447 protein-coding genes, 4 tRNA genes, 3 other RNA genes and 2 pseudogenes (2 of these 456 cut by a window edge) are annotated in these 443482 nt (G+C 67.5%); 210 read left to right on the forward strand and 246 right to left on the reverse strand.

Annotation, left to right across the window (positions count from 1 at the left end):
• From E0E05_RS12840 to E0E05_RS12870, 7 genes are all read left to right on the forward strand, one after another.
• A protein-coding gene (locus E0E05_RS12840) for a translocation/assembly module TamB domain-containing protein (protein WP_131617073.1) crosses the window boundary here: on the forward strand, window positions 1-2784 show its 3' portion. It extends 1524 nt beyond the left edge of the window; 2784 of the gene's 4308 nt are visible here — the last part of the coding sequence; the start codon falls outside the window, past its left edge; its stop codon occupies window positions 2782-2784.
• 188 nt (window positions 2785-2972) lie between these two features.
• Window positions 2973-3941 carry a TAXI family TRAP transporter solute-binding subunit gene (locus E0E05_RS12845; protein ID WP_131617074.1) on the forward strand — a complete coding sequence of 323 codons (969 nt, stop codon included), beginning with the start codon at window positions 2973-2975 and terminating at the stop codon, window positions 3939-3941.
• Window positions 3942-4049: 108 nt separating this feature from the next.
• Window positions 4050-6686 (forward strand): TRAP transporter permease, encoded by a 2637-nt coding sequence (locus E0E05_RS12850; RefSeq protein ID WP_131617075.1) that lies wholly within the window; start codon window positions 4050-4052, stop codon window positions 6684-6686.
• An 8-nt stretch (window positions 6687-6694) separates the two neighbouring features.
• Complete coding sequence (locus E0E05_RS12855; RefSeq protein WP_131617076.1) at window positions 6695-7126, forward strand: universal stress protein; 432 nt, start codon at window positions 6695-6697, stop codon at window positions 7124-7126.
• Window positions 7127-7129: 3 nt separating this feature from the next.
• Complete coding sequence (locus tag E0E05_RS12860; protein ID WP_131617077.1) at window positions 7130-8455, forward strand: aspartate aminotransferase family protein; 1326 nt, start codon at window positions 7130-7132, stop codon at window positions 8453-8455.
• A 78-nt stretch (window positions 8456-8533) separates the two neighbouring features.
• Window positions 8534-12556 (forward strand): chemotaxis protein CheB, encoded by a 4023-nt coding sequence (locus E0E05_RS12865; RefSeq protein WP_131617078.1) that lies wholly within the window; start codon window positions 8534-8536, stop codon window positions 12554-12556.
• 53 nt (window positions 12557-12609) lie between these two features.
• A complete protein-coding gene (locus E0E05_RS12870; RefSeq protein ID WP_158629366.1) occupies window positions 12610-12933 on the forward strand; it encodes a response regulator in 324 nt (107 codons plus the stop codon).
• Between the two features lie 73 nt (window positions 12934-13006).
• Here E0E05_RS12870 and E0E05_RS12875 read toward each other — a convergent pair.
• From E0E05_RS12875 to E0E05_RS12890, 4 genes are all read right to left on the reverse strand, one after another.
• Window positions 13007-13082, reverse strand: a tRNA-Lys gene (locus tag E0E05_RS12875).
• 199 nt (window positions 13083-13281) lie between these two features.
• Window positions 13282-13848 (reverse strand): type 1 glutamine amidotransferase domain-containing protein, encoded by a 567-nt coding sequence (locus E0E05_RS12880; RefSeq protein ID WP_131617080.1) that lies wholly within the window; start codon window positions 13846-13848, stop codon window positions 13282-13284.
• Between the two features lie 61 nt (window positions 13849-13909).
• Complete coding sequence (locus tag E0E05_RS12885; protein ID WP_131617081.1) at window positions 13910-14812, reverse strand: PhzF family phenazine biosynthesis protein; 903 nt, start codon at window positions 14810-14812, stop codon at window positions 13910-13912.
• Window positions 14809-15513, reverse strand: coding sequence for an NUDIX hydrolase (locus E0E05_RS12890; RefSeq protein WP_131617082.1), 705 nt, complete (start codon window positions 15511-15513; stop codon window positions 14809-14811). The genes E0E05_RS12885 and E0E05_RS12890 overlap by 4 nt, the downstream gene beginning before the upstream one ends.
• A gap of 140 nt (window positions 15514-15653) precedes the next feature.
• On the opposite strand from E0E05_RS12890, the gene E0E05_RS12895 reads away from it, so the two are divergent.
• From E0E05_RS12895 to E0E05_RS12905, 3 genes are all read left to right on the forward strand, one after another.
• Complete coding sequence (locus tag E0E05_RS12895; RefSeq protein ID WP_131617083.1) at window positions 15654-16871, forward strand: TsoY family (seleno)protein; 1218 nt, start codon at window positions 15654-15656, stop codon at window positions 16869-16871.
• A gap of 123 nt (window positions 16872-16994) precedes the next feature.
• Window positions 16995-17426 carry a putative toxin-antitoxin system toxin component, PIN family gene (locus E0E05_RS12900; protein ID WP_210215712.1) on the forward strand — a complete coding sequence of 144 codons (432 nt, stop codon included), beginning with the start codon at window positions 16995-16997 and terminating at the stop codon, window positions 17424-17426.
• Window positions 17414-17635, forward strand: a complete 222-nt coding sequence (locus E0E05_RS12905) for a ribbon-helix-helix protein, CopG family (protein WP_131617085.1) — start codon at window positions 17414-17416, stop codon at window positions 17633-17635. Before E0E05_RS12900 ends, E0E05_RS12905 begins: the two co-directional genes overlap by 13 nt.
• Here E0E05_RS12905 and E0E05_RS12910 read toward each other — a convergent pair.
• Window positions 17623-19548, reverse strand: a complete 1926-nt coding sequence (locus E0E05_RS12910; RefSeq protein ID WP_158629367.1) for a cation:proton antiporter domain-containing protein — start codon at window positions 19546-19548, stop codon at window positions 17623-17625. The two genes, E0E05_RS12905 and E0E05_RS12910, sit on opposite strands and share 13 nt — an antisense overlap.
• Before the next feature lie 179 nt (window positions 19549-19727).
• On the opposite strand from E0E05_RS12910, the gene E0E05_RS12915 reads away from it, so the two are divergent.
• The gene (locus tag E0E05_RS12915; RefSeq protein WP_131617087.1) at window positions 19728-21419 is read left to right on the forward strand and encodes an alpha/beta hydrolase; all 1692 of its coding nucleotides are present in this window, start codon (window positions 19728-19730) and stop codon (window positions 21417-21419) included.
• Between the two features lie 90 nt (window positions 21420-21509).
• On the opposite strand, the gene ilvC is transcribed toward E0E05_RS12915, so the two are convergent.
• Together ilvC and E0E05_RS12925 are read right to left on the reverse strand one after the other, a co-directional pair.
• Window positions 21510-22529, reverse strand: coding sequence for a ketol-acid reductoisomerase (ilvC, locus tag E0E05_RS12920; protein ID WP_131617088.1), 1020 nt, complete (start codon window positions 22527-22529; stop codon window positions 21510-21512).
• A gap of 45 nt (window positions 22530-22574) precedes the next feature.
• Window positions 22575-23249, reverse strand: coding sequence for a TetR/AcrR family transcriptional regulator C-terminal domain-containing protein (locus E0E05_RS12925; RefSeq protein ID WP_131617089.1), 675 nt, complete (start codon window positions 23247-23249; stop codon window positions 22575-22577).
• Window positions 23250-23358: 109 nt separating this feature from the next.
• On the opposite strand from E0E05_RS12925, the gene E0E05_RS12930 reads away from it, so the two are divergent.
• The 3 genes from E0E05_RS12930 to E0E05_RS12940 are packed head-to-tail and all read left to right on the forward strand — an operon-like array spanning window position 23359 to window position 24673.
• On the forward strand, window positions 23359-23862 hold the full coding sequence (locus tag E0E05_RS12930) for a GNAT family N-acetyltransferase (protein ID WP_131617090.1): 504 nt from the start codon (window positions 23359-23361) through the stop codon (window positions 23860-23862).
• A 53-nt stretch (window positions 23863-23915) separates the two neighbouring features.
• A complete protein-coding gene (locus E0E05_RS12935) occupies window positions 23916-24251 on the forward strand; it encodes a hypothetical protein (RefSeq protein ID WP_131617091.1) in 336 nt (111 codons plus the stop codon).
• Entirely contained in the window at window positions 24248-24673 is a 426-nt protein-coding gene (locus E0E05_RS12940; protein WP_131617092.1) for a type II toxin-antitoxin system VapC family toxin, read from the forward strand. The genes E0E05_RS12935 and E0E05_RS12940 overlap by 4 nt, the downstream gene beginning before the upstream one ends.
• Window positions 24674-24682: 9 nt before the next feature.
• On the opposite strand, the gene E0E05_RS12945 is transcribed toward E0E05_RS12940, so the two are convergent.
• Window positions 24683-25453, reverse strand: coding sequence for a pyridoxine 5'-phosphate synthase (locus tag E0E05_RS12945; protein WP_131617093.1), 771 nt, complete (start codon window positions 25451-25453; stop codon window positions 24683-24685).
• 109 nt (window positions 25454-25562) lie between these two features.
• Here E0E05_RS12945 and E0E05_RS12950 point away from each other — a divergent pair, with 109 nt between their 5' ends.
• A complete protein-coding gene (locus E0E05_RS12950; RefSeq protein WP_158629368.1) occupies window positions 25563-26336 on the forward strand; it encodes a SpoIIAA family protein in 774 nt (257 codons plus the stop codon).
• 109 nt (window positions 26337-26445) lie between these two features.
• Here E0E05_RS12950 and E0E05_RS12955 read toward each other — a convergent pair whose 3' ends face one another.
• The gene (locus E0E05_RS12955) at window positions 26446-27573 is read right to left on the reverse strand and encodes an ATP-dependent DNA helicase (protein ID WP_131617095.1); all 1128 of its coding nucleotides are present in this window, start codon (window positions 27571-27573) and stop codon (window positions 26446-26448) included.
• A gap of 282 nt (window positions 27574-27855) precedes the next feature.
• Here E0E05_RS12955 and E0E05_RS12960 point away from each other — a divergent pair, with 282 nt between their 5' ends.
• Window positions 27856-28329: a hypothetical protein gene (locus tag E0E05_RS12960; RefSeq protein ID WP_131617096.1), complete on the forward strand. Its 474-nt coding sequence runs from the start codon at window positions 27856-27858 to the stop codon at window positions 28327-28329.
• Between the two features lie 75 nt (window positions 28330-28404).
• Here E0E05_RS12960 and ilvN read toward each other — a convergent pair whose 3' ends face one another.
• Complete coding sequence (gene ilvN / locus E0E05_RS12965) at window positions 28405-28977, reverse strand: acetolactate synthase small subunit (protein WP_131617097.1); 573 nt, start codon at window positions 28975-28977, stop codon at window positions 28405-28407.
• 198 nt (window positions 28978-29175) lie between these two features.
• On the opposite strand from ilvN, the gene E0E05_RS12970 reads away from it, so the two are divergent.
• Window positions 29176-30588 carry a hypothetical protein gene (locus E0E05_RS12970; RefSeq protein ID WP_131617098.1) on the forward strand — a complete coding sequence of 471 codons (1413 nt, stop codon included), beginning with the start codon at window positions 29176-29178 and terminating at the stop codon, window positions 30586-30588.
• A 65-nt stretch (window positions 30589-30653) separates the two neighbouring features.
• Here E0E05_RS12970 and E0E05_RS12975 read toward each other — a convergent pair whose 3' ends face one another.
• The 3 genes from E0E05_RS12975 to E0E05_RS12985 all read right to left on the reverse strand — a co-directional run bounded on the left by E0E05_RS12975 (window position 30654) and on the right by E0E05_RS12985 (window position 34268).
• Complete coding sequence (locus tag E0E05_RS12975) at window positions 30654-31574, reverse strand: DMT family transporter (protein ID WP_131617099.1); 921 nt, start codon at window positions 31572-31574, stop codon at window positions 30654-30656.
• Between the two features lie 21 nt (window positions 31575-31595).
• Complete coding sequence (locus E0E05_RS12980) at window positions 31596-33395, reverse strand: acetolactate synthase 3 large subunit (protein ID WP_131617100.1); 1800 nt, start codon at window positions 33393-33395, stop codon at window positions 31596-31598.
• A gap of 210 nt (window positions 33396-33605) precedes the next feature.
• Entirely contained in the window at window positions 33606-34268 is a 663-nt protein-coding gene (locus E0E05_RS12985) for an NYN domain-containing protein (RefSeq protein ID WP_158629369.1), read from the reverse strand.
• Between the two features lie 364 nt (window positions 34269-34632).
• Here E0E05_RS12985 and E0E05_RS12990 point away from each other — a divergent pair, with 364 nt between their 5' ends.
• Window positions 34633-36594, forward strand: coding sequence for an ATP-binding protein (locus E0E05_RS12990; RefSeq protein ID WP_131617102.1), 1962 nt, complete (start codon window positions 34633-34635; stop codon window positions 36592-36594).
• Here E0E05_RS12990 and E0E05_RS12995 read toward each other — a convergent pair.
• Window positions 36563-37384: a GGDEF domain-containing protein gene (locus E0E05_RS12995; RefSeq protein ID WP_131617103.1), complete on the reverse strand. Its 822-nt coding sequence runs from the start codon at window positions 37382-37384 to the stop codon at window positions 36563-36565. The two genes, E0E05_RS12990 and E0E05_RS12995, sit on opposite strands and share 32 nt — an antisense overlap.
• Window positions 37385-37476: 92 nt before the next feature.
• Entirely contained in the window at window positions 37477-38382 is a 906-nt protein-coding gene (miaA, locus tag E0E05_RS13000) for a tRNA (adenosine(37)-N6)-dimethylallyltransferase MiaA (protein ID WP_244597723.1), read from the reverse strand.
• Between the two features lie 46 nt (window positions 38383-38428).
• Between miaA and serB the strand changes: the two genes are divergently transcribed.
• Complete coding sequence (gene serB, locus E0E05_RS13005; protein ID WP_131617105.1) at window positions 38429-39316, forward strand: phosphoserine phosphatase SerB; 888 nt, start codon at window positions 38429-38431, stop codon at window positions 39314-39316.
• A 498-nt stretch (window positions 39317-39814) separates the two neighbouring features.
• On the opposite strand, the gene E0E05_RS13010 is transcribed toward serB, so the two are convergent.
• The 4 genes from E0E05_RS13010 to hflK form a co-directional block, all read right to left on the reverse strand.
• Window positions 39815-41329: a Do family serine endopeptidase gene (locus E0E05_RS13010; RefSeq protein ID WP_131617106.1), complete on the reverse strand. Its 1515-nt coding sequence runs from the start codon at window positions 41327-41329 to the stop codon at window positions 39815-39817.
• A gap of 154 nt (window positions 41330-41483) precedes the next feature.
• Window positions 41484-41675 (reverse strand): DUF2065 domain-containing protein, encoded by a 192-nt coding sequence (locus tag E0E05_RS13015; protein ID WP_131617107.1) that lies wholly within the window; start codon window positions 41673-41675, stop codon window positions 41484-41486.
• A 17-nt stretch (window positions 41676-41692) separates the two neighbouring features.
• Window positions 41693-42628, reverse strand: a complete 936-nt coding sequence (hflC, locus tag E0E05_RS13020; RefSeq protein WP_131617108.1) for a protease modulator HflC — start codon at window positions 42626-42628, stop codon at window positions 41693-41695.
• Window positions 42628-43773 carry an FtsH protease activity modulator HflK gene (hflK, locus tag E0E05_RS13025; RefSeq protein ID WP_131617109.1) on the reverse strand — a complete coding sequence of 382 codons (1146 nt, stop codon included), beginning with the start codon at window positions 43771-43773 and terminating at the stop codon, window positions 42628-42630. The genes hflC and hflK overlap by 1 nt, the downstream gene beginning before the upstream one ends.
• A gap of 247 nt (window positions 43774-44020) precedes the next feature.
• On the opposite strand from hflK, the gene E0E05_RS13030 reads away from it, so the two are divergent.
• The 6 genes from E0E05_RS13030 (at window position 44021) to E0E05_RS13055 (ending at window position 48865) form a co-directional block, all read left to right on the forward strand.
• The gene (locus E0E05_RS13030) at window positions 44021-45049 is read left to right on the forward strand and encodes a TAXI family TRAP transporter solute-binding subunit (protein WP_131617110.1); all 1029 of its coding nucleotides are present in this window, start codon (window positions 44021-44023) and stop codon (window positions 45047-45049) included.
• Between the two features lie 81 nt (window positions 45050-45130).
• Window positions 45131-47233: a TRAP transporter permease gene (locus E0E05_RS13035; RefSeq protein WP_131617111.1), complete on the forward strand. Its 2103-nt coding sequence runs from the start codon at window positions 45131-45133 to the stop codon at window positions 47231-47233.
• Window positions 47234-47273: 40 nt separating this feature from the next.
• Window positions 47274-47552, forward strand: coding sequence for a type II toxin-antitoxin system RelE/ParE family toxin (locus E0E05_RS13040; protein ID WP_131617112.1), 279 nt, complete (start codon window positions 47274-47276; stop codon window positions 47550-47552).
• Window positions 47552-47851 (forward strand): HigA family addiction module antitoxin, encoded by a 300-nt coding sequence (locus E0E05_RS13045; protein ID WP_131617113.1) that lies wholly within the window; start codon window positions 47552-47554, stop codon window positions 47849-47851. Before E0E05_RS13040 ends, E0E05_RS13045 begins: the two co-directional genes overlap by 1 nt.
• 414 nt (window positions 47852-48265) lie before the next feature.
• Window positions 48266-48547, forward strand: a complete 282-nt coding sequence (locus E0E05_RS13050) for a type II toxin-antitoxin system RelE/ParE family toxin (protein WP_131617114.1) — start codon at window positions 48266-48268, stop codon at window positions 48545-48547.
• Between the two features lie 9 nt (window positions 48548-48556).
• A complete protein-coding gene (locus E0E05_RS13055) occupies window positions 48557-48865 on the forward strand; it encodes a HigA family addiction module antitoxin (RefSeq protein WP_131617115.1) in 309 nt (102 codons plus the stop codon).
• A gap of 46 nt (window positions 48866-48911) precedes the next feature.
• Here the strand turns inward: E0E05_RS13055 and E0E05_RS13060 are convergent, their stop codons facing one another.
• The 4 genes from E0E05_RS13060 to E0E05_RS13075 form a co-directional block, all read right to left on the reverse strand.
• Complete coding sequence (locus E0E05_RS13060) at window positions 48912-49463, reverse strand: dihydrofolate reductase (protein WP_131617116.1); 552 nt, start codon at window positions 49461-49463, stop codon at window positions 48912-48914.
• Complete coding sequence (locus E0E05_RS13065) at window positions 49463-50467, reverse strand: DUF4424 domain-containing protein (protein ID WP_131617117.1); 1005 nt, start codon at window positions 50465-50467, stop codon at window positions 49463-49465. Before E0E05_RS13065 ends, E0E05_RS13060 begins: the two co-directional genes overlap by 1 nt.
• A complete protein-coding gene (locus E0E05_RS13070; protein WP_131617118.1) occupies window positions 50467-51261 on the reverse strand; it encodes a thymidylate synthase in 795 nt (264 codons plus the stop codon). Before E0E05_RS13070 ends, E0E05_RS13065 begins: the two co-directional genes overlap by 1 nt.
• A 231-nt stretch (window positions 51262-51492) precedes the next feature.
• Entirely contained in the window at window positions 51493-51804 is a 312-nt protein-coding gene (locus E0E05_RS13075) for a DUF2853 family protein (RefSeq protein WP_131617119.1), read from the reverse strand.
• Window positions 51805-51918: 114 nt separating this feature from the next.
• Between E0E05_RS13075 and ssrA the strand changes: the two genes are divergently transcribed.
• The 3 genes from ssrA (at window position 51919) to E0E05_RS13090 (ending at window position 53282) form a co-directional block, all read left to right on the forward strand.
• Window positions 51919-52293, forward strand: a transfer-messenger RNA (tmRNA) gene (gene ssrA / locus E0E05_RS13080).
• A gap of 148 nt (window positions 52294-52441) precedes the next feature.
• The gene (locus E0E05_RS13085) at window positions 52442-52972 is read left to right on the forward strand and encodes an SspB family protein (RefSeq protein WP_131617120.1); all 531 of its coding nucleotides are present in this window, start codon (window positions 52442-52444) and stop codon (window positions 52970-52972) included.
• Between the two features lie 19 nt (window positions 52973-52991).
• A complete protein-coding gene (locus E0E05_RS13090; RefSeq protein WP_131617121.1) occupies window positions 52992-53282 on the forward strand; it encodes a ribbon-helix-helix domain-containing protein in 291 nt (96 codons plus the stop codon).
• Here the strand turns inward: E0E05_RS13090 and E0E05_RS13095 are convergent.
• From E0E05_RS13095 to E0E05_RS13105, 3 genes are all read right to left on the reverse strand, one after another.
• On the reverse strand, window positions 53236-57102 hold the full coding sequence (locus E0E05_RS13095) for an AsmA family protein (RefSeq protein ID WP_158629370.1): 3867 nt from the start codon (window positions 57100-57102) through the stop codon (window positions 53236-53238). The genes E0E05_RS13090 and E0E05_RS13095 overlap by 47 nt on opposite strands.
• A gap of 94 nt (window positions 57103-57196) precedes the next feature.
• Window positions 57197-58606, reverse strand: a complete 1410-nt coding sequence (locus E0E05_RS13100) for an FAD-binding oxidoreductase (protein WP_131617123.1) — start codon at window positions 58604-58606, stop codon at window positions 57197-57199.
• Window position 58607: 1 nt separating this feature from the next.
• Window positions 58608-59027 (reverse strand): DUF2267 domain-containing protein, encoded by a 420-nt coding sequence (locus tag E0E05_RS13105; protein WP_131617124.1) that lies wholly within the window; start codon window positions 59025-59027, stop codon window positions 58608-58610.
• Window positions 59028-59182: 155 nt separating this feature from the next.
• Here E0E05_RS13105 and E0E05_RS13110 point away from each other — a divergent pair, with 155 nt between their 5' ends.
• The 6 genes and pseudogenes from E0E05_RS13110 (at window position 59183) to E0E05_RS13130 (ending at window position 64881) form a co-directional block, all read left to right on the forward strand.
• Window positions 59183-59692 (forward strand): thioesterase family protein, encoded by a 510-nt coding sequence (locus E0E05_RS13110; protein WP_131617125.1) that lies wholly within the window; start codon window positions 59183-59185, stop codon window positions 59690-59692.
• Complete coding sequence (locus E0E05_RS13115; protein ID WP_131617126.1) at window positions 59689-61326, forward strand: chloride channel protein; 1638 nt, start codon at window positions 59689-59691, stop codon at window positions 61324-61326. Before E0E05_RS13110 ends, E0E05_RS13115 begins: the two co-directional genes overlap by 4 nt.
• A gap of 189 nt (window positions 61327-61515) precedes the next feature.
• Window positions 61516-62359, forward strand: a pseudogene (locus tag E0E05_RS17955) (ATP-dependent helicase); the annotation flags it as partial.
• Window positions 62360-62583: 224 nt separating this feature from the next.
• A pseudogene (locus tag E0E05_RS17960) lies at window positions 62584-64194 on the forward strand (ATP-dependent helicase); the annotation flags it as partial.
• A 41-nt stretch (window positions 64195-64235) separates the two neighbouring features.
• Window positions 64236-64487, forward strand: coding sequence for a hypothetical protein (locus E0E05_RS13125; RefSeq protein WP_131617128.1), 252 nt, complete (start codon window positions 64236-64238; stop codon window positions 64485-64487).
• Window positions 64471-64881, forward strand: coding sequence for a PIN domain-containing protein (locus tag E0E05_RS13130; RefSeq protein ID WP_210215713.1), 411 nt, complete (start codon window positions 64471-64473; stop codon window positions 64879-64881). The genes E0E05_RS13125 and E0E05_RS13130 overlap by 17 nt, the downstream gene beginning before the upstream one ends.
• A gap of 155 nt (window positions 64882-65036) precedes the next feature.
• On the opposite strand, the gene E0E05_RS13135 is transcribed toward E0E05_RS13130, so the two are convergent.
• The 4 genes from E0E05_RS13135 to E0E05_RS13150 form a co-directional block, all read right to left on the reverse strand.
• A complete protein-coding gene (locus E0E05_RS13135) occupies window positions 65037-65270 on the reverse strand; it encodes a nucleotidyltransferase family protein (protein WP_244597724.1) in 234 nt (77 codons plus the stop codon).
• Between the two features lie 100 nt (window positions 65271-65370).
• On the reverse strand, window positions 65371-66291 hold the full coding sequence (locus tag E0E05_RS13140) for a diacylglycerol/lipid kinase family protein (protein WP_131617131.1): 921 nt from the start codon (window positions 66289-66291) through the stop codon (window positions 65371-65373).
• 16 nt (window positions 66292-66307) lie between these two features.
• Entirely contained in the window at window positions 66308-66814 is a 507-nt protein-coding gene (locus E0E05_RS13145; RefSeq protein ID WP_244597725.1) for a CreA family protein, read from the reverse strand.
• 100 nt (window positions 66815-66914) lie between these two features.
• Window positions 66915-67733, reverse strand: coding sequence for a DUF2189 domain-containing protein (locus E0E05_RS13150; protein WP_131617133.1), 819 nt, complete (start codon window positions 67731-67733; stop codon window positions 66915-66917).
• Window positions 67734-67915: 182 nt separating this feature from the next.
• On the opposite strand from E0E05_RS13150, the gene E0E05_RS13155 reads away from it, so the two are divergent.
• The 4 genes from E0E05_RS13155 (at window position 67916) to E0E05_RS13170 (ending at window position 71625) form a co-directional block, all read left to right on the forward strand.
• Window positions 67916-68107, forward strand: a complete 192-nt coding sequence (locus tag E0E05_RS13155; RefSeq protein WP_131617134.1) for a hypothetical protein — start codon at window positions 67916-67918, stop codon at window positions 68105-68107.
• Between the two features lie 101 nt (window positions 68108-68208).
• Window positions 68209-68781 carry an SCO family protein gene (locus E0E05_RS13160; protein WP_131617135.1) on the forward strand — a complete coding sequence of 191 codons (573 nt, stop codon included), beginning with the start codon at window positions 68209-68211 and terminating at the stop codon, window positions 68779-68781.
• A 110-nt stretch (window positions 68782-68891) separates the two neighbouring features.
• Window positions 68892-70739 (forward strand): cation:proton antiporter, encoded by a 1848-nt coding sequence (locus E0E05_RS13165; RefSeq protein WP_244598076.1) that lies wholly within the window; start codon window positions 68892-68894, stop codon window positions 70737-70739.
• Between the two features lie 13 nt (window positions 70740-70752).
• Window positions 70753-71625 carry a 50S ribosomal protein L11 methyltransferase gene (locus E0E05_RS13170; protein WP_131617137.1) on the forward strand — a complete coding sequence of 291 codons (873 nt, stop codon included), beginning with the start codon at window positions 70753-70755 and terminating at the stop codon, window positions 71623-71625.
• Between the two features lie 3 nt (window positions 71626-71628).
• Here E0E05_RS13170 and E0E05_RS13175 read toward each other — a convergent pair whose 3' ends face one another.
• From E0E05_RS13175 to E0E05_RS13185, 3 genes are all read right to left on the reverse strand, one after another.
• A complete protein-coding gene (locus tag E0E05_RS13175; RefSeq protein ID WP_131617138.1) occupies window positions 71629-71898 on the reverse strand; it encodes a BrnA antitoxin family protein in 270 nt (89 codons plus the stop codon).
• Window positions 71870-72145, reverse strand: a complete 276-nt coding sequence (locus E0E05_RS13180; RefSeq protein ID WP_131617139.1) for a BrnT family toxin — start codon at window positions 72143-72145, stop codon at window positions 71870-71872. Before E0E05_RS13180 ends, E0E05_RS13175 begins: the two co-directional genes overlap by 29 nt.
• A 141-nt stretch (window positions 72146-72286) precedes the next feature.
• On the reverse strand, window positions 72287-72472 hold the full coding sequence (locus E0E05_RS13185; RefSeq protein ID WP_131617140.1) for a hypothetical protein: 186 nt from the start codon (window positions 72470-72472) through the stop codon (window positions 72287-72289).
• A 204-nt stretch (window positions 72473-72676) separates the two neighbouring features.
• Between E0E05_RS13185 and E0E05_RS13190 the strand changes: the two genes are divergently transcribed.
• Together E0E05_RS13190 and E0E05_RS13195 are read left to right on the forward strand one after the other, a co-directional pair.
• Window positions 72677-74512, forward strand: coding sequence for an aminopeptidase P family protein (locus E0E05_RS13190; protein ID WP_131617141.1), 1836 nt, complete (start codon window positions 72677-72679; stop codon window positions 74510-74512).
• Window positions 74513-74762: 250 nt separating this feature from the next.
• Window positions 74763-75737 carry an ABC transporter substrate-binding protein gene (locus tag E0E05_RS13195; protein WP_131617142.1) on the forward strand — a complete coding sequence of 325 codons (975 nt, stop codon included), beginning with the start codon at window positions 74763-74765 and terminating at the stop codon, window positions 75735-75737.
• 33 nt (window positions 75738-75770) lie between these two features.
• Here the strand turns inward: E0E05_RS13195 and E0E05_RS13200 are convergent, their stop codons facing one another.
• From E0E05_RS13200 to E0E05_RS13255, 12 genes are all read right to left on the reverse strand, one after another.
• On the reverse strand, window positions 75771-76064 hold the full coding sequence (locus E0E05_RS13200) for an AzlD family protein (protein ID WP_131617143.1): 294 nt from the start codon (window positions 76062-76064) through the stop codon (window positions 75771-75773).
• Window positions 76065-76068: 4 nt separating this feature from the next.
• A complete protein-coding gene (locus E0E05_RS13205) occupies window positions 76069-76773 on the reverse strand; it encodes an AzlC family ABC transporter permease (RefSeq protein ID WP_131617144.1) in 705 nt (234 codons plus the stop codon).
• 103 nt (window positions 76774-76876) lie between these two features.
• Window positions 76877-79009, reverse strand: coding sequence for an NAD-dependent DNA ligase LigA (gene ligA / locus E0E05_RS13210; RefSeq protein ID WP_131617145.1), 2133 nt, complete (start codon window positions 79007-79009; stop codon window positions 76877-76879).
• Between the two features lie 876 nt (window positions 79010-79885).
• The gene (recN, locus tag E0E05_RS13215; RefSeq protein ID WP_131617146.1) at window positions 79886-81571 is read right to left on the reverse strand and encodes a DNA repair protein RecN; all 1686 of its coding nucleotides are present in this window, start codon (window positions 81569-81571) and stop codon (window positions 79886-79888) included.
• Window positions 81572-81590: 19 nt separating this feature from the next.
• Entirely contained in the window at window positions 81591-82421 is an 831-nt protein-coding gene (locus tag E0E05_RS13220) for an outer membrane protein assembly factor BamD (RefSeq protein WP_131617147.1), read from the reverse strand.
• 186 nt (window positions 82422-82607) lie between these two features.
• Window positions 82608-83561 carry a UDP-3-O-acyl-N-acetylglucosamine deacetylase gene (gene lpxC, locus E0E05_RS13225; protein ID WP_131617148.1) on the reverse strand — a complete coding sequence of 318 codons (954 nt, stop codon included), beginning with the start codon at window positions 83559-83561 and terminating at the stop codon, window positions 82608-82610.
• 281 nt (window positions 83562-83842) lie between these two features.
• Complete coding sequence (gene ftsZ, locus E0E05_RS13230) at window positions 83843-85627, reverse strand: cell division protein FtsZ (protein WP_131617149.1); 1785 nt, start codon at window positions 85625-85627, stop codon at window positions 83843-83845.
• A 65-nt stretch (window positions 85628-85692) separates the two neighbouring features.
• Complete coding sequence (ftsA, locus tag E0E05_RS13235) at window positions 85693-87012, reverse strand: cell division protein FtsA (protein WP_131617150.1); 1320 nt, start codon at window positions 87010-87012, stop codon at window positions 85693-85695.
• A complete protein-coding gene (locus tag E0E05_RS13240) occupies window positions 87012-87938 on the reverse strand; it encodes a cell division protein FtsQ/DivIB (protein ID WP_158629372.1) in 927 nt (308 codons plus the stop codon). The genes ftsA and E0E05_RS13240 overlap by 1 nt, the downstream gene beginning before the upstream one ends.
• On the reverse strand, window positions 87926-88852 hold the full coding sequence (locus E0E05_RS13245) for a D-alanine--D-alanine ligase (protein WP_131617152.1): 927 nt from the start codon (window positions 88850-88852) through the stop codon (window positions 87926-87928). Before E0E05_RS13245 ends, E0E05_RS13240 begins: the two co-directional genes overlap by 13 nt.
• Window positions 88853-88990: 138 nt before the next feature.
• Entirely contained in the window at window positions 88991-90373 is a 1383-nt protein-coding gene (locus tag E0E05_RS13250; protein WP_131617153.1) for an MATE family efflux transporter, read from the reverse strand.
• A 58-nt stretch (window positions 90374-90431) separates the two neighbouring features.
• A complete protein-coding gene (locus tag E0E05_RS13255) occupies window positions 90432-91604 on the reverse strand; it encodes an MFS transporter (protein ID WP_131617154.1) in 1173 nt (390 codons plus the stop codon).
• A gap of 138 nt (window positions 91605-91742) precedes the next feature.
• Between E0E05_RS13255 and E0E05_RS13260 the strand changes: the two genes are divergently transcribed.
• The gene (locus tag E0E05_RS13260) at window positions 91743-92516 is read left to right on the forward strand and encodes an AraC family transcriptional regulator (RefSeq protein WP_131617155.1); all 774 of its coding nucleotides are present in this window, start codon (window positions 91743-91745) and stop codon (window positions 92514-92516) included.
• Between the two features lie 39 nt (window positions 92517-92555).
• On the opposite strand, the gene E0E05_RS13265 is transcribed toward E0E05_RS13260, so the two are convergent.
• Entirely contained in the window at window positions 92556-93269 is a 714-nt protein-coding gene (locus tag E0E05_RS13265; RefSeq protein ID WP_131617156.1) for a DNA helicase, read from the reverse strand.
• 293 nt (window positions 93270-93562) lie between these two features.
• Entirely contained in the window at window positions 93563-93916 is a 354-nt protein-coding gene (locus E0E05_RS13270; RefSeq protein ID WP_131617157.1) for a hypothetical protein, read from the reverse strand.
• A 253-nt stretch (window positions 93917-94169) separates the two neighbouring features.
• Here E0E05_RS13270 and E0E05_RS13275 point away from each other — a divergent pair, with 253 nt between their 5' ends.
• Together E0E05_RS13275 and E0E05_RS13280 are read left to right on the forward strand one after the other, a co-directional pair.
• Window positions 94170-94400 (forward strand): hypothetical protein, encoded by a 231-nt coding sequence (locus E0E05_RS13275; RefSeq protein WP_039724411.1) that lies wholly within the window; start codon window positions 94170-94172, stop codon window positions 94398-94400.
• A gap of 62 nt (window positions 94401-94462) precedes the next feature.
• The gene (locus E0E05_RS13280; protein WP_131617158.1) at window positions 94463-95305 is read left to right on the forward strand and encodes a hypothetical protein; all 843 of its coding nucleotides are present in this window, start codon (window positions 94463-94465) and stop codon (window positions 95303-95305) included.
• A gap of 6 nt (window positions 95306-95311) precedes the next feature.
• Here the strand turns inward: E0E05_RS13280 and dddP are convergent, their stop codons facing one another.
• A complete protein-coding gene (dddP, locus tag E0E05_RS13285) occupies window positions 95312-96655 on the reverse strand; it encodes a dimethylsulfonioproprionate lyase DddP (RefSeq protein ID WP_131617159.1) in 1344 nt (447 codons plus the stop codon).
• Window positions 96656-96914: 259 nt separating this feature from the next.
• On the opposite strand from dddP, the gene E0E05_RS13290 reads away from it, so the two are divergent.
• Genes E0E05_RS13290 through E0E05_RS13300 form a run of 3 tightly spaced genes read left to right on the forward strand, consistent with a single transcriptional unit; the run spans window position 96915 to window position 99083 of the window.
• On the forward strand, window positions 96915-97100 hold the full coding sequence (locus E0E05_RS13290) for a hypothetical protein (RefSeq protein ID WP_039724414.1): 186 nt from the start codon (window positions 96915-96917) through the stop codon (window positions 97098-97100).
• Window positions 97101-97125: 25 nt separating this feature from the next.
• Window positions 97126-98241 carry a 2,5-dihydroxypyridine 5,6-dioxygenase NicX family protein gene (locus tag E0E05_RS13295; protein WP_131617160.1) on the forward strand — a complete coding sequence of 372 codons (1116 nt, stop codon included), beginning with the start codon at window positions 97126-97128 and terminating at the stop codon, window positions 98239-98241.
• Between the two features lie 8 nt (window positions 98242-98249).
• Window positions 98250-99083, forward strand: coding sequence for an aKG-HExxH-type peptide beta-hydroxylase (locus E0E05_RS13300; RefSeq protein WP_131617161.1), 834 nt, complete (start codon window positions 98250-98252; stop codon window positions 99081-99083).
• A gap of 232 nt (window positions 99084-99315) precedes the next feature.
• Here E0E05_RS13300 and murB read toward each other — a convergent pair whose 3' ends face one another.
• From murB to murG, 3 genes are read right to left on the reverse strand one after another with little or no spacing between them, the layout of a single operon-like run.
• Window positions 99316-100290 (reverse strand): UDP-N-acetylmuramate dehydrogenase, encoded by a 975-nt coding sequence (murB, locus tag E0E05_RS13305; protein ID WP_131617162.1) that lies wholly within the window; start codon window positions 100288-100290, stop codon window positions 99316-99318.
• On the reverse strand, window positions 100287-101699 hold the full coding sequence (gene murC / locus E0E05_RS13310; RefSeq protein ID WP_131617163.1) for a UDP-N-acetylmuramate--L-alanine ligase: 1413 nt from the start codon (window positions 101697-101699) through the stop codon (window positions 100287-100289). Before murC ends, murB begins: the two co-directional genes overlap by 4 nt.
• Window positions 101700-101720: 21 nt before the next feature.
• Window positions 101721-102842, reverse strand: a complete 1122-nt coding sequence (murG, locus tag E0E05_RS13315) for an undecaprenyldiphospho-muramoylpentapeptide beta-N-acetylglucosaminyltransferase (protein WP_131617164.1) — start codon at window positions 102840-102842, stop codon at window positions 101721-101723.
• On the opposite strand from murG, the gene E0E05_RS13320 reads away from it, so the two are divergent.
• Both E0E05_RS13320 and E0E05_RS13325 read left to right on the forward strand, forming a co-directional pair.
• On the forward strand, window positions 102826-103203 hold the full coding sequence (locus E0E05_RS13320; RefSeq protein WP_244597726.1) for a BrnT family toxin: 378 nt from the start codon (window positions 102826-102828) through the stop codon (window positions 103201-103203). The two genes, murG and E0E05_RS13320, sit on opposite strands and share 17 nt — an antisense overlap.
• The gene (locus tag E0E05_RS13325; protein WP_244597727.1) at window positions 103196-103492 is read left to right on the forward strand and encodes a BrnA antitoxin family protein; all 297 of its coding nucleotides are present in this window, start codon (window positions 103196-103198) and stop codon (window positions 103490-103492) included. The genes E0E05_RS13320 and E0E05_RS13325 overlap by 8 nt, the downstream gene beginning before the upstream one ends.
• Window position 103493: 1 nt before the next feature.
• On the opposite strand, the gene ftsW is transcribed toward E0E05_RS13325, so the two are convergent.
• The 20 genes from ftsW to E0E05_RS13420 form a co-directional block, all read right to left on the reverse strand.
• The gene (gene ftsW, locus E0E05_RS13330) at window positions 103494-104648 is read right to left on the reverse strand and encodes a putative lipid II flippase FtsW (RefSeq protein ID WP_131617166.1); all 1155 of its coding nucleotides are present in this window, start codon (window positions 104646-104648) and stop codon (window positions 103494-103496) included.
• On the reverse strand, window positions 104648-105997 hold the full coding sequence (gene murD / locus E0E05_RS13335) for a UDP-N-acetylmuramoyl-L-alanine--D-glutamate ligase (protein ID WP_131617167.1): 1350 nt from the start codon (window positions 105995-105997) through the stop codon (window positions 104648-104650). The genes ftsW and murD overlap by 1 nt, the downstream gene beginning before the upstream one ends.
• Before the next feature lie 4 nt (window positions 105998-106001).
• Window positions 106002-107084, reverse strand: coding sequence for a phospho-N-acetylmuramoyl-pentapeptide-transferase (gene mraY, locus E0E05_RS13340; RefSeq protein ID WP_131617168.1), 1083 nt, complete (start codon window positions 107082-107084; stop codon window positions 106002-106004).
• Window positions 107085-107112: 28 nt separating this feature from the next.
• On the reverse strand, window positions 107113-108564 hold the full coding sequence (locus E0E05_RS13345; RefSeq protein WP_428977578.1) for a UDP-N-acetylmuramoylalanyl-D-glutamyl-2,6-diaminopimelate--D-alanyl-D-alanine ligase: 1452 nt from the start codon (window positions 108562-108564) through the stop codon (window positions 107113-107115).
• Window positions 108561-110015 (reverse strand): UDP-N-acetylmuramoyl-L-alanyl-D-glutamate--2,6-diaminopimelate ligase, encoded by a 1455-nt coding sequence (locus tag E0E05_RS13350; protein ID WP_131617169.1) that lies wholly within the window; start codon window positions 110013-110015, stop codon window positions 108561-108563. Before E0E05_RS13350 ends, E0E05_RS13345 begins: the two co-directional genes overlap by 4 nt.
• Window positions 110016-110051: 36 nt before the next feature.
• Window positions 110052-111767: a peptidoglycan D,D-transpeptidase FtsI family protein gene (locus E0E05_RS13355; protein WP_131617170.1), complete on the reverse strand. Its 1716-nt coding sequence runs from the start codon at window positions 111765-111767 to the stop codon at window positions 110052-110054.
• A 1-nt stretch (window position 111768) separates the two neighbouring features.
• Window positions 111769-112146: a cell division protein FtsL gene (gene ftsL, locus E0E05_RS13360; RefSeq protein WP_131617171.1), complete on the reverse strand. Its 378-nt coding sequence runs from the start codon at window positions 112144-112146 to the stop codon at window positions 111769-111771.
• Window positions 112143-113111: a 16S rRNA (cytosine(1402)-N(4))-methyltransferase RsmH gene (rsmH, locus tag E0E05_RS17715; RefSeq protein ID WP_244598078.1), complete on the reverse strand. Its 969-nt coding sequence runs from the start codon at window positions 113109-113111 to the stop codon at window positions 112143-112145. Before rsmH ends, ftsL begins: the two co-directional genes overlap by 4 nt.
• A gap of 26 nt (window positions 113112-113137) precedes the next feature.
• Window positions 113138-113593, reverse strand: a complete 456-nt coding sequence (mraZ, locus tag E0E05_RS17720) for a division/cell wall cluster transcriptional repressor MraZ (protein WP_244597728.1) — start codon at window positions 113591-113593, stop codon at window positions 113138-113140.
• A 401-nt stretch (window positions 113594-113994) separates the two neighbouring features.
• Window positions 113995-114378, reverse strand: an RNA gene (gene rnpB / locus E0E05_RS13370) — RNase P RNA component class A.
• A 49-nt stretch (window positions 114379-114427) separates the two neighbouring features.
• A complete protein-coding gene (locus E0E05_RS13375; RefSeq protein WP_131617173.1) occupies window positions 114428-115576 on the reverse strand; it encodes a Gfo/Idh/MocA family protein in 1149 nt (382 codons plus the stop codon).
• A gap of 231 nt (window positions 115577-115807) precedes the next feature.
• A complete protein-coding gene (yacG, locus tag E0E05_RS13380; RefSeq protein WP_131617174.1) occupies window positions 115808-116020 on the reverse strand; it encodes a DNA gyrase inhibitor YacG in 213 nt (70 codons plus the stop codon).
• The gene (locus E0E05_RS13385; RefSeq protein ID WP_131617175.1) at window positions 116020-116679 is read right to left on the reverse strand and encodes a Maf-like protein; all 660 of its coding nucleotides are present in this window, start codon (window positions 116677-116679) and stop codon (window positions 116020-116022) included. The genes yacG and E0E05_RS13385 overlap by 1 nt, the downstream gene beginning before the upstream one ends.
• 128 nt (window positions 116680-116807) lie before the next feature.
• The gene (infA, locus tag E0E05_RS13390) at window positions 116808-117026 is read right to left on the reverse strand and encodes a translation initiation factor IF-1 (RefSeq protein ID WP_039730604.1); all 219 of its coding nucleotides are present in this window, start codon (window positions 117024-117026) and stop codon (window positions 116808-116810) included.
• A gap of 290 nt (window positions 117027-117316) precedes the next feature.
• On the reverse strand, window positions 117317-118087 hold the full coding sequence (locus tag E0E05_RS13395) for a class I SAM-dependent methyltransferase (protein ID WP_131617176.1): 771 nt from the start codon (window positions 118085-118087) through the stop codon (window positions 117317-117319).
• 146 nt (window positions 118088-118233) lie between these two features.
• Entirely contained in the window at window positions 118234-118725 is a 492-nt protein-coding gene (locus E0E05_RS13400) for a UPF0262 family protein (protein ID WP_131617177.1), read from the reverse strand.
• Window positions 118715-120031 (reverse strand): histidinol dehydrogenase, encoded by a 1317-nt coding sequence (gene hisD / locus E0E05_RS13405; RefSeq protein WP_131617178.1) that lies wholly within the window; start codon window positions 120029-120031, stop codon window positions 118715-118717. Before hisD ends, E0E05_RS13400 begins: the two co-directional genes overlap by 11 nt.
• A 21-nt stretch (window positions 120032-120052) precedes the next feature.
• A complete protein-coding gene (locus E0E05_RS13410) occupies window positions 120053-120493 on the reverse strand; it encodes a DUF2948 family protein (protein WP_131617179.1) in 441 nt (146 codons plus the stop codon).
• A gap of 96 nt (window positions 120494-120589) precedes the next feature.
• Window positions 120590-121879: a UDP-N-acetylglucosamine 1-carboxyvinyltransferase gene (murA, locus tag E0E05_RS13415; RefSeq protein ID WP_131617180.1), complete on the reverse strand. Its 1290-nt coding sequence runs from the start codon at window positions 121877-121879 to the stop codon at window positions 120590-120592.
• 305 nt (window positions 121880-122184) lie between these two features.
• Window positions 122185-122433: a hypothetical protein gene (locus tag E0E05_RS13420; RefSeq protein ID WP_428977579.1), complete on the reverse strand. Its 249-nt coding sequence runs from the start codon at window positions 122431-122433 to the stop codon at window positions 122185-122187.
• 101 nt (window positions 122434-122534) lie between these two features.
• On the opposite strand from E0E05_RS13420, the gene E0E05_RS13425 reads away from it, so the two are divergent.
• Together E0E05_RS13425 and E0E05_RS13430 are read left to right on the forward strand one after the other, a co-directional pair.
• Window positions 122535-122609, forward strand: a tRNA-Thr gene (locus E0E05_RS13425).
• Window positions 122610-122773: 164 nt separating this feature from the next.
• A complete protein-coding gene (locus E0E05_RS13430; RefSeq protein ID WP_131617181.1) occupies window positions 122774-123427 on the forward strand; it encodes a M23 family metallopeptidase in 654 nt (217 codons plus the stop codon).
• A gap of 23 nt (window positions 123428-123450) precedes the next feature.
• Here E0E05_RS13430 and E0E05_RS13435 read toward each other — a convergent pair whose 3' ends face one another.
• On the reverse strand, window positions 123451-124296 hold the full coding sequence (locus tag E0E05_RS13435) for a mechanosensitive ion channel family protein (protein ID WP_244597729.1): 846 nt from the start codon (window positions 124294-124296) through the stop codon (window positions 123451-123453).
• A 200-nt stretch (window positions 124297-124496) separates the two neighbouring features.
• Here E0E05_RS13435 and E0E05_RS13440 point away from each other — a divergent pair, with 200 nt between their 5' ends.
• The 4 genes from E0E05_RS13440 to E0E05_RS13455 all read left to right on the forward strand — a co-directional run bounded on the left by E0E05_RS13440 (window position 124497) and on the right by E0E05_RS13455 (window position 128000).
• The gene (locus tag E0E05_RS13440) at window positions 124497-125291 is read left to right on the forward strand and encodes an HAD-IIB family hydrolase (protein WP_131617182.1); all 795 of its coding nucleotides are present in this window, start codon (window positions 124497-124499) and stop codon (window positions 125289-125291) included.
• A gap of 73 nt (window positions 125292-125364) precedes the next feature.
• Window positions 125365-126585, forward strand: a complete 1221-nt coding sequence (locus tag E0E05_RS13445) for a glycosyltransferase family protein (protein ID WP_131617183.1) — start codon at window positions 125365-125367, stop codon at window positions 126583-126585.
• On the forward strand, window positions 126582-127055 hold the full coding sequence (locus E0E05_RS13450; RefSeq protein WP_131617184.1) for a GNAT family N-acetyltransferase: 474 nt from the start codon (window positions 126582-126584) through the stop codon (window positions 127053-127055). The genes E0E05_RS13445 and E0E05_RS13450 overlap by 4 nt, the downstream gene beginning before the upstream one ends.
• Window positions 127056-127175: 120 nt before the next feature.
• Window positions 127176-128000 carry an alpha/beta fold hydrolase gene (locus E0E05_RS13455; RefSeq protein WP_131617185.1) on the forward strand — a complete coding sequence of 275 codons (825 nt, stop codon included), beginning with the start codon at window positions 127176-127178 and terminating at the stop codon, window positions 127998-128000.
• A gap of 3 nt (window positions 128001-128003) precedes the next feature.
• Here E0E05_RS13455 and E0E05_RS13460 read toward each other — a convergent pair whose 3' ends face one another.
• From E0E05_RS13460 to E0E05_RS13480, 5 genes are all read right to left on the reverse strand, one after another.
• A complete protein-coding gene (locus E0E05_RS13460; RefSeq protein ID WP_244597730.1) occupies window positions 128004-129887 on the reverse strand; it encodes a sugar phosphorylase in 1884 nt (627 codons plus the stop codon).
• 72 nt (window positions 129888-129959) lie between these two features.
• Window positions 129960-131861, reverse strand: coding sequence for a CHASE2 domain-containing protein (locus E0E05_RS13465; protein WP_131617186.1), 1902 nt, complete (start codon window positions 131859-131861; stop codon window positions 129960-129962).
• Entirely contained in the window at window positions 131825-132727 is a 903-nt protein-coding gene (locus E0E05_RS13470; RefSeq protein ID WP_131617187.1) for a FecR family protein, read from the reverse strand. Before E0E05_RS13470 ends, E0E05_RS13465 begins: the two co-directional genes overlap by 37 nt.
• A gap of 10 nt (window positions 132728-132737) precedes the next feature.
• Window positions 132738-134069 (reverse strand): tetratricopeptide repeat protein, encoded by a 1332-nt coding sequence (locus E0E05_RS13475; protein ID WP_131617188.1) that lies wholly within the window; start codon window positions 134067-134069, stop codon window positions 132738-132740.
• A gap of 316 nt (window positions 134070-134385) precedes the next feature.
• On the reverse strand, window positions 134386-135588 hold the full coding sequence (locus tag E0E05_RS13480; RefSeq protein ID WP_131617189.1) for a pyridoxal phosphate-dependent aminotransferase: 1203 nt from the start codon (window positions 135586-135588) through the stop codon (window positions 134386-134388).
• Between the two features lie 199 nt (window positions 135589-135787).
• Between E0E05_RS13480 and E0E05_RS13485 the strand changes: the two genes are divergently transcribed.
• The 6 genes from E0E05_RS13485 to E0E05_RS13510 all read left to right on the forward strand — a co-directional run bounded on the left by E0E05_RS13485 (window position 135788) and on the right by E0E05_RS13510 (window position 140749).
• A complete protein-coding gene (locus E0E05_RS13485) occupies window positions 135788-136642 on the forward strand; it encodes an EAL domain-containing protein (RefSeq protein WP_131617190.1) in 855 nt (284 codons plus the stop codon).
• A gap of 98 nt (window positions 136643-136740) precedes the next feature.
• Window positions 136741-137385 carry a glutathione S-transferase family protein gene (locus E0E05_RS13490; protein WP_131617191.1) on the forward strand — a complete coding sequence of 215 codons (645 nt, stop codon included), beginning with the start codon at window positions 136741-136743 and terminating at the stop codon, window positions 137383-137385.
• 133 nt (window positions 137386-137518) lie between these two features.
• A complete protein-coding gene (locus E0E05_RS13495) occupies window positions 137519-137854 on the forward strand; it encodes a hypothetical protein (protein WP_131617192.1) in 336 nt (111 codons plus the stop codon).
• Window positions 137855-137953: 99 nt separating this feature from the next.
• On the forward strand, window positions 137954-139105 hold the full coding sequence (locus E0E05_RS13500) for a PQQ-dependent sugar dehydrogenase (RefSeq protein WP_131617193.1): 1152 nt from the start codon (window positions 137954-137956) through the stop codon (window positions 139103-139105).
• 30 nt (window positions 139106-139135) lie between these two features.
• Window positions 139136-139663: a DUF1499 domain-containing protein gene (locus E0E05_RS13505; protein ID WP_131617194.1), complete on the forward strand. Its 528-nt coding sequence runs from the start codon at window positions 139136-139138 to the stop codon at window positions 139661-139663.
• A 186-nt stretch (window positions 139664-139849) separates the two neighbouring features.
• Entirely contained in the window at window positions 139850-140749 is a 900-nt protein-coding gene (locus tag E0E05_RS13510) for an SDR family NAD(P)-dependent oxidoreductase (RefSeq protein WP_158629373.1), read from the forward strand.
• 7 nt (window positions 140750-140756) lie between these two features.
• Here the strand turns inward: E0E05_RS13510 and E0E05_RS13515 are convergent, their stop codons facing one another.
• Window positions 140757-141347: an HD domain-containing protein gene (locus E0E05_RS13515; protein WP_131617196.1), complete on the reverse strand. Its 591-nt coding sequence runs from the start codon at window positions 141345-141347 to the stop codon at window positions 140757-140759.
• 11 nt (window positions 141348-141358) lie between these two features.
• Complete coding sequence (locus tag E0E05_RS13520) at window positions 141359-142450, reverse strand: DUF1176 domain-containing protein (protein ID WP_131617197.1); 1092 nt, start codon at window positions 142448-142450, stop codon at window positions 141359-141361.
• A 213-nt stretch (window positions 142451-142663) separates the two neighbouring features.
• On the opposite strand from E0E05_RS13520, the gene E0E05_RS13525 reads away from it, so the two are divergent.
• From E0E05_RS13525 to E0E05_RS13535, 3 genes are all read left to right on the forward strand, one after another.
• Window positions 142664-143575, forward strand: coding sequence for a DMT family transporter (locus E0E05_RS13525; protein ID WP_131617198.1), 912 nt, complete (start codon window positions 142664-142666; stop codon window positions 143573-143575).
• Window positions 143576-143891: 316 nt separating this feature from the next.
• Window positions 143892-144146, forward strand: a complete 255-nt coding sequence (locus E0E05_RS13530; protein ID WP_131617199.1) for a DUF1344 domain-containing protein — start codon at window positions 143892-143894, stop codon at window positions 144144-144146.
• Window positions 144147-144372: 226 nt separating this feature from the next.
• A complete protein-coding gene (locus E0E05_RS13535) occupies window positions 144373-144612 on the forward strand; it encodes a DUF1344 domain-containing protein (RefSeq protein WP_131617200.1) in 240 nt (79 codons plus the stop codon).
• Window positions 144613-144681: 69 nt separating this feature from the next.
• Here the strand turns inward: E0E05_RS13535 and E0E05_RS13540 are convergent, their stop codons facing one another.
• Window positions 144682-145896 (reverse strand): mandelate racemase/muconate lactonizing enzyme family protein, encoded by a 1215-nt coding sequence (locus tag E0E05_RS13540; RefSeq protein WP_131617201.1) that lies wholly within the window; start codon window positions 145894-145896, stop codon window positions 144682-144684.
• A gap of 147 nt (window positions 145897-146043) precedes the next feature.
• On the reverse strand, window positions 146044-147135 hold the full coding sequence (locus E0E05_RS13545; protein WP_192900411.1) for a zinc-binding dehydrogenase: 1092 nt from the start codon (window positions 147133-147135) through the stop codon (window positions 146044-146046).
• A 210-nt stretch (window positions 147136-147345) separates the two neighbouring features.
• Here E0E05_RS13545 and E0E05_RS13550 point away from each other — a divergent pair, with 210 nt between their 5' ends.
• Window positions 147346-148125, forward strand: a complete 780-nt coding sequence (locus E0E05_RS13550; protein ID WP_131617202.1) for an EAL domain-containing protein — start codon at window positions 147346-147348, stop codon at window positions 148123-148125.
• Window positions 148126-148179: 54 nt separating this feature from the next.
• Window positions 148180-148569, forward strand: a complete 390-nt coding sequence (locus E0E05_RS13555; protein WP_131617203.1) for an acyl-CoA thioesterase — start codon at window positions 148180-148182, stop codon at window positions 148567-148569.
• Window positions 148570-148822: 253 nt separating this feature from the next.
• Here E0E05_RS13555 and E0E05_RS13560 read toward each other — a convergent pair whose 3' ends face one another.
• Both E0E05_RS13560 and E0E05_RS13565 read right to left on the reverse strand, forming a co-directional pair.
• Window positions 148823-149608: an extensin-like domain-containing protein gene (locus E0E05_RS13560; protein WP_131617204.1), complete on the reverse strand. Its 786-nt coding sequence runs from the start codon at window positions 149606-149608 to the stop codon at window positions 148823-148825.
• 158 nt (window positions 149609-149766) lie between these two features.
• The gene (locus E0E05_RS13565) at window positions 149767-150306 is read right to left on the reverse strand and encodes a hypothetical protein (RefSeq protein WP_131617205.1); all 540 of its coding nucleotides are present in this window, start codon (window positions 150304-150306) and stop codon (window positions 149767-149769) included.
• Between the two features lie 208 nt (window positions 150307-150514).
• Between E0E05_RS13565 and E0E05_RS13570 the strand changes: the two genes are divergently transcribed.
• Both E0E05_RS13570 and E0E05_RS13575 read left to right on the forward strand, forming a co-directional pair.
• Entirely contained in the window at window positions 150515-150868 is a 354-nt protein-coding gene (locus tag E0E05_RS13570; protein ID WP_131617206.1) for a hypothetical protein, read from the forward strand.
• A gap of 102 nt (window positions 150869-150970) precedes the next feature.
• Entirely contained in the window at window positions 150971-151657 is a 687-nt protein-coding gene (locus E0E05_RS13575) for a zinc metallopeptidase (RefSeq protein WP_192900412.1), read from the forward strand.
• A 6-nt stretch (window positions 151658-151663) separates the two neighbouring features.
• On the opposite strand, the gene E0E05_RS13580 is transcribed toward E0E05_RS13575, so the two are convergent.
• Window positions 151664-153415, reverse strand: a complete 1752-nt coding sequence (locus E0E05_RS13580) for a carbamoyltransferase family protein (protein WP_131617207.1) — start codon at window positions 153413-153415, stop codon at window positions 151664-151666.
• 307 nt (window positions 153416-153722) lie between these two features.
• Window positions 153723-154643, reverse strand: coding sequence for a LysR family transcriptional regulator (locus E0E05_RS13585; RefSeq protein WP_131617208.1), 921 nt, complete (start codon window positions 154641-154643; stop codon window positions 153723-153725).
• 85 nt (window positions 154644-154728) lie between these two features.
• Here E0E05_RS13585 and E0E05_RS13590 point away from each other — a divergent pair, with 85 nt between their 5' ends.
• The gene (locus tag E0E05_RS13590) at window positions 154729-155427 is read left to right on the forward strand and encodes a class I SAM-dependent methyltransferase (RefSeq protein WP_244597731.1); all 699 of its coding nucleotides are present in this window, start codon (window positions 154729-154731) and stop codon (window positions 155425-155427) included.
• 17 nt (window positions 155428-155444) lie between these two features.
• Here the strand turns inward: E0E05_RS13590 and E0E05_RS13595 are convergent, their stop codons facing one another.
• The 4 genes from E0E05_RS13595 to E0E05_RS13610 form a co-directional block, all read right to left on the reverse strand.
• On the reverse strand, window positions 155445-155861 hold the full coding sequence (locus E0E05_RS13595; RefSeq protein ID WP_131617209.1) for a VOC family protein: 417 nt from the start codon (window positions 155859-155861) through the stop codon (window positions 155445-155447).
• Between the two features lie 90 nt (window positions 155862-155951).
• Window positions 155952-156761 carry a DUF1206 domain-containing protein gene (locus tag E0E05_RS13600; protein WP_131617210.1) on the reverse strand — a complete coding sequence of 270 codons (810 nt, stop codon included), beginning with the start codon at window positions 156759-156761 and terminating at the stop codon, window positions 155952-155954.
• 16 nt (window positions 156762-156777) lie between these two features.
• Window positions 156778-157488: a phosphatase PAP2 family protein gene (locus E0E05_RS13605; protein ID WP_158629374.1), complete on the reverse strand. Its 711-nt coding sequence runs from the start codon at window positions 157486-157488 to the stop codon at window positions 156778-156780.
• Between the two features lie 80 nt (window positions 157489-157568).
• Entirely contained in the window at window positions 157569-157718 is a 150-nt protein-coding gene (locus E0E05_RS13610) for an entericidin domain-containing protein (protein WP_131617212.1), read from the reverse strand.
• A 177-nt stretch (window positions 157719-157895) separates the two neighbouring features.
• On the opposite strand from E0E05_RS13610, the gene uvrB reads away from it, so the two are divergent.
• Window positions 157896-160949: an excinuclease ABC subunit UvrB gene (gene uvrB / locus E0E05_RS13620; RefSeq protein WP_244597732.1), complete on the forward strand. Its 3054-nt coding sequence runs from the start codon at window positions 157896-157898 to the stop codon at window positions 160947-160949.
• A 154-nt stretch (window positions 160950-161103) separates the two neighbouring features.
• Window positions 161104-161721: a DUF922 domain-containing protein gene (locus E0E05_RS13625; protein WP_131617213.1), complete on the forward strand. Its 618-nt coding sequence runs from the start codon at window positions 161104-161106 to the stop codon at window positions 161719-161721.
• A gap of 224 nt (window positions 161722-161945) precedes the next feature.
• On the opposite strand, the gene clpS is transcribed toward E0E05_RS13625, so the two are convergent.
• Window positions 161946-162248: an ATP-dependent Clp protease adapter ClpS gene (gene clpS / locus E0E05_RS13630; RefSeq protein ID WP_131617214.1), complete on the reverse strand. Its 303-nt coding sequence runs from the start codon at window positions 162246-162248 to the stop codon at window positions 161946-161948.
• Window positions 162249-162664: 416 nt separating this feature from the next.
• Here clpS and E0E05_RS13635 point away from each other — a divergent pair, with 416 nt between their 5' ends.
• From E0E05_RS13635 to E0E05_RS13645, 3 genes are all read left to right on the forward strand, one after another.
• Window positions 162665-162949: a GIY-YIG nuclease family protein gene (locus tag E0E05_RS13635; RefSeq protein ID WP_131617215.1), complete on the forward strand. Its 285-nt coding sequence runs from the start codon at window positions 162665-162667 to the stop codon at window positions 162947-162949.
• Window positions 162950-163826: 877 nt separating this feature from the next.
• The gene (locus E0E05_RS17390; RefSeq protein ID WP_158629375.1) at window positions 163827-164141 is read left to right on the forward strand and encodes a hypothetical protein; all 315 of its coding nucleotides are present in this window, start codon (window positions 163827-163829) and stop codon (window positions 164139-164141) included.
• Window positions 164142-164237: 96 nt separating this feature from the next.
• Window positions 164238-164852: a BA14K family protein gene (locus E0E05_RS13645; RefSeq protein ID WP_210215715.1), complete on the forward strand. Its 615-nt coding sequence runs from the start codon at window positions 164238-164240 to the stop codon at window positions 164850-164852.
• A 12-nt stretch (window positions 164853-164864) separates the two neighbouring features.
• Here the strand turns inward: E0E05_RS13645 and E0E05_RS13650 are convergent, their stop codons facing one another.
• Window positions 164865-165518 (reverse strand): MBL fold metallo-hydrolase, encoded by a 654-nt coding sequence (locus E0E05_RS13650; protein ID WP_131617217.1) that lies wholly within the window; start codon window positions 165516-165518, stop codon window positions 164865-164867.
• An 87-nt stretch (window positions 165519-165605) separates the two neighbouring features.
• Entirely contained in the window at window positions 165606-166502 is an 897-nt protein-coding gene (locus E0E05_RS13655) for a branched-chain amino acid aminotransferase (protein WP_131617218.1), read from the reverse strand.
• A 155-nt stretch (window positions 166503-166657) separates the two neighbouring features.
• Here E0E05_RS13655 and E0E05_RS13660 point away from each other — a divergent pair, with 155 nt between their 5' ends.
• The 3 genes from E0E05_RS13660 (at window position 166658) to E0E05_RS13670 (ending at window position 169353) form a co-directional block, all read left to right on the forward strand.
• A complete protein-coding gene (locus tag E0E05_RS13660; protein WP_244597733.1) occupies window positions 166658-167116 on the forward strand; it encodes a MarR family winged helix-turn-helix transcriptional regulator in 459 nt (152 codons plus the stop codon).
• Window positions 167117-167144: 28 nt separating this feature from the next.
• Window positions 167145-167879, forward strand: coding sequence for a response regulator (locus E0E05_RS13665; RefSeq protein WP_131617220.1), 735 nt, complete (start codon window positions 167145-167147; stop codon window positions 167877-167879).
• A 121-nt stretch (window positions 167880-168000) separates the two neighbouring features.
• Window positions 168001-169353, forward strand: coding sequence for an ATP-binding protein (locus E0E05_RS13670; RefSeq protein WP_192900478.1), 1353 nt, complete (start codon window positions 168001-168003; stop codon window positions 169351-169353).
• A gap of 175 nt (window positions 169354-169528) precedes the next feature.
• Here E0E05_RS13670 and E0E05_RS13675 read toward each other — a convergent pair whose 3' ends face one another.
• The 3 genes from E0E05_RS13675 to E0E05_RS13685 form a co-directional block, all read right to left on the reverse strand.
• Window positions 169529-169873 (reverse strand): tRNA-binding protein, encoded by a 345-nt coding sequence (locus E0E05_RS13675; protein WP_131617221.1) that lies wholly within the window; start codon window positions 169871-169873, stop codon window positions 169529-169531.
• Between the two features lie 2 nt (window positions 169874-169875).
• Entirely contained in the window at window positions 169876-170376 is a 501-nt protein-coding gene (locus E0E05_RS13680; protein WP_131617222.1) for a type III secretion system chaperone family protein, read from the reverse strand.
• 289 nt (window positions 170377-170665) lie between these two features.
• Window positions 170666-170929, reverse strand: coding sequence for an accessory factor UbiK family protein (locus tag E0E05_RS13685; RefSeq protein ID WP_131617223.1), 264 nt, complete (start codon window positions 170927-170929; stop codon window positions 170666-170668).
• Between the two features lie 90 nt (window positions 170930-171019).
• Between E0E05_RS13685 and lgt the strand changes: the two genes are divergently transcribed.
• The 7 genes from lgt to E0E05_RS13720 all read left to right on the forward strand — a co-directional run bounded on the left by lgt (window position 171020) and on the right by E0E05_RS13720 (window position 177422).
• A complete protein-coding gene (gene lgt, locus E0E05_RS13690) occupies window positions 171020-171892 on the forward strand; it encodes a prolipoprotein diacylglyceryl transferase (protein WP_131617224.1) in 873 nt (290 codons plus the stop codon).
• Window positions 171889-172986, forward strand: a complete 1098-nt coding sequence (locus tag E0E05_RS13695; RefSeq protein WP_131617225.1) for a class I SAM-dependent methyltransferase — start codon at window positions 171889-171891, stop codon at window positions 172984-172986. The genes lgt and E0E05_RS13695 overlap by 4 nt, the downstream gene beginning before the upstream one ends.
• A 54-nt stretch (window positions 172987-173040) precedes the next feature.
• Entirely contained in the window at window positions 173041-173832 is a 792-nt protein-coding gene (gene pgeF, locus E0E05_RS13700; RefSeq protein ID WP_131617226.1) for a peptidoglycan editing factor PgeF, read from the forward strand.
• Between the two features lie 21 nt (window positions 173833-173853).
• Entirely contained in the window at window positions 173854-175005 is a 1152-nt protein-coding gene (locus E0E05_RS13705) for a M24 family metallopeptidase (RefSeq protein ID WP_131617227.1), read from the forward strand.
• Window positions 175006-175038: 33 nt separating this feature from the next.
• Window positions 175039-175665, forward strand: a complete 627-nt coding sequence (locus E0E05_RS13710) for a hypothetical protein (RefSeq protein WP_131617228.1) — start codon at window positions 175039-175041, stop codon at window positions 175663-175665.
• A gap of 117 nt (window positions 175666-175782) precedes the next feature.
• Entirely contained in the window at window positions 175783-176721 is a 939-nt protein-coding gene (locus E0E05_RS13715; RefSeq protein ID WP_131617229.1) for a ribose-phosphate pyrophosphokinase, read from the forward strand.
• Window positions 176722-176909: 188 nt separating this feature from the next.
• Window positions 176910-177422: a pseudoazurin gene (locus E0E05_RS13720; RefSeq protein WP_131617230.1), complete on the forward strand. Its 513-nt coding sequence runs from the start codon at window positions 176910-176912 to the stop codon at window positions 177420-177422.
• 18 nt (window positions 177423-177440) lie between these two features.
• Here E0E05_RS13720 and chrA read toward each other — a convergent pair whose 3' ends face one another.
• Window positions 177441-178778 (reverse strand): chromate efflux transporter, encoded by a 1338-nt coding sequence (chrA, locus tag E0E05_RS13725; protein WP_131617231.1) that lies wholly within the window; start codon window positions 178776-178778, stop codon window positions 177441-177443.
• A 142-nt stretch (window positions 178779-178920) separates the two neighbouring features.
• Here chrA and E0E05_RS13730 point away from each other — a divergent pair, with 142 nt between their 5' ends.
• Both E0E05_RS13730 and E0E05_RS13735 read left to right on the forward strand, forming a co-directional pair.
• Window positions 178921-179217, forward strand: coding sequence for a type II toxin-antitoxin system RelE/ParE family toxin (locus E0E05_RS13730; protein ID WP_131617232.1), 297 nt, complete (start codon window positions 178921-178923; stop codon window positions 179215-179217).
• A gap of 13 nt (window positions 179218-179230) precedes the next feature.
• On the forward strand, window positions 179231-179542 hold the full coding sequence (locus E0E05_RS13735; RefSeq protein WP_131617233.1) for an addiction module antidote protein: 312 nt from the start codon (window positions 179231-179233) through the stop codon (window positions 179540-179542).
• Between the two features lie 21 nt (window positions 179543-179563).
• Here the strand turns inward: E0E05_RS13735 and E0E05_RS13740 are convergent, their stop codons facing one another.
• Entirely contained in the window at window positions 179564-180253 is a 690-nt protein-coding gene (locus E0E05_RS13740) for an SDR family NAD(P)-dependent oxidoreductase (RefSeq protein WP_131617234.1), read from the reverse strand.
• A 285-nt stretch (window positions 180254-180538) separates the two neighbouring features.
• Here E0E05_RS13740 and E0E05_RS13745 point away from each other — a divergent pair, with 285 nt between their 5' ends.
• A complete protein-coding gene (locus tag E0E05_RS13745; RefSeq protein WP_131617235.1) occupies window positions 180539-181225 on the forward strand; it encodes a 50S ribosomal protein L25/general stress protein Ctc in 687 nt (228 codons plus the stop codon).
• A 27-nt stretch (window positions 181226-181252) separates the two neighbouring features.
• The gene (pth, locus tag E0E05_RS13750; protein ID WP_131617236.1) at window positions 181253-182008 is read left to right on the forward strand and encodes an aminoacyl-tRNA hydrolase; all 756 of its coding nucleotides are present in this window, start codon (window positions 181253-181255) and stop codon (window positions 182006-182008) included.
• Between the two features lie 43 nt (window positions 182009-182051).
• On the opposite strand, the gene E0E05_RS13755 is transcribed toward pth, so the two are convergent.
• The 3 genes from E0E05_RS13755 to E0E05_RS13765 are packed head-to-tail and all read right to left on the reverse strand — an operon-like array spanning window position 182052 to window position 183656.
• The gene (locus E0E05_RS13755) at window positions 182052-182588 is read right to left on the reverse strand and encodes a helix-turn-helix transcriptional regulator (protein WP_210215716.1); all 537 of its coding nucleotides are present in this window, start codon (window positions 182586-182588) and stop codon (window positions 182052-182054) included.
• Window positions 182589-182604: 16 nt separating this feature from the next.
• Window positions 182605-183198, reverse strand: a complete 594-nt coding sequence (locus E0E05_RS13760; protein WP_131617237.1) for a cytochrome b/b6 domain-containing protein — start codon at window positions 183196-183198, stop codon at window positions 182605-182607.
• Entirely contained in the window at window positions 183198-183656 is a 459-nt protein-coding gene (locus tag E0E05_RS13765) for a PepSY domain-containing protein (RefSeq protein ID WP_131617238.1), read from the reverse strand. The genes E0E05_RS13760 and E0E05_RS13765 overlap by 1 nt, the downstream gene beginning before the upstream one ends.
• A 1599-nt stretch (window positions 183657-185255) precedes the next feature.
• Between E0E05_RS13765 and ychF the strand changes: the two genes are divergently transcribed.
• Together ychF and E0E05_RS13775 are read left to right on the forward strand one after the other, a co-directional pair.
• Window positions 185256-186359: a redox-regulated ATPase YchF gene (gene ychF, locus E0E05_RS13770; protein ID WP_131617239.1), complete on the forward strand. Its 1104-nt coding sequence runs from the start codon at window positions 185256-185258 to the stop codon at window positions 186357-186359.
• A 60-nt stretch (window positions 186360-186419) separates the two neighbouring features.
• The gene (locus tag E0E05_RS13775; RefSeq protein WP_131617240.1) at window positions 186420-187076 is read left to right on the forward strand and encodes a hypothetical protein; all 657 of its coding nucleotides are present in this window, start codon (window positions 186420-186422) and stop codon (window positions 187074-187076) included.
• Between the two features lie 2 nt (window positions 187077-187078).
• On the opposite strand, the gene E0E05_RS13780 is transcribed toward E0E05_RS13775, so the two are convergent.
• The 3 genes from E0E05_RS13780 to E0E05_RS13790 all read right to left on the reverse strand — a co-directional run bounded on the left by E0E05_RS13780 (window position 187079) and on the right by E0E05_RS13790 (window position 188785).
• Window positions 187079-187288: a YgaP family membrane protein gene (locus E0E05_RS13780; protein WP_131617241.1), complete on the reverse strand. Its 210-nt coding sequence runs from the start codon at window positions 187286-187288 to the stop codon at window positions 187079-187081.
• A 69-nt stretch (window positions 187289-187357) separates the two neighbouring features.
• Window positions 187358-188233 (reverse strand): DMT family transporter, encoded by an 876-nt coding sequence (locus tag E0E05_RS13785; protein WP_131617242.1) that lies wholly within the window; start codon window positions 188231-188233, stop codon window positions 187358-187360.
• A 6-nt stretch (window positions 188234-188239) separates the two neighbouring features.
• A complete protein-coding gene (locus E0E05_RS13790) occupies window positions 188240-188785 on the reverse strand; it encodes an adenine phosphoribosyltransferase (RefSeq protein WP_131617243.1) in 546 nt (181 codons plus the stop codon).
• A gap of 125 nt (window positions 188786-188910) precedes the next feature.
• Here E0E05_RS13790 and E0E05_RS17395 point away from each other — a divergent pair, with 125 nt between their 5' ends.
• Window positions 188911-189270: a hypothetical protein gene (locus E0E05_RS17395; RefSeq protein ID WP_158629376.1), complete on the forward strand. Its 360-nt coding sequence runs from the start codon at window positions 188911-188913 to the stop codon at window positions 189268-189270.
• A complete protein-coding gene (locus tag E0E05_RS17400) occupies window positions 189251-189589 on the forward strand; it encodes a type II toxin-antitoxin system PemK/MazF family toxin (RefSeq protein WP_158629377.1) in 339 nt (112 codons plus the stop codon). The genes E0E05_RS17395 and E0E05_RS17400 overlap by 20 nt, the downstream gene beginning before the upstream one ends.
• Before the next feature lie 53 nt (window positions 189590-189642).
• Here the strand turns inward: E0E05_RS17400 and E0E05_RS13800 are convergent, their stop codons facing one another.
• The 4 genes from E0E05_RS13800 to E0E05_RS13815 form a co-directional block, all read right to left on the reverse strand.
• Window positions 189643-190476: a cytochrome c1 gene (locus E0E05_RS13800; RefSeq protein ID WP_131617245.1), complete on the reverse strand. Its 834-nt coding sequence runs from the start codon at window positions 190474-190476 to the stop codon at window positions 189643-189645.
• Between the two features lie 30 nt (window positions 190477-190506).
• On the reverse strand, window positions 190507-191820 hold the full coding sequence (locus tag E0E05_RS13805) for a cytochrome b (protein ID WP_131617246.1): 1314 nt from the start codon (window positions 191818-191820) through the stop codon (window positions 190507-190509).
• An 11-nt stretch (window positions 191821-191831) separates the two neighbouring features.
• Window positions 191832-192410, reverse strand: a complete 579-nt coding sequence (gene petA / locus E0E05_RS13810) for a ubiquinol-cytochrome c reductase iron-sulfur subunit (protein ID WP_428977580.1) — start codon at window positions 192408-192410, stop codon at window positions 191832-191834.
• Window positions 192411-192565: 155 nt separating this feature from the next.
• A complete protein-coding gene (locus E0E05_RS13815) occupies window positions 192566-194476 on the reverse strand; it encodes an ABC transporter ATP-binding protein (protein ID WP_131617247.1) in 1911 nt (636 codons plus the stop codon).
• 108 nt (window positions 194477-194584) lie between these two features.
• Between E0E05_RS13815 and E0E05_RS13820 the strand changes: the two genes are divergently transcribed.
• Together E0E05_RS13820 and E0E05_RS13825 are read left to right on the forward strand one after the other, a co-directional pair.
• Window positions 194585-194776, forward strand: a complete 192-nt coding sequence (locus E0E05_RS13820) for a type II toxin-antitoxin system HicA family toxin (protein ID WP_131617248.1) — start codon at window positions 194585-194587, stop codon at window positions 194774-194776.
• A 48-nt stretch (window positions 194777-194824) separates the two neighbouring features.
• Window positions 194825-195247, forward strand: a complete 423-nt coding sequence (locus E0E05_RS13825; protein ID WP_131617249.1) for a type II toxin-antitoxin system HicB family antitoxin — start codon at window positions 194825-194827, stop codon at window positions 195245-195247.
• A gap of 20 nt (window positions 195248-195267) precedes the next feature.
• Here E0E05_RS13825 and E0E05_RS13830 read toward each other — a convergent pair whose 3' ends face one another.
• Together E0E05_RS13830 and E0E05_RS13835 are read right to left on the reverse strand one after the other, a co-directional pair.
• On the reverse strand, window positions 195268-197118 hold the full coding sequence (locus E0E05_RS13830) for an ABC transporter ATP-binding protein (RefSeq protein WP_131617250.1): 1851 nt from the start codon (window positions 197116-197118) through the stop codon (window positions 195268-195270).
• Between the two features lie 8 nt (window positions 197119-197126).
• On the reverse strand, window positions 197127-197399 hold the full coding sequence (locus tag E0E05_RS13835) for a hypothetical protein (RefSeq protein WP_131617251.1): 273 nt from the start codon (window positions 197397-197399) through the stop codon (window positions 197127-197129).
• 260 nt (window positions 197400-197659) lie between these two features.
• On the opposite strand from E0E05_RS13835, the gene E0E05_RS13840 reads away from it, so the two are divergent.
• Complete coding sequence (locus tag E0E05_RS13840; protein ID WP_131617252.1) at window positions 197660-198145, forward strand: tRNA (cytidine(34)-2'-O)-methyltransferase; 486 nt, start codon at window positions 197660-197662, stop codon at window positions 198143-198145.
• A gap of 6 nt (window positions 198146-198151) precedes the next feature.
• Here E0E05_RS13840 and E0E05_RS13845 read toward each other — a convergent pair whose 3' ends face one another.
• Entirely contained in the window at window positions 198152-198613 is a 462-nt protein-coding gene (locus E0E05_RS13845; RefSeq protein ID WP_210215717.1) for a GNAT family N-acetyltransferase, read from the reverse strand.
• 4 nt (window positions 198614-198617) lie between these two features.
• Window positions 198618-198860, reverse strand: a complete 243-nt coding sequence (locus E0E05_RS13850; protein ID WP_131617253.1) for a hypothetical protein — start codon at window positions 198858-198860, stop codon at window positions 198618-198620.
• A gap of 165 nt (window positions 198861-199025) precedes the next feature.
• On the opposite strand from E0E05_RS13850, the gene hemF reads away from it, so the two are divergent.
• The 4 genes from hemF (at window position 199026) to E0E05_RS13870 (ending at window position 201508) form a co-directional block, all read left to right on the forward strand.
• Window positions 199026-199937, forward strand: coding sequence for an oxygen-dependent coproporphyrinogen oxidase (gene hemF / locus E0E05_RS13855; protein WP_131618046.1), 912 nt, complete (start codon window positions 199026-199028; stop codon window positions 199935-199937).
• A gap of 9 nt (window positions 199938-199946) precedes the next feature.
• The gene (locus E0E05_RS13860) at window positions 199947-200540 is read left to right on the forward strand and encodes a DUF6338 family protein (protein ID WP_131617254.1); all 594 of its coding nucleotides are present in this window, start codon (window positions 199947-199949) and stop codon (window positions 200538-200540) included.
• Window positions 200541-200854: 314 nt separating this feature from the next.
• Window positions 200855-201250: an MOSC domain-containing protein gene (locus E0E05_RS13865; protein ID WP_244597734.1), complete on the forward strand. Its 396-nt coding sequence runs from the start codon at window positions 200855-200857 to the stop codon at window positions 201248-201250.
• A 78-nt stretch (window positions 201251-201328) separates the two neighbouring features.
• Window positions 201329-201508: a DUF1059 domain-containing protein gene (locus tag E0E05_RS13870; protein WP_131617256.1), complete on the forward strand. Its 180-nt coding sequence runs from the start codon at window positions 201329-201331 to the stop codon at window positions 201506-201508.
• A gap of 8 nt (window positions 201509-201516) precedes the next feature.
• On the opposite strand, the gene E0E05_RS13875 is transcribed toward E0E05_RS13870, so the two are convergent.
• The 3 genes from E0E05_RS13875 to E0E05_RS13885 are packed head-to-tail and all read right to left on the reverse strand — an operon-like array spanning window position 201517 to window position 204004.
• Window positions 201517-202749: a CCA tRNA nucleotidyltransferase gene (locus tag E0E05_RS13875; RefSeq protein WP_131617257.1), complete on the reverse strand. Its 1233-nt coding sequence runs from the start codon at window positions 202747-202749 to the stop codon at window positions 201517-201519.
• Window positions 202746-203378 carry a CoA pyrophosphatase gene (locus E0E05_RS13880; RefSeq protein ID WP_131617258.1) on the reverse strand — a complete coding sequence of 211 codons (633 nt, stop codon included), beginning with the start codon at window positions 203376-203378 and terminating at the stop codon, window positions 202746-202748. Before E0E05_RS13880 ends, E0E05_RS13875 begins: the two co-directional genes overlap by 4 nt.
• A complete protein-coding gene (locus E0E05_RS13885) occupies window positions 203375-204004 on the reverse strand; it encodes a DUF1285 domain-containing protein (protein WP_131617259.1) in 630 nt (209 codons plus the stop codon). The genes E0E05_RS13880 and E0E05_RS13885 overlap by 4 nt, the downstream gene beginning before the upstream one ends.
• A 138-nt stretch (window positions 204005-204142) precedes the next feature.
• On the opposite strand from E0E05_RS13885, the gene E0E05_RS13890 reads away from it, so the two are divergent.
• From E0E05_RS13890 to E0E05_RS13905, 4 genes are read left to right on the forward strand one after another with little or no spacing between them, the layout of a single operon-like run.
• Complete coding sequence (locus tag E0E05_RS13890; RefSeq protein WP_131617260.1) at window positions 204143-205150, forward strand: AAA family ATPase; 1008 nt, start codon at window positions 204143-204145, stop codon at window positions 205148-205150.
• A gap of 10 nt (window positions 205151-205160) precedes the next feature.
• Entirely contained in the window at window positions 205161-206099 is a 939-nt protein-coding gene (locus tag E0E05_RS13895) for a DUF58 domain-containing protein (protein ID WP_131617261.1), read from the forward strand.
• Window positions 206099-208936, forward strand: a complete 2838-nt coding sequence (locus E0E05_RS13900) for a DUF4159 domain-containing protein (protein ID WP_131617262.1) — start codon at window positions 206099-206101, stop codon at window positions 208934-208936. Before E0E05_RS13895 ends, E0E05_RS13900 begins: the two co-directional genes overlap by 1 nt.
• Window positions 208937-211018, forward strand: a complete 2082-nt coding sequence (locus E0E05_RS13905) for a hypothetical protein (protein ID WP_131617263.1) — start codon at window positions 208937-208939, stop codon at window positions 211016-211018.
• 224 nt (window positions 211019-211242) lie between these two features.
• Here E0E05_RS13905 and E0E05_RS13910 read toward each other — a convergent pair whose 3' ends face one another.
• Window positions 211243-211785 carry a GNAT family N-acetyltransferase gene (locus tag E0E05_RS13910; protein WP_131617264.1) on the reverse strand — a complete coding sequence of 181 codons (543 nt, stop codon included), beginning with the start codon at window positions 211783-211785 and terminating at the stop codon, window positions 211243-211245.
• A gap of 246 nt (window positions 211786-212031) precedes the next feature.
• Between E0E05_RS13910 and E0E05_RS13915 the strand changes: the two genes are divergently transcribed.
• Complete coding sequence (locus E0E05_RS13915) at window positions 212032-213021, forward strand: glutathione S-transferase family protein (RefSeq protein WP_131617265.1); 990 nt, start codon at window positions 212032-212034, stop codon at window positions 213019-213021.
• A 7-nt stretch (window positions 213022-213028) separates the two neighbouring features.
• Here the strand turns inward: E0E05_RS13915 and E0E05_RS13920 are convergent, their stop codons facing one another.
• Complete coding sequence (locus tag E0E05_RS13920; RefSeq protein WP_131617266.1) at window positions 213029-213430, reverse strand: NUDIX domain-containing protein; 402 nt, start codon at window positions 213428-213430, stop codon at window positions 213029-213031.
• A 242-nt stretch (window positions 213431-213672) separates the two neighbouring features.
• On the opposite strand from E0E05_RS13920, the gene E0E05_RS13925 reads away from it, so the two are divergent.
• Window positions 213673-214581 carry a metallophosphoesterase family protein gene (locus E0E05_RS13925; RefSeq protein ID WP_131617267.1) on the forward strand — a complete coding sequence of 303 codons (909 nt, stop codon included), beginning with the start codon at window positions 213673-213675 and terminating at the stop codon, window positions 214579-214581.
• 18 nt (window positions 214582-214599) lie between these two features.
• On the opposite strand, the gene E0E05_RS17505 is transcribed toward E0E05_RS13925, so the two are convergent.
• The 15 genes from E0E05_RS17505 to E0E05_RS14000 all read right to left on the reverse strand — a co-directional run bounded on the left by E0E05_RS17505 (window position 214600) and on the right by E0E05_RS14000 (window position 231476).
• The gene (locus tag E0E05_RS17505; protein ID WP_192900413.1) at window positions 214600-215286 is read right to left on the reverse strand and encodes a hypothetical protein; all 687 of its coding nucleotides are present in this window, start codon (window positions 215284-215286) and stop codon (window positions 214600-214602) included.
• A gap of 136 nt (window positions 215287-215422) precedes the next feature.
• Entirely contained in the window at window positions 215423-216058 is a 636-nt protein-coding gene (locus E0E05_RS13935; RefSeq protein WP_131617268.1) for a hypothetical protein, read from the reverse strand.
• Window positions 216059-216219: 161 nt separating this feature from the next.
• Window positions 216220-217947, reverse strand: a complete 1728-nt coding sequence (gene leuA / locus E0E05_RS13940) for a 2-isopropylmalate synthase (RefSeq protein ID WP_244597735.1) — start codon at window positions 217945-217947, stop codon at window positions 216220-216222.
• 311 nt (window positions 217948-218258) lie between these two features.
• The gene (locus tag E0E05_RS13945; protein WP_131617269.1) at window positions 218259-218576 is read right to left on the reverse strand and encodes a c-type cytochrome; all 318 of its coding nucleotides are present in this window, start codon (window positions 218574-218576) and stop codon (window positions 218259-218261) included.
• Window position 218577: 1 nt separating this feature from the next.
• Window positions 218578-220770: an anthranilate synthase component I gene (locus E0E05_RS13950; RefSeq protein ID WP_131617270.1), complete on the reverse strand. Its 2193-nt coding sequence runs from the start codon at window positions 220768-220770 to the stop codon at window positions 218578-218580.
• 247 nt (window positions 220771-221017) lie between these two features.
• A complete protein-coding gene (locus E0E05_RS13955; protein ID WP_131617271.1) occupies window positions 221018-222697 on the reverse strand; it encodes a formate--tetrahydrofolate ligase in 1680 nt (559 codons plus the stop codon).
• Window positions 222698-222916: 219 nt separating this feature from the next.
• Window positions 222917-224020: a DUF2333 family protein gene (locus E0E05_RS13960; RefSeq protein ID WP_131617272.1), complete on the reverse strand. Its 1104-nt coding sequence runs from the start codon at window positions 224018-224020 to the stop codon at window positions 222917-222919.
• 33 nt (window positions 224021-224053) lie between these two features.
• Window positions 224054-225337, reverse strand: coding sequence for a DUF6638 family protein (locus tag E0E05_RS13965; protein WP_131617273.1), 1284 nt, complete (start codon window positions 225335-225337; stop codon window positions 224054-224056).
• Window positions 225334-225756, reverse strand: coding sequence for a type II toxin-antitoxin system VapC family toxin (locus tag E0E05_RS13970; RefSeq protein WP_131617274.1), 423 nt, complete (start codon window positions 225754-225756; stop codon window positions 225334-225336). Before E0E05_RS13970 ends, E0E05_RS13965 begins: the two co-directional genes overlap by 4 nt.
• Window positions 225753-225998 (reverse strand): type II toxin-antitoxin system Phd/YefM family antitoxin, encoded by a 246-nt coding sequence (locus E0E05_RS13975; protein ID WP_131617275.1) that lies wholly within the window; start codon window positions 225996-225998, stop codon window positions 225753-225755. Before E0E05_RS13975 ends, E0E05_RS13970 begins: the two co-directional genes overlap by 4 nt.
• 99 nt (window positions 225999-226097) lie before the next feature.
• On the reverse strand, window positions 226098-226451 hold the full coding sequence (locus tag E0E05_RS13980) for a DUF2513 domain-containing protein (protein WP_131617276.1): 354 nt from the start codon (window positions 226449-226451) through the stop codon (window positions 226098-226100).
• Window position 226452: 1 nt separating this feature from the next.
• Window positions 226453-228363: an AAA family ATPase gene (locus E0E05_RS13985; protein WP_131617277.1), complete on the reverse strand. Its 1911-nt coding sequence runs from the start codon at window positions 228361-228363 to the stop codon at window positions 226453-226455.
• Window positions 228364-228500: 137 nt separating this feature from the next.
• Window positions 228501-229622 (reverse strand): hypothetical protein, encoded by a 1122-nt coding sequence (locus E0E05_RS13990; protein ID WP_131618048.1) that lies wholly within the window; start codon window positions 229620-229622, stop codon window positions 228501-228503.
• Between the two features lie 54 nt (window positions 229623-229676).
• The gene (locus E0E05_RS13995) at window positions 229677-230765 is read right to left on the reverse strand and encodes a coiled-coil domain-containing protein (protein WP_131617278.1); all 1089 of its coding nucleotides are present in this window, start codon (window positions 230763-230765) and stop codon (window positions 229677-229679) included.
• Window positions 230766-230861: 96 nt separating this feature from the next.
• On the reverse strand, window positions 230862-231476 hold the full coding sequence (locus E0E05_RS14000; protein WP_131617279.1) for a thymidine kinase: 615 nt from the start codon (window positions 231474-231476) through the stop codon (window positions 230862-230864).
• Window positions 231477-231578: 102 nt separating this feature from the next.
• Here E0E05_RS14000 and E0E05_RS14005 point away from each other — a divergent pair, with 102 nt between their 5' ends.
• The 3 genes from E0E05_RS14005 to E0E05_RS14015 are packed head-to-tail and all read left to right on the forward strand — an operon-like array spanning window position 231579 to window position 234027.
• Window positions 231579-232355, forward strand: a complete 777-nt coding sequence (locus tag E0E05_RS14005; protein ID WP_131617280.1) for a HugZ family pyridoxamine 5'-phosphate oxidase — start codon at window positions 231579-231581, stop codon at window positions 232353-232355.
• Window positions 232352-233191, forward strand: coding sequence for an isocitrate lyase/PEP mutase family protein (locus tag E0E05_RS14010; RefSeq protein ID WP_131617281.1), 840 nt, complete (start codon window positions 232352-232354; stop codon window positions 233189-233191). The genes E0E05_RS14005 and E0E05_RS14010 overlap by 4 nt, the downstream gene beginning before the upstream one ends.
• On the forward strand, window positions 233188-234027 hold the full coding sequence (locus E0E05_RS14015) for a TrmH family RNA methyltransferase (protein WP_131617282.1): 840 nt from the start codon (window positions 233188-233190) through the stop codon (window positions 234025-234027). The genes E0E05_RS14010 and E0E05_RS14015 overlap by 4 nt, the downstream gene beginning before the upstream one ends.
• Here the strand turns inward: E0E05_RS14015 and E0E05_RS14020 are convergent.
• Together E0E05_RS14020 and E0E05_RS14025 are read right to left on the reverse strand one after the other, a co-directional pair.
• On the reverse strand, window positions 234019-235329 hold the full coding sequence (locus tag E0E05_RS14020; RefSeq protein ID WP_131617283.1) for a coiled-coil domain-containing protein: 1311 nt from the start codon (window positions 235327-235329) through the stop codon (window positions 234019-234021). The two genes, E0E05_RS14015 and E0E05_RS14020, sit on opposite strands and share 9 nt — an antisense overlap.
• Window positions 235330-235443: 114 nt before the next feature.
• Window positions 235444-236067, reverse strand: a complete 624-nt coding sequence (locus E0E05_RS14025) for a DUF1134 domain-containing protein (protein ID WP_131617284.1) — start codon at window positions 236065-236067, stop codon at window positions 235444-235446.
• A 242-nt stretch (window positions 236068-236309) separates the two neighbouring features.
• Between E0E05_RS14025 and chpT the strand changes: the two genes are divergently transcribed.
• Together chpT and E0E05_RS14035 are read left to right on the forward strand one after the other, a co-directional pair.
• A complete protein-coding gene (gene chpT, locus E0E05_RS14030) occupies window positions 236310-236939 on the forward strand; it encodes a histidine phosphotransferase ChpT (RefSeq protein ID WP_131617285.1) in 630 nt (209 codons plus the stop codon).
• Between the two features lie 142 nt (window positions 236940-237081).
• A complete protein-coding gene (locus E0E05_RS14035; protein WP_244597736.1) occupies window positions 237082-237441 on the forward strand; it encodes a response regulator in 360 nt (119 codons plus the stop codon).
• A 97-nt stretch (window positions 237442-237538) separates the two neighbouring features.
• Here the strand turns inward: E0E05_RS14035 and ctrA are convergent, their stop codons facing one another.
• A complete protein-coding gene (gene ctrA / locus E0E05_RS14040; RefSeq protein ID WP_039723750.1) occupies window positions 237539-238240 on the reverse strand; it encodes a response regulator transcription factor CtrA in 702 nt (233 codons plus the stop codon).
• A 408-nt stretch (window positions 238241-238648) separates the two neighbouring features.
• Here ctrA and E0E05_RS14045 point away from each other — a divergent pair, with 408 nt between their 5' ends.
• The gene (locus E0E05_RS14045; RefSeq protein ID WP_039723751.1) at window positions 238649-239041 is read left to right on the forward strand and encodes a flagellar FliJ family protein; all 393 of its coding nucleotides are present in this window, start codon (window positions 238649-238651) and stop codon (window positions 239039-239041) included.
• A 69-nt stretch (window positions 239042-239110) separates the two neighbouring features.
• On the opposite strand, the gene E0E05_RS14050 is transcribed toward E0E05_RS14045, so the two are convergent.
• The gene (locus tag E0E05_RS14050) at window positions 239111-239605 is read right to left on the reverse strand and encodes a DUF2165 family protein (RefSeq protein WP_131617287.1); all 495 of its coding nucleotides are present in this window, start codon (window positions 239603-239605) and stop codon (window positions 239111-239113) included.
• A 97-nt stretch (window positions 239606-239702) separates the two neighbouring features.
• Here E0E05_RS14050 and E0E05_RS17405 point away from each other — a divergent pair, with 97 nt between their 5' ends.
• Window positions 239703-239855, forward strand: coding sequence for a hypothetical protein (locus E0E05_RS17405; RefSeq protein WP_158629378.1), 153 nt, complete (start codon window positions 239703-239705; stop codon window positions 239853-239855).
• 54 nt (window positions 239856-239909) lie between these two features.
• Entirely contained in the window at window positions 239910-240386 is a 477-nt protein-coding gene (locus E0E05_RS14055) for a paraquat-inducible protein A (protein ID WP_342212126.1), read from the forward strand.
• A 170-nt stretch (window positions 240387-240556) separates the two neighbouring features.
• Here the strand turns inward: E0E05_RS14055 and sciP are convergent, their stop codons facing one another.
• Window positions 240557-240832 (reverse strand): CtrA inhibitor SciP, encoded by a 276-nt coding sequence (sciP, locus tag E0E05_RS14060; protein ID WP_039723754.1) that lies wholly within the window; start codon window positions 240830-240832, stop codon window positions 240557-240559.
• Between the two features lie 169 nt (window positions 240833-241001).
• Between sciP and mnmA the strand changes: the two genes are divergently transcribed.
• The gene (mnmA, locus tag E0E05_RS14065) at window positions 241002-242216 is read left to right on the forward strand and encodes a tRNA 2-thiouridine(34) synthase MnmA (protein ID WP_244597737.1); all 1215 of its coding nucleotides are present in this window, start codon (window positions 241002-241004) and stop codon (window positions 242214-242216) included.
• 43 nt (window positions 242217-242259) lie between these two features.
• Here the strand turns inward: mnmA and E0E05_RS14070 are convergent, their stop codons facing one another.
• Together E0E05_RS14070 and E0E05_RS14075 are read right to left on the reverse strand one after the other, a co-directional pair.
• Window positions 242260-243402 (reverse strand): DegT/DnrJ/EryC1/StrS family aminotransferase, encoded by a 1143-nt coding sequence (locus E0E05_RS14070; protein WP_131617288.1) that lies wholly within the window; start codon window positions 243400-243402, stop codon window positions 242260-242262.
• A gap of 158 nt (window positions 243403-243560) precedes the next feature.
• Window positions 243561-244514 carry a Gfo/Idh/MocA family protein gene (locus tag E0E05_RS14075; RefSeq protein ID WP_158629379.1) on the reverse strand — a complete coding sequence of 318 codons (954 nt, stop codon included), beginning with the start codon at window positions 244512-244514 and terminating at the stop codon, window positions 243561-243563.
• Between the two features lie 270 nt (window positions 244515-244784).
• Between E0E05_RS14075 and E0E05_RS14080 the strand changes: the two genes are divergently transcribed.
• From E0E05_RS14080 to E0E05_RS14105, 6 genes are all read left to right on the forward strand, one after another.
• A tRNA-Met gene (locus E0E05_RS14080) sits at window positions 244785-244861 on the forward strand.
• Window positions 244862-245327: 466 nt separating this feature from the next.
• Window positions 245328-245849, forward strand: coding sequence for a GreA/GreB family elongation factor (locus E0E05_RS14085; RefSeq protein WP_131617290.1), 522 nt, complete (start codon window positions 245328-245330; stop codon window positions 245847-245849).
• 11 nt (window positions 245850-245860) lie between these two features.
• Window positions 245861-247114 (forward strand): D-amino acid dehydrogenase, encoded by a 1254-nt coding sequence (locus E0E05_RS14090; protein ID WP_131617291.1) that lies wholly within the window; start codon window positions 245861-245863, stop codon window positions 247112-247114.
• 179 nt (window positions 247115-247293) lie between these two features.
• The gene (locus E0E05_RS14095; RefSeq protein WP_131617292.1) at window positions 247294-247878 is read left to right on the forward strand and encodes a nucleotidyltransferase family protein; all 585 of its coding nucleotides are present in this window, start codon (window positions 247294-247296) and stop codon (window positions 247876-247878) included.
• A gap of 92 nt (window positions 247879-247970) precedes the next feature.
• Window positions 247971-248627, forward strand: a complete 657-nt coding sequence (locus E0E05_RS14100; RefSeq protein ID WP_131617293.1) for a LysE family translocator — start codon at window positions 247971-247973, stop codon at window positions 248625-248627.
• Window positions 248617-249549 carry a DMT family transporter gene (locus tag E0E05_RS14105; protein ID WP_210215718.1) on the forward strand — a complete coding sequence of 311 codons (933 nt, stop codon included), beginning with the start codon at window positions 248617-248619 and terminating at the stop codon, window positions 249547-249549. Before E0E05_RS14100 ends, E0E05_RS14105 begins: the two co-directional genes overlap by 11 nt.
• A gap of 10 nt (window positions 249550-249559) precedes the next feature.
• On the opposite strand, the gene E0E05_RS14110 is transcribed toward E0E05_RS14105, so the two are convergent.
• Window positions 249560-250981, reverse strand: coding sequence for an MFS transporter (locus tag E0E05_RS14110; protein WP_131617294.1), 1422 nt, complete (start codon window positions 250979-250981; stop codon window positions 249560-249562).
• Window positions 250982-251038: 57 nt separating this feature from the next.
• On the opposite strand from E0E05_RS14110, the gene E0E05_RS14115 reads away from it, so the two are divergent.
• On the forward strand, window positions 251039-251683 hold the full coding sequence (locus E0E05_RS14115; RefSeq protein WP_131617295.1) for a helix-turn-helix transcriptional regulator: 645 nt from the start codon (window positions 251039-251041) through the stop codon (window positions 251681-251683).
• Window positions 251684-251701: 18 nt separating this feature from the next.
• Here E0E05_RS14115 and doeB read toward each other — a convergent pair whose 3' ends face one another.
• The 10 genes from doeB to ehuR all read right to left on the reverse strand — a co-directional run bounded on the left by doeB (window position 251702) and on the right by ehuR (window position 261805).
• Window positions 251702-252706 carry a N(2)-acetyl-L-2,4-diaminobutanoate deacetylase DoeB gene (doeB, locus tag E0E05_RS14120; RefSeq protein ID WP_131618052.1) on the reverse strand — a complete coding sequence of 335 codons (1005 nt, stop codon included), beginning with the start codon at window positions 252704-252706 and terminating at the stop codon, window positions 251702-251704.
• A 29-nt stretch (window positions 252707-252735) separates the two neighbouring features.
• Complete coding sequence (doeA, locus tag E0E05_RS14125; protein ID WP_131617296.1) at window positions 252736-253944, reverse strand: ectoine hydrolase DoeA; 1209 nt, start codon at window positions 253942-253944, stop codon at window positions 252736-252738.
• A 3-nt stretch (window positions 253945-253947) separates the two neighbouring features.
• On the reverse strand, window positions 253948-254940 hold the full coding sequence (locus tag E0E05_RS14130) for a cyclodeaminase (RefSeq protein WP_131617297.1): 993 nt from the start codon (window positions 254938-254940) through the stop codon (window positions 253948-253950).
• Complete coding sequence (eutB, locus tag E0E05_RS14135) at window positions 254940-255938, reverse strand: hydroxyectoine utilization dehydratase EutB (protein WP_131617298.1); 999 nt, start codon at window positions 255936-255938, stop codon at window positions 254940-254942. The genes E0E05_RS14130 and eutB overlap by 1 nt, the downstream gene beginning before the upstream one ends.
• Window positions 255935-256732 (reverse strand): aspartate racemase/maleate isomerase family protein, encoded by a 798-nt coding sequence (locus tag E0E05_RS14140; protein WP_131617299.1) that lies wholly within the window; start codon window positions 256730-256732, stop codon window positions 255935-255937. The genes eutB and E0E05_RS14140 overlap by 4 nt, the downstream gene beginning before the upstream one ends.
• Before the next feature lie 39 nt (window positions 256733-256771).
• Window positions 256772-257209, reverse strand: a complete 438-nt coding sequence (locus E0E05_RS14145; RefSeq protein ID WP_131617300.1) for a universal stress protein — start codon at window positions 257207-257209, stop codon at window positions 256772-256774.
• A gap of 17 nt (window positions 257210-257226) precedes the next feature.
• A complete protein-coding gene (locus tag E0E05_RS14150) occupies window positions 257227-258510 on the reverse strand; it encodes a TRAP transporter large permease (protein WP_131617301.1) in 1284 nt (427 codons plus the stop codon).
• Window positions 258511-258513: 3 nt separating this feature from the next.
• Window positions 258514-259125, reverse strand: a complete 612-nt coding sequence (locus E0E05_RS14155) for a TRAP transporter small permease (RefSeq protein WP_244597739.1) — start codon at window positions 259123-259125, stop codon at window positions 258514-258516.
• Window positions 259126-259211: 86 nt separating this feature from the next.
• Window positions 259212-260228: a TRAP transporter substrate-binding protein gene (locus E0E05_RS14160; RefSeq protein WP_210215719.1), complete on the reverse strand. Its 1017-nt coding sequence runs from the start codon at window positions 260226-260228 to the stop codon at window positions 259212-259214.
• A 188-nt stretch (window positions 260229-260416) separates the two neighbouring features.
• Window positions 260417-261805 carry a MocR-like ectoine utilization transcription factor EhuR gene (ehuR, locus tag E0E05_RS14165; protein ID WP_131617303.1) on the reverse strand — a complete coding sequence of 463 codons (1389 nt, stop codon included), beginning with the start codon at window positions 261803-261805 and terminating at the stop codon, window positions 260417-260419.
• Between the two features lie 65 nt (window positions 261806-261870).
• Here ehuR and E0E05_RS14170 point away from each other — a divergent pair, with 65 nt between their 5' ends.
• The 3 genes from E0E05_RS14170 (at window position 261871) to E0E05_RS14180 (ending at window position 265384) form a co-directional block, all read left to right on the forward strand.
• Entirely contained in the window at window positions 261871-262374 is a 504-nt protein-coding gene (locus E0E05_RS14170; RefSeq protein ID WP_131617304.1) for an Lrp/AsnC family transcriptional regulator, read from the forward strand.
• A 119-nt stretch (window positions 262375-262493) separates the two neighbouring features.
• Complete coding sequence (locus E0E05_RS14175; protein ID WP_131617305.1) at window positions 262494-263984, forward strand: NAD-dependent succinate-semialdehyde dehydrogenase; 1491 nt, start codon at window positions 262494-262496, stop codon at window positions 263982-263984.
• Window positions 263985-264013: 29 nt separating this feature from the next.
• The gene (locus E0E05_RS14180; protein ID WP_131617306.1) at window positions 264014-265384 is read left to right on the forward strand and encodes an aspartate aminotransferase family protein; all 1371 of its coding nucleotides are present in this window, start codon (window positions 264014-264016) and stop codon (window positions 265382-265384) included.
• A 56-nt stretch (window positions 265385-265440) separates the two neighbouring features.
• Here E0E05_RS14180 and E0E05_RS14185 read toward each other — a convergent pair whose 3' ends face one another.
• From E0E05_RS14185 to E0E05_RS14205, 5 genes are all read right to left on the reverse strand, one after another.
• A complete protein-coding gene (locus E0E05_RS14185) occupies window positions 265441-266160 on the reverse strand; it encodes an ABC transporter ATP-binding protein (protein ID WP_244598079.1) in 720 nt (239 codons plus the stop codon).
• Between the two features lie 68 nt (window positions 266161-266228).
• Complete coding sequence (locus E0E05_RS14190) at window positions 266229-266984, reverse strand: ABC transporter ATP-binding protein (protein ID WP_131617308.1); 756 nt, start codon at window positions 266982-266984, stop codon at window positions 266229-266231.
• Window positions 266985-267001: 17 nt separating this feature from the next.
• Entirely contained in the window at window positions 267002-268219 is a 1218-nt protein-coding gene (locus E0E05_RS14195; RefSeq protein ID WP_131617309.1) for a branched-chain amino acid ABC transporter permease, read from the reverse strand.
• Window positions 268220-268223: 4 nt separating this feature from the next.
• On the reverse strand, window positions 268224-269255 hold the full coding sequence (locus E0E05_RS14200; RefSeq protein ID WP_131617310.1) for a branched-chain amino acid ABC transporter permease: 1032 nt from the start codon (window positions 269253-269255) through the stop codon (window positions 268224-268226).
• Window positions 269256-269383: 128 nt separating this feature from the next.
• A complete protein-coding gene (locus E0E05_RS14205; RefSeq protein WP_131617311.1) occupies window positions 269384-270742 on the reverse strand; it encodes a substrate-binding protein in 1359 nt (452 codons plus the stop codon).
• 179 nt (window positions 270743-270921) lie between these two features.
• Here E0E05_RS14205 and E0E05_RS14210 point away from each other — a divergent pair, with 179 nt between their 5' ends.
• The 4 genes from E0E05_RS14210 to E0E05_RS14225 all read left to right on the forward strand — a co-directional run bounded on the left by E0E05_RS14210 (window position 270922) and on the right by E0E05_RS14225 (window position 275989).
• Window positions 270922-272505 carry a helix-turn-helix domain-containing protein gene (locus tag E0E05_RS14210; protein ID WP_158629380.1) on the forward strand — a complete coding sequence of 528 codons (1584 nt, stop codon included), beginning with the start codon at window positions 270922-270924 and terminating at the stop codon, window positions 272503-272505.
• Window positions 272506-272573: 68 nt separating this feature from the next.
• Window positions 272574-272978 (forward strand): response regulator transcription factor, encoded by a 405-nt coding sequence (locus E0E05_RS14215; RefSeq protein ID WP_131617313.1) that lies wholly within the window; start codon window positions 272574-272576, stop codon window positions 272976-272978.
• A complete protein-coding gene (locus E0E05_RS14220; protein WP_039723764.1) occupies window positions 272968-273210 on the forward strand; it encodes a hypothetical protein in 243 nt (80 codons plus the stop codon). The genes E0E05_RS14215 and E0E05_RS14220 overlap by 11 nt, the downstream gene beginning before the upstream one ends.
• Before the next feature lie 10 nt (window positions 273211-273220).
• Window positions 273221-275989, forward strand: a complete 2769-nt coding sequence (locus tag E0E05_RS14225; RefSeq protein WP_131617314.1) for a sensor histidine kinase — start codon at window positions 273221-273223, stop codon at window positions 275987-275989.
• Window positions 275990-275998: 9 nt separating this feature from the next.
• Here the strand turns inward: E0E05_RS14225 and E0E05_RS14230 are convergent, their stop codons facing one another.
• The 5 genes from E0E05_RS14230 to E0E05_RS14250 form a co-directional block, all read right to left on the reverse strand.
• Window positions 275999-276856, reverse strand: coding sequence for an ABC transporter permease (locus E0E05_RS14230; RefSeq protein WP_039723762.1), 858 nt, complete (start codon window positions 276854-276856; stop codon window positions 275999-276001).
• 10 nt (window positions 276857-276866) lie between these two features.
• The gene (locus E0E05_RS14235) at window positions 276867-278156 is read right to left on the reverse strand and encodes an ABC transporter permease (protein ID WP_131617315.1); all 1290 of its coding nucleotides are present in this window, start codon (window positions 278154-278156) and stop codon (window positions 276867-276869) included.
• A 103-nt stretch (window positions 278157-278259) separates the two neighbouring features.
• The gene (locus E0E05_RS14240; RefSeq protein ID WP_131617316.1) at window positions 278260-279402 is read right to left on the reverse strand and encodes an extracellular solute-binding protein; all 1143 of its coding nucleotides are present in this window, start codon (window positions 279400-279402) and stop codon (window positions 278260-278262) included.
• Between the two features lie 99 nt (window positions 279403-279501).
• Window positions 279502-280590: an ABC transporter ATP-binding protein gene (locus tag E0E05_RS14245; RefSeq protein WP_131617317.1), complete on the reverse strand. Its 1089-nt coding sequence runs from the start codon at window positions 280588-280590 to the stop codon at window positions 279502-279504.
• Window positions 280591-280754: 164 nt separating this feature from the next.
• On the reverse strand, window positions 280755-281111 hold the full coding sequence (locus E0E05_RS14250; RefSeq protein WP_131617318.1) for a DUF6476 family protein: 357 nt from the start codon (window positions 281109-281111) through the stop codon (window positions 280755-280757).
• 79 nt (window positions 281112-281190) lie between these two features.
• On the opposite strand from E0E05_RS14250, the gene E0E05_RS14255 reads away from it, so the two are divergent.
• Both E0E05_RS14255 and rpoH read left to right on the forward strand, forming a co-directional pair.
• A complete protein-coding gene (locus E0E05_RS14255; RefSeq protein WP_131617319.1) occupies window positions 281191-282183 on the forward strand; it encodes an RluA family pseudouridine synthase in 993 nt (330 codons plus the stop codon).
• 150 nt (window positions 282184-282333) lie between these two features.
• Complete coding sequence (rpoH, locus tag E0E05_RS14260; RefSeq protein WP_131618054.1) at window positions 282334-283242, forward strand: RNA polymerase sigma factor RpoH; 909 nt, start codon at window positions 282334-282336, stop codon at window positions 283240-283242.
• Between the two features lie 125 nt (window positions 283243-283367).
• Here rpoH and E0E05_RS14265 read toward each other — a convergent pair whose 3' ends face one another.
• The gene (locus E0E05_RS14265) at window positions 283368-285458 is read right to left on the reverse strand and encodes a hypothetical protein (RefSeq protein WP_131617320.1); all 2091 of its coding nucleotides are present in this window, start codon (window positions 285456-285458) and stop codon (window positions 283368-283370) included.
• Window positions 285459-285496: 38 nt separating this feature from the next.
• Entirely contained in the window at window positions 285497-286795 is a 1299-nt protein-coding gene (locus tag E0E05_RS14270) for an adenylosuccinate synthase (RefSeq protein ID WP_131617321.1), read from the reverse strand.
• Window positions 286796-286959: 164 nt separating this feature from the next.
• Between E0E05_RS14270 and E0E05_RS14275 the strand changes: the two genes are divergently transcribed.
• A complete protein-coding gene (locus E0E05_RS14275; RefSeq protein WP_131617322.1) occupies window positions 286960-287874 on the forward strand; it encodes a DMT family transporter in 915 nt (304 codons plus the stop codon).
• A gap of 6 nt (window positions 287875-287880) precedes the next feature.
• Here E0E05_RS14275 and E0E05_RS14280 read toward each other — a convergent pair whose 3' ends face one another.
• The 5 genes from E0E05_RS14280 to E0E05_RS14300 form a co-directional block, all read right to left on the reverse strand.
• On the reverse strand, window positions 287881-288165 hold the full coding sequence (locus E0E05_RS14280; protein ID WP_039724038.1) for an addiction module antidote protein: 285 nt from the start codon (window positions 288163-288165) through the stop codon (window positions 287881-287883).
• On the reverse strand, window positions 288166-288456 hold the full coding sequence (locus tag E0E05_RS14285) for a type II toxin-antitoxin system RelE/ParE family toxin (RefSeq protein WP_131617323.1): 291 nt from the start codon (window positions 288454-288456) through the stop codon (window positions 288166-288168). It lies immediately after the preceding gene.
• Window positions 288457-288535: 79 nt separating this feature from the next.
• A complete protein-coding gene (gene serA / locus E0E05_RS14290) occupies window positions 288536-290131 on the reverse strand; it encodes a phosphoglycerate dehydrogenase (protein ID WP_131617324.1) in 1596 nt (531 codons plus the stop codon).
• A 202-nt stretch (window positions 290132-290333) separates the two neighbouring features.
• Complete coding sequence (locus E0E05_RS14295; RefSeq protein WP_131617325.1) at window positions 290334-291512, reverse strand: phosphoserine transaminase; 1179 nt, start codon at window positions 291510-291512, stop codon at window positions 290334-290336.
• Between the two features lie 245 nt (window positions 291513-291757).
• Window positions 291758-292858: a DJ-1/PfpI family protein gene (locus E0E05_RS14300; RefSeq protein WP_131617326.1), complete on the reverse strand. Its 1101-nt coding sequence runs from the start codon at window positions 292856-292858 to the stop codon at window positions 291758-291760.
• 49 nt (window positions 292859-292907) lie between these two features.
• Between E0E05_RS14300 and E0E05_RS14305 the strand changes: the two genes are divergently transcribed.
• Genes E0E05_RS14305 through E0E05_RS17410 form a run of 3 tightly spaced genes read left to right on the forward strand, consistent with a single transcriptional unit; the run spans window position 292908 to window position 294569 of the window.
• Window positions 292908-293948, forward strand: a complete 1041-nt coding sequence (locus E0E05_RS14305; protein ID WP_131617327.1) for a GlxA family transcriptional regulator — start codon at window positions 292908-292910, stop codon at window positions 293946-293948.
• Window positions 293945-294346, forward strand: a complete 402-nt coding sequence (locus tag E0E05_RS14310; RefSeq protein WP_131617328.1) for an MAPEG family protein — start codon at window positions 293945-293947, stop codon at window positions 294344-294346. Before E0E05_RS14305 ends, E0E05_RS14310 begins: the two co-directional genes overlap by 4 nt.
• A gap of 58 nt (window positions 294347-294404) precedes the next feature.
• On the forward strand, window positions 294405-294569 hold the full coding sequence (locus E0E05_RS17410; protein WP_158629381.1) for a hypothetical protein: 165 nt from the start codon (window positions 294405-294407) through the stop codon (window positions 294567-294569).
• 21 nt (window positions 294570-294590) lie between these two features.
• Here E0E05_RS17410 and E0E05_RS14315 read toward each other — a convergent pair whose 3' ends face one another.
• The 4 genes from E0E05_RS14315 to E0E05_RS14330 form a co-directional block, all read right to left on the reverse strand.
• On the reverse strand, window positions 294591-295454 hold the full coding sequence (locus E0E05_RS14315; protein WP_131617329.1) for an outer membrane protein: 864 nt from the start codon (window positions 295452-295454) through the stop codon (window positions 294591-294593).
• A 199-nt stretch (window positions 295455-295653) separates the two neighbouring features.
• Complete coding sequence (gene glmM / locus E0E05_RS14320) at window positions 295654-297006, reverse strand: phosphoglucosamine mutase (protein ID WP_131617330.1); 1353 nt, start codon at window positions 297004-297006, stop codon at window positions 295654-295656.
• Between the two features lie 123 nt (window positions 297007-297129).
• Entirely contained in the window at window positions 297130-297645 is a 516-nt protein-coding gene (rcdA, locus tag E0E05_RS14325) for a protease adaptor protein RcdA (RefSeq protein WP_131617331.1), read from the reverse strand.
• A gap of 317 nt (window positions 297646-297962) precedes the next feature.
• Window positions 297963-298148 carry a DUF1192 domain-containing protein gene (locus tag E0E05_RS14330; RefSeq protein ID WP_131617332.1) on the reverse strand — a complete coding sequence of 62 codons (186 nt, stop codon included), beginning with the start codon at window positions 298146-298148 and terminating at the stop codon, window positions 297963-297965.
• 99 nt (window positions 298149-298247) lie between these two features.
• Here E0E05_RS14330 and E0E05_RS14335 point away from each other — a divergent pair, with 99 nt between their 5' ends.
• Window positions 298248-299228 (forward strand): NAD(P)H-quinone oxidoreductase, encoded by a 981-nt coding sequence (locus E0E05_RS14335; protein WP_131618055.1) that lies wholly within the window; start codon window positions 298248-298250, stop codon window positions 299226-299228.
• Between the two features lie 275 nt (window positions 299229-299503).
• Complete coding sequence (locus tag E0E05_RS14340) at window positions 299504-300223, forward strand: DUF1013 domain-containing protein (RefSeq protein ID WP_131617333.1); 720 nt, start codon at window positions 299504-299506, stop codon at window positions 300221-300223.
• A 324-nt stretch (window positions 300224-300547) separates the two neighbouring features.
• Here E0E05_RS14340 and E0E05_RS14345 read toward each other — a convergent pair whose 3' ends face one another.
• The 13 genes from E0E05_RS14345 to tkt form a co-directional block, all read right to left on the reverse strand.
• The gene (locus E0E05_RS14345; RefSeq protein WP_131617334.1) at window positions 300548-301267 is read right to left on the reverse strand and encodes a helix-turn-helix transcriptional regulator; all 720 of its coding nucleotides are present in this window, start codon (window positions 301265-301267) and stop codon (window positions 300548-300550) included.
• 14 nt (window positions 301268-301281) lie between these two features.
• A complete protein-coding gene (locus E0E05_RS14350; protein ID WP_131617335.1) occupies window positions 301282-301866 on the reverse strand; it encodes a DJ-1/PfpI family protein in 585 nt (194 codons plus the stop codon).
• A gap of 37 nt (window positions 301867-301903) precedes the next feature.
• Window positions 301904-302281, reverse strand: a complete 378-nt coding sequence (locus tag E0E05_RS14355; protein WP_131617336.1) for a VOC family protein — start codon at window positions 302279-302281, stop codon at window positions 301904-301906.
• Window positions 302282-302371: 90 nt separating this feature from the next.
• Window positions 302372-303163, reverse strand: a complete 792-nt coding sequence (locus tag E0E05_RS14360; RefSeq protein ID WP_131617337.1) for an SDR family NAD(P)-dependent oxidoreductase — start codon at window positions 303161-303163, stop codon at window positions 302372-302374.
• Between the two features lies 1 nt (window position 303164).
• On the reverse strand, window positions 303165-304034 hold the full coding sequence (locus E0E05_RS14365; protein ID WP_131617338.1) for an ORF6N domain-containing protein: 870 nt from the start codon (window positions 304032-304034) through the stop codon (window positions 303165-303167).
• Window positions 304035-304135: 101 nt separating this feature from the next.
• Window positions 304136-306067: a propionyl-CoA synthetase gene (locus E0E05_RS14370; RefSeq protein ID WP_131617339.1), complete on the reverse strand. Its 1932-nt coding sequence runs from the start codon at window positions 306065-306067 to the stop codon at window positions 304136-304138.
• 166 nt (window positions 306068-306233) lie between these two features.
• The gene (locus tag E0E05_RS14375; RefSeq protein ID WP_131617340.1) at window positions 306234-307031 is read right to left on the reverse strand and encodes an SGNH/GDSL hydrolase family protein; all 798 of its coding nucleotides are present in this window, start codon (window positions 307029-307031) and stop codon (window positions 306234-306236) included.
• A gap of 80 nt (window positions 307032-307111) precedes the next feature.
• Window positions 307112-308134: a class I fructose-bisphosphate aldolase gene (locus tag E0E05_RS14380; RefSeq protein WP_131617341.1), complete on the reverse strand. Its 1023-nt coding sequence runs from the start codon at window positions 308132-308134 to the stop codon at window positions 307112-307114.
• 147 nt (window positions 308135-308281) lie between these two features.
• Entirely contained in the window at window positions 308282-309475 is a 1194-nt protein-coding gene (locus tag E0E05_RS14385; RefSeq protein WP_131617342.1) for a phosphoglycerate kinase, read from the reverse strand.
• 2 nt (window positions 309476-309477) lie between these two features.
• The gene (locus tag E0E05_RS14390; RefSeq protein WP_210215720.1) at window positions 309478-309906 is read right to left on the reverse strand and encodes a RidA family protein; all 429 of its coding nucleotides are present in this window, start codon (window positions 309904-309906) and stop codon (window positions 309478-309480) included.
• Between the two features lie 84 nt (window positions 309907-309990).
• Window positions 309991-310563: a putative glycolipid-binding domain-containing protein gene (locus E0E05_RS14395; RefSeq protein ID WP_131617343.1), complete on the reverse strand. Its 573-nt coding sequence runs from the start codon at window positions 310561-310563 to the stop codon at window positions 309991-309993.
• A 15-nt stretch (window positions 310564-310578) separates the two neighbouring features.
• Window positions 310579-311580: a type I glyceraldehyde-3-phosphate dehydrogenase gene (gene gap / locus E0E05_RS14400; protein WP_131617344.1), complete on the reverse strand. Its 1002-nt coding sequence runs from the start codon at window positions 311578-311580 to the stop codon at window positions 310579-310581.
• A gap of 58 nt (window positions 311581-311638) precedes the next feature.
• On the reverse strand, window positions 311639-313642 hold the full coding sequence (gene tkt / locus E0E05_RS14405) for a transketolase (RefSeq protein ID WP_131617345.1): 2004 nt from the start codon (window positions 313640-313642) through the stop codon (window positions 311639-311641).
• Window positions 313643-313912: 270 nt separating this feature from the next.
• Between tkt and E0E05_RS14410 the strand changes: the two genes are divergently transcribed.
• From E0E05_RS14410 to E0E05_RS14430, 5 genes are all read left to right on the forward strand, one after another.
• Window positions 313913-314185, forward strand: a complete 273-nt coding sequence (locus E0E05_RS14410) for a DUF4164 domain-containing protein (RefSeq protein ID WP_131617346.1) — start codon at window positions 313913-313915, stop codon at window positions 314183-314185.
• A 25-nt stretch (window positions 314186-314210) separates the two neighbouring features.
• The gene (locus E0E05_RS14415; protein WP_131617347.1) at window positions 314211-314564 is read left to right on the forward strand and encodes a cell division protein ZapA; all 354 of its coding nucleotides are present in this window, start codon (window positions 314211-314213) and stop codon (window positions 314562-314564) included.
• Between the two features lie 91 nt (window positions 314565-314655).
• Window positions 314656-314811: non-coding RNA, 6S RNA (gene ssrS / locus E0E05_RS14420), on the forward strand.
• Between the two features lie 6 nt (window positions 314812-314817).
• Window positions 314818-315417, forward strand: coding sequence for a 5-formyltetrahydrofolate cyclo-ligase (locus E0E05_RS14425; RefSeq protein WP_131617348.1), 600 nt, complete (start codon window positions 314818-314820; stop codon window positions 315415-315417).
• A 9-nt stretch (window positions 315418-315426) separates the two neighbouring features.
• Window positions 315427-316248 (forward strand): TIGR00282 family metallophosphoesterase, encoded by an 822-nt coding sequence (locus tag E0E05_RS14430; protein WP_131617349.1) that lies wholly within the window; start codon window positions 315427-315429, stop codon window positions 316246-316248.
• Window positions 316249-316273: 25 nt separating this feature from the next.
• On the opposite strand, the gene E0E05_RS14435 is transcribed toward E0E05_RS14430, so the two are convergent.
• The 4 genes from E0E05_RS14435 to E0E05_RS14450 all read right to left on the reverse strand — a co-directional run bounded on the left by E0E05_RS14435 (window position 316274) and on the right by E0E05_RS14450 (window position 318363).
• Complete coding sequence (locus tag E0E05_RS14435) at window positions 316274-316627, reverse strand: hypothetical protein (RefSeq protein ID WP_244597741.1); 354 nt, start codon at window positions 316625-316627, stop codon at window positions 316274-316276.
• Window positions 316628-316687: 60 nt separating this feature from the next.
• Window positions 316688-317536 carry an MBL fold metallo-hydrolase gene (locus E0E05_RS14440; protein WP_131617351.1) on the reverse strand — a complete coding sequence of 283 codons (849 nt, stop codon included), beginning with the start codon at window positions 317534-317536 and terminating at the stop codon, window positions 316688-316690.
• A 78-nt stretch (window positions 317537-317614) separates the two neighbouring features.
• Window positions 317615-318088, reverse strand: a complete 474-nt coding sequence (locus tag E0E05_RS14445; RefSeq protein ID WP_131617352.1) for a GFA family protein — start codon at window positions 318086-318088, stop codon at window positions 317615-317617.
• Complete coding sequence (locus E0E05_RS14450; protein WP_131617353.1) at window positions 318082-318363, reverse strand: hypothetical protein; 282 nt, start codon at window positions 318361-318363, stop codon at window positions 318082-318084. Before E0E05_RS14450 ends, E0E05_RS14445 begins: the two co-directional genes overlap by 7 nt.
• Window positions 318364-318453: 90 nt before the next feature.
• On the opposite strand from E0E05_RS14450, the gene E0E05_RS14455 reads away from it, so the two are divergent.
• Window positions 318454-319203 (forward strand): YebC/PmpR family DNA-binding transcriptional regulator, encoded by a 750-nt coding sequence (locus E0E05_RS14455; RefSeq protein ID WP_131617354.1) that lies wholly within the window; start codon window positions 318454-318456, stop codon window positions 319201-319203.
• Window positions 319200-320123 carry a DMT family transporter gene (locus tag E0E05_RS14460; protein ID WP_131617355.1) on the forward strand — a complete coding sequence of 308 codons (924 nt, stop codon included), beginning with the start codon at window positions 319200-319202 and terminating at the stop codon, window positions 320121-320123. The genes E0E05_RS14455 and E0E05_RS14460 overlap by 4 nt, the downstream gene beginning before the upstream one ends.
• Here the strand turns inward: E0E05_RS14460 and E0E05_RS14465 are convergent.
• Window positions 320120-320878, reverse strand: coding sequence for a sulfite exporter TauE/SafE family protein (locus E0E05_RS14465; protein ID WP_131617356.1), 759 nt, complete (start codon window positions 320876-320878; stop codon window positions 320120-320122). The two genes, E0E05_RS14460 and E0E05_RS14465, sit on opposite strands and share 4 nt — an antisense overlap.
• 127 nt (window positions 320879-321005) lie before the next feature.
• On the opposite strand from E0E05_RS14465, the gene ruvC reads away from it, so the two are divergent.
• The 7 genes from ruvC to ruvB all read left to right on the forward strand — a co-directional run bounded on the left by ruvC (window position 321006) and on the right by ruvB (window position 324656).
• Entirely contained in the window at window positions 321006-321518 is a 513-nt protein-coding gene (ruvC, locus tag E0E05_RS14470; protein ID WP_131617357.1) for a crossover junction endodeoxyribonuclease RuvC, read from the forward strand.
• Window positions 321519-321592: 74 nt separating this feature from the next.
• Window positions 321593-321847, forward strand: coding sequence for an AbrB/MazE/SpoVT family DNA-binding domain-containing protein (locus E0E05_RS14475; protein ID WP_131617358.1), 255 nt, complete (start codon window positions 321593-321595; stop codon window positions 321845-321847).
• Entirely contained in the window at window positions 321847-322257 is a 411-nt protein-coding gene (locus tag E0E05_RS14480) for a type II toxin-antitoxin system VapC family toxin (RefSeq protein WP_131617359.1), read from the forward strand. The genes E0E05_RS14475 and E0E05_RS14480 overlap by 1 nt, the downstream gene beginning before the upstream one ends.
• Entirely contained in the window at window positions 322254-322868 is a 615-nt protein-coding gene (gene ruvA, locus E0E05_RS14485; protein ID WP_131617360.1) for a Holliday junction branch migration protein RuvA, read from the forward strand. Before E0E05_RS14480 ends, ruvA begins: the two co-directional genes overlap by 4 nt.
• A 77-nt stretch (window positions 322869-322945) precedes the next feature.
• Window positions 322946-323230: an AbrB/MazE/SpoVT family DNA-binding domain-containing protein gene (locus tag E0E05_RS14490; protein WP_131617361.1), complete on the forward strand. Its 285-nt coding sequence runs from the start codon at window positions 322946-322948 to the stop codon at window positions 323228-323230.
• Window positions 323227-323619 (forward strand): type II toxin-antitoxin system VapC family toxin, encoded by a 393-nt coding sequence (locus tag E0E05_RS14495; RefSeq protein ID WP_131617362.1) that lies wholly within the window; start codon window positions 323227-323229, stop codon window positions 323617-323619. Before E0E05_RS14490 ends, E0E05_RS14495 begins: the two co-directional genes overlap by 4 nt.
• Window positions 323616-324656, forward strand: a complete 1041-nt coding sequence (ruvB, locus tag E0E05_RS14500) for a Holliday junction branch migration DNA helicase RuvB (RefSeq protein WP_131617363.1) — start codon at window positions 323616-323618, stop codon at window positions 324654-324656. Before E0E05_RS14495 ends, ruvB begins: the two co-directional genes overlap by 4 nt.
• Window positions 324657-324667: 11 nt before the next feature.
• Here the strand turns inward: ruvB and E0E05_RS14505 are convergent, their stop codons facing one another.
• On the reverse strand, window positions 324668-325132 hold the full coding sequence (locus E0E05_RS14505) for an MAPEG family protein (RefSeq protein ID WP_039725184.1): 465 nt from the start codon (window positions 325130-325132) through the stop codon (window positions 324668-324670).
• Between the two features lie 101 nt (window positions 325133-325233).
• On the opposite strand from E0E05_RS14505, the gene E0E05_RS14510 reads away from it, so the two are divergent.
• Complete coding sequence (locus E0E05_RS14510) at window positions 325234-325818, forward strand: TetR/AcrR family transcriptional regulator (RefSeq protein WP_131617364.1); 585 nt, start codon at window positions 325234-325236, stop codon at window positions 325816-325818.
• 40 nt (window positions 325819-325858) lie between these two features.
• On the opposite strand, the gene E0E05_RS14515 is transcribed toward E0E05_RS14510, so the two are convergent.
• Together E0E05_RS14515 and E0E05_RS14520 are read right to left on the reverse strand one after the other, a co-directional pair.
• Window positions 325859-326551 (reverse strand): NAD(P)-dependent oxidoreductase, encoded by a 693-nt coding sequence (locus E0E05_RS14515; RefSeq protein ID WP_131617365.1) that lies wholly within the window; start codon window positions 326549-326551, stop codon window positions 325859-325861.
• A 151-nt stretch (window positions 326552-326702) separates the two neighbouring features.
• The gene (locus E0E05_RS14520) at window positions 326703-327950 is read right to left on the reverse strand and encodes a glycoside hydrolase family 5 protein (RefSeq protein ID WP_131617366.1); all 1248 of its coding nucleotides are present in this window, start codon (window positions 327948-327950) and stop codon (window positions 326703-326705) included.
• Window positions 327951-328004: 54 nt separating this feature from the next.
• Here E0E05_RS14520 and ybgC point away from each other — a divergent pair, with 54 nt between their 5' ends.
• The 9 genes from ybgC (at window position 328005) to ftsH (ending at window position 337272) form a co-directional block, all read left to right on the forward strand.
• Window positions 328005-328502, forward strand: a complete 498-nt coding sequence (ybgC, locus tag E0E05_RS14525; protein ID WP_131617367.1) for a tol-pal system-associated acyl-CoA thioesterase — start codon at window positions 328005-328007, stop codon at window positions 328500-328502.
• A 157-nt stretch (window positions 328503-328659) separates the two neighbouring features.
• Window positions 328660-329385, forward strand: coding sequence for a protein TolQ (tolQ, locus tag E0E05_RS14530; protein ID WP_131617368.1), 726 nt, complete (start codon window positions 328660-328662; stop codon window positions 329383-329385).
• 9 nt (window positions 329386-329394) lie between these two features.
• Complete coding sequence (gene tolR, locus E0E05_RS14535) at window positions 329395-329844, forward strand: protein TolR (protein ID WP_131617369.1); 450 nt, start codon at window positions 329395-329397, stop codon at window positions 329842-329844.
• Window positions 329845-329848: 4 nt separating this feature from the next.
• Window positions 329849-330919, forward strand: coding sequence for a TonB family protein (locus E0E05_RS14540; RefSeq protein ID WP_131617370.1), 1071 nt, complete (start codon window positions 329849-329851; stop codon window positions 330917-330919).
• Between the two features lie 97 nt (window positions 330920-331016).
• Window positions 331017-332339, forward strand: a complete 1323-nt coding sequence (gene tolB, locus E0E05_RS14545; protein ID WP_131617371.1) for a Tol-Pal system beta propeller repeat protein TolB — start codon at window positions 331017-331019, stop codon at window positions 332337-332339.
• 196 nt (window positions 332340-332535) lie between these two features.
• The gene (gene pal, locus E0E05_RS14550; protein ID WP_244597743.1) at window positions 332536-333039 is read left to right on the forward strand and encodes a peptidoglycan-associated lipoprotein Pal; all 504 of its coding nucleotides are present in this window, start codon (window positions 332536-332538) and stop codon (window positions 333037-333039) included.
• A gap of 169 nt (window positions 333040-333208) precedes the next feature.
• Window positions 333209-334090 carry a tol-pal system protein YbgF gene (gene ybgF, locus E0E05_RS14555; protein ID WP_158629382.1) on the forward strand — a complete coding sequence of 294 codons (882 nt, stop codon included), beginning with the start codon at window positions 333209-333211 and terminating at the stop codon, window positions 334088-334090.
• Window positions 334084-335229, forward strand: a complete 1146-nt coding sequence (tilS, locus tag E0E05_RS14560) for a tRNA lysidine(34) synthetase TilS (protein ID WP_131617374.1) — start codon at window positions 334084-334086, stop codon at window positions 335227-335229. Before ybgF ends, tilS begins: the two co-directional genes overlap by 7 nt.
• Before the next feature lie 96 nt (window positions 335230-335325).
• Entirely contained in the window at window positions 335326-337272 is a 1947-nt protein-coding gene (gene ftsH / locus E0E05_RS14565) for an ATP-dependent zinc metalloprotease FtsH (protein ID WP_131617375.1), read from the forward strand.
• Window positions 337273-337435: 163 nt separating this feature from the next.
• Here the strand turns inward: ftsH and rpmE are convergent, their stop codons facing one another.
• On the reverse strand, window positions 337436-337657 hold the full coding sequence (gene rpmE / locus E0E05_RS14570) for a 50S ribosomal protein L31 (RefSeq protein WP_131617376.1): 222 nt from the start codon (window positions 337655-337657) through the stop codon (window positions 337436-337438).
• Window positions 337658-337882: 225 nt separating this feature from the next.
• Here rpmE and E0E05_RS14575 point away from each other — a divergent pair, with 225 nt between their 5' ends.
• Together E0E05_RS14575 and E0E05_RS14580 are read left to right on the forward strand one after the other, a co-directional pair.
• Window positions 337883-339685 (forward strand): ABC transporter transmembrane domain-containing protein, encoded by a 1803-nt coding sequence (locus E0E05_RS14575; protein WP_131618057.1) that lies wholly within the window; start codon window positions 337883-337885, stop codon window positions 339683-339685.
• 134 nt (window positions 339686-339819) lie between these two features.
• Window positions 339820-340839 (forward strand): nucleotidyltransferase family protein, encoded by a 1020-nt coding sequence (locus E0E05_RS14580; protein WP_131617377.1) that lies wholly within the window; start codon window positions 339820-339822, stop codon window positions 340837-340839.
• Window positions 340840-340854: 15 nt separating this feature from the next.
• Here the strand turns inward: E0E05_RS14580 and E0E05_RS14585 are convergent, their stop codons facing one another.
• The 6 genes from E0E05_RS14585 to E0E05_RS14610 all read right to left on the reverse strand — a co-directional run bounded on the left by E0E05_RS14585 (window position 340855) and on the right by E0E05_RS14610 (window position 346203).
• On the reverse strand, window positions 340855-341886 hold the full coding sequence (locus E0E05_RS14585; RefSeq protein WP_131617378.1) for a peptidoglycan -binding protein: 1032 nt from the start codon (window positions 341884-341886) through the stop codon (window positions 340855-340857).
• Between the two features lie 3 nt (window positions 341887-341889).
• The gene (locus E0E05_RS14590; protein ID WP_131617379.1) at window positions 341890-342918 is read right to left on the reverse strand and encodes a MotA/TolQ/ExbB proton channel family protein; all 1029 of its coding nucleotides are present in this window, start codon (window positions 342916-342918) and stop codon (window positions 341890-341892) included.
• A gap of 124 nt (window positions 342919-343042) precedes the next feature.
• Window positions 343043-343849, reverse strand: a complete 807-nt coding sequence (locus tag E0E05_RS14595; RefSeq protein WP_131617380.1) for an inositol monophosphatase family protein — start codon at window positions 343847-343849, stop codon at window positions 343043-343045.
• A gap of 30 nt (window positions 343850-343879) precedes the next feature.
• Entirely contained in the window at window positions 343880-344443 is a 564-nt protein-coding gene (gene efp / locus E0E05_RS14600) for an elongation factor P (RefSeq protein ID WP_131617381.1), read from the reverse strand.
• A gap of 99 nt (window positions 344444-344542) precedes the next feature.
• The gene (locus E0E05_RS14605) at window positions 344543-345514 is read right to left on the reverse strand and encodes a tetratricopeptide repeat protein (RefSeq protein WP_210215721.1); all 972 of its coding nucleotides are present in this window, start codon (window positions 345512-345514) and stop codon (window positions 344543-344545) included.
• A gap of 23 nt (window positions 345515-345537) precedes the next feature.
• Window positions 345538-346203, reverse strand: a complete 666-nt coding sequence (locus tag E0E05_RS14610; protein ID WP_131617382.1) for a thiamine phosphate synthase — start codon at window positions 346201-346203, stop codon at window positions 345538-345540.
• A gap of 173 nt (window positions 346204-346376) precedes the next feature.
• Here E0E05_RS14610 and E0E05_RS14615 point away from each other — a divergent pair, with 173 nt between their 5' ends.
• Entirely contained in the window at window positions 346377-346664 is a 288-nt protein-coding gene (locus E0E05_RS14615) for an ArsR/SmtB family transcription factor (protein WP_131617383.1), read from the forward strand.
• 77 nt (window positions 346665-346741) lie between these two features.
• On the opposite strand, the gene E0E05_RS14620 is transcribed toward E0E05_RS14615, so the two are convergent.
• Window positions 346742-346918 carry a YdcH family protein gene (locus E0E05_RS14620; protein WP_039723543.1) on the reverse strand — a complete coding sequence of 59 codons (177 nt, stop codon included), beginning with the start codon at window positions 346916-346918 and terminating at the stop codon, window positions 346742-346744.
• Window positions 346919-347065: 147 nt separating this feature from the next.
• Between E0E05_RS14620 and E0E05_RS17725 the strand changes: the two genes are divergently transcribed.
• From E0E05_RS17725 to E0E05_RS14650, 6 genes are all read left to right on the forward strand, one after another.
• The gene (locus tag E0E05_RS17725; protein ID WP_039723544.1) at window positions 347066-347275 is read left to right on the forward strand and encodes a YdcH family protein; all 210 of its coding nucleotides are present in this window, start codon (window positions 347066-347068) and stop codon (window positions 347273-347275) included.
• Between the two features lie 26 nt (window positions 347276-347301).
• Window positions 347302-347793, forward strand: coding sequence for a 5-(carboxyamino)imidazole ribonucleotide mutase (purE, locus tag E0E05_RS17730; protein WP_131617384.1), 492 nt, complete (start codon window positions 347302-347304; stop codon window positions 347791-347793).
• Entirely contained in the window at window positions 347793-348869 is a 1077-nt protein-coding gene (locus E0E05_RS14635) for a 5-(carboxyamino)imidazole ribonucleotide synthase (RefSeq protein ID WP_244597744.1), read from the forward strand. The genes purE and E0E05_RS14635 overlap by 1 nt, the downstream gene beginning before the upstream one ends.
• A gap of 128 nt (window positions 348870-348997) precedes the next feature.
• Window positions 348998-349123 carry a type B 50S ribosomal protein L36 gene (gene ykgO, locus E0E05_RS14640; protein WP_039723547.1) on the forward strand — a complete coding sequence of 42 codons (126 nt, stop codon included), beginning with the start codon at window positions 348998-349000 and terminating at the stop codon, window positions 349121-349123.
• A 131-nt stretch (window positions 349124-349254) separates the two neighbouring features.
• A complete protein-coding gene (locus E0E05_RS14645) occupies window positions 349255-349908 on the forward strand; it encodes a tetratricopeptide repeat protein (RefSeq protein WP_131617386.1) in 654 nt (217 codons plus the stop codon).
• Window positions 349909-350010: 102 nt separating this feature from the next.
• Window positions 350011-351093 (forward strand): alpha/beta fold hydrolase, encoded by a 1083-nt coding sequence (locus tag E0E05_RS14650; RefSeq protein ID WP_244597746.1) that lies wholly within the window; start codon window positions 350011-350013, stop codon window positions 351091-351093.
• A gap of 262 nt (window positions 351094-351355) precedes the next feature.
• On the opposite strand, the gene pyk is transcribed toward E0E05_RS14650, so the two are convergent.
• The gene (gene pyk, locus E0E05_RS14655) at window positions 351356-352795 is read right to left on the reverse strand and encodes a pyruvate kinase (RefSeq protein ID WP_131617387.1); all 1440 of its coding nucleotides are present in this window, start codon (window positions 352793-352795) and stop codon (window positions 351356-351358) included.
• On the reverse strand, window positions 352792-353286 hold the full coding sequence (locus tag E0E05_RS14660) for a DUF1036 domain-containing protein (protein ID WP_192900414.1): 495 nt from the start codon (window positions 353284-353286) through the stop codon (window positions 352792-352794). Before E0E05_RS14660 ends, pyk begins: the two co-directional genes overlap by 4 nt.
• A 175-nt stretch (window positions 353287-353461) precedes the next feature.
• Here E0E05_RS14660 and E0E05_RS14665 point away from each other — a divergent pair, with 175 nt between their 5' ends.
• On the forward strand, window positions 353462-353770 hold the full coding sequence (locus tag E0E05_RS14665) for a DUF1244 domain-containing protein (protein WP_131618060.1): 309 nt from the start codon (window positions 353462-353464) through the stop codon (window positions 353768-353770).
• Window positions 353771-353794: 24 nt separating this feature from the next.
• On the opposite strand, the gene E0E05_RS14670 is transcribed toward E0E05_RS14665, so the two are convergent.
• The 3 genes from E0E05_RS14670 to E0E05_RS14680 all read right to left on the reverse strand — a co-directional run bounded on the left by E0E05_RS14670 (window position 353795) and on the right by E0E05_RS14680 (window position 358096).
• Complete coding sequence (locus E0E05_RS14670) at window positions 353795-355108, reverse strand: SGNH/GDSL hydrolase family protein (RefSeq protein ID WP_131617389.1); 1314 nt, start codon at window positions 355106-355108, stop codon at window positions 353795-353797.
• A gap of 52 nt (window positions 355109-355160) precedes the next feature.
• On the reverse strand, window positions 355161-356381 hold the full coding sequence (locus tag E0E05_RS14675; protein ID WP_192900415.1) for a lytic murein transglycosylase: 1221 nt from the start codon (window positions 356379-356381) through the stop codon (window positions 355161-355163).
• An 89-nt stretch (window positions 356382-356470) separates the two neighbouring features.
• Entirely contained in the window at window positions 356471-358096 is a 1626-nt protein-coding gene (locus tag E0E05_RS14680; protein WP_158629383.1) for an outer membrane beta-barrel protein, read from the reverse strand.
• A 219-nt stretch (window positions 358097-358315) separates the two neighbouring features.
• On the opposite strand from E0E05_RS14680, the gene E0E05_RS14685 reads away from it, so the two are divergent.
• The gene (locus E0E05_RS14685; RefSeq protein WP_131617391.1) at window positions 358316-359290 is read left to right on the forward strand and encodes a KpsF/GutQ family sugar-phosphate isomerase; all 975 of its coding nucleotides are present in this window, start codon (window positions 358316-358318) and stop codon (window positions 359288-359290) included.
• A gap of 202 nt (window positions 359291-359492) precedes the next feature.
• Here E0E05_RS14685 and hemH read toward each other — a convergent pair whose 3' ends face one another.
• The 5 genes from hemH to E0E05_RS14710 form a co-directional block, all read right to left on the reverse strand.
• Entirely contained in the window at window positions 359493-360557 is a 1065-nt protein-coding gene (hemH, locus tag E0E05_RS14690) for a ferrochelatase (protein WP_131617392.1), read from the reverse strand.
• Between the two features lie 151 nt (window positions 360558-360708).
• The gene (locus tag E0E05_RS14695) at window positions 360709-363123 is read right to left on the reverse strand and encodes a 5'-nucleotidase C-terminal domain-containing protein (protein ID WP_131617393.1); all 2415 of its coding nucleotides are present in this window, start codon (window positions 363121-363123) and stop codon (window positions 360709-360711) included.
• 171 nt (window positions 363124-363294) lie between these two features.
• Window positions 363295-363723, reverse strand: coding sequence for an Omp10 family outer membrane lipoprotein (locus E0E05_RS14700; protein WP_131617394.1), 429 nt, complete (start codon window positions 363721-363723; stop codon window positions 363295-363297).
• Window positions 363724-363807: 84 nt separating this feature from the next.
• The gene (locus tag E0E05_RS14705; RefSeq protein WP_244597748.1) at window positions 363808-364719 is read right to left on the reverse strand and encodes a heme-dependent oxidative N-demethylase family protein; all 912 of its coding nucleotides are present in this window, start codon (window positions 364717-364719) and stop codon (window positions 363808-363810) included.
• Complete coding sequence (locus E0E05_RS14710; protein WP_131617395.1) at window positions 364716-366566, reverse strand: M3 family oligoendopeptidase; 1851 nt, start codon at window positions 366564-366566, stop codon at window positions 364716-364718. The genes E0E05_RS14705 and E0E05_RS14710 overlap by 4 nt, the downstream gene beginning before the upstream one ends.
• A gap of 138 nt (window positions 366567-366704) precedes the next feature.
• Between E0E05_RS14710 and E0E05_RS14715 the strand changes: the two genes are divergently transcribed.
• Entirely contained in the window at window positions 366705-368228 is a 1524-nt protein-coding gene (locus E0E05_RS14715; protein WP_131617396.1) for a sigma-54-dependent transcriptional regulator, read from the forward strand.
• Between the two features lie 282 nt (window positions 368229-368510).
• Window positions 368511-370529, forward strand: a complete 2019-nt coding sequence (locus tag E0E05_RS14720) for a peptidoglycan L,D-endopeptidase MepK (protein WP_244597750.1) — start codon at window positions 368511-368513, stop codon at window positions 370527-370529.
• An 80-nt stretch (window positions 370530-370609) separates the two neighbouring features.
• Here E0E05_RS14720 and E0E05_RS14725 read toward each other — a convergent pair whose 3' ends face one another.
• The 7 genes from E0E05_RS14725 to gltB all read right to left on the reverse strand — a co-directional run bounded on the left by E0E05_RS14725 (window position 370610) and on the right by gltB (window position 378563).
• Window positions 370610-370870 (reverse strand): DUF2312 domain-containing protein, encoded by a 261-nt coding sequence (locus E0E05_RS14725; RefSeq protein ID WP_131617397.1) that lies wholly within the window; start codon window positions 370868-370870, stop codon window positions 370610-370612.
• A gap of 109 nt (window positions 370871-370979) precedes the next feature.
• A complete protein-coding gene (locus E0E05_RS14730; RefSeq protein ID WP_131617398.1) occupies window positions 370980-371180 on the reverse strand; it encodes a hypothetical protein in 201 nt (66 codons plus the stop codon).
• Window positions 371181-371272: 92 nt separating this feature from the next.
• On the reverse strand, window positions 371273-372733 hold the full coding sequence (locus E0E05_RS14735) for a glutamate synthase subunit beta (protein ID WP_131617399.1): 1461 nt from the start codon (window positions 372731-372733) through the stop codon (window positions 371273-371275).
• Window positions 372734-372757: 24 nt separating this feature from the next.
• Window positions 372758-373129 (reverse strand): PIN domain-containing protein, encoded by a 372-nt coding sequence (locus tag E0E05_RS14740; RefSeq protein ID WP_158629384.1) that lies wholly within the window; start codon window positions 373127-373129, stop codon window positions 372758-372760.
• 24 nt (window positions 373130-373153) lie between these two features.
• Window positions 373154-373435: an antitoxin gene (locus E0E05_RS14745; RefSeq protein ID WP_244597752.1), complete on the reverse strand. Its 282-nt coding sequence runs from the start codon at window positions 373433-373435 to the stop codon at window positions 373154-373156.
• A gap of 72 nt (window positions 373436-373507) precedes the next feature.
• Window positions 373508-373831, reverse strand: coding sequence for a heavy metal-binding domain-containing protein (locus tag E0E05_RS14750; RefSeq protein WP_039723292.1), 324 nt, complete (start codon window positions 373829-373831; stop codon window positions 373508-373510).
• A gap of 4 nt (window positions 373832-373835) precedes the next feature.
• On the reverse strand, window positions 373836-378563 hold the full coding sequence (gene gltB / locus E0E05_RS14755; RefSeq protein ID WP_131618064.1) for a glutamate synthase large subunit: 4728 nt from the start codon (window positions 378561-378563) through the stop codon (window positions 373836-373838).
• Between the two features lie 352 nt (window positions 378564-378915).
• Between gltB and E0E05_RS14760 the strand changes: the two genes are divergently transcribed.
• The 5 genes from E0E05_RS14760 (at window position 378916) to E0E05_RS14780 (ending at window position 382837) form a co-directional block, all read left to right on the forward strand.
• Window positions 378916-379974, forward strand: a complete 1059-nt coding sequence (locus tag E0E05_RS14760) for a threonine aldolase family protein (RefSeq protein WP_131617402.1) — start codon at window positions 378916-378918, stop codon at window positions 379972-379974.
• A 151-nt stretch (window positions 379975-380125) separates the two neighbouring features.
• On the forward strand, window positions 380126-380434 hold the full coding sequence (locus E0E05_RS14765; RefSeq protein WP_131617403.1) for a BufA1 family periplasmic bufferin-type metallophore: 309 nt from the start codon (window positions 380126-380128) through the stop codon (window positions 380432-380434).
• 42 nt (window positions 380435-380476) lie between these two features.
• A complete protein-coding gene (gene bufB, locus E0E05_RS14770) occupies window positions 380477-381439 on the forward strand; it encodes an MNIO family bufferin maturase (RefSeq protein WP_131617404.1) in 963 nt (320 codons plus the stop codon).
• Complete coding sequence (locus E0E05_RS14775; protein WP_131617405.1) at window positions 381423-382223, forward strand: HvfC/BufC N-terminal domain-containing protein; 801 nt, start codon at window positions 381423-381425, stop codon at window positions 382221-382223. Before bufB ends, E0E05_RS14775 begins: the two co-directional genes overlap by 17 nt.
• On the forward strand, window positions 382220-382837 hold the full coding sequence (locus E0E05_RS14780; RefSeq protein WP_244597754.1) for a DoxX family protein: 618 nt from the start codon (window positions 382220-382222) through the stop codon (window positions 382835-382837). Before E0E05_RS14775 ends, E0E05_RS14780 begins: the two co-directional genes overlap by 4 nt.
• 137 nt (window positions 382838-382974) lie before the next feature.
• On the opposite strand, the gene E0E05_RS14785 is transcribed toward E0E05_RS14780, so the two are convergent.
• On the reverse strand, window positions 382975-383442 hold the full coding sequence (locus E0E05_RS14785) for an Hsp20 family protein (RefSeq protein ID WP_131617406.1): 468 nt from the start codon (window positions 383440-383442) through the stop codon (window positions 382975-382977).
• Window positions 383443-383761: 319 nt separating this feature from the next.
• Between E0E05_RS14785 and E0E05_RS14790 the strand changes: the two genes are divergently transcribed.
• Both E0E05_RS14790 and E0E05_RS14795 read left to right on the forward strand, forming a co-directional pair.
• On the forward strand, window positions 383762-384178 hold the full coding sequence (locus E0E05_RS14790) for a hypothetical protein (RefSeq protein WP_131617407.1): 417 nt from the start codon (window positions 383762-383764) through the stop codon (window positions 384176-384178).
• 145 nt (window positions 384179-384323) lie between these two features.
• Window positions 384324-385271, forward strand: coding sequence for an alpha/beta fold hydrolase (locus E0E05_RS14795; protein ID WP_158629385.1), 948 nt, complete (start codon window positions 384324-384326; stop codon window positions 385269-385271).
• Window positions 385272-385350: 79 nt separating this feature from the next.
• Here the strand turns inward: E0E05_RS14795 and hisN are convergent, their stop codons facing one another.
• Window positions 385351-386133: a histidinol-phosphatase gene (hisN, locus tag E0E05_RS14800; protein WP_131617409.1), complete on the reverse strand. Its 783-nt coding sequence runs from the start codon at window positions 386131-386133 to the stop codon at window positions 385351-385353.
• 235 nt (window positions 386134-386368) lie between these two features.
• Between hisN and E0E05_RS14805 the strand changes: the two genes are divergently transcribed.
• The 4 genes from E0E05_RS14805 to E0E05_RS17415 are packed head-to-tail and all read left to right on the forward strand — an operon-like array spanning window position 386369 to window position 388829.
• The gene (locus E0E05_RS14805; RefSeq protein WP_131617410.1) at window positions 386369-387307 is read left to right on the forward strand and encodes an IS1595 family transposase; all 939 of its coding nucleotides are present in this window, start codon (window positions 386369-386371) and stop codon (window positions 387305-387307) included.
• A gap of 26 nt (window positions 387308-387333) precedes the next feature.
• Window positions 387334-388176, forward strand: a complete 843-nt coding sequence (locus tag E0E05_RS14810; RefSeq protein ID WP_131617411.1) for a hypothetical protein — start codon at window positions 387334-387336, stop codon at window positions 388174-388176.
• A gap of 1 nt (window position 388177) precedes the next feature.
• Entirely contained in the window at window positions 388178-388672 is a 495-nt protein-coding gene (locus E0E05_RS14815; RefSeq protein ID WP_244598081.1) for a type II toxin-antitoxin system VapC family toxin, read from the forward strand.
• The gene (locus tag E0E05_RS17415; RefSeq protein ID WP_158629386.1) at window positions 388659-388829 is read left to right on the forward strand and encodes a hypothetical protein; all 171 of its coding nucleotides are present in this window, start codon (window positions 388659-388661) and stop codon (window positions 388827-388829) included. Before E0E05_RS14815 ends, E0E05_RS17415 begins: the two co-directional genes overlap by 14 nt.
• An 80-nt stretch (window positions 388830-388909) precedes the next feature.
• On the opposite strand, the gene E0E05_RS14820 is transcribed toward E0E05_RS17415, so the two are convergent.
• Window positions 388910-389800, reverse strand: coding sequence for an N-formylglutamate amidohydrolase (locus E0E05_RS14820; protein ID WP_131617413.1), 891 nt, complete (start codon window positions 389798-389800; stop codon window positions 388910-388912).
• 210 nt (window positions 389801-390010) lie between these two features.
• On the opposite strand from E0E05_RS14820, the gene cpdR reads away from it, so the two are divergent.
• The 3 genes from cpdR (at window position 390011) to E0E05_RS14835 (ending at window position 391068) form a co-directional block, all read left to right on the forward strand.
• Window positions 390011-390373, forward strand: coding sequence for a cell cycle two-component system response regulator CpdR (gene cpdR, locus E0E05_RS14825; RefSeq protein WP_131617414.1), 363 nt, complete (start codon window positions 390011-390013; stop codon window positions 390371-390373).
• An 85-nt stretch (window positions 390374-390458) separates the two neighbouring features.
• Window positions 390459-390533: transfer RNA gene (locus tag E0E05_RS14830), tRNA-Val, on the forward strand.
• A 40-nt stretch (window positions 390534-390573) separates the two neighbouring features.
• The gene (locus E0E05_RS14835) at window positions 390574-391068 is read left to right on the forward strand and encodes a MaoC family dehydratase (protein ID WP_131617415.1); all 495 of its coding nucleotides are present in this window, start codon (window positions 390574-390576) and stop codon (window positions 391066-391068) included.
• Between the two features lie 10 nt (window positions 391069-391078).
• Here the strand turns inward: E0E05_RS14835 and E0E05_RS14840 are convergent, their stop codons facing one another.
• The 5 genes from E0E05_RS14840 to E0E05_RS14860 all read right to left on the reverse strand — a co-directional run bounded on the left by E0E05_RS14840 (window position 391079) and on the right by E0E05_RS14860 (window position 396789).
• Window positions 391079-391630, reverse strand: coding sequence for a sarcosine oxidase subunit gamma (locus E0E05_RS14840; RefSeq protein ID WP_131617416.1), 552 nt, complete (start codon window positions 391628-391630; stop codon window positions 391079-391081).
• Window positions 391623-394637: a sarcosine oxidase subunit alpha family protein gene (locus E0E05_RS14845; protein ID WP_131617417.1), complete on the reverse strand. Its 3015-nt coding sequence runs from the start codon at window positions 394635-394637 to the stop codon at window positions 391623-391625. The genes E0E05_RS14840 and E0E05_RS14845 overlap by 8 nt, the downstream gene beginning before the upstream one ends.
• A 133-nt stretch (window positions 394638-394770) precedes the next feature.
• Window positions 394771-395085, reverse strand: a complete 315-nt coding sequence (locus tag E0E05_RS14850) for a sarcosine oxidase subunit delta (RefSeq protein WP_131617418.1) — start codon at window positions 395083-395085, stop codon at window positions 394771-394773.
• 8 nt (window positions 395086-395093) lie between these two features.
• Window positions 395094-395534 carry a hypothetical protein gene (locus E0E05_RS14855; protein ID WP_131617419.1) on the reverse strand — a complete coding sequence of 147 codons (441 nt, stop codon included), beginning with the start codon at window positions 395532-395534 and terminating at the stop codon, window positions 395094-395096.
• A gap of 1 nt (window position 395535) precedes the next feature.
• The gene (locus E0E05_RS14860) at window positions 395536-396789 is read right to left on the reverse strand and encodes a sarcosine oxidase subunit beta (RefSeq protein ID WP_131617420.1); all 1254 of its coding nucleotides are present in this window, start codon (window positions 396787-396789) and stop codon (window positions 395536-395538) included.
• A 265-nt stretch (window positions 396790-397054) separates the two neighbouring features.
• Here E0E05_RS14860 and rpsU point away from each other — a divergent pair, with 265 nt between their 5' ends.
• Together rpsU and E0E05_RS14870 are read left to right on the forward strand one after the other, a co-directional pair.
• Window positions 397055-397327 carry a 30S ribosomal protein S21 gene (gene rpsU, locus E0E05_RS14865; RefSeq protein WP_374729229.1) on the forward strand — a complete coding sequence of 91 codons (273 nt, stop codon included), beginning with the start codon at window positions 397055-397057 and terminating at the stop codon, window positions 397325-397327.
• A gap of 148 nt (window positions 397328-397475) precedes the next feature.
• Entirely contained in the window at window positions 397476-398348 is an 873-nt protein-coding gene (locus E0E05_RS14870; protein ID WP_131617421.1) for a tetratricopeptide repeat protein, read from the forward strand.
• Here E0E05_RS14870 and E0E05_RS14875 read toward each other — a convergent pair.
• The 8 genes from E0E05_RS14875 to E0E05_RS14910 all read right to left on the reverse strand — a co-directional run bounded on the left by E0E05_RS14875 (window position 398345) and on the right by E0E05_RS14910 (window position 408032).
• Window positions 398345-400096, reverse strand: a complete 1752-nt coding sequence (locus E0E05_RS14875; RefSeq protein ID WP_131617422.1) for a hypothetical protein — start codon at window positions 400094-400096, stop codon at window positions 398345-398347. The genes E0E05_RS14870 and E0E05_RS14875 overlap by 4 nt on opposite strands.
• Window positions 400097-400203: 107 nt before the next feature.
• Window positions 400204-401604 (reverse strand): NAD(P)(+) transhydrogenase (Re/Si-specific) subunit beta, encoded by a 1401-nt coding sequence (locus E0E05_RS14880; RefSeq protein WP_131617423.1) that lies wholly within the window; start codon window positions 401602-401604, stop codon window positions 400204-400206.
• Window positions 401605-401618: 14 nt separating this feature from the next.
• Window positions 401619-402029, reverse strand: coding sequence for a proton-translocating transhydrogenase family protein (locus E0E05_RS14885; protein ID WP_131617424.1), 411 nt, complete (start codon window positions 402027-402029; stop codon window positions 401619-401621).
• Entirely contained in the window at window positions 402022-403215 is a 1194-nt protein-coding gene (locus tag E0E05_RS14890) for a Re/Si-specific NAD(P)(+) transhydrogenase subunit alpha (protein ID WP_131617425.1), read from the reverse strand. The genes E0E05_RS14885 and E0E05_RS14890 overlap by 8 nt, the downstream gene beginning before the upstream one ends.
• 70 nt (window positions 403216-403285) lie before the next feature.
• Entirely contained in the window at window positions 403286-403507 is a 222-nt protein-coding gene (locus E0E05_RS14895) for an aa3-type cytochrome c oxidase subunit IV (protein WP_131617426.1), read from the reverse strand.
• A gap of 93 nt (window positions 403508-403600) precedes the next feature.
• A complete protein-coding gene (locus tag E0E05_RS14900; protein ID WP_131617427.1) occupies window positions 403601-404347 on the reverse strand; it encodes an N-acyl amino acid synthase FeeM domain-containing protein in 747 nt (248 codons plus the stop codon).
• Window positions 404348-404604: 257 nt separating this feature from the next.
• Window positions 404605-406959 carry a putative bifunctional diguanylate cyclase/phosphodiesterase gene (locus E0E05_RS14905; RefSeq protein ID WP_131617428.1) on the reverse strand — a complete coding sequence of 785 codons (2355 nt, stop codon included), beginning with the start codon at window positions 406957-406959 and terminating at the stop codon, window positions 404605-404607.
• Window positions 406960-407246: 287 nt separating this feature from the next.
• Window positions 407247-408032 carry an SDR family NAD(P)-dependent oxidoreductase gene (locus tag E0E05_RS14910; protein ID WP_131617429.1) on the reverse strand — a complete coding sequence of 262 codons (786 nt, stop codon included), beginning with the start codon at window positions 408030-408032 and terminating at the stop codon, window positions 407247-407249.
• A gap of 253 nt (window positions 408033-408285) precedes the next feature.
• Here E0E05_RS14910 and E0E05_RS14915 point away from each other — a divergent pair, with 253 nt between their 5' ends.
• Together E0E05_RS14915 and E0E05_RS14920 are read left to right on the forward strand one after the other, a co-directional pair.
• Window positions 408286-408879, forward strand: coding sequence for a TRAP transporter small permease subunit (locus tag E0E05_RS14915; RefSeq protein ID WP_131617430.1), 594 nt, complete (start codon window positions 408286-408288; stop codon window positions 408877-408879).
• A complete protein-coding gene (locus E0E05_RS14920) occupies window positions 408876-410765 on the forward strand; it encodes a TRAP transporter large permease (protein ID WP_131617431.1) in 1890 nt (629 codons plus the stop codon). The genes E0E05_RS14915 and E0E05_RS14920 overlap by 4 nt, the downstream gene beginning before the upstream one ends.
• A gap of 80 nt (window positions 410766-410845) precedes the next feature.
• Here the strand turns inward: E0E05_RS14920 and E0E05_RS14925 are convergent, their stop codons facing one another.
• Window positions 410846-412480: an AMP-binding protein gene (locus E0E05_RS14925; protein WP_131617432.1), complete on the reverse strand. Its 1635-nt coding sequence runs from the start codon at window positions 412478-412480 to the stop codon at window positions 410846-410848.
• Between the two features lie 199 nt (window positions 412481-412679).
• Between E0E05_RS14925 and E0E05_RS14930 the strand changes: the two genes are divergently transcribed.
• Window positions 412680-413387 carry a tellurite resistance TerB family protein gene (locus E0E05_RS14930; protein WP_131617433.1) on the forward strand — a complete coding sequence of 236 codons (708 nt, stop codon included), beginning with the start codon at window positions 412680-412682 and terminating at the stop codon, window positions 413385-413387.
• A 258-nt stretch (window positions 413388-413645) separates the two neighbouring features.
• On the opposite strand, the gene E0E05_RS14935 is transcribed toward E0E05_RS14930, so the two are convergent.
• Window positions 413646-414269, reverse strand: coding sequence for a TetR-like C-terminal domain-containing protein (locus E0E05_RS14935; RefSeq protein ID WP_131617434.1), 624 nt, complete (start codon window positions 414267-414269; stop codon window positions 413646-413648).
• Between the two features lie 107 nt (window positions 414270-414376).
• On the opposite strand from E0E05_RS14935, the gene E0E05_RS14940 reads away from it, so the two are divergent.
• Together E0E05_RS14940 and E0E05_RS14945 are read left to right on the forward strand one after the other, a co-directional pair.
• Entirely contained in the window at window positions 414377-414808 is a 432-nt protein-coding gene (locus E0E05_RS14940; protein WP_131617435.1) for an ABA4-like family protein, read from the forward strand.
• Window positions 414809-414826: 18 nt separating this feature from the next.
• Window positions 414827-415678, forward strand: a complete 852-nt coding sequence (locus E0E05_RS14945; RefSeq protein WP_131617436.1) for a hypothetical protein — start codon at window positions 414827-414829, stop codon at window positions 415676-415678.
• 5 nt (window positions 415679-415683) lie between these two features.
• Here the strand turns inward: E0E05_RS14945 and E0E05_RS14950 are convergent, their stop codons facing one another.
• Window positions 415684-416856, reverse strand: coding sequence for a pyridoxal phosphate-dependent aminotransferase (locus tag E0E05_RS14950; RefSeq protein ID WP_131617437.1), 1173 nt, complete (start codon window positions 416854-416856; stop codon window positions 415684-415686).
• A gap of 70 nt (window positions 416857-416926) precedes the next feature.
• Between E0E05_RS14950 and E0E05_RS14955 the strand changes: the two genes are divergently transcribed.
• From E0E05_RS14955 to E0E05_RS14965, 3 genes are all read left to right on the forward strand, one after another.
• Window positions 416927-417619 carry a GNAT family N-acetyltransferase gene (locus E0E05_RS14955; protein ID WP_428977603.1) on the forward strand — a complete coding sequence of 231 codons (693 nt, stop codon included), beginning with the start codon at window positions 416927-416929 and terminating at the stop codon, window positions 417617-417619.
• Window positions 417620-417764: 145 nt separating this feature from the next.
• Window positions 417765-418523, forward strand: coding sequence for an SDR family oxidoreductase (locus E0E05_RS14960; RefSeq protein WP_131617439.1), 759 nt, complete (start codon window positions 417765-417767; stop codon window positions 418521-418523).
• Window positions 418520-418774, forward strand: coding sequence for an intracellular growth attenuator family protein (locus tag E0E05_RS14965; RefSeq protein ID WP_244597757.1), 255 nt, complete (start codon window positions 418520-418522; stop codon window positions 418772-418774). Before E0E05_RS14960 ends, E0E05_RS14965 begins: the two co-directional genes overlap by 4 nt.
• Here the strand turns inward: E0E05_RS14965 and E0E05_RS14970 are convergent, their stop codons facing one another.
• From E0E05_RS14970 to E0E05_RS14985, 4 genes are read right to left on the reverse strand one after another with little or no spacing between them, the layout of a single operon-like run.
• Window positions 418775-419815, reverse strand: coding sequence for a nickel/cobalt transporter (locus tag E0E05_RS14970; protein ID WP_131617440.1), 1041 nt, complete (start codon window positions 419813-419815; stop codon window positions 418775-418777). It lies immediately after the preceding gene.
• The gene (locus E0E05_RS14975) at window positions 419812-420462 is read right to left on the reverse strand and encodes a DUF1007 family protein (protein ID WP_428977581.1); all 651 of its coding nucleotides are present in this window, start codon (window positions 420460-420462) and stop codon (window positions 419812-419814) included. Before E0E05_RS14975 ends, E0E05_RS14970 begins: the two co-directional genes overlap by 4 nt.
• Window positions 420463-420522: 60 nt before the next feature.
• Window positions 420523-421452, reverse strand: a complete 930-nt coding sequence (locus E0E05_RS14980; RefSeq protein ID WP_131617442.1) for a LysR family transcriptional regulator — start codon at window positions 421450-421452, stop codon at window positions 420523-420525.
• 40 nt (window positions 421453-421492) lie between these two features.
• Window positions 421493-422464, reverse strand: a complete 972-nt coding sequence (locus E0E05_RS14985; RefSeq protein WP_158629387.1) for an NAD(P)/FAD-dependent oxidoreductase — start codon at window positions 422462-422464, stop codon at window positions 421493-421495.
• Window positions 422465-422575: 111 nt separating this feature from the next.
• Here E0E05_RS14985 and E0E05_RS14990 point away from each other — a divergent pair, with 111 nt between their 5' ends.
• Window positions 422576-422944, forward strand: coding sequence for a hypothetical protein (locus tag E0E05_RS14990; protein WP_131617444.1), 369 nt, complete (start codon window positions 422576-422578; stop codon window positions 422942-422944).
• 4 nt (window positions 422945-422948) lie between these two features.
• Here the strand turns inward: E0E05_RS14990 and E0E05_RS14995 are convergent, their stop codons facing one another.
• Window positions 422949-424310, reverse strand: coding sequence for an 8-oxoguanine deaminase (locus E0E05_RS14995; RefSeq protein ID WP_131617445.1), 1362 nt, complete (start codon window positions 424308-424310; stop codon window positions 422949-422951).
• A 139-nt stretch (window positions 424311-424449) separates the two neighbouring features.
• Here E0E05_RS14995 and E0E05_RS15000 point away from each other — a divergent pair, with 139 nt between their 5' ends.
• The 4 genes from E0E05_RS15000 to E0E05_RS15015 all read left to right on the forward strand — a co-directional run bounded on the left by E0E05_RS15000 (window position 424450) and on the right by E0E05_RS15015 (window position 427544).
• Entirely contained in the window at window positions 424450-424947 is a 498-nt protein-coding gene (locus E0E05_RS15000) for a MarR family winged helix-turn-helix transcriptional regulator (protein ID WP_131617446.1), read from the forward strand.
• A 77-nt stretch (window positions 424948-425024) separates the two neighbouring features.
• Window positions 425025-426044 (forward strand): LacI family DNA-binding transcriptional regulator, encoded by a 1020-nt coding sequence (locus E0E05_RS15005; RefSeq protein ID WP_131617447.1) that lies wholly within the window; start codon window positions 425025-425027, stop codon window positions 426042-426044.
• A 4-nt stretch (window positions 426045-426048) separates the two neighbouring features.
• Window positions 426049-427032 (forward strand): 2-hydroxyacid dehydrogenase, encoded by a 984-nt coding sequence (locus tag E0E05_RS15010; protein ID WP_131617448.1) that lies wholly within the window; start codon window positions 426049-426051, stop codon window positions 427030-427032.
• A 77-nt stretch (window positions 427033-427109) separates the two neighbouring features.
• Window positions 427110-427544, forward strand: coding sequence for a hypothetical protein (locus E0E05_RS15015; RefSeq protein WP_131617449.1), 435 nt, complete (start codon window positions 427110-427112; stop codon window positions 427542-427544).
• Window positions 427545-427561: 17 nt separating this feature from the next.
• On the opposite strand, the gene E0E05_RS15020 is transcribed toward E0E05_RS15015, so the two are convergent.
• Window positions 427562-428323: a gamma-glutamyl-gamma-aminobutyrate hydrolase family protein gene (locus E0E05_RS15020; protein WP_131618068.1), complete on the reverse strand. Its 762-nt coding sequence runs from the start codon at window positions 428321-428323 to the stop codon at window positions 427562-427564.
• A gap of 282 nt (window positions 428324-428605) precedes the next feature.
• On the opposite strand from E0E05_RS15020, the gene E0E05_RS15025 reads away from it, so the two are divergent.
• Complete coding sequence (locus E0E05_RS15025; protein WP_131617450.1) at window positions 428606-429712, forward strand: TRAP transporter substrate-binding protein; 1107 nt, start codon at window positions 428606-428608, stop codon at window positions 429710-429712.
• 241 nt (window positions 429713-429953) lie between these two features.
• Here E0E05_RS15025 and eda read toward each other — a convergent pair whose 3' ends face one another.
• Window positions 429954-430586, reverse strand: coding sequence for a bifunctional 4-hydroxy-2-oxoglutarate aldolase/2-dehydro-3-deoxy-phosphogluconate aldolase (eda, locus tag E0E05_RS15030; protein ID WP_131617451.1), 633 nt, complete (start codon window positions 430584-430586; stop codon window positions 429954-429956).
• 64 nt (window positions 430587-430650) lie between these two features.
• On the reverse strand, window positions 430651-431559 hold the full coding sequence (locus E0E05_RS15035; protein ID WP_244597759.1) for an N-acetylmuramidase domain-containing protein: 909 nt from the start codon (window positions 431557-431559) through the stop codon (window positions 430651-430653).
• 993 nt (window positions 431560-432552) lie between these two features.
• Between E0E05_RS15035 and trhO the strand changes: the two genes are divergently transcribed.
• On the forward strand, window positions 432553-433491 hold the full coding sequence (gene trhO / locus E0E05_RS15040) for an oxygen-dependent tRNA uridine(34) hydroxylase TrhO (RefSeq protein ID WP_131617452.1): 939 nt from the start codon (window positions 432553-432555) through the stop codon (window positions 433489-433491).
• 103 nt (window positions 433492-433594) lie between these two features.
• Here trhO and kynU read toward each other — a convergent pair whose 3' ends face one another.
• Window positions 433595-434821: a kynureninase gene (gene kynU, locus E0E05_RS15045; protein WP_131618069.1), complete on the reverse strand. Its 1227-nt coding sequence runs from the start codon at window positions 434819-434821 to the stop codon at window positions 433595-433597.
• 113 nt (window positions 434822-434934) lie between these two features.
• On the opposite strand from kynU, the gene E0E05_RS15050 reads away from it, so the two are divergent.
• A complete protein-coding gene (locus E0E05_RS15050) occupies window positions 434935-435753 on the forward strand; it encodes an urease accessory protein UreD (RefSeq protein ID WP_131618070.1) in 819 nt (272 codons plus the stop codon).
• A gap of 78 nt (window positions 435754-435831) precedes the next feature.
• The gene (galE, locus tag E0E05_RS15055) at window positions 435832-436854 is read left to right on the forward strand and encodes a UDP-glucose 4-epimerase GalE (RefSeq protein ID WP_131617453.1); all 1023 of its coding nucleotides are present in this window, start codon (window positions 435832-435834) and stop codon (window positions 436852-436854) included.
• Between the two features lie 3 nt (window positions 436855-436857).
• Here the strand turns inward: galE and E0E05_RS15060 are convergent, their stop codons facing one another.
• Window positions 436858-437736 (reverse strand): UTP--glucose-1-phosphate uridylyltransferase, encoded by an 879-nt coding sequence (locus E0E05_RS15060; RefSeq protein ID WP_244597763.1) that lies wholly within the window; start codon window positions 437734-437736, stop codon window positions 436858-436860.
• Window positions 437737-437936: 200 nt separating this feature from the next.
• Here E0E05_RS15060 and E0E05_RS15065 point away from each other — a divergent pair, with 200 nt between their 5' ends.
• From E0E05_RS15065 to E0E05_RS15080, 4 genes are all read left to right on the forward strand, one after another.
• On the forward strand, window positions 437937-438134 hold the full coding sequence (locus tag E0E05_RS15065; protein WP_210215723.1) for a helix-turn-helix domain-containing protein: 198 nt from the start codon (window positions 437937-437939) through the stop codon (window positions 438132-438134).
• The gene (locus E0E05_RS15070; protein ID WP_244597765.1) at window positions 438131-439843 is read left to right on the forward strand and encodes a cation:proton antiporter; all 1713 of its coding nucleotides are present in this window, start codon (window positions 438131-438133) and stop codon (window positions 439841-439843) included. Before E0E05_RS15065 ends, E0E05_RS15070 begins: the two co-directional genes overlap by 4 nt.
• Entirely contained in the window at window positions 439840-440829 is a 990-nt protein-coding gene (locus E0E05_RS15075; protein WP_131617456.1) for a universal stress protein, read from the forward strand. The genes E0E05_RS15070 and E0E05_RS15075 overlap by 4 nt, the downstream gene beginning before the upstream one ends.
• A 149-nt stretch (window positions 440830-440978) precedes the next feature.
• On the forward strand, window positions 440979-441944 hold the full coding sequence (locus E0E05_RS15080; RefSeq protein WP_131617457.1) for a YeiH family protein: 966 nt from the start codon (window positions 440979-440981) through the stop codon (window positions 441942-441944).
• A gap of 6 nt (window positions 441945-441950) precedes the next feature.
• Here the strand turns inward: E0E05_RS15080 and purU are convergent, their stop codons facing one another.
• Window positions 441951-442838 (reverse strand): formyltetrahydrofolate deformylase, encoded by an 888-nt coding sequence (purU, locus tag E0E05_RS15085; RefSeq protein ID WP_131617458.1) that lies wholly within the window; start codon window positions 442836-442838, stop codon window positions 441951-441953.
• Between the two features lie 240 nt (window positions 442839-443078).
• On the opposite strand from purU, the gene E0E05_RS15090 reads away from it, so the two are divergent.
• Window positions 443079-443482: the 5' end (the start) of an N-acetylglutaminylglutamine amidotransferase gene (locus tag E0E05_RS15090; RefSeq protein WP_131617459.1), read on the forward strand. Its footprint extends 1372 nt past the window's final position; 404 of the gene's 1776 nt are visible here — the first part of the coding sequence; its start codon is at window positions 443079-443081; its stop codon lies off the right edge, out of view.

Genomic DNA, 443482 nt, shown 5'->3' on the forward strand with positions numbered 1-443482 from the left:
GTCGAACCCGTCGGCGGCGCCTTCGACCTCGAGGTCGACGCCGAGGTCAGCGATCTGACCGCAGGCGAGGATCTCGCCGGCCGCGTCCTTTCGGGCGATCTGGCCCTGACCGGCGGTGTCGAACGATCCGTCGACGGCCTCGCCTTCGAAGCTTTCGAGGGCCGCAGCGATGCCGTCGACTTCGCGATCAACGGCCAGCTCGCCAGCGAGAGCGCCGACCTCGATGCGGCCCTGACGCTGGCCGACCTCGCCGTCTTCGATGAACGCTCCTCGGGCACGGCGGGCGTGCAGCTTTCGGTCGATCGCGCCCCGCCGCCGGAAGACGATGCCGACGCCATCGCCCGCGATCCGTTCGTCATCAAGGCCATGCTGATGGTGCCCGAGGGCCGGCTCGCCGGCCAGTCGGTCGACGGCCTGCGCGTCACCTTCGACGGCGAGGCGCTCGACGAAGCCGTGCGCGGCACGCTCGCCGGGTCGGGTTCGATCGCCGGCGAACCCCTGGCGCTGGACGCAGCGATCGAACGCAACGGCGACGAGATCGCCCTGAACGGGCTCGATCTCTCGATCGGGCAGGCGCGGCTCAGCGGCGTTCTGGGACTGACCGGCGGCATCGCCGACGGCACTTTGTCGATCGACGCCGAGGACATCGCCGCGCTGGCCGCCCTCGCCCTTGTCGATGCGTCGGGCGCAATCGAGGGCACGGTCGCGCTCTCCGGCGATGGCGGGAAACAGGGCGCCGCCGTCGACCTGACCGCCGCGGGCCTGCGCTACGACACGATCCGCGTCGGCACCGCCGACATCACCGCCGATCTGACCGACCTGTTCGGCACGATCGGCGGCGGCGCCGAGGTCGCGGCGACCGGGATCGACGCCGGCGCGGTGACGGTCCGCACGCTCGAGGCGACCGCGACCACCGGTCCGGACCAGACGATCGACTTCACGGCCGGGGCGAGGCTCGCCGGCGGCATCGGCATCGATGCGGCCGGCGATGTGCGGCAGGACGGCGGCAACATGCGCCTGCGCCTTGACCGCTTCTCGGCCGATACGCCCTATGGCGACACGCGCCTTGCCGGCCCGACCACGATCTCGCTCACCGGCGGCGTCGCGCGCACCGATGCGCTCACCCTGCTCGTCGAGGGCGGCCGCATCGCCCTTTCGGGCAGCGCCGGGGCCGAACGGCTCGATCTGGATGCGCGCCTGACCGCCCTGCCGCTTTCGATCGCCAACGCCTTCCGGCCCGATCTGGGCGTCGGCGGCACGCTGAGCGGCACACTCAACATCACCGGAACCGCGCAGGCCCCGCGCGTCGGCTTCGACCTGAACGCCGATGCGGTCGCCGCCGCCGCGCTCCGCCAGGCGGGCGTTGCGCCCTTTGCCATCTCCGCCGACGGCACCTTCGCCGATGACCGCCTGCGCCTTTCGAGCCTTTCGGCCTCCAACCCGCAGGGGCTCGATCTGGCGGCCTCGGGCACCATCCCGCTCACGGGTGGCGGCCTGGCCTTGGACGTGTCGGGCACCGCGCCTTTGGCGCTCGCCGAGGCCGCGCTCGCCGGCCGCGGCACCCAGCTCGAAGGCACCGCCCGTTTCGAGGGCCGTGCCACCGGCGCGATCGCCTCGCCATCGCTTTCCGGGCTCGTGTCGATCTCCGGCGGCACGATCCTCGACCCGGGCGCCAACCTCGAACTGACCGACGTCAACCTGCTGGCCGGCCTTGAAGGCGACCGGCTCGTCATCCGCAACGGCTCGGCTCGCGTTGCCGGAGGCGGCGGTGTCTCGCTCGCCGGCCAGATCGGGCTGACCCCGCCCTTCCCGGCCGATCTTTCGCTCGACCTTGCCGGCGTGCGCTACACCGACGGGCGCATGGTCACCGCCGATCTGGGCGCGGACCTGTCGATCACCGGGCCGCTGACCGGCGGCGCGCTGATCGCCGGCACGGTCGATCTCGCCCGCGTCGAGATCGCCGTCCCCGACGGTTTCGGCAACAATGACGAACTGCTCGACGTGCGCCATGTCGACCCGGGCGCCGGCACGCTCGCCACCCTGCGGCGCATCGAGACGCTCATGGGCGGCGGCGACGGGGGCGAGCCGAGCGCGCCGTTCCGCCTCGATGTGCGCATCCGGGCGCCCAACCAGGTGTTCGTGCGCGGTCGCGGCCTCGATGTGGAGCTTGGCGGACAGCTCGGCGTCACGGGCACGCTCAATTCCATCGTCCCGGTCGGCGGCTTCGACCTGATCCGCGGCCGGCTGGTGATCCTCAACCAGCGCATCGATTTCACCAGCGGTCGGCTGACGCTGGCCGGCGATCTCAACCCGTTTGTCGACCTGACCGCCGAGACCGTCGCCGGGGACCTGCTGGTCACCGTCCGGCTCGTCGGCCCGGCATCGGACCTCGATCTCGAACTGGGCTCCAGCCCCTCGCTGCCCGATGACGAGATCTTCGCCCAGTTGCTGTTCGGCAGCGACATCGCCAGCCTTTCGCCGGTGCAGATCGCCCGGCTCGCCGATGCGGCCGCCTCGCTGGCGGGCGGCGGGTCCGGTCTCACCGGCGGACTGCGCAACGCGCTCGGCGTCGACGATCTGGACATCGTCGAGGGCGAAGATGGCGGCGTCGGTGTGCGCGCCGGCCGCTATCTGACCGACAATGTCTATCTCGAACTGCAGGCCGTCGGCGGCGACACCGAGACGACGATCAATCTCGACATCACCGATTCGCTGACCGCGCGCGGCAGCGCCGGAACCGACGGCGACACCTCGCTCGGCATCTTCTTCGAACGCGACTACTGACGTCCGCGTTGCAATCCTGCGGCGAGGCCGTGCGTCAGCACAACCTGCGAAGTGACACTGCGTCATTGGCCCGCCGCACGCCCCGGCGCGGCAAAACCGTGCCATCACAGCGCCTTGACGCGACCCACCGCTTGTTCGATGGTTGCCCGACACCGTCTCGATCGGTGTCACAACAGGGAGAACACTCAATGACAAAACGCATGATCGGCGCCCTTCTCGCTGCCGGAACGGCCTTTGCGGCAATGCCCGCAATGGCGCAGGACACGTTCATCACGATCGGCACCGGCGGCGTCACGGGGGTCTACTATCCGACGGGTGGCGCCATCTGCCGCCTCGTCAACCGCGACCGGGCCGAACACGGCATCCGCTGTGGCGTGGAGTCTACCGGCGGCTCGATCTTCAACATCAACGCCATCCGCAGCGGCGAGCTCGAATTCGGCGTCGCCCAGTCCGACTGGCAGTTCCATGCCTATAACGGCACGTCCCGCTTCGAGGAGCAGGGCGCGTTCGAGAACCTTCGGGCGGTCTTCTCGGTCCACCCCGAGCCGTTCACCGTGGTCGCGCGCGCCGATGCGGGCATCGAGACCTTCGACGACCTACAGGGCAAGCGCGTCAATGTCGGCAACCCCGGTTCCGGCCAGCGCGGCACCATGGAAGTGGTGATGGAAGCCAAGGGCTGGACGATGGACGACTTCGCGGTCGCCTCCGAACTGCAGGCGGCCGAACAGTCGCAGGCGCTGTGCGACAACAACATCGACGCGATGGTCTACACCGTCGGCCACCCCTCCGGCTCGATCCAGGAAGCCACCACCGCGTGCGACAGCGTGCTCGTCGAAGTGGCCGGCGAGGAGATCCAGGGCCTGATCGACGAACGCCCCTACTACCGCACGGCGACCATCCCCGGCGGCATGTATCGCGGCAATGACGAGGACACGCAGACCTTCGGCGTCGGCGCCACCTTCGTCACCAGCGCGGACGTGCCCGAAGAGGTGGTCTACGAGGTGGTCAAGGCCGTCTTCGAGAACTTCGACCAGTTCAAGGGCCTGCACCCGGCGTTCGCCAACCTCGAGCCCGAGGAAATGGCATCCGACGGCCTGTCGGCACCCCTGCATCCGGGCGCCGAGCGCTACTTCCAGGAAGCGGGCCTGATCGAGTGATCGTCCTGCCCTGAGCGAACCTGGCCGCGGCCGACCCCGACGTCGGCCGCGGCTTTTTGTCTTTATGCACTGATTTCGCAGTCTTTTTCATGTGACAGGGTGGCTCCGATGACCGACACGGCCGGGCGCGAACCGCGACAATATTCCGACGAGGAACTCCAGGATCTCGTCGCCAGCGCCGACAGTGGCGCGCGCGCGCCGGACGCCCGGGCCGTCGCCTGGCTGATCGCCGGCCTGGCGCTGGCTTGGTCGCTGTTCCAGCTCTGGATCGCCCAGCCGCAATTGTGGTTCGGCCAGTATCTGCCGGTGCTCAATTCCTCGCAGACCCGGCCGATCCACCTGACCTTCGCCATCGTGCTGGCGTTCCTTGCCTACCCGGCCTTCAAGTCCTCGCCGCGCCACCGCATTCCGATCGCCGACTGGGCGCTGGCGCTGATCGGCGGCTTCTGCGCCTTCTATGTCTTCTGGTTCTCCGAAACGCTTGCCCTGACGGCCCGCTCCGGCCTTCCCACCCAGACCCAGGTGATCATCGGCGCGGTCGGCATCGTGGTGCTGCTCGAGGCGAGCCGCCGCGCCCTCGGCCCGGCGCTGACGATCGTCGGCTCGCTGTTTCTGGCCTATGCCTATTTCGGCCAGGGCTGGCTGATCCCCGACCTGATCGAGCATGAGGGCCTTTCCTTCACCGCGCTGATCAACGCGCAATGGCTCGACACGGGCGGCGTGTTCGGCATCCCGCTCGGCGTGTCGACCGCCTTCGTCTTCCTGTTCGTGCTGTTCGGCTCGCTGCTCGACAAGGCCGGTGCCGGCAACTACTTCATCAAGCTCGCCTTCGCGGGCCTGGGCCATCTGCGCGGCGGCCCGGCCAAGGCGGCCGTGGTCGGCTCGGCGATGACCGGCGTCATCTCGGGCTCGTCGATCGCCAACGTGGTGACCACCGGCACCTTCACCATCCCGCTGATGAAGCGGGTCGGCTTTACCAACGAACAGGCCGGCTCGGTCGAGGTCGCCTCCTCGGTCAACGGCCAGATCATGCCGCCGGTGATGGGCGCGGCCGCCTTCCTGATGGTCGAGTTCATCGGCATCCCCTACATCGACGTCATCAAGCACGCCTTCATTCCCGCCGTGATCTCCTACATCGCGCTGATCTACATCGTGCATCTGGAGGCGCTGAAGAAGAACATGCCGGCGCTCGGCGAATCCAAGAGCTTCGCCGGCCTGATCGCCAAGTTCATCGGCGGCTTCATCGTCGCCGGCATCGCCTTCACCGGCCTGATCTACGCGGTCAACGGTCTGGAGGCGGTGACGCCGGCCCTGTCCGGCCCGATCATGATGGCGCTGCTGCTCGCCCTCTATATCGGCCTTGTGGCGGTCGCCGCGCGGCGCCCCGATCTGGAAATCGACGATCCCAACGCCAAGGAATTCAAGCTGCCGACCGTCGGCGAGGTCTACGCCACCGGCCTGCACTTCGTGCTGCCGATCGTCGTCCTGGTCTGGTTCCTGATGGTCGAGCGGCAGAGCCCTGCCAAGTCCGCCTTCTACGCGACCTCGCTGATGCTGTTCATCATCGTCACGCAGCGGCCGCTCAAGGCGATGTTCCGCGGCAAGGCGGACGCGCTTGCCGCCGAGTTCACCGGCGGCCTCGTCGACCTACGCGAGGGGCTGATCGCCGGCGCCCGCAACATGATCGGCATCGGCGTCGCCACCGCCGCCGCCGGCATCATCGTCGCCACCGTCACCAAGACGCCGATCGGCACCGAACTGGCCGGTCTGGTCGAGCAGCTTTCGGGCGGCATCCTGATCGTCATGCTGCTGCTGATCGCGCTGTTCTCGCTGGTGCTCGGCATGGGCCTTCCGACCACGGCGAACTACATCGTCGTCTCCTCGCTGATGGCCTCGGTGGTGGTCTCGCTGGGCGCCCAGGAGGGGCTGATCGTGCCGCTGATCGCCGCGCACCTGTTCGTGTTCTACTTCGGCATCATGGCCGACGTGACCCCGCCCGTCGGCCTTGCCAGCTTCGCGGCGGCCGCCGTGTCCGGCGGCGACCCGATCAAGACCGGCTTCACCGCCTTCTTCTACAGCCTGCGCACCGTCGCCCTGCCCTTCCTGTTCATCTTCAACCCGACGCTGATCCTGTACGGCGTTGATCTGGGCACGATCGAGGGGATCGCGCAGGCGGGCTTCGTCTTCGTCGTGGCGACCTTCGCCATGCTGCTGTTCGCCGCGGCCACCCAGGGCTATTTCCTGGCCCCCTCGCGCATCTACGAGAGCGCCGCGCTGCTGCTCGTCGCCTTCACCCTGTTCGTCCCCAATGTCTGGCTGAACATGGTCCAGAGCCCCTATCGCGACATCCCGCCGGGCCAGTTCGAGCAGGTGCTCGGCGAGGTCGACGAAGGCGCCCGGCTGCGCCTGCAGATCGCCGGTCCCGATTTCAACACCGGCGAGATCGCCGAGACGACGCTGGTCATGTATGCCGAGGGCGCAACGCCGGACGAACGCATCGCCAATTCCGGCCTGCTGCTGATCCCCGAGGGCGACACGGTGCGCATGGACGAGCCGATGTTCGGCACCGACACGGCCGAGAAGCTGTCCGATTTCGACTTCTACGCCGAAACGCCGGTTCAGCTTGCCGCCGTGCAGGTGCCCAACCAGCGCATGCCCGCGCAGCTGTTCTACATCCCCGCGCTGTTGCTGCTCGGCCTCGTCATCGTGCTGCAGCGCCGCCGCCAGACCGTGCCGGCCTTTTGAGGTAAGCCATGTTCAAGACCGTCCTGCTGCCCGTCGATCTTTCCGCCGATACCTCCTGGAGCAAGGCACTGCCCGCCGCGCTGCGCCTGGTCGAACCGGAGGATGGCGTTCTCCACGTCGCCAGCGTCCTGCCTGACTTCGGCGCCTCGATGGTGAGCAGCTATTTCAGCCGCGATTTCGAGGAAAAGGCCCTGCACGAACTGGGCGAACGGCTGTCCGAATGGGTCCGCGAGCATGTGCCCGACAGCGTCGTGGTGCATCCGCACGTTCTGCACGGCCGCGTCTATGACGAGATCATCAGCGCCGCCAACCGGCTTGCGGTGGACGCGATCGTCATGGCCTCGCACCGGCCCGAACTGAGCGACTATCTGCTCGGCCCGAACGCGGCGCGCGTGGTCCGCCATGCGCGTCAGTCCGTCTTCGTCGTGCGCGGGGAGTAGCCGATGGCCAGCCATGTCTTCGGCCGCGGCCCGGCGCCGCTGCCCGTCGCCGCGCGCGGTGAAGGGTGCTACATCTTCGACGATGCCGGCCGGGCCTACCTTGACGGGTCGGGCGGCGCGGCGGTCTCCTGTCTGGGCCATTCCGACCCGGACGTGCGCGCCGCCATGCATGCCCAGCTCGACCGGATCGCCTTCGCCCACACCGGCTTCTTCACCTCCGAACCGGCCGAGGAACTGGCGGCGCTCCTTTGCGCGCATGCGCCCGAAGGCATCGGAAAGGTCTATCTTCTTTCGGGCGGCTCCGAGGCGGTCGAGGCGGCGATCAAGCTGGCAAGGCAGTATTTCCTGGAGACCGGCCAGCCCGACCGGCACAGGCTGATCGCCCGGCGACAGTCCTATCACGGCAACACGCTGGGCGCGCTGGCCGCCGGCGGCAACGCCTGGCGGCGCGAGAAGTATGCGCCGCTGCTGGTCGAGACCCACCACATCGCGCCGTGTTTCGAGTATCATTTCCGCGGCGACGACGAGAGCGCGTTCGACTATGGCCAGCGCGTCGCCAACGAACTGGACGCCGAGATCGAGCGGCTGGGACCCGAAACGGTCATGGCGTTCATCGCCGAGCCGGTGGTCGGCGCGACCGCCGGCGCGGTGCCCGCCGTCGAGGGCTATTTCCGGCGCATCCGCGAGATCTGCGACCGGCACGGCGTGCTGCTGATCCTCGACGAGGTGATGTGCGGCATGGGCCGCACCGGCACGCTGTTCGCCTGCGAGCAGGACGGCATCGCACCCGATATCGTCACCATCGCCAAGGGGCTGGGCGCGGGCTACGCGCCGATCGGCGCGATGCTGTGCTCGGACACGATCCATGCGGCGATCGCGTCCGGCTCGGGCAGCTTCCAGCACGGCCACACCTATCACGGCCATCCGCTCGCCGCCGCCGCCGGCCGCGCCGTGCTCGGCGCGATTCTCGACCGCGGTCTTCTGGACCAGGTGCAAACGCGCGGGCAGACGCTCTCCGCCGCGCTCGACGCGCGGTTCGGCCAGCACCCCCCTGTCGGCGACATCAGGGGGCGGGGCCTGTTCCGCGGTCTCGAACTGGTCGAGGACCGGACGACGAAGCAGAGCTTCGATCCGGCCCGCCGTCTGCACGCGAAGATCAAGGCGGCGGCGATGGACGAGGGGCTGATCTGCTATCCGGCAGGCGGCACGGTCGACGGCCGCAATGGCGACCATGTGCTGCTCGCCCCGCCCTTCATCATCTCCGAGGACGAGATCGGCATGCTGGTCGACCGCCTCGCCCGCGCGGTCGACACCGCCCTCGCCGCCTGAACCGAGCCACCGGCCGGCGATTGACCTTGGGTTCGATGCCGGTATTGTCCGCCGCGCCGCCGACGACAAGGAGCGACCTTGGCAAAGGACAGGGACAACAGGGACTTCCCGATCGTCGGCGTGGGCGCCTCCGCCGGCGGGCTTGAAGCCTACCGGCAGTTTCTCGACGGGCTGCCGGCCAACACCGGCGCGGCCTTCGTCTTCATCCAGCATCTCGACCCGAACCACGACAGCATGATGGCCGAACTGCTGGTCAAGTATACCGACATGCCCGTCGAGCAGGCCGAGCAGGACACCGCGCTCAGGCCAAACCATGTCTATGTCATCCCGCCCAACCGGTTCATGCGCATCATCGATCACGGCCTGTTCCTGGAGGAGCCCGAACAGCAACACGGCGTGCGCCTGTCGATCGATCATTTCTTCCGCTCGATGGCCGAGGTGCGCGGCGAACGGGCGATCGGCGTGCTGCTGTCGGGCACCGGATCGGACGGCACGCTCGGCATGCGCGAGATCAAGGCCGCCGGCGGCGTCGCCATCGTGCAGGCGCCGCAGAGCGCCGAATATGACGGCATGCCGAGATCGGCGATCGCCTCGGGCGAGGTCGACTTCGTGCTGCCGGTCGCCGGGATGGGTGATGCGCTCGCCTCGCTGTTCGACCGGCCGCTGCTCAGATCCGACGAACGCCGCACGGGCCTGGCCGAAAGCGCGGCCGAGCAGTTCGCCACGGTCCTGAACCTGCTGCGCGCCCACACCGACTATGATTTCCGCTGCTACAAGAAGGCGACGCTCGAGCGGCGCATCCAGCGCAGGATGGGCCTGCACAAGGCCGACACGCTCGACGAATATGTCGAACTGCTGCGCGAAAGGCCCGCCGAGGTCGGCAAGCTCTACAAGGACATCCTGATCGGCGTGACGCGTTTCTTCCGCGATCCGGAGGCATGGGAGGCGCTCGAAACCGACGCGCTGACGCAGCTGATCCGCGAAAAACGGGCCGGCGCGCCGCTGCGCATCTGGGTGCCCGGCTGCGCCAGCGGCGAGGAGGCCTATACGCTCGCCATGCTCGTCCACGAGCAGATGCTAAGGCAGAACAAGGACCTCGACCTGCAGATCTTCGCCACCGACCTCAGCGAGGAGGCGATCGCCATCGCGCGCGGTGGCCGCTATCCGGCCTCCGTGGCGGTCGACGTGCCCGGGCGCTTCTTCGAGAAATATCTCGCCGTCGACGGCGACCATGCGCGGGTCGTCAAGCGGCTGCGCGAGACGGTCGTGTTCGCCATCCAGAACGTGATCTCCGATCCGCCGTTCTCCAACATCGACCTGATCTCCTGCCGCAACCTGATGATCTATCTGGAGCCCGACATCCAGAAGCGGATGATCGAACTGTTCCACTTCGCGCTGGCGCCCGAGGGGGTGCTGTTCCTTGGCCCCTCGGAATCGGGCGAGCGGCCGCGCCGCATGTTCGAGCCGCTCTCCAAGACCTACCGCATCTACCGGCGCGGCGAGAGCAAGCGCCAGCGCCAGGGCAGCTTCCCCATCCTGCCCGCCCGCGATCGTCGCTCGATCGTCGGCGAGGACGGCGCGCCGGCGGCCGACATGGGCCAGACGGGCGGGCCCGAGCTGGCCCGGCGCATTCTGCTCGAACGGTTCGCGCCTGCGAGCGTGCTCGTCGACAAGCGCTTCGAGGTCCAGTATTTCCACGGCCCCGTGCGCGACTATCTGGATTTTCCGACGGGCGAGCCGACCAGCGATGTCACCTCCATGGCGGTCGAGGGGCTGCGCTCGAAGCTGCGCGGGGCGCTGACCCAGGCCGTCGATACCGGGGGGCGCGCCGAGGCGATCGCCCGCAGCGTGCGCCGCAGCGGCAGCGAGGTGGCGGTCCGGGTGCAGGCCGAGCCGGTGCGCATCGGCAAGGAAGCGGCCCCGCTGATCCTTGTCAGCTTCGAGGACATCTCCGACCCGCGCGACCATGACGAGGCGGTCGCCGCGCGCGAGGCCGCCCGCAAGGCGAGCGCAGACGAACCGCTGGTCCAGCAACTCGAATACGAACTGCAGGCGACCAAGGAAGACCTGCAGTCGACGATCGAGGAACTGGAAACGGCCAACGAGGAGCTCAAGGCCTCCAACGAGGAGGTGATGAGCATGAACGAGGAGCTTCAGTCGACCAACGAGGAGCTGGAGACCTCGCGCGAGGAACTGCAGTCGCTCAACGAGGAACTGTCCACGGTCAACAACCAGCTCGAGGAGAAGGTGTCCGAGGTCGAGGCCTCCAACAATGATCTGAGCAATCTGCTGCGCTCGACCAACATCGCCACGATCTTCCTCGACACCGATCTGTGCATCCGCCGCTTCACGCCGGCCACGCGCGAGCTGATGCGCATCATCGACACCGACGTCGGCCGGCCGATCGACGATCTCGCCCCGCGCGTCAACGATCCGGGCCTGTACCGGGACGCCGCCCGGGTGCTCGACAAGCTGCAGCCGCTCGAGGCGGCGGTCGAGAACGACGAGGGCCAGCACTTCATCCGCCGCATCCAGCCCTACCGGACCGCCGACAACAAGATCGAGGGCGTCGTCGTCACCTTCGCCGACGTCACCAGCCTGCGCCGGGCGGCCGAGCAGACCCGCAAGCGCGAGCGTCAGCAGGAGGCGATCGCCGATCTGGGCCGGATCGCGCTTAGCGACGAGCCGCTTACGGCGCTGTTCGACCGGGCCTGCCTCGACCTGCAGGAGCACCTCAATGTCGGCCTTGCCAAGGTGCTCGAACTGGAACCGGACGGCGGGCATCTGCGGATGGTTGCCGGCCGCGGCTGGCAGGACGGGCTGGTCGGCCATGCGCGCGTCGACACCGACACCGGCTCGCAGGCCGGCTACACGCTGCAGCGCTCGGCGCCAGTCGTCGTCCAGGACTTCGCCGACGAGAAGCGCTTCAAGGCGCCGCAACTGCTCAAGGACCATGATGTGGTCTGCGGCGCCAGCGTGATCATCGGCCCGACCAACGCGCCGTTCGGCGTGCTCGGCGCGCACGACACCGAGACCGGCGTGTGCGGGTTCGACGTCGACGACATCAACTTCATGCAGACGGTCGCCAACACGCTGTGGCTGGCCATCTGCGCGCAAAAGGCGACCGAGGCGATCGAAAGCGAGCGCGAGGAACTGCGCCAGATGATCGATGCGGTGCCGTTCCGCTTCGCCGTGATCGGCGCGGACGAGCGCTTCAGGATGGTCAACGCGGCGCACGGCCAGGGCGACGTGGCGCCCGAGGACATCGAAGGCAGGACCGTCAGGGAGGTGATCGGCGACGACGCATACGCCCGGGTCCGTCCGGAGATCGCGGCGGTGCGGGCCGGCGAGCACCGGCGGTTCGAACTGACCGGTTCGGCCGCCAATGGCGCGCCACGCGTGCAGCTCGTCAGCTACACCCCGCGCGAGCGCGACGGCGGCCAGGCGGGCTTTTACGCCGCCTCGGTCGACATCACCGAGCGCAAGCGCGAGGAAGAGCGCCTGCAGGTGATCTCGGCCGAGCTCGACCACCGCGTCAAGAACATCCTGGCGACGATCAACTCGATCGCCCGGCTGGCCGGCCGCAACGCGACCTCGCTCGTCGACTACCGCACCGATCTCGAGGAGCGCATCCAGTCGCTCGCCCGCGCCCACCAGATGCTCGCCAGTTCGCAATGGGAAGGCATGTCGGTGCGTGATCTGATCGAACGCGAGCTCGAGCCCTATCTGGGCGGCAACTCCGATGCGATCGCGATCGAGGGGCCGGACCTGATGTTCACGCCGGCCGCGGCCCAGTCGATGGCGCTCGTGGTGCACGAACTGGCCACCAACGCCAGCAAGTACGGCGCGCTCAAGGGCCGCGCCGGCAAGCTGTCGATCCGCTGGCGGATCGAGACCGAGAGCGACCCGGTGCTCGCCTTCTCCTGGCACGAGGATGGTCTGAAGAATATCGAACCGCCCTCGCGCAAGGGCTTTGGCTCGAACGTCATCGACGGGATCATCAGGGCCCATTGCGAGGGCGAGACGCGGATCGACTACCGCCCGAGCGGCCTGCACTACGACCTGCGGCTGCCGGCGGACTGTTTTTCGCGGAACGTCTGAGGCGACCGGGCGTTGATGGCGTTTGAAGGGAGTTTGCCATCCGCATTCTGATCGTGGAAGACGAAGCGCTGGTCGCGCTCGATCTGGCGACCCAGATGGAGGACCTCGGTCACGAGGTCGTCGGGCCGGCGCACAGCGTCGAACAGGCCATGCCGCTCGCCGAAGGCGAAGCGCTTGATTTCGCGCTGCTGGACATCAATCTGCGCGGCCGCCAGAGCACGCCGGTGGCGCAGGCGTTGATCGCACGCGGCATACCGCTGGTTTTCCTGTCGGGTTACGACAGCCCTCAGATGGTCGAGGATCTGGGCGCGGTGCGCGTGCTGCCGAAGCCGGTCCAGCCGCGCACGCTCGGCCAGCTCCTCAGCGAGGTGGCCTGACGCATCGGCGCGGCCGGCATGCCATCGCCCGCCCCTCAGGGCGGTCATGGCAGCGATGCTATTTCGGGAAATCTGGTGGGTGAGCAGGGACTCGAACCCTGGACCCGCTGATTAAGAGTCAGCTGCTCTACCATCTGAGCTACACACCCGGGAAGGCCGGTATTTAGGCCGGCCGGGCGGTCGTGTAAAGACGCACCGATAGCCATCTTCGACCAAAGAGAGCGACCGGCGGGTGCGATGGTTCGCCGGGCCCAGGATCTCCGACTTGGGGAAGCAACGGACCCGCCGGCAGCGCGGGCGGATCCGTTGCTTCCTGTGTGGACCGTCGGCCGGCCGGAACCGGCCTCGTCAGGCCGCGAGCTTGCGCGGCTGGTGGCGGCCTTCCTCGACCTCCTCGACGATCTTGCCGATGAACGCGTCCAGATCGCCCGGATTGCGCGAGGTGATCAGCGCGTTGTCGACGACCACCGGCTCGTCGCGCCAGTCCGCGCCGGCATTGACCATGTCGGTCCTGATCGAATGGTAGGAGGTAAGCTGGTGACCCTTCGTCGCGCCGGCTTCGGCCAGAAGCCACGGCGCATGGCAGATGGCGGCCAGCGGCTTGCCCGAGCGGAAGAAGTCGGCGATGAAGGCGACCGCCTTGTCCTCGACCCGCAGAAGGTCCGGGTTGATCTGCCCGCCCGGCAGGACGAGCGCGTCATAGTCCTCGACGCTGATGTCGGTCAGCGCCTTGTCGACCGGCACGGTCTCGCCCCAGTCGTCCTTGTCCCAGCTTCGGATGGCGCCGGTCTCGGGCGAAGCGACGTGAACGGTCGCGCCCTTCTCGCGCAGGCGCTCGAGCGGCTCGAACAGTTCGGACTTTTCAAAGCCGTGCGTTGCGAGGATGACGATCCTGGCGTCTGAAATCGATGGCATGGCGAACTCCTCATTGGTGCTTTCGTTCGCCAACGCCGCGCCGCGATGTCCGTTCCGGCATTCAGACCAGAAGCTGTCCCTCGGCGACCTTGACCGCATGCCCGCCTATCCGCGCGGCGTCGATGGCGCCGTTGCGGCCGGTGATCTCCAGCCGGATGCGCGAGGGCCGGCCCATCTCGACGCCCTGCTCGATCCAGCACGCGTTCGGCCCTTCCGACAGCCCGTCGAACAGGTGCACGGCCCCGGCGAATGCCGCCGCCGCCGAGCCGGTCGCCGCGTCCTCGGGGATGCCGTGATGTGGGCCGAACATGCGTGTGTGGAAGCTCGCGTCGTGCGCGACGGTCTGCCGGCAATAGACATAGGGACACAACACGTCGAGCGGGTCCTCGCCCGGCAAATGCGACAGCCACGACGCTTCGTCGAAACGGGCGCGCCCGATCGCATCGAGATCGGCGACCGGCACGCACAGATAGGGCACGCCCGCGCTCCACTGGCTGATGCGGTGGTTCTCGAAGCCGATCTCGTTCGGCGACAGGCCGAGCGCGGCGGCCACCGCGCCCACATCGAGCACCGGCTCGTGCGCCTCGGGCAGGCGCGGCAGGTCGAACTCGGCATAGGCGACCGTGCCGCCATGCAGGGCGACGCGCACCGGCCCGACCTTCTCCTCGATCACGATCAGCCGGTCGAGCGGCCCGCCGTCGCGTTCGGCCAGCGCGATCGCCCCGCCGACGGTCGGATGGCCGGCAAACGGCAGTTCGCCGCCGGGCATGAAGATGCGCGCCGCGCAGGTGTGCGCGGAATTGTCCGGCGGCAGCAGGAAGATCGTCTCCGACAGGTTGAACTCGCGCGCGATCCGCGCCATCGCCGCATCGTCCAGCCCTTCGGCCTCGAAGACGACGGCCAGCGGATTGCCGGCGAGCGCGGTGTCGGTGAACACGTCGTAGACGGCATAGGCGCGACTCATCGGCGCTCTCCCTTTTCCTGATCGTCGAAATGCCACAGGGCCAGCGCCCGCGCATAGTCGCGCAGCGGCGCGGCCTCGGCGGCCGAGCGGATCGCCAGCACCGCGTCGACCTCGTCATCGCCCGTGCGCGCCTGATGGGCGCGGACCCGCTCGGCGCAGGCCTCGAACGACAGCGCCAGCCGGCAGCGCCGGGCGACGTGCCAGGCATTGTCGGCCCGCGATCCGATCATCATCGCATCGAAGGTTTCGGGCGCCGGCTCGAGCCCCGTCTCCTCGGCCAGTTCGCGGCGGATGTTGGTGTCGATATCGATCGCGCCGCCGGTCGCATCGGCCGGGTCGAGCGATCCGGCCGGGAAATAGAGCTGGCCGGCATTGGCGGTGTGGCCGGCCATGCGGATCGCCAGCAGCGCGCCGTCCGCCGTCACCGGCAGCGAGGTGCCGGTGATGTGCGTCGCCGACGGGTCGCGGCCATGGTCGCGCCAGTAAAGGAAGGTGGCGAAGTCGGTGCGGTGCGCCCGCCCGGTCAGCACGCCGCCCTCGACCGAAACCTCCGTGAACAGGAATTGCGGCCCGTTCCACAGGCGCGGGTTGGCCGCCGTCGCCCGGCGCCAGTGCGCGGCGATGGCTTCCCGGTGGCGCATCGCGAAATCGAGCGGCGCATCGGTCAGGTGAAGGTCTGTCGAATCGATGGCGGCGATCATGGCCGGTCCATAGCACGGGCCGGCCGCGTCCGCCCTGCCCCATCGGTCCGTCTCGGCGCGGTCTGGCAGGTTGATCTGGATCAACTATATAAACAATCACGAATATAAGATTGCGCCTATACACCAATGGAGATTCCTCGATGTCCGACCCATCAACCCGACCGGCCCCGGCCTGGCAACCGCTCTATTTCCTGGCGGCGCTCGGCGCGGGCGGCCTTGCCGTCTCGTTTTTCATGTATCTGATGTGGATGACCCCGCATGCGGGCCAGCCCATCCCGTCCTTCACAACGCTCACGACCGCCTTCATCGAAGGCACGCTTGCCATGAAGGCGCTGATCGTCGTCGCCGTGGCCGGCATCGCCGTCTTCACCGCGCTGCATGTGCGGCTCGTGATCTGGAACGTCGTTCGCCTGCGCGCCTGGCACCCGACAGAGGCGGCGATCACCATGAAGCGCACCAACAGCGGCTCGGCGATCATGGCCGTGCCGCTGACCTACGCGATGGTCATCAATGTCGGCTTCATCGTCGGCGCGGTGTTCGTGCCGGGCCTGTGGGAGCGCGCCGAATGGCTGTTCCCGTTCGCGCTGGCCGGCTTCGCCGCGATCGGCGTCTACGCGCTGCGCCTGTTTGCGGGCTTCATGACGCAGATGATCGTCGAGGGCGGCTTCGACTGCGCCAAGAACAACTCGCTTTCGCAGATGCTGTCGGTGTTCGCCTTCGCCATGGTCGGCGTCGGCTTTTCCGCCGCAACGGCGATGAGCCACAATCCCCTCGTCTCGGTGATCGGCTTTTCGGGCGCCGCCTTCTTCATCTCGGCCGCCGTCCTGTTCGGCCTGATGTTCCTGTTCATGGGCTTCCGCTCGATGCTGGAGAACAAGGCCAACCCCGAAACCGTGCCGACGCTGTGGATCATCATCCCGTTCATCACCGTCATCGGCATCGCCCTTTACCGGATGAACATGGCGCTCGACCACAATTTCGGCGTCGAATGGCTGGCCGGCGAGAAGTTCGCCTTCCTGATCACCCTGTTTGCGGTGCAGCTTCTGTTCGGCGTGCTGGGCTATTCCGTGATGAAGCGGACGGGCTATTTCGAGACCTATGTCTCCGGACCCGGAAAATCGCCCGGCTCGTTCGCGCTGATCTGCCCCGGCGTCGCCCTGTTCGTCTTCGCCAACTTCGTCATCAATCCCGGCCTGGTCGGCCTGGGCGTGATGGAGCAGTTCTCGCTCGCCTGGTACATCGCCTATGTGCCGCTGGTCGCGGTCCAGCTCCTGACGATCCGCACCTTCTTCCGGCTGACGGGCAAGCTGATCACGTCGGACCGCCCGGCCCCCGCCGCGATGGTTCCGGCAGAATAGGGCCCCCGGACATCGTCATTGATCGAGCGGGCGCTCCGGCGCCCGCCTTCTATTCGGCCGTTCTCCAGGCGCCAAATGTTGACCGGTGCAGATGACAGCATATATGCTGTCAGAATGCGTGTGGTGGTCGACACCAACATATCCGTCTCCGCCATCATGAATGCGGCAGGATCGCCACGGCAATTGCTGCGATTGTGCCTTGAAGGCCAGATGGTTCCGCTGACGGGCAATGCTCTTTACAACGAATACGAGGCGGTGCTCGCGCGACCTGCGCTGTTCGAAAACCGCCCCGTTTCGATGAAGGAGATCGAAACGCTGTTCGATGCATTTATGTCCGTCTGCGTCTGGACGCCGGTTTACTTCCTGCTCAGACCGAACCTGCCCGACGAAGCTGATAACCACCTGCTGGAATTGGCAGTGGCGGGAAATGCGCGGGCAATCGCGACAGCCAACAAGCGCGATCTTTCGGGTGGACAACTGCACTTCCCCGACATCGCCGTGGGCACTGCAAGCGAGATACTGGAGCTGAAGGAGATGGACGAATGGCGACGCTGACAATCCGCCTTCCTGCAAGCCAGCATGAGCGCCTGAAGAACCTCGCTGCCCGCCGCGGCGTGAGCCTGAACAAGATGTTCGAGGAATTCGCCGCGCGGGCGATCGCCGAGAGCGATGCCGAAACGCGTTTCCTTCTGCGGGCCGACCGGGCGGATGTGGGCGAAGGCCTCAAGGTTCTTGACCGGCTGGACGGGCATTACGGCTCATAGGAACCCTGCCCGGGTGACGGATCGCGATCCGCCGAACCCTCATCCCCCGCGCCGCGCACCGGTTCGGGCATGATCGCGGCGACCGCCGCCTTGCGGTCGGGCGCGCCGGCCACCGCCTCGCGCTGCCGTTCGAGCCGTTTGCGATCACGATCGCGCACCGTGGCGATCACCGCTCTGCGCTCCGCTTCGTCGACACCGAGCAGCGCCAGCGCCCGGCCGCCCATCTCGACGCCCGCCGCCGCAGTCTCGCGCACCGCATCGTCAGCTCCCGCCTGGGCGAGCTGGATGGCGTGGATACGGTCATAGGCGCGCGCGACGAGCCTTGCCTGCGGAAACTCGCGCCGCACCATGGCGACGATCGCGTCGGTCGTCTGCGGCCGGTCGGTGCACACCGCAATCAGCCTGGCATCCGCCGCACCGGCCGCCTGCAGCACGTCGCGGTTGGTGCCGTCGCCGAAATAGACGCGCCGGCCGAAGCGCCCCGCCTCGCGCACGCGGCTCGCATCGGCGTCCAGCAGCGTCACCGGTACGCCTTGCACCAGCAGCGGCTGCGCCACCATCTGGCCGAACCGGCCAAAGCCGATGATCAGCGCCGTGCCGCCGGCATCGGCGAAGTCCTCGTCCATCGTTTCGGGCGCCGGCTGCGGCAGAAACAGCCGCAAGAGGCGCTCGTTCTGCGAGGAAAGCGCCATCGAGATGGTGACGATCGCGATCAGCACCGCCGCCGTCTGCGCGTCGAGGATGCCCGCGGCGGCGGCCGCGGCGAACAGCACGAACCCGAACTCGCCATGCTGGGCCAGCGCGAAACCGAGCCGCAGCGCCTTGTCGTGCGCGGTGCCGAACGCCCGGTTGACCAGATAGACGACGGTCCCCTTGACGGTGACCAGAACCGGCACGGCGATGACGATCAGCAGCCAGTTCTCGGCGACCAGCCCCAGATCGAGCGACAGCCCCACGGCCAGGAAGAACAGGCCCAGGAACAGGCCGCGAAACGGCTCGATGTCGGCCTGCACCTGATGCCGGTAGGAGGATTCGGCCAGCATCACGCCGGCGATGAACGCGCCCATCGCATAGGACAGGCCGACGAGCGCCATCACCAGCGAGGCGAAGATGACGACGCCGAGCGCCGCCGCCGTCATCACCTCGGGCGCGCGCGAGCGGGCAAGGACCGCGAACATCGGATCGAGCCCGTAGCGCGCCACGGCGATCAGGAAGGCGATGGCGGCGATGCCCGTCGCGACGGCGGTCGCGTTGGCCGCAAGTGAGGTCTCGGCCCCGCCGCCGGGCGCCAGCAGCGCCACCATCAGCAGCAGCGGCACGATCGACAGGTCCTCGAACAGCAACATGACGATGGTCATCTGGCCGAACGGCGAGGTCCGTTCGCCCGCTTCGTCCAGCGCCCTGGCGACGAGCGCCGTCGAGGACATGGCAAGCCCGGTGCCGACGACCAGCGCCGCCTGCCATTGGAGCCCGAAGGCGAGCGCGGTCGCGGTCAGCGCCGAACTGGTCGCCAGAAGCTGCACGAGCCCGCGCCCGAAGATCGTCCCGCGCATCTCCCACAGCCGCGCTGGCCGGAATTCCAGTCCGATCACGAACAGGAACAGCACGATCCCGAACTGGGCAAAATTCAGCAGCGCCTCGGGACTTTCGGTGACCGGCGTCACAAGCAGCAGTCCGGCGGCAAGCCCCGCCACCAGATAGCCGATCACCGCGCCAAGGCCGAGCCAGCGCGACAGCGGCACGAAGATGCAGGCGAGCACGATCAGCGCCAGCGCCTCGGTGAACCGCCATTCGGGCGCGGTCAGGCCCATCGGCGGGTTCGCCTGCGCGGCCACCGGCCCGATCGTTGAGGCAAGCGCGCCCGTCGCGGCGGCGCCGATGCGCGCGATGTGCCGCCCGCCTGTCAGTTCCATCCAGTCGTCCCCGCTTGTCGCGCCTGCCGCCGCGCGGCGCATTCGGCCATCGCCGCCACGATCAATGATAGCTTCGGGGCGCGCGGTTGCCAGTGCAAAGCGCGCCGGCGGTGATCTTCGGAGGCCTCGGCAAGCGATGCCTTGATCGCGAGCGCCGGCCGGGCGATGGAACGGACATCATGACGTCCGACGCAAACACCGCCCGACACGCCGCCCACTGGCCGCCGCTCGCCAGCCGCCGGCTGACCCTGTCGGTTTTTTCGCTGTCGATCGGCATCGTCTTCTTCGCCTTCTCGCTCACGCCGTCGCTGATCCCGCGTGACTATGTGCTTCAGGGCGTGCTCGGCGGCATCGTGATGGCGCTCGGCTATGGCCTCGGCCAGTTCGGGCTGCTGCTGTGGCGCTATGTCGAACTGCCGGTGCTGGGCGGCACGCCGAACCGCGCGCTCAATGCAATCGTGCTGGTCGCCGCCGCCGCGCTCGCCGTCTACTTCCTCGGCAACACCGCCGAATGGCAGAACTCGATCCGCGTGCGCGTCGGCATGGAGCCGGTCGATGCGACGCACCCGGTCAACGTCGCCGCGATCGCCGCCGCCGTGTTCGTGCCGCTATGGATCATCGGCTGGGCGTTCCAGCTTCTGCTCGACACGCTGCGCCGCCAGTTGCGCCGTCTGATACCGGTGCGGCTGGCCAACCTGCTCGGTCTGGTGCTGGCCGCCTATGCGGCCTGGGCGCTGATCGACGGCTTTCTGGTGCAGCGCTTCCTCGCCTTTGCCGATGACGTCTATGGCGAGGCCGAGGCGCTGTTCGAACCCGAGATCGCCCGGCCCGACGATCCGCTGAAGGCCGGCAGCCCCGTCTCGCTCGTCGACTGGCGCGCCATGGGCCGCTGGGGCCGGCGCTTCGTCGCCACCGGCCCGGACGCAGAAGCGATCGCCGCCTTCACCGGCCAGCCGGCCGAACAGCCGATCCGCATCTATGTCGGCCGCAACGCCGCCGAGTCGCCGGCCGAGCGCACCGAGATCGCCTTCGCCGAAATGCTGCGCACCGGCGCCTTCGAGCGCGAGGTGCTGCTGATCGCCATGCCGGTCGGTTCGGGCTGGCTCGACGCGGGCGCTCACGATCCGCTCGAATTCATGCATGGCGGCGACGTGGCCACGGTCGCCGTGCAATATTCGCACCTTGTCAGCTGGATCTCGCTCGTCTTCGAGAGCGACGCCGGCCTCGAGCAGGCCCAGTCCCTGTTCGATCGCGTCTACGACCACTGGAAGAAGCTGCCGCCGGGCGACCGGCCCGAACTCTACCTGCACGGCATCAGCCAGGGCGCGCTCGTCTCGATGGCCTCGATCGACCTGTTCGAGATGGTCGCCGAACCGATCGACGGGGCGGTCTGGGCCGGCCCGCCCTTCGGCAGCGATCTGTGGTCACGCGCCACCGGCGCCCGCGATCCCGACAGCCCCTACTGGCTGCCGGTGGTCAACGAGGGCGAATTCGTGCGCTTCGTCAACCAGAACCCGGCCAACCTGACCCGCGGCAGCGCCGACTGGGGCCGGGTGCGCGCGGTCTTCCTGCAATATGGCAGCGACCCGATCGTCTTCTTCGATCCGCTGGCGGCGCTGCGCCGGCCGCCCTTCATGCAGGCGCCGACCGCGCCGGACGTGTCGCCGCAACTGCAATGGTACCCGTTCGTGACGCTGTTCCAGCTCGCCCTCGACATGGCCCTGTCGCAGAACATCGCGCCCGGCTACGGCCACCGCTACATCGCCCAGGACTACATCCCCGCCTGGGTGGCCGTCACCCGGCCCGAGGGCTGGACGGCCACCGACACGACGCGGCTGATGCAGCGGTTCGAGGGGTTCGATCCGGGATAGTGGATGGTGAATAGTGAGTGGTGAATGGTTCGCCCGAGCATGGCGGGCCAGCCCCATTCACGATTCACCAATTCACCATTCACCCGCCCGTCAGTTCTTTTCCTTGTCGACCAGCTTGTTGGCGGCGATCCACGGCATCATGCCGCGCAGCTTCTCGCCCACTTCCTCGATCTGGTGCGCATCGTTGACCCGGCGGATGCCCTTGAACCGGGCCGCGCCCGAATGCCATTCCTGCATCCATTCGGAGGTGAACTTGCCGGTCTGGATGTCCTTGAGCACGCGCTTCATCTCCGCCTTGGTCTCGTCGGTGATGATGCGCGGACCGGAGACATATTCGCCCCACTCGGCCGTGTTGGAGATCGAATAGTTCATGTTGGCGATGCCGCCCTCATACATCAGGTCGACGATCAGCTTGACCTCGTGCAGGCACTCGAAATAGGCCATCTCCGGCGCATAGCCCGCCTCGACCAGCGTCTCGAAACCGGCGCGGATCAGTTCGACCAGCCCGCCGCAAAGGACCACCTGCTCGCCGAACAGGTCGGTCTCGCACTCTTCCTGGAAATTGGTCTCGATGATGCCCGACCGGCCGCCGCCGACGCCGCACGCGTAGGAAAGCGCCATGTCGTGCGCATTGCCCGAGGCGTCCTGATGGACAGCGATCAGGCACGGCACGCCGCCGCCCTTCATGTATTCGCCGCGCACCGTGTGGCCCGGGCCCTTGGGCGCGATCATCAGCACGTCGAGCGTCTTCTTCGGCTCGATCAGGCCGAAATGCACGTTCAACCCGTGCGCGAACGCGATCGCCGCGCCGTCGCGGATGTTGGAGGCGATATGCGCGTCGTAGATGCCGGCCTGCAGTTCGTCGGGGGTGGCCATCATGATCAGATCGGCCCAGGCGGCGCCCTCTGCGACGCTCATCACCGTGAAGCCGTCCGCTTCGGCCTTGAGCGCGGTCGTCGAGCCCTCGCGCAGCGCGATCCGCACGTTCTCGGCGCCCGAATCCTTCAGGTTCATCGCATGGGCCCGGCCCTGCGATCCGTAGCCGACGATCAGCACCTTCTTGCCCTTGATCAGGTTCAGGTCCGCGTCGCGGTCGTAGTAAACTCGCATGAATATCTCCGTTGTGGTCTTTGAGCGTGGGGGGGGGTTGAATGGTCACTCCGCCCCGTAGAGGCGGAAGAACTGGTCGATGGCGCCGGCGACGTGCGTCGCCATGGCGCGCTCGGAATTGGTCGCCGGCACGTGTTCGCCGAGCATCAGCCGCACATGCATGTCGCGCACGATCAGCCCATAGAGCGTCTCGAACGCCTCCTGCGTGTCGGCAAAGCGCAGATGACCGGCGCGGCGGCCCGCCTCGATCAGCGCCTTGGCGCGGGTGGAGACCGTCCTGCGCCCCCGCGCGACAAGAAGATCGCCCAGCCGCGAGCCGTCGCGGCTCGCCTGGCCGATCGCCAGCCGGTTGAGCGCCAGCGAGGCCGGTCCCGACAGGACCGCCAGAAGATCGATGCCGAACCCCTCGAGGTCCGCGCGGAAGCTCTCGGCGGGACGCGTCGCCGACGGCCCGCCCACCGCGACGCGGACCTTGGACGCCTGATAGGCGATCATCGCGGCGAGCACGCCGTCGCGATCGCCGAACCATTTGTAAAGGCTCTCCTTGGAGCAATTGGCCGCGCGCGCCAGCCCGGCCGTGGTGATCGCGCGTTCGCCGCCCTTGACCAGCAGTCCCAGCGCCGCCTCGAGCACCTCTTCCTGGCGCGCCGTGAAGCGCTCCTGATAGCCCGCATCGTCGGCGCCGCCGCCGGTCTGGTCGATCTCGCAATGCTGGTCCATGGCAGCCTCCTTTCTTCGCGTACCGTACCGTTCGGTACGATGTCAAGATGGATCCCTGATCGACGCGATACCGCTTGTCCACCGGCCGCGACCTTCCTAGGAAAAGGCGATGACCGCACCGACCCCGATTCCCGTCCGGCCGACCGAGGCGCGTGATATCCCCGCCCTGACCGCGCTGCTCAACCGGATCATCGCGATCGGCGGCACGACGGCCTACGAGGAGCCGTTCTCAGAGACCAAACTGGCCGCACATCTGCTCGACGATAGCCGCCTGATCTGCTGCCACACCGCGCTCGATCCTTCGGACGGTGATCCGGCCGGCTATCAGGTGCTCAAGAGCCATCCCGATCTGCCGCCGGACTGGGGCGACATCGCCACCTTCGCACGGGTTGAGCCCAAGCTGCCCGGTGTCGGCACCGCGCTGTTTGCCGCCACAAGCGCTTCTGCGCGCAGCAATCGCCTCGTCGCGATCAACGCGACCATCCGCGCCGACAATGCCGGCGGGCTCGCCTATTACGGCAAGATGGGCTTTCAGGACTACGCCGTCGAAAAGGATGTCCCGCTCGGCGACGGCACGCCCGTCGACCGGATTTCACGACGCTTCATGCTGTAGTCGGCAGGAGGCTTCCGCCCCCACCCTGTCGCGCCCGGCATGAGTGTCTGCGGATGGACATCGTTGCGGCGCACGAATGCTGTGCATATATTCGTGACCATCGGAGGAATGGCATCATGGAAAGCACCAGGGAACGCGCGGCGTTCACCTTGTCGGCGGCGATCAAGTCGGAACTCGAAAAGGCTGTGCCCAAGAGCAAGCGTTCGCGCTTTGTCGAGCAAGCCATTGCCGACGCGCTGATGGAGCGCGCAAGGCAGAGGGCGCGGGACGCCATCCGATCCGCACCGGCCTATCCGGTGCGCGGCGGGGACAGCATCGCCACGCTTCATCGCATCCGGGCCGAGCGCGATCGTGATCTCGTCCATCGCTCCGACCTCGGACCGACATGATCGTCATCGACGCCTCGGTCTTCAACAAGCTGTTCCTGCAGGAACCCGACCGGGAACTCGCCGTGGCCCTGTTCGATACCGCGTTGCGCGATCAGACGCCGCTTCTCGCGCCGGACCTGATCGTGCACGAGGCTCTGGCCGTCGCCTTGCATTACGAGGTTCCCTCGCATGTCGTCTTCGATTTGCTCGAGCCCTTCACCGACGCCGGCATGCGCCTGCTGCGGCCGACGCGTGCGGTCGCCGGACGCGCTTTCGCCATGGCGCAAGGCGAAGGGCGACCGTCGTTGCAGGATTGCATCTATCACGCCGTCGCGCTTGTGGAGGGCGGCACGTTCGTAACCGCCGACGAGCGGCATGTCCGCAAGACCGCGCATCACGGTTCCGTCGCGCTGCTGCGCGAGTGGAATGGGACCGCTGGCTGAGGCGACGAATCAGGCCGAGTCGGCGGCGACCTGGCACCGGTCCAATGCCAACAGAAACCGCTTCACCGCGCCCTCCATGCCGAATTCGAGCGCATCGGCCGTCAGCCCGTGGCCGATCGACACTTCGGCAAGATCCGGCACCGCCGCGACGAGCCCCGGCAAATTGGCGACCGTCAGGTCGTGGCCGGCGTTGACCCCGAGCCCGGCGGCGCGCGCCGCATCGGCGGTCCGCCGCAGCAGATCGACCTGCGCGGCAGCCTCGGCGGCGCTGTCGTGGCAGGCGCCGTAGGGGCCGGTGTAGAGTTCGACCCGGTCGGTGCCGGTCGCAAGCGCCGCCGCGATCCCCTCTTCGCCCGCATCGGGATCGCAGAACAGCGACACGCGCATGCCCCGCCCCTTCAGCCGCTGCACGCAATCGCGCAGGAAGTTGCCCTGCCCGGCGAAATCCCAGCCATGGTCGGAGGTGGCCTGGTTCGGATCGTCGGGCACGAGCGTGACCTGCTCGGGCGCGTTGGCCTCGACCAGATCGAGAAACGCCTCCGACGGGTAGCCCTCGATGTTGAACTCGGCGTCGGGGAACCAATCGTCGATCAGCGCCCTTATCTGGGGCAGGTCGGAGAAGCGCACATGCCGCTCGTCGGGCCTTGGGTGCACCGTCAGCCCGTGCGCCCCGGCCTGGAGTGCGATGCGGCCCAGATGCGTCACCGACGGCCACGGCAGGTCGCGCCGGTTCCGCAGAAGCGCCACGGCGTTCAGGTTGACGGACAGATGGGTGGGCAAGGCGGGCCTCCGACCAAAGATTCCGGCGGCTTGATATAGCGCAATGCCGCTCGCGGCCAGCCATATCAGTTTTCCGCTTCATGGCCGGCACCAAATCTCGGAGCGCGCGATGATCACAGTCGAACCCCTGTCGCCCGGCGTGCTGTCGCTCGACGTGACCGGCAAGCTCGACAAGGGCGATATCGAACATGCCATCACCGAACTCGAGGCTGCGCGCGAGGAGCACGACGAGATCAGCCTCGTCGTCGATCTGAGCGGCTTTGCCGGCATGACGGCCGAGGCGCTGATCGCCGACCTGCGCTACGGCTTTTCACACATCAACGATCTGGGCCACTACCGGCGGATCGCCGTGATCACCGGTCATGACTGGATCGAGACGCTGATCCGGCTTGAGGGCAAGGTGTTCCGCACGCTCGACATCCGCTGCTTCAAGCCCGACGAACGCCAGAACGCGCGCGCCTTCGCCAACGGCATGGACGTGCCCCCGCCCAGGCACAAACCGGCGATCGTGCGGGTGCCCACCGACCGCGCCAACATGCTCGCCTTCCGCATCACCGACAAGGTGCGCGCATCCGACGCCAAGGCGATCATGGGCTTTCTGAAGGACACCTATACGCGCCATGACAAGATCGACCTGATGGTGATCATCGAGGAACTGGAAGGCTTCGACCCGGCGATCCTGTTCGACACGGGCACCTGGAGCGCCAAGGCGCAGAGCCTGTCCCATGTCGGCCGCTACGCGGTGGTCGGCGGACCGGACTATGTGCGCCGCACGGCCGGGTTCCTGGGCGCCTTCATGCCGGTCGAGATCAAGGCGTTCGAGCGCGACGAGGAAGAGGCGGCCTGGGCCTGGCTCAACGCCGCCCCGCTGCTGGCGGCCTAGAAGGGCGCTCGCGCGCCTTCGCTCTTTGTTGGACCAGTAAGGCGCTCCAGGTCCCTGCCTTTTCGCAGTTGCGGACGCGAAACCGGTTCCCGCCTTCGCTGGAACGGCCCTATCGCACGATCGTCAGCGTCTCGGCGGCGCGCGTGACGGCGGTGTAGAGCCAGCGGTCGCGCATGTCGCGGAAGGCGAAGCTCTCGTCGAAGACCATAACATTGTCCCACTGCGAGCCCTGCGCCTTGTGCACGGTCAGCGCGTAGCCATAGTCGAAATCGTCGTGCCGGCGCTTGAGCTGCCAGGGCACCTCCTCGTCGGGATTATCGAAGGCCGCCTTGAGCAGCCTGATCTTGGCAACGCCCCGGTCGGTGTCGCCATCGTCGGGCGCGACCAAGAGGTTCACGCTCGGCTTGGAGCCGGGCGCCGATGCGGTCATCACCTTCCACAGCGACCCGTTCAGCAGCCCCTTTGCCGGATCGTTCCTGAGGCACACCAGCTTGTCGCCGGCCTGCGGATAACGCGCGTCGAACCCGGCAAGCTGCCGCAGGCGCTGATTGTAGCGCCGCCGTGTCCGGTTGATGCCGACCAGCACCTGGTCGGCCGCCTTCACCATGTCCGTGTCCAGATCGTTCTTGCCGATCACCTGGGCGGTGCCATAGTCGCCATGCATCAGTTCGCGCCCCTCGCGCACGTCCATCGCCAGCCGCACGATCGGGTTCTCGGCCGCCTGCCGGTGGATTTCCGTCAGCAGGAAATCGGGCTCGGCATCGGTGAAGAAGCCGCCCCCCGAGATCGGCGGCAACTGCCCCGGATCGCCGAGCACAAGCACGGGCGTGCCGAAGCTCAGAAGATCGCGCGCCAGTTCCTCGCCGACCATCGAGCATTCGTCGACGATGACGAGCTTGGCGCGGGCGATGTCCGACTGCCGGTTGAGCGCGAAGGTCGGCGCCATGCCCGTCTTGCCGGTCACCTCGTCGGTCACCGCCTCCTCGCCGCGCGGCCGGTAGATCAGCGAATGGATCGTCTTGGCGTTGGAGGCGCCCTTGGCGCGCATCACCTGCGCCGCCTTGCCGGTGAAGGCGGCGAACTGCACGGTGCCGTCGACCCCTTCGGCGAAGTGCCGCGCCAGCGTGGTCTTGCCGGTTCCCGCATAGCCGAACAGGCGGAACAGCGGGCTGTCGCCGCGCTTGAGCCAGTCGGCGACCGCCTTCAGCGCATCATCCTGTTGCGGGGAAAGCTGCATGGACCGGATGTAGGGGATTCGACCGATGGAGGAAAACGGAAAAGGCGGTTGTGGGAAAGGCCGGTCGCTTGCGTGAAGCGCTGCCAAGCACTCAGATCATCTCTGGCCGGCCATGACCGCGACACAGATCGGACATCCGACCGTCACTCCTAGAGCGACATCTCACCCCTCCCCCGCCCTGTGACCGTTCGCACGGCCATCGCGCCCCATTTCCCTCATGCTCGCTCCCAATCGCGCGGTGGCACGTGCCGCCGCGGCAAACAGCAAAGATTGGAACGAGCCATGAACCGCATTCTCTTCCCCCTTCTTGCCTCCGCCCTCGCCGTGGCCGCTGTTCCGGCATCGGCGCAGGAGATCGACGGCGTCTCGGTGGAAATCCGCACCGGCGGCGACGATCTGCGCGGCAATGACGACAACGCCTTTGCCTCGATCTGGTCATACCGGTCCGACGGGCGCCAGCGCGGCATCCGCCGTCAGGTCAATGTCAGCGACCGGCGGATCAAGGACTACACGACGACCCGGGTCTACTTCGACACGCCCGACGGCACCGAAGTCGACGACATCACCTTGTTCATTCTCGATGTGGAGGGGTTCTCGGGCGGGTTTGACGGCGACAACTGGAATGTCGATGCCATCCGCATCACCGCCATCAAGGACGGCATCACCGTCAAGGAATACATGAACGAGTTCGCCAATCCGCTGATCCGCTTCACCGGCGACGTGCATTCCTACAGCCGCGATTTGCGGGTGCGCTGACCAGCAAATGCAGGGGCAACCGGCGCCCGAAGCATCCGCCGCACCAATCGTGGGCGGCGGATCGCCTGGCCTGAACTACATCGCCTCGCGGCCGCGGCGCATCGCCGCCACGCCGGTGCGGCACACCTCGATCAGGCCGAGCGGGGCCATGATCGCGATGAACTGCTCGACCTTGTTGGTCCGGCCGGTCAGTTCGAACACGAAGTGATCGACATTGGCGTCGATCACGTTCGCCTTGAAGGCGTCTGCCAGCCGCAGCGCCTCGAGCCGGTTCTCGCCGGCCCCGCGCACCTTGATCAGCGCAAGCTCGCGCTCGAGCGGCTTCTCGTAGCCCTCCTCGCGCGCGATCACCGTCAGATCGTCGACCCGGTGGACCGGCACCATGCGTTCGAGCTGGGTCCTGATCTGCTCCATCACCTGCGGCGTGCCGCGCGTGACGATGGTGATCCGCGACAGGTGCTTTTCGTGCTCGGTCTCCGAGACCGTCAGGCTCTCGATGTTGTAGCCCCGACCGGAAAACAGGCCGATCACGCGCGCCAGAACGCCCGGCTCGTTGTCGACCAGCACCGCGAGCGTGTGCACCTCGGGCGCCGCCGTGTCCTTGGTGATGAAATAGGCCGAGGCCGGCTCTTCCTGCGGTTCGCTCATCGTCGTCTTCCCCATGCATCGGGCCGGCCGTCTTTGGCAGGCTTTCCGGCCCCGTTCAAGCGTACCCAATTTTTTTCGGGGCAAGTCTGAACCATTCGGGCGCCCACGAATTGCAATGGCAGAACCTCATGCGGCGCGTCGGCCGTCTGGACCGATCCCGGCGCGGCCCGCGCCGCGACAAAGGAACAGGAGGAGACCGTGAAACCCATTCTTACGACCACTGCGAGCGCCCTGGCGCTGGCGCTGACATTCGGCCCGGCGACGGCGCAGCAGACTTCCGACGAGCTCAACCGCGGCGTCATCGACGCCTGCCGTGCGATCCTGGACGCGCAAGCCAATGCTTCGGCCGACCGGAACATGATGAACGGCAACGGCAATGGCGAAAACGGCCTGCGCGCCGACGCCGGCATCCAGCCCGGCGAGCAGATTCCGCAAACCGTTCCGGACTATCCGAACGACGCCCAGGCCGCCGAGGCGATGGCCCAGACCGGCAACGAGATCGACCCGCTCGACAACCTTCAGAACCCCGGCGAGCAGATCGCCTCGACCACGCAGCCGAACGATGCCGCGACGACCTCGACCAACCGCCAGATCGACATGCAGGCCGGTCAAGGCACCGTCGCCAAACGGTACCGTTCGGCCGGCGAAGGCTTCGACAACCCGGGCCGGATCGAGACCGAAGCCGGCGCCGCGAGCGTCGACGCGGCCCAGGGCACCATCGCCGACCGTTACGTGCCGATCTATGGCGGCGACGAAGACCAGCGTTCCGCCGATGCGGGGCCGGTCGAGCGACCCGACCGCGACATGGTCGACCACCAGAACGGCAGCTTCGACGCCGCCCGCGACGGCCGCGCCCAGGAGGGCCCGATCGCCGAGACCTATGACGATTTCGCAGCCACGATCGACCAGCCGGGCGGCCGGCAGGCCGACGACACAAATCCGCTGCGCGAAGGCAGTGAGATGATCAGTGAAGGGCTGACCGCCGTCGAGCCGGGACTGAACCAGCAGGCCGATCGCGGTGATCTCGACCCCGTCACCAATGGCGAGGACGCGATGAACGGCGGCGCGACCGCAATGGGCGAACCCGACAGCGGGCCGATCCCGGCCGAACGCGACCAGACCGATCTGGTCGAGCGGGACCGGACGGCCACCTCCGAACGCGACCGGCAGATGGCGCGCAACGGTTCCGATCGGGCACAGCCCGCACCGACGGACCGCCGCTCGGTCCAGCGTGCCTACCAGGTCGCCTCGGCTGTCGTGCCGCATGTCCGGTTCAGCGGCTGGCAGCGCACCAATGAAGGCGGCAGCGCCTACGTCTTCGCAGGCGTCAATCGGGTCACCGGCCGTCCGACGGCCATCTACATGACCGATGGAGCCAGGGTGAACGAGATCCGCGAGCGCATTCCGCTGCGCGCCGTGCCGACGGATCTGCGTCGCACGATCGGCAGCGAGATCGAGGGGCTTCGCGTCTCGTCGGTCGCCCGCAGCCTGCGCAGTGATTTCGACGTCTACTACGAGTTCGACGGCATTCTGCGGTCGGGCCGCCCGGTGGCGATCGAAATCCGCGCCGATGGCGAGGACTTCACCATGAACGCGCCGACCAACAGCTGATCCACCGTTCCCTCCCCCGGGACAACTCCCCCCGGCAGCCTCGCTGTCGGGGGCTTTTTTGTCGGTCAGGCGGGCGGCTGAAGGGCCCCCTCGCGCCTGCGCCGCGTGCCCAGCCGGGCCACGACGACGCCGGAGACGATGATGACGAGCGCCGCGAGCGCGTTCCAGCCCGGCCGTTCGCCGGCGAACAGCACGCCCACGAACACGCCGGCGAGCGGCACCAGCAGGTTGATCTGGCCGAAGAAGGACGCGCCCTGCCGCTCGATGATGGCGAACATGAACAGCGCGCCAAGCGCCGAGGGGAACACGCCCAGCGCCAGCAGCGCCATCACCGATTGGCTCGAGGGCGTCGCATCGAACGGCCGTTCGAGCCCGAACGCCGCCGGCACCAGAATGACGAGCGTCAGCGCGGTGATGTAGGCCATCAGCACCATGGGCGGGTGCCGCACGAGCTGCTTGACCGAAAGCGCGTTGATCCCGTAGGCGGTCGCCGCGACGAGCACGGCGAGCTGGCGCCACACATCCTTGCCGAACCCGTCGCGCAGTGCCGGCCAGAACAGGATCGCAAGACCGATCAGCCCGAGCGCGACACCGGCGATCTTGGGCACCGTCATCTTCTCGTCACGCGTCAGAAGATGCGCCAGCACAATCACGACGAGCGGCATGAACCCCATCAGGATCGCCGCCAGCCCGCTGTCGATCACCGCAACGCCCCAGTTGATCGCGGTGAACGGGATCACGGTGCCCGTCGCCGCGCAGATCACCATGAAGACCAGATCGCGTGCCGTCGGCCGGAACAGCGGCCGGCGCAGGGCGAGCACCAGCCCGCACAGCAGCAGCGCGGCGAGGCCCTGACGGACGAGCGTGATCGTGATCGGCGGAAAATCGGCGACCGCGATCTTCGACAGAAGGAACGCGCTGCCCCAGATCAGCGACAGCGTGATCAGATGCGAATAGTCGACCGGACCGGGTGCCGGTTTGCTCATGGGCGCGCGCCGACCCTCGGATCAGACAAGCGCCTTGCCTTCGGCTCCGATCGCGTTCGCCACCGCCTCGTCGGTCGCCTCGTCCGGCAGCAGCATCTCGTTGTGCGCCTTGCCCGAGGGGATCATCGGGAAGCAGTTTGTCAGCGCCGACACGCAGCAGTCGAAGATCACCGGCTTGTCGATCTCGATCATCTCGGCGATCGCCTCGTCGAGATCGCCCGGCTTCTCGCAGCGTATGCCGTGCGCGCCATAGGCCTCCGCCAGCTTGACGAAGTCCGGCATCGCCTCGGTGTAGGAATGCGAGCGCCGGTTGCCGTGCAGCAGCTGCTGCCACTGGCGCACCATGCCCATGTACTGGTTGTTGAGGATGAAGACCTTGATCGGCGCCATGTACTGGATCGCCGTCGACATCTCCTGGATGTTCATCTGGATCGAGGCATCGCCGGCAATGTCGATGACGAGCGCATCCCGGTGGGCGATCTGCACGCCGAGCGCCGCCGGCAGACCGTAGCCCATCGTGCCGAGCCCGCCCGACGTCATCCAGCGGTTGGGCTTTTCGAAGCCGAAATACTGCGCCGCCCACATCTGGTGCTGGCCGACCTCGGTGGTGATGAACGTGTCCTTGCCGCTGGCCCTGGTCGCCTCGTAGAGCCGCTGGATTGCGTATTGCGGCATGATCACGTCGTCGGAGTTGGTGTAGGCGAGCGAATTGCGCGCCCGCCACTTGGAGATCTGCTCCCACCAGTGTGCATGCTTCTTCCGGTCGGGCTTGTGCCCTGCCGCCCGCCACGCATCGACCAGCGCCTCCAGCGCCAGCGCGACGTCCGCGACGATGCCCACCTCTGTGTGAACGACCTTGTTGATCGAGGACGGATCGATGTCGATGTGGATTTTGCGCGAGTTCGGCGAGAACGCGTCGATCCGCCCGGTGATGCGGTCGTCGAACCGCGCGCCGATGTTGATCATCAGGTCGCAATCGTGCATCGCCATGTTGGCTTCGTAGGTGCCGTGCATGCCCAGCATGCCGATCCAGTTCTCGCCCGAGGCCGGATAGGCGCCAAGGCCCATCAGCGTCGACGTGATCGGAAAGCCGGTCGCAGCGACCAGTTCGCGCAGCAGTTCGCTCGCCCGGTCGCCCGAGTTGATCACCCCGCCGCCCGAATAGATGATCGGCTTCTTCGCCGTCGCCATCAGCGCCACGGCGCGCCGGATGGCGCCCTCGTCGGGCTCGGTCCGCGGCTGGTAGCTGGTGCGCTCCTCGGCGATCTCGGGGCCCTGATAGATGCCGGTCGCGAACTGCACGTCCTTGGGAATGTCGACGACGACCGGGCCGGGCCGGCCGGTCTGGGCGACGCGGAACGCCTCGTGCAGGATGCGCGGCAGGTCGGCGACGCTTTTGACGAGCCAGTTGTACTTGGTGCAGGGACGCGTGATGCCGACCGTGTCGCATTCCTGGAAGGCGTCCGAGCCGATCAGCGTGGTCGGCACCTGGCCTGTGATGCAGACGATCGGGATCGAATCCATCAGCGCGTCCTGCAGCGCGGTCACGCAGTTGGTGGCGCCGGGACCGGAGGTCGCCAGCACCACGCCGACCTTGCCGGTCGAGCGGGCATAGCCCTCGGCGGCGTGGCCGGCACCCTGCTCGTGCCGGACCAGGATGTGTTCGACCGCGTCCTGCTGGAAGATCTCGTCATAGATCGGCAGCACCGCGCCGCCCGGATAGCCGAAAATGTGCTCGACGCCATTGTCCTTGAGCGCTTCGAGCACCATCTCGGCGCCCGTCATTTCCTGGCCTGCTTTGGTGTCCACTTTGGCATCCATCGTCTTTGTCCCGTCTCGGCCCGGGGGCCCGTCGTCAACTGTTTCACGGTTTGGCTTGCGAAAGGCAATAAAAAAGGCCCCACAAGGGAGCCCGGTCGTCGCGCATGGGAGGTCTCGCCCGGTGGCTACGCCACCTTGCCCATGCGCGATCCTACTACGATAAGCGGCTTGGTCATCATCGGCGCTCTCATATCACGGCCAGCGGACCGGTCAAGCCGGTTGGCCGTGAGCTTCCGAGAAGGGGGGAGATTTACCACTCCGCCGGCTTTGCAATGGGTTCTCCACTTTCCCAGGGGTCGGATTCGGGAACTGGCATCGAGCCAGCATCGGTTTGGTGGCGTGACGGATAAAATCAGTCACGCGCTTGTGCTTCTTCCCAGGTTCCGTACCTTCAAGCCATCCTACTCCGACAACCAAACCCAGATCGTGTTTTACGATCCTCAAAGGTTCAATCAGGTCGGTGTCTTGAGACAGCACGAGCGCCACCTCAAATTTGCCGCGGAACGCGTCGTTGAGAAGAAATGTGGCTAGATTGACGTCGGACCCCTTTTCTTCCGTGTCATGCACTTGGACAAATGTCTTTTCTTGGCCAACTAGTGGCCGCCTCTTCGTCTTGGGCAAAAAGCGACCACGATGCACTTTGAGATTAGGGATCGTGCGAAGCGCCCTCATATAGGTTTGCTGACGTTCGGGTGCCGTCGGATCACCTGCACGTGGACTCACGTCTGCCGTGAAATACCTGATTGCCTGAACGGTGTCGGACGCATCCAATAGCTCTGAAGCGAGTGCACTTACGTCTAGCCACTTGTAAGGCGTCCCGCGCAAAGCACGATAGTACACGTTGAAGCCGTCAATGTAGACGTATGCGTTCACGGCACCCCAGATACAGCAAGAGCCGCAGGGCTTTCGCCCAAGCGGCCCTTGTACTGATAGCCGAAGCCATCAGCCGGTATGCCGAAAAAATAGCTTCTACATGTTCCAGTTTCAAGTCCCTTCTTCCCAAGAGGCACGTTTCGATCGCACCTGTCATGCACGGAGAGCTATGGAACAACCAAGACTGGTAGAGGACAGTTCATAGAGTGATTTTGCGAGCATAATTCTCAACCTTCTTAGAGAATTCGATCGTGAGCAGATTCCTAACTTCCCCTCGACGGACCGCGATCGGTCGCATGCGGGCGGCGCGCGTAGTCATTCCTTAACCGCGTCCGCCTAGGCTCTGTGCGGAAGAGGCCCGCCCATGTACCGATCCCCAGAGCGCGACCGCGCCGATGATCGCCGCACCGATCGCAGCGCCAGGACCTCGGACCGGCGCAACCGGACCGAAGGCCACGTCATCGACTGCGACGGCACGCGCGCCGTCATCAGCGCGATCATGCCCGCCGATTCCAGCGTCTCCGACGATTACTGGAACGTCGGCAGCCTGATCACGATCGCCTCCGGACCCGCCCGCACGGTCGGCATGCTGTACCGCATCGAGGTGCCGGACGCGGCCTGGCGCAGGGGCGCGCCGAACACCGTTCACATCCACGTCGAACTGGTCGGCGAAATCCGCGAGGACGAAGGCGGGACGGCGCGCTTCGCCGGCGGCCTGTCGCACTATCCGCACCTGGGCGCCGTCGCGCACCGGATCCGCAACGCCGACCTGCAGGCGATCTTCGCCAACACCGATCCGACGGCGGTGCCGCTCGGCCGGCTTTCGCAGAGCCGCGACATCGAGGCGATGGTTTCGATCGACGCGATGATCTCGCGCCACTTCGCCGTCGTCGGCACCACCGGCGTCGGCAAGTCGACCACCGTCGCGCTGCTGATCCGCAAGATCGTCGCCGCCCGCCCCGACATCGGCATCCTGCTGCTCGACCCGCACAACGAGTTCGCCTCCGCCTTCCCCGACATCGCCGTGACCATCGACGACAGCACGCTCGACCTGCCGTTCTGGCTGTTCCGGCTCGAGGAATTCGTCGAGGTGCTGTTCCGCGGCCGCCCGGCCGACCCCGAAGAGGTCGACATATTGCGCGATCTCATTCCCGAGGCGCGCCTGCGCTTCAAGGGCGACATGGCCGGCGGCCCGATGCGCAAGCCCGGCCGCGGCGGGAACCAGGTCACCGCCGACACGCCCATCCCCTACCGGGTCGCCGATCTTCTGGCGTTGATCAAGGAGCGCATGGGCAGCCTTGACGCGCGCGAGCACAGGACCACGCTGAAATCGCTGGCAAGCCGCATCGAAGCCGCGGTCAACGATCCGCGCTACCGCTTCATGTTCGCCCACAAGACGATCACCGACAATCTCGCCGAGGTTCTGGCGCACATCTACCGCGTGCCCTCAAAGGGCCGGCCGGTGACCATCTTCCAGCTCAACGGCATCCCCTCGGAGGTCGTCAACGCGGTGGTCAGCGTGCTGTGCCGGGTGGCGTTCGAATTGTCGGTGTGGAGCCGCTCGAAGGTCAAGACGCTGGTCCTTTGCGAGGAAGCGCACCGCTACATCCCCGCCGACCGCGAGGCCGGCTTCGGCCCGACCCGCGCCTCGATCGCGCGGATCGCCAAGGAGGGCCGCAAGTATGGCGTCAGCCTGGGCATCATCACGCAGCGTCCGAGCGAACTGGACGCGACCATCCTGTCGCAGTGCAACACGATCTTCGCCATGCGCCTCGGCAACGATTCCGACCAGGACATCATCCGCCGCGCCATCACCGGCGCCTCACGCTCCTACATCAATTTCCTGCCCTCGCTCGCCAACCGCGAGGCGATCGCCTTCGGCCAGGGCGTCAACACGCCGATGCGCATGATGGTCGAGACCGTCGACACCACCGGCCTGCCGGGTCAGGCCGGGGACGATCCGCACGATGCCAGCTCCGAAGCGGCCGGGCCGGTCGACGTGAAGAGCCTGCTGCAGGCGGTGCGCGAGCCGGCGCTCGCCGCCGCCGACGCGCTCGGCGAACCGCTGGAAAGCTGGAACACGCTGGGCGTGGTCGGCGAACAGCGGCCCTCGCTGGCGGACGCGCCGAAGCTGCAGGAGAGCTTGGACGGCGTGGCCAACGGAGCGCCGTCGTCGGGAGGGCGCGAAGGCCTTTTTACCTATGACGGTCCGCTGCGCCGCAACGCCGAAGGCGGCGGCCGGTCCGGCCGCACGCAGCAGCCGAACGATGCTCCGCACGGGCCGCGCGACCTGATCAGCCGGTTTCGGCGAGCCGATCGGGACTGACCGGTTCGGCGATCGCAACCCCCTGCCTGCCGATCACGCGGTTCCGGCCGCTCGTCTTGGCCCTGTAGAGATACTGGTCCGCCCGCTTGACCAGCGCGCCGGCGCCCTCCCGGCCATCCCAGACCGCGATGCCCACGCTCGCCGTGATCGCCACCGGAACCGCATCCAGCGTCACCGGCGCGACGGCGATCGCCTCGCGGATGCGCTCGGCCAGGCGCTTGAGCGCGAACTCGTCGGTGTTCGGAAACAGGACCGCGAACTCCTCGCCGCCGATCCGCGCCAGAACGTCATGGTAGCGGGTGTGCTGCTGCAGCGTCAGCGAGACCTGCCGCAGCACGAGGTCGCCATTGTCGTGCCCGTAGGTGTCGTTGATCGCCTTGAAGTGATCGAGATCGAGGATCATCACGCCAAGCGGCCGGTCGATCAGCCCGAACTCCTTCATGTATTCGGCGAGCGCGTCGTCGAAATAGCGCCGGTTGCGCAGGCCGGTGAGCACGTCGGTCAGCGCCGCCTGCATGAAGGACCGCGACTGGGTGACCAGCCGTCCGCGCTCGTGCGCGTCGCGCCGCATCGCCGGATAGAGCCACAAGAGGCCGAACAGGACCGCGAGCGCCAGCACCACCGAGACGGCCCGCGAGACGAGCACCGCCCAGCCCGCGCCGGCGACATCGGCCCCGCCTCCGGCGACGAGACCGGCGAACGCGGACGCGCTGATCCAGGTCGCGACGCCAGCCACCGCCAGTCCGCCCACATAGATCAGAACAAGTATTTCCGCCCGACTAATCCGCATGTCGCACCTTCGAAAAAGATGACGCACTGGTATAGGCCGTCCCTTAACGGGGGTTAAGGGGACCATGTAAAACTGCGCGTACCGGGCGCGATTCAGGTGGTGGGAGGCGGCGTCCCGCCGGCAGCGTTAACGATTTGCCACGTCGCGTCGAACTGGTTGCGGAACCAGGTCATCTGCCGCTTGGCATATTGGCGCGTCGCCGCCTTGGCGCGCGCGATCGCCTCGGCCTCGTCCATCGCGCCGTCGAGAACGGCGCCCAGTTCGCGCACGCCGATCGCCTTCATCGCCGGCAGGTCCGGGTCGAGGTTCAGCGCGCGCAGGGCGCGCACCTCATCCAGGGCGCCGCGGGCGATCATCGCATCGAAGCGCGATTCGATGCGGGCATTCAGCGCGGCCCTTTCGGGCAGCAGCACGAAGCGCGCGCCGATGGTTTCGGGCGGCAGGACGGGATCGCCGCGCCGGCCCTGCCAGTGGCGCAACGGCGCGCCGGACGCCTCGAGCACTTCGAGCGCCCGCACGACGCGCTGACCGTCGCCGGGCTCGAGCATCGCCGCGCCTTCGGCATCGCGCGCGGCAAGGTCCGCGTGCAGCGCCGGCGCGCCTTCCCTTGCGAGCCGCGCGCGAAAGGCCGCGCGAACCGCATCGGGCACGTCCGGCATCGGCGACAGCCCCTCGGTCAGCGCCTTGAAGTAGAGCCCGGTGCCGCCGGCGAAGACCAGCGACGCATCGGGTGGCAGCCGGGCGATCAGGTCGGTCACGTCGCGCGCCCATTGCCCGGTCGAATAGGCGACCGAGGGCGGCACGTGGCCGTAAAGATGGTGCGGCGCGCGCGCCAGTTCGTCCGCATCCGGCCGCGCCGTCAGCACGCGCAGCCCGTCATAGACCTGCATGGAATCGGCGTTGACGATATGCGCGCCGGTCCGCGCGGCAAGCTCCAGCGCGAAGGCCGACTTGCCGCTCGCGGTCGGCCCCGCTATCAGGCTGATTGTCCGTGCCATCGTTCGCCGGGCGACCCCCTGCCCCGTTCGGGCCCAATCGAGCGTCATGTCCCACATCCTCACCCTGATTGCCAATCCCGCAACGCGCGCGCTCAGCCCGGAACTTGCGGCCCGTGTCGCCGAGGCGGCCGGCGCGACGCGCATCGACTGGCTCGCCGGGGATGTCGCCGCCGACCTCGTCGTGCCCGCCCCGGTGCCGCTCGACGGAGACGTCGCAACGGCGATCGGCGACGCGCCGGTCGACGCGGTGATCCAGCCCGACGCCGGCCCGGACGCACGCCGCAGGAAGCTGCTGCTGGCCGACATGGATTCGACCATGATCGGACAGGAGTGCATCGACGAACTGGCCGCCGAAGTCGGCCTGAAGGATCAGATCGCCGCGATCACCGCGCGCGCCATGGCCGGCGAGATCGAGTTCGAGGGCGCGCTGCGCGAGCGCGTGGCGCTGCTGAGGGACCTGCCGGTGTCGGCCATCGGCCAGGTGATCGCAACGCGCATCCATCTGACGCCGGGCGGGCCGGAACTGGTGCGCACGATGCGCGCGAACGGGGCGTATTGCGTGCTCGTCTCGGGCGGCTTCACCGATTTCACGGCGACCATCGCCGCACGGATCGGTTTCGACGAACACCGCGCCAATCGCCTCCTGCAGGATGGCGGCCGGCTGACCGGCGCCGTCGACGAGCCGATCCTCGGGCGGCAGGCCAAGGCCGAAGCGCTCGCCGAGATCGCGGCCCTGCGCGGCATCGGCACGGACGCGGCGATCGCGGTCGGTGACGGCGCCAACGATCTGGCGATGCTGGAGATGGCGGGCGTCGGCGTGGCGCTGCACGCCAAGCCGGCGGTCGCCGCACAAGCCGACATGCGCATCGACCATGGCGACCTAACCGCGCTGCTGTTCATCCAGGGCTATCGGGAAGGCGAGATCGTCCGCTGAGGACGGGGGCTGCCGCACGCTTACCTTGCGGTTCGAACTGTTATGCCGGGTCTTTGACGCCCGTCGTCATCCCTCATCCTGAGGTGCGAGCGCGGCGAGCCTCGAAGGGCAAGGGATGTCGCAGAGGCCCCTCACCCTTACCCTCTCCCCGCGCGCGGGGAGAGGGAGTCGTCGGCATCGGTGCGTCTCGATTTGGATGGACGCCAAGCATCCAAGAACGCATACGGAATCGCGGTGTGCTCGCCCCTCTGCCCGCCTGCGGGGAGAGGGGGTTGGCCACATCGCGCGTCGGCATGCGGAAGTTGAAGCCCGGCGTCCATACCAACGGGTGCAGCGCCGATGCCGATGGCTCCCTCTCCCCGCCTGCGGGGAGAGGGTAAGGGTGAGGGGCATGACCAAACGGCCATCATCGGAACATCGGCGGTCCCGGGCCGCGGAACACGATGCTTCCGACAGCGAAAAACAGGGCGCCCGCGCAATCGCGGAGGCGCCCAGCCCCTAGTCGATGCGGATCGTCACGAAGCGCAGCGCGCCGTCGGCGCCGGCGAGCATCAGCAGCGCGTTGCGGCGGTCGCTGTCGCGCAGCGCGTCGATCGCCTCCTGGACGTCCTGCGGCGTCGAGACCTGTTCCTGGGCGATCTCGACGATCACCTCGCCGGCCATCACGCCCTTGTCGTCGGCGGCCGAACCGGCCTCGACCTCGGTGATCACCACGCCGCCCGAGACGTCCTCGCTGATCGAGAATTCCTCGCGGCGCGTGTCGTTCAGTTCGGCCAGAGTCATGCCGAACAGCGCGATCGTTTCATCGCCGCCCTCGTCCTCGCCCGGCTCGGTGGCAAGCGCCAGATCCTCGCCGTCCTCGAGCCGACCCAGCGTGACCTTGATCGACTGCCGCTCGCCGTCGCGCAGGACGATCACGTCGACCTCCTTGCCGACCGGCGAGTCTGCCACGATGCGCGGCAGTTCGCGCACCGATTCGACCGCCTGGCCGTCGAACTCGATGATCACGTCGCCCGGCTCGATCGAGCCGTCGTCGACCGGTCCGCCCTCGATGATGCCGGCGACCAGCGCGCCCATCGCCTCGTCCATGCCGAGGCTCTCGGCGATGTCGTCGGTGACCTGCTGGATGCGCACGCCGAGCCAGCCGCGCCGGGTCTCGCCGAACTCGCGCAACTGGTCGATCACGCCGATCGCAAGCTCGGTCGGAATGGCGAAGCCGATGCCGATCGAGCCGCCCGAGGGCGAGATGATCGCCGTGTTGATGCCGATCACCTCACCATCCATGTTGAACAGCGGGCCGCCCGAATTGCCGCGGTTGATGGCCGCGTCGGTCTGGATGAAATTGTCGTAGGGGCCCGAATTGATGTCGCGGCCGAACGCCGACACGATGCCCACCGACACCGAGCCGCCAAGGCCGAACGGGTTGCCGATCGCCAGCACCCAGTCGCCGACGCGCATCGCGTCGGAATCGCCGAACGGCACCTCCTGCATGTCGGGGTTCTCGGACGGATCGATCTTCAGCACCGCCAGATCGGTCTTCGGATCGGTACCGATCACCTCGGCGGCGATCGAATTGCCGTCGTTGAAATTGACGACCACCTCGTCGGCGTCGGCGATGACGTGATTGTTGGTGACGACGATGCCCTCGTCGGCATCGATCACGAAGCCCGAGCCGAGCGACTGGACGCGCTGACCGCCGGGCCCGCGCGGGCCGCCTTCAGGCAGGCTGTCGAAGAACTCGTCGAAGAATTCCTGGAAGGGCGAGCCTTCGGGCAGGCGCGGACGGGGCACGTTGCGCTCGCCGCCCGAAAGCGTCTGCGAGGTGGAGATGTTGACCACCGAGTCGAGCAGCCGTTCGGACAGGTCGGCCAGCGATTGCGGACCCGCCTGCTGGGCGTGTGCGGGCGCGGCGCCCAGCCCGGGAACCTGCGCCGGCTGGGCGACAAGAAGGGCGGCCAGCCCCGCCGTTGCCAGTGCGGTGATCTTGCGCGACGTCGACGAGCCCAGTGCCATCAGAGCCAACCTCCTCAAAAGATGCGTGGCGGGCGGCGTGTCCGGCGATCACCGTGCCGCCCGTGCGTGTGGTGCCGGCAAAATAAGGCCGCTTTGGGCCGTGGCAAGCCGGCTCGACGGCCGCATGCGCCGTTCACCGCCTTGTGATGGCCGTTCAGAGGAACGACCGGGCCAGCCAGACGATGCCGAGGCCGATCGCCGCCGACACCAGACCCGCGACACGCAACTGGTCGTCGGGCGCGGCGCGCAGAAACTCGCCCACCCGACGACCAAGTTGCGGGAACGCGCCGTAGACGATCCCCTCGATCACCAGAACCAGACCGAGCGCGGTGACAAGATCGGTCATCACGCATCGGCCCTTGTTCAGCGCCCTGCCTGGTCCGGCTCGGGCGCGACCGGCGTGGTGCCCTGCGCATTCTCGAAGAACTCGAAGAACTCCGAATTCGGCGAGAGCACCATGGTCGTGTCGCCGCCTTCCTGCTGGGCCAGCGCCCGCTGGTAGGCGATCATCGAGCGGTAGAACTCGAAGAAGTCCGGATCGCGGGTGAAGGCGTCGGCGAACACGCGGTTACGTTCGGCGTCGCCCTCACCGCGCAGGATCTCCGATTCGCGGCGCGCTTCGGACACGATCTCGACCACCTGACGGTCGGCGACGGCGCGGATGCGCTGGGCGTTCTCGCGACCGCGCGCACGGATGCGCTCGGCTTCGGCGAGGCGTTCGGCGGTCATCCGGTCGAAGGTCTGCTGGGAGACCTCCGCGGTCAGGTCGGTGCGCACGATGCGCACGTCCTGGATCGTCAGGCCGAGCTGCTGGGCGTCGGGCCGCAGCAGGTCGCGCACTTCCGCCATCATCTCGGTGCGCTCCGCGGACAGGGCGGCCTCGAAGCCACGCAGACCGTAGACCCGGCGCAGGGCCGCGTCGAAACGCGTGCGCAGGCGCTGGGCGGCGGAGTTGAGATCGCCCGACACCTGTTCGCGGAAGCGCCGCGCGTCGGTGATCTGGAAGGTCAGGAACGCGTCGACCTCATAGAACCGGCCGCCCGACACCTGCACCGGCGGCTGGTCGACCAGATCGAGCCGCAGCAGGCGGTCCTCGATGATCTGCACCGTGTCGAAGCCGACGAAAGCCAGCGGCGCCTTGAAGTACAGGCCAGGCTCGGTCTTGACGTCCTGGATTTCACCGAAGCGCAGCACGATCGCCTGCTCGCGCTCGTTGACCACGAAGATCGAGGCGTAGACGAGCAGCAGCACGATGCCGAGCAGAAAGGCGATGATCGGAATGCGGTTTCCCTTGAACATTACTGCGTGCCTCCTGCGGCGGTCCGGCGATTCTGGATTTCGGGCAGCGGCAGGTAGGGCACCACGCCCGTGCCGCCGCCATCCTCGTCGAGGATCACCTTGTTGGAATTGCCGAGCACGCCTTCCATGGTCTCCAGGAACAGGCGCTTGCGGGTGACGTCCGGCGCCAAGCGATACTGGTCGTAGATCGAGATGAAGCGCTGCGCCTCACCTTCGGCCTCCTGCACGACCTGGGTCGCATAGGCGGCCGCCTCTTCGCGGATCTGCGCCGCCTCACCGCGCGCCTGACCGAGCTGCTGGTTGGCGTACTGGTTGGCTTCCTCGCGGAACCGGTCCTCGTCCTGCTCGGCGCGCTGGACTTCCTCGAACGCGTCGGCCACCTCGCGCGGCGGCGCGGCGTCCTCGATGGACACGGTGTTGATCTGGATGCCCGCGCCATAGGCGTCGAGCGTCGACTGCATCGAGGTGCGCACTTCCTCGGCGATCGCGGCACGGTTGTCGCGGAAGACGTCCTGCGCCGGACGACGGCCGACGATCTCGCGCATCGCGCTTTCGGCGACCTGGCGGACCGCATCGTCGGGTCCGGCCACGTTGAACAGATAGTCCTGCGGATCGATCACCGAATAAAGAACGGAGAACTGCACGTCGACGATGTTCTGGTCGCCCGACAGCATCAGGCCCTGCGAGCCGCTGCGGCCGGTGCCGGCGCCCACCTGGATCTGCTTTTCGACGATCTGCACCTTCTCGACGGTCTCGACCGGCCAGAAGTGGAAATGCAGGCCCGGCTCGGAGAGCTGTTCCTTGGGCTGGCCGAACAGGAGTTCGACGGCGCGTTCGTCGGTCTCGACCTGGTAGAAGGCCTGCAGCAGGTAAAGGACCAGCGCGCCGGCCACCAGAAGGCCGATCAGCACCCGGCCGCTGCCACCGCCACCGCCGGGCAGCGCGCGCTTGAGGCGGTCCTGCCCCTGGCGGATGAGGTCCTCGAGGTCGGGCGGCTGGTTGCCGCCGCCGGGGCGGTTCGGCCCGCGCGGTCCCTGGCCCCAGGGGCCGCCGCCATCACCGCCGCCACCTCCCCAGGGGCCGCCATTGTTGTTGCCGCCGCCGCCCCAGGGGCCGCCGCCGCCATTTTGATTGCTCCAGGGCATCCAATACCTCTTGATGCGAGAAAACAAAGCGTTCGGCGCAGCTGGCGTCCGAACGTCGCTTGTGGGGGTTATAGGAACGCCACCGTGCCCTTTCAACGAAAACCGGTCCGAATTCGGTCACGGACCGGGCGGCCAAATCGTCGCGCGCAGCAACGGGCCCGTTCCGAAAACCCGTGACTTCGACGTTCGTCTAATCCTATAAACCGTCATGCGCCCTGCGCATGAAATGTCAGTTGGGAGGTAAGAAATGACATTCATCTCACGCAGAAGCTTCGTGTCCGCGGCACTTGCCGCCGGTGTCGCCCTGAGTGCGACGACCGGCGCGATGGCCCAGGAGACGCGCAATTATATTCTGTCGACCGCCTCGACCGGGGGGACCTACTATCCGGTGGGCGTGGCGATCTCGACGCTGACCAAGGTACGGCTCGAACCGTCCGAAGGGATCGGCATGAGCGCCATCTCCTCGGCCGGCTCGGGCGAGAACGTGCGCCTTCTGCGCGAGGGCGAAGCCCAGTTCGCCATTCTGCAGGGCCTGTTCGGCTATTACGCGGCGACCGGCACCGGCCCGGTGGAAGCGGACGGCCCGCAGGAGCATCTGCGCTCTGTCTCGATGCTGTGGCCGAACGTCGAGCACTTCATCATCGCCTCGGACCGCGTCCAGAGCGGCACCGTCTCCGACCTGGTGGCGCTGAAGGGCGAGCCGATGGCGATGGGCCGGCAGAATTCGGGCACGATCGGTTCGAACCGCACCATCCTGGATGGCTTCGGCATCAACATCGACGAGGACTACGAGCTGATCTATGGCGGCTACGGCCCGAGCGCCGAGGCGGTGCAGAACGGCCAGGCGGTCGGCATGTCGACGCCGGCCGGCGCACCGGTCGGCGCGGTCACCCAGCTCCTGTCGGCGGCCGGTGACCGGGTGACGCTTTTGTCGTTCACGCCCGAGGAGATGGAAACGGCCGATGGCGGCCGAGGCCTCTGGACCGAGTACACCATCGCCGCCGGCACCTATCCGGGGATCGACGAGGACGTGACGACCATCGCCCAGCCCAACTTCCTCGCCACCCATCAGGACATCCCCGAAGAGGATGTCTACCTGATCACCAAGACGATGTACGAGAACCTGCGGTTCCTGCAGGCGATCCATCCGGCGACCAACAACATGTCGCTGGAAGCGGCGATCGCCGGCCTGCCGGTGCCGCTGCATCCGGGCGCGGCCCGCTTCTACGAGGAACAGGGGATCGAGATTCCCGACAACCTGATGCCGCCGCAGTAGGCGGCGCGCGGGCGCGCCCCGGCGCGCCCGCACTGAGTTCGCCGCCCGCTTCCGATCCGTCCCGCCGGGGTCCTGCCCATCATGCGCGCCGAAACCATTCAGCAGACGCGCAGCCCCTCGCTGTTCGAGCGGCGCGGCCTGTCGCTCGTCGCCTTGGTGCTCGCGGTCGCCATCTCGATCGCACACATCTGGATGAACTCGTTCGGTCGCGTCGACACGCTGGTCCAGAACGGCATCCACTTCGCCGGCTTCGCCTTCCTGTGCGTGCTGGTAACACCGTTCGTCGATACCCGCTGGGCGCGCCATGGCCTGCCGCGCGCCATCGACATCGCCTTCGGCTGCGCGGTCGCCGCCGCCGCGCTCTATGTCGTCAATGCCGAGAACGCCATCTACGACCGCGGCGTCCGGCTGATCTGGGCCGACTGGCTCGCCGGCAGCCTGTGCATCATCGGCGCGCTCGAATTCACCCGCCGCACCACCGGCTGGATCATTCCGGTGCTGATCGTGCTCGCGCTGACCTATGTGACCTGGTGGGGCGCCTACGTGCCGGGCGTGTTCCGCTTCGGCGGCCTGTCGCCGGAGACGATCATGTTCCGCGCCATGTATGGCGACGACGCCATGTTCGGCACGATCGCGCGCATCTCCTCGACCTTCGTGTTCATGTTCATCCTGTTCGGCGCGTTCCTGCTCAAGTCCGGCGCGGGCGACTTCATCGTCGACATTTCCCGCGTCGTCGCCGGCCGCTTCATCGGCGGGCCGGGCTTCGTCGCGGTCATGGCCTCGGGGCTGACCGGCACGATCAACGGCTCGGCCGTCGCCAACACCGCCTCGACCGGCGTGATCACCATTCCGCTGATGAAGCGGGCCGGCTTTCCCAAGCATTTTGCCGGCGGGGTGGAGGCGGCCGCCTCGACCGGCGGCCAGCTGATGCCACCGATCATGGGCGCGGGCGCGTTCGTGATGGCCTCGTTCACCCAGATCCCCTACACCACCATCGTCACCGTCTCGATCCTTCCGGCGATCCTCTATTTCGCGACCGTCGGCTTCTTCGTGCGCATTGAGGCCAAGCGGAGCAACGCCCGCGCGCTGGAAACCGAGGACGGACCCGGCTTCTGGACCGTGTTCCGCAATGGCGGCCCGCCCTTCCTCATCCCGGTCGGACTGCTGATCGGCCTTCTCGTCTACGGCTATACGCCCACCTATGCGGCCGGATTCGCCATCCTGACCTGCATCGCCGCCTCCTGGCTGACGCCCAACCGGATGGGCCTTGCGAAGATCGTCGAGGCGCTGGAGCTTGGCGCACGCAACATGATCATGACCGGCATCCTGCTTTGCGCGGTCGGGCTGATCGTCAACGTCATCACCACCGCCGGCATCGGCAACACCTTCTCGCTGATGATCGCGCAATGGTCCGACGGCTCACTGATCGTCGCCATCGTGCTGGTCGCGCTCGCCTCGCTCGTGCTTGGCATGGGCCTTCCGGTGACGGCCGCCTACATCGTGCTCGCCACCCTGTCGGCGCCGGCGCTCAACCAGCTCATCCTGCAGGGCGAGATGGCCCAACTGATCGCCGCCGGCCAGCTGCCCGAACAGGCCAAGGCCGTGTTCATGCTTGCCGTGCCCGAGCAGATCGCGGCGCTGTCCGCGCCGATGCCGATGGCCGAGGCACGGGCGATCCTCGACGCGGTGCCGCCCGAATCGCTGCTGCTGGTCTACGACCAGGCGTTCGATCCGGCGACGCTCACCCTGGCCCTTTTGTCGGCGCACATGATCATCTTCTGGCTGAGCCAGGATTCCAACGTCACCCCGCCCGTCTGTCTCGCCGCCTTCACCGCCGCAGCGATCGCCGAAAGCCCGCCGATGAAGACCGGCATCGCCGCCTGGAAGGTCGCCAAGGGGCTCTATTTTGTCCCGCTCCTGTTCGCATACACGCCCTTCCTTTCGGGCGACTGGCCGCAGATGCTGGAAATCTTCGCCTTCGCCCTGCCCGGCCTGTGGGCCGTCTCCGCCGCCATCCAGGGCCAATGGGAGAACCGCCTGAACCCGGCCGAACGCGTGCTGACGCTGGCCGTCGGCGCGACGCTGATGTGGCCGATCGGCGGGCTGGTGCACCTTGCCGCGCTCGGTGCGTTCGTGGCGCTGTTCTGGTGGAATGTCAGGAAGGGGCCGGGGGCGGCGGCATGATCTGCTTGACGTAAGACGTGTAAGGCACGACTTTACAGTCATGATCCGCAGCATCCGGCACAAGGCTCTGCGCGCCTACTGGATCGAGGGTAGGACGAGGGGGCTGAATGCCGAATGGCTGACCAGGTCGGCGGTAATCCTGGACGCTTTGGACTCGGCAGTTTCGCCGGAGGATATGGACATCCCGGGACTGCGTTTTCATCGACTGAAGCGGGAGATGGCCGACCGCTTTTCGGTTCGACTCACCGGCAATTGGCGCGTCACCTTCGCCTGGTCGGAGCAGGATGCAATAGACATCGACATCGAGGACTATCACTGATGCTGACCCGTCATCCATCCATTCCGCCGACCCATCCGGGCGCGCTTCTTCGCGAGATCGTGCTGCCCGAGACCGGGCTGACGAAAGTCGCTTTCGCCCAAGCGCTCGGCGTCTCGCGCCAGACGCTCTATGACGTGCTCAACCAGAAGCAGCCGGTCACGGCAAATCTCGCCGTCCGTCTGGGCAAGCTGCTGGGCAATGGCGCGCAGTTCTGGATGAACATGCAGCGCAACTACGATCTGGCGATTGCGGAGCGCGAGGTGGACGTCACCAACATACCCACGCTCGTGGCCGACTGATCCGCCCTGACCGTCCCTCCCAGACACAAACACCGGAGCTTGGGGCCCCGGTGCATCTTCGTCAGTGCGGATCGTGCTCCGCGCGCCATGCCCGGAAACCGGGCGGCGCCGTGCCCGGCAGCGGGCTTACTTGGGCTTGCTGCCGGTCGGTTTGGGCTTCGGCTTGGGTTTGTCAGCCATTGGCGTTTTCCAGAGGAGATCCGGTGCGTTGGCCCGAACCACGATTGGCCGTGGGGCGCGCGCCGGAAGCCCACATTCATGGATCGATTGCGGCGGATTTTTGTCCGGTCATTATGGATCGCACCTTGCATGCCGCCCGGCGGAACGGCGCCACCCGCCCATAGCTTCGTCCGTCCAGCGTCGCCTGCCATGCTCGTTGATCTACGTATCATGTCATGATACAAGTACGGCGCCATGATCGTCGGCTATCGGGACAAGCGCACCGAGGTGATTGCGGGGCGCGCATGCCCGAAGGGGTTTCCGGCCGATGTCTTCAAGGCGGCCTACCGGAAGCTTGCGATGCTGGAAGCCGCCGGCGCGTTGGACGACCTTCGCTCACCGCCCGGCAATCGGCTGGAGGCGCTCAAGGGTGACCGCAAGGGGCAGCATTCGGTGCGGATCAACGACCAGTGGCGTATCTGCTTCGTCTGGACGCCGCAGGGGCCCGACCGGGTCGAGATCGTCGACTATCATTAGGAGCCAGCCATGCCGAACCGCACAGCGACACGACCGATGCCCGCCGTCCATCCGGGCGAAGTGCTGCGCGAGGAATTTCTGATCCCCTACCGGATGAGCGCCTACCAGCTCGCCAAGGCGATCAAGGTGCCGCGCACGCGCGTCGAACGGATCGCCAAGGAGCAGACGGCAGTGACGTCGGACACGGCCCTGCGGCTGGCGCGATTCTTCGGAACCTCGTCGCAATTCTGGATGAACCTGCAGGCCAACCACGATCTGGCGCGCGCATCCGAGCATGTCGAACTCGACGAGATCAAACCGCTACGACGGGCGGGCTGACGACAACGCGAGCACCACGACTTCCGATGGCGCGACCGCCAAGCCCTCACCCCCGCTCGTAGATCACGTGCCGCGTGGCATGGCTGTCCCTGTCGCCGGCGGGCACGTCCTCGGTGTGGGTCACGGTCCAGATGTCCTGGTCGATCGCCGGGAAATGGGTGTCGCCCTCGATATCGGCCTCGACATGGGTGACATACAGCACGTCGGCCAGCGCGAGCGCCTGCGCGTAGATCTCGCCGCCGCCGATCACGAAGATCTCGCTGGGTACCTCGGCGTCCGGGTCGTCCGGATCGGGCTCGAAGCTCTCCAGATGCGCCCGCGCCAGTTCCAGCGCCGCGCCGAGCGAGGAGACGGCCATCGCGCCGTCGGCCTGCCAGTCCTGATCGCGCGTGACGACGACGTTCAGCCGGTCCGGCAGCGGCCTGCCGATGCTCTCGAACGTCTTGCGCCCCATGATCACCGGATGGCCGACCGTCAGCGCCTTGAAGCGCCTGAGGTCCGTCGACAGCCGCCAGGGCATGTCGCCGTCGCGGCCGATCACTCCGTTGCGCGCCACCGCCACGACGATCGCCACGATGGGCTCGGGCAGCGCCGCCATCAGCGCCGCGCCACCACGAAAAGCACGTCCAGATCGCGCTCGGGCCAGAAATCCTCGCGCACCATCTCGAAGGTGGTCGGCCCGGTCCTGGTGATGCCCTCGCCGCAGAACGAGACGAGATTGTCGGTCGAGCCCTTGTCGACGATCAGCCGGAAGGTGCCGATCGGCCCGGCCCAGTTCGCCCCCGTGGTCAGCACGTAGGACAGCCAGGCCTCGGTATAGTAGGGGCCGGTCTCCGGATCGGCCTCGGCCAAGCGCCGCGCGACCCCGTTCACGAACGGCGCGTCCATGCAGTAGCGGCGCTGATAGGTCCGGAAGGTCGCACTGTCAGGCTCCTCCATCATGAAGAACACGCCCGCCGCGCCGCCGGTGGCCGGCTTGTAGGTGTGGCGCACCGCGATCGCCGCGCCGGCGGGGAACGTCATGGTCCAGTAATAGGCCGACTGCACGGTCCAGCGCGGATTGGCCGTGCCGGTCTCCGCGCCCGTCTCGTAGTCGGTCTCGACCGTGAACGCGCCGGCCGCCTCGAGCGCCGCGCGCTGTCCGTCGTCAAGATGGCCGATGTCGATCGCGTAGGGATCGTCGAACGGCGCAACGGGCAGGCCGGCCCCGGCGAGAAGGCCGGTGATGTCGACGCCGGCCGGCGAGACCGCCCGCTGCTGCAGGCGCGGCGTCACGTCCATCCCGTCGATGGTCACCGTGAAGCCGAGGAAATTGTCGTCCGCCTCGGGAATGCCGATGTCCTCATAGGGGTTGAAGGTGATGTCGGGCATCGGGAAGGCGACCACGGTATCGACATCGGCGTCCGAATTGTTGCGGAACACATAGTCGACGCGCACCTCGTCCATGGACAGATAAAGCGTCTCGCGTTCGATGGAGACGACATCGGACCGGCCCAGCACCAGCCCGCCCGCGCCGATCTCGGCGACCGAATCGTTGGCCGAAGCGGCGGCCGCCGACAGCATCAGCGCCGCAACACCGGCGATCATCGTCCTTGAAAGCATCACACCGCCACCTTTGCCTTGATGTGCGGATGCGGATCGTAACCCGAGATGGCGAAATCGTCGAAACGGAAATCGAAGATGTCGGGCACATCGCGTGTGATCTCAAGCGTCGGCAGCGGGCGCGGATCGCGCGCGAGCTGCGTTTCCACCTGCTCGAAATGGTTGGCGTAGATGTGCGCGTCGCCGAACGTGTGGACGAAGTCGCCGACCTTCAGATCGCACACATGGGCGATCATGTGCGTCAGCAGCGCATACGAGGCGATGTTGAACGGCACGCCCAGGAAGATGTCGGCAGAGCGCTGGTAGAGCTGGCAGGAGAGCTTTCCGTCCGCCACGTAGAACTGGAACAGGCAGTGGCATGGCGGCAGCGCCATATCGTCCACCTGCGCCGGGTTCCAGGCGGTGACGATGTGCCGGCGCGAGGCGGGACTGGTCCGGATGCCATCGACCAGCCGTGCGATCTGGTCGATCGTTGCGCCGTCGCCGGCCGGCCAGGAGCGCCACTGCGCCCCGTAGACAGGGCCGAGATCACCGTTCTCGTCGGCCCATTCGTCCCAGATCGAGACGCCATTGTCCTTCAGGAAGGCGACGTTCGTGTCGCCGCGCAGGAACCACAGCAGTTCGATGATGATCGAGCGGACGTGCAGCTTCTTGGTCGTGACGAGCGGAAAGCCGTCGGCGAGGTCGAACCGCATCTGATGGCCGAAGATCGAGCGCGTGCCCGTGCCCGTCCGGTCGCCCCGGTCGGTGCCCGTCGCCATCACAAGGCGCATCAGGTCGTGATACTGGCGCATGGCCGATCAATGCGCGATTCAGGCCGGCCCGTCCATCGGCGCGCGGCTGTTGCCCCAAGGAAAAGCCCCCGCACCGGACGGCCGGGGGCAAACACGGAGGCCGTTCGGCCACATCATCGCGGAAACCCGCCCTTTGGCCACGTCATCCCGGAACTTGATTCCGGGATCCAAGCCTCGGCACGTCGCCATGGATTGCGGGGTCAAGCCCCGCAATGACGGCCGGTGATGAGGTCAGAGGTCGCCCAGCTTGCCCAGATGCTTGGCGCACAGATAGTAGAAGGTCACGCGCGCTTTCGAATTGTCGGCCTTCATCTGCTCGCAGACCTTGGCGATCACCTCGTCGGCGGCCGCCTCGTCGGTCACGCCGAGCTTCTTGCCGCACCATTTCTCGCGCACACGCGCCAGCTCGGACGGATCGGTGCACGAGACCAGCGAAGCATCGCGCGAGCGCAGGGCGATGCCCAGATGCTTGACGATCTTGTTGACGGTCGCCTCGTCGGCGCCCGGATCGTATTTCTTCACGTCGGACAGGTAATCGGTCATGGGCTTCCCCCTCAAGCTGCGTGGCGGCGCGGCGTTTCGGGACCAGAGCCGCGCCCGCACCGTCCGCCGACTGTTCGCAACAGGCCTTCAAAAGTCAACCTTCCAGGCGCCTGCCCCTTTGAAACCGCACGCTTTTCGTCCTATATGTTGGGTGCCGGTTCGCCGGCTATGGCAATAAACGGGCGGTACAATAAGCCTATCGGACCCGGGGGCGGTACCCGGCGCCTCCACCAGGAACACCGCGCAGGACGCAAGACGCGCGAGTGCGGTGCTGCTGATGGGGGCGAAACAGGATCGACGAGGGTGTAAAAACCGTACTTTTGCCCGGCATGATACCACCGTTATCGGGTCAAACTTGTAGTTGCAAACGACAACTATGCAGAGGCACGTCTCGCTGCCTAATGGCGGTGCGACAGCCTCACCGAAACTCCTAGTCGGTATGCTCGGCTAGGCGGGGTTCGGAGGCACCTGGCAACAGAAGCCTCCACTTTCCCCGCCGATCTTCCCTCGCGGCGTCAGCCCGCACCCATCCCTGAAGCCGCCCGGCTCTCCCCGACCCGCACACGCACGGCCTTGACCTTGGCGTGGTGACGACGCACATCTATCGCCAATCGAGCCAGTGCGGGAAACCCGTTTGATGAGCGAAGACATCGTCCGATACGACATCCTTGTGCAGAACGCCCTGCGCGGCGTGATCCGCAAGGTCCTGTCGGAGGTCGAGAAGACCGGCCTGCCCGGCAACCATCATTTCTTCATCACCTTCGTGACGACCGCTCCGGGCGTGCGCATCTCCAACCGCATCCGCGAGCAGTATCCCGAGCAGATGACGATCGTGTTGCAGCACCAGTTCTGGGATCTGGAGGTCGGCGAAACCGGCTTCGGCATCGGCCTTTCCTTCTCCGACGTTCCCGAAAAGCTCTACGTGCCCTATGCGGCCGTGCGCGGCTTCTACGACCCCTCGGTCAATTTCGAGCTCGAGTTCGACGTCGCCGATGCCGAAACCGAGGACGGCGCCGAAACGGTCGTCGAGACCGACACGGCGCCGGTTGACGGCGCCGAGACCGTTGTCGCCGAGCCGGGCGAAGCGGCCAACGCGCCCCAGGGCGAAACGGCCGAGGACGGCACCGCCGACGTCGTCTCGCTCGACGCCTTCCGCAAGAAGAAGTAGCGCGGCGCGCACGCCAACGATGGCGGTCCGCAAGCGCTCCATCACCATTGCCGGCCACCGCACGTCCTATTCGATCGAGGACGCATTTCAGGACGGGCTCGCCACCCTGGCGGACAAGGAAGGCCTTTCCGTCGCCGCGCTGATCGCGCGCATCGATGCGCAAAGACCGCCGGACGCGAACCTGTCCTCGGCGCTGCGCCTTTACGTGCTGCAGGCGGCGCGCGAGGGACGGCTGGCGGACCACGCGCCTACTGGCCAAGCGCCTACTGGCCAAGACCCTCCAGCACCGAACGCACCGCATCCTCGCTGAAATCGATTCCCGCCGCCGAGGCCGGCGCATCGTCGTCCGTCGGGGCGGGCGTGGCCTGAGGTGTCGCGTCACTCTCCGCCGCGCCGCCGGGCGGCGGCAGCGGCGCGCGCAGTACCGCGCCCTCGTCGAGCGTCTCCAGCGCCTCGTCGGTCGGCGCGAACGTCTCCTGCGGCGCCTCGTCCGGCGCGGGCGGGGCCGCATCGGGCGGGGCGGCGAGACCCGGCGCGGGCGCCGGCAGGCTCTCGGTCACCCCGCGCACGGCCTCGTCCTCGGCGGCCTGGCGCGCGGCTGCCTGCTCGGCCTCGTACCGGTCCCGGCCGAGCGCGCGCATGCGCTCCTCGTCGGCGGCCATGTTCTCCTGGGTGCGCATGAAACGGGCATAGCGCAACTCGCGCCGCAGCCGCTGCCGTTCGAGCAACCGCGCCTGCAGCCGTTCGATCCGCGCCTGCTCGATCTCCAGCGCGCGCTGGGTCAGATAGGCGGTGATCGGCTCGAAATCGGTCGCAAGCGCCACCTCGCCCCCCGGGCCCGTTTCGGCCGAAAGCCCGACCGCCGGCGCCATGCCGGCGATCGCCTCGTCGCCCGCATCGAGCGTCGCGGTCATGAGCGCGCCGGGTTGCCGCGCGGCAAGGTCGAGCGTGACCTGTCCGGTCAGGGCGAGCGCGCCGCCGGGGCTCTCAAGGGCGAGATTGGCGGCCTGGGCGACGCCGCCGGTGACCGTCAACGGCGCCGAGACCGGGCCGAACCGGGCCGTGCCGTCGAGCAGCGCCTCGGCGACGATCGTCTCGATCTGCGCCGGCGTGATGCCGAAGCCGATCGCGTCGGCCGCTTCGATGATCGGTCCGAACGCACCGGCGTCAAGGCCCGCGACCACGATGTCGCCCGCCTCGACCACGCCGGTGCCGGTCAGCGAGGTGGCGAGCGCGTCAATGCTGTTGCCGCCGGCGTTCAGCGACAGGGCGAGATCGGCCTGGCCCGAGACCGGGACCGGCATCGCCGCCAGCGCGGCGAGCGGCACCGCCTGCAGGTCGACCTCACCGCCAAGACTGACCGCCCCGCGCGCGTTCTGCACGCGCAGATTGCCGGCGACGGCGGTTTCCCCGCCGTGCCGGCCGGTCAGGTCCTGCACGGTCAGAAGCCCGCCATTCATCGAAAGGCCCGCATCGACGCCGGCGAGCGTCACCGGCCCGACGAACAGCCGGTCCGCGGCGAGATCGAGTTGCACGGCAAGATCGCCATAGAGCGGGGCGCCGAACGTCGTGTCGGACGACAGCGGATCGACATGGCCGGTCAGGAGGCCGGCAAGCACCATCGCGTCGAGTTCGGCCAGGGAAAGCGCGCCGCGCACCGAGCGGCCGAGTACGGCATCGTCGGTCAGGGTCAGATCGCCGGTCACCGCGCTGCCGGCGATTTCGCCGTCGAGCGCGTCGAACCGCCAGACCGGTCCCTGCCGCGTCAGCGCCGTCTCAAGTTGCACAGGCGTGCCGAGCCCGGTGCCGGGCAGCACATGGCCGAGCGCGGCGAGCCAGGGTTCGGCATCGGCGAGCGTCAGCGAACCGGTCCCCGCGACGTCCGCGTTCTCGCCCGCGCCGGCGAGCGTACCCTCGAAACGCAATCGGTCGGCGCCCGCCTCGGCCAGCAGCGTCACCGCGTCGGCCTCGCCCGCCGCGCGGCGGAACACGATCCGCGCCGCGCCCGGCTCGTTCAGCCCGACCGTCGCGCCCTCGGCAACGACCAGCGGCACGTCGGCCAGCGGCAGCAGCCGCAGCGCGTCGTCATGGCTGACCGAGGCGTCGACCGACGCCGCCTCGACCGGTTCGGTCGCGAACGCATCATCGACCGAGGCCTGCGCGAACAGCGTCGCCCCGCCTGCCCGGCCCGAAGCGCTGGCGGAGATTTCGACCGTTTCGCGTTCGTCATCGGTGCGCGCCGAACCGACCACCGTCAGTTCCATGTCTGCCAGCGTCGCCCGGTCGCCGTGCGCGACTTCGGCCAGATGATCGAGCAGCGGCCGGTCGGCAAAGCGCCCGGCCATCGCCGTGACGAACGGCGCGCCGTCGGTCGCGATGACGCTCGCATCGACGCTCACGGTCAGCGCGCCGGACCGCTCCGCGTCGACGGCGCCGGCCGCCGTCACCGAGGCGCCGTGCACGCCGGTCGCAACCAGCCTGTCGATCTCGGTGCGGCTGCCGCGCGCCCGGATCGACGCTTCGAGCGTCTCCGCCGGCACGCCGTCCAGATCGACTGTCTCCAGATCGATGGTCACGTCCACATCATGGCCGGCCAGCGCCAGCCCTTCGGCGTCGGCGCCGAACACGCTGCCCAGAACCTCGAGCGTCGGCCAGCCGATGTCCGCGCCGGCCAGATCGACCGCCAGGTACGGACGTGACGGACCGCGCCCGCGCCGCGCCATGCGGCCGGTCAGCCGCGCGCCATCGAGGATGATCTCCACATTCTCGGCAAGCTGCCGCTCGGCGGTCAGCGAAACCCGCGCGCTTAGCCCGGCCCCCGCGAGCCGGCGTACCGGCTCGTCGACGGTGCCGCTCAGCCAGCGCGCAAGGCCCGAGGGCTGGCGCGAGGCGACCACCAGATTGCCGGCAAAGCGCGCCGCATCCATGTCCCCGCCGGGCCGGGGCAGCGTCAGCGTGCCGTCCGCCTCGACGATGGTCCTGCCGGGAAACTGCGCGTCGAGCCGGTCGATGCGCCAGCGCCGCCGGTCGGCTCCGTCCGGCTCCGGGCGGGCGACGATGCGGACATCGCGCACCGTCGTGTCGCCGGCGACGATCGCCGGCAGGTCGACATTGACCGTGCCGGGCACCGCCGGCCAGGGCAGGCCGGCCAGCATCGCATTGATCGCCGAAAGCCGCTCGGCGAGCCCGCGCGCCGTGCCGGCCTCCTCGCCGGTCTCGCTCATGTTGACCTGGGTGCCGCGCGCGGTCAGCCGGTATCCGGGTTCGGGTCCGCCGAACAGCGCCGCCTCGCCGGTGACGATGTAGGGATCGGCCGGATCGCCGAATTCGCCACGATAGCTGTCGACGGCGATGGCGCGCGCGGTCGCGGTGAACGCGCCCTCGACGCGGTAGGGCTGTTCGGTCTGGTGCGGCAGCAGCGTCAGCGTGCCCGCATAGTTCATCTCGCCGGCCTCGTCCGGCGCGATCCGGCCGTCCGAGACGACCCGCACCAGATAGTCGGGCAGGTTGGCGGCCATGCGCAGGCCGAAGCCCTCACGCGAGAGCTGGCCGGTCGAGACGACGAAGTCGCTGCGCAGCGCGCCGAGCCGCCCGGTGCCCTCGGCCCGCCAGGGGCCGAAGAAGCTGTCCGCCGACACCGCCATGTCTAGATCGGACATCGTCCAGCGTCGCTCGTCGGCGGGATCGAGCACGATCAGCGTGCCGTTCTCGACGGTCGCGTTCTCGAGCGTGATCTGCGCCGGATCGATCAGGCGCGGTTCGGGCAGGTCCCAGATCGGCGCGCCGCTTTCATCGAGCGTGACGGTCAGCACCGGCTCGGTCAGCCGCATGTCGAAGATCAGCACCTCGCCCGAAAGAAACGGCGCCAGTTCCGCGTCGAGCGAGAACCGCTCGGCGACCATCAGCGGCGCCTCGGGCGGGCCGACCTCCACATCGGTGAAGCTGACCGACGGAAACGGCAGGATGCGCGCCGAAGCCTCGCCGGCCACGCGCACCGGCTGGCCGAGCAGGCGCGAGGCTTCGGCCTCGAAGCGACCCTTGTAGTCGGACCAGTTGACGAACAGCGGCGCCAGCAGCGCGGCGATGAGCACCGCGACGATCAGGCCGCCGATCACAACGAACAGGCGCAAAGTGCCGATTCTCCTGCGCTTTCGGGCGTCCGGTGACGCCGGTGCCCCTTTTCGGGCCACAAAGCGACAAGATCAAGACGCCGGGCCGGCGCGGTCAGACGCGCAGCACCTTGCCCGGGTTCATGATGTTGTCGGGATCGAGCGCGGTCTTGATCGACCGCATCACGTCGACCGCGCCGCCGAGCTCCATCTCCAGGAACGCCATCTTGCCCTGGCCGATGCCATGCTCGCCGGTGCAGGTGCCGCCCACCGCGAGCGCGCGCAGGTTCAGCCGTTCGATGAACGCTTCGGCGGCGGCGATCTCCGCCGGATCGGTGTCGTCGAGCAGCACCAGCACGTGGAAATTGCCGTCGCCCGCATGGCCGACGATCGGCGCGATCAGCCCGTTCTCGGCGATGTCGGCCTCGGTCTCGACGATGCAGTCGGCAAGCTCCGAGATCGGCACGCACACATCGGTGGAGATGCCCTTGGCGCCGGGTCTGAGCGTAAGCGCCGCCCAGTAGGCATCGTGCCGCGCCTTCCAGAGCCTGGAGCGGTCCTCGGCGCGCGCCGACCAGATGAACGGCCCGCCTTCCAGTTCGCCGGCGATCTCGGCGAACGTTTCGGCCTGTTCGGCGACGCCCGCCTCGGTGCCGTGAAACTCGACGAAAAGGCACGGGCTTTCGGGCAGGTCGAGACCGGCATAGTCGATCATCGAACGCATCTGGAGCTGGTTGACCAGTTCGATGCGCGCCACCGGCAGGCCTATCTGGATGGTCAGGATCACCGCGTTGACGGCCGCCTCCAGCGTCGGGAACGGGCAGACCCCGCCGGTGATCGCGGCCGGCTGGCCGGCAAGGCGCAGCGTCAGCTGCGTGATGATGCCGAGCGTGCCCTCCGAACCGATCATCAGCCGGGTCAGGTCGTAGCCGGCCGAGCTCTTGCGGGCCCGCTTGGCTGTGACGATCTTCCGCCCGTTCGGCATCACCGCCTCGAGCGAGATGACATTGTCGCGCATGGTGCCGTAGCGCACCGCGTTGGTGCCCGAGGCGCGCGTCGCCGCCATGCCGCCAAGGCTCGCATCCGCCCCCGGATCGATCGGAAAGAACAGGCCCGTGTCGCGCAGATGCGTGTTGAGCTGGCTGCGCGTGACGCCCGGTTCGACCACGCAGTCGAGATCCTCGGCATGCACGGCGACGATCCGGTTCATCTGGCTCAGATCGATCGAGATGCCGCCGCCGGGCGCGTTGACATGGCCTTCCAGCGACGAGCCGGTGCCGAACGGAATGATCGGCACGCGGTGCGCGGCGCACACCTCGACCGCCGCCTGAACCTCGTCGGCGTCCTGCGCGAACAGCACCCCGTCGGGAAGCTGGGCCGGGATGTAGGTGGTCGTGTGGGCGTGCTGGGCGCGCAGCGCCGCGCCGGTCTGGAACCGGTCGCCGAAGCGCTGCTTGAGAATGCCGAGCGCCAGCGCGATGCCGTCCTCGTTGCGGGCCACCGGGGCCAGATCGTTCAGCGCCAACTCATTGCCTCCAGAATTCGCGGGCCTCAGGTGACAGACGCGCCAGCGCCCTGTCAAACCGGTCCGCATCGACATGGCGTCGCACCGCGCCCGCCACCGCCGCGATCGAACCGCGCGGCGCGAAATTGTGGTGCCGCCGCAGTCCGGCGACCTCGTCCTCGAGCGTGGCGGTGGACGCAAATTGCGGCCGATGTTCGTCGGCCGACCAGTTCGCGGTGAAGATCGCCCGCAGCAGCGCCGGCAGCCCGTCGGCGAAGATCAGCACCTCGTCGGGGCCGAGCCGCCGGCGGAAGGTGACCAGCACCGCTTCGATCACCGTGTAGGTCTGGTTGCGCGTCGCAAGGCCGAGCGCATCGCGCGCGTCCTCGATCAGCGCGTCAAAGGCCTGCTGGGCGATCTGGTATTGCTGCGGCATCGGCATGGGATTGGCCCGTCCGGACGGATTTGATCGATCGCGTGCGCGTTTTTTGTGCAGCCGCCTTGCCGATCCGACGCCAATTCGTAATGTGGCCGCACCATGCGGGCAAGGGTCCGCGAACCGGGCCGGGGCACAAGGGAGGCGCAGACCGAGAGGTCATGGACCAGCAGTCGATCCGCAACGCGCCGTTCGTCACGCCGCCCCAGGGCATCGAGCCCGGCTGGATCGACTTCAACGGTCATCTGAACATGGCCTACTATCTGCTCGTGTTCGACCGGGGCTATGAAACGGTCGCCCGGGCACTTGGCATGGGCGCGACCTATGCCGCCGAGCGCCGCATGACCACCTATACGGGCGACGCGCGCGTGTCCTATCTGCGCGAGGTGCACAAGGACGCGCGGGTGGTCACGACCTTCCAGATCCTTGACCATGACGAAAAGCGCCTGCACGCCTTCCAGCAGATGCGCCACGAAACCGAGGGCTGGCTCGCCGCCACCTGCGAGACGCTGACGCTGCACATCGACATGGCTGGCCCCAAGGTCTGTCCGTTCCCCGACGATATCCGGGCGCGCATCGAGGCGATGGCCGCGGCCCAGGCCGACCTGCCCCGCCCCGAGGGCGCCGGCCGGCCGATCGGCATCCGCCGCAAGCCGCAGGCCCGGCAATGAGGCCGGTCGAGCGCCTGCGCACATGGACCGAAATCCTCGTCAAATGGGTCCGGCCGAACGTCCGCACGTTCCGCGATTCGGGCGCGCCCAGACTGTGGCTGCTGTCGTTGATCATCGGCGCCATGGTCGCCGTTGCCGCCATCGTCTTCCGCGAGGCGATCGGCCTCGTCCAGTACTGGTGGCTGCGCAACAACACAGAGCAAACGCTGACCGCGGCCCAGAACGTCAGCTGGTACTGGATTCTCGCCGCGCCGATCGTCGGCGGCTTCATCGTCGGGCTGATGCTGGAGCGGGTCGCCATGCGCCGCGCCGGCAACGTCGCCGACGTGATCGAGGCGCGCGCCCTGACCGGCCGTCCGCTCGGCCTGCGCGACGGGCTGTGGTCGGCGGCGATCTCGGCGGTCTCGCTGGGCTCGGGCGCCAGCGCCGGCCGTGAGGGTCCGGTGATCCATCTGGGCGCGACGCTCGCCTCGGTGATCGCCCACCGGCGCAAGCGGCCCGAATGGTGCTCGCGCACGCTGCTCGCCTCGGGCGTGGCGGCGGCGATCTCGGCGTCGTTCAACGCACCCATCGCCGGCGTCCTGTTCGCGCACGAGGTGATCCTGCAGCACTATGCGATGCGCTCCTTCGTGCCGATCGTCATCGCCTCGGCCGTGGGCTCGGTGATCTCGCGCATCTGGTTCGGCGACGCGGCGGCCTTCATCATTCCCGACTACCAGATCACCTCCTACTGGGAGTTTCCCGCCTTCGCGCTGCTCGGCGTTGTCGCCGCGGCGGTGGCCATCCTGTTCCAGTTCGCGCTGTTCTCCGCCGACTACGCCGCCCGGTCGGTGACGATCCCGCTGCGCTGGCGGCCGGTGCTGGGCGGGGCGATGATCGGCGCGCTGGGCGTGTTCTATCCGCACATTCTCGGCGTCGGCTACGAGGTGACCGACAAGGTGCTGTGGAACCAGTTCCCGCTGTCGCTGCTGCTGACGCTGATCGTGCTGAAGACCGTGGCGACCGCGATCACGCTCGCCGCCCGCTTCGGCGGCGGCATCTTTTCGCCGTCGATCTATCTGGGCGCGCTGACCGGCGGCGCGTTCGGGCTGATGGCCGGTTCGGTGTTCCCGGACATGGCTTCCTCCGAGGCGCTCTACGCGATCCTCGGCATGGGCGCGGTCGCCGGCGCGGTGCTCGGCGCGCCGATCTCGACCACGGTGATCGTGTTCGAACTGACCGGCGGCTACGCGCTGTCGATCGCGCTCCTGCTGACCGTCGCGATCGCGCACGGCGTCAACCAGGCGGTGCACGGCCACTCCTATTTCCACTGGCAGCTCGAAATGCGCGGCCTGTTCGACCACCAGGGCCCGCACCGGCAGCTGATGCGCACCAAGAAGGTGATGGATTTCATGGACTTCGTGCCGCGCGACGGCGACCCGCAATGGCACGACCCCGAATCCGGCTATCCCACGCTCAAGCCCGGCGATTCGCTGGAAACCGCGCTGCGCGCCTTCGACGCCTCCGGCCACAGCCGCCTCGCCGTCGTCGATCCGCGCGAGGACACAAGGATCATCGCCTGGGCGACGCAGGTCCGCGCGCTGTCCTATTTCAACAAGGCGCTGATCCAGGCCAGCGTCGAGGAGCACCGGTAGAACCGCCGCTCCGCGGCATGAGCATCACCCCCACCCTTCATCCCTCCCACGCGTGCGGGGGAGGGATGAAGGGTGGGGGCTGGAACGCAGGACCTTAACGCTGGTGAACCTGCAACGCGCGAGACGGGATGCGTGCGACACGCCCGGCCGCGCTTTCATTCGCCCCCCAAATCCCTACATTGCGAATCGATGAGCAATCCGTTCGACGACATCCCGTTCGACGATGCGCACCGGCCCGCCCCTGCCCCCAAACCGGCCGGCGGCGGCTCGGGCATCGCCGCGCGCGCCATGGGCGCGCGGTCAGCGCCCGCCTATCTGGAAGGGCTCAACCCCGAGCAGCGCCGCGCCGTCGAGACCACCGAAGGCCCGGTCCTGGTGCTGGCCGGCGCCGGCACCGGCAAGACGCGCGTGCTGACCACGCGCATCGCCCATATCCTGGCGCAGGGGCTTGCCTGGCCCAGCCAGGTGCTGGCCGTGACCTTCACCAACAAGGCCGCCCGCGAGATGAAGGAGCGCATCGGCCTGCTGGTCGGCGGCGCCGTCGAGGGCATGCCCTGGCTCGGCACGTTCCACTCGATCGGCGTGAAGATGCTGCGCCGGCACGCCGAACTGGTCGGGCTGAAGTCCGATTTCACGATCCTCGACACGGACGACCAGATACGGCTTCTCAAGCAGCTCATCCAGGCCGAGGGGCTCGACGACAAGCGCTGGCCGGCGCGCCAATTCGCCCACATGATCGACGGCTGGAAGAACAAGGGCTGGGGTCCTGCCGACATTCCCGAGGGCGACGCGCGCGCCTTCGCCAACGGAAAAGGTCGCGAGCTGTTCACCGCCTACCAGAACCGGCTGAAGACGCTGAACGCGTGCGATTTCGGCGATCTGCTGTGCCACCCGATCCGCCTGCTCAAGGCCAATCCGGACGTGCTCGCCGACTATCAGCACAAGTTCAGATACATTCTCGTCGACGAGTACCAGGACACCAACACCGCGCAATATCTGTGGCTGCGGCTGCTGGCGCAGCGGCGGGTTTCACCTCATCGTCAGCCTGTCGAAGAACGAGGTGAAACCGCAAGCCCGCCCCTTCGACAAGCTCAGGATGAGGGCTTGCATCGCTCCCCCGCCTCCCCCTTGATGGGGGAGGCCGGAGAAGCAAGCGAAGCGAAGCTGATCCGGGTGGGGGAGACGGGCGGGGATACACCCCCACCCCTGACCCCTCCCCCTCATGGAGTGGGAGGGGGACCAAACGGCGCGCCCCCCAACATCTGCTGCGTCGGCGACGACGACCAGTCGATCTATGGCTGGCGCGGGGCCGACGTCGACAACATACTGCGCTTCGAAAAGGACTTTCCGGGCGCGAGCGTCGTCAAGCTGGAGCGCAACTACCGCTCGACCGCCCACATTCTGGGCGCCGCTTCGCACCTGATCGGCCACAATGAGGGCCGGCTCGGCAAGACGCTGTTCACCGAGGCGCCCGATCCGGATGATCCGAAGGTCAACGTGCACGCCGCCTGGGACTCCGAAGAGGAGGCGCGCGCGGTCGGCGAGACGATCGAGCGCCACCAGCGCGACGGTCATCTGCTCAACGACATGGCGATCCTGGTGCGCGCCTCCTTTCAGATGCGCGAGTTCGAGGACCGGTTCGTCACGCTGGGGCTGAACTACCGCGTCATCGGCGGCCCGCGCTTCTACGAGCGCATGGAGGTGCGCGACGCGATGGCCTATTTCCGCGTCGTGTGCCAGCCGGCCGACGATCTGGCCTTCGAGCGCATCGTCAACACCCCCAAGCGCGGGCTCGGCGACGCCTCGGTTCGCCTCGTGCACGACTATGCGCGCAAGAAGGGCGTGCCGATGCTCGCCGCGGCCGAGGAACTGGTCGCCACCGAGGAGATGAAGCCCAAGCCGCGCGCCGCCCTGCGCGATCTGGTGCAGAGCTTCCGCCGTTGGCAGGAACTGCTCGACAACACGCCCCATGCCGAACTGGCCGAGACCATCCTCGAGGAGAGCGGCTACACCGCCATGTGGCAGGCCGACCGTTCCGCCGAGGCGCCGGGGCGGCTTGAAAACCTCAAGGAACTCATCCGCTCGATGGAGGAGTTCGAATCCATGCGCGCCTTCCTCGAACATGTCAGCCTGGTCATGGACGCCGAGCAGAACGAGGACATGGACGCGGTGTCGATCATGACGCTGCACGCGGCCAAGGGCCTCGAATTCGACACGGTCTTCCTGCCCGGCTGGGAGGAGGGTCTGTTCCCGCACCAGCGGGCGCTTGACGAAGGCGGCCGGTCGGGTCTGGAGGAAGAACGCCGGCTCGCCTATGTCGGCCTGACCCGCGCCAAGCGCCACTGCCACATCTGGTTCGTCTCCAACCGCCGCATCCACGGCCTCTGGCAGTCGACCATCCCCTCGCGCTTTCTCGACGAACTGCCGACCGATCATGTCGACGTCGCCGAGCCGCCCTCGTCCTACGGCGGCTATGGCGGCTACGGCGCCTCCCGCTTCGACCGGGCCGAGGCCTTTGCGAGCACGCGCGAATCGCCCGGCTGGCGCCGCGCCCAGGCCAACCGGACCGAAGCGACCAGCCGCAACTGGGGCTCGCGCTCGGGCGTCGCCGTCGAGCGCATCGGCTATGGCGAAGCGGATTCGGGCTTCGGCGCCGGCAGGGGCTCGGTGAAGGGCCGGGTGATCGAGGGCGAACTGATCGCCAAGTCGGTCTCCAAGACGGCATCGGACTTTTCCGTCGGCGACCGCGTGTTCCACCTCAAGTTCGGCAACGGCAACGTCACCGCCATCGAGGGCAACAAGCTGACCATCGCCTTCGACCGCGCCGGCGAGAAGAAGGTGCTGGACGGGTTCGTGGAGCGGGTGTGAGGCCGCTCGCCCGCACTGTGAAACTGTGATACTGTGCGGCCATGAAGAACATCACGATTTCGCTCGACGACGATCTTTACCGGCGCGCCCGCATCCTCGCCGCCGAGGAGGACACGACAGTGACCGCCATGGTCCGCGCCTATCTCGAGGAAAAGACGCGCCGCAAGGAAGAGTTCGAGCGGCTCTTGAAGCTGCAGCAGGAGCTGCTTGCGACCGAAGAAGGCCTCGATCCCGCCGAGAACCTCAGCCGCGACGCGATCTACAGCGAAGATGGCGATGCCCGCTTTCGCTGACACAAACATATTGCTCTACGCACTGGTCGCCGAGGACCATGAAAGCGACAAGCGGGACATTGCCAGACAGATCCTGAGTCGCGAGGACCTTGTGCTCTCCTATCAGGTGCTCGTCGAGTTCTGCTATCAGGCGACACGACCAAATCGAACTGGAGCACTTACACCGGAAAGGGCAACACGATATGTGCGGGCTTTTTCACGTTTTCCCATTGTGACGGGCCGTCAGGATATCGTCTTTGCCGGCCTCGAACTGCGCCGCGTCACCAACTATTCGATCTGGGACTGCATGATCATCGCGGCGGCGCGAGAAGCCGGTTGCGATACGCTGCTGAGCGAGGACATGGCGGACGGCCACGCCATCGCCGGTCTGTCCATCGTCAATCCGTTTGGCTGACCATCTCGCCTGGCTGCTCCGCCGGCGCCAGCACCGTCAATCGCCCTCTTCGACGCGTCTGGCCATCCGTTCCGAGGCAAGGCGCAGGCGCGCGAGCTCTCCGTCTTCCCAGATCGCCCACAATACTTCGATGTCGACACGGCGTCGGTCCGGCATCAGAAGACCGCAATTCCCTTCCGATCCACCTCCGCCCGGAAAGGCGCGTCGAGCGACCGGAGCATGAAGGCGTTAGCCGAAATGCCGGTGGCGTCGGTGAGCAGATGCTCCACGCCGATCAGGTCGAGAATCGAGAACCTCGCTTCGGGCACGACGTCGATGGCGATATCCAGATCGCTTTGCGGCCCGGCGGTGCCCGTCGCCCGTGAACCGAAGACCACGAGCCGGCTCACGCCCTCCGCCTCCAGCGCGGGCCGAAGCCTCTTGAGCGTCCGAACGAGTTTCTCTGTGTCCACGGCTGTCGTCTCGACCCTGCGGCGCGGCTTCATTGTGTCAGGTGGATGCCCCGCCGGCAACCGCGTCCGCCGGCGCCAGCACGGTCAGGCCGCCGGGGTCGGTGCGGATGTCGATCGGACCTTCCATCGTCACCAGTTCCCCGTCGATCGCCGCCCGCATCGGACGCGCGCGGCGCAGGCGCACCTGTCGTGCCGTCTCAGAGCGCACGAAGGCCAGGTCCTGCCAAGTGCCGGTCTGCAGCGCGGCGGCGAGCGCGGCGACGTCCGCCGAACGCTCCGAGGTCAGGATATAGACGCCCAGAAGCCCGCTATCGAGCCGGTCGGCGAACGGCAGGTGGCCCGGCGAGAACGGATTGTTGGAGATCGCAACGCCCGGCGTGATCAGCGGCTCGGGTCCCCCCACGCCGTCAAGCCAGACGCGCACCCGCGGCGGCCGGGCGATGACGCGCAGGGCCGAGCGCGCCGTGCCGACCAGCTTGCCCAGCCGCGAGCCGTATTTCACCTTGTCGCGATCGGCGATCAGTTCCGGATGCAGGCCAAGCGAGAATTCGTGGATGAACGGCCGGTCGTTGGCATAGGCGATGTCCACCGGCCGGGCCCGGAAGCCGGCCAGCGCCTCGGCCGCCTCGAACGGATCGAGCGGCAGGCCGAGCGAGCGCGCGTAAAGGTTCATGTTTCCGCCCGGCACGATCGCCAGCGTCTTGTCGTGCCGCGCCGCAAGCCCGGCCGCGAGCGAGACCGTGCCGTCGCCGCCGGCGACCAGCAGCCCGTCATGGTCGTCATCGGCGGCGGCCGCGCGCAGCGCCTCGACCGCGTCGGTGTGCGGGTCGGAAAACGCGATCAGGTCGCCCTGCGCGCCCAGCGCGTCGGCGATCCGCGCCCTCAGCGCGTCGACATCGAGCGCCTTGAGCGTGGAGGCGCCCGGATTGATCACGCCGGCGAACGAACGGCCCGTCATCGTCTGTGTGCTCCGCTCACTCGGGCTCGCCCTCGGTCCAGGTCACGTCCTGCCCGTAGAGCGGCACGGTCGAGATCGCCATCTTGGCCGAGCCCTGCTGCACCTGGCGCGAATGCGACAGATAGATCAGCGTCTGGTTGTCGGCGTCGTACAGGCGCTTGACGACGAGCTGCTTCCAGATGATCGAACGCCCCTGCCGAAACACTTCCTCGCCGTCCTCGTCGAGCGCGATGTCGCCGATCGTGATCGGTCCGGTCTGCCGGCACGCGATCGACGAGTTGGAGGGGTCCTCGAACCAGTTGCCCTGCTGCAACCGGTCGATCAGCCCGCGCTCGAAATAGGAGATGTGGCAGGTCACCCCGCTGACGTCGGGGTCGACGAGCGCCTCGACGATGATGTCGTTGCCGAGCCAGTCGACATCGATCTCGCCGACCTGTTCGGCGGCGGCCGGCGCGGCAGCGGTGATGGCGAAGGCGAGCGCGACGAAGGCGCGGCGCGCGGCGAAGAACGGACGAAGGACCATGGCAAACCTCATGCGGACCGGAAGGACAAATGCCCCGGTCAGATGGAGGGTTCCCTTCGCCGTTGCAATGAGCGCCGGACAAGACCGGTGGGCGATGGCCTCAAGGCACCGCCTTCTTGTAGATGTGCCAGGTGGCGTGACCGAGCACGGGCAGCGCGATCAGGAGCCCCAGGAATACCGGAAGCATCGCCGCGATCACCATCAGCGTGACGACGACGCCCCAGCCGAGCATCACCATCGGGCTCGCCGCGACCGCCCGCACCGAACTGATCATCGCGGTGACGAAGTCGACATTGCGGTCGAGCAGCATCGGGATCGAGACCACCGTCACCGAGAACAGCACCAGGGCCAGCACCGCCCCGACCGCATGGCCGATGATCAGGAAGGTCCAGCCCTCGGGCGTGGTGAACAGCGTCTGCGTGAAGCTCTCCCAGGTCGCAAACGACATCCGCCCCAGGATCAGCGCGATCAGCAGGCGCACCTGGTACATCCAGATCCAGAAGATGAACAGCACGACGAACGCCATGAAGGCCAGTTCGCGCCTGGACTGCAGGCGGATCACCGACAGGATCTCGTTCCAGGCGAGCGGTTCGCCGGTCGAAAGCCGGCGGCTGACCTCGTAGAGGCCGACAGCGGCGAACGGCGCGATCAGCGGAAAGCCGATCGCCACCGGATAGATCATCCAGGGCATGTCCCAGACGAACAGCGACTGCGCGATCAGAAGGCCGCCGATCACGTAGACGCCGGAGAAGAAGAAGCCGAACAGGGGGGCCTTGAGGAAGTCCGCATAGCCCTGATTGAACGCCGTGCGGATATCGGCGACCGTCAGCGCGCGCACCTCGGGCAGCGTGCCCGTACGCTTGGTGTTGCCGGTCGCGCCGGCGCTCTCGCCGCCATCGTCGATGTCTGCGTTGGACATGGCGTCCTCCCTGCCCTGCTTGCGGTTCGCTGGCCTCCCAACCGACGGGCCGCGACACCGATCATGACAACCAAGGCCCGCAAAAATCAACCCGGCTGCCCGGCCCGGCGTCGCATTTCTTCGTCGCCCTTGCACCGGCGGTCGCGCTGGTCAACGGCGCGCCAAAGGTCTACATTGAGGCCATGACACAGCCGAGCCACATGACGACGGCCAACCCGGCTCCAGCGCGGCCGCCGCGCGCGTCCGTGGCCGCCCCGCTGGTGCTCGCCGCGGCGATCGTGCTGGTGGGTGTGGCCGGCGTCTACGCCTATGGCGCCGAAGGCGCGGGCCTGATCGTGGCGATGATCGAGACCGGGCTCGCCTGGTGCTTCTGAGGCCCTGCGCGCAAATGCGCAGGTGAAATCGGCCGCCTCAGCGCATAAATAACCGGCGGCTCCCACGTAGAGCCGACTTCCCACGTAGAGCCGACCATCCCATGCGCTATCTCTTCGCCGCCCTCGTCGTCGCCCTTGGCATCGCGCTGTTCGCGCTCACCTTCGCCATGGTCAACCGGACCGAGCCCGAGGCGGCCTATGGCGTTCCGTTCGAACTGACCGACCAGGACGGCGCGCCGATCAGCGAGGCGGCCTTCCGGGGGCAGCCGACCGCGCTGTTCTTCGGCTTCACCCATTGCCCGGAGATCTGCCCGACCACGCTCTACGAGCTCGACGGCTGGCTCGCCGAACTGGGCGAAGCGGGCGAACGGATCGACGCCTATTTCGTCACCATCGACCCCGAACGCGACACGCCCGAAGTGCTCGGCGACTATGTCGCCTCGGTCACCGACCGGGTGCGCGGCATTTCCGGCGATCCCGAAGCGGTGCGCGAGATGGCGCGCGGCTTCGGCGTCTATTTCAAGCGCGTCGAACTGGACGATGGCGACTACACGATGGACCATACGGCCTCGGTCTTCCTGCTCGATTCGAACGGCGCTTTCCGCAAGACGATCGCCTATGGCGAGAATCCCGAAACGGCGGTCGAAAAGCTGCGCGATCTGGCCGGCACCTGACGGGCCGCCTTCGTCGCGGCCCTGCGGGCCGGAGACGCCCTGCTTGACCTTGACGCTGATCTGGCCATGTTCATGCGGCCAGCAAAGCGCGAAAGGCCTCCCCCTTGGAAATGATCGCCCTCAAGCTCGCCGCCATCGGCGCCACCGGCATCGCCGCGCAATGGCTCGCCTGGCGCCTGCGCCTGCCGGCGATCGTGCTGCTGCTCGCCGCCGGCTTCGCGATGGGACCGGCGACCGGGCTGATCGATCCGGTCCGCGATTTCGGCGAGGTCTACAAACCCGTCGTCGGGCTCGCCGTCGCCATCATCCTGTTCGAGGGCGGGCTGACGCTGAATTTCCGCGAGATCCGCGAAAGCTCGCAGGCTGTCCAGCGGGTCATCTTCCCGGGCGGTCTGATGGTGTGGATCGGCGCCGCGCTCGCCGCCCATTTCGCCGGCGGGCTCGACTGGCCGGCCGCGATCGTGCTTGGCGCAGTGCTGGTCGTCACCGGCCCGACCGTCATCATGCCGTTGCTCCGCAGCGCCAAGCTCAAGCAGCGCCCCGCTTCCATCCTGCGCTGGGAGGCGATCGTCAACGATCCGATCGGCGCGCTCTACGCCGTGGTCGCCTTCGAGGTCTATCTGGTCTGGCTGGGCGCCGAGAGCGCGGCGGAGGCCTTCACCGGCATCCTGATCGCCTTCGCCTTTGCGATCGGCGCGGGCTTCGGTCTCGGCCGCCTTCTCGCTTGGGCGTTCGGCCATGGTCATGTGCCGGACTTTCTCAAGGCGCCGGTGCTGTTTTCCGCGGTGATCGCGCTGTTCGCGATATCCAACCAGCTGCTCGAGGAATCGGGGCTTCTGGCCGTCACCATCATGGGCATCGCGCTCGCCAACTCCAAACTCGCCGCGCTTGGCGAGGTACGCCGCTTCAAGGAGACCGTGACGATCCTGCTCGTCTCTGGCCTGTTCATCGTGCTGACCGCCGCGCTCGACTGGCCGACGATCCGTTCGATCGACTGGCGCGCGGCCGCCTTCGTGGCGCTCTTGCTGTTCGTCGTGCGGCCGCTGGCGATGTTCGTGGCGACCATCGGCAGCCCGCTGAGCTGGCAGGAGCGGCTGCTGATCGGCTGGATCGCGCCGCGCGGCATCGTCGCCGTCGCGGTGATCGGCCTGTTCGGCACACTGCTGGTCAATATCGGCGTCGAGGACGGCACCCGGATGATCGCCTACACGTTCGCGGTCGTCGTCGCCTCGATCGTGCTGCACGGCTTTTCGCTCGGCCCGCTCTCGCGCCGGCTCGGCCTGCGCTCGACAGAGGAGCCGGGCCTGCTGATCGTCGGCGGTTCACGCTGGGCCACGGCGCTTGCCGGCAAGCTCGACGAGATGGACGTGCCGGTGCGCATCTCCGATCCCAACTGGAACCATCTCAGCGATGCGCGCTTCGCCGGCATTCCGGTCCACTATGGCGAGATCCTGTCCGAGCACGCCCACCACCACCTCGACCTCAACCGCTACGGCGCGCTGCTCGCGGCGACCGACAACGACGCCTACAACGCGCTGGTCTGCACCGATTTCGGACCGGACATCGGCCGCACCAACATCTTCCAGATCGGCGACATGAACCAGCAGTCCGAGCGCCAGGCGATGAGCTTCACGCTGGGCGGCCGCCAGCTGTTCGAGCCCGGCCTTGACCTGTTCGAGCTCAACCGGCGGATGCGCGAGGGCTGGACGTTCCAGTCGACCCGGCTGACCGACGAGTTCACCCATGAGAGGTTCGTCGAGACTCGGGCCCGCGACACGCGCGTCATCCTTTGGCGCAAGCCCGGCGGACGGCTTGTCTTTTCGGCCGCTTCGGGCAATCAGAAGCCGCAGAAGAACGACGTGATCCTCTCGTTCGCGCCGCCGCGCCCGAAAAAGGACGTGCCGGCGGTGACCGACGCCAAGCCGCAGCCCGACCTGCCCGATGCGCAGGCCCCCTGAGACCCGGACCCCGATGCCCCAGACCCGCCTCTTTCGCACCGCGCCCAGGATCGAGGCGGAGCGGCTGTTCGAGACGGTCGAAAGCGCGCTGGAGGACGACGGCGTCCCGGCCGCGATCGCCGAGACCTTCGACGACAGCGGCATCTTCGAGATCTCACTCTATGCCGATGCCGGGGAGGTGCCAGGCCTTCGCGCAAAGATCGCCGGCGCGCTCGGCGTCGCCGAAGATGCGCTCGATTTCGCCGAGGAGCCGGTGCCGGACATCGATTGGGTGACGAAGTCGCTCGAGGGGCTGGGCGCGGTGCGCGCCGGCCGCTTCATCGTCCATGGCGGCCACCAGCGCGCGGCCGTCACGCCCGGCCGCATCGGCATTCAGATCGAGGCCGGCCAGGCCTTCGGCACCGGCCATCACGGCACCACCAGCGGCTGCCTGATCATGCTCGACAGGCTGATCGCCCGCCGCCGGCCCGCGCGCTCGCTCGATCTGGGCGCCGGCAGCGCCGTGCTGGCGATCGCGATCGCCAAACGGGCCCGGACGCCGGTGCTGGCGACCGATATCGACCCGGTCGCCACGCGCGTCGCCAACGCCAACGCCAGGCTGAACGGCGTTGCCGGCCTGGTGCGCTGCGAGACCGCCAGCGGCCTCGCCCATCGCGCCTTCGCCGAGCGCGGCCCGTTCGACCTGATCGTCGCCAATATCCTGGCGCGGCCGCTGATGGTGATGGCGCCGGCGATCGCTCGGCACCTGGTGCCGGGCGGCGATCTCGTTCTTTCGGGGATCCTGACGCGCCAGCGGCGCAAGGTGCTCGCCGCCTACCGGCAGGCCGGCCTGCGCCACTGCCGCACGATCGAGCGCGACGGCTGGGTGACGCTGCACCTGCGGTGAGCGCTACTGCTCTGCGATGACCTTCTTGAGCGTCTCGTCGATCCGTCGCTGCCAGCCCGGCCCGCCCGCCTTGAAGTGCGCGACCACGTCGGCGCTAAGCCGGATCGAAACGGGCACCTTGGTTGGCGTCTTCTGAGGCCCGCGCGTTCTCGGAAAGGCGTCGCGCACCGCGCCAGGAAGCGCTTCGGGCGATTGCGCACGATCGAAGTCGGCCTGCGACCACTCCCGGTCGGCCCATGCGTCTTTATCGGTCTTTGGCGTCTTGTCCGACATATCGCCTGATCTCTTTGTCATGCGCGCGACGCAACATGATCACCCGCACGCGTTCTCCGCGAAGCGTGAACGCCATGGCATGATAGGCCCCGTCGATCAGACCCCAGGCCCTGTAGCGAACCTCGCCGTAGTCGACCCGGTCGTCCTCGACAAAGGCCAGAAATTCGAAATCGACCGCCCTTGCCAGCGAAATCTTGTGCTTGAGACGGTTTCGCCGCTCCTTGTCCGGGTCGAATTCGATCTCCACCCGCCGAACCTAGCAGGGATCGGATGCATGAGCAATCAAATTGTATATACGAAAAATCTTGGCGTTCGCTGCCCCCAAACGCAAGACAGCCCGCGCATCGCTGCGGCGGGCTGTCCGAAGTTTGCGGTCGTGAACGGCCGATCAGAAGGGCGGCGTGAAATGCGGACGGCGCTTGAGCGTGTCGCGGTCGTAACCGCGCTCTCTCAGTTCGTCATCGTCCAGCATCAGAAGCGTTCCGTTGACGTAGCCGGCCACCTGGCGCGAGCGGGCCTCGATCATCGCGTCGAGCGCGTGACGGAAAAAACCCTTGCGGTTCGTGTTGGCCATGACTGGTCTCCTTTGGAGCGATGTTGCAAAGCCAAGATGCGCTTTCGGGACGCGATCCGGTAGGCCCCAGGATGCAGGGCACCCATGCGTTTTTCGCATGCGCGAAAAGTCTTTTTGCAACGCAAAATTCATTGTCGGCTCCATGGCTTGCCGTCCGGCGTCCGGATCGATAGCGTCCGCCCGCACCGATCAAGGCTTCCGCCCATGTTCCAGTCCTTCGCCACCCGTTCCGACCCGACAACCGGCAGGCCGCGCCTTGCGGTCCTGCGCGAACAGCTCGCCGCAATGGGGCTGGACGGTTTCGTCGTGCCGCACGCCGACGCCCACCAGAACGAATATCTGCCCCCGCACGCCGAACGGCTCGCCTGGCTGACCGGCTTCACCGGCTCGGCCGGCACGGCCGTGGTTCTGACCGATACGGCCCATGTGTTCGTCGACGGCCGCTACACGCTGCAGCTCCGCCAGCAGGCCGACATGAACGTCTTCACGCCGCAGAGCCTGACCGACACGCCGCCCCATCAATGGCTCGCGGACAATCTGGCCAAGGGAACGCGTCTGGGCTTCGATCCTTGGCTGCACACGATCGGCGAGGCAAAGCGCCTCGAGCAGGCATGCGCAAAGGCCGACGCGGAACTGATCGCGGTTTCAGACAACCCGGTCGACGCGGTCTGGGCCGACGCCCCGCCGCCGCCGGCCGCGCCGGTGCGGCTCCATCCGATCGAACGCGCCGGCAAGAGCGCCAAGGCCAAGCTGCGCGCGATGGCGCGCACGGTGCGCCAGGCGGGTGCGGCGGCAACCGTGCTGACCGATCCGGCGTCGGTGTGCTGGGCGTTCAACATACGCGGCGCCGACGTGGTGCACACGCCGCTGGCGCTCGCCTGGGCGATCGTTCCGGCGCGCGGCGCCCCCCAACTGTTCATCGATCCGGCCAAGCACGCCGGCGCCGTCACCGACCATCTGCGGGACCATGCCGACCTTCAGTCGCCCGAAGCGTTCGAGGCCGCGCTTTCCGACCTGGGCCGCACCGCCACAAGGCCCGTCATGCTCGATCCGGCCCGCGCCGCCGCTGCGATCGCCGCGATCGTCGAGGACGCCGGCGGGACCGTCATCGAGGGCACCGATCCGGCGGTGCTGCCGCGTGCCGCCAAGAACCGGTCCGAGCGCAAGGGCGCCGTCGAGGCGCACCGGCGCGACGGCGCCGCCATGGCGACATTCCTGGCCTGGCTCGACGCGCAGGATCCCGCTTCCCTGAACGAGATCGCCATCGTCGAAAAGCTCGAACGGGTGCGGACCGAAACCGGCGAACGGCTCGGCATGCCGCTGCGCGAGATCGCCTTCGACACGATCTGCGGCGCCGGGCCCCATGGGGCGATCGTCCATTACCGGGTCGACGAGAAATCGAACCGCGCGGTGGCGCCGGGCGACCTGATCCTGATCGATTCGGGCGCCCAGTACGAGGACGGCACCACCGACATAACCCGCGTGATCGCCACCGGCGAGGCGAGCGAGGACCAGCGCCACCATTTCACGCTGGTCCTCAAGGGCATGATCGCGATGAGCCAGGCGCGCTTTCCCGAGGGCACGCGCGGCGTCGATCTGGACGTTCTGGCGCGGCGGCCGCTCTGGGCGGCGGGTCTCGACTACGGCCACGGCACCGGCCATGGCGTCGGCTCCTATCTGGGCGTGCACGAGGGGCCGCAGAACCTGTCGCGGCGCGGCATGGCCGTCCTCGAGGAAGGCATGATCGTCTCCAACGAGCCCGGCTACTATGTCGAGGGCAGCCACGGCATCCGCATCGAGAACCTGGTCATGGTCGCGCCGGCAAAGGTCCCCGAAGGCGGCGAGAAGCCCATGCATGCCTTCACCACGCTGACGCTGTGCCCGATCGACCGGCGGCTGATCGCGCCAAAACTGCTCGACCGCGCCGAACGGCGCTGGCTGAACCGCTACCACGCCCGCGTCCGGCGCGAACTGTCCAAACTGATCGACGATCCGGCCGTGCTCGGCTGGCTCGAACGGGCGACCGCCCCGGTGCGTTGAGCGCCGCCCCGGGCCGTTTCCTTGCCGCTGCGGCCGTTTCGCGCTAACACCGCAGTGCCCGTCACTTCCAGGTGCGCAGCCGCACCCTTCCGATCCGCCCGCCGGCATTCGTTGCCGGCCACGCCCGGCGGTCTCCCCTGGCCCATTGGAACAGATCGTTCTTTCGTGACGGAGCGGGCCGCCCCGTCCGGGCATGGCGCTTGGGAAGCCGACAGTCGGCTCGCGCCCAAACAAGAACAAGGAGAACTCCATGACCCGCCTTTCCCTGCTCGCCGCAACGGCCACGCTCGCGCTATCGGTCGGCACGCTGCCGGCCAAGGCCGATTGCGGCGAGGTTTCGATCACCCAGATGGACTGGGCCTCGGCCGCCATCGTCACCGCGGTGTCGAGCTTCCTGATGGAAAACGGCTATGGCTGCGACGTGACCACTGTGCCGTCGTCGGCGACGCCGGCGCTTGCATCGGTCGCCGAGAACGGCAACCCCGACATCGTCACCGAACTGTGGACCAACGCGGCGCCGGCCTATGCCCGGCTGCGCGACGCCGGCAAGGTGGTCGAACTGAACAAGGTGCTGTCCGATGGCGGCGTCGAGGGCTGGTGGGTGCCCGACTATGTGGTCGAGGAGAACCCCGAGGCCGCAACGCTCGAAGGCATCCTGGCCAATCCCGATCTGGTCGGCGGCCGCTTCCACAACTGTCCCGACAACTGGACCTGCCGGACCGTCAACGACAACATCAACCGGGTCGTCGACATGGAAGACGCCGGCATCGAGATCTTCAACCACGGCTCGGGCGAAACGCTCGCCGCCTCGATCGCCTCGGCCTACACGGACGGCGAACCTTGGTTCGGCTATTACTGGGCGCCGACCGCCGTGCTCGGCAAGTACCCCATGGTGCTGGTCGAGACCGCGCCGCATGATCCCGACATCCACGCCTGCAACGCCTCGGGCGAGGACTGCGCCGAGCCGGGCCTTTCGGCCTATCCACGCGCCGACGTGATCACCGCGGTGACCACCGACTTCGCCGAGCGCGAGCCGCAGATCGCCGAACTGATGTCGAACGTTGCCTTCACCAACGACCAGATGAACGGCCTTCTGGCCTGGCAGGACGAAAACAACGCCTCCCCCGAGGAAGCGGCCGTTCATTTCCTGCAGTCCTCGCCGGATATCTGGAGCGGCTGGCTGAACGAGGAAGCACGCGAAAAGCTCGGCGCGCTGCTTCAGTAACGCCGGTGCGGGGCCGCGACCGCCGTGGCCCCGCTACATCACCTGCCTGAGCCCGAAGATCAGCGCCCAGCAGATCGCCAGCATGGCGAGCGGCGGCAGGCGCAGGGCGAGGACGATCGCCACCGCGATCGTGATCGCCTCGGCGAGGCCGTAGAAGGCCGCATAGGGCGCGACGATCGCCGTCAGCACGGCGGCGGGCACCGCGTTCAGCGCCGCTCCCAGACGCGGCGGGATGGCGGCGAAGCGCGACAGCACGGCATGACCGCCGATCCGGGTCAGATAGGTCGCGACCGCGCCCGCAAGGATGATCCACACCGTCGTCGACATCGGCTCACACCACCAGCTTGTGGCCGGGGCGCACGCCGATCACCGCGGCCACGATGACGCCGGCAAGCCCGCCGAGACTGACATGCCAGGGGCTGCCGACCAGATGATAGGCGACGACCGAGGCGAGCGCGCTGGCGAGCACCACCGGCAGCCAGTTGGCGCGGCCGCGAAAGCCCATCACCATGCCCAGAAAATAGAGCGGCAACAGGAAGTCGATCCCGTAGGCGGCCGGATCGTCGATCAGCCCGCCGAACACCGCGCCGACATAGGCTTCGAGCACCCACATCACGTAGACCGGCAGCGCCAGCCCCAGATACCAGGCGAACGGCGTCGGCACGCCGGCCTCGGCGCGCTGCTCGGTGACCGCGAATTGCGGATCGGTCATCAGGAAGAAGGCCAGCGCCTTGCGCGGCCGACTGTAGGCGCGGATCGTCTGGCCCATCGTCGCCGAATAGAGCACGTGCCGGAAATTGACCGCCAGGATCGACAGCACGATCACCCAGGCCGGAATGTCCGAGCCGAAAAGTTCGATGCCGACCATCTGGCTGGCGCCGGCATAGAGCAGCGCGCTCATCAGCGTCGCCTCGAACGCGTTCATCCCGTTCTCGGCGGCCAGCGCCCCGAACAGCAGCCCGAACGGCGCGACGGCGAAGATGACCGGGACGGCATCGCGCACGCCGCGCATGAACTCGGATCGGGACGATGCCATGAAGAACTCCGCCGCCCCGGTTAGCCGAAACGGCTCGGGCCTGTCACGCCAGATTTTGTCACCGCAACAATCACCCTGGCTGATCGCGCGGGCGCGCCGCCGCTCAAAGCCCCTCGGTGCGGGCGAACCATTCGGCCTCGTCGATCACCTCGACGCCCAGCTCCTCCGCCTTCTTCAGCTTGGAGCCGGCGCCCGGTCCGGCGACCACCAGATCGGTCTTCGAGGAGACCGAGCCCGAGGCCTTCGCGCCGAGCCGGTCTGCCATCGCCTTGGCTTCGTCCCGGCTCATCCGTTCCAGCGAGCCGGTGAAGACGATGGTCTGGCCGGCGAACGGGCTTTCGGCGGCAGGCCGCTCGGCGTCCTCGACGGTGAGCTGGGCGATCAGATCCTCGACCATCCGAAGGTTGTGTTCCTCGCCGAAATAGCGCGCGACCGCATCGACGACCGCCGCGCCGATATCCTCGATCGCGTCCATGTCCTCGCGTGCGGCCTCATCGCCCCCGGCGATCTTCCGTGCCGCGTCCTCGAACGCATCCCACGAGCCATAGGCCCGCGCCAGCGCCCGCGCCGTCGTCTCGCCGACATGGCGGATGCCGAGCCCGAAGATCACCCGTTCGAGCGGGATCGTCCGCCGCGCCTCGATCGCTTCGAACAGGTTCTTCGCCGAGGTCTCGCCATAGCCCTCACGGTTCTTCAGCTTGGTCAGTTCGGACGCGGCATCCCGCTCTTCGAGCGTGAAGATGTCGGCCGGCGCGCGGATGCGCAGCGGGTCGTCTTCGGGCAGATCGTAGAAATATTCGATCTGTCTGTCGCCGAGCCCATCGATGTCGAACGCCTTGCGCGAGACGAACAGCTTCAGATGTTCCTTGCGCTGGAACGGGCAGGCGAATTCGCCCGAGCAGCGCCGCACCACGCCCTCGGTGCCGCCGGCGGTCGCCTCGCGCACGATCGGCGTCTGAAGCGGACACGGGCACGTCTCGGGAAACTCGAACGCCTCGGCGTCGTCCGGCCGCTTTTCGGGCACGTAGCCCAGGATCTGCGGGATGACGTCGCCTGCGCGCTGCACGGTTACCGTGTCGCCGATCTTGACGCCGAGCCGGACGATCTCCTCGGCATTGTGAAGCGTTGCGTTCTCGACCACCACGCCGCCGACGGTCACCGGCTCGAGCCGCGCCACAGGGGTGAGCGCGCCGGTGCGGCCGACCTGGATGTCGATGGCGTTCAGGCGCGTCATCGCCTTTTCGGCCGGGAACTTGTGGGCGATCGCCCAGCGCGGCGACCGCGAGACGTAGCCGAGCCGCTGCTGCAGGCCCAGATCGTCGACCTTGTAGACCACGCCGTCGATGTCGTAGTCGAGATCGCCGCGCTCGACCTCGATGCGCCGGTAGTGCTCGAGCAGCGCCTCGGCGCTGTCGCACACGGCCATCAGCGCATTGGTGACGAAGCCATATTCGGCGAGTTTTTCGACCATGCCCATCTGCGTGTCCGCCGGCATGTCGCTGACCTCGCCCCAGGCATAGGCGAAGAACTTGAGCGGCCGCGCGGCGGTGATCGACGCGTCGAGCTGGCGCAGCGAGCCCGCCGCCGTGTTGCGCGGATTGACATAGGTGGGCTTGCCGGCCTCCTCCTGCCGGCGGTTCAGTTCGGCGAAATCGGCCTTCGTCAGATAGACCTCGCCGCGCACCTCGAATGTTTCGGGCGGCGTGCCGGCGAGATCCTCGGGAATGTCCTCGATGGTCCTGGCGTTGGCGGTGACGTTTTCGCCGACCGCGCCGTTGCCGCGGGTTGCCGCATAGGCGAGCTTGCCGCCCTCGTAGCGCAGCGACAGCGACAGACCGTCGATCTTCGGCTCGGCGGTCAGGCGCAGCGGCGTCTCCGCGCCGAGCTTCAGGAAGCGCCGGATGCGTGCGACGAAATCGTGCACGTCCTGGTCGTTGAACGCATTGTCGAGCGACAGCATCGGCACGCGGTGGGCGATCTTCTCGAACTTCTCCGAGACCGCCGCGCCGACCTGCTCGCTGGGGCTGTCGGAGCGCTTGAGGTGCGCAAACCGCGCCTCGATGGCAAGGTTGCGCCGCTTGAGCGCGTCATAGTCCGCGTCCGCGATGATCGGCGCATCCTCGCCATGATAGGCGACGTCGTGCCGCGCGATCTCCTCGGAGAGCCGCGCCAGTTCGGCCGCAGCTTCCGCTTCGGTGAGGGATTCGACGGGTTTGTCGGAGGCGTCCTTGGTCAAGTCTTCGTCCACCGCAGATGAGACGGTGCACGATTAGCGCTTTTGCCGGGGCGGGCAAAGAGGCGCGATGTGGGGAACGCCGTGGGGTGGTAACTCGGGGGCGCGCCCTCCTTTTCGTCATTCCGGGGCCGCGCATCGATCCCTGACCCTTCGAGGCTCGCCAATCATCGCCCTCATCCTGAGGTGCGAGCGCAGCGAGCCTCGAAGGGCGAGGCGATGATTGCCTCACACCTCAGGATGAGGGATCGATGGAGCCTGCACCGCCAGCCGGCAACCGCTCCACAGGATCCGGCCCCTCACCCTTACCCTCTCCCCGCACGCGGGGAGAGCGAGCCTTCGGCACCGCGCCCGCACGGTCGGCACGAACGCCCGGCTCAGAAGACTAGCTGCCAATGCGCGATGTGCAGGTCCCCCTCTCCCCGCGTGCGGGGAGAGGGTAAGGGTGAGGGGCGGAACGGACAGGCCGAAACGCTACCCCTCGCCCGCCAGCAGCTTGTCGGCGGCGGCGCCCTTCTGCCGCCAACCCGGGGCGGATCCTTCTCATCGCCATCACGAGCGCCCGCCCCCCTTTTCGTCATTCCGGGGCCGCGCAGCGGAACCCGGAATCCAGAGCAGAAACCCCGGCCATCGACGCGCTGGATTCCGGATCAGGCTCCGCCTGTCCGGAATGACGGTTAGACGCGCAACCGCACGAAGCCACGTGACCCTCCCCCTCGCCCCGCACGCAGGGAGAGGGAGCCTTCGGCACCGCGCCCGCACGACCGGCACGAACGCCCGGCTCAGAAGACTAGCTGCCAATGCGCGATGTGCAGGTCCCCCTCTCCCCGCGTGCGGGGAGAGGGTAAGGGTGAGGGGCGGAACGGACAGGCCGAAACGCTACCCCTCGCCCGCCAGCAACTTGTCGGCGGCGGCGCGCGCCTCGGCGGTGATCGTCGCGCCGGCGAGCATGCGGGCGATCTCCTCGCGCCGCCGGTCGCGGTCCATCTCGGTCACCGAGGTGACAACCTGTTCGGCGCCGTTGCCGCCCGAAGCGCCGGCCTTGGCGATCAGGAAATGGTGCGCGGCGCGCGCGGCCACCTGCGGCGCGTGGGTCACCGACAGCACCTGCACGGTCTCCGACAGGCGCCGCAGCCGCGCGCCGATCGCATCGGCCACCGCGCCGCCGACGCCAGTGTCGATCTCGTCGAAGACCAGCGTCGGCGCCGAGCCCCGGTCGGCCAGCGCCACCTTCAGCGCCAGCAGGAACCGCGACAGCTCGCCCCCCGAGGCGACCTTCATCATCGGCCCGGCGCGCGTGCCCGGATTGGTGCGCACGTGAAACTCGATGCCGTCGATCCCCGCCGGCCCGCGCCGGTCGGCGTCGGCGGCGTGGTGGACGATGAATTCGGCCTTGTCGAGCTTGAGGTCCGGCAGTTCGGCCATCACCGCGGCGACGAGCGTCTCGGCGGTTTCGACGCGCCGGGCGGACAGGGCGGCGACGGCCCGGTCATAGGCGGCAAGCGCGTCCCTGGCCGCCTGTTCGAGCCCGGCCAGCGCCGCCTCGCCCGCGTCCAGATCGGCAAGCTGGTCGGCCATCGTCACGGTCAGCGCCGGCAGATCGTCGACCGCGCAATCGTGCTTGCGGGCGACCGCGCGCAGCGCGAAAAGCCGCTCCTCGGTGCGTTCGAGCGCGTGCGGATCGTGATCCTGGGCGGCGATCGTCTGCTCGATAACGTTCTGCGCCTCGGCCAGATGGTCGAGCGCGCTCGCCAGATGGCCGTTGACCTCGTCGAGCAGGCCCGGCACCTCCGGCGCCTTGCGCTCGAGGCGGCGTAGCAGCCCGGCGATCTCGGGCACCGACGAAGCCGGGCCGGCCAGCGTCTCGTGCGCATCATTGAGATCGCCGGCGATCTTCTCGGCGGCCATCATCTCGGTGCGCTTTTCGGCGAGCTGTTCCTCCTCGCCCGGCTCGGGGGCGAGCCTGGTCAGTTCCTCGACCGAGGCGCGCAGGAAATCGGCCTCGCGCGCCGCCGCCTCGATGCGCGCGCGCTGGCGGGAGAGCGCGGTTTCGGCATCGCGCCAGGCCCGGTGCAGCGCGGCGACATGGCCTGCATCGGCGCCAAGGCCGCCGAACGCGTCGAGCAGGTCGCGGTGGGAATCGGTGTCGACCAGCGCCCGGTCGTCGTGCTGGCCATGAATTTCGACGAGCTGGCGGCCGACCGCGCGCAGCGTCGCCACCGACACGGTCTGGTCGTTGACGAAGGCGCGGGTGCGCCCGTCCGCGCTCTGCACGCGCTTGAAGATCAGCGGCTCGCCCGGCTCGATCGAAACGCCCGCCTCCCCGAGCACGGCATGGGCGGGATGGCTGGCGGCCAGATCGAACACGGCGATCACCTGGCCGTCGCGCGCGCCGTGGCGGACCAGATCGGCGTCGCCCCGCGCGCCGAGCGCAAGCGACAGCGCGTCCAGCAGGATCGACTTGCCCGCCCCGGTCTCGCCGGTCAGCACAGCAAGGCCGGCCGAAAAGCGAATGGCCAGCTTCTCGATCAGCACGATGTCGCGGATCGACAGCTCGCTGAGCATGGCGGGGCGATGGGCCGGGTCAGCCGCCGGCCGGGCGGTTCAGGACGTTCTGCGTCGCGCGGCTGATCCAGGAGCCGGCGTTCTGGCGCGGCTGCAGGCCGCCCGTGGCGAGCAGCGCGTAGGAATCGGCGTACCACTGGCTGTCGGGGAAGTTGTGGCCGAGGATCGCCGCGGCGGTCTGCGCCTCGGACGCAAGGCCCATGGCGAAATAGGTCTCGGTCAGGCGCGCCAGCGCCTCCTCGACATGCCGGGTCGTCGGATAGTCCTCGACCACGAGCCGGAAGCGCGGCAGCGCGGCGGCATATTCGCGCCGTTCCAGATAGTAGCGGCCGACCTGCATCTCCTTGCCGGCGAGCTGGTCGCGGGCGGCGCGGATCTTGGCCTTGGCGTCTTCCTCGTAGATCGAGCCCGGATAGCCTTCGAGCAGCCGGTTGAAGTTCTGGATCGCCAGCCGCGTGTCGCGCTGGTCGCGCGTCACTTCGGGCATCTGGCTGAAATAGGAAAGGCCGATGATGTACTGCGCGTAGGAGGCGTCCTCGTGCGTCGGATACAGTTCGACGAACCGGCGCGACGCGCTGATCGCCTCGTCGAACCGGCCCAGCTTGTAGGACGTGTAGGCGGCCATCACGTTCGCCTTGCGGGCGAACTCCGAATAGGGATGCTGCCGGTCGACGGCGTTGAACTTGCGCTGCGCCTCGCGCAGGTCGCCGGCGTTCAGATTGGCCAGGCCCTGATTGTAGAGCACGTCGGCCGGCTCGATCGTGTCGACATAGCTCTGCAGGTCGACCGAATCATTGTCGCGCGCGCAGCCGGCCACCGTGCCGGCGGCGATCGCGACCGCAACCACCATCGTCAGGCCCCGTGCGAACCCTGATCTGCTCGTCCGATTGGCACTCATCAAACAGCCCATCTCCAGGCATGGCCGGGCGGCAATCCCGCCATGCAAACCAAGCGCCCGTTTATCGCCTTGGGCTCCCCACGGCAACGCCTGCCGGGCAATTGGTGCGATTTTGTGACGTGATCGTCCGGCGGACGGTCAGATCGCCCAGGGAGCGTAGACCTGGCCCGTCACGGCGACCAGGTCGCCGGCATAGACGATGGCGCGCGGAACCGGCGTCTCGACGATCTCATAGGCGGTCGGATCGGCGAGCAGCGCCTTCAGCGCGATCGAGTTGAGCCGGTGGCCGCCCCGGTAGGAGGAGAAGCAACCGACGAAATTGGCGCCCGCCAGCGCCAGGTCGCCGACCGCGTCCAGCGTCTTGTGGCGCACGAACTCGTCGGCGTAGCGCAGTCCCTCGCCGTTGACGACGCAATGATCGTCGCCGATCACCACCGAATTGCCCAGCGACGAGCCGAGCGCGTGGCCCGAGGCCCACAGCCGCTCGACGTCCTTCATGAAGCCGAAGGTGCGCGCATCGGCCAGTTCCTCGCAGAACACGGCGCCGTCCACCTCGCCGCGGAACTCCTGCCGGCCGATGGCCCTGGAATCGAAGTCGATGACGATCTCGTAGCGTGTGCCGTCATGCGGGCGGAACTCGGCCCAGGACCCTGCATGCTCGACCCGCACGGTCTTCTTGACGCGGATGTAGCGCCGCTTGACCAGATGGTGCTCGATGCCGGCCTCTTCGATCGCGGCGATGAACACGCGCGCGCTGCCGTCCATGATCGGCACTTCCGTGCCGTCGATCTCGACGATGACATTGTCGAGCCCGAGCGCCGAGAAGGCGGCCATGATGTGTTCGATGGTGGAAACGTGCACGCCGGCGGGGTTGCCGAGCATCGTGCACAGGTCGGTGGCGCCGACCTGGGAAACGACGGCGGGAAGATCGACCCTCGAACCGTCATCGAGAATGCGCCGGAAAACGACGCCCGTGTTCGGTTCGGCCGGATGAAGGGTAATCGATACTTCGGAACCGGTATGAACCCCGATACCCGAAAGGCTCACCGCCTTGCGCAATGATGCCTGATAGCCCCGCAGATCAGTCCCCATGAGCCGTTTCTCGCTCTTGTTCTTGTATTGTGTTCGCTGGTCGCGCGGTCCATCCAATCCCCTGACGGATGCGCCTCGCGTGTCAAAGCGGCGCCCTCTCCACCTTGGCCGGCACAATAGTCGCGACTCGGTGAAGCGACCAAATCACGGATGGTAACCGCATGTAACGCGCGTCCGGTTCGGCCGGGGGGGATAATCGCAAATAGCTTCAGAGGCTTAACAAATGCGAAACGGGGCGCCCAAACGCCCCGTTTGCCGTCATGGTCGCGATCGCGGACCGGTCAGTTGGCCTGTCTGCGCAGGAAGGCCGGAATTTCGAGCTGGTCGTCCGGATCGGGGGCCTGCGTAGGCGCGGGCGCCCGGCCCTGATCGTCGAGCTGGCCGCGACGCGGCGCATAGAGCGAAGCGTCCTGTCCCATCGCGCGGCGAGGCTGGGCCGGGCCCTGCTCGACCGGCTGCGCCGGACGCAGGCGCGGCGGCTCGGGGGCCTCCATCTCGTCCTTGCGCGAAAGGCCGTGCGTCAGCCGCCGCAGCAGGCCGAGCGGTCCGCGCTCGTCATGCTCGTCATCGGCCATGTGCGGGGCGCGGCTGGCTTCCACCTCGGCCTGGACCATCGGCGGGAAGTCCTGCACGTCGGGCATGCGCGGCGCGGGCGCATCGAAGGCGGGCTCGGCCATCGTCTGGGCGGCCGGACGGGGCGCCTGCGGAGCCGGAGCCTGGGCCGGGGCGGTCGCTTCGGCGGTGCGCGGGCGGGCCGGCATCGGCTGGGCGGCCGGCTGGAACAGGCGGCTCTGCGGGCGGAACTCGTCCTCGGCCGTCGCCGCCGGTCGGGCCGGCTGCGGCTGGGGCGTCGGGCCGGACGCCTGCGCGGTCGCGCAGTAGGCATCCATGTCGCGCTCGGTCTCGGCGATCACATCGTCCTCGGACGCCGGAGCGGCGGGCGCCTGCGCGGCCGGTGCGGGCCTTGCCTCGGCCGGCTGCTCGCGCCGTGCCGGCTGCAGCACGGAGGCCTGCTCCGGCTGCGGTTTGGCGGCCGGGGCCGCCGCGCCGGTGACCGCACGCGGGATCGCGGTCTGACGCGGCGTCGCGACCGCGCCCGCCTCGCCGGCGATGCCGGTTGCGACGACCGACACGCGGATCAGCCCTTCGAGCGACTCGTCGAAGGTCGCGCCCAGGATGATGTTGGCGTCCTGGTCAACTTCCTCGCGGATGCGGGTCGCGGCCTCGTCCACCTCGAACAGGGTCATGTCCTTGCCGCCGGTGATCGAGATCAGCAGGCCCTTGGCGCCCATCATCGAGGTCTCGTCGAGCAGCGGATTGGCGATCGCGGCTTCGGCGGCGGTGATCGCCCGGCCCTCACCGGAGGCTTCGCCAGTGCCCATCATCGCCTTGCCCATGTCGCGCATGACCGAGCGCACGTCGGCGAAGTCGAGGTTGATCAGCCCTTCCTTGACCATCAGGTCGGTGATGCAGGCAACGCCCGAATAGAGCACCTGGTCGGCCATGCCGAACGCGTCGGCGAACGTCGTCTTGTCGTTGGCGATCCGGAACAGGTTCTGGTTGGGAATGACGATCAGCGTGTCGACGTTGGCCTGAAGTTCCTCGATGCCGTCGTCGGCGGTGCGCATGCGCCGCTGGCCCTCGAAGTGGAACGGCTTGGTGACGACGCCGACCGTCAGGATGCCGCGTTCGCGCGCGGCGCGCGCAACCACAGGCGCCGCGCCGGTGCCGGTGCCGCCGCCCATGCCGGCGGTGACGAAGCACATGTGGGTGCCGTTCAGATGGTCGTTGATCTCGTCGATGCATTCCTCGGCGGCCGCGCGGCCGACGTCGGGCTGCGAGCCGGCGCCAAGACCCTCGGTGACGCCCATGCCGAGCTGGATGATCCGGCCCGCCTTGTTCATCGACAGCGCCTGGGCATCTGTGTTGGCCACCACGAACTCGACCCCGTCGAGCCCGCCGGTGATCATGTTGTTGACCGCGTTGCCGCCGCCACCGCCGACGCCGAAGACCGTGATGCGCGGCTTCAACTCGGTAATGTCCGGCTTTTGGAGATTGATCGTCATGGTTTCATCCTCTTTTGGTGCCGGACCGGCCTGCGGGGCTTGAGCCGACGTGCCTTCGTCCGTTTCTAGAAGCTCTCTTTGATCCATTGTGTCATCCGCCCGAGCGGTCCTTCTGTTCCGGTCCGTTTGACTGACGCGGTTCCGCGGAAGCGTTCACTGGAGTGGTCGTCTGCGGCCACTTGCGGATAGACCATCAGCCCGACGGCCGCCGCGAAGGCCGGGCCCTTGGCCGCGGCGGGAAGCCCGCGCACGCCCAGCGGCCGGCCGATCCGCACGTTGCGGCCGAGGATCCGGCGGGCCATGTCGGGCAGCCCGCCGAGTTGCGCCGCGCCGCCGGTCAGCACCACGCGCTTGCCCACCACCGACGAGCAGCCCGAGGCGTTGATGCGTTCGCGCAGCATTTCCAGCGTCTCCTCGACGCGCGCGGCGACGATGCGGTTGAGCAGGCTGCGCGGGATCTGGTGGCCGCCCTCGTGGCGGTCCTCGTCCATCGACGGCACCTGGATGATGTCGCGGTCGTCGACGGAGGTGGCGATCACCGAACCCTGCATGACCTTGAGCCTTTCTGCGTCCTCGAGCCGGCAGTTGAGCCCGCGCGCGACGTCCATCGTCACGTGATGGCCGCCCAGCGGCAGCGTCTCGGTGTGCACGAAGCGGTGTTCGGAGAAGATCGCGATGGAGGTGGTTCCGCCGCCCATGTCGATGCAGGCGCAGCCCAGTTCCAGTTCGTCGTCGACCAGCGTGGCGAGCCCGCTCGCATAGGGCGTGGCGACCAGCGTCTCGATCGACAGGTGCGCCCGGTTGATCGCCAGTTCCAGATTGCGCACCGGCGCGACGTCGGCCGAAAGAAGGTGCATGTTCAGCGTCAGTTCCGAGCCGATCATGCCGCGCGGATCGACGATGCCGCGCTCGCCGTCGAGCATGTGATCGATCGGCAGAAGATGGACGACGTGCCGGTCGACGCGGGCCGCACGGGCGACGGCGGCGCGCAGCACCTGCTCGATCTCGCGCTGGCTGACAGGCTTGTCCTTCAGCGTCAGCGAGGCCGAGCAGATGGTCGATTTCGGTCGCCCGGCGCTGAGATTGACGATCATCGAATCGACGGTGACCCCGGCCATCCGCTCGGCCGCCTCGACCGCATGGCGGATCGAGCGTTCCGCCGCGTCCAGGTCGACGACGACACCGGACTTCATGCCCAGCGAGCGGGTGTGACCGATCCCGACGATCTCGGCCTGGTGGGTGCGGGCGGACAGATACCGGCCGGTGTCGGACGGCACCATGCGGGCGATCAGGCACACCGTCTTGGTGCTGCCCATGTCGAGCACGGTGACGACCGCCGGTCGGCGGCCGCGCCTTTGCGTTTCGCTGGTGCGGGGACCGGCCATCAGATCGCGCTCCCACGGGCGCGTTCGGCACGCGCCTTGTCGCGCGCCTCGATCGCCGCCTGGCGCGTCTCGAGCGCATTGTCGGTCAGCGCGAACACGGTGCGGTCGTCGAGCCTGAGGTCGATGGCGGCCAGATCGCGCTCGAACAGGCCCAGTTCGGCCTGCATGGCGACGAGCCTCTCCAGCGCCCGTTCGACGCCGGCCTCGGGCAGCCGCACCGTGATGCCGTTGTCGAGTCTGATGTCCCAGCGCCGCTGGCCGACGCGGATATGGGCGCGCACGCGCTCCGCGATCTCCGGATAGCCGGCGATGGTGGCGACGAACCCGGCGCCGGTCTCGTCGGCGCCCTTGCCGACCAGCAGCGGCAGCGCGGCAAGGCGCGGGTCGGCCGCATAGCCGCCGATCACCGTGCCGTCGCGCTCGATCACCGACAGCGCCTCGCCGGTCTGCCAGACGGCGAACGGGGTGCGCTCGCTGACCTCGACGACCAGCTTGGACGGATAGACCTTGGCGACGCGCGCGCTCTCGATCCATGGCAGGCCCTTGAGCGCGGTGCGCGCCTCGGCCGGATCGATCGACACCAGCGACCGCCGGCCGTGCAGGCCGAGTGCGCCGAACACCTGGTCGACCGAGGTATGGGCGTTGCCCGAAAGCTCGATCTCCTCGACCGCGAAACCGGCCGCCGCTGTGGTCGCCTCGACCGCGTCGCCGAACTGGCCGCCCAAGATCGAGCCATAGAGGATCGCGCCGCCGAGCACCGTGCCGAACAGGAAAAGCTCGAAGCGCGGCGGCACGTCGACGCGGCCCGAGACGAGCCGTCCGGCGAACCGGACCGGTCGCCGCAGCGCGCGCGGCAGGATGCGGCCGCCGCGCCCGGGCGCGCCGCCTTCCTTCCGCCTGCTCCGATGTCCCGTCAACGCATGCAAGATGCGTCCTCCACCATCCATTCAAGCAGTTCGGCGAAGGAGTGCCCGGCCGCCAGCGCGATTTCCGGGACCAGTGACGTCGCGGTCATGCCCGGTTGCGTGTTGATTTCCAGCCAGATCAGCTCTCCGTTTTCCGAGAACCGGTCGTCATAACGGAAATCCGAACGCGTCACGCCCCGGCATCCGAATGCCTGATGTGCTTTGAGCGCCAGTTTCGTTACCTGTTGGTAAATATTTGGTGAAATTTCCGCCGGACAGACATGTTTTGAACCGCCCGGAACATATTTGGAATCATAGTCGTAGAAGGCGTGTCCCTGCGGGATGATTTCGGTCACCCCGAGCGCCACGTCGCCCATAACGGCACAGGTCAGCTCGCGCCCGTGCACGTAGCGCTCGACCATCACCCGGTCGCCATAGGCCCATTCGTCCGAGGTGATGATCTGCGGCGGATGGGACTGGTTGGCGTCGACGATCACGACGCCGAAGCTCGACCCCTCGGCGACCGGCTTGACCACGTAGGGCGGCTGCATCGGATGGCGCGAGCCGATCTGGTGCCGGTCCATCACCTTCGACTCGGCGACCGGTATGCCGAACGTCTTCGCCAGCCGCTTTGACAGGTCCTTGTCCATCGTCACCGCCGAGGCGAGCACGCCCGAATGGGTGTAGGGGATCTGCAGATATTCGAGGATGCCCTGCACCGTGCCGTCCTCGCCATAGGGGCCGTGCAGCGCGTTGAAGACGACGTCGGGCCTGAGTTCGGCGAGCCGCGCCGACAGGTTCCGGTCCACGTCGACGCGCGTGACCGGGTAGCCGGCCCGTTCGAGCTCGGCCGCGCATTCGCCGCCCGAGGCCAGGCTCACCGGCCGTTCCGACGAAAAGCCGCCCATCAGCACGGCGACGTGTTTCTTGCTCATGGCTGAACCTTTCGAACCGGTGCGCGCGACAACCATAGCGCGCGAAACTTGACGCACGCTGGAATGCGGGCGCGCGAATCAAGGCCAAGGGAATCAAGGGTTTATGGCCGTGGCAAGCGCGCCGGGCCGGCCGGGCCATCACATGTTGGGGCGGACGACGAAGAATCTGTGATTGAGCAGCACGGCGGCGACCAGAAGGCCCGAGGCAAGACCCACCCAGACGCCGATGCCGCCAAGGCCGAGCGGAAAGCCCAGAAGCCAGCCCAGGAACAGACCCACCGGCCAGTAGGCGATGATCGCGATGATCATCGGCACCCGCGTGTCCTTGAGCCCGCGCAGCAGCGCCGCGCCGATCGCCTGGGCGCTGTCGACGAGCTGGAAGCACGCGGCGACGAACAGGAGCGGCACCGCATAGGCGAGCACCGCGCCCGTGTCGGCGTTGGTGTCATCGAGGAACAGCCCGATCAGCGTTTCGGGCGCGATGAAGAACAGCGCCGCGCTGGTCGCCGCAAATGTCAGGCACATCGCCATGACGGTTCCCGCCGCACGGTCGAGCCCGGTCCGGTCTCCCCGGCCGTGGAAATAGCCCACGCGCGCGGTCGCCGCCTGGGCCATGCCGAGCGGAACCATGAAGGCGAGCGAGGCGAGCTGGATGGCGATGCCGTGCGCGGCCAGCGCGACCACGCCCAGCCAGCCCATGAAGATCGACGAGAAGATGAACATGCCGGTTTCGGCGGTGACCATGGTCGAGATCGGCAGGCCGATGCGGAACACCTCGCCGAACGCCGGCCAGTCCGGCCGCCAGAACCGGACGAACAGTTCATATGGCCGCGCCCGCCCATTGATCGCGCAAAAGGCGGCGAGCCAGCCGAAGATGAGCACGTTGGTGCCGATCGTGGCGATCGCCGAGCCGCGAATGCCGAGCTCCGGAAACCCCCAGTTTCCGAAGATCAGCAGCCAGTTGACGAACGCGTTCAGCACCACCCCGGCCATCGTCGCGACGAACACGACGCGGGTGCTGTCGATGACCGTCAGGAAGCTGCGCAGCGTCAGCCAGAACAGCACCGGGAACAGCGAGAACTGGGCGATGCGCATATAGGCCTGGGCGAGCCCGGCCACCTGCGGCTCCTGGCCGAGCGCCAGCAGCAGCGGTTCGGTGAACCACAGGATCGGCATCATCAGCGCGCAGAACGCGCCGACGACCCAAAGGCCCATGCGCACCGACCGGCGCACCTGGGTGACGTCGCCCTGCCCTTCCGCCGACGCCGCCATCGGGATGACGGCGAAGGCGAACCCGCCGCCGAACATCATCACGGTATGGAAGACCTGTGTGGCGATGACGCCGGCGGCCAGTTCGGTCACGCCGTACCAGCCGAGCATCACCGTGTCGGTCGTGTTGAGCAGCATCGCGCCGAGCTGGCTGCCGACCAGCGGCACGCCGAGCGCCAGCGTGGCGCGCGCATGGGCGGGCCATCCCATCGGCGCGGGCGCCGAAGCGTGCGTGTTCGTCACTGTGCTCATGGCCGGCCTCTATCGGCGGGCCGGGACCGTGCCAAGCCAATTCTTGTGACCGTTCCATTCAGCGTCGGGCGGCGTCCGCCGGACGCGAGAAGTCGGTCGCGTAGCCAAGGGCCGCGGCGGCGAGCGAGAGGCCGGCCGCGAGTGCGAACATGTGCGGCCATGACAGGCCCGCCGCGATGCCCGCCAGCAGCGCGCCGAGCGCGCCGACGCCGTCCATCAGCGCGAAGGCGAACCCGAGCGTGGTGGCTTCGCGCCTACCGGCCCGGTCGACGGCGGCCGCCAGCATCGCCGCCCGGATCGAATCGAGCGCGGCGACCGCGACCGTCATCGCCGCCAGCATCACCGCGAACGGCGGCTGGAGCACGAGCGCGGCTCCGGCGAGCGCCGCCGTCAGGTTGCCGGCCACCAGCACCGGGCGCCGGCCGGCCATGTCCGAAAGCCGCCCGACGAAGGGCTGCGCCACCGCCCCGGTCAGCAGAAGCGCCGAAAAGACGAAGCCGGCCGCCGCCGGCGTCAGCGCGTGCGCGGCCACCAGATAGAGCGGGATCATGCTCAAAAGCGCCATCAGCGCCATGTTGTAGAGGCAGATCATCGCCACCAGCCGCAGGCCGTCGCGGCGGCGCCACGTCGCCAGCAGTTCGGCCATGTCCGGCCCGCGAACCGCCGTCTTTTCGACGCGGGGCACGGCCCGCGCAACGCGCGGGAAACAAAGTCCGACCAGCAGCGTCGGAAGCACGCAGACGGCCAGGGCCGCGCGCCAGTCGAGATGAGCGAGCAGCAGGCCGACCGAGACCGGCGCCAGCACCTCGGCGAGCGACCCGCCGATCGCGTGGATTCCGAGCGCCTGGGCGGGCTGCTCGCTGCAACGGCGCGTCAGCACCCCGGTCGCGATCGGGTGCCAGGCCGCATTGCCCATGCCCGCAAGGGCGAGCATCGCCGCGAGCGTGAGATAGCCGGGCGCGGCCGCCGCAACGCCGTAGCCGATCGCCACCCACCAGAAGGTGGCGACCAGCAGCCGCCCCCGGTCCGCCACTTGGTCGGCGACGATGCCGGCCGGCAGATAGGCGAGCGCGCCGCCCACATTGATCAGCGTGAACAGAAGGCCGATCTCGGTCGGCGACAGGTCCATGGCGATGCCGGCGGTCGGCACGATCAGCCACAGCGCGGCGATCGGCCAGTCATTGGCCAAATGGCCGACGGCGAACCATGTCAGGAACGTCCTCTGCTGCATGTCCGTCAGGCTCCGATGCGGCGGCGGGCACCGCGCCCGCCACGCAGGCAAGGCTAAAGCGGCCCGGCCCGCCGATCTGTCGACAGCGGAGCGAGTTCGATCTAGAATTCGTCAATCACCGGCCGCGAGCCACCGACGATGCCGACCACCACCGAACAAGGGCCCCGACCACGCTATCTGGGCGAGACCATCCGCCCGGCCGCCGGCGAACGCTATGGCTGGCACAGCCACGAATTCGGGCAGCTCATCTCGGCCGCCTCGGGGTCGATGTATGTGGGCACGCCGGAGCGCGTCCTGCTTCTGAGCCCGGCGATGGCGGTGTGGATTCCGCCCGATGTCGATCACTGGATGCGCTACGGCGCCAACAACGAGATGCTCTATGTGGACGTGAACCGGCGCGAGGCGTCACGGCTCGGCGCGCAATGCCGGGTGATGGCGATGACGCCGCTTCTTGCCGCGCTGATCGGCGCCACCATGCCTGCAGGAACGCACGCGCGCGCCCCGCGCCACAACGAGGTGCTGCACGATCTGCTGCGCCAGGAACTGGTTTCTGCCGCCGACGTGCCGCTGTCGGTCGTCATGCCGCGCGACCGGCGCATCGCGGGTGCGGCAGGGGCCGCGCTCGACGATCCGCGCGCGATCGGTTCGACCGGGGCGTGGCTCGCCGGTATCGCCGCCAGCCGCAAGACGGTCGAGCGCCTGTTCGTCGCCGAGACCGGCATGACGCCCTCGCGCTGGCTGCGCCATGTGCGCGTGCTGCACGCCATCTCGCTGCTTGCATCGGGCGACAAGGTCAGCGCGGTCGCCGCCGACATGGGCTACGAATCGGCGAGCGCGTTCAGCTACATGTTCCGCCGCACGCTCGGCATGAGCCCGAGCGACGTCGGCAACGCCACCGGCCCCCGCCGCTGAGGGTATCGCCCGGGTCGGTGGCTCTGGTGATCGGCCCGGCTAGGCAGCCTGATCGATCTGAATCCGGCCGTTGTGCAGAAAGCAAACCTTGTCGAACGCCGACAGGTCGAGCGGGTTGGGCAGGCGAACATCCGACATTTCGGGCATGGGCCTGCCACTCAGATCGAACGACCTGTCAATCTGCGCAATGACCACACAGATTGCTTCTTCAGCCTTAACGTATCGCCGCAAGCTCGCGATCTGGTCTTCGAGGCCCGGATTGGTGCGCTTCTGATCAAGGATCTGAAGGTAATCGACCACCACAATGACCCGTTCCTCGAACCGTTTCAGGGAGCTGACTATGTAGTCTGCCGACACTTCGTCCGATGTGTCGACGACCGTGCCGTCCGGTTCGGGCGCGGGATTGATGCCGAGCATCGAAAGCAGACCCGCAACCTCGCCTGCGTGATAATCCAGCGTGAAGAAGAAACCCTTCCGGCCAAGCTGGGTCGCACATGACGCCAGTTCGAGTCCGAGCAGTGTCTTACCATGGCCGGGCCTTGCCCCAAGAAGGATTAGATCGCCGGGTTCGAGCCGCGAAAGAATGACGGCGGCAGGGCTTCTTGCCGAAGCCGTCGTTGCAAGATGGCTCCAGCTTCGGAAGCCCTCATCGACCGCCAGCCGATCCAACGCCGCGTGCAAAGGCAAAGCGTTCCGGCGCGCCAGAATCCTGGCTTGTTGCTTCAATCGATAAATGGGAGCTGAAAGGCGCATTTGTGTTCCTCCTCTTTCGAGCCGCTTCCGCAGTCCCTCCTTGTGCGCGCGCCCGAACGAGAACGGTCCAAAATCGCCTTGCTCCGCATGAAAAGTGCTTCCCGGATGGAGGGCGGAGGCCCGAGCAAGGCCCGCGTCGATCTTGTATCAGTCCATTGGGAAACTCAACACCGAAAGCCTCGCCCGCAGCACGGCGACAAGGTTGCGGGAGTCTGGCTTGTGCTCTTGCACGACTAACCACCCTGGACCAACCGCCAAGCGTCGGCTTGGGGCCACCCGCCGACCTGCACGGATCAGGGCCGCAAGGCGTCGCGGTCGTGGCGCGTCTTGATGGCGGCGATCTCGCGCAGCATCACCGACAGGTCCTCGATGGCGTGCCGCTCCTGCTCGGTCAGGTCGGTTTCGGGCCTGAAGTGCCTGAGCAGCACCGCCAGCACGTCGCCCATCCGCCCCAACTGCTTGCCGTAGGAGCCGACCTCGTCGAGCACGGCCTGTTCCACCTGCGGCGCGCTCGACCTGCCGAAATTGACGTTGATCAGCCCGACCTGGCTGTCGGTCGCGGTGAACATCGAGTTCCACTGCTCGAACCATTGCGTCACGTCACCGGACGGGAAATCGAAGGTGATGGGGCGATAGACTTGGTTCATGGGCCTCATTCCTGTGAAGTTCTGACGATATCGCAATGCAGCAAAGCCCATACAACGGCCACATGCAAACCAGAAGAGATCGATAAACGTCAGACGGTTGCGCCCGCCTGTACGCGGGAAACTGTCCGAATCATGACGCATATAGAGCGATGTCACGGAAGTTGAAGTAATGCAATGGAGCTTATCCTGTTCTGCGGTCGCGACCTGTGTTAATTTGAAGATGTACTTCAATCATCAAAGGGAGCGATAAAAGATGGAATCAAAGCGCGATATTCTGGAAATTCATCTGACCGAAGTCGCCGGGTTCGATCTGCCCGACGAAGTCAAGAAGACGCTCAGCGACGACATGCTGCGCGGCAAGGGATTTGAGGCCTGCCACCAGGCCATCCGCGCCCAGACAGGCATCTGGGTGCCGGAACTGGAGCAGGTCTTCAAGGACCTCGACAGGCTGCTCGGGCTGCCAACTCCGGACATGGTGAAGTAATCACCCGCCCCTCGCACATTCTCGCGGCGAGGCTGGAAGAAGACGCCACGGGGGACGGCACCGTGTCCCGTGGCAACGCCGTCGCGGATCTTCTCGGCAATGCAGTCGTCCCGGTGGAGTGCGCCGCGCCTGATGACCCGATCCGCTACTGGGTCGTCGCCGACGGGTCCTTCGGGTCCGTCCCGAATTCTGGCTGGGGCCAGGCGCGTCTCGAGCAGGCCCGGCGGGCAACCCACCTGATGCGCGCCCGGGCGGAGCGCAACGACGCGATCCGGCTCTGCCTCGAAAACACCCGGTCGGTCATCTTCTTCGAAAGCGACAGCAAGAACTCGTTCTATCATCCCGACCTGCGGCGGACCGTGTTCATCAACTGGCGCGCGGAGCAGTCGATCCACCATTTCATCGAGGAGTTCATCCACCAGTCCGTGCACTCGGTCATCGACGAAATCTCGAAAGATGGCGCGCTGTTCGTGACCAGCGCGACCGGAGAAGGCTTCGATCCCGACCATACGCACATGATCAACGCGGATTCGGAGACCTTTGTCCGCTTCCATTCGATGGCAACGCTCGCGCTGATCTGCGAAGGCCTGTTCGACCTGCCCGAAGACGCGGACGCAGCCGGGCGCGCCGTGGTTCTGGGACGCGCATCCTTTGCGTTCCAGAAATTGTCCTACGACCTGCAATACTTCATCGGGAACATGGAAGCGCTCGCGCCATCGGGCGCGGCGTTCCTGAAAGCGGCGCTGGCGCTCTATCAGCATGGGCTGGCCATCCACCGGGAAGAGTTCCAGCGCCACGACATGACCGGTCAGCCCTACGTGTTCGACGAGGCGGCCTTCCTGCTGCGCAATGGTGAGACGCGCCGGTCCGCCGTCGGAGTGCCGGGCGTCGGGCAGCTTTCCTGAACGCCCCTAACCCAGCAAACGCGCGTCGAACGGATAGGACGACAGGTTCTGGTGACCCGTCTCGGTGATCAGCACCTGGTCCTCGAGCTTGACCCCGTCGCGCCCGCCGACCTTGCCGGCATAGCATTCCACGCACAGCACCATGCCCGGCTCAAGCGGATAGTCGAACGCGCCCTCGATGAAATCCTCGCGGTAGTAGATCGAGGGGAACTCGTCGCACAGGCCCACGCCGTGCATGACCACGCCATAGCGCTGGGCGCGATAGGCCTCGGGCAGCGGCTTGGCGAGATGGGACAGTTCGGAAAAGGTCACGCCGGGGCGCAGCAGCTCCATGTTCGACATGACGTGATCATGGGCGACCGCATAGGCCTCCCGCTGTTCGGCGGTCGGTGTGCCGTCGCCGACGAACCATGTCCGGCTCATGTCGCAGCACATGCCGTAGGGTCCGATCAGGTCGGTGTCGAAGGCCAGAAGATCGCCCGTCTGCAGCCGGCGCGGGCCCGCCTCCTGGAACCAGGGATTGGTACGGGGACCGGAACTGAGGATCCGCGTCTCGATCCATTCGCCGCCGCGCGCGATGTTCTCGGCATGCAGGATCGCCCACAATTCGGTCTCGGCGATGCCCGGCGCGCAGGCCTTCTCCATGGCCGCCATGGCGATCTCGCAGGTGGCGATGGCGCAGCGCATGGCGGCGATCTCGTCGTCGCCCTTGATCAGCCGCGCGTGCTCCATCACCTCCTGGCCCGAACCGATCTGAAGCCCGCGCGCGGCCAGCGCGGCCGCTCCGTGCAGTTCCATCTTGTCGACGGCGATGCGCCGGCCGCCATTGCCGTGCGCGTCCATCAGGTCGGCGACCTGGGCGGCGAAATCGGCGGCCAGATCGTCGGCCCGGTCGCCGGCGACGAAATAGAACAGCCCGGCCCCCGAGCGGATGTCGCCGATCAGCGGCAGATGCGCCGACAGGTGCTCGCAACGCTTGTAGTCCCACAGCACCATGTGCCCGTCCGCGCCCACGAACACCGCCCGCGCCGGATTGTGGGCGATCCACACATGCATGTTCGAGGAGTCCGAGGCGTAACGGATGTTGAGCGGATCGAACAGCAGCACGCCGCCATAGCCGCGCCGGTTGATCTCGGCGACCGTGCGGTCGAGCCGGAAACGCCGCATCCGGTCGAGGTTCGGGATCGCGAGCCCGAGCGCGGCCCATTCGGCGAAGGCCGTATCGGTCGGCCCGATCTCGATCCGGTCCGGGTCGACCGGCGATCCGTCCGGCCGGAAAAGGTGCGTCGCCCGCCGGCGCGCCGGATCGATCTTGCGATTGGAGCTCGAAAGGCCCGGTTCGATGTTCATGCCACGCCTCGCCGAAAGGGCGCGCCGCCACGCATGGATGCGGCTGCTTCAGACCGCCATCAGGCTGCCGATTTGCGATTTTGTCGATTTCAGAAAGCGGCGTTCAAGGTCGTTTTCGGAGCCGGCATGCGATTGCGCGCCGCCCGGCGAAGGTTTGCGCGCCGCATCCGGAGCACTTCAGGAGCCTATACATCTCAGGTTGTAATACTCACTGTGTTATGCAATTATAAATTGTGCAACCAGAGCAAGGAACGATGCCATGTCCAATGATCGCAAGTTGCAGATGACCCGGTTTTCCAGGATCAAGGAGATCGTCAAGGAACTCGAGGAGATCGAGGGGGCCGAGAAGGCGCGGATCGAAGAAAATGGCGGAGAGATCGAGTTGAAGATCAATTCCATCGATCCCGCACTGTGGTACGTCGCCTACAAGACGGCCGCCATGTGATCCTCTGAATCCGGTCAGCGATCCCATGCTTGATACGCCCGATGAACTCCAGCTGGACGAGGTGGTCTGGCAGGGCCTGCATCGATTCCTCGATACCTATGCGGACCTGAAATCGGACGACCACGTCGTCATCGCCTATACGCCCGATTCCCGCACCTACGCGGCCTGGGCCGCATTGGCCTGCGAGAGCCGTGGCGTTGAGGCCAGTCTGGTCTTCATGGCGCCATTGCGCGATCCCTGGTTCTGCGAACGGCTGGCTCCCCTGATCCCGCCGGAATCCGAGGGGCGCCTTATTCTTCTGACGTTCGAAAAGCACACGATGTCCCACAACAAGGTCATCAAGACGCTTGTCGCCGACAGAAGTCCGGAGACCTATCGTGTCGTGCGCACCATCAACGCCAGCCGGGAAGTGTTCACCACCGGCGTGGAAACCTCCCCGTCCTTGCTGTCTGCTCTCAACACGACGGTCATCGAACGATGCCAGGCGGCACGCCGAGTTCGAATCCGAGCGCCCGGAGGCACCGATCTGGTCGCGACAATCGACAGCGACAAATATCAGTACAAGAGCAGTCGCGGCGTCCACATTCCGGGCAAGTTCATGGTCGTTCCTCCGGGCGAGGTGGCCACATTCCCTGCAAGCATCAGCGGACGGCTCGTGGCGGATTTCGCGCTGAACGTGAACGTGCTGTTCGAGGGGGATGTCCGTCTCGAGCGCTGCCCGGTCGTCGTCGATGTCGAGGACGGCGCCATGACGCGCTTCTCCTGTGAGAACGAGGAGATGTCCGCGTTCCTTGAACACAGCTTCTCCAGGCCGAACGCGAAACGGGTCGGAGAACTGGGGTTCGGCACCAATCCGGCCGTGTCGACGTGTCTGCCGGAGAATTCTCACCTGAACGAACGCGTGCCGGGCATCCATCTCGGCTTTGGCCAGCACAACCAGACCGACGAGGTCGCGGGCTATGCCTGCGACATCCACATCGACTTGTGCGCCAGGGGAGGCTCGATCTGGTTCGATGACGATGACGAGCCGCTCGACCTCGAAAACGTGCCTCCCTCGAAGAACACGCATCCGTCGCTGATCAGCGGCGAGGACGTTTTTTCCGATGACGCGGAAGATGACTGTTGCGGCATGTTGAGGTGACGGGCGCCGTGCCGGCCTTCGAACCACTCCGTGAGACGGCCGGCTGCGCCCTGCCGGGAATGCTGGTGGATGCTCCGGTCGGCCCGGTCAGGTCGAACTTCGACGCCAACATTCAGAGCCATTTCCCGTCGACGCTTCCTGTTTCCGAAACCCAACGAGATGCCGTCGGCTCGGAGATCGACGCCGCCTGCACGCTCTACAAGGGCGCGTTTCCGCTGGCGTTTCTCGATGAGACGGGGCGGGAGCGGCCGTTCATTTCCGAGATCCAGATCGGCCACAGCGTCCGTGACGACGAGGTCCTGACGGCGTCGTCGGCCGGTGCGCCGGGCGCGGTCATCGTCGTCGCGAACTGGCCGCTCGAAAAGCCGATCCGCCTGGCGTCGCTGCTCGTCCATGAGGCGATGCACCAGGCACTGTATGTCCGCGAGCGTCTGGCCAATCCGGTCCGACCCGGATCGCTCGGCTATTCGCCCTGGAAGAACACGCTCCGGCCGGGTCGCATGGTCTGGCATGCGTTCTGGACGTTCTCGACGCAGCTGGCGTTTCTTCACGAATTCGTTCGGGCGCTGCCGGAGAACCGCCGCGTGGACCCCGGGCTTGCCGAATTCGTGGCCGACATGTGGGCCAGGCTGGAGATTTGCATCGACAGCGTCCGTGGATTCGAACTGGTTGACGACGATGAGGAGAAGACCATGACGACCGTGTTTCGGGCGTCGGAAGACAGGCTCGCGCAATCGCGTTCGCAAGAGCTCGAAGACGCCATTGCGAAACGGCGAGCCGACGTCGAGACAGAATTCGCCGCGTGGAGATCATCCATGCTCAGCGAGGCAGGCACCGCGTGATCCCAATACGCTGGACCGCCCGTCGCAAGCTGGAAGCTGCCAATGCGCCGGCACAAGCGCCCTACCCCGTGCGGGCTGACGGCGAAGATGCGTGCCGAGGTCGTCAGGACCGGCGATCTGCGGCGCATGTACGTCTGGGCCGGCCGATCCGCCCGTCTCGCACAGGCCAGGCCCGCGGCAATTCTGGTCGAAGCGCTTCGGGAAGGGGCCGGACCGACGTTGGCGCGCTGGGTTAGAGAAGCCGGCCCAGGAACGGCTGCACCGGCTCGTCGTCCTCGGCGAACTCGCCGATCCGCTTGATCTCCCAGTCGAGCCGGATGCCCGAATGGTCGAGCACGCGCGTGCGCACCGTCTCGCCGAGCAGTTCCAGATCGTGGCTGGTCGCGCCGCCCGTGTTGAGCATGAAGTTGCAGTGCAGCGGCGACATCTGCGCGCCGCCGATCGTCAGGCCCCGGCAGCCGGCGGCGTCGATCTGTTTCCAGGCCGAGCTGTCCGGCGGGTTCTTGAAGGTCGATCCGCCCGTCTTCTCCCGGATCGGCTGGACCGTCTCGCGATGCGCCTGAACCTCGTCCATCAGCTTGCCGATCACCGCCCTGTCCTCGGCATAGCCCTCAAACGTCGCCCCGGTGAAGATCAGGTCCGGCGCGGCGGACGAATGGCGATAGGCATAGCCCATCTCCTCCCCGGTGATGACGTGCTTGCGCCCCTGCCGGTCGACCGCCCGGACCTCGACCACGCGCTCGCGGGTCTCGACGCCGTTCGCGCCCGCATTCATCCGCAGCGCCCCGCCGACCGAGCCGGGAATGCCGTGATAGTGGTGAAACCCGCCGATGCCCGCTTCGCGCGCGGCCGCCGCCAGCCGCTTGTCGGGCACCGCCGCGCCCGCCCTTATCCGGTTGTCGCCGAGCACCTCGATCGATCCGAAGCCCTTGGCCGACAGCCGCACGACGACACCCCGGATGCCGCCGTCGCGGACAAGCAGGTTCGAGCCCACGCCGATCACCGTGACCGGCACATCGTCCGGCAGGGCGGCAAGGAAGGCGGCCAGATCATCCTCGTCGGCGGGCTGGAACAGAAGTTCGGCCGGCCCGCCGGTGCGGAACCAGGTGATCTCGCTCATCGGCGCGTTGGCCTTCAGCCGGCCGCGCGTTTCCGGCAGCAGCGGCCGAAGCCGTTCGAGCAGCGTCTCGCCATCGGACCGGCTCATGCCGCCGCCTCGCCGGCCAGCTCCTTCGGCAGCGCGTAGGCCCACTGGGTGATGCTGCCCGCGCCCAGATAGATCACATGATCGCCAGGTCCCGCCTCCGCGCGGATCACCGGCGCGACGGCGTCCGGCCCCTCGATCAGGCGCGCGTCGCGGTGCCCACCCGCCTTCATCCGGCTGACCAGTTCGCCCGAATCGACACCCTCGATCGGCGTTTCGCCCGCCGCATAGACCGGCGCGACCAGTACGGTGTCGGCCTCGTTGAAGCAGGCGGCGAAATCGTCGAACAGGTCGTGCAGCCTTGTGAAGCGATGCGGCTGCATCACCGCGAAGACCCGGTGCGTGCCGGCCGCCTGGCGCGCGGCGCCGAGCACCGCCTTGATCTCGACGGGGTGGTGTCCGTAATCGTCGAAGATGCGCACGCCGTTCCAGTCGCCGGTGTGGGTGAAGCGCCGCTTGACCCCGCCGAACGCCATCAACCCTTCCTTGATCGCCTCGGCGCTCATGCCGAGCTGCTGCGCCACCGCGATCGCCGCCGTGGCGTTCGAGACGTTATGCGTGCCGGGCATCGGCAGGCGCAGCCCGTCGAGCGCCATCGTCGCGCCCGTCTTGCGGTCGCGGACCGTCACGTCGAACAGCGAGGTGGCGCCGTCCATGCCGCGCGGCGAAAACCGCACATCCGCCTGCGGGTTCTGCCCGTATGTGACGAGCCGGCGGTCGGTGACGCGGCTGACCAGCGCCTGCACCTCGGCATGGTCGATGCAGCAGACGCCGAAACCGTAGAACGGCACGTTCTCGATGAACTGCTTGAAGGCGTCGCGCACCGCCTGGAACGAGCCGTAATGGTCCAGATGCTCGGGATCGATGTTGGTGATCACCGCGATCTCGGCGGGCAGCTTGAGGAAGGTGCCGTCGCTCTCGTCGGCCTCGACCACCATCCATTCGCCCTCGCCCATGCGCGCATTGGTGCCGTAGGCGTTGATGATGCCGCCATTGATCACGGTCGGATCGAGCCCGCCGGCTTCCAGAAGCGTGGCGACCATCGACGTGGTGGTGGTCTTGCCGTGCGTGCCGCCGATCGCGATGGCGTTGCGGAACCGCATGATCTCGGCGAGCATCTCGGCGCGGCGGACGATCGGCAGGAGCTTCTCGCGGGCGGCGACCAGTTCGGGATTGTCCGGCTTGATCGCGGTCGAGACGACGACGACTTCCGCCTCGCCCAGATGGGCCGCGTCATGGCCGACGAACACCGCGATGCCCTTGTCGCGCAGGCGCTGCTGGTTGGCGCCGTCGGCCTGGTCGGAGCCCTGCACCTGATATCCCAGATTGTGCAGCACCTCGGCGATGCCGCTCATGCCGATGCCGCCGATGCCGACAAAGTGCACCGTTCCGATGTTCTGCGGCATCTTCATGCGTCGGTCCTCGTGTTCGGATCAGGCTTGCCGGGCGCGGAAGTCGGCCGGCGACTGGCCCTTGGCAATAGCTTCCGTGAGGTCGGCGAGCAAGGCGGCGGCCTCGGGTCGGCCGGCCTTCCGGGCCCGCGCCGCCATGTCGCCGAGCGTTGCCGGCTCGCCCGAAAGGCGTATCAGCTCGTCGGCGACGGTCTGCGGCGTCAGCTCCGCCTGCGGGCGCACGAGGGCGCCGCCGGCTTCGGCCAGCGCCTCGGCATTGGCCGCCTGATCGTGGTCGAGCGCATGCGGATAGGGCACCAGGATCGACGGTCGGCCGATCGCCGCGATCTCCGACACGGTCGAGGCGCCTGAGCGCGCGATGACGAGATGGGCGGCGCCGATCCGGGCCGGCAGATCGTCGAAGAACGGCGCCACCTCGGCATTCACGCGCAGCATCTCGTAGACTGATTTGGCCGCCGTCTCGTCCTCCGGACGCGCCTGCTGGGTGATCTCGATGCGTTCGCGCAACGCGTCGGGCAAGAGCTCCATCGCCGCCGGAAGCGTCTCGGAGAAGAAACGCGCGCCTTGGCTGCCGCCGAACACGACCAGCCGGAACGGGCCGTCGGTGGCGGGCGCCTCGTAAGGCACCCGGGATGCCTCGATCACCGGCGGCCGCACCGGATTGCCGGTCGCGACGATCTTGTCCGCCATCGGGCCTTGTGCCTTCAGGAACCCGCCGGCGATAGCCGTCACCCGGCCCGCCAGCAGCTTGTTGGCCCGGCCCATCACCGCGTTCTGCTCGTGGATCATGGTCGGAAAGCTGCCCGCAGCGACGAACAGCGGCGGCACGGTCGGATAGCCGCCGAACCCGACGACGGCCTTCGGCCGGATTTCAGCGAGCAGCCGCCGCGACTGGCGCATGCCGGCCCACAGCGCAAGTCCCGCCCGCACCAGGCTGACCGGGTTCTTGCCCGAGGGCGTGTCGGAGCGGATGATGTGCATGGCGCCGGCCGGAAACCGGTCGGCATACTGGCGCGCCCGGGCATCGGTCGCCAGATGCACCGTCCAGCCGCGCCCGATCAACTCGTGCGCCAGCGCCTCGGCCGGAAACAGATGCCCGCCGGTGCCGCCCGCCGATAAAAGGATCGTGCCGCTTTCAGCCATATCGTGCCTTCCCGGCTCGTTCGTGTCGCCGGGCGACAACCCTGCCCCCGGTCCGGCTTGCGCCCAGATTTATTATGCATATATTAATGTGGCGGGTGAGGACGGCGCGACGCGGCGGAACCGAGCCGAGCATCGGGTGGATTTCACCGAGGTCGAGCGGTTCGATTTCGAGGACGCTCTCGAGATTGATGTCGCTGACACGGTCGCCGACGGTGAAGTACGTCGCGCCGCTCTGGGTTTCATCGGCAACCGGTTGCACATGCTGGTCTATGTGGAACTCGGTGACCGAATTCGCGTGATCTCCCTGCGCCGGGCAACCAGGAGAGAAAGGCTTCGCTATGAACGACACCACATTGGATGAGGCTCGCGCGGCATTGCGCGCCCGCATCCGTGCCGATATCGAGAGCACGACTCCGGACGAGGATGCCCGGCTTTCGGAGGACGCCGCCTCCGACCCAGACAATCCGGAATGGACCGAGGCGGAGTTCGCGCGCGCCCGGCCCGGGCGCCCGCCGCTGCCGCCCGAGCGGCGCAAGAAGCGCGTGACCCTGTCGCTCGACCCGGACGTGCTCGCCGAGCTGAAGCGGGACGGACGCGGCTGGCAGACCCGCGCCAACGCGGCGCTGCGCAAGGCGCTGTTCGGCGAATAGCTCATTGCGCCGCCTGCATCGGCGCGGGCGCCGCAAAGCGCACATGGCCGAAGCGCGTCTCCGGCCGCCGGCGGGTCAGCGCAAGGATGAAACCGGCCGTGATCGCCACCGCGATCATCGACGAGCCGCCATAGGACACGAACGGCAGCGTCATCCCCTTGGCCGGCAGAAGCTGCAGATTGACCATGATGTTGATCATCGACTGCAGGCCGATCAGCGTGACCAGCCCGCTGACGGCGAGCCGCCGGAAATGGTCCTCCTCGCGGAACGAGCGCATCAGCCCGCGCAGCACGATCAGCGCGAACACGCCGACCAGCACCATGCACAGCACGATGCCGTATTCCTCGGCCAGCACCGCGAAGACGAAGTCGGTATGGCTGTCGGGCAGGATGCGCTTGATCGTGCCCTCGCCGGGCCCCTGGCCGAACCAGCCGCCGCGCACGATCGCCTCGCGGCCGGTGTCCACCTGGAACGTGTCGCCGGCGCCGGTGAAGAACTCGTCGATACGGTTGGCCACGTGCGGCAGCATCAGATAGGCGCCGACCAGCCCGGCGACGCCGATCCCGCCCAGCACGACGATCCACAGCCAGCTCATGCCGGCCATGAAGAACATCGCGCCCCAGGTGCCCGCAACGAGAACGGTCTGGCCGAGGTCGGGCTGGGCGACAAGCAGCGCGGCGATCGCCGCAAACAGCACCCCGGCCAGCAGGTTGCCCGGAATGTCGGGACGGCGCAGATGCTCGGCGAACAGCCACGCGCAGATGATCACGAAGGCGGGCTTGGCGAACTCGGACGGCTGCACCGAAACGCCGGCAATCCGCACCCAGCGGCGCGAACCCTTGACCTCGAGCCCGAAGAACAGCGCCAGCACCATCAGCGCCATCGCGCCGAGCAGCACCACGAGCGCCACGCGCCGCATCTGACGGTCATCGAGGAACGACACGCCGATCATCACCGCCACCGCCGGCACGATGAACATGGCGTGCCGTTCGACGAAGTGGAACGTGTCGAGCCCGATCCGGTCGGCCACATCGGGGCTGGCCGCGAAGGAAAGAACGATGCCGAACCCGATCAGCGCGATGAAGCCGAACAGGAACCACCTGTCGACGGTGCGCCACCATTCGGTGACCGGTCGTCGGTCGCTGCGTCTCTGCATCAGGCCCCTCCCCCCGCCGCGCGCGGCACGTCATGCGGTTCAAGCGCATCGACCGCCGCGACGAACGCTTCGCCGCGCTTTTCGAAGTTGGCGAACTGGTCGAAACTGGCCGCCGCCGGCGCCAGCAGCACGACCGGTTCGTCGGCGTCCGAGGCGGCGGCGTCGGCGGCCGCATGATTGACCGCCACATCGAGCGTCGCCGAAATCTCGAACGGCACGCGGCCGCCCAGCGTGGCGGCAAAGGCGGGCGCCGCCTCGCCGATCAGGTAGGCCCGGGCGATCCGGTCGAAGAAGCGGGCGAGCGGGGCGATACCGCCCTCCTTGGGAAGGCCGCCGGCGATCCAGTGGATCGACGCGAAGCTGGCGAGCGAACGGGCGGCCGCCTCGGCATTGGTCGCCTTGGAATCGTTGACGAACAGCACGCGCCCGTGCCGCGCGACGATCTGCATGCGGTGGGCGAGCCCGCCGAACGAGGCCATGCCGGCGCGGATTTCGCTGTCGGTGAGGCCAAGCATGCGGCACGCATGCAGCGCGGCGAGGGCGTTCTGCAGATTGTGCTCGCCGCGCAGCGAGGGCGCATCCGACAGGTCGATCGCGTCGCGATCGGTGGTGACGCTGATGCGCGTAACGGCGACGCCGGACTTCTCGATCAGGTTGGCGATCGACGCGCACCAGGGATCGTCGACGCCGACGATGGCCCGCCCGGCCTTCTTGACGAGCTGTTTCTTGACGAGCGCGTAGTTCTCCATCGAGCCGTGCCGGTCCAGATGATCGGGCGACAGGTTCAGAAGGATGCCGATACCCGGATCGAGGCCCGGCGCCAGGTCGATCTGGTAGGAGGAGACCTCGACCACATGGATACGGTCCGGCGCCGGCGGTTCGAGATCGAGCACCGGCACGCCGATATTGCCGCCCATCTGCACGTCGCGGCCCGCTTCGCGCAGGATGTGGGCGATCAGCGCCGTCGTCGTCGACTTGCCGTTGGTCCCGGTGATCGCCACGAACGGGGCATCCGGGGCCAGCAGGGCGCGCTGTCGGCAGAACAGTTCGATGTCGCCGATCACCGGCACGGCGTGCGCCTGCGCCTTGCGGACGGTCCAGTGCGGTTCGGGATGGGTGAGCGGCACGCCCGGCGACAGCACCAGCGCGTCGAACGCCGACCAGTCCGCTTCGCGCAGATCGGCCGTCGCGATGCCCTCCGACGCCGCCCTTTCGACGCTGGCCGGATTGTCGTCCCAGGCGATCAGATCGGCCCCGCCGGCGACCAGCGCGCGGGCGCTGGCAAGGCCCGACCCGCCAAGGCCGAACAGTGCACAGCGCTTTCCCGCGAACGCGGTGACCGGGATCATCGGCTCACCTCAGCTTCAGCGTGGACAGGCCGACGAGCGCCAGAATGACCGCGATGATCCAGAAGCGGATCACCACCTGGCTCTCGGTCCAGCCGAGTTTCTCGAAATGGTGGTGGATCGGCGCCATCAGGAAGATGCGCCGGCCGGTCGCCTTGAAGTAGGCGACCTGGATGATCACCGACAGCGCCTCGGCGACGAACAGCCCGCCGATGATGATCATGACGATCTCGTGCTTGGTGGCCACCGCGACCGCGCCGATCAGCCCGCCCAGCGCCAGCGAGCCGGTATCGCCCATGAAGATCGCCGCCGGCGGCGCGTTGAACCACAAGAAGCCGAGCCCCGCCCCGATCACCGCGCCGAGCACGACGGCCAGTTCGCCGGTGCCCGGCACGAAATGGATCTGCAGATAGTCGGCGAAGATCGCGTTGCCCGAAAGATAGGCGATCACCCCGAACGAGGAGGCGGCGATCATGATCGGCACGATGGCGAGCCCGTCGAGCCCGTCGGTCAGGTTGACCGCGTTGCCGGCCGATACGATCACGAAGGCGGCGAACGGAATGAAGATGATGCCAAGATTGATCAGCAGTTCCTTGAAGAAGGGAAAGGCGAGCGAGGAGGAGAAGGGCACGTTGCCCGCCCGCATGATCACATACGCGGCAAGGCCCGCGATCAGGAATTCGAGCGCCAGCCGCGAGCGGCCCGAAAAGCCCTTGTCGGTCTGCTTGGTGACCTTCAGATAGTCGTCGTAGAAGCCGATCGCGCCGAAGCCCAGCGTCACCGCCACCACCACCCAGACGTAAGGGTTGGTCAGGTTGCCCCAAAGGAGCGTCGCGCCGATGATGCCGATCAGCATCATCAGCCCGCCCATGGTCGGCGTGCCGGCCTTCTTGAAATGGGTCTGCGGCCCGTCCGCCCGGATCGGCTGGCCCCGGCCCTGGCGCAGCCGCAGCACCGCGATGATTCGCGGGCCGAACAGGAACACGATGAAGGCCGAGGTCAGCAGCGCGCCGCCGGTGCGGAAGGTGATGTAGCGGAACAGGTTGAAGAACTGGACCTGATCGGAGAATTCCGTCAACCAGAATAGCATGTCGTCTTCCCCTCAGGCCCGGCGCGGATCACGCGGCGGATTCAGCGTTCCGGAACAGCGCGACCAGTCTTGAAAAGCCGATCCCGTTCGAAGACTTGACCATCACCACGTCGCCCTCGGCGATGTCGCGTCTGAGCACGGCGCCGAGCGTATCGACATCCTCGAAATGATCGGTCGGCGGGCCGTCCTCGCCGATCGCCTCTGCGAGCGCGGCCATCTCGGGTCCGGCCAGATAGAGCCGGTCGAGCCCGGCCTTGCGGACCGGTTCGGCGAGCGCGGCGTGCAGGTCGCGCGCGTGCGCGCCGAGCTCCAGCATGTCGCCCAGAACGGCGATGCGCCTGCCGCCCGATCTGGGTTCGAGCGAGGCGAGCAGGTCGAGCGCCGCCTCCACCGAGGCCGGGTTGGCGTTGTAGCTCTCGTCGATCAGCGCGAAGGTCCCCGCGCCCGCCCTGAACCGGTACTGCTTGCCGCGCCCGTCCGGCGCCGGCAGGTCGGCAAGCGCGTGCGCGACCCTGGTCATGTCCGCGCCCATCAGGTGACAGACCGCGAGCACGCCGAGCATGTTCTGCACCACGTGCCGGCCCGGCAGCCCGACCTTGAAGGCGACCTCCTCGCCGAACACCTTCGCCGTCACGCACGAGCAGTCGGCATGGTACTTGGCGTTGATGAGCTGCACGTCGGCCTTCTTGTCGGCGCCGTAGCCGATGATGCGGTTCACGCCGGCCTTGCCGGCCAGTTCCGCCAGCAGCTTGAAGCGCTTGTCGTCGCGGTTGATCAGCCCGGTGCCGCCGCGCACCACGCCCGAGAAGATCTCGGCCTTGGCGTGCGCGATGCCGTCGAGGTTCTTGAAATTGCCCAGATGCGCGGCGGCGATCAGCGTGACCATGCCGATATGCGGCCGCACCAGCTTGACCAGCGGCGTGATCTCGCCGGCATGGTTCATGCCGATCTCGAACACGCCATAGTCGGTGTCGGCGGGCATTCTGGCGAGCGTCAGCGGCACGCCCCAGTGATTGTTGTAGGAGGCGACCGACGCATGCACCCTGCCGCAGCGGCCGAGGACATGGCGCAGCGCGTCCTTGGTGGTGGTTTTGCCGGCCGAACCGGTCACCGCGACGATGCGCGCCTTGGTGCGCGCCCGCGCCGCGCGGCCGAGCTGGCGCAGACCCTCGAGCACGTCCGGCACCACGAGCAGCGGCACTGTCAACCCGCCGAGCGCGGCGATCTTGTCTTCCTGCACGACAAGGCACGAGGCGCCGGCCGCGATCGCCTTGGAGGCGAAGGAATGGCCGTCATGGGTGTCGCCCCTGATGGCGAAGAAGGCATCGCCCGGCCGGAGCGTGCGCGTGTCGATCGAAATGCCGGTGACGGCGCCGGCCAGCCCGCCCACGGGCCGCGCATCCATCGCGTCGGCCATGTCCTGACCGGTCCACAGCGGTGTGCCGTTCGCCTCGCCCGTCATGTGCGCATCATCGCTCATGCCGCCGCCATCCCGGCGAGTGCGGCCCGCGCTTCCTCGTGGTCGGAGAAGTGGCGCGTCACGCCGGCGGCGGTCTGGCCGGTCTCGTGGCCCTTGCCGGCGATCACCAGCGTGTCGCCGCGCGACAGCGCCGAGATCGCCGTCCGGATCGCCGCGCGCCGGTCGCCGATCTCGATCGCGCCGGGCGCCGCTTCGATGATCGACGCGCGGATCGCGGCCGCATCCTCCGAGCGCGGATTATCGTCGGTGACGTAGACGCGGTCGGCCAGCCGTGCGGCGATCTCGCCCATGATCGGCCGCTTGCCCGGATCGCGGTCGCCGCCGCAGCCGAACACCACGGCAACCTTGCCGGTCGTGAACGGCCGCACCGAGGACAGCACCTGTTCGAGCGCCTCGGGCTTGTGCGCATAGTCGACATAGACGACCGCGCCGTTTTCGGTCGTGCCGACCAGATCGAGCCGGCCGGGCGCGCCGGTCAGATGTTCGAGCGCGCCGAACGCGGTCGCCGGCGCGACGCCGGTCGCGATCGCAAGGCCGGCCGAGACCAGCGCGTTGGCGACCTGGAAGTCGCCGGCCAGCGGCAGGTCGATCAGATGCGTCTCGCCGGCATGGACGAGTTCGATCACCTGCTTGTGGCGTTCGTGCTCGACGCGCTTGAGCGCGATGAAATCGCCCCTTCGCCCGACGGTCAGCACGGTGCAGCCGGCCGCGCGCGCCGCCTCGGCGGCCCGGTCCGACCAGCCATCGTCGGCGAAGATGATCGCCGGCCTGCCCGCGCCGAGCAGCGTGTCGAACAGGCGCATCTTGGCGGCGAAATAGGTTTCCATGTCCGGATGATAGTCCAGATGATCGCGGCCCAGATTGGTGAAGCCGGCCGCCGCCAGTTCGACCCCGTCGAGCCGGCGCTGGTCGAGCCCGTGGCTGGAGGCCTCCATCGCCGCATGGGTGACGCCGGCGGCGGCGAGATCGGCGAGGATCGTGTGCAGCCTGACCGGATCGGGCGTCGTCAGCGCGCCCTCGATCACCATGTCCGGCGCGACGACGCCGGTGGTGCCGATCGAGGCAGCGCCAAGGCCCGCACGGGCGAAGATCTGCCGCGCGAACGAGGCGACCGACGTCTTGCCGGCGGTGCCGGTGACGGCGACGATGGTTTCCGGCTGCGGGCCGTAGAGCCTTGCGGCGATCAGCGCCAGCGCCCTGCGCGGATCGTCGACGCGGATCACCGGCGCATCGACATCGACCGTCGCGTCAGGGCCGCACAGCACGGCCACCGCGCCCTTTTGGACCGCATCGGCGGCAAAGGCGGCGCCGTCGAGCTTCGAGCCGGGCAGCGCGACGAAGAGATCGCCCGGCCCGACGGCGCGCGAATCCGACGACACGCCGGAGATGCCGCCCTCGGGCAGCGGTCCGGGTGCCGGTTCGACCAGCCTGGCCAGTTCATCGAATTGCATGTGCCGTTCCGTCAGAATCGGGCTCCTTGTTATCGTCTAATACGACACGAGCAAGGCGTCACGGGTGACGTCGTAGCGCGGTTCCACACCAAGCAGCGGCACCGCCCGGCCGATGATGCGGCTGACCGTGGGCGCCGCGTTGAGGCCGGCGGTGGCGCTGTGCTGGCCCTCCTCGGGCTTGGGCTCGTCGATGATGATCAACACGACATATTCCGGATCGTCCATCGGGAAGGCGGCCAGGAACGCGTTGAAGCGGTGATCGTCCGAATAGCGGCCGTTGATCACCTTCTCGGCGGTGCCCGTCTTGCCGCCGACGAAGAAGCCGTCGACCGTGGCGCGCCGGCCCGAGCCCTGTTCGGCGTTCAGCCGGAACAGGTAGCGCATCATCGCGCTGGTCTCGGCCTTGATGACCTGGGTGGCGAGGGCGTTCGCCTCGGCCTCGGTGCGCGGCAGGAAGCTCGGCGGGATCAGCCGGCCACCATTGACGAGCGCTGCGGCGGCGACCGCGGTCTGCAGCGGCGTCGTCGAAACGCCGTGGCCGAACGAGATGGTGATCGAGTTAAGCTGCTTCCATTCGGCCGGCTCGAGCGGCTTGGCCACTTCGGGCAGTTGCGTGTCCATCCGGTCGAGCAGGCCGAGCCGTTTCAGGAACGCCCTGTGCCCGTCGATGCCGACCACTTCGGCCATCTTCGCGGTGGCGATGTTGGACGAGTAGATGAAGGTCTCGGGCACCGAGAGAATGCGCTTCTTGGCGTGGAAATCGTTGATGGTGAAGCGGCCGTAGCGGATCGGCTGGCGCGCGTCGAACCGGCTTTCGAGCGTGACCAGGCCCGAGTCGAGCGCCATTGCCGTGGTGAACGCCTTGAACGTCGAGCCCATCTCGAACGTGCCCGCGGACATGCGGTTGAGCCGGTCCTTGTCGAGCGCGTTGAACGGGTTGTTGGGATCGTAGTCGGGCAGCGAGACCATGGCGACGACCTCGCCGGTCTTGGCGTTCAGGATGACGCCGCCGGCGGCGATCGCCTGATAGCGCTGCATCGCCTGCACCAGCTCGTCGCGCACGATGTGCTGGACCCCGGTGTCGATGGAAAGCCGCACCGGCTCGAGCGCGTCGGACTGGTCGAGCCCCAGTTCCTGCAGCGTGCCGAGCCCCTGATCGTCGACATATTTCTCGATGCCGGCCGTGCCGGCATTGTCGATGTTGACGAGCCCGACAATGTGCGCGGCGGTCGGCCCGCCCGGATAGAAGCGCCGCGTTTCCTCGCGAAACCCGATGCCCGGAATGCCGAGCGCCATCACCTCGGCCTGCTGGCGCGGGGTGATCTCGCGACGCAGCCACACGAACCCCGCGCCCGAGGACAGCTTGCGGTGCCAGTCCTGATAGTCGACGTCCGGCAGCACGCTCGCCAGCGCCTCGACCGCCTCGTCGGGATCGATGATCCGGCGCGGCTCGCCGTAGAGCGCGGGCACGCGGATGTCGGTCGCCAGAAGATTGCCGCGCCGGTCGATCAGGTCGGGCCGCGCGGCGAGGATGCGATCGTTGACGCCGTAGGTGCCGGCATGGTCGAGATCGGTCAGGCCGTACTGGACCAGCCGGCCGCCGATCAGCGCGTAGACCGCGATGAAGCAGCCGATGGCGATGCCGAGCCGGCCCCTGCCCATGCGCATGAGCCGGTCGCCGCGATGGACCGCCGGCCGCGCGCCGAACCGCGGGAACGGGCCGAACCGCATGCGTGGCAGGGCGAACGGCATGCTACTGCCCTCCCCCGTCGATGCTGCCCGTGGTGAGCGGATCGGACGGCTCGCCGGCGATGATGTCGCCGACCGCGTCGCCGGGGTCGAACTGCGGCGGACCGGGCAGTTCCTCGACCGCGATGAACTGGTTGGCGTCGGGCGTCTCGAGGCCGAGATCGGCGGCGTAGCGCTCGGCCAGCAGCTGCAGCCTTTGCGGGTGGCTCAGATGCGCCCAGTCTGCCTTCAGAAGGTCGATCGTCTGACGCTCCAGCGCGATCTGCCGCTCGAGCCGGCGGATCTCGGCCAGCCGCTGCTCGGATTCGTGCTTGATCGAATAGGTCCAGGTCGCCGCCGCGATCACCAGCGCGACCAGCACCAGATTGACCAGGCGCATCATGGCGTGCCCCCTTTGGCGGGTTGTGGCCAGGGCAGATCGGGCAGGCCGAACAGGCCCATGTCGGCGGGCCGCGCCGGCGCATCGGTGCGCCGTGCCGCGCGCAGCTTGGCCGAACGGGCGCGCGGGTTGGCCTCGATCTCGGCCGCCGAGGGCTTGACCATCGCCTTGCCGGCGACCGTGAAGCTCAGCGGCCTTGGTTCGGTGGCCGGCATGTGGCGCGATCCGGCGCCCTGGCTGGTACGGTCGGCGATGAAGCGCTTGACGATCCGGTCCTCGAGCGAATGGAAGGTGACGACGACCAGCCGGCCGCCCGGCTTCAGGCAGGTCTCGGCGGCGAACAGCGCCCGGGCCAGTTCGCGCAGTTCGTCATTGACGAAGATGCGCAGGCCCTGGAATGTCCGCGTCGCCGGATGGATGGTGTCGCGCCCCTTGCGCGGCTGCACCGCCTCGATCACCGAAGCGAGCCGGCCCGTGGTCTCGATCGGCGCCTCCTGCCGGGCCCGCACGATGGCGTGCGCGATCTTCGGCGCGGCGCGCTCCTCGCCCAGAATGCCGATGATGCGGATCAGATCCTTGACGTCGAACCCGTTGACGACGTCCGCCGCGCCGAGCCCGGACTGCGCCATGCGCATGTCGAGCGGGCCGTCATGACGGAACGAAAAGCCGCGCGCGGCCTGGTCGAACTGCATCGACGACACGCCGATGTCGAGCACGAAGCCGTCGAGCGAGGCCGGCGCCACATGGTCGGCCAGCGTCGAGAACGGCGCTTCGACGAGCCGCAGACGGTCGCCATGTGTCTCGGCCAGGGCATGGCCCGCCGCGATCGCGTCGGGATCGCGGTCGAAGGCAATAACGGTTGCGCCCGCCTCGAGGATCGCGCGCGTGTAGCCGCCCGCACCGAACGTGCCGTCGGCGATCAGGGCATCGGGGGTCGGGTCGAGAGCGGCCAGCACCTCGGCCAGCATGACGGGCGTGTGGGGCGCTGCCCCGGTCACGATGGTCCCGTCCCGGCCTGCGCCTCGCGCTGGGCCAGAAGCCGGGCGCGCACCCGCGCGCGGTGCTCGGCGAAGCGCTCGGGCGACCACATCTGGAAGAAGTGTCCCCGGCCGACGAAATGCACCTGATCGGTGATCCCCGTATGCTCGCGGATGAAATCGGTGACCGTGATCCGGCCCGTGCCGTCCAGCTTCAGGAAGGCGCCGTCGCCATGCACGTAGAACGACATGTCGTCCGATGTCCGGTCGAACGGGTCGTCGTCCGCCAGCTTCTGCTCGAACCGCTCCAGAAGGTCCATGCCGCCCGCATCGATCGCCGCCATGTCGATCGACTGCAGGGCGTAAAGATCGGTCAGGCCCCGCGTCTGCAGCACCGAACGGAAATGCGCCGGCACGGAAACCCGTCCCTTCGCGTCGATCCGGTTCACCGCATTCGACAGAAACCGCTCCACGCACGACACCCGCTGCTTCCGTCCGGCGCAGAAACCGCTGTGCGGTCATGGCCAAACCTGTCCCCTTCGTCGCGGATTTGCATCCGCCCGCGGCCCCTGCGGCCGCCCCTCTCGGGCGCTCGTCCGTGTGTCCGCGAAGCGTCGGCACGACCCGTCGCGCGCGCACGCCCGACCTTGCCGGGCATGGCGTCCATGCCGCACCACGAAACGCTGAAAGGACGATTACGCCGTCGTGATTTGGGGTAACATGGGCTGGCATGGGCGTCAACGGGATTGCGGTGCCCGAGCCGGGTCTCGGCGTGGGAGGTCCGCCCGCGCGGGCGCAACCGAACCGTTTATCGGCGGTTAACCTTAACGATTGGTTGCGGCAGACCGGGCAGCCACGTGCGTTGAAAGGAGAAATTGCCAGTCGGCCTGTAAGCCGGGTTCTGTGAGCCGCTTTCGCGGCCCGGCAGCCATTCATCTGGGACGCCCGTCGCCGGACGCCTCATGCAACCCACCCGGACGGCTGGTGCGGAGACACCGGGCTTGCGCCCGCGCCGTCCCTATTCGGTCTTGCTCCCGGTGGGGTTTACCGTGCCATGGTCCGTTACCGGCCATGCGGTGGGCTCTTACCCCACCCTTTCACCCTTACCCGCGCTGGCGCGCGGGCGGTTTGCTTTCTGTGGCACTGTCCCTGGGGTCGCCCCCGCCGGACGTTATCCGGCACCGTTCTCCATGGAGCCCGGACTTTCCTCGACGTCCGCCTTTCGGCATGAGGACGCCGCGGCCGCCCGGCCGACTGGCAATGGTTTCATGTAGTTGAAAGGCACGCCTTTCGCAAACCGCAGCCGGTCACAGCGCGCTGACCATCGTGTAGCGCCCGCCACGGTCCGAAAGCCGGTTCAGCGCCAGCGCCGCCTCGGTGACATGCAGCGCTTCGGCGGCGAGCCGTTCGCGGCCCTTGCCCCGACCGGCAAGACAGTCTGCCATCGCCGCAAGCCCGGCACAGAAATCGATCTGCGAGGGATAGGCCGGCAGGTGCGTGCGCGCCGGCCTATCGGCATAGCGGAGCTTGCGGCCGGCCGGCAGGCGCAGCGGCAGCGCCCGGCCGAGCCGCGCCTCGACCCGCCGCGCGATGCGATGGCCGAGCGCCGGCGTCTCGCCGGCCGCCTCCAGATGCACCGCCGACCGGTTGTCCCACAGATCGGCGACGGTCAGCGTGCCGGTTTCGCCCATGATCGTCATCGCCCGGTCGCGCGGCGCGCAGAGCCCCGTCGTCAGCCGCGCCATCACGCCGTGATCGAAGGTGAGCAGCGCGCAGGAGAAGTCCGGCGCCATCCCGCCGGCGGGGATCTGAGCGCCCTTGTCGACGAAGAACGTGCCCGACTGGCCGGTGATCGTCCGGATCGGTCCGAACAGGCCGATCAGCCATGTCAGCGCGTAGCCGGCATGTTCGAGCGTGCAGCCGATGCGGAATTCGTGCGCGCCCGGCCACGGCGCCCCGGAGACCGAGCGCCACTGCCGCCAGTTCTGCCGGAACACCGGCCCGTCTTCCATCTCGGCATAGACGAGCTTCGGCGCGCCGATCGCGCCGCGTTCGAGCGCCGCCCTTGCCAGCGCAAAGGCGTCCGAACAGGCGTTGGCCGGCGCCCCGGCGAGCACCAGCCCGGCCTCGTCCGCCGTCCGAGCGAGCGTTTGCGCATCCTCGAACCGCATCGCCAGCGGCTTTTCGCAATAGACGTGCTTGCCGGCGGCAAGCGCCGCCATGGCGATCTCGAAATGGCTTTCGGGATCGGTCAGAACGGCCACCGCCTCGACGGTCTCGTCGGCGAGCAGCGCGTCCTGCGCGGCATAGGCGGTCGCGCCCCAATGGGCGCGGAACTGGCCGAGCCGCGCCTGATCGACGTCCCACACCCCCGCCAGCTCGAGGCCGGGATGGTTGGCAAGCGTGGTCATGTAGTAGTCGGCGACGAACCCCGTGCCGATGATCGCAAAGCGCATGTGCCCGTCCCGGTTGCGCGGCGTTCACTTCACCCTGAGCCTGTCGAAGGGCGAAGGGAACCCGCAAGCCCGCTCCTTCGCCAAGCCCTCATCCTGAGCCTGTCGAAGGACAGGGCTTGCGGTCGATCGGGCCGTCGTTCCCGATCCGTCCGGAAGCGTGAACTTCGACCGCCCCGGCGTGAAGCACCGCAACGACATCTGCACTGTAGGCAAACCCGACGAAGAAACCGTTTACGCTTCGCCGCTGCCGCTCTCGCGGGGCGGCACCAACGCGTCGTCCTCGTCCTCGTCGTCGCGGGCGGGGATGACATAGGCGCCCGACAGCCAGCGGTTCAGATCGATGTTCTTGCAGCGCGTCGAGCAGAACGGATAGGTCTCGCGCGCCGAAGGCCCGCCGCATTCGGGGCATTTTCGCTTCGGCCTGAGCGGTTCGACGCGCGCCATCACACGCCCCCCTGCGCCCAGGCGAAATGCACCGAAAAGCCCTCGCCGGTCAGAAGCGCCACGGTCTCGGCGAGCGGCAGGCCGACGACATTGGTGTAGGAGCCGACGAGCTTGACGACGAACGTGCCGGCCAGCCCCTGAATGGCATAGCCGCCGGCCTTGCCGTGCCATTCGCCCGAGGCCAGATAGGCCTCCATCTCCTCGCGCGTGAGCCGCTTGAAGCGCACCCGGGTCTCGACCACGCGCTGGCGCAGCCGGCCCTTGGGCGTGACCAGCGCAAGCCCGGTATAGACCCGGTGTGCGCGCCCCGACAGCATGCGAAGACACTGCGAAGCCTCGTCGAGCAGCTCGGCCTTGGGCATGACGTTGGAGCCGACCGCGACGACCGTGTCGGCGGCCAGGACGAACGGTGCGGGCCCGCGCTCGTCCTCGGCCTGCCCCTTGCGCTCGCCGTCGATGATCTGGCGCGCCCGCTCGGCCTTTTCGCCCGACAGCCGCCGGGCGAGCGAACGCGGATGCTCGGCCTTGTAGGGCGTCTCGTCGATATGGGTGGGCAGCAGGCGCGCCGGCTCGATGCCGGCCTGGGCGAGCAGCTCGACCCGCCGCGGCGACGCCGAGGCGAGAACGAGCGGCGCTTCGCTGTGTGCCTGGGCGCTCAACGGCGTCTCCGTCCCGCCACGGCCGCAGGCTCGACGCGCTGCACCGGCGTTCGCCGCGAAGACGGTTCGGCACGGGCTTTCGGCCGAAGGCGCTCAGGGGTCTGCGGCTCGCTCATTGCGCGTTCGCGTTACTTGAAGCGATAGGTGATGCGGCCCTTGGTCAGGTCATAGGGCGTCATCTCGACCAGCACCTTGTCGCCGGTCAGCACGCGGATACGGTTCTTGCGCATCTTGCCGGCGGTGTGGGCGATGATCTCGTGGTCGTTTTCCAGCTTGACGCGGAAGGTGGCGTTGGGGAGCAGTTCCGTGACAACGCCGGGGAATTCAAGCAGTTCTTCTTTCGCCATGCGAACCTGTGTGATCCTTGTGATCGGCGGTGAGCGCGCGGACCCGCGCGCCGCCTCGAAAATATCGTTCATGCGGGAAAGCCCGGCCGACGGCCAGGCGCGCCGCCCGGAATGGGCCGCTGTCTAGCGCATAGATGGGGATTTGAACAGCCGGTTTGCAGGGGGTGGGGGTCATGCGCTTCCCAAGTGGATCACGGCGGTCAGCTCTTGGCCGCCATATGAGTTCTCGGGACAGGAAGCTGGATACGGCCGCGCTCCGCACCATGCGGTCAGAAAAGGTGGCTATGCTCTCAAAGCTGCTTGTTCAGGTGCCACACTTGCTCGACCGGATAGCTCTTGGCCCAATCTGCCCCGATTGCCGCGCGTGTTCCCGATGCCCATTCAGGTGCGAAAAGCTCCTGATACTTCATCACGGTGAACCCGATCTGCGAGAACAGCGCCATCCATGACGAGACGGTCAGGTTGAAGCAGATGCCGCTTGGCTCGTACGCGACCTCCGTCCAGTCAGCGCCCCACATCCCTCGATAGGGGCGGTGCAGCGCCCAGTCGCAGGACGAACCGTCAAGAGGCGAGCAGATCAGCGACAGCGGGTGGTTGCCGAGGAAAACCAGCCGTCCGCCGGGGCGCAGCAAGCGCCATGCCTCCCGCAGCCATTTCTCCGGTGGACACCAGATCGAAGCGCCATATTCCGAGATGGCGAAGTCAAACGCAGTATCAGGCAGGCCCGTCGCCTCGGCATTTGCCTCGATGAACGTTTTTTCTGCGCCATGCTCCGTGGCAAGGCGACGTGCGGTGGCCAACTGTTCTGCAGAGATGTCGATTGCCGTGACCCTTGCGCCGCGTCGCGCCATCCAGCCCGAGACATAGGCCGTGCCGCACCCAAGCTCGATTGCTTCCATACCCGTCATGTCCGATGGAAGCAGGTCCAGGCCCTTGTCCGGATTTCCCCAGTTGCCCCATTCGGGCGTCTCGAGGCTCCATAGACGTTTGCCGATCGCAACCCAGTTGACCGCGTCGGCGTTCCAGAGATCCCTGTTGATCGATAGGTGGTCGCTTGTCATTGCCCCGCACCCGATGGCGTGCGCTCTGCCTCAGATACACCGCGCCACAAGCAAGGCAGGCGATCTCCTGAAAACGGTCCGGTCAGGTTTCCCTACTCTGTTCGTACTTCGACCGGACCGGTCGATGGCGAACCCGGCACGCCTCCTCACCCCTTCCAGTGCAACACGCACACCAGGGTGAACAGCCGCCGCGCCGTGTCGAAGTCGATGGCGATCTTGCCGTCGAGCCTTTCCTTCAGCGTTTCCGAGCCGTCATTGTGGACGCCGCGCCGGGCCATGTCGATCGTCTCGATCTGGCTGGTGGTCGCGCTCTTGATCGCCTCGTAATAGCTCTCGCAGATCATGTAATAGTCCTTGACGATCTTGCGGAACGGGCCGAGCGACAGGATGTGGGTGGCGACCTGCTCGCCCGCCTCGCGCCGGACCACGAACACCAGCTTGCCCTCCTGCACCGACAGGTTCAGCACATAGGGCCCCTCACCGGTGTCGCCGACCGGCTTGAACCGGTTCTCCTCGATCAGGTCGAAGATGGCGACCGCCCGCTCGTGCTCGACGTCCGGCGTCGACCGGCCGATCGAGGCGTCGAGCGTCAGGTCGACCAGCCGGTCGTTCGGGCCGAATTCGCTCTCATCGGCCATCGGGCCCACCCTGGTTCATGCGGATGGAGACAGAGCGGGCGTGCGCGCCCAGCCCCTCGGCCTCGGCCAGCGCGATCGCCGCCGGACCGAGGGCGCGCAACTGCTCGGGTCCCAGCTTGAGGATCGAGGTGCGCTTGACGAAATCCATGACCGACAGACCGGACGAAAAGCGCGCCGAACGCGCCGTCGGCAGCACATGGTTGGAGCCGCCCACATAATCGCCGATCACTTCCGGGGTATGGCGGCCGATGAAGATCGCCCCGGCGTTGGAGACGCGCCGCGCCAGCGCGTCGGCCTCGTCGCAGGCCAGTTCCAGGTGCTCGGCGGCGATCCGGTCGATCAGCGCCACGGTGGCGTCCGAATGGATGTCGCCCACGGTGACGATGCCGCCGAAATCGCGCCAGCTCGCCGCCGCCGTGTCGGCGCGCGGCAGCGTCTTCAGCTGGCGTTCGACCGCGCCGGCCACCGCTTCGCCAAGGCTCTCGTCGTCGGTGATCAGGATCGACTGGGCCGCCTCGTCATGCTCGGCCTGGGCCAGAAGATCGGCGGCGATCCAGTCGGGATCGTTGGCGCCGTCGGCCACCACCAGCACCTCGGACGGCCCGGCGATCATGTCGATGCCGACCGTGCCGAACACACGCCGCTTGGCGGCGGCCACATAGGCATTGCCCGGCCCGACGATCTTGGCGACGGGCTGGATCGTCTCGGTGCCGTAGGCGAGCGCGGCCACCGCCTGCGCCCCGCCGATCCGGTAGATCTCGGTGACGCCGGCCAGATCGGCCGCGGCCAGAACCAGCGGGTTGAGCACGCCGCCGGGCGCCGGCACGACCATGACGATCCGGGCAACGCCGGCGACCACCGCCGGCACCGCGTTCATCAGCACCGAGGACGGATAGGCCGCCGTGCCGCCGGGCACGTACAGGCCGACCGATTCGACCGCCGTCCAGCGGCTGCCGAGCGTCACGCCGAGCGCATCGGTGTAGGCGTCGTCGGCCGGGAGCTGGCGTTCGTGATGGGCGCGGATACGGTCCCGCGCCAGCTCCAGCGCTGCGCGCGTCCCGGCATCGATGCGGTCCGTCGCGGCCGCGACCTCGCCCGCGCCGACGCGCATCGGCGTGTCGGCGAAATCGAGCCGGTCGAAGCTGGCCGTCAGCCGCGCCAGCGCCTCGTCGCCATTCTGGCGCACATCGTCGATGATCGCGCGCACGGTCGCGTCGACATCCTCGGAGACCTCGCGCTTGAGCCCCAGAAAGGCGGAAAAGCGGGTCTCGAAATCGGCGGCGGTGGTGCTCAGCAGATGCGGCACGGCTGGTGTCCTTCCACGCGCTCAGCCGGCCGGATGGCGCGGCTTGAAGCTGGTCTCCCAGGCCGAACCCAGATCGGCCATCTGCGCCTCGATCACCTCGACGTCGAGCCGCACCGCAGCCTCGTCGGCGAACACCAGTTCGACCGTGCCGGCGGGCGCTTCGCCGCCGGGCAGGAACCGGATGGCGAGCAGCGACAGCACCTGGTCGTCGTCGCCGCGCCTGATGCCGATCGTCTTCACGCCGGTGACGCGGGCGAACGACAGTGCCGCCTGCCGGCGCTCGTGGCCGCGGGCGCGGCCGCCGGTCTCCGCATCCCAGGCGAACCGGTTGGCGACCAGTGAGAACCGGTTGGCGGAGGGGCGATAGTCGAACGTCGACGGCTTGGTGATGGCGTCCTGCATCTGCGCGGATATGACCGTCAGATCGGATTCGTCCAGCGCCATCAGTTTCAAGCCGTCCATCGGTCCGCCACTCGCATGCAGGGATCGGGGTTCGGCCGAACTGCTACGCGTTTCGCCGGTGCGGTGCAACAGCACCGATCGGCGCAGCCGCGGCCCTCAGGCGGAGACGCGCGCGATCTCGGCACCGCAGGCGCCGAGCTTCTCCTCGAGCCGCTCGAAACCCCGGTCGAGATGGTAGACACGGTTGACCTGCGTCTCGCCCTCGGCGGCAAGTCCGGCGATCACCAGCGAGACCGAGGCGCGCAGGTCCGTCGCCATCACCGGCGCGCCCTTGAGCACCGGAACGCCGGTGACCGTTGCGGTCTGCCCGTTCAGCGCGATGTCCGCGCCCAGCCGCGCCAGCTCCTGCACGTGCATGAAGCGGTTCTCGAAGATCGTCTCGGTGATCCGGGAGGTGCCGCTGGCTTTCGTCATCAGCCCCATGAACTGCGCCTGCAGATCGGTCGGAAAACCCGGGAAGGGCCGGGTCGTGACGTCGGCGGCGACAAGGCCGTTGCCGTTGCGGTAGACGCGCACGCCGCCCTCCTCGGGCGTGATGTCGATGCCCGCCTCGCCCAGCACGTCGATCGCCGCCTGCCAGGTCTCGGTCTCGGCGCCCTTGAGCAGCACGTCGCCACCCGTCATGCCGACGGCCATCGCATAGGTGCCGGTCTCGATCCGGTCCGGAATGACCCGGTGGCGCGCGCCCGACAGCGCGGCGACGCCCTCGATGTGGATCGTGTCGGTGCCGGCACCCTCGATCTTGGCGCCCATCGCGTTCAGGCATTCGGCCAGACACCGCACTTCGGGCTCGCGCGCCGCGTTCTCGAGCACCGTTTCGCCGCGCGCCAGCGAGGCGGCCATCAGCGCCACATGGGTCGCGCCCACCGAGACCTTCGGGAACGCGTAGCGGGCGCCGACCAGCCCGTTGCCGGCGGTCGCGTGCACATAGCCCTTCTCGATCTCGATCTGCGCGCCCAGCGCAGACAGCACCTCGATGAAAAGGTCGACCGGCCGCGTGCCGATCGCGCAGCCGCCCGGCAGCGACACGCGCGCCTCGCCCATCCGCGCCAGCAGCGGGCCGATCACCCAGAAGCTGGCCCGCATCTTCGAGACGAGTTCGTACGGCGCGGTGACGTCGACGATGTCGCGGGCGGTGAAATCGATGGTGCGCGCGAAGTTCTGGCCGTCGGCGCGCCGGCGCCCGCGCACCGCATAGTCGACGCCATGATTGGACAGGATGCGGATCAGCTGCTCGACATCGGCCAGGTGCGGCACGTTCTCGAGCGTCAGAGTGTCGTCGGTCAGCAGCGAGGCGATCATCAGCGGCAGCGCCGCGTTCTTGGCCCCGGAGATCGGGATCACCCCGTTCAGCCTGTGGCCGCCGACGATGCGAATGCTGTCCATCAGGAAAGTGTCCCCTTGCTGCGTGCGCCCCTGCCCGCGTGGCCGGCGGGCCCGCGACATCGGCGCGCTCTAGACGATGATCGGGGCCGGTTCAAGGCAACCGCGCCGCTTCGGCCTCGTACCGAAGGGCACTTCGGCGGTCCCGCGGGCAGCCGGAACGCCGGCCTCGATCGCGAACCTCTGGTCTGCCAGACAGGCTTGAAGCGATGGTTAACGCCGGGTTGATCGCATGCCGGGCGTCTGCCGGACACCGCGCCGCGCCGCCATACGACCACCCGGCAGGCGCCCGGCGCAAACCAACGGCGCTAGCGTGGTTCGTCCCGGCGGTTCGTCGCGCCGGCCGCATCGTCCTTGCCCGCCGCGTCGATCCCCTCGTCGCGCGCATCGGCCGCCCCGGCCTTGCGGGCGCGGGCCTGCGCCTTGCGCTTTTGCAGGTTGGCGCGCAGTTCGGCCGCCAGTCGCGCCTTGCGCGCCTTGTCGCTCTCCGTCTTGCCGCCCATCGCCGCGACCGCTCCCGTTTCCCGACGCTTCTTGCCGGCGCTTCGCGCTTGCATCGCCGTCACCGGCGACCGATATCGCCGGTGACGGCATTTGACGCCTTGATAAGCCAAAAAGGCTGTGGCACAAGCCGCCCGTCGCGCGCACCGCCGAAGATGCTGCTATAGCTCAGGGGTAGAGCACTCCCTTGGTAAGGGAGAGGCCGTGAGTTCAAATCTCACTAGCAGCACCATCCTCCCCGCATGATCTCCTTCCTCGTCTGTCGCCTTGTAGCCGCCGCGAGCAAAGGCGCGTTTCGTTGACAATGCCGGGGCGTGCTGGTTGAAGTCTTCAGCCGCGTTCCGAAGGCCCGCACGCAAGGGCCGGGGGCACGCCGACATCAGCCGGGGGGCGCCGATGATCCGCTTTGACCGCCTCGGGCGCGCCTTTGCGCTGGTCGCCGCGCTTGCGGCGCTGTGGTCCTGTTCGGCCGGCGGCTATGGCACATCGGCCATCTACAGCCCGCTCGTCGAGGACGACATCGTCGTCATCATGCCGCCCGACGCGCCCTCGATCTCGCAGCAGTTCCGCGACGTCGGCCGACGCGCCGGCCGTGGCAATCCGGCCTCCGATCACAACGGCATCGACATCGTCGCGCGGGTCGGCGCCCCGGTCATCGCCGCCGCGCCGGGTCTGGTCACCCAGTCGCTGATCGAGCCGATGTACGGCAACCGCGTGGTCATCGACCACGGCGTCGACGCCGGCGGTCGCCGCTCGCGCACCGTCTATATGCATCTGGACAGCCGCACCGTGCGCGAAGGCATGCAGGTCGCGCGCGGCCAGACGATCGGCACGATGGGCCGTACCGGCATTCTCGCCGCGGCGATCTCGCATCTGCACTTCGAGGTGCATCGCGAGCGCGGGCGCAGCGGCCTTCAGGCGCGCGATCCGCACCGGTTTTGGGCGGACGGCGTCGGCCGCGTCACCTGCTTCGATCCGGACCGTCCGCTCGAGGACGGCACGTTCCGCATCACCTATCCGGTGCCCTGCCGCGACACCGCTGCAAGGTGACGGCTGGGCGTCCCGGCCCGCCCTCAGTTCTGGCCGGCGGTGATCATGTGCACGTCGCGCTGCGGGAACGGGATCGAGATGCCCCGCGCGTCGAACTCCTGCTTGGCCTTCTTGGTCAGCTCGCGGCTCGCCGTCCACCAGTCCGACGCGCCGATCCACACGCGCGCGGTCACCTCCACGGCGCTATCGCCGAGCGCGCCCACGAACAGGAACGGTTCGGGATCGTCGAGCACGCGGTCGTCGCCGCGCACCAGCTCACCCAGCGTCTCGAGCGCCAGATCGACATCGTCGTCATAGCCGATGCCGATCGTCAGGTCGAAGCGGCGCCGCTCGACCCGCGAATAGTTGGTCACCGGGCTGCCCCACACCGAGGAGTTGGGCGCGAGCACGTAGAGCCCGTCGAACGTCTTCAGCTCGGTCGCAAACAGGCCGATCTCCTCGACCGAGCCCATCACGGAGCCCGCATCGATGAAGTCGCCGATCTTGAAGGGCCGCAGGAACAGCAGCATCACCCCGGCGGCGACGTTCTGCAGCGTGCCCTGCAGCGCAAGGCCGATCGCCAGCCCCGCCGCGCCGAGCGCGGCGATGATCGAGGCCGTCTGAACGCCGAACTGGGCGAGCACGGTCACGCCGACCAGGATCAGCACGCCGTAGCGCGCGCCCGCCGCCATGAACCGCGCCAGCGTGGTGTCGCCGCGCTTGTCCAAGGCGTGGAACACCGCCCGTTTGGCCCACCCGGCGACGATGAAGCCCGCCACCAGCAGGATGATCGCGCCGACGACGGAGAAGGCATAGGAGACGACGAGATCCGCTGTCCCCGCGATCACCATCGCGGCCGATGATTCGACGTCCTGAAAGATCTGTTCCACTGCTTCCCTCCATTGTGATTTCGTCTCTGCGGGCCGGCGCGCGGCCTCATACATCCCGAGACGGGACGCACGGCGCCCACCCGCCCCTCGGTCAAGCCTCCACGGCCGGCCTGGTTCCAGCCCCGGCAACTGGGCGGTCGGCGCGCGCGCGTCAAGGCCGCTGGATCGCCGCGCCGAGCCGTGGTCTATTCGCCGCCATCATGACGGACCTGCCGCCCGACCGCCCGCTGATCGTCTTCACCGACCTCGACGGCACGCTGCTCGACCACGAGACATATGCGTTCGCCGCCGCCGAGCCGGCACTCGCCCTGCTGCGCGAACGGGCGGTGCCGCTGATCCTCGCCTCGTCCAAGACCGCCGCCGAGATCGCGCCGATCCGGTCCGAACTGGGCTTCGGCGATTGCCCGGCGATCGTCGAGAACGGCGCCGGCGTGCTGGCGCCCGAGGGTGGCGAGGCGGAGGCTGCGGCGGACGATTACCAACGCCTGCGCGCGATCGTCGCCACCGCGCCGGCCGACCTGCGCCGGCATTTTTCGGGCTTTTCCGACATGGGCGTTCAGGGCATCACGGCCGCGACCGGCCTGCCGGCGGACGCCGCCCGGCTGGCGGCCACGCGCCGGTTTTCCGAGCCGGGCCTGTGGTCGGGCGGCGCGGACGAGCGCGCCCGCTTCGTCGCCTGGCTCGAACGCCACGGCGTCCACGCCCGCTCGGGCGGCCGCTTCCTGACGCTTTCGTTCGGCGGCACCAAGGCCGGCCGCATGGAGGCGATCGCAAGCCGGATCTTCCCCGACGCGCGGCCGTTCATCGTCGCGCTGGGCGATGCGCCCAACGATGTCGAGATGCTCGAAGCGGCCGACCGCGCCTTCATCGTCGCCAACCCGCACGGAACCGGCGTGCCACGCCTCTCGGGCGAGGATGACGGAACCGTGACGCGCACCGCCGACCCGGGCCCTTCCGGTTGGAATGGGGCGCTGCTCGGGCTACTGTCAGGCTGACGTGACACACGATACCGGCCGGGGAACCGGTCGGGGTGACGGGCGTTGAGCGGGCGCAACAGGAGGCGAGGCCTTGGCAGACTTTCACCAGAACGGCGCCGTCGCCACATTGCACAATCTGCGCACCCGCTCGCCCGAGGATCTTGAACGCGAACTGATCACGATCACCGGGCGCCAGAAGGTCACGCTGATCCTGCCCTCGCTCTATTCCGAGCTCGAGGGCCCTGCCCTTCCGGCGATCCTGGACGAACTCAACACGGTCAAGTTCATCCACCATGTGGTGATCGGGCTCGATCGGGCCTCGAAGAAGGAGTACAAGTCGGCCCGCAAGTTCTTCTCGCGGCTCGAACTGCCCCATTCGGTGCTGTGGAACGACGGGCCGCGCCTTCAGGCGATCGACGCGCGCCTCGCCGAGGCGGGCCTCGCCCCGTCCGAACCCGGCAAGGGCCGCAACGTATGGTACTGCGTCGGCTACACGCTCTCGCGCGCCGAGAGCGACGTGATCGCGCTGCACGACTGCGATATCCTGACCTATTCGAAGGACATGCTGGCGCGGCTGGTCTACCCGGTCGCCCACCCCGATTTCACCTACCAGTTTTGCAAGGGCTATTATCCGCGCACGGCCGAGGGCAAGATGAACGGCCGCGTCAGCCGGCTGCTCGTCGCGCCGCTCCTGCTGGCGCTGCGCAAGACGCTGGGTGAGAACGACTATCTCGATTATCTGCGCTCGTTCCGCTATCCGCTCGCCGGCGAGTTCGCCATGCGCAGCTCGATCCTGCCGGCGATGCGCATTCCGTCCGACTGGGGGCTGGAGATCGGCACCCTGTCGGAGGTCTGGCGCAACCTCGCCCCGCGCTCGGTCTGCCAGGTGGAGATCTCGGACGCCTACGACCACAAGCACCAGCCGCTGTCCGAGGACGACGCCTCCAAGGGGCTGTCGCGCATGTCGACCGACATCTGTAAGGCGATCTTCCGCAAGCTGGCAACCGACGGCACGGTGTTCTCCAAGGAGACGTTCCGCGCGCTCAAGGCCAGCTACTACCGCATCGCGCTCGATTTCGTCGAAACCTACTACAACGATGCGCGGATGAACGGGCTCTACGTCGACCGGCACAGGGAGGAGCGCGCCGTCGAACTGTTCGCCGCCAACATGGTCGAGGCGGGCCGCACCTTCCTCGACAATCCCATGGAAACGCCGTTCATTCCGGCCTGGTCGCGCGTGCAGGCGGCCGACCCCGACCTCGTCCGCGACCTCTACGAGGCCGTGCAGGAGGACGACAAGGAGTTCGGATGAACGCACCGGCCGCAGCGGCGCCATTGACGATACGGCCCGCGCGAGAGGCGGACGCGGTAGTTCTCGAGGCGATCGCCGAGCAGGCCTATTCCCGCTACGTCGCGGCGGTCGGCCGCCGCCCGGCTCCGATGGACACCGACTTCGCCGCACGGATCGGCGCGGGCATCGTGTACGTGGCGGCGCGGGACGAGGCCGTAATCGGTTTTGCGATCTTCCTTGCCCGTGGCGATCACATGCTTCTTGAGAACATCGCCGTCGACCCGGCGAGTTCCGGGCAGGGCGTCGGCGGAGCGCTGATCACCCATTGCGAAGCAGAGGCCCGCCGGCTCGGGCTCGGTGCGGTCGAATTGTACGCGAACGAGAAGATGACGCAGAACCTGTCGATCTATCCGCACCTTGGCTACCGCGAGATCGGCCGGCGCGAGGAAGACGGATTTCGGCGCGTCTTCTTCCGCAAGGAACTGCGATAGGGGAACACCACCCCTGCCGGCCGCTCAACGAGGCTGCATGCAGCGTTCAGCGCTTGGCGCTGGTCCCTGGAGGTGATCCGGCATAACCGGCGGCGCAACCGAGCAAGCCGGAGCCCTGTCATGACACTTCTCGACCTTCCCCAATGCTTCGATCACGACGGCGTCCGCGTCGCCTGGGGCCGGATCGGCGAAGGGCCGCCGCTGGTGCTTGTGCACGGCACGCCCTTCTCCTCGCAGGTCTGGCGGCGGATCGCGCCCCATCTGGCGCGCCACTGGACGGTCCATTTCTTCGATCTGATCGGCTACGGCCGGTCGCAGATGGGCGAGGGTCTCGACGTCTCGCTGGGCGTCCAGAACGGGCTGATGGCGGCGCTGTTCGCCGAATGGCAACTCGACCGGCCGGACGTGCTGGCCCATGATTTCGGCGGGGCCACGGCGCTGCGCGCCCATTATCTCGACGGGCTCGCCTATCGTTCCCTGACGCTGGTCGATCCGGTCGCCGTGGCGCCGTGGGGCTCGCCCTTCGTCGCCCATGTGCGCAACCACGAACCCGCCTTTGCCGGCCTTCCGGCCTACGCGCACGAGGCGCTGCTCGCCGCCTATATCGCCGGCGCCGCCCATCGGCCGCTCGGCGAGGACGCGCTCGGCGTCCACATGGCGCCCTGGCTCGGCGAGACCGGCCAGCCGGCCTTCTATCGCCAGATCGCGCAGATGGACCAGCGCTTCACCGACGAGGTCGAACCGCGCTACGGACCGATGGATTTCCCGGTCAGGCTTCTGTGGGGAGAGCGGGACGACTGGATCCCGATCGAACGCGGCCGCGCCCTTGCGGGCAAGCTCACCGGCGGCCGTCTGACCGCGATCCCCGATGCCGGCCATCTCGTCCAGGAGGACGCGCCAGAGGCGATCGTCGCGGCGATGATGGCGATGCCGGCCGAGCGGTAGGGATCAGCCGCGGTTGGAGATCCACCGGCACTGATAGGGCGCGAAATCGATCTCGCCGTCCGACCGTGCCCGGTCGCCAGCGAGGATGTCGGTGCCGTGCGCGCGCACCTGCTCGCCCGACAGCAGGTCGACCCAGTGATCCCCGCCGATCAGATTGATCGCGCTGACCGGGATCGTCACCTGTTCGGCGCTGACATTGTGGATCGCGAAGATCGACTGGTCCCGGTCCAGCGACTGGCGCCAGAAACCGAACAGCTTCGGCCCGAACTGCATGGTGAACTGCGTCGCGTTGGGGTGGAAGGCGGCCTGCGCGCGGCGGATGCGGATGCGCTCGGACAGGCGCTCGAGAACGCGCGCATGCACGTTGTCGCCGTCGTCCAGCAGCGCCCGCAGTTCCGGATAGTGCCAGCGGCGCCGGTTCAGCGCCCGGTTCTGGCCCGTCTTCTCGAATCCCTCGGCGTCGTTGTGCGTGGCGATCAGCGAATGCACGTAGAACGCCGGTATGCCCTCGAGCGCCATCTGGATCGTCTGGCTGCACAGGAACCGCTCTTCCTGCCAGTCGTCGACCCCACCGAACGTGCCGGCCATGGCGTCGAAGAAGGTGATGTTGAGTTCGTAAGGCCGGCGCGAGCCGTCCGGCATGGCGCGCATCGACACCTTGCCGCCGAACGCCTCGGTCGCCGCCACCATCTGGTCGAGGTCGGTCTGGGCGATCAGCCCCTCGCCGCCGCGAACGCCGATCCCGTCATGGGAAGCGGTGAAGTTCAGATAGGCGCAACCGAGCGGCGCCGGCGGCATCGCCATCTGCCAGCGGTTCAAAAGGTTCGAAGAGCCCGACCAGAGCGCATGCAGCACCAAGGGCGGCAGCGGGAAATTGTAGATCGCGTGCGCTTCGTTGCGGTTGCCGAAATAGGAAAGGTTCTCCGTGTTCGGCACGTTCGTCTCGGTCAGCAGCACGATCGGCTCGGAGGCGTAGTCCGCCAGCACCCGCATCAGCCGCACGATCGCGTGCGTCTGCGGCATGTGGATCGACGGCGTGCCGATGTCCTTCCAGATGAAGGCGACCGCGTCGAGCCGCAGGATGCGCACGCCATTGTCTATGTGCAGCCGCATGATGCGGATGAATTCGAGCAGCACTTCCGGATTGCGGAAATCGAGATCGACCTGGTCGTAGGAGAAGGTGCACCACACGTGCCGGGTGCCCTTGGCGGTCTCCACCTCGCGCAGCAGATCGTGCGCGCGCGGCCTCACAACCTGGCTCAGATCGTCCTCGGGCGAGGCCTCAACGAAGAAGCCGTCATAGGGCTCGTGCCCCTGCAGATATTCGTTGAACCAGGCGCTCTGGCTGGAGACGTGGTTGAGCACCAGATCCGACATCAGCGTGAAGTCGGCGGCGATGCGGCGGATGTCGTCCCAGTCGCCGAGCGCCGAATTGACGACCCGGTAGTCGGTCACCGCGAAACCGTCGTCGGAGGTGAACGGGAAGAACGGCAGGATGTGCACGCCGTTGATCGTGCCGCTCAGATAGCGGTGCAGGAAGTCGCCGAGCAGATCGAGCGGCTTGTGCGTGCCGTCGAAGAAGGTGTTGCCGTAGGTGATGACGATCGCGTCTTCTTCCGACCACAGCGTGTTGCCGGGCTGCCGACCGCGCTGGCGCGATTTCAGGTTCTCCGGCCAGAACGCGTCGCAGATCGACTGGACGACCGCATCGGCGTCCTCGTCCGGATAGATGAAGGCGACAAGGCTCTTCAGCTTGGCCCGCAGCGCCGCGTTCTGGCCGCGCGTCGGACCGCGATGCGGCACGCGCGCCACCGGCAGACGCTGCCAGTATTCGGTGCTTATGTCGGTTCCGTCCATGCCCGACCCGTCGTCCAGACTGTTCCTCACGCCCATCCCCGTGACCTTACAGGCTGGGTCATACCTTTCAATTAACAAGGCCGAAAAGCGCCCCGGACACCTTCAAACCGGTGTGAACACGTCCGTTTCGCCCGCAAACCCCCTCAGGGCGACGCGTCCGACCTTGCGCACCGGCCGCTTCAGCGCCGCCGCGCAGGCCGGCCCCACCAGCACCGGCACGCCCAGCGCCTTGGTCTGCTGCTCGAGCCGGGCGACCATGTTGACCGCCGGGCCGATCGCGGTGAAGTCGATCCGCTCGGCCGTTCCCATGTTGCCGACCGAGCACACGCCGGTCTCCACCGCCGCGACGACATCGATCTCCGGCAGCCCGCGCGCGGCGAGCGTTCCGTTCTCGCGCGCCACCCGTGCGATGATTGCCTGCGCCGCGTCAAGGGCCGTATCGGCATGGTCCGGCCGGGCCAGCGGCGCGTTCCAGAAGGCGAGCACCGCATCGCCCATATATTTGTCGATGGTGCCGTCGCGCGCGAAGATCTCCGCATTGGCGATGGCGAAGAAATGGTTGACCAGTTCGACCGTCCGCTCGGCCGGCAGCGCCTCGCCGAGCGCGGTGAAGCCGCGTATGTCGACGATCATCGCGGTGATCGGCCGGTCCTCGACGGCAAGCGCGGCGCGCGTGTCGGTCTCGGCCAGGCGCTTGACGATTTGCGGCGACAGGAACTGGCCGAACTGCTCCTGCAGCAGCGCGCGACGGCGTTCGGCGCGCCGGTAGAGCCCGTAACCTCCGGCCAGCGCGACGATGAACAGCCCGGCCACCGGCTGCGTCCAGTCGATCAGCCGGCCCCAGCCCAGATAGGCCGTAAACCCGGCCGCAGGCGGCACCGAGACGACCACGAGAGCGGCCATCGCGACGAGCGCCGGCCGGCGGCCGAGCCCGGCGAAGGCCGCGGCGATCATCAGGCCGCCGATCGCCAGCATCGCCCATTCCAGAAGCCGCGCCGACGGCACCGGCAGCAGGAACCGCCCGGCGATCATCTGGCTGACGGCGATGGCGTGCAGGTCCGCGCCAAGGCGCAATTCGCCCCGCGCGGTCAGATGGTAGCGGTCGAGCCCGGCCGCATCGACGGCAAGGATCGCGATCCGCCCGGCAAGGCTTGCATCGGACCCGTCCGCCAGCAGTGCGCCCGCCGAGACGCGCAGGGGCGAAGCCGGCACATCGATCAGCCGCAGCCGTCCGTCGCCGAGCGGCACGATCGCTCCGCCCACGCGCAACGCGTCGTCATCGCGTCCGGCGATGCGGACCGCCAGCGCACGCTCGCCCTGGGCAACGCGCAGCAGTTCCACCGACAAGGCCGGCCAGTGACGCACGGCCCCCTGCCCCGTGCGCTCGGCCCAGACCAGCGGAATGGCACGCATGCGACCGTCCGCGTCGGCAAAGGACCGGATCACGCCGAGCCCGCTCGCCGCCTCGGCGAGCGGCGCGATCGGCGCGACCCCGCCCTCATAGCCGTCGCCGAACGCCGCTTCGGGCGCGCCGATGAAGGTAAAGCCCGCCTTGGGTTCGACGGAGAGGGGCAGTCCGTCCTCGCCGAGCGTCATTGCCAGCACGGCGGGCGCGGCCGCCAGCGCGTCCGCAAGGGCCGCATCGCTGGCCGCGCCGCCCGGCGAGGCGTCCGGCTCGGGGAACAGAAGATCGAGCCCGATCGCCGCCGCGCCGCTGTTGGCGACCGTGGCGACCAGGGCGCCGACGCGCTCGCGCGGCCACGGCCAGCGGCCATGTTCGGCCAGCGTCGCCTCGTCGATGGCGACGATCGCCACCCGGTCGAGCGGCAGGTCGATCGGCGCAAGGCTCTGGTAGAGGTCGAAGCCGCGCTCGCGCAGCGGCGCCAGCGGCCCGGCAAGCGCGATCACAGCCGCGAGGACGAGGACAAGGGCGAATAGTGCAAATACCGCCGGAGCCCCGGTCGACCTCAGACGAAGGTGCACGAGCCCAGCGTCGGGTTCCATACCCCGCCCTGCGCGACGCAGTTCGTCTCGGCCGCTGTCGGCGTGGTGTTCGGCGTCTGCGGTGGCGGTGGTGGCGGCGGTGGCGGAGGTGGTGGCGGCTCCGGCGGCGGCGAGCCGGGAGAACCACCTGCGATCCCGCCGGAGGCCCCGCCCTGCGTGCCGCCGTTCGGCGTTGGCAACCCGCCGTCGCGCGACCGGCACGCGGCCGAGTTCATGCCCGCCTCGGTGGCGCAGTGCGCGCGCGGCAGGCCGGTGCCGCCGTCACCGCCACCTGTGACCGGATCGACGAAGGTGCCGCCGGTTCCGCCGGCCGGGCCAATCCGGAGCCCGCTCCCGTCCGAACTGCACGAAAAGCCCGGATTGGTGATCGTGCGGCGAATGCCCTCACTCTCGCAGGTCATCACGCCGCCGACCAGCGTGCCGGTGCTGGTCGTCGCGCCGACGACGATGTCGGCGATGCCGCCGCGCAGGCCCAGCACGATATGCGGCGTGCGCACCTCGGACCGGCCGCGCTTGGAGATTTGCCCGCCGAAGATGCGCGCCACGCCGTCGCGCTGGATGAAGCGCACCGTGCCGTTGCGGCGCTGCGGGTCATAGACGAAGGCGTCGATGGTCAGGTCGGCGTTCGGGCCGAGCCGGGCGCTCGATTCGTCGTCAAAGACGATCATGCCCTGGCCGGTCGCGTTCGACCGCAGCCGGTCGCCGAGCGCAATGCCGTCGCCGGCGCGCACCCGGCCGGCGCCCTGCTTGGTCACGGTCGCCCGCTCGGCGGTCATCGTGCCCACCGTCTGCGCCGCCGCCGGCACCGCCGCCAGCGCGATCTGCGCGGCGGTCAGAAGGGCGAGCGTGACGATGGTGCGTGGCATCGGGCGCATCCTATTCGAACCGGTGCGTGTAGCGCAGCCGGCCGGTCCATGCCTCGGTTCGCCCGTTGAACCCGGACGGGCCGACGCGTTCGTTGCGATAGCCTACGCCGAAGCGCAGCCACCCCTGTGCGCTCAATTGCACAGTGTGATCCCAGTCGATGTGCCAGGCGTCACGGTCCTTGACGAACGGCCCGCGCGCGACGCCGACCGCGCCATAGTCGAGGATCGTCTCGTCGGTGTAGCGCACGCCGAACCGGTGGAACCAGCCGCGCCCGTCCTCGAACACGTAAAGCAGATGGATCAGCGACGCGCCCGCCTCGGTCCCGGCGACCTGGTAGGCGAAGTCGGTGCCCGCGAGCACCGCGCCGGGCACCGTGCCGCGCCGGTGCGTGCGCCGGACATGGGCATCGAACGTCCAGCCCGGCGCCAGCCGCTGGCGCAGCCCGGCGCCGTAGGACCAGCGGTCGGTCGCATAGAGCGCCTGCGACTGGTCGAGCCAGCCATAGGCCCCCTCGACATAGACCGCCGTCTCCACCGCCGGCCGGAAGCCGAGCCGCCCGCGCACGCCAAGTTCGCGCAGATCGCGCGGTCCGCCCAGATCCCGGTATTCGCCGAACACGCCGATATCGGCGCGCAGCGTGTCGATGATGTCCGGCAGCCCCTTCGAAAGGGTCACCGCGCCATAGCCGCCAAGCGCCGTGAAACCGTCATACCGGCCGTCGAAATCGGTGTCGAAGAAGCCCTGGTCGACCGACACCCCGCCCTCGAAGCGGATCAGATCGCGCGTCGCCGTCTGAAGGTCGTTGACGATCTCGGCATCGATCGCGCCGAACCCGCCGCCGCCGGTGGTCGTCGTCCCGGTGGCGAAGCCGGACGGGTAGGCAGTGCGCGCATGCACGATCTGGCCGCCGGCGGTGACGTCGACCCTCGCCCGCAGCGGCCGCTGCGCCCGCTCGATGCGCGCCTGGAGCTCGCGCAGCGCCTGCTCGAACGTCGGCACGTTCAGCCGCAGCGCCTCGTTGACGTGGCCGAGCGCCAGATCGAACGAGCCGATATGGTAGTAGAGCCGCGCCAGCGTCAGCCGCGCGCCGATGTCGTCGGGGTTCTGGAACAGGATCTGCTCGAGCGTCGAGATCGCCTGGTCGTACTGGCCGACACGCACCGCCTGATCGGAGAAGTCGGCCAGCGCCTGCGGATCGGAGAAATTGGCGATGCGCGCCGCGAACGCGTCCTCGTAGAGGCTGTCCGCCCCCGCCGGCGCCGCGCCGAAGGCGACGAGCGCGAGGGTCGCCAGCGCCCTGCGCCACCGGGCCCGTCCCGCAATCGCCGAAATGTACGCCATGGCCGCGGCCACCTGTGATGTCCCTGAGACGCACCGACCATAGTGCACCTTCGCCGGCGCTTTCCAGTGCAGCGCGGCAACACTTGCCCGCCGAGGCGAGGGCGCCGGGTGTGTAACGGTTCGCTGTAACCCGCCTGTAACCCCCTGATACCTGACCTTTGGCGTCCCCGGCCGGTATCGAGGACGGGCGTGGCCCGGATCATCAATGCGATGGGGCGCTGATCCCCGCCGCGCCAATCACAAAAAGAGCAGCGAAAAACGGCGGTCCGCGCGAAGCAGACCGCCGTTCTTCGATTCAAAGCGCTGTGAGGGCGATTCAGCGGCAGGCCGCGCAGAACCGCTGGATGCGCGTGCATGCCTCGGTGAGCGCCTCGGTCGAGGTCGCATAGGAGATGCGGAAGTTCGGCCCCAGCCCGAAGGCCGAGCCCTGCACGACCGCAACGCCCTCGCTTTCCAGAAGTTCGGTGACGAAGTCCTCGTCGGTCTCGATCGCCTTGCCCGACGGGGCCGTCTTGCCGATCAGGCCGGCACAGGACGGGTAGACGTAGAACGCCCCCTCCGGCGTCGGACACTCGATGCCGGTCGCCTGGTTGAGCATCGAGACGACCAGATCGCGCCGGTCCTCGAACACTTTGCGCCGTTCGGCGATGAAGTCCTGAGGCCCGTTCAGCGCCTCCACCGAGGCCCATTGCGAGATCGAGCAGGTGCCCGACGTCTGCTGGCCCTGAACCTTGCTCATCGCCTTGATCAGCTCCACCGGCCCGCCCGCATAGCCGATCCGCCAGCCGGTCATCGCATAGGCCTTGGAGACCCCGTTCATGGTCAGCGTGCGCTCGTAGAGCGCCGGCTCGACCTGGGCCGGCGTCACGAAGGTGAAATCGCCGTAGCAAAGATGCTCGTACATGTCGTCGGTCAGAACCCAGACCTGGGGATGGCGCATCAGCACCTCGGTCAGCGCCTTGAGTTCGTCGCGCGAATAGGCCGCGCCCGACGGGTTCGAGGGCGAGTTGAAGATGAACCATTTGGTCTTCGGCGAAATCGCCGCCTCCAGCGCCTCGGGCGTGACCTTGAACCGGTCCTCCAGCGTGGTCTGCACGAAGGCCGGCTCGCCGCCGTTCAGCAGCACCATGTCCGGATAGCTGACCCAGTAGGGCGCCGGGATCAGCACCTCGTCGCCGGGATTCAGCGTTGCCGCCAGCGCATTGTAGAGCACCTGCTTGCCGCCGGTGCCGACGATGATCTGGTCGGCCGTGTAGTCGAGCCCGTTCTCGCGCTTGAACTTGGCCGCGATCGCCTCGCGCAGTTCGATGATGCCGGGAACGGCGGTGTACTTGGTTTCGCCTCGCTCGATCGCGGCGATCGCCGCCTCCTTGATGTTGTCGGGCGTGTCGAAGTCGGGCTCGCCGGCGCCCAGGCCGATCACGTCGCGGCCGGCCGTCTTCAGCTCGCGCGCCTTCGCTGTGACGGCGATCGTCGCCGAGGGCTTCACGCGGGCAAGCGTATCGGACAGAAAGGCCATGGGAACACTCCATCGGGCAGGAAGGCGGCGGCATGCGCCGGGCGGCGCCGTTATTGCGCCAACTGGCCGGCCGACGCAAGCGGCCGCGGCGCCGGCGTTAACCATTGCGACGGTTCGTGAAAGAAACCCTTAACCATGATCCTTAACAATCGTTAGGGTCGGGCGACGCACGACCGACAGGGTGAGGGTTGGACGGACGATGATGACGATCGACAGCGAAGCCAGCGAACGGCGTCCGCGCCGCACGATCCGCAACGATGACGGCACGGTCTCCGCGCTCGACGGCACGGTGATCGTCAACAGCGCGTTTCAGCCGGTGTTCCGCCATTTCGAGGACCGGCTCTATCCGGTCGCCTTCGAGGCGCTGGCGCGCCCGTTCCGGAACGACACGCCGCTTCTGCCGGACGCCTATTTCGGTCAGGTGCCGGTGACCGAACTGCGCGCGGTCGAGGCGCTCGTGCGCCATATCCACGTGCAGAACGCCCGCCACCTGCCGCACAACGCAAAGCGGCTGTTCCTGAATTTCCATCCGGCCGGACTGGGTTCGCCCGGCCGCTTCGAGGCCGATCTGGACGCGCTCGGCGCCGATCTCCGGCAGGTTGGCGTCAGCCCGCGCGATCTGGTCTGCGAGTTCACCGAACATCGCGAACAGGACGAACATGACCTCAAGCATTTCGTCTACGCGTTGCGCGCGCGCGGCTATCTGATCGCGGTCGACGATTTCGGCGCCGCCTTCTCCGACCCCGCCCGCATCGCCCGGCTGACGCCGGACATCGTCAAGATCGACGGCGCGGTGGTGCGGCGGCTGCTGGCCGCCGAGGAGGGCTTCGACGAGCTCAAGCGGCTCGTCGACGGGTTTCGCCGCGACGGCATCCGCTGCGTGCTCGAGGGCCTTGAAAACATGCGCCAGATCGAACTGGCGCGCCGCACCGGCGCCCATTTCCTGCAAGGCTACGCGCTCGCCGCGCCGCAGTCCGCGCCCGGCCATTTCGAGCCGCTGATGGCGGCCTATCGCAGCGAACCGGGCAGCGATCTGGTCAAGGCGCTGCGCTGAACAGCGGCGCTGCGCGGCACCGAGACCGAAGCGCCCCTGAACCGGCGATCATTTTTTCTGTTTTGACTTCGCCGGCCGTGCACCGCAAACGCATTGGCATGCTCACGCTCTGGTCGATGCCCTCGTCAGGCAACTCCTACAAGGTGCGGCTGCTGCTCGCCCATCTCGGCCTGCCGTTCCATCATGTCACCGCCGAGCACGGCTCGAACGTCACCCGAAGCGCGGCGTTTCTCGCCCTCAATCCGGCGGGCAAGGTTCCGCTTCTTGTTCTCGATGACGGCCGGACGCTGCGCGAATCGAACGCCATCCTGCTCTATCTGGGCCGCAACAGCCGCTTCGTGCCCCACAATGCCTACGACCGTGCCCTGTGCCACCAGTGGATGTTCTTCGAGCAGTACAATCACGAGCCTTCGGTCGCCGTGCGCATCGCCATCCTGACCTATCCGGACCTTGCCGACCGCCGCCGCCCCGAAATCCTCGATCCCCTCCTGGAGAAGGGACACGCGGCCATGACGCTGATGGAAACGCAGCTTTCGCAAACGCCGTTCATCGCCGGCGAGACCTTCACGGTCGCCGACATGTGCCTTTACGCCTACACCCACTGTGCCGGCGACAAGGGAGGCTTCGAGATGCAGCGCTTCCCGGCCATCAACGCATGGCTCGAGCGCGTCGCCTCCGAGCCCGGTCACGTCACCCTCGACTGGTTGCCGCCGGACAAGGACGGCAACACGGCCGGCACCTAGGCTCTGCCATCTTTTCGCCACAGAATTTCCCACGGCCCGGCCCAATCCGATCCTGTTGGCGCCGCAAAGCGTAACTATCCGTGATCATGAGACGAATCGACTGTCCGGGCGGCTGGGAGCACGGAACATGTTCATGGACTACGCAAGCCATCGCGCCGACCGGCGCCGTTTCAATCTGGCAAGTTCCGCCGTGCTGATCGGCGGGTTCGTGTTCGCCACGCTGATCGCCCTCGTCGGCCTCGCCTCGGCCGCCGCCGCGTCCCCGGTCGTCATGCTCGATACCGATGCGCTGGCGACCATGCTCGCCGCGCCGTCCCTTCATCCCGCCCCGTTCGCGCCCAGCCGCGAGATGCTGCTCGGCCTGATGAGCGTCGCCCTTTTCGCCATGAGCGCCGGCGCGTTCGCCTTCTGGCGCGGGCTCGAACAGGACTGGCGCGACCGGCCCGGCGCCGCCGCCCGCACCCGTTGACGGCCCGGCCCTTCAAGCGTTTTTGAAGCCGCGCCCCTTTCGGCGTCGCCCCGGCGACCTAGGTTCTGGAGTACTGGAACCGATCTCCGGAGACCGATCATGCCCCGCGCCCGACTGACGACCGCCATCACCTCGCTTGCCCTTGTGTGGGCCGCGCCAGCCCTTGCCCAGGACATGCAGGTGACCACCGAGGACGGCATCGCGCTGACCGTGCAGACCGTCGCCGACGGCCTGACCCATCCCTGGGCGGTCGAGGTGCTGCCCGACGGGGCGCTGCTGGTCACCGAACGCGAGGGCGCGATGCGCATCGTCCGCGACGGCGCGCTGTCCGAACCGATCGGCGGCCTGCCGGAGATCGCCACGCGCGGCCAGGGCGGCCTGCTCGACGTTGCGCTGGCGCCCGATTACGCCGACACGCGCGAAGTCTATTTCACCTTCTCCGAGCCCGGCCCGGGCGGCGCGGGCACCGCGCTCGCAAGGGGCGTGCTGACCGGCGCCGACACGAATGCGCCCGCGCTCGACAATGTCGAGACGATCTTCTCGATGAACGTCAAATCCTCCGGCGGCCGCCATTTCGGCTCGCGCACCGGCTTCTGGCCGGACGGCACCGTCTACGTGACGACCGGCGACCGCGGCGAACGCCCCCGCGCGCAGGACATGGACGACCATGCCGGCGCGGTGATCCGCGTCAACCGCGACGGCTCGGTGCCCGCAGACAATCCCTTCGTCGGCCAGGACGGCGTCGCGCCGGAGCTGTGGTCCAAGGGCCACCGCAACATCCAGGGCGCCGACATCGATCCTGAGACCGGGCTCTTGTGGACCGTCGAGCACGGCGCCCGCGGCGGCGACGAGATCAACCGTCCCGAGGCCGGGCTGAACTATGGCTGGCCGGAGATCTCCTACGGCCGGCACTATTCGGGCATGCGCATCGGCCAGGGCACCGAGGCGCCGGGCTACGAGCAGCCGATCCATTACTGGGACCCGTCGATCGCGCCTTCGGGTCTTGCGGTCTATGACGGCGAAATGTTCCCCGAATGGCAGGGCGATCTGTTCGTCGGCGCGCTCGCCGGCCAGCTTCTGTCGCGGCTGACGCGCGACGGCGATGCGAACATCACCGGCGAGGAGCAGCTGTTCGAGGGCGCGCTCGGCCGTATCCGCGACGTCGATGTCGCTCCCGATGGCGCGCTGCTGCTGGCCATTGACGCCGATCCGGGCCGGATCGTAAGGGTCGCACGCGAACCCGCATCGTAAACGCGCCCTCCAAGAACCCCGGACGATCCCATGAAATGGCTCTTCGGCCTGCTGCTCGTCGCCGGCGCCCTTGTCGCCGTCGCCGGCACGATCTTCATCTTCTTCGGCCGCGAGCAGACCTGGCGGACGATCGCCGGCGACCCCGATCTCGGCCCGTTCGATCTGACCGCGCCCGAGCGCTCCGGACGGCCCAATGACGCGCTGCTGTGCACGCCAGGCCTGTGCGATGGGGCGGCAGTCGACGCCGAACTGCCCGTCTACGCGATGGCGCCGGGCGACCTGATCGACGCGCTGCGGCAGGCGATCGAGGCGCAGCCCGATCGCAAGCGGCGGGTCGACGACGGCAGCGATGCGGCCGCTTTGCGCTACGTCACCTGGACCGAGACGATGCGCTTTCCCGACACCAACCAGTTCCTTGCTGTTGATCTGGGCGAGGGCCGCACCGGGCTGATCGCCTATGCGCGCGCCCAGCTCGGCTATTCGGACGCCGGCAACAACCGCGCCCGCCTCCAGCGCTGGACAGGCGCTTTCCCGGCCGCAAATCCGTCGGGCGATTGACACGGGTCAAGGCGCCCGCCTGATCCCTTGCCATTGTCTTCCGATCACCCGGTCGCAACCGGTGCGGCCGGCGGAATGCAGTCGGCTTGCCGAGCTGCAAGGGAGGCAAACATGGACCCCAGGAAAGACCGAACCCCGACACCGGGAACAAACGATGAACCGCGCGACCCGGCGCGCAGGCGCACGATGATAGCCGGCCTGGGCGCGCCGATTGCCCTGTCGGCCCTGGCCGCCACCGCCACGGCGCAGGACGACAACGCGGCCGCGGGCATTGTCGACGGCCAGGTCGCCATGGTCACCGGCGCCGCCCGCGGCATCGGGCGCGCCATCGCCGTCGCCTATGCGCGCGCCGGCGCCGACATCGTCGCGCTCGACATCGCCGATGCCGAGGCCTATCGCGACGTGCTCGGATACCGGCTCGGCTCGCAGGCCGAACTGGACGAAACCGCCGCCCTGATCGAGGCCGAGGGCCGTCAGGTTCTTGCCATCAAGGCCGACGTCTCCGACGCAGGCGCCATGCGCACGGCGGCATCGGAGGCGCTCAAACGGTTCGGCCGGCTCGACATCGTCGTCGCCAATGCCGGCGTCGGCGGCGGCGGCCCGATCCATGGCGTATCCGACGCGCACTGGAAGACGGTGCTCGACATCAATTTGACCGGCGCCGCAAACACGATGAAGGCGACGCTTCCCGCGATGATCGAACGGCAATCGGGACGGTTCATCGCCATCACGTCGGTGGCAGGGCGGATGGGCGCGGGCGGTCAGGCCGACTACGGCGCGTCGAAATGGGGCCTTGTCGGTCTGGTCAAATCCGCCGCGATCGACGCAGGGCCGCACGGGATCACCGTCAACGCGATCGCTCCGACCGGCGTGCGCACCGGGATCTTCGGGCAACTCATGGACGATACGGCCTGGATGGCGGGGTTCGAGACCTTCCTGAACCAGATGCACACCCTGCCGGTCGGCATGCTTGAGCCCGAGGACATGACGGGCGCCGCCCTGTTTCTGGCCTCTCCCGCCGGGCAGTACATCAGCGGCGCCGTCATCGACATGGCAGCCGGCATGAACGCCCGCTACACGGCCTGAGGCGCCCCTACCCCGCCCAGGCCGCGCGGCCTTCGGCGAGAGCCTCGGTCTCGGCGTCGATCAGCGCGCGGATTTCGGCGAGCAGCGGATGGGCGTCGGTGCGCACCTTGCCGTAGTGCAGGTTGAACCGGTAGTCGAAGTCCGGCGCGTTCGCCCCTTGCGTGTGCTGCAGGATCGTCTCGAGCTTGTCGAACCCCTTGGCCAGCACCGCCTCCGGCGTCGAGGCGGCGGCATATTCGTCGTAGAGCGCCCGGAACTCGGTTCGCAACGCGTCAGGCAATCGTTCGGTCAGCCGGTGGAAATCGGCGCGCTCGCGCGCATCGCGCCCATCGTCCGCCCTCTGGTGGATCGCCGGCACGTCGCCCTCGTAGATTTCGCCCAGATCGTGGATGATGACGAGCTTGAGAAGCCGCAGCGGATCGATGTCGGGCACAAGGTCTGCGAACGCCAGAACCGTCAGGCACAGCCGCCAGCTATGCTCGGCGACGCTCTCCTGCCGCCCGCCCGCGGTCACCCCGGAGCGCAGCGTGTCCTTGAGCCGTTCGGCCTCGCGCAGGAACGCAAGCCGGGTCTCGAGATTGCCGGCATCCGGTCCCATGGCAGCTCCGTCTACGACTTGTCGGGCTGCGGCGGCCACAGCCGGTCCCAGCTCTGCATGGTCTCGTCGAACTCGCCGTCGCACTCATCCTTGACGCGCATCTCGCGCAGCACGAAGCCCTCGTTGAAGCCGACCATGCCGATGTCCCAGCGGTTGAAGACGCCGCAATCGCCAAGCCCGCGCCCCCTGAAGAAGGCGGTCAATTCGTCTGTCTCGTCGTCCCAGACCGCGTTCCAGGCGACCATTTCGGCGCCCGGGCCGTCCTCGGTCATCACCGGCAGGGCGAGACGGTAGTAGGTCCCATCGATCTGCTTCCAGAAGGCGAACGGCGCGTTATAGGCGCCCGCCGATCCGCAGCGCAGGCCGACGAGCCGTATCTCGTCGGTGATCTCGGCGGTGAACCCGCCGAGCGGATCGGGAACGGCGCCGTCGAAATCGGCGCATGGCGCGCCGACCCCGTCATAGTAGCGCTGCAATCCGGCCGGCACCGCGCCCAGATCGGCGAGCGTCTCGTCGACCGCCGCGCCGGGCGTTTCGGGCGTATCGGCCACCGTTCCGATGGCCTGAAGCGCGTCCTCGCGGCCGACCCGGCCCTGCACCTCGTCCATGAAGATCGCGCCCGCCACCACGCCGGCCAGCGAGAACTGCGCGGTCGCCTGTCCGTTGCGGGTACGATAGGTCACCTGCAGCCGCTCGCCCGCCTTGGCGGCGGCGAACAGCGCCCGCACCGCCTCCTGGTCGTCATAGGAATATTCGGCGATCGCCGCGCGATAGGAAAAGGCGCCGACCGGCACCGTCAGTTGCTCGGTGCCGTCGATCACGAAGCGCACTTCCGAGCCCGCCGCCAGCGCCTCGCGCATCGTCAGGTAGAGCGCGACCGGCGCCTCGAACGCGGCCGCCCGGCGGAAGCCGACCGTATAGAGCGTCACGCGCGGATTGGTGATGTACAGATCGCAGCGCAGCGTGTTGGTGCACGAGACGTTGACGTCGCGGATGCGCTTGAACTCGCGCGCTTCGGCCGGCCCCGGCAATGCCGTCGCCAGCATCGCGCCAACGAGCGCGGCGAGGATCATGAAGGTCGATGGTCTGGTCGGACGCGGCAAGGGCGCACTCCTGCTGTTCGGCTCGATCCTAACATAGGCCTTTGCGCGGCCGTGATAAGTGGCCGTGTGTCACACCGATTTGTGAACCGGCGCCGCGCCGGGCGCAACCTGCCGTCCGCGCCGCAATGCCACCGTGACAAGTTCCCGCTTGCCCGGACCGGGAGCACGTGGCACCGGCTTGGGGTCACCCGTTTGCCGAACCGATGGACCGCCATGAACCGCGCTGCCGCCAATGGCCTGTTGCTGATCACCGGTGCCGTCTGGGGCATGGGCTTCGTCGCCCAGTCGACGGCGATGGAAGCGATCGGCCCGGTCTTCTTCACCGGCCTGAGGTTCCTCGCCGCGGCCGTCGCCGTCGCTCCGCTGGCGCTGTGGGAGGGCCGGCGCGCGGCCGCAAGGGGAAGCGCGCCGCTGACACCGCGCCAGTGGCGCAATTTCGCCCTTCTCGGCGCGATCCTGTTCTCCTCGCTCGCCGCCCAGCAGATCGGCCTTCTGACGACGACGGTGACCAATGCGGGCTTTCTGACCGGCACCTACGTGGTCATCGTGCCGATCGTCGCGGTGGTGCTGTTGCGCGAATTTCCGCATCCGGTCGTCTGGCCGGCCGCGCTCGTCACGCTCACCGGCATCGGGCTCCTGTCGGGCGGCCGTCTCGACGGGCTGACCGAGGGCGATCTGTGGACGCTCCTGTGCGCGCTTCTGTGGGCATTCCACGTCATCGCGCTCGGCCGCTTCGTGCGCGGCGCGCCGCGCCCGTTCACGCTGGCCTTCACCCAGTTTCTCGTCTGCGGGGTGATCGGCTGCGTGCTGGCGCCGGCCTTCGAGACGGTCGCCCTCGCCCCGATCGTCGCCGCCGCGCCCGAGATCCTGTTCGCCGGCGTCGTGTCCGGCGGCGTCGCCTTCACGCTGCAGGCGATCGCCCAGCAGCACACCACGGCCCCGCAGGCGGCGATCTTCATGTCGACCGAGGCGCCGTTCGCGGCGCTGTTCGGCGCGCTCATCCTGGCCGAGCGGATCGCGCCGATCGGCCTTGTCGGCTGTGCGCTGATCTTCCTTGCCATCCTCGCCGTCGAACTGGTCCCGATGCTGCGCCCGGCCCGTCCGGCGCCCGCTCACGAACCGTAACCGCCATCAAATCCGCCATCGGATCGCGTCCGCGTGATCGGCCCGGGACGGGCTGGCGCCCCGGCGTGCCCGATTCTGGACAGATCGTGGCGCGCGCGACGCCTTGATCGTCCGGCTCTTTTGGCGCTCCCGACGCCGATCATGGCAGCGAGGCATCAATCATGGCGGCAATAAGGCACTGATTTCGCTGACTTTTGGCAACCGAACGTGAATTGCGCGGCGACCGTCTTCGCCCCAGCTTCCGGTCTGTCGACGCCACCGCACCGGACGACCGGACGGACGGCGCCGGCACCAAACGGGAGACAGAAAGGACCTGATGATGAAACGCACACTGACAGCCGCCATGGCCGCCGCCGCCCTGATGGGCACCGCCCTTTACGCCCATGCCGGCGAAGGTGAGGGCGTGGTCGCCTCGATCGACCCCGAGACCCGCATGGTCGTGCTCGAAGACGGCTCGACCTGGACGGCGGCCGAAGAGGTCGACCTCTCCGGCGTGGCGCCCGGCGATATGATCTCCGTCGTCTACACCGACGGCACGACCACGCTGACCGAGGTCACCAAGGTCGAGTAAGCGGCCGGACGGGCCGGGCGGCCGGCTTCGACCGGTCGCCCACCACCCCGGCGGCGGCGAACGCGGCGGAATTGCGGCGCTTTTTGAGCTTTTTCAAGCCACTGAAAACAAAGCGCTTTAGCGGAATCCCACTTGCCGGTTCATACGCTTTCGGCTAGTCATCGATTGCCCGGCAGCAAAGCGGAACACGCGAGCTGAGCCCGGGTTTCATTCAGGAAACACGAAGATGAGGAAGCTCGTCATTGCACTTGCGGCAGCGCTTGCCGCGACCTCCGCCGCCGTTGCGGCGCAGATGGAAGCCGTCATCGAGAGCATCGATGCCGACACGCGCACGGTCGTTCTGGAAGACGGCAGCGAACTGCTCGTCGCCGAGGGTATCGACCTGTCGGCCATCGAGGCCGGAGCGACGGTCATGATCACGGTCGACGACGCGACAAACGAGGTCACCGAGATCGTCGGCCAGTAGGCCGCTGATCGCCGGCGGCGCCACAGGGCGTCGCCGGCACGGCCCTTGCGCCGTACATTTGGCCATTCTTCAGGGCTGAACCGCCCGCTCCTCCATGACAAGATGCAGGTCCGGCCCGTCATAGGGGTGGGCGCGGGCGACCTCCTCGTTCAGCGCGACACCGAGCCCCGGCTCGGTCGGCACCAGCGTGTAGCCCTCTTCGAGCACCAGCGGCCGGTTGATCAGATCGGCATGAAAGCCCGTCCAGTCCTTGATCGCCTCCAGGATCAGGAAGTTCGGCAGCGTCGCGGCGAGCTGGATGTTCGCCGCCGCCGCGATCGGGCCGCAATAACAGTGCGGCGCGACCAGCGCGTGATGGGTCTCGGCGATCGCGGCGATCTTCTTGGTCTCGAGAATGCCGCCGGAGCGGCCGAGATCGGGCTGGACGATCTGCGCCGCGCCCAGCGCCAGCAGCCGGGCGAATTCGTACTTCGTCGTCAGTCGTTCGCCGGTCGCGACGGGGATCGAGGTCTTCGCCGCGAATTCGGCCATCGCCTCGGGCATGTCCGGCGGCACCGGCTCCTCGAACCACAGCGGATCGTAGGGCTCGATGGCTTTGGCCATCCGCGCCGCGCCCGAGGGCGTGAACTGGCCGTGAGTGCCGAACAATATGTCCGCGCGCGTGCCGACCGCCTCGCGCACCGCGGCCACCATCGCCGCCGACCGTTCGATGTCGGTCAGCAGCGGCTGGTGCGGATCGAGGACGGTGTAGGGCCCGGCCGGGTCGAACTTGACCGCCGTGAAGCCGCGTTTCACCCATGCCAGCGCCGCCTCGGCCGCCATGTCCGGATCGTTGTAGACGTTGCGGCCCGCCGTTTCGGCCGGATAGATCGAGCCGGTCGCGGGATAGAGATAGGTGTAGGACCGCAGCCGCTCATGCACCGCACCGCCGATCAGCTTGTGCACCGGCTGGCGAGCATGCTTGCCGATGATGTCCCAGCAGGCCATCTCCAGCGCCGAAAAGCACCCCATCATCGACACGTCCGGCCGCTGGGTGAAGCCGGACGAATAGCAGCGCCGGAAAAAGGCCTCGACGTCGTGCGGGTCGCGGCCGACCAGGTGCCGCTCGGCCGCATCGACGATCATCGCCGCCGTGACCCTCGGCCCGAAGGTGGCGTTGTAGGCTTCGCCCCAGCCGACGACGCCTTCGGAATCGGTCAGCTTGACGAACAGGAAATAGCGCCCGCCGGGCGTGCCCTCGGGCGTGCCGACGATGAAGGTGTCGATGTCGGTGATGGTGGGCATGGCTGGCTTTGAATGGTGAATGGTGAATGGTGAATGGTGAATGGTGAATGGTGAATGGTGAATGGTGAATGGTGAATGGTGAATGGTCCGCCTGACCCGCGGTCGACGCAACCCTGTTCACTATTCACCACTCACTATTCACTTCCTTCAGAACACGATCACATTCCGCAAGCCCTGCCCGGCCCGCGTCGCGGCGATCGCCTCGTTGATCTGATCGAGCGGGTAGCGGCCGGTGACGAGCGAATCGAGGTCGAGCACGCCGTCCCGCCACAGCGCGGCAAGGTGCGGCACGTCGCGGGCGACCGACGCCGAGCCCATCTTCGAGCCGATGATGCGCTGGCTGAAGCCGGCGAAGCTGGCCGGGTTGAAGGCGATGTTGACGTCGCTCGCCGGCATGCCGACGATGACGACGGTGCCGTTCTTGCCGATATAGCTCGCCGCGCTTTCGAGCGCCGCCGGGGCGCCCGAGGCGACGAAGACGAAGTCCGCGCCGCGCCCGCCGGTCGCCGCCGTGACGATGTCGACGGCGTCCTCGTGGAACGGGTCGATCGCGCGCGTCGCGCCGAGCCTGAGCGCGGCGTCGAGCTTTTCGCGCGCGAGATCGATGGCGATGATCGAGGCGGCGCCGGCGATCCGCGCGCCCTGCACCGCGTTCAGCCCCACCCCGCCGCAGCCGATCACCACCGCATGCGCGCCCGCCGGCATCTTCGCGGTGTTGGTGACCGCGCCGACGCCGGTGATCGCCCCGCAGGCGAGCAGGCTGGCCGAGGCGAACGGCATGTTGCCGCCCACCGCGACGAGCTGGCTTTGTTCGACCACGAGCTTTTCGGCGAACGCGCCGGTGCGCAGGCCATGGCCGATCGGTGCGCCGGTGCCGTCGGTCAGCGGCGATGTCCGGTCGAGATCGAACACGGTCTCGCAAAGAAAATCGTGACCGCCCGCGCAATAGTGGCAGCCGCCGCACGAGCGGATCAGCGTGACCACCACGGGATCGCCCGGCTTGACGCGCGTCACCCCCGGCCCGGTCGCCTCGACGATGCCCGCCGCCTCGTGGCCGAGCACCATCGGCACCGTGCCGCCCCAGCCACCATCCGCATAGGTGATGTCCGAATGGCAGATCGCGCACGCCTTGACCGCGACCAGCACCTCGCCGGGCCCCGGATCGGCGAGCGTGACGGTCTCGACGCGCATCGGCTCGCCGAAGGCGCGGGTGACGGCGGCGCGGATCGTCTGCGGCATGAACGGCCCTCCCCCGGCCGGTCGCGTCGGCCCATCCAAACACCGGCGCGCGCGTCTGTCGTTTCGGTCAGGCGACATGGCGGGTCGACTTTGCGCCAATGGCGGGCCGAAAGGCGTCGGTCGGCGAATTCATACGGTCGCGGCACATCAATTCTTAAGCCCGCTCCGGTAATCCCGAGCGAGCAAAGACGAATGAAGCGGGTGATTTCCATGACGACAAGCAGACAATGCAGGGCCTGCAGGAACGGCGCGCGGTTCGACGTGCCCATCACCATGGCCTTCCAGCCGATCGTCCATGCCGAGACGGGCGACGTCTTCGCCTACGAGGCATTGTTGCGCGGCGCCGACGGCGCCGGCGCCGGCGCGATCATGGCGCAGGTGACCGACGAGACGCGCTACGTGTTCGACCAGACCTGCCGCACCACCGCCATCGAGGTCGCCACCAAGGTCGGCCTGCCGGAGACCGGCGCGCTGTTGTCGATCAACTTCCTGCCGAACGCGGTCTACGAGCCGCGCGCCTGCATCCGCCTGACGCTCGAGGCGGCGATGCGCACCGGCTTTCCGCTCGACCGGATCATGTTCGAGTTCACCGAGGTCGAACGGCTCGACGCCGAGCACCTGCTCAACATCCTGCACGCCTACCGCTCGCTCGGCTTTCACACCGCGATCGACGATTTCGGCGCGGGCTATGCGGGGCTCGAACTGCTGTCGCGGTTCCAGCCCGACATCGTCAAGCTCGACATGGCGCTGGTCCGCGACATCGACACCGAGCCGGTCAAGCGCGGCATCGTGCGCCATATGGTGCGGATGACCGGCGATCTCGGCGTGCGCCTTGTCTGCGAGGGCATCGAGACGGCGGCCGAATACGCGGTGCTGCGCGATCTCGGCGTCACGCTGATGCAGGGCTACCTGCTGGCGCGGCCGGCAATGGAGGCGCTGCCGACGCCGCGCCGTCCCGACCATGTGCCGGCGCTTGCCGCAGCGGGTTGACGCACCGCGCGGTTCCCGGCAACCAGAGGGCCGGATCGCGACGGGACACTTCCGATGAACGAGGACACCGCGCCGCGCGGCGCGCTCACCTTGCGCACGCTCGCCATGCCGGGCGACGCCAACGCCGCCGGCGACATTTTCGGCGGCTGGGTGATGGCGCAGATGGACCTGGCCGCCGGCATCGCCGCCGCCGAGCGGGCGCGCGGCCGCGTCGTCACCGCGGCGGTCAACGAGATGGCCTTCAAGAGCCCGGTCCGGATCGGCGACACGCTGTCGATCCACGCCGAGGTCGAAAACGTCCGCCGCACCTCGATGGTGCTCTACATCGAGGCCTGGGCGCAGCGCTATCTTTCCGAGGACAGCGAGCGCGTCACCTTTGCCCGCTTCACCATGGTCGCGCTCGATGCGACCGGCAAGCCGACCCCGATCCCGCCGGAGCGTTAAGCCGGCTTCCTTCTCCCCGCCCGGCGGGGAGAAGGTGGGCCCGAGCGTGGCGAGGGGTCGGATGAGGGGCGGAGCAAAAGCGAGCAGCTCTACACCACCGACGATATCTTGCCCCTCACCCCGCTGCGACCAGCGCCCGCTGCGCGCACGCGGTCTCGCATCCCGCTCCCCGCAAGCGGGGAGAGGGTGGTGGCAAGGCCGTTGCGTCCCTGCTCTCGCCCGGTGGGCGCCCGTACGGCAGCCCCCACCCGGATCAGTCGCAGTGGCGATAACCCGATCGCCGCTGGCGCAGGTCGAAGTGGAAATGGTCGGCATGGTCGGCGTCGCTGCCCGGGCCGAGCACGGTCGAGAACTCGTCGCAGGCCCCCGCCCGCGCCGCATGCAGGAAGCCGCGCGCCCGCATCGCGAACAGGCCCTGGCGCGAGACGTCGATCACGTGCCCGTTCTTGAGCTTGAACGAGCCGATGTCGAGCGCGTTGCCCTTGGAATGCTCGGACCACTGGCCGGAGCCGCGAATGCGCCGGCACGAATAGGACGACATGTTGCGCACCTCGGCGATGCCGGTCAGGTACCGCTTGCGGGCGGCCGGGCCGGCATCCTCCTGCAGCCATTCGGCGGCGGCGAGCGCGGCCTGGCAGTTCAGCGTCGCCGCCGGCTTCAGCGCGACGCCGCGCGCCAGCGTCGACACCTTGACCGGATGGTCGATGCCGCATGCCGCGCTGTCGCGGATCGGCGCGATGTCGACGAACTGCACGCCGCGGCGCTTCAGCGCGGCGCGGCACTGCCGTTCGGCGGCGCTCATCACGCCCGGACCACCGCCAAGGCCCAGCCCCGGAATGGACGGACGCGGCAGCGAGAAGATGGTGCGCGTCGGCGAGGGATCGATGCTTGCCGGCGGCGCCTTGGCCGCGCCGTCCATGAAGCCCCAGTCCAGGAAGCTGCACGCCGCGAGCGCCAGCCCGCCGGCGGTGACGGCCGCCAGCCGAACCGCGATGCGCGCGCCCGTTGCGACGCTTGATGAAATACCCGTCGTGCCCATGGCTCCGCTCCGTTGCCGAAGGTGGCCCCCCGTGCGGAGCCTAGGCCGACACGATGAACAGGACGTTGGGCAGGGTGGTTAAGGCCGGGTAAAGACGATCGGCCCCGGCGCGATGCCGGGGCCGACCATGAACTCGACAGGGAGTGTCGGAGAACGCTCTACTGCGCGAAGCCGGCGAGGTCGTCGGTGACCGGCTCGTAGCGCGCAAGCTGGGCCAGCGTCGCGGTGATCTGCACGTCGAGACCGCGATAGGTGACCTGACCGGCCGGCACGTACACCGGATGGCCGAGCACCGCACCGTCCGCCGGGGTGACGATGATCTCATCGACCGTCCCATCAGGGCCGATGAACGCATCGCTGACATAGCCGGCGATCCGGCCGTCGGCGGTGACGACGTTCAGGCCCATCCACGCATCGTTGAGCGGGTGGCCGATCTCGTCGGCATAGGCGGTCTCGAGCCCACGCTGGCCCTCGAACGGAGCGGCGAAGCGCTCCTGGTTGGGCTCGGCATAGGCGAGGACGCGGCCGGAGCGGTCGTCGGCATGGGCCATGACCACGCCGAGCACCACCCACATCAGCGCGACCAGCATGGCGAACTGGGCGAACAGAATGATGGCGATGCGTCCCGCATGGCGGCGATCGTCTGCGGCCGCGATTGCGGTCAGGGGTCGGGTGCTTGCTGCGTTGTCATGTCTCATGTGCCTTCGGTGGTCTCCTGCCACCGCCTCCTGCACGTTAACTCTATGCGGACGTTCCCACCGGGCCTGTGCAAACGGTCACACGGCCGGCGCGCCGCGATCATGGTTAATAATCCGCACGGGCATCGAAGGTTCCCCGCCACGGCGCGCCTCGATCATTGATCGGCGAAGGCGCCGGCCCTATGGTCGCGGGCCGGGAGACGAACACATGCACACCATTCTTCGCCGCGCCGCCGCCCTGATCGCCCTCGCCGGGCTCGGCCTGACCGCCGGCTGTACAGCGCTGAGCGACCTCAATCCGCTCGATCGCGGCTCCAACGAGCCGCTGCCGCCGGTGACCGGCAACGTCATCGCCACCTCCTCGAGCAGCGACCTGACGGACCGCCTCGGCACGACCGGCTCCGCCGGGGCCGGGGCGCAGCCCACCATCACCGGCGAGGCGGGCACCAGCGTCGAGGAATGCCGCCGGATCCAGGGCCGCACGCCGGGTTCGGCGAACGACGGCTTCGCCGACGGCACCGAGCCCGACAACTGCGTGCGCGGCTCGATCAGCACCAACTGAATCATCGCCCGCAGGCGAAAGGTGCGACGCCGGCGCCCTTGGCCGGTGCGCGGGCACGCCCCATATTGATCGGGACCCCCGGTTTTCCTGGAGAAGACGTCCGTGGCCCTGATCGGCCTTGTCGCCCTGGCGCTGTTCGCCGCCATCGTCCTGTTGCCGCAGTTCTGGGTGCGACGGACCATGCAGCGCCATGGCACGCCGCGCCCGGATTTTCCCGGTACCGGCGGCGAACTGGCGCAACATCTGGTCGAGCATTTCGGTCTGGACGGCGTCGGCGTCGAACAGACCGACAAGGGCGATCATTACGATCCGGAGGCGCGCGTCGTGCGCCTGTCCGCCGACACCTATTCGAGGCCGAGCCTGACCGCGGTCGCCATCGCCGCGCACGAGGTCGGCCACGCCCTCCAGCATCATCGCGGCGAGAACGGGCTGAAGCTGCGCCAGTCGCTGGTGCGCATCGCCCAGGTCAGCGACCGGTTCGCTGCGATCTTCTTCATCGCGGCGCCCGTCCTGACGCTGGTCGCGCGCTCGCCCGGCGCCTTCCTCGCGATGGCCGGCATCGGCATCGCGCTTCTGGCCGTGCGCGTGCTGGTCCATCTGGTCACGCTGCCGGTCGAATATGATGCGAGCTTCGGCAAGGCCCTGCCGATCCTGAAGGAAGGCGGCTATCTGCGCGAGGAGGATCTGGGCGGCGCCCGGTCCGTGCTCAGGGCCGCCGCCTTCACCTATGTCGCCGGCGCACTGATGAGCCTGATCGATCTGGCGCGGTGGATCCGGCTGCTGCGCTGAGGCGCGCTACTTCTCCATGATCCAGTCATTGACCACCAGCACCTCGATGCCGGTGGTCGCGAACATGGCGAGCGCGTCCTCGGTGCTGTGCAGGATCGGCTTGCCCATCACGTTGAACGAGGTGTTGAGCAGGATCGGCACGCCGGTGATCGCCGCGAACGCCGCGATCAGCTCGCAGAAGCGTCCGTTGCGGTCGGCCCGCACCGATTGGAGCCGGCCGGTGCCGTCCTCGTGCACCACCGCCGGCACCGCCGCGCGCGCATGCGGCTTCCAGCGCAGGGTGCGCTCCATGTAGGGGCTGTCCTGATAGTCCTCGAACCAGTCCGGGCCGGCGTCGTCCAGGATCGCCGGCGCGAACGGGCGGAACGCCTCGCGATACTTCACCTTGGCGTTCAGCGCGGCCTTGGCGTCGGCGGGGCGGGGATCGGCGAGGATCGAGCGGTTGCCGAGCGCGCGCGGGCCGAACTCGGCGCGGCCCTGCACCCAGCCGACGAGCTTGCCTTCGGCGAGCGCACGCGCGGCGCGCGCGACGACCGCCGGCCCCGCCTTTTCGAGGCGCGGCTCCCAAGCCGCCATGCGCTCGAGCGGCGCGTCGTCGACCTCCGAGCCCAGATAGGGCGACAGGAACGGCGCGGCGCGCGCGGTCCCGCCGGCGGCCCCGCGCGCCTTGCCGTCCTCGGCCAGCGCCAGCAGCGCCGCCCCGATCGCATTGCCGTCGTCGGCCGGCGCCGAGGGCACATGCAGCCGCGAGAAAGGCGAGCGGGCGACGAGCTTGCCATTGTAGGACGAATTGAGCGCACAACCTCCGGTCAGCACCAGATCGCCGGTCGGCACGCGCCGGTGCGCGTCGGCGACGAGCAGGTCCATCATCGCCTCGAACGTGTCCTGGCCGACGCGCGCCAGATCGGCCCAGCCCTCGCGGACGGCGTCCGCCGGCCGCAGGCCTTCGAGCGCGGTCGCCGCTCCGGTGATCGAATCGACGGGCGCCGAAGCCGGCACGCCGTCCTCGACGGTCCACATGCGGTCGACCAGCGCGCGCAGTTCCGGATCGGACCGGCCATAGGGCGCAAGGCCCATCACCTTCCACTCCTCGCCCTTGACCGGATCGAACCCGCACAGTTCGGTGATCAGCCCGAAGAAGAAGCCAAGGCTCATCGGCCCGCGATATTGATGCACCTCGACGGGCACGCCGTCCTCGCCGGGCGCGAACAGCGCCGCCGCGCCGCGCTCGCCCATTCCGTCGACGACCAGACCCGCCGCCTCCGGCCAGCCGGCCGACCGGAACCCGTAGGCGGCGTGGGTCAGATGGTGCGGATAGCGGCGCAGCGTCACCGTTCCGGTTGCGCCGATGCGGTCGGCGGCGACCTGCACGGACAGCCCGGCGGCGGCCTGCAGGTGATGCAGATTGGCGACCAGCGCCCGCTCGGTGCGGTCGGGCACGAAGGACCGGTTCAGACCGGCCTGCGCGGTCGAAACGGATTCATGGCCCATCAGCCCCGCCTCGGCCGCCTTGCCGAGCGTGCGCACGAAGCGCGCGCCCCAGCTCGTCGCCACCACGATGTCGGCATCGCGCGGCACGTAGCGCTTCAGAAGGCCCGGCAGGCGCGAGATCGGCGCGGCCTCGCAATTGGGCGCGCGCTTGTATTGCAGGTGCCGCTCGGCGGCCTCGGCGAACAGCACCGCGCCGTCCGGCCCGACGATCGCCATCGCCGGATCGTGGAACGTCGTCGCCAGGCCAAGATAGTAGGGATCGGACATCAGGGAGGTGCAACGGCTGACGCTGGGAGGACGGAGCTTAGAGCGTTCTGTGATGAGATTGAACCATTCTGCCGGAGGGGGTTTGGTTCAGGATCAAGGACTTCGGCGACGGGCGTATCGGGATACGGCCGAGACGAAGGCCGCAGGAATTGGGCCAAACCAGCCCGGCCCTTTCGGGTTTCCGGTTGGCGGACGCCCACCGCGTCGAAGCGCTTGTCTGTAGCGCCGCTACGCACGGCGCGCTTCTCCTTGTGGATCGCCTCGCCAGACCGGAAACAGAATTGTTTCAATCTCATCACAGAACGCTCTATTCCGGCGGCGGCACCATGTCCATCGCCGCCCCCGGCGCGGGCGCGACGGCGAGCGCCTCGGCCAGCGCGTCGAACACGATGCGGATGCGGCGGCTGGTGCGCAGTTCGCGATGGCTGACCAGCCAGATCGGCACCGGCGCCGGGGGATGATCCGGCAGCAGCGGCACGATCTCCGGCGTCATCTCGGCGATCTCGCGCATCATCACGCCGACGCCGAGCCCGCGCCGGACCATCTGCCACACCGCCACCGAGTTCTCCGACATCAGGCGGATGTTTGCGGTGGTGACCGGCAGACCCCACTCGCGCAGATAGGCGACCAGCCGCTCGGTCTGGTCGAAGCCGATGAAGTCCGCCCCGGCCAGATCGGCCGGACCGGCCGGCATGCCGTGCCGCTCCACCCAGCCGCGCGAGGCGTAGACGTGGCCACCGGACTCGCGCACCAGCCGGGCGATCAGGTCGGGCTGCTCGGGCCGCACATGGCGGATGGCGATGTCGGCCTCGCGGCGCCTGAGATCGCTGATCGCGTTCGACGAGACCAGTTCGATCGAAAGCCGCGGCGCCAGCGCGCGAATGCGCCCGAGCACCGCCGGCAGCAGATAGACCGCAAAGATGTCGGTCGCCGACACGCGCACCGTGCCCTCGACGGTCTCGGCCTGGCCGGTCGCCGCCAGCGCCATCGCATCGGCCGCCGCGCCCATCGCCTTGACGTGGTCGTAAAGATCGGTGCCGGCGCCGGTCAGCACCAGCGTCTTGCCGACCCGCTCGAACAGCGTCACGCCGAGCCTGTCCTCGAGCGCGGCCACCTGCCGGCTGAGCGTCGGCTGGGTCAGGCCGAGCCTGCGCGCGGCGGCCGACAGCGACCCCGCCTCGACGGTGGCGCGGAAGGCGCGGGCCTGGTTCCAGTCGAACTCATTCATGCATTAACGTATATCGAAACTGCGAATTTGCGCAATTCACCTGCGAAAATCGCATGATAAAAGGCGCGTCAAAAGGAGATAGGCTATGCCCCGCACCGCAACCGCAGACGCGCCGATGACCGCCGGCAGCCGACAGTCTTCTCCGGCCCGCCAGCGGTCCGACGCCCGCTTCTGGAACAGGATGGCGCGCAAATATGCGCGCAGTCCGATCGAGGACGAGGCCGGCTACGAGCGCTCGCTCGAGCGCACCCGCGAGTTCCTGACGCGCGACGATGATGTCCTGGAGATCGGCTGCGGCACCGGCTCGACCGCGCTCCGGCACGCCCCGCACGTGCGCCACATCACCGGCACCGACATTTCATCGGAAATGATCGCCATCGCCAACGAGAAGCTGGCCGAGGGCGGGCCGGCGAACGTCGACTTCCTCGTCGCCACCGCCGACGATCCGTCCTTCGCCAATGGCGCCTACGACACCGTGATGGCGCACAACATCCTGCATCTGGTTCCCGATCTGGACGCCACGCTGTCGCGGATCCGCGACGCGCTCCGGCCGGGCGGCCTGCTGATCGCCAAGACGCCGTGCCTGGGCGACATGAACCCGGCGATCCGCTGGGTGATGCTGCCGGCCATGCGCGCGGTCGGCAAGGCGCCGCCGGTGCTGTGTTTCTCGGGAAGGGCCCTGCGCGAAGCGATCGGGCGCAACGGCTTCGTCGTCGAAGCGGTCGAGTTCCACGGCACCAGGGGGCGCGATGCGCGCCCGTTCATCGTCGCGCGCAAGACCTGAACGGGCAGGCGCGCCGGCTACTGCGCCGGCGCCTCGTCGGTGCCGATCATCCAGCGCACGCCGAACCGGTCGCGCAACGTGCCGAACCCGGCGGCCCAGAAGGTCGGCTCGAACGCCATCGTGATCTCGCCGCCCTCGGCCAGCGCGTCGAACACGGCCCTTGCCTCGTCGACCGTCGGATAGCTGAGCATGACCGAGGCGCCGTCCATCGTCGCGCTCTCGCCCATCAGATTGTCCGACGCCATGATGACGCCCTCGCCAATCCGCAACTGGGCGTGCATGACCCAGTCCTTCCGATCGTCGGGAACGGGAAACTCGGGCGGCATGTCCGAGGCCGGCATCAGGTCTTCGATCTGGGTTCCGAAGATCTCGGCATAGCGGGTCAGCGCCTGGCGGCACTGGCCGTTGAAGAACAGATAGGGTGTGGGGTGCATGGCGTCCTCCCGGATTGGCGCTGGCAGATTAGCACCGCTTGCCCCGCAAACCCATGACGCAATCGAGGGACGCCACTGACGAACCCCGCGCTAAGCATCCTCCCAGTTGATCCGCCGCCAGCGGGCTTCGATGAACGAGTACAGCGCGAACGCGATCAGGCCGACGCCCATCGCGGTCAGAAGGATCGACCCCATCGGCAGGCCGCGAATGAAGGACAGCGCCTCGGCCAGGCCCGGCGTGCTGGTCGCGCCGCCGGCCGTCCGGAACCGGTAGAAGGTCAGCGCCGCGAGCGCGACGAACACCGCGCCGCGCGCGCAAAGGCCGACGATCGACACCGGATCGATGATCTTCATCTTGTCGCCGTCGACCACCATGTGGTCGGCATATTTGCGGCCGAACGCCTTGACGAAATGGGCGATCGCCGCGACCGCGAAGGCCGCGCACAGGATCGCCGCGACCCAGCGCGCGCCGACGATGGTCGCAAGCCAGGTGGTCGCATCGCCGCCGCCCTGTCCGCCGCCGCCGGTCCCGCCGCCGACGATGCCGAGCAGCGTCAGCGTGTAGAGCGCCAGCGTCGCATAGGTCGCCGCGCTGATGAACAGGCCGGCCCTGATGCCGATCCCCTTGGCGCCGGCGCCGTGCTTGTCGGTGTCGAAGGCGGCCTGCACCAGCCGCCAAGCGACATAGCCGATGAGCCCGACGACGAGCAGCCATAAAAGGGTCTGGCCGAACGGCTGCTCGCGCAGCGTGTTCACCGCCTCGCGCATCGCCGAACCGTTCCGGCTGACACCGGCGCCGGCGACGATCAGGATGCCGAGCACGAGATAGACGAGCCCGCGCGCCGCATATCCGAACCGGGCCAGCGGCTCGATCCATTTCATCTGGTTCTTCAGGTTCATGGGGGATCCTCGGGGTCTACATGCGGGAATGGCCGAGCGGCATCGGATGACCGGGCGGCCGGCTGCGGGAGAGAAAATGCGCGGCAAGCCAGCAGATCGCGGCCCAGCTCGCGCCCAGGCTCCAGCCGGCCAGCACGTCGGTCGGCCAGTGCACGCCCAGATAGATGCGGCTGATGCCGATCACGAACGACAGCGCCACCGCCACGACGACCACGTAGACGCGCAGGCCATGACGCGGCACGAAGCGCACGATCACCATGGCGAGCGTCAGATAGGCGACCATCGAGACGGTCGCGTGGGCGCTCGGAAAGGCCGACGTCATCGTCCGGTCGAGCGGATCGACCAGGTCGGGCCGCGCCCGGTCGAAGAACCGCTTGGCGACCTGCGCGACCGCCGTGCCGGAGGCCAGCGCGACGGCCAGGAACAAGGCGGCCGCACGTTCGCCGAGCAGCACCAGCGCGATGGCCAGAAGCACCGCCAGCGTGAACAGGACCGTGTAGCCGCCGAGCACGGTGTACTCGGCCATCGTGTCCTCGAACCAGGCCGGCCCGAGCGGATCGGAAAGATCGGTCGGCACGCGGAAGGCGCGCAGCACCGCCTCGTCGATCGCCGTCGACCAGCCCTGCGTCATTGCAAGCGCCAGCAGGGCGAAGCAGACGAGCCCGCCGATCGCGACACCCGCCGCGCGGCGGGTGCCGGCGGGGCCGGAATCGCCATGCTCTGGCACGGCTCGCGCGCGTGCGCTCGCGCGATCGGTGCTGGCGCCGCCTCGATCCGGCGCCGCTTCCTCCGTCATCGCAAGGCGCCTCAGTCGACGGCGTCCACGACGTTTGCGGTCGCATTCTGGGTCGCGTCGACGGCCGCTGCCGTGTCCTGGCCGGCGCCTTGGATCGTGTTGGCGCAGCCCGCGACCGCGAGCAGCAGGGCGAACAGGGTGGTGCTGAGAATCTGTTTCACGTTCGTCTCCCTCGGTGGATGCACCGCCAACGCACCCTTGCGCGGAACGTTCCCCGGCCGGCCCGTTCGGCGTGGGCTGGCGAACGACCCGACCTCCTGCCACCCTCCTGTCAGGAGGCACCGTTCGCGCGCGAGGCCGCCCTTTCCTTCGCCGCGGCCTTTTCCCATATTGGCGCCATGGCAAGACCGAAGAAGAAGACCGGCCGGCCCGAGGCCGAGGGACGGAACGAGGATCGCGACGGCTTCGGCGAGGCGCCGCAGGCCGGGCTCGAGGGCGCGCCCGTCTCGGGTGGTTCGATCGAGGACTGGGTGCGCCGGCTCGAGGAGGACGCCGCGCGCGAACAGCGCGACGCCGAAACGCGGGACATCAGGAGCAAGGCCGGCAAGCACCGCCGCAAGGCGGGGTCCGGCAGCCCCTCATCCGCCCCGTCGGGCACCTTCTCCCCGTCGGGCGGGGAGAAGGCCCCGAAGCCGACCGAGGCGCCCGACCCGGTGGGCTCGGCTCGCAAGCCGGCGACCCCCTCTCCCAGCGCGCGGGGAGAGGGCAAGGGTGAGGGGCAGAGCGGCACCGGCGCCTCGTCCGGCCCGAAGGGCCGCAAGCGCGACGGCGCGTCGGCGGCTCCCCGCCGGAGCGAGCGATCAGCGAGCGATAAGACATATGAGGTCGGCGACAAACGCACCGGCGGCGGCGTGTCGATCGGCGGCACCAACGATCCGCGCGAGCGCGCCGCGGCCGGCCTGAACCCGGTCGCCGGCCTCAATGTGGGGCTGGAGGAGGCCGAACAGCTCGCCTCGACGTCCGGCGTGACGGCGACGGTCGAGGCGCTCAAGGCGCTGATCGAGAGCGGCAATCCGCTGTTCAAGAACGGCGAGATGTGGGTGCCGCACCGGCCCGAACGGCCCGAAAAGTCCGAGGGCGGCATTCCGCTGCGCATGGTCACCGACTACCAGCCGGCCGGCGACCAGCCCACGGCGATCCGCGATCTTGTGGAGGGGTTGGGAATACCCCCCTCTGCCCCTGACGGGGCATCTCCCCCTCAAGGGGGGAGAGGGGGCGGCAAGCTGGCAACCGACCGCACCGATATCGCCGACGATGCACCCTTCTCCCCCCTTGAGGGGGAGATGTCGGCGCAGCCGACAGAGGGGGGTGCCGAAGGCGAACGCACGCAAGTCCTCTTGGGCGTCACCGGCTCGGGCAAGACCTTCACCATGGCCAAGGTGATCGAACAGACCCAGCGCCCGGCGATCATCCTCGCCCCCAACAAGACGCTGGCCGCCCAGCTCTATGGCGAGTTCAAGTCGTTCTTTCCGGACAACGCGGTCGAATATTTCGTCTCCTATTACGACTATTACCAGCCCGAGGCCTACGTCCCGCGCACCGACACCTATATCGAGAAGGAATCGACCATCAACGAGCAGATCGACCGGATGCGCCACGCGGCCACCCGCGCCCTGCTCGAACGCGACGACGTGATCATCGTCGCCTCGGTCTCGTGCATCTACGGTATCGGCTCGGTCGAGACCTATACGGCGATGACCTTCCAGATGCAGATCGGCGACCGCATCGACCAGCGCCAGCTTCTCGCCGATCTGGTCGCCCAGCAATACAAGCGCGCCGACATCAACTTCGTGCGCGGCACGTTCCGGGTGCGCGGCGACACGATCGAGATCTTCCCGGCCCACCTCGAGGACCGCGCCTGGCGCATCTCGCTGTTCGGCGACGAGATCGAGGCGATCACCGAGTTCGACCCGCTCACCGGCCACAAGTCCGACGATCTGCAATCGGTCAAGATCTACGCCAACTCGCACTATGTGACGCCGCGGCCGACGCTCAACCAGGCGATCAGATCGATCAAGGCGGAGCTTGGCCAGCGGCTGGCGGAACTGGAAAAGGCCGGCCGGCTGCTCGAGGCGCAGCGGCTCGAACAGCGCACGCGCTACGATCTGGAGATGCTGGAAGCCACCGGCTCCTGCCAGGGCATCGAGAACTATTCGCGTTATCTGACCGGCCGCAATCCCGGCGAGCCGCCGCCGACCCTGTTCGAATACATTCCCGACGACGCCATCGTCTTCATCGACGAGAGCCACGTCACCGTGCCGCAGATCGGCGCCATGTATCGCGGCGACTTCCGCCGCAAGGCGACGCTCGCCGAATACGGCTTCCGCCTGCCCTCGTGCATGGACAACCGGCCGCTCAGGTTCGAGGAATGGGACGCGATGCGCCCGCAGACCGTGGCCGTCTCGGCGACACCCGGCGGCTGGGAGATGGAGCAGTCCGGCGGCGTCTTCGCCGAACAGGTGATCCGCCCCACCGGCCTCGTCGACCCGCCCGTCGAGGTGCGCCCGGCGAAGACCCAGGTCGACGACGTGCTCGGCGAGATCCGCGCCACCGCGCAGGCCGGCTACCGGACCCTTTGCACGGTGCTGACCAAGCGCATGGCCGAGGACCTGACCGAATATCTGCACGAACAGGGCGTGCGCGTGCGCTACATGCATTCGGACATCGACACGATCGAGCGCATCGAGATCATCCGCGACCTGCGCCTGGGCGCCTTCGATTGCCTGGTCGGCATCAACCTGTTGCGCGAGGGGCTGGACATTCCCGAATGCGGCTTCGTCGCCATCCTCGACGCCGACAAGGAGGGTTTCCTGCGCTCGGAAACCTCGCTGATCCAGACGATTGGCCGCGCCGCGCGCAACGTCGACGGCAAGGTGATCCTCTATGCCGACCAGGTCACCGGCTCGATGGAGCGGGCGCTGGCCGAGACCAATCGCCGCCGCGAGAAGCAGCTCGCCTGGAACGAAGAACACGGCATCACGCCGCAATCGGTGCGCGCCAACATCGCCGACATTCTCGACAGCGTCTACGAGCGCGACCATGTGCGCGCCGACATCTCCGGCGCAAAGGGCCTGGCGCGCGACGAGGGCGCGCTGATCGGCAACAACCTGGCGACCCACATCGAGGCGCTGGAGAAACAGATGCGCGACGCCGCCGCCGATCTCGACTTCGAGACCGCCGCGCGCCTGCGCGACGAGGTCAAGCGCCTGCGCGAGACCGAACTGGCGGTGATGGACGACGCGCTCGCCCGCGACACCGGCATCGCCAACACGCAGGAGGCGCGCAAGAACAAGGCCAAGGGCAGGCCGGGCAAGTCCGATGGTGGCTCCTACTTCCGCAAGAACGCGCTCGACGAGATGACCGTGGGCCGCACCGAGAAGCCGCGGCGGTGATCGGACCCACCCGCCGGCATCGCGCATCCACCCCCACCCTTCATCCCTCCCCCGCAAGGCGTGGGAGGGATGAAGGGTGGGGGTGGATGCGCGATGGTCGCAAGACGAGAGCCGCCACCTTGCCGGGCGGGCCCGAACGCGCGACAAGCGCGTCATGACTCGAACGCTCCCGTCCCTCGTGGCAGCCCTCGCCGCCCTGCTCGTCCTGAGCCTGCCGAAGGAGAGCCTGTCGAAGGACGCCGCCGCGCGCGACTGGACCGCCACCGTCAAGACCGTCCACTACGGCATCGACGGCGGCGACGGCCTCGCCCTTTACCGCTCGATCGGCGAGAACGGGCCGACCGTCGGCATCCGGCGCGCGATCGCCCGCACCGACTGGGAACTCCTGTGGCATCGCGACTATGTGCGCCAGGGCAACGCCTGCCGGCTGACCGGCGTGCGCCCGTTCCTGACCATCACCTACACCCTGCCCCGCCCCCGCGCGCCGCTCGACGGCGCCCTGGCGGCGCGCTGGCAGACCTTCATCGACGGCATTGTCGTGCACGAGAAGGTGCATGGCGCGCTGATCCGCCAGCTCACCGACGACATCCTCGCCAAGACCGCCGAACTGGTCGTCGAGAACGATCCGGGCTGCGAGAGGACCCGCGCCGAGGTGCAGCGCCGCGCGCTGGCCGCCCACGCCCGCTACAAGGACGCCAACCGCCGCTTCGAGGCCAGCGAGATGGCCGAGGGCGGCAACATCCATCGGCTGATCCTGGGGCTGGTGCGGTAGGGCTGCGGCGCGCTTACCCTTCTCCCCGTTAACGGGGGTCCGCAGGACGGGCCGAGACCCGTGGCTCGGGCCTTCGTGGCCCGAAGGGTCGGATGAGGGGCGGCTCCTGCGCCGCGCAGTCCGCATCCGCCGACCATTGACTGCCCCTCACCCAACTGCGACCGGCGCTCGCGCCGCTCGCGCGGTCTCGTATCCCTCTCCCCGCACGCGGGGAGAGGGAAAGCCTACTCCTCCGGCTCGGTGGTGAACTGCAGCGGAAAGCCGGCCGCCTTGCCGGCATCGGTGGCGCGCGTCGCCTTGGTCTCGGCGACGTCCCGGGGGAACACGGCGACCACGCAAGAGCCCTTGCGGTGCGCGGTGATCATCACCCGGTAGCTCTGGTCCTCGGTCAGGCGGAACTCGGCCTTGAGCACGGCCACGACGAACTCGCGCGGAGTGAAATCATCATTGAGCAGGATCACCTTGTGCAGCTTCGGCCGCTCGACCCTGGGTCTGGTCGACGTGCGGGGCTTTGTGGTGGTGTTCATGGTCCGGCTCCGGGTTCAGCCGGAAACTAGGGCGCTGCCCGGACATTAGCCAGCCGTGCGCCCTCCCCCGCGCCGTCATCCTCGGGTCAAGCCGGAGGATGACGGAGGTGGTGGGCTCCGCGCGTCGTTGGGCTTGACCGCGGCGAGTTTCTCCCTCGCGCCGTCATCCTCGGCCTCCGAGCCGAGGATCCATTCCGTTGGGACGGTAGCGGTTGCCCGAAGACGAAGAACTGGCCCAATTCTGAAGTGCTGGGCGCACATGATCAGCGGAACGGAATGGATCCTTGGGGCAAGCCCAAGGATGACGGAGCAAAAGGCAACCGCGCCACGAACACACCAAGTTGGGCTCAGAACGAACAAGCACGCACCGTCCTCCTCGGGCTTGACCCGAGGATCCATTCCGTGAAGCTCATCCGATGGGCGGTTATGTCTACATGCTCGCCAGCAAGAAGGGCGGCACGATCTATATCGGCGTGACCGGCGATCTTTCGCGCCGCATTCACGAACACCGACAGCGCGAGGCGGGATTCACAGCCAGATATGGCGCGATCCGGCTGGTCTGGTACGAAAATCATGACGACATTCGCGATGCCATCCAGCGGGAGAAATCGCTGAAACGGTGGCGGCGCCAGTGGAAAATCGACCTGATCGAAAGCATCAATCCGGAATGGAACGATCTTTATCGCGGGATCGGTTGGTGAGGCGCTCCGGGGCCTCGGGTGCCTCGTGTCGGACGGCACGGAATGGATCCTCGGGTCAAGCCGGAGGATGACGGAGGTGGTGGGCTCCGCGCGTCGTTGGGCTTGACCGCGGCGAGTTTCTCCCACGCACCGTCATCCTCGGCCTCCGAGCCGAGGATCCATTCCGTTGGGACGGTAGCGGTTGCCCGAAGACGAAGAACTGGCCCAATTCTGAAGTGCTGGGCGCACATGATCAGCGGAACGGAATGGATCCTTGGGGCAAGCCCAAGGATGACGGAGCAAAAGGCAACCGCGCCACGAACACGCCAAGTTGGGCGCAGAGCCAGGCAACGCACACCGTCATCCTCGGGCTTGACCCGAGGATGACGGAGCGCAGGCGACTTCGGCCCCCAAAAACTTATCCCCCACGCTCTCCCCTCCCCCATACTCCCCTCACCGCTTTCGCGAAGAGCCGGGTTCAGAACCGACCATCCGGCGAGGGCGGCGGCGGCCCGGCTGGCGGTGCAGAGGTGCATCGCCGGGAGATGATCCCTCAAGCCGGGGCGGAACGAAGGCGCGCGGTGTGGCGTGCGCCGGCCGGTTCGCTGCTCCGTTCCGGCCCGGGCACACGCCGCATGCGGGTCCGGCTCCTGCCGGCGTCACGGGCATGGTGACGCGGCGGGCGGGACAGGCCCCGCAGATCGGCTGAAAAGGCCGCCATCGCGCGCATTTCCACCGCAAGCCCGCCGGACGGGCGGTCGCAAGATCGCATGTAACCACAGAACGGCTCGCGCTCTTTCGACCGCCCGTTCCTTCGACCCCGCAACGCAGGCCGCCCCGTGGCGCCGGCGACGGCGCATCCGTGCGCGATTTTGAGCTTCAACCCAAGGAGAATGCCATGACCCGACACCGCAAGCCCCGCCCGACCCCCGAAGACGCCGCGCTGGCCGAGCGCGCCCAGGCCGACACGATGGCGCTGCTGACGCGCGCAGCCCGGTTCGTCGCCGACCGGTCCGACCGCTGGCGCGCCTGCCCGCGCCGCCAGTGCCGCCGCGCGTGCGCCTGCACCGGCAGCGCCGGGCCGGAGACCCATCCGCCCTGCGCCGACGCGAACGATCGCGAAGATGCCGTCATGATCGTCATCTTTTCGGCGCTCGAGCAGGCCAGAACGGCGATCGAGGCGCTGCCGCCGGAGTTGCGTGCGCCCGAATGAGGGGAAACGGCCGCCCGTTCAGCCGGCGTTCAGGCGGGATCGGATATGCCTCGACAAACGGACGGCGCTCCCCGGCGCCGCCACAGGAGACCCATGATGACACCCATCCGCACCTCGATCGGCGCGCTGGCCATCGCCGCCACGGCGCTCGCCGGCCTGCCCGGCGCCATCGCGCCGGCCGCCGCCCAGAGCGAATACAATGACTGGTCGAACTATCATCACGGCCGGCGCAACGCGCCCGACTGCGTGCGCCAGGGCGTGTGCCGCCCCTACGACGTGCCGGGCTGGCAGCAGCACCAGTATCTGGGCGGCAAGCACCATTATCGCGGCAAGCACCGGTACGGGCGCGGCCACCAGCAGCGCCGCCACGTCGAGCGCGGCCATCCCAACCGCAGCCACTATCGCGGCGACCGCGTCGACGACGGCGCCGCGCTGATCCTGGGGCTGACCGGCCTTGCCATCGTCGGCGGCGTCATCGCCAACCAGGGCGGCACGCTGCCGCACACCGCCGACCCGAACTATCGCGGCAACCGCGGCAATCACTATCCGCCCGCACCCGACAGTCCGGGCGTGATCACCTATGAAAGCGCGCTCGAGCCCTGGTCGCCGGGCTGGTACCGCTGGTGCGAGGCCAACTATCGCTCGTTCGATCGCGACCGCGGCACCTATCGCGGCTATGACGGCCAGGACCATTTCTGCGTGCCCAAATAGGTACGCGACCGGTCAGAGGCGGCCGGCGAGGAACGGGTTGGTGCGCCGCTCGTGACCGAGCCGTCCGCCCGGCCCGTGCCCGCAGATGAAGCCGAAATCATCGCCCAGCGGCATCAGCTTGTCGCGGATCGAGGCGATCAGCGTGTCGTGATCGCCGCCGGGCAGGTCGGTGCGGCCGATCGAGCCGGAAAACAGCACGTCGCCGACATGGACGAATTGCGCGGCGCGGTCGACGAAGACGACATGGCCCGGCGCGTGGCCGGGCGTGTGCAGCACCTCGAACGTGTGGCCGGCAAGATCGAGCGTGTCGCCCTCGGCGAGCCAGCGGTCGGGCACGACGTTGCGCACCGCCATGGTCAGGCCGAACATGCGCGCCTGGTCCTCGAGCGCGGCGAGCAGCGGCGCGTCGTCACGATGTGGACCGATGATCTCGACGCCGAGCCGGTCCTTCAGATCCATCGCTCCGCCGGCATGGTCGATATGGCCGTGCGTCAGCCAGATCGCCCCGATCGTCACGCCGTGTTCTTCCGCCGCCGCGACGATCCGGTCGGCATCGCCGCCCGGATCGACGACGACACCGGTCCTGGTCTCGTCGTCGAACAGGATCGTGCAGTTCTGCTGGAAATCGGTGACGGGGACGATGATCGCCTGCAGCGCGCCGGCCATGGACTACTCCCGAATGTGTGACCGGGCCTCATTAGGCGCCCCGGCTGAAGCTGGCAATCGCCGCGGCCGGGCTCCGGGGCGGGCGCCCTACTCGGCGGCGATCGAGGCGGTCTCGGGCCGCACCGCGCGGGCGTAATCGTTCATCATCGTGGTGGCGATCTCGCCGACCGCGAACCGGTACGGGCCGATCTCGGAGACCGGCGTCACCTCGGCGGCGGTGCCCGTCAGGAAGCACTGCTCGAAGCTCTCCATCTCCTCGGGCATGATCACGCGCTCGTTCACCGTCAGCCCGCGCGCCCGGGCAAGGTCGATCACGGTGCGCCGCGTGATGCCGTCCAGGAAGGCGTCGGGCACCGGCGTGTGCAGTTCGCCGTCCCTGACGAAGAAGATGTTGGCGCCGGTCGCCTCGGCGACGCGGCCGCGCCAGTCGAGCATCAGCGCGTCGGCATAGCCCTTCGCCTCGGCCTCGTGCTTGCAGAGCGTGCAGATCATGTAAAGGCCGGCCGCCTTCGACTTGGACGGCGCGGTGGCGGGATCGGGCCGGCGGTAGCGCGCCATGTCGAGCCGAATGCCCTTGAGCTTTTCGGCCGGGTCGAAATAGCTCGGCCAGTCCCACACGGCGATCGCCAGGTTGATGCGGTTGTGCTGGGCCGAAACGCCCATCATCTCCGAGCCGCGCCAGGCGACCGGCCGGATGTAGGCGTCCGAAAAGCCCTGCCGGGCCAGCGTCTCGTTGCAGGCCGCGTCGATCTCGGCGACCGTGTAGGGGATCTCGAAACCCAGGATCCGGCCCGACTCGACCAGCCGCTCGGTATGTTCGGTCAGCTTGAAGATGACCCCGCCATAGGCGCGCTCGCCCTCGAACACCGAACTGGCATAGTGCAGGCCGTGCGTCAGCACGTGCACCTTGGCGTCCGCCCAGGGCACAAACCGCCCGTTCAACCAGATTTCACCGTCGAGCTGATCGAAGGGCTTGTCTGCCATGGCCGTTTCCCCGCCGTTTGGCCCGCGCCGGACCAGACCGCCCGGGAGCCGTGTTCTGTTTTCGGGCGCCCGCCCGGGCGCCGATCCGCAATCTTTACAGAGCGACCCAAAATATGTCAATAAGGCTGACCTATTTCACGGAACAAGGGCCGGCCATGGCCAGAGCGAACGGCAGCGCCGACACCGAAACGCTGATCGAACTGTTGTTCTTCGCCTATCGCGACTTCATCGCCGATCCGGACGCGATCCTGGCCGAGCTCGATTTCGGCCGCGCGCACCATCGCGTGCTGCACTTCATCGACCGCAAGCCGGGCCTCACGGTGGCCGAACTGCTCGCCTTTCTGGGCATCACCAAACAGAGCCTGTCGCGCGTGCTCAAGCAGCTCATCGATGGCGGCTTCGTGCGTCAGGCGGCCGGGATCGGCGACCGGCGCCGCCGCGAACTGCACCTGACGGCCAAGGGCGCGGCGCTGATCGCCCGGCTGCGCGAGCCACAGTCTCGCCGCATCGACGCGGCACTGAACGAGTCCGGCCAGACCCATGAAGCCATGGCGCGATTTCTCAGGGCCATGACCGACCAGCAGGCCCGCGCCCAGATCGAGGCGCTGAAATGACCGGTGTGCGCCGGAGTGGAGGCGAGCGATGACCGAGCCGCAGACCAGCACAGCCCAGCCCGCGCGCGCTACGGCGCCCGACGACCAGGCCCCGCACATCCTGATCGTCGACGACGACCGCCGCATCCGCGAACTCCTGACGCTCTACCTGTCGCAGCACGGCTATCGGGTCACCGCCACCGGCAGCGCCGCCGACGCGCGGCGCAAGATGGAAGGGCTCGCCTTCGACCTTCTGGTGCTCGACGTGATGATGCCCGGCGAAAGCGGCGTGACGCTGGCCCGCGCCCTGCGCGCCGCCGACAGCGACGTGCCGATCCTGATGCTGACCGCGCGCAGCGAGACCGAACAGCGCATCGAGGGGCTCGACGCGGGCGCCGACGATTATCTGGGCAAGCCGTTCGACCCGCGCGAACTGCTGCTGCGCATCGGCAACATCGTGCGCCGGCGCGGACCCGACGAGACCGGCCTGGTCGAGCAGATCGTGTTCGGCCCCTTCATCTTCGTCATCGGCAAGCGCGAGTTGAAGAAGAACGGCGAAGTGGTCCGGCTGACCGACCGCGAGCGCGACATCCTCGTGCGCTTCGCCCGCCATCCGGGCGAGACGATCGCCCGCCACGAACTGGTCGACGACGATGCCGAGATCGGCGAACGCACCATCGACGTTCAGATCAACCGGCTGCGGCGCAAGCTGGAGACCGATCCGGCCAACCCGCGTTATCTTCAAACCGTGCGCGGAATGGGCTACCGTCTGTCGATCGAGTGACGGCGGCGCACCGCCCGGCAGGCGACGCGCCGGGCGGAAGGGCAACATGACACTGGCACACCATGACGGCGCGAAACTCGCCTCTCCGCCCCGGCGCAGCCTGCGCCGGCGGATGGCGCGCATGGTGCGCTATCTGGCGCTGCGCTGGCGCCAGTGGCTGTCCTCGGCGACGCTGCGCATGCCGCGCGGGCTCTATGCGCGCTCGCTGATCATCATCATCGCGCCGATGGTGCTGCTGCAGTCGGTGATCGCGTTCGTGTTCATGGAACGCCACTGGCAGACCGTCACGCAGCGCCTGTCGACGGCGGTGACGCGCGACATCGCCGCGATCATCGACATCATCGAGACCTATCCGCAGGACGACAATTTCACCGAAGTCACCCGCATGGCGCGCGAGCGGCTGGCGCTGAACATCGCCATCCTGCCGCCCGATCCGCTGCCGGCGCCCGCGCCCAAGCCGTTCTTCTCGATCCTCGACCAGATCCTGTCCGAGGAGATCACCCGCCAGATCGGCCGGCCGTTCTGGATCGACACGGTCGGCAACTCGAACCTCGTCGAGATCCGCATCCGTCTCGAAGACAACGTGCTGCGCGTGTTCGCGCGCCGCAGCCAGGCCTATGCCTCCAACACCCACATCTTCCTTCTGTGGATGGTCGGCACCTCGCTGGTGCTGCTGTTCATCGCGATCCTGTTCCTGCGCAACCAGATCAGGCCGATCCAGAAGCTGGCCGAGGCGGCCGAAGGGTTCGGCAAGGGCCACGCCCTGCCGGACGGTTTCCGGCCGCGCGGCGCGATCGAGGTGCGTCAGGCCTCGCTCGCCTTCATCCAGATGCGCGAGCGCATCGAAAAGCAGATGGAGCAGCGCACCGAGATGCTCGCCGGCGTCAGCCACGATCTGCGCACCATCCTGACGCGCTTCAAGCTGCAGCTCGCCATGAGCGCGCCGTCCGACGACATCGCGGCGATGGAAAAGGACATCGACGACATGCAGTCGATGCTCGAGGGCTATCTCGATTTCGCCCGCGGCGACGTCGAGGAGGAGACCGGCGAACTCGACCTCAGGACGGCGCTCGCCGAGGTCGCCGCGCAGGGCAAGCTGCACGAGCGCGCGGTCGATGTCAGTGTGCTCGGCCGGTCCGACATCATCGTGCGGCCGGTCGCGTTCCGGCGGCTTCTGGCCAATCTCGCCTCCAACGCCTTCCGCCACGCCGACCGCATCGAGGTGGTCGCAAGGGTGTCGCGCGGCCGGCTGACGCTGACCATGGACGATGACGGCCCCGGCATCCCCGAGGACGAGCGCGAGGACGTGTTCCGGCCGTTCTACCGGATCGACGATGCCCGCAATCTCGACGCCAGCGGCACCGGGCTCGGCCTGTCGATCGCCCGCGACATCGCCCGCAAGCATGGCGGCGACATCGCGCTCGACGATTCCCCGCTGGGCGGTTTGCGCGTCACCGTTCGCCTGCCGGTGTGACAAGCCCCTCACCCAACCGCGGCCAGCGCTCACTTCATTCGCGAAGCCACGTATCCCTCTTCCCGCAGGCGGGGACAGGGTAAGGGTGAGGGGCAGTGGCGCTTGCGTCGCGCCAGTCCGGTGCCGGCATCCCTGGATCCCGGAATCAAGTTCCGGGATGACGCAGTGCCCTTGCCTACATCAGCCGCTTGCCGTTCGGCACCGGCTTGTCGATCGCGGCGAGCACGATCGCCCCGCTTTCGTCCTCGAACCCGAGCGTCAGCACCTCCGAGCGCATCGGCCCAATCTGGCGCGGCGGGAAGTTGACCACCGCCATCACCTGCCGGCCGACCAGTTCCTCGGGCGCATAGTGCACGGTGATCTGCGCCGAGGACTTCTTGACGCCGATCTCCGGCCCGAAATCGATCTTCATCCTGATCGCCGGCTTGCGGGCCTCGGGAAACGGCTCGGCCTCCACGACCGTGCCGACGCGGATGTCGACCTTCAGGAAGTCGTCGAAGGCGATGAACGCGTCGTCCATCCTCACGCCTCGCCGACGGTCTCGAACATGGCATGGTCCAGCGCGTCCCGCGCGGTCACGCCCGACCAGACGACCGACTGGAACGCCTGGAAGTAGCATTCGCAGGTCTCGATCGCGCTCGACAGCATCACCTCGACCTGGGCCTCGGTGGGCTCGGCGCCGCCGGCCAGAATCAGCGAGTGGCGGAACATCACCGCGCCCTCCTGCTCCCAGAAGTCGAAATGGCCGATCAGAAGCTGCTCATTGATCAGCGACAAAAGCCGTGTCAGCTCGCCGATCCGGTTCTTCTGCACCGTCACATCGAACGCGCAGGCGAAATGCAGCGACTCGAAGTCGGGCATCCACGCGTAGGAGATATGGTAGTTGGTCCAGTTGCCGGCGAAGGCGACGGCGATCTCGTCATCGCCGGTGCGCTCGAAATTCCATTCGCGCGCATGCGCCACATGCTCGATCACGTCGACCGGATGGGCCAGCCTGTCATGGTCCAGTTCGAGAAGGGTCATCAACACATCCAGGGTTTGCCGGGCCGATCGCCCGGTCGCTGCGGCCGCTCTGGAGCCGCTGCGAATCACTCAATAATTTCAGTGTATTGATGAGGGGCCCGAGGAAAACCCCCGGCGCGGGCGCCGGCACGATTGAGATGTGGACGGGCCGCGTTGCCCACAGATTCGCGCGCCGGCTAACCGACTCTCGGCAAACGCTTTTCGCCCGGCGCGGACTCGGTTCGTTCCTGTGGAAAAAAGCCTTTGCAAAACCGTCATTTGCGGCCTGGCAGGCGGTTTCCGGGCGGAATTACTTGCCTTCGAGCTTGGCGATCCGCGCCTCCAGGTCGTTGACGCGGGCGGAAAGCGCCTCGGCGGTGGCGTTGGCCTTGAGCGCGGCTTCCTTCATCGCCTCGAATTCCTCGCGCTGAACCAGATCCATCGAAGCGAGGAACTTCTCGGCCTGCGCCTGGAACATGGTCTCCATCTCGCGGCGCATGCCCTGGGCGGCGCCGGCCGCATCGGTCATCAGGCGGGCGAAATCGTCGAAAATCCTGTTGGGGCCTGTTGTCATCGTCGCATCTCCACTATTGGCCTTCTACCTATGGCCGCGCGCCGCGTTGCACAAGACGCGCGGGCCCGGCGCCGAACCGGAAGCCCATCGATGGACACCGCCCTTTTCACCCAGGCCGCCATGGCCTTTCCCGACATCGACCCGGTGCTGATCCAGATCGGTCCGGTCGCCATCCGCTGGTATTCGCTCGGCTACATCGTCGGCATCGTCGCCGGCTGGCTGCTCGCACGGCGCATGGTCGACAATGAGCGCCTGTGGGGCGGCCCCTCGCCGATCAAGCCCGTCGACATCGACGATTTCCTGCTGTGGGCGACGGTCGGCATCATCGTCGGCGGCCGGCTCGGTTTCGTGCTGTTCTACGATCTTGGCGCCTACATCGAAAACCCGCTCGCCATCTTCGAGGTCTGGCGCGGCGGCATGTCGTTCCATGGCGGGCTGATCGGCACCACGGTCGCCATGGTCCTGTTCGCCCGCTCGCGCGGTTTCGATCCCTGGCGCCTGTTCGATGTCATCGCCGCCGTCGCGCCGATCGGCATCGGGCTGGTGCGCGTCGCCAACTTCATCAATGCCGAACTCTACGGCCGGGTCAGCGACGTGCCCTGGGCGATGGTGTTTCCGACCGATCCGACCCAGCTTCCGCGTCATCCGAGCCAGCTCTACGAGGCGTTCCTCGAGGGGCTCGTCCTGTTCATCGTTCTGCGCATCGCCACCCATCGCTGGCTGAAGCTGAAAAGCCCGCGCTTCGTCACCGGCCTGTTCATCGGCGGCTACGGGCTGGCGCGCACCCTCGTCGAGTTCTTCCGCGAGCCCGACCCGCAACTCGGCTTCCTGCTCGGCACCGGCTGGCTGACGATGGGCATGGTGCTGTCGATCCCGATGGTGCTGCTCGGCATCGCGCTGATCTCAACCGCCCGCCCCGCGCCGGCGGCCAGCCCCGAGACCGGGACCGAAGCCGGCCGATGACGACCCCGCTGGGCGCGATCCTCGCCGCGCGCATCGCCGCGACCGGGCCGATGCCCGTCGCCGACTACATGGCCGAATGCCAGCTCCACCCCGAGCACGGCTACTACGCCAGGCGCGAGCCGTTCGGCCCCGGCGGCGATTTCGTCACCGCCCCCGAGATAAGCCAGCTCTTCGGCGAGATCGTCGGCGCGTTCGGGATCAACGCCTGGCGGCAGGCCGGACGCCCCGCCCCGTTCCTGCTCGCCGAGGCCGGCCCCGGACGCGGCACGCTGATGGCGGATATCGTCCGCACGGCCCGGCTCGATCCGGACTTCCGGGCGGCGGCAGAAATCTGCCTGATCGAGGCCAGCGCGCGGCTGCGCGCGGTCCAGAAGACGACGCTCGGCGAGGATGGCCGTGGGGCGGTCTGGCATGACCGGCTCGACGACCTGCCCGCCCAGCCCCTTCTTCTGGTCGCCAACGAGTTCTTCGACGCGCTGCCGGTCCGACAGTTCGTCAGGACCGGACAGGGCTGGCGCGAACGCATGGTCGGGCTCGACGCCGAGGGCGCGCTCGCTTTCGTCGCCGGCCCGGCAACGCTCGGCGCGAACGACCTGCCGCCCGGTCACGCGAGCGCACCCGAAGGCGCCGTCTTCGAGATCGCCCCGGCGCGCGAGGCGGTCGCGGCCACGATCGGCGCGCATCTTTCGGCCCATGGCGGCGTCGCGCTGCTGATCGACTACGGCCATCTGCGCACGGCGGTCGGCGACACGTTGCAGGCCGTGCGCGGTCACGAACAGGCCGATCCGCTCGCCGAACCGGGCCTTGCAGACCTGACGTCCCATGTCGACTTCGAGGCGATCGCCCGCGCCGCGACGGCGGCGGGCGCGACGGCGCTGCCCCCGATGACGCAGGGCGATTTCCTGATCGGCGCAGGCATCCTCGAACGCGCCGGCAGGCTCGGCGCCGGCAAGGGCGAAGCGGTGCAGCGCCAGATCACGGACGCGGTCGAGCGCCTGTGCGGCACCGGCGCGGGGCAGATGGGCGCGCTGTTCAAGGTGCTGTGCCTGACGGGTCCGGGCGCCGGTCCCCTGCCCCCGTTTTCGGCTGGTTGACATGGTCGCCGGCTTCACACACCGTCGCCCCGGCCGAAACGGAACCATCCACGCATGAACGAACACAGGCCACCAGACCTGCAACCGGTCACGGATGTCGACCTGTCGGCATCCGGCGGCGTCCGCCACGGTTTCTTCACCCGCGCCGGCGGCGTCTCCGAAGGGCTCTATGCGGGCCTGAACACGGGTCTGGGGTCCGACGACGATCCGGCCAGCGTCGCCGAGAACCGCCGCCGCATCGCCGGATGGCTCGACGCCGATCCGGGCGCGCTCGGCGGCTGCCACCAAATCCATTCGGCCGACGTCGTCACGATCGACAGGCCGATACCGGCCGGCGAGCGGCCGAAGGCCGACGCGCTGGTCACCGCGACGCCCGGCCTGCCGATCTCCGTTCTGACCGCCGATTGCGCGCCGGTCCTGTTCGCCGATGCGGACGGCGGCGTCATCGGCGCGGCCCATGCCGGCTGGAAGGGCGCCCTCGCCGGCGTGCTCGACAACACGGTCGCGGCGATGGAGGCGCTCGGCGCCGGCCGTGACCGCATCCGCGCCGTCGTCGGCCCGACCATCAGCCAGGCCAGTTACGAGGTCGGGCCGGAGTTCCGCGACCGCTTCCTCGATGCTGATCCGGGCAATGACCGGTTCTTCGCGCCCGGCGACCGGGCCGGCCACCACCGCTTCGACCTCGTCGGCTATTGCCTCGCCCGGCTTTCGGCTGCCGGCGTCATCGCCGCGGCGAGCGGACAGTGCACCTATGCCGACGAGGCGCGGTTCTTTTCCTATCGCCGCGCCACCCATCGCGGCGAACCCGATTATGGCCGGCAGATGTCGGCCATCATGCTTGTCTGAAAACCGATCCGGAGAGCGCCCATGGCCCTTCACTTCGACGCCGAAGAGTTCGACGCGCGCAAGCAGCGCCTGCTCGCCGCCATGGGCGAGGCCAAACTCGACGCCATGCTGCTGTTCGCGCAGGAGAGCATGTACTGGCTGACCGGCTATGACACGTTCGGCTTCTGCTTCTTCCAGTGCATGGTGGTCGAGAAGTCCGGCGACGTGACCCTTCTGACCCGCTCGGCCGACCTGCGCCAGGCGCGCCACACCTCCAACGTCGAGACGATCCTGGTCTGGGAGGATCGCAGCCACGCCAATCCGGCCAAGGATCTGCGCGAACTGCTCGCCGACCGTGATTTGCTCGGCGCGAAGATCGGCGTCGAATATGACAGCGCCGGCCTGAACGCGCGCTACGGGCAACTGCTCGACGAGCAGATGAAGAGCTTCGCCGACACCCACGACGCATCGGCGATCGTACCGCGCCTGCGCTCGGTCAAGAGCGAGGCCGAGATCGCCTTCGTGCGCAAGGCGGCCGAACTGGCCGACGACGCGTTCGACGCGGCGATGAAGAAGGTCAAGGCGGGCGCCGACGAGGCGGTGATCCTCGCCGCGCTGCAGGGCGAGATCCTGGCGCGGGGCGGCGACTATCCGGGCAACGAGTTCATCATCGGTTCGGGCGAGGACGCGCTTCTGTGCCGCTACAAGGCCGGCCGCCGCACCCTCGACCCCAACGACCAGTTGACGCTGGAATGGGCCGGCGCCTGGCGGCGCTATCACGCAGCCCTGATGCGCACGGTCATCGTCGGCAAGCCGACCGAACGCCATGTCGAGATGCACGCCGCCGCCGTCGCCGCGCTGGAGGCGGTCGAAAAGGCGATGCGGCCGGACCACACGTTCGGCGACGTCTTCGAGGCGCATGCCCGCGCGCTCGAGGAGGCCGGGATGACCAAGCACCGGCTCAACGCGTGCGGCTACTCGCTCGGCGCGCACTTCACGCCCTGCTGGATGGACAAGCCGATGTTCTTTGCCGGCAATCCCGAGCCGATCGTGCCCGACATGACGCTGTTCGCCCACATGATCATCATGGACTCCGACAGCGGCACCGCGATGACGCTCGGCCGCACCTACCTGACCACCGACGGCGCGCCCGAGCCGCTGTCGCGGCTTGGCCTTGATTTGCCGGTGGCATAAGGTAAACCGGCTGACGTGACCGGGTGTGGGGCCATGCGACACAGACCATTGCGTGATCGGCGCGGACCGGGAGCCGCGCGAGCTGGCCTGACGGGTCTGGCCCTTGTCGCCGCGCTGGCGCTCGGCGCCTGCCAGACCCCGGGCAACGACCAGGCTTCGGTGGAAGGCGCGCTCGACGTCGCCTCGGCGCCCGGCGCGGCCGAGGCGGTCGACATCAACGCGGCAGGCGAACCGGTGGTCGAGCCGAACGTCGCCGCCGGCGCGACCGCGGCCACACCGCAGGCCTTCGCCGCCAACGCGCCGCGCGTTCACTTCGCTCCGGTCGTCGGCGCGCCCGTCGAGAAGGTCTCGGCGCTGTCGCAACGGCTTTCGACCGCCGCGCCGCAAAGCAACATCCGGCTCGAACCGTCCGCCTCCGGCGGCGCCGAGCACGAGATCCGCGGCTATTTCTCCGCGCTCAGCGAGAACGGCAGCACCACCGTCATCCATGTCTGGGACGTGTTCACCCCGTCCGGCCAGCGCGTACACCGCATCCAGGGCCAGGAGCGGGTGCCCGGTGCGAGCGGCGATCCGTGGGCGGCGGTCCCCGCCTCGGTGATGCAGACGATCGCCGACCGCATGCTTGCCGACTACCTTGCCTGGCGTGGCCGCTCCGCCTGATCGGCCCCGCCGCGCGTCCGTCGCAAATCGGTCGTGTGAAACTTCGGTGACGCCTTGCAATAGACCCCATGGCCGGTAAAAGGCGGGCCAGATGACAGGGCGAGCGCGGGACGGCCGATGAAACTCTTTGCTGGCAACTCGAACCGGCAGCTTGCCGCATCGGTCGCGAAATATCTGGGCATGAGCGTCGGCCGCGCCAATGTGCGCCGCTTCGCCGACGACGAGATCTTCGTCGAACTGCAGGAGAACGTGCGCGGCGAGGACGTGTTCGTGCTGCAGTCGACCTCGCGGCCGGCCAACGATCATCTGATGGAGATGCTCATCATGATCGACGCGTTCCGGCGCTCGTCGGCCCGGCGCATCACCGCCGTGCTGCCCTATTTCGGCTATGCGCGGCAGGACCGGCGGGCGCAGGGCCGCACACCGATCTCGGCCAAGCTCGTCGCCAACCTGATCACGGAGGCCGGCGCCAACCGGGTGCTCACGCTCGACCTGCATGCCGGCCAGATCCAGGGCTTCTTCGACATTCCGACCGACAACCTCTACGCCGTTCCGGTGATGGCGCGCGACATCCGCGCCCGCCACAAGGACGTGTCGTCGATCATGGTCGTTTCGCCGGACGTCGGCGGCGTCGTGCGTGCCCGTGCGCTGGCCAAGCGGCTCGACGACACCATGCTGGCGATCGTCGACAAGCGCCGCGAACGGCCCGGCGAATCCGAGGTCATGAACGTGATCGGCGACGTCTCGGGCAAGGACTGCTTCCTGATCGACGACATCGTCGATTCGGGCGGCACGCTGGTCAACGCGGCCGAGGCGATCCTCGCCAAGGGCGCCAATTCGGTGACCGCCTACATCACCCACGGCGTTCTTTCGGGCAGCGCGGTCGCCCGCATCGAGGGTTCGGCGCTGACCGAACTGGTGATCACCGATTCCATCCAGCCCACCGCCGAAGTCAACGCGGCCTCGAAGATCCGCGTGCTGTCGATCACCGACCTGATCGGCGAGGCGATCGCCCGCACCGCGCACGAGCAGTCGGTCTCGAGCCTGTTCGACTGAACAGCCAACGCCGACGAACGGCCCCGCTTCTGCCTGCGCCGGGAACGATCGGCGCGCACGCGCGTACCATCGGCGGTTCAAGACCCGAACCCTGCGCGAAAACGCCTCGGTCAATTTGTCCGACCTGACAGCGACGCGATCGTGCCCATGTCAGGGGCGTCCGCGCACAAACCACAGGAGCAAGGCGCATGAGCACCATCATCAAACGCCGCACCGTCCTCGCCGGCATGGCGGGAACCGCGGCCCTGACCACGTTCGGCCCCTCCTTCGCCCAGGATGGCGAAGGCACGGTGCACGAAGTGGGCATGTATACGCGCGATCCCGAGAACCCGCGCAACCTGCAGGTCTATATCCCCGCCCTGCTCGCCATCCAGCCCGGCGACACGGTGCGCTGGCTTCCGGAGAACCCCGGCCACAACACCGAGTCGATCCCCGAGATGATCCCCGAGGGGGCCGAGAACTGGAAGGGCGACATCAACCGCGAATTCGAGAAGACCTTCACCATTCCGGGCGTCTACGGCTACAAGTGCACGCCGCACTACGCCGCCGGCATGGTCGGCCTGATCATCGTTCAGGGCGAAGGCGTTACCGACAATCTCGAAGCCGCACGGTCGGTCGAGCACCGTGGCCGGCTGGCCCCGCAGCGCTTCGAGGAAATGTTCGCCCGCGCCGAGGAGGAGGGCCTGCTGACGACGGGCTGACGCTTCGGGCCCCTCGTTTCAGACCATCGTGATGAGAGCACCGGCGGCCGCCGCCGCGCCGAGCACCGCAAAAAGGCCCAGGCCGAAGCGGATCAGCGCGACGGCGGCCGCAATGCCGATCAGTGCGGCGGCCCAGTCGATGTTCCCCCACTGCGCATCGGGCAGGAAGAACGGCCCGAAACGCGCATAGTCGAACGCACCGAACAGAACGTTCAGACCGAACCAGACGGCAAGGTTGGCGATCACGCCGACGACCGCGGCCGTGATCGCGGCGAGCGAGGCGGCCAGCCAGCGCACATGGCGCAGCGCTTCAACGTAAGGCGCGCCGGCGAAAATCCACAGATAGCAGGGCACGAAGGTGAAGAAGGCGGCGATCAGCCCGCCGACCAACCCGCCGACGAGCGGCTCCATGCCGGAAAGATTGGCCCCGCCCAGAAAGCCGACAAAGACGAGCACGAGCACGAGCGGACCGAGCGTCGTCTCGGCGAGACCCAGCCCCTTGAGCATCTCGTCGGGCTGAAGCCAGCCATAGAGCTCGACCGCCTGCTGGCCGACATAGGCGAGCACCGCGTAGGCGCCGCCGAAGGTGACGACCGCCGTCTGCGAGAAGAACAGCGCCGCGTCGGCGAACACGTTGCCGCGCCCGAGCACGACAACGAGCGCAACGAGCGGCACCAGCCAGATCGCCAGCCAGACCGCCGCCGTGCGCGCCACGGCCCGATGGTCCTGCGCCCGCACCGAACCGCTTGCCGGCCCACCCTCGTCGGCGCCCTTGGCGGACGGCAGCCATTGCGGCGCGCGAAGATGGAGGACGGCGCCGGTCAGCGCGGCCAGCGCGATGATCAGCGGAAACGGCAGCCGCAGCAACGCGATGCCGACGAACGCGAGAGCCGCGATGACGATCATCGCCACCGATCCCAGCGCCCGGCCCGACACCTTGACAAGCGCCTGCACGACGACGGCGAGGACGGCCGCCTTGAGCCCGTACAAAAGCCCCGCAATGACCGGCAGATCGCCGGCGACGACATAGATCGCCGACAGCGCCAGCATCATGACGAGCCCCGGCGTGATGAACAGCGCCCCGGCGATCAGCCCGCCGCGCACGCCATGCATCAGCCAGCCCGCATAGGTGGCAAGCTGCATCGCCTCGGGACCGGGCAGCAGCATGCAGAAATTGAGCGCATGCAGGAACTGGCGCTCGGTCAGCCAGCCCTTCTCCTCGACCAGAATGCGGTGCATCACCGCGATCTGCGCGGCCGGTCCGCCGAACGACAACAGCCCGATCCGGCCGAAGGCGCGGGTCGCCTCGGCCTGCGGCACGTCGAGCGTTGAACGGGGGGTTGGAATGTCTGTCATCGCGGGTCCGGCGCGGTCGCTGTGCCGGGCTTGTGTGACAAACAGATGTCAGCGGTCAATCACCACGTGTCGCCGAACCAGCCACCGAGCGAGACCGCAGGGCCGGCTTGACCCGCCCCCGATTGTGACCTATAAGTTACAAATGATCGAGGTGCGCCAGACGCGCGAGTTCGCCCGATGGCTGCACACACTTAGGGATCGCCGCGCGCGGGAGAAGATCGCCATCCGTCTGGCCCGGATCGAGGCCACCGGCAATCTCGGCGACTACAAGCGGATCGACGAGATCGCCGAACTGCGCATCGCCTACGGACCGGGCTACAGGCTGTATTTCACGTTTCGGGGCGATGTCCTGATCATCCTGCTGTGCGGCGGCGACAAGAAGAGCCAGCAGCGCGACATACGCCGCGCAAGACAGATCGCGGAAGAACTGGACCTGTAGGGAGATCGTACCGATGACGAAGACGGAGCCGTTCGACGCTGCCCGCTATCTGGAAAGCGAGGAAGGCCAGCGTGACCTGATCGCCGATGCGCTGGAAAGCGGCGATCCGGCATATCTCAAGCACGCGCTCAACATCGTGGCCCGGGCGCGCGGAATGACCGCCGTCGCCCGGGACGCCGGCGTCGCCCGGGAAGCCCTTTACCGGGCACTGAGCGAGAACGGCGATCCCCGCCTGTCCACGCTGATGGGCGTCTTCAAGGCGCTCGACGTGCAACTGACGGCCCGCACGGCCGATCATGTCGCGGGCGCGCGCACTTCCGATTGAGGGGCAGGCGGAAGGGCTCGGTCACCACGCGATCGGCTTGCCGTCGCGGAAGAAGCCGCCGGTCGGCCCGTCGTCGGGCAGCGTCGCCGCCCAGACGATGCCCCGCGCCCCGTCCGGAATCGGCCGGCCGCCGCCGCCCATGTCGGTCGCCGTCCAGCCCGGACAGACCGCGTTCACCAGGATCCCCTCGCCCCTGAACTCGCTCGCCATCATGCGCGTCAGCGCGTTCAGCCCGATCTTCGACAGCGAATAGGCCGGCGTCGTGCCGGTCATCGACGACCATGCACCCGATTCCGAGGAGACGTTGACGATGCGCGGATGATCGGACCGGCGCAGGAGTTCCAGCACCGCCACGCTGATCCGCCACGGGCCGACCGTGTTGATCGTCAGCGCCTCCTCGACGACATCGAAATCGGGCGCGCCGACGCGCTGGTGCGTGTCGTAGTGGACCGCCGCATTGTTGATCAGCACATCGAGCCCGCCGGCGACCTGCCAGACGGCCTGCGCGGCTTCGGCGATCGAGGCGGGCGAAGCCATGTCGAGCGCGATGAAGTCGGCCTTCACGCCGGCCCCGCGCAGGATCGCCTCGGCCCGCCGGCCCGCCTCGCCGTTGCGCACGCCGGCGAGCACGTGAAAGCCCTTCTCGCCGAGCTGGTGGGCGGTCTCCAGCCCAAGGCCCCGGTTCGCTCCGGTGATCAGTGCGGTCGGCATGGTTCCCTCCAGAATTCGCGCAGCCCCGACATGGCCAGTTGGTAACGTGCCTGCGGCGCCCGGTCGCAGCACCTTGGCCACGGGGATGACGCATCCGCAACAGGAACCTCGCCATGACCCGTAACCACCTGCTTGCCGGCGCGATCACCGCCGCTTGCACCCCTTGAGCTTTTGCTCTATGGCACCGCCACCCGCGCGGACACCCTTGGAGGCAGCGCGGCGGGCCGCCAAGCGGCCGGTGTGGTTGCACACCCGCTTCCCATATGCCCTCGAAAGGACAAAGCCATGAGCGAAGGCTACGTGCTCACGGCCGAGGCGCGCGACCGGGTCGGTAAGGGGTCCGCCCGGGCCATTCGGCGCCAAGGCGACATCCCCGCCGTGATCTACGGCGACAACAAGCCCCCCATGATCATCACCCTGCCGCGCAAGGACGTCTGGCTGAAGATCCAGCAGGGCGGCTTCCTGACCACGGTCGGCGAGATCGAGGTCGGCGGCAAGAAGCACAAGGTGCTGGCCAAGGACTACCAGCTCGAGCCGGTCAAGGATTTCGTGCTGCACGTCGATTTCCTGCGCATCTCGGCCAAGACGATCGTGACCGTCAACATCCCGGTCCACTTCGTCAACGAAGAGGACGCGCCCGGCATCGTCGAAGGCGGCGTGCTGAACGTGGTCCGCCACGAGGTCGAGGTGAACTGCCCGGCCGACGCGATCCCCGAATATTTCACCGTCGATCTCAGCGGCGCCCAGCTCGGCGATGCGCTGAAGATCTCCTCGGTCGCCCTGCCCGAAGGCGTCGAGGTGACGATCACCGACCGCGACTTCACGCTGGCCACGATCGCCTCGCCCGCCGGCCTGAAATCGGACGAGGAAGAGGCAGAGGCCGAAGTGGCGCCCGACGAGGTCGAGGCCACCGAGCAGAAGGGTGACGCCGAAGGGGAAGGCGAAGGCGAGGAAGAAGGCGGCGAGGAATAACGCGCCGCCGGGGACGGAGACGCACCGATGCACATCATCGCAGGTCTCGGCAATCCCGGTCCACGCCATGCCGGCAACCGGCACAATATCGGCTTCATGGCGGCGGACGCGATCGTCCGCCGCCATTTTTCGTTCGGCCCCTGGCAGACCAAATGGAACGCCGAGATCGCCGAGGGCCGCATCGGCTCCGAAAAGGTGCTGGTGATCAAGCCGCAGACCTTCATGAACCTGTCCGGCCAGGCGGTCGGCGAGGCGATGCGTTTCTACAAGCTCGGCCCCGAGGACCTGACCGTCCTTTACGACGAACTCGACCTTCAGCCCGGCAAGGTGCGCGTCAAGCGCGGCGGCGGCACGGGCGGGCACAACGGCATCAAGTCGCTCGATGCCCATGTCGGCAAGGACTATCGCCGCGTGCGCCTTGGCATCGGCCATCCGGGCGACAAGGCGCGGGTGCAGCCACACGTGCTCGGCGATTTCGCAAAGGCCGATGCCGACTGGCTCGACCCGCTGCTCGACGCGGTGGGTGACAACATCGCCATGCTGGTCGCGGGCGATGAATCGGGCTTCATGAACAAGCTGGCGCTGGCCGTCGGCGACAGGGCCAAGGGCGCGCCGGGCGCCCCCGCCGGCAAGGGCAAACCAGCCGCCGAGGCGACGAACAAGCCGCAGACCAAGCCGCAAGCCAAACCCCAGAGCCACATCCGCCAGGCCCGGCAATCGGCGCCCGACGCCAAACCGACCGGCCCGATGGCGGAGATGCTGAAGCGGTTGTTGGGGAAGTAGGCGGCAATCGGTCTTCGGTTTTGGCTGGTCTCCCATCGCCGGCCTATGCCGCCCCACGATCGGGCTTGCGGCCGTCAGCCTGGACCGGCGGACGCTGCAGCAGGTCTTCGATGAACAGCGAGACGAACTGGCCGCGATTAGACACGCGGGCCTTGCCGTAGACGCTGGCAAGCTGCGCCCGCACGGTTCCCTCGGCCGCACCGCGCACGGTCGCGATCTCCGGTATGTCGAGGCCCTTGAGCGTCAGCAGCGCCACGTCGGTCTCCGCGGGCGTCAGACGCCAGTCGCGAAACTGCGCCTCGATGAATTCGAAGAAAGCCCCGGACGCCGCCATGATACCGGTTTCGGCGTAGCGCAACTGCTGCAGCATGCGGCGCATCTGCACGGCGCCGAACATCGTTCCAACCACCAATGCCACGGCCACGAGCGCCTCGAGCCCCGAATGTGCGGTCAGACCGCCCCATTGCAGGTCGCGCGAGACGTCGGCCATGAAGAAGACGGCCGCCAACGCCTGTGTCGCGAGGACGGCCGCGAGTATCCTGACCTGCCAGCGCTTCGCTCCGACCCGTTGAAAGGTCACCTTGCGATACCTCGCATCACGATCTGCGGCCCGTGATCATCGCCGTTATCAGGTTCTGGCCGGACAGGCGCGACTCCGCGAATGCTCCGATTACATGCAGGGCCGCCAGCAACAATAGCAGATTTGCCGCCGCCTCGTGCACCTCTTCGATCGCCTCCCCGGCCTCGCTCTCGCCTCCTCGCTCATGTTCGACCTGCTCGTAGCGCTCCTGATGCGTTTCCTGCGGAAAGGGATCGCTTTGCATGAGGGCGCCCGTCGTCGCCACGACCAGGAGCGTCGCCCACAGGGCATAGACCATGAGCGCGCCGAGAGGATTGTGAGACCGGTACCGGCTGTGCCTGCCGGCGATCATGGAACGCAAGTGTGCGAGGGCACCTCGGAGGTTCGGCGGAAACGCGCTGAAGCGCGCGCTCTCGGTGCCGATGAAACCCCACAACAGCCGTAGCAGGAGAAGCGCGAGTGCGCCGTAGCCGATCCAGATGTGCACAATGTCGCCGTCGCGGAGAAGGACGCCATTGACCAGCACGGCCAGTGCGATGCCCCAGTGGGTCAGCCGGACGAGCGGGTCCCAGACCCGCACACCGGCCGAATCGCGCGTCAGGTCGCTCATCAACCCTCGGCCTCCACGCTGAGGACTTCGCCGGTTCCGGGATGCACCTTGATCTCCCACAGGCGACCATCCTTCTTGGCGTAGACCTCGATTTTCCGCCTTTCGCGCTCGAAGGTCATGATCTCGTAGCCCTGGTCGGCCAGCATCGCGCGAACCTGTTCCTCGCTTGCGCCGGGCAGCGGCGACGGCCCGCGGCGCGTTGTGCTTTCCACGCGCGTGATCTTGCCAGTCGCGGGATCGATATGGACCTCGTGACGGACATCGCCCTTGACCGCGTAGACTTCGATCATGCCGGCGTTCCTGTCGTAGCGGGTGATTTCGAAGCCGCTTTCGGAGAGTTCGCCCGAAATGGCGGCAAGCCCCGTTCCCAACTGGGTGCCGGGGACCAGATCGAGCGCATAGGCCGACCCGGACACGAGGGCGGCGGAAAGGGCGAGATACACAGCTTTGTTCTTCATGACAGTCTCCTCGATTGACCAGCGGGCGCATTCAGCCGCGCTGCTGGCCCAAAGATGCGACTGCAGATCGTGGGACCGCCATAGGCCGTGGGCTTATGAGGCGCATTTAAGCGTCCGCTTATGGGCCATGATCGTGCCGGCAGCTTTCGGCATTCGCTCACAGCCGGTCGGCCGGAGGACGACTCCCCTCTCCCCGTCATCCTCGGCGTTCCGGCGGGCAAACGACCCTGGTTGATCGTCTGCTGCCCCGCCTCCAGACCCGGGGATCCATTCCGCGCAGCGGCGATGCGCTTTCTCCGTCATTGCCGGCGGCGCAGCCGAACCCGGAATCCGGAGCCCGGGACGCGACGATCGCGCGACTGGATTCCGGATCATGCTGCGCATGTCCCGAATGACGGCCGTGGGGCGGCCGGCGCCTGCGACTGGCACCCCAACGCGGGCGGCCACCCTCCCCTCCGTCATCCTCGGGCTTGACCCGAGGATCCATTCCGTTCCGTCGAAGGGGCGTGCCCGGGCCTGAAGAAAGGGGCTACGACCGCGCCTGCAATTGCGAGTTCAACGCGAGCGGAGAGGCCTCTGGAATGGATCCTTGGGTCAAGCCCAAGGATGACGGAGTGGGAGCGCCGACCAGGAGCTCATCCCCACCCTCGCCCCTACATCGTCCCCCTGGCAATTGGTTTGCTTGCTGCACCCAATTGGCGAACTGCGCCCCGTCCTCGCCCCTCCCCCGTCATCCTCGGCGTTCCGGCGGGGACAAGGATGACGGCGGACGGACCGCCGCCGAAAAACTTATCCCCCAACCCTTCCCCTCCCCCATACTCCTGCCACCGCGCCCTTCGGAACGTCGGATGGCCACCACCTTGCGGCGGGCGCGGCGGTGGACCGGTTGGACGCGGCAGCGGTGCCGTGTCCGGGTGCTGAACCCCCAAGCCGGTGCGGAATGAAGGTGTGGAGCGTGTTTCCGGTCCGGTTCCGGCGATGGCCCGTCGGCGCTTCGTGGATCAGGGACCGACCCCGGGCGGCCGAGATTCGGTGCGGCGGTCATGCCGTGCGGCAGATGAAGGTGCCACAACGCCTGGGGACAGCGGCCTGCGGGCCGGCGCCCGCATGGCGATCACCGCAAGCCCGCCGGACGGGCGGTTTGGCGACCGCAACATACATGACTACGGATCGCGGCTCTCCAGACCGCCCGTTGTTCTGACTTCCTGCTCGCTCACGCCAGTCCCGCTGGCGCGGGACGGCAGCGCGTGCGCGCCGAAAAGTCGGCGACGCGCGGTTGCGCTTGCGGCCTTCGGCGACGAAGCGCGGTGCCGAGAACGCGCGCCCGCTTGCCTCATCCTGAGGTGCGAGCGCCAATCCCCTTGCCCTTCGAGGCTCGCTGTGCTCGCACCTCAGGATGAGGGGGATTGGCCGCGAGCCTCGAAGGGCGGGGCAAGCGGTTGGACCGTTGGTGCGGTCGTTACAGGGAGGCGCGATGCCATACCCCGTACGCCGTCATCCTTGGGTCAAGCCCAAGGATGACGGCGGTGTATTCCCCTCCCCCTTGACCCTTCGGCCCGCTTCCACGAAATAGCGGCGCACACACCAAAGGACGTTTCCATGGGCTTCAAATGCGGGATCGTCGGCCTGCCCAATGTCGGCAAGTCGACGCTGTTCAACGCGCTCACGCGGACCGCCGCCGCGCAGGCGGCCAACTACCCGTTCTGCACCATCGAGCCCAACACGGGCGAGGTCGCGGTGCCCGACCCGCGCCTCGACAAGATCGCCGCCATCGCCAGGTCGAAGGAAGTGGTGCCCACGCGGATTTCCTTTGTCGACATTGCCGGGCTGGTGCGCGGCGCCTCCAAGGGCGAAGGGCTCGGCAACCAGTTCCTCGCCAACATCCGCGAGGTCGACGCGATCGTCCACGTGCTGCGCTGCTTCGACGATGACGACGTCACCCATGTCGAGGGCCGCGTCGATCCGGTCGCCGATGCCGAGACGGTCGAGACCGAACTGATGCTGGCCGATCTCGACAGCCTCGAGCGGCGCATCGTGCAGGTGCGCAAGCGCGCCACCGGCAAGGACAAGGAGGCGACCACCATCCTGCCGGTGATGGAGCGGGCGCTGGCGCTGCTGCAGGAGTCCAAGCCCGTGCGGCTGATGCTCGAGGGCATCGCCGCCGAGGATCTCGCGATCCTGAAGAGCCTGAACCTTCTGACCTCCAAGCCGGTGCTCTATGTCTGCAACGTCGCAGAAGACGAGGCGGCGACCGGCAACGCCCATTCGCAGGCGGTCGAAACGGTGGCCGCCGAACAGGGCGCCTCGACCATCGTGATATCGGCGGCGATCGAGGCGGAGATCGCCCAGCTCGACGGGGCCGAGGCGGCCGAGTTCCTCGACACGCTCGGGCTCGAGGAACCCGGCCTCGACCGGCTGATCCGCGCCGGTTACGAGTTGCTCGACCTGATCACCTTCTTCACCGCCGGGCCCAAGGAAAGCCGCGCCTGGACGGTGAAGAAGGGCGCCAGGGCCCCGCAGGCGGCCGGCGAGATCCACACCGATTTCGAAAAGGGCTTCATCCGCGCCCAGACCATCGCGTTCGACGATTATGTCGGGCTCGGCGGCGAGACGGCGGCCAAGGAAGCCGGCAAGGCCCGTGACGAGGGCAAGGAGTATGTCGTCCGCGACGGCGACGTGATGCTGTTCAAGTTCAATGTTTGAGCGCGCCATCACGGCACCGTGACTGGCCGGCGCGGCAGCAGCCGCTACGCTTTTCCGGCCATGATGACCCAGACCCATTTTCTGGTCGCGGCCGCGCTCCTTTGCCGGCCCGAGCGCCCCGCCCGCCAGAACGCGGCGGTGCTGGCCGGCGCGTTCGCGCCCGACGCGGCCATCTACGCGCTGTTCGTCTGGTCGAAGATCGCCGGCATTCCCGAACGGCTTCTGTGGGACGAGGTCTATTTCGCCGAGCCGATGACGACCTTCACGGCGATCGGCAATTCGGCGCCGCTCTACGCGCTGGTCGCCATCTTCGGCATCGCGCTCGTCCGGCCGGCCTCGGTCGAACTGGCCGGCCCGCACGGGGCGACGCCCGCCGGCTTCGGCCGGTTCCTGGCGCCCGGCCACACCAATGTCGCGCTCTTGTTCGCGCTCGCCGCGCTGACCCATCTGGCCGGCGACCTGCCGGTGCATGTCGGCGACGCGCACCCGCATTTCTGGCCGCTGACCGACTGGCGCTTCGTCTCGCCGGTCAGCTACTGGGACCCGCGCCATTTCGGCACGCAGTTCTCGCTGCTCGAGGCGGCGCTCGGCGTGCTGCTGTCCATCATCGTCTTCCGCCGCTTCCGCGCGCTTTGGGTGCGGGCGCTGACCGCGCTGCTGCTGGTCGCCTATGTGGCGGTGCCGGCCTATTTCATCGTCGTGCTCGGCGGCGCGTGAGGTCAGGTGGCCTTGTTGCCGCGCGTGTCGATGCCCAGGAGCGAATAGAGCGCGCAGCGCGACATCAGCCCGGTCGCGAGCAGCACCACGCCGACCAGCGCGACGAGCCAGCCCCAGGCGCCCATTTCGATCACGAAGAACAGCGCCAGAAGGACGATACCGGTGACGATGCGGATCATTCGGTCGGTGCTGCCGACATTGACGTTGAACATGGTCCATCTCCCATGGTTGCGAAGGATGGCCTATATTGACGAACGTGAATGGACGCGCCTTGCGGCAGATCAAACCGCCGAGGAATTGCGCGGCCCGATGCGCACGATGCCCGACGAGATCGCCAGCCCGGCAAGGATCAGCGCCCCGCCCGCGAAGATCGGCCAGCCGGGCCGTTCGCCCAGGAACACGATGCTCGCCACCACCGAAACCGCCGGCATCAGCATGATGAACGGCGTCACCTGGCTGACCGGGTTGCGCCGCATCAGGTCGAACCAGATGACGTAGGCAAGCGCGAAGGCAACCAGCGCGATGAAGGCAAGGCCCGCCCAGGCGGCCGGCGATGCGGTGGTCAGCGCGGTCCACTGACCGGTTTCGAAGATGAGCGTGAACACCACCAGTTGCGCCGCCCCGTGCAGCGCGACGCGCTTCAGAAGCACCGCGCCGTCGTCGCGGCCGAGCTTTGCGATCAGCACCTGGCCGAGCCCCCAGACCGCGCCGCCGACGATCATCAGCGCCACGTAGAACGGCGCCGGACGCTCGGCCGGCAACCCGGCGATGATGACGACGCCGACCAGCGCGACGACAAAGGCGCCGAGCTTGGCCGGCGCGAACGGTTCGGTGCGCAGCGCCCACGCCCACAGCACCGAAAGCGGGACCTGGAACTGGGCGATGATCACGCCCGTCGACGCCTCAAGACCCGACAGGGCCGAGAAGATCAGCGCCGCCTGCCCGGAGACCGCAAACAGCGCAATCAGCGCACCGGACAGGTGCGAGGTCACCGGCCGCCGCCGCTCGAAGGCGATCAGCGCCAGCGCCGTGACCGCGAAGCTGATCGCCATGATCAGGATCGGCGGGAACTGCTCCATCGTCGGCTTGAGCACGGTGAAGCCCAGCCCCCACATGGAGACCACGAAGGCGGCGAGCGCGATGTCGCGCGGTCCCATGGCGGCTCAGTCGCCCTCGAACTCGATCAGCGTGCGCACCGGCACGCCGAGCGCCTCGATCTTCCGGCGGCCGCCGAGATCGGGCAGGTCGATGACGAAGCAGGACGCGACCACCTCGGCGCCCATCTGCTGCAGGAGCTTGACCGCGCCCTCGGCCGTGCCGCCGGTGGCGATCAGATCGTCGACGAGGATCACCTTCTCGCCGGCCTTCACCGCGTCCTTGTGCATCTCCATCTCGTCGACGCCATATTCGAGACTGTAGGCGATGCGAACGGTCTCGTGCGGCAGCTTGCCCTTCTTGCGGATCGGCACGAAGCCGGCCGAAAGCTGGTGCGACATCGCTCCGCCCAGGATGAAGCCGCGCGCCTCGACGCCGGCGATCTTGTCGATCTTGGTGCCCGCATAGGGGTGGACGAGTTCGTCGATCGCCCGACGGAACGCCGAGGCGTTGCCGAGCAGCGTGGTGATGTCGCGGAAGACGATTCCGGGCTTGGGATAGTCCGGTATCGAGCGGATGGCCGCTTCAAGCGTTTCGGTCAGCGTCATCGGCATCGCCCCCGGCAGAACACAAACGCGCCCTTGATAGACAGGCGCCGGGCAAACGGCAAAGGAAAAGGGCGTGCGTTGACGCCACCCCCGCCCCACCCTACTCTCGCCGCGTTCTGGAGGCGATTGCGATGATGATCGAAATTCGCGACGACGTGATCTGGTTCAATCAGCTTGAGAGCGAACCTGCGCTCCTGCGTCGACTTTCGGCGCTCGAGGAGGACGAACAGATCACGCTCAGGGTCGATGACATCGAAGGGCGTTGGGCTCGCATGAAGACCGGCAAGGATGGTCGACCCACGCACGGCATCAAGCCGGTCGGAGCCATGGCGATCGTCTGGAGGAGGCTGCAGGCGCGGCGCGGCGAGGCCGTGCGCATCGAATGGCCGGACGCGGCGGGCGACGGCTATCTGGAGATGCTCGACGAAACGCTGGACGAATGGCGGTCGGCCGAGGACGAAGCGGCGTTCGGTGACCTTCGACCGCTTTGACGTCGCGCTTACGCGGTTCCCGTTCACGGAAAAGCGCGGGCAGAAGGTCCGCCCCGTCGCCGTCCTGAGCGACCGGACCTTTCACGAAGCGCACAATCATCTGATCGGCGCGATGATCACCACGGCCGCCAACACGCGGTGGCCCAGCGACGTTGCCATCGTCAGCTACCGCGAAGCTGGACTGCGGACGCCGTGCGTCGTCCGGCTCAAGCTTTTCACGCTGCAACTCGATCTCGTCCACGGCCGCCTGGGTTCTCTGGCCGACCCCGATCGCCAACCGATCCGTCGCGCGGTCGAGCGCGCCATCTGTCCGAAATGAAGAAGGGCGCCCGCTCGGGACGCCCTTCGTGATCGTCGGATCGACAAATCGGGTCAGTGCTCGACGCGCGACCAGACCTGCTTCTTGGACAAATACAGGAGCGCGGCGAAGATCAGCAGGAACACCATCACGCGGAAGCCGAGCTGCTTGCGCTCCTCGAGATGCGGTTCGGCCGTCCACATCAGGAACGCCGAAACGTCCTTGGCCATGTTGGAGACCGTCGCCTCGGTGCCGTCGTCGAATTCGTGCATGTCAGGGAACAGCGGCGGCGCCATCGCCAGCGCCACGCCGCTGGCGAAATAGGGGTTGTACCACAGGCCCTCGGGCACGTTGACGTCCTCGGGCACCTCGTCCTTGTAGCCGGTCAGCAGCGAATAGATGTAGTCCGGCCCGTTCTCGGTATACATGCGGAACGGGTCGAGCACGAAGGCGGGGAAGCCGCGGATGGGCGCCCTCGCCTTGGCGATCAGCGAAAGGTCCGGCGGATAGGCACCGGCATTGGCCGCCCGCGCCGCTTCCTCGTTCGGGAACGGCGATGGGAAGGCGTCGGCGGCGGTGGCCGGCCGGAAGAACATGTCGCCGAACTCGTCCGGACCGTCCTCGACCTCGTACTGCGAGGCGAGCGCCTCGATCTGCTCGGGCGAGTAGCCAAGGTCCGCCAGGTTGCGGAAGTTCACCCGGCTGAGCGCGTGGCATGCCGAGCAGTTCTCGGTGTAGATCTTCAGACCGCGCTGAAGCTGGGCCTGATCGAACGTGCCGAACGGGCCGGCGAAGGTCCAGCTCTGCTCGCGCGGCTTGTTCTTGGGATATTCGGCCGCGAACGCGCCTCCTGCCATGACGGTCATGGCGACGGCGGCGACAGCGAGCCTTGCAATCATCTGTTTCATTGCCTTGTCCTTGTCCCTTGCTGCCGGCCGTCAGGCCCTGTCGTCCGGGGCCGCGGTGGCCGCGCCGACCTGCGGCGCGCCCGAACCCTTGGACGAGCGGTCCAGAACCGCCTCGGTGATCGAATTGGGCGTGCGCCTTGGCTTCTCGATCAGCCCCAGAAGCGGCATGACGATCAGGAAGAAGGCGAAGTAGAACGCCGTACCGAACTGGGCGAGCGCGACATAGACCCCTTCGGCGGGCTGCGAACCGAGCCAGCCAAGGAAGATCGCGTTGATCACGAACAGCCAGAAGAACAGCTTGTACCAGGGCCGGTAGACCGCCGAGCGCACCTTGGACGTATCCAGCCAAGGCACGACGAACAGGATCGCCACGGCGCCGAACATCGCGATCACGCCGCCGAGCTTGGAGGTGATCGGACCGATGTCGAAGGTGATGGCGCGCAGGATCGCGTAGAACGGCAGGAAGTACCATTCGGGCACGATGTGCGCGGGCGTCACCATCGGGTCGGCCGGGATGTAGTTGTCCGCGTGGCCCAGGAAGTTGGGCATGTAGAAGACGAAGTAGGCATAGAGCGCCAGGAACACGACCAGCGCGAACGCATCCTTGATCGTCGCATAGGGCGTGAACGGGACGGTGTCGGTCTTCGACTTCACCTCGATGCCGGTCGGATTGGTCTGGCCGGTCACGTGCAGCGCCCAAACGTGCAGGATGACGACACCGGCGATCATGAACGGCAGCAGGTAGTGCAGCGAGAAGAACCGGTTCAGCGTCGGATCGCCGACCGCGTATCCACCCAGCAGAAGCTGCTGGATCGGCTCGCCGACCACCGGGAAGGCGGTGAAGAAGCCGGTGATCACCGTGGCGCCCCAGAAGGACATCTGGCCCCAGGGCAGCACGTAGCCCATGAAGGCGGTCGCCATCATCAAGAGATAGATGATGCAGCCCAGGATCCACAGGAGCTCGCGCGGCGCCTTGTAGGAGCCGTAGTAGAGCCCGCGGAAGATGTGCAGATACACCGCCAGGAAGAAGAAGTGCGCGCCGTTCTGGTGCATGTAGCGCAGCAGCCAGCCCGAATTGACGTCGCGCATGATGTGCTCGACGCTGTCGAACGCCTCGTCGGCGCTCGGCACATAGTGCATGGCGAGCACCACGCCGGTAAGGATCTGGATGACCAGGAAGATCGAGAGGATGCCGCCGAACGTGTAGGCGTAGTTGAGGTTGCGCGGCACCGGGTAGGCGACGAAACTGTCGTACATGAGTCGCGGCAGCGGCATGCGCGCGTCGACCCATTTGCCGACGCCGGTCGTCGGTGTGTAAGTGCCGTGATGTTCAAGCTTGCTCATCGAATGAACTCCTAGGCCTGGTCGGTTCCGACCACCAGCGTGGTGGCGTCGGCGAACACATAGGGCGGCAGCGGCAGGTTGATCGGCGCGGGGCCGCGCAGGATGCGGCCGGTCATGTCGAACACCGAGCCGTGGCACGGGCAGAACCAGCCTTCCGGCGCGTTGTCGACCGTGTTGGGCACGCAGCCCAGATGGGTGCAGGTGGCCGAGACGATCACCCATTCGGGGTTGGCCGACTCTTCGGCGGCCGCGATGCGCCCGTCGACCGGCGCATAGTCCTTCATGTCGCCCTCGGTCAGTTCGGACGCGGAGGCGATCTCTTCCTCGGTCAGGTGCCGCACGAAGTAGGGGTTCGAACGCCACGTCACGATGATCGTGCCGCCCGGCTCGATCGCGCTCAGATCGACATCGATCGGCAGGCCGGCCGCGCGCACGTCCGCATCGGGGCGCATCTGGTCGATGAACGGCCACAGCGCCGCGGCGGCGCCGACCGCGCCGACCATGCCCGTCGCAACATAGATGAAGTCACGGCGGGTCGGCATTTCGCCGTCCTGCCCCTGGCCCGTTTCGTTGTGGGTCGCGTCTGTCACGAGACGTCCTTTCCTGGCCAATAAATTCGGTGTCTAAAAGTCAGGATTTGCGCGCTTTTCCGCCGCAATTCGGCGAGGTAACTATTCCGGCCTGCCCCGCTTGTCCACCCTAGACGATCGCAGGACGACACTGTGTCGCAAATGGCCGCCCGCGCCTATTCGGCCGCTTCGGCGAAACTGAGGAAACCGCCCGACTGCCGCGTCCACATGCGCGCATAGAGCCCGTCCTCGTCGCGCAGCAGTTCGTCGTGCCGCCCCATCTGCACGATCCGGCCGTTCTCGACGACCACCAGCCGGTCCATCGCGGCGATGGTCGACAGCCGGTGCGCGATGGCGACGACGGTCTTGCCTTCCATCAGTTCGGCCAGATTGTCCTGGATCGCCGCCTCGATCTCCGAATCGAGCGCCGATGTCGCCTCGTCGAGGATCAGGATCGGCGCATCCTTGAGCATGACGCGGGCGATGGCGACCCTCTGGCGCTGGCCGCCCGACAGCTTGATGCCGCGCTCGCCGACATGGGCGTCATAGCCGCGCCGGCCGCGCGGGTCGCGCGCGTCCAGAATGAACTCGTGCGCCTTGGCCTTCCTGGCGGCCGCCTCGATCTCCTCTCCGCTGACGCCGTGCCGGCCATAGGCGATGTTGTCGCGCAGCGAGCGGTGCAGCAGCGACGGCTCCTGGCTGACCACGCCGAACTGGCGCCTCAGCGAGACCTGGGTGACGTCGGCGATGTCGGTGCCGTCGATCGTGATGCGGCCCGCCTCCGGTTCGAACAGGCGCAGCATCAGCGACACGATGGTCGACTTGCCGGCGCCGGACGGGCCGACCAGCCCGACCTTCTCGCCGGGGGCGATGTCGAGATCGAGCCCCTCGAACAGGCGCGTATCGTCCTTGCCATAGTTGAAGCGAACATTCTCGAAGCGGATGTGGCCGGTCGTGCGCGCCAGTTCGACCGCATCGGCGCGGTCGCGGATCTTCGGCTCCACCGAGATCGTCTCCACCGCGTCCTGAACCGTCGAGAAGGCGCGGATCAGCCCGTTGATGTTGAACATCATCCAGCCCGACATCTGGTTGAGCCGGAAAACGAGGCCCATCGTCGCCGCGATCGCACCCGTCGAGATGGTCCCGGCCATCCAGCCCTGCACGGCGAGCACGCCGACCGCGCTCATCATCATCCCGTTGAGAACGGCGACGGCCGTGCGCACCAGCGTGATCATGCGCGTCAGATGGGTGACGGCCCCCATATAGTTGCCGAGCGCTCCCTTGACGTCGCCATGCTCCTTGCGGCCGGTGTCGAACAGCTTGACCGTCAGGATGTTGGTGAAGATGTCGACCAGCCGCCCGTTCAGCACCGAGCGCTCGTTGGCGTTGTTCTTGCCGGCCGCCCTGAGGCGCGGCAGCAGATAGCGAACGATCGCCGCGTAGCCGGCGCCCCAGACCGCGACCACCACCGCCATGCGCCAGTCGAGTGCCGCCAGCACCGCGAAGGTGAGAACGATGAAGGTCAGGAACGACCAAAGCGATTGCAGCGACGTCAGGATGAAATCGCCGACCGATTCGCCCGCCTGCAGGATCTTGGTGGCGATGCGGCCGGCGAAATCGTCCTGGAAGAAGGCGTAGGGCTGTTCGATCACCCGTCGGAACGACTGCCAGCGCACCATGGTGTAAAAGCGCGGCACGATCACCTGCTGCTCGATGATCGCCGCCGCAACCATCACCGCCGCCCTGACGACGAGCAGGAGGAGCAGGAAACCCAGAAGCGCCGGCCAGTGGTCGCGCAACAGCGTTTCGGGTGTCGAATTGTCGAGAATGTCGATCAGCCAGCCGACACTCCAATAGAGCGCCGCATCGACCGCGCCGACCAGCCCGCCGACGAACAGCAGGATGACGAACGGCCATTTCGCCTGCCGGGCGAAATAGGCGATGAACTGCCAGGTGTTCTTCGGCAGCACCGCGCGGTCGGTGTCCTCGAACGGATCGACGAACCGCTCGACCCGGTTCCAGACCGGATGGTCGGTGTCGCGATAGGCCGGATCGGGATCCTGGTAGGTGTTGCCGTAGCGGGCCATCTATCTGCCTCCTTCCGCCTCGACCTGACCGATGTGTCGATCGGCGGATCGTTCGGCCTTGAAGTTCGGACTTAAATGTCCGAGAATATGCCGCCGGACGGAGCTGTGATGACACGGACGCAATTCATCCGCAGGCTTCGCAGGATCGCCCGCAAGAACGGGCTCGAGTTCGAATTGGATACCAGTCGCGGTGCGGGGTCGCACTACATTGTCCGTGTGGGCGACAAGAGAACGACGGTGCAAAGCGATCTCAATCCGAGACGCATCGAGCGCATCATGAAGCAGCTGGGCCTTCAATGAGGCCCGAAGACGGCCGCTCGGAAACCGGTTCAGGAAAGGAAACCAGCAGTGCAACTTCTCTATCCAGCGACGATCGACACGGAAGAGGGCGAGTTTGTCGTCACCTGCGACGACGTCCCGGGCGTTCTGGCGTTCGGAGACACCGAGGCGGCCGCGCTCGCCGAAGCCCGAGAGGCGCTGGGGGCGATGTTGCTGCACATGGTCGCCAACGGCGAGCCGATCCCGACGCCGTCGGCACACGGCGCGGGACCGCGCGTCGCTCCCCATGCCCGTGACGCGGTCAAGCTCGCTCTGATCGCCGCGGTCGCCGATGCGGGCATATCGAAATCCGAACTCGCCGCGCGGCTGGGGCGCGACGAGGCGATCGCACGGCGTCTTCTCGATCCGCGGCACGCGTCCCGGCTGGAACTGATGGAGCAGGCATTGGCCGCCCTGGGCCAGGAACTGCTCATCAGCTCCCGCGCCGCGTAGCGCCGTGTCTGTCGACGACGTCACTCCGCCGCCTCCGCATTGGCGTCGACACCGATGAACCCGCCCGACTGGCGCGCCCAGAGCTGGCCGTAGAGCCCGCCGGCGGCGGCCAGTTCCTCGTGCGTGCCCTCCTCGATGATGGTGCCCTTGTCCATCACCACGAGCCGGTCGAGATTGGCGATCGTCGACAGCCGGTGCGCGATGGCGATCACGGTCTTGCCTTCCATCAGCGCGTTCAGATTGTCCTGGATGGCCGCCTCGACCTCGGAATCGAGCGCCGAGGTCGCCTCGTCCAGTACCAGGATCGGCGCGTTCTTCAGGAACACGCGCGCGACCGCGATGCGCTGGCGCTGGCCGCCCGACAGCTTGACTCCCCGCTCGCCGACATGGGCGTCGTAGCCGGTGCGCCCCTGCGGATCGACCAGACCGAGGATGTAGTCGTGCGCGTTCGCCCTTTTTGCGGCCTCGATCACCTGCTCGTCGGTGGCGTCCGGATAGCCGTATGCGATGTTGTCGCGCACCGACCGGTGCAGGAGCGAGGTATCCTGGGTGACCACGCCGATCTGCCCGCGCAGCGAATCCTGCGTGACGGCGGCGATATCCTGCCCGTCGATGCGGATCTGACCGCCTTCCAGATCGTAGAGCCTGAGGAGCACGTTCATCAGGGTTGATTTACCCGCGCCCGAGCGTCCGACAAGACCCACCTTCTCGCCCGGCTTGACGGTCAGCGACAGATTCTCGATCACGCCGCCCTGCTTGCCGTAGTGGAAACGGATGCCGTCGAACTCGATCTCGCCGCGTACGACGACCAGTGTCCTGGCGTCGTCGCGGTCGCTCACCGCCTGCGGCCGGGCGATGGTGTTCATCCCGTCCTCTGCCATGCCGATGTTCTCGAACAGGCCGGCCAGCTCCCACATCACCCAGTAGGACATGCCCTCAAGGCGCAGCACAAGGCCGACCGCGACGGCGACCGCACCGACGGTCGCGGTGCCGGTGGTCCAGCCCAGGATGCCGATCGCGGCGACCGAGGCCAGAAGCAGGGCGTTGGCGATATCCAGGCTCACATTGAGCGTGGTCACCAGCCGCATCTGCGGATGCACCGTGCCCAGGAAGTCGTCCATCGCCTCGCGCGCATAACCCTCCTCGCGGCCGGCATGGGCGAACAGCTTGACGGTCATGATGTTGGTGTAGCTGTCGACGACGCGCCCGGTCATGGTCGAGCGCGCATCCGACTGCAGTTCGGAAATCACGCGCATCTTCGGCAGGAAGTGCCACATCAGCACGACATAGGCGGCCAGCCACAGAAGGAACGGCACCATGAGCCAGGCCTGCATCGTCGCCACCAGCACCAGCGCGCCGCCGAAATAGACGCCCACATAGATGAAGATATCGACGATCTTGGTGACCGATTCGCGCACGCCGAGCGCCGCCTGCATCACCTTGGTGGCGACGCGGCCGGCGAACTCGTCCTGATAGAAGCCGAACGACTGGCCGAGCATGTAGCGATGCGCCTTCCAGCGGATGATCATCGGGAAATTGCCGAAGATCGCCTGGTGCATGATCAGCGAGTGGAACAGGCCGGTCAGCGGCAGGCCCACAAGGATGAGAAAGCCCATCCAGAACAGCGACCAGCCCTCCTCGGCCAGGAACGTGCTCGGATCGGCGTCGGCCAGCCAGTCGACGATGTTGCCCAGGAAGCTGAAGATGACGACCTGCAGGATGCTGATGGTCGCCGTCAGCAGCGAGGTGATCGCCAGCCAGGGCCAGATGTCCCTGGTGTAGTGCCAGCAGAACGCCAGAAGGCGCCGGGGCGCCTGCGCCGGTCGTCCGGGCGGGAAGGGATTGATGCGGGTTTCGAACCAGGCAAACATGACGGGCCTCAATGAAAACAGATCTGGTGCGGCGTGACGTCGGAGCCGGCCGGCCCGGCCGGAGCATCGACGAACGAACCGCAAGCGGCGGCGGGCGGCTTCACCGCCAGCCGGTCGGGCGCCATCTCGGCGCGCAGCGAAAGGACCACGGCGACGACCAGCGCGACCGGCAGGATGGCGACGGCGATCGACGCCTTGACGATCGGCGGCAGCCCGTCGGGCTGCGCCAGCGGATGGCGGTGTTCCGGGCGCTCGGCCCGATCGGGAAGATGAATGGACATGACCTTGTTCCGTTTGGAAGAACCAAACCGGCGGTCACGACATCTTGATTTCGGGCTGGGTCGGAACCGCTGGTGCTAGTGGGCGGAAAGCCTGCGCATGCGGGGCAGGCCGGTCCGCGGCGCGAACGGGATGTTCGAGCAGACAGTCATCATGATATCCATGCCCGCCTCCTGTTCGTGAGCACCAAGGTTGGCAGGTCCTTAGCCCAGGGCCCGGCAAAAGGCAATCGATCGTTTCATGACAATGACCCCTTGCTGACATGACGTCGTCACCAGCACCGCAGCATCCGACCTTCCACGTCGCGCTCTACCAGCCCGACATCGCCGGCAACACCGGCTCGATCCTGCGCACGGCGGCGTGCCTGGGATTTGTCGTCCACCTGATCGGGCCGGCCGGTTTTGACGCCTCCGACCGCGCGCTCAGGCGCGCCGGCATGGACTATCTGGCGATGGCCGCGCTGACCCGCCACGATGACTGGGCCGCGTTCGAGGCCTGGCGCCGGGATCAGGACCTGCGGCTCGCCCTGCTGACGACAAAAGGCGCAACGCCTCACACGGACCATGCCTTCGCGCCCGGCGAGGTGCTGCTGTTCGGCTCCGAGTCGGCCGGCGTTCCCGGCCATGTGCACGAAACGGCGGACGCCCGGTTGACCATTCCCATGATGCCGGGCGCCCGCTCGCTCAATCTGGCCGTTTCGGTCGGCATCGTCGCGGCCGAGGCGCTGCGGCAGCACCGGGCGCGGTGACGGTGCTCAGGCCCTGATTCGGGCCGGCGCCCGCATGTCGCGGTGCGCAATGCCCGCATCCATGAATTCGTCCGAACAGGCGACGAAGCCGAGCTTTTCGTAGAACGCCATGGCGTGCACCTGGCTTGACAGGAAGAAATGCCGGCCGGACGCCGCCGCCGCTTCGGCCAGATCGTCCATGATGAATTCCATCAGCGCCGCGCCGACGCCGGTGCCGCGCCGCTCGGACAACACCGCCATGCGCTGGATCTTGTAGCGGCCCTCGAGCGGCATGACCCTCGCCGTGCCGACCGGTGTCTGCCCGTCAACGGCCAGATAGTGGATGCAGCGGTCATCCAGCCCGTCACGCTCCAGATCCTCGTCGACGCATTGCTCGCGCACGAACACCTGGTGGCGAATCGCCAGGCATGCGGCCATGTCCGTTTCGCCCTGCGTTCGGCGCAGCGTCAGCATGGGTTGGCTCGTCATGGCATCAGTCGGCGGTCGGCAGGCGGCGCATGGTGAATTCGATGACATCCCCGTCCAGCACACGCCAGCTTTCGACCTGCGTCCAGTAGGCGGCCTTGGGATACTGGTCGAACCATTCGCGCGCCTTGCGCCGCGCTTCGGCCCGGTTCAGGCGGTAGGTCTCCCGCACGAATCCCGACGGGCCGCCGGCGCGGCTGGCATCGAGATGGCGGCCAACGAGTGCACGCGGCGGTTTGGGCGGGGCCATCGCATACCTCCGGAGACGGACAATAGCATAACGGCCGGGCACGCCAAGTACCCGCCGCGCCCGACAGGGCGGGCGTCGCACGCCGCCTGCGCCTTGGCAAGCCGACGGTCGCGCGATAGGCGTTGCACGGAACGACGGTGCGGGGACGAAGCGGAGATCGACATGGTGGAACGGCCTGAACTGCCCAAGGGCTTGCCGGCGGACATCGAGGACAGGAAGGCGCGGGCGAGAGGCTGGTTCGAGGACTTGCGCGACCGGATCTGCGCGGCGTTCGAAAAGCTCGAGGACGACCTGACCGGTCCGTTCAGCGAATATGCGCCCGGCCGCTTCGAGCGCACGCCGTGGGAGCGCGACGGGGGCAAGGGCGGCGGCGGTGTCATGTCGATGATGTATGGCCGCGTCTTCGAGAAGGTCGGCGTGCACACATCGACCGTCCATGGCGAATTCTCCGAGGAATTTCGCAAGCAGATGCCGGGCGCCGTCGACGATCCGCGCTTCTGGGCCTCGGGCATCTCGCTGATCGCCCACCCGCAGAACCCGAACGTGCCGGCCGTGCACATGAACACCCGGTTCGTCGTGACCAGTTCCTGGTGGTTCGGCGGCGGCGCCGACCTCACCCCGGTGCTCGACGCGCGACGCACCCAGGACGACCCGGACACGGTCGCCTTCCACAAATCGTTCGAACTGGCCTGCTCCAAGCACGCCGTCGCCGACTATCCGAAGCTCAAGGCCTGGTGCGACGAGTATTTCCACCTGCACCACCGCAACGAGCCGCGCGGCATCGGCGGCATCTTCTATGACTGGCAGCATTCGGCCGACGAGGCGGGCGGCTGGGACGCCGATTTCGCCTTCACCCAGGATGTCGGCCGCACGTTCCTGGTCGTCTATCCGCATCTTGTGCGCCGCAACTTCGACGCCAACTGGACCGACGCCCAGCGCGAGGAGCAGCTCGTCCGGCGCGGCCGCTATGTCGAATTCAACCTGCTCTACGACCGCGGCACCATCTTCGGCCTGAAGACCGGCGGCAATGTCGATTCGATCCTGTCCTCGATGCCCCCCGCGGTGAAGTGGCCTTAGGATAGACCCGTGTTCGGAATTGAATCAGTAGATCTAGAAGCAATTGCCGTAGCAGTCCTAGTGATCTTGCCAGGGTTTATTTCAATGAGGGTCTATTCCCTCATCAGACCAGGTGACCAGCCCACTTTGAAGGATACGGTCTTCGAAGCCCTTGCGTACGGCCTCATTAATCTTGGCGTCATGTTTTGGGCTGTCGTTTGGTTCTTTGCGTCGACCAGCATAATCCTTCAAAGCGCTCTTGCCGCACTCACTCTCGCTATTGCACCAATAGCTTGGCCATTTGTCTTGGATTGGCTCCTTAATCGTCTGGCCGCTTGGGGGCTTCTCGCAAATCGCAACAAGACGGCTTGGGACGAATTTTTCGCGCGTCGCCAAGAATGCTGGCTCATCATCCACTTCGACGACGGCTCCAAGATCGGCGGCCGTTTCTCCGAGAATTCTTACGCCACCATTTATCCAAACCCAGGCCACCTATTCATAGAGGAGCTTTGGCAAATTGACCCTGATAGTGGCGAATTCTTTGGCGACGCACCCATCTCCGCTGGAATAATTCTCAAGCCGGGTGATTATCGATTCGTTGAAATCAAGTCGATTGTGACCTAGAATTTAAGTCAAGGAGCGTCTCAGAATGTCAGATGAATCATTGAAGCAATGGACGGCCCGGGAGGCGCGCTCTGGGCGTTTCATCGTGCGCGACGGCGTGCGTCCTGTAGCAAGCGGGAAACCTGTGACACCACCCAAAGGTGGTTCGGCTGTTGCTGCCAGCCAAAAACCGAAGCGGCCGCTGACAGCGAAGGCCAAGTAGCGTAATCGACCAGCCCGTTCCGCCCTCGCTGGACGATCTGCTGGCGCGGTTCCCGCATGAGGGACGGATCGAATGGATCGGCATCAGGCCGGCGCGGCGCGCGCCTCTCCGGGTGCTCGATGCGGCCGAGATCACGGAAGCCGGCATCGACGGCGATCATCGCGGCCGGCCCGGCAAGCGCGCCGTCACGCTGATCCAGGCCGAGCACCTTCCCGCGATCGCCGCGATGCTGCGCAGGGAACGGATCGATCCGGCGCTCCTGCGCCGCAACATCGTCGTCTCCGGCATCAATCTGATGGCGCTTCGCAAGCGGGCCTTCTCGATCGGCACCGCCCTTCTCTGCGGCACCGGACCATGCGCGCCCTGCTCGCGCATGGAGGAGGCGCTCGGGCCGGGCGGCTATAACGCGGTGCGCGGCCATGGCGGCATCACCGCGGAAGTGATCGCACCGGGCAGGATTGCCGTTCACGACCAGATAGTTGCCCAAAATTCAGGCAACTCCGATTGACCTGAATCAGGTGCGGAACCCCTTACTGCTGTCACACTTGTGGTGTTGTAGGCACATGCTCGCACCAAGGAGGAGACGATGAAGGAATTCAAGTGCGGACAGCTTGTCCCCGGTTGCGACTGGGAGACCCATGCCGAAGACGAGGCGGAAGTGGTGCGCCGCGCCAGCGACCACCTGCGCTCGGCCCATGGCGAGACCCACATTCGCGGCAACATGGTCGAAGAGATCAAGAAGCGCGTGCACGAGCGCGCCGCCTGACCGGCAGCTCACCGGGTCTCGCGCGCCATCTCGAGCAAGGCGTGGCGATCGAGCGCGAACCCGCTTTCGATCCAGGCCCGTTCGAGCCTGCTCAGCGTCTCGCCCATCGCCGGACCGGCCTTCATGCCGAGCCCGGCAAGATCCCGCCCGGCGACGGGGAACCGCGGCGCCGTCCAGGCCTCGGCGTGCGCGAGAAGAGCCATCAGGTCCGGCGTCTCGGTGTGGTGCGCCCCGCGCCGCGCGATATCGAGCCGCAGGCGATCGGTGACGGCCTGCCGGCTTGAACGGTAGATGCGTTGTTCGAGCATCTTGTTGCCGAGATCGGCGACGACGTCCGCCTCGCGGGCGGCCGCGACCAGCCGGTCGCGGACCGCGTTCGGCAGTTTCCAGCGTTGTGCCAGTCCCTGAACGGCTTCCTCGCGCAGCGGCACCAGCGTCATCAGGCGCAGCACGGCGTCGGGCGCCCAGTCGAACGCCCGCTCGACCTCCATCAACCCGTGAATGCCGTCGATCCCCCATTTCTCGCTTTCGGGCAGCAGCAGCGTCAGCACGCCTGTCTGGCGCATCCACAACAGCGCCCGCGAGGGATCGGTCGCCGCCAGCAGCTTGCGCATCTCGGCCCAGATGCGCTCGGCGGAAAGCCCCGCCATGCCCTCCTTCAGCCGGGCGCAGGCCTTCAGCCCGTCGGCGTCCGGCCGGCCATGGCCGTACCACGCAAAGAACCGGAAGAAACGCAGGATGCGCAGATAGTCCTCGCGAATGCGCTGTTCGGGATCGCCGATGAAGCGCACGCGCCGCGCCTCGATGTCCGCGCGCCCGCCGATCAGGTCGACCAGAGTGCCATCCGCCTCGGCGTAGAGCGCGTTGATGGTGAAGTCGCGCCGTTGGGCGTCGTGCTGCCAGCTTCGGCCGAATTCCACCCTGGCGCGGCGGCCGTCCGTCTCCACGTCCTCGCGCAGCGTGGTGATCTCGTAACCGGTGTGATTGGCGACGGCGGTCACCGTGCCGTGCTCCATGCCCGTATCGACCGCCTTGATGCCGGCCGCCTCGAGCCGCCGCACCGTCTCGCCCGGCACGCAGGTGGTGGCGATGTCGATGTCGGTGACCGGATGGCCGATCAGCGTGTTGCGGATCGCCCCGCCGACGATGCGCGCACGCTCGCCATCGCCCGTAAGAACGCCCAGAATGCGCTGCAGGTCGGCGTCGGCCAGCCAGTCCGCCTCGAGCTTCGCGTTGGTCATCCGTAGAGCCTTTCGGAGACGGTCCGGATGATCCCCGCCGTCACGCCCCAGATGCGCTGGTCCCCCCACGGCATCTCGATGAAGTAACGACGCTTGCCGCGCCATTCGACGCTGCCGCGGCGGTGATTGGCCCGGTCCATAAGGTAGGCGAGCGGCACCTCGAAGATCGTCTCGACCTCACCCGGATTGGGCCGCATCGGCGGGTCGCCCTCGATCACCGCCAGCACCGGATGGATGCGGTAGCCGGACCCGGACAGGTAGACCGGCAGCTGGCCGACCGGCCGCAGCGCATCGCGCGGCACGGCGGTCTCCTCCTCGCATTCGCGCAGCGCGGCGGCGACCGGCGACACGTCGTCCGGATCGATCCGGCCGCCGGGCAGCGCCACCTGGCCCGAATGGGTGCGCATCCGCTCATTGCGCTTGGTCAGCACTATCCGCGCCTCGCCGGCCCGCTCAATCACGCCGACCAGCACCGCGGCGTCCTTGACCGCATGCGCCCGGATCAGGTCCTCGAGCCCGGTGTTGAAGCGGAAATCGCCGTCGGCCTCGTCCGGGGCGTGGGAGACGCGCCCCGCCCGCGCCGCGAAATCGTCGACATCGTATCGCGCCGTCGCTTCGGCCGGGGTCAAGCCTCGGCCTCCACCAGCGCGCGTTCCAGTTCGGCGCTCGCCATCACCGGGAACGCCTTGCCGTTCGACCGGACCACGAACATCGAGACGCCGTCGATGTCCTCGTGCTCGCCCAGTTCGATCAGGTCGTACATCACGGGCCGGCTGACCAGCGCCTCCAGCCGCCCGCGCACATGCAGATAGGGTTTGACGCCCATCGTCTCGCGTTCGAGTTCGAACCTGAGCGGATGATCCGGGCCGGCCTCGACCACATCGCCGACATGGGTGCGGAAGGTCAGCACCTGCGTGCCGGCGCGGTCGCCCACATGCATCTCCACGGCGAGAAAATGCGCGTCGGCGACGCGGATGCCGATCTTTTCGACCGGTGTCACAAGATAGGTGCGGCCGTCCTCGTCCTTGCGCAGCACGCTGGAGAACAGCTTGACCAGCGCCGGCCGGCCGATCGGCGTGCCCAGATAGAACCAGGTGCCGTCGGCGGCGATCTCCATGTCCAGATCGCCGCAAAAGGGCGGGTTCCACTTGTCCACGGGCGGCAGGCCGCCGCTTTCACCAGCCCGGGCGACCAGCGCTTCGAGCCCCTTCAGATCGGCCGGGGGCGTCGCCTTCGATTTGCCGTTTTCAGCCATTTGCCTCTTGGCAGCCGAGTCGCTGACGTTTGCTGTGGAGTCACGAAATAGTCACCCGCGCCGCTCTTGTCAGCACCCGGCCCTGATTTACCTTGAGTTGAGCCGGCCCCGCGCCACCGGCCCTTTCGGGAGATGACGATGAGCGTCCACGCGACCACCGAGACCACCAGCGAGTCCGAGATCATCGCACAGGCCGAAACGGCCCTGAGCGATATCGCCGACATCAAGTCCGAGATCGGCAACGTGATCTTCGGTCAGGAGGAGGTGATCCAGAACGCCATCGTGTCGATCCTGTCGGGCGGCCACGCCCTGCTCGTCGGCGTGCCCGGTCTGGCCAAGACCAAGCTCGTCGACACGCTCGGCACGGTGCTGGGCCTTGACAGCGGCCGCATCCAGTTCACCCCCGACCTGATGCCCGCCGACATTCTCGGCTCGGAGGTTCTGGAGGAGGACGAGGACGGCAAGCGCCACTTCCGCTTCGTCAAGGGCCCGATCTTCACCCAGCTCCTGATGGCCGACGAGATCAACCGCGCCAGCCCGCGCACCCAGTCGGCGCTGCTGCAGTCGATGCAGGAATATCACGTCACCGTCGCCGGCAAGCATTACGACCTGCCCGCCCCGTTCCACGTGCTGGCGACGCAGAACCCGCTCGAACAGGAAGGCACCTATCCCCTGCCCGAGGCGCAGCTCGACCGGTTCCTGATGCAGATCGACATCAGCTATCCGCAGATCGAGGCCGAACGGCAGATCCTGCTCGACACCACCGGCATGAACGCCGCGGTCGCCAAGCCCGTCATTTCGTCCACCCGCCTGCAGGAGTTGCAGACGCTGGTGCGGCGCATGCCGGTGCCCGAAAGCGTGGTCGAGGCGATCCTCGAACTGGTCCGCGCGGCGCGGCCCGGCACCGGAACCGAGACGACCGACCGTCACGTGGCCTGGGGCCCGGGCCCGCGCGCCAGCCAGTCGCTGATGCTGTGCGCCCGCGCCCGCGCCCTTTATCAGGGCCGCTACGCGCCTTCGGTCGACGACGTCCGGGCGCTTGCCGAGCCGATCCTGCAGCACCGGATGGCGCTCACCTTCGCCGCGCGCGCCGAGGGCATGACCGTGCCGACGGTGATCGCCGGCCTCGTCGGCACGCTGGAGTAATCCGCAGCGAATGGCGACGATCGGACAAAGGATCGAACGCGCCGGCCAGGCCCACACCCTGCAAAGGGCACGCCACCGCGCCTCGCTCGTGCCGGACCTTCTGGTCGATGCGCGCCGGATCGCCAACACGGTCATGGCCGGCTGGCACGGCCGCCGCAAGCGGGGCATCGGCGAGACCTTCTGGCAGTACCGGCCCTACCAGCCCGGCGAGACGCTGGCGCGGATCGACTGGCGCCGTTCGGCCCGCGACGACCACACCTATGTGCGCGACCTCGAATGGGAAGCCGCGCACACGGTCTGGCTGTGGGTCGACCTTTCGCCGTCCATGCTGTTCAAATCGAAGGGGGCCCGCACCTCCAAGGAGGAACGCGCCCTGATCGTCGCCATCGCCATGGCCGACCTTCTGTCGGCGGCGGGCGAGCGGATCGGCTATCCGGGCCTGTTGCGTCCGCGCGCGGCGCGCAACGGCGCCGAACGGCTCGCCACCGCGCTGATGGGCGATCTGGGCCATGAGCACGGCGACTGGCCGCCGCTGTCGATGGTCCGGCGCCATTCCGAGATGCTGATCGTCAGCGACTTTCTGCGTCCGATCGAGGAGTGCGAGGCCTTCCTCAACGATGTCGCCCAGCACGGCCCACGCCCGCACCTGGTCGAAGTCGCCGACCCCGCCGAGGAGGATTTCCCCTATCGCGGCCGGACCGAATTCCTCGATCCGGAGACGGGCGAGCGCGTCACCTCCGGGCGCGCCCAGGACTGGCACGAGGAATATCGGGCGTTGCGCTCGGCCCGCCGCGCCACGCTGCGCCAGCGCACCCACATGCTCGGCGGCAGCTACACGGTCAGCCGCACCGACCAACTCGCTTCGGAGACGCTCGTGCGCCTGCACGGGCTTCTGACCGGCAATCCCGAAGAGGTCGCGACGGTCGACGCGCCGGGAGCCTCGCCATAATGGGCGCGCTCGGCTTCACCTTTCCGCTGGTCCTTTCGGCGCTGGTCCTGCTGCCGGTGATCTGGTGGCTGCTGCGGCTGATCCCGCCGCGCCCGCAGACCGAACTGTTTCCGCCGCTGCGTATCCTGCTGCGTCTGGTCAAGCGCGAGGAGGCGCCGGCCAAGAGCCCCTGGTGGCTGACCGCGCTGCGGCTTGCGCTGACGGCCCTCGTCATTCTGGCGCTTGCCCGGCCCGTGCTGAACCCACAGAGCGAGCTGGCCTCGGGCGACGGCCCGCTCCTGATCATGATCGACAATGACTGGGCGGCCGCGCCCGACTGGGAAGCGCGCATCCGCACCGCCGAGGCGCTGCTGCGCCAGGCCTCCGACCAGAACCGTCCGGTGGCGCTGGCCGCCACGGTCGCCGGCCCCGCCACCTCGGTGCAGCTGGCCGATGCGGCCGCCATCGAGCAGACGCTCGGCGCCCTTCAGCCGATCTCGGGACGGGCAGACCGCGCTCTGGCGCTCGACCGGCTGCTGACCGCCGCAGACACCGCCGAAGACGCGCCCGTGCTGGCGCTGATCGACACGGGCCTTGCCGAAGCGGCCGATGAGGCCATCGCCGGTTCGCTCGCCGGCGCGGAGCTTTCGGGTCTGATCCGCTTTTCCGAGCCCGACCGGCCGCTCGCCGCGATCACCGGCGCCGACAACCGCACCGACGGTTTCGCGCTCGATCTGATCCGCACCGAGAGCGGGCCGGCCGAACCGTCCGTCGCCCTTTATGACAGCCGCGAGCGCCTGCTCGGCCGCGCGCAGGCGACCTTCGAGGACGGCGCCGCGCGGACGACGGTCCTGTTCGATATCCCGTTCGAACTGCGCAACGACATCGCAGCCGCGCGTATCGATGGCCAGACCCATTCCGCCGCCACGCGCCTGCTCGACGAGAACAACCGCCGCCGCCGCGTCGCGCTGCTGACCGGCCTTGCCGGCGAGGAAGCGCAGCCGCTTCTGTCGCCGCTCTACTACATCTCGCGCGCGCTCGACCCGTTCGCCGACCTGATCGAACCGCGCACCGGGGACCTTTCGGTCGACGTGCCCGAGATGATCGACCAGGGCCCGGCGATGATCGTGATGGCCGATATCGGCGTGCTGCCCGCGTCGGCCGAGGCGCGCCTCGACGAGTGGCTGCAGGCGGGCGGAACGCTGGTGCGCTTTGCCGGCCCGCGACTTGCCGCCTCGGCCGCCGACGACCCTTACCTGCCCGTCACCTTGCGCGCCGGCGAACGCGAACTGGGCGGCGCCCTGTCCTGGAGCGAGCCGCAGAGCGTCGCCGCCTTTCCGCCCGACAGCCCGTTCGCCGGCCTCGACGCGCCGCGCGACGTCACCGTCAACCGCCAGCTTCTCGCGCAGCCCGATGCGGACCTTGCCGAACGCACCTGGGCGAGCCTCGAGGACGGCACGCCGCTGGTCACCGGCGCGCGGCGCGGCGACGGCGCGATCGTCCTGTTCCACGTCACCGCCGAAGCGACCTGGTCGAACCTGCCGATCAGCGGCACTTTCGTCGACATGCTGCGCCGGATCACCGATTTCGCCCGCAATACGGCGCCGGGCGCAGACGTGGCGCCGCGCACCGGCGAGGCCGATGCCGCGCTGCCGCCGCTGCGCACCCTGCGCGCGGACGGCACGCTGATCGTTCCGCCGGCCCATGTGCGGCCCTACGATCCGGAAGCGGCCGCCTCCGCCGTCAGCTTCGAGAACCCCGCGGGCCTTTACGGCACCGCCGAGGGGTTCATCGCGCGCAACGTGCTGGCGCGCGAGGAGACGTTCGCGCCGTTCGAACCGGCCGCGCCCGGTCTTTCCATCGCCGAACAGACGCTTGTCGCCGAAGAGCAGACCGACCTTTCGGGCCTTCTGTTCCTGATCGCCTTCCTGCTGCTGATCGCCGACACGCTCGCCGTCCTTTGGATCAACGGCCGCCTGTCGTTCGGCAAGGCGCCAAGGCGTGGCGCGCCGCGGACCGCGGCGACGGCAGCCCTGCTGGCGCTTGTCGCCGGGGGCGCCGCTACGATGACAACGATGCCGGCGGCGTTCGCCCAGGACACCCAACCCGGCGACGAAGCGATCCTCGACGCGCTCGAGACCACCCGCATCGCCTACGTGCTGACCGGCGACGATGGCGTCGACGAGACCAGCCGCGCCGGCCTAGACGGGCTGACCCGCTTCCTTGCCTCGCGCACCGCCTTCGAGCCCGGCACGCCGATGGCGCTCGACATCGAGACCGACGAACTCTCCTTCTATCCGCTGATCTATTTCCCGATCAGCACCGCCGGCGAATTGCCTTCCGAGGCGGCCATCGCGCGGCTCGATTCCTACATGCAGAACGGCGGCACCATCCTGTTCGACACGCGCGACCAGCTGACCGGCTCACTCAGCGCCGGCACCACGCCGGAGACGACGCGGCTGCGCGAGATCCTCGATGGCCTGAACGTGCCGCCACTCGAGCCGGTCCCCACCGACCATGTGCTGACCAAGACGTTCTACATACTGGACGCCTTTCCCGGCCGGTATGCCGGCTCGCCGCTGTGGGTCGAGGCGTCCGATCTGGCCGAGGGCCGCAGCGACCGGCCCGTGCGCACCGGCGACGGCGTTTCGCCGATCATGATCACCGGCAACGACCTCGCCGCCGCCTGGGCGCTCGACGAGGGCGGACGCCCGCTGTTCCCGATCGCCTCGGGCGATCCGCTGCAGCGCATCTATGCCTTCCGGACCGGCGTGAACATCATGATGTACATGCTGACGGGCAACTACAAGGCCGACCAGGTGCACGTGCCGGCCCTGCTCGAACGGCTGGGACAGTAGATGGAAACGAACGCGCTCTCGCTCACCTTCGACCCGTTCCTCGCCTGGTGGCTGATCGCGCTGGCGGGCATCGGCGCGGCCGCGCTCGGTGGCGCGATCATCGTGATGGGCCTGCGCGGCGCCTGGCTTCGCACGCTCGCCGCCGCCTGCCTGGTGCTGGCGCTCGCCAACCCCGTGATCCTCAACGAGGAACGCGCCAGCCTGCCGACCACGGTCGCCATGGTGCTCGACACCAGCCAGAGCCAGCGGCTCGGGGACCGGCTCGACCAGATGGATACGGCCGCCGCCGAACTTGAAGCGACGTTCGAGCGGTTCCCGCAATTCGACCTGCGCATCGTCGAGACCGGCGCTTCGGCGACCGGCGCGAACACCGAAACGCGCATGTTCGAGGCGCTCCGCGCGGCGCTGCGCGACGTGCCGCCCGCCCAGGTCGGCGGCGCGGTGATGATCACCGACGGGCAGATCCACGACCTGCCCGACAGCCTGGCCGAACTGGGCTTCGACGCGCCCGTGCACGGGCTGATCACCGGCTCCGAGGACGAATTCGACCGCAAGATCGAACTGGTCGAGGCGCCGCGCTTCGCCATCGTCGGCAATCCGGTCGAGATGAGCTATCGCGTCACCGACCAGGGCGCGATGCCGGCCGGCACCAACGGCGTGGTCGATGTGGAACTGTTCCTGAACGGCGAACTCCACGCCACCGCCCAGGCCGCGCCCGGCCAGACCTACCCGATCGAGATCGAGCTCGATCGCGGCGGCGCCAACATCGTCGAACTGCGCGTCGCCGAACTGGACGGCGAGCTGACCGGCAACAACAACCGCGCCATCATGCGCATGGAAGGCATCCGCGAAAACCTGCGCGTGCTGCTGGTGTCGGGCGAGCCCCATTCGGGCGAGCGCACCTGGCGCAACCTGCTCAAGTCCGACGCCTCGGTCGATCTGGTCCACTTCACCATTTTGCGCCCGCCCGAAAAGCAGGACGGCACGCCGATCAATGAACTGTCGCTGATCGCCTTTCCGACACGCGAACTGTTCGTCGAGCGGATCGAGGATTTCGACCTGATCATCTTCGACCGCTACCAGAACCGCAACGTGCTGCCGACGCTCTATTACGACTTCATCGCCGAATATGTCCGCCAGGGCGGCGCCCTGCTGGTCGCCTCCGGCCCCGAATATGCCGGCGCCAACTCGGTCGCGCGCACGCCGCTGATCAGCGCCCTTCCGGCCATTCCCACCGGTGACGTCGCACAGGCCGGCTTCTTTCCCCGCCTGACCGACGACGGCGCCCGCCACCCGGTCACCCGCGACCTGGAAGGCGCCGGTTCCGAGCCGCCGCAATGGGGCCGCTGGTTCCGCACCGTCGATGTCTCGAACGTCGAGGGCACGACCGTCATGCGCGCCGCGGGCGAAGCGCCGCTTCTGGTCCTGAACACCTATGGCGAGGGCCGCGTCGGGCTGATGCTGTCCGATCATGGCTGGCTGTGGGCGCGGGGCTTCGAGGGCGGCGGCCCCCATGTCGGCCTCTACCGGCGTCTGGCGCACTGGCTGATGAAGGAGCCCGAACTGGAGGAAGAAGCGCTGACCGCCACCTCCGAGGGCGACGTGCTGACAATCCGCCGCCAGACGATGGCCGAGACGGTCGGCCTGGTGACCGTGACCACGCCCTCCGGCGAGACGCTGACGATCGATCTGATCGAGCAGGCGCCGGGCCTGTTCGAGGCCGAACTGCAGACCGACGAGATCGGCCTGTTCAACCTTGAAAACGGCGATCTGACCGCGCTCGCCCATGTCGGTCAGACCGACGCGCCCGAGTTCCGCGACATGATCTCGACCACCGAAGCGCTCGCCGAGACCGTGCGCGAGGGCGGCGGCACCGTGCGCCGCATCGGCGATGGCGACGCACCTTCGATCCTGCCGGTGCGTTCGACCGCCGATGCGGCCGGCCGCGACTGGCTCGGCTTTCGGACCTCGGCGGAGACCGAACTGCGCGGCGTGTCGCGCCAGGCCCTGTTCGGCGGCTTTCTGGGCCTCGGCCTGATGCTCTTGGCGATCGCCTCGATGTGGTACCGCGAGGGCCGCTGACCGGGTCCCGGCACGCAATCCGGTCCGGCCTGTCCCGCCCTTCATCCTTCATCGTTTCCCCCACCCTTCATCCCTCCCCCGCAAGCGTGGGAGGGAGGCCCTATACCTTCAGCTCAACCCCGGCCTTCCAAGCCAAGCTTCATGGTCACCAGGCAAGGCGAGATGTCGCCGCCTCCCCTCCCACGCTTGCGGGGGAGGGGTAAGGGGTGGGGGTTACGCCAGGTTCAGGGCGAAGCCGGCGCAGGCGTGGTCGTCGACCGGCTTTCATGCATCACCATGCCCGCGAGCGCCCCCGGCACCGCCTTATCGCCCAGCGGATGGACCAGCAGGCGCGTCGGATCGACCGGCCCGGGCATCAGCACCCGGCCCTTAGGCACCGGCACGAAGCCGAGCGGGTTGTAATAGGGCGCATCGCCGACCAGCAGCACGAACCGCGCCGTGCCGGTCGCACCCGTTTCTTCGACGGCCCGGCGCACCAGCGCCCGGCCGAACCCCCTGTTCTTGTGCGCCACCGCGACCGCCAGCGGCCCCAGCAGATAGCCATGGTGACCGCTGGCGCCCGTCACGACCGGGGTCATCCGCACCGAGCCGAGCAGTTCCCCAGCGGCAGAAAGCGCCACGAACGAGAGCGCCGCATCGTGCGGCCCCTGCTCGCGCAGGCGAAAGGCGGCACGCGTGAACCGGCCCGGCCCGAAGGCGTCCTCGTGCAACGCTTCGATCGCGTCGGCGCACTCCGCCCGTTCGGGCGCAATCGTGAAATCGGTCATGGAAAAGGGTCCAAATGCAGACGAAGGGAAGGCAACGAGGAAGGCCCGGCCGTCAGCCGGGGCGTTATCGTCGCGGTCGTCGCATCTGGAACGGGGTCGTCATGATTGCCAGCTAGCACCAAGCGTCGGCCTGGTAAAGCCTGGAGCGTACAGGGAACCGGCCGGTTGACGGTGCGTTCGCCCTTCATGCGGTGACGGGGACGCGCCGAAGCCCTATCTGCATGCCGAACGCAAGGAGAAAGAACGATGGGCCTTTTGATCGACGGCGTCTGGCACGACAAATGGTATGACACCAAGAAGAGCGGCGGCCGGTTCGTCCGCTCGGACTCGGCCTTCCGCAACTGGGTGACGGCCGACGGTTCCGCCGGGCCGACCGGCGAGGGCGGTTTCGAGGCCGAGGCCGGGCGGTATCATCTCTACGTCTCGCTCGCCTGCCCCTGGGCGCACCGCACGCTGATCTTCCGCAAGCTGAAAAAGCTCGAAGACCTGATCGACGTCTCCGTCGTCCACCATTTCATGGGGTCCGAGGGCTGGACCTTCGAGACCGACGAGGCCGCGACCGGGGACCGGCTGTTCGGCGCAAACCGCCTGCACGAGATCTACACGCGCGCCAAGGCCGACTATACCGGCCGCGTCACCGTTCCGGTCCTGTGGGACAAGAAGCGCGGCACGATCGTCTCCAACGAATCGGCCGAAATCATCCGCATGTTCAACTCGGCCTTTGACGGGCTGACCGGCGACCGCCAGGACTTCTATCCCGAGGCCCTGCGCGACGAGATCGAGGCGGTCAACGAGCGCGTCTACCACACCGTCAACAACGGGGTTTACAAGTCCGGCTTCGCCACCACCCAGGAGGCCTACGAGGAGGCCGTCGAGCCGCTGTTCGAGACGCTCGACTGGCTGGAGGACCGGCTCTCGCGCCAGCGCTATCTGGCCGGCGACCGGCTGACCGAGGCCGATTGGCGCCTGTTCACCACGCTGGTGCGGTTCGACCCGGTCTATTTCGGCCACTTCAAGTGCAACATCCGCCGCATCGCCGACTATGACAGCCTGTGGGCCTATACGCGCGAACTCTATCAGGTGCCGGGCGTCGCCGAGACGGTGAACCTGCATCACATCAAGGCGCACTATTACGGCAGCCACGAAACCGTCAATCCGACGCGGATCGTGCCGGTCGGCCCCGACATCGACTTTGCCGCCCCGCACGGCCGCGACCGGCTCCCCGCCGCGGCCTGATCGGCCCCTACCAGTGCGGGGCGGGACGACCGCCGCTCCGCCATTCCTCGATCCGGCGACGGGTGCCCTCGGCGACGCCGTCGGGCAACGCGTCGACGGCGAAGAATTCGGCTGCGGCGATCTCCCGGTCCGGCGCCTTCGGGCCAAGATGGCGTTCCACGCGACACACATAGACCGCCACATGGTCGCGCCGGGAGGCGCCGGCATTGTAATGGAAGCCGTGCAGGTCGATCTCGCCGCCGATTTCCACATTGCCCTCCTCGCGCACCTCGCGCCGGATGCAGTCGACCGCCGTCTCGCCCGGCTCGATCCCGCCGCCCGGCAGGTGCCAGCCCGCGACGTAGGTGTGCCGGACCAGCAGGACGCGCCCCGCCGCGTCGACCACGATCGCCCGTGCGCCGAGCGTCATCGGACGGCTCAGTATAAACCAGGAATGGAGAAGCCGGCTCGTCAGTTTCACGTCGACAATCTCTTTGTGGCGTCAAGTCTTCGCGTCGAATCGCGGCGGCGGTGGCGGCCGATACTGCCGTCTTTACGGTCAAGGAGAAACCCCGCCGAGGCCGGATACCGGCATTGCCTTGTCAACGCAGCGCCGTGCATGGCCGTATGGCACCCTTTCCATCGCGCCCGCAAACCCGCTAACAGGCGATCATGAGCTACGTTCTCGCCCATCTTTCCGACATCCATCTGGGGCCGTTGCCGGCGGTGACGACGCGGCAATTGCTGTCCAAGCGTCTGACCGGCTACATCAACTGGCATCGCAGCCGTGCCGCCTCGATGGCCGGCACCGCCCTCGCCCGGATCACAAGCGCCGTCGCGGCGAGCGGCGCCGATCACGTCGCGGTCACCGGCGATCTGACCAATCTGGCGCTCGAGGCCGAGATCAGGGCCGCCGCGATCTGGCTTGAGGAACTGGGCGACCCGCACGACGTCTCGGTCGTGCCGGGCAATCACGACGCCTATGTGCAGGGCGCGCTCGACAAGGCGTTCGAGGCCTGGTCGCCATGGATGGCCGGCGATGACGGCCATGCGCCAAAGCGCAACGAGGCCTTTCCCTATGTGCGCCGACGCGGTCCCCTTGCCATCATCGGTCTTTCGAGCGCGGTGGCGACGCCGCTGTTCGTCGCCGCAGGCCGCATCGAGGGCGAACAGGCCCGCAATCTGGCGACCGTGCTCGCCGAGACGGGCGAGCAGGGTCTGTTCCGCGTCGTGCTGATCCACCATCCGCCGGTGCGCGGCGCCACGTTGCCGCGCAAGCGCCTTTACGGAATCAAGCTGTTCCAGAATGCGGTCGCCCGGCATGGCGCCGAACTGGTCCTGCACGGCCACACCCATCTGGCCCAGCGGCACTGGATCGGGGGGCCGGCCGGAACGCGGGTGCCGGTGATCGGCGTGCCCGCCGCCGGACAGGGGGTCGGCGGCTCGAAGCCGGCCGGGGCCTACAATCTGTTCGAGATCGAGAGCGACGGCGGGAAGTGGCGCTGCCACATGCGCGAATGGTCGGCGACGACCGAGACGGGCCCCTTGCGCCTCAGCGACGAACGCACGCTCTGGCCGTAGGGCGGCCGGCCCGATCGCTCAGGGGATCAGCACGTCGCGATAGTAGAGGACGGCAACGCCGCAGGCGACGAAAAGACCGAGCACGAACCAGCCGATCGGGCTCATGCCGCGCACGCTGTCACGGTCCCGCCGCGACATCGCCATGCGGTCCGACCCGCCCGCACCGGTATCCGTATGGGCGGCGCCTGCCGATTCAATGTCGGCGTCAGGCTCGTCGTCCCCGACAGCGTCGTCCGAGCGGCCTTCGAGAACGCGCGGGCGCTGGGAGACGCCGGCCCGGTAGCTGACCGTCTCGTCGGCCGCAAAGGCCATCTCCCGCTCGTGCAGGCGTTCGGCGATGTAGGTGGTGACCGCCTCGACCACCGGTGCCGCGTCCACCGCCTCGGCGAGGATGATCCGGCCGAGCCGCGTGTCGCGCACGAAGCGGTATGTGCGCCGGTCACGGCCCATCATGACGTGCGCCGTGGCATCGATCCACAGGCGCGGCTGCAATCCGGACGACAGGGCGAAGTCGAACCGCTCGTCATCGGCCGGCACCTCGTCGAACACCGGCTGCAGGCGCTGGGCGAGCAGGTCGAGCCTTGCCCGGTCCGCCTCCTTCATGTCGACGACGACATCGTTGCGCTCGGCCGCGGCGATCTTGACCTGGCGCACCGCGTCGACGAGGCGGGTGTTCGGGCTGGCTGTGTCTTCGTTCGGGTCCATGCGGTCCTCGCCCGGCATGTCTGTGGTTAACCGGACATTAACAACTTTGGCCGCGCAAGGCGAGTGCCGTGCCCGGGACCCGGCGGCGGAAGCCACGCGGCCGGCGCAAAAGGTGTGGATGGCGGCGTGCCGGCGTTCAGCGCTGCCAGACCAGGAACAGGATCACCGTCAGCAGCAGGACGATGATGGCAAGAGCCAGCCAGAACCGCTTGACGTTGCGCACGATGAACGGACTCAGCAGCGTCTCCTGCGCGCTGCTCCCCTCGGTTTTGGCAAGCTTGCGCGTCGCGGCGAGCGGTGCGGCGGCCATATCGGAATCGAGCCTGAAACTGGCCGCGCTGTTGCCGAAATCGACGATGCGCGACGCGCCGGCGCCGTCCGCGCCCGCCATGGTCGGCACCGTTTCGCCGTCCGCCCCGGACCGCCGGCGATAGGACGGCACATAGGTGCCCTTCGGAACGCTGATCTCGATCGGCTGGTTCTGGCCCTCGCCGGCATAGAACGTCGACAGATGTTCGCGCAGCCGGCCGGCCTGAACCCGCACGACCGCGTCCATCGCCGGATCGAAATCGTCATCCTTGCCGAACACGTCCTGGGCGATCGTGAAGCCCTTGAGGCGCGATGCCTCGCCGTTCTGCTCTGTTTCGACCAGGTAGGTCAGAAGCGCGCGGGCGCGGTCGGCGCGCGCGAAGGTTACGCTGCTGAGCACCGCCTCGAGCGCGGCCCGGACTTCCCCGGCCGTGATTGCGCCGTCGTCCGGTGTCTTGCCCAAGGTTTCGCTCCCGCCGTCCATGCGCCCCCGGTATCCTGCGTTGCACCGCCCCGGCACGGGCTGGGATGCGCCCTGCCGGACCGGCGGGGCCACAGGCCCCGTCAGTCAGCCTAGTCCGAATCCGGCAAGGACCTCAACAAGAGGATCGCCGCGCCCGCGTTTCAGCCCGACTGCCCCGCCCGCAGGCGGTTGACCGCCGAGACGATCGCCTCCAGCGAAGCGGCCACGATGTTCTTGTTGATGCCGACGCCGAAGATGCGCCCGTCGGCGTGGTCCATCTCCATGTAGCAGATCGCCGCCGCATCGGAGCCGTGCTGAAGCGAGTGCTCGGAATAGTCGCGCACCGACATGGAAAGCCCGTAATGGGTGTTGATCGCATCGACGAACCCGTCGATCGGCCCGGTGCCGTGGCCCCGGATCTCGATCTCCTCGTTGCCGTCCATCAGGATCGCGTCGACGATGCGTCTGCCGGCATTGTCGGGATCGGGCGCGGTGGTGTGGCTGACGAACCGGATGCGCGGATGCGGCACGTCGACATAGGTCGCCAGGAACGCCTCGTGGATGCGCTTGGAGGACAGTTCCTTGCCCTCGCGGTCGGTGATGTCCTGGATGATCTCGCGGAACTCCACCTGCAGGCCGCGCGGCAGGTTCAACCCGTAATCGGCCTGCAGGATATAGGCGATGCCGCCCTTGCCCGACTGCGAGTTGATCCGGATGATCGCCTCGTATGACCGGCCGACGTCTTCGGGATCGATCGGCAGATAGGGCACTTCCCAGACGTCCGACCTGGCCTCGCGGTGGGCCTTCATGCCCTTGTTGATCGCGTCCTGGTGCGAGCCGGAGAACGCCGTGTAGACCAGTTCGCCGACGTAAGGATGGCGTTCGGGAATGGCGAGCTGGTTGCAGTGCTCGTAGACGTCGCGGATCGCGTTGATGTCCGAGACATCCAGGCCGGGGTCGACGCCTTGCGTGAACATGTTCAGCGCCAGCGTGACGATGTCGACATTGCCGGTGCGCTCTCCATTGCCGAACAGCGTGCCCTCGACCCGGTCGGCGCCGGCCATCAGGCCCAGTTCGGTCGCCGCGATCCCGGTGCCGCGGTCATTGTGCGGATGCAGCGAGACGATCACGCTGTCGCGCTTGTCGAGGTTCCGGCACATCCATTCGATCTGGTCGGCATGGATGTTGGGCGTCGACATCTCGACCGTTGCCGGCAGATTCAGGATCAGCTTGTTGTCCGGCGTCGGCTGGACGATCTCGGTGACCGCGTTGCAGATTTCCAGCGCCACCTCCAGTTCGGTGCCGGTGAAGCTTTCCGGCGAATACTGGAAGCGATACCCGCCGCCCGCCCTGGCCGCCATGTCGGTGATCATCTTGGCCGCGTCGGTGGCGATCTGCTTGATGCCGGCGACGTCCTTGCCGAACACGACACGCCGCTGCAACTCGCTGGTGGAGTTGTAGAAATGGACGATCGGATGACGCGATCCCTCCAGCGACTCGAACGTCCGCGCGATCAGTTCGGGCCGGCACTGCACCAGCACCTGAAGGGAGACGTCGTCGGGGACATTGCCCTCCTCGACGCACCAGCGTGCGAAGTCGAAGTCGGTCTGGGAGGCCGAGGGAAAGCCGATTTCGATCTCCCTGAAGCCCATCTTGAGCAGCAGCGCGAACATGCGCGTCTTGCGCTCGTGGCCCATCGGCTCGATCAGCGCCTGGTTGCCGTCGCGCAGGTCGACCGAGCACCAGATCGGCGGCTCGGTGATGGTCTTCGATGGCCAGGTCCGGTCGGGCAGGTCGACCGGCGGATAGGGCCGGTACTTGCGGTTCGCCGCCGGCATGCCGGGGCCACGGTGCTGTGCGGCCGTATCGGTCTTGAAGTGGGTGGTCATGGTCTCATCCTTCGCCCGCCCTTGGAACGGCGCTTGGGGCGTCCCGGCGGTGTGTGTCATTGAACTGGCGATGTAAAGATGACGGGGCGGCGACGGGACGGTTCGGTCCCGGCATTACGACCACCGGGCGCCCTGTCGCAAGATCAGGCCCGGCAGCCGCCGCTAAGAAGGAGAAGACCGAGGTCAAGCGCGTGCGCACCCCGCCCTGCCGGGGCGGAGGATGTCAGGGCGCATCGTGCGGCGCCGATGGATCGCGCATCGATCATGGTCACGATCTGTAGGTCAGCTTGCCGACGATGACAAGCCCGTCCTCACCGCTGGATCGCCGCGATATAGCCGATGATCGCGTCGATCTGTTCGGGCGTTGCGACGAACTCCGGCATGTCCGGGTGACCGGTGACGATGCTTTGCGCAAACGCTTCTTCAAGCGCGTCCACCGGGTAACGCCTGAGCAGGCCGCGGAACGGCGGCGCCTCTTCATGGGCGCTCTCGTCGTGGACGCCGATCGCGTGGCATTCGGCGCAATTGGTCTCGACGAGCGCGCGGCCATAGTCCTGCGCCAGGGCCGGAGCGCCGACGCTCGCGGCCAGCGCGGTCAGGGCCGTGACGGCAAACCACCGAACCCGCATGCTAGCTCTCCGTGCGGTTCCGGGCGTCGACGAGCCGCCCCACCACGTTCTCGATCATCTTCATGCCGGCATCGCCGCCCAGCGTCATGATCGACTCGGGGTGGAACTGGACCGCGGCGACGGGCTCGCTTCGATGCTCGATGCCCATCACGATACCGTCCTCGGTCTCGGCGGTGACCAGGAAATCGTCGGGCAGGCGCGAGGGATCGGCGAAGATCGAATGATAGCGGCCGACGACGATCTCGCGCGGCAGGTCGGCGAACACCCGGCCGGCCTCGTGCACGCGGATGCGCGAAGGCTTGCCGTGCATCGGATAGCCGAGCTGGCGAAGCTGGCCGCCATAGGCCTCGGTCAGCGCCTGCAGGCCAAGGCACACGCCGAAGATCGGCAGATCGCGCGCCCGCGCCTTCCTGATCGTCGCCTTGCAGTCGAAATCCTTCGGCAGGCCCGGACCCGGCGACAGCACCACCAGATCGGGCGCGTAATCGTCCAGCACCGCCTCGCGCACCGGCGAGCGCACCGTGCGGACCTCGGCGCCGGTCTGGCGGAAATAGTTCGCCAGCGTGTGCACGAAACTGTCCTCGTGATCGACGAGCAGGATGCGCATGCCCTCGCCGACGCGCCGCGCCTGACGCGGTCCGGCATCCACGTTGGACTTGCCGGATTCACGGATCGCCGCCAGCAGCGCCGAGGCCTTCAGTTCGGTCTCGGCCTCCTCGGCGTCCGGATCGGAATCGAACAGCAGGGTCGCCCCGGCCCGCACCGCCGCGATGCCGTCGCGTATCTGGATGGTGCGTAGCGTCAGGCCGGTGTTCATGTCGCCGTTGAACTTGACCATGCCGATCGCGCCGCCATACCAGGCGCGCGGGCTCTTCTCGTTGTTCTCGATGAAGCGCATGGCCCACAGCTTGGGCGCACCGGTCACCGTCACCGCCCAAGCGTGGCTGAGAAAGCCGTCGAACGCGTCCATGCCCTCGCGCAACCGCCCCTCCACATGGTCGACCGTGTGGATCAGCCGCGAATACATCTCGATCTGCCGTCGGCCGATGACCCGCACCGAGCCCGGTTCGCACACCCGGCTCTTGTCGTTGCGGTCGACGTCCGAGCACATGGTCAGCTCGCTCTCGTCCTTCTTCGAGTTGAGCAGCTTGAGGATCTGCTCGGAATCGGCGATCGCGTCGGCCCCGCGCGCGATCGTGCCCGAGATCGGGCAGGTCTCGATGCGCCGCCCGGTCACCCGCACGAACATCTCCGGCGAGGCGCCGACGAGAAACTCGTTGCGGCCCAGATTCATGAAGAACGAGTACGGCGCGGGGTTGGTCGCCTTCAGCCGGCGCGCAATGGCCGAGGGCCTGGATTCCACCCGCTCGTAGAACATCTGCCCCGGCACCACCTCGAACAGGTCGCCGCAGGCAAAGCGCTGGCGCGCCCTGTCGACCAGCCGCGCATATTCGCCCGGTTCGTGATCGCCGCGCGGCGGGATCGTTTCGGTCGCCTCGAACGGGGCCGGCGTTTCGGCCCGCGCTATGCCGGCGGTCGTCACACCGTCCGTCGAGAACTCGTAGACATCGACCCATGCGCGCGCCGAATGGTTGTCGGCGACCAGGATGCGGTCGGGAAAGAACAGCACCAGATCGCGCTGGCCCGGATCGCGCGGCAGCTTCTCCTCGACGGGGTCGAACTGGAAGGCGATGTCGTAGCCGAACGCTCCGAACAGGGCCAGATCCTCGTCTTCGGGCGAGGAGAAATGCCGGACGATCGTGCGCAGGACCGAGAACACCGAAGGGGCGCGCGAACGGTCCTCCTCGGCGACGATCTCCGCCGGTTCGGCGATGACCAGATCGAGCGCGGCGTCCTGATGCTCGGCGGAGAGGATATGCTCATGTCCTTCGAGCGCGGCCGCGATCATCGCCACCAGCGGCGCGCCGCGCGGGGCAAGCGCCTCGATGCGCATCTGCCGCTTGCGGGCCGAGATCATCACCGGCGGGTCGACGATGCCGGTGTCCCAGCGCGTGTAGCGGCCGGGATATTCGTAGTTCGACGACAGCACCGCGCCGATCCGGTCGTCGAGCGCGTCCATCATCGCATCGATCGCGGTGGCGTAGTCGGCCGGTTCCTGGCGCCGCTCGACGCGCACGCCTCCCGCCGTGACATAGCTGTCGGCGGCATCGCCGGGCATTGTCTGCATGTTCATCGTCTCGTCCCTTCGTGCCCGCCACCGGCGGACACAAAAAAACCGCCTCGGCGAAACGGGCGGTTGTCAGCCAGACATGCGTGAAGACCCCCGCCTAAAGCGAAGCCCACCACCAAGCCTGTGCATCGATCATCGTCATGGGCGGCAAACTAGCCGGGCTTGAGGCCGATGGCAATCGGCAAATGGGACAGGACGGAGCGACCGGCACGCCGCCGCCCCGGCCCCGCAACCCCGCCCCGCCCCGAGGTCAGAACAGGCCCTCGATCAGCCCCTCGTCGTTGAAGCGGATCACCTCCGCCGACGGCGCGCGCGGCAGGCCGGGCATGGTCATGATCGCGCCGGTGATCACGACGATAAAGCCCGCCCCGGCCGAGATGCGCACCTCGCGGATCGGCACGGTGTGGCCGGTCGGCGCGCCGCGCACGAGCGGATCGGTGGTGAACGAATACTGCGTCTTGGCCATGCAGATCGGCAGATCGCCATAGCCGGCCGCTTCCCAGGCGCGGAGCTGGTCGCGGATCGCCTTGTCGGCAATCACCTCCTCGGCCCGGTAGATGCGCTTGGCGATCGTCTCGATCTTCTCGAACAGCGCCACGTCGTCGCCATAGAGCGGGGCGAACTGCGACGCGCCGGCTTCGGCGAGTTCGACCACTCTGTGGGCCAGGTCCTCGATGCCGGCCGACCCGTCCGCCCAGTGCCGGCAGACGATGGCTTCCGAGCCCATCGACCGGGCATAGTCCATGATCGCCTCAAGCTCGGCGTCCGTGTCGGAATGGAAATGGTTGATCGCGACCACCGACGGCACGCCGAACTGGCGCACGTTCTCGATGTGCCGGCCAAGGTTGGCGCAGCCCTTCGCGACCGCCTCCACGTTCTCGGTGCCAAGGTCTTCACGGGCGACGCCGCCATTCATCTTCAGCGCGCGCACGGTGGCGACGATCACCGCCACATCGGGTTTCAGCCCCGCCTTGCGGCACTTGATGTCGAAGAACTTCTCGGCGCCAAGGTCGGCGCCGAAGCCCGCCTCGGTGACGACATAGTCGGCCAGCTTGAGCGCGGTCGTCGTCGCCATGATCGAGTTGCAGCCATGGGCGATGTTGGCGAACGGCCCGCCATGGACGAAGGCCGGGTTGTTCTCGAGCGTCTGCACCAGGTTCGGCTCGATGGCGTCCTTGAGCAGCACGGTCATCGCCCCTTGCGCGTTCAGGTCGCGACAATAGACCGGGCTCTTGTCGCGACGGTAGGCGACGATGATGCGCCCCAGCCGTTCCTCCAAATCGTTGATGTCGGTCGAAAGACAAAGGATCGCCATCACCTCGGATGCGACCGTGATGTCGAACCCGCCTTCGCGCGGAAAGCCGTTCGCCGCCCCGCCAAGCGACAGCACGATTTCGCGCAGCGCCCGGTCGTTCATGTCGACCACCCGGCGCCAGACGACGCGCCGGATGTCGATCTCCAGTTCGTTGCCCCAGTAGATGTGGTTGTCGATCATCGCCGCGAGCAGGTTGTGCGCCGCCGTGATGGCGTGGAAATCGCCGGTGAAGTGAAGGTTCATGTCCTCCATCGGCACCACCTGCGCGTAGCCGCCGCCGGCCGCCCCGCCCTTGACGCCGAAGCAGGGCCCCAGCGAGGCCTCGCGGATGCAGATGGCGGTCTTCTTGCCGATCCGGTTGAGCCCGTCGCCAAGGCCCACCGTGGTCGTCGTCTTGCCCTCGCCGGCCGGCGTCGGATTGATCGCGGTGACCAGCACCAGCTTGCCGTCCTCGCGGTCCCGCACGGACTTGATGAAGTCGCCGGAGACCTTCGCCTTGTCGTGCCCGTAGGGCAGAAGCGCATCGGCCGGAATGCCGAGGCTGGCGCCGATCTCGGCGATCGGTTTCTTGTTCGCCGCGCGGGCGATCTCGATATCGGTCTTGAATTCGGCCATCAGGCTCCCCCCGTCGTGATGGCGGGGATGGCCTTCCCCGCGCCGGGCCATTGATCGCCGGGGGCGGGACGCCACGCAATCGCAATACGGCCCTTCGCTAGGCCAAATGCGACACGGGCCCCGCACGAGCCTCCATCGGCCTCATCGCGCGGTACGAGCTAAGCGAGCCCCGACACCCTCATCCTGAGGTGCGAGCAAAGCGAGCCTCGAAGGACGGGCCTACCGGTCGAGCACGTCGCGCATCTCGACCAGGTTCGAACGCACGCGCAAGAGGTCGAAGCCGATCGATTCAAGATGCGACTTGACCAGGCTCGACGCGCTGCCGTTGGCGATGAAGGGCGGTCGCACCTGCAGCGCGCTGACAAGCTGTTCGTCCACCCGCTGCCACAGGCCTTCAAGATTGCGCTGCTCGAACACTTCGCGGAAGTCGCTGCGCGCCGCCGTCAGGATGCCGTGATAGGCATAGAGCTGGCCGTAGGTGAACCAGAACCGGTCGTCGGCGCGCGCATCGAAGCCGAAAAAGCTCGCCGCTTCCATGCGGCGCTGCAGGATCTCCGAGGTGGAACCGATATCCGCCGTCACCCGGTCGAGGAACTGCAGCAGATTGTCGGCGCGCGCATCGAAGCGCGCATCGCAACTGGCCAGTTCCCGGTTGAAGGCCAGAAGGTTCTGGCGCGCGTCGCGCAGGCGCGCCGATGTCGACGGCTGCAGGAAGGGCGGGCTGAAGGTCAGATACCAGGCGTCCTCGCGATAGTTGGCCGCCTCGCGCGCCATCTGAAGGTTCATGTTGATCGAGTCGGTGCCACGCACGCGGCCGAGCCGGTCGACCAGCTCCACCGCCGTCCGCCGGATCGCCTGGTTGGTGCCAAGCTGGAAGGCCGCCTTGTTGTCGAGGAACGGTGTGTCGTTCCAGTCGAGCACGAAGAAGAAGCCGGCCTTGTGCAGCGGATTGGACGGCACCCAGGTGTCCTGATTGACGTTCCTGTCGATCAGGTCGGCCGTCACCTCGACCATTGCCGAGGGTTGGCAGGTTCCGTCCTGGCGCGTCTCGCCGGCGCTGACGGTGACCTCCGAATAGTCCAGCCGCGTCGCGTAGGCGGGATCGTCGCTGCGCCAGAACTGGGTGATGTAGAGAAGGTAGCCATAGCCGATCACCAGCGCGATCAGGATCGCGAAGACGGGTATCTTGACCATCCAGCCCCTGCCGCCGAGCCAGGCCCAGAAGGCGGCGAACGGCCAGACGATCCAGGAAACGAGGACGCCGATTCCCTGGCCGATGGCGGCAAAGACGCGCCGGAAGAAGTCGATCACCGGGTCAAGCATCGGCGGGCTCCGTTCATTGTGTCGCGCGACCGTTCACGGCAGGCCGAAGAGCCGGGCGCGCAAGGCTGGCTTGTCCGACAGATAGGCGTTTTTGAGCGTCTCCACAACGAAGGCACGCCAGCCATCGGCCCAGCCCTCGTAGTCGTCGTAGAAGCCCTGCTTGTTGAACACGTAGCGGGTAACGAAGTCGGCCGGCACATATTCGCTGATCAGACGGTTGGTCAGCCAAACGTCGGGATGGTCGGGCTTGCCGCGCACGAGCTGGAAACGCAGCGTGTCGGGCACGTCGCGGATGTCGATGCGCCCGGTGCGCGACAGTTCGCGCCGCGCCGCGTTCAGGAACGGGTAGACGCCGTCGGCGCGGATCGGCCCGGCGTTGCGGGCGAGAAAGGTCTGCATCATCACGGGATCGGCGGTGGCGAGGTCCGCTGCCGGATCGATCCGGTGCATCAGGTCCTTCAGCGTCATGTCGATGCGGTGGTCGAGAAAGCCGCTGCCTTCCAGCCACGCCGCGCTCGGCAGTTCGATCCGGCCCGACCGCGACAGGAAGCGGAACACGCGCGCATGGTCGTTCCTGTCGAGATAGCTGACCTGCCAGGGACGCGAGCGGCGAAAGCCCGGCGCCCTCGGGTCGGAGATGACGGTCGTCATCTTGTCGTCGACGAAGACATAGGTGCCGCCGAAATGCGAGGTCCAGAAGGCGCTGTGGCGGAACACCACCTGGTCGGGCACCATCCGGTTCGAGCGGATGTCGCCCGTCGTCCGGGCCAGTTCCACCATGCGCTCGAGCATTGCATCGTCGCGCCAGGCATCGGGCTCCGATTTCAGCCGGTCGACCAGCGTGCGCAGTTCGGCCGCCTTGGCGAGCACGTTCTCGGCCGACAGCACCTTGAACTCGACCTGCTCGATCGAAAGAAGGTCCTCGATGTCCTCGATCGCCGACACATTGTCCTCGATCTCGCCGTAGATCACGTCCTTGATCGTGAGCGCATGGATGGCGCGGGCATTGGCCGTGTAGAATTCGTGCATCAGCCCGCCGGTGTTGGAAAAGCGCGTGTGGACCACCGGCAGGCTCGCCTGCGCCGGTGTCAGGATGATGAAGCGCCGGTTGATGCCGGCCGGATCGAGATAGTCGAAATCGTCCAGTTCGCGGGCCACCTGCGGCGAAAAGCCGGTGCGGTCGATATCGAAGCTGTCAAGCGAGGTCGCCGGCAGTCGAAATGCCCGCAGCGCCTGGTTGTAGCGCTCGACCAGATGCGGCCGGTCGACGGTGAACAGCCGACCGTAGATCAGCGCGTTTTCATAAAGGCGTTTCATGGGGGTGACAGGCCCAATAGCTCGACACTACGGGCGGCGGCCGCTCTCGCAAGTTGACGGTCGAGCGTCGCCAACGCCAGCCCGTGCCTCAAGGCGAGTTCCAGATATCCCGCATCGTAGGCCGTCAGACCGGACGCGTCGCACAAACGTTGAACGTCGGACCAAAGTGCCAAGCTGCTCTCGCGATCAACCTCAATTGGCAACTGAGTTAGGCTGTGCAATGCGCCATCGCGGTAGGCCGCGCTCATGCGATTACGTCGAACAGCCAGGGCGAAGCCGTTGGCGATCTCGGCATGCCAATGGGAGGGTACCAGGCAGCCTCGGCGTGGTATTGAGCGCACGATCGGCTCAACGCGACCACCATCCTCGTCGGGAAATTGCCAAGCAAATATCACTGACGCATCAACGACAATCGTCAATGCCGCCCCTCTTCAATCAGGTCTTTGACGCTGAGGTCACCCAGCGAGTTGTCGCCGCGATTGTCAAAAATCCACTGCACTGCTGCTTCAGCCCTTCGAACTTGATCATCATCGGCTTCAGCCTTCACGAGCTTGGCCACGGGCTTACCGTGGCGCGTGATAATCACTTCCTCACCGCGCTCGGCCATGTCGATCAGCTCACTGAGACGATTGCGTGCGTCATATGTTCCAACACGTTCCATCGAACTCTCCAATTCTGGCTAGTCTAGCCTAGCATAAAACCGTGGGCCGGGCACGGCGCATTTTTGGTAGAGGCCGTGGAACGGGAGATTTTGGCGTGACTACTGAACGTCGATCCCGGTGTGCTGTTTGATCTTGGTCTTGATCAGCCCTTTGGCCAACTCTCCCAGAAGCTCGACTGTGAAACCGCCCGCCGCAGCCGCGCCGTCTTTGGTCTTGCGCCAGATTTCCGGATCGCGAACGCTATCGAGGAAATCGTGGCCATCCCAAGTGATCTTATTGATTGCGCAAGATGAATCGAGGAGGTGTGCATCGATGAAGCCTGCATCACGAAGTAGGACAAGCTGATACTCGAGGTAGTCGGCTTCGCCCTCGAACTCATCGTAGTCGAACGCGTCACAACCATCTTCGATCTGAAGTAGCACTTCACGGATCAAATCCATATCCCGCTTCATCTCAACCCCCCCAATCCCCCCGCTCCTTCCGCTCTGCGATCTCGCGCATGGCGCGTTCGGTCTGCCGCTGGCGGCGGACGATCTCGGCGACGGCCGCATCGTCGGCCTTGTCCGAGTAGCGGAATTCGCTGTCGGCGTAGCGGTTGATCTCCTGCATCACCATGTCGATGGTGAACGGCTCGCGCAGATCGGCGATCATGGCGCGCTTGTCGTCATAGGGCTTGTGCAGGAACGTCTCGGGCGCCTCGAACCATTCGTCGGGCAGTTCGATGTCCATCGCCCGCATCTTGATCGCATCGGTCACGTTCTTGATCGCCCGGCCGGTGAAACGCGGCTCGACCTCCTTGATCATGTGCAGATAGGTGCCGATATCGGCGATGGTCTTCGGTTCGCCATGGGTCGAAACGAACCGGTCGTAGATGTTGAGCAGCCCCTCCTCGGCCGGCTTTTCGTGCCCCTCATAGGCGGCGCGCACCGCGTACCTGATCTGCTGGTCGGCATAAAGCTCATGATCGCCCAGCGGAATGGCGTGGTTCTTTCCCGCGAGCAGGTGGAAGATGTCGATATAGTCGTTGCGCGTCTGCGGTCCGTCGACCAGCCAGCGCGCGCCGGCCCGCTGGCGCAGCGCGTCGTCGACATTCTCGGGATGGTTGGAGAACATGCCGAACGCGCAATTGCCGCGCACCACGGTCATCGCGCCGGCGAAACTCTCCATCAGCACCGCCGTCACCTCCTGCTGGCCGGCCGAGGCGCGGTCGTCCGAGCGGCGCGCGGCCACCTGGTCGATATCGTCGATCGTGCCGAAGCCGATGGCGCGCGGATCGAGCACGTTCTGGACGAACTGCTTGCAGTTCTGGCCCGACTTGCCCTGGTAGGACGAAATCTGGTCGACGCCGAAATTCTCGTAGTGGAACGGATAGCCCGCCACCTGGCAGTAATCGTTGACCAGCCCGGCGATCATCTGGATCAGGATCGTCTTGCCGGTGCCCGGCGCTCCGTCGCCGATGAAGGTGAAGACGAACCCGCCCAGATCGACGAACGGGTTGAGCTGGCGCTCGAAATCGTAGCACACGAGCATCTTGGCGAGCTTCATCGCCTGGTACTTGGCGATGTGGTTGCCGATGATCTCCTCGGGCTTCTTGAAGGTCATGGTCAGCGGCTTGCGCCGCGCGCCCGGCGCCACGTCGAACCCGTCGAGCGTGAAATCGTCCTTCTCGACGCGCACATGGCTGTCCTCGAACGCCCCGAGCGCGTCGAACCGGCCCTTGCGTTTCAACAGCCCCTCGACGGCAACGCGCGCGAACGCCTTGGCGCGCTGGCCCATGGCGACATCGTCCGGCGCACCCTCGATCGCCGCGGCGAGCCCGGCCAGCACCGATTTGACCGCATCCTGCGGCGTGTCGAAATCATAGTCCGGCTCGGCAAGGTCCTCGCCCGGCTCGGTATCGGTTTCGAGCATCTGCAACAGGTAGGCGGCGAGCGCGAAGGCCGACACATAGGCCGACGCCCCCAGAAGCGAGCGGAACCGGTTGGCATCGTCCCCTTCGAGCGGCGCGGTGGCGTTGCGCGATTTCAGCGATTCCAGATCGGTCTGCCGGCCGAACATGTCGCCGATTGCGAGCGCGACCGCCGCCCCGCGCCGGGCGTGGTAAAGAAGCCCGTGCTGGGCCGGCGACAGCATCGCGTCGTCCGGGCGGATCGCCGCGATCGCCCTTGCCAGTTCCACCTCGCGCGTGCGCCGGGCACCGGCGGTCGACACGGTCGACACGAACCGCCGCCCGGTGCCGGCCAGTTCGGTGCGCGACCGCCCGTCGGTCTTCTCCAGCACCACGAACCGCGTCACCAGCGACTGCGCGGTCGGCCGGTGGCCCTCGATGTCCTTCTCGTCGATCAGCGTCAGGCCGGTGTCCATGTCAGTGCTCCTCGCCCCGCACCCTCGCCCTTCGAGGCTCGCAAACATCCCTCATCCTGAGGTGCGAGCGCAGCGAGCCTCGAAGGACAAGGGATGTTTGCTCGAACCTCAGGATGAGGGTGCGGTCTGCCCTTCCCTCAAACATCCGAAATCACGTGCTTTCCGGAAATGATGTGCGTCTTGTAGCCGGCGAAGACCTTGTCGGCCTGGCCGGCGGCGTAGAGCGCCTGGTAGGCCTCGTGCGGGATCAGCGCGTGCTTCTCGAAGGTCGAAACGCCCATCCGCGCCGCTTCGAGATCGTTGGTCTCGATGTGATATTCCTGCCGCGCCGGCGTCGACGACCACAGCCCCTTGCGGCCCGGCCGCTCGTGCTTGGAATAGATGTCCTGAATCGTCCAGCTCAGCAGCCAGGCGTTTTCGGCTTCGCCCACCTTGTCCAGGATGATCGACACCGTGTCGTTGTTCTGGGTTATGCCGGCCGAATAGAACGGGCCGAGCACGATGCGCCGAAGCTGGGTGGGGTGGAGCGTCTCGAACTCCTCGTCCATGTTCGCGGCGACCGTCGCCGGGGTCAGCGAATAGCTCGAATTGGCCTCGGCCCACTGGTCGAAGCGGCGCGCCAGTTCCGGGTTGAGGAGCCCGCCCACGGGCAGCGGAATGTCGACGTCCCGGTTCAGCTTGCCGTCCTTGCCGACCAGCGTCTCGACCATGTCGGGCGCCGAATCCTCGATCACCGCCGAATAGATCATCGGCAGCGTCGCCGTCCCGTCGAAGACGCCCCAATGGGTCACGTAGAAGGGACGTTTCGTCTTCGGATTGACCGAGACCTTGATTGTCTCGGGCAGCACGAAGGGCGTGAAGAACTCGCCGTTCTCGATCGTCTCGAGATAGAGCCGCTCGGCGAGCCGGTCCTGCAGTTCCTTTGGGAACGCCTTGTGGCGCAGTATGAAGTCGGCCATGTCGGCCCGCAGCGCGGCCGGCTCGGGAATGGCGGCAAGGCGCGAGGCGGCGCTGCGCCGGTCCTTTTCCAGTTCGAGCACGTTCTGGAACACCGGAAAGCCGCTGTCGGCCCGCGAGATGCGGAATTTCGAGGCAAAGTCCAGCCGGTTGCGCCAGCTGTCGAACGAAGCGCCAAGCCGCGCCAGATAGGGCACCACCGTGCGCGCGACGAGTTCGTGCTGATAGAGGGGCGAACTGTCGTCGCGAAGGAACACGTCGAGTCCGTCGAGCGCCGCGTCGATCGAGGCGAAATAGCGCATCACCGGGCCTGAAGCCGCGTGGGTGGTCCGGCTCACCGGCGCGCTCCCGCCGCGCTACTGCCGCACATAGTCGGCGGCATTGTGCCTGGCGAGCACCTCTTCGAACCGCCGCGCGAACGCCTCGTCGGCCAGCTTCTTGCGGCGCTGGATATCCTGGGTCGCGCCCATGTTCTTTTCGTGCATCTCCAGAAGGTCGGCGATGTGGCTCTGCGCCGCCGCGCCGATGCCGGCCATGGTCGTCTCGGCCGCCGTGTCCACCTGGCTGCCCAGCGTGTTGATCTTGTGGGCGACGTCCTGCTGCGCGGCGGTCTTCAGCGAGTCCTCGAGCGCCTTGTAGAGAACGATGCGCTGTTCGGTGTCGATCGTCAGCTTGTTGATCAGCGTCGACTGGGCCGCCTTCTGGTTGTTGAGCGAGTCAACGAAGGTCTGGAACATCGAGGTGTAGCGTTCCAGCGTCTGGCTTTCGGCGAGCAGGGTCTGCTCGCGCGCCTGCATCTCGTTATATTCGGTGGCGAGTTCGGAGCGTTCGCCCTCCAGTTCCGACCGTTCCTTCTGGTTGGTCGAGGCGGCGATCCTGTTTTCGATGTCGAGCAGCATCGGGTTGAGTTCCTCGATGCGCTTTTGCGTCTTTTCGAGTTCTTCCATCGTCGCGGTGCGCCGTTCGAGCACCTGCCGCAGGCTGGTCTCGGAGGATTCGTAGCGCTCGTCGAGGATCTTGCGCTGGCCTTCGAGGATGCCGACGATCGTGTCCGACTTGGTCAGCAGTTCCTGCAGATTGCCGGCCAGCGACTTGTTGCGCACCCGCTCCGAGCGCATCCGCTGCATGCGCTGCTTGGAGAACAGGCCGACGATGCTCTCCCACGTCGTGTGCGACTTCATCGACTCGAATTCCTGGCCGAACACGTTGGTCGCGTCCTCGAGCCCGATGATCAGGTCGGCGATGTTGGCTTCCATCACCTTCTGCTGGTTCAGAACGTCCTGGATGCGGGCGTTCTCGATGTCGAAATCGGCGTCGCCCACCGTAGCATCCGCCTGGGCAAGCCGGTCGAGCACGTTGCTCGACTGGTTGATCTTGGACTGCATGTCCTCGACCGCCTGTTTGGTCTTTTCGATTTCCTGGTCGAAGTTCTGCAAAGTGGCCATGGACCAACCCCCGTTTGCGCCGCAAGCGGCATATAAGCGGGGTCGATGACAATTGAAAGTCGGCTTCCGGTCAAGCGCTGCGGGCGCCTGCCGGCGCTACTCGGCGGCGAAGCCGATCATGTCCTCTGCGGCGATGCGGCCCATCTCCTCTTCCCAGTGCCGGCGGCACAGCGACACGTACCGGTCATTGCCGCCGATCGCCACCTGATCGCCCTCGCGCACCACCTTGCCGTCGGGGCCGAGCCGGACGACCATCGTCGCCTTGCGCCCGCACCGGCAGATGGTGCGTACCTCGCGCAGGCTGTCGGCGATCGCCAGCAGCGCCAGCGAACCCGGAAACAGCTTGCCCTGAAAGTCCGTGCGCAGGCCGTAGGCCATCACCGGCACGCCCAGCCGGTCGGCGACCCGGGCGAGCTGCCAGACCTGGTCCTCGGAAAGGAACTGCGCCTCGTCAACGAACACGCAATGCACCGGCGAGCGGGCCAGGTGGTCGGCGACGATCGCGTGCAGATCGTCTTCGGGCCCGAAGGTGAGCGCCTCGTCGCCAAGGCCGATCCGGGAGGCGATGCGGCCGGCGCCGGCGCGGTCGTCGAGCTTTGCCGTGAACAGGAGCGTCGTCATGTGCCGCTCGCGATAATTGTGCGAGGCCTGCAGCAGCATGGTCGACTTGCCCGCATTCATCGCCGAATAGTGGAAATAGAGCTTGGCCATCGCGCGCCGCCACCATCATCCTGTTCCCGGACCGCATCTTGGGATAGACCAGCAACGCGGCCGGTGCCACGCACGCCGGACCGTTCTCAACAGGCTAGGGACATGAACGACACGCCCGAAAAGAAGGTCATCCGCGACACGGACGAAGAAGCGATCCGCCTCGCCAAGACGCTGATCGCCACCGCGCGCCATGGGGCGCTCGCAACGCTTCCGGCCGACGCGGGCGGCTTTCCCGCCGCGAGCCGGGTGCAGCTTTCGACCGATTGCGACGGCACGCCCGTGGTGCTTGTCTCGGCCCTTTCGGCGCATCTGGGCGCGATGGTCGACGAACCGAGAACCGCGCTGCTTGTCGGCGAGCCCGGCAAGGGCGATCCGCTCGCCCATCCGCGCATCACGCTGACGACGCTGGCCGAACCGATCGGGCGCGGCACCGACACCCATGCCCGCATCCGCCGGCGGCATCTTGCGCGCCATCCCAAGGCCGAGCTTTACGTCGATTTCGGCGATTTCGCCTTCTTCCGGCTCACGATCCGGTCCGCCAGCCTCAATGGCGGGTTCGGCAAGGCCTACAATCTGACCGCCGACGATCTGGCGCCTTCGGGCGACGTCGAGGGCGTCGCGGCGCTCGAGCATGGCGCGGTCGCCCACATGAACGCCGACCATGCCGAGGCAATCGCGCTCTATGCCGAACGGCTGGGCCGCCAGAAACCCGGCGGCTGGCAGTTGCTGACGCTCGATTCCGAAGGCATGGATCTGGGCGACGGCGACCGTCGGACCCGCATCTTCTATCCCAAACCACTTGCCGACGCCGCGCAATTGCGCACCGTGCTCAAACAGATGGCCGACACCGCCCGCGCCATGGGAGACAGCGACCGATGACCGATCTTGCCGAACGCCACGCCGCCTTCGAGGCGCTGCACCAGTCCGGCTGCTTTGCCATTCCGAACCCGTGGGACATCGGCTCGGCGCGGCTGATGGCGGCCTGCGGCGCCAGGGCGCTGGCGACCACCAGCGCCGGCCATGCCTTCACGCTGGGCCGCCCGGACATGGGCCGGGTGACGCGCGACGAGGCGCTCGCCCACGCCCAGGACCTTATCGCGGCGACGCCCCTGCCGGTCAGCGGCGATTTCGAGAACGGCTTCGGCGACAGTCCGGGCGAGGTGGCGCTGACCGTGCAGCTTTCCGGCGAGGTCGGCCTTTCGGGCTGTTCGATCGAGGACACGCAGATGGTCGGCGGAAATCCGCCCTACCCGTTCGATCTGGCGGTCGAGCGCATCCGCGCCGCCGCCAGCGCCGCCCGTGCGCTCGGACGGCCCTTCGTTCTTTGCGCCCGCGCCGACGGCGTCATGAACGGCCATTACGACACCGACGAAGCGATCCGCCGCATCCGCGCCTTCGAGGACGCAGGCGCCGATCTTCTCTACGTGCCGCTGCCGCCGGACATGGCGGCGCTCGAACGCATCGCCGCGTCGGTCGAAAAACCGGTCAACGCGCTTGCCGCCGGACCCTTCACGTCGGTGACGCTGGAGCAGTTCGCGGCCGCCGGCGTGCGCCGCGTCTCGATCGGCTCGGCGATGGCGCGGCTGACCCACAAGGTGATCGTCGACGCCACCCGCGCGATCATCGGCCATGGCGATTTCTCACAGCTTTCCAACGGCATACCGGGCGATACCATCGACGATCTGCTGATCACCGGGGCCGGCGCGCCCGAATGATCGAAAGCCGGCCGGCGATCCGCGTCACCGATCCCGCGGACCCGCGCATCGCGCCCTATCGCGCGATCCGCGAACGCGATCTCGTGCGCGGCGGCAAGCGTTTCATCGCCGAGGGGACGAGCGTGCTGCGCGTGCTCGCCGGTCAGCGGCGGTTTACCATCGAAAGCGCGCTGATCCTCGAGAGCCGGCTGGCCGGCGTCGCAGGCATTCTCGCGAGCCTGCCCGCCGACGTGCCGGTCCATGTCGCAGCACCGGACGTGATGGACGCGATCGCCGGATTTCCGATGCATCGCGGCGTGCTCGCCGTCGGCCACCGGCGGGCCGATGCCGATACGCCGCCCGAGCCCGAGACCGCCGGGAACTGGCGCACCGTCGTCGCGCTTTGCGGCCTTTCCAACCATGACAATATGGGCGCCATCTTCCGCAACGCGGCCGCGCTGGGCGCCGATGCGGTGCTGATGGACGCGCAGAGCTGCGACCCGCTTTACCGCAAGGCGATCCGCGTTTCGGTGGGCGGCATGCTGACCGTGCCGTGGCACCGGTTCGAAACCGCCGATGCGATGGTCGACTGGCTCGCAGCGGCCGGATTCACCCTGACGGGGCTGTCACCGGCCGGCGCATCGGCGCTCGAGGACTGGGAGCCCCCGGCCCGCGCGGCGCTGGTGCTGGGTACGGAAGGGCCGGGCCTGCCCGGTCCGATCCTGGACCGGACCCGGACCCTGCGCATCGCCATGGCCAACGGTTTCGACAGCCTCAACGTGGCGACGTGCGCGGCGCTCGTGCTGCATCATGTGCGGGTGCGCCGCAAAGGCGCATCGGGACCGCGATCAGCCTGAGACGCTTTCGGCGCGCTGCCGCGCCTCCGCTCCGTCCCGATCGGCCTCGTTCGTCCGCGCCGGCTTTTCGCGTTGAGGCGCCGAACCGCCGCCCGTGAGATCGGCGGCGCGGCGCTGCAATGCCTGGATGCGCGCGGCAAGGCTGGGCGGGCCGTCGGTTTCACCGGTGTCCGCCTCGGCGATCAGGGCCGGGATCGGCGAGGCCTCACCCTCCAGCAGCGAAGCCATGTTGACGATCTCGGCGGCCAGCGCGGCGATCTGCTCGCGCAGCACCGCATCGCCTTCCGATCCGGCGCCATCACCATCGTCCCCGGCGGTCAGACGCGCCGTCCGCTGCCGTTCGGTCTTGAGGTCGGTCTCGAGCCGGGCGATCCGCGCGTCGTAGCCGGCGAGCACCGCTTCGGGCTCGCGATCGCCCAGGAGCTTGGACAGCCGGCCGAAACGGACGGTCATCTCGCCCAGTTCCTCTTCGAGCGCGGCGCGCTCGGCCTCGGCGTCCAGCGCGCGCTGTTCGATCTCCTGCAGGTCGGCCTCTTCGCCGGCCCGCATGTCGCGCAGCCGCGCGATCTCCTTTTCGCGCCGGGCGAGCTTTTCCTCCAGATCGGTCGCCTGCTGGATCGTGCGCTCGTGGCGCTGGTCGAGTTCGGCCGCGCGGGCCCGCTCGGTCTTCAGAAGTTCGGCCGCCTGTCTGGCCTCCGAACGTGTGGTCCGCACCAGCGCCTGCTGCGCGCGCAGCTTCTCGCGCAGCTCGCCGACCCGGTCCTCGAGCGATCCGATCTGCCGGGTCTGGTCCTCGATCCGGGCCTGGGCATCGGCCAGCTTGCGCTCGGTCTCGGCCTTCTGGCGCGCCGTGCTTTCCAGTTCCGCCGAGCGCGCGTTCAGCGACACGTTGGTGGTGTCGAGATCGAGCTGGGTTGCGATCAGTTCGGCCTCGGTGCGGCCGAGACTTTCGCCGAGTTCGTCGATCCGCCCGTTGAGTTCGCCGATCATCGCCTCTCGGGCCGCGATGGTCTCGTCGCGCACCTTGAGCGTTTCGATCAGGTCGCTGATCTGGCCGGCCTGGCGGGTCGCCAATTCGCGCTGCTTGCGCAGCGCCACCTCCAGCTTCCGCTCGGCGACGGCATGTTCGGCCCTCAGCCGGTCCTTGTCGGCCTGCAGTTCGCTGACGGTCAGCGGCACCGACTGCTCTATGCGGCGCCGTGTCAGGTACACAGCGCGGCGCCAGATCGCCGGTGCGATCATCATCGCGATCAGCACCGCGCCCAGAAAACCGGCGGCGATATAAAGACCCGCTTCAATCAACGGTCGTGGTATCCGTGTGCCATGCGCCCTTGCATGGGTTCATCTGCCACGGATCGCCGCGACAATAAAGAAGCGCCGACGCCATACCGGCCGGCGTCACATCGGCCGATCGCGTCAGAAGGGGTTCCAGGTCGGCTGCCGCGTCAGCTTCAGATAGCCCACCGACACGCCCAGCCGGGCGCCCACGCCGGTCCGCACGGGTACCAGCATGACATTGTTGCGCTTGAGAACGTGCATGCCGACCCCAGCGACCAGATAAGCCGACCCGGCGACGCCGCCATAGCGGCCATGCAGGTTCTCGACCGCCGGCAGGTTGTAGACAAGCATCATCGTGCGTGCGCCCTCGCCGCCGAAGTCCCAGCCGACCGAGGGGCCCTGCCAGAACACCATGTGGTCGCCGGCGTTCTTGGTGTAGAGCATGCCTTCGCCATAGCTCAGACCGCCGACGAAGGCGCCGCCGGCCTCCTGGCCAAGAATGTAGCCGTTCGGCAGGCCGTAAAGGGCGAACGCGCGCTCGATCGCCGTGGCGATCGCGCCCGAGGTCGAGCCGAAGAAGCCGTGCCCGGCCGCGACGACCTCGTCGAGACCGTAGGGATCGGGCTGTGGCTGTGCATATTGCGCGCGGGCAGGTCCGGCGACGAGCACCACGGCCAGCATCGTCAGCGCGGCGAGCGCCATCGCCGCGGCGCGAGTGAAGGCATCGAAAGGTCCGTTCCGGCGGGCTGTCTTGGCTTGCATGGCTACTCTCCTGACGCTGGCCTTTACCGATGCCGGCAATCGTTGCCGGCAAATCGGGCGGACGGCGGGCACACGGCCGCAATTGCTAAAAGTCTATGCAACCAGGGTTTCCGCTTTGTTAAGCAACCGATCGTTAATCACCGGCCATCTGGCCCGGCCGGCGCCGTTGCCCGCATCGTCCGCGACCGCTAACCTTCCCGCGGGAGGACGGGTCCGATTCGAAATCAAGTCCGGATGATCACATGCATCAACTGAACCACCTGTCCGCGTCCGATCTGGCGGCGCTGCTCTGCAGCCGTGTGTGCCACGACATCATCTCGCCGGTCGGCGCCATCAACAACGGCCTCGAACTGCTCGAGGACGGCGGCGCCGATGAAGACGCGATGGACCTGATCCGCACCAGCGCCGTGAACGCGTCGGCGCGCCTGCAGTTCGCGCGGATCGCCTTCGGCGCGGCCGGCTCGGCCGGGGTCGAGATCGATCTGGGCGACGCGCAGGTGGTGGCGACCTCCTTCATGCGCGGCGAGAAGGCCGATTTCACCTGGGATGGCGAACGCGCCTTCCTGCCCAAGAACCAGGTCAAGCTGTTGCTGAACCTGATCCTGGTCGCCAACGCCTCGATCCCGCGCGGCGGCACGCTCGACTGCACGATACGCAAGGGGGCCGACAAGCCCGAATTCACCCTCGTCGCCTCGGGCCGGCTGATGCGCGTGCCGCAACGGTTCGCCGATTTCCTCGAGGGTCGGTTCGGCGAGGAGCCGATCGACGCCCATGCGGTGCAGTTCTACTATACGCTGCTGCTCGCCCAGGAGGCGGACATGACGGTCGCCGTCGATGTCAGCGACGAGGCGATCACCTACACGGCGCGCTGACCGGGGGGCATTCGCGCCCCGGTTCGTTCAAAGACGATCATCCTCGTTATCGCGGTGTAAACCAACCCGCTTAAGCGCGTGGCAAACCCGCCATGCTAGAACACCGTCGAACTGTACTTCGGGGGTGAAGATGTCACGCTGCATGATCGTTGAAAAATCGGCCGTCGTCCGGAAGGTCGCAAAGCGGATCCTGACCGCCGACAACCGTTTCGTCGCCGAGGCCGCGACCGCCGGCGAGGCGCTGGCCATGATCGAGGCGGACATGCCCGACACGATCATCGTCGAGGTCAACCCGGCGGACATGGACCTGCTCGACTTCCTGCGTGCCGTGCGCGCCATGGAGGCCGAGACCAGACCCGTCATCATCGTCGCCATGATCGAGATGGATCTGGTCCAGATGACAAAGGCCAAGCGCGCCGGCGCGGACGACTATCTGCTCAAGCCGTTCGACCGGATGCAGCTGCTCAACCGTTTCGAACAGGTCACCGCAGCCGCCGCCTGATACGCGCGGGCACCGGCGAAGTCGGCGTGAAGACGCGTGACCAACGAAAAAAGCCCGGCCTTGCGCCGGGCTTTCTCATGTTCGCGATCGGTTTCGATCAGGCGGTTTCGGCCATCGAAACCGGTTCGGGATCGCGCAGGACATAGCCGCGCCCCCATACCGTCTCGATGTAGTTGATGCCGCCGGATGCCGCGTCGAGCTTCTTGCGCAGCTTGCAGATGAACACGTCGATGATCTTCAGTTCCGGCTCGTCCATGCCGCCATAAAGGTGGTTGAGGAACATTTCCTTGGTCAGCGTCGTGCCCTTGCGCAGCGAGAGCAGCTCGAGCATCTGGTATTCCTTGCCGGTCAGATGCACCCGCTGGCCGCCGACCTCAACGGTCTTTGCGTCGAGGTTCACGACGAGGTCCCCGGTCGTGATGACCGACTGGGCGTGGCCCTTCGAGCGACGCACGATGGCGTGGATGCGCGCGACCAGCTCGTCCTTGTGGAACGGCTTGGTCATGTAGTCGTCCGCGCCGAAGCCCAGGCCCCGCACCTTGTCCTCGATGCCGGCCATGCCCGAAAGGATCAGGATCGGCGTCTTGACCTTGGAAAGACGCAGCGTGCGCAGCACTTCATAGCCGGACATGTCCGGCAGGTTCAGGTCGAGAAGGATGATGTCGTAGTCATAGAGCTTGCCGAGATCGACGCCTTCTTCGCCCAGATCGGTCGTGTAGACATTGAAGCTCTCGGATTTCAGCATCAGTTCGATGCTTTGTGCGATCGCACTGTCATCCTCGATCAGCAATACACGCATTTTCTTCCCCTTGACGAGTTCCAAAGCGTGCGGTGGCCCGTCCCGGCTTGTCCACAACCGCGCAAATCACCCTGCACCCAAATGGTTAACAAATCCTGTTTTGGGCTGGCAAGGTCAACTTGCAGATTAATCACCGCTTGGAAACATTTGATTTCCACACATTTTTTGGCCCGCAAACCTGAATCATTTCCTCAGGAAACGCGGCTAACCCAATCATTGGATTCCACAATCCCGTGCCGGTCCCGGTGCCGCTTCAGAGCGGCCATTCGATTTACCGGCCCTTAAAGGTTGAGACCTATCATTAATGCAGGACGTAAACGAAGTGTTACCGACCCCTGGTGAGTTCGCGGGGGCGGCCGTCCAGCGAGATCGGGTTCAGCCCGGCTTTTTTGGTTGGAGTATTGCGTAATGAAGCCGAAAGACAGCCTCATCAGGGTCAAGCAGTTCCAGGTGACCGAAAGGCACAAGCAGGTGAACCAGCTCGAGGCCATGATCTCCGAGTTCGAGCGCATGGCCTCCGAACTCGACGTGCAGATCCACAACGAGGAAAAGAAGAGCGGCATCACGGACGTCAGCCATTTCGCCTACCCGACCTTCGCCAAGGCCGCGCGCACCCGCCGCGACAATCTGTTCAACTCCATCAACGACCTGCGCATCCAGAAGGAGCAGGCCGAGGTGGCGCTGATGGAAGCCGAGGCCGAACTGCAGAAGGCCGAAAAGCTCGACGTCCGCGAGGCGCGCAAGGCGGCCGAGGAGCAGGCCTCGCGCAGCGCCTATGACCGCCAGGCGATGATCGGCTGAACCGGCGCGGGCCGCCGGGCCCGCCCCGGAATTGCCGGGCGACGCCCGGCCTCCGCTGCCCTTCGGGTCCTATTCCAGTTCCGCGTCGTGCTGCATGACGAAAATCAGCACCGCCAGGATCGACATGTAGAACCGGAACGCGGGCTGCTGCCCGTTCCAGGTATCCGACTGCCACATCAGGAACCACTCCCCGCCGATCGCCATGAAGCCGACGAACCAGACCAGGAAACCGACCGTCGCGCCGAGCACCGCCATCTGCTTGGCGCGCTGAAACTCGGCCGCGGTCGCCTTTCGCGCCGCCAGCATCTGCAGCCCGCCCCATGTGAGCAGAACGAAGGTCAGCCCCTCGCCCGCGATTATCAGCCAGTAGCCGGCATGCCACATCCAGGGCGTCGTGATCGCCCGGTACATGGCATCGTTGCCCTCGAACGTCGTGTCCATGCTCAGCACATGGCGGACGAACTGGAAGTTGGAGTCATAGTCGGTCAGATTGTTGAAGGTGACGAGAAAGGCGAACAATGCCAGTCCGAGCAACATGATGACCTTGGAAAGACGAACGAGCATGGAAGACACCTCCGGTTGGCATGACGGGGTCCGCCTGCGGTTCACCGACACCGCCAAAGCGGTGGCGGACCGCAACCGACTCGGCCGGACCCTAGGGATGCCACCCCTGCCGGGCAATGCCCTGTGCGGCGATCATGTGGTCGTCGCGCACGAGGGCGAAACGCTGCGCTTTTCGGTGATGCGCCGCGCCTGGGTCGCCACCCCTGGCGGCTGGGTTCTGGAGATCACGCTCGATCATCCGGCACGCTGACATGGCGACCCCGGCCCCAGCCATCTCCGCGAACCCCTGGCGGCGGGTCGCATCATGACGATGCGCGCGGCCTCGGGCCTGCTGCTCGCCCTTTCCGCCTTCTGCCTGGCGCTTGGCATCACCCTGCCGCTGCTCGAGATGGAGCGACTGTTCGTCCTCACCGACCGGCCTTCGCTGATCGATGTGGTGGGCGGCCTGTGGACGAGCGGCGACCCGCTGCTGGCGCTGATCGTCGGTCTTGCCTCGATCGTCTTTCCGGTCGCCAAGATCCTCGCCCTGCAGATCATGCTGGCCCTGTCGGCGACACCGCCCGAGGGCCATCCCGCATGGGCCCGCCCGCTCGACGGGGCGGTCGGCTTCTTCAGCAAATGGTCGATGCTCGACGTGATGCTCGTGGCGCTCGCGATCTTCGCCGCGCGCACCTCCGGACTTGCCACCGCGATCAGCCAGCCGGGCCTTTGGTTCTTCGCCGGTTCCGCGCTGGCGAGCGCTGTCGCGGCCCATCTGGTCACGCGCGCGACGCGCGCCTGAACGATCTATCCGAACAGCACGACGCCAAGCACGGCGGCAACCACCAGACCGAGCACGATCAGCGACGCGATGTTGAAGCCCCGGTCGTTCACGAGCCACTCCCGTTCGCCAGGGACGGATAGGCCGTTGCGGACCGGATGGAAAGGAGGAATGCGCCGGGCGGGCGCGGGTCAGTGACGGTATTGCTGGATGCGGGTCGTGCGCAGGCCAGCCAGGCCATGCTCGTCGATCGAGGCCTGCCAGGACAGATATTCCTCGACGGTCAGCCGGTAGCGCTCGCAGGCCTCGTCGAGGCTGAGAAGACCGCCGCGGACGGCGGCGACCACTTCCGCCTTGCGACGGATAACCCAGCGCCGGGTTGTCGGTGGCGGCAGGTCGTTGATGGTCAGCGGCGAGCCATCGGGACCGATGACGTATTTAACGCGGGGTCTAATCTGATCGGTCATCTTACTCTCAACACACACGACCTGTTCAGAGGCACCCTAGGCCGTCAGCTTTAAAAAACGCCTAAGCGTGCACTAAGGGATTGGTAAGATTCGAATTGCGCCACGGCGCGCCCTCCGCCGTGAAACACAAGGGGCTCCGGCGTTTGGCGTTCGGCCCTGATTGACTTATATGCGGCCCGAAAGGACGACGATGCTCAACTCGCTCGACATCGCAAAGGCACCCGAGGACACCCGCGTGGTCGTGGCCATGTCGGGAGGCGTCGATTCGTCGGTCGTCGCCGGTCTGCTGCACGCCGAAGGCTATCAGGTGATCGGCATCACGCTGCAACTCTACGACCATGGCGCGGCGGTGCGCCGGACGGGCTCGTGCTGCGCCGGCCAGGACATCGACGACGCGCGCCGGGTCTGCGAGGAACTGGGCATCCCACACTACGTGCTTGATTATGAAAGCCGTTTCCGCGAAGCGGTGATCGACCAGTTCGCCGACAGCTACATCGCCGGCGAAACCCCGATCCCCTGCGTGAGCTGCAACCAGACGGTCAAGTTCGCCGACCTTCTGAAGACCGCGCGCGATCTGGGCGCCGACTGTCTGGCGACCGGCCATTACATCCTGTCGAGGCCGAACGGCGCGCACCGGGCGCTGTGCCGGCCGGTCGACGCGCATCGCGACCAGAGCTACTTCCTGTTCGCGACGACACAGGAGCAGGTCGATTTCCTGCGCTTTCCGCTGGGCACGATGGCCAAGGACGAAACCCGCGCCGCCGCCGAGCGGATGGGGCTGATCGTCGCCGACAAGCCTGACAGCCAGGACATCTGTTTCGTGCCGAACGGCAAGTATGCCGACGTGATCGCCAGACTTCGCCCGAACGCGGCGCTGGCCGGCGAGATCGTGCATCTTGACGGCCGGGTGCTCGGCCGGCACGACGGCATCCTCCACTACACGATCGGTCAGCGAAAGGGGCTTGGCGTCGCCACCGGCGAACCGCTCTACGTGATCAGGATCGACGCCCGCACCCGCCGGGTCGTCGTCGGCCCGAAGGACGCGCTCGACACGCGCACGATCGTGCTGCGCGAGGTCAACTGGCTCGGCGACACGCCGCTCGCGGACCTGCCCGCAGCCGGCATCGACCTTCTGGCGCGCGTGCGCTCGACGCGACCGCCCCGCCCCGCCCGCCTCTTCGTTGATGGCGGCACGGCGGTCGTCGAACTGCCCGGCGGCGAGGCCGGCGTGTCGCCCGGCCAGGCCTGCGTTCTCTATGACGGGGAAGGCGCCGGCGCGCGGGTTCTCGGCGGCGGGTTCATCGACGCGACGCGCCGCGCCGACCATGTCGAGGCGCAGCTTGCCGCGCTTGACCAATCCAAGACATCCGTCGCCGCCGAATAATCGGTCAGCTCATATCCGCGGCTGAAGCCGATACGGCCGCCCCTTACTCCGCCGCGACCGGCAGTGCGTCGCTGCCGGCAAACGCGCGGATTTCGGCGATCACCCGGTCCTGATCGGCTTCGGCCAGATAGGGATGCATGGGCAGGCACAGGATCGTGCCGGGCTTGCTCTCGGTCACCGGCAGCCCGCCGGGCGCGACCGGATAGCGGCGATAGACGTCCTGCTGGTGCAGCGGCTTGACGTAATAGACGACCGACGGGATCTGCTTGTCCGCCAGATGCGCCTTCAGCGCGTCGCGGTCGGTGCTTTCGATCGCGTACTGCGCCCAGGCCGAGCGCATGCCCTCGGGATTGCGCGCGGTCTTGACGACGTCCTTGAGCCCTTCGTGATAGCGCTGCGCGACGCGCTGGCGCGCCTCCATTTCCTCCTCGAGGATATCGAGCTTGAGGCTGAGGATCGCCGCCTGGATCGTGTCGAGCCGCGAGGTCAGGCCGATGCGGACATTGTCGTACTGGCTCTCGCCCTTGCCGTGGAAGGCGACCGAGCGCATCACCTCGGCCAAGTCGTCATCGTCGGTCATCACCGCGCCGCCGTCGCCCATGCAGCCGAGCGGCTTGGCCGGGTAGAAGCTGGTGGTGGCGACATCGCCGAACGCGCCGCACATGGTGCCGTTGCGAACGGCGCCCGCCGCCTGGGCGGCATCGGAGATGACCTTGAGACCGTGCGCCCGCGCGATCGGCATGATCGCGTCATAGTCGGCGACCATGCCGAACAGGTCGACCGGGATGATCGCGCGCGGGGTCAGCCGGCCTTCGGCTTCGATCATGGCGATCGCCGCTTCCAGCGACCGCACATCCATCAGGTATGTTTCGGGATCGATGTCGACGAACACCGGTTCGGCGCCCAGAAGCGCCACAACCTCGGCCGTCGAGGCGAAGGTGAAGGAAGGCACGAACACCGCATCGCCCGGTCCCACGCCCCAGGCCATCAGCGGGATCTGCAGCGCGTCGGTGCCACTGGCGCAGCCGATCACATGCTTGACGCCCAGATAGTCCGCGAAGCGTTTTTCGAACTCGGCGACCTGCGGTCCGAGGATGTACGCGCCGCCATGCACCACGGCGCTGACGGCCTCGTCCAGGGCCGAGCCCAGTCGCGCGCGTTGCGCCCCCAAATCGATAAACTGCATCAGATCCCCACGACCCCCGAAAACGCCAGTGATTTCATTGTTATGACCGCGCCCCCGGTACTCCGGATTTCCCTATCGCGCTCCCTTGCCGAGATAAAGTGTACAAACGGTCAAACATCGGCCCGGCCTGTAACCGGCGGTGATCTGCGCCAACGGCGTCAGCCGCCGCCCGCAGTCAGGATGCGCACGATGTCCAGCCCCTGCCGGCCCGGTGTCAGCGGCGCCGTGCGGCCGGTGATGCAGTCGAGGAAATGCCGCAGTTCGTCGGTCAGCGCCATGCCCGGCGCGACTGCGATCGGTTCGGCCTCGCCCTGCGCCCAGGTCCATCGCCCGTTCTGCGCGCGCGCGACCGTGTGCGGCACGACCGAAAGCTTGTCCGGCCAGTCGGCCAGATCGTCCCAGACCAGCGTGCCCGTCTCGCCGGTGACGGCGAAGCGACGCTCCGCATAGGCCGAATGGCGCGAGACGAACACATGCGCGCTCGGCCCCGCGCCGAAGCGCAGGTGCACATGGGCCATGTCCGCCTGCCCGTCGGTGACCGACACGGGGACGACGTCGACTTGGGTCGGCCCGCCCTCGACGAGCGAGAGCACAAGCGACAGATCGTGCGGCGCCAGGTCCCACAGCGCGTCGAACCGGTCGTAGAACTTTCCGAACCCGAGCCGGTGGCTCTGGATGTGGCGCGGCGCGCCGATCCGCCCGGCCTCGAGCGCGGCGACCAGCGCGTCGAAGGCGGTGTGATAGCGCAGCACGTGGCCGACCAGCAGCACCCGGTCGTTGCGCCGGGCGCTCTCGATCATCCGCTCGGCATCGGCGACGGTCAGCGCGATCGGCTTTTCGACGAGCACATGCTTGCCCGCCTCAAGCGCCGCGCAGGCCAGATCGGCGTTCTGCTCGGCCGGCAGGGCCAGGACGATGCCGGCGACCGCCGGGTCGGCGAGGATCGCATCGGTCGTCGCGACCCGTCCGCCATGCGCCAGGGCAAGCGCGGACGCCTTTTCGGGATTGTGGTCGCAGACCGCGCCGAGCGCCCCCAGTTCGGCCAGCGTGCGCACATGGTTGCGCCCCCACTGGCCGCATCCGATGACGGCGACGGGCGGTGAACTGGACACGCGGGAGAACTCCTGGCTTGGCGGAACGGCCGGGTGGTAGCGGTGCCGGCGCGCCGATGCAAGGCCGGCCGCGCGGCAGGTCCGGTCGGCCGGTCCGGCGGCTCGCGACGGCCGGGTGCGAGGCAGCACGCCCGTCGCCGGCATGCAAGGCCGGATCGTTCGCGCGTGCCCGCCCGGCGGGCGCGCATTTGGGCGGCTGTGCTTGCTTGACAGGCCGAAGGGGCGAGCCCTATATCCGCCACGCTTTGACAGGGGCACGCCGCCCCTTCTGGCGGAGTAGCTCAGTCGGTTAGAGCAGTGGAATCATAATCCATGTGTCGGGGGTTCGAGTCCCTCCTCCGCTACCAGCAATCTCCCCACCCCTTTGACCCTGTCGGGACACGTCGCCAAGGCTCGGATCGCGACGTCCGGTCGGTTCGTTGACGATGTTCTCCATGCTCCTTGGTGGCGGTCTGATCCGCAGCCGGCACGATCGTGTGGGAATCGAGCGCCGCCTCCATCGGGTCCGTGAGGTCGATGTCGCCGAGGGAGACCAGCGTCCCGCCGGTCGGGCTTGCAAGCGCCGGCGAATAGGCTAGTGTCCGGACCGCTGCATGTTCCCCTCGATGGATCGTCACCCGTGATCAATGCCCAGTTCCATCGTCGCCAACCACGGAGCCGCGTGAGGTTTTGCAACCACGCGGGCAGTCTGAACGCAAGCATCTAGCCCTGGCGCGGCCGCAAGGCCGTCGACCGGGGGCCGGAAATCCAATCCACACCAAAATCTGGTTCTGATTTCCGGGTCCGCCACCGTCGGCCCGGTGGAGATGCTTGATGACGACCTATCTGGCCGGCTGTCCGATGACAGCGACCGACATGCGCATATGCGAGGCCTTGCGCGACCAACTCAGCGGCACCGGATCGGCGCTGCTGCCCCTTCTCGAAGACAAGATCGACAGTGCCGTCCTCGTCGCCGACGACCGGATCGATCCGCGCGTGGTGACGCTGAACAGCCGCGTGCTGTTCGGCGTCGACGATGAGCCGCCGCAGACGCGCATCCTCGTCCGCAGCGCCTTCCGGCACGGGCTGATCGGGCTGACGCTGCCGATCACGGCGCCGCGCGGTCTGGCCCTGCTCGGCCTTCGCCGGGGACAGCGCTACGCTTTCGGCGAGCACGGCACGACGCGCACGATCTTCGTCGAGGACGTTCCGTTCCAGCCCCAGGCGCGGCGCTTCATGCGCGATGTCGAGCCGGCCCGCGACGAGCCCGCCCCGATCGTCGATCTGGAAGCGGCGCGCAACGCACGCCGAACCGGTGACCGGTCCCGCACCGGCACGACCTGCAGATCATCGTAGGGGGACCGACCATGAAAGTCGTTGTTCTGGGCGCGGGCGTCATCGGTGTGACGTCCGCCTACTATCTCGAAAAGGCCGGCCATGAGGTCACCGTGCTGGAAAGGCGGGAAGGGCCAGCGCTGGAGACGAGCTTTGCCAATGCCGGGCAGATCTCGCCGGGCTACGCCGCGCCCTGGGCCGGTCCGGGCGTGCCGCTCAAGGCGGTCAAGTGGCTGACGATGAAGCACGGCCCGCTGGCGATCCGGCCACGGCTCGATCCGGCCCTGTGGTCCTGGCTCGCCATGATGCTGCGCAATTGCACCGAGGCGCGCTACGCACTCAACAAGAGCCGCATGGTTCCGCTCGCCGAGTACAGCCGGGACAGTCTGCGCGAACTGCGCCGGCAGACCGGCATCGCCTATGACGAGCGCACGCGCGGCACCTTGCAGCTCTTCCGGACGCAGAAGCAGCTTGACGGCGCTGGCAAGGATGTCGCCGTGCTCGACCGATTGGGCGTGCCCCACGCGCTCCTTGACCACGACGGCTGCATCGCGGCGGAGCCGGGGCTTGCCGCCGCGCGCGACAGGATTGTCGGGGGCCTGCGCCTGCCGCAGGACGAGACCGGCGACTGCCGCCTGTTCACGGCCGCGCTGGCGGCCCTCGTCGCGCGGTCGGGCGAGGTCCGCTACGGGGTCTCGGTCAAGGCCATCGTCCATGACGGACGCAAGGTGACCGGCGTCAGCACCGATACCGGGATCGTCAAGGCCGACGCCATCGTCACCTGCCTCGGCACCTGCTCGCCCGCCCTTCTGGCGCCGCTCGGCCTGCGCATTCCGGTCTATCCGGTCAAGGGCTATTCGCTGACCGTGCCGATCGCCGACGAAGCGGCGGCACCGGTCTCCACGGTGATGGACGAGACCCACAAGATCGCGATCACGCGGCTCGGCCGCACCATCCGCGTCGGCGGCACGGCGGAACTGGCCGGCCACGACCTGTCCTTGCGGCCCCGGCGGCGCGCCCCGCTCGAATTCGCCGTCTCGGACCTGTTTGCTGGCGCCGGGCGCCTCGCCGACGCGACGTTCTGGACCGGGCTGCGGCCGATGACCCCGGACGGTCCCCCGATCATCGGGCGGGCCGCGCTTGGCGGTCTTTATCTGAACACCGGCCACGGCACACTCGGCTGGACGATGGCGTGCGGCTCGGCACGCGTGATCGCCGATCTGGTCTCGGGCCGCACGCCCGACATCGACGCGCGCGATCTCGGCCCGCAGCGATATGAAAGCTGAGCGCAGTTGACCGGAGCGCCGCGCTCGGCCATCGGAGGGGTCCCACCAAGGCGAACGCGGACAGGGCGCGGGGCATGGATCAGTCGGACCAATCGCACGATAACGCCCGGGCGCTGACGGGCGCTGGCGGGCATGATGGCCCTCGGCCGGCCCCCGCCCTGCCGCGCGGGCCGCGCTAGATGCCGGGCCCGGGACCCGTCACCGTCGGCGTTCTGTTGGCGGCCGGCCGTTCCGAGCGGTTCGGCGCGGCCGACAAGCTGCTGGCGACGTTCAGGGGCGTGCCGCTCGTCCGCCACGCGGCGAACGCCATGGCCTCGGCCGGCCTGACACATCGGATCGCCGTGACGTCGAGCGGGGATGTCGCCCGCCTCGTCGACCCGCTATGCGACCGGGTGATCACGCAGGCGAGCGCGGCCATGTCCGGGACGATCCGGACCGGCGTCGAGCACGCGCGCGAGCTCGGCGCGGAGCGTCTCCTGCTCGTGCTCGGCGACATGCCGTTCGTGACCGCGGCGATGCTCGACCAGCTGGTGGCGCGCTGCACCGACGATGCGCCCGCCGCGCTGACCGACGGCGCGCGCATCGTGCCGCCGGCCTGCTTTCCGAGTGGGGATTTCGACGCTCTGTCCGCGCTTCGCGGTGACCGGGGCGCGCGCGAGCGGCTCGGCCGGCTGCCGCCCTCCGCATGCGTCCAAGTTCCCTGCCCGGCGCTCGTCGATATCGATGACCAGGCCGCACTGGCACGGTGGGACCGCGCCGGATAGCCAAAAGCGCGGCCTCACCGAACAGTTCGGCGCCGTGCGTGGCTTGAACCCCTTCGCCGGCCCGCGCATTGTCGCCGAAACGAACCGCAATCGTGCCGCTCGCAAAGACGCGCCGCCGCACCGACCCCCTGAATGCCATGTCGCTCGACCAGATCCTCATCTTCATCCCCGCCGCCCTGCTTCTGGGCCTGTCGCCTGGCGCCAACAATCTGCTGGCCTTCGCCTCGGCCGCCCGGGCCGGCTGGCGGCGCGCCGCGCTCGGCGTGATCGGCCGCGTCGTCGCATGGGCCGTGCTCGTCGTGCTGGTCGCGTTCGGTCTCGGGGCGGTGCTGGAGGCGTCCGAAGCGGCGTTCCTCGTCGTCAAATGGCTGGGCGTCGCCTATCTGGCCTATCTGGCGGTGCGGTTCTGGAACGCGCCGGTCGAGGCCGAGCCCGCGCTTCCGCCGACCGGCGCGCTGATGCGCCGCGAGTTCCTGACCCTGATGGGCAACCCGAAGGCCTATCTGCTGCTGACCGCCTTCCTGCCTCAGTTCGTCGATCCCGCTGCGGCACCGACGCCGCAGCTTCTGGCGCTCGGCCTTCTCTATCTGGTCATCGAGGCGGTGGCGGCGATGAGCTGGGTCACGCTCGGCATGCTGGTCGGCGCGCATGCGCTGACGCCGCTGCGCCGGCGCCTTGTCAACCGCGTCTCCGGCGGACTTCTGGGCCTCGCCGCCATCGCGCTGGCGCGCACCGACCGTGCCCAATAGGCGCGCACAGGTTCCCGAGGACACCGCGACGGCGACCGCATTCGGCGCCGTGATCGCCGTCGCAATGGCGGCGGCCCTGTGGGGCACGGTGGGCGTCGCCTCGAAGCTGCTTTACGGCACCACCGAGATCTCGCCGGTCTTCGTCGGCTTCGTGCGGCTGGCGCTCGCCTCGCCGCTGCTGCTGGTCCTGTCGCTGGCAACCGTCGGCCGGCGCACCTTCGCCTTCGCCGGCCGAGAACTGGGCGCGATCGTCATGATCGGCGTCTCCATGGCGCTCTATCAGCTGTTCTACTTCACGGCCGTCGCCACCACCGGGGTCGCCATCGCCACGCTGGTGACGATCTGCACCGCGCCGCTGATGGTGGCGCTGCTTGCCGGCCTTTTTCTGGGCGAGCGGCTGACCGCGCCGGTGATCGGCGCGCTTGCCATCGGCATCGCCGGTACCGCGATGCTCGTGGGCGTCCCCTCCGATGTCGGGGTCACGCAGGCCGCCGTTCTTGCCGGTACCGGCTGGGCGCTGGGCTCGGCGGTCAGCTTCGCCCTCTTCACGCTCTTCAGCCGGGTGCTGGCGCCGCGCCATCATCCGTTCACGCTGATCGGCATCGGCCTTGGGGCGGGCGCGCTGATGCTGCTGCCGGTCGCCCTGTTCCATCTGCCCGCCTCGGTCCCGGCGGAAGGCCTGTGGCTGCTGCTCTATATCGGGCTGGTTCCGACAGGGTTTGCCTATGTCATCTTCTTTGCCGGCATGAAGCGGGCGGGCGCGACGGTCGCCAGCATCGCCGCGCTGACCGAGCCGCTGACGGCGACGCTGCTGGCCTGGCTGCTGTTCGATGAGAGGCTTGGCGCGCTCGGCCTGATCGGCGCGGCCCTGCTCGTCGCCGCCATGGTGCTGCTGACGCGAAGCACACGGACCGCGCGGTAGACGGGTCCGGTCAGTCCGTTCTGGCCAGCCTTGGCGAGACGAAGTGCGCCAGCGCGACGAGGCCGACCAGCGCCAGCGGCACGCTGCCCAGGAACACCCAGCGCGCGGCGGGCAGGAAGGCCTCGGGCGTCCCGGCTGCGGCGAAGCCGGCCGCGTTGGCGATGATGCCGATATAGGCCGCGCCCAGCGCATAGCCGAGCCGCTGCACGGTGGGAATCGCGCCGGAAACACGCTCGGTCTCGGCCGGATCGGAGAGCGTCGTCACCCGGCGCAGGATGAAGGTCCAGGCGATGCCGAAGCCGCCCCCCTCGATCACCGCGACGATGGCGATCAGCCAGACCGGGCCCGCCGGCACGGCAAACGCGAAACCGACGATGCTGACCCCCACCATCGCCATGCCGGCGATGATGTATCTGGGGTCGTGCCGCGGATCGGCGCCCGACACGATGATCGCGAACACCGTCCAGCCGACCGCCGAACAGGCGACCAGATAGCCCGCGACGATGGCCGAGACGCCATGGATCGCCACGACCAGCAGCGGGCCGTAGGCGGTGATCGCGATGGTCGCCGCCGACATGGCGAGCACCATGGTCAGCGCGCTGCCATGCGCGCTGGCAAGACCGAACGGCATCGGCGGCAGCAGCCGGTCGGGACCGGCGCGCCCGTCGAGCACGAGAAAGACGACCAGCAGCGCCGCGCCTGCGGTGATGAAGGCGGGGGTCGCGACCGGATCGATATCGATGCCGGCGTATGCGACCGAGACGATCCCGGCGGCGAGCACGGCAAGGCGCAGCACTGGCACGGTGTTCGAAAGGCCCTCGGCGGGCGGCCGCGCGCCGAGCTTCGCGGCAAGACCGATCCACAGCGCCAGCGCGAATGCCTGCGCGGCGAAGAAGACAAACCCGGCCCGCCAGGTGGCGTATTCGACGAACAGCCCGCCGATCAGCGGCCCGAGAAAGGACGACACGCCCCACAGCGCCGAGATCGCCGCCATCGCTCGCGCCATCAGGCGTGGCGGAAACAGGATGGAGACCGCGACGAACGACAGCGCCATCAGCCCGCCGCCGCCCAGTCCCTGCAAAAGCCGGCCGGCCAGCAGCACCGGCATGGTCGGCGCGAAAGCGCTGACAAGGCATCCGATGGCGAACAGGACGCCGGCGAGCGTCATCGGCAGGCGCAGCCCGTAGCGCAGGGCCAGGAACCCGCCCGTCGCGCCGGCGACGATGGAGCCGATCTCGTAGAGCGCCACCGACCAGGCGACCAGCGCGCCGCCGCCGATCTCGGCGACGATCGCCGGCAACATCGTCGCCACGATCAGCCCGTCGGCCGCATGCAGCCACACGCCAAGGCACACCAGCGCCAGGGCCGGCGCATGATCGCGCGTTGCGATTTCAGACCAGGCGACGCGGGTGTGTGGAGCGGGATCGGCCATTGACGGCGGCCTTTCGGTCGTTATTATATAAAGCAATTACTTTATAAAAAGAGACCGATGTCAAGACCGACCGATGAGCGACTGCTCTACCTGATCAAGAGCCGGGGCCCGGTGACCGCCAGGGACGCCGGCGCCGCGCTCGCCATGACGCCGGCCGGCGCACAGCAATGGCTTGCCAAGCTCGCCGGCGAAGGCCTTGTCGCCCCTGAAGACCGCAGGCACGGGCGCGGCCGGCCGCGCCGCTACTGGGCTTTGACCGAACGGGGCCATGCGCGCTTTCCCGACCGTCATTCGGACCTGACGCTGGACATGCTGGCCTCGACCCGGGCCGTGTTCGGCGCCGAGGGGCTCGACCGGCTGATCGCCCATCGCGAAGCCGAAACGCTCGCACGGTACCGAGCGGCGATGGCGGGTTGCGCGTCCCTTGACGCGCGCGTCGCCAAACTCGCAGACCTGCGCAGCGCGGAGGGCTACATGGCCAACTGGCACCGTACCGACGATAGCAGCTTCGTGCTGGTCGAGAACCATTGCCCGATCTGCGCGGCCGCCGCCGTCTGCCAGGGCCTTTGCCGGTCGGAACTGGCGATCTTCCGCGCCGTCCTCGGACCCGATGCAAGGGTGGAGCGCACCGAACATGTGCTGGAAGGCGCGCGCCGCTGCGCCTACGCGATCGGCCATGCCGAACAACGCGCCGACGCTTGAGGGCGCGCGCTTCTCCGCTCAGCCGGCGGCATCCTCCTGCGGCACCGCGATCACCGCCAGGCAGTCGCCGGACTTGATCAGGCCGGGGAAATGGCGCGACACGACGATGCCCGAGCGGCTGGCGTGATAGTCGACGGGCGGCTCGCCGGTGCGCTCGGTCGGCCAGATCCGCGCCAGCATGTCGCCGGCCTCCACCGGATCGCCCAGATTGACCCAAGGCTCGAACAGGCCGTCGTTCTGGCTGAAGGTGAAGCAGTCGTCGCCCGGCATGTCGAGCATGACGGTCGGCCCGGTCTCCATCTCGCCCTTCATGATGCCGGCATGGATCAGCACGTTGCGCACGCCCTTCTTGGCGATCGCCACCGACGTGCCGGTCGCCGTGCCGCCGCCGCCCAGTTCGGTTGTCACGAACACCTTGCCCTGGTCCTCAACGGCGGTGTCGTACATGCCGACATTGTCGATCTCCAGCAGCATCAGCGTGAACGGCGCGTTGAACGCCCGGACCGCCTCGACACAGCGCTGCTCCTGCGCCTTGTCGTCGAGCACGTGCGCGCAGGCGAACGGCACGAAGTCCAGCGTCTTGCCGCCCGAATGGAAGTCGAGAACGATGTCGGCCATCGGCACGAGCGTGCGGTTGAAATAGTCGGCGATCTTCTCGGTGACGGTGCCGTCGGGCTTGCCCGGAAAGGCGCGGTTGAGGTTGCGCTGGTCGATCGGCGATACGCGCGTCGCCGCCTTGAAGGCGGGGAAGTTGAACGCCGGCACGATGATGACGCGGCCGGTAATGTCGGCCGCCTCGAGCGTATAGGCCAGGTCGAACAGCGCCAGCGGGCCTTCATATTCGTCGCCATGGTTGGCGCCCGTCAGAAGCGCGGTCGGCCCCTCGCCGTTCCTGATCACGGTCAGCGGGATCATGATCGATCCCCAGGCCGAATCGTCGCGACTGTAGGGCAGGCGCAGGAACCCGTGATGCTTGCCGTCCACGTCGAGCGGGATGGTCGGCTTGATCGGGTTGGCGGGCATGGTGGAGACCCTGTGCAGCATTTCCGGCTTCAGTCCTTCACGAACAGCTTGCGGGGCACGTTGGCGAGCAGCTCCGGGCCGGTCTCGCCGATGACAATGGATTCGGTGATCTCGAAGCCCCAGTCCTCCATCCACAGGCCCGTCATGAAATGGAAGGTCATGTTCGGCTCCAGCTCGGTGCGGTCGCCGGCGCGCAGGCTCATGGTTCGCTCGCCCCAGTCCGGCGGATAGCTCAGGCCGATCGAATAGCCGGTCCGGTTGTCCTTGACGATGCCGTAGCGGCTCAGGACGGCGAAGAAGGCGTTGGCGATGTCCTCGCACCGGTTGCCGGCCCTGGCCATTTCGAGCCCGGCCTCCATGCCTTCCAGCACCGCCTTTTCGGCATCGAGGAAGGTCTGGGTCGGCTTGCCCAGGAACACCGTGCGCGACAGCGGACAGTGATAGCGCCGGTAGACGCCGGCGATCTCGAAGAAGGTGCCCTCGCCCGCCTGCAGCGGATCGTCGTTCCAGGTCAGGTGCGGCGCCGACGCGTCGACGCCCGACGGCAGCAGCGGCACCAGCGCAGGATAATCGCCGCCAAAGCCGAACGCCTCGTCATAGCGAAGGCCCGCCGCATAAATGTCGGCGACCAGATCGCACTTGCGGTAGCCCGGCTCGGCCTTGTCGAAGATCACCTGATGCATCCGCTCGACCAGCCGCGCGGCATTGCGCATGAAGCCAAGCTCGGCCTCGGACTTGACCGCCCGCTGCCAGTTCACGAGGCCAGTCGTATCGGCAAAGCGGGCATCGGGAAGTTCGCGCTGCAGCGTGGCGAACGCGGCCGCCGAGAACCAGTAATTGTCCATCTCCACGCCGATGCGACCGCTGCCGCCCCAGCGCTTTTCGATCTCGGCGGCGAGCACCTGCATCGGGTGCCGCTCGGCCGACTGAACATAATGGTCGGCATAGCCGATGATGTCGCCTTCGCCCATGAACACGGTGCGGCGCGCGCCGTTGGCGTCCTGACCGCGCCCGAACCAGACCGGATCGCCGTCCATGCCCAGGACGACCGCCTGGTGGACGTAGAAGGACCAGCCGTCATAGCCGGTCAGCCAGGCCATGTTGGAGGGATCGGACACGATGATCGCATCGACGCCGGCCGCTTCCATGGCGCGCCGCGTCTTGGCGATGCGCGCGGCATATTCGGCGCGCGAGAACGGCAGGTTGGGGGCCGGTGCGGCGTTTATCTCTTGCAGCATGGTCTATGCCTTCAGTTGGGTGCCGGCGCCGTGCGCGAGCGCGCGCTGGCGGGCAAGGGTGGCGATGGCGGTGTCCTGTACGCCGGTGCCGGTCAGATCGGCGATGGTGATCGCCGCATCGTCCGGACGGCCCGGCGCCTTGCCGGCGATGATGTCGCCCAGCTCGGCAAAGTGCGCCTCGGGCTCGATCAACCCGGCTGCGATAGCGGCGCGCAACTCACCCTGCTTGCGCGTTTGCGACAACCGGTCGGGCACATAGACATGTGCCCGCGTCAGGCATGCCGGCTCGATCTCGTTCTTGTCGGGCTGGTCCGAACCCATCGCGGTGACATGCTGGCCCGGCCGCAGCCACTCCGCCTTCAGAACCGGCGATCTTGCGGGCGTCGTCGTGACGATGATGTCCGCTTCGGCGACGGCGATCGCCGCGTCATCGGCCGCCGCGACCGGGATCGCCAGCTCCGCGCTCATCTGCTTCGCCGCGGCCTCGGCCTTTGCCGCATCGCGCGCCCAGATCGTCGCGCGGGTGAGCGGACGGACCAGATGCAGCGCGGCAAGCTGCAGCCGCCCTTGCGTGCCCGCGCCCAGTATGCAGGCGGTCGCCGCGTCCGCCCGCGCCAGATGCCTGGCCGCCACCGCGCCGGCGGCGGCAGTGCGCACATCGGTCAGATAGCCATTGTCGAGCAGCAGCGCCTCGACCATGCCGGTCTTCGCCGAGAACAGCACCATCAGCCCGGAGGTCGACGGCAGGCCGAGCTTGGGATTGTCGAAGAAGCCCGGCGATATCTTGATCGCGAAACTGTCGAGGCCGGGCATGAAGGCCGTCTTGACGTCGACCTCGCCATTGGCCTGTTCGATCGCCATCGACAGGATCGGCGGCATGATGACGCCGCCGTCCGACAGCGCGACGAAAGAATGCTCGACGCAGGCGATCGCGTCGAGATCGAGCGGCACCGCCCGGCGCAGATCGGCTTCGGTCAGGATCGTGACATCGGCCATCAGGCGGCCTCCCGCGCCACGTCGACATCCTCGCCGGCGACGATGCGCGCGTGCTGGTCCATGTCGATGTTGCCCCCGCTGAGGATGGCGACGACCGGGCCGGACGAGTTGACCGTGCCCGCCAGCAGCGCGCCGATGCCGACCGCGCCGGATCCCTCGACGATCTGCCGTTCCTGCCGATAGGCGTGCCGGATGGCGCGGGCGATCTCGGCCTCGTCGAGCAGCACCACATCGTCTACGAGCGCCCGCGTCATGGCGAACGTATGCCGGTTGTCGAGCCCGATGCCACCGCCGAGCGAGTCGGCCAGCGTCGGCAGTTCCTCGACGGCGACCGGTCGGCCGGCCCGAAGGCAGGCATGCATCGCCGCGCCCCGCTCCATCGAGATGCCGACAATCTTCGCGCCCGGCTTCTTCGCCTTGACCGCCGCCGCGACCCCGCAGATCAGACCGCCGCCCGAAAGCGGCACCAGCACGGTGCCCAGATCGGGCACCTGTTCGACCAGTTCGAGACCGAGCGTGCCCTGCCCGGCGATGATCGCCCGGTGGTCGAAAGGCGGGATCATGGTCATGCCCTCGTCGGCGACCAGTCGGTCGACTTCCTCCTGCGCCTCGTCCTGCGAGCGGCCGACAATGCGCACCTCGGCGCCCTGCGCCATGATGCCGTCGATCTTGGCCTGCGGCACCAGCTTCGACATGCAGATGATGCAGCGCACCCCGGCGGCCCTTGCGGCATAGGCCAGCCCGCGCCCGTGATTGCCGGTCGACACGCCGACCACGCCCCGCGCCTTTTCGGCATCGGTCAGTTGCGCGATCGCATTGCTCGCCCCGCGCAGCTTAAAGCTGCCGGTAATCTGCTGGTGTTCGAGCTTGAGATGCACCGGCACCCCGGCCATCTCCGTAAGCGACGGCGAACCGTCGACGAAGGTGCGCCGCACCGTCTCACCGATGGCGGTGCGCGCCTTCTCGATCTCGGCAAGCGTGACGAAACCATCGCTCATGCCGCCGCTCCCGTCGCACCTGGTGCCATCGGCAGATCGAACAGCCGGCCGAACCCGGCGGGCCTGAAGTCGGCGAGCCCGGCGTGCCGCGCCAGCGCCCAGGCACCGGCCTGGTTGGAGGTCACCACCGGCTTGCCCGTCGCCGCCTCGATGGACGCGGCGACACCGGCGGCCGGCAGGGCCGTGCAGGAGATGAAGATCGCCTCGGCCTCTGGCGTGTCGACGGCCCGCGCGGCGGCGACGATCGTCTCGGCGGTGACATGGGCCATGTCGCGATCGTCCTCGATGCCAAGGCACGCGCAAGCGGTCACATCGAACCCGTTGGCGGCGAAGTAGGCGGCCATCGGCTCGGTCGTCTCGATCGTGTAGGGCGTCAGCAACGCGATGCGGCGCGCGCCGAGCGCCGCGAACGCCTGGCGCGCCGCGCCCGACGGCGTCACCACCGGCACGCCCGGCCGGGCTGCGTTGATCGAGGCGGCCACCTCCGCGTCGCCGATCACCACCGAGGCCGATGTGCAGCTATAGTAGATCGCGCCGAGCGGCACACCGTCGACCAGCAGGCTCGCCGCCTCGGTCAGCCGGCCCGCCATCTTGCGCAGATTGGCCGGTGTCGTCGGATTGGCGTTGCGCACCCGGCTGACATGGACCGCGACGTCGGCCGGGGCGAAGATCGTCGCGAAATCGGGCTCGGTCGTCAGATCGCTGGACAGCGCGACCACGCCGAGCCGCACGGTCTCGGAACGGTCGCGGAACCGCGCCACCTCGGAGGAAAGCGAAACGGTCGGTTGCGTCATCTTCGTAATCCCAAAAGTCGGGCGAAACGGCCCGAACGGTCAGACCACCATGACCGGGCAGCGCGCCAGGCTCGTTACCTTGTGCGAAACGCTGCCCAGGAGGAAGCCCTCTATGTCACCCATGCCCCGGCTGCCCACGACGATCAGATCGGCCCCGTGATCCTCGCCGAACTTGACGATGGTGCGCGCCGGCTGGCCGTTCTTGACGAAGGCGCGCACGCGCCCCGCGCCCCGTTCGCCCGCCTCGGCCTTGGCCTTCTCGGCCACCTCCTTGGCGTAGCCGCGCAGCACGTCGTCGAGGTTTTCCGGGTCGTTCGGCCGGACCATCGACATCGACGCCTCGGTCATCGAGTGATGCCGGTAGACGGTCAGGATCAGCAGTTCGGCATCGGAATGCGCGGCGAGTCGGGCAGCGGTCTCCAGCGCCCTTTTCGAGCCCTCCGAACCGTCGACCGCGACCAGTATGTGTTCGAACATCGCAATTCACCCGACAGTCAGCGGAACGCCAGATCGCGCAGGAACAGGGCGATCTGCGGGAAGAAGATCAGCGCGACCGACACCGACAGAAGGATGATGATGAAGGGCGGCGTGCCCCGGATCACCTCCATGTAGGGCCGCTTGAAGACGGCGATGGCCGTGAAGATGTCGCACCCGAACGGTGGCGTCGCCGAGCCGATGGCGACCTGCAGCGTGATCAGCGTGCCGACCAGCACCGGGTCGATGCCGGCCGATTCGACGACCGGCGCGAAGATCGGCACCAGGATCAGGATGACGACGATCGGATCGACGAACATGCAGCCGATGAAGAAGGCGATCGAGATCACGAACAGGATCGCGATCGGCCCCATATCGTCGATGCCGATGCCCGACAGAACCGCCTGCGGCACCTGCGCGAACGAGATCACCCAGGAGAACGCCGCGCCCGCGCCGACCAGGATGAAGACGACCGCCGTGATCAGCCCGGTCGACTTGGCGGTGCGGTAGACGCCGGCCAGATCGAGCGAGCGGAAGACGATCACTTCGAGGATCAGCGCATAGAGCACGCACACCGCCGCCGCCTCGGTGGGCGAGAAGATGCCGCCATAGATGCCGCCGATGATGATCGCCGGGAAGCCGAGCGGCCACAGCGCGTTGCGCACGGCGCGGGCGCGATCGCTCCACGGCGTCTTCGGCTCGGTCGGCACGCCCATGCGGACCGCGTAGATCCACGAATAGATCGAGAACAGGACGAGGATCAGGAGGCCCGGACCGATGCCGGCGATGAACAGTTCGGCGATCGAGGTGCCCGAGACGACGCCATAGATGATCATGCCGATCGAGGGCGGGATCAGGAACGCGATGTCGGAGGAATTGACGATCAGCGCGAGGACGAAACTGTCCGAATAGCCCGCCTTGAGCATGCGCGGGCGCAGCGGTGAACCGATCGCCACCACCGTCGCCTGGGTCGAGCCGGAGACCGCGCCGAACATGGTGCAGGCGGCGGCCGTCGAGACGGCAAGCCCGCCCTTCAGGTGCCCCACGAAGCTCATCACCATGTCGATCAGCCGGCCGGCCGACTGGCCGCGCGTCATGATGTCGGCGGCGAAGATGAACATCGGCACGGCAATCAGCGAGGCGGGCCGGATGCCGGCCATGATCTGCTGGATCATGGTCTCCATCTGCCCGAAGCCGCCGAACATGGAATAGAAGCCGAACGTGGCGCCGGCGATGAGCGGGATCATCATCGGAAAGCCGATGAGCAGCAGCACGATCATGATGGCGAAGAGAGGGACGGCCATCGGTCAGACCTCCACTTCGTCGTCGTCATAGCCTTCAAGCACGTGCGTCGAAAGGTAGATGTCCTTTTCGATCAGGTTCTTGATGGCCGTGAGCAGATATTGAAGCCCGGTGAGCAGGAAGCCGACGGGCACCCAGACGAGCGTCCACCAGACCGGGATCTGCAAGGCCGGCAGCACGCGCCCGCGCCCGGCCTGGGTGAAGATGTAGCCCAGCGCATACCAGGCGAGCGCCAGCATGAAGGCGGCCGTGATCAGCGAGATCATGATCATCAGCGCCTTGCGCGTCTTCGGCGGCAGCGCGTCGTAGATCGCCGACATGCGGATATGCCGGCCCTGCCGCGCGGCATAGGAGATGCCGGCGAAGGTGATCAGGATGATCAGTATCGAATTGAGTTCTTCGGAAAAGAAGATCGAGTTCTGGAAGACGAAGCGGCCCAGCACGTTGGCGATCGTGTTGGCCGCCATCAGCAGCACGCCGACGCCCAGCATGATCGCCTCGATGCGGGCGATGGCGACGTCGAGCCAGCCGAGCGGGCCGGGCAGGCTGGAGGTGTATTCCTCCGATGCCGCCTCACGCCGCGGTTCGCCCTGGACGCTGATCGGTTCTTCGGTCACGGCAGGCCACTCCCCCGGAACGGGCGCCGCACGGCGCCCCGATGGCCGGGCCCGCGACGCGCGCGGACCCGTTCCACTGTTGGCCCTCAGCCGCCCGTGGCTTCTGCGGCCGCCTCGAGGTCGGCCTTCATCTGGTCGAGGATCTCCTGACCACCCTCGCCGGTCATCTCGACGAACGCTTCCTCGACGGCCGGCGCGGTGTCCATGAAGGGCTGGCGCTCCTCCTCGGACAGGATGTTGATCTCCATCTCCGGCTTGGCTTCCTTGATCTTGGCCAGCGATTCTTCCTGAAGGTCGCGCTGGTACTCGAGGATGTATTCGAACGCCACGTCGACGGCGTCCTGGATGACCTGCTGGTCGCCCTCGCCAAGACCGTCATAGAAGTCCTGGTTGGCCATCAGCGCGGTCGTGAAGTTGTTGTGGCCGATGCAGGTGATGACGTCGGTCACCTCGTACATCTTGGTGGATTCCAGGAAGAAGCCGGGGTTCTCCTGACCCTGGATGATGCCGGTCTGCAGCGCGCCATAGACCTCGCCCCACGGCAGCGGCGTCGGCGTCGCGCCGAATGCCTGATAGCTTTCGACCAGCAGCGGATTGGTCATCACGCGGAACTTGACCTCGTTGAGGTCCTCGGGGCTGCGCACCGGCTCCTGCGTGGTCATGCAGACCTCGCCTTCGGGATACATGGTCAGGAGTTCGAGCCCCTGCTCGGCATAGAGTTCGGGGAACATCTCGTTGATCGCAACCGACGAGCGGAAGAACTCGAACAGCGTGTCCTGGTCCTGCGGCAGCAGGTAGGGCACGAAGAAGACCTGCGCCTCGGGGATCAGCGCGCCGGTGAAGCCGGGCGACTGGTTGACGAACTGCAGGATGCCGGCCTGCGCCTGCTCCATGATGTCGGCGCTCTCGCCGAGCGTGCCGAACGGGAAGAGCTGGACGGTGTGGTCGGAATTGGCCTCGACCTCCTCCTTGAATTTCTGCGCGAAGATGCCCTGGACCTCGTCGAGCGCCTCCTCGAAGGCGTAGCGCCAGGTTTCGGCGTGGGCGGTGCTGGCGGTCAGCGTGATCGCGGCCGCGGCGACGGTGCCCAGAAGTCTACCCATGGATTTCGTCATGTACCTGCTCTCCCTTTGGAACGGCGAACCCCGCCCGGCCATGTCGACCGACGTCTGACGGCCGGCCCGTGGCTGCGGACGGATTGTTCTGGTTTCCGACGGTGAAACAGGGACAAAATCGTGTCAATACAAATATAATATCATGACAATCCGGATATTGCCGTCGCGCCGGCCGCTCAGATCGCCAGCAGCGCCGGCTCGGGCCGGCTGCGGATCAGCCGCGCGACGATCTGAAGGCCGAGCTCGAGCCGGTCGGCCGGCTCCCCGCCAAGGCACAGCCGCACGCCGGCATGCCGGCCCGGCTCGGTCAGGCAGAAGGACGAGCCCGGCGCCACCGCCACCCCATGCAGCCGGGCGTGCGCGAGAAACCCTTCCTCGCTCCATTCGGGCGGCAGGGGCAGCCAGACATGCATGCCGTTGGGGCTCGACTGGAACGGCAGCCCGGCAAGGACGCCGGCGGCCGCGGCGTTGCGCTCGCCGAGCGCCGCCTTCTGCCATTCCAGCAGCCGTCGCGCCGTTCCGTCGGCGATCCAGCGCGTGGCGATCTCGGCGATCATCGGCGTCGCCATCCAGTTGGTGACCAGATGCCGGTTGGCCGCGGCCGAGGCGAAGGTGTCGGGCACCACCAAGCAGCCGAAGCGCAGACCCGGCATGATGCACTTGGTCAGCGAGGTGAAGTAGAAGGTGCGCTCCGGCGCAAGGCTCGCCACGGTCGGCGGCCGGTCCGGATGGATCGGACCCCATGCATCGTTCTCCATGATCAGGACGTCATGCTTGCGGGCGACGGCGACGAGCGCCGCGCGCCGTTCGGCGCTCATCGTGACCGGCTTGGGCGCAAGCCCGGTCGGCAGCATGTGGATCGCCTTGACCGGTTCGCGCGCGCACACCCGGTCGAAGCCCTCCGGCGTGATGCCGTCCTCGTCCAGCGGCAGGCCGCGCAGGCGCAGCCCCAGATAGCTGGTCAGCGGCTTGAGCGTGTGATGACCCAGTTCCTCGGCGACGATCAGATCGCCCGGTCCGGCCACGGTCAGCAGCGTCGCGGTCATCGCCGCCGTGTTGCCGTTGGTCAGCACCAGCCGCGCCGGCGACGCCTCCACCCCGCACAGCGACAGCCAGTCGAGCGCGGGTTCGGCATAGGCGCGCAGCGCCACGTTCGGCCGGAACGAGGCGATCGTCGTCATCGGCAGGCTGCCGGCGACATCAACCAGCGCCTTGCGCATCGCCTCCTCGTGCAGGGGCGCGAGCACCGGCTTGAGCAGCGACAGATCGATGATCGAGCCGAACTGCCGGTCGGTCACGTAGGGCATCCGGGTCTCGGCCGGCCCGGCGCGGACGAAGGTGCCGCGTCCGACCTCGCCGACCAGAACGCCAGCCCGGGTCAGCTCGTCATAGGCGCGGCTGACCGTCTGCACGCTCACGCCCAGCTCGTAGGCCAGATCGCGGTGCGTCGGCATGCGATCACCGCTCTTGAGCTCGCCGGCGCTGACCGCGCGGATCACGGTGTCCGCCAGCGAGCGATAGGCCGGGCGGCGCAGGGCTTCGCGCCTTGGGGGCCAGATTGTCATGGTTCAGTATGCGCATCGATCATGACAATTGACAACAGGGCACGCCCTCTCCACAAGCGCTGATCATGGCGACCATCAAGCTCGACAGGCGTGACGTGCAGATCCTGGCGATCCTCTCGCGGGAGGGGCGCATCTCCAAGGCGGCCCTTGCCGAGCGGGTGGCGCTGAGCGCGACGCCGTGCTGGGAGCGCCTCAAGCGGCTCGAGCAGGCCGGCCTGATCACGGGCTATCGCGCCGACGTCGCGCTCAAGAAGCTGGCGCCCCATGTCGAGGTGTTCGTCCTTGCCGAACTCGACAACCACCGGGCCGAGGCCTTCCAGACCTTCGAACGCGCCATCGACCGGCACGATGAAATCGTCGGCGGCTGGGCGCTCGGCGGAGGGTTCGACTATCTGCTGCACGTGATCGCGCCCGACATCGACGCCTATCAACGGCTCATCGACGGCCTGCTGGCGCAGGGCATCGGCCTTGCCCGCTACTTCACCTACATCGTCACAAAGCCGGTCAAGACCGGTTCGCCGCCGCCGTTCTCGGCGCTGCTGGGCGAACCGCCGGACCGGAAGGACTGACTGCCGGCCCGCCGCGATCAAGACGGATCGTCTGCCCGGCGCGGCCGCTTCAGGAAAACCATCTGGCCGGATGCGGCTAGTCTCGGACCTGATCCGAACCCGCCACGATGGAGCTTGCCATGGCCAAGGCCGCCAAGCATGCCGACCAATTCGCCGATGCATTCGACCTGCGCGACGCCGCCCTGATGCGCACCTTCGCCTATGTCGACGGGCGCTGGACGGCCGGCACGGGCGCCCGCTCGCTCGCCGTCACCGATCCCGCGACCGGCGCGCATCTGGCGGAAGTCGCGGCGCTGACCGGCGCCGACAGCGCCGCCGCCGTCGATGCGGCGCAGGCCGCCTTTGCCGGCTGGGCCGGTCTTCTGCCGCAGGAACGCGCCCGCCTGCTGCGCGCCTGGTACGAGCAGATGGTCGCCCATCGCGAGGATCTCGCCCGGCTGATGACGCTCGAACAGGGCAAGCCGATCTCCGAGTCGCGCGGCGAGATCGACTATGCCGCCTCGTTTCTGGAGTTCTACGGCGAGGAGGCCAAGCGGCCCAACATCGAAAGCGTCACCTCGCACCTGCCGGACGCCGAGGTCGAGGTCTGGCGTGAACCGGTGGGCGTCGCCGCCCTGATCACGCCGTGGAACTTCCCCTCTGCCATGCTGACCCGCAAGGCGGCCGCCGCGCTCGCGGCCGGCTGCACCGTGATCGCCCACCCCTCCGCCGAAACCCCGCTGTCGGCGCTGGCGCTGGCCGAACTGGCCGAGCGCGCCGGAATTCCGCCGGGCGTGTTCAACATCGTCACCGGCAATGCGGCCGAGGTGGTCGGCCCTTGGATGGACGATGTGCGGGTGCGCGCGGTCTCGTTTACCGGCTCGACCGAGATCGGCAAGCTGCTCTACCGGCAGGGCGCCGAGACGATCAAGCGCCTGGTCCTCGAACTGGGCGGGCACGCCCCGTTCATCGCCTTTGCCGACGCCGATCTCGACCATGTCGTCGACGAGGCGATCAAGGCCAAGTTCGCCACCTCCGGCCAGGACTGCCTCGGCGCCAACCGCTTCTTCGTCGAACGCCCGATCTATGACGCCTTCTGCGCGCGCTTTGCCAAACGCACCGCCGCGCTCACCGTCGGCCCCGGCCTCGACGACCCGGACATCGGCCCGCTGATGAACGAAAAGGCCGTCGCCAAGCAGGAAGAGCACGTGGCCGACGCACGCCGAAAGGGTGCGCGCGTTCTGACCGGCGGCGAAAGGCACGAGGCCGGCCCGCTGTTCTTTGCGCCGACCGTTCTGGCCGACGTGCCCGCCGATGCGTTGATCATGGGCGAGGAAACCTTCGGCCCGGTCGCCGCGATCGCCCCGTTCGACACCGAGGCCGAGGCGATCGAGCGCGCCAACGCCACCGAATACGGCCTGATCGCCTATCTGCACACCCAGGACCCGCGCCGCATCTACCGCGCCAGCCGCGCGCTGCAGTTCGGCATGGTCGCCGTCAACCGCACCAAGGTCACCGGCGCGCCGATCCCGTTCGGCGGCATGAAGCAGTCGGGACTGGAACGCGAAGGGTCGCGCCTCGGGCTGGAGGCGTTCACCGAAGTCAAATATGTCTGCCGCGACTGGGCATGACAGCAACACGAACAAGAAGGGCCGACGCCATGCTGCGCAACGATCAACTCGACCAATGGGACCGGGAGAATTTCTTCCATCCCTCGACCCACCTCGCCCAGCATGCGCGCGGCGAAAGCCCCAGCCGCATCGTCACCGGCGGCAAGGGCGTCTACATCGAGGACCGTGACGGCAAGACCCTGCTCGACGCCTTCGCGGGGCTCTACTGCGTCAATGTCGGCTATGGCCGCACCGAGATCGCCGACGCGATCGCCGAGCAGGCGCGGGAACTGGCCTATTACCACGCCTATGTCGGCCACGGCACCGAAGCCTCGATCACACTCGCCAAGATGGTGCTCGACCGCGCGCCCGATCACATGTCCAAGGTCTATTTCGGCCTTGGCGGCTCGGACGCCAACGAGACCAACGTCAAGCTCATCTGGTACTACAACAACATTCTGGGCCGGCCCGAAAAGAAGAAGATCGTCTCGCGCTGGCGCGGCTATCACGGCTCCGGGCTCGTGACCGGCTCGCTGACCGGGCTGAAGGCCTTCCACGACAAGTTCGACCTGCCGTTGTCGCAGGTCGTCCACACCGAGGCGCCCTGCTACTACCGCCGGCCCGACCTTGCGATGAGCGAGGCCGACTTCGTTGGCCATTGCGCCGCCGAACTCGAGTCGCTAATCGAGCGCGAGGGCGCCGACACCATCGCCGCCTTCATCGGCGAGCCGATCCTGGGCACGGGCGGCATCGTGCCGCCGCCGGCCGGCTACTGGGCCGCGATCCAGCCGATCCTTCAAAAGCACGACATCCTGCTGATCGCCGACGAGGTGGTCACCGGCTTCGGACGTCTTGGCTCGATGTTTGGCTCAGACCATTACGGGCTGAAGCCCGACATCATCACCATCGCCAAGGGTCTGACCTCGGCCTATGCGCCGCTGTCCGGCTCGATCGTCTCGGACAAGGTGTGGAAGGTGCTCGAGCAGGGAACCGACGAGAACGGCCCGATCGGTCATGGCTGGACCTATTCGGCTCATCCGATCGGCGCGGCGGCGGGCGTCGCCAACCTCAAGCTGATCGACGAACTGGGCCTCGTCGAAAATGCCGGCAGGGTCGGCGCCTATCTCAACCAGGCGATGGCCGATGCGCTCGCCGGCCACGCCCATGTCGGCGAGGTGCGCGGCGAAGGCATGCTGTGCGCGGTCGAACTGGTCGAGGACAAGGACAAGCGCGCCTTCTTCGATCCGGGCCGCAAGATCGGCATGGGCGTTGCCGCCGCCATGGCGCGGAGCGGCGTCATCGCGCGGGCAATGCCGCAGGGCGACATCATCGGCTTCGCGCCGCCGCTGTGCCTGACCGAAGCGGAGGCGGACCGGATCGTCGATGTCGCGCGCGCGGCGGTCGAAGAGGTTCTCGGCTGAGCGAGCCGCAAGGGGCGGCCCGCCGTCCGACGGCGGGCTGACCCGATGCCGCCCGGTCAGACCGCCAGATATTCCTCGCGCAGTTCCTTGTTGTCGAGCACCTCCTTGGCGGAGCCGTCGAAGACCACCTTGCCGGTGTCGAGGATGACGCACCGGTCGGCCAGTTCGAGCGCGCGGATCGCGTTCTGCTCGACCAGGATGGTGGTGATGCCCTGCTGCTTGATGACCTCGAGCGTCTTTTCGATCTCGTCGACGATCACCGGGGCCAGCCCCTCATAGGGCTCGTCCAGCAGCAGCACCTTGATGTCGCGGGCGAGCGCCCGAGCGATCGACAGCATCTGCTGCTCGCCCCCCGACAGCGTGACGCCCTCCTGGACGCGTCGTTCGCCAAGACGCGGAAACAGGTCGTACAGCCGCTCGATCGACCAGCCGATCGGCTCGGCGATCTGCGCCAGTTGCAGATTCTCCTCGACCGTCAGGCCGGGAATGATGCGCCGGTCCTCGGGCACCAGGACGACGCCGGCCACCGCCGCCTCGTGGCTGGACATCGTGTGCAGGTGGCGGTGATCGAGCCAGATCTCGCCATAGGTCAGCGACGGCGAATCCAGCCGCGCCAGCGTGCGCAGCGTCGAGGTCTTGCCGGCCCCGTTGCGTCCCAGCAGGGCCAGGATCTCGCCCTCGTGCACGTTGAACGAGACGCCCTGAACGATGTAGCTCTCGCCATAGTAGGAATGGATGTCGTGCACCGACAGGAAGGCCGGCGCGGTCGCCGCCATGTTGGCGTTCTTGGAGAAATCCGGCCGCTCGCGCTGGTCGCGCTGCCTTGCCTCGCCGACCACATCGCTCATGCCGCTTCTCCCAGATAGGCTTCCTTGACCTTGGGATGGCCCTTGATGTTCTCGGGCGTATCCTCGACGAGCGGCGTGCCCTGCGCCAGCACGGTGATGCGCTGGGCCAGCGAGAACACCACATGCATGTCGTGCTCGATGATCGCCATGGTGATGTTGCGCTTGTCGTGGATTTCCTTGAGCAGGTCGATCGTGTTGTTGGTGTCGGCGCGCGCCATGCCGGCGGTGGGCTCGTCGAGCAGCAACAGGCTCGGCTCCTGCACCAGGCACATCGCCATCTCCAGCCGCCGCTTGTCGCCGCGTGACAGCGAGCCCGAATGCATGTCGCGCTTGTCGAGCATCCGCACCTCGTCGAGCATGCTTTCGGCCCGGTCGATCACCTCGCGTTCGGCCGCGATCGATTCGATCGCATGCATCCGGAACGCCCCGTCCCGCTTGGCGAAGCACGGGATCAGCATGTTCTCGATGACCGTCAGGTCGCCGAAGATCTCCGGCGTCTGGAAGACGCGGCTGATCCCCATCTGGTTGATCTGATAGGGCGTCCGGCCGAGCACCGACTGTCCCTTGAACGTTACCTCGCCGGTGTCGGGTTCGAGCTTGCCGATCAGGCAGTTCAGCAATGTCGACTTGCCCGCCCCGTTCGGCCCGATGATCGCGTGGACCGAGTTCTCGGCGACCGACAGGTTGACGTCGCCGAGCGCCTGCAGGCCGCCGAAGCGCTTGTTGACGTTCTTGACTTCGAGGATGCCCATGATCGCGATCGCTCCGGTCAGGCCACGTGCGGCTGTGGTTTGGGATGATGTTCGGGATCGCGCGCGGGCACGTCCGGCTTCTTCTGCCGGCTGAAGAGGCGCCGCACGCGCTGTCCGCCCTCGATCAGGCCGCCGGGCAGGAAGATGACCACGAGCATGAAGACGATGCCCAGCGTCAGGTGCCAGCCCTTGCCGATGAACGGGTGGATGAGCGTGACGAGCACGTCCTGAAGCCCGTCCGGCAGCGCGGCGAACCATTCATAGAGAATGCCGTCGTTGATCTTGGAAATGATGTTTTCCATGTACTTGATCATGCCCGCGCCGAGCACCGGCCCGATCAGCGTGCCGGCGCCGCCCAGGATTGTCATCAGCACCACCTCGCCCGAGGCGGTCCAGAACATGCGCTCGGGGCCGACCTGGGTGTCCATGGCGACCATCAGCCCGCCGGCAAGGCCGGCATACATGCCCGAGATCACGAAGGCCGCAAGCGTGTAGGGCCGCGGGTTCAGGCCGGTATAGTTCATCCGGGTCTGGTTGGTCTTGATCGCGCGCAGCATCATGCCGAACGGCGAGCGGAAGATGCGGATCGCCATGTAGAAGGCGGCCATCATGAAGATCGCGGCGACGTAGTAGCCTGCATTGAAGGTGAACAGCCAGCCGCCGACGCTGAGTTCGTAGCTCGACTTCATGGTCAGGCCGAACAGGTTCGCCGACGGCACGGCGCCCTCGGTCAGCGTGGCGTCGAACAGGCGCGGATCGGCGACCTTGGGCTGCAGGCCCGTCTCGCCGCCGGTGATCGGCGTCAGCACCGAATAGGCCAGCGCGTAGGACATCTGCGCGAAGGCCAGCGTCAGGATCGAGAAGTAGATGCCCGAGCGGCGCAGCGAGATCCAGCCGACCAGCAGCGAGAACAGCCCGGCGATGATGATCGCGAAGACGATCGCGGGAATGACGTTCATCGTCAGCAGCTTCATCGACCAGATCGCCGCATAGCTGCCGACGCCCAGGAAGGCGGCATGGCCGAAGCTCAGATAGCCGGTCAGGCCGAACAGGATGTTGAAGCCGATCGCGAAGATGCCGAAGATCACGAAGCGCTGCATCAGGTCCGGATAGCCGGCGTTGAACTGGGCGAGCGCCGAGTTTTCCGGAAACGGGTTGAGCAGGAACGGCGCCAGCAGCGTCAGCACGCCGACGAGGACCAGAAGGCCGAAGTCTTTTCTTTGCAGGCCAAGCATCGGTCTACTCCTCCATGACGCCCTTGCGTCCCATCAGGCCGCGCGGACGCGTCAGCAAGATGATGATCGCGACGAGATAGATGATGATCTGGTTGATTCCCGGGATCAGCGAGACGACCTGCGCCATCGAGGCGAAGCTCTCGAGGATACCGAGCAGGAAACCGGCCAGCACGGCGCCGGGCAGCGAGCCCATCCCGCCGACCACCACGACCACGAAGCTCAGCACCAGGAAGTCCATGCCCATATGGTAGTTGGGCGAGTTGATCGGCGTGTACATCACCCCGGCGAGGCCGGCCACGACGGCCGCGATCGCGAACATGATGGTGAAGCGCTTGTCGATGTTGATGCCCAGAAGGCCGACCGTCTCGCGGTCGGCCATGCCGGCGCGCACGACCATGCCGAAGGTGGTGAAGCGCAGGAAGGCGAACACGGCGCCGATGATGATCGCGGCGAAGGCGAAATAGACCAGCCGCCAGTACGGATAGATGATCTGTCCCGGCTCGAGCCCGATCGACGCGCCGAAATCGAAGCTGCCGGCGAACGCGTCGGGCGCCGGCGTCGGGATCGGATTGGCGCCGTAGAAATATTTGACGATCTCCTGCAGCACGATGGCGAGACCGAACGTGACCAGGATCTGGTCGGCATGGGGGCGCTTGTAGAAATACTTGATCAGGCCGCGCTCCATGGCGAGGCCAACCAGCACCATGACGGGGATCGCGAACAGGATCGACAGCGGCACCGACCAGTCGATCAGCGCCCCGCCGACCTCCGGCCCGAACCAGCTTTCGACATAGGGCGTCTCGACCTGCATCGGATTGCCCAGGAAGTCGAGCCGCTCGGGATCCTCGACGGTATAGGACAGCGACAGCAGGCGGCTGAAGGTGACCGCGCAGAACGCGCCGATCATGAACAGGGCGCCATGGGCGAAGTTGACGACGCCGAGGGTGCCGAAGATCAGCGTCAGCCCCAGCGCGATCAGCGCATAGGCGCTGCCCTTGTCCAGCCCGTTCAGGATTTGCAGCAGAATAGCTTCCATGGCCCGTCCCGCATTGAAGCCGATCGCTGGCGGGCGGACCCGCATGGCGCGATCAAGAGATGCACCCGTTCGGGTGCGTCACCGACCCGCGCCTGGATGCGCGGGCCGGCATGAGGTGGTTCGGTCGCTCAGGCGCCCGGGTTGCAAGTGCCGAGCGTCGCCTCGGGGCCGCCGAACTGCGGATGGTCGGGCGGATAGGTGACCTGCTCGACCGGCGTGACCTCGACCACTTCGAGAAGGTCGAACTCGTTCTCCGGGTTCTCCTTGCCGCGCACAACAAGCACGTCCTTGAAGCACTGGTGGTCTTCGGCGCGGTAAAGGGTCGGACCGTTGCCCAGACCGTCGAACTCGTAGCCCTCCAGCGCCTCGACGACGGCGCACGGATTGAACGAGCCGGCGCGCTCGACGGCATCGGCGTACAGCAGCGTCTGCACGTAGCAGGTGTGCGCGGCCTGGGACGGCGGGAAGCCGTACTTCTGGCCGAACGACTGCACGAACGCCTTCGAGCCTTCGTCCTGCAGCGACCAGTGCCAGTTCGTCGAACCGAAGATGCCCTTGACGTTCTCGCCCGCACCGGCGGCCATCAGGCGCGAATAGAGCGGCACGACGATCTCGAACTGCTTGCCGTTGACCATCCGGTCGCGCAGGCCGAACTGGACGGCGTTGGTCAGCGAGTTGACCATGTTGCCGCCATAGTGGTTCAGAACCAGCACGTCGGCGTCCGACTGCAGCACCGGCGTGATGTAGGACGAGAAGTCGGTCTGGGTCAGCGGGGTCAGCACGGTCTCGACCGTCTCCCAGCCCATCGCCTCGGTCGAGGTCCGAACGGCTTCCTCGGTCGTGTAGCCCCAGTTGTAGTCCGCCGTCAGGTGATAGGCCTTGCGGTCATCGCCATAGGCGTTCTTCAGCACCGGCGCGAGCGCGGCGCCCGACATGTACGAGTTGAAGAAGTGGCGGAAACCGTTCGCCTTGCGGTCCTTGCCGGTGGTGTCGTTGGAGTGGGTCAGGCCGGCCATGAAGATGATGCCCGCTTCCTGACACAGCGCCTGCACGGCCACCGCGACGCCCGACGAGGAACCGCCGGTGATCATCACCGCGCCGTCCTTTTCGATCATCGAGCGGGCCGAGGCGCGGGCCGCGTCCGACTTGGTCTGGGTGTCGCCGGTCACATACTCGACCTTCTTGCCCAGGATGCCGTTGCCCTGCAGCGCATTGGAGGAGAACGTCTCCATCATGCCGTTGTCGGCACCGGTGCCGTTGAGGTGCTCGACGGCCAGTTCGTAGGCGCGCAGTTCGTCCGCGCCCTCGTCCGCATACGGCCCGCTCTGGGGTACGTTGAAGCCGAGCGTCACCGTCGAACCGGTCGGCTCGTTGGTGAAGGCGTAGGCGTTCCGGACGAAGATATGCGGGGTGGCAAGCGCGCCGGCGAGCGCCGCCCCTCCCTTGAGCACCGTGCGGCGCGAGGCGTTGCGTGTTGTAAACTTCATAATGATCCTCCCTGATCGCTCCCGTGACACGCGCGCTCGCGATCGGCGATCACGCGGACGTCGCCTTACGTTATGTCGGCCACAGGCAAGGAGAAACAGCCGTTAGGCTAATGCCGGCGATTTGTGTAAACTTTCGCGAGCGGGCTTGCCCGGCTTGTAAACTGATTTACAATCGGTCCATGTCGCGCATCCTCATCGGTCGGCGAATCCGCGAACGACGCCGCGCGCTGGGCATTTCCCAGCGGGCGCTCGCCGAACGGCTGTCGATCTCGACCGCCTATCTGAGCCTGATCGAGAACGACAAGCGGCTGATCGCCGGCGGCCTTCTGCGCAAGGCCGCCGATGCGCTCGGCGTCGATCTGGAGTTCCTGTCGGCCAGCCGCGACGCACGACTTGCCGACGACCTGACCGAACTGACGAGCGCGCTCGGTCTCAGCGAACTCGAGGGCCAGGCCTCGACCGATCTGGCCAGCCGCCATCCGCAATGGGCGCGCACGCTGATCCGCCTTCACCGCGATCTGCAGGATGCCCGGGACGCCGCGCTGACGCTCGCCGACCGGCTCAACCGCGATCCGGCGCTTGTCACGCTCAGCCACCAGACGCTGACAGAGATCACCGCGATCCGCTCGGCGGCCGAAATCCTTGCGCAGTACGAAACGCTGGAGACCGACCAGCGCCGGCGGTTCGTCGACATCATCGCCAAGGCTTCCGACCAGCTCACCGCCAGCGCCCGTGCGATGCTCGACATGCTCGAGGGACCCGACGCGCCCACACCGGCGGCGACGCCGGCCCGCGAGGTCGAGGACTTCATCATCGATCACGGCAATTTCTTCGAAACCATCGAGGACGCCGCGCCGCGCATCGTCGACACGCTGCCCGGTCACGGGCTGGGACTGAGCGCGGTGCTCGCCGCCCGGCTCGAGGAGCGGCACGGCGTGCGCATCGTGCGCGCCGAGGACGGCGGTGCCGGACCCGGTACGATCGCCCTGCCCGCGGGAGCACCGGAGGCGACGGTCCGTTTCACCCTGGCGCGCGAACTCGCCGCGCGCGAACTGGCCGATGCGATCGAGGCCATCGCGGCGACCGGCAGCTTTTCCTCCGACGAGACCCGTCGGCGTGCCCGCAACGCGCTCGCGCGCTACGGCGCGGGCACCGTGCTGATGCCTTATGACCGCTTTCTCGAGACCGCCGAGGCGCGCCGCTACGACCTTTCCCACCTGCAGGCCCGCTTCAACGCCAGCTTCGAGCAGGTCGCCCACCGGCTGGTGACGCTGCGCAGGCCGGGCGCCGAGGGCGTGCCGTTCGCCTTCGTGCGAACCGACCCGGCCGGCAACATTTCCAAGCGCTTTTCGCTGCCCGGCCTGCGCATGCCGCAGTTCGGCGGCGCCTGTCCTCTGTGGGCGCTCTACGGCGCCTTTTCGGCCGGCGACCGGCTGGTCGCCCAGCGCGCCGCCATGCCCGACGGCCGGCACCTGCTGCTCGTCGCCCGTCAGGTGCGCAAGGGCACGCCGTCAACCGTCGAGCCGGAGGCACGCTACGCGGTCATGCTGGCCTGCGACGCCCACCACGGCCACCGCATCGTCCATGCCGACGGGCTCGGTCCCGACAACGTGGTGCCGGTCGGCTGGGAATGCCGGTCCTGTCCGCGCGAGGCGTGCGAGCAGCGTGCCTTTCCGATGCTTTCGGTGACGGCGCCCCGCCCGTCGCCACCGGCCCGGTCATCTCATCCCGATGGCCTGTTGGACGCAGCGCCGAGGATGTGAAATGATGAAAAAGGGATCGCGGCGCGAAGGTCCGGCGCGCGGGCGGTCCCGGGAGGAACATGCCACCGATGACGCCCCGGATTCTGATCGCCGAGGACGAGCCGTTTATTCTTGAATCGCTGAACTTCCTGCTCGGACGGGAAGGCTATCTGCTCGTGGCGGTGCAGGACGGTGCCGAGGTTCTGGCCGCGGTCGAGCGCGAGCGGCCCGATCTGATCGTGCTCGACGCGATGCTGCCGGGCCAGGACGGGTTCGGCATCCTGGGCGAGTTGCGGGCCAGTTCCTTCGGCGCGACGACGCCGGTGCTCGTTTTGACCGCCAAGGGCCAGGAAGCCGACCGCAAGCGGATGATGGCGCTGGGCGCCGACGCCTTCGTCACCAAGCCGTTCGCCAACCGCGACCTGCTCGCCGAGATCGCCGGCCTGCTCGATCGCGGCGAGGCCGGCGCCCGGGAGGCCAACCATGGAACCTGATCGCCTGCCCTCGGCATTCTGGGCCGAAATGCGCTGGATCGTGCCAGCGCTGGCCGTCCTTTTGCTGATGCCGCCCGTGCTCGGCCTGTTCGACCGGCCGGCCACCGTCTTCGGCCTGCCGCTGCTGCCGGTCTACATGTTTGCCGTCTGGGCCGCCGCGATCGGCCTTTGCGCGGCCATGTCCCGCCGCGCGCTGCCGCACCGACAGCGGCCGGAGCGGCCCGGGCCGTGACGTAGGTCCCGTGCTCTCCCCCGCCCTCGTCCTGTTCGTCGGCGTCGCCTATCTGGCGGGGCTCTTCGTCATCGCATGGGCGGGCGACCGCGCCGCCGAACGCGGCCGCTGGCCGATCATCGATTCGCCCGTCGTCTACACCCTGTCGCTGGCCGTCTACTGCACCGCCTGGACGTTCTACGGCGCGGTCGGCTCGGCGGTCCGCAACGGCCTTGAATATCTGACCATCTACACCGGACCGACGATCGTCTTCCTTGGCTGGTGGCTGGTCCTGCGCAAGATCGTGCGCATCTGCCGCAGCCAGCAGATCACCTCGATCGCCGACTTCCTGTCGGCCCGCTACGGCAAGAGCGCGCTCGTTTCGATCATCGTCACGCTGATGGCGGTTACGGCGATCACCCCCTACATCGCGCTGCAGCTCAAGGGCATCGCGACCGCCTTCGAGGCGCTCGTCTACGCCGATGCCGACTTCGCCGTGCGGCGGCCCGAGATCGGCATCTGGGCGGACACCGGGCTCTGGGTGGCGATCGTCATGGGCGTGTTCGTGATCCTGTTCGGCACCCGCACCCTTGCCGCCGACGAGAGCCATCCGGGCGTCGTCACGGCGATCGCGTTCGAATCGATCGTCAAGCTCGCCGCGCTCATGCTGATCGGCCTTCTGGTCATCTTCGCGCTCGACCCCGGCGGCGCCGCCGACCGAACGCCGGCCCTTCAGGATGCCCTTGCCAGGCTCGCCACGATCCCCGAAGGCGGCGAGGCACGCTGGATCACCGTCACCTTCCTGTCGGCGGCGGCGATCGTCTGCCTGCCGCGCCAGTTCCAGATCATGGCGGTCGAAAACCGCGACGAGCGGCACCTCGCCACCGCCGCCTGGCTGTTCCCGCTCTATCTGATGCTGATCAGCCTGTTCGTCATGCCGATCGCCGCGGCCGGCCTGACCATGCTGCCGGCCACCGCCGATCCGGACCTTTACGTCCTCTGGGTGCCGATCGCGGCCGGCCGCGAGGAACTGGCCCTGATCGCCTTCATCGGCGGCCTTTCGGCGGGCACATCGATGGTGATCGTCTCCTCGATCGCCCTGTCGATCATGATCTCCAACCATCTGGCCCTGCCGCTGCTGCTGGACGGCCGCCTCGGCGGGCGCGTGCCGCAGGATCTGTCGCGCACGATCCTGCTGGTCCGCCGGCTGTCGATCGCCTGCATCCTCGCGCTCGGCTACGTCTATTATCGCGCGGCGACGGGCGGCGGCGCGCTCGCCTCGATCGGACTGATCTCGTTCGCCGGCGTCGCCCAGTTCCTGCCCGCCCTGATCGGGGCCGTTTTCTGGTCGTCGGCCAACCGGCACGGGGCGGTCGCCGGCCTGATCGCCGGTTTCGCGCTTTGGGCCTATACGCTGGTGCTGCCCAGCCTGCCGCTGCCCGGCATCGAGACCTTCCTGACATCCGGGCCGATGGGCATCGGCGTGCTCGCGCCGACCGCACTGTTCGGCGCGGCGGGGTGGGACCCGCTGGTTCACGCCACCTTCTGGAGCCTGCTCTTCAACACCGGCGCCTTCGTGCTGGTCTCGGCGGCCACCCAGACCAACCCGATCGGCCGACTGCAGAGTGCCATCTTCGTCGACGTGTTCCGCCGCCCGGTATCCGAGGCCGAACCCGTGCTGCCCCGCTCGGCCTCGGTCGAGGACCTGCGCCGCGTCGCCGAGCGCGTGCTCGGCCCGGTCCGGACCAAGGAAGTGTTCGACAGCGAGGCGCAGGTGCAGGGCCGGCCCGGCCGCGATCCGCTGCCCGATGCCCACTTCATCACCCGCGTCGAGCGCGCGCTCGCCTCGGGCATCGGCGCCGCTTCGGCGCGGCTGATGGTCTCGCGCATCGTCAAGGGCGCGCCGCTGACGGTGGACACGGTGATGGCGCTGCTCGACGAGACGCGTGCGGCGATCCGCTACAGCCAGGAACTCGAGCGCAAGTCCGCCGAACTGGAGGTGACGGCCGAAAAGCTGAAGGAAGCCAACGAGACGCTGCAGCGCCTCGACCAGATGAAGGACGACTTCCTCAGCCGGGTGAGCCACGAACTGCGCACGCCGATGACCTCGATACGCTCCTTCGCCGAACTGCTGTCGGAGGCCGAAACGCTCGACACGCCCCACTCGCGCCGGTTCATCCAGATCGTCAAGCAGGAGAGCCAGCGCCTGACCCGGCTTCTCGACGAGATCCTGGACCTCAGCGCGATGGAGAGCGGCCAGATCGCCTGGCACATGGAGCCGGTCGAACTCAGGGCGCTGCTTTCGGGTTCGGTCGACACGATGATGAGCCTGGCCGAACGGCGCGGCGTGCGCGTCGAGACCGAACTGCCCGCGCGGCCCGTCTGGGTCAGCGCCGATCCCGACCGGCTCAAGCAGGTCTTCCTCAACCTGCTGTCGAACGCGATCAAGTTTGCCGATCCGCCCGACCCGCATGTCGTCGCCCGGCTCGAACGGAGGGGCGATCAGGCGGTCATCGCGATCAGCGACACGGGCCCCGGCGTTTCCCCGGCCCTGCGCGACAGCCTGTTCTCGAAGTTCGGGCGCGACTGGCTCAACAATGCCGGCGATCGCGGCGGATCGGGCCTTGGCCTTGCCATCTGCCGGCAGATCACCGAGCGCCTCGGCGGCACGATCAGCCTTGCCAGCACCTCCGATCAGGGGTCGCGCTTCGAGGTCAGCCTGCCGCTGCAGCCGGTGCAGACCGGAACGGAAGCCGGGGACCGGGCCCGCGCCGAACCCGAGCCCGCACCCGGCGAGTGACGGGCCGGATCAGCCCGGCGCCAGGCCGCGCAGCCGCTCCGAGCGCCGCCGCAGCAGTTCCAGCGTGAACAGAAGCGCGATCGACAGCGCCACCATCACCGAGGCGACCGCCAGGATGGTCGGCGAGATCTGCTCGCGCAGGCCGATGAACATCTGCCACGGCAGCGTCTTCTGGCTGGCCGAGCCGACGAACAGCACGATCACCACCTCGTCGAACGAGGTGATGAAGGCGAACAGCGCCCCCGAAATGACGCCCGGCATGATCAGCGGCATCTGCACCTTGAAGAAGGTCCGGACCGGATCGGCACCGAGCGAGGCGGAGGCCCGCGTCAGCGACCGGTCGAAACCGACCAGCGTCGCCGTGACCGTGATGATCACGAACGGCGTGCCGAGCGCGGCGTGGGCGAGCACGACGCCCAGATAGGTGCCCTGCAGACCGATGCGCGAGAAGAAGAAGTACATGCCCGCCGCCGAGATGATCAGCGGCACGATCATCGGCGAGATCAGGATCGCCATGATCGCCGACTTGTAGGGAACGTGCGCCTGCGACAGACCGATCGCGGCGAGCGTGCCGAGCACGGTGGCAATCAGCGTGGCGGCCGGTGCGATCGTCACCGAGTTCCACAGCGCGAGCTGCCAGTCGGGATTGGTGAAGAAGTCCCGATAGTGCTTGAGCGAATAGCCCTCGGGGTTCAGCGCCAGCATCTCGGGGGTGAAGGTGAAGAAGTCCTGCGCGTTGAACGACAGCGGCACGATCACCAGGATCGGGAAGATCAGGAAGAAGAAGATCAGCCCGCAGATGACGCGGAAGGCGTAGTACCATCCGATCTGCAGCGACGAGGCGTAGGGCGGAAGCGGTGAGGCCATCGGTTCGATCCTATCCCAGCTTCACATTGTCGATGCCGACGATCCGGTCGTAGACCCAGAACAGCACCACCACGAGCCCGAGCAGGATCGTGCCGAGCGCCGCCGCAAGGCCCCAGTTCAGGCTCGTCGAGATGTGGTAGGCGATCCGGTTGGAGATGAAGACGCCGGAGGTGCCGCCGACAAGTTCGGGCGTGATGTAGTAGCCGATCGACAGGATGAACACGAGGATCGCGCCCGCGCCGATGCCCGGCACCGTCTGCGGGAAGTAGACCCGCCAGAACGCCGTCCAGTCGGTCGCGCCAAGGCTCTTTGCGGCCCGCACATAGGACGGCGAGATGGTCTGCATCACCGAATAGAGCGGCAGGATCATGAACGGCAGCAGAATGTGCGTCATGGCGATGATCGTGCCGGTCTGGTTGTTGATCATCACCAGCCGGCCGGCGTCGTCGATCAGGTTGATCCAGACCAGGAAGTCGTTGATCACGCCCTGTTGCTGCAGCAGCACCTTCCAGGCCGAGGTGCGCACCAGCAGCGATGTCCAGAACGGCAGCAGCACCAGGATCATCAGCACGTTCGCCGAGCGCATCGGCAGATGCGCCAGCAGATAGGCGATCGGATAGCCCAGCAGCAGGCACGAGAAGGTGATGATCAGGCTCATCACCATCGTCCGGTTGAACAGCGTGATGTAGATGCGCTCGTTCTGGGGCTTGAGCTCGACCCCCTCCGCGGTCAGTTCGGCGTCGACCGCGTTCAGGAAGTAGCCCGGCGTATAGGTCGGACTGTAGCGCTTGATGACGGCCCAGGTCTCGATCTCGGCCCAGTCCTCGTCCGTCTCGAGAAACTGCGGTTTGAACGGGCCGGCCTCGTCCATGCGCCGCACGTCTCGGCCGGTGCCCCGGAACAGGCCGGACATGCCAGGCTGCTGATAGTTCAGGCGTGAGCCGACGCGCGTATGGATGCGCTGCTCGACGGCGATCTGAAGGTCGCGATAGAGCGCCGCGAACACCCGCTCGTCGGGCAGTTCGCCGCTCTGCGGGTCCCAGTCGGCGAGCGTTTCGACCGTCTCGGGCAGCGTGTCGCGCACGATCGAGTTCTCGACCGAACGGAACAGCATGTCCGCGATCGGCGCGACGAAGGCGATGATGATGAAGGCCAGAAGCGGCGCGATCAGCATGAACGAGCGCAGCTTCTCGCGGCGCAGCGCGCGGGCCAGGCTCTTCTTGAGCGGCGTGCCGTCGGCGGCCCGGACGACGCCGTCGTCCGGAAGGGCGCTGTGAGATGTCTCGCTAACCGTGCTCATGATCAAATCCCGGGGTCCGATACCGGACCAAAATCGTCAATGAATTCAGTAGCATCAAAGAGCGGATGCGGCGCAGGGCGCCGCATCCGTGGAGCAATTCCGCTTACTGGGCGAGCCACGCCTGGAAGCGTGCGTCCAGATCGTCGCGATTGTCGGCCCACCATTCGTAGTTGAACAGGAACGTGTTCTCCGAATTGGCCGGGTCGGTCGGCATGTGCGGAGCCATGTCGATGCCGAGATCGGCGTGCTGGCCGACGAGCGGCGCCGACGAGGCGCGGGCCGGACCGTAGGAAATCCACTTGGCCTGATCCGCCAGACGCTGCGTGTCGGTGGCGAATTTCAGGAAGTGCTTGGCCCGGTTCAGGCGGTCTTCGGGAAGACCGGCGGGGATGATCCAGCCGTCAAGGTCGAACATCTGCATGTCCCACAGCATGGCGATCGGCTGGTCCTGCTCCTCGATGGCCGAGAACAGGCGGCCATTGTAGGTCGACCCGATCACCACTTCGCCGTCGGCGAGAAGCTGCGGCGTTTCGGCGCCGGCGGTCCACCAGACGACGTCGTCCTTGATGGTGCCGAGCTTGTCGAGCGCGCGCTGGACGCCCTCTTCGGTCTCGAGCGTGTCGTAGATGTCCTCGAATGCCACGCCATCACAGTAGAGCGCCCACTCCATGTTGCCGATCGGACGCTGCTCGAGCGAACGCTGGCCGGGGAACGTCTCGGTGTCGAAGATGTCGCAGATCTCGCTGGGCGTGTTGTCGCCCCAGTCCGCGACGTCCGTCCGGTAGCCGAACGTGGTCGAGTAGACGATCTGCGGAATGAAGCATTCCGACACGATCAGGTCGCCGAAATCCTCCGAAGCGGGCGTGCCGTCGGGCGCGTCGGCGAGCAATTCGTCATGCTCGACCGGCATGGCAAGGCCCTCGTCGCACAGACGGATCGCATCGGCCGCGACGACGTCGACGACGTCCCAGGTCACGTTGCCGGCCTCGTTCATGGCGCGCAGCCGGGCCACCGCCTCGGCCGACGATTCGTCCCAGACGATGTCGACGCCGGTCACCTCGGAATAGGGGTCCGAATAGGCGTTGATCTGCGAGGTCTGATAGGCACCGCCCCACGAGACCAGCGTCATCGAATCCGCGCAGTTCTCGCACGGCGCCTCGGCAAGCGACATGTCGCTTTGGGCGACAGCGGGCACCGACAGAATACCGGCCGCCGCTGTCGCCATGAGAATGGTTTTGAGTTTCATGCGTTGCTCCCTTTTTGTCCGGGACGGCATCGACGCATGGTCGAACGCGCCGTCCCCATTGCCCGGGCACCAGTGCCCGCGGTCAATTGCGTTGCGCGCTCACGCCACCGCGTCGAGCGCCTTGCAGTCCGAGGCGGCCCATCCGACCTTGACCGTGTCGCCTTCGGCGATCGGCCGCTTGTCGCGTCGGTTGCGGACCTTGACGACGAATTCGTCATTGCCGGCGACGTTCATCCGAACCCGGATGTGGTCGCCCAGATAGATCAGTTCCTCGATCCGGCCGTCGAGCACGTTGTCGGGTTCGTCCGTCGGGGCCAGTTCGATCCGTTCGGGGCGCAGCGAAAGCGTGGTCTTGCTGCCCTGCCCGCTGATGTTGACCGGATCGGCGACCAGCATCGTGCCGTCGTCCAGCCGCACCTCGCAGGTCGACCCGTTCAGCGCGACCACCTCGCCGGTCAGCTTGTTGTTCTCGCCGATGAACTGGGCGACGAACGAGTTCTGCGGGTTCTCGTACAAGAGATCAGGCGTCGACAGCTGCTGGATCACGCCGTCATTGAAGACCGCGACCCGGTCCGACATGGTCAGCGCCTCGGTCTGGTCGTGCGTGACGTAGACGATGGTCACGCCGAGATTTTCGTGAATGTGCTTGATCTCGTACTGCATCTGCTCGCGCAGCTGCTTGTCGAGCGCGCCGAGCGGCTCGTCCATCAGCACCAGTTCGGGATCGAACACGAGCGCACGGGCCACCGCCACGCGCTGCTGCTGGCCGCCCGAGAGCTGCGCCGGGCGGCGGTTGCCGAACGCGCCAAGTTCGACCATGTCGAGCGCCCGCTTGATGCGGTCCTGCTGCTCGGACTTGCCGATCCCGCGCACCTGCAGCGGGAAGGCCAGGTTCTCGGCCACCGACATGTGCGGGAACAGGGCGTAGTTCTGGAACACCATGCCGATGCCGCGCTTGTGCGGCGGCACATTGTTGATCGGCTTGTCGTTGAGGTAGATTTCCCCGTGCGTGGCCGGTTCGAATCCGGCCAGCATCATCAGGCAGGTTGTCTTTCCCGACCCCGAAGGACCAAGCATGGTCAGGAATTCGCCGCGGGCGATATCGAGGTTGAGATTTTTGACGACTAGCGTTTCGCCATCATAGCTCTTTTGAACGCTTTCAAAGCGAACTGACGCGCCTCTTGAAATGGCTCCGGTCTCCGTTTTTCACTCAACCAGCCGGCCGGACGGTCGTCCCCGGCCCACTTTTCTATCAAATCGAACAAGGACACCGTTTGTAAAGGGGTACAATGAAATCAATTTTCCCGGCGCGCGGGAAAAAGGCACTGACAGGCCTTGCCGGCGTGCGCCGATCAGCGCTCCGAAGGCGCCGCGCCGAGCGTGTAGCGGGCGGTCATCTCGCCGGTCGCCCGGTCGAAGACGAGCAGCATCATCGCCCCGTCCACGCCCGTGCCGCGAACCATGATCGCGTCGGCGGAAAGATCGGTCTCGGCGATCGCAAAGGCGTCCGGCAGCGCGATCCGCGCGTCGACAAGCGTCGTCCGGGTCGCCTCGCCCATCTGCCAGACGATCGCCGCGAGCACCGCGAAGATGCCCACGAACATGATGCCGATCGACACCGCCAGCAGCCGCACCATCTTGCGGCGCACCCGCTCGGCGGCGGGATCGAGCGGGGCTTCCTCGGCAAGTTCGGGCGGCAACTGGTTCATCGTCTCGCACTTGTCTGACGGCGCGGCGCCGGCTAGCACCGCCGCGATAGCGCCCTGCCCTACAGAGGATCGTCGCCGAATGGAAGACGTCACCGCCGGACCGGACGACGCCGGCCGGCGTCTGGACCAGTTTCTCGCCGGCGCGCTCGGCGAGGCGGTCTCGCGCAGCCGCGTCAAGGTGCTGATCGAGACCGGGCAGGTGACGCTCAACGGCGCGGTCGTGCGCGAACCCAAGCGCCGTATCGTGGAAGGCGACGTCGCATCGATCGACGTGCCGCCGCCGACCGAGGCCGAACCGCGCGCCGAGGACATCGCGCTGTCGATCCTATACGAGGACGACGATCTGATCGTCATCGACAAGCCCGCCGGCATGGTCGTTCATCCGGGCGCCGGCAATCCGTCCGGCACGCTGGTCAACGCGCTGCTCCACCATTGCGGAGCGACCCTTTCGGGAATCGGCGGGGTCCGCCGGCCCGGCATCGTCCATCGGCTCGACAAGGACACGAGCGGGGTCATGGTCGTCGCAAAGACCGATGCGGCGCACCGGGGTCTTTCGGCCCAGTTCGCCGATCACGGCCGAACCGGCCCGATGCGGCGCAGCTACCGTGCCTTGGTCTGGGGCGCGCCCGACCGCGCAAGGGGCACCGTCGAGACGTTTCTGGGCCGTTCGGGCAGCGACCGGACGAAACAGGCCGTCGTCGCGCAGAGCCAGCCCGATGCCCGCCATGCCGTCACGCACTATGCGGTGCGCGAGCGTCTCGGCCCGGCCGGAAAACCCGTGGCGAGCCTTGTCGAATGCACGCTCGAGACGGGGCGCACGCACCAGATCCGCGTGCACATGGCCCATCTTGGCCATCCGCTCATCGGCGATGCGGTTTATGGCGGCGGATTTGCCAGTAAGTCCAGGACCTTGCCCGAACCGGTTCGCGCCGCGATCGACGCCCTCGGACGCCAGGCGCTGCACGCGGCGACGCTCGTCTTCGCCCACCCGGCGACCGGCGACGTGATGACCTTCGAGGCGCCGCTTCCGGCGGACATGGCGGACCTGATCACGCTTCTGCGAAGTCTTTGAACCGACTTGAAAAGTCGCCCGCAAGACCCCATCTTGCGAACAACTCCGTCAAAAACGGAACCGCGCGCATGGGTGCTTCATTTGGCCCATGCGCCTTGTGCTCGCCGCATTCACGTGGGAGCCGGATACAAGGGAGAAAGGGTGCTGATGATGGCCCAGAACACACTGCCGAGCATCTCCGGCGGAAGCAACGGTCTTTCCCGTTACATGGAAGAGATTCGCCGCTTCCCGATGCTTCAGCCCGACGAAGAATACATGCTCGCCAAGCGCTATCAGGAGCATGGCGACACAGAAGCCGCGCACCGGCTGGTCACCTCGCACCTGCGTCTGGTGGCCAAGATCGCCATGGGTTACCGCGGTTACGGCCTGCCGATGGGCGAGGTCGTCTCCGAGGGCAATGTCGGCCTGATGCAGGCGGTCAAGAAATTCGACCCCGAGCGGGGTTTCCGCCTCGCCACCTATGCGATGTGGTGGATCAAGGCGTCGATCCAGGAATATGTCCTGCGTTCGTGGAGCCTTGTGAAGATGGGCACGACCGCCAACCAGAAGCGGCTGTTCTTCAACCTGCGCAAGGCCAAGAGCCGCATTCAGGCGCTCGGTGACGCGGACTTGAACGAAGAACAGGTCAAGAAGATCGCGACCGATCTTCAGGTCTCCGAGGAAGAGGTTCTGTCGATGAACCAGCGCCTTGGCGGCGATGCCTCGCTGAACGCGCCGATCCGCGCCGCCGAAGGCGAGAGCGGACAGTGGCAGGACTGGCTGGTCGACGAGACCGAGAGCCAGGAGGACATGCTGATCGCCGAGGACGAACTCGACCATCGCCGCGCCATGCTGCGCGAGGCCATGGACGTGCTCAACGACCGCGAAAAGCGCATCTTCGAGGCGCGCCGGCTGGCCGAAAGCCCGCTGACGCTCGAGGAACTGTCGGGCGAATTCGACATCTCGCGCGAGCGCGTGCGCCAGATCGAGGTGCGCGCCTTCGAAAAGGTGCAAAAGGCGATGATCGCCGCGGCCGCCAAGCTGAATGCGGGCCAGCCGCAACTCGAACACGCCGGCTGACCGGCGACGGTCCGACGCCGCATACCAGGAAGAAGAAAGCCCCGGCGGTTTCCGTCGGGGCTTTTTCATGGAACTCTGGCGCAGAAACCGCGGGGCGCGTCCCGGCCCGTGGGCGACGAACGCGGCTATCCGCCGCTTGCCTCGCCGAGCGGGTTTTCCTCCCAGGCTTCGAACACTTCGTTGAAGACGCGGTCGCCGGCGGCGCCCTTTTCCAGCGTGATCAGCGCCCGCCGCCCCGACACGTACTGCATCGGTATGTCGATCCAGCCCTGGCTCAGCATCAGCGAGGTGTTGGTCTGCACGGCGGTGTCGGCGTCGGTCAGCGCGACCAGGAAGATGTTGGTGTCGATCGGCGCGGGCACGGCGATCAGCGCGCTGCCCGGGTCCTGCTCGGTGTTCTTGAAGGTGATGCGCTGCACGTCGGCGATGCCGCGCCCCTCGAACGTGGCGGGCACCGAGAAGAACAGTTCGACGATGTGGCTGGCCGGGAATGTGGCGTCGCCATTGCGGCGGACCGTCATCTCGAGCGTCAGACCGAGTTCGGGGATCGCCGACTCGGCGCGGATCGCCGGTTCGACCGGCAGGTCGCCGCCCGGCGAGACCTGGGCCACCGACCAGACGGTCGAGCCCTGGATCGCCGTGCCCGGCTGCGTGCCCGTGCGCTCCTCGTAGAAGATGGTGCGCTGGCCCACGGCGACCGCCTCGTCGCCGGCGCCTTCGTCTTCCGGGGCCGTCGTCGCGTCGTCTCCCGCAACCGGGCCCTCGCCCGCCACGGTCTGGCCCGCGACGGTGCTGCCCTCGCCGGTGGCCGGCCCGCCCGGCGCCGGCCCCTCGTCCACCTCGCGGCCGTCCTCGGTCAGCCGCTGCGTGAACTTCTGCACCGCCTCGTCGGTGCCGCCCGCATTGACCGTCTCGGCCGGCTCGTCGGCGCCCGCATCGTCGGTGGTCGCGTCCTCGCCCGACGTGGTCTCGTCGCCCTCGACAGGCATCGTCTCGACGGTGCGCACCGGCACCCCGTCCTCGTCGCTGACCGTGCCGGCGCCGTCGCCGATCTCCGGCAGTTCGATGCCGAAATCGGCGAGGAAGGCCCGGATCGGACCCTGGTTCGAATAGGCCGCATAGCCACCCCCGGCGAGAAGGCCGACAAGCACGACCACGATCGCAAGCAGCCCCCAGCGGGGCCCCCGCGAGGGTTCGGTGTCGGCCATCTGGTCCCGTGCCGGCGCGTCGTCCGCCCGATCGGCGGTCATCGGCTGTTCGGCGCCGGCCCCCGACGGTGCGGGCGTGGTGCCGATCGTCTCGCCCGCCTCGCCGAACAGCATGTCGGCGGCGCGGTCGGCATCGGCCTGGCCCTGATCGTCGTTGCCGGCGAGCGTGTCGCGCTGCTCGTTGAGGAAATCGAGAAGCGGATCGTCCGCTTCGGCGCGCGGAAGCGCCGGCGCGGCGGCGTCTTCGGTCTCCGGCGCGTCGAAGGACGGCTCGACCCGCGAACCCTCATCCGGCCCGGTGTCGGTCCGGTCGAACGACGCAATTACGTCATCGACGGTCGGCTCGTCGGGATCGGCCGGCGGAGGCGGCGTCGTCACCGTCTCGTCGCCGCTCGCCCCGAACACCGAATCGACCGGCGCGGGCTCGGTCTCCTCGGCGCGGACGGCATCGTCATCATCGGCCGCTGCGGGTGCCTCTCCCGGATCGGCCGTATCCTCGGACCAGCTCTCCGGTTCGGCCATCGCCGGTTCGGTCCGGGACGGAGGCGCGGGCTCCTCCCCCGGGGGCAAGTCCGCCGCGATTGTCGCGCTGTCGTCCTGCGGCACGGCCGCAGGGGGCGGTTCGGTTCCGGTCTCGTCGCCACCGGCCCCAAGGATCGCGTCGACCGGCGGCTCCTCGGGCTGCGGCTCTTCCGCCGGCGCCGGTTCGTCGGGCTCCCGCGGCGCAACCGGCGCCTCCTGCGCACCGGAGCCGAAGTCATCGGCAACCGGTCCGGGGGCGGGCTCCGGCGCGGCGGCGCCCGCATGCTCGGCCTCGATTTCGGCGATCGCCTCGTCGAGCTTGGCGAACTGGCGATCGATCGCCACCTGCGGCGGTCGCGTGGCCATCGCATCGATCTGCCGCTGCACGGTCTGGCGCGCCTTGTCGTAGACCTTTGCGCGCATCTGCGGCGTCGTCTCGCCCATCTTGTCGAGGGTCTTCTTCAGAATCGCCGCAAAATCTGCCATGAATTCAATCCGCTATGGGCCCGATTTCGGGCCTGAACCTAGTCTTGAAACGGGTCCGTCACAAGTATCGTGTCCTCGCGCTCGGGCGATGTCGACAGAATTGCCACCGGCGCGCCGATCAGTTCTTCGACATGGCGGACATATTTGACCGCCTGGGCAGGCAGATCGTTCCACGATCGCGCGCCCGCCGTCGTGCCGCTCCAGCCCTCAAGTGTCTCGTAGACAGGCACGAGCCGCGCCTGCGCGCCCTGGCTCGCCGGCAGATAGTCGATGCGCTTGCCGTCGAGCTCGTAGCCGACACAGATGTCGATCTCGTCCATCCCGTCGAGCACGTCGAGCTTGGTCAGCGCGATGCCCGTGATGCCGTTGACGGCAACCGCCTGTCGCACCATCACCGCGTCGAACCAGCCGCAGCGGCGCTTTCGGCCCGTCACGACGCCGAACTCGTGGCCGCGTTCGCCCAGGTGCCGTCCGATCTCGTTGTCCTGCTCGGTCGGAAACGGCCCCTCGCCGACGCGTGTCGTGTAGGCCTTGGTGATGCCCAGCACATAGCCGATCGCGCCCGGCCCCAGGCCCGACCCGGTCGCCGCCTGCCCGGAGATCGTGTTCGACGAGGTCACGAACGGATAGGTGCCGTGATCGATGTCCAGAAACGTGCCCTGCGCGCCCTCGAACAGGATGCGCGCGCCGGCCCGACGTTTTTCGTCGAGCACCTTCCAGACCTTGTCGACGTAGGGCAGGATCGCCTCGGCGACCGACGACAGCTCCTCCATCAGCGCGTCGTGGCCGATCTCGGGCTGGTTCAGCCCGCGCCTGAGCGCGTTGTGGTGCGTCAGCAGCCGGTCGACCTTGACCGGCAGCGTTTCCATGTTGGCCAGGTCCATCACGCGGATCGCCCGGCGGCCCACCTTGTCCTCGTAGGCGGGGCCGATGCCGCGCCGCGTGGTGCCGATCTTCGTGCCCGAATTGGAGGCGGCGTCCTCGCGCAGCGCGTCGAGCTCGCGATGCACCGACAGGATCAGCGCCGTGTTCTCGGCGATGCGCAGCCGGTCCGGGCCGATCGTCACGCCCTGCTCCTTCAGCCGTTCGACTTCGGCGACGAAGGCGTGCGGGTCGAACACGACGCCGTTGCCGATCACGCTCATCTTGCCCTCGCGCACCACGCCGGAGGGCAGCAGCGACAGCTTGTAGGTCACGCCGTCGACGACCAGCGTATGGCCGGCATTGTGGCCGCCCTGGAAGCGCACCACCACGTCGGCCCGCTCCGACAGCCAGTCGACGATCTTGCCCTTGCCTTCGTCGCCCCACTGCGAGCCGATGACAACCACGTTGGCCATGTCGCGAAATTCCCCGCCTTGCAAAACAAACGGGGCGTCTATAGCGGCAGGCAGACCAAAGCGCGAGGGGCCTCGGCCGTCGATTGTCTCGGTGACGGCATTTCGCTCGCATTCGCACGGCCGCTGTTGCATGCATGAGGCCATCACGGAGAGCCGTCGACGCGATGTCCGCCGAAACCGCCCAGAGTTCGAACAACCGGCTCGCCTATGTACTGCTGGTTCTGACGACGACCTTCTGGGGCGGCAACGCCGTCGCCGGCAAGCTGGCCGTCGGCCATGTCTCGCCGATGATCCTGACCAGTCTGCGCTGGGCGATCGCCGTGTCGATTCTGCTGGTGATCGCCGGCCCGCAGTTCTGGGCCGATCGCAGGAAGGTGCTGCGCCACCTGCCGCTTCTGTTCGCCTATGGCGCGACGGGCTTCGCGCTGTTCAACATCACGCTCTACTCGGCGCTCAACTACACGACCGCGATCAACGTCGCGATCTGGCAGGCGGCGATCCCGATGTTCATCTTCCTGCTCAATTTCATCATCTTCCGAACCCGCATCACCATCGCGCAGATGATCGGCTTCATCCTGTCGGTGATCGGCGTCGCGGTGGTCGCCTCGGGCGGCAGCGTCGAACGGCTGATGGAGCTTGCGATCAATTTCGGCGATGCGCTGATGGCGCTGGCGGGCCTGCTCTATGCCGGCTATTCGGTCGGCCTTCGCTACAAGCCCGACCTGCACTGGAAGACGATGATGGTCGCCATGGCGTTCGCCGCCATGGTCGTCTCGCTGCCCTTCGCCTATGCCGAGTGGCAGTCGCCGGCCGGCATCGTGCCCGACGCGCGCGGCTGGATGGTGGTGCTCTACACCGCCATCTTCCCGGCGATCATCGCCCAGGTCTTCTTCATCCGCGGCGTCGAGATGATCGGCTCGAACAGGGCCGGCCTGTTCGTCAACCTCGTGCCGGTGATCGGCACGGTCCTTGCCATCCTCGTTCTGGGCGAGGTGTTCGGCCTGCACCACGCGCTGGCGCTGGTGCTTGTGATCGGCGGCATCTGGCTGGCCGAGAGAAAACCGGCACGCCAGCGCTGAGCCGGATCAGGCGGCCTCGGCGACGATTCTGAGGCCGAGCGCCTTCATCACGCCGATGAACGTGCTCAGCCTGGGGTCGCCCTCATCGGTCAGCGCCGCGGCGAGTGCCTCACGGGAAACCCCGGCCTTGCGGGCGATCTCGCCGAGCCCCTCGGAGCGGGCGACATTGTCGAGCGCCAGCCCAATATGCGCCGGATCGCCCTCTTCGAACACCACTTCGAGGTAAGCCGCGATGTACTCGGGCGATCGCAGGCTTTCTGCCGTATCCCACCGGGTGGTTTCGAGGACCATTCAGAGCTCCTTTGCCAGCCGCTTCGCCATCTCGATGTCCCTTCGCTGGGATCCCTTGTCACCACCGCACAAGAGCACGACGACCTTGCCGTGTCGGCGCGTGTAGTAGAGCCGATAGCCGGGTCCGAAGGCGAGCCGCAGCTCCATCACCCCCGATCCCACCGACTTGGCATCTCCGAAGTTACCAAGGCCGATGCGATCAATCCGGGCATCGATCCGGACCCTCGCCTGAACATCGCGCAAGCCGGCGTACCATCTTTCGAAGACCGCCGTCTTGCGCACTTCGATCATGGCGCAATCATACAGCGCACATATCGTCCCGGCAATCGATCAGCCCATATGCAGACAAGAGCCGCGGTCGAAGAGGTAATCACACGTCGAACACCAACGGCTTGGCCGACAGGATCTCGGGGAACTCGCGCACCTTGTTGAGCACGTGCTCGGGCACCGGATCGTCGACGTAAAGAAGCGCGATCGCATCGCCGCCGGGCCGGTTACGGCCGAGCTGGAAGTTGGCGATGTTCACCCCGTTGCTGCCGAAGGTCGTGCCGAGGATGCCGATGATGCCCGGCGCGTCGTTGTTGGTCGTGTAGACCATGTTGCGCCCGATCTCGGCATCGAGGTTGATGCCCTTGATCTGGATGAAGCGCGGCTTGCCGTCGGCGAACACCGTGCCGGCGACCGAGCGCGTCTGGTTGGCGCTCTTGACGGTCAGCTTGATGTAGCCGTCGAACACGCCCGACTTGTCGCGCTTGACCTCGGAGACGATCACGCCCCTCTCCTTCACCATGATCGGCGCGGAGACCATGTTGACGTCGGCCACCTGCGGGCGGATCAGCCCGGCCAGCGTCGCGCTGGTCAGCGCCTTGGTGTTCAGGTTCGCCGTCATGCCGTCATAGAGGATCTCGACCTCGAGGATCGCCGACTCGGCAACCTGCCCGACGAACGAGCCGAGCACCTCGGCCAGCTTGACGAACGGCTTGAGAACCGGCGCCTCCTCGGCGGTGATCGAGGGCATGTTGATGGCGTTCGAGACCGCACCGCGCAGAAGGTAGTCGCTCATCTGCTCGGCCACCTGCAGGGCGACGTTCTCCTGCGCCTCGGCGGTCGAGGCGCCCAGATGCGGCGTGCAGACGACGTTGGGAATGTCGAAGAGCGGGTTCTCCGTCGCCGGCTCCGTTTCGAACACGTCGATGCCGGCGCCGGCCACCTTGCCGGACTTCAGCGCCTCGGCGAGGTCGGCTTCGGAGACCAGCCCGCCGCGCGCGCAGTTGATGATGCGCACGCCGTCGCGCATCTTCGCGATCGCCCCGGCATCGATGATGTTGCGCGTCTTGTCAGTCAGCGGGGTGTGCAGCGTGATGAAGTCCGAGCGCGTGAACAGTTCGTCCAGTTCGACCTTCTCGACGCCAAGATCGCGTGCCCGCTCGTCCGACAGGAACGGATCGAACGCGAGAACGTGCATCTTCAGGCCGATCGCGCGCGTGGCGACGATCGAGCCGATGTTGCCGCATCCGATCACGCCGAGCCGCTTGCCGGTGATCTCGGTGCCCATGAATTTCGACTTCTCCCACTTGCCGGCGCGCGTGGAGGTGTCGGCGGCCGGGATCTGGCGGGCGACGGCGAGCATCAGCGAGATCGCGTGTTCGGCGGTTGTGATCGAATTGCCGAACGGCGTGTTCATGACGATGATGCCGCGCCGCGAGGCGGCCGGGATGTCGACATTGTCGACGCCGATGCCGGCCCGGCCGATCACCTTGAGGCGGTCGGCGGCGCCGATCAGCTTCTCGGTGACCTTGGTCGCCGAGCGGATGGCGAGACCGTCATAGTCGCCGATCGCGGCGAGAAGGGCGTCCTTATCCTTGCCCAGATCGGGCTTGAAATCGACGTCGATGCCGCGGTCGGAGAAGATCTGCACGGCGGTTTCCGAGAGCTTGTCGGAGACGAGTACACGGGGTTTGGTCACGGGTGTTGTCCTCAATATGGAAACGTTTTCAGCATCCGCCCCTCACCCTCACCCTCTCCCCGCACGCGGGGAGAGGGGTCGCGAACCGCACCGCCCGCTCGTCCGCCTTCACGGTCTTGGTGGCGCTTCTGGTGCGATGCCGAGGTCTCCCTCTCCCCGCGTGCGGGGAGAGGGTGAGGGTGAGGGGCAGAGAAATCGGCGACTAGGCCGCCTGTTTCAGCGACATCTTCTGCGTGTCGAAGGCCCATTGCAGCCAGGGCATCAGCGCTTGCAGGTCGGACGCCTCGATGGTGCCGCCGGCCCAGATGCGAAGCCCCGGAGGAGCGTCACGATAGGCGCCGATGTCGAACGCCACGCCCTGCGCATCGAGCGCCGAGACCATGCCCTTGGCGAACGCGGCCTGGCCGGCCTCGTCCAGCGCGATGACGGCCGGATCGACGATCTTCAGGCACACCGAGGTGTTCGAGCGCGTCGCCGGATCGACCGCGAGGTTCTCCAGCCAGTGGACGCTGTCGACGAAGGACTGGATCACGCCCAGATTGGCGTCCGCCCGCGCGATCAGCGCGTCGAGCCCGCCGATCGATTGCGCCCATTCCAACGCGTCGATGTAATCCTCGACGCACAGCATGGAGGGGGTGTTGATCGTCTCGCCGGCGAAGATGCCCTCAATCAGCTTGCCGCCCTTGGTGAGCCGGAAGATTTTCGGCAGCGGCCATGCCGGCGTGTGGGTCTCAAGACGCTCGACGGCGCGTGGCGACAGGATCAGGACACCATGGCCGCCCTCCCCGCCGAGCACTTTCTGCCAGGAGAAGGTGGTCACATCGAGCTTGCCGAAATCGAGCCTCTGGGCGAACGCGGCCGAGGTGGCGTCGCAGATCGTAAGGCCTTCGCGGTCCGAGGGGATGAAGTCGGCGTTCGGCACGCGCACGCCGGAGGTCGTCCCGTTCCAGGTGAACACCACGTCGCGGTCGAAATCGACGCTCGAAAGATCGGGGAGCGCGCCATAGTCGGCCTCGATCACCCGGGCATCGTCGAGCCTGAGCTGCTTGACCGCGTCGGTCACCCAGCCCGAGCCGAAGCTTTCCCAGGCGAGCATGTCGACGCCGCGCGCGCCGAGCATCGACCACATGGCCATCTCGACGGCGCCGGTGTCGGACGCCGGCACGATGCCGATGCGGTAGTCGTCCGGCACGCCGAGCAGCTCGCGCGTCAGGTCGATGGCGCGCTTGAGCCGGGCCTTGCCGGTCTTCGATCTGTGGGAACGGCCGAGCGCAGCGGTCGGGAACCGGTCGGCGGACCAGTCCGGACGTTTCTTGCAGGGGCCAGATGAGAATCGTGGATCGGCCGGACGCACGTCCGGCTTGGCGGGGTCAGCTGTCATGTGTCTACCCTTTCAGATAGCTGCCTCTCGTTGGGGAGAGGTGTCCCGCCGTCGCGCTTAGCGGAACCCTTGAAAACCCGCAAGTTGAAAGGTGTTTGCCGCGCAAGTTTTTGCAGGGGGATGGCGAACCATGCGCGAACATGTCGGAAGAAGTGACACAAGTCTGGCACACGCCGTTTATGGGCATGTTCGGCCTGTTGAGAGCGCTTCAAAGGCTCTGCGGTTTTCAGGGTTCGGGCCTGCATTCAACGCGGTGAAGCCGACCGGTCGTACTCCAGTTGAGTGGCGACGAAGTTCGCCGTGCCAGGCCCGTAGCGGTCGGCGATTGATGCTAGATTGGCCTCGAGGGCCGCCAGCGGCGCACCTGCAGAAGGATGGATCGCGAGGTCGACATCAGGCTCAATTGCGGTAATGAAGGTCACGCCTTCCGCCGATGTGGCCTGGCCGTCGGCGTTGCTTGCTATCAAGCGCGAGCGGAAAGTTCTTGACCACGCATCGGCCTGGAGCGCGAGCGCGATGCCGTCAAACCCATCAGCGATCTTCGCCTCTATGCTTTCGTGCCGCCAGAAGCCCAGATAGTTGCCGGCCGCAAGCGAGATCGTGCCGAGATCCAGCGCGAAACGGGAGGTGTCATGCGCGGGGCCCCAGTCATCGACGCCGAGATTGGACGCCGTCCCCCGCGCCCAGGCCTCACCACTCAGGATCTCCAACAGCTTCAATGTCACCGGCACCGACGCGGAAACGCCGGACGAACTCATGACAGGTCCATCGACTATATAGCGGGTGTTACGTACCCATTGCGCCTCTGGATAGCGCCGGGCCATCCGGGGTTGGGCAAACCAATGGGTCGTCGCAGCTCGCTCCTTAAACAAGCCGGCGCGCGCAACGGGCTCTGCCCCTTCACAGATCGATACGATCATCGCGCCAAGGGCCGCCTGCGCCTGGATGAAACTCGTCGTCGCAGGAGTGCCCCGGCTGTGGAAGGCCGGCACGATGACAACGTCCGCTCCACCCGGATAGGCGCTGTTGAAGTCGGCCAATGTCATGTCAGGCATTACAGTTAGGGCCGGCATCAGATTCACCGAACCTTCTTCGGTGGCCACGATCAGCACATCGACTGCTCCGCTGCGCTTAAGGATGCCGTGAGGAACCAGAAGGTCTGTGGTTTCCGTGCCGGCGTTGTCGGCCAGAAGGACGACGAGGCGGCGCGTGTCAGCCAATGGGCGCAATTGAGGCGGCTGTGTCACGGGCATCGGGGCAGTCTCAGGCATCTCTTGTGATCCAAGCAGGGGTGCCACTGCGGCAGCGGCGACGAGAATGAACACGGCGATGAACAGACGGGCCATGGCGGTCTCCTATTTGCGCTTTTCATAGAAGGCGTCTAAGCTGGCGGAAATGACAGGTGATCCGCAAAACCCGCCAAATCGCAGACGCATTGCCTTTTTCGCGCTGGACGGCGTGCAGAGCCTTGACGTGACCGGACCGATGGAGGCCTTCGCCGTCGCCAACCGTTTCGGCGGCGCCTACGACCTGGTTCTGAGTTCGCTGCGGGCTCCGTCCATCGCCACACATGCAGGCTTTTCGATCGGCCCGGCCGTGCCGGCCGAGAGTCTAACCAGCCCACTTGACACGCTGGTTGTCTGCGGCGGCTCGGAACAGGCAATGCTGGACGCTAGGGACGACGGTACAATCATTGATGTTCTGCGCAGGCACGCGTCACGCGCCAGGCGCACCGTCTCGATCTGTACCGGTGCCTTTGTCTTGGCGGCCGCCGGGCTTCTGGACGGTCGGCGAGCCGCAACACACTGGAATGCGGCCGAGCGATTCAGTGCCCTGTTCCCCAACGTTCAACTCGACGATGACGCGATCTTCGTCGCCGACCCACCCTATTACACTTCGGCCGGCGTAACGGCGGGAATTGATCTCTCGCTTGCCCTGATCGAGGCGGACCATGGCCATTACGTTGCACTGTCAGTGGCGCGTCAACTCGTGCTGTTCCTGCGCCGTCCAGGCGGACAGGCACAGTTTGGGGTTGGACTTGGCGTGCCGGCAAGCGCCCCCGAGCCGATCCAGAAGCTTGCCATGCGCATCATCGAGGACCCGTCCGGAGAGCTCCATGGTGAAGGGCGACGGGTCCCGGATCTGGCCGCCCTCGTAAACATGAGCGAGCGGACCTTCCTGCGAACGTTCACGAAGGCCGCCGGGACAACACCGGCAAAGTTCGTTGAGGAAGCCCGGCTGACCCGCGCAAAGGCGCTTCTTGAGGAGACGGTCGACAATCTCGACGGGATCGCCCACCAGGCCGGCTACGGCTCCGTCGACGCGCTGCTGCGATCGTTCCAGAGGAAAGTGGGCATAACGCCAACGGCCTACCGAGAGCGGTTCCACATCTCGTCCAGCGCGATGCCTTTCAGGACCCACGAGGCCCGCCAATGAGCGCAGTTGATGTCGCCCTTCTGATCGTCGGCTCCAGCCTCGTCATCGCCGTCCTTGCGCAAGCGGTTCACTTCGATCTTGCATTTGGTCTGCGCTACAGTGCGTCCGCACGCGATGAGGAACGAAGCAACGTGCTGTCCCGAAGGCTCGGTCGGGTTGTCCGCAACCAGATGGAGGGCGTCGCGATGTTTGTTCCGCTTGCCATCCTCGCGCAGGATCGCATCGACGGAGGAGGGTTCGCGGCTGCTTGCCTGGCTTATGCAATATCGCGTCCAGTTCACGGCGTTTTTCACGCAGCTGGCAACGGCTGGGTCCGGAGCGTGACATGGATCGTCGGCATAACATTGCTGATCTTCCTTTACGGCTCTGTTCTCTTTCGAAGCAGCAGCCTCGCGTGAGCGGCAACTGAATGAACGCTCCAATGAAGGGCGACTGCCGTTTGGCTATGTCGCGGCCATGCTGCATGCCGGCTTCGACATGAAGACGACGACCGAGTGCGTCAGCTGGTCGAGCCCGACCGTGCTGCTCAACACCTACGCCCACGCGATCGCCGATCCGACCGTGGCCGACGCCTTGGTGAAGGCGCAAAGCAAAGAGCCCGGCCTGGCGGCCGGGCTCTGAAAACCGAACTCGTGGAGCGGTCTACTTGTAGACCGGCGGTTCGTAGACGATCGGCTCGTAGACCGGCGGAGCGGGCTTGTGCTTGGCGCCGAACCGGTAGCGGACGCCGGCGCGGACCTCGTGCACGTTGATCGAGCGATCGAAGCCCGGACCGGTGCCGGAGGCATATTCGAACATGCGGCCGCCGGAAATATGCTTGTAGCGGTAGCCCAGATCGAGCGAGACGTGCTTGGTCGCCGCATAGGAGACACCGGCCATCAGCGCATAGGCAAAACGCCAGTCCTTGTTGCCGGTGTGGATGTATTCGCCGGACTGGTCGAAGCCGGGCGGGATCGTGTTGGACAGGTCGTGCCACTTCACGTAGGCGCCGCCGATACCACCGCCGACATAGGGCGTGATGCCCGAATAGGTGCCGAGGTCGACATAGGCGTTGGCGAGCATGGTCCACGCCTTGTAGCCGGAAACGTCGATCGACGAGCAGGCGACGGAGGCGCCGCCCGTGGTGCAGGTTCCCGAGGTCGAGCCCTCGAAGTCCGACTTGAAGTTGAAGTCGAGCGTGACGTCGGTGCGCAGATAGTGGTTGATCTGGTAGCCGACGCCGCCGCCGACGGAGAAGGCGCCCTTGAGCTCACCGTCGAGGAAGCCGGGCACACCCTGCACGCCGGCACCGTAGGTGATGTAGTCGGCGCCGCCGAACTTGCTCCACAGATAGCCGACATCGCCGCGGATGTACCAGCCCGACACCTTCTTCGGCAGGGCCTCGGGATAATGGACCGGCGGCGTCTCGATGATCGGCGGCTCGTACAGATCGGCCGCCTGTGCCGTCACGCCAAAGGCTGCCGCAATGGCGGCCGTGGCGGCGAGTTTCACTGCTGCTTGCTTCATTGTCTTCCCCTCGGACAGCCCGGTCCGAACCGGTAACGGGCACTGGTCACGCTCGGGGGGATGATCGCCGGCAAAGGTTAAAGTGCACTTAACCGTGTTTGTTTGCCATGTTTGTTGACCATGTTGCCGGACACAGCGCGCACGACGGCCCCCGCAAGAGGGCACCGCAACCGGGAACGAGGCTGTCTGAGAGGTCGGCTCAGGCGGCGGTCTTGAGATCGGCGATGACGCCGACGATCTCGTCGACGACGCTTTCGACCAGCATCGGGTCGTCGCCCTCGGCCATCACGCGGATCAGCGGCTCGGTGCCCGACGGCCGGATCACCAGCCGGCCCGCATCGCCGAGCTTCTCGCGGGCACCGTCCACCGCACTCATCACGCGCTGGTCCTCGAGCGGCCGTCCGCCGCCAAAGCGCACGTTCTTGAGCACCTGCGGGACCGGCTCGAACTTGCGGCACGCCTCGCTGGCCGGCCGGCCACTGCCGACGAGGCAGGCGAGAACCTGCAGCGCGCTGATCAGCCCGTCGCCGGTGGTGGCGTGGTCGGACAGGATGATATGGCCGGACTGTTCGCCGCCGACATTGTGCCCGTTGGCGCGCATGTGCTCGACCACGTATCGGTCGCCGACCTTGGTCCGCACCAGGTCGAGCCCCTTGTCGTTGAGGAACCGCTCCAGCCCAAGATTGGACATAACCGTCGCGACCACGCCGCCGCCGCGCAGCCGTTCGCGGCGCAGCCAGTCCTCGGCGATCATCGCCATGAGCTGGTCGCCGTCGATGATGTTGCCCTTCTCGTCGACGACGAGGACGCGATCGGCATCACCGTCGAGCGCGATGCCCAGATCGGCGCGCACCTCGCCCACCTTGGCGCGCAGCGCGTTGGGATTGGTCGAGCCGCAGTCGCGGTTGATGTTCAGCCCGTCCGGCTCGTTGCCGATCGCGACCACGTCGGCGCCCAGTTCCCACAATGCGGCCGGGGCGGCCTTGTAGGCGGCGCCGTTGGCGCAGTCGACGACGATGCGCAGGTTCGACAGGGTCATGTCGCGCGGGAAGGTGCGCTTGGCATATTCGATGTAGCGGTAGAGGTCGCCGTCGACGCGCTTGGCCCGGCCAAGATCGGCCGGCCGCGCCAACCGGCCGGTCATGTCCTGGCCCATGTGCCGCTCGATCTGCATCTCGATCTCGTCGGACAGCTTGTAGCCGTCAGGCCCGAAGAGCTTGATGCCATTGTCCTGGAACGGGTTGTGGGAGGCCGAGATCATCACCCCGATATCGGCGCGCAGCGAGCGCGTCAGCATCGCGACGGCCGGCGTCGGCACCGGTCCGAGCAGGAACACGTCCATGCCGGTCGAGGTGAAACCGGCGACGAGCGCGTTCTCGATCATGTAGCCCGAAAGCCGGGTGTCCTTGCCGATGACGGCCCGGTGGCGGTGGCTGCCGCGCTGGAAGGCGACGCCGGCGGCCATGCCCACCTTCATCGCCATGTCCGGCGTCATCTTGCCCGCGTTCGCGGTACCGCGAATGCCGTCCGTGCCGAAATAGCGTCGCGTCATGGTGCCCTGACCCCGAGAAATCGCATGCTGCCCCGAATGCCGAGCGGCATATTACAGCGCAGTCGGCAAAGGAAAGCACAAAAACCTTTCAAACGGTTGCACCGCGTGAACGCGCAGGCCCCGTCAGCGGTCGCCGAAAGCGGTCTTGAGCAGGTTGATCTGCGTGTTGACGGGGTTGTCGGCGCCCTCGCCGAAATCGTCGGCCATGTCGTCCCCGGCCAGGTTCAGGTCCATGCGCTGCATGCGCGCCTGAAGCCGCAGGGACCGCTGCACCAGAATGCGGAAATGCTCCGGCAGCGCGTTCCAGTTCTCAAGCTCGACCCCGGGCGCGTTGCCGTCCAGCCTGATCTTGCTCTTCTCGCTGTCGACCTGGTCGGCGGTCATCTCGCCATTGGCCAGCGCCCGCTGCAGCAGCAGCCAGGAGGCCATCTGCATCAGCCGTGTCGTCAGGCGCATGGACTCGGCCGCGTAAAGCGTCGCGACCGGCCGCACCAGCGCCTTGGCCTCGCGCCGGCCCTCGCCGTCAAGATAGGCGGCGGTTTCCTCGACAAGCTGCATGCCCTCCCCGTACAGTTCGGTGAAGGAGGGCGAAGCGACCTTGTGGTCGATGAACCGGATTGTGTTTGATCCGCCTGCCATTGCGAACGATCCCTGCTGCGAGCACGGCGCTTTCTTCGCGCGCCGTCGCCCTGAACGCCACGATTGTCGAACGTTTCGCACAGCGAGGCAAGCGCGTCCTTAACGGACGGTTAACGCCGCAGATGACCGGCGCCATCGGGCCGTTCGCGCAAAAAAAAAGAGCCGTGAAAACGGCTCTCAGGAGTTAAACAGGGAGGCGTCAAACAAAGCAACGAAGTCACTCTGTTGAATTCGAATGAAATTCGAACGTGAACAGTAAACACCCATAAAGCTTAACGCCAGGTTAACGGGATGGGGTTTTTCGGCCGCCGGATCGTCTATTTTCGAAAGAAGGCGTCTGCCGCGCTGCGGCTGTCGTCCCGGCTCGCCAGTTCGGCCTCGATCCGGGCGATCTCGCCGCGCAGCGTCCCGATCAGCGTCTCGAGCTCGTCGCGGCCCAGCGTCGAGATGTCCTGTCCCGCAACGAAGCTCGCCGGCTTGGTGTCGCCCTTCTCGTCATCCACGGCATCCGCCTCCCGTCGCCTTGCCCCTTGCGTTGCCCGCCCGGCCTCACCCACACAAGCCCGAACGCCAATCGATCAGGATCTTCCACAATGACACAGATGAACGCAATCGCGATCACCGAGCCCGGCGGTCCCCGGGTCCTTCGCCCGGTCCGGCGGCCGGTGCCCGAGCCCGGAGCCGGAAAGGTCCGCATCAAGGTTCGCGCCGCCGGTGTCAACCGGCCCGACGCGCTGCAGCGCCAAGGCGGTTATGCGCCGCCGAAGGGGGCGAGCGATCTGCCCGGCCTCGAGGTCGCCGGCACGGTCGACGCGCTCGGCCCGGATGTGTCGCGATGGAACATCGGCGACGATGTCTGCGCACTGGTGCCCGGCGGCGGCTATGCCGAATACTGCCTCGCCCACGAGTCCAACTGCCTCAGGGTCCCGAAAGGGTTCACCTACACCGAGGCCGCCGCGATCCCCGAAACCTTCTTCACGGTCTGGCACAACGTCTTCGAGCGCGGCGGCCTGAAGGAAGGCGAAACCCTGCTCGTCCATGGCGGGGCGTCCGGAATCGGCACAACGGCGATCCAGCTCGCCAGCGCCTTCGGCGCGACCGTGATCGTCACCGCCGGAACCGACGACAAATGCAAGGCCTGCATCGCGCTCGGCGCCCGGCGGGCCATCAACTACCGCTCCGAGGACTTCGTCGAGGCCGTCGGCCATTTCACCGACGGGCACGGCGCCGACGTGATCGTCGACATGGTCGGCGGCGACTATATCGACCGCAACTATGCGGCCGCCGCCGTCGACGGGCGCATCGTCCAGATCGCCTTTCTCAAGGGTCGGCGCGTCGAGGTCGACTTCTCCAAGCTGATGCTGAAGCGGCTCACCCACACCGGCTCGACGTTGCGGCCGCGCTCGGTCGCGTTCAAGGCCGATCTCGCGGCCAAGCTGCATGAGGCCGTCTGGCCGCTTCTCGAACAGCGCCGCGTCGCGCCGGTGATCGACATGATCTTTCCGCTCTCGGAGGCCTGGCGCGCGCACGAGCGCATGGAGGAAAGCGCCCACACGGGCAAGCTCATGCTCGACGTGGCGTAACGCGAATGGGTCCGGATAAGCACCCGATCGAATAATCCACGCTGGCGGTGCCTGCCCGATTGCACCGTCACAAGAGGCGTGCGCACGCGCCGGTCCGTTCGGGGCGGACGTCGCCGAGCGCGATACAAAGATGACTGTGCACATGCCCGTCCGGCATTGCACTTGGCGCCGCGCGCGCGTATATCGGCGGTGATTTCCGGACATTGTGGTCAAGACCACGCCCGCGGCACCGGCGCGGACGAACAGGAAAGCTTTATCTGCAAGGGGTTTCGCACATGGCAAACCAGCTTCTCATGCCCAAGGCGACCGCCGTCTGGCTGGTGGACAACACGGGCCTGACATTCGACCAGATCGCCAAATTCTGCGCGCTGCACCCGCTCGAGGTGAAGGCGATCGCCGACGAGGAAGCGGCCCAGGGCATCAAGGGCATGGACCCGGTGACCACCGGCCAGCTGACCCGCGAGGAGATCGCCAAGGGCGAGGCCGATCCCGCGCACGTGCTGAAGCTGTCCGAACCCAAGGTTCGCGTGCCGCAGGCCAAGCGCAAGGGCCCGCGCTACACGCCGGTCTCCAAGCGTCAGGACCGGCCGAACGCGATCCTGTGGCTGGTGCGCCACCATCCCGAGTTGAAGGACGCGCAGATCTCGCGCCTCGTCGGCACGACCAAGAACACGATCGAACAGGTCCGCAACCGCACCCACTGGAATTCGGCCAACCTGCAACCGATCGACCCGGTCGCGCTCGGCCTTTGCTCGCAGATCGATCTGGACATGGAAGTGCAGAAGGCGGCCAAGAACGCGCCGGCCGCCGCGCCCGCCGAGACCGGCGACACGCTGCTGCCCGCCTCGCAGACCGAGGACATGCCGGTATTCGAGGGCGGCGACACCCACAAGCCCGCGCCGAAGGCCGACGACGAGGAAATCGACGCCGACGCGGTCTTCGCCCGGCTGAGCGCCCTCAAGAAGGACGACGACGCCGAAGACAAGGGGCAGTAGGCGACACGGTCGCAGCCCCGGGCTCCCGAGCCTTTCTCTGATCGTATGGCGCGCGCGAAGCGAGCCTCGATGGGCGAGTGAAGGGCATGCCCGCCCCCGGACGATCGCGGTCGCAGCGCTTTCGAACCCCCACCCTTCATCCCTCCCCCATGAATGTGGGAGGGAGGACATCCACCGCGAGCAACATCTGCGATCTGCAAGCCCGGCTCGCAGCGCAGGCCAGCGCGATGATGCCAAGGTCTTCCCTCCCACGCTTGCGGGGGGGGGGGGATGCTGGGTGGGGGCGAATGCCGGGCGAGGCGACGCGCCATCGGCGACAAGCCGTCAGACCGGCCCGAGAAAATCGAGGCCGCTCGGAACATCGCCGCATTCGATCATCTGCGCGTAGAAGTCGCGCAGCGTCCGTCCCTTTTCGGCCCGGAACGTCTCGCCCGTCGGCGTCATCGCGCCGATCCGGTCGATCCGGAACATGCGGAAATCGTCGCGCTTGAGGCACCAGCCGATCACCGTCCAGGTGCCGCCCCAGAACCACAGGCCGAGCGGCCAGATCGAGCGCTCGGTGGCTTCGCCGGCCGCGTCGGTGTAGGCGATCGCGGTGACCAGCCGCTCCTCGCAGGCCCTTTCGAGCGTGTCGATCTTGACCCGTTCATCGGCCGTCATCCGGTGCGCCGGCGCGCGGATTTCCACCGATTTCAGCCGCGCCTTGGCGCTGTCGGGCAGGACCGTCTCGATCTTGACGAGCGCCTCCGCCGCCGCCCGCGCCATGGTGATGCCGCCCCAGGCGCTGACCATCCGGGCCCCCGCCACCAGCGCGACGATCTCGTCGCGGGTGAACATCAGCGGCGGCAGGTCGAACCCGTCGCGCATGATGTAGCCGACGCCGGCTTCGCCGTCGATCGGCACGCCGGTCGACTGCAGATCGGCGATGTCGCGATAGATGGTGCGTTCGGAGACCTCCAACCGCTCGGCCAGCCGTGCGGCGGTGGTCAGCCGGCCGCCGCGCAGATGCTGGACGATCTGGAACAGGCGGTCGGCGCGGCGCATGGCTCAGGCTCCCGTCAGACCGTGTGCTCTGCGGCCATCATGGCGCGCATTTCGGCGATCTGGTCCTCACCACCCGGCAGAAGGGACGTCATGACGGCCACCGCGAAGGTCGCCGGCGCCGTGCCCGGCGCGGTGACGATGCGATCGTCGGTGACGGCCTCCGGCGTATCGCGATAGTGATCCGCGCCGGCATAGTCGCCGGCGACATCGCGCAGCCACTTGCGGCCGTTGCTGGTGTGGGCGCGATCCTCGAGCATGCCGCAACGGGCCAGCGCCACCGTGCCGCCGCAGATCGCGCCGACCGTGCCGCCGCTGTCATGAACGGCGCGCGCCAGGGCATCGGCTTCGGGCGCCGCGCCCTTTTCCCAGCGATCCGATCCGATCAGGATCACCGCGTCGAAATCGTCGGCTGGCGCCGCTTCGAGCGCGCTGCCGCCGGTCACCGTGACGCCGGCCATCGAGGTCACGGGCCCGCCGCCCGGCGTGAGCACGGTGAGCGAGAATCCGAACCAGGCGACCGCGCTGGCCGCCACGAGCCCGTACTCCCAATCCGCGAATGCCTCGATCAGCACGAGGCCCATGCGCTTGTTCCCGCTCACCTTTGTCTCCCTGGCGTGAGTGTCCGTGGCCGTTCTATCACGTGCCGTAGTTGAAAAGCCCGATCGAATTGCCGTCCGGATCGTGCGCGTAGAAGAAGCTGCCCGCCGGGATATCAATCGCCGGCGACACCACCTCGCCTCCGGCCTGCCTGATCCGCTGCATGACCTCGTCGAGCGGCTCGTCGACGGCCAGATGGATGGTGTTGCCCGTGCCCTTCGGCGCCGGCTTGCCTGGATAGAGATGGCCGGCCACGCCCTTTTTCGGGTCGCTGGTCGGAAAGTCCGCCATCGGGTTCGGCCCGTCATTGTTCTCGACCAGTTCGACCCCCAGAACCGCACCGTAGAAGGCCATGGCGCGCTTCATGTCGGTGACCGGAATTTCGGCCCACACGACCGCGTGTTCTTGTATGCTCATCGTCGATACCTCTCGCTCGAATGTGACGCCCCGATCGGGCACGGCGGAGATATCGCACAGCCGTCCTGACAGCATTCTGTCAGGAGGCGGTCATTCCTCGTCGGGAACCTCGACGATGTAGTTGAGCGCCAGCCGCCCGCCGTCGGCATGGATGATCTCGCCGGTCATGTAGCTTGCCTCGCTCGACGCCAGGAACGCGACCGCCGATGCCACCTCGCTGACTTCGCCGATCCGCAGAAGCGGCGTGCGCGACAGGATGCGGTTGCGCGCGGCCGGGTCGGCGTTCACCGAGGCCAGCATCTCGGTCATGATCGAGCCCGGCCCGACCGCGTTGACGCGGATGCCGTAGGGCGCCAGCGACAGCGCCATCACCTTGGTGAGCTGGTTGATGCCGCCCTTGGAGACGCAATAGGGCACCTGGTTGGGGATCGCGACCGTGCCGTTGATCGAGCTCATGTTGACGATCGCGCCGGCCGGCCCGCCCTCCTTGACCTTGTCGGCCATGTACTGGCCGACCGCCTGACCGCACAGGAACGCGCCCTTCAGATTGACCCGCAGAACCCGGTCGAAATCGGCTTCGGTGATCTCGAGGAAATCGGCGCCGTGCACGATGCCGGCATTGTTGACCAGCACGTCGATATCGCCCCACTGCTCGATGACGGCTGCGACCAAGTTGTGCACGTCGAGCCGGTTGCCGACATCGGTCGGCACGAAGAACACCTCGCCCAGATCGGCCAGCGCCTCCTCGGCGGCCTCGCCCTTGTTCTTGTCGAGATCGGCGATCGCCACGCGCGCGCCGTCCTGCAGGAAGCGCTTGGCGATGCCGTAGCCGATGCCCCGCGCACCACCGGTGACGATCGCGATCTTTCCGTCGAGAGCCATTCTATCCTCCTGTTCTCGTTGGACGTTTGGCCCACTCTCCCAACTGGCCGTCCGGCTCCGGTGCTTTGGGCGAGATATCGATCAAACGGCCGGCGGAACCGTATCCGATCATCGAATGCATCATGTCAACGATTGGCCGCGTGTCACGACCCTCCATCAGATTGAAGGCCTCGACGGCCCGGTGAAGGGCATCCATCCGCAGTTTCAGGGCCTCCGCATTTGCCTTGTGCGCCTCGGCCCGGGACCGTGCCGATTCCGAGTCGAGCTTGCGGACGCGTGCCCTTGCCTCCTCGTTTTCGACGCCCGGCCTTTCCAGTCGCGATTGCACGTGCTCGGAAATCGCGCTCGGCAGCTTGCCCAACTCGCTTGCGACGGTCGCATCCGTGTCGGGATCGATGCCAATCTTGCCGATATCCCGGATGGCATCGACGATGGAATCGAGAAGCAACGACCTCTTGCCTGAACTCGCGCTCTTCGTCTCGATCCGCGCGGAACCGGAAAAATACTGGGGGAACACGTCCCTGAAGACGCGGACCATCATCTTGACGGTCTCGGTCGCACGCGGGCTTCGCACCACCGTTGCTGCCATCAGCATGCCTTCCTGCGTGAAGACGATCGGTGCATACCGGCGACCGCCGCGCCCCTTCTTTGAGGTCACATCGTGTGACCTCAAAGCGGACCACTCGTCGTCGGTAAGGCGAAAGGCAAACAAGTCATCGAAGCGGTCCATGTTGCGCTGGACCTGCTGATTCAGAGCCTTCGTCGTCGTCTCATAGAGTTCAGCCAAGTCGCTGTCGCGAATGACCGGATGTCCGCGCGCGATGAAAATCCGGTCGAGGAACCGTTCGACTTCCGCATCCGCCTTGTTCATCTCGCCAGCCTTCTTTGAAGTCACAAAATGTGACCTCAAAACCGACCGGGCACAAGAACCACGTCAGGCGGATCAAACCGAACGCGACCACGGCGTGGTCGTCACGCCGTCTCCCGGGCGAACGCCCCGACCCCGCGCGCCTTCAGGGCCGCGCCGATCTCCTCGAGAATCGCCGGGTCGTCGATCGTTGCCGGCATCCGGAAATCCTGCCCATCGGCGATCTTCTGCATTACCCCGCGCAGGATCTTGCCCGAACGGGTCTTCGGCAGCCGCTTGACCGTGACCGCGATCTTGAACGCGGCGACCGGCCCGATCTCCTCGCGCACGAGCCGGACCACTTCCTTTTCGACCTCCGCCTCGCTCTTCTCGACGCCGGCATTGAGGATCAGGAAGCCCGCCGGCAACTGGCCCTTCAGATCGTCGGCGATGCCGATCACCGCGCATTCGGCGACGTCCGGATGGCCGCCGATCACCTCTTCCATGCCGCCGGTCGAAAGCCGGTGGCCGGCGACATTGATGATGTCGTCGGTGCGCGCCATGATGAACACATAGCCGTCCTCGTCGATGAAGCCGGCATCGGCGGTCTTGTAGTAGCCGGGGAACTCGTCGAGATAGGCCGCACGAAAACGTTCGTCGGCGTTCCACAGCGTCGGCAGGCACGAGGGCGGCAGCGGCAGCTTGACGACGATGTTGCCGAGCGTTCCCCGCTCCACCGGATGACCCTCATCGTCGAGCACCTGAACGTCGTATCCGGGCATCGGCACGGTCGGCGAACCGATCTTGACGGGCAACCGGCCAAGGCCGACCGGATTGCCGGCGATCGTCCAGCCCGTCTCGGTCTGCCACCAATGGTCGATCACCGGCACGCCGAGCACCTTTTCGGCCCACCTGATCGTGTCCGGGTCGGCCCGCTCGCCGGCCAGGAACAGGGTACGCAGGCCCGAAACATCGTAGTCGCCGATCAGTTCGCCCCTTGGGTCTTCCTTCTTGATCGCCCGAAAGGCGGTCGGCGCGGTGAACAGCGCGGCCACCTTGTGCTCCTCGATCACCCGCCAGAAGGCGCCGGCATCGGGCGTGCCGACCGGCTTGCCCTCGAACATCAGCGTCGTCGCTCCGTGCAGCAGCGGCGCATAGACGATGTAGGAATGGCCGACCACCCAGCCGACGTCCGAGGCCGCCCAGAACACCTCGCCCGGCCGGATGTCGTAGATCGCGTCCATCGACCATTTCAGCGCGACCATGTGGCCGCCATTGTCGCGGACCACGCCCTTGGGCTGGCCGGTCGTGCCGGACGTATAGAGAATGTAGAGCGGATCGGTCGCATCCACCGGTTCGCAATCGACCATCGTGCCCGCCCGCTTGTGCGCGTCGACGGCCTCGCGATAATCCACATCGCGGCCTTCCACCGGCACGCACAGATGCTCGGGCCGCTGCAGCACCACGCAATGGTCCGGCGTGAAATGGGCCTCCTCCAGCCCGTGCGCGATCAGCGGCATGTATTCGACGATGCGGTTCGGCTCGATCCCGCACGAGGCGGTGACGATCACCTTCGGCCGGCAGTCATCGATGCGGGTCGCCAGCTCGTGGCCGGCAAAGCCGCCGAAGACGACCGAATGGATCGCGCCGAGCCGGCCGCTCGCCAGCATCGCCGCCACCGCCTCGGGCACCATCGGCATGTAGATCATCACGCGGTCGCCCTTGCCGACGCCCAGATCGCGCAGCACGGCGGCGAGCGCCTGCACCTCCTCGCGCAGTTCGGCATAGCTGATCGTGCGCTTGGTCCCGGTGACCGGGCTGTCATGGATGATCGCCGGCCGGTCGCCATGGCCGGCCGCGACATGCCGGTCGACCGCGTTGTGGCACGTGTTGCAGGTCGCGCCGGCGAACCACCGCCCGTAGACGCCCTGGTCCGCATCGAACACGCTGTCCCATTGCGAGAACCAGTCGATCGCCTCGGCCTGCTCGGCCCAGAACCCTTCCGGGTCGGCCTTCCAGCCGGCATAGACCCGATGATAGTCCGATGAATCGCCCATCTTGCGCTCCTCCCCGTCAAGGGCCGCCTTGCGGGCCCGCACCAATCGCCGGGGCGCCTCCCACGCGCCGCAACGGCCGGCCCCTCCTTAGGGGAACCGCGCCCCCCGCGTCCATCCGACATTGGTTTGGCCGGCGCGCGCCTCGTTCTGCAGGCGCGGGCGACCGCTATCCGGCCCGGCGCAGCGGCGTCACGTGCGGCATCGTGGCATCGGGCAACGGATCGCTCAGCCCCTCGGGCGGCGCGATCCACTGGGCGAAGTGCCGCCCCCAGATCCGATAGCCGTTGCCGTTTGGATGGAAGCCGTCGCGCGCGAACGCGTCGCCCGTCTGCGGCGGCACCGGTTCGGTGACGATCGCGCCGCGCTCGCGGCACATGCGCGCGCCCATCGCGTTGATCAGTTCGGCCCGGGCGGCAAGGATGCGGCCAAGCGCGGTCGGCAGGGCCGGGCACTGGCGCATGTCGGGGATCGGGCACCAGATGATCCTGGCGCGCGGAAACCGGGTGCGCAGGGCATACAAGAGCGAACCGAAGTCGCGCTTGAAGCGACGCACGACGTGGAAGTTCTTCATGTCGTTGATGCCGACCGACAGCGCCACATGGGTCCAGTCGCGCTCCTCGATATGCGGCAGGATATGGTCGCGAATGTCCGAGGCGGTGGCCGAGTTGCCGCCCGCCGCACGCCACTGCACGGGCCAGCCGGCGCGCTCGTTGATCGCCTTGGCGATGTTGTAGGCGAGCGTGTCCTCGAGCCTTTCCATGCCGACGCTGGCGACCGTCGAATCGCCCAGCACCAGCAGCCGCACCGGTTCGCTGTTGCCCTCGAGCGCGCCCATGGTCGGCACGGGCGCGGGCAGAAGCCGCTCGATGCGCATGCGAAGCCGGACCCCCTGCCACGCATAGACGGGGAACATCGCCCAGCTATAGAGCGCCGTTGTCGTCGGCGGTTTCGTCAGATCGGCCATGGTCCCGCCGCAAACCTTCGCAGGACCCTGATGTTAGGCGGTTTTGGCGCCGGTTGGAAGATGCCCGGCGGCGCGGTTCGTCACGCCGCCTCCTGCTCGCGGCTCCACTGGCCCGACGCGGCCAGTCCGTTCATCCTTGCGCGATGCGCGAACGCCTGCTGCCCCGCGCCGACGTTCTCGGCCTTGCCGCCCCAGGCCGCCAGCGCCGCCGCCTGCAGCGCACGGCCATAGGAGAAGGTCAGCGGCCACGGCAGATCGCCCATCGCGTTCATCGCCGAAAGGTGGGCGGTCGCCTCCTCGTCGGACTGGCCGCCCGAAAGGAACGCGATGCCCGCAACGGCCCCCGGCACGGTGCGCTTGAGCGCGGTGACCGTCTTTTCGGCGACCTCGTCGACCGAGGCCTTGCGGGCGTTCTGGCCGTCGATCACCATGTTCGGCTTGAGCACCATGCCCTCGAGCAGGCAGCGCGCCTCGTGCAGTTCGGCGAACACCTCGGTCAGCACCGCCTCGGTGACCTGCGCGCAGCGGTCGATGGAGTGGTCGCCCGGCGCGCCGTCCATGAGGATTTCGGGTTCGACGATCGGCACGATGCCCTGCTCCTGGCACAGCACCGCATAGCGGGCGAGCGCGTGGGCGTTGGCGTGGATCGCATAGCGCGTCGGCAGCGTATCGGAGATGGCGATCACCGCGCGCCACTTGGCGAAACGCGCGCCGGCGTCGTAATAGGTGTCGAGCCGTTCGCGCAGCCCGTCGAGGCCCTCGGTAACCGTCTCGCCATGATAGCCGGCGAGCGCCTTTGCGCCCTTGTCGACCTTGATGCCCGGCACCGCGCCGGCCGCACTGATCAGTTCGGCCAGATGGGTGCCGTCGGCCGCCTTCTGGTAGAGCGTCTCCTCGAACAGGATCACGCCGGAGATGTGATCGCGCATCGCCGCGTCGGTGCGGAACAGCATCTCGCGATAGGCGCGGCGATTGTCCTCGCTGTTCTCGACGCCGATCGAATCGAAACGCTTCTTGATGGTGCCGGTCGATTCGTCCGCCGCCAGAAGGCCCTTGCCGGGCGCCATCATCTTGGCGGCGATATCCTCAAGCCGTTCGCTCATGTCCATGTCTCCGTCGCAGCTTTGGAGCGGACTTAGCAGACCGGTTTGCACGGTCAAAGACGGCGGCGGACCTCTCAATCGATTGAAACCGATTAAACCGGTTCAAAGCTGTTGAATTCTCGCGGCAGGGTTAAAAGCCCAGCGATTTCAGGCCTCAAGCGCCGCAACGCCGGGCAGCGTCTTGCCTTCCATCCATTCAAGGAAGGCGCCGCCGGCGGTCGAGATATAGCTGAACTTCTCGGCGCAGCCGGCCTTGTTGAGCGCGGCCACCGTGTCGCCGCCACCGGCCACCGAGACCAGCTTGCCGCGCGCGGTTTCGGCCGCCGCGTGCCGGGCCGCCGCGATCGTCGCCGCATCGAACGGTTCGATCTCGAAGGCCCCCAGCGGTCCGTTCCACACGAGCGTGCGCGCCTGGGAGATCCAGCCATTGACCTTGGCGACGGTCGCCGGGCCGACATCGAGGATCATCGCGTCGGACGGCACCTTGTCGACCGGCACGGTCTCGCTCGGCGCGCCGGCCTTGAACTCGCGCGCCACCACCGCGTCGATCGGCAGCACGATCGCGCAGCCGGTCTGCGTCGCCCGGGCGAGGATCGCATTGGCCGTGTCGGCCAGATCGTGCTCGCACAGCGACTTGCCGACATCGACGCCCTTGGCGGCGAGGAACGTGTTGGCCATGCCGCCGCCGATCACCAGCGCGTCGACCCGGCCGACGAGGTTTTCAAGAAGATCGATCTTGGTCGAAACCTTCGCGCCGCCGACGATCGCCGCGACCGGCTTTGCCGGATTGCCCAGACCCTTTTCGAGCGCCTCCAGTTCGGCCTGCATCGCCCGGCCCGCATAGGCCGGCAGCAGCCGCGCCAGCGCCTCGGTCGACGCATGCGCCCGGTGGGCGGCCGAGAACGCGTCGTTGACATAGATGTCGCCCTGCGCGGCGAGCGCGGTTGCGAACTGCACATCGTTGGCCTCCTCGCCCGCATGGAAGCGCAGGTTCTCGACCAGCACGATGTCGCCGCCGGCCATCTCGGCCACCGGGCCGGCGACCGTTTCGCCGATGCAGTCGGCGGCGAAGAAGACGCGATGATCGAGCACCTCCTCGACCGCGCGCGCCACCGGCTTGAGCGACATCTCCGGCACGACCTTGCCCTTCGGCCGGCCGAAATGGGCGAGCAGGATCACCTTGGCGCCCCTGTTCGACAGTTCGGTGATCGTCGGCGCGACCCGTTCGATGCGTGTCGCATCGGTCACGTGCCCGTCCTCCATCGGCACGTTCAGGTCGACGCGCACCAGAACGCGCTTGCCGGCAATGTCGGTCAGGTCATCGAGGGTCTTGAAGGGCATCGTCAGTCCTTGGGCTCATGGTAACGCTCATGCGGCACGACGGCGATCGCGGCCAGTTCGACGAGAAGGTCGGGATCCCACAGGCCGGCCACCTGGATGCCGGTGGCGGCCGGACCGGACGCCGGGGAAAGCCGCGCCTTCCGTGCCCGGCTGATCGCCGCCTTGTCCTCGGCGCGCACGAAATAGGTGACGATCGAAACGACATCGTCGAGCGTGCCGCCCACCGCCTCGAGCACGTTTTCGATGTTGTCGAGCGCGGCGTGGGTCTGGCCCTCTGCGTCGCCAGCGTGGAGCACGTTGAAATCGGCATCCCAGGCCACCTGACCGGTCAGGTGCACCCGTCGGCCTTCCGGTTCGACCACACCCTGGTTCATCGGAAAGCCGGGCGTGCGCCAGACGTCGGGCCGGTTGATGTTGGTCCGCGCTGTCATCGGGCCGTGTCGGTTCAAACTGTCAACGAGGCTTTTTCCTATGAAGAAACGCCCGTCGATTCAACGATAATCGGCGCGGCCCGCTCACACGTCCCGGCGTCGGAACAGGGTCGGATAGTCGGTGACGATGGCCGCGTCGTCGACCGGCAGCCGCGCCTCGAACGAGCGGTCGACGGCCTCATAGAGATACGCCGACAATGGCGTGACGCAGGTGTAGCGCTGCTCGTCGATCTCCGGCACGAGCGTGGCGAACGGGATGTAGACCATCCGGAACCGCTCCGCATGGCCGGGCGCGTGTGCCGCCAGCCGCCGGATCGGCAGCGTGTTGGTGAAGGGCGAGCCGGAAAGATCGATGTCGATCGCCCCGTCAAAGGCGGGCATCGGCGCGCCGGCCTCGTCGCGCCAGCGGCCCTCGCCGTCCGAGGTCATGGCGAGCCTGCCGCCCTCGCAATCGTCGACCGCGAAGGCCCTCACGCGCCAGTCGGCCGAGCAGGTGATCCGGTAGCGGATCCCGTAGGGCCGGCCGCCACGCGCGCCGATCACGACGCCGGTCGCGGTCACGCCGTCGGCGTCAACCCGCACCTGGAGATGCTCGAGCCCGTCGCCGTCCTCGGGCACCCAGCGGCATGTGCGTTCGAATGCGGCCAGGAACCCCATCGCCGCGTCCGCGCGTCAGAGCAGCTTGCCCATCGCCGCCGCGGTGTCGAGCATGCGGCACGAAAAGCCCCATTCATTGTCATACCAGCTCATCACGCGCACCAGATTGCCTTCGAGCACCTTGGTCTGCGGCGCGGCGAAGTTGGACGAATGCGGATCGTGATTGTAGTCGATGGAGACCTTCGGCTCGGTGTCGTAATCGAGAATGCCCTTGAGCGGCTGTTCGGCCCACTTGCGGACCGCCGCGTTGACCTCGTCGACGGTGACGTCGCGGCTCGGCACGAACTTCAGATCGACGACCGAGACGTTCGCGGTCGGCACGCGGATCGCCGAACCGTCCAGCTTGCCGGCAAGCTCGGGCAGCACCAGGCCGACCGCCTTGGCCGCGCCGGTCGAGGTCGGGATCATCGACATCGCCGCGGCGCGGGCGCGATAGAGATCCTTGTGCATCGTATCGAGCGTCGGCTGGTCGCCCGTGTAGGCGTGGATCGTCGTCATGTAGCCCTTTTCGATGCCGAACTCCTGGTTCAGCACGTGCGCGACGGGCGCAAGACAGTTGGTCGTGCACGAGGCGTTCGACACAACCTTGTCGTCGGCGGTCAGCGCATCATGGTTGACGCCGTAGACGACGGTCCGGTCGGCGTCCTTGCCGGGCGCCGAGATGAGCACGCGCTTGGAACCGTTTTCCAGATGCAGCGCCGCCTTGTCGCGGGCGGTGAAGATGCCGGTGCATTCCAGCGCGATATCGACGTCCGACCAGGGCAGCTTGGCCGGGTCGCGCTCTGCGGTCACGCGAATCGGCCCGCGTCCGACATCGATCGTGTCGCCATCGACCTTCACATCGCCGGGAAACTTGCCGTGCACGCTGTCGTAGCGCAGCAGGTGGGCGTTGGTCTCGACCGGGCCCAGATCGTTGATCGCGACCACCTCGAGATCGTCGCGCCCCTGTTCGACGAGGGCGCGCAGAACGTTGCGTCCGATCCGGCCGAAGCCGTTGATGGCTACCTTCACAGTCATGTTCGTCTCCTGATCGACAGAATCGTCTGGGTTTGGTCGTGCCTCGCCGGCGCGGCGGTCAGGCCGCGTCGGTCATGCGCGCGATGCGTGCCTGGGCCGCCTCGACGACGGCGTCGGCGGTGATGCCGAAATGCTCGTAGAGCGCCTTGTAGGGGCCGGACGCACCGAACGAGTTCATGCCGATGAAGACGCCGTCCTCGCCCAGGAAGCGCCGCCATCCCTGCTCGACGCCGGCCTCGATCGCGATCCGGATCGGCGCGTTGCCGATGATCGCGCGACGGTAATCGGGCGTCTGCCGCTCGAACAGCTCCATGCAGGGCACCGACACGACCCGCGTCGGATGGCCGGCCGCCTCGAGCCGCTGGCGCGCCTCGAGCGCCAGATGCACTTCGGAGCCGGTCGCGAAGATCGTTACCGCCGCGTCGGCGCCGGCCGTGGCAAGTTCGTAGGCGCCCCGCGCGCACCGGTTCTCCGGCGCCGGCTCGACGCGCACCGCCGGCAGGCCCTGCCGCGTCAGCGCGATCGTCGCCGGCGTTTCGGCTTCGGCGAGCGCGAGTTCCCAGCATTCCATCGTTTCCATCGCGTCGGCGGGCCGGAACACGTGGTGGTTGGGGATCGCACGCAGCGCGGCAAGATGCTCGACGGGCTGGTGCGTGGGGCCGTCCTCGCCAAGGCCGATCGAATCGTGCGTCATCACGTAGACGACGCGCAGGCCCATCAGCGAGGAAAGCCGCATCGCCGGGCGGGCATAGTCGGAAAAGACCAGGAACGTGCCGCCATAGGGGATCAGCCCGCCATGCAGCGCGATGCCGTTCATCGCCGCGGCCATGGCATGCTCGCGAATGCCGTAGTGGATATAGCGGCCGGAAAAGTCCTCGGCGCTGATCGGCGCGGTTTGCTCGGTCTTGGTGTTGTTGGAGCCGGTCAGATCGGCCGAGCCGCCCAGCGTCTCCGGCAGCGCCTCGTTGATAACCTCGAGCGCCATTTCGGACGCCTTGCGCGTCGCCACGGTCGGCTTGTCCTTGGCGAGCTTGCGCTTGTAGGCCTCGGCCGTGTTGCCGAAGGTCGCCGGCAGATCGCCGCGCATGCGCCGCTCGAACTCGCTCTTGATGCCGTTGTCGGCCGCATCGAGGCGCTTCTGCCATGCGACGCGCTGCTTGCAGGCCGAAAGCCCGGCGACGCGCCAGTCGTCGAGAATGTCCGAGGGCACCTCGAACGGTTCGGCGGTCCAGCCGAAGGTGACGCGCGCGCCGGCGATCTCCTCGGGTCCGAGCGGCGAGCCGTGCGCCTTGGCCGTCCCGGCCTTGGTCGGCGCGCCGAAGCCGATCGTGGTGCGCGCGGCGATCATGGTCGGCCGGTCGGCGGTCTGCGCCCGCTCCAGCGCGGCCGCGATCGCGTCCGGATCATGGCCGTCGATCTGCTCGGTCACCCAGCCCGAGGCCTCGAAACGGGCGATCTGGTCGGTCGAATCGGCCAGCTTGATGTCGCCGTCGATGGTGATGCGGTTGTCGTCCCAGATGACGACAAGGTTGGACAGGTTCAGGTGCCCGGCCAGCGAGATCGCCTCCTGGCTGATGCCCTCCATCAGGCACCCGTCGCCGGCCAGCACATAGGTCTTGTGGTTGACGAGGTCGGCGCCGAACTCCTCGCGCAGCCGCCGTTCGGCGATCGCCATGCCGACGCCGTTGGCAAGGCCCTGCCCGAGCGGTCCGGTGGTCGTCTCGATGCCCGCGGCATGGCCGTATTCGGGATGGCCGGCGGTCTTCGAGCCGAGCTGGCGGAAATTCCTGATCTCGTCGATCGTGATGTCCTCGTAGCCGAGCAGGTACAGAAGGCTGTAGAGCAGCATCGAGCCGTGGCCGGCCGACAGCACGAACCGGTCCCGGTCGGGCCAGTTCGGGTGCTTGGGATCGAACTTCATGAAGCGGGTGAACAGGACCGTGGCGATATCGGCGGCGCCCATGGGCAGCCCCGGATGGCCGGAATTGGCGGCCTGCACCGCGTCCATGGCCAGTACGCGGATCGCATTGGCCATACGGTCGTGTTTGTCGCGTGGAATCATGATTGGGTTCCGCTGATGTCGGTTGATGCGGAGCGTGGGGCGGACGGCGGCTCCGGACCTGAAAATTGCGCCGGACACATAGCAGGTGGATGACCTGAGTCAACAAAGCCGCCGGGGACCGCCGGAGCGGGCGAAATCTGTGCATCCGCGCGGTCCTGCCATTGCCCTTTCGGCCCGGCGCGGGCAGTTTTAACCACGCTCTCATCGAGCCACGCTAACGCCTTATTGTTGCTGACAAACATTGCCCGTGCGTCCATAGTCCAGCCCGCCATGACCGGTCCGCAAACCCTCTCCCAGGTCTTTGACCGTCTCGAAAAGGCGCTTTCCGCGCTCGACGATGCGGTCGACCGATCGGCGGACACGCGCCGCGAGCATGCCGAGGCCGACGAGGAAATGCAGCGGCTGAATGCCGACCGGGCACGCCTTGCCGAGGCGCTCGACGACGCCGAGGCGCGCGCCGGCCGGCTCGAGGAGGTCAACAAGGAGGTCTCGCGGCGGCTGGTGACGGCGATGGAAACGATCCGCGCGGTGCTCGACCGCTGACGGCCGCAACGGGAAAGAAGCCGACATGAGCCAGGTCACCGTCACCATCGACCAGAAGAGCTACCGCATGGCCTGCGATCCGGGTCAGGAGGAGCATCTGGTCGACCTTGCCGGCCGGCTCGACCGCTATGTCACGCACCTGAAGAGTTCGTTCGGCGAGATCGGCGACCTGCGCCTGACGGTGATGGCCGGCATCATGATCATGGACGAGCTGACCGAGCTGCAGAAGCGGGTCAAGGGCCTCGAGACCGAGCTCGAGGGCGTGCGCAAGACCCGCGACGAGGCGCTGTCGAAGGCCGACCGGATCGACGACACGCTGACCGAGCGGCTGACCGCGCTGGCCGACAAGATCGAAACCATCACCACCAAGATTGCCTGAGCGCGTCGATGCCAGCCGCGCTTCCCCGAAATCGGCATCCGGACCGCATCGAACCTCTGGCGGAGCGGGCCTACCGCGCCTATATTCGCTTCGCCGACTGCGCTCTGCGGCAGGAGACAATTCCCCGGGGCCTTACGCATCCTAAGGGAGCTGGCGCTGACCGGGCTCGTGGGCCCGGACAACTGGCACCCACCTACTTCTGTAGGTTCCCGGGATGCCGCACTCCACCGATTGTCGCGGTTGGCAACTTCCCATGACCGGCGCAAACGACCACGAAATCAGGGCCCTGAAGGCGGCCCTGCGCGAAGAGGCGCTGGCCCGCCGCGACGCGCTGCCTGCCCAAACCCGCGCCCGCGCCGCCGACGTGCTGGCGGGTCATGCCGACATGTTCCCCGTCGATGCGACCACCGTGGTCTCCGGCTTCTGGCCGATCCGCTCGGAGATCGATCCCCGCCCCCTTCTCGAAGCGCTTGCGGCGCGCGGCGCCACCATCGTGCTGCCCGCCGTCATCGACCGCAGGACCATAGTCTTCCGGCACTACGAGCCGGACGTGGCGCTGCTCGAGGGCAGCTTCGGCACGTTCGCGCCCGGCCCGGATGCCGAACCGCTCGACCCGGCGCTGATGCTGATGCCGCTCGCCGCGTTCGACGATGCCGGCAACCGGATCGGCTACGGCGCCGGCTACTACGACCGGGCGATCGCGCGCCTGCACGAGGCGGGCCACCGCCCACGTCTCGTCGGCCTTGCGTTCGAATGCCAACGCGTCGCCGCCGTGCCGGCGCAGCCGCACGATGTGCCACTTGACACAGTGCTGACCGAAAACGGCTTGCAGGAGTTCGCACGGCGGGGATAGGACGAGCCGATGAGATTGCTGTTTCTGGGGGACATGGTGGGCCGTTCCGGCCGCGCCATCGTGTACGACAAGCTGCCGGGCCTGATCGCCGACCACGCCATCGACTTCGTCATCGTCAATGGCGAGAACGCGGCGGGCGGTTTCGGCGTGACCGAACAGATCCTGACCGACACGCTCGATGCGGGCGCCGACGTGATGACCACCGGCAATCACGTCTGGGACCAGCGCGAGGCGCTCGTCTTCGCCGACCGGCATGCCGGCTTCTTGCGCCCGGCCAACTATCCCGACGGTACGCCGGGCCGCGGCATGGGCGTCTACCAGGCGCGCAACGGCGCCCGCGTGATGGTCTCCAACATCATGGGCCGCGTCTTCATGGCGCCCGATCTCGACGATCCCTTCATGGCGGCCGAGCGGCAGCTCGAGAACGTCCGGCTCGGCCACGACTTCGATTGCGTCGTGTTCGATTTCCACGCCGAGGCGACCTCGGAGAAGGTGTGCTTTGCCCACTTCGTCGACGGCCGCGCCAGCCTCGTCGTCGGCACGCATACCCATACGCCGACCGCCGATCACATGATCTTCGACGGCGGCACCGGCTACATGTCCGATGTCGGCATGTGCGGCGACTACGGCCATTCGCTGGGCATGGACAAGGACGAGCCGCTCAACCGGTTCCTGACCAAGGTGCCCAAGGGCCGCTTCGAGGCGGCCAGCGGACCGGGCACGCTGTGCGGCGTGACGGCCGACATCTCCGACCGCACGGGGCTTTGCGAGCGGATCGCGCCGGTGCGTATCGGGCCGCGCCTCGCCGAGACCGTGCCAGACTGGTGGTAGGCGCAAGCGCGTCCGGTTCGACGCCTCAGAAGCGGAACAGCAGCTCGTCGTTGAATTTCGGCTCGGCGCGCTTGCAGGTATAGACCCGGCACGAGGCCGTATCGGCCGCCGGCACCGTCTCACGCTCGAGTTCCTCGCCCAGCTGGCACTGGCTCAGGCCGGAAACATAGCGGTCATAGAGGAAATAGTCGGGAACCCGCGTGGACGGATAGCGCAGGATGACCGCGCCCTGGCGCTGCACCGTGGCCTGCACGTCGGCGCACCGGTTCAGGTCGCTGCGCAGCCGCTCGATCGCGTCGGCCGGGCTCGAGACGGTGGCAAGGACGGTGGCCGCAAGGGCGATGACAGCGGTTCTGGCGGCAAAGGCATGTGCGTTCATGGCGGGCTCCTTGGTGGACGTTCCCAACATGGAAATACGTCCGTTTCGGGACGGTTCCGTTCAGCCCCGCCGGGCGAGGCTTGCCGGAACCATGATCGTCGGCCGCTCGGGCAGATCCCGCACGTTGACCGTGATCGCGTCGCCGTCGAGGAAATCGACCGCCCACTCCTCGCCCATCAGCGCGATGAACCGGTTGACCGAATTGCCGCGCAGATGCATCGGCAGCACGATCGACGAGCGCAGCCGCGTGGTGATCTCGGCCATGCCGTCATGGGCCATGGTCAGTCCGCCGTCGACCGGCACCATCAGCACGTCAAGCCGTCCGATCTGCGCGAAATGATCCTCCGTCAGCCGGTGATGCAGATGGCCCAGATGGCCGATGCACAGCCCCGCCGTCTCGAAGATGAAGATCGAGTTCTGGTTGGCCGTCAGCCCGCTGGAATCCCAGCGGCGGATGTCGGTGGTGACGTTGCGCACATAGACGTCGTCGACCACCACGTCATGGTCGGCCCCGCGCGGATCGGTGTTGTCCCAGCCCGGCAGCACCACCTCGATCGCCGGATCGGGATTGAGCGTGTAATGGGTCGAATGGGCCCGGTTCATGGTGATCACGCGCGGCGTCGGCGTGTGCCCGTAGACGCCGGAAAAATCGGTCGCGATCGTCACCCCGGCCGGCGTGTCGATGCGGTAGGTGGAATGGCCCGCGAAGGTGATGGTCACGTCGCCATGCGCATCGGTCTCGAGCGGGCTCGCCATGGCCGAGGCGAACATCACCCGCGGCAGCGAGCGGGCGATGGCAAGGCACTGGCTGACCGGTTCGTCGTCGGTCTGGGCTTGGGCCGGCGGCACCGGCCCGGGCAGGGCGAAGGCGATGGCGGTCAGGACAAGTGCGGAGAGAAAGTGGCGCATCGAGACACTCCGGTCACGCGGTTGTTCGGCCCTCTCCCAACTAGATCACCGCGGCGGATCGGCCAGTCTGGCGCCGGCTCAACGTCCCCACTGCGCGCCATAGGCGGCGACCAGCGCATCGAAACTGTCCGGTTGACCCCGATAGCGCAACCCGCCTTCGGGGATCAAAAGCCAGGCCTGTTTTGACCGCAGCCAGATGTGACCGGCCGGTTTCAGCCAGTCGGTCCTGTCGAACGTGCCGCCCTTGACGTTCAGCATGTCCTCATAGGCGGGCCGGTTGTGAAAGAGCCGGCTGCCGCAGGAAGGACAGAACTCGCACACGGTCCGCCTGTCGCCCGAGACCTTGCCGAACTTCGCCGTCTCGCCATGCACGGTGAGCGCCGCTCGCCTGACGCGCACCGACATGCCGAAGGCGGACGACGCCTGCTTCTGGCACTCGGTGCAGTGGCAGCAATAGACGGTCTGCGGCCGCTCGGTCAGCACGTAGCGGACCGCGCCGCACTGGCAGCCGCCCTCCTGCCGGAACCCCGCTTCGTCGTTTCGCGCTACCATTTCAGGCCGGCTGCCTCGGCCTTCTTCAGGAGCGGGCCCTGCCGCCCGCGATGGTGCTCCTGCAGGTAGGCCATGGTGGCGTGGATATCCCGCTTCGGGATGGCCTTTGGATCGATCTGCGCGGCGGCGTTGGCCTCCTCCACGCTTCTGCCCTCCTCGAGCGCCTTCATGAACAGATAGGCCCGCACGGTCTTGTTGCCGCGCCGGGTGTTCTCCTTCAGAAACAGCCAGATCATCAGCGCGATGGCGGCGACGGCGATGCCGATTTCGGTCATGGGATCCTCGTTCTGGGGCGCTGGACGCGCGCCGGCTTTGTCCCTAAAAGCGCGCGGGATTGCACAAACGTCAAGACAAACAGGTCTGTCATGGCAGGTCATTCGAAGTTCAAGAACATCATGCACCGCAAGGGGCGGCAGGACGCGGCGCGCTCGAAGCTGTTCTCGCGCCTGTCCAAGGAGATCACCGTCGCGGTCAAGACCGGTGGCGGCCCCGACCCGGACATGAATCCGCGCCTGCGCCTCGCCGTGCAGAACGCCAAGGGCCAGTCGATGCCCAAGGACAATATCGAGCGCGCCATCAACAAGGGCTCGGGCGCCGGCGGCGACGACTATCAGGAGATGCGTTACGAGGGCTACGGCCCCGGCGGCGTGGCCATCATCGTCGAGGCGCTGACCGACAATCTGAACCGGTCCGCGTCCAATATCCGCGCCGCGTTTTCCAAGAACGGCGGCTCGCTCGGCGAGACCGGCTCGGTCTCCTTCATGTTCGATCGGGTCGGCGAGATCGTCTACAAGCCCGATGCGGGCGACGCCGACACGGTGATGGAAGCGGCCATCGAGGCGGGCGCCGAGGATGTCGAAAGCGGCGAGGACCGCCACACGATCACGTGCGCATTCGAGGATATCGGCGCGGTCTCGACGACGCTCGCCGACAAGCTCGGCGAAGCCGAATCGGTCAATGTCATCTGGAAGCCGCAAAATCTGACCCCGATCGACGAAGACCGCGCGCAGACCCTGTTCAAGCTGCTCGATGCGCTCGACGAGGACGACGATGTCCAGAATGTCTATTCGAACGAGGACATTTCCGAAGAGGTGATGGAACGGCTCAGCGCATGAGCGCGCCGGCGACCGCCGGCGCACCCAAACGCCCCGTCCGGTTGCTTATCGCCCTTGGCGCGCTGGTCCTGTTCGGCCTGTTCTGGGGCGCGGGACAGCCGCTCACCAAGGTCGCCGTGTCGACCGGCCACCACCCGATGGGCCTCGTCTTCTGGCAGTTCGTCTTCGCCGGCACCGCGCTCGGCATCGTCACGGCGATGCGCGGCGACCGCCTGCGTTTCGATGCGCACCATCTGCGCTTCTACATCCTCATCGCCCTGATCGGCACGCTGCTGCCGGGCCTTTTCTCCTACACCGCCGTCAGCCATCTGCCCGCCGGCATCGTCGCGGTCGCACTGGCCACCGTGCCGATGATGGCGCTGATGATCGCGCTTGGCATCGGCAACGAACGGTTCGCCCTGCATCGCGTGACCGGGATCGCGCTCGGCGTGGCCGCGATGATGCTGATCGCCCTGCCCGAGGCCAGCCTGCCGGACCGGTCCATGGCGCCCTGGCTTGTCGTCGCGCTCGTCGCCCCGTTCTGCTATGCGGCCGAGGGCAACTACATGGCCAAGGACGCCCCGGCCGGCCTGCATCCGATCCCGGCCCTGTTCGCCGCCTGCATCGCCGGCGCGCTGATCTCGGCGCCGCTGGCCATTTCCACCGGCACCTGGGTCGACCTGACCCAGCCCTGGCGGGCGCCCGAATATGCGATCGCCGGTTCGGGCCTGGCCCATGCCGTCGCCTATTCGGGCTACATGTGGCTGATCGCCTATGCCGGCGTCGTCTTCACCGCCCAGATCTCCTACATCGTCACCGGCGCGGCGCTCGCCTTCTCGATCGTCTTTCTGGGCGAGAGCTATTCGGGATGGGTGTGGGGCGCGGTGGCGATGATGGCCATCGGCCTGTTTCTCGTCCAGCCGGCCCGCAACGTCGACTAGCTCCTGAGGCCGTCGAGCGCGGGCAGCGCCAGAAGGGCCGCGCAGGCGACGATGATCAGCGCGACGCGCCTGTAGCCCGCCTCGCTGGCCATGCCGAACAGGCGCGCACCGACGAAAAGCGCCACCAGGTAGACGGGCATGCAGGCAATGCCCAGACTGACCGACCGCGCCGTGAAAAGCCCGCTGACATAGAGCCCGGCGATCGCAAACAGCTCCGCGGCGGCCAGAAAGATGATCAGGTTGGCGCGAACCACTCCCGCCCCGGTGCGCAGCGCCATCCAGTAGAGGATCACCGGCGGGCCTGCGATCGAGGCGGCCCCGCCCAGAAAGCCCGACATGCCGCCGACCGCCATCCGCACCGGCAGGTTGCGCGGGCCGGTATAGTACCAGCCGCTCCACAGCACGGCGACAACGATGAAGATAACCACCGACATGAACCAGCGCAGCAACGTCGGATCGCCGGCGATCAGGAACCACAGACCGAGCGGCAGCGCGATCGCATAACCGGCCAGGATCGGCGGCAGTTGCCGCCAGTCGGCGCGGGGCCAGGCAGCGGCGATCAGCGGAACCATCGGCAGCGTGTCGATCAGCGCCACGATGACGACGGCGATCTGCGGGCTGTAGGCCGCCGCCGCGATCGGCACGACGATCATCGCCGTACCGAAGCCCGAAAAGCCGCGCACCACGCCGGCGACCGCCACCGCTGCGATCACCGCCCACAACGCCGCTCCGGTCTCGAGCGTCCACCAGCCCATGCGATCCTCCCGCCCGGCGGCTCTGGCACGCGCTTGCAGCGACCACAAGCCGCAACCGCAGCGATACGCCTGTTTTCTTTTTGTTCACATCGTGCCGCTAGCGGTCTAGCCTGAGCGCGAGGCAGACATGAACGAAACGATTCGCATCATCGGCATCGATCCGGGGCTGAGGCGCACCGGCTGGGGCATCGTCGAGGCCACCGGCAACCGGCTGGGTTTCGTCGCGGCGGGCACGGTGCGCTCGGACGGCGCGGCCGATCTCGCCGCGCGCCTGTGCCAGATCCATGACGGGCTCGGCACGGTGCTGGACCGCCATGCGCCCGACGAGGCCGCCGTCGAGGCGACCTTCGTCAACAAGGATGCCGCCGCGACGCTGAAGCTCGGCCAGGCACGCGGTATCGCCATGCTGGTGCCCGCCCGCGCCGGGCTGCCCGTGGCCGAATACGCGCCCAACGCGGTCAAGAAGGCGGTGATCGGCGTCGGCCATGGCGACAAGGGCCAGATCGCCATGATGGTGCGCACGCTTCTTCCGAAAGCCGTGTTCGACACCGAGGACGCCGCCGACGCGCTCGCCATCGCCATCTGCCACAGCCATCACCGCGGCGCGGCGGCACTGCAGCGACGGCTGGCGGGGGTGTGACGCTGCGGCTAGTGTTCTTGACTTGTTCCGAAGGTTGGAATAAGTAAAGATCGTCGGTAGCGGGGTCACCCACAATGCGTGTTTCGGAGAAAGGCCAGGTCACAATCCCCAAGCATGTGCGCGAGCAGGCGGGGATACGGCCCAACAGCGATGTCATGATCCGCCTTGAGGGCGGTCGCGTGATCATCGAGCCGGTTGACGGTGCCGAAAGCCGCTCCATGCGCGACCGCATGGAACGGTTCTTGAAGGAACTGGACAAGCTGGAGGGCACCGGCGATCCGGCCCTCGGTGCCGAGGACGTCATGCGCGAAACACGCGACCGCACCTGATGGCCACGCTTGTCGACACCAACGTGCTGATCGACGTCGCCTACCGCGATCCGCACTGGATGCAATGGTCGAAAATGGCAATGGCGCAGCGGGTGGCCGAAGGGCTCGTCATCAACCCCGTCATCTTCGCCGAATTCAGCTATCGTTTCGACAGCGCCGACAGCGCCGAAGCTGCCCTCGCCATAGACGGTCTCAATCGCGAGCACCTGCCCTGGGAGAGCGCATATCTCGCCGGACGCGCCTTCCGGCTCTACCGTCGGCGCGGCGGTGCGCGCCAGGGCACGCTGCCCGATTTCTTCATCGGAGCCCATGCCGCCGTGCGCGGCTATTCGGTTCTGACGCGCGATCCCTCCGGCTTTCGCGAGTTTTTCCCCGCCCTTTCCATCGTCGCACCGGACACGCACCCATGATCGGCAAGCTGAAAGGAACCGTCGACGAAATCGGCGAGGATCATGTCATCGTCGACGTGCACGGGGTCGGCTATGTCGCCTTCTGCCCCGTCCGCACGCTGTCGGCGCTGAACGAGGGCGAGGCGGCAACGCTGTTCATCGAGACCTATGTGCGCGAGGACCAGCTGAGACTGTTCGGTTTTCAGAGCGCGCTCGACCGCGAATGGTTCCGCCTGCTGCAGAGCGTGCAGGGCGTCGGCGCGCGCGTCGCGCTGGCCGTTCTGTCGACCCTGTCGGCCGCCGATCTCGCCAACGCCATCGCCTTGCAGGACAAGGCCATGGTCGCCCGCGCGCCCGGCATCGGGCCCAAGGTCGCCCAGCGCATCGTCGCCGAACTGAAGAACAAGGCGCCCGCCTTTGCCGGCGATGCGGCGCCCGGCATCGGCCTCAGGCAGGAGCTGGGCGAAGGCGCAGCGCCCGCCCCGGTCGCCGACGCCGTCTCCGCGCTCGCCAATCTGGGCTATTCGCGCGATCAGGCGGCGAACGCGGTGGCCGCCGCGATCAAGACCGCCGGCGAAGGCGCCGACAGCGCCGCGCTGATCCGCCAGGGGCTGAAGGAACTGGCGCGGTGACGCCGCGGTCCTTGCCTTGGACCCGTCTCCTTACTATGTTCAGAAAGTAAGGAAATGCGACGGTCTGGAGAAGGTTCATGGGATCCTTTACAACGCTGACATCGAAAGGACAGATGACGGTCCCCAAGGAAGTGCGCGAGATGCTCGGGCTGCAGACCGGAATGCGCCTTTATGTTTCGGTCAAGGACGGCAAGATGGTCGTGCAGCCCAAGAACCAGAAACTGTCCGATCTTGCAGGCTTCCTCGGCAAGCCGCCCGGTGGAAAGAGCCTGCCGATCGAAGACATTGACGAGGCGATCATGGACGCTGTTACGGAAGATGACGAACGCATCAAGCGGGACTGGCGCAAGTCAGAACCATGATCGGCATCGACACCAACATCCTGCTGCGTTTTTTGGTCGATGACGACCCGGAACAATGCCGCCTTGCCCGCGAACTGCTGGCGGCATGCACGCCCGAAAGGCCGGCCCTTATCTGTTCGGTAACCCTGGCCGAAACCGTGTGGGTTCTGAACCGATCTCTCGGCTACCCTAGCGAGGCCGTTCTGGAAATGGTCAGCCGTCTCCTCGCCTCACGGGAAGCGATCGTCGAACATGGCGAAAGTCTGGGCCAGGTGCTGCAGAACCTGGGCTCCGAAGACCTCGCTGACTTCCTGATCGCGTTTTCGAACAGCCAGGCCGGCTGCAGCCACACGGTCACCCTCGACCGGCGGGCGGCGCGGCGCGTCCCCGGCATGGAACTTCTGGCATGACCGAGCCGGCCCGCCTCATCTCCGCCGACAAGCGCGACGAGGACCTCGACACCTCGCTGCGGCCGCGCACGCTCGACGACTTCACCGGCCAGGCGGCCGCGCGCGCCAACCTCAAGGTGTTCATCGAGGCGGCGACAAAGCGCGGTGAGGCGCTCGACCATGTCCTGTTCGTCGGCCCGCCGGGTCTCGGCAAGACCACCCTCGCCCAGATCATGGCGCAGGAGCTGGGCGTCAACTTCCGCGCCACCTCCGGCCCAGTGATCGCCAAGGCCGGAGATCTTGCCGCGCTGCTGACCAATCTCGAAGAGCGCGACGTCCTGTTCATCGACGAGATCCACCGGCTCAACCCGGCGGTCGAGGAGATCCTCTATCCGGCGATGGAGGATTTCCAGCTCGACCTGATCATCGGCGAAGGGCCGGCGGCGCGCTCGGTCAAGATCGATCTGGCCAAATTCACCCTCGTCGCCGCCACCACGCGGCTTGGCCTTCTGACCACGCCCCTGCGCGACCGGTTCGGCATTCCGGTGCGGCTCAATTTCTACACGGTCGAGGAGCTGGAGACGATCGTCACCCGCGGCGCGCGCATCATGGGCCTTGCAATGGGCGATGACGGCGCCCGCGAGATCGCCGCCCGGGCGCGCGGCACCCCGCGCATCGCCGGCCGGCTGCTGCGCCGCGTGCGTGATTTCGCCGATGTCGCCGGCGCCGAACGGGTGGACCGCACCGTCGCCGACAAGGCGCTGTCGCGGCTCGAGGTCGACACGATCGGGCTCGACGAACTCGACCGGCGCTATCTGAACCAGATCGCGCGCAATTTCGGCGGCGGGCCGGTCGGCATCGAGACGATCGCCGCCGCGCTCAGCGAGCCGCGCGACGCGATCGAGGACATCATCGAGCCCTATCTGATCCAGCAGGGCTTCATCCAGCGCACCCCGCGCGGCCGCATCCTGACGGCCAACGCCTGGGGCCATCTGGGCCTTGCCGCCCCGGCGGACCTTGCTGCCATGCAGGCGGGCCTGTTCGACGAGAGCGAATAGGCGGGCAAGCCCTAGACGAGCGCTGCCCAAAGCACGTGGCCGGCCATGTAGATCACGATCACGGACCCGATCGTGTAGAAGGTGGCCCGCAGCTCATGCGAGCGCTCCGTCGCATAGGCCCAGAAATGGGCAAGGCGCGCGACCACGAAGCCGTACATCAGAAGCTGCGCCAGCCAGAGGGCCGGATCGACGGTCACGAAAAGCAGACCCGCCGCCCAGAAGGCGGGGATGTTCTCCAGATCGTTCCGGTGCATCCGGCGGGACCGGTCGACATATTCGTTGACCTCGATCTGCGAGGGATCGGGCGCCCTGTTGATCGGTCCCTTCCGAAGATCCTCGGGGCTGGCGAACCCGGCGCTCACCTTCATCATCCGGTGCACGGTCATCCAGCCCTGCCCCATGACCTTGAGCACCATGAGCGCCGACGCGACGAGGTAGGCGGCGAAGACAGGATTGTCCAAGGAAAGCGCGGTCATCGTGCTGGCCTCCGTTACGGCGCCCCGGTCAGGCATGCGCCTTTACTTACCAGTGGTAAGTGAGTTATCTTACCATCGGTAAGCTGTCAAGATCGGGACTCATGTCGACATCGAGGACCAGCGACGAGATCGTGCGGATCGCCCGCGAAGTCCTTGCTTCGGAGGGGCTTGCCGGCATCTCTTTCGATGCGATCGCCCGGCGGCTCGGGCGATCGAAACAGGCCGTGCTTTACTGGTATCCGACGAAGCACGACCTTCTGGCCGCCATGTTCCTTCCGTGTCTGGAGGCGGAGGCCGAGACGGCGACCCGATCGGTTGCCGGGGCGTCCGGACGGCCCGAGGCGATCGGCGCCTATGTCAGGGCCATCGCGCGGTTTCATCTCGATGACCTCGACCGGTTTCGCCTGATGTACCTTTTGCCGCAGACGATCCGGCAGGCCGCGCAGGAGCCTCACCACCGCCCGCTGCTCGACAAGGTCTACCCACTGACGGACAGGGTCTACGGGTCGCTCGCCCGCCACCTCGGCGGCGAGCCGTCGGTCGCTCGGCGGCAGGCCGTGGCCATCCACTCAGCCGTCCTGGGGCTGGTCCTCATGTTCGGCCTCGCAGACAATCTGAGCGATCCGCTCAAGCACAACCCGGCCGAACTGATCGATGCGCTTGTCGCGTCCCTTCAGGCCGGGTGACGCGTGCAACCGATGGCGCCGCACGCGGGGGCGGGCGTGCTCACGACGCCGCCTCGGCGTATGCCCGCGCCGAAGCCGTCTTGCGTCCGACGATCGCCGGCGCTTCGTGGATCAGGTCGTCGTTGGTCAGCGCATCGACCATGAACAACGCAAAATCTGTGCGTTTGGTCAGATTGCTGGCAAGGACCGGGTCCCCGACATGGCGAGACCAGACCGGCAGGCCGTCGCTTTCTCCTTCTTCCATGTCGGACCCTCGGACCACCGTCCAGAACGTGTCCGAAGCGAAGACGCGGCGGCATGCCTCGACCTGGTCGCCGATGTCGGCAAAGCGAAGCGGCCGCGCGAAGAACCCGAAGAACGCAACGAAAGCGCGGGCACGCCACGGATAGACATCCTTGCCGTCCATGCTGATGTGCCAGCCGCACGAGAAGACCAGCCGCGCACCGGCCTCGGCACTGTCGAGCACCGCCTGAGCCGTTCCGGTCGCATAATTGTCGACGCCCCAGGGAACCAGAACCACGAGGACGCCCTGACAGCCCTTCACCGCCTCAGCCACGACGTCACGATCGTCGGTCCGACCCGGAAAGATGGTGATGCGGTCGCCGAAGCGGTCGAGCTTTGCCGTGCTTTCGGGACGACAGACGCCGACGACCTCATAGCCGCGGGCAAGCGCGTGCTCGACCATGTACTGGCCGAGCTTTCCCGATATTCCGATGATGCAGATCCGTCGCATTGCCGGGCCCGTTTTGCCGCGGCGTACCGTGCCTTGCGGCACTATAGCGGTGTTTCGCGCCGGCGAAAGCAGGCCAGTGCGGCCAAGAGGCAGCAACCTGCGACCGGTTCGAGGCGGCGACGGGAAAGCGTTCGATTAGGCAAGGCCTTGTCTAATCCATCAGTGTCCAGATCAGCCGGTCGTGCAGCGGCTGGTCCAGCCGTTCGCCGCCATAGCCCTGCACCAGCCCGAACGCGCCGCCGAACGACCACACCGACCAGCCGAACCCGTGCGCCTCGGCCTTGCCGATCATCGCGCGCATATAGTTCAGCCGGTATTGCGCCGGCACGTCGAGATCGGTGCCCCACTCGCGCCCGATCATCCCGAACTCGCCGAGCAATATGTCCTGGCGCGCGATGTCGTGCGCGTCGGCCCATGCCGAAACGGTGGCGAAAGGCGGCGCCAGCGCGGCCATCGGATCGCCGGTCGCGCGCAGGTCCCGCGCATGATCGCGCAGGAAGCCCAGCGCCCTGCGCTCGGCCCGGCCCGCCAGCGCGGCGCGGATGCGCCCTTCATTGCCGGCGACGATCCGGTCCCATCCGTCGGCATCGACCGCATCGGGCGGCCACGGGATGTCGCGCAGATGGGCGACGATGTCGCCGGCCCATGTCGCGCCCTGATGGGTCACCATGAAGGGCTCGTAGGAATGGAAGGTCCAGATCACATTGTCGTCGCCGATCGTGTCCGGATCGAGCGCGGCGAGCCCGTCGGCCGAGCCCCAGCAGGCGCCGGTCAGAACCAGCGTGATGTCGCCATTGGCCGCGCGCGCCGCCCCGTGCAGCGTTTCGAGCATGCGCGCCCATTGGTCGCGCGCGCCCCGGTCGTAGCAGTCGAGCGTCGGCTCGTTGATCACTTCGAGCGCGACCGTTCCGGCCGGCCAGCGTTCGAGATGTCCGGCGACCTGCGCGACGGTGTCCGCATAGCGCGCGAACAAGGCCTCGCTCGCCATGATCTGGTCGGTGCCGGCATAGGCGTCGCCCGACCCGCGCGGGATCGTGTGCATGTCGACGATCACGTTCAGCCCGCTGTCCACGATCATCGCGATCGCCGCGTCGATCCCCGCCATGATCGCCGCCAGTCGTTCTGGATCGGCGTCATGCAGCAGGAAGGCCGGTTCGACCGGCATGCGCACCGTGTCGAACCCGGCCGCCTTCAGTTCGGCGAAATCGTCCGGCGAAACATGCCGTCGCCACTCGGGAAAGGCCGCGATCACGTCGACGTCGTTCCATCGTTCGGCGCCGGGCCACTCGACCCACAGATCGGTCGAGATCGACCGGCGCACCTCGAAGGTGGCGGCGAAGGCCGGCATGGTGGAAACGGTCAGAAGCGCGATCAGCGCCGCGCGCAGGCTTGCAATCATGGCGGCGATTTTCCAATGAGGCGGCCCGTCTGATACCACGGAGCCCGCCCGCCGATGAGCGAAATCCCCGACGATGGTAAACCCGGCGCGCCGCGTCTCGTCGCGCTCGACGGCGTGCTCGAGGCCGGCGTCCACCGCTTCTCGGCCCGCGTCTACTATGCCGACACCGACTTCTCCGGCGCGGTCTATCACGCCCGCTATCTGGAATGGCTCGAACGGGGCCGGTCGGACTATCTGCGTTGCCTGGGCGTCCGGCACACCGATCTCGCCGCCGGCGCAACGCCCTTGTTCTGGGTCGTCCGGCACATGCAGATAGACTTCCGCGCCGCCGCCCGTATCGACGACATCATCACTGTCGAGACCCGCCTTGCCGAACTGCACAAGGCGCGCATCGTCATGACCCAGACCATCCTGCGTGGCGACCGGGCGCTGATCGGCGCGCGGGTGATGGCCGCGCTGATCTCCGATGCCGGCCGGCCGCAGCGCATGCCCAGGGACTGGGCCGCGCTGTTCAGGGAGCATCTGGCGCGGAGCGCTCTAACCGATCCTTAAGGATAACAATCGATAAACGCCGCTGACGAGGGTGTGCCGCCGGCCGCCATCGTTTGACCGAATTTGTGCCTGAAAGCGCGCAAGGACCGGCGGCGGGCTCGGCACAGGCCCGCCTCGTGCCCCAAGCGCCGCCGAAGACCCATTCAAGGAAACGACCATGGAAACGCTACCGCTGGCCGCCCCCGCGCACGACATGTCGATCTACGGCCTGTTCATGCAGGCCGGCTGGATCGTCAAGCTGGTGATGATCGGCCTTCTGGCGGCATCGATCTGGTCCTGGGCGATCATCATCGACAAGACCATGGCCTTCGCGCGGATGCGCCGCCAGTTCGCCCGCTTCGAGGAGAATTTCTGGTCGGGCCAGTCGCTCGAGGAACTCTACCGGACCCTGTCCGACCGCAACGTCACTGGCATGGGCGCGCTGTTCGTCGCCGCCATGCGCGAATGGAAGAAGTCATTCGAGCGCGGCGCGCGCTCGCCGATGAGCCTGCAGAGCCGCATCGACCGGGCGATGGACGTCGCCCTCGGCCGCGAGATGGAGCGTCTGGAAAGCCGGCTGGGCTTTCTCGCCTCGGTCGGCTCGGTCGCCGTCTATGTCGGCCTGTTCGGCACGGTGATCGGCATCATGACCTCGTTCCAGGCGATCGCCGGTTCTGAATCGACCAACCTCGCCGTGGTCGCGCCGGGCATCGCCGAGGCGCTGCTCGCCACCGCGATCGGCCTGCTTGCGGCCATCCCGGCGCTCGTTGCCTACAACAAGCTGATCAACGATGCCGGCAAGCTCGGCGCGCGCATGGAGGCGTTCGCCGACGAGTTCTCCGCCATCCTGTCGCGCCAGATCGACGAGCGGATGTCCCAGACGCAGCGCCAGGCCGCCGAATAGGAGCACACCATGTCCGGCACCTCGTCCGGTTTCGTCTCGCGGCGCAGGCGCAATCGCCGCCCCGTGACCGCAAGGCCCATTTCCGAGATCAACGTCACGCCGTTTGTCGACGTGATGCTGGTCCTGCTGATCATCTTCATGGTCGCAGCGCCGTTGCTGACGGTCGGCGTGCCGATCGACCTGCCCGAAAGCCGCGCCCGCCAGCTCAATTCGGACACCCAGCCGATCACCATCTCGATCAACGATGCCGGCGAGATCTTCCTGCAGGAAACCGAGATCGCCATCGACGATGTTGTGCCGCGTCTGGAGGCGATCTCCGAGACCGGTTATGACGAGCGCATCTACATCCGCGCCGACCGCGTCACCGACTACGGCACGGTGATGGCCGTTATGGGCCGCATCAACCAGGCCGGCTACCGCAATCTCGGCCTCGTCACGCTCCAGGAACAGGACGGCTGATCCGATGCGCGTCGGCCTTGCGACATCGGCCACCCTTCATGTTCTCGTGCTCGGCTGGGGCCTGATCACCCTGTCCGAGCCCGACGCGTTCGACGTGGACGATGTCGAGGCGCTGCCGGTCGAACTGGTCAGCCTGGCCGAGATCACCCAGATCCAGGAAGGATCGGAAGACGCGCCTTCGCTCGATCCGGCCGCCCCCGAGCCGGTCGAAACGCCCGAGCCCGAGCCCGAAGCGGTCAATGTCGGCGACAGTGAACGCGACCAAGCGACGCCCGAGACCGAGGAACAGCAGCCCGTCGAGGTCGAGGAGGCGCGCCTGCCCGATCCGGTCGACGTGCCGGTGCCGCAGCCCGTCGAGCGCCCCGAACCCGAACCCGTCGCCGAACCCGAGCCCGAGGCGCCGGCCACCCCGGCCACCGAGGTCGCGCCTGACCCCGAACCGGCCCAGGACGTCACCCCCGATCCGGTCGAGGAGGTGATCGAGGCGGCCGAGCCCGAACCGACGCCCGAGCCGGAATCGGTGGCCCTGCCCGAAACCATCCCGACACCGACCGCGCGGCCCGAACGCCCGCCCGCGCAGACCGCCGAGACGCCCAATCGCGAGGACCGGGAGACGCCGCAGACGCAGGCCGCGACCGAAAGCCCGGAGACGCCCGATCCGAGCGAGACGGACGAGGTGGCCAACCTTCTGAACCGCGAGCGGGGCTCCGGCGGCGGCGCGGCGCCGTCCGAACAGACCGCCTCGCTGGGCGGCGAACGCTCGACCGGCGGCACCACGCTGACCCAGAGCGAGATGGACGCGCTGCGCAGCCAGATCCAGGCCTGCTGGAACCCGCCCGCCGGCGTCATCGACGCGGCCGAACTGCGCGTGTCGGTGCGCTTCCGGCTGGATCCGTCCGGCCGGGTCGAGGGACAGCCGACCATCACCAACAGCTCCGGCAACCGGCAGGCCGACGAGAGCGCCCGCCGTGCGGTCCTGCGCTGCGGCATGAACGGCTACAATCTGCCCGCCGACAAGTATGATGCATGGCAGGATGTCGTCGTCAATTTCGACCCCAGCGAGATGTTCCGGTGAACCCGTCGCGCCGTCCGACCATTGTCTCGATGACACATCCCTGCCCCATATCGCCCCTAACGGGACGCCAAATTCTGGTCCAGCCAAAGGATTGACCATGATGACGACCATTCGCGCCGGCCGGCTCGCGGCCCTGCTGCTGGCCTTCGCATCGCTTCTTGCCGCGACCGTGCTGCCCGCCCGGGCGCTGGTCGAGATCGACATCAACCAGGGCAACATCGAGCCGCTGCCGATCGCCGTCACCGACTTCATTTCCGGCGACGGGATCGGCGCGCAGATCAGCCAGGTGGTTGCCGACAATCTGCGCCGGTCAGGCCTGTTCGCGCCCGTCGACAAGGGCGCCTTCATCGAGCAGGTCACCAATCCCGACGCGGCGCCGCGCTTCGAGGACTGGCGCGTCATCAACGCCCAGGCGCTCGTGACCGGCCGGGTCGTCGAGGAAGCCGGCGGCCGGCTGCGCGCCGAGTTCCGGCTGTGGGACACGTTCGCGGCCGAACAGATGGCCGGCGAACAGTTCTTCACCAACCGCGACAACTGGCGGCGCGTCGCCCACATCATCTCCGACGCCATCTTCGAGCGGCTGACCGGCGAGAAGGGCTATTTCGACACGCGCATCGTCTACGTCGCCGAGAGCGGACCGCGCGACAACCGCACCAAGCGGCTGGCGATCATGGACCAGGACGGCTTCAACCAGCGCTACCTGACCCGGGGCGGCGACATCGTGCTGACGCCGCGCTTTTCGCCCTCGCGCCAGGAGATCACCTACATGGACTTCGCCGGCGGCGAGCCGAAGGTCTATCTTCTGCAGCTCGAGACCGGACAGCGCGAACTGGTCGGCGACTTCCCCGGCATGACGTTCAGCCCGCGCTTTTCGCCCGACGGCCAGAAGATCGTCATGAGCCTGCAGCAGCCCGACGGCAACGCCAACATCTACGCGATGGACCTGCGCTCGCGGAACACCACGCGGCTGACCAACTCGGCCTCGATCGACACCTCGCCCTCCTTCTCGCCGGACGGCTCGCGCATCGTCTTTGAATCCGACCGTGGCGGCCGCCAGCAGCTCTACGTGATGGGCGCGAACGGCGGCCAGGCGCAGCGCATCTCGTTCGGCAACGGCTCCTACTCGACGCCGGTCTGGTCGCCGCGCGGTGATCTGATCGCCTTCACCAAGCAGTCCGGCGGCCAGTTCTCGATCGGCGTCATGCGTCCCGATGGTTCGGGCGAGCGCATCCTGACCACCGGGTTCCACAATGAGGGACCGACCTGGGCGCCGAACGGCCGCTATCTGATGTTCTTCCGCCAGGAAGCGGGCGCGGCCGGCCCGCAGCTCTATTCGATCGACCTGACCGGCCGCAACGAGCAGCGCGTGCCGGTCGAGGGCTTCGCGTCCGACCCCGCCTGGTCGCCGCTTCTGGAGTGAGCAAGACGGCGACGCCGCGTTGTTGCCGCATTTGGGCGGCACCGCGGGGCGTCGCTCCGATCCGCACGGCAGGGGCCGGATTAGGCGTTCGTTAACCGTTCGGCTCAAACGGCGGTTAACCGAAACGGGGTTACCGAAAAGCTTCGGCGAATGATGGCATTCGACCGATCTGCGTACAATCAAGGGGATGTTGGCCATGGGCCCAATTGCAATGCGCCCGGTGCGCGCCGTCTTCATCGTGGCGATCGCCGCTCTGACCATCACAGGCTGCGCCCAGAACCGGTCCAACCTGCCGGACAATGCCGGCGATCTGGGTCTGTCCGGCGCCGCGCCCGGCTCGACGCAGGACTTCACCGTCAATGTCGGCGACCGCATCTTCTTTGACACCGATTCCTCGGTCATCCGCGCCGACGCGCAGACCACGCTTGCCCGCCAGGCGCAGTGGCTGAACCAGTATCCGAACTATCAGATCACGGTCGAGGGCCACGCCGACGAACGCGGCACGCGCGAGTACAACCTGGCGCTCGGTGCCCGGCGTGCGGCCGCGACCAGGGCGTTCCTGGAATCGCGCGGCGTCAGCGGCGCGCGCATCCGCACCATCTCCTACGGCAAGGAACGGCCGGTTGCGACCTGCGACGCCGCCTCCTGCTGGAACCAGAACCGCCGCGCGGTCACCGTGCTCACCGGCACGGGAAGCTGACCTGACCCGCGCACCCGGCTTGCGCCAGATGCGGCCCCGGAACGCTCCGGGGCCGTTTTTTGTTGACCTGCCGGCCTGCACCACCAAAATTTCGTCGCACTGGCGCGCCATGACCTGCGCCGGGAAAAACGGACAGCTTCCAGCCGCAAACCATTCAGGACCAAGCGATTTGACCCATCCCATCCGATTCATGCTCACCGTGCCGGGGCTTTGCCTCGTGGCGCTGGCAACGCTCGGCGGAACGGCCGCCGCGCAGATCAACGATCCGCGCATCCTCCAGCTCGAGGAGCAGGTGCGCCAGCTCACCGGCCGCGTCGAGGAGCTCAACTTCCAGCTTCTGCAGATGCAGGAGCAGATGCGCCGCCAGCAGGAGGACAACGAGTTCCGCTTCCAGCAGCTCGAGACCCAGCAGCAGGGGGCGGTCCAGCCCGCCCCCGCCGGCGCAACCGACGATGCCGGGACCGCCGCGCCCGCGACCGGGACGGCCGAACGCGTCGGCCCGCCCGCCGCGTCCGATACGCAGACGACGACCGGCACCCAGCCCCGCGATCTGGGCTCGCTGCGCGTCGACGAGCAGGGCAACGTGCTGGGCGCGGACATCGACTTCTCCGAACAGGGCATCAACGCGGCGATCAGCAACGATCCGACCAATGCGATCAGCGGCGAGATCGACCCCGAGGCGCTCTACCGGATCGGCTACGAGCACGTGCTCGACGGCGACTATGCCGTCGCCGAGCAGGTCTTCGAGCGGTTCGTCAGCCTGTATCCGGACGATCAACTCGCCCCCGACGCCCGCTTCTGGCTGGGCGAGAGCGTTCTGGCCCAGGGCCGGTTTGAGGATGCCGCGGAGATCTTCATCGATACGCGCGCGCGTCATCCTCAAGCCGGCAAGGCGGCCGAGACCATGCTCAAGATCGGCACCATCATGGCCGCGCTCGGCGACCGCAACATCGCCTGCGTGACCTTCGAGGACGCGCTTCGGACCCATCCGGAGATGGGCGCGACCGTGCGCCAGAAGATCGAGGCCGAACGCGCCAAGGCGCAATGCTGACGACGGCTCCGGCGCTGGCGGACGAAACCGGCGTCGACCGTGCCGTTCACGATGCGCTCGGCCGGATCGCCTTCGCGCCGCGCCGGCCGGTGATCGTGGCCCTTTCCGGCGGCGGCGATTCGACCGCGCTTGTGCACATCACCCATGCCTTCGTGCGGTCCTCGCGCGCCGATGTGCCGCTGATCGCGGCCACCGTCGATCACGGATTGCGGCCCGAAAGCGCAGACGAAGCGCGCGCCGTCGCCCGAAGCTGCGCCGATTTCGGCGTTCGCCATGTCACCGAGCGATGGGCCGATCGCCCCGCCACCGGCCTGCAGCAGGCCGCCCGCCTTGCGCGCTACCGCCTTCTGACCGACCTCGCCCGGTGCGAGGGCGCGTCGATCGTCCTGACCGGCCACACCGCCGACGACCAGGCCGAGACCCTCGCGATGCGCAGGGCCCGTGCCACGGACGGTCCGGGGCTCGCCGGCATCGATGAAGCGACGCTGAGCGAGCGCGCGGTCTGGTTCGCACGGCCGCTGCTGGAAACGCAGCGCACCGATCTGCGCGCCTGGCTTTCGGCGCGCAGCATCGGCTGGCTCGACGATCCCTCCAACCGGGACCCTTCCTTCGAGCGCGTCCGCGTCCGCGCCGCGCTGAAGCCCGCCGACCGCGCCGCGCTGAACGCCGAAGCTTCGCGACGGGCCGAACGGCGTCGCGCCCTCGCCCGGGCCGGCGCGGCCTGCCTTAACGACCGCCTGGTCTGGCGCATGGATGACGGCGCGCTCACGGTCGACCCGGCCGGCATCGCCGCGCACGGCACCGATGCGCGCATCGCCGCGATGGCCGCCGCGCTCGCTTGGACGGGCCGGCTCGAACACCAGCCGCCGACCGGCCACGCCGAACGGGCGCTCGCCTTCTGCGCCGAGGCGGAGAGCGGCGCCGCGCTCACCATCGCCGGCTGCCTGATGCGCAAGAGGGACAGGCTCGTCCGGCTCGTGCCGGAAGCCCGGAACCGCCGTTCAGCGGCGATGCGCGGCTTCGACCGGCTGTTGCCGGCGGCCGACTGGCCGCTTGCCGCGGCCCTTGCCCGACTGCATGGCGCGGCGCTCTATCCGCCCCCGCCATTCACCAACCTGCAAACAATTGCCGCACATTAGTCGCAGCCTGCCCGCTGCGACTTGGCAAGACGGACATCGAAACCTATCTTGCCGACAGGTCAAGACACGCGCCGCGCGCGCCGCAGGGATGCATACATGAACCCCAACTATCGAAATTTCGCGCTGTGGGCGATCATCGCCCTCATGCTGGTCGCCCTGTTCAACATGTTCCAGGCGCCCAGCGAGGGCACCGCCTCGCGCGACATCTCCTACACCCAGTTCCTGCAGGACGTCTCGAACGGACGCGTGCAGTCGGTGACCATCCAGGGCGAGCAGATCGTCGGCACCTATTCGGACACCGGCGCGACCTTCCAGACCTTCTCGCCGGGCGATCCCGACCTGGTCGCGCGGCTCGAGGACCGTGGCGTCGAAATCCGCGCGCGGCCTGAAACGGATGGCTCGAACTCCTTCATGGCGGTGCTTCTGTCCTGGCTGCCCATGATCATCATTCTGGGCGTGTGGATCTTCTTCATGCGCCAGATGCAAGGCGGCGGCAGTCGGGCGATGGGCTTCGGCAAGTCCAAGGCCAAGCTTCTGACCGAGGCGCACGGGCGCGTCACCTTCAACGACGTCGCCGGCGTCGACGAGGCCAAGCAGGACCTCGAGGAGATCGTCGAATTCCTGCGCGATCCGCAGAAGTTCCAGCGCCTGGGCGGCAAGATCCCGCGCGGCGTGCTGCTCGTCGGCCCGCCCGGCACCGGCAAGACGCTGCTCGCCCGCTCGGTCGCCGGCGAGGCGAACGTGCCCTTCTTCACCATCTCCGGCTCGGATTTCGTCGAAATGTTCGTGGGCGTCGGCGCCAGCCGTGTCCGCGACATGTTCGAGCAGGCCAAGAAGAATTCGCCCTGCATCATCTTCATCGACGAGATCGACGCGGTCGGCCGTCATCGCGGCGCCGGTCTCGGCGGCGGCAACGACGAGCGCGAGCAGACCCTCAACCAGCTTCTGGTGGAGATGGACGGCTTCGAGGCCAACGAATCGATCATCCTGATCGCGGCCACCAACCGGCCCGACGTGCTCGACCCGGCGCTGCTGCGTCCCGGCCGCTTCGACCGGCAGGTCGTCGTGCCCAACCCCGACATCATCGGCCGCGAGAAGATCCTGAAGGTGCATACGCGCAACGTGCCGCTGGCGCCGAACGTCGATCTGAAGGTGATCGCCCGCGGCACGCCCGGCTTCTCCGGCGCCGACCTGTCCAACCTCGTCAACGAGGCCGCACTGATGGCCGCGCGCCGCAACAAGCGGCTGGTCACCATGCTCGAGTTCGAGGACGCCAAGGACAAGGTGATGATGGGCGCCGAGCGCCGCTCGAGCGCGATGACCGAGGAAGAAAAGACGCTGACCGCCTATCACGAGGCCGGCCACGCGATCCTCGCCCTCAACGTGCCCTCGTCCGACCCGGTGCACAAGGCGACGATCATTCCGCGCGGTCGCGCGCTCGGCATGGTCATGCAGCTTCCCGAGGGCGACAAGTACTCGATGAGCTATAAGTACATGATCTCGCGGCTGGCGATCATGATGGGCGGCCGCGCCGCCGAGCAGATCAAGTTCGGCAAGGAGAACATCACCTCGGGCGCCGCCTCCGACATCGAGCAGGCCACCAAGCTGGCCCGCGCCATGGTCACGCAATGGGGCTTTTCGGACGAGCTGGGCCAGGTCGCCTATGGCGAGAACCAGCAGGAAGTGTTCCTGGGCCATTCGGTCGCCCAGCAGCAGAACATGTCCGAGGCGACCGCCGAGACGATCGACGCCGAGGTGCGCAAGCTGATCGACGAGGCCTACAGGACGGCGATGAACATCCTCACCGAGAAGAAGGAGGACTGGATCACGCTCGCCGAGGGTCTGCTCGAATACGAGACGCTGTCGGGAGACGAGATCAAGGAACTGCTCGCCGGCAAGAAGCCCTCGCGCGACATGGGCGACGATACGCCGCCCACGCGCGGTTCGGCCGTGCCCAAGACCGGCGCCGCCAAGAAGCCCTCCAAGGGCAAGAAGGGTGGCGGAGAACCGGACTCCGGCGGCATGGAGCCGCAGACGCCCTGACCATTTACGCAGAACCCCGCCTTCGAAGGCGGGGTTTTTGGTTGCCTGCCTCGAGCTCAGCGAACCCGCTTGCTGGTTCCTCGTGACAAATGAAAACCCCGGCCGGAGCCGGGGTTTCGCGCGATCGGCAATGCAGAGGGTGCCGGTCGATCCGAAGGTCGGATCAGAGGCCGAGGCCCTCGTAACGCTTCTGGAACCGCGACACGCGGCCGCCACGGTCGAGCAGGCCCTGCTGACCGCCGGTCCAGGCCGGGTGCGAATTGGGGTCGATGTCAAGGCGCAACGTGTCGCCTTCCGAACCCCAGGTCGACCGTGTCATATATTCGGTGCCGTCGGTCATGACGACCTTGATCATGTGGTAGTCGGGATGGATGTCGGCTTTCATCGTCACTGTCCGTCAAAAGTAGGGTGGCGCCGTTGATCGGTCATCATTTACGCCAGATTGCAATGGAAAAGCCGTGCGCGCCCGGCCCACGGCTTCAAAAAGCTTGGTCCGGCCTATACATCAGCAAGGCACGGTAGACAAGAGCGACAGCGGGCCGAACCACGGGCCCGGAACCGCCACACCATCGGGGTCTTCATGAGTTCTGCAACGTCCAGCCAGCCCGTCATGAACAGCGTGCCCGAGCGCGATCGCAGCGACGGCGAGGACGCCCGCCGGCGGTCGCTGCAGCCGCTGGCACGGCTGGTGCCCTATGTGCTGCGCTACAAGGGCCTGCTCGCCGGCGCCGCCTTCTTCCTGCTGCTCGCCGCCGCCACCACGCTGACCCTGCCGACCGCCGTGCGCCGGGTGATCGACCACGGTTTTTCCGGCAACGATGCGGGCCTGATCAACCAGTATTTCTCGATGCTGCTGATCATCGCGCTGATGCTCGCGGTGGCGAGCGCGCTGCGCTACTATTTCGTCATCATCCTGGGCGAGCGCGTGGTCACCGACGTCCGCCGCGATGTCTTCGCCCATGTGATGACGCTGTCGCCGGCCTTCTACGACACCGCCCAGTCGGGCGAGATCGTCTCGCGGCTGACCGCCGACGCGACCCAGGTGAAATCGGCCGTCGGCGCGACGGCATCGCTCGCCCTGCGCAACCTGATCCTCGGGATCGGCGCGGTCACCATGATGATCGTCACCAGCCCGCAACTGTCGGCGCTGGTGGTCGGCGCGATCCCGCTGATCGTCCTGCCGATCATCCTGTTCGGCCGCCGCGTGCGCAAGCGCTCGCGCGCCGCCCAGGACACGCTCGCCGAAGCGTCGGCCTATGCCTCCGAGGCGATCGGCGCGGTGCGCAGCTTCCAGAACTTCACGTCCGAGCGCATCGCCGGGCTGTTCTATGGCGGTGCGGTCGACCGGGCGTTCGGCGCAGCGCGCATGGCCGTGCGCGCCCGCGCCGGCCTGACCGCGTTCGCGATCTTCCTGATCTTCGCCTCGATCGTTTCGGTGCTGTGGATCGGCGCCCAGGCCGTGCTCGCCGGCACGATGACGCCCGGCACGCTCGGCCAGTTCCTGCTCTACGCCATGTTCGCCGCCGGCGCGCTGGGTCAGTTGTCGGAGGTCTGGGGCGAGGTGCAGCAGGCGGCCGGCGCCGCTGAACGGCTGTCCGAACTGCTCGCCGAGGAACCGCTGATCGCAACACCGAAGGACCCGTTGCCGCTGCCTTCGCCGCCGCTCGGCACGGTCGGTTTCGACGAGGTGACCTTCGCCTATCCGACCCGGCCGGACGACAGCGCCGCGCACGATCTGACCTTTGCCGTCGAGCCCGGCGAGACGGTCGCCATCGTCGGCCCGTCCGGCGCCGGCAAGTCGACCATCTTCGCGCTGCTGATGCGCCAGTACGACCCGCAGGCGGGCATCGTCCGCATCGACAGCGTCGATCTCAGGCGCGCCGATTTGATCGAGGCGCGCCGGCGCATGGCGATCGTCCCGCAGGACGTGACGATCCTGTCGGGCACGGTCGCCGACAACATCGCCTTCGGCAAGCCCGACGCCTCCCATGACGAGATCGTCGCGGCGGCGAAGGCGGCCCAGGCGCACGGCTTCATCGAGGAACTGCCGCTCGGCTACGACACCCAGGTCGGCGAGCGCGGCGTGACGCTTTCGGGCGGTCAGCGCCAGCGCGTCGCGATCGCCCGCGCGATCCTGCGCGACGCGCCGATCCTGCTGCTCGACGAGGCGACCTCGGCGCTCGACGCCGAAAGCGAGACGCTCGTCCAGAAGGCGCTCGAAACGCTGATGGAAGGGCGCACGACGCTGGTCATCGCCCACCGCCTCGCGACCATCCGGAAGGCCGATCGCATCCTCGTCATGGATCGCGGACGCATCGTCGAGGAAGGCACCCATCAGAGCCTTTCGGCCAAGAAGAACGGGGTCTATGCGCGCCTTGCCGCCCTGCAGTTCGGGGCGGGACAGGCGGCGTGAGGCAGCGGCCATAGGGCCGGCTTTCGCGGCGAACGTCTGACAGAGTGTGTGCATCAAACGATTTTCTGATGCACACATTGACGCGTGTGCAGCAAAATAATATTTGATGCACACAATCGGGAGCTTGAAATGCCATGAACATCGTCGCGCACAGCCGTCCGGCCGTCGTGGCCTATCAGGACCTGCTTCGCCTGCATCTGGACGAGCGTGCGGCAAACATCGTCGGCGCGATCGAAGAACGGCATCGCAATGGCCGCAAATATCTGTACGAGCGCTTCCGGATCGGAACCGAGATGGTCAGCCGCTATCTCGGCGAGGACAGGCCCGAACTGCGTGCCCGCCTCGAGAAGGCGCAGGCGCTGAAGGCCGACGCCGAGGGACGCCGGAAACAGATGGCCCGACTGGCGCGCACGCTGCGTGCCGAAGGGTTCATCGCCGCAGACCGGCAGACCGGATCGATCCTGCTCGCCTTCGCGCGGGCCGGCATGTTCCGGCTGGGCGGCACGCTGGTCGGCACTGCCGCCTATGGTGTCTACCAGGGCGAACTCGGGGTCCGCATGGATTTCGAGGAACTGGCGCAGACCGACGACATCGATGTGGCCAGCTTCCAGCGTCTTTCGGTCGCGCTCGACGACATCGTCGACGCCAAGCCAGGCGACATCCTCGGGACGCTGAAATTCGACCCGGCGCCGGATATCGACAACAGGCAGATCTGGAGATGGCGACAGAGCAATTCACAGACGCTGGTCGAATTCCTGACGCCCGCCTTCGGCGACGAGACCTTCAGGCCGCTGCCGGCGCTGGGCGTCAGCGCGCAGGCGCTCAACTATCTGAACTATCTGATTGCCGATCCGATCAACGCGATCGTCCTTTACCGTTCGGGCGTGCTCGTTCAGGTGCCCCGGCCTGAAAGGTTCGCAATCCACAAGCTGATCGTTGCCGACCGGCGCCGTGGCGGAGCCGACCGGCTGAAGTCGCGCAAGGACCGGGCCCAAGCGGCCTTCCTCATTGCGGTCCTATCCGAAGACCGGCCCGACGAACTGGCCGAGGCCTATGAGGACGCCCTGTCCCGTGGTCCACGCTGGCGCGAACGGATCGCCGCCAGCCTGAAACGACTTCCCGAAACGGCCGGCAGGCTCAAGGCCCTGACCTGATGACAGGCGGGCCGCCTATCGCTCGGTCAGCTTCAGTTCGATCCGGCGGTTTCGGGCCCGGGCCTCGTCGTCCGTGTTCGGCTCGAGCGGCTGGAACTCGCCGAAGCCGGCGGCGACCAGCCGGTTGGGCGGCACGCCCTCCTCGATCAGGAACTTGACCACCGAGGTCGCCCGCGCGCTGGACAGTTCCCAGTTGTCGGCGAACCGCCGGCCCGACGAGATCGGCACATCGTCGGTGTGGCCGTCGACACGCAGCACCCACGAGATCTCCTCGGGGATCTCCTGTTCGAGATCGATCAGCGCGTCGGCAAGCTTGGCGAGTTCTTCCTCGCCCGCCTCGTTGATTTCCACCTGACCCGACGAGAACAGCACTTCGGACTGGAACACGAACCGGTCGCCGACGATGCGGATGTTCTCGCGGTCCGAAAGGATGTCGCGCAGCCGGCCGAAGAAGTCCGACCGGTACCGGTTGAGCTCCTGCACCCGCTGCGCCAGCGCCACGTTCAGACGACGGCCGAGATCGGCGATCTTCGCCTGCGCCTCGGCGTCGCGATCCTCGGACACTTCGAGCGCGCCCTCCAGCGCGGCGATCTGGCTGCGCAGCGCCGCGATCTGCTGGTTGAGCAGTTCGACCTGGCTGAGGGCACGCTGGCTGGCGACACGCTCTTCCTCCAACTCACCCGTCAACTCGCCGATCCGCTCGCGCGCCGCCTCGCCCGCCCCGGCGCCCGCGTCGAGGAGCTGTTGCAGCCGCGACCGCTCGTCCTCGGCCTCGGCCAGCGAGGCGCGCAGGCCGAGCAGCTGGTCCTCGGCGTCCTGCCGGTCGGACCGTTCCAGCGCCAGAAGCTGGGTCAGTTCGTTGATCTGCGCGTTGAGCCGGTTGAGCACCTGGTCCTGGCCGGAAATCTCGCGGCTGAGCAGGAACTGCGCCAGCACGAACACCGACAGAAGGAACATGATCGCCAGCAGCAGCGTCGACAGCGCATCGACGAAGCCGGGCCAGTAGTCGACGCCGCCCGTGCGGCGACGGGTGCGGGCCAGCGCCATCGGTCAGCGGTCCTTTTCGAGCGTCGACAGCAGGTCGGCCAGCCGGTCGAGCGTCTCGCGGGTCGCCTTCTGGTCGCGCGCCTGCGCATCGACCCAGTCGCGCATCATCTGCTGTTCGCCGCGCATCGACTTGACCAGGCCATGCACGCCCTCGGCGAGGTTGGCGAGCGCTTCGGCCTGGCGCGGGCTGCCGCCGCCGCTGTCCTTGATCGCGGCGATCTGGGCGGTCAGCGCGGCAAGCTGGTCGGCGTCGGACGCCGGCAGCGGAACGCCGGACTGGTCCATCTGCGTCACCGAGGACAGCCAGTTTTCCAGTTCGGTGTAGAACCGGTTCTGCGCACGGCCGGCCTGCAGGTCCAGAAAGCCGAGAACGAGCGAGCCCGAAAGGCCGAACAGCGAGGAGGAAAAGGCCGTGCCCATGCCTTCGAGCGGCGCGCTGAGCCCGGACTTGAGCGAGTCCAGAATGTCGTTGGTGTCGCCCGTGCCCGGATCGAGCGACTGGATCGTCGTGCCGATCGAGCCGATCGTCGCCAACAGGCCCCAGAACGTGCCGAGCAGGCCGAGGAACACCAGAAGACCGATCAGATAGCGTGAGGTGTCGCGCGATTCATCGAGCCGCGTGCCGATCGAATCGAGGATCGAGCGCATCGACAGCGTCGTCAGCGCCACCGACTGCCGGCCGCTGAGCATCGCCTTCATCGGCGCCAGCAGCACCGGCTCGCGGCGCGAGGCCTTGACCGTGTCGCCGACCTTGAAGGAGTTCACCCACGACACTTCGCGGAACAGCCGCGTCACCTGCAGGAAGACCAGCACGATGCCGACCGCCAGCACGCCCAGGATCAGCCCGTTCAGGCCCGGATTGGTCATGAAGGCGGTCGAGATCTGCCGGAACAGGATGGCCGCGAGGAAGCCGACGATCACCAGGAAGATGATCATCGACAGCAGGAACACCTGCGGGTTGGAAAGCCGGTATGGATCGAAACGGCGCCGCCCCGCCTTGGCGGCGGCGTCATCTGCCGCAGGGGCATTCATCGCCTCAACTCTCCCGTCAAGCCCGTTGTCGGATGGTTCGCCATCGGCGCCGATACTAACGGGAACTGTGGCCAAAATGAAAGGATGGCGAACCGTCCGGGCCACCCATGGTTAGGCCGTCCGGTTAATGCGTCGCCGTCTTCAGCGGCCGCCGCACGGCCTCGGCGAGCGCCTGCCGCATCCGCTCGTTGCCGGCGATCACCTCGCCCCGGCCGAACATGTCGTCGCCGTCGTTCAGGTCGGTCACGAAGCCGCCCGCCTCGCGCACCAGCACGATGCCCGCCGCCATGTCCCACGGCGAAAGATAGCGCTCCCAGTAGCCGTCGAGCCGCCCCGCCGCGACATAGGCCAGATCGAGCGCCGCCGAGCCCTCGCGCCGGACGCCGACGACCTCACCCATCACGTGGCGCAGCTCGACCAGGAACTGGCCATGGTTGCCTCGGCCAAGATGCGGCACCCCGCAGGCGACCACGCAGTCCGACAGGCGACCGCGATTGGCGACCCGCAGGCGCCGGTCGTTCAGATAGGCGCCGCCGCCGCGCTCGGCCGTGTAGAGTTCGTCGGTCGCCGGGTTGAAGATCAGTCCGGCGACGAGCTGGCCCTGCCGCTCGAGCGCGATTGAAACGGCGAAATGCGGGATGCCGTGCAGGAAGTTGGTCGTCCCGTCGAGCGGGTCGACGATCCACCGGTGCTGGCCGTCCGTTCCCTCGACCGTGCCGCCCTCCTCCATCAGGAAGCCATAGCCCGGCCTTGCGCGGCTGAGTTCGTCGAAGATCGTCTTCTCGGCGCGCCGGTCGGCCTGGCTGACGAAGTCGCCCGGCCCCTTCACCGAGACCTGCAGGTTCTGCACCTCGCCGAAATCGCGCGCCAGCCCGCGGCCGGCCTTCATGGCCGCCTGGACCATCACGTTCATCAGTGCCGAGCGCGGCATGGCGGCCCTTCCGGTTCAGTCAGCGGCGCGTCAGTCCGCGCGGCGCACGTAGGAGATGTCGTCGGTCGCCACGATGATCTTCTCGCCGGCCGTGATGAATGGCGGCACCATCACGCGCACGCCGTTCTCCAGCACCGCCGGCTTGTAGGACGAGGTCGCCGTCTGCCCCTTGACCACCGGGTCGGCCTCGGCGATCTCGAGCGTGACCTGATCGGGCAGCGACACGCCGATCGGCCGTTCCTCGTGCAGTTCGACCGTCACCGTCATGCCGTCCTGCAGGAAGGCCTTGCGGTCGCCGACGAAATCGGCCTGCAGTTCGAGCTGCTCGTAGGTCTCCATGTCCATGAAGACGAGCGCGTCTTCCTGTGCATAAAGATACTGGTATTCCTTCTGCTCGAGCCGCACCTTCTCGACCGTCTCGCTGGCGCGGAAACGCTCGTTCAGCTTGGTGCCGTCGATCAGGTTCTTCAACTCGACCTGGTTGAACGCGCCGCCCTTGCCGGGCTTGACGGCGTTGGTCTTCACCGCCACCCACAGCCCGCCATTGTGCTCGATCACGTTGCCCGGCTTGATCTCGTTGCCGTTGATCTTCATCCGTCTGTCACCTGGGATTTAGAGCGCCCTGAAGCGGCGCCGTCGTGCGGTTCCCTGAACACACTTGGCGGGCCGTTGCAAGAGCCCGCTAGCGGGGGCTCAGCGGCGCTGCAGACCATTGGCGCGGCTGATCGCTTCCTGCTGCGTTTCAGCCGAAAGGCCGAGCCAGAAATCCTCCAGAACCGGGTCGCGCAGACCGGCGCGGCGGGCGACCACGTACCAGGCCGCCGCCTGCGTGTCGTCCGGTTCGATGCCGATGCCGCTCCACAGCAGCTTGGCGAGTTCGGCCTGCGCGCCGACATTGCCCGCATGGGCGGCGCGCGCCATCCACAAGAAGCCCTGATCGAAGTCGCGCTCGCCGCCGACCCCTTCCAGATAGTAGAGCGCCAGCTCGTATTGGGCGCTGTCGAAGCCCTGCCGCGCGGCCCTTTGAAGCCATTTGCGCGCCTCGGTATCATCATAGAAGACCGGCGGCGTGCCCTGCTGGTAGTATTGCGCGACGGCGAACTGCGCATCGGCGATGCCGGCTTCGGCCGCGCCGCGGAAATAGTCGAACGCGTCGCGCTGGCCGCTCGTGCCGGGGCGGTCCGTAAGCAGGATCTGGGCATGGTTGAACATCGCCTTGCCATGGCCTGCATCGGCCGCCGCTTCCATCAGTTCACGGCCCTCGACGGAATCCGGATCGTCGCGCAGCAGCGCCAGCGCCACCTGCAACTGCGCCTCCGGCACGTCCTGCTCGGCGGCCTTGCGATACCATTTCAGCGCTTCGTCGAAATCGGTCGCAACCCCCAGCCCGCGCGAATAGATCTCGCCAAGAAGGGTCTGCGCCGCCGCATCGCCATCCTCGGCGCGCGGCAGGGCGAGATTGCGCGCGGTCAGGAACAGCCCCCGCTGGAACGCGCCATAGGCGCTGTCGGCCTCCGGGGCGCCGAACCGGGACGGCGCCGGCAGCACGGGCCGCAAGCGGCCGTCGGTCGGCGCCTCCCCGTCCTCGGTGACGAATCGCTGCGTTGCGTCCTGCGCCCTGGCGCCATGCGGCATGCCGGCCGCGAGCAGCAGCGTCAGCGCCAATGCCGATGCTGGCCGGTTCCGCCTCACGCCGCCTCCGCGAACACATGCCGGGACAGGATCTCGTTCGCCCTGCGCACGGCGGCCTCGGCATCGACGTCCGGACCGAGCACGGCGCGCGACAGGGCGACGAAATCGACGCCCGTCGCCGCCGCCGCGTCCAGATGGTCGAGATCGTGACCACCCATCAGGACCGCCGGCACCTCGACCAGTTCGGCCCACCAGGCCGCGTTCTCGCAAGCGCCCCGATGCGCCTCGGGATGGGTGTCGCCGGCAAGCCGGCCGAACAGCACGTAATCGGGGCGCGCCTCGCCGACATCGAGCGCGTTGTGGCGTGCCTTGCCCGCTTCCGCGCCGATAATCCAGCGCTCCTGGTAGTCCGCGACAGCCCGCGCGACCGCCGACGCATTGCCGCGCACATGGATGCCGTCCGCGCCGGCGCGCGCGGCAAGGCGCGGCTCGCCGGCCGCGACCACCGCCGCGCCGATCCCCTGCCCCGCCGGCACGAGCCGTTCGAGCAGGCGCTGGTAGACATCTTCATCAAGGCCATGGTCGGGTATGATCACACTCGCCACGTCGCCGCCGCGCCCGGCCGCCTCAAGTTGCGCGGCGAGCCGGTCCGGGTCGGCTTCGGCCGGCGTGACGAGCACCAGCCTGCAGCGGTTTTCCACCCTGTCCTGGTCGTTTGCCATGATCGATCGAGCCCTGTCGGAGGTCGCCTGCGCCAAGCGCGTCGCCGGCGTGCAACCATCCGATTAAGGCAGCGCGATGGCCGATGCAAACCGCCATGCCACCCTGCCAAGGTATGATGCTGCATTGCAGCAACAATCTTGCAGTGCAGTAAGACTTGCCTTACAAACGGAACATGACCGCCGATCCGTTCGAAGCGATAGCCGATCCCAACCGTCGCCACCTGCTCGAGGAGCTCCGGCGCGGCGGCAAGACGGTCGGCGAACTGGCGCTCGGTCTTCCGATCTCGCGGCCGGCCGTCTCGCAGCATCTCAAGGTGCTTCTCGATGCCGGCCTCGTCAGTGCCCGCGCCGAGGGAACGCGCCGTATCTATTCGGTTCGCGGCAGCGGCTTCCTGCCGCTCAACATCTGGCTCGACCAGTTCTGGAACGTCGCCGACGCGCCGGGCGCCACGGCCGTCTGAACGGGCCGGTTTTTCCACAGCCCTGCCGTGCCGGCCATCGCCGCCGGTGCGAAACCCGTTCAGAGGTGGAGCCGTTGTCAGTGGCGCGTCTGCGCCATGATCTTCTCGATCTCGTCCTTCAGGCGAAGCTTCTCCCGCTTCAGGCGGTTGAGTTCGGACTCGTCGGGCGCCGGTCGCGCCAGCATGTCGTTGATTTCACTATCCAACGCGCCATGCTTGCGCTTCAGGGCGTCGAGATGACCATCAATTGACATGTAACTCCTCCTTCGTCGTGCCTGCGAACCGTCAAAGCGTGCCACGGAACGGGGCCCGTGTCGAATGGGCGGACGTTGCATTTTGTTACAGTCCGTTGTGTGCTATGAGCCGCGTCCTTCGTCGCCGAACAATCAAGTCCGGACCCCATGACATCATCCGATCAGGATCAGGCGGAGCTTCGGCTTCAGTTCGCCAGGCTCAAGCAGGATCATGCCGATTTCGACGCGGCGATCGAGGCGATGGTCAAGACCGGTTGCAATCCGCTGCAGATCCAGCGCATGAAGAAGAAGAAGCTGGCCATCAAGGACCGGATGCAGGAGGTCGAGGACCAGATCATCCCCGACATCATCGCCTGACCCATGCGAGCGCGAACCGTCCGATCATGAGCTCCACCCCCGTCGCCATCATCATGGGCAGCCAGTCCGACTGGCCGACCATGCGCCGCGCCACCGACATGCTCGATGCGCTCGAGGTCGGCTATCGGGCCCGGATCGTCTCCGCGCACCGCACGCCGCACCGGCTGGTCGAGTTCGCCACCGGCGCACGCGATGAAGGCTTCAAGGTCATCATCGCCGGCGCCGGCGGCGCCGCCCACCTGCCCGGCATGACCGCCGCCTTCACCTCCCTGCCGGTGCTCGGCGTTCCGGTCCAGAGCCGCGCCCTGTCGGGCCAGGATTCGCTTTTGTCGATCGTGCAGATGCCGGCCGGCGTGCCCGTCGGGACGCTCGCGATCGGCGAGGCGGGCGCCGCCAACGCCGGGCTTCTTGCCGCCTCCATCCTCGCCAACGGGGACGACGCCTTGCGCGAGCGGCTCGATGCATGGCGCGCCGCGCAGGCCGAAAAGGTCGCGCTCGAACCGGCGATCGACGGCTGATGCTGGCACGCGGGGCGACGATCGGCCTTCTGGGCGGCGGGCAGCTCGGCCGCATGCTCGCCGAGGCGGCCGCGCGCCTTGGCTTTCACGTGATCGTGCTCGATCCCAACGCGGACTGCCCGGCCGCACGCTTCTGCGACCGGCACATCGTCGCCGGCTACGACGACAGCGCCGCGCTCGACGAACTGGCCGAGCGCTGCGACGTCGCCACCTTCGAGTTCGAGAACATCGATCTGGGCGCGCTCGAATATCTGTCCGGCCGCATTCCGGTCCATCCGGACGCCTGGGCGCTGCGCGTCACCCAGGACAGGCTGACGGAAAAGACCTTCCTGCGCGAGACCGGCATCGACACCGCACCCTTCCGCGCCGTGGACGGCGCCCGGCAGCTCGAGATGGCGCTCGCCGACATCGACGGCGGCGGCGCGATCCTGAAGACCCGCCGCTTCGGCTATGATGGCAAGGGACAGATCCGCTTCGGCCACGGGGCCGACGATCCCGCCCCCGAAGAGGCGATGGCGCGAATCGGCGGCGCGCCCTCGATCCTCGAGGGTTTCGTCGATTTCGCCTGCGAGATCTCGGTCGTCGTCACGCGCGGCCGCGACGGCACGGTGCATGAGTTCGAGCCGGCCCGTAACGACCATGAGGGCGGCATTCTCGCCCGCTCCACCGTGCCCTGCGGGCTCGATTCGATCATCATGGCCGACGCCATGGAAAAGACCCGCGCGCTGGCGACGCGGCTGCGCTATGTCGGCACGCTTGCGCTCGAATTCTTCGTCATGGACGACGGCACGCTGATCGCCAACGAGATCGCCCCGCGCGTGCACAATTCCGGCCACTGGACCGAGGCGGCCTGCTCGGTCAGCCAGTTCGAGCAGCACATCCGCGCCATTGCCGGCTGGCCGCTCGCCGAAAGCTACCGGCACAGCGACTGCGTGATGACCAACCTGATCGGCGATGCGATCGACGACCTGCCGCAATGGGCCCGCGACGGCGCCGTCCGCGTCAACGATTACGGCAAGGCCGAAACGCGGGCCGGCCGCAAGATGGGCCATGTGGTGCGGCTGGTGCCGCGCTGACCGTCTCGCCTTGACATCTTCGACGCTTTGCCTGTATCAGCCCGCATCGATTATGGCGCGCCGACCGGGCGCGTTTTTGTTTGTTCGGCACCCCGCCGGTGCCCGGAAAGATCGCCCGAGACGGACCGATGAAAATCAAGAACTCGCTCAAATCGCTGAAGACCCGCGACCGCAACAACCGCATCGTGCGCCGCAAGGGCCGGGTCTACGTGATCAACAAGCAGAACCCGCGCTACAAGGCCCGCCAGGGCTGATCGCCGGGCCGGGCCGCTCGCGCCCGCGCTTTCCGACCGCACCGGTTGACATCCTCCGCGCGCCGCGCCGTGCGCGGACGATCACGCATTTTTGCCTTTGACCGCCGCGTCCGGCGCGTTACCTTTTCGGTATGCGCATTATCCTGATCATCGCCGCGCTGTCCTCGACGCTGTTTCTGGCGGCATGCCCCGTGGGCGCGCAGACCATTATCGATCCCGAAGCGCCGCCGGCCGGGCCCGCCCAGCCGGAAGCCGATGTCGACACACCGCCCATCGACGATGTGCCGCTGATCGCCGACGACAGCAAGGAACGCCTCGATGAGCTGTTCGCCGAACTCAGGCGCACACCGGACCCGCGTCGGGCCCGCACCGTGGCCAACAGCATCTGGTCGCAATGGCACCGTTCGGGCAGCGCCAGCATCGACCTGATGATGAACTGGTCGAACAAGGCGCTGCAGGACCGCAAATACGCCATGGCGCTCGATTTCCTCGATCAGGTGGTGATGCGCGCGCCCGACTTCGCCGAGGGCTGGAACCGCCGCGCGACGCTGCATTTCACGATGAACAACTACGCCAAGTCGATGAACGACATCCAGAAGGCGCTCGAACTCGAACCGCGCCATTTCGGCGCCCTGTCGGGCCTTGCCACGATCCTCGAGCAGACCGGCAACGAGCAGGCCGCGCTCGAGGCATGGCAACGCACGCTGGAGGTCTATCCGGCGATGCAGGCCGCACAGGAAGCCGTCATCCGCCTCACCGACGAACTGGCCGGCGCCCCCACCTGAGCACCGCGCCGCGCAGGAAGCCGTCATCACAGCGGCAACACCGCCTGAACCATCCCCGCCCCGACCGCGTATTGACGGCACCCGCCAGCGAGAACGCCGCCCTTGAACATCGCCGCCATCATCGCCGCCGCGCTCGTCGCGCTGACCCTTGTCCTGATGCTGGCGACCCGCATCGGCGTGTTCGTCATCGAACGGCGATACCCGCCGCAGGGCCAGTTCGCCACCGTCAACGACACGCGGATGCACTTCGTCCGAAAGCCCGCCGGCGACGGCGCCGACCTTCCGCCGATCGTCTTCCTGCACGGCGCGAGCGGAAACCTGCACGATGCGATGACGATCTATGCGGACCGGCTCGCCGGCCGGGCCGATCTGGTCTTCGTCGACCGGCCGGGCCATGGCTGGTCCGAGCGCGGGCCGGCCGAGAACGCCTGGCCGGACGGCCAGGCCCGCACGCTCGCCGCGCTGCTCGATGAACTGGGCATCGAAAGGGCGATCATCGTCGGCCACTCCTTCGGCGGCGCCGTGACCGTCTCGTTCGCGCTCCATCATCCCGACAGGACCGTCGGAACCGTGTTCCTGGCGCCCGTCAGCCATCCCTGGCCGGGCGGCGTGAGCTGGTACTACACGCTCACCTCGGTGCCCGTGATCGGCTGGCTGTTTTCCGAAACGCTCGCCATGCCCGGCGCCATGATGCGCATCGACGCCGGCACCGCCTGCGTCTTCGCGCCGAACCGGCCGACCGAGCGCTACGCCGAGCGCATCCACCTGCCGCTCCTGTTCCGGCCGACCCACTTCCGGTCAAACGCGATCGATGTGGCCAATCTGCATGACTATGTGACCGAGACCGCCCCGCTCTACGACCGGATCGAAACGCCGTCCGTGATCATCACGGGCGACAAGGACACGATCGTGCTGCCCTCGATCCACTCGGTCGGCCTGGCGCGCGACCTGCCCAACGCCGAACTCGTCCGCGTGCACAATCTGGGCCACAAGCCGGACCATGTCGTGCCCGAACTGGTCACCGCCGCGCTGGAGCAGGTTGCCGGGCAGGCGCGCGATTTGCAGGCGCTGGCCCGGCAGGCCGAAGCGCGTCTGGCCGGGGACGCCCATGGCCCGATCGAGCGTTGCCTCGACAGCGAGGTCATCCGCAAGGAGGTGGAAGCGGCCGGATTTCGCATCGACTGAACGGCTCCAGCCCGTGGCTTCGACCGGCAGAGGGGTAACCCCCACCCTTCATCCCTCCCCCGCACGCGTGGGAGGGAAGACCTTGACACGGCAGACAACCTTTCCCGGTGGAGCCGGGCACCACGCATCGAGGTGAACCTCGCCGCCGACGTCCTCCCTCCCACATTTATGGGGGAGGGATGAAGGGTGGGGTTGAACCAAGAACGCGCCATTCCGGGGCGTTCCGCGGAAGCCACGGATCACGGCTTGGCAGAGCGCCTGATCAGATCCCGCTCAGCCCGTCCGAGCCGATATAGGCGATGCGCAGCATGTTGGTCGCGCCCGGCGTGCCGAGCGGCACCCCTGCCGTGATGATGATGCGGTCGCCCGGCTTGGCGAACTTCTCGGCGAACGCGATGCGGCAGGCCCGGTCGACCATGTCGTCGAGATCGGACGGCTCGCTGTCGGTGACCACGCAATGCAGACCCCAGGCGAGCGACAGGCGCCGCGCGGTGGCGACGACCGGCGACAGCGCGATGATCGGCACGCTCGGCCGTTCGCGCGAGGCGCGCAGGCCCGTCGTGCCCGAGGCCGTGTAGCAGACGACCGCGCTCAACTCGAGCGTCTCGGCGATCTGCCGTGCGGCCGCGGAGATCGCGTCGGCGCCGGTCGCCTGCGGTTCGGCCCGCTGCGCGTTGATGATGCCGGGGTAGGTCGGGTCGCGCTCGACGCGGCTGGCGATCTGCGACATCGTCTTGACGGCCTCGACCGGATAGTCGCCGGCCGCCGATTCCGCCGACAGCATGATCGCGTCGGCGCCCTCGAACACGGCGGTCGCCACATCGGACACTTCGGCGCGCGTCGGCACCGGCGCGGCGATCATCGATTCGAGCATCTGAGTTGCGACGACCACCGGCTTGCCGGCGCGCCGCGCCTTGCGGGTGATCTGCTTCTGGATGCCGGGCACGCTTTCGAGCGGCATCTCGACGCCCAGATCGCCGCGCGCCACCATCACCGCGTCGGACAGTTCGATGATCTCGTCGATCCGCTCGACCGCCTGCGGCTTTTCCACCTTCGACAGGAGCGCCACACGCCCGCGCGCGATCTTGCGCACCTCGGCCAGATCCTCGGGCCGCTGGATGAACGACAGCGCCACCCAGTCGATGTCTTCCTTCAGCACCGCGTCGAGGTCGGAGCGGTCCTTGTCGGTCAGCGCGCCCACGCCCAGCGTCGTGTCGGGCAGGCTGACGCCCTTGCGGTCGGAGATCACAGTGCCCGAAACGACCTTGCAGGTGATCGACCGGCCGTCGCTCGCCGTCGCCGCCAGTTGCAGGCGACCGTCGTCGATCAGCAGGCGATGGCCCGGCTGCACGGCTTCGAGGATTTCCGGATGGGGCAGATGAACGCGCGTCTCGTCGCCGGGCGTGTCATCATCGTCGAGCGTGAAGGTCTGGCCGATCTCCAGCGAGACCTTGCCGTCTGCGAACTTGCCGACGCGCAGCTTGGGGCCCTGCAGGTCGGCCAGAAGGCCGATCGGGTGACCGGCGCGCTTTTCGACCGCCCGCACCCGCGAGACCAGCTCGCGCATCAGGTCCTGGCTGGCATGGCTCATGTTGATGCGGAACAGATCGGCGCCGGCATCGTGCAACTGGGCGATCATCTCCTCGGAGGATGAAGCCGGACCCAGCGTTGCGAGAATCTTGACCCTGCGGCTGCGTTTCACTGTCCGGTCCCCTCGGTGACATTTGATGTCTCCGGGGGTTCTTCCGGCGCACCGCCGTCATTGTCAACCAGTTGCACCATCCAGCTTTGCTGATTGCCGGTGTCGTATTCGCGGAAGCCCGCGCGCTGGAATCCGCGGGCGAAACAGTCGTTGACGCCGGTGATCTTGAACTCGCGCTCGGCCACGCACATCTCGATCGGCCCATCCCAGCGGCCGCCGCGCAGCGCGTCCTCGGCGTAAAGGTAATAGTAGCGCGACGCCAGCGCGCCCTCGATCAGCGTCTTGCAGCGGGCCGGCTCGACATGCCACCAGCCCTCGGTGATCCAGCCGGCGCGGGCGCGGTAGCCGATCGCCACGCCGACCAGTTCCTGGGTGGAATTGCACACGCGGAAATCGGCGCGGGCCGGCGCGCTCGCGGCGACCATCGCGCCGCCGGTGAGGACCGCCAGGGCCAGGCCATGGGCGCACAGCGCCCGAACGCTAGACGACATGGACATGGACTTCGGCTCGAACCCGCATATCGGCCTCTATCGGCATGGCCGTTTCCTTTGTCAATGCGGCCGCTTCCGGCGTCGCCGGCGGCACCCTCTGGACAAGTGCGTATCGGATGCCAATTGTGCGCCCTTGAGAACAACCCAGACCCGCCATCCACAGGGAAAGCGAGCCATGTCCGCCATCGATCCCGACACCCGAACCGAACTCGAAGCCGCCGCCTTCCGTACGCTCGTCGCACATTTGCGCGAACGCAGCGACGTCCAGAACATCGACCTGATGAATATGGCGGGTTTTTGCCGCAACTGCCTTTCGAACTGGTATCAGGACGCCGCCGCCGAAAAGGGCATCGCGTTGTCGAAGGCCGAAGCCCGCCAGATCATCTACGGCATGCCCTATGAGGAGTGGAAGGCAAAGCACCAGACCGAGGCGACAGAGGCGCAGAAGCAGGCCTTCGCGCAACGCGCCGCCCGGCACGGCTGAGGCGCCGAGGCGCGGCCGGCGGCGCTATTGCAGCGTTGCCCCGAAATCGCGTTCCTCGGGCGTTCGCGCATCGGCCGTGCGCGGGTCGCCGGGCGGTTGCGGGGCGAAACTGCCCGCGCGCCCCGGCTGCGCCGGCGGCGGCAGACCTTCTTCGACGAGACGCTGGCGCACCGAGCGCGCCTGCAGCGGGTTCTCGGCCGCCTCGGGCGCGGTGACGTCGCCGAGCAGCACGCTGCCGCCGTCGAGATCGGGATCGGTGAAGCCGATCGGATTGACGCGCTCGAGTTCGGCCTCGGTCTGCAGCGGCGGAAGCTTCATGATCGGCAGGTTGTCCGGGCCGAGCGAGGTGACCAGCGGAAGCGCTGAATCGCCGAGGATCTGCTGGAGCTGGCGCTCGACATAGAAGGCAAGTTTGCGCTGGCCGGCCGGAGTGAAGTTGATGCCGTCGGACCCGCGCAGCCGCACCACCTGACCCTTGATGTCGGGACCGCGCTCGATGAAGTTGCCCTCGGCGTCGACGAACCCGTCCCAGATGTCGACGAAGAAACCGCCGGCGGCCTCGGTCCGCTCGCGGAAGATCTCGTTGAGCGCGAGCATGTCGGCCGACATGGAGCGGAACCGGAACGGCGGCGTGCCGGTCCACACGAGCGCCACGCCCGCCTCGCCGGCTTCGCCGATGAACGCATCGATGCGCCGCTGATATTCGGCGCGCCATGGATCGGACAGAACCGCAGCGCTCGACCCGTCCACGCGCATCGCCTGGCGATCGTTGGCGCCCACATGAACGACAAGGATCTGCGGTTCGACCTCTTCGACAATGGCCCCGATCTCGCCGGGCCAGTCGTAGAAATCGTCGCGAACGAAGCCGGACGAGCCGTTGATGCGCCTTTCGACCACCACGTTGGGCGAGTCGGCAAAGGCATCCACCAGGCCGCGCGCGAGCCCGTCGGCGACGAAATCGCCGACCACCAGAACCTTGACCGCGTTTTCGGCCTTTTCGACCGCCGGCTCGCGCGGCGCCACCGGAGCCGATGCGACGCTCGAACGGGGCTGGCTCGGAGCGGTGCGGCGCGGGGCCGCCTGCCGGGGCGCCGCCTGACGCGGACGCTGCTGCTTGGCGGCCGGCTCGCGATCGCCGCGATTGCGCCGGAAGAGCAGTTCGAGAAGGCCCGGCTGGCGCTCCTGGGCAAGGGCTTGGGATACGCCGGAGGGAAGATCGAACGGCCCGCCGGCCGGCAATCCCGTCGCGACGACGGTCAGAGCGACGAGCCAGACCGCCAGGGCACGCAACGCGCCCCGCCGGACCGGTCGGCTCCTGTACCAGTTCCTGCCTGTCATGTCTGTCGACCCTGTTGCGCCCCGCAACGCCCGGCCGGTCGATCTGTTCCGATCAGCGTCGCCGCAGCACTTCTAGCACTTCGAGCGATGCATAGCCATCCTGCGTCAGGCCCGCGCTCGCCTGGAACGCCTTGATCGCGCTGCGCGACATCGGTCCGATCTTGCCGTCGATGTCGCCGTCATAGAAGCCCTTGCTCTTCAGCCGGCGCTGCAGTTCCTCGCTCTGCGCAACCGAAAGACGGGTGAACGGCCGCGTCCAGTCCCGGCTCGGCGGCGGGAAGCCGGCGATCTGGTCGGCCAAAAGGCCCACGCCGAGCGCATACTTGTCGGCATTGTTGTAGCGCTTGATGACGAAGAAGTTGCGGACCATCAGGAACGCCGGGCCGTCGCGCCCCTGCAGCACCTTCAGTTCGGCCTTCTGGCCCGGCCGGGGATAGGGCTTGCCGTTGGCGCGGACGACGCCCATGCGCTCCCATTCGCGCAGGCTGAGCGAGCCGCCCGGAAACTTGCGGCCCGGCGGCAGCACCACCTCGTAGCCCCAGGTCTGGCCCGACTGCCAGCCGTTCTGGCGCAGCAGGTTCGCGGCGGTGTAGAGCGCGTCCGGCACCGAATTCCAGATGTCGCGCCTGCCGTCGCCGTCTCCATCGACGGCGTAGGCCTTGTAGCTGGTCGGTATGAACTGGGTGTGGCCCATCGCGCCGGCCCACGACCCGGTCAGCCCCTCGATCGGCACGTCGCCGCGCTGGGCGATCTGCAGCGCCGCGATGAGCTGGTTGCGCGCGAATTTGGCGCGCCGCTGGTCGGCATAGGCGAGCGTTGCCAGCGCGCGCGGCACATAGTGCAGACGCCCGGGCTTGGTCAGCGCCTCGCCATAGCTCGACTCCATCGACCAGATCGCCAGGATGATGTGCTTGGAGACGCCCGTCGACCGTTCGATGCCGTCGAGCAGCCGGCCGTATTTGCGCAGCATCGCGCGGCCGTCGCCGATCGTGCGTTCGTTGACGCGCGCGTCGATATACTGCCACGCCTCGTCGCGGAACTCGGGCTGGAACCGCGCCTTGCGCAGCACCTCGTCGTCGGGCGTGCGCACATTGGCGAACGCGCGGTCGTAGACGCGGCCGTCGACGCCGTTCGCCACGGCGACCGATCGGAAATCGCGAATCCATTTCTGAAAGCCCGCGTCGGCCAGCGCCGCCGCCGGAAACATCGTCAGCAGGAACAGCGCAAGACCGCCCGTCAGGCCGGCGATCGCGCCCATGCGCCCCTTCGTCATATCAAGCCTTTCTCCCGGTTGTGCCTGATGACGCCCCCTGTACGGTCGGTTTTTCGGCAACATTTCAGACAAACCGTGGCGACAATGAGTCAGCGCTGCAGCCGGACGCCCACGAAGACGTTACTGCTCCGCGTTTCCTCGGCCGGATCGTCGCTGAAGGTGCGTTCGTGGCCGACCCGTCCGGTCAGCCCCATGAAGCGGTTGAACCAGTAGGTCGCGCCGACCAGCCCCGCCGCCGTCACGGTGTCCTCGCCCGGCCCGACCACGTCCTCGTACTGCACGCTGACCTCGCCGTTCAGTTCGAGGTTGGCGCGGGCGCGGTGCTGCACGCCCAGGTTGGCCGCATAGATGAGCGAACCGGACGTATCGGCCGCGCTGCTGGTGGTCGTGACCGTGGCGAGGCCGAAGCGCACATCGGTCTCGCGGCGCGGCGACCATCTCAGGTCGGCATTGACCGACAGGCCGGCGATGTCGGCAAGGGCCGCATCGGCGATGTCCTCGCGCACATAGCCGATCGCCACCTCTCCGGACAGCTTCTCGCCGCGGTCGAAGGCGGTGCCGAGCCGCAGCGCATAGCGCAGCGCGTTCCGGTCGAGGCCGGACGTGTCAGGCCGTTCGTCCATCACGCGCCGGCTCAGCTCGACCTCGACGAACGGTGTCAGCACCGGCGAGATGGCGTAGCCGCCCCGCAGCCGGCCGCCATAGCGCGTATAGTCCAGATCGTCCTGCGGGATCGTGGTGCCGTTCGAAAGGCGCGCGTCACCGACCGTCTGGCGCAGGCCGTTGATCTCGGCCAGCCCGCGCAGGTTGCCGGCCTGCCGCGAAAGCGCCAGCGCGCCGTCGAACGTCTGCACCACCGGCTCGTTGGCCGTGCCCACGCCGGGAAAACGGATCGGATCGATCGCCTCGAAGACCGCCGCCGATCCCGGATCGTCCTGCGTGTAGGAATAGCCGCCCGACGCGGTCAGGACCGTGTCGCGGTCGATGTCGAGCCGCAGCGCCGCATCGGCGCCGAACGAGGCCGACTGGTCCTCGTCGCCGGAGATGCGGAACGGCAGGCGGCCGTCGAAACCCAGATCGAGCGCATGGCGCGCCCAGTCCGAACTGGCCCGCACCGACAGCGCCGCCTCGCCGAACGTGCCCTCGCTTGTCGTCTCGCGCACGCCCGCCGGCGGCCCGGGGTCGTTGAACGCGGTCGTGGTGCGCAGGTAGGTGGCGCCCAGATCGAGCGTCGTGGTCACATCGAACGTACCCACGCGCAGGCCGAGCGGCGCATAGGGCGCGGTCTCCTCCGACACCGCGCGCGCCTGCACGGGACCGGCCGGCGCGACCGCCTCGACACGGCCGAAATCGGGCTCGTCTTCCTCGACCGGGTCGACCGATCCGGTGATCAGCGCACCGATCGCGTCCGCGTCGCCATCGGCCGCTGCCTCATCGTCTTCGTCGTTGAAAAGGCTCGGCCCCGAAAGCTGCGTCGAAAGATCGGCGCCGGTTGCATCTGCGGCCGCGTCCCGGCCGGGGTCCGGCAGACCGGTCGCCGCGCCCGTCGTCTGCGCGGGCGCGGTCCCGGCGGGCGTGGTCTCGCTTGCGCGACCCGGCCGCCCGGATGGCAGCCCCAGAACGTTCTCCTCGACCTCACCGCGCAGGATCGGAACGAGCTGGGCCGGCGCCAGCGCCGGAAAGGCGACGACCGCAAGGCCCGCCGCAGCGCACACCGCGCATCGCCGTCCCCAGGCCCGCATGCTCTGACCGCGCCGTTCCAACGGTGACCGATCCCCGGATTGTCCAATGTCTTGCCAAGCGGTAAACAATCGGGGTTAACGAAGCGTTGAACAAACCCTGCCGCGATGCGCCGATGGACATGGGCGCGCCGATGCAATAGCTGTCCGGAACCGGATACCGCACGGGAACCGCATGCCCTGGACAAGGACGCCATGCTGACCAGACCAAGCGCCATGCAGTCGGCCCTTCGCACGCTGGGCACCGAGCGCGGCGGCCTCGACGCCCTTTCCGAGGCGCTGCAGAACGGGCTCGGAAAACCGTTCGCGGAGGCGGTCGACACGCTGCACGGGGTCGGTGGCCGCGTCATCGTCTCCGGCGTCGGCAAGAGCGGCCACATCGCCCGCAAGATCGCCGCCACGCTCGCCTCGACCGGCACGCCGGCCTACTTCGTCCACGCCGCCGAGGCCAATCACGGCGATCTGGGCATGATCACGCGCCAGGACGCGATCATCTGCCTGTCATGGTCGGGCGAGGCGCAGGAACTGGGCGGGGTGATCAGCTACGCCAAGCGCTTCTCGATCCCGCTGATCGCGATCACCGCGGGGGCGACATCGGCGCTGGCGCGCGAGGCATCGATCGTGCTTCTGCTGCCGCGCGCCGAGGAGGCCTGCCCGCACGGGCTCGCCCCGACCACCTCGTCGGTGATGCAACTGGCGATCGGCGACGCGCTCGCGGTCGCCCTGCTCGAGACGCGCGGCTTCACCGCAGATGATTTCCGCGATTTCCACCCCGGCGGCAAGCTCGGCGCGAGCCTGACCCGCGTCGGCGACATCATGCACACCGGCGAGCGCATTCCGCTGGTGCCGGCGGGCGCCTCGATGCGCGATGCGATCGTCAGGATCTCGCAGAAGGGCTTCGGCTGCGTCGGCATCGTGCGCGAGGACGGCCGGCTGGCCGGCATCATCACCGACGGCGACCTGCGCCGCCACATGCAGTCCGATCTTCTGGCGATGCGCGTCGATGACGTGATGACGTCGACGCCGAAGACGATCACCGCCGACGCGCTGGCCGCGACCGCGCTGACCATCGTCAACGACGCGGCGATCACCGCGCTGATGATCGTCGAGGATGACAGGCCGGTCGGTATCGTCCACCTGCACGATCTTCTGCGCGTCGGCGTGGCCTGAGGGCGCAGGCGCTCGCGTTCAGACGCCCCTCACCCGACTGCGGCTAACGCTCATTTCATTCGCGAAGCCTCGTATCCCTCTCCCCGTAAACGGGGCGAGGGACGGGACATCCGCGCACGCATCGGGGGCGTTCAATCGCGATGTGGAGATCCCCTCTCCCCGCAGGCGGGGAGAGGGTGAGGGTGAGGGGCTCTTGCCTTCCTCAGATCCAGCCCTGCAGTTCCCGGCGCACGAGCGTTTCGATGACGCTCATCCCTTCGGGACTGTCGTTGAGGCAGGGGATGTGGGTGTAGTGCGTGCCGCCCGCCTCCTCGAAGATCTCCCGGCCCTCGCCGGCGATCTCCTCGAGTGTCTCCAAGCAGTCCGACACGAAGCCGGGGTTGAAGGTCGCAACCCTCGTGATGCCCTGTGAGGGAAGTTCCTCGAGCGTCTTGTCGGTATAGGGCTGCAGCCATTCCTCCGGGCCGAAGCGCGACTGGAAGCAGGTCATCAGCCGGCCCTTTTCCCAGCCGAGCCGCTGTTCGAGCAGGCGCGTGGTCTTGTGGCAGTGGCAGTGGTAGGGATCGCCGCGCATGAAATAGCTCTGCGGGATGCCGTGATAGGAGGCGATCACCCGCTCGGGTTCGAAATCGAGCGTCGACAGATGCGCCTCGATCGACCGCGCCAGCGCCTCGATATAGACCGGCTCGTCATGATAGGCCGGCACGGTGCGCAGGGCCGGCATGAAGCGGGTCTTCGACAGCGCCTCGAACACCTTGTCGTTGACCGTCGCAGTCGTCGTCGCCGAGAATTGCGGATAGAGCGGGAAGGCGACGATCCGATCGCAGCCCTCGCCCATCAGCGCCTCGATGCGTGAGGCGATCGACGGGTTGCCGTAGCGCATGCCCCAGTCGACGACGACGTTCTCGTGCGCCTTGAGCGCCTCGGCGAGCTTGTCGGCCTGGCTGCGCGTGTAGGTGCGCAGATAACTCTCGTCGCGTTCGGTGTTCCAGATTTCCGCGTAGGCCTTGCCGACCCTGCCCGGACGCGTGTTGAGCACGATCCCGTAGAGGATCGGATACCAGATCGCCTTGGGCCATTCGATCACGCGGCTGTCGGTGAGGAACTCGGCCAGATAGCGCCGCATCGAGCGGTAGTCGGTCCCGTCCGGCGTGCCCAGATTGATCAGCAGCACGCCCACCTTGCCGATCCGCACCTTCGGATGGTCGGACGGAAGCGGTCCAACCTGCTTGGCGAGGGCACGGTCGATCGACGTCTGCATGTTCATGGCAACTTCCCGGTACGGGCCGAAAACTGGGCTGGATCGGCCGTAAACTAGTCCCTGCCCGGGCAAATTCAATGCGGCAAAAGGGGCAGGCACAAAGACCGATGCCCGCCGCGCGGGGCGGCGGGCATGTCAGCGCGATCCGTGACCCGGTCTATTGCGCCGGGACGGTGATTTCCATGCCGACCTCGAGATTGTCGGCCATCAGGTCCGGATTGGCGTCGGCGATCTTCGACCACATGGTCGCATCGCCGTAGAACTCGCGCGCGATCTCCCACAGCGTGTCGCCGGCCTCGATGACGTAGGTCTCGCCTTCGGCCATGGCATCGTCGGACGCCATCTCCTCGGTGGCTTCCTCGGACGCCATTTCCTCGGTCTCGGCCATCTCCTCCGATGCCATTTCCTCCTCGGAGGCCATTTCCTCATCGGAGGCCATGTCTTCGGCCGGCGCTTCCTCGGAAGCCATTTCCTCGGCAGGCGCTTCCTCGGCCGCGATCACCGGGCCTTCCGAGGACAGCGACTCGGCCGAAAGCGCGGTCTCCGGCGGAACCACCTCGGTCTCTTCCGCTGCCATCTCCTCGGTCTCGGTCATCTCGTCGGATGCCATCTCCTCGGCGGGCGCTTCTTCGGTCTCGATCATTGGACCTTCGGTCGACAGCGACTCGGCCGAGAGCGCCGTCTCCGGCGGAACCACCTCGGTCTCCTCGGCGGTCTCGTCCGACGCCATTTCCTCGGTTTCGGCCATCTCTTCGGACGCCATCTCCTCGGCGGGGGCTTCCTCGGCCTCGATCATCGGACCTTCGGTCGACAGCGATTCGGCCGAAAGCGCGGTTTCCGGCGGAACCACCTCGGTCTCCTCGGCGGTCTCGTCCGACGCCATTTCCTCGGTCTCGGCCATCTCTTCAGACGCCGTTTCCTCGGCCGGAGCCTCGTCTTCCTCCATCGCCGCGGCGTCGGCCGCAGCCATGATCCGGCCGTCCGTGTAGGGCTCGTACGGGCTGTTCTCGGCCAGATAGTCGGCCACCACCTGTTCGAGGCCCGGGCCGTAATCGTAGGCATTCTCGGCGTTCTCGGCGAACATCGCATAGCCGTCGCCGCCGCCGCGCATGTAGTTGTTGGAGACCACGCCATAGGTCGCGTCCGGATCGAGCGGTGTCTCGTTGCCCTCGGCGTCGACGACCATCACGTCGGAGATGCGGTTGCCCGGCTCGGCGCTGGCGTCGAACGTGTAGGACAGGCCGGCCACCTGCGGGAACCGGCCGGCGCCCTCCTCGATCTGGCCGACGCCGTTCTCGAGCGCGCCGATCACGTCCTCGCCCTTGAGCTGGAACGTCGCCAGCGTGTTCTGGAACGGCAGCACGGTGAGCACCTCGCCCATCGTGATCTCGCCGGAGTCGATCGAGGCACGCAGGCCGCCGCCGTTCTGGATGGCGATCTGGATGCCCTGGTCGCGCACCCGGTCGAGCATCGCGTCGGCGACCAGATTGCCCATCTCGCATTCCATCGCCCGGCACACCTCGCGGCTGCCCTCGATGGCGGCGGTGGTCTCGCCGACGGGCTGCACCTTGAGCTCCTCGATCGGCTCGGCCAGTTCCTGGACGCGGGCGACGAAGCCCTCGTCGGGCTCCACCGAGGCGTCGAGCAGATGCGGCTCGCCTTCGGCCGAGATCACGTTGCCCTCGTCGTCGAACGTCACCTGCAGTTCGCCCAGATATTTCGAATAGGCATAGGCCTGCACGATCGGCACGTCCTGGCCGGACGGGTTCTGGACCACCACCGGATAGACGTCGGCGGCATCCTCTTGGACGTTCGACAAAAGCGTGTGCGAGTGGCCGCCGACGATCACGTCGATCCCGTCGACGGCGGCGGCGATCTCCTTGTCGCGCGGCAGGCCGACATGCGACAGCAGGATGATCTTGTTGACGCCCTCGGCCTCCATCTCGGCGACCGCCCCGGTCAGATAGTTGGTCTCCTCGATCAGCAGGATCGTCGGGCCGGGCGAGGAGGTCTCGTCCGTGTCGGTGGCCAGCACCGAGACGATGCCGATCTTCTCGCCGCCCACTTCCGTGATCACGTAGCCGGGCAGCATGTCGGCGAGCGGCGAACTGGCGCCGGCCAGCGTGTTGCCGGAGATCACCGGAAAGTCGGCCGCCTCGATGAACTCGGCGAGCGCCTCGGGTCCGTCGTCGAACTCGTGGTTGCCGACGGCCATCGCGTCGAAGCCGATGCCGTTCATGAACTCGACGGCCGCCTCGCCCTTGTAGGTGGTGTAGAACAGCGAGCCCTGGAACTGGTCGCCCGCGTCCAGCACCAGCACGTTGCCGCCCTCGGCGGTAATGGCGTCGCGGCGCTCGTCGATCTTGGTCTTGACGCGCGCGATGCCGCCGAAGCACTCGCCGGCCGCGTCGTCCTCGGCGCTGCAGGTCGAATCGAACCGGTTGATCGGCTCGATGCGCGAATGCAGGTCATTGATGTGCAGGATGTCGAGCGTGAACTCGGCACGCGCCATGCCGCTCGTCAGAGCCACAGCCGAAACGCTGAGCGCCATCAGCATCGCTGTCTTTTTCATAGAGGCCTCCCGTTGCCTGAAATCGCGCGATCGCGCTCGGGTCGCGACGCTTATCGGGAAGCTATGTGACAGGGATTTTACAGTAAGGTCAACGGGTTTGCGCGCGCGAATCCGCCCCGTGCCGGCAGTCGGCGGCGGCGCCGGCGTGTGCCGGCGCCCGGGTCGGCAACCTCAGCCCACGCCGGAGCGGCGGATCAGCTGGAACTGCTGGCCGGAATCGTTGGTGCAGTTCAGCGTCGTCGAACCGGCGAGTACGCAGTTGGCGCGGATGCGGGTCTCGCGCAGCAGCGAGAAATAGTCGAGCGCGATCGATTCCCGGCTCGTATAGGTGTAGGTGCCCTCGGCGACCCGGTTGCCGGTATCGTTGGCCACGCTGACGAAGCGCCCGTTCAGCAGGCTTGCGGTGGCAACGCCGCTGGAGTCGCTCCAGTTGCCGTCTAGCGGTCCGGCACGGGACACCGCGCTGGGCCCGCCGAATCCACCGCCGCCGCCCGGCGCCGGGATCGTGCAGCCGGCAAGGACGATCGCGCCGACCGTCAGCGCCGCCCAGGCGAACGGCGCGGGACCGGACCTGCGCGCGCGAAACACCGATTTGTTCATCGACAATACTCCGTTCTGCCCTTGCGGGCGATAATCTATGCCAACCGGTCAAAAGACGGAACCCGTCTTTGTCGGTTCCCCCACTCAATGGTTCCTGGCCGCTCCCCGTTCCAGCCAGTCGGCCAGCGCGTCCCGACCCGCCCGTATGCCCTTGTAGTCCTGGCCGGGCCGGTCGAGCGCGCGCAGACGCGTCGCCAGCGACGCGGCCAGCCCCGCGTGGTCGAAGATGCCGGCGAGCGGATCGGTCGCGACCCGGATCGTGAACAGGATGTCGCCGCTTTCGGGCAGCTTGCACAGCGTCTGGTCCTCGCAGCGCAGGAACATGGCGGCCAGATCGTCGATGCTCGCCTCGGCGGGCAGAAGGTCGTGCGGATGCGGCTGCGGCCGGAACAGGCCGCCATTGTCGTGCAGCGACCAGTTCGACCGGGCGACGATCACGCCCGGCCGCAGATTGTCGAACATGCGCTCGATCAGCACCGCCTTGCGCGTGCCCGCCGAAAAGCCCGGAACCGGCGCATGGATCGATGCCAGCGGCCGGTCGAACTTCTCGGCAAGGCGCCAGTAGGAGGGAAAGCACAGGCTCGCCGCGACCAGCCGCCAGCCATCGTCGTGCTTGCGCATCAGCACCAGATCGTCGGCGACCAGGCGCGACGCGGTCAGCAGCGGCGCCGGATCGGCGTCCGGTGCGACCGGCACGCTGCGTTCGCCGATGCCGATCGTATGCGCGGTGCGCCGGTAGGTCTGCGGAAACGCGGCCGGCAGATGCCCGGCGAGCAGGGCCAGCGCCTCGGCCTGCGCGTCGACCGTGTCCGCACGCGCGGCGAACACGTCCGCCGGCCGGGACGCGATCAGCGCGTCCTTCTCCGCAAGGTTCGCCGTCAGCCGGTCGTCCGGCGCCAGCCAGCGCGCCGGATCGTCGAGCGGCTTCAGGCCGATCGCGAACGCCTCGGCATAGCCAGGTCGCGCGAAGGTGCCGCCGGCGTGCAGGGAACTCACCCGTCCAGCGCCTCCAGCTCGTCGACGATGGCGCTGATGACGCCCAGACCCTTCGCCCAGAAGTCGGGATCGCGCGCATCAAGGCCGAACGGCGCCAGCAGTTCGGTATGGTGCTTGGAGCCGCCCGCCCGCAGCATGTCGAAATAGGCCTCCTGAAACCCGCTCTCGGCGTTCTGGTAGACCGCATAGAGCGAGTTCACCAGGCAGTCGCCGAACGCGTAGGCATAGACGTAGAAGGGCGAGCGGATGAAGTGCGGGATATAGGTCCAGAACAGCTCGTACCCTTCGTTCAGCCGGATCGCCGGACCAAGGCTTTCGGCCTGCACCTCCAGCCAGAACGCGCCGATCTGTTCGGTCGTCAACTCGCCCTGCCGGCGCGCCTCGTGCACCTTGCGCTCGAACATGTAAAAGGCGATCTGCCGGATCACCGTGTTGATCATGTCCTCGGCCTTCTGCGCGAGCATCGCCTTGCGCTCGCGCGGGTCCGAGGTGCCCTCCAGCATCGCACGGAAGGTCAGCATCTCGCCAAACACCGAGGCGGTCTCGGCCAGCGTCAGCGGCGTCTGCGCCAGAAGCGCGCCCTGCTCGGCGGCAAGCACCTGGTGCACGCCGTGGCCCAGCTCGTGCGCCAGCGTCATCACGTCGCGCGGCTTTCCCTGATAGTTGAGCAGGATATAGGGATGCGCCGAGGGCACGGTCGGATGCGAGAATGCGCCGGGCGACTTGCCCGGCCGCGTCGGCGCGTCGATCCAGCCTTCCTCGAAGAAGCGTTCGGCGATGCCGGCCATGTCCGGCGAAAAGCCGGCATAGGCGTCGAGCACGATCTTGCGCGCGCTAGGCCAGCCGATCACGGCCTGCGGGGTTTCGGGCAGCGGCGCGTTGCGGTCCCAGGCGTCCATCTGCTCCATGCCGAGCCATCTGGCCTTCATCGCGTAGTAGCGATGGGAGATCGCCGGAAAGCTCTCGCGCACCGAACGCACCAGCGCCTCGACCACGTCGCGCTCGACCCGGTTGGAAAGATGTCGGGCGTCGGCGACATCGGCGAAGCCGCGCCAGCGATCGGAGATTTCCTTGTCCTTGGCCAGCGTGTTGGTGATCAGCGTGAAGGTGCGCTTGTGCGCGCCGAAGGTCTCCGCCAGCGCCTCGAACGCCTTGCGCCGCACCGCCCGGTCCGGCTCCTGCAGCCTGGCGAAGGTCGGCTCGAGCGCCAGTTCCTCGCCGTCGACCTCGAACGAAAGGCCCGTGAGCGTCTCGTCGAACAGCCGCTGGAAGGCGGCCGACGACGTCACCGACTTCTCGAGGAAGAGCTGCTCGAGCCGGTCGTCGAGCTGATACGGCTTTTCGAGCCGCAGGTCGTCGATCCAGGGCTTGTATCGCGCCAGCACCGCGTCGCGGCCATAGGCCGCATCCAGCCGGTCCTCGGCGATCTGGTTCATCTCGAGCTGGAAGAACAGAAGATGCGCCGAAAGATCGGTCAGGTGCTGCTGCACGTCGCCGTAGAACTTGGCCCGCGCCGGATCGGTCGTGTCGGCCGCATAGAGCAGCCCCGCATAGGAGGCGACCCGGCCGATCAGTTCCTCGATCGTCTCATAGGCCGTCACCGCGCCGCCGAGCGTGCCCTCGTCCGCCGCCTCGGCGAGCCGGCCCTTCCAGGCTTCCGCGAACGCGGCCGCCTCGGTGGCGGCCCGTTCCATGTCGCCGGCCAGTTCGGGACTGTCCATGGCGGGGTAGAGGTCCGACAGCCGCCAGTCGGGCAGATCGCCCAGATCGGCGTCCCGGCTTCTAGCCGCATTGGGCGCCCAAGCGATCGGGCCGTTCCGTTGGGACGTTCTGTTCCAGGCGTTCATCGGGCATCCCCGTTCGAATTTGCATCAAATCTTCGCGTCCGGCTTAGCGGAACCTCAAAGGCGCTGTGTCAACTTGGCGCATCAGCAACCGCAATGGACGGCCCACGACTGTAGGCCGCCGAACCACCAGCGCAAGTCATGAACGCGACCGTTCTCATTGTCGACGACGATCCGGTGCAGCGCCGCCTCGCCGAGGCCGCCCTGACGCGCGACGGAATGGCCGTCGCGGCCTGTGGCGACGGCACCGCCGCGCTCGACCATCTCGCCGAAAGGCGCGACGGCGTCTCGGCGATGGTGCTCGACCTTGTCATGCCCGGCATGGACGGCATCGCGGTGCTGGAAGCGCTGCGCCAGCGCGGCGATCAGGTGCCGGTGATCGTCCAGACCGCCAAGGGCAGCATGGACGTGGCGATCTCGGCGATGCGGGCGGGCGCCTTCGACTTCCTGGTCAAGCCGGTCGCCCCGGCTAAGCTCGCAAAGGCGGTTCGCGACGCGGTCAAGGTGGCCGAGAGCGGCCAGCGCCGGGCGACGCCCGAAACCTTCCGCAAGCGCGCCGCCTCACGCCGCCAGGGCGTCGATCTGATCGGCAACGGCCCCGAGATGACGCGGGTCAAGCGCCTGATCGCCAAGGCGTCGGCGAGCGACATTCCGGTGCTCATCGAAGGCGAGTCGGGCACCGGCAAGGAACTGGTCGCGCGCGCGATCGCCGGCCGGGGCGCCCGCGCCACCAAGCCGCTGGTCATCGTCAATTGCGGCGCGATCCCGGACAATCTGGTCGAATCCATCCTGTTCGGCCATGAAAAGGGCGCCTTCACCGGCGCCACCGAAAAGCACACCGGCAAGTTCGTCGAAGCCGATGGCGGCACGCTGTTCCTCGACGAGATCGGCGAATTGCCGAACGCCGCGCAGGTCAAGCTGCTGCGCGCCATCCAGGACGGCCATGTCGAACCGGTCGGCGCCAGGGGCGGCCGCACTGTCGATGTGCGGCTCGTGTCGGCGACCAACCGGGATCTGATCGCCGCCGTCCAGACCGGCCGTTTCCGCGAGGACCTCTATTACCGTCTCAACGTCTTCCCGATCCTGACGCCGTCGCTGCGCAGCCGCACCGGCGACCTGCCCGAACTGGTCGATCATCTGGTCGAGCGCCAGGCACGAAAGGCGGGTCTGACCGGCGTGCCGAAGGTCACGGACGCGGCCATGGAGGTGCTCGGCGCCTATGACTGGCCGGGCAATGTGCGCCAGCTCGAAAACGAACTCTTCCGCGCCCTCGTCCTCAGCGAGACCGGCGTGCTCGACGCGCCCGACTTCGCCCATATCGCCGCCCAGCTCGACGGCAGCCGGCGGCCGATCGCCCCGATGCCGGCGCTCGACCGGCCGCTTGCGCCCGCTGCGGATATGCCGTTTCCGCCGGCGGCGCCGGACGGCGTGCCCGAACCGCCGCCCCTGCGCGAGCGGCCCGCGGCCGACCGCGGCCATTGCGTGCCGCTTCTTGGCGCCGACGACCACGCCCGGCCGCTGGCCGCCATCGAGGCCGACGCGATCAGCCACGCCGTGAGCCACTATGACGGCCAGATGAGCGAGATCGCCCGGCGCCTCGGCATCGGCCGGTCGACGCTCTACCGCAAGCTGCGCGAATACGGGATCGTCGGCGGCCGCAACTGAGCCTGTGCCGGAACCGCACGCGTTAACCGCCCATATACCATGGGCGAACGCGGACGCGCGCGATGACATTTTTGCCACGCAATGACCGCATTTCCCCTTGATGGAAGCTCGGGGACGCCCGCAGACCGCGTTCCGGACCGCCTCCGGCACGCCGCGACGATTGATTTGAATGCGGCACGGTGGCAAGAGGCGATAAGGAGCGGTTAACCACGATGCGGGTAGCGTCCCGGGACAGGTCACGGCCCGATTGCCGTGACCGGGGACAAGACGGATTGGTGCGCTTTGAGCCTCACCGGACACGACAGGACGGCGATCTTCGCTGACCGACGCGCGAGCCGCGTCGCGACGACGGTCATCGCTCTGATGATCGCGCTTTGCGCCGTTCTGACGCCCGCTTCCGCCCAGGCCGAGACGCGCACCCTCAAGCTCTATAACACCCACACCGGCGAACGCGACCAGATCACCTTCAAGCGCAACGGCCGCTACGTCCAGAGCGGGCTCAACCAGCTCAACCGGTTCCTGCGCGACCACCGCCGCAACGAACCGACCAGAATGGACCCCGAACTGTTCGATCTGGTCTGGGAGGTCTACGAGGCCTCGGGCGCGCGCGATTACATCCACGTCGTCTCGGGCTACCGCTCGCCCGCCACCAACGAGATGCTGCGCCGGACGCGCGGCGGCCAGGCCAAGAAGAGCCAGCACATGGTCGGCAAGGCGATGGATTTCTTCATCCCCGGCGTCCCGGCGACGCGGCTGCGCGAACTGGGCTTCAAGCTGCAGGGCGGCGGCGTCGGCTATTACCCGAAGTCGGCGAGCCCCTACGTGCACCTCGACACCGGCAATGTCCGCGCATGGCCGCGCATGAGCCGGTCGCAGCTCACCCGCCTTTTCCCGGACGGCAAGACGCTGCACCTGCCGCCCGATGGCCGGCGCCTTCCGGGCTATCAGCAGGCGCTCGCCGAATACAATGCACGCCAGCGCTCGGGCCAGCCGGCGACCTTCGGCCGTTCGCGCGGCGGCAGCAGCGGCGGCGGCGGCAATGGTGGCGGCCTTCTCGCCAACCTGTTCGGCGGCGGCGGTGGCGGCTCCGATGACGAACCCACGAGCCCGCGCGCGTCGGGCCCCGCACGAACCGCGGTGCCGGCCGCCCGTCAGGAGCCGCGCGAGACGCCGGCCACGGTCCTTGCCGCGTTGCCCTCGCGTTCGATGCCGGTTCCGAGCGCGGCGCCGCGCGCCGTTCTGCGCCAAGGCGTCCCGGTCGCGGTGACGACGCCGCAGGCGACCGCTTCGGCCGCACCGCAGGCGCCCGACACGCCGCCCGCGTCGACCGGGCTTCCCGGCCTGCGCCTGCCCACACCGCGCGCCATCATTCCGGGCATCGGCGTCGGCGACCAGCGTCCGGCCCAGGCCGAGGCGCCCGCGCCGCAACCCGCTCCCGCGCCGGCACCGGAACCTGCACCCGAACCGGCTCCCGCATCGGGACCCGCCGTGCTGCTCGCCGAACTCACCCCGCCCGTGCCGCAGCGCCGGCCCGGCGTCCTCGTGGCGGCCGCCGACGCGCCCGCCGAGCGCCGCAGCGCCGACCAGATCGAGGCGTCGGCGACGATCGCGGCCGCGGCCGGTGACGATGACGCCACGGCCCTGCTGGCCGCCGCCGAGGCGACGCCCGAGACCACAGAGCCCACGCAACTGGCGCTGGCGATGCCGGTCCCCTCGCCGCGGCCCGAGCCGCAGCAGACCGCAAACGTGCCGACGACGCTCGCCGCCTACGCGCCGCCGACGGCGCCGGTCGAACCGATGGTGGCGCCGGCAAACCCCGAACCGGCGTTGCGCGCCGACGATGCCGCAACCGGGGCGCCGACCGGCCGTGGCGGCCGCATCGCCGTGCCGGCCCCGCGTCCCGATAGCGCCGATGACGCCGTGATGACGGCCGCCCTCGATACGGGCGTGCGCACCACCGCCAAGGCCGGCCGCCCCTCGGCCCGCGATGCGGTCACGGTGGCGCCGCCGCGCGTGCCGGTGGTTCCGGCCGAGCAGATCGATCCGACACGCTTCGGCGACTGGACGGTCAGCGTCGCTTCGGTCACCGCGAGCGGCCGGCCCACCGAACGGCCGCAATTCATCAAGAACGCCACGCGGGCGGCACCCGACGCCGTCTACACCGCCGGCTTCTCCAAGGCCCCGCCGCCCGATCCGAGCCGGCTTTCGGGCAATGCGGTCACGTTCCTCGCCGTGGCGCGCTTCGGCTCCACCGGCGGCGACGGCCAGCCCCTGCAACTGCAGATACCGGCGACGAACTGATCACGATCGCCGGCCGTCGAGGTCTTTTCGGTAGAGTGGACTGAGATGGGCGAACGGCGCCGGACGCGCCGTTGAACGGCCTATTCCGGCGTTCTCAGCATGCCGAGCGCGGCCATGTAGGTGTCGAGCACCGCTTCCTGCTCCATGCGCTCGTTCTGGTCCTGCTTGCGGATCGCGACGATCTTGCGCAGCGCCTTGGTGTCGAAGCCGTTCGCCTTGGCCTCCGCATACACATCCTTGATGTCGTCGGCGATCGTCTTCTTCTCCTCCTCGAGGCGCTCGATGCGCTCGACGATGGTGCGCAGCTGGTCGCGCGCGACGGCCTGGACGTTGTCGGACATGCGTCGTGATTCCAATCGATGACGAAAGCCCGGCCCGCTTGCCGCATCGCCGTGGATGCGTCAACCGGGCACGGGCTTGTTCACAGGCCTTGCGGCGCGTGCGGGCCGTTCAGGTCTTCTTCGGCTGGATCAGCCCGTCGAGCTTGTTGGCGAGCCACCAGGCCGCCGGAATGCCGATCACCGCGCCGGCGCCCGCGGCGATCGCGATATAGGTCGCCGAGAACAGATCGGCGGTCAAAAGCGCGACGACGAAAATACCTGCCAGGGTCGGCGCAACGAGCAGATAGGCTGCCAGCCTGAGCGAGAACATGTTTCCCCTCCTGAACCGCGATTGGATGGCGGCACATTCGGGCCGGACCGGCGTCCACTCCTTGATCTGCCGCAATCGCCGCGACGATTTGGTCAGCGCGGCAGAACGGTCTCGCCCATCAGCGCCTCGTCGATCGCGCGCGCGGCCTGCCGCCCCTCACGGATTGCCCAGACGACCAGCGACTGCCCGCGCCGGCAATCGCCCGCCCCATAGAGCTTGTCGACGCTCGTCCTGTAGTCGCGGTCGTTGGCGGCGACCGAGCGGTTGCCGCGCCGGTCGGTGTTCATCTCGATCCGATCGCCCAGTTCGGCGATCAGGCCGGTATCCTCGTAGGGGCCGGCAAAACCGATCGCGATGAAGGCGAGATCGGCGCGGATGAAGAATTCGGTGCCGGCGACGGGTTGGCGCTTGTCGTCGACCTCGCAGCATTTGACGTGGGTCAGCTTGCCGTCCTCACCGACGAATTCGAGCGTGGCGATCTGGAAATCGCGGATCGCGCCTTCGGCCTGCGAGGACGAGGTGCGCATCTTGGTCGCCCAGAACGGCCAGACCGTCAGCTTGTCTTCCTTTTCGGGCGGCTCGGGCCGGATATCGAGCTGGGTCACCTTGACCGCGCCCTGGCGGAACGCGGTGCCGATGCAGTCCGACGCCGTGTCGCCGCCGCCGACCACGACCACATGCTTGCCGCCGGCAACGATCGGCTCGTTGTTCCAGGCGACGGACGCGATCGAGTTCTCTTTTCCCACCCGCTTGTTCTGCTGGACCAGGAAGTCCATGGCGATGTGCACGCCGTCGAGCTCCGCGCCGGGGATGGCCGGATCGCGCGGCCGCTCCGATCCGCCGCAGTAAAGGATCGCGTCGAACTCGGCCTGAAGGTCGGCCAGTGTCTTGTCGACGCCGACATTGACCAGCGTGTGGAAGGTCACGCCCTCGCCTTCCATCTGCTCGATGCGGCGGTCGATGAAGTGCTTTTCCATCTTGAAGTCGGGAATGCCGTAGCGCATCAGCCCGCCGATCTTGGCCTCGCGCTCGAACACATGAACATCGTGTCCGGCCCGGCCGAGCTGCTGGGCGGCGGCCATGCCTGCCGGCCCCGAGCCGATCACCGCGACCCGCTTGCCGGTCTTGTGCGCGGGCGGATAGGGCCGCACGTAGCCCATCTCGTAGGCCTTGTCGGCGATCGCCTGCTCGATCGTCTTGATCGCGACCGGTACGTCCTCGAGGTTCAGCGTGCACGCTTCCTCGCACGGCGCCGGGCAGATGCGGCCGGTGAACTCGGGGAAGTTGTTGGTCGAGTGCAGGTTGCGGATCGCCTCTTCCCAATTGTTGTTGTAGACCAGATCGTTCCAGTCCGGGATCTGGTTGTGGATCGGGCAGCCCTGCGGACCGTGGCAGTAGGGAATGCCGCAATCCATGCAGCGGGCCGCCTGCTTGGCAATCTCGGGATCCTCCAGCGGGATGGTGAATTCCCTGAAATGGCGGATGCGGTCGGAGGCCGGCTCGTACTTGGCCACCTGCCGGTCGATCTCGAGAAATCCGGTTACCTTGCCCATTGTTGTTCCAGTCGTTTGCGCTCGTCAGTCGAGCCAGTTTTCAAGTTTCAGGTCGGGAACCTGCCCGAACGCGCGATCGCCGGAGACCAGTGTCGCATCGAGCGAGACCGCATGCGCCGCAATCAACAGATCGTTCGCGCCCAAGCCAACGCCTGTACGGGTGAGCTTTGCGCGTAATCTGGCGTACGCCCTCTCGGCGGGTTGCTCAAACGGCAAGATCGTCATCTGGTCAAGCAATCCACGCACCAGCCGGGCCCGTCTCGAACCGGGCGCATTCTCGATCCCGTACAGAATCTCTCCGGCAACGATGATGCTGACGGCGTACTGTTCGCCGCCCACCTCGGCGGCACGCCTTGCCACCTTGCCGCCAGCGTCCCGCACGATGTCGGAGACCACGTTCGTGTCCAGGAGATACACCCCTCAGATGTCCGGTTCGTCGAGCGGCAGCAGATCGTCATCGCCAGGATCGCGCGGAAAATCCTCGATCGGCCCGTTCTCTCTGATCCAGGCGATAAGCTCGCCGACCGTCCTGATCTTCGGCGACGCGCTTTGCTCAAGAACCAGCCGATCCTGATCATCGCGGAACATTGTCACTTCGTCACCATCGAATTCGAACTCCTTCGGGATACGAACGGCCTGGCTTCGACCGTTCCGGAACAGTCGCGCTGTGCGCTTGGCGCTATCGGTGACATGCTTGTTCACGGTTCGAAATCCCATTTGTTATATGACATAGCATATGACAAACTCGGGCTCCAGCCTGTCGCCCTCAGCCCGCTACTCCAGCACCACCGCCGTTCCGGACACCGACACCATCAGCATCGTGCCCGAGCCGGCGGTGATGTTTTCATAGTCGATGTCGACGCCGATCACCGCGTTGCCGCCAAGACGCTCGGCCTCGGCGACCAGTTCGCCGAAGGCGATCTCGCGCGCCTCACGCAGCGCCTTCTCGTAGGCGCCCGACCGCCCGCCGACGATATCGCGGATGCCGGCGAGAAAGTCGCGGAAGACGTTCGCGCCCAGGATCGCCTCGCCGGTGACGACGCCCCTGTAGGCGACGACGTTGCGGCCCTGCACGGTGTTGGTGGTGGTGATGATCATCGCTTCACTCCGCCGCGACGCCCATGCGCATGCGCTCCATCTCTTCGAGCGCGCGGCGATATTCGACCGGCATGACCTTGCGGAACTTCGACCGGTAGGTTTCCCAATCGTCGAGGATCGCCGCCGCCCGCGTCGAGCCGGTATAGGCCTTGTGCTTGGCGATCAGCTGAACGAGCCGTTCCTCGTCGTGCCGGGTCATGTCGCCCGATACGTCGACGCGGCCCTTGTGCATCAGGTCGCCACCATGGTGGTGCAGCTTTTCGAGGATATCGTCCTCCTCGGGCACAGGCTCCAGCTCGACCATGGCCATGTTGCAGCGGCTTTCGAACGTGCCGTCCTCGTCGAGCACATAGGCGACGCCCCCGCTCATGCCGGCGGCGAAGTTGCGACCCGTCCGGCCGATCACCACGACCACCCCGCCGGTCATGTATTCGCAGCCATGATCGCCCACGCCCTCGACCACGGCGATCGCGCCCGAATTGCGCACCGCGAACCGCTCGCCGGCGACGCCCCGGAAATAGGCCTCGCCCTCGATCGCACCGTAGAGCACCGTGTTGCCGACGATGATCGACTCCTCGGGCACGATGCGCGCATCCTCCGGCGGGCGCACGACGATCCGGCCGCCCGAAAGACCCTTGCCGACATAGTCGTTGCCGTCGCCGACCAGATCGAAGCTGACGCCGGCCGCAAGGAACGCGCCGAACGACTGGCCGGCCGTTCCGGTGAACGTCACCGAGATCGTGTCCTCGCGCAGTCCCTTGTGGCCGAACCGTTTGGCGACCTCGCCCGACAGCATCGCCCCGGTGGTCCGGTCCGTATTGCGGATCGGCATGTCGATCGTCACCGGCTGGCGCCGTTCGAGCGCCGGCTCGGCCTTTTCGATCAGCGTCCGGTCGACGATGTCATCGATCGGGTGCTTCTGCAGTTCGGTGTGGTAGATCGCCTGCTTGGGCGCCGCCGGCTTGTGGAAGATGCCGGAGAAATCGAGCCCGCGCGCCTTCCAGTGGTCGATCAGCTTCTTCTGCTCGAGCCGGTCGGTTTCGCCGATCAGCTCGTTGAGCGTGCGCACGCCCATCTCGGCCATCAGTTCGCGCACCTCTTCGGCGAGATAGAAGAAGTAGTTGATCACATGCTCGGGCGTGCCCTTGAAGCGCTTGCGCAGCACCGGGTCCTGGGTGGCGATACCGACCGGACACGTGTTGAGATGACACTTGCGCATCATCAGGCAGCCTGCCGCGATCAGCGGCGCGGTCGAAAAGCCGAACTCGTCGGCGCCCAGAAGCGCGCCGATGACGACGTCGCGGCCGGTGCGCAGCCCGCCATCGACCTGCAGCGCGATGCGCGAGCGCAGCCCGTTGAGCACCAGCGTCTGGTGCGTCTCGGCAAGGCCCATCTCCCACGGGCTGCCGGCATGCTTGAGCGAGGTCAGCGGCGAAGCGCCGGTGCCGCCGTCATAGCCGGCGATGGTGATGTGGTCGGCGCGCGCCTTCGCAACGCCCGCCGCGACCGTGCCGACGCCCACCTCGGAGACCAGCTTGACCGAGATGTCGGACGCCGGATTGACGTTCTTCAGATCGTAGATCAGCTGCGCCAGATCCTCGATCGAATAGATGTCGTGGTGCGGCGGCGGCGAGATCAGCCCGACGCCCGGCGTCGAATGGCGCGTCTTGGCGATCGTCGCGTCGACCTTGTGGCCGGGCAGCTGGCCGCCCTCGCCGGGCTTGGCCCCCTGCGCGACCTTGATCTGTATCATGTCGGCGTTGACCAGATATTCGGTCGTCACGCCGAACCGGCCCGAAGCGACCTGCTTGATCGCCGAGCGCTCGGGATTCATCGTGCCGTCCGGCAGCGGCAGGAACCGGTCGGCCTCCTCGCCGCCCTCGCCGGTGTTCGACTTGCCGCCGAGCGCGTTCATGGCGCGGGCGAGCGTGGTGTGCGCCTCCCGGCTGATCGAGCCGAAGCTCATCGCGCCGGTCGAAAAACGCCTGACGATGTCGGCCGCCGGCTCGACTTCCTCGAGCGGGACCGGCTTGCCGCCCATCTCCTCGGCCGTGCGGATGTGGAACAGGCCGCGAATGGTGCGCGCGCGATGGTTCTCGGCGTTCACGTCGCGCGCATATTCGCGATAGGTGTCGTAGGAGCCCTTGCGCACCGCGTGCTGCAGCGAGGCGACCGCGTCCGGTGTCCAGACATGGTCCTCGCCGCGCATCCGGTACATGTATTCGCCGCCCACCTCGAGCGCGGTGCGCAGCACCGGGTCCTCCGAGAAGGCCGCGTGGTGACGGCGCACCGTTTCCTCGGCCACCTCGCCGAGCCCGACGCCCTCGATCGTCGTCGCCGTGCCGAAGAAATACTCGTCGACGAACGCGCTCGACAGGCCGACCGCGTCGAAGATCTGCGCGCCGCAATAGGACTGGTAGGTGGAGATGCCCATCTTGGACATCACCTTCAGGATGCCCTTGCCGATCGACTTGATGTAGCGCCCGACCACCTCGTACTGGTCGACCTCGGGCGGGAACTCGCCGCGGCGGTGCATCTCGGCCAGCGTGTCGAAGGCCAGATAGGGGTTGATCGCCTCGGCGCCGTAGCCGGCCAGGCAGCAGAAATGGTGCACCTCGCGCGGCTCGCCCGATTCGACGACCAGTCCGACCGAGGTGCGCAGGCCCTTGCGGATCAGCGCGTGGTGGACGGCCGCCGTCGCCAGCAGCGCGGGGATCGCGATCCGGTCCGGGCCGACGCGGCGGTCCGACAGGATGATGATGTTGTAGCCCATATGGACCACTTTCTCGGCCCGCTCGCACAGCCGGTCGAGCGCCGCCTTCATACCCGCCGCGCCCTGTTCGACCGGATAGGTCGTATCGAGCGTCTTGGTGTCGAACAAATCCTCGGAATGGCCGATCGAGCGCACCTTTTCGAGGTCCACGTTCGACAGGATCGGCTGGCGCACTTCCAGCCGCTTGCGCGCCGCGTTGCCCTCGAGGTCGAAAATGTTGGGGCGCGGGCCGATGAACGAGACCAGACTCATCACCAGTTCCTCGCGGATCGGGTCGATCGGCGGGTTGGTGACCTGGGCGAAGTTCTGCTTGAAATAGGTGTAGAGGAGCTTCGACTTGTCGCTCATCGCCGAGATCGGCGTGTCGGTGCCCATCGAGCCGATCGCTTCCTGACCGGTGGTCGCCATCGGCGCCATCAGGATCTTGGTGTCCTCCTGCGTGTAGCCGAAGGCCTGCTGCTTATCGAGCAGCGTGACGTCGTCGCGCATCGGCCGGACCGGCACGGGCTCGAGTTCTTCGAGGATGATCTGCGTGTTCTCGACCCATTCCCGATAGGGATGCATCGCCGCCATCTCGTGCTTGATCTCCTCGTCGGAGACGATGCGGCCCTTGTCCATGTCGATCAGCAGCATCCGGCCCGGCTGCAGGCGCCACTTGGTGACGATGTTCTGCTCGGGCACGGTGATGACACCGGCTTCGGAGGCCATGATCACCCGGTCGTCGTCGGTGACGACATAGCGCGCGGGCCTCAGCCCGTTGCGGTCGAGCGTGGCGCCGATCTGCCGGCCGTCGGTGAAGGCGACCGCCGCCGGACCGTCCCAGGGCTCCATCAGCGCGGCGTGATACTCGTAGAACGCCCTGCGCTCGTCGCTCATCAGCGTGTTGCCGGCCCAGGCTTCCGGGATCAGCATCATCACCGCGTGCGCCAGCGAGTAGCCGCCCTGCACGAGGAACTCGAGCGCGTTGTCGAAGCAGGCCGTATCGGACTGGCCCTCATAGGAGATCGGCCAGATCTTGCCGATCTCCTCGCCGAACAGCGGCGAGGCGACCGAGGCCTGCCGCGCCGCCATCCAGTTGACGTTGCCGCGCAGCGTGTTGATCTCGCCATTGTGCGCGACCATCCGGTACGGGTGCGACAGCTTCCATGAGGGGAACGTGTTGGTCGAAAAGCGCTGGTGAACGAGCGCCACCGCGCTTTCAAAGCGCGGATCCTTCAGATCGGCATAGTAGGCGCCCAGCTGATAGGCGAGGAACATGCCCTTGTAGACGATCGTGCGTGCCGACATCGACACGATGTAAAAGCCGTTGTCGCGGCCGTCGGTCTCGCCATAGACGCGGTTGGAGATCACCTTGCGCAGAATGAACAGCCGCCGCTCGAACGCATCGCCATCGAGCCCGTCGGGCCTTGCGAAGAAGATCTGCAGGTGGGCCGGCTCGCTGGCGGCGATGTCGGGGTCCTTGGAGAGCGAGGAATTGTCGACCGGTACCTCGCGCATGCCGATCATCGCGACGCCTTCGGCCTTCGCCGCCTCGCGGATGATGTCGACGCAATGCTCCCTCAGATCGGCCTCGCGCGGCATGAAGACGTAGGCGACCGCATAATCGCCCTCGGCAGGCAGGGTGACGCCCTGTTCGGCCATCACCGCCGCGAAGAAGCCGTGCGGGATCTGCACGAGCATGCCCGCCCCGTCGCCCATCAGCGGATCGGCGCCCACCGCGCCCCGGTGGGTGAGGTTCTCGAGCATCTTCAGCCCGTCGGCGACGATCTGGTGCGACTTTTCGCCCTTCATGTGCGCGATGAAGCCGACGCCGCACGCATCGTGCTCGTTGCGCGGGTCGTAAAGGCCCTGGCGGGCCGGCAGGCCGACGCGTTTGGCGGGTTTGGCGCTCGGGCGGGTCGCATCGGGACGAGCCGGCACGGCCGGCTCGAATTGGCGCGATGGCGTCATCTTCGTCATCATGTTCCCTCCGGTTCGCCGGCCCGCGAGGGGCCTGACCTGCATATATCGCGCCGCCGTCCCGTTGACATGCCCGTCCGGATGCGGCGTCGGTCCGGGTCCGTCACCGGATCGGGGTCCGGGGGCGCGATCGGTCCATCGCCATTTTGGACGTTGCCCTGCTGCTCGTTCGGGCACATTCGCGGGCCGCTCCGGGCTGTTTCCCGGCAACGGCCCATAATAGGACAGCATTGCTGACCTGATTTATGGCAGATTTCGCCACAATTCACAAGGTGGACCCATCAACAATTGCCCGCGTCGAACTTTCGCGCGATGACGGGTCGCACCCCTCACCCGTCCGGGCACATCCTTCATGCAATTCGCTTCCGACAACTGGGCAGGCGCCCATCCCGAAATCGCCGCCAACATCGCCCGGCACGCCGGCGGGTTCGCGCCGGCCAACGGCGACGGCCCGCTCGACGCAGACGTCGCCGACACGTTCGGCGCGCTGTTCGAGACCGATCCGAGCGTTCACTATGTCGGCACCGGCACGGCCGGCAACGCGCTGGCCCTGTCGGCGACGTCGGTTCCCGGCGGCGTCGTGTTCGCCCATTCGGAAGCGCATGTGCGCGTGGACGAGTGCGGCGCCCCCGAATTCTACACGCCCGGCCTGAAGATCGAGGCGGTCGACGGCCCGCTCGGCCGGTTCGATCCGGAGGCGCTCGAACGGCGGATCGCCCATGTCGCCGCCGGCGGCCTGAATGCCGGCCAGCCGCAGGCGGTCTCGGTCAGCCAGTTGACCGAGGCCGGCACGGTCTACACGCCCGGGCAGATCGCGGCCATCGCTAAAGTCGCGCACGCGCACGGCCTGCCGGTGCACATGGACGGATCGCGCTTTGCCAACGCGCTCGTCGCGCTCGGCTGCAGCCCGGCGGAGATGACATGGAAGGCCGGCGTCGACCTGGTCTCGTTCGGCGCAACCAAGAACGGCTGCTTCTGCGCGGAGGCGCTCGTCATCTTCGACAGCGCGCGGGCCCGCCACATGGACCAGCTTCGCAAGCGGTCGGGACAGCTCTTTTCCAAGGCGCGCTTCGTCTCCGCCCAGTTCGAGGCCTATTTCGCCGAAGACCGCTGGCTCGATCTGGCCCGGCACGCCAACCGGATGGGCGCGGCAGTCGCCCGTGCGGTCGAGGAGGCGCCGGGCTTCCGCCTCGCCTGGCGGCCCGACGCCAACGAGGTGTTCGCCATCGCCCCGACAAGAGCCGTCGAGGCCCTCGCGGACAACGGTGCCCGGTTCTCGCCGTGGCAGCCGCCACGGGCCGAGGCCGGTCTCGTCGGTGCCGACGAACGGATGATCCGGTTCGTCGCCTCCTTCGCCACCGCCCCCGCTGATGTGGAGGCGCTTGCCGAGGCGCTGAAGGCGATCGGTTAGGTCCGAGGGCCTCACGCCCGTCTCACGGCGAAGTGACGCCGCATAACGGTCGGTTGATTTCCCATTGATCGGCGCTTCTGGGACCGTCCGAACTGTCCGGCGCGGTGCCGGACCTGGTTCATCCGGACCTCATTCATCAAGGGAGACCTCCATGTCGAAAGCAACCAAGACCGCCCTTTCGGGCGCCGTGATCGCCGGCGCCGTCGCAGCCGCCGTTTCCGGCGTCAGCCTGGCCGGCGTCACCGACGCCTACGCCGCCAACGAGAAATGCTACGGCGTCTCGCTCGCCGGCGAGAACGACTGCGCCGCCGGCCCGGGCACGACCTGCCAGGGCACCTCGACCGTCGACTATCAGGGCAATGCCTGGACCTATGTCGACGAGGGCACCTGCGCCACGATCGAACTGCCGGGCGACCGCATGGGTTCGCTCGAGCCGCTCGAGCGCGACCTGCCCGCATAACGCGCCGCCACCGATACCTGCCGCAGACCGGAGGCCCTCACCATGACCCACGCTTCACCCCAACGTCATGGGCAAGGCCTTGCGCCGCATGCACCCGCGCGGGCGGCCCGGCCTGCGGCAGGACCGGTCGGACGCGAAGACGCGATACCGGCCGCGGCCGGTGTCGGCTTCAAGCCGGGCCATCTCGACGACATTCTCGCCGACCCGGGCACGGTCGGCTTTCTCGAGGTTCACGCGGAAAACTACATGGGCGAGGGCGGCCCGCCGCACCGCGTGCTCGAGCGCGTGCGCCGCGACTTTCCGATGTCGCTGCATGGCGTGTGCATGTCGATCGGCGGACCGGACCCGCTCGACGAGGACCATCTGGCCCGCTTCGCCGCCCTGTGCGAGCGCTACGAGCCCGGCCTGATCTCCGAGCATCTGGCCTGGTCGACCCATGACGACGTCTATCTGAACGACCTGCTGCCGCTGCCCTATACGGCCGAAACGCTGTCCCACGTCTGCGATCATGTCGACCGCATGCAGGAGGTGACCCGTCGCCGGATGCTGCTCGAGAACCCGGCCACCTACGTCGTCTTCGACAATTCGACGATGTCCGAGACCGATTTCCTGCGCGCCGTCGTCGCCCGCACCGGCTGCGGCCTGCTGCTCGACGTCAACAACGTGTTCGTGTCGGCCACAAACCACGGCTTTTCGGCGCGCGACTATCTGGCCGCCTTCCCGCTCGACGATGTCGGCGAGATCCATCTGGCCGGCCATACCGAGCAGGAGGACGACGAGGGCGCGCCGCTCCTGATCGACAGCCACGACCGGCCCGTCGCCGATCCGGTCTGGACCCTCTATGAAGAGGTGATCGCCCGCACCGGCCCGGTCCCGACGCTCGTCGAATGGGATTCCGACCTGCCCGAATGGCCGGTCCTGCGCGCCGAGGCGGACGCGGCGACCGCCATCCTGCGGCGGTTTGCGCCGGCAAGAGCCGAGGTGCGCCATGACGCACATGTCTGACGCACCGGCCTCGCTCGACACGGGCCGCTTCGCCGCCGGGCTTCTCGATCCGGAACGCCGCGCGCCCGACAACGTCACCGGGCCGCGCGGCAAGGCCGCCGTCAAGCGCTACAACGTCTATCGCAACAACGTCACGGTCAGCCTGATCGACGCCCTCGGCGAGATGTTTCCGGCCGTCCGCGCGCTGACCGGTGAGACCTTCTTTCGCGACATGGCCCGCATCTATGTGCGCGCCCATCCGCCCGCCTCGAAGCTTCAGTTCGAATATGGCGAAACGTTCGCTGCCTTCATCGCCGGGTTCGAGCCGGCGCGCGGCCTGCCCTATCTGCCCGACGTGGCGCGCGCCGAACGCGCCTGGCTGACCGCCTACCACGCCGCCGACGCAGCCCCGCTCGATCCGTCCCGGCTCGGCGCCATCGCGCCCGACCGGGTCGCCGAGGCGCGTTTCGTCATGCATCCCGGCTTCGCCGCGATCGGGTCGGCCTATCCGCTGTTTCGCATTTTCGCGATGAATCGGAAGCTGATGGAACACGCCCCGATCCGCGACGGACGCGCCGAGGCGATCCTGATCACCCGGCCCGCAGACAAGGTCACCGTCACGCATCTTGCGCCGGCCGCCGCAAGGTTCGCGCTGGCGCTGGCCGAAGGCGAGACGCTCGGTGCGGCTGCGGCAGGGGCGCTCGCGACCGATCCCGAATTCGACCTCAACCAGGCGCTGACCGTGCTGCTGTCGACGGGGGCGCTCGCCGCCGTCGTCGCGCCGGACGATGGAGACAAGCGATGACCGATCTGATGACACCGGACGCCGCGCCGGCGCGTCCCGTCCGGCATGGCGGCCCGGCCGCCGCGATCGTCCGGCTGCACCGGGCCGTGTTCGGCGCGCTCGAACGCGCCACGGCCGGCTGGTTCATCGGGCTCGCCGCGCGGTTCGGCTTCGCCAGCGTGCTCGCGCTCTACTATCTCAATTCGGGCTGGCAGAAGCTCGGCGACGGGCCGCTCGGCCTGTTCAATCCCTCGCTCGGCGCCTACGCGTCGATTCTGCCGCCGATCATGGACCGCTATGGCGGCGATGTCGCCGCGATCCCGCTGTTTCCGTGGCAGATCATCGTCTATCTGGGGACCTGGGCCGAACTTGCCCTGCCGGTGCTGATCGTCATCGGCCTGTTCAGCCGGATAGCCGCGCTCGGCATGATCGCCTTCGTCATCGTCCAGAGCTATGTCGACATCGCCTTCCACGGGCTCGAGGGCCGGTTCGTCGGCGCCATGTTCGACCGCTTCCCGGACGCGATCATCTACGACCAGCGGCTGATGTGGGTGCTTCTTCTCGCGCTGATCGTCGTCAACGGCCCCGGCAAGCTGTCGCTCGACCACGTTCTGGGCCGTCGCTACCGGGACTGACCGCCGCAATCGCGCACGAAAAAACCGCCGGCGAGGGAGGACGCCGGCGGTTCGTCAGACCAGGAGGGCGGTGTGCGAGGGTCCGCCCTGCGGGGTCCGATGGTCCTGTTCAGCCAAAGGCCGTCAGGCTTCGGCCGTCAGGTCTGGGCCTTGGCCTCGATCTGCCGGCCATTGCCGTTCACGCGCGAGATCTCGATCTTGCGCGGCTTCATCGATTCGGGAATTTCGCGTTCCAGATCGATGTGCAGCAGGCCGTTCTCCAGATGCGCGCCGGTCACTTCGACATAATCGGCAAGCTGGAAGCGGCGCTCGAAGGCGCGCGAGGCGATGCCGCGATGCAGATATTCGCGGTCGGCGTCCTGGCCGTCCTCGGCCTTGGCGCCGGCGACCTTCAGCACGTTGGCCTTGGCTTCGATGGTCAGGTCGTCCTCGGCGAAGCCGGCGACGGCCATGGTGATGCGGTAGGCGTTCTCACCGGTCCGCTCGATATTGTAGGGCGGATAGGTCTGGCCGTTTTCCGGCTGTCCGAGCGAATCGAGCATCGTGAAGAGCCGGTCGAAGCCGACGGTGGAACGATAAAGCGGCGAAAAATCAACGTGTCGCATGGGTTCTGTCCTCCAGTGAGCAACATCGAACATGGTCGGCCGCAGACACCCTTCTGGCGTGTCTGACTGATGGCCGGCAGGCCCTTCTGGCGCCTGCGCCCCCGATATGGTGAGCGCCGATTTTGCGTTCAAGGCCTGCTCGCCTCCTTGCCTCCGGTCCCGTCGCCCGAGCGACCGGTCCGACCTGAACGGCCGATGAACGGACGCTTCCGCGCAGGTTCAGGCGGGCGGGTGCATTCTGGCGCCAAGTTGTCGGGAAGACGCAACGAAGAAAAGCAGAACACACCCCATGGTCCATATGCACAAGGAAACCGGCCCCATGTTCAACACACGCCTGATCGCCGCCGGACTGGTGGTGGCCACCGCCCTCGGCGCGGCCGCGCCGGCCCAGGCCCGGCCGGCCGCCGTGGCCCCCCTCGCCGCCGTCCAGCAGGGCGAGACCATCCAGATCGCCCATCGCGGCCAGCGCCGCGCATACGTGCTGCCCCGTCGCGCGGTGGTCCGCAGCCTCTACCGGCGCGGCTATCGCGACGTGCACCGCGTCCACTTCCGCAATGGCTACTGGCGCGCCCGCGCCTATGGCCGGCGCGGCCTGATTGCGCTGACGGTCCATCCCCGTTCCGGCGAGATCGTGCACCGGCGGGTGGTCCAGCGCTACCAGCGGCACGTCCCCCGCAGGCACCTGCGCGGCACCCAGCAGCGCGGCGGCATCAGCTTCTCCTTCGGGCTCTACTGAGCCCGTCACCCAACCGGCCGGACTGCAACGTCCCTTCCTGTCCGGCGGGCCACCGGAGGCGCCATCCCGGCGTCTCCGGTTTTTTCTTTGACCTTGATGAGACGCGCACCTATCACCGCGTGCACCTTCAATGCGCATGCCGATCATGAGCGTCCTTCTTTCCTTTCCGGGCAATCCCTGCCCCGAGCCGTTCCGGCAGGGCCGCAGCCGCACCGGGGACGGCTTTGCGCTGCGCTACTGCGTGTTCCGGACCGCGGTGACGCCGTGCCAGGGCGCGGTCGTCCTGCTGCACGGCCGCAACGAATGCATCGAGAAGTATGCCGAGACCTGCGCCGATCTTCTGGCGCGCGGCTTTGACGTGTGCACTTTCGACTGGCGCGGTCAGGGCGGATCGACGCGCTTCTTCCGCGATGCAAGGCGCGGCTATGTCGACGATTTCGCCCAGTACGAGGCCGACCTGGACCACATGCTGGGCGAGGTGTTCCTGGCCGAGGCGCGGCCGCCCTTCTTCATCGTCGCCCACTCGATGGGCGCGCTCGTTGCCCTTCTCGCCGCGCCGCAACTGACCAACCGGATCAACCGGATGGTCCTGTCGGCGCCGTTCCTCGGCCTTTCGCCCGAAAGCCCGCCGCCCTCGGTGCTGGGGCCGGTCACCGGCCTGATGCGTCATGTCGGGATGGGGCGCGCCTATATGGGCGCCGGTCCGCGCGGCATCACCGCCGTCGACTTTGCGGTCAACAAGCTCACCCACGATCGGCGGCGCTTTGCGCGCAACCAGGCGATCCTCGATCCGGCGCGCGGGCTGGGGCTCGGCGGGCCGACCGCGGGCTGGCTTCGCGCGTCGATCTCCGCGATGGACCGGGTCGCCGATCCCGCCCACATGGCCGCGATCCGCGTGCCCGCCGTGATCGTCGCCGCCGGCGCGGACCGCGTCGTGTCGAACGCGGTGACCGAGGCCTTCGGGCGGCGCATGCGGATCGGCTCAATGATCATGGTGCCGGGCGCCCGGCACGAACTGATGCAGGAGGCCGACGGCTACCGCGACCAGTTCTGGGCCGCCTTCGAAGCCTTCGTGCCTGGCCGGGCCGGCTAGCGTACGGACTTGATTGCGCAACCGGAGCCTTGAGGACACGCGTGCGGTTGCGGTACCGCGCCGGCCGCCTCGACACCGGTCAGGGCGCGAGAATTTCGAGCGCCGCCGCGTGCAGTTCGGCCGAACCGGCCGCGATGATGTCGCCGCCCTGTTCGGGCCGGCCCCCGTCCCAGCGCGTGACCACGCCACCCGCCTGCTCGATCAGCGGCACCAGCGCGCAAATGTCGTAGGGCGCAAGTCCCGCCTCGACGGCGATATCGGCATGGCCGGCGGCGACCATCGCGAAGGCGTAGCAGTCGCAGCCATAGCGCGGCAGCCGCACCCGCGCCTCCAGCGCGTCGTAGCGCTCGCGCTTGTCGCCCGCATAGAGCGCGGGCGTCGTCGTGAACAGCGTCGCGGCAGCAAGATCGACACCGCCCCGCGTGGACAAGGCCCGCGGCGTACGCTCGCCCTGCAGCAGCGCGGCGCCCTGCCCGTCGGCGAGGAACAGCTCGTCCGTGAAGGGCTGGTGCATGAAGCCGCAGCGTGCGATCCCGTCCACCGTCAGCCCGACCAGCGTGCCCCACACCGGCAGGCCCGAAATGAAGGCCCGCGTGCCGTCGATCGGATCGATGATCCAGACATGGCTTGCATCGGCGCGCACCGAGCCGTGCTCCTCGCCGATGATGCCGTGCTCGGGATAGTGGGTCTCGATCAGCGCGCGGATCGCGCCCTCGGCCGCCCTGTCGGCCTCGGTGACCGGGTCGAACCCCTCGCCGAGCTTGTTGATGACCGCGCCCTCGGTGCGAAATCGCGGCAGCGTCTCGGCTGCGGCCGCCCGCGCCAGTTCGGCCAGAAAGGCCCGTCCCGGCAAGTCCCCCATCATCGTCCTCCGTCCGCCTGGATGCTGCACATGCGAACAATCGCGCCAGTTTCGGCTTGACAATTGTGCATTGCAACATAAATTGGTGTCAGGCAGGCTCGCCTGCCGCGCCCTTCTGGGCGTTTCCTCCCTAGACTCGGACCGCATTCGTGTGAATGCGGTCTTTTTTTGGTGATTATGTATCTTGCAAACACGGTGAGAATTTGGCATAAATGGGCTCAAGAGAGTAGAGTCTATGTCCATTCTATCCAAACCGTATTTCCATGATGAAGAAGCCGCCTTTGCGCACTTGGAAAGCGTGATTTGGCAGGATGGCCCTGCTTGCCCGCACTGTGGTGGCGTTGATCGCATGACCAAGGTGAAGGCAAACCCGGAAAAACGCATCCGCTATGGGCTTTGGCGCTGCGGTGATTGCAAGAAGCAGAGCACCGTAAAGGTCGGCACCGTCTTTGAGCACATGCGCATTCCGCTGCACAAAGCTTTGCAGGCCGTCTACCTGATGTGCGCCAGCAAAAAGGGTATCAGCGCTCACCAGTTGCACCGGGTCCTTGAGGTTCAGTATCGCACCGCGTGGTTTTTGGCACACCGTATTCGGGAAGCCATGCGTTCCGGCGACATGGCTCCGTTTGGTGGTGACGGCGGCATTTTTGAGGTCGATGAAACCTTCATCGGCAACGATCGCACCATCAAACCCAAGCACACGAAAAGGGGCCGTGGCTACCACCACAAGCACAAGGTTCTGTCTCTGGTGGATCGCTCCACCGGCAAGGCGCGCTCTATGGTGGTGGACAGCCTCAAGGCTTCCGATTTGGCACCGATCCTACGCGAGAACATCGCCAAGGAAGCGATGCTGATGACGGACGAGGCCGCTTACTACACCAAGATTGGTCGCGAATTTGGCGGCCATGAGATTGTCCGTCACGGCACTGGCGAATATGGCCGTGGCGAGCATCATACGAACACGATTGAAGGCTATTTCAGCATCTTTAAGCGCGGCATGAAGGGCGTTTATCAGCACTGCGCCAAGAAGCACCTGCACCGGTATCTGGCGGAGTTCGAGTTTCGCTACAACAACCGTGCCGCGCTGGAGATTTTGGACGGTCGACGGACGGCTAACGCCTTGTCCGGCATCGTTGGCAAGAGACTTCTTTACCAGGACTCGTTGGGCGCGTAGCATCCGCGCCGGAGGCGCGTTACGCGATGAAACCAAAGAAAATTACCGTCGAGGCTTCCCCGGACCATCCGGATGTTCTCGATGTTCGAGACGCCATGCAGCAGGTCATGGATTACTTCGATCTTCTAACGGATCGGGGCCAGTCTGATGTTGTTTGGAATTTGGTGTCTGCTAGCACCAACTCTCCGTTCACAGCTGAGGGCGTTCCCGTTGACCTCCGAACAAATGCCCCCGCTTATGGACAGGTGCAAGAGTATGTTGCTGTTATCGAGCGGGGTTTCGCGCGCCTAAAGGGCGGCGAGCCTTTGGACGTAGACTTTCCGGCAGAAAAACGCGAGGTCGCAAAGCGAATCCTGAAGCGGAACCTGAATGGCATTGGCCGCACTGTGATCGATCTAGGTGACGACGCAATCTATGAGATTGTGCCTCAGCAGGCAGAACGTTCTTTGGCGGCCCTCAATGGCGAAGACGACGAAGAGTACGACTATTTGTTTAGCACCTTCGCCCGCAAAGAATTCGGGGCCATTGAGGGCAGGATCATTGATCTGAGCACCGATTACAACGAGCCGTCCATCAAACTGAAGGAGCATCGAAGCGGACGCGAAATTCAGTGTCGAATTTCTGATCTGGCGCGCGAGGAAATCGAGAACAGCCTAACGGCAGGCGATGTGTGGACGCATCGGCGTGCCCGCGTCAGAGGCATTATCAACTACGATCCAAGCGGGAAGATTGTTCGGGTCTATGACGGCCGTATTGCGTTCATAGAAACAAAGGGCACCAAGATAAGCGACCTTCGCGATCCTCACTTCACGGGCGGCCTCCCAGCTTACGAGTATATTGACAGGCTAAGAGAAAACGAACTTGGCTGATGTGAAGAAATATTATTGGGATGCCTGTATTTGGATCGAACTAATTACTCAAGCCGATACCGACCGCGTCAACCGTTGCCGGCATGTCATTGATCTCGCCAAACGTGGGGAAGCCGAGCTCTGGACCTCAGCGTTTACGTTGGCTGAGGTGTGGAAGAAAAAATGTGACACTACTCCTATCGGTATTCAGGAAGAACACGACAGGTCGTTCGAGGACTTCATCGAATCCGAATTCATTAAAAAGATCAACGTCGATGTAGATGTAGGAAATCTTGCGCGCCGCTTGCTGCGCCGCCACGCCGGCCTCGGCAAGCCACAAGACGCAATCCATGTGGCGAGTTGCCTACTGGAAAACTTGGATGAACTACACACATTTGACGGCAGCGACCTACTGAAATTCGACGGCATCTTACCCCGGCGAGATAAGGTCAAACTAAAGATATGCCCTCCGCCGCTACCTCCGGAACCAGAGATGTTTCCTGATGATGACAGCTGAAAAGAAGACTCAGATTCAACGCTTCAAAGAAGCCGCTCGCGATCTTGAGTGCGATCCTTCAGAAGCGGCCTTTGACGCGGCGCTCAAGAATGTTTCCCAAGCGCCGCCGACCAAGGATGATGCGCCTCAGCCCAAAAAGCCGAAGCCTAAGCGGTAGCGCGCCGCCAGCCATGTTCGGGGCGCGTTTGCAAGATACAGAATCACCCTTTTTTTGCGCGGTGTCTTTCGGGAACCGGCCTACTCGGCGGCGATGGAATAGTCGGCGAACAACTCGTCCGGCAGATCCGTCAGCAGGCGGATGAAGCGATCGATATCCTCGCGCAGCGCCTCGAAGCCGGGCTTGCGGGCGAGCGTCTGCTCGTCGACGTAAAGGCCGCGGTTGATCTCGATCTGGATCGCGTGCAGGCCCTTGGCGGGCCGGCCGTAATGCTCGGTGATGAACCCGCCCGCATAGGGCTTGTTGGCCGCCACCAGATAACCCATCGCCCGCAGGATGCTCGCGGCCCGGTCGCTGATGTCGGCGCTGGCGCTGGTGCCGAACCGGTCGCCGACCACGAAGTCCGGGCGCGCGCCCTCCGCGCCGATCCGGATCGAGGCGGGCATCGAATGGCAGTCGACCAGGACCGCGTGCCCGAACCGGCGGTGCGTCTGCGCCAGCAGACCGCGCAGGGTCGAGTGGTAGGGCTTGTAGATGGTCTCGATGCGCTGGCGCGCCTCGTCGAAACCGATCCGCCGGGCGTAGATGTGCTGGCCCTCGGAGACGACGCGCGGCACCGTGCCGAGTCCGCCGGCGACGCGGATCGACTGGCGGTTGGCGAACGCCGGCAGCCGGTCGGAGAACATGCGCGGATCGAGTTCGTACGGCTCGCGGTTGACGTCCAGATAGGCGCGCGGGAAATGGGCGAGCAGCATCGGCGCGCCCTGCCCGGTCGCCCCGCCGAACAGTTCGTCGACGAAGAAATCCTCCGAGCGCCGCACCGCGTTCGCATCCAGCCGCGTCATCGACAGGAACCGCTCGGGATAATAGCGGCCGCTGTGCGGCGAGTTGAAGACGAACGGCACGGTCTGCTGCTGCGGCGCACGCACCTCGAAGGCCGGGTGATGACAGAAGTCGGGTGCGATCAGCATGATGTGAGGGCGTTTCCCTGCCGCAGGCCTGTGACATGCCAGTGTTGACAGGCAGGCGGTGCCGTGTCCAGAGCGTATCGGCGCGCAAGTGCGGGACCACTTGGCCCGCGTTTGACCGGCACCGGCATATACCGCATCTTTACCATGGTTTGTAATGAGTGGGCGCCGGATGCCGAGGCGGCAGACCGATCGATGGAAAGAAGCGGGACGATGCAACGGATTTTGCTGGCAGAAGACGACAACGACATGCGCCGGTTCCTGGTCAAGGCGCTGGAGAAGGCCGGCTACGAGGTGACCGACTTCGACAATGGTGCCAGCGCCTACGAACGGCTCCGCGAAGAGCCCTTCACCCTGCTGCTGACCGACATCGTCATGCCCGAGATGGACGGCATCGAGCTGGCCCGCCGGGCGACCGAACTCGACCCCGACCTGAAGGTGATGTTCATCACCGGCTTTGCCGCCGTCGCGCTCAACCCCGATTCCCAAGCCCCCAAGGACGCCAAGGTGCTGTCCAAGCCGTTCCATCTGCGCGATCTGGTCAACGAGGTCGAAAAGCTCATCAAGGCCGCCTGAGCGGGCCGTCAGGGCTTGCCGTCGGGGCGTGTCGCACCCACTTGACCGGCACGGCGGTTCATGGTGTATGCCGCTCCACACGGATGGGCGATTAGCTCAGCGGGAGAGCACTTCGTTGACATCGAAGGGGTCACTGGTTCAATCCCAGTATCGCCCACCATCCTTCCTCCGACGGGCACAAGAACAAGGCATCATGACGCATGACCGAGTCCGCCCCGGAGAAGCGCCTCGTCGCCATCGATGAGATTCCGGGCCTGGTCGGCACCGATGTCGGCACCTCGGCCTGGCGCACCGTGACCCAGACCATGATCGACGGCTTCGCCGAGGCGACCGACGATCACCAGTGGATCCACACCGATCCCGAGCGCGCCGCCCGTGAGACCCCGTTCGGCGGCACGATCGCCCACGGTTTCCTGACCCTGTCGCTTCTGTCGACGCTCGCCTACGAGGCGCTGCCCGACCTGAAGGGCGAGGTGCGCATGGGCGTTAATTACGGCTTCGACGAGGTCCGCTTCCAGGCGGCGGTCAAGGCGGGCGCGCGGGTGCGGGCCATCTTTCATCTCGCCGACGCCGACATCCGCCCCTCGGGCCGGATCCTGTTCACCTACGACGTGACGCTGGAAATCGAGGGCAGCCAGAAGCCGGCCCTGACCGCGCGCTGGCTGACGCTGATGATCGTCCGGCCGGCCGACTGAACCGGCCGTCTCAGGCCGGATCGCGCGCCGCCTCGGCCAGATAGCTGAACACATAGTCCGAGAACGACCGCCACACCTCGATGCGGTAGACCGCCGGCTTGACCCGCCACAGCACGATCTCGGCCTTTCCGAACACGGTGCGCGAAGCCGCCCCGACCGGAAAGGCCGCGTCCGTCAGGTCCTGCGGGCAGCCCGCATTGATGCAGTCGGCGGCCGCCGGCCCCGACACCAGGATCGCCGTGTTGCGATGGGAGATGTCGACCAAAGCATGCGGCGCCGGAACGCTCTTCAGCGCGCCGGCCGGATCTTGCTTCTCGTCGATCACCAGCCATTCGTCCGGTCCCAGCCAGAGGGCCGAGCGGCTGTCCTTCGTCGCCGATGCCTTGGGCGTCGTCGGAAGATCGACGCCGAGCGCGGCGGAGACCGCGGCGACCGAACCGGGCGGACAGCGCAGGCTCGACCGGAAGGCGGCCGGCGCCGGGGTCAGCGCCACTCCGGTTCCGGCGAACACCCGGCCCGACAGCGGGTGCGCCCGTTCGGCAATCACGGCAGCCTCAGCCATCGGCACCGCCCTCCTTGTCGGGGTTCCAGAAATTGGTGTCGCGCACCTCGACCTCGATCACGCCGTCGGCCATCGGCACATGCAGCGTCTGGCCGATCCGGTCGAACCCGCCCTCGATCAGCGCCATGGCGATCGGTTCGCCGCAATTGGCCGACCAGTAGGACGAGGAGACCCAGCCGATCATCGTCATCGGCGGGTCCTGGCCCGCATCGGCGACGATCTGCGCGCCCTCTTCCAGCACGGTCCGGCCGTCCTTCGATCTGAGGCCGACGAGCTGTCGCCGGCCGTCGGTGACCAGATCGGGTCGCGCCAGACCCCTTATGCCGACGAAATCGTCCTTGTTCTTGCCCACCGCCCAGGACAGGCCGGCATCGTGCGGCGTCACCGTGCCGTCCGTGTCCTGGCCGACGATGATGTAGCCCTTTTCGGCGCGCAGAACGTGCATCGTCTCGGTGCCGTAGGGGCAGCCGCCCGCCTCGTCGACCTTGTCGTGCAGCATGTCCCAGGCCGCCTTGCCGAAATCGGCCGGCACGTTGATTTCGAACCCGTCCTCGCCGGCGAACGACATGCGGAACAGGCGCGTCGGCACGCCGGCAAACGTGCCCTCGCGCACGCTCATGAAGGGGAAGGCCTCGACGGACAGATCCATGCCGCCCACGAACGGCGCCAGCACCTCGGCCGCCTTCGGTCCCTGCAGCGCCATCACCGCCCATTGTTCGGACGTCGAGGTCAGCCAGACTTCCATGTCCGGGAACTCGGTCTGCAGATAGTCCTCCATGTGATGGAGGACGCGCGGCGCACCGCCCGTCGTTGTCGTCACATGGAACCGGTCCGCGGCGATCCGTCCGACCACGCCGTCATCGTAGATGAAGCCGTCCTCGCGGCACTTGATACCGTAGCGCAGACGGCCGACGCCGAGCTTCATGAACGGGTTGGTGTACATCAGGTGCAGGAACGCCGCCGCGTCCGGCCCGACCACCTCGATCTTGCCCAGCGTCGAGGCGTCGAACAGGCCGACCGACTGCCGGACCGTCACGCATTCGCGGTTCACCGTCGCCGCCATGTCCTCGCCGGCGCGCGGATAGTACCAGGGCCGCTTCCACTGGCCGACATCCTCGAACGCGGCCCCCAGCGCCACGTGGCTGTCGTGCATCGCCGTGCGCCGCACCGGGTCGAACAGCACACCGCGCCCGTGGCCGACCAGCGCGCCGAACGTGACCGGCGTATAGGGCGCGCGGAACGTGGTCAGCCCCACTTCGGGGATCGGCCGGTCGAGCGCCTCGGCCGCGATCGCAAGGCCATGCATGTTCGAAAGCTTGCCCTGGTCGGTCGCCATGCCGTTGGTGGTGAAGCGCTTGACGTGCTCGATCGAGTGGAAGCCCTCGCGCACGGCGAGGCGAATGTCCTTTTCGGTGACGTCGTTCTGATAGTCGACGAACGCCTTGACCACCTTGCCCGCTTCCGGGTTCGGCCCGGCGCCGAGCATGCTGCCCGACCAGGATCCGCCGGCTTCCGCCCGGATCGTGACCGATGATCCCTTCGCTCCGCCGCGCGCGGCCTTTGCCGCCGCCTCGCCGGCGGCGATCCCTTCCTCCAGCGTCGCGGCGAGGTCGTCCGCGCCGTTGCACGCGCCGGCCGAGGCGCTCGCCTGGGCGTGCTCGCCGGGCAGGAACAGCCGCTTTTCGGGGTCAAAACGCAGCTTGCCGCGCGATTGCGAGAAAAGATGCACCGACGGCGTCCAGCCCGCCGACATGATCAGCGCGCCGACCGGGATGACCTGCCGGCTGCCGCCCTGGCACGGCCGGATGACGATCGAGGAGACGCGCAGCTTGCCGCCGGCGGCGACCACCGCGTGATGGGTCAGAACGCGAATGCCGAGCTTGCCGGCCTGTTCGCGCAGCGTCGGATCGACGGTTTCGCGGATGTCGGCGATCACCGCTATGTCGGCGCCGGCCCGCTTGAGTTCGAAGGCGGCCGCGTAGGCCGAATCGTTGGCCGTGTAGACGCCGATCGTCCGGCCGATCAGGACGCCGTAATGGTTCAGATAGGCGCGCGCGGCCGATGCCAGCATGATGCCCGGCCGGTCGTTGTTGGCGAACACCATGTGCCGCTCGATCGCGCCGGTCGCCATGACGACCCGCTTGGCCCGCACCTGCCACAGCCGCTCGCGCGCCATCGCCGGATCGGGTTCGGCGAGATGGTCGGTCAGCCGCTCGGCGAGCGCGACGAAGTTCTGGGCGTAATAGCCGAACGCGGTGGTGCGCGGCAGAACGCGCACATTGTCCATCGCGGCCAGCTTCGCGGCCGTCTCGACGGCCCATTCATAGCCGTCCCGCTCCTCGATCCGCGCGTCGGCCTCGAACGCCAGCGCGCCGCCGAACGTCGGCCGCTCGTCGCAGATGATCACCGATGCGCCGGCCTCGGCCGCCGCCAGCGCCGCGCCCAGACCGGCCGCCCCGCCGCCGCAGACCAGCACGTCGCAATGGGCGTAGCGTGCCGCGTAACGGTCCGGATCCGGCTGGTCGGGCGCCACACCGAGCCCCGCGGCACGGCGGATGAACGGCTCGTAGACCGTGTCCCAGGCCTTCTTCGGCCACATGAAGGTCTTGTAGTAGAAGCCCGCCGCGAAGACGGGCGACATCCAGTCATTGACCTCGCCGACATCGGCGCTCAGCGAGGGCCAGCGGTTCTGGCTGGTCGCCTCGAGCCCGTCATGGACCTCCTGCACCGTCGCGCGCACGTTCGGCTGCCGGCGCGCGGACCCGCGCGCGATGCCGACCAGCGCGTTCGGCTCCTCGGGACCGGCGGTGACGATGCCGCGCGGGCGGTGATATTTGAACGACCGGCCAACCAGATGGACATCGTTGGCGAGCAGCGCCGAAGCGAGCGTGTCGCCAGCAAGGCCGTGATAGGTCTCGCCGTCGAAGGTGAACCGCACGCCGTTGGCCGGCGTCAGGCGGCCTGCCCCGGCGATGCGGTTGGGCTGGGTTGTGCTGGGCGCGGTCATGCGATCGTCTCATCCTGAGGTGCGAGCCAAACACCCCCCGCGTCCTTCGAGGCTCGCTGCGCTCGCGCCTCAGGATGAGGGGGGTGTTTGGCGAGCCTCGAAGGGCGAGGCGATCGGTTCACCAGCACAGCCATCACCCCGCCCCCTTCGCATTTTCGTTCGCCGCCTCGACCAGGTCCGGCCTGGCTTCGCCCGCTTTGTAGGTGGCCAGGAACCGGTCGGTCACCGTGTCGCGGGCGGCATTGAAGAAACGCGCGCAGCCATGGATGTGCCGCCAGCGCTCGAACGTGACGCCCCTGGGATTGTCGCGGTAGAAGAAGAAGCGTGCGAATTCGTCGTCGGTCAGCGACGCGATATCGGCCGGCCGTTCGATATGCGCCTCGCCCGCGTGCCGGAACTCGATCTCCGGGCGTTCTTCATCGCAATAGGGGCATCGGATCAGAAGCATCGGTGTTCCTAGAGTTCGCCGGGGCCCATTTCGGTACCGCGCGGCTGATCGCACAATCGTCTTCCGAGCGCCTCGAACGGCGCAAAAAGCGCCATGCGCTCGGCCGGCCCGTCGGTCCGCACGATCAGATCGTTGACGGCCATGTTGGCGAGCGTCGCATCGAACGGATCGGACGAGACCATCACCAGCCGCACGGGCGGTTCCTCGTGCCATTCGTCATGCGGCTCGACGACCGCGAAGTAGACGGTCGGGCGGCCGGCAACGAAAAGGCACATCAGAAGGCCCTCGTCGACGGTGAACGGCCAGCCCGTCTCGCCGGGCGTGCGGGCAATCTTCTGCACGCGCACATCGTCCTCGCGCGGGATGCGGAAGATATTGCGCTCGCCGGGCTCGGCGACCGGCGTCGTCGCCAACCCGGCGGCCAGCGTCATCGCCGCGAGCCCGACCATGTCAGTGCGCCACCGCCGCCGCGGCGGCCTCGTCGATCAGCCGGCCCGTGGTGAACCGTTCGAGCGTGTAGCCGGCATTGATCGGATGGGGATTGTCGTTGGCGATGGTGTGCGCGAACACGTGGCCTGAACCGGGCGTCGCCTTGAACCCGCCCGTGCCCCAGCCGCAATTGACGTAGAGCCCCGGCACCGGGGTCCTGGCGATGATCGGCGACCGGTCGGGCGTCACGTCGACGATGCCGCCCCAGGAGCGCAGCATCTTCATGCGGGTGAACACGGGGAACATCTCGCAGATCGCTTCGAGGGTATGTTGAAGAATGTGCAGCCCGCCGGTCTGCGAATAGGAGGTGTACTGGTCGGTGCCCGCGCCGATCACCAGTTCGCCCTTGTCGGACTGGGAGATGTAGGCGTGCACCGTGTTGGACATCACCACGCACGGAAAGCACGGCTTGACCGGCTCGGAGACGAGCGCCTGCAACGGAAAGCTCTCGAGCGGCATGCGCACGTCGGCCATCTCCATCAGCACCGAGGTATGGCCGGCCGCGACCACGCCCACCTTCTTTGCGCCGATGAAGCCGCGTGTCGTCTCGACCCCGGTGACCTGGCCATTGCCGGACCTGCGGATGCCGGTCACCGCGCAATTCTCGATCACGTGCACGCCGCGCGCCGAGGCCGCCCGCGCATAGCCCCAGGCGACCGCGTCGTGCCGCGCCGTGCCGCCGCGCCGCTGCAGCGCCGCGCCCATCACCGGATAGCGCGCGCTCTGCGAGATGTTCAGCGGCGGGCAGTAGTCCTTGGCCTGCTCGGGCGTCAGCCATTCATTGTCGACGCCGTTGAGCCGGTTGGCGTGAATGTGCCGTTTGAAGACCTGCACGTCATGGACATTGTGCGCCAGCATCATCACGCCGCGTGGCGAGTACATGACGTTGTAATTGATGTCCTGGCTCAGCCCTTCCCACAGCTTGACCGCGTGGTCGTAGAGCCCGGCCGATTCGTCATAGAGATAGTTGGAGCGGATGATCGTCGTGTTGCGGCCGGTGTTCCCCCCGCCGAGCCACCCCTTTTCGAGCACCGCGACATTGGTGATGCCGTGCTCCTTGGCCAGATAATAGGCCGTCGCAAGGCCGTGCCCGCCGGCCCCGACGATGATCACGTCATAAGAGGCGCGCGGTTCGGGCGAGGCCCATTGCCGGTCCCATCCGGCGTGGCCGCGCATGGCTTCGCGCGCGACGGCAAAGGCGGAATATCGGCGCATCGGTGCCACCATCGGTTCGAACTGCGGCGCAAAAAAGCATAGCGTCGCGACCGATTCCAGCCGGATTGCGACAGCGGGGGGCGCTGTGAGCTCTGCCCGGGTCGGGAACCGGCCGTTCCTGCCCGCGTTGGTTCGGCAAGGCTGACAAATGCGCGTCATATCGGCGCGGCAGACTGGACTTTGTAAGGTTAAGCTGTTATCTGCATCGCAATCGTCTGGCCGGCGGCTTTGCGACCGATTTTTTGCGTTCAACGTTCGCCTGCGTATGCGGCAGCCGCCGACCGGATTTTTCGAACACCAAAGGAACGGGATCAAATTGCAAGTACTTGTCCGTGACAACAATGTCGACCAGGCCCTGCGCGTGCTGAAGAAGAAGATGCAGCGCGAAGGCGTTTTCCGCGAGATGAAGCTGCGCGGCCACTACGAAAAGCCGTCGGAAAAGCGCGCTCGCGAAAAGGCCGAGGCCGTGCGCCGCACGCGCAAGCTGGCCCGCAAGCGCGCCCAGCGCGAAGGTCTGCTGGCCAAGAAGGGCCGCTGAGCGTCGGTCTCCGGCGTCCGGTCCTGCCGCGAACGTGTCGCGTTTGCCGCGAATTCGTCCAGATTGAATTCCATCCATGGCGTGACCTGACAATGGCCACGCCTTTTTTGTGCGCAAGAGCTGATAGGTGCGAGAGGGATCAACGGTGATGAACGGGCATGATTTCGCCGCGCGCGGCGCGACCGCGACCGGCCGCGATGGCCGGCGTCCCGCGCGTCTGACCGCACTTGCGCTGGCGTGCGCGGCGGCGCTTTCCGTCGCCGGCTGCCAGACGGCCGCGCTGCAGGGCGAGGTGGCGACGATCGAGGCCGAACAGGGCAGCGCTGAGAACATCGCCTCTCTGACCGAGGTGATCCGCGCCAATCCCAATGACGCCCGCGCCTTCAATGTGCGCGGCTCGGCTTTCGGACGCGGTGGCCGCTACCGCGAGGCGCTCGAGGATTTCGACCGGGCGATCGCCATCGATCCGCGCTTCTACGAGGCCTATGCCAACCGCGCGCTGATCCACCGCTTCCTCGGCGACCAGGCGAGCGCGGCGGCCGATTATTCGGCGGCTCTGCGCATCAATCCCAACTACGACAAGGCCTATATCGGCCGCGGCGAACTGTATCGGCGCGCCGGCCGCGTCGACGAGGCCTTCGGCGACTTCCAGCGCGCCATCCAGCTCGACACCACCGATCCGCGCGCCTACCACCGGCGCGGCCTGATCTACCAGACGCGCAACCAGCACCAGTTCGCGATCGATGATTTCTCGACGGCGATCTCGCTGCAGCCCGATGCGCCCGAGCCCTACAATGCCCGCGCCATCTCCTATCTGGCGCTCAGCCAGCTCGACAACGCGTTCGATGACGCCAACTTCGCCATCGAGCTCGACCGCAACAATGCCGAGAGCTGGCTCAACCAGGGGCTCGTCTACGAGGCCCGTGGCGAGAACGAACGGGCGGCCCGCTCCTATCGTCGCGCCCTGCAGATCGATTCGGACCTGACCATCGCCCGCAATGCGCTGGGCCGGGTGAGCTAGCTTTTCCAGGGCGTCTCGTCGTCGAGCGCCACCCCCTGCCGCAACAGATCGATATGCGGCTGCGACGAGGCAGGCCCCTCCGGCGGCAGGTTCGTCGCGATCAGGCGGCTGCGCACCGAACCCGACCAGTATTCCAGATGCGTGAAGATGCGGCCGAAGAAGCCGTAGGGCGCCCGCGCGATCGCCAGATGATGGTCGGCCACGCCGGCGCCGAACAGGCCGGTCATCGGCCCCGACACCACATCGCCGAAGAACACCAGCCAGTGCCGGTCGAAGATGTTGGTCCAGCGCACCGCCGAAAACAGCGCGGTGTGGCGCGCCACCAGCGCATCGTCGTCGTGGCGCGGCGCGTAAAGGATCGACCGGTCGACCGCGTCGGGCAGCGGCGGGCAGGCCGGCACCAGCCCGTCGCGCTTGAGGCCGTCGAACTCGGCCCGGTCCCGCGCCAGCAGGAACTCCGCATGGGTCAGCGGACTGCCCAGCGTGACGAAATCCGAGATCAGCCAGCCGCCCTGCGGCCGCGCGATCGCCTTCGATACATCCCGCTGCAGCGCCCGGAAGGCGGCGATGTCGAACCCATCGCGCGCCTTGCCGTCGGGCGCGTGCTTGTCGACATAGTCGCTCATGGCGACCAGCGCCGCGCGCCCTTCCTTGTCCAGAACGCCGCCCGCCACCGGCCCGCGCTCGGCCCAGAAATGCCGCAGCAGGTCGTAGGCGATCACCGATCCGAGCGAATGGGCGACGATCACCACGCGCTGGTAGGTCCGCTTCGGACGCGCGTCATGGTCGTACTGGAGCGCGAAACGCCGCCGCTCTTCCTCCTTGTCGGGCACCTCGCCGTGCAGGTTGCGCAGGAGTTCGAGCCCGCGCTCCATCACCGCCGCGCGCTTGGCGACCGTCGACGGCTCGGGGCGCACATAACGCGCCACATCGCCGAAATAGGGAACCAGGAACGACTGGATGAGAAGGCCGATCAGGCCCGACAGCAGAAACGAAAGGAAACTCGCGCCGGCGACGATGTCGGCCGGAACCAGCCAGATGACGATCGCGCCGATGACGAACGGCATGCCGAGCGCGAACACCACGTCGAACGTGCCCACGGTGCCGGCGGGGCGGCCGAAGAGCCGCCGTCCGAGCACGAGGGCGACCAGGGCACTCGATCCAAGCACGAGGAACGGCCAGAACGCATCGAAGCCGGTCGGCAGCCAGCGCCCGTCGCCCACGCCGGCACCGAACAGCGTTGCGACGCCGTTGAGCGCGAACGCCACGCCCGCCACCGTCGCCACCCACAGCAGGATCCAGGCCAGCATCACGTCGGCGGGCACCTGGTGCGGCCAGCGCCACAGCAGCCCCTTGACCCAGGCGATCAGATGATCGCGCGTGGTTCCTTCCATGATGTCGGCCCAGTAGAGCTCGTAGAAATCGGTGCGCATGCCATTGTCGGCGACCGGGGTGGTGATCCGCGCCAGTTCCTTCGACCCGGTGCGCGTGTCCGGCACCAGCCAGCTCTTGTTGACCGGGTCTGGCGGGCCGATCTGGCCGCGCTCGGGATCGCTGACGCGCCGCGACCGGCCCGGCTCGCGCCGTTCGACATCGTCGGTGAGGTCGAGATCGGTTTCCCACAGCGCCCGCACGATCGACCGCAGCGTCTGCATCGGCCGCTGCTGGCCCATGCCGTGGATGATCACCACCGCCTGCTTGGGCGGCCGGTCGCCCGCCGGCCCGTCGCTGCCTGCTGGTTCGGCCATGCGCACCTCCCCGCCGTTCGGGCTGAGGATACACAAGCCGAAGCACGGCAAAAGAAAAAACTGCGGCCGAACGGCCGCAGCTCTGCAAAGCGGGGACTATCTGGGCCCTATTCGTCCAGCGCCTTGACGATGTCCTCGGTCATCTTCTTGGCATCGCCCAGCAGCATCATCGTGCCTTCCTTGTAGAACAAGGTGTTGTCGATGCCCGCATAGCCCGAGCCGAGCGAGCGCTTGACGAACAGGCAGGTCTTGGCCTTGTCGACGTCGAGGATCGGCATGCCGTAGATCGGCGAGGACTTGTCGTCGCGCGCCGCCGGGTTGGTCACGTCGTTGGCGCCGATCACATAGGCGACATCGGCCTGCGCGAACTCGGCATTGATGTCCTCGAGCTCGAACACCTCGTCATAGGGCACGTTGGCCTCGGCCAAAAGCACGTTCATGTGGCCCGGCATGCGCCCCGCCACCGGGTGGATGGCGTAGGACACCTCGACGCCCTCGGCCTTGAGCGTGTCGGCCATCTCGCGCAGCGCGTGCTGGGCCTGGGCGACGGCCATGCCGTAGCCGGGCACGATGATCACCTTGGAGGCGTTCTTCATCAGGAAGGCGGCGTCGTCCGCCGAGCCCTGCTTGACCGTGCGGTCGAAGCCGTCATCGCCGCCGGCTGCGGCGGTCTCGCCGCCGAAGCCGCCAAGGATCACCGAGATGAACGAGCGGTTCATGCCCTTGCACATGATGTAGCTGAGGATCGCGCCCGACGAGCCGACCAGCGCGCCGGTGATGATCAGCGCCAGGTTCTCGACGGTGAAGCCGATGCCGGCGGCCGCCCAGCCCGAATAGGAGTTCAGCATCGACACGACCACCGGCATGTCGGCGCCGCCGATCGGGATGATGATCAGAATGCCGATCGCCAGCGACAACGCGACGATCAGCCAGAACACGGTATGGCTCTCGCTGGCGACGAGTACCGCGATCAGCACGACGATGGCGATCGCGATGGCCGCGTTGATGACGTGCCGGGCGGGCAGCAGGATCGGCTTGCCCGACATGCGGCCGTCGAGCTTCAGGAAGGCGATGATCGAGCCGGTGAAGGTGATCGCGCCGATCGCCACGCCGATCGACATCTCGACCAGCGCCACCGGCTTGATCGAGCCGACATCGCCGATGCCGAACGAGGCCGGCGAATAGAGCGCGGCGGCGGCGACCAGCACCGCGGCCAGACCGACGAGGCTGTGGAACCCGGCGACGAGCTGCGGCATCGCCGTCATCGCGATGTTGCGGGCGACATAGGCGCCCACCGAGCCGCCGATGGCGATGCCGACGATGATCAGGACCGCGCCGCCCGCTCCGGGCGCGGCGACGAACAGCGTGGTCAGCACGGCGATCGCCATGCCGATCATGCCGAACATGTTGCCCTGGCGCGACGTGGTCGGATGGCTCAGCCCGCGCAGCGCGAGAATGAAAAGGATACCCGAGATCAGGTACAGGAAGGAGGCGACGTTGACGGACATGGTGCGCTACCGCCTCACTTGTCTTTTTTCTTGTACATGGCGAGCATGCGCTGGGTGACCAGGAAGCCGCCGAAGATGTTGACCGAGGCGAGCACTAGCGCGACGAAGCCGAAGCCCGTCGCAAGCCCGCTCTCGGAAATGCCCACCGCGAGCAGCGCGCCGACGACGATCACTGAGGAGATCGCGTTGGTCACGCTCATCAGCGGCGTGTGCAGCGCCGGCGTCACCGACCAGACGACGTAGTAGCCCACGAAGATCGCCAGCACGAAGATCGAGAACAGGAACACGAACTCGCTGACGCCGCCCGACTGGACGGTGTCAGCGGCCGCCGCCACGGCCGGCGGTGCGTCGGCGATCGCCGCGCGCAGGCCCTGAACGGCTTCATCGAGCCGGTCGAGCGCCTGGGATACTGAACTGTCAGCCATCGGCCTTGTCCCCCTTTTCGGTGTCGCCTTCCGGCTTGGGTTCGGGCGCCGGCCCGCCGAAGCGCGGATGCACCCGTTCGCCGCCATGGGTGAGCAGCGTCGCCGCGACCAGTTCGTCCTCGCGGTCGATCGCGAGCGCGCCGGTCTCCTTGTCGACCAGCGTCTCGAGGAAGGCGAGCACGTTCTTGGCATAGAGCAGCGAGGCCGAGGCGGCCACCTGGCCGGGCATGTTGGCGATGCCGATCACCTTGACGTCGTTCTTGGTCGTCACGGTCTGGTCGGCCTTGGCGCCCTCGACATTGCCGCCGCGCTCGACCGCCAGATCGACCAGCACCGAGCCCGGCTTCATCGTGTCGAGCATGGCCTTCGAGACGAGCCTTGGCGCCGGCCGGCCGGGGATCAGCGCGGTGGTGATGACGATGTCCTGCTTGGCGATGTGTTCGGCCACCAGTTCGGCCTGCTTGGCCTGGTATTCCCTGGACATCTCCTTGGCGTAGCCGCCCGCCGTCTCGGCCGCCTTGAACTCCTCGTCCTCGACGGCGACGAACTTGGCGCCGAGCGAGGCGACCTGCTCCTTGGCCGCCGGGCGCACGTCGGTCGCGGTGACCGCCGCGCCAAGACGCCGCGCGGTGGCGATCGCCTGAAGGCCGGCGACGCCCGCGCCCATCACGAAGACCCGCGCAGCCGGAACCGTGCCGGCGGCGGTCATCATCATCGGCATGGCGCGGTCATAGGCGTGCGCCGCCTCGATCACCGCCTGGTAGCCGGCCAGGTTCGCCTGAGAGGACAGGACGTCCATCGACTGGGCCCGGGTTATGCGCGGCATCAGCTCCATGGCGAAGGCGGAAAGCCCGGCCTTGGCCATCTCGGCGATCGCCTTGTCGGCGTCATAGGGGTCCATGACGGCGATCACGACCGCGCCGGACTTGTACTTCTTCAGTTCGGCCGAGGTCGGCCGGCGCACCTTGAGCACCATGTCGGCCTTGCCGGCGCCTGCCGCCGCGGTGACCATGGTGGCCCCGGCGGCCTCGAATTCGGTATCGGGAATGCGCGAGGCGACACCGGCGCCCTTTTCGACCGTCACCGCGTGGCCGGCCTTGACCAGCCGCTTGACGGTGTCGGGCGAAGCGGCCACGCGCGGCTCGCCACCCTGCGATTCCTTGGCAATGAAGATTGTCAGCGACACGTCCGGATCCCCCCGCGGCTATCAACTGGTCCGCCGCCCCGTTTCGTCAACGGGTCGGCGCCGATCCGTCTCAAAGTACGAACCAGGCCACGATGAGGGCGAGGACGAAAACGATCAGCCCGCCGAAGAAGCCGCCGCCGGCGAAGAAGCCGAACGCCATGGCGATCAGCACGGCCGCGGTGGCCACCGTGCCCCACTTGGTCAGCGCGATGAACAGGTTGAAGGTCTTTTCGTGCTCCTGATAGTCCATCGGCGCGCCGCCCTCGGGGTCGGCTTCGGTGTGCTCGCTCATTGCGCTCTCCGCTGCAGCATTCGGTGGTTGCCGCAGCGCATAGCGAAATCCGGCCCGCACTTCAATGGCGTGGCGACCGCCAGACGCCCGGCCTTAGGCAGCCCGTATCGCGTATTGAGCCGTCGGATGCACACAGAGCGGCGGAAGCACGTCTTCGGACCTGTCGAACAGCAGCCGGGCCTCGGTCTCGGTGAAATAGAAGAGCGGGTTGCGGCTCATCACATAGCCGACATTGTTGCGCGAGATGCCGAGCAGAACGGCCTTCACGCACATGCCGTCGGGCTCGAAAGGGCCGGCCAGGCGCGTGGCGCCGAACACGCGCCGGTAATAGGCTTCGTGCTCGAGCTTGACGGCGCACAGGCAATAGTCGGCCTGCATGTGCAGGGTCATCATGGTCGAAAGGCGGTGCGTCAAAAGCGGCAGGGCGGGCAGCAGCCGCGATGCCTCGGCGTCGATCGCGAAGCGGCTGGGATCGACGAACGTCATGCCCTGCGCCAGAAGCGGCTGCAGCGTGTCGGCGAACAGTTCCATGGCGGGCGTCGGCGGCGTTTCCGCCGTCAGCATGTTCAGCCGCATCGACGAAACCAGATTGCCCTCGTGATAAAGGCCGAAAAGATAGGTGTCCGGATCGAAGTCGAGCGGCTCGATCACGGGGCTCTCGAACTTGCGCTCGTAGACATCGCGCGCGTTGAACGCCTTGCGTCGCAGAAGGCCCACATCCTCGAAGTCCTCGGGCGTGGAAATGCGCCGGTAATCGACCCCGTTCACCACCGACAACAGGCGCTGAATGGCGTTGGCGCTCACCGTACGTCTCGTGTCTGCCGCGATGGTCTGGCTCATGGCCCTTACCTCGGTCCCTCTGCCCGAAGGTAAGTTAAGCTTTATTCGAATGAAGCGAAAAGCCCTAATAAATCGCAGGTTTCTATTAACCTTAACGCTTAACGATTGACGACAATGCTTTCATCGGCGTGAACACGTGACATGGCGACACGCACCGCCCTGCCTGGCGCAATCGCGTTCCGGATCGATGCGGCAAAGTATGTGCGCTCAGCGCGATGGCGCCAGGAAGGACGTGCGGCGGGGTGCGCCAACCGCCCCTAATACGTCGAGCCCGCGGCCGTCATTTCGAGGGGGCCGGCCTGCCCGCCCGTATCCGGAGGCATGCGCGAGGCCATCTCGGCGATCGCGATCGCCGGAAGGGCGGGTCCGAACAGATAGCCCTGCACCTTGTCGATCTTGCCCGAGCTGCGCACGATGGCAAGCTGATCGGCGGTCTCGACGCCCTCGATGGTGATCTTCAGGCCGAGCCCGTGGCACAGATCGGTGATGCCGTGCAGCAGCGCCATCGGTGTGTCGCCGGTCTCGATGCCGGCGACGAAAGAGCGGTCGATCTTGACCCGGTCGAGCGGCAGCCGGTGCAGGTAGCTCAGCGAGGAATAGCCGGTCCCGAAATCGTCGAGCGCGATGCCGACGCCGGTCGCGCGAATGCGGCTGAGCCGGGAGATCATGTCGGATTCGTTGCTGATCACGGCGGTCTCGGTGATCTCGACGACGAGCCGTTCGGGCGGCAGGCCGGCCGCGTCGAGCGCGTTCCGGATGGTCTGGCAGATGTCCTCGCGCCGGAAATCGATCGATGACAGGTTCACCGACACCGTGACGTGCTCGGGCCAGCGCATGCAGTCATGCGCGGCGGTTCTGATCACGCTTTCGGTCAGCTTGGTGATGATGCCCATCTCCTCGGCGAGCGGAATGTACTCGGACGGCGAGATGTTGCCGTGCAGCGGATGCTGCCAGCGCGACAGGGCTTCGCAGGCGACCACGCGCCCGGTGTCGGCATCGACGATCGGCTGGTAACGCACCGCAAGCGTGCCCTGCTCGATCGCCTTGGACAGTTCGCCCTTGAGCAGCTGGCGCCGCAGATAGCGCTCGTTCATGTCCGGTTCGAACACCGACCAGACGCCCTTGCCGAGCGCCTTGGAATGATAGAGCGCCAGATCCGCCTCGACCATCGATGTCTTCAGGTCGAAATCGCCGGCCCGTCCGCGTGCGATGCCGAAGGACTGGGTGACGAAGACCTTCTCCGGGCCGATCCGGAACGATCGCCCGAGCCGCTGCTTGAGCGTGTCGGCGAAGGATTTGATGTCGGTCGAGGGCGGCAGCCGGTCGACGAACATGATGAACTCGTCCCCGCCCAGCCGCGAGATGACGGCGCAATCGCCATAGTCCCGCTTCAGCCGCCGGGCGATCGCGCGGAGCAGCGCATCCCCCTGCGCGTGGCCGATCGAATCGTTGACGCGCTTGAAATCGTCCACGTCGAAGGCGATGACCAGACACTCGGCGTCCGGGTCCGCCTCGGCGGCACGCTGCACCGCCAGGTCCGAGAAATGGGTCCGGTTGGGCAGTTCGGTCAGGCTGTCGAAGCGGGCCATCGCCTTGATGCGCTCCTGCGCCCGCGCCCGCTCGGTGACATCCTCGAGGATCATCACCGAACCACCATCGGGTCGCTGGGTGCCGGAGAACTCGATATGGACCCCGTTGGTGAGCCGCACTTCGGCCTTCTCGCCGTCGGTGTGCAGCAGGCGGGCCAGCGTCTGTCTGAACTGCTCCGTCTTCTCCACCGACACGAGGCGGAACCGCTCGGCGTAGCGCATCAGCGAATCGAACCGCCGGCCCTCGACGCGCACATATTTCGGGATCTGCAAGAGCAGCCGCGCACGGCGGTTGATCACGACGACGCGTTCGTTGCGATCGAACATGATCACGCCGTGCGACATGTTGTTCAATGCGACGTCGAAACGCTCGGCCAGTTCCGCCTTCTCGAGCCGGCCGCGGACTGCATCGACAACGGTCGACCGTACCCGTCCGACCATCGACATCACCAGCCCGAAATACGGCACGAACAGCAGCACGGCGATCAGGCTGGCAAAATTGCCCGCCGTGAGCAGGCTGAGCGCGGGCCAGACCAGCACGCTCACCGTCATCAGTGCGGCAAGGCGGCGCGAACCATAGAGGCGGCCGACGATCGTCGGCAGCGCCGCGAAGACGGTCGAAAGGGCCGCGATGATCGCGAACTCCGAGCCGACGAACTCGAGGCAGAACCAGGCAAACAGGCCGACCGAAAAACCGGCCGCGCCCGAGGACATGATGTATCGCCGTTCCCAGTTGCGCGCCCAGCGAAGCCGCTCTTGCTGGTCCGCCGGCGCGCTGTCGCGCGCCTGACGGGTGTACCCGACGATATGGAAATAGCGATAGCCGGCCGTCGCCATGAACACCGCCGGCCAGACGCCCATGATCAGCAGCCGGCTTTCCAGCAACACGCAGATCGCGATTCCGACCTGCAGGACCAGTCCGATGAGCATGCCTCGGCGATCAGCGAACAGGCTGTCGACGAAATTGAGATAGATTTCCGCTTCGGCCTCGTCGCGATGCGGCGAGTTGTGCTGAAGTGTCATGGCCTGCCCTTTCGCAAGGACAGTAGGTGCGCGTCGTTAAGGAAGCGTTTCAAAGGCAAGAAGGAAGCAGTCTAGCCGGGTCAGCCAGAACTGCAACCTTTGATAAACAGGAGATGTGAGCACCAATTCCGGGTTATATAGTTGAGTATTATTTGCTAAGGAAGTCTTAACAATGGAATAGTTTCCAGTGTAATTTTCGGCGCCACAGTCGCGCCGCCCCGTTGCGACTCCCGACGGGGAAACCGCAATTCCCCCAAAATCTTGGGGTGACGATCGAACGCGTCGCTTCAGCTTCGGACCGAATAGCCGCCATCGACGGTGAACGTCGTGCCCGTGATGTAGCGCGAGGCGTCCGAGGCGAGCAGCAGCAGCGGACCGGCCAGGTCGCCGCCCTCGCCCAGCCGGCCGACCGGTATCTGGCCGGTCAGGATGCTCGCCAGCCCCCGGTCGAGATAGTCGCGCGTCATCGCCGTCCGGTACCAGCCGGGCGCGAGCGCGTTGACGCGCACGGCATCGGGCGCCCATTCCAGCGCCAGCGCCCGCGTGAGCTGTTCGAGCGCCGCCTTGCCGGCGCCATAAGCGGAAAGCCCCCTGATCGGCAGCCGCGCGAGCACGCTCGTGACGTTGATGATCGAGCCGCCGCGCGGGTTCCGGCGCATCACGGCATGGGCGCGACGGCACACCTCCGCCGACGCCGCCACGTTGACGTTGAGCATGTCGGCGAAATCGTCCCGCCCCTGCCGCGACGCCTTGGCGACGCCGAAGGACCCGGCATTGTTGACCAGCACGTCGAGGCGCCCGAAGCGATCGGTTGCGAGCGCCACCGCCCCGGCGATGTCGTCGTCGTTGCGCACGTCGCCGCGCAGATGAACGAAGCCCTCGCCGCCCGGGTCGTCCTGCGGTGCATCGAGACTGAGCCCGATGACGAACGCGCCATTGTCGACCAGCACCTGCGCGAACCCCGCGCCCAGGCCCGACGAGGCGCCGGTGACCAGGCAGACCCTCTCGCGCACGTCGAACAGATCCTGCGCGCGGCGGGCCGGATCGGCCCCGGGTGCTTGATTGGCCGTCATCCGCTTCGCCGCTCCCGGTCGCTTGGCAAGGTGGCCCCCATCAACGCCAAACCGCCGGTCGCGTCAATCGCGGCGGAGGTCGGGCACCGCGGCCGTCAGTGGTTAACAATCTTTACCATTGAATTGCCAAGCCCCGGAATAGGTGCTAGCGACCGTATCCCGCGCCGGCCACGCACGCTTGATTTTCACGCAAGGGACCAACAAGGTGCAGCCACCGCGCCGGCGGCGCGCGCAGCAAACTCAGGGGAGGAGTATGTCTGCACTGTTGAGAGTTTCGGCGGGTATTGACGCGGTCAATACCTTCATCGGCCGATCGGTCTCATGGCTGATCCTGATCGCGGTGCTGGTCAGCGCGGGCAACGCGACGATCCGCAAGATCTTCGATACATCGTCCAACGCCTGGCTCGAGCTGCAGTGGTACCTGTACGGCGCGGTTTTCATGCTAGCGGCCTCCTACACGCTGCTGCGCAACGAGCATGTGCGCATCGACGTGGCCACCTCGGGCCTTTCCAAGCGCACCCGCGACTGGATCGACCTTCTCGGCCACATCTTCTTCCTGATGCCCTTCGCCGGCATCATGATCTGGATTTCCTGGCCGTTCTTCTGGGTGTCCTTCCGGACCGGCGAGATATCGGTCAACGCCAGCGGCCTGATCCTGTGGCCCGCCAAGTTCCTCGTGCTGGCCGGTTTCGTGCTGCTGTTCTTCCAGGGCGTCTCCGAGATCATCAAGCGCATCGCGGTGATCCGCGGCGACATCGAGGACCCCACCGCCGAACACGAACTGCCCCCGGCGGTTGAGGAAATGGAAACGGGCGCCGACCTCAGCGAGCGGATGAAGAACAAATGATCGAGATCATCGCCCACAATCTCGGTCCGATCATGTTCGTCTCCGTCATGGCGATGCTCCTGATCGGCTATCCCGTCGCTTTCACGCTCGCCGCCGGCGGGCTTTTGTTCTTCTTCCTGGGCGTCGAACTGTCGATCTTCGCGCCCACCGAGATCCGCCTATTCCCCAATTTGTTGGCGGCCAATGCCAACCGGACCTTCGATGTCATGCGCAACGAGGTTCTGCTGGCGATTCCCTTCTTCACCTTCATGGGGCTCATTCTCGAGCGCTCGCGCATGGCCGAGGACCTGCTCGACACGATCGGCCAGCTGTTCGGCCCGCTGCGCGGCGGCCTTGCCATCGCCGTCATCATCGTCGGCGGCCTTCTGGGCGCCACCACCGGCGTCGTCGCCGCCTCGGTGATCGCCATGGGGCTGATCTCGCTGCCGATCATGATGCGCTACGGCTACAACCGTTCGGTCGCCACCGGCACCATCGCCGCCGCCGGCACGCTGGCGCAGATCGTGCCGCCCTCGCTGGTCCTGATCGTGATGTCCGACCAGCTCGGCCGCTCGGTCGGCGACATGTATATCGGCGCGCTATATCCGGCGCTGATGATCATGGCCATGTACTGCGCCTATATCGCGGTGCTCACCATGATCCAGCCCAAATGGGTGCCGGCTCTGCCGCCCGAAACGCGCACGCTCGGCGGTGGCGTCGTGTCGCTGATCGCGATGATCATCATCTCGGTGGCCATCCACTATGCGGGGATGAACGTCCTTTACGCCAACATGAGCTACGAGAACCGGTTCGTCGCCTCGGCGACCACCGCGACCGTCTTCGCGCTGTGCGTCTCGCTGGTCAACCGGCACTTCAAGCTCGGCCTGATATCGCGGCTGACCGAGCAGGTGATCATCGTCCTGATCCCGCCTCTGGCGCTGATCTTCCTGGTGCTCGGCACCATCTTCCTGGGCATCGCGACCCCGACCGAGGGCGGCGCCATGGGCGCGACGGGCGCGCTCGTCCTTGCGCTGATTAAGCGCCGCCTGACGCTGAAGACGCTCAAGGAGGCGCTCGATTCGACCACCAAGCTGACCGCCTTCGTGATGTTCATCCTGATCGGCGCGCGCGTCTTCGGCCTGACCTTCTACGGGATCAACGGCCATATCTGGATCAAGGAGCTGCTGCTGTCGCTGCCCGGCGGCGAGACCGGGTTCCTGGTCGTCGTCACCGTGATCGTCTTCATCCTGGGCTGCTTTCTCGACTTCTTCGAGATCGCGTTCATCGTGGTGCCGCTTCTGGTCGCGCCGGCCGAGGAACTCGGCATCGACCTGATCTGGCTGGGCATCATCCTCGGCATCAACCTGCAGACCTCGTTCCTGACGCCGCCCTTCGGCTTCGCCCTGTTCTATCTGCGCTCGATCGCGCCGAAGAAGGACTGGGAGGACGAGGTGACCGGCGAGCGGATCAAGGGCATCGACACCACCCAGATCTATCGTGGCGTGATCCCCTACATCGTGCTGCAGTTCATCGCGATCATGATCGTCATCTTCTATCCGCGCATCGTCACCCACTATGCCGATGACGAGGTCGAACTTGATCTCGACAATGTGCAGATCGAACTGCCATCGCTCGGCGGGCAGGATTCCGAAGGAAACGCGGTCGAGTTGCCGGGTCTTGGTGGCGGCGGCCTCCAGGGCGGCCCGAACTTCGGCGGCGACGGCAATGGCGGCAGCGGCTCCGGCCTGCCCGGACTGCAGCTGACCCCGCTCGGCCAGCCGCCCGCGCCATCGGGCGGTGACGCCGGAGGGGGCGCGGGAACGGGCGATGAGGGCAACGCCGCCCCGGCGCCCGCGTTCGGCCTGCCGCCGCTCGATCTCAACAGCACGCCGCCGCCCGACCAGTAGGCGAATGGGACGATCCAGGCAAAAGCGCCGGGCGGGCGTCCGGCGTGTTCACCTGTCGGCGACGCCGGTCCGACCGGCGCTCAGAACTCACTGGCACGGCGGCGCAATTCGAGCTTTTGCACCTTGCCGGTCGAGGTCTTGGGCAGCTCGCAGAACACGACATGCTTTGGCGTCTTGAAGCCAGCAAGCCGCTGGCGGGCGAACGCTATCAACTCGGCGTCGGACGCCTCGGCGCCATCCTTGAGTTCGACGAACGCGCACGGGACCTCACCCCATTTCTCGTCGGGCTTGGCGACGACGGCGCACAGCAGCACCGCCGGATGGTGCATGAGCGCGCCTTCGACCTCGACGGAACTGACGTTCTCGCCCCCGGAAATGATGATGTCCTTTGCGCGGTCAGTGATCTGCACGTAGCTGTCGGTGTGCTGGACGGCGATGTCGCCGGTATGAAAGTAGCCGCCCCGGAACGCTTCGGCCGTCGCACGCGGGTTCTTGTAGTACCCCTTCATCGTCGCGTTGCCGCGCATCATGATTTCGCCGGTCGCAGCTCCGTCCATCGGCACCTGCCGCATCGTATCGGGGTCCATGACCGCGATGTGATCCATGTTGGGGAAGGGGACCCCCTGCCGCGCCTTCACGGCGGCCCGCTCGGCGCCTTTCAGATGATCCCATTGGCCGTCCTGCCAGGTGCATTCGGTCGCCGGACCATAGGTCTCGGTGAGGCCGTAGACCTGGGTGATGTTGAAACCGAGTGGTTCGATGGCCGCAAGCGTGGCGGCCGCCGGCGGCGCGCCGGCCGTGAAAACCTCGACGACATGATCGAACGCGCGGCGTTCCGCCTCACGGGCATTGACGATCATGTTGAGCACGATCGGCGCGCCGCCGAAATGGGTCACGCCCTCGTCGGCGATGGCGTCGTAGATGGCTTTCGCGGTGACGTCCCGGCAGCACACGGTGGTGCCGCCCAGAGCCGGCATCGCCCACACGTGGCACCAGTTGTTGCAGTGAAACAGCGGCACGATGGTCAGGTATCGCGGGTAGAGCGTCATGCGCCATGCGATCGGGGTGCCCAGCGTGATCAGATACGCGCCGCGGTGGTGGTAGACGACGCCCTTGGGCCGGCCGGTGGTGCCCGACGTGTAGTTGAGCGCGATGCTTTCCCATTCATCCTCGGGCATGATCCAGTCAAAGTCGGGATCGCCCTCGGCAAGAAAGGCCTCGTAGGTCATGTGCCGACCGGAGGCGTGGAAGCCCGCCTTTTCGTCCGGCACCTCGACGATCATCGGTTGCCGTTCGCTCTCCATCTCGTCGATCGCCGCCTCGACCGTCCCGAGGAACTGCGTGTCGACAAGCACGATCCGGGCTTCGCCATGATCGAGGATGTAACTGATCGTGTGCAGGTCAAGACGGACGTTGATGGCGTTGAGCACGGCTCCGCAGGCCGGCACGCCGAAATGGGCCTCGACATGGGCGGGGATGTTGGGAAGCACCGTCGCGACGACGTCGCCGGGCGCGATGCCGTGGCGCTCAAGGGCGCTCGCCAGTTGCGACACGCGTGCGTGATGCTCAGCGTAGTTCGTGCGGAACGTGCCATAGACCACCGCATCGCGGAGAGGGTGCACGGCGGCCGCCCGTTTCAGATGGGACAGCGGCGTCAACGGCACGTAGTTCGCCGCGCGCCGTTCGAGCCCGGTCTCGTCGTTCATCCAGCCCATGATGTCCTCCCTGCCCCGCCCTGACCGGCCTCTGCCGGAGCGCCCACCTCACCTGGCGCGACCATGATTCCAGAGTTTGCCCGGCCCGTCACCCGTCCGATCGGCGAGCGCGGGCGGCATTGCATCCGTCATCGCCTTGCCATCGGCCCCGGCCATACCCACCTGCACGGCGTTCCGGTCCGGCCACAGGAGGAAAACGATGCTCGACCCGAAGAAGCTGCTCAACGATTTTCTGGGATCGCAGATCCCCGGCGCCGGCGGAACCGTGCGCGAACGGGCCGGGCAGGCCGGGCAGATGGCCAAGGACAATCCGCTGGCGACGGGCGCCATCGCCGCGGTGCTGCTGGGCACCGGCGTCGGCCGCGAACTGACGGGGTCCGCCCTCAAGCTGGGCGCCGCCGCGGCGGTGGGCGGGCTCGCCTACACCGCCTGGAAGAACTACAAGGAAGGCCGCCAGGTCGAGCAGGCCGGCGCGCCCGGCCAGCAGGGCCAGCCCGAAGTGCTGCCGCCGCCGCAGGGGTCGGAATTCGACATCGAGGGCGACGGCCAGGACGGCGAGTTCGCGCTGGCGCTGGTGCGCGCGATGATCGCGGCCGCCCGCGCGGATGGCCATATCGACGAGGACGAGCGCGCCCGCATCACCGACAAGCTGGCGATGAGCGGCATCGACGAGGACGAGCAGAGCTTCATCCGCGCCGAACTGGCAAAGCCGGTCGATATGGACGCGATCGTCGGCGCGGCGAAGACCGAGGCGCAGCGCGTCGAACTCTACACGGCCTCGCGGCTCGCCATCGAGCCGAAGACGCGCGCCGAGCGCGGCTATCTGGACATGCTCGCCGGCCGGCTGCAGCTCCCCGATCCGCTGGTCGATCACATCGAGGCGACCATCGCCGGCGCGACCGTCTAGAGCCGCGACCGCGGGCCCGTCGCGCACCGTCCGCCGCGTGATCATCGTCACGGCGGCCAAGCGCGATGCGTGCAATGATGCCCTCGCACACGCGTTAACCCTCCGTTAAGGGTTCGGCGCGAAAATGGGACATGGGCAAAAGCGGGCCGGGGCTCTCCTCCCACCCTGGTCACGCGGAAACGGGCGATCGATCCGAAAGGTTGATCGCCCGCTTTTTGTGCGGGCGAGGCCGGCGCGCCATCCGCCCGTCACCCGGGCTCACAGCCGCACTGCCCGCCGCACCATCTCCTCGACCACCGGACGCTGCGCTTCGAAAGGCTGATCGGTCAGCCAGCCCATCTTGTTGCCGATCGCCAGATGGGCATAGCCGTGCACCATGGCCCAGGCGGCGGTGACATCGCGCCAGCCCGCCTCGCCCTTGAGCGCATCGGCGCCGCGCAGCCTGGCGACCGCGTTCACCAGCACCGAAAAGCTCGCATCGCCCGCCCTTGCCAGTTCGGCCGGCACCGGACCCTGCACGCGCCCGCCGAACATGAGCTGGAACAGGGCCCGGTTCTCCACCGCAAAGCGCACATAGCCGACGCCGGCGGCGGTCAGCATCGCCTCGGCATCGCCTGGAGCGACGCGGGCCTGTTCGTTCTTCATGCAGTCGGTGAGCCGGTCGAAACCGCGCTGTGCCAGCCCCCGCAGCAGCGCCGTCACGTCACGGAAGTGATGGGCAGGCGCGGCATGGGAGACGCCGGCGCGCTTGGCCGTCGAACGCAGCGAAAAGCCGTCCTCGCCCTTTTCGGTCAGTTCGGCCTCGGCCGCCGCGAGCAGCGCCTCGCGCAATTCGCCGTGATGGTAGCGCCGCGAACCGGCGCGCGTCTTCAAATCGGTCATGGCCGAGTCTAGCCGGCAATCCAGACAGTGTCAAAACATTGGCTTGACAATGCCAAGATCGCCTCTATCCTCCGATCTTGACACTGACAAAATTGCGAGGCCTCCCGATGGACCCCGAAACGCTCTTCTCCGCAGCCGGCGCCGCCGCCATGGCCGGATGGCTGGCTCTTCTGGCAAGCCCGCTGGCGCCGCGCCTGTCCCACATCGTCGCCGGCCGGGTGATCCCGATCGTGCTGTCGGTCGGCTACACCGCGCTCGTTCTGGCGTTCTGGAGCACCGGCGAAGGGGGCTTCGATTCGCTCGCCAACGTCGCCCGCCTGTTCGAGACGCCTGAACTGCTGCTCGCCGGCTGGGTCCACTTTCTGGCGTTCGACCTGTTCATCGGCGCGTGGATCGTCCGAGACGCCCGTGAGACCGGCGCGCTTCCGTTCTGGCTGGTGCTGCCCTGCCTGCCGCTGACCTTCCTGTTCGGCCCGGCCGGTCTCGCCGCCTATTTCGGCCTGCGCGCCGCCCGCCGCCCCGCCCTTGCCCTCGCTTGAAACCCGATGGAGACGACCATGACCGCACTCGCCCTGCCCGCCCCCGCACCGGCCCGCGCCGGCCCGCTCGCCCTGTGGAACCGCATGCGCAACGACGAACCGCTGTTTGCGGCCACCGCGCTGTTCCTGGCCCTGGCGATCATCCCGCTCGCCGCCGCCGGCATGATCGACCCGCGCCTGCATCTGGGCGAGAACATCTGGGTCAAGCCGATCAAGTTCGCCGTCGCCCTGTCCGTCTACACCGCGACGCTCACGCTCTACGCCCGCTACCTGCCCGCCGGCATGACGCGCCGCACGACGTACCGGCTGTTCGCCGGCGCGGTCGTCTTCGCCATCGCCGCCGAAATGGTCTGGATCGGCGGCGCTGCCGCGATGGGCACCACCTCCCATTTCAACACGGGCGAACCGGTCTGGGCGGCGCTCTATCCGGTGATGGGCGCGATGGCGACGCTGCTGACCTCGGCGAGCGCGGTCTACGCCGTCGCCATCGCCCGCAACCGGGACCTGGCCATCGCGCCGGTTCTGAAGGCCGGCCTTGTCTGGGGCCTCGGCCTGACCCTGCCGCTGACGCTCGTCACCGCCGGCACCATGTCCTCGCTGAACGGCCACAATGTCGGCGGCAGCGGCATGGCGACCGAGGGGCTGTGGCTGATCGGCTGGCTGCGCGACGGCGGCGATCTGCGCGTCGCCCACTTCTTCGCCACCCACGCCATGCATTTCGTGCCGGCCTTCGCCCTCGCCCTTATGTGGCTGGGCCGGCCCGGGGCAAGCCGCGCCGTGCACGGCTTTGCGCTCGCCTTCGCCCTGTTCGTTCTGGCGACCTTCGCCCAGGCGCTGATGGGCCGGCCGTTCCTGGCGATGATCGGCTGACCGGCTCAGGACCGGGTGAGAAACGCCTCCACCCGGTCCAGCGCCCTTTCGATGTTCTCAAGCGAATTGGCGTAGGAAACCCGCACGAAGCCCTCGCCATGGACGCCGAAATCGGGCCCGCCGATCAGCGCCACGCCCGCCTCCTCCAGAAGCGCGTTCGCAAGGTCCTTGGATTTCCATCCGGTCGCGGAGATATCGGGAAAGGCGTAGAAAGCGCCCTTCGGCGTCGCGCAGGTGACGCCCTCGATCGCGTTCAGCCGTTCGACAACGAACCGCCGCCGCGCGTCGAACGCGGCCAGCATCGTCTCGACATCGTCCTGCGGCCCGTCGATCGCCGCGATCCCCGCATGCTGCGCCGCCGCGTTGACGCACGACCAGCAATTGACCGCCAGCTTGCGCACCGCATCGCAAAGCGGTTCCGGCCAGACCGACCAGCCCAGCCGCCACCCGGTCATCGCCCAGGTCTTCGACCAGCCGTTCAGCACCACCAGCCGCTCGCGCAGGGCCGAAAACTCAAAGAGCGAGGTGTGCGCCACGCCGTCATAGACCATCAAATCGTAGATCTCGTCGGACAGGATCGCCACGTCCGGATGGCGCTCGAGCACGCCAACGAGCCGTTCGATCTCGGCGCGCGGCGTCACCCCGCCGGTCGGATTGCCCGGCGAGTTGACGATCACCAGCCGCGTCCTGTCGGTGATCAGCGCGGCGAGTTCGTCGGCGTTCACCGCGAACCCGTTTTCGGCGCGCATCGGCAGCGGCACCGGGGTTGCGCCGGTCGCCTCGATCATCGAACGGTAGATCGGAAAGCCGGGATCGGGATAGACGATCTGCGCGCCCGGCCCGCCGAACATCAGGATCGCCGCGAACATGGCCGGCTTGCCGCCCGGCGTGATCATGATCGCCTCGGGCGAAACCGCCTGCCCGGTCATTGCGTGGATGCGCCGGCTCACCGCCTCGCGCGTCGCCACGAGGCCGTTGGCGGGCGTATAGCCGTGCGCGCCCTCCCGCAGCGCCCTGACCGCCGCCTCGACAATGTGTTCGGGCGTCGGAAAATCGGGCTGGCCGATGCCCAGATTGACGATGTCGCGCCCCTCGGCCGCCAGCGCCGTCGCCCGCGCAAGCACGGCGAACGCGTTCTCCTCGCCCATCCGCTTGAAGAAGGGATCGATGTCGTGCATGGCTTGCCTCCCCGCCCCGCTTGCGGCGCGGCCGTCGCCAAGTCAAGCAGACCCGATACCGCCGGCCATGATCACCGACCTTTCGCAGTGGACCGCGCGTCCGACCCCGACCAGCGCGCCGATGGCGGGCCGTCACGTCGCCATCGTCCCGTTCGACCGCGCGGACCATCAAGGCCCGCTGTGGGAAGCGTTCGGCGGAATCGCCACCAACGATCTGCTCTATCATTTCGGCTGGCCGCGCATGGAGGAGGCAACCGATCTCGGCGCGATCATCGCGGACATGAACGCCCATCGTGGCTTCGTCACCTGCGTCTTCACCGCTCCGGACACCGGGCTCGTGATGGGCATGGCGAGCTATATGCGCATCGATGAGAAGAACGGCGTCTGCGAGGTGGGCTGCGTCGCCCACGGCGCGCCGATGGCCCGGTCGCCGGCGGCCACCGAGGCGCACCATCTGATGGCGCGCCGCGTCTTCGACGAACTGGGCTATCGCCGCTACGAATGGAAGCTCAACAACGCCAACGAACCCTCGCACCGCGCCGCGCGCCGGCTCGGCTTCACCTTCGAGGGGGTTTTCCGCCAGCTCGAGGTCAAGCCCTACGGCAACCGAGACACGGCCTGGTATTCCATGCTCGACCGCGAATGGCCGGTCGTCCGACGCGCGATGGAGGCATGGCTCGATCCGGCCAACTTCGATGCCGACGGCGCCCAGCGGCGGGGCCTGAAGCAGATCCGGGACGATCTGTACGAAAACGGTTCTTGACGGGGCGGGACCGTCCGCGGCCGCCCATGGCTTGACGCGGGCGCATGAGCCCTGTTCATGACTGCCATCCCGGTTTGGGACTACCGGTGCCTCCGGCACGACCCCAACTGGGGAACGACGATTTCTCGAAGGAAAGACAAACGACATGGCTGGCAGGCTTGAAGGCAAGATCGCGGTGGTCACGGCGGCGGGACAGGGCATCGGTCGGGCGATCGCCGACCGGTTCGCCGAGGAAGGGGCGCAGGTCTGGGCGAGCGATCTCGATGCCGCCAAGCTCGACAATCCCGCCTTCGCCGATGCGCGCGTGCTCGATGTCACCGACACCGGCGCGGTCGACGCCTACGCCGGCGAGGTCGGCCAGATCGACGTGCTCGCCAACGTCGCCGGCTTCGTCCATCACGGCACCATCCTCGATTGCGACGAGAAGGACTGGGACTTCTCGTTCGATCTGAACGTCAAGTCGATGCACCGGACGATGCGCGCCTTCGTGCCCGCCATGCTGCACCGGGCGAAGAACACGGGCGGAACCGCCTCGATCATCAACATGTCCTCGGGCGCCTCCTCGCTGAAGGGCGCGCCGAACCGCTATGTCTACGGCGCCACCAAGGCGGCGATCATCGGCATGACGAAGGCGGTCGCGGTCGATTTCGCCGCCCGGCAGCTGCGCTGCAACGCGATCTGTCCGGGCACGGTCGATTCACCGTCGCTGCAACAGCGCATGACCGAGCTTGGCAAGAAGGTCGGCAGCTATGACGAGGCGTTCGACAGCTTCCTCAAGCGCCAGCCGATGGGCCGCATCGCCGAACCGCGCGAGATCGCCGACATGGCCGTCTATCTGGCCTCCGACGAGGCGGCCTTCGTCACCGGCACGACCATGGTCATCGACGGGGGCTGGACGCTGTGAACGAGCGCGACGATCAGCCGGAGGACGCGCGGCCGGACGGCGTGTCTTCGCCCGACTATGATCGCGGCACGCTGATCATCGCCGGGCTGATCTTCATCGGGTTCGCGCTGCTGCTCTATTTCCTGCCGGCGATCATGACGGCGATCGGCGGCGACAATCCCTGGGCGGCCGGCGCGGCCGTGGGTTTCGTGCTCGTGCTGCCGTTCCTGGGCCTCTGGCTGCGTGGACGGGCCCGGCGCAGGAACCGCTGATCAGGCGCTGAGCGCCCCGCCCAGAAGAACGACGCCCATCGCGATGATCAGCAGCGCGCCGCCGATCTCGATGGCGTGGCCAAGACCGCCCGAGAGCGCCGACGAGCCCGAAAGGCGCAGCGCAACGTTCTTGGCGGTCACCGCCAGCGTCGCCAGGATCGACACGGTGATCGTCACGCCGATCGCCATCGCGAAGACCGAGACGATCCCGGCCACCCACAGCCCGCTGACGAAGGCGAAGGTCAGGACGATCAGCGCGCCCGTGCAGGGCCGGACCCCCACCGACACCATGACCGCCAGCGCGTCGCGCCAGCCGGTCACGTCCTCGAGCTGGTCGGGGCCGGGCATGTGCGCATGGCCGCAGGAGGGACAGGTCCCGCCCGGCCCGTGATCATGATCATGATCGTGATGGCCATGATCGTGCGCGTGATGGTGGTGGTCGTGGTGATCATGATGATGATGATGGTCGACGGCCGCGGCCGACAGGGCGGCCGGACGGACGGCCGGCCCGCACAGCACCCTCAGCTTGCGCACCAGCAGCCACAGGCCGAGCCCGATCACCAGCACGTAGGAGGCCAGTTCGGCGAACTGCGTGGTCTGGGTCTGGCTGATCGACAATTGCCGCAGCACCAGAAAACCGAGCCCGACGATGACGATCGCCGAGATCGCCTGGATGATCGAGGCGCCGAACGACAGCCATATGCCGCGCCTCAGCGCGGTTTCGTTCGCCAGCATGTAGGACGAGATCACCACCTTGCCGTGCCCGGGGCCCGCCGCGTGCAACACGCCATAGGCGAACGACAGGCCGATCAGCAGCCACAGCGCCGCGCCGCTGTCGCGGATGTCGATCAGGGCGGCGCGCAGCCGGTCGTAGAAGTCGCGCTGGTGCGCGGCGACCCAGCGGAAGAACTCGCCGAGCGGGCCCTGCTGCGCGGTGTCGATCGCCTGTTCGGACACGCCGATGCCGAGCGAGGACTGCGCCAGCGCCGGGCCGGCGGCGGCCAGCAGCGCAATGATCGCAAGGCCGGCGCAGCGCCTCATGTGCAGCGCACCTCCATGCGGGTGGCGAAGATCTTCGACCAGTCATTGCCTTCGGGATCGTTGAAGAACGATTCGGTCAGCGAGTCCTGGTTGGCAGCGATCGCCTCGTCGGGGTCCGGCACCACCATCTCGTGGCTGCACCCGGCCGGCGCGTCGATCAGCACCATGTTGGCTTCGTCGTAGAAATCGATCGCGGTGTAGAAGGTCGGATCGTAGACGGCGATCGAGGGATTGTCGGAAAGCGCCACCGGCTTCATCGGCTGCGAGGTGAACAGGATCAGCAACTGGCCGTCGACCATGTTGACCCGCATGTCGGTCACCTCGGCGATCGCGATCTCCCGGTTGTCGACCGTCAGCGACTGGAAATAGCCGAATTCGGCGATCGAACCGGACACCACCTCGGCCACCTGTTCGAGTTCGGCGATCTCCAGTTCGCCGCTGTTGTCCGCATCGAACTCGAACTGCACCGTCGACGAGAACAGTTCGTCGAAGCGCCACACATGCCGCAGCCGGTCGATCGTGCCCGCCTCGGTCACCGTGACCTCGAGGCGCGCTTCGGCGAAAACGTGCGGGTGAGCCTGCGCCGGAATGGTTCCGGCCAGGGCCGCCGCTGCCGCCACTGCGATCGATGCTCGCCTGTGCGTCACGGTTGCTGTCCCCGGAGTGCGAATTGAGTGGTTGCCATGCGCCATGGGAAGCTGGCCGAATTATGGCGCGCCGGGCGCCAGGCACGGCCCGTCCGGCGGGCAGTTGTCCTTGAACCAGACCGCCAGGAAGTCGACCAGCGCGCGCACCTTGGCCGGCAGGTAGCGCCGGTGCGGATAGACCGCGTAGATGCCCGATTCCTGCCCGAGCACGCCCGGCAGCACCTCCACCAGCCGCCCCACGCGCAGATCGGCCGCCACGATGAAGTCCGGCGACAGCACGAAGCCCAGATCGGCCAGCGCCGCCATGCGCGCGGCAAGCGGGCTGTTGACGCGGATCGGCCCGTCGATCGGCACCGACACCGCCTCGCCGTCGCCGTTGCGCGCGACGATCATGTTGCGGCGGCGCGAATTGGTGTCGACGATGCACGGCAGGTCCGACAGATCGGTGATCGCCTTTGGCATGCCGTGCGCCTCGATCACCGCCGGCGAGGCGCTCAGAACCATGCGAACGGGCGCCAGCTTGCGCGCGATCAGGCCCGAATCCTCCATCTGCGTGATTCGGAGCGCGATGTCGTAGCCCTCCTCGACCAGATCGACGAAGCGATCGTCCAGTTCGATGTCCAGCTTGATGTCCGGATTGGCCTGCGCGAAATCGATCAGCGACCGCCCGATGCCGACATCGGCCATGGCGCGCGGCGCCGACAGCTTGATCGTGCCGGCAAGGCCGGCGCGCGCGTCGCGGATCTCCTCGCGCAGATCGTCGAATTCCCGCAGCAGGTCGAGCGCGCGGCGATAGTAGACATGGCCCGATTCGGTCAGCGAGAACTGGCGCGTGGTCCGGTTGAGCAGCAGGACGCCAAGATCGTCCTCCAGTTCGCGCACATATTTCGACAAGAGCGCCTTGGAACGCCCCTGCGCCCGCGCCGCCGCCGAAAACCCCTCATTGTCGACCACCGCGACGAAGGCGCGCATGCGCGTCAGCGTGTCCATGTCAGGTCGGTCTCCTCCTTCATAGCGGCGAACGCGCCGATCATGGCCGCGCCGGAACGGCCTGTCCACCGCCCGCGACGATGTGCGCGACGAGCGCGTCGGCGCTGTCGACGGCGGCCTCCGCACGCCCGCCGAGCATGCCGTCGCCGCATACCGCGATCCGGCCGCAGGCGCTCTCGATGAAGGGCGTGCCGAGCGGCGCATCGACCCGCGCATGGCGCCAGCGGTGGGCAGCGGCATGAACCGGAGCAGGCACGCCTTTCGCATGCGCCGACAGCGCCGCGAGCATCTCCTCGAGGACCGGCCCGGCCGGCCGTTCGAGGTTGCGCGCGCTCCACGCGCCACCGGCGTGGATGACGAACGTCTCGCCCGTCCGGCCGGGCTTGGAACCGTTGCGGGCGATGAGGGCCAGCGGCGCGTCGTCGGCCCCGCGCCAGAGATCGGGCAGGTCGGGCAGCGGCCGGTCGAAGGCGACCATCGCCGCCCAGCAGGGCGCGTAGACGATGCCACCCAGCGCGTCGAACCGGGCGTCGAGCGCGCCGGTCAGCGCGTGCGCCTGCGGCGACGGCGCGGTGACGATGACCCGGTCGAAGCCATGCCGCGCCCCGTCGCCGGTGACCACCTCCACACCGGCATCGGCCGCAAGACGGAGCGTCTCCACCGGCGTGCGCAACCGCACGTCGAGCCCGGCGAGCAACGGCTTGACCGCCCCGCTCATGCCCGGCAGCCCCACATGCCAGTCGCCGGGCCGGTCCTTGCCATCGGGCGTCCAGGACGCGATCGCGCCCGCATCGGCGAGCCGCGCCAGCAGCGCGCCCATCGCCGCGCCCCTGGCGGTCAGGTACTGCGCGCCATGGTCGAATTCGCCTGACGCGCTGCGACGGGTCGAAAGCCGGCCGCCGGTTCCGCCCGATTTCTCGAACACGCAGACCCGCCGGCCGGCGTCGGCAAGCGCCCGCGCGCAGACCGCGCCGGCAAGTCCGGCTCCGATGATCGCCACTTTCTCAGCCATCGCATTTCCCCTTCCGGCGGAACACATAGGGCGGATGAGCGGTTGACCGAAGTCAACGCCACCGACCATAAGCCGCGACATGATCGCGACCTCGAAACGGAGAGATGATCGATGAGCCTTCGCCATGTCCGCCTCGAAATGGCGCGCGAGCCCGCCTACCCGCAGGGCAACCCCAACCGCGGCTACGAACTGGTCCTGCCGCTCGGCGCCGACGACCGGATCGACGCGGCCGAATGGGAAAAGAACCCCTCTGCCTGCACGGTCGAGCGCTTCTGGGACGGCGAGAAGACCGAACTGGGCTATCTGGAACGCAACCGCGCCGGCCAGTGGGTCTTCGACTATGATTTCGACGACGAGGCCGACGACGAGGAAGGTTTCCGCTTCGGCGAACACGCCTTCCGCACCGGCGAATATGTATCGATCGCCGATCACGAGGGCACGATGCACACCTTCACCGTGGTCCGCGTGACGCCGGCCTGACCGCTCAGCGGGACGCGAAATCGAGCGCCGCCCGCCCGTGGGCGGCGCGAAGCGCCTGCATGTCGACGCCGACCGGCTGGCCGTCCACAACGGTCCAGCGCCCGGCGATCATCACGCGATCGGCGCGGTGCGCGCCGCACAGCACCAGCGCGGCGAGAGGATCGTGAGCGCCCGAAAAGCGCAGCTCGTCCAGCGTGAACAGCGCCAGATCGGCCTGGCGTCCCTCGGCGATCGCGCCGATATCGCCACGCCCCAGACATCGCGCCGAACCCTCGGTCGCCCAGCGCAGCGCATCAAGATGCGTCAACGAGGCGTCATAGGTCAGCCGGCCGATCATCAGCGCGTGCCGCACCCCCTCCATCAGGTTGGACGAATCGTTGGACGCCGAACCGTCCACGCCGAGACCGACCGGCGCACCGGCCGCTTCCAGTTCCCGGGTCCGGCACTGGCCCGAGGCGAGCACCATGTTCGAGGTCGGGCAATGGCACACGCCCACACCGGCCACGCCGAGCCGGACCAGTTCGTCATCGTCGAAATGGACGCCGTGCGCCAGCCAGGTGCGATCGGTCAGCCATCCGGTCTGTTCGAGATAATCGAGCGGCCGGCAGCCATAGCGCGCCTCGCAGAACGCGTTCTCGTCGAACGTCTCGGCGAGATGGGTATGCAGCGCGCAGCCGCACCGCGCCGCAAGTTCGGCCGTGCCGACCATCAGTTCGCGGGTCACCGAAAAGGGCGAACACGGCGCCAGCGCCACCTGCGTCATCGCGCCGGGCCTTGCGTCGTGGTGGCGCGCGATCACGCGTTCGCAGTCGGCGAGGATCGTGTCGGCGTCCTGCACCACGCTGTCGGGCGGCAGGCCGCCGTCGCGCACCGAAAGGTTCATCGAGCCGCGATTGAGCACGATCCGGATGCCGAGCGCGGCCGCCTCCTCGGCCTGGATGTCCATGGCCGCGTCGAGCCCCTGCGGAAAGACGTAATGATGGTCCGAGGCGCAGGTGACGCCCGAGAGCATCAGTTCGGTCAGCGCCAACCGCGTGGCGATGCGCAGATGATCCGGCGTCAGCCGCGCCCACAGCGGGTAGAGCGCGGTGAGCCAGTCGAACAGCTCCCGGTTGATCGCCGCCGGATGGGCGCGGGTCAGCGTCTGGTAGAAATGATGGTGCGTGTTGATCAGCCCCGGCAGCACCACGTGCCGTGAGACGTCGACCGTCTCGACATCGCCGACCGGCGCCGCGCCGGGCGCGAACACCTGCTCGATGACCCCGTCGCGCACCAGCAAGCCGCCCCGCGCGTCGATGCCGTCGGGCGTCAGGATCGCCAGCGGTTCGCGAAGAAAGATCGCCCGCCCCTTGCCGGTTTCGCCCATCTTCGTTCGCTCCGTCGCCACCTGCCGGAACACGCCTTCCGGTCCCCGCCAATCGTTAGACGGGCGGGCCCGTCGCGCCAAGCATCGTGTCACCGGAGCTTCGCTTGCCGGGCACAATTGGCCGGCTTATCGTGTCCCCATGAACAGATTCTACATACCGGCCGACGAAGCGGACAACGGCTCGTTGCTGGCGCGGCTTCAGGAGGTCGCGCGGCGCGGACGCACGCACTATGCGCGCCATCTCCTCAAGACCGGCCTCTACGCCGGTCAGGAGCGCATCATCGAGGCGCTCGCCAGCGTCGAAACGATGACGCCGGGCGCCCTCGCCAAGACGCTCGGCGTTCGCCCGCCGACCATCACCAAGACCATCAGCCGGCTCGAGGAACAGGGCTTCGTCGCCCGCGCCGCCTCGGCATCGGACGGCCGGCAGGTCACCGTCATGCTGACCGAGGCCGGCCACGATGTGCTCGGCGCGATGAAGAAGGCCGTCGCCAAGGCCGAAAAGCAGGCTCTCAAGGGCCTCAAGAAGAAGGAGCGCAAGCAGCTCGAGAAGATCCTCGCAAAGATCGAGGACAATCTGACCGACCGCGACCCCGGCGCCCGTCTGCCGAAACAGGACGAGGCGCTGGAGGCCTGAACCCGACCGGCTTTACCGGGCCTTTCAATCCGTTTAAACTTGTTTGATTGCGTTTAAGCGGCAAGGGGCTCCCACCGGTGCAGAAGATCAAGCTCTCGACGATCGGCGAGGCGCTCGGCGTGTCCACGGCGACGGTCTCGCTGGCGCTGCGCGACAGCCCGCTCGTCGCCGAGGCGACCAAGCAGCGCGTCAAGGCCTACGCCAACGAGATCGGCTACATCTACAACCGCCGGGCGGCGAGCCTGCGTACCTCCAAGTCGGGCATCATCGGCGTCGTCGTGCACGACATCATGAACCCGTTCTACGCCGAGATCCTGCGCGCCATCGAAACCGAGCTCGACCGTTCCGGCCAAACGTTCCTGCTGTCCAACCACTACGATTCGGTCGAAAAACAGCGCGCCTTCCTCGAAACGCTCATGCAGCTCGGGGCCGACGGGGTGATCATGTCGCCGGCGATCGACACGCCGACCTCCGACATCGAGCTGGGCATCCGCAACGGGCTGCCCTTCGTGTTCATCGCGCGCTCGGTGGAGGGCGTCGACATTCCGGTCTTTCGCGGCGACGACGCTTTCGGGATCGGCCTTGCCACCAACCACCTGATCTCGCTCGGTCACACGCGGATCGCCATGATCGGCGCCACCGACCAGACCTCGACCGGCCGCGACCGCTATCGCGGCTATCGCGAGGCGATGGAAAAGGCCGGCCTTCCGGTGCGGCCCGAATGGCGCATTCCGGGCCCGCGCACCAAGGCGGCGGGCTTCGAGGCGGCGAGCCAGTTCCTGGCCCTGCGCGACCGGCCGACGGCGGCGGTGTGCTGGAACGATCTGGTCGCCATCGGCCTGATGAACGGCATCGCCCGCGCCGGGCTGACGCCGGGCGTCGACATTTCGGTGACCGGCTACGACGATCTGGAGGAAGCCTCGATCGCCACGCCGGCGCTGACGACGGTCTGGAACGGCCAGCGCGATGTCGGCCGCGACGCCGCGCGCGCCCTTCTCGACCGCATCGAGGGCAAGAAATCGCTCAAGGGCACCTTGCATCTGATCCGGCCCGAATTGCACATAAGGCAATCGACCAGCCAACCCGTCGAGGAGTAACCCCATGAGCGAGCGCGAACGGTCGGCACGGCGCGTGGCCGTCAGCCGGCGCGGCCACGGCTGGACCCGCCAGACGCTTCAGGACCGGTTCGACTGCGTGGTCGGCGAACCGGACGAACTCATGGCGATGGACGAGGCCGAACGCGCCTCGATCGCGGGCTTTGCGACGCTGATGTCGCCGGTCGACGCCGGCCTGATCGACGCGCTGCCGAACCTGAAGATCATCGCCTCGTTCGGCGTCGGTTACGACCATGTCGACGCCGCGCACGCCGCGCAAAGGGGCGTTGTCGTCACCCACACGCCGCACGTGCTCGACGACGAGGTCGCCGACACCGCCATCGGCCTGCTGCTCAACACGCTGCGCGAACTGCCGCGCGCCGAGATCTGGCTGCGGATGGGCAAATGGTCGTCCGAAGGCGCCTACCCGCTGACGCCGCTGACGCTGCGCGACCGCAAGGTCGGCATTTTCGGGCTCGGGCGGATCGGCATGGCGGTGGCACGGCGGCTCGAAGGCTTCGGCGTCGCCATCCACTATCACAACCGCTCGCAGCGCGACGACGTTGCCTATCCCTACCATGCAACCCTCGCCTCGCTGGCCCATGCCTGCGACACGCTGATCTCGGTGGTGCCGGGCACGGCGCAGACGCGGCACGCCATCGATGCCGATATCCTCGCCCGGCTGGGGCCGGACGGGGTGCTCGTCAATGTCGGGCGCGGTTCGGTGGTCGACGAAACCGCCCTTGGCGAGGCGCTGCGCGCCGGCACGATCGCCGCCGCCGGCCTCGACGTGTTCGAGGACGAGCCGAACGTGCCGCAGGCGTTGCTCGACGCGCCCAATGCCTGCCTTCTGCCGCACGTCGCCTCGGCGTCGGTGCACACGCGCCAGGCCATGGGACAGCTCGTGATCGACAATCTCGCCGAGTGGTTCGAACGGGGCACGGTGCGCACGCCGGTGCCGGAAGCGGCGCATCTGGTCGAAGGGCGGTAAGCGGCAACCGCCCATCCCCAAACCGTTCGTTAACCTCGCCGCTTCATGCTCCGCTGACCGATCACGGGGGCATATCGATGCGGCTGTCTTCCACCCAATGGCTCAACATGCTGGCGATCGCCGGCCTCGGCGCGATGATGATCGCCGCCGGCGCCGAAACGCGCCAGGCCGGACCGGACGGCGTCGATCCGATCACCACCGCATCGGTGGCCGCCCGGCTGGACGGGCGTCATGCCGACCGCTTCACCGCCATCGATCACCGCACGCAGATGAGCTGCCAGTTCGTGCTGCACAGGGCCAGCGGCTACAGCGTCCACCGCATCGAGCCGGACGCCTCCTGCGGCAGGCTCGGCGTGCCGTTCGAGCGGGCCCGCGCCTGGCGCGAGGACCGCGCCACCGTGACCGTCACCGACCATCGCGGCGAAACGCTGATGAAGCTTGCGCCGGGCGACGGGTTCGCCTGGGAGGTGATCGAACCGTCCTATCTGCGGGTCTCGCTCGCCGCCCGCTGATCTCTCCTGACGTCCGGCTATTCGGCCGCCTGCGCGTGTCGGCCCGCATGGGCCCGAACCGCCGCGCCGAACGCCTCGAACAGCCGCCGCGAGGGCGTGTCCGTCGCCGCCCAGTATTCGGGATGCCACTGCACGCCGACCGCGAAACCGGGCGCGCCGATCACCGACACCGCCTCGATCGTGCCGTCGCCGGCGCGCGCCTCGACGGCAAGCCGTGACGACAGCCGTTCGACGCCCTGCCGGTGCAGCGAGTTCACCGCGATGCCCTCCGTGCCGACGATGCGCGCCAGCGCGCCGCCCGCTTCCGGCGTGACCGCGTGGCGGATTTCGAAGCGCACGTCCTGGTCATCGCTTTCCGGCGCGCGATGGTCGTCGCGCCCGTCAAGCTCCTGGATCTCGGTCGCCAGCGATCCGCCGAGCGCGACATTGAGTTCCTGCAGCCCGCGGCAGATCGCAAACAGCGGCACGCCGGCCTCGATCGCCCCCCGGATCAGCGGCAGGCTGGTCGCATCGCGATCCTCGTCATAGGGCTCGTGCCGCGACGACGGCTCGGCGCCGTAACGGCTCGGGTGCACGTTGGTCTTCGAGCCGGTCATCAGGACGCCGTCGACACGCGCGAGAAGCCCGGGCACGTCGATCGCCGGTCCGAAGGCGGGCACCAGCAGCGGCAGCACGCCGGCCACCTCGATCGCCGCGCGCAGATAGGGCTCGGGCGCGGCATGCCAGCGATACCGCTCGAATTCGCGCACGTCGCACGCAACGGCCACCAGCGGCTGCATCGTCATCCTTCCTCCGGCACGTTGCGCCGTGCCCGCGCCGGCCGGCTCTGTCCCGGCCCGGTGCTCGGGGTCTGTCGCGTCTCCTCTACCGCTCCGCCGGCCACCTCGGCAAGACGGCCGGAGGTCGCGCGGTTCAAATCGATTAAGTGGGAAAAAAAGTTGACCAGTTGGTAAAGCGCGCTGTGGACAGCGCGCGCGAAAGCTGTAATTTTGCCGGCAGTTGAGGGCGGCAGCGAGGCTAGAGGAGCCGGCTTCAACCCATTGTGTTCACGGGAGGATCATATGGATCGTCGTTCATTCATCAAGAAGGCCGGCGCGACCGGCGCGGGTGCGGCAGCCGCCACAACCCTGGCAGCGCCCGCCATCGCGCAGGAAATGCCGCAAGTCACCTGGCGTTGCTCGTCGGGCTTTCCGAAGGCTCTCGATACCATCTACGGCGCCGCCGAGGTGTTTGCCGATGCCGTCGCCGAAATGACGGACGGCAACTTCACCGTGCAGGTGTTCGGCGCCGGTGAGATCGTCGGTGCGCTGGAGGGCGCGGCCGCGGTCACCGCCGGCACGATCGAGTGCGCGCACACCGCCTCCTACTACTTCTGGGGCCAGGATCCGACCTTCGCCTTCGGCACGGGCGTTCCGTTCGGCCTCAACCAGCGCATGACCAACGCCTGGATGTACGAGGGCGGCGGCATCGAGCTGATGAACGAGTTCTACGAAACCCAGAACATGATCTGCTTCCCCGCCGGCAACACCGGCGCGCAGATGGGTGGCTGGTTCCGCAACGAGATCAACACGCTCGAGGACATGCAGGGCCTGAAGTTCCGCATCGGCGGCTTCGGCGGCCGCATCATCGAGCGCATCGGCGTGGTTCCGCAGGGCCTGCCGGGCGGCGACATCTATCCGGCGCTCGAGCGCGGCACGATCGACGCGGCCGAGTTCGTCGGCCCCTACGATGACGCCAAGCTCGGCTTCAACAAGGTCGCCGACTACTACTATTATCCGGGCTGGTGGGAAGGCGGCGTCGCGCTGCACAACATGATCAACCTGGACGCCTGGAACGATCTGCCGGACATCTACAAGGGCATCGTCAAGAACGCCTCGGCCATGGCCAACTCGGTCATGATGGCGCGCTACGACACGCTCAACCCGCAGGTCCTCAAGGAACTGGCCGCATCGGGCACCCAGCTTCGCCCCTACAGCCAGGAGATCCTGGAAGCCTGCTTCGAAGCGGCGACCGAGACCTACGCGGAAATCGCCGCCGAGAACGAAATGTTCAAGCGCGTGCACGACAGCTACATGGGCTACCGCAAGGACGCCTATCTGTGGATGCAGCTGTCGGAGTACAACTTCGACACTTTCCTCATGCTGCAGCAGCGCGCCGGCCGCCTCTGAGGCCAGCCACTTTGACAGACACGAAACCCGGGATGGCTCATCCCGGGTTTTTTCGTTGATGCCGATGCCGCGCGCTAGCCCTTCTCCCCGCCTGCGGGGAGAAGGTGGCCCCGCGCTGCGCGCGGGGTCGGATGAGGGGCAGCGCCGCTTTCCGCAGGGTTGTGCGGCTTGTGGTTGCCGCCCCTCATCCGGGCAGAAAATCCACCCCTGCTCCGCCTCGCCCGTCGAGGCTGGCGCAACATCACCCCCACTCAGCCGCTTCTTTCGCCAGCGCCGTGATCCGGTCCCAGTCGCCGCCGGCGACGGCCTCCTTCGGCGCTACCCACGAGCCGCCGACGCAGACGACGTTCGGCAGGGCGAGATAGTCCCCGGCATTGTCGGGCGACACGCCGCCGGTCGGGCAGAACCTGACGGCGGAGAATGGCGAGGCGAGCGCCTTGATATAGGCAACGCCGCCCGCCTGTCCGGCCGGAAAGAATTTCAGATGGGTGTAGCCCTCGGCAAGCGCGGCCATGATCTCGCTCGGCGTCACGCAGCCCGGCAGCAGCGGCACCGAGCCCTCGGCGGCATCGGCCAGATCGGGCGTGAAGCCGGGCGAGACGACGAACCGCGCGCCGGCGGCGACCGCCGCCTCGTACTGGCCGGCATCGAGCGCGGTGCCGGCGCCGACGATCGCCTCGGGCACTTCGGATGCGATCGCCGCGATGGCGTCGAGCGCGGCCTCGGTGCGCAGCGTGATCTCGACCGCCGGAAGCCCGCCGGCGGCGAGCGCGCGGGCGAGCGGCGCCGCGCTGCCCGCATCGTCGATGACGATCACCGGGATCACCGGCTGGCCGTCCATGATCGGCACGAGCGCGTCGAGATTCTGGGCCATCATCGTCCTCCGTGTGCGGCGTTCGCCCGCACATAGGCGCGAACCGGCGCCCTGTCCATCTGCGTCACCGGCCGCGCAGCGCCATCCGCACGAGCCGCCACAGGAAAGCGATGACGCCGCCGCGTTCGCGTCCCGCCCCCGGCAGGGCCCTGCGCAGCGCCGCCGCGCTCCTTGGCCCGTAGAGCCCGTCGACGACCAGACCGTGCCGCCGCTGGAACGCGCGCAGGGCCGCATCCGTCCTCGGGCCGAACGCGCCATCGGTGCGCAGCGGATAGCCGGCCGTGGTCAGCATGCGTTGCAGGTCGCGCACGCGATCGCCCTTGTCGCCGCGCCCCAGCACGCCCGGCGCGCGGGTCCACGCCGCCCGCACGGGCGAAGCGCGCACACCGCCATGGCGCGCATGGGCGGCCGCCAGCCGCACATCGTAGCGGTTCCTGGCATAGGCGGGCCCGTTGTAACGACGCGCGAAACCGGCCCAGTCGCGCGCGTGCAGGAGCGGGGTCAGCCGGTTGACGCCGATGAAGCGCAGCATCAGGCGAAGCTGGCCCTCGACGCCCGAACGCGCCTCGCGGGCCAGCGCCTCGGGCGAAGCGTAGCCGAGCCGTTTCCAGTGCGCGCCCATCACCTGGCCGATCCCCCACGAGACCGATTGCAGCGCGGCGTCCCGGTCGATCTTCGCGGCGCGTTCGAGCAGCCGCCACCGGTCGGCCTGCCTGCGCGGGTTGGCGACGGCGCCAGCCTTCGGTGAAGCGAGGCCGGCCCGTCGCGCCTCGGCGCGCCTTTCGTCCGCCACCAGCCGGTCGAAATAGTGCCCCTCGAAGCGGATCAGCGGCTCGCGCCGCCCGCCGATCATCGCAAAGGCGCGGCCGCCGGATTCCACTTCCGCGACGGCCTTGAGCGCCGCCGGCTCGATGCCGTGGGCCTTGGCGGTCTGTTCGATGATGGTCAGCGTTTCTTCGGAAAAGACGGGCACGGCGCGCTCCACGGGGTTCGGGGCGGCCAGTATCGATGCGACGCGCGGGCGTTGGATAAATCGCGCCGGCAATCAAACTTATCCAACGGTCGCGCGCCTGACCCATAGTCTTTGGCACCGCGCCCTTCGGAACGTCGGATGGCCACCACCAACGGCGGGCGCGGCGGTGGCCTGTCGGGCGGCGCGAGCGGTCGCGTCGCCGGGTGCTGAACCCCCACGGCAGGGCGGAATGAAGGTGCGGAGCGTGTCTCCTGGTCCGGCGCTGACGATGACCCGTTGGCGCTTCGGGGATCAGGGAACCGACCCGGAGCGGCCGAGATTCGGTGCGGCGGTCATGCCGCGCGGCAGATGAAGGTGCCACAACGCTTCGGGACAGCGGCTGCGGCCGGCGTCCCTCATGTCGATCACCGCAAGCCCGCCGAACGGGCGGTCCGGCGACCGCAACATAGAAACCACGGATCGCGGCTCTCCGGACCGCCCGTTGTTCCCGTTTCCCTTGCGCTCACGGCAGGTCTCCTGCCGGAGAACGCCTCCGCATGGGCCTCGCAAAGGCTCGGACGGCCGGTCGGCCTTGCGGGCTGCGCCCGGGGGAGCGGGGCGGCGCAAATCTCCACGTCGTCATTCCGGAGCCGCGAAGCGGAATCCGGAATCAAGAGCCGAGGCGGTGAAGATCACGCGACCGGATTCAGGATCATGCTGCGCATGTCCGGAATGACGTGGGAGAGGCGGCCGACGCGCCCCTCCGGATTGCCTGAGGAGACACCGAACAATGGAACCCGTCCCCCACCCTTCATCCCTCCCCCGCAAGCGTGGGAGGGAAGACTTCAACAACGTACATGTCCGGCAACACCGAGCCTGGCTCCATCCGTCAGGGCGAAGCGCGATGCTCAACGCCCTCCCTCCCACGCTTGCGGGGGAGGGATGAAGGGTGGGGTCCGATGGTCGCCAAGGGTACCCCTTCCCGCCGCCGTTTCCAGTCGCTAAATCAGGACCATGACCGAAACACCGCCCATCGTCGTCGCCGCGCTCTATCATTTCGCCCGGCTCGACCGTTACGAAGCGCTCAAACAGCCGCTTGCGGAACTGTGCTGCAGGCATGGGCTGAAGGGCACGCTGCTGCTCGCCTCCGAAGGCGTCAACGGCACGCTCGCCGGCCCGCGCGCGGGCATCGACGCCATGCTCGCCTTCCTGCGCGCCCAGCCCGAACTGGCCGGGCTCGAGCACAAGGAGAGCTTCGCCGACACCATGCCGTTCTACCGGCTCAAGGTCCGGCTCAAGCGCGAGATCGTGACCATGGGCGTGCCCGACACAGATCCCACGCGCATCGTCGGCACCTATGTCGCGCCGGAGGACTGGAACGATCTGATCGCCGATCCCGACACGGTGGTGATCGACACGCGCAACGATTACGAGGTGAAGATCGGCACGTTCGAGGGCGCGGTGAACCCGCAAACGCAGACCTTCCGCGAGTTTCCCGACTGGGTGCGGCGCAACGAGAACGCGCTCAGGGGCAAGAAGATCGCCATGTTCTGCACCGGCGGCATACGCTGCGAAAAGGCGACCGCCTTCGTCCGGTCGCTCGGCCATGAGGAAGTCTATCACCTCAAGGGCGGCATCCTGAATTATCTCGAGACCGTGCCCGAACCGGTGAGCACCTGGAACGGGGAATGCTTCGTGTTCGACGAGCGCGTGGCCGTCGGTCACGGTCTGAGCCTTGGCACCCACGCCCTGTGCCGCGCCTGCCGCCAACCGCTGTCGCCAGAAGAGATGGCCTCGCCCGAATATCGCGAGGGCGTGCAGTGCCCGCATTGCGTCGGCAGGTTCTCCGACGCCGACCGCGCCCGTTTCGCCGAACGTCAGCGCCAGGTCGAACTGGCGCACCGGCGCGGCGAACGCCATATCGGCGACGGCCCGTGGCCGGCCGATGGCTGAGCACGACCAATTCCAGCGAAAGCGGGAACCGGTTTCGCGTCCGCAATTGCGAACGAATGAAGACCCCGAACGCCTGGGCGAAAAAACGAAGAGCGAGGGCGCTCTAGGTCACCACCTTGCGCGCGTGGAACTCGGGCCGGTCCCAGCTTTCCTGCCGCAGGATCGTCTCCAGCGTGCCCGCCGCCGACAGGACGTCGGAAAAGCCCACATAGAGCGGCGCGAAGCCGAAGCGCAGAATGTCGGGCGCGCGCATGTCGCCGATCACGCCCGCCGCGATCAGCGCCTGCATCACCGGATAAGCCTGTTCGTGCCGGAGCGAGACATGACTGCCCCGCGCGGCCGGATCGCGCGGGCTCGCCAGTTCGAGGCCAAGCTCGGCGGCGAACGGGTCCACGCAGGCGATGAAGAAATCGGTCAGCGCGCGCCCCTTGGCCTGCACCGCGCCCATGTCGAGCCCGTCGAAGATGTCGAGCGCGGCGTCGAGCGCCACCATCGAGAGCACCGGCGGCGTGCCGACGCGCAGCCGGTCGGCGCCTTCGGCCGGCCGGAACGCGGTCTCGAAGGCGAACGGGGCGGCATGGCCGAACCAGCCCGCCAGCAGCGGGTCGACCGCTGCCTGATGGCGCTCGGCGATGTAGTAGAAGGCCGGCGCGCCCGGCCCGCCATTGAGGAACTTGTAGCCGCAGCCGACGGCGAAATCGGCGCGCACGCCCTCCAGATCGACCGCCAGCGCCCCGGCCGAATGGGCCAGATCCCAGATCACCAGCGCGCCGCGTTCGTGCGCCCTGGCGGTCAGCGCGGCCATGTCGTGCCGGCGGCCGGTGCGATAGTCGACCTCGGTCAGCATGAGCACATCGACGCCCTCGTCGACCGCCACCGCAACGGCCTCGGGCGCGACGACCTTCAGGGTCACGCCCGGATGCGCCCGTTCGAGCCCGTGCGCGACGTAAAGATCGGTCGGAAAGTTGCCGCTGTCGGACACAACAGTCACCCGGTTGCCCTTCAGCGACAGCGCCGCCGACAGCACCTTGAACAGGTTCACCGAAGTGGAGTCGGTCACCCGCACCGTGCCCGGCGCCGCGCCGATCAACGCGGCGATGCGCTCGCCCGTCCTGACCGGCAGATCGACCCAGCCGTCGCGGTTCCAGGCGGTGATCAGATGTTCGCCCCACTCGGTCTGAACGGCAGAGGCGACACGGTCCGGCACGTGGCGCGGCAGCGCGCCCAGCGAATTGCCGTCCAGATAGACGACGCCGGCGGGAAGCGCGAACCGGTCGCGCAGTGCGGCAAGCGGATCGGCGTCATCGAGCGCGGCCGCGCGGGCCTTCAGATCGTCATGCACGGGCGGACATCCCTGGCGGTTGGTGGAGGCGACGGACGATGGACATAGCAGCCGAGCGCACCCAGGCAAACCGTCCCGATGAAGCCCGGCCGGCCGCGCCGATGCAGCGCTCGGTCGGCCATGGCGCCATCGCCGTCAAGGCCGGCCATGACGGCCGCACCCGCCTTGCCGGGCTGCACCAGAAGGCGAACGCCAAGATCCGCGTGCCACGCCAGCACGCGCCCCGGCTCGAGGCGGTGCTGATCAACACCGCCGGCGGTCTGACCGGCGGCGACCGGCTCGACTGGCGGCTGGAGGCGGGCCGCGACACCCATCTGGTTGTCGCCACTCAGGCCTGCGAGCGCATCTATCGCAGCACCGGCGGCGCGGCGCGGCAGACGACCCGGATCGACGTCGCCGAGGGCGCCCGGCTCGACTGGCTGCCGCAGGAAACGATCCTGTTCGATCGCAGCGCGCTCGACCGGACGCTCGAGATCGAGCTTGCTCAAACCGCTCGCTTCGTCGGCCTCGAGACCATCGTGCTCGGCCGTCAGGCGATGGGCGAGACCGTCGCCGAAACCGGACTGCGCGACCGCTGGCGCATTCGCCGCGCCGGCGAACTGGTCCATGCCGACGATCTGCGCATCGAGGGCGACGTGGCGGAACTGTCGGCCGCGGCGCTGCTCGGCCGATGCACGGCCTTCGCCACGCTCGTTGCCTGCGCCCCGCACGACGAGGACCGGTGGCGGGCGCTCGCATATGCCGTGCGCGAGGCGCTCAAGCCCTTTCCTGACAGTGTCGACGCCGGCGTCAGCGCCTTTGCCGGCAAATGCGTCGTCCGGCTGAGGGCGCGCTCATCGCACCTCTTGCGCCCCGCCATCATTGCCGCGCTCGGCGCCTTGCGGGACCGGTTCGCCCTGCCCGCCGTCTGGCGTTCATAAGGGCACACGGGGCGCGAACGCTTTCTCAACCCTTGCCTGCCATGCTGCGTCAAAAAGATACGCCGCAGGGAAGGCGCCATGAAGATACTCGTCACGGGCGGGGCCGGTTACATCGGCTCCCACACCTGGATTGCGCTGCGCGAGGCCGGCCACACACCGGTGATCGTCGACAATTTCGCCAACGCCTCGCCGCGCGTGCTGAGCCGGCTCGGCCAGCTCTTCCAGACCGAGCCGGTATGCATCGCCGGCGACATCCGCAACGCCACCCTCATCGAGCGCGTGATCGAGGATCATGGCTGCGAGGCGGTGATCCATTTCGCCGGCTACAAGGCGGTCGGCGAGAGCATGGCCGAACCGCTCAAATATTTCGAGGTCAATGTCGGCGGCACCGAACGGCTTCTGACCGCGATGGCCAACACCGGCGTCAGGAAGCTGATCTTCTCGTCTTCGGCGACCGTCTATGGCGACCCCGAGATCCTGCCCATTCCCGAGGACCATCCGCTGTCGACGGCCAGCGTCTACGGCCAGACAAAGCTGATCGTCGAGGACATGCTGCGCGCCCTTCATGCCTCCGACCCGCAATGGGCGATCGCGATCCTGCGCTATTTCAACCCGGTCGGCGCGCATCCGTCCGGGCTGATCGGCGAGGACCCGGCCGACACGCCCAACAACCTGATGCCGTTCATCGCCCAGGTCGCCGTCGGCCGGCGCCCACACCTGAACGTGTTCGGCAACGACTATCCCACGCCCGACGGCACCGGCGTGCGCGACTACATCCATGTCTGCGATCTGGCCGAGGGCCACGTCGCCGCGCTGTCACTGCTCGACGAGCCGCAATGCACGGCCCTCAATCTGGGCACCGGCAAGGGTCACTCGGTCCTGGAAATGGTCGAGGCGTTCGAACGGGCCTCGGGCCGGCACGTCCCCTATCGCATCACCGATCGCCGGCCCGGCGACATCGCCTCGTGCTATGCCGACCCGTCCCGCGCCGAGGCGCTGACGGGCTGGCGCGCCGAGCGCGGCCTTGACGAGATGTGCGCCGATGTCTGGCGCTGGCAGTCGCAGAATCCGCTGGGCTATCTCGACGTCGCCGCCGAATAGCGCTCAGATATCGAGCGCCTTGATGAAGGCGCGCAGATCATCGCCAAGCTCGTCATTGGCGAGCCCCAGCGCGATATTGGCGCTGAGGAAGCCCAGTTTCGAGCCGCAATCGAAGGTCTGGCCGTCGAACGGAACGCCGAAGAAGGGCTGGCTTTCCATCAGGTCGAGCATCGAGTCGGTAAGCTGGATCTCGCCGCCAGCGCCGGTCTGGTGGCGGCCGAGCAGGTCCATGATCGACGCATCGAGAACGTAGCGGCCATTGAGGAAATAGGTCGAGGGGGCGGTGCCCGGTTCGGGCTTTTCGACCATGCCGGTGATCTCGAACGAGCCGTCATCATACTTTTCGCCCATCGAGACGATGCCGTATTTGTGCGCGTCGTCCGGGTCGCACGACTCCACCGAGACCAGGTTGCCGCCGCGCTTTTCGTGCACCGCCACCATCTGCGACAGGCAGCCCGGCTCGCCGGTCATCACCATGTCGGGCAGAAGCACGGCGAACGGCTCGTTCGCGCTGATCATGTCGCGGGCGCACCAGACCGCATGGCCGAGCCCCAGCGCCTGCTGCTGGCGCGTGTAGCTGATCTGACCCGCCTGCGGCATGTCCGAACGCAGCATGTCGAGCGGCTCAGTCTTGCCGCGCTGTTCGAGCGTGTGCTCGAGTTCGTACTGATGGTCGAAATGATCCTCGATCACGTTCTTGTTGCGTCCGGTCACGAGAATGATGTGCTCGATGCCGGCGGCGCGCGCCTCGTCGACCGCATACTGGACGACCGGCCTGTCGACCACGGTCAGCATCTCCTTGGGCACAGCCTTGGTGGCGGGCAGGAAGCGTGTTCCCAGGCCCGCGACGGGAATGACGGCTTTGCGGATCTTGGCTGACACGGGATGACCTCCGGTTGGAACCTGCCGCAGGTTGTAGCGGCCGAGCATGACAATGCAACATTCACGCATGACGGACGGCCCGGTTCCATTCGCCCGGAAAGCGTTCGAGCCATGCTTGATCGGCGTCAAACCGCGCCCGGCCACGCCCTGATATCGTCAACATGGTCCAACAGGGTCGAACGATGCTCAGCAGGCCTTTCATGACCACCCACGAGATCGCCGAACTGCTCAAGGTGCGCGAAGCGACTGTGCGCGGCTGGATCCATGACCAGCAGTTGCGCGCCATCAAGCTCGGCCGCGAGTTCCGCGTCGCCGTCAGGGATCTGGAAGCCTTCGTCAACGCCAACGCCACCCGGCCGCCCGAGCCGGACGGGACCGATGAGGACCGCACCCAGTGACCGAAGCGATCACCGACTACATCTTCTATGAGATCGCCGCCCTTCTCGTGCTGGCCGCCGGCGTCGGCTTCGTCGGCCTGATGCTGCGCCAGCCGCTGATCGTCTCGTTCATCGCGGTCGGCATCCTGGCTGGTCCCTCGGCGCTGAACATCGCGCGCTCGGACGAATATATCGACCTGCTCGCCGAACTGGGCATCGCCGTCCTTCTGTTTCTGGTCGGCCTGAAGCTTGACCTGAATCTGGTGCGCACGCTCGGCCCCGTCGCGCTGATGACCGGGCTGGGTCAGGTCGCCTTCACCACCATCTTCGGCTTACTGATCGGGCTGGCGCTGGGCCTCGATCCGGTCACCGCGATCTATGTGGCGATCGCGCTGACGTTCTCGTCGACCATCATCATCGTCAAGCTCCTGTCCGACAAGCGCGAGATCGACAGCCTGCACGGGCGCATCGCGCTCGGTTTCCTGATCGTCCAGGACATCGTCGTGGTCCTTGCGATGATCATGCTGTCGGCGATCGGCGTCGGCGCGCAGAGCGACTCGGCGCTGGCCGACATCGCCTCGGTGTTCGGCTACGGCGCGCTGATGCTGGTCGCCATCGGCCTGTTCATCCGCTATCTGGCGAACCCGCTGATGGAGCGGCTTTCGCGCTCGCCCGAACTGATGATCTCGTTTGCCATCGGCTGGGCGGCGCTGCTCGCCGCGCTCGGCCACTATTTCGGCTTCGGCAAGGAGCTGGGCGGCCTTCTGGCGGGCGTCTCGCTCGCCTCGACCCCGTTCCGCGAGGCGATTGCCGCGCGTCTGGCCGCGCTGCGCGATTTCCTCCTGCTGTTCTTCTTCATCGCGCTGGGCGCTTCGCTCGATCTGGGCGTGCTCGGCGACAATATCGGCGCCGCGCTCGTCTTCTCGGTGTTCGTCCTGGTCGGCAATCCGCTGATCGTGCTCGCCATCATGGGCGCGATGGGCTATCGCAGGCGGACCGGGTTCCTGGCGGGGTTGACGGTGGCGCAGATATCCGAATTCTCGCTCATCTTCATGGCCATGGGCGTTTCCATCGGACACGTCGCGGGCGACGCGATGGGGCTGGTCACGCTCGTCGGCCTGATCACGATCGCCGCCTCCACCTACATGATCACCTGGTCGCATCAGCTCTACGGGATGGTCGAGCCGCTGCTCGCCCCGTTCGAACGCACCGGCGCCGGCGGCGAGGAGGACGGCTGGCGGCCGCGCGCCGGCAGCGCCGACGCGATCGTGTTCGGCCTTGGCCGATACGGGCTGGCGATCGCCGAGGAACTCGGCGAGGCCGGCCTGACCGTGCTCGGTGTCGATTTCGACCCGGACGCGGTGCGTCAGGCGCGCGCCAGAGGCATCCCGGTGATGTTCGGCGATGCGACCGATCCCGAATTCGTCGCACACCTGCCGCTCGACGGCGTCCGCTGGGCCGTTTCGGCCGTGCCCGAGCACGACACCGGCATCACCCACGACGACCCGCGCCGTTCGCTGATGCGGGCGCTCGCCGATGCCGGCTATGCGGGCCGGATCGCGGTCGCCGTTCACAGCGAAGCGGGCCGCCAGCGGCTCGAGAAGGCCGGCGCCGATCTCGTCCTGATGCCCTATCGCGACGCGGCCGCCCGCGCCGCGCGCCTCGTCGCAGGCCCGGACCAAAGCGCCGATGCAGCAGCACCCGGTGTCGCCACGGGAGAGCCGGCATGAGCGGGCCCGCCGCACAGACGAAGCCCTTCGCCGATATCCTCGTCGTCTGCGATGGCGACCCGGACGATGCCGAGGGCGTGCGCCGCGCCGCCGAGATCGCCGCCCGCCATGGCGCGCGCCTGACCGCGCTGACGGTGGCCGACTGCGCCGGCGACATCGACCATCTGGCCGGTTTTTCCGGGCGCGGCCGGGCCGAGATCGAGGACGGCCTGCGCGCCGACATGCTCGAACGCCTGCGCGCGACGGTGGAGACGGCCCGGCCGCAGGTCACGCCGGATCTCGCCGTCGCGATCGGCCGGCCGTTCCGCGCGATCATCGCCGACGTCCTCGCCAACGGGCGCGACCTGGTGGTCAAGATGGCCGAGCCGTTCGACGCGCGGCACCGCTACCTGTTCACGTCCACCGATCAGCACCTGTTGCGCAAGTGCCCCTGCCCGGTCTGGCTGGCGATGCCGCAGGCGACGCAGCCGCCCGCCTCAATCCTCGCCGCCATCGATCTGGGCGACGGCGACGCCGACGCGGCGGGCCAGGATCCGCTCAACCGGACGATCCTGTCGACCGCCATGCGGGCGGCGGCGGCGACAGGGGCGACCATCCACGTCACCCATGTCTGGGAAGCGCCGGCCGAGGATCTGGTGCGGCGCTGGACCGATGACGCCGAGGAGGCGCGCCGCTACACCGCCGCCATCGAGGACCGGCGTCGCCAGGCGCTTGGCGCGCTGATCGCCGCCATGACCGCCGAGCACCCCGAAATGGCCGGCGCGCTGCGGCCGCACCTGGCGCGCGGACGCCCGCGCGAGGTGATTCCGGCCCATATCGACGCGATGGGCGCCGACCTTCTGGTGATCGGCACGCTTGGGCGCACCGGCGTGCCCGGACTGATCATCGGCAACACCGCCGAGGACGTGCTCAACGCGGTCGACTGCTCGGTGCTGACGGTCAAGCCGTCCGGCTATGTCAGCCCGCTGGCCGACCATTCGCACTGACCCGGCAAAAAACGCGCGGCGACCGCGGCGTCCGCCGGACCCCGAATTCGCCGCTAGGCGGCGTGCCGGCCCTGTGATAGGCGCCGCAGGACGCAACGGGACCGGCAGGCATCGCGAAAGTGGGGATCGGGCAAGGCACGGCTGACGCAATGCGGCTCGTTCGCGGGCTGGGTCTGGCGCTGACCGTCGCCGCGGCCGCCGCTTTCCTCGGCGCCCACTATGGCGCGCCCGCGATGCTTTTCGCGCTGCTGATCGGCATGGCCTTCAACTTCCTCGTCGACGATCCGGCGATCCGGCCCGGCGTCGATTTCGCCGCCAGCGTGTGCCTGAGGCTCGGGGTCGCCCTGCTCGGCGTGCGGCTGTCATGGGCCGACTTCCAGGCGCTCGGACCGGTGCCGGTGATCGGCGTCGTCAGCCTCGTTGCGGTGACCATTCTTGCCGGCATCGCGCTCGCGCGGCTGATGGGCCGGGGCGCGCGGCTGGGCATGCTGACCGCCGGATCGGTCGCGATCTGCGGTGCGTCCGCGGCGCTGGCGCTCGCCTCGGTGCTGCCGCGCGATGGCCGGCTCGAACGCGACACGCTGTTCACGGTCGTCGCCGTGACGACCCTTTCGACGATCGCCATGGTCGCCTATCCGCTGCTGTTCGCGCTGCTCGATGCGACCGACGCCCAGACCGGCATGCTGATCGGCGCGACGATCCACGATGTCGCCCAGGTGGTCGGCGCGGGCTATTCGGTCAGCCAGGAAGCGGGCGATGCCGCCGTCATGATCAAGCTGATGCGCGTGGCGCTTTTGCCGGTCGTGTTGGTCGCGGTCATGGTCGCCTTTTCGCGAGGGACCGAAGGCGGCGGCACGGTCGGCCTGCCCTGGTTCCTGGTCGCCTTCGTCGCGCTCGCCGCGGTCAACAGCTTCGGTGCGATCCCCGCCCCGGTCGCCTCGGTCGCCGAGACCGCTTCGCGCATCCTGCTGATCACCGCCATCGCCGCGCTCGGCATCAAGACCGCGCTCAAGCAGATGACTGATCTCGGCGCCGGCTACATCGTGCTGATCGTCGCCGAAACCGCGCTTCTGCTGGCGATGGCCATCGTCGCGGTGAAGCTGTTCATCGTCTGAGACCGCTCAGGGCTGGAACACCACCGTGCGGCTGCCATTGATGAACACCCGGCCCTGCGCGTGCAGCCGGATCGCCCGCGACAGCACACGCGCCTCGATGTCGCGGCCGCGCATGACCAGATCGTCGGGATCGGAGGTGTGGCTGACGCGCTCGGTGTCCTGCTCGATGATCGGCCCCTCGTCGAGGTCCGGCGTGACGTAATGGGCGGTTGCGCCGATATGCTTGACGCCCCGGTCCCAGGCCCGGTGATAGGGCTTGGCGCCCTTGAAGGCGGGCAGGAACGAGTGGTGGATGTTGATGATCCGGCCGAAGTGGCGCTTGGAGAACCCATCCGACAGGATCTGCATGTAGCGGGCCATCACGATCAGTTCGGCGCCGGTCTCGGCCACCAGTTCCTCGAGCCGGTTCTCCTGCTCGGCCTTGTTGTCGGGCGTCACCGGCAACAGGTGGAAGGGAATGCCCCAGCGCTCGGCATCGGCCTGCGAGTCGGCATGGTTGGAGACGATCGCGCGGATGTCGATCGGCAGTGATTTCGTGCGCACCCGGTACCAGATGTCCTGCAGGCAATGGTCGAACTTCGATACCATGATGATCGCCGGCACGGCGCGATCCTTCTCGGAGACCGTGACCCGCGCCTCGAAGTCGGCGGCGAACTCGTCAAGGAACGTTTCGAGCGCGCGCGCGTTGTCCTTGGCGCGGTCGCCGTCAGCGGTCTGGGCGCATTCGACGCGCATGAAGAAGCGGCCCTCGCCGGATTCGCGGCGCGCGCCGGGGGAAGGCTCGTAGAACTGCGAGCTGTCCAGAATGGTATAGCCATGGGCGCTCAGGGCGCCCGAGAGCTTGGCGACGATCCCGATCCGGTCGGGGCAGGCGATGGTGATGATGATGCTCATTGGGGGCGGGGAATTGACGGGACGAACGATGAATGCGCGCATAGCCGACCGAGCCGCCTCCCGATAGTGCCAAAGCCGACACGCCGCATCATCACGCCGACGGCGGGGCGAATTTGCATTCGCCCGTCACATCGTTACAACCATGACCGACATCCATCCGATCAACGACCGCGTTAGAGCCGGCGCCCCGACGGGGCATCGGGCAAACATCGTCAATCCACAAGGAGCACCCAACAGAGCATGTGTGGCATAGCCGGCGAATTCCGCCTCGACGACCAGTTCGCAGACACCCAGACCGTGGCGCGGATGACCGCCGCGATGGCGCCGAGAGGCCCGGACGGCGCCGGTCTCGTCGCGCAGGGGCGCGCAGCCTTCGGTCACCGGCGGCTGAAGATCATCGACCTGTCCGAGAAGGCCGGCCAGCCGATGGTCGATCCCGAACTCGGTCTGACGATCGTCTTCAACGGCTGCATCTACAACTACCCCGAACTGCGCGGTGAGCTGGAAGCGGCCGGCTACCGCTTCTTTTCGACCGGCGACACCGAGGTCGTGCTCAAGGCGTTCCACAAATGGGGCGAAGCCTGCGTCGAGCGTTTCCACGGCATGTTCGCCTTCGCCGTCCACCAGCGCGACACGGGAAGGCT

The sequence above is a fragment of the Roseitalea porphyridii genome (genome assembly GCF_004331955.1).
Taxonomy (GTDB): Bacteria; Pseudomonadota; Alphaproteobacteria; order Rhizobiales; family Rhizobiaceae; genus Roseitalea; species Roseitalea porphyridii.

Bases quoted from the DNA above. Each gene is read 5' to 3' on its own strand.
- E0E05_RS14725 (WP_131617397.1), bottom strand. From the start codon at position 370,870: ATGTCCGACAACGTCCAGGCCGTCGCGCGCGACCAGCTGCGCACCATC.
- E0E05_RS14385 (WP_131617342.1), bottom strand. From the start codon at position 309,475: ATGCCCTTCAAGACCCTCGATGACCTGACCGACATTGCCGGCAAGCGC.
- E0E05_RS14480 (WP_131617359.1), top strand. From the start codon at position 321,847: ATGGCCACGCTTGTCGACACCAACGTGCTGATCGACGTCGCCTACCGC.
- murA (WP_131617180.1), bottom strand. From the start codon at position 121,879: ATGGACAGCATTCGCATCGTCGGCGGCCACAGGCTGAACGGGGTGATC.
- E0E05_RS12850 (WP_131617075.1), top strand. From the start codon at position 4,050: ATGACCGACACGGCCGGGCGCGAACCGCGACAATATTCCGACGAGGAA.
- tilS (WP_131617374.1), top strand. From the start codon at position 334,084: ATGCTGACGACGGCTCCGGCGCTGGCGGACGAAACCGGCGTCGACCGT.
- E0E05_RS13140 (WP_131617131.1), bottom strand. From the start codon at position 66,291: ATGACGGGCCGTTCGTTCGCCGGCGTGATCAATCCGGGCGCCTCCACG.
- tolR (WP_131617369.1), top strand. From the start codon at position 329,395: ATGTCCGGCACCTCGTCCGGTTTCGTCTCGCGGCGCAGGCGCAATCGC.
- chrA (WP_131617231.1), bottom strand. From the start codon at position 178,778: ATGACAGACATTCCAACCCCCCGTTCAACGCTCGACGTGCCGCAGGCC.
- E0E05_RS13925 (WP_131617267.1), top strand. From the start codon at position 213,673: ATGAGCTACGTTCTCGCCCATCTTTCCGACATCCATCTGGGGCCGTTG.
- E0E05_RS17405 (WP_158629378.1), top strand. From the start codon at position 239,703: ATGCCACCCCTGCCGGGCAATGCCCTGTGCGGCGATCATGTGGTCGTC.
- ychF (WP_131617239.1), top strand. From the start codon at position 185,256: ATGGGCTTCAAATGCGGGATCGTCGGCCTGCCCAATGTCGGCAAGTCG.
- E0E05_RS14140 (WP_131617299.1), bottom strand. From the start codon at position 256,732: ATGACGCAACCGACCGTTTCGCTTTCCTCCGAGGTGGCGCGGTTCCGC.
- E0E05_RS14000 (WP_131617279.1), bottom strand. From the start codon at position 231,476: ATGGCCAAGCTCTATTTCCACTATTCGGCGATGAATGCGGGCAAGTCG.
- rpmE (WP_131617376.1), bottom strand. From the start codon at position 337,657: ATGAAAGCCGACATCCATCCCGACTACCACATGATCAAGGTCGTCATG.
- E0E05_RS13250 (WP_131617153.1), bottom strand. From the start codon at position 90,373: ATGAGCACAGTGACGAACACGCACGCTTCGGCGCCCGCGCCGATGGGA.
- E0E05_RS12845 (WP_131617074.1), top strand. From the start codon at position 2,973: ATGACAAAACGCATGATCGGCGCCCTTCTCGCTGCCGGAACGGCCTTT.
- E0E05_RS13400 (WP_131617177.1), bottom strand. From the start codon at position 118,725: ATGGCCGATGAGAGCGAATTCGGCCCGAACGACCGGCTGGTCGACCTG.
- E0E05_RS14895 (WP_131617426.1), bottom strand. From the start codon at position 403,507: ATGAGCGAGCACACCGAAGCCGACCCCGAGGGCGGCGCGCCGATGGAC.
- E0E05_RS13040 (WP_131617112.1), top strand. From the start codon at position 47,274: ATGATCCGCAGCATCCGGCACAAGGCTCTGCGCGCCTACTGGATCGAG.
- E0E05_RS14305 (WP_131617327.1), top strand. From the start codon at position 292,908: ATGACAGGTGATCCGCAAAACCCGCCAAATCGCAGACGCATTGCCTTT.
- E0E05_RS13660 (WP_244597733.1), top strand. From the start codon at position 166,658: ATGGCCAGAGCGAACGGCAGCGCCGACACCGAAACGCTGATCGAACTG.
- tolB (WP_131617371.1), top strand. From the start codon at position 331,017: ATGATGACGACCATTCGCGCCGGCCGGCTCGCGGCCCTGCTGCTGGCC.
- E0E05_RS14925 (WP_131617432.1), bottom strand. From the start codon at position 412,480: ATGGGCTGGATGAACGACGAGACCGGGCTCGAACGGCGCGCGGCGAAC.
- pgeF (WP_131617226.1), top strand. From the start codon at position 173,041: ATGAACGAACACAGGCCACCAGACCTGCAACCGGTCACGGATGTCGAC.
- E0E05_RS14850 (WP_131617418.1), bottom strand. From the start codon at position 395,085: ATGCTTCTGATCCGATGCCCCTATTGCGATGAAGAACGCCCGGAGATC.
- E0E05_RS14045 (WP_039723751.1), top strand. From the start codon at position 238,649: ATGAAGCCGAAAGACAGCCTCATCAGGGTCAAGCAGTTCCAGGTGACC.
- E0E05_RS13845 (WP_210215717.1), bottom strand. From the start codon at position 198,613: ATGACGAGCCAACCCATGCTGACGCTGCGCCGAACGCAGGGCGAAACG.
- E0E05_RS14110 (WP_131617294.1), bottom strand. From the start codon at position 250,981: ATGGCCGATCCCGCTCCACACACCCGCGTCGCCTGGTCTGAAATCGCA.
- E0E05_RS13995 (WP_131617278.1), bottom strand. From the start codon at position 230,765: ATGGCCACTTTGCAGAACTTCGACCAGGAAATCGAAAAGACCAAACAG.
- E0E05_RS13075 (WP_131617119.1), bottom strand. From the start codon at position 51,804: ATGACCGATTACCTGTCCGACGTGAAGAAATACGATCCGGGCGCCGAC.
- E0E05_RS13150 (WP_131617133.1), bottom strand. From the start codon at position 67,733: ATGTCCAACGCAGACATCGACGATGGCGGCGAGAGCGCCGGCGCGACC.
- E0E05_RS14005 (WP_131617280.1), top strand. From the start codon at position 231,579: ATGAACGACACGCCCGAAAAGAAGGTCATCCGCGACACGGACGAAGAA.
- E0E05_RS14095 (WP_131617292.1), top strand. From the start codon at position 247,294: ATGCCGGGCCCGGGACCCGTCACCGTCGGCGTTCTGTTGGCGGCCGGC.
- E0E05_RS14505 (WP_039725184.1), bottom strand. From the start codon at position 325,132: ATGACCGCGCTTTCCTTGGACAATCCTGTCTTCGCCGCCTACCTCGTC.
- uvrB (WP_244597732.1), top strand. From the start codon at position 157,896: ATGGCAAGACCGAAGAAGAAGACCGGCCGGCCCGAGGCCGAGGGACGG.
- E0E05_RS14240 (WP_131617316.1), bottom strand. From the start codon at position 279,402: ATGAAACTCAAAACCATTCTCATGGCGACAGCGGCGGCCGGTATTCTG.
- E0E05_RS17410 (WP_158629381.1), top strand. From the start codon at position 294,405: ATGCTGCATGCCGGCTTCGACATGAAGACGACGACCGAGTGCGTCAGC.
- E0E05_RS13395 (WP_131617176.1), bottom strand. From the start codon at position 118,087: ATGACAAGCGACCACCTATCGATCAACAGGGATCTCTGGAACGCCGAC.
- murD (WP_131617167.1), bottom strand. From the start codon at position 105,997: ATGATCCCGGTCACCGCGTTCGCGGGAAAGCGCTGTGCACTGTTCGGC.
- E0E05_RS12935 (WP_131617091.1), top strand. From the start codon at position 23,916: ATGGACATCGTTGCGGCGCACGAATGCTGTGCATATATTCGTGACCAT.
- miaA (WP_244597723.1), bottom strand. From the start codon at position 38,382: ATGGCACGGACAATCAGCCTGATAGCGGGGCCGACCGCGAGCGGCAAG.
- E0E05_RS14805 (WP_131617410.1), top strand. From the start codon at position 386,369: ATGTCCATTCTATCCAAACCGTATTTCCATGATGAAGAAGCCGCCTTT.
- E0E05_RS13470 (WP_131617187.1), bottom strand. From the start codon at position 132,727: ATGCCACGCACCATCGTCACGCTCGCCCTTCTGACCGCCGCGCAGATC.
- ftsA (WP_131617150.1), bottom strand. From the start codon at position 87,012: ATGGCCGGTCCCCGCACCAGCGAAACGCAAAGGCGCGGCCGCCGACCG.
- E0E05_RS13885 (WP_131617259.1), bottom strand. From the start codon at position 204,004: ATGGCTGAAAACGGCAAATCGAAGGCGACGCCCCCGGCCGATCTGAAG.
- E0E05_RS13780 (WP_131617241.1), bottom strand. From the start codon at position 187,288: ATGTTCAACGTCAATGTCGGCAGCACCGACCGAATGATCCGCATCGTC.
- E0E05_RS14375 (WP_131617340.1), bottom strand. From the start codon at position 307,031: ATGGCCGATCTGACGAAACCGCCGACGACAACGGCGCTCTATAGCTGG.
- purE (WP_131617384.1), top strand. From the start codon at position 347,302: ATGAGCTCCACCCCCGTCGCCATCATCATGGGCAGCCAGTCCGACTGG.
- E0E05_RS14130 (WP_131617297.1), bottom strand. From the start codon at position 254,940: ATGGCCGATGTCACGATCCTGACCGAAGCCGATCTGCGCCGGGCGGTG.
- E0E05_RS13675 (WP_131617221.1), bottom strand. From the start codon at position 169,873: ATGGACGACGCGTTCATCGCCTTCGACGACTTCCTGAAGGTCGACATC.
- E0E05_RS14855 (WP_131617419.1), bottom strand. From the start codon at position 395,534: ATGGTCGGGCTCGCGGCGATGACGCTGGCCGCCGGGTTGGCGACGACG.
- E0E05_RS14665 (WP_131618060.1), top strand. From the start codon at position 353,462: ATGTCCGCCATCGATCCCGACACCCGAACCGAACTCGAAGCCGCCGCC.
- E0E05_RS13410 (WP_131617179.1), bottom strand. From the start codon at position 120,493: ATGGACGGCTTGAAACTGATGGCGCTGGACGAATCCGATCTGACGGTC.
- ruvA (WP_131617360.1), top strand. From the start codon at position 322,254: ATGATCGGCAAGCTGAAAGGAACCGTCGACGAAATCGGCGAGGATCAT.
- E0E05_RS14985 (WP_158629387.1), bottom strand. From the start codon at position 422,464: ATGGCTGAGAAAGTGGCGATCATCGGAGCCGGACTTGCCGGCGCGGTC.
- hisN (WP_131617409.1), bottom strand. From the start codon at position 386,133: ATGGGGGACTTGCCGGGACGGGCCTTTCTGGCCGAACTGGCGCGGGCG.
- E0E05_RS13155 (WP_131617134.1), top strand. From the start codon at position 67,916: ATGACACAGCCGAGCCACATGACGACGGCCAACCCGGCTCCAGCGCGG.
- E0E05_RS13195 (WP_131617142.1), top strand. From the start codon at position 74,763: ATGACCCGCCTTTCCCTGCTCGCCGCAACGGCCACGCTCGCGCTATCG.
- E0E05_RS14025 (WP_131617284.1), bottom strand. From the start codon at position 236,067: ATGCAAGCCAAGACAGCCCGCCGGAACGGACCTTTCGATGCCTTCACT.
- E0E05_RS14455 (WP_131617354.1), top strand. From the start codon at position 318,454: ATGGCAGGTCATTCGAAGTTCAAGAACATCATGCACCGCAAGGGGCGG.
- E0E05_RS13685 (WP_131617223.1), bottom strand. From the start codon at position 170,929: ATGACAACAGGCCCCAACAGGATTTTCGACGATTTCGCCCGCCTGATG.
- E0E05_RS14900 (WP_131617427.1), bottom strand. From the start codon at position 404,347: ATGAGCCAGACCATCGCGGCAGACACGAGACGTACGGTGAGCGCCAAC.
- E0E05_RS13245 (WP_131617152.1), bottom strand. From the start codon at position 88,852: ATGAGCAAGAAACACGTCGCCGTGCTGATGGGCGGCTTTTCGTCGGAA.
- E0E05_RS13555 (WP_131617203.1), top strand. From the start codon at position 148,180: ATGAACGAGGACACCGCGCCGCGCGGCGCGCTCACCTTGCGCACGCTC.
- E0E05_RS13190 (WP_131617141.1), top strand. From the start codon at position 72,677: ATGTTCCAGTCCTTCGCCACCCGTTCCGACCCGACAACCGGCAGGCCG.
- E0E05_RS14160 (WP_210215719.1), bottom strand. From the start codon at position 260,228: ATGGGTAGACTTCTGGGCACCGTCGCCGCGGCCGCGATCACGCTGACC.
- E0E05_RS13515 (WP_131617196.1), bottom strand. From the start codon at position 141,347: ATGGGACCGGATGCCGGCAATCTCGAGACCCGGCTTGCGTTCCTGCGC.
- E0E05_RS14035 (WP_244597736.1), top strand. From the start codon at position 237,082: ATGATCGTTGAAAAATCGGCCGTCGTCCGGAAGGTCGCAAAGCGGATC.
- ftsL (WP_131617171.1), bottom strand. From the start codon at position 112,146: ATGATGCGCCTGGTCAATCTGGTGCTGGTCGCGCTGGTGATCGCGGCG.
- E0E05_RS14230 (WP_039723762.1), bottom strand. From the start codon at position 276,856: ATGGCCTCACCGCTTCCGCCCTACGCCTCGTCGCTGCAGATCGGATGG.
- rpoH (WP_131618054.1), top strand. From the start codon at position 282,334: ATGGCCCAGAACACACTGCCGAGCATCTCCGGCGGAAGCAACGGTCTT.
- E0E05_RS13545 (WP_192900411.1), bottom strand. From the start codon at position 147,135: ATGCCGCAGACGATCCGCGCCGCCGTCACCCGCGCCTTCGGCGAGCCG.
- galE (WP_131617453.1), top strand. From the start codon at position 435,832: ATGAAGATACTCGTCACGGGCGGGGCCGGTTACATCGGCTCCCACACC.
- E0E05_RS12980 (WP_131617100.1), bottom strand. From the start codon at position 33,395: ATGGATGCCAAAGTGGACACCAAAGCAGGCCAGGAAATGACGGGCGCC.
- E0E05_RS14210 (WP_158629380.1), top strand. From the start codon at position 270,922: ATGTCGCGCATCCTCATCGGTCGGCGAATCCGCGAACGACGCCGCGCG.
- E0E05_RS14510 (WP_131617364.1), top strand. From the start codon at position 325,234: ATGTCGACATCGAGGACCAGCGACGAGATCGTGCGGATCGCCCGCGAA.
- E0E05_RS13835 (WP_131617251.1), bottom strand. From the start codon at position 197,399: ATGTCCATTCATCTTCCCGATCGGGCCGAGCGCCCGGAACACCGCCAT.
- E0E05_RS13875 (WP_131617257.1), bottom strand. From the start codon at position 202,749: ATGACCAACGCGAAGCTCGAGGCGGACTGGCTGGCCGACGCCGACCTG.
- E0E05_RS13895 (WP_131617261.1), top strand. From the start codon at position 205,161: ATGGCGACGATCGGACAAAGGATCGAACGCGCCGGCCAGGCCCACACC.
- E0E05_RS14190 (WP_131617308.1), bottom strand. From the start codon at position 266,984: ATGGGCATCCTCGAAGTCAAGAACGTCAACAAGCGCTTCGGCGGCCTG.
- E0E05_RS12860 (WP_131617077.1), top strand. From the start codon at position 7,130: ATGGCCAGCCATGTCTTCGGCCGCGGCCCGGCGCCGCTGCCCGTCGCC.
- rpsU (WP_374729229.1), top strand. From the start codon at position 397,055: ATGCGGCAGCCGCCGACCGGATTTTTCGAACACCAAAGGAACGGGATC.
- E0E05_RS13500 (WP_131617193.1), top strand. From the start codon at position 137,954: ATGCCCCGCGCCCGACTGACGACCGCCATCACCTCGCTTGCCCTTGTG.
- ftsW (WP_131617166.1), bottom strand. From the start codon at position 104,648: ATGCAGAGACGCAGCGACCGACGACCGGTCACCGAATGGTGGCGCACC.
- E0E05_RS13345 (WP_428977578.1), bottom strand. From the start codon at position 108,564: ATGAGCGATGATGCGCACATGACGGGCGAGGCGAACGGCACACCGCTG.
- E0E05_RS14435 (WP_244597741.1), bottom strand. From the start codon at position 316,627: ATGAACGCACATGCCTTTGCCGCCAGAACCGCTGTCATCGCCCTTGCG.
- E0E05_RS17395 (WP_158629376.1), top strand. From the start codon at position 188,911: ATGATGATCGAAATTCGCGACGACGTGATCTGGTTCAATCAGCTTGAG.
- E0E05_RS14785 (WP_131617406.1), bottom strand. From the start codon at position 383,442: ATGCGACACGTTGATTTTTCGCCGCTTTATCGTTCCACCGTCGGCTTC.
- E0E05_RS14070 (WP_131617288.1), bottom strand. From the start codon at position 243,402: ATGCAGTTTATCGATTTGGGGGCGCAACGCGCGCGACTGGGCTCGGCC.
- E0E05_RS14575 (WP_131618057.1), top strand. From the start codon at position 337,883: ATGAACAGCGTGCCCGAGCGCGATCGCAGCGACGGCGAGGACGCCCGC.
- E0E05_RS13915 (WP_131617265.1), top strand. From the start codon at position 212,032: ATGGGCCTTTTGATCGACGGCGTCTGGCACGACAAATGGTATGACACC.
- E0E05_RS15020 (WP_131618068.1), bottom strand. From the start codon at position 428,323: ATGCAGCCGCTGGTGGCCGTTGCGTGCGACGTGCGCGAATTCGAGCGG.
- E0E05_RS12950 (WP_158629368.1), top strand. From the start codon at position 25,563: ATGATCACAGTCGAACCCCTGTCGCCCGGCGTGCTGTCGCTCGACGTG.
- E0E05_RS14795 (WP_158629385.1), top strand. From the start codon at position 384,324: ATGAGCGTCCTTCTTTCCTTTCCGGGCAATCCCTGCCCCGAGCCGTTC.
- E0E05_RS13560 (WP_131617204.1), bottom strand. From the start codon at position 149,608: ATGGGCACGACGGGTATTTCATCAAGCGTCGCAACGGGCGCGCGCATC.
- E0E05_RS14920 (WP_131617431.1), top strand. From the start codon at position 408,876: ATGATCGAGATCATCGCCCACAATCTCGGTCCGATCATGTTCGTCTCC.
- E0E05_RS13065 (WP_131617117.1), bottom strand. From the start codon at position 50,467: ATGCTTTCAAGGACGATGATCGCCGGTGTTGCGGCGCTGATGCTGTCG.
- E0E05_RS13170 (WP_131617137.1), top strand. From the start codon at position 70,753: ATGCCCCAGACCCGCCTCTTTCGCACCGCGCCCAGGATCGAGGCGGAG.
- E0E05_RS14950 (WP_131617437.1), bottom strand. From the start codon at position 416,856: ATGCACGACATCGATCCCTTCTTCAAGCGGATGGGCGAGGAGAACGCG.
- E0E05_RS14580 (WP_131617377.1), top strand. From the start codon at position 339,820: ATGAACATCGTCGCGCACAGCCGTCCGGCCGTCGTGGCCTATCAGGAC.
- E0E05_RS13050 (WP_131617114.1), top strand. From the start codon at position 48,266: ATGATCGTCGGCTATCGGGACAAGCGCACCGAGGTGATTGCGGGGCGC.
- E0E05_RS14620 (WP_039723543.1), bottom strand. From the start codon at position 346,918: ATGTCAATTGATGGTCATCTCGACGCCCTGAAGCGCAAGCATGGCGCG.
- trhO (WP_131617452.1), top strand. From the start codon at position 432,553: ATGACCGAAACACCGCCCATCGTCGTCGCCGCGCTCTATCATTTCGCC.
- doeA (WP_131617296.1), bottom strand. From the start codon at position 253,944: ATGCTGCAAGAGATAAACGCCGCACCGGCCCCCAACCTGCCGTTCTCG.
- E0E05_RS14185 (WP_244598079.1), bottom strand. From the start codon at position 266,160: ATGGCGGCGACCGCGCCGGCCTTCCTGTCGGTGCACGACATCCATTCC.
- E0E05_RS14380 (WP_131617341.1), bottom strand. From the start codon at position 308,134: ATGAGCGAACGGCTTGAGGATATCGCCGCCAAGATGATGGCGCCCGGC.
- E0E05_RS13090 (WP_131617121.1), top strand. From the start codon at position 52,992: ATGGCGGTCCGCAAGCGCTCCATCACCATTGCCGGCCACCGCACGTCC.
- E0E05_RS13440 (WP_131617182.1), top strand. From the start codon at position 124,497: ATGACGGACCTGCCGCCCGACCGCCCGCTGATCGTCTTCACCGACCTC.
- E0E05_RS13920 (WP_131617266.1), bottom strand. From the start codon at position 213,430: ATGACGCTCGGCGCACGGGCGATCGTGGTCGACGCGGCGGGGCGCGTC.
- E0E05_RS14395 (WP_131617343.1), bottom strand. From the start codon at position 310,563: ATGGGGTTCCTGGCCGCATTCGAACGCACATGCCGCTGGGTGCCCGAG.
- dddP (WP_131617159.1), bottom strand. From the start codon at position 96,655: ATGAACATCGAACCGGGCCTTTCGAGCTCCAATCGCAAGATCGATCCG.
- E0E05_RS14645 (WP_131617386.1), top strand. From the start codon at position 349,255: ATGCGCATTATCCTGATCATCGCCGCGCTGTCCTCGACGCTGTTTCTG.
- E0E05_RS14960 (WP_131617439.1), top strand. From the start codon at position 417,765: ATGGCTGGCAGGCTTGAAGGCAAGATCGCGGTGGTCACGGCGGCGGGA.
- E0E05_RS13275 (WP_039724411.1), top strand. From the start codon at position 94,170: ATGGAATCAAAGCGCGATATTCTGGAAATTCATCTGACCGAAGTCGCC.
- E0E05_RS14660 (WP_192900414.1), bottom strand. From the start codon at position 353,286: ATGTCGTCTAGCGTTCGGGCGCTGTGCGCCCATGGCCTGGCCCTGGCG.
- E0E05_RS12855 (WP_131617076.1), top strand. From the start codon at position 6,695: ATGTTCAAGACCGTCCTGCTGCCCGTCGATCTTTCCGCCGATACCTCC.
- hflK (WP_131617109.1), bottom strand. From the start codon at position 43,773: ATGCCCTGGAGCAATCAAAATGGCGGCGGCGGCCCCTGGGGCGGCGGC.
- E0E05_RS14715 (WP_131617396.1), top strand. From the start codon at position 366,705: ATGAACGCGACCGTTCTCATTGTCGACGACGATCCGGTGCAGCGCCGC.
- E0E05_RS13350 (WP_131617169.1), bottom strand. From the start codon at position 110,015: ATGCAATTCGATGAACTGGCCAGGCTGGTCGAACCGGCACCCGGACCG.
- E0E05_RS13495 (WP_131617192.1), top strand. From the start codon at position 137,519: ATGGACTACGCAAGCCATCGCGCCGACCGGCGCCGTTTCAATCTGGCA.
- E0E05_RS13430 (WP_131617181.1), top strand. From the start codon at position 122,774: ATGATCCGCTTTGACCGCCTCGGGCGCGCCTTTGCGCTGGTCGCCGCG.
- E0E05_RS13510 (WP_158629373.1), top strand. From the start codon at position 139,850: ATGATAGCCGGCCTGGGCGCGCCGATTGCCCTGTCGGCCCTGGCCGCC.
- E0E05_RS14730 (WP_131617398.1), bottom strand. From the start codon at position 371,180: ATGTTCTCGCTCAGGCTGGCAGCCTATCTGCTCGTTGCGCCGACCCTG.
- E0E05_RS14780 (WP_244597754.1), top strand. From the start codon at position 382,220: ATGACCGATCTGATGACACCGGACGCCGCGCCGGCGCGTCCCGTCCGG.
- mraY (WP_131617168.1), bottom strand. From the start codon at position 107,084: ATGCTATTCTGGTTGACGGAATTCTCCGATCAGGTCCAGTTCTTCAAC.
- efp (WP_131617381.1), bottom strand. From the start codon at position 344,443: ATGAAGATCAACGGCAACGAGATCAAGCCGGGCAACGTGATCGAGCAC.
- E0E05_RS13965 (WP_131617273.1), bottom strand. From the start codon at position 225,337: ATGAAACGCCTTTATGAAAACGCGCTGATCTACGGTCGGCTGTTCACC.
- E0E05_RS13805 (WP_131617246.1), bottom strand. From the start codon at position 191,820: ATGAGCAAGCTTGAACATCACGGCACTTACACACCGACGACCGGCGTC.
- E0E05_RS13505 (WP_131617194.1), top strand. From the start codon at position 139,136: ATGAAATGGCTCTTCGGCCTGCTGCTCGTCGCCGGCGCCCTTGTCGCC.
- hflC (WP_131617108.1), bottom strand. From the start codon at position 42,628: ATGTTCAAGGGAAACCGCATTCCGATCATCGCCTTTCTGCTCGGCATC.
- E0E05_RS14775 (WP_131617405.1), top strand. From the start codon at position 381,423: ATGACGCACATGTCTGACGCACCGGCCTCGCTCGACACGGGCCGCTTC.
- yacG (WP_131617174.1), bottom strand. From the start codon at position 116,020: ATGGCGCGCGTCGAACCGCTCAGGCCGAAGCGAAAATGCCCCGAATGC.
- E0E05_RS14930 (WP_131617433.1), top strand. From the start codon at position 412,680: ATGCTCGACCCGAAGAAGCTGCTCAACGATTTTCTGGGATCGCAGATC.
- E0E05_RS13085 (WP_131617120.1), top strand. From the start codon at position 52,442: ATGAGCGAAGACATCGTCCGATACGACATCCTTGTGCAGAACGCCCTG.
- E0E05_RS14285 (WP_131617323.1), bottom strand. From the start codon at position 288,456: ATGATCGAAGTGCGCAAGACGGCGGTCTTCGAAAGATGGTACGCCGGC.
- E0E05_RS14840 (WP_131617416.1), bottom strand. From the start codon at position 391,630: ATGGCTGAGGCTGCCGTGATTGCCGAACGGGCGCACCCGCTGTCGGGC.
- murG (WP_131617164.1), bottom strand. From the start codon at position 102,842: ATGGCTGAAAGCGGCACGATCCTTTTATCGGCGGGCGGCACCGGCGGG.
- E0E05_RS14055 (WP_342212126.1), top strand. From the start codon at position 239,910: ATGACGATGCGCGCGGCCTCGGGCCTGCTGCTCGCCCTTTCCGCCTTC.
- E0E05_RS14335 (WP_131618055.1), top strand. From the start codon at position 298,248: ATGAACGCAATCGCGATCACCGAGCCCGGCGGTCCCCGGGTCCTTCGC.
- E0E05_RS12885 (WP_131617081.1), bottom strand. From the start codon at position 14,812: ATGAGTCGCGCCTATGCCGTCTACGACGTGTTCACCGACACCGCGCTC.
- E0E05_RS13600 (WP_131617210.1), bottom strand. From the start codon at position 156,761: ATGAACCTGAAGAACCAGATGAAATGGATCGAGCCGCTGGCCCGGTTC.
- bufB (WP_131617404.1), top strand. From the start codon at position 380,477: ATGACCCACGCTTCACCCCAACGTCATGGGCAAGGCCTTGCGCCGCAT.
- E0E05_RS15065 (WP_210215723.1), top strand. From the start codon at position 437,937: ATGACCACCCACGAGATCGCCGAACTGCTCAAGGTGCGCGAAGCGACT.
- E0E05_RS13645 (WP_210215715.1), top strand. From the start codon at position 164,238: ATGACACCCATCCGCACCTCGATCGGCGCGCTGGCCATCGCCGCCACG.
- E0E05_RS13590 (WP_244597731.1), top strand. From the start codon at position 154,729: ATGCCCCGCACCGCAACCGCAGACGCGCCGATGACCGCCGGCAGCCGA.
- E0E05_RS14940 (WP_131617435.1), top strand. From the start codon at position 414,377: ATGGACCCCGAAACGCTCTTCTCCGCAGCCGGCGCCGCCGCCATGGCC.
- hemH (WP_131617392.1), bottom strand. From the start codon at position 360,557: ATGAACATGCAGACGTCGATCGACCGTGCCCTCGCCAAGCAGGTTGGA.
- murC (WP_131617163.1), bottom strand. From the start codon at position 101,699: ATGAAGATGCCGCAGAACATCGGAACGGTGCACTTTGTCGGCATCGGC.
- ehuR (WP_131617303.1), bottom strand. From the start codon at position 261,805: ATGACAATCTGGCCCCCAAGGCGCGAAGCCCTGCGCCGCCCGGCCTAT.
- E0E05_RS13115 (WP_131617126.1), top strand. From the start codon at position 59,689: ATGAGGCCGGTCGAGCGCCTGCGCACATGGACCGAAATCCTCGTCAAA.
- E0E05_RS14810 (WP_131617411.1), top strand. From the start codon at position 387,334: ATGAAACCAAAGAAAATTACCGTCGAGGCTTCCCCGGACCATCCGGAT.
- E0E05_RS13785 (WP_131617242.1), bottom strand. From the start codon at position 188,233: ATGGGACCGCGCGACATCGCGCTCGCCGCCTTCGTGGTCTCCATGTGG.
- E0E05_RS13565 (WP_131617205.1), bottom strand. From the start codon at position 150,306: ATGAGACATGACAACGCAGCAAGCACCCGACCCCTGACCGCAATCGCG.
- E0E05_RS14970 (WP_131617440.1), bottom strand. From the start codon at position 419,815: ATGAGGCGCTGCGCCGGCCTTGCGATCATTGCGCTGCTGGCCGCCGCC.
- E0E05_RS13765 (WP_131617238.1), bottom strand. From the start codon at position 183,656: ATGAAGAACAAAGCTGTGTATCTCGCCCTTTCCGCCGCCCTCGTGTCC.
- E0E05_RS13055 (WP_131617115.1), top strand. From the start codon at position 48,557: ATGCCGAACCGCACAGCGACACGACCGATGCCCGCCGTCCATCCGGGC.
- E0E05_RS13110 (WP_131617125.1), top strand. From the start codon at position 59,183: ATGGACCAGCAGTCGATCCGCAACGCGCCGTTCGTCACGCCGCCCCAG.
- E0E05_RS13775 (WP_131617240.1), top strand. From the start codon at position 186,420: ATGATGACCCAGACCCATTTTCTGGTCGCGGCCGCGCTCCTTTGCCGG.
- E0E05_RS13870 (WP_131617256.1), top strand. From the start codon at position 201,329: ATGAAGGAATTCAAGTGCGGACAGCTTGTCCCCGGTTGCGACTGGGAG.
- E0E05_RS14360 (WP_131617337.1), bottom strand. From the start codon at position 303,163: ATGGCTCTCGACGGAAAGATCGCGATCGTCACCGGTGGTGCGCGGGGC.
- E0E05_RS13790 (WP_131617243.1), bottom strand. From the start codon at position 188,785: ATGCCGATGACGCTGACCGAAACGCTTGAAGCGGCCATCCGCTCGATA.
- E0E05_RS13130 (WP_210215713.1), top strand. From the start codon at position 64,471: ATGCCCGCTTTCGCTGACACAAACATATTGCTCTACGCACTGGTCGCC.
- E0E05_RS13815 (WP_131617247.1), bottom strand. From the start codon at position 194,476: ATGGCCCGCTACGGCAACACCTACCAGGATCCCGATCCGGCCTATCGC.
- E0E05_RS14635 (WP_244597744.1), top strand. From the start codon at position 347,793: ATGCTGGCACGCGGGGCGACGATCGGCCTTCTGGGCGGCGGGCAGCTC.
- E0E05_RS14835 (WP_131617415.1), top strand. From the start codon at position 390,574: ATGACCGAGTCCGCCCCGGAGAAGCGCCTCGTCGCCATCGATGAGATT.
- E0E05_RS14495 (WP_131617362.1), top strand. From the start codon at position 323,227: ATGATCGGCATCGACACCAACATCCTGCTGCGTTTTTTGGTCGATGAC.
- E0E05_RS14790 (WP_131617407.1), top strand. From the start codon at position 383,762: ATGTTCAACACACGCCTGATCGCCGCCGGACTGGTGGTGGCCACCGCC.
- E0E05_RS12890 (WP_131617082.1), bottom strand. From the start codon at position 15,513: ATGATCGCCGCCATCGATTCGACAGACCTTCACCTGACCGATGCGCCG.
- E0E05_RS13975 (WP_131617275.1), bottom strand. From the start codon at position 225,998: ATGGAACGTGTTGGAACATATGACGCACGCAATCGTCTCAGTGAGCTG.
- E0E05_RS14270 (WP_131617321.1), bottom strand. From the start codon at position 286,795: ATGGCCAACGTGGTTGTCATCGGCTCGCAGTGGGGCGACGAAGGCAAG.
- E0E05_RS14430 (WP_131617349.1), top strand. From the start codon at position 315,427: ATGAGATTGCTGTTTCTGGGGGACATGGTGGGCCGTTCCGGCCGCGCC.
- E0E05_RS13485 (WP_131617190.1), top strand. From the start codon at position 135,788: ATGATGACGATCGACAGCGAAGCCAGCGAACGGCGTCCGCGCCGCACG.
- E0E05_RS14370 (WP_131617339.1), bottom strand. From the start codon at position 306,067: ATGGGCGATTCATCGGACTATCATCGGGTCTATGCCGGCTGGAAGGCC.
- E0E05_RS12995 (WP_131617103.1), bottom strand. From the start codon at position 37,384: ATGCGGATTAGTCGGGCGGAAATACTTGTTCTGATCTATGTGGGCGGA.
- E0E05_RS13355 (WP_131617170.1), bottom strand. From the start codon at position 111,767: ATGCCGTTCGCCCTGCCACGCATGCGGTTCGGCCCGTTCCCGCGGTTC.
- E0E05_RS13850 (WP_131617253.1), bottom strand. From the start codon at position 198,860: ATGGCCCCGCCCAAACCGCCGCGTGCACTCGTTGGCCGCCATCTCGAT.
- E0E05_RS14235 (WP_131617315.1), bottom strand. From the start codon at position 278,156: ATGAGCACGGTTAGCGAGACATCTCACAGCGCCCTTCCGGACGACGGC.
- E0E05_RS14820 (WP_131617413.1), bottom strand. From the start codon at position 389,800: ATGCTGATCGCACCCGACTTCTGTCATCACCCGGCCTTCGAGGTGCGT.
- E0E05_RS14475 (WP_131617358.1), top strand. From the start codon at position 321,593: ATGCGTGTTTCGGAGAAAGGCCAGGTCACAATCCCCAAGCATGTGCGC.
- E0E05_RS14050 (WP_131617287.1), bottom strand. From the start codon at position 239,605: ATGCTCGTTCGTCTTTCCAAGGTCATCATGTTGCTCGGACTGGCATTG.
- E0E05_RS13705 (WP_131617227.1), top strand. From the start codon at position 173,854: ATGGCCCTTCACTTCGACGCCGAAGAGTTCGACGCGCGCAAGCAGCGC.
- E0E05_RS12955 (WP_131617095.1), bottom strand. From the start codon at position 27,573: ATGCAGCTTTCCCCGCAACAGGATGATGCGCTGAAGGCGGTCGCCGAC.
- pal (WP_244597743.1), top strand. From the start codon at position 332,536: ATGGGCCCAATTGCAATGCGCCCGGTGCGCGCCGTCTTCATCGTGGCG.
- E0E05_RS14990 (WP_131617444.1), top strand. From the start codon at position 422,576: ATGAGCCTTCGCCATGTCCGCCTCGAAATGGCGCGCGAGCCCGCCTAC.
- E0E05_RS14905 (WP_131617428.1), bottom strand. From the start codon at position 406,959: ATGACACTTCAGCACAACTCGCCGCATCGCGACGAGGCCGAAGCGGAA.
- E0E05_RS14345 (WP_131617334.1), bottom strand. From the start codon at position 301,267: ATGCGCCGCGCCGACCGCCTGTTCCAGATCGTCCAGCATCTGCGCGGC.
- E0E05_RS12930 (WP_131617090.1), top strand. From the start codon at position 23,359: ATGACCGCACCGACCCCGATTCCCGTCCGGCCGACCGAGGCGCGTGAT.
- E0E05_RS14710 (WP_131617395.1), bottom strand. From the start codon at position 366,566: ATGAACGCCTGGAACAGAACGTCCCAACGGAACGGCCCGATCGCTTGG.
- E0E05_RS13820 (WP_131617248.1), top strand. From the start codon at position 194,585: ATGACACGGACGCAATTCATCCGCAGGCTTCGCAGGATCGCCCGCAAG.
- E0E05_RS13035 (WP_131617111.1), top strand. From the start codon at position 45,131: ATGCGCGCCGAAACCATTCAGCAGACGCGCAGCCCCTCGCTGTTCGAG.
- gap (WP_131617344.1), bottom strand. From the start codon at position 311,580: ATGACTGTGAAGGTAGCCATCAACGGCTTCGGCCGGATCGGACGCAAC.
- E0E05_RS14425 (WP_131617348.1), top strand. From the start codon at position 314,818: ATGACCGGCGCAAACGACCACGAAATCAGGGCCCTGAAGGCGGCCCTG.
- E0E05_RS13760 (WP_131617237.1), bottom strand. From the start codon at position 183,198: ATGAGCGACCTGACGCGCGATTCGGCCGGTGTGCGGGTCTGGGACCCG.
- E0E05_RS13530 (WP_131617199.1), top strand. From the start codon at position 143,892: ATGATGAAACGCACACTGACAGCCGCCATGGCCGCCGCCGCCCTGATG.
- E0E05_RS13905 (WP_131617263.1), top strand. From the start codon at position 208,937: ATGGAAACGAACGCGCTCTCGCTCACCTTCGACCCGTTCCTCGCCTGG.
- E0E05_RS12990 (WP_131617102.1), top strand. From the start codon at position 34,633: ATGTACCGATCCCCAGAGCGCGACCGCGCCGATGATCGCCGCACCGAT.
- E0E05_RS12905 (WP_131617085.1), top strand. From the start codon at position 17,414: ATGGCGACGCTGACAATCCGCCTTCCTGCAAGCCAGCATGAGCGCCTG.
- E0E05_RS14145 (WP_131617300.1), bottom strand. From the start codon at position 257,209: ATGTTCGAACACATACTGGTCGCGGTCGACGGTTCGGAGGGCTCGAAA.
- E0E05_RS14010 (WP_131617281.1), top strand. From the start codon at position 232,352: ATGACCGATCTTGCCGAACGCCACGCCGCCTTCGAGGCGCTGCACCAG.
- E0E05_RS14610 (WP_131617382.1), bottom strand. From the start codon at position 346,203: ATGGCAAACGACCAGGACAGGGTGGAAAACCGCTGCAGGCTGGTGCTC.
- recN (WP_131617146.1), bottom strand. From the start codon at position 81,571: ATGCTCAGCGAGCTGTCGATCCGCGACATCGTGCTGATCGAGAAGCTG.
- E0E05_RS14460 (WP_131617355.1), top strand. From the start codon at position 319,200: ATGAGCGCGCCGGCGACCGCCGGCGCACCCAAACGCCCCGTCCGGTTG.
- E0E05_RS13015 (WP_131617107.1), bottom strand. From the start codon at position 41,675: ATGACCGATCTTGTCACCGCGCTCGGTCTGGTTCTGGTGATCGAGGGG.
- E0E05_RS14115 (WP_131617295.1), top strand. From the start codon at position 251,039: ATGTCAAGACCGACCGATGAGCGACTGCTCTACCTGATCAAGAGCCGG.
- E0E05_RS13955 (WP_131617271.1), bottom strand. From the start codon at position 222,697: ATGGCCGAATTCAAGACCGATATCGAGATCGCCCGCGCGGCGAACAAG.
- E0E05_RS14980 (WP_131617442.1), bottom strand. From the start codon at position 421,452: ATGGACACGCTGACGCGCATGCGCGCCTTCGTCGCGGTGGTCGACAAT.
- E0E05_RS17390 (WP_158629375.1), top strand. From the start codon at position 163,827: ATGACCCGACACCGCAAGCCCCGCCCGACCCCCGAAGACGCCGCGCTG.
- E0E05_RS13260 (WP_131617155.1), top strand. From the start codon at position 91,743: ATGCCGACCACCACCGAACAAGGGCCCCGACCACGCTATCTGGGCGAG.
- E0E05_RS13450 (WP_131617184.1), top strand. From the start codon at position 126,582: ATGAACGCACCGGCCGCAGCGGCGCCATTGACGATACGGCCCGCGCGA.
- E0E05_RS14440 (WP_131617351.1), bottom strand. From the start codon at position 317,536: ATGCGCCACTTTCTCTCCGCACTTGTCCTGACCGCCATCGCCTTCGCC.
- E0E05_RS14885 (WP_131617424.1), bottom strand. From the start codon at position 402,029: ATGGCTGACAGTTCAGTATCCCAGGCGCTCGACCGGCTCGATGAAGCC.
- E0E05_RS13045 (WP_131617113.1), top strand. From the start codon at position 47,552: ATGCTGACCCGTCATCCATCCATTCCGCCGACCCATCCGGGCGCGCTT.
- E0E05_RS15025 (WP_131617450.1), top strand. From the start codon at position 428,606: ATGGATCGTCGTTCATTCATCAAGAAGGCCGGCGCGACCGGCGCGGGT.
- E0E05_RS14295 (WP_131617325.1), bottom strand. From the start codon at position 291,512: ATGACAGCTGACCCCGCCAAGCCGGACGTGCGTCCGGCCGATCCACGA.
- murB (WP_131617162.1), bottom strand. From the start codon at position 100,290: ATGAGCCGGTCCGATGGCGAGACGCTGCTCGAACGGCTTCGGCCGCTG.
- E0E05_RS13480 (WP_131617189.1), bottom strand. From the start codon at position 135,588: ATGGCCTTTCTGTCCGATACGCTTGCCCGCGTGAAGCCCTCGGCGACG.
- E0E05_RS13475 (WP_131617188.1), bottom strand. From the start codon at position 134,069: ATGGCGTACATTTCGGCGATTGCGGGACGGGCCCGGTGGCGCAGGGCG.
- E0E05_RS14170 (WP_131617304.1), top strand. From the start codon at position 261,871: ATGGCGACCATCAAGCTCGACAGGCGTGACGTGCAGATCCTGGCGATC.
- E0E05_RS13665 (WP_131617220.1), top strand. From the start codon at position 167,145: ATGACCGAGCCGCAGACCAGCACAGCCCAGCCCGCGCGCGCTACGGCG.
- E0E05_RS13890 (WP_131617260.1), top strand. From the start codon at position 204,143: ATGAGCGTCCACGCGACCACCGAGACCACCAGCGAGTCCGAGATCATC.
- E0E05_RS14280 (WP_039724038.1), bottom strand. From the start codon at position 288,165: ATGGTCCTCGAAACCACCCGGTGGGATACGGCAGAAAGCCTGCGATCG.
- tolQ (WP_131617368.1), top strand. From the start codon at position 328,660: ATGGAAACGCTACCGCTGGCCGCCCCCGCGCACGACATGTCGATCTAC.
- E0E05_RS14695 (WP_131617393.1), bottom strand. From the start codon at position 363,123: ATGAAAAAGACAGCGATGCTGATGGCGCTCAGCGTTTCGGCTGTGGCT.
- E0E05_RS17725 (WP_039723544.1), top strand. From the start codon at position 347,066: ATGACATCATCCGATCAGGATCAGGCGGAGCTTCGGCTTCAGTTCGCC.
- E0E05_RS13010 (WP_131617106.1), bottom strand. From the start codon at position 41,329: ATGGCACTGGGCTCGTCGACGTCGCGCAAGATCACCGCACTGGCAACG.
- doeB (WP_131618052.1), bottom strand. From the start codon at position 252,706: ATGCCCGCCAACCCGATCAAGCCGACCATCCCGCTCGACGTGGACGGC.
- E0E05_RS14415 (WP_131617347.1), top strand. From the start codon at position 314,211: ATGAGCCAGGTCACCGTCACCATCGACCAGAAGAGCTACCGCATGGCC.
- E0E05_RS13185 (WP_131617140.1), bottom strand. From the start codon at position 72,472: ATGGCCAACACGAACCGCAAGGGTTTTTTCCGTCACGCGCTCGACGCG.
- ruvC (WP_131617357.1), top strand. From the start codon at position 321,006: ATGAACGAAACGATTCGCATCATCGGCATCGATCCGGGGCTGAGGCGC.
- E0E05_RS14205 (WP_131617311.1), bottom strand. From the start codon at position 270,742: ATGAAGTTTACAACACGCAACGCCTCGCGCCGCACGGTGCTCAAGGGA.
- E0E05_RS13125 (WP_131617128.1), top strand. From the start codon at position 64,236: ATGAAGAACATCACGATTTCGCTCGACGACGATCTTTACCGGCGCGCC.
- E0E05_RS13655 (WP_131617218.1), bottom strand. From the start codon at position 166,502: ATGGCAGACAAGCCCTTCGATCAGCTCGACGGTGAAATCTGGTTGAAC.
- gltB (WP_131618064.1), bottom strand. From the start codon at position 378,563: ATGACGAAGATGACGCCATCGCGCCAATTCGAGCCGGCCGTGCCGGCT.
- E0E05_RS12925 (WP_131617089.1), bottom strand. From the start codon at position 23,249: ATGGACCAGCATTGCGAGATCGACCAGACCGGCGGCGGCGCCGACGAT.
- E0E05_RS14090 (WP_131617291.1), top strand. From the start codon at position 245,861: ATGAAAGTCGTTGTTCTGGGCGCGGGCGTCATCGGTGTGACGTCCGCC.
- E0E05_RS13270 (WP_131617157.1), bottom strand. From the start codon at position 93,916: ATGAACCAAGTCTATCGCCCCATCACCTTCGATTTCCCGTCCGGTGAC.
- serB (WP_131617105.1), top strand. From the start codon at position 38,429: ATGTCCCACATCCTCACCCTGATTGCCAATCCCGCAACGCGCGCGCTC.
- E0E05_RS14670 (WP_131617389.1), bottom strand. From the start codon at position 355,108: ATGACAGGCAGGAACTGGTACAGGAGCCGACCGGTCCGGCGGGGCGCG.
- E0E05_RS14300 (WP_131617326.1), bottom strand. From the start codon at position 292,858: ATGGCCCGTCTGTTCATCGCCGTGTTCATTCTCGTCGCCGCTGCCGCA.
- E0E05_RS14765 (WP_131617403.1), top strand. From the start codon at position 380,126: ATGTCGAAAGCAACCAAGACCGCCCTTTCGGGCGCCGTGATCGCCGGC.
- E0E05_RS14910 (WP_131617429.1), bottom strand. From the start codon at position 408,032: ATGACGGCCAATCAAGCACCCGGGGCCGATCCGGCCCGCCGCGCGCAG.
- E0E05_RS14315 (WP_131617329.1), bottom strand. From the start codon at position 295,454: ATGAAGCAAGCAGCAGTGAAACTCGCCGCCACGGCCGCCATTGCGGCA.
- E0E05_RS13670 (WP_192900478.1), top strand. From the start codon at position 168,001: ATGGTGCGCTATCTGGCGCTGCGCTGGCGCCAGTGGCTGTCCTCGGCG.
- E0E05_RS13650 (WP_131617217.1), bottom strand. From the start codon at position 165,518: ATGGCCGGCGCGCTGCAGGCGATCATCGTCCCCGTCACCGATTTCCAG.
- infA (WP_039730604.1), bottom strand. From the start codon at position 117,026: ATGGCGAAAGAAGAACTGCTTGAATTCCCCGGCGTTGTCACGGAACTG.
- E0E05_RS14735 (WP_131617399.1), bottom strand. From the start codon at position 372,733: ATGGGCAAGGTAACCGGATTTCTCGAGATCGACCGGCAGGTGGCCAAG.
- E0E05_RS14870 (WP_131617421.1), top strand. From the start codon at position 397,476: ATGAACGGGCATGATTTCGCCGCGCGCGGCGCGACCGCGACCGGCCGC.
- E0E05_RS13580 (WP_131617207.1), bottom strand. From the start codon at position 153,415: ATGTCCGATCCCTACTATCTTGGCCTGGCGACGACGTTCCACGATCCG.
- E0E05_RS13465 (WP_131617186.1), bottom strand. From the start codon at position 131,861: ATGGAACCCGACGCTGGGCTCGTGCACCTTCGTCTGAGGTCGACCGGG.
- E0E05_RS13220 (WP_131617147.1), bottom strand. From the start codon at position 82,421: ATGGTGGTTGCGGTCGCGATCGCCGCCGGCACGGTGGCCGGCTGCGCG.
- E0E05_RS14875 (WP_131617422.1), bottom strand. From the start codon at position 400,096: ATGGCCGAACCAGCAGGCAGCGACGGGCCGGCGGGCGACCGGCCGCCC.
- E0E05_RS14445 (WP_131617352.1), bottom strand. From the start codon at position 318,088: ATGGTAGCGCGAAACGACGAAGCGGGGTTCCGGCAGGAGGGCGGCTGC.
- ftsH (WP_131617375.1), top strand. From the start codon at position 335,326: ATGAACCCCAACTATCGAAATTTCGCGCTGTGGGCGATCATCGCCCTC.
- clpS (WP_131617214.1), bottom strand. From the start codon at position 162,248: ATGAACACCACCACAAAGCCCCGCACGTCGACCAGACCCAGGGTCGAG.
- mnmA (WP_244597737.1), top strand. From the start codon at position 241,002: ATGCGGCCCGAAAGGACGACGATGCTCAACTCGCTCGACATCGCAAAG.
- lgt (WP_131617224.1), top strand. From the start codon at position 171,020: ATGGACACCGCCCTTTTCACCCAGGCCGCCATGGCCTTTCCCGACATC.
- chpT (WP_131617285.1), top strand. From the start codon at position 236,310: ATGCATCAACTGAACCACCTGTCCGCGTCCGATCTGGCGGCGCTGCTC.
- E0E05_RS14915 (WP_131617430.1), top strand. From the start codon at position 408,286: ATGTCTGCACTGTTGAGAGTTTCGGCGGGTATTGACGCGGTCAATACC.
- E0E05_RS13030 (WP_131617110.1), top strand. From the start codon at position 44,021: ATGACATTCATCTCACGCAGAAGCTTCGTGTCCGCGGCACTTGCCGCC.
- ilvC (WP_131617088.1), bottom strand. From the start codon at position 22,529: ATGCGAGTTTACTACGACCGCGACGCGGACCTGAACCTGATCAAGGGC.
- E0E05_RS14860 (WP_131617420.1), bottom strand. From the start codon at position 396,789: ATGCGCCGATATTCCGCCTTTGCCGTCGCGCGCGAAGCCATGCGCGGC.
- E0E05_RS14935 (WP_131617434.1), bottom strand. From the start codon at position 414,269: ATGACCGATTTGAAGACGCGCGCCGGTTCGCGGCGCTACCATCACGGC.
- E0E05_RS14410 (WP_131617346.1), top strand. From the start codon at position 313,913: ATGACCGGTCCGCAAACCCTCTCCCAGGTCTTTGACCGTCTCGAAAAG.
- E0E05_RS14845 (WP_131617417.1), bottom strand. From the start codon at position 394,637: ATGACCGCGCCCAGCACAACCCAGCCCAACCGCATCGCCGGGGCAGGC.
- E0E05_RS14465 (WP_131617356.1), bottom strand. From the start codon at position 320,878: ATGGGCTGGTGGACGCTCGAGACCGGAGCGGCGTTGTGGGCGGTGATC.
- E0E05_RS12915 (WP_131617087.1), top strand. From the start codon at position 19,728: ATGACGTCCGACGCAAACACCGCCCGACACGCCGCCCACTGGCCGCCG.
- E0E05_RS14945 (WP_131617436.1), top strand. From the start codon at position 414,827: ATGACCGCACTCGCCCTGCCCGCCCCCGCACCGGCCCGCGCCGGCCCG.
- E0E05_RS14340 (WP_131617333.1), top strand. From the start codon at position 299,504: ATGGCAAACCAGCTTCTCATGCCCAAGGCGACCGCCGTCTGGCTGGTG.
- E0E05_RS14585 (WP_131617378.1), bottom strand. From the start codon at position 341,886: ATGGCGCTGGCCCGCACCCGTCGCCGCACGGGCGGCGTCGACTACTGG.
- E0E05_RS13525 (WP_131617198.1), top strand. From the start codon at position 142,664: ATGAACCGCGCTGCCGCCAATGGCCTGTTGCTGATCACCGGTGCCGTC.
- E0E05_RS13990 (WP_131618048.1), bottom strand. From the start codon at position 229,622: ATGCGCTATTTCGCCTCGATCGACGCGGCGCTCGACGGACTCGACGTG.
- E0E05_RS14675 (WP_192900415.1), bottom strand. From the start codon at position 356,381: ATGACGAAGGGGCGCATGGGCGCGATCGCCGGCCTGACGGGCGGTCTT.
- E0E05_RS14275 (WP_131617322.1), top strand. From the start codon at position 286,960: ATGTCCGCCGAAACCGCCCAGAGTTCGAACAACCGGCTCGCCTATGTA.
- E0E05_RS14490 (WP_131617361.1), top strand. From the start codon at position 322,946: ATGGGATCCTTTACAACGCTGACATCGAAAGGACAGATGACGGTCCCC.
- E0E05_RS17505 (WP_192900413.1), bottom strand. From the start codon at position 215,286: ATGGACCCGAACGAAGACACAGCCAGCCCGAACACCCGCCTCGTCGAC.
- ybgC (WP_131617367.1), top strand. From the start codon at position 328,005: ATGAGCGAAATCCCCGACGATGGTAAACCCGGCGCGCCGCGTCTCGTC.
- E0E05_RS13420 (WP_428977579.1), bottom strand. From the start codon at position 122,433: ATGCAAGCGCGAAGCGCCGGCAAGAAGCGTCGGGAAACGGGAGCGGTC.
- E0E05_RS13945 (WP_131617269.1), bottom strand. From the start codon at position 218,576: ATGCGGGTTCGGTGGTTTGCCGTCACGGCCCTGACCGCGCTGGCCGCG.
- sciP (WP_039723754.1), bottom strand. From the start codon at position 240,832: ATGACCGATCAGATTAGACCCCGCGTTAAATACGTCATCGGTCCCGAT.
- E0E05_RS14200 (WP_131617310.1), bottom strand. From the start codon at position 269,255: ATGGAAGCTATTCTGCTGCAAATCCTGAACGGGCTGGACAAGGGCAGC.
- eutB (WP_131617298.1), bottom strand. From the start codon at position 255,938: ATGAGCGATGGTTTCGTCACGCTTGCCGAGATCGAGAAGGCGCGCACC.
- E0E05_RS13455 (WP_131617185.1), top strand. From the start codon at position 127,176: ATGACACTTCTCGACCTTCCCCAATGCTTCGATCACGACGGCGTCCGC.
- tkt (WP_131617345.1), bottom strand. From the start codon at position 313,642: ATGATTCCACGCGACAAACACGACCGTATGGCCAATGCGATCCGCGTA.
- E0E05_RS13175 (WP_131617138.1), bottom strand. From the start codon at position 71,898: ATGTCGGACAAGACGCCAAAGACCGATAAAGACGCATGGGCCGACCGG.
- E0E05_RS14590 (WP_131617379.1), bottom strand. From the start codon at position 342,918: ATGAATGCCCCTGCGGCAGATGACGCCGCCGCCAAGGCGGGGCGGCGC.
- E0E05_RS13985 (WP_131617277.1), bottom strand. From the start codon at position 228,363: ATGGACACCGGCCTGACGCTGATCGACGAGAAGGACATCGAGGGCCAC.
- E0E05_RS12975 (WP_131617099.1), bottom strand. From the start codon at position 31,574: ATGAGCAAACCGGCACCCGGTCCGGTCGACTATTCGCATCTGATCACG.
- E0E05_RS13720 (WP_131617230.1), top strand. From the start codon at position 176,910: ATGAGCACCATCATCAAACGCCGCACCGTCCTCGCCGGCATGGCGGGA.
- E0E05_RS14615 (WP_131617383.1), top strand. From the start codon at position 346,377: ATGACCGCCGATCCGTTCGAAGCGATAGCCGATCCCAACCGTCGCCAC.
- E0E05_RS14685 (WP_131617391.1), top strand. From the start codon at position 358,316: ATGCTGACCAGACCAAGCGCCATGCAGTCGGCCCTTCGCACGCTGGGC.
- E0E05_RS14760 (WP_131617402.1), top strand. From the start codon at position 378,916: ATGCAATTCGCTTCCGACAACTGGGCAGGCGCCCATCCCGAAATCGCC.
- ruvB (WP_131617363.1), top strand. From the start codon at position 323,616: ATGACCGAGCCGGCCCGCCTCATCTCCGCCGACAAGCGCGACGAGGAC.
- E0E05_RS14310 (WP_131617328.1), top strand. From the start codon at position 293,945: ATGAGCGCAGTTGATGTCGCCCTTCTGATCGTCGGCTCCAGCCTCGTC.
- E0E05_RS14085 (WP_131617290.1), top strand. From the start codon at position 245,328: ATGACGACCTATCTGGCCGGCTGTCCGATGACAGCGACCGACATGCGC.
- E0E05_RS13290 (WP_039724414.1), top strand. From the start codon at position 96,915: ATGTCCAATGATCGCAAGTTGCAGATGACCCGGTTTTCCAGGATCAAG.
- E0E05_RS13265 (WP_131617156.1), bottom strand. From the start codon at position 93,269: ATGCGCCTTTCAGCTCCCATTTATCGATTGAAGCAACAAGCCAGGATT.
- E0E05_RS13900 (WP_131617262.1), top strand. From the start codon at position 206,099: ATGGGCGCGCTCGGCTTCACCTTTCCGCTGGTCCTTTCGGCGCTGGTC.
- E0E05_RS14355 (WP_131617336.1), bottom strand. From the start codon at position 302,281: ATGAGCATACAAGAACACGCGGTCGTGTGGGCCGAAATTCCGGTCACC.
- E0E05_RS13735 (WP_131617233.1), top strand. From the start codon at position 179,231: ATGACGAAGACGGAGCCGTTCGACGCTGCCCGCTATCTGGAAAGCGAG.
- rsmH (WP_244598078.1), bottom strand. From the start codon at position 113,111: ATGCTGGCCGAGGTGCTGGCCGCTCTCGACCCGACCCCCGATGCCCTG.
- E0E05_RS14180 (WP_131617306.1), top strand. From the start codon at position 264,014: ATGCTGCGCAACGATCAACTCGACCAATGGGACCGGGAGAATTTCTTC.
- E0E05_RS14595 (WP_131617380.1), bottom strand. From the start codon at position 343,849: ATGCCGCGCTCGGCACTGATGAACGTGATGGTCCAGGCGGCCATGAAG.
- E0E05_RS13070 (WP_131617118.1), bottom strand. From the start codon at position 51,261: ATGCGCCAGTATCACGACCTGATGCGCCTTGTGATGGCGACGGGCACC.
- E0E05_RS14750 (WP_039723292.1), bottom strand. From the start codon at position 373,831: ATGATCATCACCACCACCAACACCGTGCAGGGCCGCAACGTCGTCGCC.
- E0E05_RS15075 (WP_131617456.1), top strand. From the start codon at position 439,840: ATGAGCGGGCCCGCCGCACAGACGAAGCCCTTCGCCGATATCCTCGTC.
- E0E05_RS14265 (WP_131617320.1), bottom strand. From the start codon at position 285,458: ATGGCAGATTTTGCGGCGATTCTGAAGAAGACCCTCGACAAGATGGGC.
- E0E05_RS14150 (WP_131617301.1), bottom strand. From the start codon at position 258,510: ATGGCCGTCCCTCTCTTCGCCATCATGATCGTGCTGCTGCTCATCGGC.
- E0E05_RS13730 (WP_131617232.1), top strand. From the start codon at position 178,921: ATGATCGAGGTGCGCCAGACGCGCGAGTTCGCCCGATGGCTGCACACA.
- ykgO (WP_039723547.1), top strand. From the start codon at position 348,998: ATGAAAATCAAGAACTCGCTCAAATCGCTGAAGACCCGCGACCGCAAC.
- E0E05_RS14250 (WP_131617318.1), bottom strand. From the start codon at position 281,111: ATGAACCAGTTGCCGCCCGAACTTGCCGAGGAAGCCCCGCTCGATCCC.
- ctrA (WP_039723750.1), bottom strand. From the start codon at position 238,240: ATGCGTGTATTGCTGATCGAGGATGACAGTGCGATCGCACAAAGCATC.
- E0E05_RS13680 (WP_131617222.1), bottom strand. From the start codon at position 170,376: ATGACCCTTCTCGAACTGGACCATGACAGGCTGGCCCATCCGGTCGAC.
- E0E05_RS13295 (WP_131617160.1), top strand. From the start codon at position 97,126: ATGCTTGATACGCCCGATGAACTCCAGCTGGACGAGGTGGTCTGGCAG.
- E0E05_RS13550 (WP_131617202.1), top strand. From the start codon at position 147,346: ATGACGACAAGCAGACAATGCAGGGCCTGCAGGAACGGCGCGCGGTTC.
- E0E05_RS15010 (WP_131617448.1), top strand. From the start codon at position 426,049: ATGAGCGAGCGCGAACGGTCGGCACGGCGCGTGGCCGTCAGCCGGCGC.
- E0E05_RS13490 (WP_131617191.1), top strand. From the start codon at position 136,741: ATGCTCACGCTCTGGTCGATGCCCTCGTCAGGCAACTCCTACAAGGTG.
- E0E05_RS13950 (WP_131617270.1), bottom strand. From the start codon at position 220,770: ATGAACATGCAGACAATGCCCGGCGATGCCGCCGACAGCTATGTCACG.
- E0E05_RS14015 (WP_131617282.1), top strand. From the start codon at position 233,188: ATGATCGAAAGCCGGCCGGCGATCCGCGTCACCGATCCCGCGGACCCG.
- E0E05_RS14365 (WP_131617338.1), bottom strand. From the start codon at position 304,034: ATGAACAAGGCGGATGCGGAAGTCGAACGGTTCCTCGACCGGATTTTC.
- E0E05_RS14195 (WP_131617309.1), bottom strand. From the start codon at position 268,219: ATGCTTGGCCTGCAAAGAAAAGACTTCGGCCTTCTGGTCCTCGTCGGC.
- E0E05_RS12960 (WP_131617096.1), top strand. From the start codon at position 27,856: ATGAACCGCATTCTCTTCCCCCTTCTTGCCTCCGCCCTCGCCGTGGCC.
- E0E05_RS13060 (WP_131617116.1), bottom strand. From the start codon at position 49,463: ATGGCGGCGCTGCCCGAGCCCATCGTGGCGATCGTCGTGGCGGTGGCG.
- E0E05_RS12880 (WP_131617080.1), bottom strand. From the start codon at position 13,848: ATGCCATCGATTTCAGACGCCAGGATCGTCATCCTCGCAACGCACGGC.
- E0E05_RS14515 (WP_131617365.1), bottom strand. From the start codon at position 326,551: ATGCGACGGATCTGCATCATCGGAATATCGGGAAAGCTCGGCCAGTAC.
- E0E05_RS13165 (WP_244598076.1), top strand. From the start codon at position 68,892: ATGATCGCCCTCAAGCTCGCCGCCATCGGCGCCACCGGCATCGCCGCG.
- E0E05_RS13695 (WP_131617225.1), top strand. From the start codon at position 171,889: ATGACGACCCCGCTGGGCGCGATCCTCGCCGCGCGCATCGCCGCGACC.
- E0E05_RS13200 (WP_131617143.1), bottom strand. From the start codon at position 76,064: ATGTCGACGACGGTGTGGATCATCCTTGCGGGCGCGGTCGCGACCTAT.
- E0E05_RS14520 (WP_131617366.1), bottom strand. From the start codon at position 327,950: ATGATTGCAAGCCTGCGCGCGGCGCTGATCGCGCTTCTGACCGTTTCC.
- rcdA (WP_131617331.1), bottom strand. From the start codon at position 297,645: ATGGCAGGCGGATCAAACACAATCCGGTTCATCGACCACAAGGTCGCT.
- E0E05_RS13910 (WP_131617264.1), bottom strand. From the start codon at position 211,785: ATGACCGATTTCACGATTGCGCCCGAACGGGCGGAGTGCGCCGACGCG.
- E0E05_RS14220 (WP_039723764.1), top strand. From the start codon at position 272,968: ATGGAACCTGATCGCCTGCCCTCGGCATTCTGGGCCGAAATGCGCTGG.
- E0E05_RS13715 (WP_131617229.1), top strand. From the start codon at position 175,783: ATGAAACTCTTTGCTGGCAACTCGAACCGGCAGCTTGCCGCATCGGTC.
- E0E05_RS13830 (WP_131617250.1), bottom strand. From the start codon at position 197,118: ATGTTTGCCTGGTTCGAAACCCGCATCAATCCCTTCCCGCCCGGACGA.
- E0E05_RS13800 (WP_131617245.1), bottom strand. From the start codon at position 190,476: ATGAAACAGATGATTGCAAGGCTCGCTGTCGCCGCCGTCGCCATGACC.
- E0E05_RS13585 (WP_131617208.1), bottom strand. From the start codon at position 154,643: ATGAATGAGTTCGACTGGAACCAGGCCCGCGCCTTCCGCGCCACCGTC.
- E0E05_RS14700 (WP_131617394.1), bottom strand. From the start codon at position 363,723: ATGAACAAATCGGTGTTTCGCGCGCGCAGGTCCGGTCCCGCGCCGTTC.
- E0E05_RS13540 (WP_131617201.1), bottom strand. From the start codon at position 145,896: ATGCCCACCATCACCGACATCGACACCTTCATCGTCGGCACGCCCGAG.
- E0E05_RS15015 (WP_131617449.1), top strand. From the start codon at position 427,110: ATGCGGCTGTCTTCCACCCAATGGCTCAACATGCTGGCGATCGCCGGC.
- purU (WP_131617458.1), bottom strand. From the start codon at position 442,838: ATGAGCATCATCATCACCATCGCCTGCCCCGACCGGATCGGGATCGTC.
- E0E05_RS14215 (WP_131617313.1), top strand. From the start codon at position 272,574: ATGACGCCCCGGATTCTGATCGCCGAGGACGAGCCGTTTATTCTTGAA.
- E0E05_RS13710 (WP_131617228.1), top strand. From the start codon at position 175,039: ATGCGACACAGACCATTGCGTGATCGGCGCGGACCGGGAGCCGCGCGA.
- E0E05_RS12910 (WP_158629367.1), bottom strand. From the start codon at position 19,548: ATGGAACTGACAGGCGGGCGGCACATCGCGCGCATCGGCGCCGCCGCG.
- pth (WP_131617236.1), top strand. From the start codon at position 181,253: ATGCACATCATCGCAGGTCTCGGCAATCCCGGTCCACGCCATGCCGGC.
- E0E05_RS13960 (WP_131617272.1), bottom strand. From the start codon at position 224,020: ATGCTTGACCCGGTGATCGACTTCTTCCGGCGCGTCTTTGCCGCCATC.
- E0E05_RS12895 (WP_131617083.1), top strand. From the start codon at position 15,654: ATGTCCGACCCATCAACCCGACCGGCCCCGGCCTGGCAACCGCTCTAT.
- E0E05_RS14175 (WP_131617305.1), top strand. From the start codon at position 262,494: ATGGCCAAGGCCGCCAAGCATGCCGACCAATTCGCCGATGCATTCGAC.
- leuA (WP_244597735.1), bottom strand. From the start codon at position 217,947: ATGACCACCCACTTCAAGACCGATACGGCCGCACAGCACCGTGGCCCC.
- E0E05_RS13635 (WP_131617215.1), top strand. From the start codon at position 162,665: ATGGGCGGTTATGTCTACATGCTCGCCAGCAAGAAGGGCGGCACGATC.
- ftsZ (WP_131617149.1), bottom strand. From the start codon at position 85,627: ATGACGATCAATCTCCAAAAGCCGGACATTACCGAGTTGAAGCCGCGC.
- E0E05_RS14255 (WP_131617319.1), top strand. From the start codon at position 281,191: ATGGAAGACGTCACCGCCGGACCGGACGACGCCGGCCGGCGTCTGGAC.
- E0E05_RS13255 (WP_131617154.1), bottom strand. From the start codon at position 91,604: ATGCAGCAGAGGACGTTCCTGACATGGTTCGCCGTCGGCCATTTGGCC.
- lpxC (WP_131617148.1), bottom strand. From the start codon at position 83,561: ATGGGGACTGATCTGCGGGGCTATCAGGCATCATTGCGCAAGGCGGTG.
- E0E05_RS13595 (WP_131617209.1), bottom strand. From the start codon at position 155,861: ATGCACCCCACACCCTATCTGTTCTTCAACGGCCAGTGCCGCCAGGCG.
- E0E05_RS13105 (WP_131617124.1), bottom strand. From the start codon at position 59,027: ATGCCGATGCCGCAGCAATACCAGATCGCCCAGCAGGCCTTTGACGCG.
- E0E05_RS13535 (WP_131617200.1), top strand. From the start codon at position 144,373: ATGAGGAAGCTCGTCATTGCACTTGCGGCAGCGCTTGCCGCGACCTCC.
- E0E05_RS13375 (WP_131617173.1), bottom strand. From the start codon at position 115,576: ATGCGCTTTGCGATCATCGGCACGGGGTTCGTCGCCGACTACTACATG.
- E0E05_RS14450 (WP_131617353.1), bottom strand. From the start codon at position 318,363: ATGACCGAAATCGGCATCGCCGTCGCCGCCATCGCGCTGATGATCTGG.
- eda (WP_131617451.1), bottom strand. From the start codon at position 430,586: ATGGCCCAGAATCTCGACGCGCTCGTGCCGATCATGGACGGCCAGCCG.
- E0E05_RS17415 (WP_158629386.1), top strand. From the start codon at position 388,659: ATGATGACAGCTGAAAAGAAGACTCAGATTCAACGCTTCAAAGAAGCC.
- E0E05_RS13740 (WP_131617234.1), bottom strand. From the start codon at position 180,253: ATGCCGACCGCACTGATCACCGGAGCGAACCGGGGCCTTGGGCTGGAG.
- E0E05_RS14540 (WP_131617370.1), top strand. From the start codon at position 329,849: ATGCGCGTCGGCCTTGCGACATCGGCCACCCTTCATGTTCTCGTGCTC.
- E0E05_RS13745 (WP_131617235.1), top strand. From the start codon at position 180,539: ATGAGCGAAGGCTACGTGCTCACGGCCGAGGCGCGCGACCGGGTCGGT.
- E0E05_RS13980 (WP_131617276.1), bottom strand. From the start codon at position 226,451: ATGAAGCGGGATATGGATTTGATCCGTGAAGTGCTACTTCAGATCGAA.
- E0E05_RS12940 (WP_131617092.1), top strand. From the start codon at position 24,248: ATGATCGTCATCGACGCCTCGGTCTTCAACAAGCTGTTCCTGCAGGAA.
- E0E05_RS13625 (WP_131617213.1), top strand. From the start codon at position 161,104: ATGACTCGAACGCTCCCGTCCCTCGTGGCAGCCCTCGCCGCCCTGCTC.
- E0E05_RS13840 (WP_131617252.1), top strand. From the start codon at position 197,660: ATGACGTCGTCACCAGCACCGCAGCATCCGACCTTCCACGTCGCGCTC.
- E0E05_RS13570 (WP_131617206.1), top strand. From the start codon at position 150,515: ATGCACACCATTCTTCGCCGCGCCGCCGCCCTGATCGCCCTCGCCGGG.
- E0E05_RS14880 (WP_131617423.1), bottom strand. From the start codon at position 401,604: ATGTCCGTCAACGTCGCCTCCTTCCTGTACCTGATCTCGGGTATCCTT.
- E0E05_RS15000 (WP_131617446.1), top strand. From the start codon at position 424,450: ATGAACAGATTCTACATACCGGCCGACGAAGCGGACAACGGCTCGTTG.
- E0E05_RS13160 (WP_131617135.1), top strand. From the start codon at position 68,209: ATGCGCTATCTCTTCGCCGCCCTCGTCGTCGCCCTTGGCATCGCGCTG.
- E0E05_RS15050 (WP_131618070.1), top strand. From the start codon at position 434,935: ATGCAGCGCTCGGTCGGCCATGGCGCCATCGCCGTCAAGGCCGGCCAT.
- E0E05_RS14390 (WP_210215720.1), bottom strand. From the start codon at position 309,906: ATGACAGCGCGGACCAACATCAACCGGCCCGACGTCTGGCGCACGCCC.
- E0E05_RS15080 (WP_131617457.1), top strand. From the start codon at position 440,979: ATGCGGCTCGTTCGCGGGCTGGGTCTGGCGCTGACCGTCGCCGCGGCC.
- ilvN (WP_131617097.1), bottom strand. From the start codon at position 28,977: ATGAGCGAACCGCAGGAAGAGCCGGCCTCGGCCTATTTCATCACCAAG.
- cpdR (WP_131617414.1), top strand. From the start codon at position 390,011: ATGCAACGGATTTTGCTGGCAGAAGACGACAACGACATGCGCCGGTTC.
- E0E05_RS13205 (WP_131617144.1), bottom strand. From the start codon at position 76,773: ATGGCATCGTCCCGATCCGAGTTCATGCGCGGCGTGCGCGATGCCGTC.
- E0E05_RS13145 (WP_244597725.1), bottom strand. From the start codon at position 66,814: ATGGTCCTTCGTCCGTTCTTCGCCGCGCGCCGCGCCTTCGTCGCGCTC.
- E0E05_RS14995 (WP_131617445.1), bottom strand. From the start codon at position 424,310: ATGGGCGAAACCGGCAAGGGGCGGGCGATCTTTCTTCGCGAACCGCTG.
- glmM (WP_131617330.1), bottom strand. From the start codon at position 297,006: ATGACGCGACGCTATTTCGGCACGGACGGCATTCGCGGTACCGCGAAC.